401 protein-coding genes, 1 other RNA gene and 2 pseudogenes (1 of these 404 only partly in view) are annotated in these 452861 nt (G+C 62.9%); 237 read left to right on the forward strand and 167 right to left on the reverse strand.

Annotated features, from left to right (window positions below):
* Positions 1–185 precede the first annotated feature (185 nt).
* The 5 genes from def to IMX18_RS24225 are packed head-to-tail and all read left to right on the forward strand — an operon-like array spanning position 186 to position 4715.
* On the forward strand, positions 186–692 hold the full coding sequence (gene def / locus IMX18_RS24205) for a peptide deformylase (RefSeq protein ID WP_003260000.1): 507 nt from the start codon (positions 186–188) through the stop codon (positions 690–692).
* Between the two features lie 60 nt (positions 693–752).
* Positions 753–1685 (forward strand): methionyl-tRNA formyltransferase, encoded by a 933-nt coding sequence (gene fmt / locus IMX18_RS24210; RefSeq protein WP_217190009.1) that lies wholly within the window; start codon positions 753–755, stop codon positions 1683–1685.
* Complete coding sequence (gene rsmB, locus IMX18_RS24215; RefSeq protein ID WP_061550194.1) at positions 1682–2992, forward strand: 16S rRNA (cytosine(967)-C(5))-methyltransferase RsmB; 1311 nt, start codon at positions 1682–1684, stop codon at positions 2990–2992. Before fmt ends, rsmB begins: the two co-directional genes overlap by 4 nt.
* A 23-nt stretch (positions 2993–3015) precedes the next feature.
* On the forward strand, positions 3016–4389 hold the full coding sequence (trkA, locus tag IMX18_RS24220; RefSeq protein WP_013970264.1) for a Trk system potassium transporter TrkA: 1374 nt from the start codon (positions 3016–3018) through the stop codon (positions 4387–4389).
* Positions 4390–4400: 11 nt separating this feature from the next.
* Entirely contained in the window at positions 4401–4715 is a 315-nt protein-coding gene (locus IMX18_RS24225) for a tetratricopeptide repeat protein (RefSeq protein ID WP_085616036.1), read from the forward strand.
* Positions 4716–4812: 97 nt separating this feature from the next.
* Here IMX18_RS24225 and IMX18_RS24230 read toward each other — a convergent pair whose 3' ends face one another.
* Together IMX18_RS24230 and IMX18_RS24235 are read right to left on the reverse strand one after the other, a co-directional pair.
* Positions 4813–5700, reverse strand: a complete 888-nt coding sequence (locus IMX18_RS24230) for a lysophospholipid acyltransferase (protein WP_015268436.1) — start codon at positions 5698–5700, stop codon at positions 4813–4815.
* Between the two features lie 41 nt (positions 5701–5741).
* Entirely contained in the window at positions 5742–6293 is a 552-nt protein-coding gene (locus IMX18_RS24235) for a DNA-3-methyladenine glycosylase I (protein ID WP_003260004.1), read from the reverse strand.
* A gap of 83 nt (positions 6294–6376) precedes the next feature.
* On the opposite strand from IMX18_RS24235, the gene glyQ reads away from it, so the two are divergent.
* Genes glyQ through IMX18_RS24255 form a run of 4 tightly spaced genes read left to right on the forward strand, consistent with a single transcriptional unit; the run spans position 6377 to position 10735 of the window.
* The gene (glyQ, locus tag IMX18_RS24240) at positions 6377–7324 is read left to right on the forward strand and encodes a glycine--tRNA ligase subunit alpha (RefSeq protein WP_013970261.1); all 948 of its coding nucleotides are present in this window, start codon (positions 6377–6379) and stop codon (positions 7322–7324) included.
* Entirely contained in the window at positions 7321–9372 is a 2052-nt protein-coding gene (gene glyS / locus IMX18_RS24245) for a glycine--tRNA ligase subunit beta (RefSeq protein ID WP_013970260.1), read from the forward strand. The genes glyQ and glyS overlap by 4 nt, the downstream gene beginning before the upstream one ends.
* 3 nt (positions 9373–9375) lie before the next feature.
* Positions 9376–9903 (forward strand): D-glycero-beta-D-manno-heptose 1,7-bisphosphate 7-phosphatase, encoded by a 528-nt coding sequence (gmhB, locus tag IMX18_RS24250; RefSeq protein ID WP_015268435.1) that lies wholly within the window; start codon positions 9376–9378, stop codon positions 9901–9903.
* A 46-nt stretch (positions 9904–9949) separates the two neighbouring features.
* On the forward strand, positions 9950–10735 hold the full coding sequence (locus tag IMX18_RS24255) for a lysophospholipid acyltransferase family protein (RefSeq protein WP_025337179.1): 786 nt from the start codon (positions 9950–9952) through the stop codon (positions 10733–10735).
* Positions 10736–10934: 199 nt separating this feature from the next.
* Here IMX18_RS24255 and IMX18_RS24260 read toward each other — a convergent pair whose 3' ends face one another.
* Together IMX18_RS24260 and IMX18_RS24265 are read right to left on the reverse strand one after the other, a co-directional pair.
* Positions 10935–12554, reverse strand: a complete 1620-nt coding sequence (locus tag IMX18_RS24260) for an MFS transporter (protein ID WP_217190008.1) — start codon at positions 12552–12554, stop codon at positions 10935–10937.
* A gap of 98 nt (positions 12555–12652) precedes the next feature.
* The gene (locus tag IMX18_RS24265; protein WP_217190007.1) at positions 12653–14299 is read right to left on the reverse strand and encodes a GMC family oxidoreductase; all 1647 of its coding nucleotides are present in this window, start codon (positions 14297–14299) and stop codon (positions 12653–12655) included.
* A 221-nt stretch (positions 14300–14520) separates the two neighbouring features.
* Here IMX18_RS24265 and IMX18_RS24270 point away from each other — a divergent pair, with 221 nt between their 5' ends.
* Positions 14521–15408: a LysR family transcriptional regulator gene (locus tag IMX18_RS24270; protein WP_015268432.1), complete on the forward strand. Its 888-nt coding sequence runs from the start codon at positions 14521–14523 to the stop codon at positions 15406–15408.
* On the opposite strand, the gene IMX18_RS24275 is transcribed toward IMX18_RS24270, so the two are convergent.
* Genes IMX18_RS24275 through IMX18_RS24285 form a run of 3 tightly spaced genes read right to left on the reverse strand, consistent with a single transcriptional unit; the run spans position 15397 to position 18407 of the window.
* Complete coding sequence (locus tag IMX18_RS24275) at positions 15397–16215, reverse strand: sulfite exporter TauE/SafE family protein (protein ID WP_015268431.1); 819 nt, start codon at positions 16213–16215, stop codon at positions 15397–15399. The two genes, IMX18_RS24270 and IMX18_RS24275, sit on opposite strands and share 12 nt — an antisense overlap.
* Positions 16212–17483, reverse strand: coding sequence for an NAD(P)/FAD-dependent oxidoreductase (locus IMX18_RS24280; protein ID WP_100413590.1), 1272 nt, complete (start codon positions 17481–17483; stop codon positions 16212–16214). Before IMX18_RS24280 ends, IMX18_RS24275 begins: the two co-directional genes overlap by 4 nt.
* A gap of 39 nt (positions 17484–17522) precedes the next feature.
* A complete protein-coding gene (locus tag IMX18_RS24285; protein WP_054572533.1) occupies positions 17523–18407 on the reverse strand; it encodes an MBL fold metallo-hydrolase in 885 nt (294 codons plus the stop codon).
* Positions 18408–18629: 222 nt separating this feature from the next.
* On the opposite strand from IMX18_RS24285, the gene IMX18_RS24290 reads away from it, so the two are divergent.
* From IMX18_RS24290 to IMX18_RS24305, 4 genes are all read left to right on the forward strand, one after another.
* A complete protein-coding gene (locus IMX18_RS24290) occupies positions 18630–19922 on the forward strand; it encodes a sigma-54 interaction domain-containing protein (RefSeq protein ID WP_015268428.1) in 1293 nt (430 codons plus the stop codon).
* 227 nt (positions 19923–20149) lie between these two features.
* On the forward strand, positions 20150–20557 hold the full coding sequence (locus tag IMX18_RS24295) for an RcnB family protein (RefSeq protein ID WP_015268427.1): 408 nt from the start codon (positions 20150–20152) through the stop codon (positions 20555–20557).
* 90 nt (positions 20558–20647) lie between these two features.
* Positions 20648–20950 (forward strand): type II toxin-antitoxin system HigB family toxin, encoded by a 303-nt coding sequence (locus IMX18_RS24300; RefSeq protein ID WP_015268426.1) that lies wholly within the window; start codon positions 20648–20650, stop codon positions 20948–20950.
* A 6-nt stretch (positions 20951–20956) separates the two neighbouring features.
* A complete protein-coding gene (locus tag IMX18_RS24305) occupies positions 20957–21328 on the forward strand; it encodes a helix-turn-helix domain-containing protein (protein ID WP_015268425.1) in 372 nt (123 codons plus the stop codon).
* A gap of 273 nt (positions 21329–21601) precedes the next feature.
* On the opposite strand, the gene IMX18_RS24310 is transcribed toward IMX18_RS24305, so the two are convergent.
* The 5 genes from IMX18_RS24310 to dnaA form a co-directional block, all read right to left on the reverse strand.
* Positions 21602–23974 carry a TOTE conflict system archaeo-eukaryotic primase domain-containing protein gene (locus IMX18_RS24310; RefSeq protein ID WP_217190006.1) on the reverse strand — a complete coding sequence of 791 codons (2373 nt, stop codon included), beginning with the start codon at positions 23972–23974 and terminating at the stop codon, positions 21602–21604.
* A gap of 231 nt (positions 23975–24205) precedes the next feature.
* Positions 24206–26626, reverse strand: coding sequence for a DNA topoisomerase (ATP-hydrolyzing) subunit B (gene gyrB / locus IMX18_RS24315; RefSeq protein ID WP_085721404.1), 2421 nt, complete (start codon positions 26624–26626; stop codon positions 24206–24208).
* 4 nt (positions 26627–26630) lie between these two features.
* Complete coding sequence (gene recF, locus IMX18_RS24320) at positions 26631–27734, reverse strand: DNA replication/repair protein RecF (protein ID WP_003260018.1); 1104 nt, start codon at positions 27732–27734, stop codon at positions 26631–26633.
* Positions 27735–27749: 15 nt separating this feature from the next.
* Positions 27750–28853, reverse strand: a complete 1104-nt coding sequence (gene dnaN, locus IMX18_RS24325) for a DNA polymerase III subunit beta (RefSeq protein WP_015268408.1) — start codon at positions 28851–28853, stop codon at positions 27750–27752.
* Positions 28854–28893: 40 nt separating this feature from the next.
* Complete coding sequence (gene dnaA / locus IMX18_RS24330; protein ID WP_015268407.1) at positions 28894–30420, reverse strand: chromosomal replication initiator protein DnaA; 1527 nt, start codon at positions 30418–30420, stop codon at positions 28894–28896.
* Positions 30421–30588: 168 nt separating this feature from the next.
* On the opposite strand from dnaA, the gene IMX18_RS24335 reads away from it, so the two are divergent.
* The 22 genes from IMX18_RS24335 (at position 30589) to glmS (ending at position 51426) form a co-directional block, all read left to right on the forward strand.
* Positions 30589–30930 carry a hypothetical protein gene (locus tag IMX18_RS24335; protein WP_137108947.1) on the forward strand — a complete coding sequence of 114 codons (342 nt, stop codon included), beginning with the start codon at positions 30589–30591 and terminating at the stop codon, positions 30928–30930.
* A gap of 85 nt (positions 30931–31015) precedes the next feature.
* Positions 31016–31150 carry a 50S ribosomal protein L34 gene (rpmH, locus tag IMX18_RS24340; protein WP_003253163.1) on the forward strand — a complete coding sequence of 45 codons (135 nt, stop codon included), beginning with the start codon at positions 31016–31018 and terminating at the stop codon, positions 31148–31150.
* A gap of 13 nt (positions 31151–31163) precedes the next feature.
* Entirely contained in the window at positions 31164–31568 is a 405-nt protein-coding gene (gene rnpA, locus IMX18_RS24345) for a ribonuclease P protein component (RefSeq protein WP_003260020.1), read from the forward strand.
* Positions 31561–31806, forward strand: a complete 246-nt coding sequence (gene yidD, locus IMX18_RS24350; protein ID WP_015268406.1) for a membrane protein insertion efficiency factor YidD — start codon at positions 31561–31563, stop codon at positions 31804–31806. Before rnpA ends, yidD begins: the two co-directional genes overlap by 8 nt.
* 2 nt (positions 31807–31808) lie before the next feature.
* Positions 31809–33491: a membrane protein insertase YidC gene (yidC, locus tag IMX18_RS24355; RefSeq protein ID WP_015268405.1), complete on the forward strand. Its 1683-nt coding sequence runs from the start codon at positions 31809–31811 to the stop codon at positions 33489–33491.
* 87 nt (positions 33492–33578) lie between these two features.
* Complete coding sequence (mnmE, locus tag IMX18_RS24360) at positions 33579–34949, forward strand: tRNA uridine-5-carboxymethylaminomethyl(34) synthesis GTPase MnmE (RefSeq protein WP_015268404.1); 1371 nt, start codon at positions 33579–33581, stop codon at positions 34947–34949.
* A 570-nt stretch (positions 34950–35519) separates the two neighbouring features.
* Complete coding sequence (gene mnmG / locus IMX18_RS24365; protein WP_015268403.1) at positions 35520–37412, forward strand: tRNA uridine-5-carboxymethylaminomethyl(34) synthesis enzyme MnmG; 1893 nt, start codon at positions 35520–35522, stop codon at positions 37410–37412.
* Entirely contained in the window at positions 37409–38059 is a 651-nt protein-coding gene (gene rsmG / locus IMX18_RS24370; protein ID WP_015268402.1) for a 16S rRNA (guanine(527)-N(7))-methyltransferase RsmG, read from the forward strand. Before mnmG ends, rsmG begins: the two co-directional genes overlap by 4 nt.
* 18 nt (positions 38060–38077) lie before the next feature.
* Entirely contained in the window at positions 38078–38869 is a 792-nt protein-coding gene (locus IMX18_RS24375; protein WP_012274913.1) for a ParA family protein, read from the forward strand.
* Positions 38870–38878: 9 nt separating this feature from the next.
* On the forward strand, positions 38879–39751 hold the full coding sequence (locus tag IMX18_RS24380) for a ParB/RepB/Spo0J family partition protein (protein ID WP_003260029.1): 873 nt from the start codon (positions 38879–38881) through the stop codon (positions 39749–39751).
* A gap of 149 nt (positions 39752–39900) precedes the next feature.
* Positions 39901–40308: a F0F1 ATP synthase subunit I gene (locus tag IMX18_RS24385; protein ID WP_008092225.1), complete on the forward strand. Its 408-nt coding sequence runs from the start codon at positions 39901–39903 to the stop codon at positions 40306–40308.
* Positions 40309–40324: 16 nt separating this feature from the next.
* Entirely contained in the window at positions 40325–41194 is an 870-nt protein-coding gene (gene atpB, locus IMX18_RS24390; protein WP_003260030.1) for a F0F1 ATP synthase subunit A, read from the forward strand.
* 144 nt (positions 41195–41338) lie between these two features.
* The gene (atpE, locus tag IMX18_RS24395; protein WP_003097235.1) at positions 41339–41596 is read left to right on the forward strand and encodes a F0F1 ATP synthase subunit C; all 258 of its coding nucleotides are present in this window, start codon (positions 41339–41341) and stop codon (positions 41594–41596) included.
* 56 nt (positions 41597–41652) lie between these two features.
* A complete protein-coding gene (locus tag IMX18_RS24400; RefSeq protein WP_003260032.1) occupies positions 41653–42123 on the forward strand; it encodes a F0F1 ATP synthase subunit B in 471 nt (156 codons plus the stop codon).
* Between the two features lie 12 nt (positions 42124–42135).
* Positions 42136–42672, forward strand: a complete 537-nt coding sequence (locus tag IMX18_RS24405; protein ID WP_003260034.1) for a F0F1 ATP synthase subunit delta — start codon at positions 42136–42138, stop codon at positions 42670–42672.
* A 21-nt stretch (positions 42673–42693) separates the two neighbouring features.
* A complete protein-coding gene (gene atpA, locus IMX18_RS24410; protein ID WP_013974906.1) occupies positions 42694–44238 on the forward strand; it encodes a F0F1 ATP synthase subunit alpha in 1545 nt (514 codons plus the stop codon).
* 48 nt (positions 44239–44286) lie between these two features.
* Entirely contained in the window at positions 44287–45147 is an 861-nt protein-coding gene (gene atpG, locus IMX18_RS24415; protein WP_013974905.1) for a F0F1 ATP synthase subunit gamma, read from the forward strand.
* A 27-nt stretch (positions 45148–45174) separates the two neighbouring features.
* A complete protein-coding gene (atpD, locus tag IMX18_RS24420) occupies positions 45175–46551 on the forward strand; it encodes a F0F1 ATP synthase subunit beta (RefSeq protein WP_013974904.1) in 1377 nt (458 codons plus the stop codon).
* Between the two features lie 43 nt (positions 46552–46594).
* The gene (locus tag IMX18_RS24425) at positions 46595–47014 is read left to right on the forward strand and encodes a F0F1 ATP synthase subunit epsilon (protein WP_003260039.1); all 420 of its coding nucleotides are present in this window, start codon (positions 46595–46597) and stop codon (positions 47012–47014) included.
* A 122-nt stretch (positions 47015–47136) separates the two neighbouring features.
* Entirely contained in the window at positions 47137–48504 is a 1368-nt protein-coding gene (gene glmU / locus IMX18_RS24430; protein WP_015268401.1) for a bifunctional UDP-N-acetylglucosamine diphosphorylase/glucosamine-1-phosphate N-acetyltransferase GlmU, read from the forward strand.
* Positions 48505–48810: 306 nt separating this feature from the next.
* Complete coding sequence (locus tag IMX18_RS24435; RefSeq protein ID WP_015268400.1) at positions 48811–49587, forward strand: DeoR/GlpR family DNA-binding transcription regulator; 777 nt, start codon at positions 48811–48813, stop codon at positions 49585–49587.
* Between the two features lie 3 nt (positions 49588–49590).
* Positions 49591–51426, forward strand: a complete 1836-nt coding sequence (gene glmS / locus IMX18_RS24440) for a glutamine--fructose-6-phosphate transaminase (isomerizing) (RefSeq protein WP_015268399.1) — start codon at positions 49591–49593, stop codon at positions 51424–51426.
* Between the two features lie 42 nt (positions 51427–51468).
* Here the strand turns inward: glmS and lpdA are convergent, their stop codons facing one another.
* Complete coding sequence (gene lpdA / locus IMX18_RS24445) at positions 51469–52869, reverse strand: dihydrolipoyl dehydrogenase (RefSeq protein WP_054572036.1); 1401 nt, start codon at positions 52867–52869, stop codon at positions 51469–51471.
* 207 nt (positions 52870–53076) lie between these two features.
* On the opposite strand from lpdA, the gene cfaB reads away from it, so the two are divergent.
* Positions 53077–54261: a C17 cyclopropane fatty acid synthase CfaB gene (gene cfaB / locus IMX18_RS24450; RefSeq protein WP_015272376.1), complete on the forward strand. Its 1185-nt coding sequence runs from the start codon at positions 53077–53079 to the stop codon at positions 54259–54261.
* A 140-nt stretch (positions 54262–54401) separates the two neighbouring features.
* Here the strand turns inward: cfaB and cls are convergent, their stop codons facing one another.
* Positions 54402–55841 carry a cardiolipin synthase gene (gene cls, locus IMX18_RS24455; RefSeq protein ID WP_015272375.1) on the reverse strand — a complete coding sequence of 480 codons (1440 nt, stop codon included), beginning with the start codon at positions 55839–55841 and terminating at the stop codon, positions 54402–54404.
* A 131-nt stretch (positions 55842–55972) separates the two neighbouring features.
* Between cls and IMX18_RS24460 the strand changes: the two genes are divergently transcribed.
* Positions 55973–56500, forward strand: a complete 528-nt coding sequence (locus IMX18_RS24460; RefSeq protein ID WP_015272374.1) for a DUF3617 domain-containing protein — start codon at positions 55973–55975, stop codon at positions 56498–56500.
* Here the strand turns inward: IMX18_RS24460 and folE2 are convergent.
* Positions 56484–57389, reverse strand: a complete 906-nt coding sequence (gene folE2 / locus IMX18_RS24465) for a GTP cyclohydrolase FolE2 (protein WP_015272373.1) — start codon at positions 57387–57389, stop codon at positions 56484–56486. The two genes, IMX18_RS24460 and folE2, sit on opposite strands and share 17 nt — an antisense overlap.
* 202 nt (positions 57390–57591) lie before the next feature.
* Here folE2 and zigA point away from each other — a divergent pair, with 202 nt between their 5' ends.
* From zigA to IMX18_RS24480, 3 genes are read left to right on the forward strand one after another with little or no spacing between them, the layout of a single operon-like run.
* Positions 57592–58800 (forward strand): zinc metallochaperone GTPase ZigA, encoded by a 1209-nt coding sequence (gene zigA / locus IMX18_RS24470; protein ID WP_054572034.1) that lies wholly within the window; start codon positions 57592–57594, stop codon positions 58798–58800.
* Positions 58797–59423 (forward strand): DUF1826 domain-containing protein, encoded by a 627-nt coding sequence (locus IMX18_RS24475; protein WP_015272371.1) that lies wholly within the window; start codon positions 58797–58799, stop codon positions 59421–59423. The genes zigA and IMX18_RS24475 overlap by 4 nt, the downstream gene beginning before the upstream one ends.
* A 40-nt stretch (positions 59424–59463) precedes the next feature.
* Positions 59464–60435 carry a CobW family GTP-binding protein gene (locus tag IMX18_RS24480; protein ID WP_054572032.1) on the forward strand — a complete coding sequence of 324 codons (972 nt, stop codon included), beginning with the start codon at positions 59464–59466 and terminating at the stop codon, positions 60433–60435.
* On the opposite strand, the gene IMX18_RS24485 is transcribed toward IMX18_RS24480, so the two are convergent.
* Complete coding sequence (locus tag IMX18_RS24485) at positions 60436–60828, reverse strand: DUF3301 domain-containing protein (protein WP_015272369.1); 393 nt, start codon at positions 60826–60828, stop codon at positions 60436–60438.
* Positions 60829–60948: 120 nt separating this feature from the next.
* On the opposite strand from IMX18_RS24485, the gene pdxY reads away from it, so the two are divergent.
* Complete coding sequence (gene pdxY, locus IMX18_RS24490; protein ID WP_013974845.1) at positions 60949–61821, forward strand: pyridoxal kinase PdxY; 873 nt, start codon at positions 60949–60951, stop codon at positions 61819–61821.
* Here pdxY and IMX18_RS24495 read toward each other — a convergent pair.
* On the reverse strand, positions 61818–62303 hold the full coding sequence (locus tag IMX18_RS24495) for an acyl-CoA thioesterase (protein ID WP_003260046.1): 486 nt from the start codon (positions 62301–62303) through the stop codon (positions 61818–61820). The genes pdxY and IMX18_RS24495 overlap by 4 nt on opposite strands.
* Positions 62304–62646: 343 nt before the next feature.
* On the opposite strand from IMX18_RS24495, the gene IMX18_RS24500 reads away from it, so the two are divergent.
* Complete coding sequence (locus IMX18_RS24500; RefSeq protein WP_015272368.1) at positions 62647–64407, forward strand: cation:proton antiporter; 1761 nt, start codon at positions 62647–62649, stop codon at positions 64405–64407.
* A gap of 212 nt (positions 64408–64619) precedes the next feature.
* Here IMX18_RS24500 and IMX18_RS24505 read toward each other — a convergent pair whose 3' ends face one another.
* From IMX18_RS24505 to zwf, 5 genes are all read right to left on the reverse strand, one after another.
* Positions 64620–65027 carry an SMI1/KNR4 family protein gene (locus IMX18_RS24505; RefSeq protein WP_013974843.1) on the reverse strand — a complete coding sequence of 136 codons (408 nt, stop codon included), beginning with the start codon at positions 65025–65027 and terminating at the stop codon, positions 64620–64622.
* A gap of 114 nt (positions 65028–65141) precedes the next feature.
* Positions 65142–65996, reverse strand: a complete 855-nt coding sequence (locus IMX18_RS24510; protein WP_003260050.1) for a Tim44 domain-containing protein — start codon at positions 65994–65996, stop codon at positions 65142–65144.
* A gap of 255 nt (positions 65997–66251) precedes the next feature.
* Positions 66252–68438, reverse strand: a complete 2187-nt coding sequence (gene uvrD / locus IMX18_RS24515) for a DNA helicase II (protein ID WP_015272367.1) — start codon at positions 68436–68438, stop codon at positions 66252–66254.
* A gap of 130 nt (positions 68439–68568) precedes the next feature.
* Positions 68569–68883 carry a hypothetical protein gene (locus IMX18_RS24520; RefSeq protein WP_015272366.1) on the reverse strand — a complete coding sequence of 105 codons (315 nt, stop codon included), beginning with the start codon at positions 68881–68883 and terminating at the stop codon, positions 68569–68571.
* Between the two features lie 87 nt (positions 68884–68970).
* Positions 68971–70413, reverse strand: a complete 1443-nt coding sequence (zwf, locus tag IMX18_RS24525) for a glucose-6-phosphate dehydrogenase (protein WP_015272365.1) — start codon at positions 70411–70413, stop codon at positions 68971–68973.
* Positions 70414–70516: 103 nt separating this feature from the next.
* On the opposite strand from zwf, the gene hexR reads away from it, so the two are divergent.
* Positions 70517–71383: a transcriptional regulator HexR gene (gene hexR, locus IMX18_RS24530; RefSeq protein WP_011536461.1), complete on the forward strand. Its 867-nt coding sequence runs from the start codon at positions 70517–70519 to the stop codon at positions 71381–71383.
* Between the two features lie 149 nt (positions 71384–71532).
* Positions 71533–71751, forward strand: coding sequence for a PA3496 family putative envelope integrity protein (locus tag IMX18_RS24535; protein WP_080563834.1), 219 nt, complete (start codon positions 71533–71535; stop codon positions 71749–71751).
* Here IMX18_RS24535 and IMX18_RS24540 read toward each other — a convergent pair.
* On the reverse strand, positions 71693–72655 hold the full coding sequence (locus tag IMX18_RS24540; RefSeq protein WP_281069126.1) for a LysR family transcriptional regulator: 963 nt from the start codon (positions 72653–72655) through the stop codon (positions 71693–71695). The genes IMX18_RS24535 and IMX18_RS24540 overlap by 59 nt on opposite strands.
* 189 nt (positions 72656–72844) lie before the next feature.
* On the opposite strand from IMX18_RS24540, the gene IMX18_RS24545 reads away from it, so the two are divergent.
* On the forward strand, positions 72845–74260 hold the full coding sequence (locus IMX18_RS24545) for an acetyl-CoA carboxylase biotin carboxylase subunit (protein WP_013974837.1): 1416 nt from the start codon (positions 72845–72847) through the stop codon (positions 74258–74260).
* A gap of 11 nt (positions 74261–74271) precedes the next feature.
* On the forward strand, positions 74272–76080 hold the full coding sequence (gene oadA, locus IMX18_RS24550; RefSeq protein ID WP_013974836.1) for a sodium-extruding oxaloacetate decarboxylase subunit alpha: 1809 nt from the start codon (positions 74272–74274) through the stop codon (positions 76078–76080).
* A 160-nt stretch (positions 76081–76240) separates the two neighbouring features.
* On the opposite strand, the gene IMX18_RS24555 is transcribed toward oadA, so the two are convergent.
* From IMX18_RS24555 to IMX18_RS24565, 3 genes are read right to left on the reverse strand one after another with little or no spacing between them, the layout of a single operon-like run.
* Positions 76241–76912: a GNAT family N-acetyltransferase gene (locus IMX18_RS24555; protein WP_217190005.1), complete on the reverse strand. Its 672-nt coding sequence runs from the start codon at positions 76910–76912 to the stop codon at positions 76241–76243.
* Between the two features lie 8 nt (positions 76913–76920).
* The gene (locus IMX18_RS24560; RefSeq protein WP_217190004.1) at positions 76921–77367 is read right to left on the reverse strand and encodes a GNAT family N-acetyltransferase; all 447 of its coding nucleotides are present in this window, start codon (positions 77365–77367) and stop codon (positions 76921–76923) included.
* Between the two features lie 11 nt (positions 77368–77378).
* Positions 77379–78008: an FMN-binding negative transcriptional regulator gene (locus IMX18_RS24565; RefSeq protein WP_217190003.1), complete on the reverse strand. Its 630-nt coding sequence runs from the start codon at positions 78006–78008 to the stop codon at positions 77379–77381.
* 90 nt (positions 78009–78098) lie between these two features.
* Here IMX18_RS24565 and pdxR point away from each other — a divergent pair, with 90 nt between their 5' ends.
* Positions 78099–79643 (forward strand): MocR-like pyridoxine biosynthesis transcription factor PdxR, encoded by a 1545-nt coding sequence (pdxR, locus tag IMX18_RS24570; RefSeq protein WP_043936034.1) that lies wholly within the window; start codon positions 78099–78101, stop codon positions 79641–79643.
* Positions 79644–79754: 111 nt separating this feature from the next.
* Here the strand turns inward: pdxR and IMX18_RS24575 are convergent, their stop codons facing one another.
* The 4 genes from IMX18_RS24575 to aspA form a co-directional block, all read right to left on the reverse strand.
* On the reverse strand, positions 79755–80858 hold the full coding sequence (locus tag IMX18_RS24575; RefSeq protein WP_015272359.1) for a polyamine ABC transporter substrate-binding protein: 1104 nt from the start codon (positions 80856–80858) through the stop codon (positions 79755–79757).
* Positions 80858–81901: a histone deacetylase family protein gene (locus tag IMX18_RS24580; RefSeq protein WP_015272358.1), complete on the reverse strand. Its 1044-nt coding sequence runs from the start codon at positions 81899–81901 to the stop codon at positions 80858–80860. Before IMX18_RS24580 ends, IMX18_RS24575 begins: the two co-directional genes overlap by 1 nt.
* Positions 81902–82126: 225 nt before the next feature.
* Complete coding sequence (locus tag IMX18_RS24585; RefSeq protein ID WP_217190002.1) at positions 82127–83119, reverse strand: AraC family transcriptional regulator; 993 nt, start codon at positions 83117–83119, stop codon at positions 82127–82129.
* 184 nt (positions 83120–83303) lie between these two features.
* Positions 83304–84728: an aspartate ammonia-lyase gene (aspA, locus tag IMX18_RS24590; RefSeq protein ID WP_003260072.1), complete on the reverse strand. Its 1425-nt coding sequence runs from the start codon at positions 84726–84728 to the stop codon at positions 83304–83306.
* Between the two features lie 182 nt (positions 84729–84910).
* Between aspA and IMX18_RS24595 the strand changes: the two genes are divergently transcribed.
* On the forward strand, positions 84911–85828 hold the full coding sequence (locus tag IMX18_RS24595; protein WP_013974829.1) for a LysR substrate-binding domain-containing protein: 918 nt from the start codon (positions 84911–84913) through the stop codon (positions 85826–85828).
* Here IMX18_RS24595 and IMX18_RS24600 read toward each other — a convergent pair.
* On the reverse strand, positions 85820–86446 hold the full coding sequence (locus IMX18_RS24600; RefSeq protein ID WP_015272356.1) for a zinc metalloprotease: 627 nt from the start codon (positions 86444–86446) through the stop codon (positions 85820–85822). The two genes, IMX18_RS24595 and IMX18_RS24600, sit on opposite strands and share 9 nt — an antisense overlap.
* 270 nt (positions 86447–86716) lie before the next feature.
* Here IMX18_RS24600 and purE point away from each other — a divergent pair, with 270 nt between their 5' ends.
* The 4 genes from purE to IMX18_RS24620 all read left to right on the forward strand — a co-directional run bounded on the left by purE (position 86717) and on the right by IMX18_RS24620 (position 89225).
* Positions 86717–87208, forward strand: a complete 492-nt coding sequence (gene purE, locus IMX18_RS24605) for a 5-(carboxyamino)imidazole ribonucleotide mutase (RefSeq protein ID WP_003253304.1) — start codon at positions 86717–86719, stop codon at positions 87206–87208.
* 10 nt (positions 87209–87218) lie between these two features.
* Entirely contained in the window at positions 87219–88301 is a 1083-nt protein-coding gene (locus tag IMX18_RS24610; protein WP_015272355.1) for a 5-(carboxyamino)imidazole ribonucleotide synthase, read from the forward strand.
* Positions 88302–88397: 96 nt separating this feature from the next.
* Positions 88398–88643 carry a GlsB/YeaQ/YmgE family stress response membrane protein gene (locus IMX18_RS24615; protein ID WP_015272354.1) on the forward strand — a complete coding sequence of 82 codons (246 nt, stop codon included), beginning with the start codon at positions 88398–88400 and terminating at the stop codon, positions 88641–88643.
* A gap of 48 nt (positions 88644–88691) precedes the next feature.
* Complete coding sequence (locus IMX18_RS24620) at positions 88692–89225, forward strand: DUF3299 domain-containing protein (protein ID WP_015272353.1); 534 nt, start codon at positions 88692–88694, stop codon at positions 89223–89225.
* Between the two features lie 62 nt (positions 89226–89287).
* On the opposite strand, the gene IMX18_RS24625 is transcribed toward IMX18_RS24620, so the two are convergent.
* Both IMX18_RS24625 and IMX18_RS24630 read right to left on the reverse strand, forming a co-directional pair.
* Positions 89288–90184 (reverse strand): D-hexose-6-phosphate mutarotase, encoded by an 897-nt coding sequence (locus IMX18_RS24625; protein WP_061304780.1) that lies wholly within the window; start codon positions 90182–90184, stop codon positions 89288–89290.
* Between the two features lie 71 nt (positions 90185–90255).
* A complete protein-coding gene (locus IMX18_RS24630; protein ID WP_003253317.1) occupies positions 90256–90654 on the reverse strand; it encodes an acyl-CoA thioesterase in 399 nt (132 codons plus the stop codon).
* Positions 90655–91015: 361 nt separating this feature from the next.
* Here IMX18_RS24630 and IMX18_RS24635 point away from each other — a divergent pair, with 361 nt between their 5' ends.
* The 8 genes from IMX18_RS24635 (at position 91016) to IMX18_RS24670 (ending at position 101580) form a co-directional block, all read left to right on the forward strand.
* Entirely contained in the window at positions 91016–92305 is a 1290-nt protein-coding gene (locus IMX18_RS24635) for an MFS transporter (RefSeq protein ID WP_217190001.1), read from the forward strand.
* Between the two features lie 217 nt (positions 92306–92522).
* Positions 92523–93521 (forward strand): phosphate ABC transporter substrate-binding protein PstS, encoded by a 999-nt coding sequence (locus tag IMX18_RS24640; protein ID WP_013974822.1) that lies wholly within the window; start codon positions 92523–92525, stop codon positions 93519–93521.
* A gap of 139 nt (positions 93522–93660) precedes the next feature.
* Positions 93661–95949, forward strand: a complete 2289-nt coding sequence (locus tag IMX18_RS24645) for an ABC transporter permease subunit (RefSeq protein WP_137137770.1) — start codon at positions 93661–93663, stop codon at positions 95947–95949.
* Positions 95950–96020: 71 nt separating this feature from the next.
* The gene (pstA, locus tag IMX18_RS24650; RefSeq protein WP_170976287.1) at positions 96021–97637 is read left to right on the forward strand and encodes a phosphate ABC transporter permease PstA; all 1617 of its coding nucleotides are present in this window, start codon (positions 96021–96023) and stop codon (positions 97635–97637) included.
* 72 nt (positions 97638–97709) lie between these two features.
* Positions 97710–98543, forward strand: a complete 834-nt coding sequence (pstB, locus tag IMX18_RS24655) for a phosphate ABC transporter ATP-binding protein PstB (protein WP_003258171.1) — start codon at positions 97710–97712, stop codon at positions 98541–98543.
* 63 nt (positions 98544–98606) lie between these two features.
* Positions 98607–99377, forward strand: a complete 771-nt coding sequence (gene phoU, locus IMX18_RS24660; protein WP_013974818.1) for a phosphate signaling complex protein PhoU — start codon at positions 98607–98609, stop codon at positions 99375–99377.
* A gap of 164 nt (positions 99378–99541) precedes the next feature.
* Positions 99542–100444 (forward strand): response regulator, encoded by a 903-nt coding sequence (locus IMX18_RS24665; protein WP_061304783.1) that lies wholly within the window; start codon positions 99542–99544, stop codon positions 100442–100444.
* Between the two features lie 239 nt (positions 100445–100683).
* Entirely contained in the window at positions 100684–101580 is an 897-nt protein-coding gene (locus IMX18_RS24670) for a M23 family metallopeptidase (RefSeq protein ID WP_013974816.1), read from the forward strand.
* A 33-nt stretch (positions 101581–101613) separates the two neighbouring features.
* Here IMX18_RS24670 and IMX18_RS24675 read toward each other — a convergent pair whose 3' ends face one another.
* From IMX18_RS24675 to phoB, 3 genes are all read right to left on the reverse strand, one after another.
* Positions 101614–102954, reverse strand: coding sequence for a hemolysin family protein (locus IMX18_RS24675; RefSeq protein WP_013974815.1), 1341 nt, complete (start codon positions 102952–102954; stop codon positions 101614–101616).
* 218 nt (positions 102955–103172) lie between these two features.
* Positions 103173–104480 (reverse strand): phosphate regulon sensor histidine kinase PhoR, encoded by a 1308-nt coding sequence (phoR, locus tag IMX18_RS24680; protein WP_015272347.1) that lies wholly within the window; start codon positions 104478–104480, stop codon positions 103173–103175.
* 48 nt (positions 104481–104528) lie between these two features.
* Positions 104529–105218, reverse strand: coding sequence for a phosphate regulon transcriptional regulator PhoB (gene phoB / locus IMX18_RS24685; protein WP_003253341.1), 690 nt, complete (start codon positions 105216–105218; stop codon positions 104529–104531).
* A gap of 172 nt (positions 105219–105390) precedes the next feature.
* Between phoB and IMX18_RS24690 the strand changes: the two genes are divergently transcribed.
* Positions 105391–105762 (forward strand): COG4315 family predicted lipoprotein, encoded by a 372-nt coding sequence (locus IMX18_RS24690; RefSeq protein WP_100413070.1) that lies wholly within the window; start codon positions 105391–105393, stop codon positions 105760–105762.
* A gap of 116 nt (positions 105763–105878) precedes the next feature.
* Here the strand turns inward: IMX18_RS24690 and ubiA are convergent, their stop codons facing one another.
* Both ubiA and IMX18_RS24700 read right to left on the reverse strand, forming a co-directional pair.
* Complete coding sequence (gene ubiA / locus IMX18_RS24695) at positions 105879–106769, reverse strand: 4-hydroxybenzoate octaprenyltransferase (RefSeq protein WP_015272345.1); 891 nt, start codon at positions 106767–106769, stop codon at positions 105879–105881.
* Entirely contained in the window at positions 106769–107326 is a 558-nt protein-coding gene (locus tag IMX18_RS24700) for a chorismate--pyruvate lyase family protein (RefSeq protein ID WP_015272344.1), read from the reverse strand. Before IMX18_RS24700 ends, ubiA begins: the two co-directional genes overlap by 1 nt.
* 227 nt (positions 107327–107553) lie before the next feature.
* Between IMX18_RS24700 and IMX18_RS24705 the strand changes: the two genes are divergently transcribed.
* The 4 genes from IMX18_RS24705 (at position 107554) to IMX18_RS24720 (ending at position 109895) form a co-directional block, all read left to right on the forward strand.
* Positions 107554–107721 (forward strand): rubredoxin, encoded by a 168-nt coding sequence (locus tag IMX18_RS24705; RefSeq protein ID WP_003253349.1) that lies wholly within the window; start codon positions 107554–107556, stop codon positions 107719–107721.
* 16 nt (positions 107722–107737) lie between these two features.
* The gene (locus tag IMX18_RS24710; protein ID WP_061304787.1) at positions 107738–108886 is read left to right on the forward strand and encodes an NAD(P)/FAD-dependent oxidoreductase; all 1149 of its coding nucleotides are present in this window, start codon (positions 107738–107740) and stop codon (positions 108884–108886) included.
* Positions 108887–109072: 186 nt separating this feature from the next.
* Entirely contained in the window at positions 109073–109372 is a 300-nt protein-coding gene (locus IMX18_RS24715) for an HU family DNA-binding protein (RefSeq protein ID WP_013974808.1), read from the forward strand.
* Between the two features lie 148 nt (positions 109373–109520).
* On the forward strand, positions 109521–109895 hold the full coding sequence (locus tag IMX18_RS24720; RefSeq protein WP_015272342.1) for a hypothetical protein: 375 nt from the start codon (positions 109521–109523) through the stop codon (positions 109893–109895).
* A gap of 134 nt (positions 109896–110029) precedes the next feature.
* Here the strand turns inward: IMX18_RS24720 and IMX18_RS24725 are convergent, their stop codons facing one another.
* From IMX18_RS24725 to exbB, 6 genes are all read right to left on the reverse strand, one after another.
* Positions 110030–111433: an aminoacyl-tRNA deacylase and HDOD domain-containing protein gene (locus IMX18_RS24725; RefSeq protein WP_217190000.1), complete on the reverse strand. Its 1404-nt coding sequence runs from the start codon at positions 111431–111433 to the stop codon at positions 110030–110032.
* A 78-nt stretch (positions 111434–111511) separates the two neighbouring features.
* Positions 111512–113590, reverse strand: a complete 2079-nt coding sequence (gene recG / locus IMX18_RS24730; RefSeq protein WP_054572027.1) for an ATP-dependent DNA helicase RecG — start codon at positions 113588–113590, stop codon at positions 111512–111514.
* A gap of 3 nt (positions 113591–113593) precedes the next feature.
* Complete coding sequence (locus IMX18_RS24735; protein ID WP_013974805.1) at positions 113594–114520, reverse strand: hydrogen peroxide-inducible genes activator; 927 nt, start codon at positions 114518–114520, stop codon at positions 113594–113596.
* A gap of 94 nt (positions 114521–114614) precedes the next feature.
* Positions 114615–115346, reverse strand: coding sequence for an energy transducer TonB (locus tag IMX18_RS24740; protein ID WP_015272339.1), 732 nt, complete (start codon positions 115344–115346; stop codon positions 114615–114617).
* On the reverse strand, positions 115343–115771 hold the full coding sequence (gene exbD, locus IMX18_RS24745) for a TonB system transport protein ExbD (protein WP_013974803.1): 429 nt from the start codon (positions 115769–115771) through the stop codon (positions 115343–115345). Before exbD ends, IMX18_RS24740 begins: the two co-directional genes overlap by 4 nt.
* 3 nt (positions 115772–115774) lie before the next feature.
* Positions 115775–116749, reverse strand: a complete 975-nt coding sequence (gene exbB / locus IMX18_RS24750) for a tonB-system energizer ExbB (protein ID WP_015272338.1) — start codon at positions 116747–116749, stop codon at positions 115775–115777.
* A gap of 190 nt (positions 116750–116939) precedes the next feature.
* Here exbB and IMX18_RS24755 point away from each other — a divergent pair, with 190 nt between their 5' ends.
* Positions 116940–117809, forward strand: a complete 870-nt coding sequence (locus tag IMX18_RS24755) for an NAD-dependent epimerase/dehydratase family protein (RefSeq protein ID WP_015272337.1) — start codon at positions 116940–116942, stop codon at positions 117807–117809.
* A gap of 141 nt (positions 117810–117950) precedes the next feature.
* On the opposite strand, the gene IMX18_RS24760 is transcribed toward IMX18_RS24755, so the two are convergent.
* The 5 genes from IMX18_RS24760 to IMX18_RS24780 form a co-directional block, all read right to left on the reverse strand.
* The gene (locus IMX18_RS24760; protein ID WP_015272336.1) at positions 117951–118682 is read right to left on the reverse strand and encodes a hypothetical protein; all 732 of its coding nucleotides are present in this window, start codon (positions 118680–118682) and stop codon (positions 117951–117953) included.
* A gap of 59 nt (positions 118683–118741) precedes the next feature.
* Positions 118742–119122 (reverse strand): RidA family protein, encoded by a 381-nt coding sequence (locus tag IMX18_RS24765; RefSeq protein ID WP_009684531.1) that lies wholly within the window; start codon positions 119120–119122, stop codon positions 118742–118744.
* A gap of 23 nt (positions 119123–119145) precedes the next feature.
* Positions 119146–121254, reverse strand: coding sequence for a bifunctional GTP diphosphokinase/guanosine-3',5'-bis pyrophosphate 3'-pyrophosphohydrolase (spoT, locus tag IMX18_RS24770; RefSeq protein ID WP_015272335.1), 2109 nt, complete (start codon positions 121252–121254; stop codon positions 119146–119148).
* 59 nt (positions 121255–121313) lie between these two features.
* Positions 121314–121577: a DNA-directed RNA polymerase subunit omega gene (gene rpoZ / locus IMX18_RS24775; protein ID WP_003253383.1), complete on the reverse strand. Its 264-nt coding sequence runs from the start codon at positions 121575–121577 to the stop codon at positions 121314–121316.
* Between the two features lie 261 nt (positions 121578–121838).
* Positions 121839–122711, reverse strand: coding sequence for a LysR family transcriptional regulator (locus IMX18_RS24780; RefSeq protein ID WP_013974798.1), 873 nt, complete (start codon positions 122709–122711; stop codon positions 121839–121841).
* Between the two features lie 207 nt (positions 122712–122918).
* On the opposite strand from IMX18_RS24780, the gene IMX18_RS24785 reads away from it, so the two are divergent.
* From IMX18_RS24785 to IMX18_RS24795, 3 genes are all read left to right on the forward strand, one after another.
* Entirely contained in the window at positions 122919–124301 is a 1383-nt protein-coding gene (locus IMX18_RS24785) for a glutamine synthetase family protein (protein WP_015272334.1), read from the forward strand.
* Positions 124302–124305: 4 nt separating this feature from the next.
* Positions 124306–125079, forward strand: coding sequence for a gamma-glutamyl-gamma-aminobutyrate hydrolase family protein (locus tag IMX18_RS24790; protein WP_015272333.1), 774 nt, complete (start codon positions 124306–124308; stop codon positions 125077–125079).
* A 113-nt stretch (positions 125080–125192) separates the two neighbouring features.
* On the forward strand, positions 125193–126734 hold the full coding sequence (locus tag IMX18_RS24795; RefSeq protein ID WP_013974795.1) for an APC family permease: 1542 nt from the start codon (positions 125193–125195) through the stop codon (positions 126732–126734).
* Between the two features lie 124 nt (positions 126735–126858).
* Here the strand turns inward: IMX18_RS24795 and gmk are convergent, their stop codons facing one another.
* Positions 126859–127479 carry a guanylate kinase gene (gene gmk / locus IMX18_RS24800; RefSeq protein WP_015272332.1) on the reverse strand — a complete coding sequence of 207 codons (621 nt, stop codon included), beginning with the start codon at positions 127477–127479 and terminating at the stop codon, positions 126859–126861.
* A gap of 13 nt (positions 127480–127492) precedes the next feature.
* On the reverse strand, positions 127493–128356 hold the full coding sequence (locus IMX18_RS24805; protein WP_015272331.1) for a YicC/YloC family endoribonuclease: 864 nt from the start codon (positions 128354–128356) through the stop codon (positions 127493–127495).
* A 228-nt stretch (positions 128357–128584) separates the two neighbouring features.
* Between IMX18_RS24805 and rph the strand changes: the two genes are divergently transcribed.
* Together rph and IMX18_RS24815 are read left to right on the forward strand one after the other, a co-directional pair.
* Positions 128585–129307 (forward strand): ribonuclease PH, encoded by a 723-nt coding sequence (gene rph / locus IMX18_RS24810; protein WP_013974792.1) that lies wholly within the window; start codon positions 128585–128587, stop codon positions 129305–129307.
* Between the two features lie 23 nt (positions 129308–129330).
* Positions 129331–129699: a DUF4870 domain-containing protein gene (locus IMX18_RS24815; protein WP_003258195.1), complete on the forward strand. Its 369-nt coding sequence runs from the start codon at positions 129331–129333 to the stop codon at positions 129697–129699.
* A 115-nt stretch (positions 129700–129814) separates the two neighbouring features.
* Here IMX18_RS24815 and IMX18_RS24820 read toward each other — a convergent pair whose 3' ends face one another.
* Entirely contained in the window at positions 129815–130594 is a 780-nt protein-coding gene (locus IMX18_RS24820) for an exodeoxyribonuclease III (RefSeq protein ID WP_003253401.1), read from the reverse strand.
* Between the two features lie 80 nt (positions 130595–130674).
* Between IMX18_RS24820 and pyrE the strand changes: the two genes are divergently transcribed.
* The gene (gene pyrE / locus IMX18_RS24825) at positions 130675–131316 is read left to right on the forward strand and encodes an orotate phosphoribosyltransferase (RefSeq protein ID WP_003253405.1); all 642 of its coding nucleotides are present in this window, start codon (positions 130675–130677) and stop codon (positions 131314–131316) included.
* 180 nt (positions 131317–131496) lie between these two features.
* On the opposite strand, the gene argB is transcribed toward pyrE, so the two are convergent.
* From argB to coaBC, 4 genes and pseudogenes are all read right to left on the reverse strand, one after another.
* A complete protein-coding gene (gene argB, locus IMX18_RS24830; RefSeq protein WP_003258198.1) occupies positions 131497–132402 on the reverse strand; it encodes an acetylglutamate kinase in 906 nt (301 codons plus the stop codon).
* 30 nt (positions 132403–132432) lie between these two features.
* Positions 132433–133800: pseudogene (locus tag IMX18_RS24835) on the reverse strand (phosphomannomutase/phosphoglucomutase); the annotation flags it as partial.
* Positions 133801–133944: 144 nt separating this feature from the next.
* The gene (gene dut / locus IMX18_RS24840; protein ID WP_015272329.1) at positions 133945–134400 is read right to left on the reverse strand and encodes a dUTP diphosphatase; all 456 of its coding nucleotides are present in this window, start codon (positions 134398–134400) and stop codon (positions 133945–133947) included.
* A 5-nt stretch (positions 134401–134405) separates the two neighbouring features.
* Positions 134406–135617 carry a bifunctional phosphopantothenoylcysteine decarboxylase/phosphopantothenate--cysteine ligase CoaBC gene (gene coaBC / locus IMX18_RS24845; RefSeq protein WP_085721318.1) on the reverse strand — a complete coding sequence of 404 codons (1212 nt, stop codon included), beginning with the start codon at positions 135615–135617 and terminating at the stop codon, positions 134406–134408.
* Between the two features lie 128 nt (positions 135618–135745).
* Here coaBC and radC point away from each other — a divergent pair, with 128 nt between their 5' ends.
* Positions 135746–136426: a RadC family protein gene (gene radC, locus IMX18_RS24850; RefSeq protein ID WP_054572025.1), complete on the forward strand. Its 681-nt coding sequence runs from the start codon at positions 135746–135748 to the stop codon at positions 136424–136426.
* A gap of 123 nt (positions 136427–136549) precedes the next feature.
* On the opposite strand, the gene IMX18_RS24855 is transcribed toward radC, so the two are convergent.
* Positions 136550–138157 carry an ABC transporter substrate-binding protein gene (locus IMX18_RS24855; protein ID WP_217189999.1) on the reverse strand — a complete coding sequence of 536 codons (1608 nt, stop codon included), beginning with the start codon at positions 138155–138157 and terminating at the stop codon, positions 136550–136552.
* A 361-nt stretch (positions 138158–138518) separates the two neighbouring features.
* Here IMX18_RS24855 and rpmB point away from each other — a divergent pair, with 361 nt between their 5' ends.
* Complete coding sequence (gene rpmB / locus IMX18_RS24860; RefSeq protein ID WP_003258972.1) at positions 138519–138755, forward strand: 50S ribosomal protein L28; 237 nt, start codon at positions 138519–138521, stop codon at positions 138753–138755.
* Between the two features lie 10 nt (positions 138756–138765).
* Positions 138766–138921, forward strand: coding sequence for a 50S ribosomal protein L33 (gene rpmG / locus IMX18_RS24865; protein ID WP_003253507.1), 156 nt, complete (start codon positions 138766–138768; stop codon positions 138919–138921).
* Between the two features lie 70 nt (positions 138922–138991).
* Here the strand turns inward: rpmG and IMX18_RS24870 are convergent, their stop codons facing one another.
* Positions 138992–139351, reverse strand: a complete 360-nt coding sequence (locus IMX18_RS24870; RefSeq protein ID WP_003258971.1) for a cupin domain-containing protein — start codon at positions 139349–139351, stop codon at positions 138992–138994.
* A gap of 196 nt (positions 139352–139547) precedes the next feature.
* Between IMX18_RS24870 and IMX18_RS24875 the strand changes: the two genes are divergently transcribed.
* Positions 139548–141041 (forward strand): aldehyde dehydrogenase, encoded by a 1494-nt coding sequence (locus tag IMX18_RS24875; protein WP_013974786.1) that lies wholly within the window; start codon positions 139548–139550, stop codon positions 141039–141041.
* A gap of 130 nt (positions 141042–141171) precedes the next feature.
* The gene (locus IMX18_RS24880; protein WP_015272326.1) at positions 141172–142311 is read left to right on the forward strand and encodes an MFS transporter; all 1140 of its coding nucleotides are present in this window, start codon (positions 141172–141174) and stop codon (positions 142309–142311) included.
* 121 nt (positions 142312–142432) lie between these two features.
* On the opposite strand, the gene IMX18_RS24885 is transcribed toward IMX18_RS24880, so the two are convergent.
* A complete protein-coding gene (locus tag IMX18_RS24885; protein ID WP_015272325.1) occupies positions 142433–143989 on the reverse strand; it encodes a phospholipase D family protein in 1557 nt (518 codons plus the stop codon).
* A 60-nt stretch (positions 143990–144049) separates the two neighbouring features.
* Positions 144050–145480, reverse strand: coding sequence for an aminotransferase-like domain-containing protein (locus IMX18_RS24890; protein ID WP_162491226.1), 1431 nt, complete (start codon positions 145478–145480; stop codon positions 144050–144052).
* A 178-nt stretch (positions 145481–145658) separates the two neighbouring features.
* Here IMX18_RS24890 and IMX18_RS24895 point away from each other — a divergent pair, with 178 nt between their 5' ends.
* A complete protein-coding gene (locus IMX18_RS24895; RefSeq protein WP_015272324.1) occupies positions 145659–145889 on the forward strand; it encodes a DUF1127 domain-containing protein in 231 nt (76 codons plus the stop codon).
* Positions 145890–146044: 155 nt separating this feature from the next.
* Here IMX18_RS24895 and IMX18_RS24900 read toward each other — a convergent pair whose 3' ends face one another.
* Entirely contained in the window at positions 146045–147337 is a 1293-nt protein-coding gene (locus IMX18_RS24900; RefSeq protein WP_015272323.1) for an NAD(P)/FAD-dependent oxidoreductase, read from the reverse strand.
* A 199-nt stretch (positions 147338–147536) separates the two neighbouring features.
* On the opposite strand from IMX18_RS24900, the gene IMX18_RS24905 reads away from it, so the two are divergent.
* The gene (locus tag IMX18_RS24905) at positions 147537–147890 is read left to right on the forward strand and encodes a YkgJ family cysteine cluster protein (protein ID WP_013974780.1); all 354 of its coding nucleotides are present in this window, start codon (positions 147537–147539) and stop codon (positions 147888–147890) included.
* Positions 147891–147892: 2 nt separating this feature from the next.
* Here IMX18_RS24905 and dadR read toward each other — a convergent pair whose 3' ends face one another.
* Positions 147893–148381, reverse strand: a complete 489-nt coding sequence (dadR, locus tag IMX18_RS24910) for a transcriptional regulator DadR (protein ID WP_003258963.1) — start codon at positions 148379–148381, stop codon at positions 147893–147895.
* A gap of 156 nt (positions 148382–148537) precedes the next feature.
* Between dadR and dadA the strand changes: the two genes are divergently transcribed.
* The 5 genes from dadA (at position 148538) to IMX18_RS24935 (ending at position 154419) form a co-directional block, all read left to right on the forward strand.
* Positions 148538–149842, forward strand: coding sequence for a D-amino acid dehydrogenase (gene dadA, locus IMX18_RS24915; RefSeq protein WP_013974779.1), 1305 nt, complete (start codon positions 148538–148540; stop codon positions 149840–149842).
* Between the two features lie 148 nt (positions 149843–149990).
* On the forward strand, positions 149991–151064 hold the full coding sequence (gene alr / locus IMX18_RS24920; protein ID WP_015272322.1) for an alanine racemase: 1074 nt from the start codon (positions 149991–149993) through the stop codon (positions 151062–151064).
* Positions 151065–151173: 109 nt separating this feature from the next.
* The gene (locus IMX18_RS24925) at positions 151174–151722 is read left to right on the forward strand and encodes a cupin domain-containing protein (protein WP_013974777.1); all 549 of its coding nucleotides are present in this window, start codon (positions 151174–151176) and stop codon (positions 151720–151722) included.
* A gap of 154 nt (positions 151723–151876) precedes the next feature.
* Positions 151877–152281 (forward strand): c-type cytochrome, encoded by a 405-nt coding sequence (locus tag IMX18_RS24930; protein ID WP_038408395.1) that lies wholly within the window; start codon positions 151877–151879, stop codon positions 152279–152281.
* 275 nt (positions 152282–152556) lie between these two features.
* Positions 152557–154419 carry an acetyl-CoA hydrolase/transferase C-terminal domain-containing protein gene (locus IMX18_RS24935; protein WP_015272321.1) on the forward strand — a complete coding sequence of 621 codons (1863 nt, stop codon included), beginning with the start codon at positions 152557–152559 and terminating at the stop codon, positions 154417–154419.
* Positions 154420–154529: 110 nt separating this feature from the next.
* Here the strand turns inward: IMX18_RS24935 and IMX18_RS24940 are convergent, their stop codons facing one another.
* Entirely contained in the window at positions 154530–155102 is a 573-nt protein-coding gene (locus tag IMX18_RS24940; RefSeq protein WP_009683322.1) for a xanthine phosphoribosyltransferase, read from the reverse strand.
* Between the two features lie 65 nt (positions 155103–155167).
* Entirely contained in the window at positions 155168–157177 is a 2010-nt protein-coding gene (gene rep, locus IMX18_RS24945) for a DNA helicase Rep (protein ID WP_015272320.1), read from the reverse strand.
* A gap of 253 nt (positions 157178–157430) precedes the next feature.
* Here rep and IMX18_RS24950 point away from each other — a divergent pair, with 253 nt between their 5' ends.
* The gene (locus tag IMX18_RS24950) at positions 157431–159095 is read left to right on the forward strand and encodes a putative bifunctional diguanylate cyclase/phosphodiesterase (RefSeq protein ID WP_054572020.1); all 1665 of its coding nucleotides are present in this window, start codon (positions 157431–157433) and stop codon (positions 159093–159095) included.
* A gap of 123 nt (positions 159096–159218) precedes the next feature.
* Here IMX18_RS24950 and IMX18_RS24955 read toward each other — a convergent pair whose 3' ends face one another.
* The gene (locus IMX18_RS24955) at positions 159219–160607 is read right to left on the reverse strand and encodes a NorM family multidrug efflux MATE transporter (RefSeq protein WP_015272318.1); all 1389 of its coding nucleotides are present in this window, start codon (positions 160605–160607) and stop codon (positions 159219–159221) included.
* Between the two features lie 156 nt (positions 160608–160763).
* Here IMX18_RS24955 and IMX18_RS24960 point away from each other — a divergent pair, with 156 nt between their 5' ends.
* Complete coding sequence (locus IMX18_RS24960; protein ID WP_015272317.1) at positions 160764–161690, forward strand: LysR substrate-binding domain-containing protein; 927 nt, start codon at positions 160764–160766, stop codon at positions 161688–161690.
* Positions 161691–161884: 194 nt separating this feature from the next.
* Here the strand turns inward: IMX18_RS24960 and hglS are convergent, their stop codons facing one another.
* Positions 161885–163270 (reverse strand): 2-oxoadipate dioxygenase/decarboxylase HglS, encoded by a 1386-nt coding sequence (gene hglS / locus IMX18_RS24965; RefSeq protein WP_137137766.1) that lies wholly within the window; start codon positions 163268–163270, stop codon positions 161885–161887.
* A gap of 221 nt (positions 163271–163491) precedes the next feature.
* The gene (locus IMX18_RS24970) at positions 163492–164382 is read right to left on the reverse strand and encodes a LysR family transcriptional regulator (protein WP_015272315.1); all 891 of its coding nucleotides are present in this window, start codon (positions 164380–164382) and stop codon (positions 163492–163494) included.
* A 136-nt stretch (positions 164383–164518) separates the two neighbouring features.
* Here IMX18_RS24970 and amaB point away from each other — a divergent pair, with 136 nt between their 5' ends.
* On the forward strand, positions 164519–166009 hold the full coding sequence (amaB, locus tag IMX18_RS24975) for an L-piperidine-6-carboxylate dehydrogenase (RefSeq protein WP_003253547.1): 1491 nt from the start codon (positions 164519–164521) through the stop codon (positions 166007–166009).
* Between the two features lie 123 nt (positions 166010–166132).
* A complete protein-coding gene (gene amaA, locus IMX18_RS24980) occupies positions 166133–167419 on the forward strand; it encodes an L-pipecolate oxidase (RefSeq protein ID WP_013974769.1) in 1287 nt (428 codons plus the stop codon).
* A gap of 102 nt (positions 167420–167521) precedes the next feature.
* On the opposite strand, the gene IMX18_RS24985 is transcribed toward amaA, so the two are convergent.
* Positions 167522–168949, reverse strand: coding sequence for a mechanosensitive ion channel family protein (locus IMX18_RS24985; protein ID WP_054572018.1), 1428 nt, complete (start codon positions 168947–168949; stop codon positions 167522–167524).
* A gap of 320 nt (positions 168950–169269) precedes the next feature.
* Here IMX18_RS24985 and ycaC (IMX18_RS24990) point away from each other — a divergent pair, with 320 nt between their 5' ends.
* The 4 genes from ycaC (IMX18_RS24990) to IMX18_RS25005 all read left to right on the forward strand — a co-directional run bounded on the left by ycaC (IMX18_RS24990) (position 169270) and on the right by IMX18_RS25005 (position 173399).
* The gene (gene ycaC / locus IMX18_RS24990; RefSeq protein ID WP_054572017.1) at positions 169270–169899 is read left to right on the forward strand and encodes an isochorismate family cysteine hydrolase YcaC; all 630 of its coding nucleotides are present in this window, start codon (positions 169270–169272) and stop codon (positions 169897–169899) included.
* 114 nt (positions 169900–170013) lie between these two features.
* Positions 170014–170322, forward strand: coding sequence for a putative antibiotic biosynthesis monooxygenase (locus IMX18_RS24995; protein ID WP_015272312.1), 309 nt, complete (start codon positions 170014–170016; stop codon positions 170320–170322).
* A 39-nt stretch (positions 170323–170361) separates the two neighbouring features.
* The gene (locus tag IMX18_RS25000) at positions 170362–171180 is read left to right on the forward strand and encodes an alpha/beta fold hydrolase (protein WP_085721331.1); all 819 of its coding nucleotides are present in this window, start codon (positions 170362–170364) and stop codon (positions 171178–171180) included.
* Positions 171181–171557: 377 nt separating this feature from the next.
* Positions 171558–173399: an amidohydrolase gene (locus IMX18_RS25005; RefSeq protein ID WP_015272310.1), complete on the forward strand. Its 1842-nt coding sequence runs from the start codon at positions 171558–171560 to the stop codon at positions 173397–173399.
* 163 nt (positions 173400–173562) lie between these two features.
* On the opposite strand, the gene IMX18_RS25010 is transcribed toward IMX18_RS25005, so the two are convergent.
* The 3 genes from IMX18_RS25010 to IMX18_RS25020 all read right to left on the reverse strand — a co-directional run bounded on the left by IMX18_RS25010 (position 173563) and on the right by IMX18_RS25020 (position 177540).
* On the reverse strand, positions 173563–175161 hold the full coding sequence (locus IMX18_RS25010) for an MFS transporter (protein ID WP_043936021.1): 1599 nt from the start codon (positions 175159–175161) through the stop codon (positions 173563–173565).
* Between the two features lies 1 nt (position 175162).
* Positions 175163–176425, reverse strand: coding sequence for an OprD family porin (locus tag IMX18_RS25015; protein WP_100412829.1), 1263 nt, complete (start codon positions 176423–176425; stop codon positions 175163–175165).
* A 203-nt stretch (positions 176426–176628) separates the two neighbouring features.
* A complete protein-coding gene (locus tag IMX18_RS25020) occupies positions 176629–177540 on the reverse strand; it encodes a LysR substrate-binding domain-containing protein (RefSeq protein ID WP_015272307.1) in 912 nt (303 codons plus the stop codon).
* A gap of 280 nt (positions 177541–177820) precedes the next feature.
* Between IMX18_RS25020 and ycaC (IMX18_RS25025) the strand changes: the two genes are divergently transcribed.
* Positions 177821–178450, forward strand: a complete 630-nt coding sequence (gene ycaC / locus IMX18_RS25025) for an isochorismate family cysteine hydrolase YcaC (RefSeq protein ID WP_013974760.1) — start codon at positions 177821–177823, stop codon at positions 178448–178450.
* A 177-nt stretch (positions 178451–178627) separates the two neighbouring features.
* Here ycaC (IMX18_RS25025) and IMX18_RS25030 read toward each other — a convergent pair whose 3' ends face one another.
* The 3 genes from IMX18_RS25030 to IMX18_RS25040 all read right to left on the reverse strand — a co-directional run bounded on the left by IMX18_RS25030 (position 178628) and on the right by IMX18_RS25040 (position 182643).
* Positions 178628–178921: a hypothetical protein gene (locus tag IMX18_RS25030; RefSeq protein WP_015272306.1), complete on the reverse strand. Its 294-nt coding sequence runs from the start codon at positions 178919–178921 to the stop codon at positions 178628–178630.
* A 717-nt stretch (positions 178922–179638) separates the two neighbouring features.
* Complete coding sequence (locus IMX18_RS25035) at positions 179639–181426, reverse strand: monovalent cation:proton antiporter-2 (CPA2) family protein (protein WP_085721334.1); 1788 nt, start codon at positions 181424–181426, stop codon at positions 179639–179641.
* A 242-nt stretch (positions 181427–181668) separates the two neighbouring features.
* Entirely contained in the window at positions 181669–182643 is a 975-nt protein-coding gene (locus IMX18_RS25040) for a GlxA family transcriptional regulator (protein WP_043936302.1), read from the reverse strand.
* A gap of 180 nt (positions 182644–182823) precedes the next feature.
* Here IMX18_RS25040 and IMX18_RS25045 point away from each other — a divergent pair, with 180 nt between their 5' ends.
* Entirely contained in the window at positions 182824–183186 is a 363-nt protein-coding gene (locus IMX18_RS25045; RefSeq protein ID WP_015272303.1) for a helix-turn-helix domain-containing protein, read from the forward strand.
* A 73-nt stretch (positions 183187–183259) separates the two neighbouring features.
* Complete coding sequence (ycaC, locus tag IMX18_RS25050; protein WP_004375560.1) at positions 183260–183886, forward strand: isochorismate family cysteine hydrolase YcaC; 627 nt, start codon at positions 183260–183262, stop codon at positions 183884–183886.
* Between the two features lie 54 nt (positions 183887–183940).
* Here ycaC (IMX18_RS25050) and IMX18_RS25055 read toward each other — a convergent pair whose 3' ends face one another.
* Positions 183941–188989 (reverse strand): trifunctional serine/threonine-protein kinase/ATP-binding protein/sensor histidine kinase, encoded by a 5049-nt coding sequence (locus IMX18_RS25055; protein WP_015272302.1) that lies wholly within the window; start codon positions 188987–188989, stop codon positions 183941–183943.
* Between the two features lie 238 nt (positions 188990–189227).
* On the opposite strand from IMX18_RS25055, the gene IMX18_RS25060 reads away from it, so the two are divergent.
* Complete coding sequence (locus tag IMX18_RS25060) at positions 189228–190220, forward strand: response regulator (RefSeq protein ID WP_100412827.1); 993 nt, start codon at positions 189228–189230, stop codon at positions 190218–190220.
* The gene (locus IMX18_RS25065; RefSeq protein WP_023662911.1) at positions 190217–190585 is read left to right on the forward strand and encodes a response regulator transcription factor; all 369 of its coding nucleotides are present in this window, start codon (positions 190217–190219) and stop codon (positions 190583–190585) included. The genes IMX18_RS25060 and IMX18_RS25065 overlap by 4 nt, the downstream gene beginning before the upstream one ends.
* 222 nt (positions 190586–190807) lie before the next feature.
* On the opposite strand, the gene IMX18_RS25070 is transcribed toward IMX18_RS25065, so the two are convergent.
* From IMX18_RS25070 to IMX18_RS25080, 3 genes are all read right to left on the reverse strand, one after another.
* Positions 190808–192298: a YifB family Mg chelatase-like AAA ATPase gene (locus IMX18_RS25070; RefSeq protein ID WP_024087897.1), complete on the reverse strand. Its 1491-nt coding sequence runs from the start codon at positions 192296–192298 to the stop codon at positions 190808–190810.
* A gap of 162 nt (positions 192299–192460) precedes the next feature.
* Positions 192461–192814 (reverse strand): gamma-glutamylcyclotransferase family protein, encoded by a 354-nt coding sequence (locus IMX18_RS25075; RefSeq protein WP_015272256.1) that lies wholly within the window; start codon positions 192812–192814, stop codon positions 192461–192463.
* Positions 192815–193081 carry an accessory factor UbiK family protein gene (locus IMX18_RS25080; protein ID WP_015272255.1) on the reverse strand — a complete coding sequence of 89 codons (267 nt, stop codon included), beginning with the start codon at positions 193079–193081 and terminating at the stop codon, positions 192815–192817.
* 401 nt (positions 193082–193482) lie between these two features.
* Here IMX18_RS25080 and glnK point away from each other — a divergent pair, with 401 nt between their 5' ends.
* From glnK to sutA, 3 genes are all read left to right on the forward strand, one after another.
* Positions 193483–193821, forward strand: coding sequence for a P-II family nitrogen regulator (gene glnK / locus IMX18_RS25085; protein ID WP_002555808.1), 339 nt, complete (start codon positions 193483–193485; stop codon positions 193819–193821).
* A 46-nt stretch (positions 193822–193867) separates the two neighbouring features.
* The gene (locus IMX18_RS25090; protein WP_015272254.1) at positions 193868–195199 is read left to right on the forward strand and encodes an ammonium transporter; all 1332 of its coding nucleotides are present in this window, start codon (positions 193868–193870) and stop codon (positions 195197–195199) included.
* Positions 195200–195628: 429 nt separating this feature from the next.
* Positions 195629–195958, forward strand: coding sequence for a transcriptional regulator SutA (sutA, locus tag IMX18_RS25095; RefSeq protein ID WP_013974748.1), 330 nt, complete (start codon positions 195629–195631; stop codon positions 195956–195958).
* A 180-nt stretch (positions 195959–196138) separates the two neighbouring features.
* Here the strand turns inward: sutA and IMX18_RS25100 are convergent, their stop codons facing one another.
* The 6 genes from IMX18_RS25100 to lptM are packed head-to-tail and all read right to left on the reverse strand — an operon-like array spanning position 196139 to position 200761.
* Entirely contained in the window at positions 196139–196834 is a 696-nt protein-coding gene (locus IMX18_RS25100) for an HAD family hydrolase (RefSeq protein ID WP_013974747.1), read from the reverse strand.
* The gene (gene xerC, locus IMX18_RS25105; RefSeq protein WP_015272253.1) at positions 196831–197730 is read right to left on the reverse strand and encodes a tyrosine recombinase XerC; all 900 of its coding nucleotides are present in this window, start codon (positions 197728–197730) and stop codon (positions 196831–196833) included. The genes IMX18_RS25100 and xerC overlap by 4 nt, the downstream gene beginning before the upstream one ends.
* On the reverse strand, positions 197730–198440 hold the full coding sequence (locus IMX18_RS25110; RefSeq protein WP_015272252.1) for a DUF484 family protein: 711 nt from the start codon (positions 198438–198440) through the stop codon (positions 197730–197732). The genes xerC and IMX18_RS25110 overlap by 1 nt, the downstream gene beginning before the upstream one ends.
* 13 nt (positions 198441–198453) lie before the next feature.
* On the reverse strand, positions 198454–199284 hold the full coding sequence (dapF, locus tag IMX18_RS25115; RefSeq protein WP_013974744.1) for a diaminopimelate epimerase: 831 nt from the start codon (positions 199282–199284) through the stop codon (positions 198454–198456).
* 4 nt (positions 199285–199288) lie between these two features.
* Positions 199289–200536, reverse strand: a complete 1248-nt coding sequence (gene lysA / locus IMX18_RS25120; RefSeq protein ID WP_015272250.1) for a diaminopimelate decarboxylase — start codon at positions 200534–200536, stop codon at positions 199289–199291.
* Between the two features lie 9 nt (positions 200537–200545).
* Entirely contained in the window at positions 200546–200761 is a 216-nt protein-coding gene (gene lptM, locus IMX18_RS25125; RefSeq protein WP_004375542.1) for an LPS translocon maturation chaperone LptM, read from the reverse strand.
* A 333-nt stretch (positions 200762–201094) separates the two neighbouring features.
* On the opposite strand from lptM, the gene cyaY reads away from it, so the two are divergent.
* From cyaY to rnk, 3 genes are all read left to right on the forward strand, one after another.
* Positions 201095–201427, forward strand: coding sequence for an iron donor protein CyaY (gene cyaY / locus IMX18_RS25130; RefSeq protein ID WP_004375540.1), 333 nt, complete (start codon positions 201095–201097; stop codon positions 201425–201427).
* Position 201428: 1 nt separating this feature from the next.
* Positions 201429–201653 (forward strand): DUF1289 domain-containing protein, encoded by a 225-nt coding sequence (locus IMX18_RS25135; RefSeq protein ID WP_013974742.1) that lies wholly within the window; start codon positions 201429–201431, stop codon positions 201651–201653.
* Positions 201654–201799: 146 nt separating this feature from the next.
* Positions 201800–202210 (forward strand): nucleoside diphosphate kinase regulator, encoded by a 411-nt coding sequence (gene rnk, locus IMX18_RS25140; protein WP_015272249.1) that lies wholly within the window; start codon positions 201800–201802, stop codon positions 202208–202210.
* Positions 202211–202325: 115 nt separating this feature from the next.
* Here rnk and IMX18_RS25145 read toward each other — a convergent pair whose 3' ends face one another.
* The gene (locus IMX18_RS25145) at positions 202326–205181 is read right to left on the reverse strand and encodes a class I adenylate cyclase (RefSeq protein WP_217189998.1); all 2856 of its coding nucleotides are present in this window, start codon (positions 205179–205181) and stop codon (positions 202326–202328) included.
* 172 nt (positions 205182–205353) lie between these two features.
* On the opposite strand from IMX18_RS25145, the gene IMX18_RS25150 reads away from it, so the two are divergent.
* Complete coding sequence (locus IMX18_RS25150; protein WP_013974739.1) at positions 205354–205806, forward strand: YaiI/YqxD family protein; 453 nt, start codon at positions 205354–205356, stop codon at positions 205804–205806.
* Positions 205807–205959: 153 nt separating this feature from the next.
* Here IMX18_RS25150 and elbB read toward each other — a convergent pair whose 3' ends face one another.
* Positions 205960–206619: an isoprenoid biosynthesis glyoxalase ElbB gene (gene elbB, locus IMX18_RS25155; protein WP_004375530.1), complete on the reverse strand. Its 660-nt coding sequence runs from the start codon at positions 206617–206619 to the stop codon at positions 205960–205962.
* A 310-nt stretch (positions 206620–206929) separates the two neighbouring features.
* Here elbB and IMX18_RS28140 point away from each other — a divergent pair.
* Positions 206930–207310 (forward strand): annotated as a pseudogene (locus IMX18_RS28140) (sterol desaturase family protein); the annotation flags it as partial.
* Between the two features lie 549 nt (positions 207311–207859).
* Here IMX18_RS28140 and IMX18_RS25165 read toward each other — a convergent pair.
* Complete coding sequence (locus IMX18_RS25165) at positions 207860–208504, reverse strand: DedA family protein (protein WP_015272245.1); 645 nt, start codon at positions 208502–208504, stop codon at positions 207860–207862.
* 213 nt (positions 208505–208717) lie between these two features.
* On the opposite strand from IMX18_RS25165, the gene ppk1 reads away from it, so the two are divergent.
* A complete protein-coding gene (ppk1, locus tag IMX18_RS25170; protein WP_013974735.1) occupies positions 208718–210958 on the forward strand; it encodes a polyphosphate kinase 1 in 2241 nt (746 codons plus the stop codon).
* Here ppk1 and ppx read toward each other — a convergent pair.
* Positions 210945–212447: an exopolyphosphatase gene (ppx, locus tag IMX18_RS25175; protein ID WP_004375529.1), complete on the reverse strand. Its 1503-nt coding sequence runs from the start codon at positions 212445–212447 to the stop codon at positions 210945–210947. The two genes, ppk1 and ppx, sit on opposite strands and share 14 nt — an antisense overlap.
* Before the next feature lie 256 nt (positions 212448–212703).
* Here ppx and trxA point away from each other — a divergent pair, with 256 nt between their 5' ends.
* The 5 genes from trxA to IMX18_RS25200 all read left to right on the forward strand — a co-directional run bounded on the left by trxA (position 212704) and on the right by IMX18_RS25200 (position 218213).
* On the forward strand, positions 212704–213030 hold the full coding sequence (trxA, locus tag IMX18_RS25180) for a thioredoxin TrxA (protein WP_012274768.1): 327 nt from the start codon (positions 212704–212706) through the stop codon (positions 213028–213030).
* Between the two features lie 373 nt (positions 213031–213403).
* A complete protein-coding gene (gene rho, locus IMX18_RS25185) occupies positions 213404–214663 on the forward strand; it encodes a transcription termination factor Rho (protein WP_003253661.1) in 1260 nt (419 codons plus the stop codon).
* 219 nt (positions 214664–214882) lie between these two features.
* A complete protein-coding gene (gene ubiD / locus IMX18_RS25190; RefSeq protein ID WP_013974733.1) occupies positions 214883–216349 on the forward strand; it encodes a 4-hydroxy-3-polyprenylbenzoate decarboxylase in 1467 nt (488 codons plus the stop codon).
* A complete protein-coding gene (locus IMX18_RS25195) occupies positions 216349–217317 on the forward strand; it encodes a CDP-6-deoxy-delta-3,4-glucoseen reductase (RefSeq protein WP_013974732.1) in 969 nt (322 codons plus the stop codon). The genes ubiD and IMX18_RS25195 overlap by 1 nt, the downstream gene beginning before the upstream one ends.
* A gap of 245 nt (positions 217318–217562) precedes the next feature.
* On the forward strand, positions 217563–218213 hold the full coding sequence (locus IMX18_RS25200; protein ID WP_043935995.1) for a gamma-glutamylcyclotransferase: 651 nt from the start codon (positions 217563–217565) through the stop codon (positions 218211–218213).
* Between the two features lie 132 nt (positions 218214–218345).
* On the opposite strand, the gene IMX18_RS25205 is transcribed toward IMX18_RS25200, so the two are convergent.
* The gene (locus tag IMX18_RS25205) at positions 218346–219323 is read right to left on the reverse strand and encodes an NADPH:quinone oxidoreductase family protein (RefSeq protein WP_015272242.1); all 978 of its coding nucleotides are present in this window, start codon (positions 219321–219323) and stop codon (positions 218346–218348) included.
* A gap of 169 nt (positions 219324–219492) precedes the next feature.
* Between IMX18_RS25205 and IMX18_RS25210 the strand changes: the two genes are divergently transcribed.
* Together IMX18_RS25210 and IMX18_RS25215 are read left to right on the forward strand one after the other, a co-directional pair.
* A complete protein-coding gene (locus tag IMX18_RS25210; protein ID WP_003259380.1) occupies positions 219493–219897 on the forward strand; it encodes a flagellar basal body-associated protein FliL in 405 nt (134 codons plus the stop codon).
* 163 nt (positions 219898–220060) lie between these two features.
* Positions 220061–220495 (forward strand): type II toxin-antitoxin system PemK/MazF family toxin, encoded by a 435-nt coding sequence (locus IMX18_RS25215; protein ID WP_225903916.1) that lies wholly within the window; start codon positions 220061–220063, stop codon positions 220493–220495.
* Between the two features lie 159 nt (positions 220496–220654).
* Here IMX18_RS25215 and IMX18_RS25220 read toward each other — a convergent pair whose 3' ends face one another.
* The 4 genes from IMX18_RS25220 to IMX18_RS25235 form a co-directional block, all read right to left on the reverse strand.
* Entirely contained in the window at positions 220655–221767 is a 1113-nt protein-coding gene (locus tag IMX18_RS25220) for an ABC transporter permease (RefSeq protein ID WP_054573424.1), read from the reverse strand.
* 1 nt (position 221768) lies between these two features.
* Complete coding sequence (rbbA, locus tag IMX18_RS25225; RefSeq protein ID WP_015272239.1) at positions 221769–224489, reverse strand: ribosome-associated ATPase/putative transporter RbbA; 2721 nt, start codon at positions 224487–224489, stop codon at positions 221769–221771.
* Positions 224486–225445, reverse strand: coding sequence for an HlyD family secretion protein (locus IMX18_RS25230; RefSeq protein ID WP_015272238.1), 960 nt, complete (start codon positions 225443–225445; stop codon positions 224486–224488). The genes rbbA and IMX18_RS25230 overlap by 4 nt, the downstream gene beginning before the upstream one ends.
* Before the next feature lie 247 nt (positions 225446–225692).
* Positions 225693–226142, reverse strand: coding sequence for an EVE domain-containing protein (locus IMX18_RS25235; RefSeq protein WP_015272237.1), 450 nt, complete (start codon positions 226140–226142; stop codon positions 225693–225695).
* Positions 226143–226321: 179 nt separating this feature from the next.
* On the opposite strand from IMX18_RS25235, the gene IMX18_RS25240 reads away from it, so the two are divergent.
* On the forward strand, positions 226322–226474 hold the full coding sequence (locus IMX18_RS25240) for a hypothetical protein (protein ID WP_015272236.1): 153 nt from the start codon (positions 226322–226324) through the stop codon (positions 226472–226474).
* Positions 226475–226492: 18 nt separating this feature from the next.
* Here IMX18_RS25240 and IMX18_RS25245 read toward each other — a convergent pair whose 3' ends face one another.
* From IMX18_RS25245 to IMX18_RS25260, 4 genes are all read right to left on the reverse strand, one after another.
* A complete protein-coding gene (locus IMX18_RS25245; RefSeq protein WP_003259369.1) occupies positions 226493–227101 on the reverse strand; it encodes a 5-formyltetrahydrofolate cyclo-ligase in 609 nt (202 codons plus the stop codon).
* A gap of 78 nt (positions 227102–227179) precedes the next feature.
* A non-coding RNA gene (ssrS, locus tag IMX18_RS25250) (6S RNA) lies at positions 227180–227359 on the reverse strand.
* A gap of 17 nt (positions 227360–227376) precedes the next feature.
* The gene (locus IMX18_RS25255) at positions 227377–227697 is read right to left on the reverse strand and encodes a cell division protein ZapA (protein WP_015272235.1); all 321 of its coding nucleotides are present in this window, start codon (positions 227695–227697) and stop codon (positions 227377–227379) included.
* A complete protein-coding gene (locus IMX18_RS25260; RefSeq protein WP_029886233.1) occupies positions 227694–227876 on the reverse strand; it encodes a TIGR02449 family protein in 183 nt (60 codons plus the stop codon). Before IMX18_RS25260 ends, IMX18_RS25255 begins: the two co-directional genes overlap by 4 nt.
* Positions 227877–228057: 181 nt before the next feature.
* Here IMX18_RS25260 and IMX18_RS25265 point away from each other — a divergent pair, with 181 nt between their 5' ends.
* From IMX18_RS25265 to gcvP, 10 genes are all read left to right on the forward strand, one after another.
* Complete coding sequence (locus IMX18_RS25265; protein ID WP_003259367.1) at positions 228058–228612, forward strand: YecA/YgfB family protein; 555 nt, start codon at positions 228058–228060, stop codon at positions 228610–228612.
* 21 nt (positions 228613–228633) lie between these two features.
* Positions 228634–229968: a Xaa-Pro aminopeptidase gene (pepP, locus tag IMX18_RS25270; protein WP_015272234.1), complete on the forward strand. Its 1335-nt coding sequence runs from the start codon at positions 228634–228636 to the stop codon at positions 229966–229968.
* Positions 229965–231164: a 2-octaprenyl-6-methoxyphenyl hydroxylase gene (ubiH, locus tag IMX18_RS25275; protein ID WP_015272233.1), complete on the forward strand. Its 1200-nt coding sequence runs from the start codon at positions 229965–229967 to the stop codon at positions 231162–231164. Before pepP ends, ubiH begins: the two co-directional genes overlap by 4 nt.
* The gene (locus IMX18_RS25280; RefSeq protein ID WP_013974720.1) at positions 231161–231646 is read left to right on the forward strand and encodes a DUF4442 domain-containing protein; all 486 of its coding nucleotides are present in this window, start codon (positions 231161–231163) and stop codon (positions 231644–231646) included. The genes ubiH and IMX18_RS25280 overlap by 4 nt, the downstream gene beginning before the upstream one ends.
* Before the next feature lie 9 nt (positions 231647–231655).
* Positions 231656–232873 (forward strand): 2-octaprenyl-3-methyl-6-methoxy-1,4-benzoquinol hydroxylase, encoded by a 1218-nt coding sequence (locus tag IMX18_RS25285; protein WP_167506578.1) that lies wholly within the window; start codon positions 231656–231658, stop codon positions 232871–232873.
* Positions 232874–233075: 202 nt separating this feature from the next.
* Positions 233076–234077 carry an extracellular solute-binding protein gene (locus tag IMX18_RS25290; protein ID WP_015272231.1) on the forward strand — a complete coding sequence of 334 codons (1002 nt, stop codon included), beginning with the start codon at positions 233076–233078 and terminating at the stop codon, positions 234075–234077.
* A 143-nt stretch (positions 234078–234220) separates the two neighbouring features.
* Positions 234221–235843, forward strand: coding sequence for an ABC transporter permease (locus tag IMX18_RS25295; protein WP_015272230.1), 1623 nt, complete (start codon positions 234221–234223; stop codon positions 235841–235843).
* Between the two features lie 125 nt (positions 235844–235968).
* Positions 235969–237051: a glycine cleavage system aminomethyltransferase GcvT gene (gcvT, locus tag IMX18_RS25300; protein ID WP_013974716.1), complete on the forward strand. Its 1083-nt coding sequence runs from the start codon at positions 235969–235971 to the stop codon at positions 237049–237051.
* Between the two features lie 51 nt (positions 237052–237102).
* Positions 237103–237486, forward strand: a complete 384-nt coding sequence (gene gcvH / locus IMX18_RS25305) for a glycine cleavage system protein GcvH (protein ID WP_015272228.1) — start codon at positions 237103–237105, stop codon at positions 237484–237486.
* A gap of 193 nt (positions 237487–237679) precedes the next feature.
* Positions 237680–240553 carry an aminomethyl-transferring glycine dehydrogenase gene (gene gcvP, locus IMX18_RS25310; RefSeq protein WP_100412819.1) on the forward strand — a complete coding sequence of 958 codons (2874 nt, stop codon included), beginning with the start codon at positions 237680–237682 and terminating at the stop codon, positions 240551–240553.
* 119 nt (positions 240554–240672) lie between these two features.
* On the opposite strand, the gene IMX18_RS25315 is transcribed toward gcvP, so the two are convergent.
* The 3 genes from IMX18_RS25315 to IMX18_RS25325 form a co-directional block, all read right to left on the reverse strand.
* Positions 240673–240987, reverse strand: a complete 315-nt coding sequence (locus IMX18_RS25315; protein ID WP_003259356.1) for a DUF2388 domain-containing protein — start codon at positions 240985–240987, stop codon at positions 240673–240675.
* An 89-nt stretch (positions 240988–241076) separates the two neighbouring features.
* A complete protein-coding gene (locus IMX18_RS25320) occupies positions 241077–242762 on the reverse strand; it encodes a GspE/PulE family protein (protein ID WP_100412818.1) in 1686 nt (561 codons plus the stop codon).
* Positions 242763–242965: 203 nt separating this feature from the next.
* Positions 242966–243271, reverse strand: coding sequence for a hypothetical protein (locus tag IMX18_RS25325; RefSeq protein WP_003259353.1), 306 nt, complete (start codon positions 243269–243271; stop codon positions 242966–242968).
* A gap of 126 nt (positions 243272–243397) precedes the next feature.
* Here IMX18_RS25325 and IMX18_RS25330 point away from each other — a divergent pair, with 126 nt between their 5' ends.
* Complete coding sequence (locus tag IMX18_RS25330; RefSeq protein ID WP_015272225.1) at positions 243398–243868, forward strand: Lrp/AsnC family transcriptional regulator; 471 nt, start codon at positions 243398–243400, stop codon at positions 243866–243868.
* Positions 243869–243953: 85 nt separating this feature from the next.
* Here the strand turns inward: IMX18_RS25330 and IMX18_RS25335 are convergent, their stop codons facing one another.
* Complete coding sequence (locus IMX18_RS25335; protein ID WP_015272224.1) at positions 243954–245321, reverse strand: CYTH domain-containing protein; 1368 nt, start codon at positions 245319–245321, stop codon at positions 243954–243956.
* Positions 245322–245539: 218 nt separating this feature from the next.
* Between IMX18_RS25335 and argE the strand changes: the two genes are divergently transcribed.
* Positions 245540–246682: an acetylornithine deacetylase gene (argE, locus tag IMX18_RS25340; RefSeq protein ID WP_054573419.1), complete on the forward strand. Its 1143-nt coding sequence runs from the start codon at positions 245540–245542 to the stop codon at positions 246680–246682.
* A gap of 124 nt (positions 246683–246806) precedes the next feature.
* A complete protein-coding gene (gene argA, locus IMX18_RS25345; RefSeq protein WP_013974710.1) occupies positions 246807–248105 on the forward strand; it encodes an amino-acid N-acetyltransferase in 1299 nt (432 codons plus the stop codon).
* Between the two features lie 151 nt (positions 248106–248256).
* Here argA and IMX18_RS25350 read toward each other — a convergent pair whose 3' ends face one another.
* A complete protein-coding gene (locus IMX18_RS25350) occupies positions 248257–249633 on the reverse strand; it encodes a glutamine synthetase family protein (protein ID WP_015272222.1) in 1377 nt (458 codons plus the stop codon).
* A 272-nt stretch (positions 249634–249905) separates the two neighbouring features.
* Entirely contained in the window at positions 249906–250166 is a 261-nt protein-coding gene (locus tag IMX18_RS25355; protein ID WP_015272221.1) for a hypothetical protein, read from the reverse strand.
* A gap of 41 nt (positions 250167–250207) precedes the next feature.
* On the opposite strand from IMX18_RS25355, the gene IMX18_RS25360 reads away from it, so the two are divergent.
* From IMX18_RS25360 to IMX18_RS25390, 7 genes are all read left to right on the forward strand, one after another.
* Entirely contained in the window at positions 250208–251566 is a 1359-nt protein-coding gene (locus tag IMX18_RS25360) for a glutamine synthetase family protein (RefSeq protein ID WP_013974708.1), read from the forward strand.
* 46 nt (positions 251567–251612) lie between these two features.
* Positions 251613–252974, forward strand: a complete 1362-nt coding sequence (locus tag IMX18_RS25365) for an aspartate aminotransferase family protein (RefSeq protein ID WP_015272220.1) — start codon at positions 251613–251615, stop codon at positions 252972–252974.
* 170 nt (positions 252975–253144) lie between these two features.
* Positions 253145–254242 (forward strand): polyamine ABC transporter substrate-binding protein, encoded by a 1098-nt coding sequence (locus IMX18_RS25370; protein ID WP_039615410.1) that lies wholly within the window; start codon positions 253145–253147, stop codon positions 254240–254242.
* Positions 254243–254400: 158 nt separating this feature from the next.
* Positions 254401–255495, forward strand: a complete 1095-nt coding sequence (locus IMX18_RS25375; protein WP_015272218.1) for a polyamine ABC transporter substrate-binding protein — start codon at positions 254401–254403, stop codon at positions 255493–255495.
* A gap of 71 nt (positions 255496–255566) precedes the next feature.
* Positions 255567–256709, forward strand: a complete 1143-nt coding sequence (gene potA / locus IMX18_RS25380; RefSeq protein ID WP_013974704.1) for a polyamine ABC transporter ATP-binding protein — start codon at positions 255567–255569, stop codon at positions 256707–256709.
* Positions 256706–257626 carry an ABC transporter permease subunit gene (locus IMX18_RS25385; protein WP_013974703.1) on the forward strand — a complete coding sequence of 307 codons (921 nt, stop codon included), beginning with the start codon at positions 256706–256708 and terminating at the stop codon, positions 257624–257626. The genes potA and IMX18_RS25385 overlap by 4 nt, the downstream gene beginning before the upstream one ends.
* Positions 257623–258516, forward strand: a complete 894-nt coding sequence (locus IMX18_RS25390) for an ABC transporter permease subunit (protein WP_003258560.1) — start codon at positions 257623–257625, stop codon at positions 258514–258516. The genes IMX18_RS25385 and IMX18_RS25390 overlap by 4 nt, the downstream gene beginning before the upstream one ends.
* Positions 258517–258622: 106 nt before the next feature.
* Here IMX18_RS25390 and IMX18_RS25395 read toward each other — a convergent pair whose 3' ends face one another.
* Complete coding sequence (locus IMX18_RS25395) at positions 258623–259078, reverse strand: REP-associated tyrosine transposase (RefSeq protein ID WP_217189997.1); 456 nt, start codon at positions 259076–259078, stop codon at positions 258623–258625.
* A 526-nt stretch (positions 259079–259604) separates the two neighbouring features.
* Between IMX18_RS25395 and IMX18_RS25400 the strand changes: the two genes are divergently transcribed.
* The 19 genes from IMX18_RS25400 to IMX18_RS25490 all read left to right on the forward strand — a co-directional run bounded on the left by IMX18_RS25400 (position 259605) and on the right by IMX18_RS25490 (position 277941).
* On the forward strand, positions 259605–259877 hold the full coding sequence (locus IMX18_RS25400) for a DUF3077 domain-containing protein (protein ID WP_015272215.1): 273 nt from the start codon (positions 259605–259607) through the stop codon (positions 259875–259877).
* Positions 259878–260086: 209 nt separating this feature from the next.
* Positions 260087–261175, forward strand: a complete 1089-nt coding sequence (locus tag IMX18_RS25405) for an efflux RND transporter periplasmic adaptor subunit (protein ID WP_015272214.1) — start codon at positions 260087–260089, stop codon at positions 261173–261175.
* A complete protein-coding gene (locus IMX18_RS25410; protein WP_013974699.1) occupies positions 261172–262239 on the forward strand; it encodes an efflux RND transporter periplasmic adaptor subunit in 1068 nt (355 codons plus the stop codon). The genes IMX18_RS25405 and IMX18_RS25410 overlap by 4 nt, the downstream gene beginning before the upstream one ends.
* Entirely contained in the window at positions 262236–265292 is a 3057-nt protein-coding gene (locus tag IMX18_RS25415) for an efflux RND transporter permease subunit (protein ID WP_054573415.1), read from the forward strand. The genes IMX18_RS25410 and IMX18_RS25415 overlap by 4 nt, the downstream gene beginning before the upstream one ends.
* 257 nt (positions 265293–265549) lie before the next feature.
* Complete coding sequence (gene oscA / locus IMX18_RS25420) at positions 265550–265732, forward strand: sulfur starvation response protein OscA (protein WP_003258557.1); 183 nt, start codon at positions 265550–265552, stop codon at positions 265730–265732.
* A 49-nt stretch (positions 265733–265781) separates the two neighbouring features.
* Positions 265782–266789 carry a sulfate ABC transporter substrate-binding protein gene (locus tag IMX18_RS25425; protein ID WP_061304717.1) on the forward strand — a complete coding sequence of 336 codons (1008 nt, stop codon included), beginning with the start codon at positions 265782–265784 and terminating at the stop codon, positions 266787–266789.
* A gap of 184 nt (positions 266790–266973) precedes the next feature.
* Positions 266974–267792: a sulfate ABC transporter permease subunit CysT gene (gene cysT, locus IMX18_RS25430; RefSeq protein WP_013974695.1), complete on the forward strand. Its 819-nt coding sequence runs from the start codon at positions 266974–266976 to the stop codon at positions 267790–267792.
* 11 nt (positions 267793–267803) lie between these two features.
* Complete coding sequence (gene cysW, locus IMX18_RS25435; protein ID WP_015272212.1) at positions 267804–268676, forward strand: sulfate ABC transporter permease subunit CysW; 873 nt, start codon at positions 267804–267806, stop codon at positions 268674–268676.
* A 3-nt stretch (positions 268677–268679) separates the two neighbouring features.
* Entirely contained in the window at positions 268680–269669 is a 990-nt protein-coding gene (locus tag IMX18_RS25440; protein ID WP_013974693.1) for a sulfate/molybdate ABC transporter ATP-binding protein, read from the forward strand.
* 387 nt (positions 269670–270056) lie between these two features.
* Positions 270057–270848, forward strand: a complete 792-nt coding sequence (locus IMX18_RS25445) for an energy transducer TonB (protein WP_015272211.1) — start codon at positions 270057–270059, stop codon at positions 270846–270848.
* A gap of 30 nt (positions 270849–270878) precedes the next feature.
* Positions 270879–271598 (forward strand): MotA/TolQ/ExbB proton channel family protein, encoded by a 720-nt coding sequence (locus tag IMX18_RS25450; protein ID WP_217189996.1) that lies wholly within the window; start codon positions 270879–270881, stop codon positions 271596–271598.
* 1 nt (position 271599) lies between these two features.
* Complete coding sequence (locus IMX18_RS25455) at positions 271600–272001, forward strand: ExbD/TolR family protein (protein WP_054573412.1); 402 nt, start codon at positions 271600–271602, stop codon at positions 271999–272001.
* Positions 272002–272275: 274 nt separating this feature from the next.
* Positions 272276–272857: an alpha/beta hydrolase gene (locus IMX18_RS25460; RefSeq protein ID WP_015272208.1), complete on the forward strand. Its 582-nt coding sequence runs from the start codon at positions 272276–272278 to the stop codon at positions 272855–272857.
* A 64-nt stretch (positions 272858–272921) separates the two neighbouring features.
* Positions 272922–273752, forward strand: coding sequence for a sigma 54-interacting transcriptional regulator (locus tag IMX18_RS25465; protein ID WP_015272207.1), 831 nt, complete (start codon positions 272922–272924; stop codon positions 273750–273752).
* Positions 273753–273927: 175 nt separating this feature from the next.
* Entirely contained in the window at positions 273928–274713 is a 786-nt protein-coding gene (locus IMX18_RS25470) for a MetQ/NlpA family ABC transporter substrate-binding protein (RefSeq protein ID WP_003258552.1), read from the forward strand.
* Between the two features lie 283 nt (positions 274714–274996).
* The gene (locus IMX18_RS25475; protein WP_100412814.1) at positions 274997–275662 is read left to right on the forward strand and encodes an amino acid ABC transporter permease; all 666 of its coding nucleotides are present in this window, start codon (positions 274997–274999) and stop codon (positions 275660–275662) included.
* Complete coding sequence (locus tag IMX18_RS25480; protein WP_015272205.1) at positions 275643–276302, forward strand: amino acid ABC transporter permease; 660 nt, start codon at positions 275643–275645, stop codon at positions 276300–276302. The genes IMX18_RS25475 and IMX18_RS25480 overlap by 20 nt, the downstream gene beginning before the upstream one ends.
* A complete protein-coding gene (locus IMX18_RS25485) occupies positions 276299–277072 on the forward strand; it encodes an amino acid ABC transporter ATP-binding protein (RefSeq protein ID WP_054573408.1) in 774 nt (257 codons plus the stop codon). Before IMX18_RS25480 ends, IMX18_RS25485 begins: the two co-directional genes overlap by 4 nt.
* Positions 277069–277941, forward strand: a complete 873-nt coding sequence (locus IMX18_RS25490) for a transporter substrate-binding domain-containing protein (RefSeq protein WP_015272203.1) — start codon at positions 277069–277071, stop codon at positions 277939–277941. Before IMX18_RS25485 ends, IMX18_RS25490 begins: the two co-directional genes overlap by 4 nt.
* 123 nt (positions 277942–278064) lie before the next feature.
* Here the strand turns inward: IMX18_RS25490 and IMX18_RS25495 are convergent, their stop codons facing one another.
* Both IMX18_RS25495 and IMX18_RS25500 read right to left on the reverse strand, forming a co-directional pair.
* Positions 278065–278883, reverse strand: a complete 819-nt coding sequence (locus IMX18_RS25495) for an alpha/beta fold hydrolase (RefSeq protein WP_054573433.1) — start codon at positions 278881–278883, stop codon at positions 278065–278067.
* A gap of 85 nt (positions 278884–278968) precedes the next feature.
* Positions 278969–281374, reverse strand: a complete 2406-nt coding sequence (locus IMX18_RS25500) for a penicillin acylase family protein (protein WP_217189995.1) — start codon at positions 281372–281374, stop codon at positions 278969–278971.
* A gap of 86 nt (positions 281375–281460) precedes the next feature.
* On the opposite strand from IMX18_RS25500, the gene IMX18_RS25505 reads away from it, so the two are divergent.
* Complete coding sequence (locus tag IMX18_RS25505; RefSeq protein ID WP_025341014.1) at positions 281461–282027, forward strand: sugar O-acetyltransferase; 567 nt, start codon at positions 281461–281463, stop codon at positions 282025–282027.
* Here the strand turns inward: IMX18_RS25505 and IMX18_RS25510 are convergent.
* A complete protein-coding gene (locus tag IMX18_RS25510; protein ID WP_217189994.1) occupies positions 282006–282575 on the reverse strand; it encodes a DUF6436 domain-containing protein in 570 nt (189 codons plus the stop codon). The two genes, IMX18_RS25505 and IMX18_RS25510, sit on opposite strands and share 22 nt — an antisense overlap.
* Positions 282576–282808: 233 nt before the next feature.
* Here IMX18_RS25510 and bipL point away from each other — a divergent pair, with 233 nt between their 5' ends.
* Entirely contained in the window at positions 282809–283735 is a 927-nt protein-coding gene (gene bipL / locus IMX18_RS25515; protein WP_100412812.1) for a phospholipase BipL, read from the forward strand.
* On the opposite strand, the gene IMX18_RS25520 is transcribed toward bipL, so the two are convergent.
* Positions 283736–284488 (reverse strand): DUF2059 domain-containing protein, encoded by a 753-nt coding sequence (locus tag IMX18_RS25520; RefSeq protein ID WP_015272197.1) that lies wholly within the window; start codon positions 284486–284488, stop codon positions 283736–283738. It abuts the gene before it with no gap.
* A 113-nt stretch (positions 284489–284601) separates the two neighbouring features.
* On the opposite strand from IMX18_RS25520, the gene IMX18_RS25525 reads away from it, so the two are divergent.
* Positions 284602–285234 (forward strand): 2OG-Fe(II) oxygenase, encoded by a 633-nt coding sequence (locus IMX18_RS25525; protein ID WP_024087880.1) that lies wholly within the window; start codon positions 284602–284604, stop codon positions 285232–285234.
* A complete protein-coding gene (locus tag IMX18_RS25530) occupies positions 285221–285724 on the forward strand; it encodes a 2-thiouracil desulfurase family protein (protein ID WP_015272195.1) in 504 nt (167 codons plus the stop codon). The genes IMX18_RS25525 and IMX18_RS25530 overlap by 14 nt, the downstream gene beginning before the upstream one ends.
* A 91-nt stretch (positions 285725–285815) precedes the next feature.
* On the opposite strand, the gene IMX18_RS25535 is transcribed toward IMX18_RS25530, so the two are convergent.
* Positions 285816–286304, reverse strand: coding sequence for a substrate-binding periplasmic protein (locus IMX18_RS25535; RefSeq protein ID WP_217189993.1), 489 nt, complete (start codon positions 286302–286304; stop codon positions 285816–285818).
* Between the two features lie 224 nt (positions 286305–286528).
* On the opposite strand from IMX18_RS25535, the gene IMX18_RS25540 reads away from it, so the two are divergent.
* Positions 286529–287005, forward strand: coding sequence for a DUF4399 domain-containing protein (locus tag IMX18_RS25540; protein ID WP_015272193.1), 477 nt, complete (start codon positions 286529–286531; stop codon positions 287003–287005).
* Positions 287006–287110: 105 nt separating this feature from the next.
* Here IMX18_RS25540 and serA read toward each other — a convergent pair whose 3' ends face one another.
* On the reverse strand, positions 287111–288340 hold the full coding sequence (serA, locus tag IMX18_RS25545) for a phosphoglycerate dehydrogenase (RefSeq protein ID WP_003258542.1): 1230 nt from the start codon (positions 288338–288340) through the stop codon (positions 287111–287113).
* Between the two features lie 170 nt (positions 288341–288510).
* On the opposite strand from serA, the gene IMX18_RS25550 reads away from it, so the two are divergent.
* From IMX18_RS25550 to IMX18_RS25565, 4 genes are all read left to right on the forward strand, one after another.
* Positions 288511–289908 (forward strand): FAD-binding oxidoreductase, encoded by a 1398-nt coding sequence (locus IMX18_RS25550; RefSeq protein ID WP_015272192.1) that lies wholly within the window; start codon positions 288511–288513, stop codon positions 289906–289908.
* A gap of 25 nt (positions 289909–289933) precedes the next feature.
* A complete protein-coding gene (locus IMX18_RS25555) occupies positions 289934–290599 on the forward strand; it encodes a fumarylacetoacetate hydrolase family protein (RefSeq protein WP_015272191.1) in 666 nt (221 codons plus the stop codon).
* Between the two features lie 120 nt (positions 290600–290719).
* Positions 290720–291640, forward strand: a complete 921-nt coding sequence (locus IMX18_RS25560; RefSeq protein ID WP_015272190.1) for an SdiA-regulated domain-containing protein — start codon at positions 290720–290722, stop codon at positions 291638–291640.
* 90 nt (positions 291641–291730) lie between these two features.
* Complete coding sequence (locus IMX18_RS25565) at positions 291731–292633, forward strand: SdiA-regulated domain-containing protein (RefSeq protein ID WP_015272189.1); 903 nt, start codon at positions 291731–291733, stop codon at positions 292631–292633.
* Between the two features lie 116 nt (positions 292634–292749).
* On the opposite strand, the gene rpiA is transcribed toward IMX18_RS25565, so the two are convergent.
* Positions 292750–293424: a ribose-5-phosphate isomerase RpiA gene (gene rpiA, locus IMX18_RS25570; protein ID WP_013974672.1), complete on the reverse strand. Its 675-nt coding sequence runs from the start codon at positions 293422–293424 to the stop codon at positions 292750–292752.
* Positions 293425–293559: 135 nt separating this feature from the next.
* On the opposite strand from rpiA, the gene ilvA reads away from it, so the two are divergent.
* Both ilvA and IMX18_RS25580 read left to right on the forward strand, forming a co-directional pair.
* A complete protein-coding gene (ilvA, locus tag IMX18_RS25575; RefSeq protein WP_015272188.1) occupies positions 293560–295074 on the forward strand; it encodes a threonine ammonia-lyase, biosynthetic in 1515 nt (504 codons plus the stop codon).
* Positions 295075–295269: 195 nt separating this feature from the next.
* Positions 295270–295695, forward strand: a complete 426-nt coding sequence (locus IMX18_RS25580; protein ID WP_015272187.1) for a DUF2269 domain-containing protein — start codon at positions 295270–295272, stop codon at positions 295693–295695.
* Positions 295696–295824: 129 nt separating this feature from the next.
* On the opposite strand, the gene IMX18_RS25585 is transcribed toward IMX18_RS25580, so the two are convergent.
* Positions 295825–296481 carry a histidinol-phosphatase gene (locus IMX18_RS25585; protein WP_003258535.1) on the reverse strand — a complete coding sequence of 219 codons (657 nt, stop codon included), beginning with the start codon at positions 296479–296481 and terminating at the stop codon, positions 295825–295827.
* A 141-nt stretch (positions 296482–296622) separates the two neighbouring features.
* On the opposite strand from IMX18_RS25585, the gene IMX18_RS25590 reads away from it, so the two are divergent.
* A complete protein-coding gene (locus IMX18_RS25590; RefSeq protein ID WP_003249017.1) occupies positions 296623–297102 on the forward strand; it encodes an RNA pyrophosphohydrolase in 480 nt (159 codons plus the stop codon).
* Between the two features lie 22 nt (positions 297103–297124).
* Positions 297125–299404, forward strand: a complete 2280-nt coding sequence (gene ptsP, locus IMX18_RS25595) for a phosphoenolpyruvate--protein phosphotransferase (protein WP_015272186.1) — start codon at positions 297125–297127, stop codon at positions 299402–299404.
* Between the two features lie 135 nt (positions 299405–299539).
* On the opposite strand, the gene IMX18_RS25600 is transcribed toward ptsP, so the two are convergent.
* Complete coding sequence (locus IMX18_RS25600; protein ID WP_015272185.1) at positions 299540–300286, reverse strand: NRDE family protein; 747 nt, start codon at positions 300284–300286, stop codon at positions 299540–299542.
* Between the two features lie 128 nt (positions 300287–300414).
* On the opposite strand from IMX18_RS25600, the gene IMX18_RS25605 reads away from it, so the two are divergent.
* Genes IMX18_RS25605 through IMX18_RS25615 form a run of 3 tightly spaced genes read left to right on the forward strand, consistent with a single transcriptional unit; the run spans position 300415 to position 303043 of the window.
* Entirely contained in the window at positions 300415–301197 is a 783-nt protein-coding gene (locus tag IMX18_RS25605) for a sulfite exporter TauE/SafE family protein (RefSeq protein WP_015272184.1), read from the forward strand.
* Positions 301198–301213: 16 nt separating this feature from the next.
* Complete coding sequence (gene lgt / locus IMX18_RS25610; protein WP_013974665.1) at positions 301214–302020, forward strand: prolipoprotein diacylglyceryl transferase; 807 nt, start codon at positions 301214–301216, stop codon at positions 302018–302020.
* Positions 302021–302071: 51 nt separating this feature from the next.
* Entirely contained in the window at positions 302072–303043 is a 972-nt protein-coding gene (locus IMX18_RS25615) for a thymidylate synthase (RefSeq protein WP_013974664.1), read from the forward strand.
* A 122-nt stretch (positions 303044–303165) separates the two neighbouring features.
* Here IMX18_RS25615 and cadR read toward each other — a convergent pair whose 3' ends face one another.
* Positions 303166–303609: a cadmium resistance transcriptional regulator CadR gene (gene cadR / locus IMX18_RS25620; protein ID WP_015272183.1), complete on the reverse strand. Its 444-nt coding sequence runs from the start codon at positions 303607–303609 to the stop codon at positions 303166–303168.
* A gap of 84 nt (positions 303610–303693) precedes the next feature.
* Between cadR and IMX18_RS25625 the strand changes: the two genes are divergently transcribed.
* The 6 genes from IMX18_RS25625 (at position 303694) to IMX18_RS25650 (ending at position 311509) form a co-directional block, all read left to right on the forward strand.
* Positions 303694–305907, forward strand: a complete 2214-nt coding sequence (locus IMX18_RS25625; protein WP_217189992.1) for a heavy metal translocating P-type ATPase — start codon at positions 303694–303696, stop codon at positions 305905–305907.
* 9 nt (positions 305908–305916) lie between these two features.
* On the forward strand, positions 305917–306786 hold the full coding sequence (locus IMX18_RS25630; RefSeq protein ID WP_015272181.1) for a LysR family transcriptional regulator: 870 nt from the start codon (positions 305917–305919) through the stop codon (positions 306784–306786).
* Positions 306787–307017: 231 nt separating this feature from the next.
* On the forward strand, positions 307018–308076 hold the full coding sequence (locus tag IMX18_RS25635; protein WP_015272180.1) for a putative 2-aminoethylphosphonate ABC transporter ATP-binding protein: 1059 nt from the start codon (positions 307018–307020) through the stop codon (positions 308074–308076).
* A gap of 1 nt (position 308077) precedes the next feature.
* Positions 308078–309802 carry a putative 2-aminoethylphosphonate ABC transporter permease subunit gene (locus IMX18_RS25640; RefSeq protein WP_015272179.1) on the forward strand — a complete coding sequence of 575 codons (1725 nt, stop codon included), beginning with the start codon at positions 308078–308080 and terminating at the stop codon, positions 309800–309802.
* An 18-nt stretch (positions 309803–309820) separates the two neighbouring features.
* Positions 309821–310846 (forward strand): putative 2-aminoethylphosphonate ABC transporter substrate-binding protein, encoded by a 1026-nt coding sequence (locus IMX18_RS25645; RefSeq protein ID WP_015272178.1) that lies wholly within the window; start codon positions 309821–309823, stop codon positions 310844–310846.
* Positions 310847–310960: 114 nt separating this feature from the next.
* A complete protein-coding gene (locus IMX18_RS25650; RefSeq protein ID WP_015272177.1) occupies positions 310961–311509 on the forward strand; it encodes a phosphonate degradation HD-domain oxygenase in 549 nt (182 codons plus the stop codon).
* A 125-nt stretch (positions 311510–311634) separates the two neighbouring features.
* Here the strand turns inward: IMX18_RS25650 and IMX18_RS25655 are convergent, their stop codons facing one another.
* Together IMX18_RS25655 and IMX18_RS25660 are read right to left on the reverse strand one after the other, a co-directional pair.
* Positions 311635–312999, reverse strand: a complete 1365-nt coding sequence (locus IMX18_RS25655) for a GTPase/DUF3482 domain-containing protein (RefSeq protein WP_061550299.1) — start codon at positions 312997–312999, stop codon at positions 311635–311637.
* On the reverse strand, positions 312992–314383 hold the full coding sequence (locus tag IMX18_RS25660) for a DUF2868 domain-containing protein (protein ID WP_085721773.1): 1392 nt from the start codon (positions 314381–314383) through the stop codon (positions 312992–312994). Before IMX18_RS25660 ends, IMX18_RS25655 begins: the two co-directional genes overlap by 8 nt.
* Before the next feature lie 54 nt (positions 314384–314437).
* Here IMX18_RS25660 and IMX18_RS25665 point away from each other — a divergent pair, with 54 nt between their 5' ends.
* Positions 314438–314953, forward strand: coding sequence for a dihydrofolate reductase (locus IMX18_RS25665; protein ID WP_039612552.1), 516 nt, complete (start codon positions 314438–314440; stop codon positions 314951–314953).
* A gap of 127 nt (positions 314954–315080) precedes the next feature.
* Here the strand turns inward: IMX18_RS25665 and IMX18_RS25670 are convergent, their stop codons facing one another.
* Positions 315081–316472: an L-cystine transporter gene (locus tag IMX18_RS25670; RefSeq protein WP_015272173.1), complete on the reverse strand. Its 1392-nt coding sequence runs from the start codon at positions 316470–316472 to the stop codon at positions 315081–315083.
* A gap of 244 nt (positions 316473–316716) precedes the next feature.
* Here IMX18_RS25670 and IMX18_RS25675 point away from each other — a divergent pair, with 244 nt between their 5' ends.
* Complete coding sequence (locus IMX18_RS25675) at positions 316717–317772, forward strand: HAD family hydrolase (RefSeq protein WP_015272172.1); 1056 nt, start codon at positions 316717–316719, stop codon at positions 317770–317772.
* 9 nt (positions 317773–317781) lie between these two features.
* On the opposite strand, the gene IMX18_RS25680 is transcribed toward IMX18_RS25675, so the two are convergent.
* On the reverse strand, positions 317782–318450 hold the full coding sequence (locus tag IMX18_RS25680) for an FMN-dependent NADH-azoreductase (RefSeq protein ID WP_015272171.1): 669 nt from the start codon (positions 318448–318450) through the stop codon (positions 317782–317784).
* 139 nt (positions 318451–318589) lie between these two features.
* Between IMX18_RS25680 and IMX18_RS25685 the strand changes: the two genes are divergently transcribed.
* Positions 318590–319444 (forward strand): LysR family transcriptional regulator, encoded by an 855-nt coding sequence (locus IMX18_RS25685; protein WP_015272170.1) that lies wholly within the window; start codon positions 318590–318592, stop codon positions 319442–319444.
* A gap of 70 nt (positions 319445–319514) precedes the next feature.
* Here IMX18_RS25685 and ilvD read toward each other — a convergent pair whose 3' ends face one another.
* From ilvD to IMX18_RS25700, 3 genes are all read right to left on the reverse strand, one after another.
* Positions 319515–321356, reverse strand: a complete 1842-nt coding sequence (gene ilvD, locus IMX18_RS25690; protein ID WP_015272169.1) for a dihydroxy-acid dehydratase — start codon at positions 321354–321356, stop codon at positions 319515–319517.
* A gap of 271 nt (positions 321357–321627) precedes the next feature.
* Positions 321628–322824, reverse strand: a complete 1197-nt coding sequence (locus tag IMX18_RS25695; RefSeq protein ID WP_013974648.1) for a class I SAM-dependent rRNA methyltransferase — start codon at positions 322822–322824, stop codon at positions 321628–321630.
* Positions 322825–322916: 92 nt separating this feature from the next.
* Positions 322917–323456, reverse strand: coding sequence for a type 1 glutamine amidotransferase domain-containing protein (locus IMX18_RS25700; protein WP_015272168.1), 540 nt, complete (start codon positions 323454–323456; stop codon positions 322917–322919).
* 191 nt (positions 323457–323647) lie between these two features.
* On the opposite strand from IMX18_RS25700, the gene IMX18_RS25705 reads away from it, so the two are divergent.
* On the forward strand, positions 323648–324466 hold the full coding sequence (locus IMX18_RS25705) for an HDOD domain-containing protein (protein WP_170976286.1): 819 nt from the start codon (positions 323648–323650) through the stop codon (positions 324464–324466).
* Between the two features lie 3 nt (positions 324467–324469).
* On the forward strand, positions 324470–325282 hold the full coding sequence (gene mutM / locus IMX18_RS25710; protein WP_010955661.1) for a bifunctional DNA-formamidopyrimidine glycosylase/DNA-(apurinic or apyrimidinic site) lyase: 813 nt from the start codon (positions 324470–324472) through the stop codon (positions 325280–325282).
* Between the two features lie 156 nt (positions 325283–325438).
* On the opposite strand, the gene IMX18_RS25715 is transcribed toward mutM, so the two are convergent.
* The 5 genes from IMX18_RS25715 to IMX18_RS25735 all read right to left on the reverse strand — a co-directional run bounded on the left by IMX18_RS25715 (position 325439) and on the right by IMX18_RS25735 (position 329936).
* Entirely contained in the window at positions 325439–325690 is a 252-nt protein-coding gene (locus tag IMX18_RS25715; protein ID WP_013974644.1) for a YfhL family 4Fe-4S dicluster ferredoxin, read from the reverse strand.
* 108 nt (positions 325691–325798) lie between these two features.
* Positions 325799–326278, reverse strand: coding sequence for a pantetheine-phosphate adenylyltransferase (coaD, locus tag IMX18_RS25720; RefSeq protein ID WP_014861498.1), 480 nt, complete (start codon positions 326276–326278; stop codon positions 325799–325801).
* A gap of 112 nt (positions 326279–326390) precedes the next feature.
* Positions 326391–327989, reverse strand: coding sequence for a GMC family oxidoreductase (locus IMX18_RS25725; protein WP_054573398.1), 1599 nt, complete (start codon positions 327987–327989; stop codon positions 326391–326393).
* 20 nt (positions 327990–328009) lie between these two features.
* Positions 328010–328495 (reverse strand): hypothetical protein, encoded by a 486-nt coding sequence (locus IMX18_RS25730; RefSeq protein WP_015272165.1) that lies wholly within the window; start codon positions 328493–328495, stop codon positions 328010–328012.
* 10 nt (positions 328496–328505) lie between these two features.
* Positions 328506–329936, reverse strand: a complete 1431-nt coding sequence (locus tag IMX18_RS25735; protein ID WP_217189991.1) for a coniferyl aldehyde dehydrogenase — start codon at positions 329934–329936, stop codon at positions 328506–328508.
* Between the two features lie 151 nt (positions 329937–330087).
* Between IMX18_RS25735 and IMX18_RS25740 the strand changes: the two genes are divergently transcribed.
* Positions 330088–330753, forward strand: coding sequence for a TetR/AcrR family transcriptional regulator (locus tag IMX18_RS25740; RefSeq protein ID WP_015272163.1), 666 nt, complete (start codon positions 330088–330090; stop codon positions 330751–330753).
* 47 nt (positions 330754–330800) lie between these two features.
* Entirely contained in the window at positions 330801–331655 is an 855-nt protein-coding gene (locus tag IMX18_RS25745; protein WP_013974638.1) for a sulfurtransferase, read from the forward strand.
* 129 nt (positions 331656–331784) lie between these two features.
* Here the strand turns inward: IMX18_RS25745 and IMX18_RS25750 are convergent, their stop codons facing one another.
* From IMX18_RS25750 to IMX18_RS25775, 6 genes are all read right to left on the reverse strand, one after another.
* Complete coding sequence (locus IMX18_RS25750; RefSeq protein ID WP_015272162.1) at positions 331785–332777, reverse strand: hydrolase; 993 nt, start codon at positions 332775–332777, stop codon at positions 331785–331787.
* 60 nt (positions 332778–332837) lie between these two features.
* On the reverse strand, positions 332838–334211 hold the full coding sequence (locus IMX18_RS25755) for a M16 family metallopeptidase (RefSeq protein ID WP_015272161.1): 1374 nt from the start codon (positions 334209–334211) through the stop codon (positions 332838–332840).
* Positions 334204–335505 carry a M16 family metallopeptidase gene (locus IMX18_RS25760; RefSeq protein ID WP_015272160.1) on the reverse strand — a complete coding sequence of 434 codons (1302 nt, stop codon included), beginning with the start codon at positions 335503–335505 and terminating at the stop codon, positions 334204–334206. Before IMX18_RS25760 ends, IMX18_RS25755 begins: the two co-directional genes overlap by 8 nt.
* A gap of 94 nt (positions 335506–335599) precedes the next feature.
* A complete protein-coding gene (rsmD, locus tag IMX18_RS25765) occupies positions 335600–336202 on the reverse strand; it encodes a 16S rRNA (guanine(966)-N(2))-methyltransferase RsmD (RefSeq protein WP_217189990.1) in 603 nt (200 codons plus the stop codon).
* Positions 336202–337692 carry a M16 family metallopeptidase gene (locus tag IMX18_RS25770; protein WP_100412798.1) on the reverse strand — a complete coding sequence of 497 codons (1491 nt, stop codon included), beginning with the start codon at positions 337690–337692 and terminating at the stop codon, positions 336202–336204. The genes rsmD and IMX18_RS25770 overlap by 1 nt, the downstream gene beginning before the upstream one ends.
* Complete coding sequence (locus tag IMX18_RS25775) at positions 337685–339040, reverse strand: M16 family metallopeptidase (RefSeq protein WP_015272157.1); 1356 nt, start codon at positions 339038–339040, stop codon at positions 337685–337687. The genes IMX18_RS25770 and IMX18_RS25775 overlap by 8 nt, the downstream gene beginning before the upstream one ends.
* A gap of 230 nt (positions 339041–339270) precedes the next feature.
* Between IMX18_RS25775 and ftsY the strand changes: the two genes are divergently transcribed.
* The 4 genes from ftsY (at position 339271) to rpoH (ending at position 343441) form a co-directional block, all read left to right on the forward strand.
* Positions 339271–340782, forward strand: a complete 1512-nt coding sequence (gene ftsY, locus IMX18_RS25780; RefSeq protein WP_015272156.1) for a signal recognition particle-docking protein FtsY — start codon at positions 339271–339273, stop codon at positions 340780–340782.
* Between the two features lie 2 nt (positions 340783–340784).
* Complete coding sequence (gene ftsE, locus IMX18_RS25785; RefSeq protein WP_013974630.1) at positions 340785–341456, forward strand: cell division ATP-binding protein FtsE; 672 nt, start codon at positions 340785–340787, stop codon at positions 341454–341456.
* Positions 341453–342475 (forward strand): permease-like cell division protein FtsX, encoded by a 1023-nt coding sequence (gene ftsX, locus IMX18_RS25790; RefSeq protein WP_013974629.1) that lies wholly within the window; start codon positions 341453–341455, stop codon positions 342473–342475. The genes ftsE and ftsX overlap by 4 nt, the downstream gene beginning before the upstream one ends.
* Before the next feature lie 111 nt (positions 342476–342586).
* Positions 342587–343441: an RNA polymerase sigma factor RpoH gene (gene rpoH / locus IMX18_RS25795; RefSeq protein WP_003249083.1), complete on the forward strand. Its 855-nt coding sequence runs from the start codon at positions 342587–342589 to the stop codon at positions 343439–343441.
* 182 nt (positions 343442–343623) lie between these two features.
* On the opposite strand, the gene mtgA is transcribed toward rpoH, so the two are convergent.
* Positions 343624–344334, reverse strand: coding sequence for a monofunctional biosynthetic peptidoglycan transglycosylase (mtgA, locus tag IMX18_RS25800; RefSeq protein ID WP_015272154.1), 711 nt, complete (start codon positions 344332–344334; stop codon positions 343624–343626).
* A 64-nt stretch (positions 344335–344398) separates the two neighbouring features.
* Here mtgA and IMX18_RS25805 point away from each other — a divergent pair, with 64 nt between their 5' ends.
* The 4 genes from IMX18_RS25805 (at position 344399) to trmB (ending at position 346654) form a co-directional block, all read left to right on the forward strand.
* Complete coding sequence (locus IMX18_RS25805) at positions 344399–344770, forward strand: DUF423 domain-containing protein (protein ID WP_015272153.1); 372 nt, start codon at positions 344399–344401, stop codon at positions 344768–344770.
* A gap of 103 nt (positions 344771–344873) precedes the next feature.
* Positions 344874–345074: a sulfur carrier protein ThiS gene (gene thiS, locus IMX18_RS25810; protein ID WP_003257817.1), complete on the forward strand. Its 201-nt coding sequence runs from the start codon at positions 344874–344876 to the stop codon at positions 345072–345074.
* Between the two features lie 53 nt (positions 345075–345127).
* Positions 345128–345922, forward strand: coding sequence for a thiazole synthase (locus IMX18_RS25815; protein WP_013974625.1), 795 nt, complete (start codon positions 345128–345130; stop codon positions 345920–345922).
* A 9-nt stretch (positions 345923–345931) separates the two neighbouring features.
* Complete coding sequence (trmB, locus tag IMX18_RS25820; RefSeq protein ID WP_100412796.1) at positions 345932–346654, forward strand: tRNA (guanosine(46)-N7)-methyltransferase TrmB; 723 nt, start codon at positions 345932–345934, stop codon at positions 346652–346654.
* A gap of 800 nt (positions 346655–347454) precedes the next feature.
* Here the strand turns inward: trmB and IMX18_RS25825 are convergent.
* The 9 genes from IMX18_RS25825 to IMX18_RS25865 form a co-directional block, all read right to left on the reverse strand.
* Positions 347455–347781, reverse strand: coding sequence for a DUF3392 domain-containing protein (locus IMX18_RS25825; protein ID WP_003257821.1), 327 nt, complete (start codon positions 347779–347781; stop codon positions 347455–347457).
* Between the two features lie 9 nt (positions 347782–347790).
* Entirely contained in the window at positions 347791–348966 is a 1176-nt protein-coding gene (hemW, locus tag IMX18_RS25830) for a radical SAM family heme chaperone HemW (protein WP_015272151.1), read from the reverse strand.
* Positions 348963–349559, reverse strand: a complete 597-nt coding sequence (gene rdgB / locus IMX18_RS25835) for an RdgB/HAM1 family non-canonical purine NTP pyrophosphatase (RefSeq protein ID WP_015272150.1) — start codon at positions 349557–349559, stop codon at positions 348963–348965. Before rdgB ends, hemW begins: the two co-directional genes overlap by 4 nt.
* The gene (locus tag IMX18_RS25840) at positions 349556–349990 is read right to left on the reverse strand and encodes a DUF4426 domain-containing protein (RefSeq protein ID WP_013974622.1); all 435 of its coding nucleotides are present in this window, start codon (positions 349988–349990) and stop codon (positions 349556–349558) included. Before IMX18_RS25840 ends, rdgB begins: the two co-directional genes overlap by 4 nt.
* A gap of 22 nt (positions 349991–350012) precedes the next feature.
* Positions 350013–350633, reverse strand: coding sequence for a methionine biosynthesis protein MetW (gene metW / locus IMX18_RS25845; protein WP_015272149.1), 621 nt, complete (start codon positions 350631–350633; stop codon positions 350013–350015).
* Positions 350634–350640: 7 nt separating this feature from the next.
* Positions 350641–351780 carry a homoserine O-succinyltransferase MetX gene (metX, locus tag IMX18_RS25850; protein WP_013974620.1) on the reverse strand — a complete coding sequence of 380 codons (1140 nt, stop codon included), beginning with the start codon at positions 351778–351780 and terminating at the stop codon, positions 350641–350643.
* A 99-nt stretch (positions 351781–351879) separates the two neighbouring features.
* Positions 351880–352470, reverse strand: a complete 591-nt coding sequence (locus tag IMX18_RS25855; protein WP_013974619.1) for a YggT family protein — start codon at positions 352468–352470, stop codon at positions 351880–351882.
* A gap of 10 nt (positions 352471–352480) precedes the next feature.
* Positions 352481–353299: a pyrroline-5-carboxylate reductase gene (gene proC / locus IMX18_RS25860; RefSeq protein ID WP_015272148.1), complete on the reverse strand. Its 819-nt coding sequence runs from the start codon at positions 353297–353299 to the stop codon at positions 352481–352483.
* A 38-nt stretch (positions 353300–353337) separates the two neighbouring features.
* On the reverse strand, positions 353338–354024 hold the full coding sequence (locus IMX18_RS25865; RefSeq protein ID WP_139657896.1) for a YggS family pyridoxal phosphate-dependent enzyme: 687 nt from the start codon (positions 354022–354024) through the stop codon (positions 353338–353340).
* Between the two features lie 65 nt (positions 354025–354089).
* Here IMX18_RS25865 and IMX18_RS25870 point away from each other — a divergent pair, with 65 nt between their 5' ends.
* The gene (locus IMX18_RS25870; protein ID WP_139657895.1) at positions 354090–355088 is read left to right on the forward strand and encodes a type IV pilus twitching motility protein PilT; all 999 of its coding nucleotides are present in this window, start codon (positions 354090–354092) and stop codon (positions 355086–355088) included.
* Positions 355089–355215: 127 nt separating this feature from the next.
* Here the strand turns inward: IMX18_RS25870 and IMX18_RS25875 are convergent, their stop codons facing one another.
* Positions 355216–355851: a C40 family peptidase gene (locus IMX18_RS25875; RefSeq protein ID WP_043935972.1), complete on the reverse strand. Its 636-nt coding sequence runs from the start codon at positions 355849–355851 to the stop codon at positions 355216–355218.
* A gap of 166 nt (positions 355852–356017) precedes the next feature.
* Here IMX18_RS25875 and IMX18_RS25880 point away from each other — a divergent pair, with 166 nt between their 5' ends.
* Positions 356018–356437: an NINE protein gene (locus tag IMX18_RS25880; protein WP_013974614.1), complete on the forward strand. Its 420-nt coding sequence runs from the start codon at positions 356018–356020 to the stop codon at positions 356435–356437.
* A 146-nt stretch (positions 356438–356583) separates the two neighbouring features.
* On the opposite strand, the gene IMX18_RS25885 is transcribed toward IMX18_RS25880, so the two are convergent.
* From IMX18_RS25885 to IMX18_RS25895, 3 genes are all read right to left on the reverse strand, one after another.
* Entirely contained in the window at positions 356584–357282 is a 699-nt protein-coding gene (locus IMX18_RS25885; RefSeq protein WP_003257831.1) for an SPOR domain-containing protein, read from the reverse strand.
* 1 nt (position 357283) lies between these two features.
* Entirely contained in the window at positions 357284–359020 is a 1737-nt protein-coding gene (argS, locus tag IMX18_RS25890; RefSeq protein WP_013974613.1) for an arginine--tRNA ligase, read from the reverse strand.
* 218 nt (positions 359021–359238) lie between these two features.
* Positions 359239–361458, reverse strand: a complete 2220-nt coding sequence (locus IMX18_RS25895) for a primosomal protein N' (protein WP_015272144.1) — start codon at positions 361456–361458, stop codon at positions 359239–359241.
* 167 nt (positions 361459–361625) lie between these two features.
* Here IMX18_RS25895 and rpmE point away from each other — a divergent pair, with 167 nt between their 5' ends.
* The 3 genes from rpmE to IMX18_RS25910 all read left to right on the forward strand — a co-directional run bounded on the left by rpmE (position 361626) and on the right by IMX18_RS25910 (position 364111).
* Complete coding sequence (rpmE, locus tag IMX18_RS25900) at positions 361626–361841, forward strand: 50S ribosomal protein L31 (RefSeq protein WP_003257833.1); 216 nt, start codon at positions 361626–361628, stop codon at positions 361839–361841.
* Between the two features lie 2 nt (positions 361842–361843).
* Entirely contained in the window at positions 361844–362665 is an 822-nt protein-coding gene (locus IMX18_RS25905) for a thermonuclease family protein (protein WP_043935970.1), read from the forward strand.
* Between the two features lie 177 nt (positions 362666–362842).
* Positions 362843–364111, forward strand: a complete 1269-nt coding sequence (locus tag IMX18_RS25910) for a malic enzyme-like NAD(P)-binding protein (protein WP_015272142.1) — start codon at positions 362843–362845, stop codon at positions 364109–364111.
* Positions 364112–364518: 407 nt separating this feature from the next.
* Here IMX18_RS25910 and IMX18_RS25915 read toward each other — a convergent pair whose 3' ends face one another.
* Positions 364519–366969, reverse strand: coding sequence for a penicillin-binding protein 1A (locus tag IMX18_RS25915; RefSeq protein ID WP_411829467.1), 2451 nt, complete (start codon positions 366967–366969; stop codon positions 364519–364521).
* 207 nt (positions 366970–367176) lie between these two features.
* Here IMX18_RS25915 and pilM point away from each other — a divergent pair, with 207 nt between their 5' ends.
* The 11 genes from pilM to IMX18_RS25970 all read left to right on the forward strand — a co-directional run bounded on the left by pilM (position 367177) and on the right by IMX18_RS25970 (position 382268).
* Positions 367177–368058, forward strand: a complete 882-nt coding sequence (pilM, locus tag IMX18_RS25920) for a type IV pilus biogenesis protein PilM (RefSeq protein ID WP_054572203.1) — start codon at positions 367177–367179, stop codon at positions 368056–368058.
* Positions 368055–368591, forward strand: coding sequence for a PilN domain-containing protein (locus IMX18_RS25925; protein WP_139657891.1), 537 nt, complete (start codon positions 368055–368057; stop codon positions 368589–368591). Before pilM ends, IMX18_RS25925 begins: the two co-directional genes overlap by 4 nt.
* A gap of 11 nt (positions 368592–368602) precedes the next feature.
* Entirely contained in the window at positions 368603–369604 is a 1002-nt protein-coding gene (locus IMX18_RS25930) for a pilus assembly protein PilP (protein ID WP_043936291.1), read from the forward strand.
* Entirely contained in the window at positions 369528–370796 is a 1269-nt protein-coding gene (locus IMX18_RS25935) for a type IV pilus secretin PilQ (RefSeq protein ID WP_217189988.1), read from the forward strand. Before IMX18_RS25930 ends, IMX18_RS25935 begins: the two co-directional genes overlap by 77 nt.
* A 4-nt stretch (positions 370797–370800) precedes the next feature.
* Entirely contained in the window at positions 370801–371319 is a 519-nt protein-coding gene (gene aroK / locus IMX18_RS25940; protein WP_015272136.1) for a shikimate kinase AroK, read from the forward strand.
* 96 nt (positions 371320–371415) lie between these two features.
* Positions 371416–372513 (forward strand): 3-dehydroquinate synthase, encoded by a 1098-nt coding sequence (gene aroB / locus IMX18_RS25945; protein WP_015272135.1) that lies wholly within the window; start codon positions 371416–371418, stop codon positions 372511–372513.
* A gap of 15 nt (positions 372514–372528) precedes the next feature.
* On the forward strand, positions 372529–374163 hold the full coding sequence (locus tag IMX18_RS25950; RefSeq protein WP_100412792.1) for an SPOR domain-containing protein: 1635 nt from the start codon (positions 372529–372531) through the stop codon (positions 374161–374163).
* A 372-nt stretch (positions 374164–374535) separates the two neighbouring features.
* Positions 374536–378981, forward strand: coding sequence for a glutamate synthase large subunit (gene gltB / locus IMX18_RS25955; RefSeq protein ID WP_217189987.1), 4446 nt, complete (start codon positions 374536–374538; stop codon positions 378979–378981).
* A gap of 106 nt (positions 378982–379087) precedes the next feature.
* Positions 379088–380506 carry an FAD-dependent oxidoreductase gene (locus IMX18_RS25960; protein ID WP_013974599.1) on the forward strand — a complete coding sequence of 473 codons (1419 nt, stop codon included), beginning with the start codon at positions 379088–379090 and terminating at the stop codon, positions 380504–380506.
* A gap of 235 nt (positions 380507–380741) precedes the next feature.
* Positions 380742–381806 (forward strand): uroporphyrinogen decarboxylase, encoded by a 1065-nt coding sequence (hemE, locus tag IMX18_RS25965; protein WP_015272132.1) that lies wholly within the window; start codon positions 380742–380744, stop codon positions 381804–381806.
* Between the two features lie 114 nt (positions 381807–381920).
* Positions 381921–382268, forward strand: coding sequence for a YgiW/YdeI family stress tolerance OB fold protein (locus tag IMX18_RS25970; RefSeq protein WP_015272131.1), 348 nt, complete (start codon positions 381921–381923; stop codon positions 382266–382268).
* Positions 382269–382368: 100 nt separating this feature from the next.
* Here IMX18_RS25970 and IMX18_RS25975 read toward each other — a convergent pair whose 3' ends face one another.
* Positions 382369–383556, reverse strand: a complete 1188-nt coding sequence (locus IMX18_RS25975) for an MFS transporter (protein WP_015272130.1) — start codon at positions 383554–383556, stop codon at positions 382369–382371.
* Positions 383557–383721: 165 nt separating this feature from the next.
* On the opposite strand from IMX18_RS25975, the gene IMX18_RS25980 reads away from it, so the two are divergent.
* On the forward strand, positions 383722–384633 hold the full coding sequence (locus IMX18_RS25980) for a LysR family transcriptional regulator (RefSeq protein ID WP_137137751.1): 912 nt from the start codon (positions 383722–383724) through the stop codon (positions 384631–384633).
* Positions 384634–384830: 197 nt separating this feature from the next.
* Positions 384831–385604: a ParA family protein gene (locus tag IMX18_RS25985; protein ID WP_013974594.1), complete on the forward strand. Its 774-nt coding sequence runs from the start codon at positions 384831–384833 to the stop codon at positions 385602–385604.
* On the opposite strand, the gene trxC is transcribed toward IMX18_RS25985, so the two are convergent.
* The 7 genes from trxC to betI all read right to left on the reverse strand — a co-directional run bounded on the left by trxC (position 385601) and on the right by betI (position 397099).
* On the reverse strand, positions 385601–386035 hold the full coding sequence (gene trxC / locus IMX18_RS25990) for a thioredoxin TrxC (protein ID WP_015272128.1): 435 nt from the start codon (positions 386033–386035) through the stop codon (positions 385601–385603). The two genes, IMX18_RS25985 and trxC, sit on opposite strands and share 4 nt — an antisense overlap.
* 127 nt (positions 386036–386162) lie before the next feature.
* A complete protein-coding gene (gene selO, locus IMX18_RS25995; RefSeq protein WP_015272127.1) occupies positions 386163–387623 on the reverse strand; it encodes a protein adenylyltransferase SelO in 1461 nt (486 codons plus the stop codon).
* Positions 387624–387803: 180 nt separating this feature from the next.
* Entirely contained in the window at positions 387804–391112 is a 3309-nt protein-coding gene (mscK, locus tag IMX18_RS26000) for a mechanosensitive channel MscK (RefSeq protein WP_015272126.1), read from the reverse strand.
* A 35-nt stretch (positions 391113–391147) separates the two neighbouring features.
* Positions 391148–392890 carry a potassium/proton antiporter gene (locus IMX18_RS26005; protein ID WP_013974590.1) on the reverse strand — a complete coding sequence of 581 codons (1743 nt, stop codon included), beginning with the start codon at positions 392888–392890 and terminating at the stop codon, positions 391148–391150.
* Between the two features lie 264 nt (positions 392891–393154).
* Positions 393155–394852, reverse strand: coding sequence for a choline dehydrogenase (gene betA, locus IMX18_RS26010; RefSeq protein ID WP_015272125.1), 1698 nt, complete (start codon positions 394850–394852; stop codon positions 393155–393157).
* A 78-nt stretch (positions 394853–394930) separates the two neighbouring features.
* On the reverse strand, positions 394931–396403 hold the full coding sequence (betB, locus tag IMX18_RS26015) for a betaine-aldehyde dehydrogenase (RefSeq protein WP_015272124.1): 1473 nt from the start codon (positions 396401–396403) through the stop codon (positions 394931–394933).
* 39 nt (positions 396404–396442) lie between these two features.
* Positions 396443–397099, reverse strand: a complete 657-nt coding sequence (gene betI, locus IMX18_RS26020) for a transcriptional regulator BetI (protein ID WP_003259891.1) — start codon at positions 397097–397099, stop codon at positions 396443–396445.
* 533 nt (positions 397100–397632) lie between these two features.
* Here betI and IMX18_RS26025 point away from each other — a divergent pair.
* Together IMX18_RS26025 and IMX18_RS26030 are read left to right on the forward strand one after the other, a co-directional pair.
* On the forward strand, positions 397633–399579 hold the full coding sequence (locus IMX18_RS26025; RefSeq protein WP_223998156.1) for a BCCT family transporter: 1947 nt from the start codon (positions 397633–397635) through the stop codon (positions 399577–399579).
* A gap of 120 nt (positions 399580–399699) precedes the next feature.
* Positions 399700–404346: a dermonecrotic toxin domain-containing protein gene (locus IMX18_RS26030; protein ID WP_217189986.1), complete on the forward strand. Its 4647-nt coding sequence runs from the start codon at positions 399700–399702 to the stop codon at positions 404344–404346.
* Here IMX18_RS26030 and IMX18_RS26035 read toward each other — a convergent pair.
* The 4 genes from IMX18_RS26035 to gpmI form a co-directional block, all read right to left on the reverse strand.
* Positions 404330–405118 (reverse strand): divergent polysaccharide deacetylase family protein, encoded by a 789-nt coding sequence (locus IMX18_RS26035; protein ID WP_100412789.1) that lies wholly within the window; start codon positions 405116–405118, stop codon positions 404330–404332. The genes IMX18_RS26030 and IMX18_RS26035 overlap by 17 nt on opposite strands.
* Before the next feature lie 8 nt (positions 405119–405126).
* Positions 405127–406443, reverse strand: a complete 1317-nt coding sequence (locus IMX18_RS26040; protein ID WP_015272120.1) for a S41 family peptidase — start codon at positions 406441–406443, stop codon at positions 405127–405129.
* Between the two features lie 78 nt (positions 406444–406521).
* Complete coding sequence (locus tag IMX18_RS26045; protein ID WP_015272119.1) at positions 406522–407826, reverse strand: murein hydrolase activator EnvC family protein; 1305 nt, start codon at positions 407824–407826, stop codon at positions 406522–406524.
* A gap of 231 nt (positions 407827–408057) precedes the next feature.
* Positions 408058–409593 (reverse strand): 2,3-bisphosphoglycerate-independent phosphoglycerate mutase, encoded by a 1536-nt coding sequence (gpmI, locus tag IMX18_RS26050; protein ID WP_054572194.1) that lies wholly within the window; start codon positions 409591–409593, stop codon positions 408058–408060.
* 206 nt (positions 409594–409799) lie between these two features.
* Here gpmI and IMX18_RS26055 point away from each other — a divergent pair, with 206 nt between their 5' ends.
* The 3 genes from IMX18_RS26055 to secB are packed head-to-tail and all read left to right on the forward strand — an operon-like array spanning position 409800 to position 410994.
* A complete protein-coding gene (locus IMX18_RS26055; protein ID WP_003259887.1) occupies positions 409800–410213 on the forward strand; it encodes a rhodanese-like domain-containing protein in 414 nt (137 codons plus the stop codon).
* Between the two features lies 1 nt (position 410214).
* Positions 410215–410469 carry a glutaredoxin 3 gene (gene grxC, locus IMX18_RS26060; protein WP_003249204.1) on the forward strand — a complete coding sequence of 85 codons (255 nt, stop codon included), beginning with the start codon at positions 410215–410217 and terminating at the stop codon, positions 410467–410469.
* Positions 410470–410508: 39 nt separating this feature from the next.
* Entirely contained in the window at positions 410509–410994 is a 486-nt protein-coding gene (secB, locus tag IMX18_RS26065) for a protein-export chaperone SecB (RefSeq protein ID WP_013974581.1), read from the forward strand.
* 162 nt (positions 410995–411156) lie between these two features.
* Here the strand turns inward: secB and trmL are convergent, their stop codons facing one another.
* Positions 411157–411618 carry a tRNA (uridine(34)/cytosine(34)/5-carboxymethylaminomethyluridine(34)-2'-O)-methyltransferase TrmL gene (gene trmL / locus IMX18_RS26070; RefSeq protein WP_013974580.1) on the reverse strand — a complete coding sequence of 154 codons (462 nt, stop codon included), beginning with the start codon at positions 411616–411618 and terminating at the stop codon, positions 411157–411159.
* On the opposite strand from trmL, the gene IMX18_RS26075 reads away from it, so the two are divergent.
* A complete protein-coding gene (locus IMX18_RS26075; protein WP_015272117.1) occupies positions 411617–412054 on the forward strand; it encodes a hypothetical protein in 438 nt (145 codons plus the stop codon). The genes trmL and IMX18_RS26075 overlap by 2 nt on opposite strands.
* 440 nt (positions 412055–412494) lie before the next feature.
* Here the strand turns inward: IMX18_RS26075 and ntrC are convergent, their stop codons facing one another.
* The 4 genes from ntrC to glnA form a co-directional block, all read right to left on the reverse strand.
* Positions 412495–413931 (reverse strand): nitrogen regulation protein NR(I), encoded by a 1437-nt coding sequence (gene ntrC, locus IMX18_RS26080; protein WP_013974578.1) that lies wholly within the window; start codon positions 413929–413931, stop codon positions 412495–412497.
* Positions 413928–415013: a nitrogen regulation protein NR(II) gene (gene glnL, locus IMX18_RS26085; protein ID WP_013974577.1), complete on the reverse strand. Its 1086-nt coding sequence runs from the start codon at positions 415011–415013 to the stop codon at positions 413928–413930. Before glnL ends, ntrC begins: the two co-directional genes overlap by 4 nt.
* Positions 415014–415285: 272 nt before the next feature.
* Positions 415286–415729, reverse strand: a complete 444-nt coding sequence (locus IMX18_RS26090) for a cupin domain-containing protein (protein WP_015272116.1) — start codon at positions 415727–415729, stop codon at positions 415286–415288.
* A gap of 174 nt (positions 415730–415903) precedes the next feature.
* Positions 415904–417310: a type I glutamate--ammonia ligase gene (glnA, locus tag IMX18_RS26095; RefSeq protein WP_015272115.1), complete on the reverse strand. Its 1407-nt coding sequence runs from the start codon at positions 417308–417310 to the stop codon at positions 415904–415906.
* A gap of 469 nt (positions 417311–417779) precedes the next feature.
* On the opposite strand from glnA, the gene thiI reads away from it, so the two are divergent.
* The 6 genes from thiI (at position 417780) to IMX18_RS26125 (ending at position 425153) form a co-directional block, all read left to right on the forward strand.
* Complete coding sequence (thiI, locus tag IMX18_RS26100; RefSeq protein WP_013974574.1) at positions 417780–419234, forward strand: tRNA uracil 4-sulfurtransferase ThiI; 1455 nt, start codon at positions 417780–417782, stop codon at positions 419232–419234.
* A 127-nt stretch (positions 419235–419361) separates the two neighbouring features.
* The gene (typA, locus tag IMX18_RS26105; RefSeq protein ID WP_013974573.1) at positions 419362–421182 is read left to right on the forward strand and encodes a translational GTPase TypA; all 1821 of its coding nucleotides are present in this window, start codon (positions 419362–419364) and stop codon (positions 421180–421182) included.
* A 352-nt stretch (positions 421183–421534) separates the two neighbouring features.
* On the forward strand, positions 421535–422119 hold the full coding sequence (locus IMX18_RS26110) for a 2OG-Fe(II) oxygenase (protein WP_080604908.1): 585 nt from the start codon (positions 421535–421537) through the stop codon (positions 422117–422119).
* A 6-nt stretch (positions 422120–422125) separates the two neighbouring features.
* The gene (locus IMX18_RS26115) at positions 422126–422404 is read left to right on the forward strand and encodes a hypothetical protein (protein ID WP_217189985.1); all 279 of its coding nucleotides are present in this window, start codon (positions 422126–422128) and stop codon (positions 422402–422404) included.
* 566 nt (positions 422405–422970) lie between these two features.
* Positions 422971–423519, forward strand: a complete 549-nt coding sequence (locus tag IMX18_RS26120) for a hypothetical protein (RefSeq protein ID WP_015272112.1) — start codon at positions 422971–422973, stop codon at positions 423517–423519.
* A 209-nt stretch (positions 423520–423728) separates the two neighbouring features.
* Positions 423729–425153 carry a PhoPQ-activated pathogenicity-related family protein gene (locus IMX18_RS26125; protein WP_015272111.1) on the forward strand — a complete coding sequence of 475 codons (1425 nt, stop codon included), beginning with the start codon at positions 423729–423731 and terminating at the stop codon, positions 425151–425153.
* Positions 425154–425388: 235 nt separating this feature from the next.
* Here the strand turns inward: IMX18_RS26125 and IMX18_RS26130 are convergent, their stop codons facing one another.
* Positions 425389–425793: a YkgJ family cysteine cluster protein gene (locus IMX18_RS26130; RefSeq protein WP_003259873.1), complete on the reverse strand. Its 405-nt coding sequence runs from the start codon at positions 425791–425793 to the stop codon at positions 425389–425391.
* A 184-nt stretch (positions 425794–425977) separates the two neighbouring features.
* Here IMX18_RS26130 and IMX18_RS26135 point away from each other — a divergent pair, with 184 nt between their 5' ends.
* The 5 genes from IMX18_RS26135 to IMX18_RS26155 all read left to right on the forward strand — a co-directional run bounded on the left by IMX18_RS26135 (position 425978) and on the right by IMX18_RS26155 (position 431413).
* The gene (locus tag IMX18_RS26135) at positions 425978–428428 is read left to right on the forward strand and encodes a glycogen/starch/alpha-glucan phosphorylase (protein WP_015272110.1); all 2451 of its coding nucleotides are present in this window, start codon (positions 425978–425980) and stop codon (positions 428426–428428) included.
* 255 nt (positions 428429–428683) lie between these two features.
* On the forward strand, positions 428684–429694 hold the full coding sequence (locus IMX18_RS26140) for a class 1 fructose-bisphosphatase (protein WP_013974568.1): 1011 nt from the start codon (positions 428684–428686) through the stop codon (positions 429692–429694).
* Between the two features lie 3 nt (positions 429695–429697).
* Positions 429698–430294: a DUF924 family protein gene (locus IMX18_RS26145; protein WP_013974567.1), complete on the forward strand. Its 597-nt coding sequence runs from the start codon at positions 429698–429700 to the stop codon at positions 430292–430294.
* 295 nt (positions 430295–430589) lie between these two features.
* Positions 430590–430844, forward strand: coding sequence for an outer membrane protein assembly factor BamE domain-containing protein (gene bamE, locus IMX18_RS26150; RefSeq protein WP_003249234.1), 255 nt, complete (start codon positions 430590–430592; stop codon positions 430842–430844).
* Entirely contained in the window at positions 430841–431413 is a 573-nt protein-coding gene (locus IMX18_RS26155; RefSeq protein WP_003259870.1) for a lipocalin family protein, read from the forward strand. The genes bamE and IMX18_RS26155 overlap by 4 nt, the downstream gene beginning before the upstream one ends.
* 116 nt (positions 431414–431529) lie before the next feature.
* On the opposite strand, the gene IMX18_RS26160 is transcribed toward IMX18_RS26155, so the two are convergent.
* Positions 431530–432894, reverse strand: a complete 1365-nt coding sequence (locus IMX18_RS26160; protein ID WP_100412990.1) for a formimidoylglutamate deiminase — start codon at positions 432892–432894, stop codon at positions 431530–431532.
* Between the two features lie 145 nt (positions 432895–433039).
* Between IMX18_RS26160 and hutC the strand changes: the two genes are divergently transcribed.
* From hutC to hutG, 7 genes are all read left to right on the forward strand, one after another.
* Positions 433040–433750, forward strand: a complete 711-nt coding sequence (gene hutC / locus IMX18_RS26165; RefSeq protein WP_013974563.1) for a histidine utilization transcriptional repressor HutC — start codon at positions 433040–433042, stop codon at positions 433748–433750.
* Positions 433747–434319 (forward strand): HutD/Ves family protein, encoded by a 573-nt coding sequence (locus tag IMX18_RS26170; RefSeq protein WP_217189984.1) that lies wholly within the window; start codon positions 433747–433749, stop codon positions 434317–434319. The genes hutC and IMX18_RS26170 overlap by 4 nt, the downstream gene beginning before the upstream one ends.
* A gap of 437 nt (positions 434320–434756) precedes the next feature.
* A complete protein-coding gene (gene hutU, locus IMX18_RS26175; protein ID WP_013974561.1) occupies positions 434757–436430 on the forward strand; it encodes a urocanate hydratase in 1674 nt (557 codons plus the stop codon).
* A 107-nt stretch (positions 436431–436537) separates the two neighbouring features.
* Positions 436538–438070 (forward strand): histidine ammonia-lyase, encoded by a 1533-nt coding sequence (hutH, locus tag IMX18_RS26180; RefSeq protein WP_015272105.1) that lies wholly within the window; start codon positions 436538–436540, stop codon positions 438068–438070.
* Between the two features lie 157 nt (positions 438071–438227).
* Positions 438228–439631, forward strand: coding sequence for an amino acid permease (locus IMX18_RS26185; protein ID WP_015272104.1), 1404 nt, complete (start codon positions 438228–438230; stop codon positions 439629–439631).
* Between the two features lie 16 nt (positions 439632–439647).
* Positions 439648–440853, forward strand: coding sequence for an imidazolonepropionase (gene hutI / locus IMX18_RS26190; protein ID WP_217189983.1), 1206 nt, complete (start codon positions 439648–439650; stop codon positions 440851–440853).
* A gap of 10 nt (positions 440854–440863) precedes the next feature.
* Positions 440864–441667, forward strand: a complete 804-nt coding sequence (gene hutG / locus IMX18_RS26195) for an N-formylglutamate deformylase (protein ID WP_015272102.1) — start codon at positions 440864–440866, stop codon at positions 441665–441667.
* Between the two features lie 59 nt (positions 441668–441726).
* On the opposite strand, the gene IMX18_RS26200 is transcribed toward hutG, so the two are convergent.
* Complete coding sequence (locus tag IMX18_RS26200) at positions 441727–447252, reverse strand: dermonecrotic toxin domain-containing protein (RefSeq protein ID WP_224765891.1); 5526 nt, start codon at positions 447250–447252, stop codon at positions 441727–441729.
* Positions 447253–447422: 170 nt separating this feature from the next.
* Here IMX18_RS26200 and pip point away from each other — a divergent pair, with 170 nt between their 5' ends.
* The 4 genes from pip to mdoH all read left to right on the forward strand — a co-directional run.
* The gene (gene pip, locus IMX18_RS26205) at positions 447423–448394 is read left to right on the forward strand and encodes a prolyl aminopeptidase (RefSeq protein ID WP_013974556.1); all 972 of its coding nucleotides are present in this window, start codon (positions 447423–447425) and stop codon (positions 448392–448394) included.
* A complete protein-coding gene (dtd, locus tag IMX18_RS26210; protein WP_013974555.1) occupies positions 448391–448828 on the forward strand; it encodes a D-aminoacyl-tRNA deacylase in 438 nt (145 codons plus the stop codon). Before pip ends, dtd begins: the two co-directional genes overlap by 4 nt.
* A gap of 263 nt (positions 448829–449091) precedes the next feature.
* Positions 449092–450813 carry a glucan biosynthesis protein G gene (locus tag IMX18_RS26215; RefSeq protein ID WP_015272100.1) on the forward strand — a complete coding sequence of 574 codons (1722 nt, stop codon included), beginning with the start codon at positions 449092–449094 and terminating at the stop codon, positions 450811–450813.
* Positions 450806–452861: the 5' portion of a glucans biosynthesis glucosyltransferase MdoH gene (mdoH, locus tag IMX18_RS26220; RefSeq protein WP_102085072.1), read on the forward strand. 518 nt of this gene lie beyond the right edge of the window; only the first 2056 of its 2574 coding nucleotides appear in the window; the start codon lies at positions 450806–450808; the stop codon falls past the right edge of the window. Before IMX18_RS26215 ends, mdoH begins: the two co-directional genes overlap by 8 nt.

Below are 452861 nucleotides of genomic sequence, written 5' to 3' on the forward strand. Positions count from 1 at the left end.
GGGGCCATCGACGTGGCACAAACTGTGGATAACTTTGTTGATAACGCTTTGACAACCTGTCCATCGAATGGGCAATAAGCTGGCCCTGAAAACCCTAGACGAGCTTTCCCAGGTGCTGAAATCCTCGTTTCCCTTTATTATGTGTGCTCAGTTTTCAACCGAACGCACAGTGACTGCCTGACCTTATGGCCATCTTGAACATTCTCGAATTCCCGGACCCGCGCCTGCGCACCATCGCCAAGCCGGTGACGGTGTTCGACGACGCCCTGCGTCAGCTGATCGACGACATGTTTGAAACCATGTACGAAGCCCCTGGCATCGGCCTGGCCGCCACCCAGGTCAACGTGCACCAGCAGGTCGTGGTCATGGACCTCAGTGAAGACCGCAGCGAGCCGCGTGTCTTCATCAACCCTACGGTCGAAGAGCTGACCCATGACATGGGCCAGTACCAGGAAGGCTGCCTGTCGGTACCTGGCTTCTACGAGAACGTCGACCGCCCGTTGCGTGTGCGGGTGAAGGCCCAGGACCGCGACGGCAAGCCTTACGAGCTGGAGTGCGAAGGCCTGCTGGCGGTGTGCGTGCAGCATGAGTTCGATCACCTCAACGGCAAGCTGTTCGTCGACTACCTGTCGCAGCTCAAGCGCGACCGGATCAAGAAGAAGCTGGAAAAGCAGCACCGCCAGCAAGCCTGATCCCCACCTTCCAGAAGGCTTGCTCCGGCAAGCCTTTTTCTTTTTTGAAGCGAGAACTCCATGCGCATCGTCTTTGCAGGCACTCCAGAGTTTGCCGCCGAACACCTCAAGGCCCTGCTCGACAGCCCGTACGAGATCGTGGCCGTCTACACCCAGCCCGACCGCCCCGCTGGCCGTGGCCAGAAGCTGATGCCGAGCCCGGTCAAGCAACTGGCTGTGGCCCATGACATCCCGGTGTTCCAACCGCCGACCCTGCGCAACGCCGAAGCCCAGGCCGAACTTGCGGCGCTGAAGCCGGACCTGATGGTAGTGGTCGCCTACGGCCTGATCCTGCCGCAGGTGGTGCTGGATATCCCGCGCCTGGGCTGTATCAACAGCCATGCTTCCCTGCTGCCCCGCTGGCGCGGTGCCGCACCGATCCAGCGCGCCGTGGAAGCCGGCGACGCCGAGAGCGGTGTGACCGTGATGCGTATGGAAGCGGGCCTGGACACCGGCCCGATGCTGCTCAAGGTGGTCACGCCAATCAGCGCCGAAGACACCGGCGGCAGCCTGCACGACCGCTTGGCGGAGATGGGCCCGCCCGCAGTCGTCCAGGCCATCGCCGGCCTGGCCGATGGTTCGCTGCAGGGTGAAGTGCAGGACGATGCCCTGGCCACCTATGCGCACAAGCTGAACAAGGACGAAGCGCGCATCGATTGGAGCCGCCCGGCCGTCGAGCTGGAACGCCTGATCCGTGCCTTCAACCCGTGGCCGGTGTGCCACAGCACCCTCGATGGCGAAAGCGTGAAAGTGCTGGCCGCCAACTTGTCCACAGCGATAGGCACCCCGGGTGAGATCCTCTCCGCTAGCAAGGACGGCCTGGTGGTCGCCTGCGGTGACCAGGCGCTGAGCCTGACCCGCCTGCAACTGCCCGGCGGCAAGCCGCTGAACTTCAGCGACCTGTTCAACAGCCGTCGCGAGAAATTCGCCAGCGGCAAGGTGCTGGGCCAATGAACCCACGCCTCGCCGCCGCCCGTGCCCTTGCCGCTGTACTCAGTGGCAAGGCCTCGCTGAACAGTTCGCTGCCAGCGCAACTGGACAAGGTCGATGAGCGCGACCGCGGCCTGACCCAGGACCTGGCGTTCGGTACCGCGCGCTGGCAACCACGCCTCGACCTGCTGGCGGCGCAGCTGCTGCAGAAGCCGTTCAAGGCCGCCGATGCCGATGTGCAGGCGTTGCTGCTGGTCGGCCTGTACCAGCTGTTCTACAGCCGTATCCCGGCCCACGCGGCCATTGGCGAGACCGTTGGCTGTGCCGACAAGCTGAAGAAGCCGTGGGCCAAGGGCCTGCTCAATGCCGTGCTGCGCCGCGCCCAACGCGAAGGCGAAGAATTGCTGGCCGGCATGGAGCGCGACCCGGTGGTACGCACTGCCCACCCGCGCTGGCTGCAGAAGTCGCTCAAGGCCTTCTGGCCGGAGCAGTGGGAGGCCATCTGCGCCGCCAACAACGCCCACCCGCCGATGATCCTGCGGGTCAACCGTCGCCACCACAGCCGCGATGCCTACCTGGCACTGCTGGCCGAGGCAGGTGTTGGCGCCAGCGCCTGCCAGTACAGCCGTGACGGTATCGTGTTGGCCGAAGCCTGCGACGTGCGCGGCCTACCAGGCTTTGCCGAAGGCTGGGTGAGCGTGCAGGACGAAGCCGCGCAGCTGTCCGCCGACCTGCTGGAACTGGCCCCCGGCCAGCGCGTGCTCGACGCCTGCTGTGCACCGGGTGGCAAGACCTGCCACCTGCTGGAAGCCGAAACCGGCCTGGCCCACGTGGTGGCCATCGACCTCGAAGCCAAGCGCCTGACCCGCGTGCGCGAGAACCTCGACCGCCTGCAACTGGACGCCGAGCTGATCGCCTGCGATGCCCGCGACACCGCCAGCTGGTGGGACGGCAAGCCGTTCCAGCGCATTCTGCTCGATGCCCCCTGTTCGGCCACCGGCGTGATCCGCCGCCACCCTGACATCAAGCTGACCCGTCAGGCCGACGACATCCCGGCCCTGGCCACGCTGCAAGGTGAGCTGCTCGATGCCCTGTGGCCGACCCTGGAAGTGGGCGGCATGCTGCTATACGCCACCTGCTCCAGCCTGCCGACCGAGAACACCGAAGTGATCGATGCCTTCCTTGCCCGCACCCCGGGCGCCCGTGAGCTGGACCTGGCCACCGAAGCCGGCCTGCGCCAGCCCCACGGCCGCCAGTTGTTGGCACAGGAAGGCGGCCACGACGGTTTCTACTATGCCAAGCTGATCAAGATCGCCGCCTCGCGCGGATAAAAACAAAAGGTAGGGAGTAGCGGATGAAGATCATCATCCTCGGCGCAGGACAGGTAGGCGGTACGCTGGCGGAGCACCTGGCCAGCGAAGCCAACGACATCACCGTGGTCGACACTGACGGCGACCGCCTGCGCGACCTGGGCGACCGCCTGGACATCCGCACCGTGCAAGGCCGCGGCTCGCTGCCTACGGTGCTGCGCCAGGCCGGTGCCGACGACGCCGACATGCTGGTGGCGGTAACCAACAGCGACGAAACCAACATGGTCGCCTGCCAGGTGGCCTATTCGCTTTTCCACACCCCGACCAAGATTGCCCGGGTGCGCGAGTCGGCCTACCTGACCCGCGAAGAGCTGTTCGACAACGACCATATCCCGGTCGACGTACTGATCAGCCCCGAGCAGGTGGTGACCAACTACATCAAGCGCCTGATCGAGCACCCAGGCTCGCTGCAGGTGATCGACTTCGCAGAAGGCAAGGCCCAGCTGGTGGCAGTGAAGGCGTACTACGGTGGCCCGCTGGTAGGCCAGCAACTGCGCCAGATCCGCGCGCACATGCCCAACGTCGACACCCGCGTGGCGGCCATCTTCCGCCGCGACCGCCCGATCACCCCGCGGGGCGACACGGTGATCGAAGCAGACGACGAAGTGTTCTTCATCGCCGCGAAGAAGGACATCCGCGCGGTGATGGGTGAGCTGCGCCGTATCGACGAAACCAACAAGCGTGTGGTCATCGCCGGTGGCGGGCAAATCGGCGAACGCCTGGCCGAGGCCATCGAAAGCCGCTACCAGGTGAAGATCATCGAGATGAGTCCGGCCCGTTGCCGACACCTCTCCGACACCCTGGAAAGCACCGTGGTGCTGCAGGGCAGCGCCTCGGACAAGGACCTGATGCTGGAGGAGAACATCGCCGACGCCGACATCTTCCTGGCCCTGACCAACGACGACGAGGCCAACATCATGTCGTCGCTGCTGGCCAAGCGCCTGGGCGCCCGCAAGGTGATGACCATCATCAACAACCCGGCCTATGTCGACCTGGTGCAGGGTGGCGACATCGACATTGCCATCAGCCCACAGTTGGCCACCATCGGCACCCTGCTGGCGCACGTGCGCCGGGGCGACATCGTCAGCGTACACTCGCTGCGCCGCGGCGCGGCCGAGGCTATCGAAGCGGTGGCGCACGGGGATTCGAAGTCGAGCAAGGTGGTCGGCAAGGCGATCGAAGACATCGCCCTGCCACCGGGCACCACCATCGGCGCGATCATTCGTGACGAAGAGGTGATGATTGCCCACGACGACACCATGATCGAATCGGGCGACCATGTGATCCTGTTCGTTGTGGATAAAAAGCATATTCGGGATGTGGAGAAGCTGTTCCACGTCGGCTTGAGTTTCTTCTAGGAGCACAGGGCATGCGCGAATCGCTGGAGAAGATGCTGGCCAAGGGTGTGGATAACCCGTTGTTGAGGTTCGGCCTGGGCAAGGCCTGGCTGGACGAAGGCAATGGTGCTGAAGCGGCGTTGCATCTGGCACGGTGCGTGGAACAGGACCCGAAGTACTCGGCGGCGTGGAAGCTGCTGGGCAAGGCGCATCAGCTGCAGGGTGACCTGGCGGCGGCGCGCAAGGCCTGGGAGGAGGGGATCGTGGCCGCGCAGGCCCATGGGGACAAGCAGGCCGAGAAAGAGATGACCGTGTTTCTGAAGAAACTCAACAAGACATCAGGTTAACGCAGTCCCTGTGGGAGCGGGTTCACCCGCGAATGCGATGTTGGATTCACCGACGCATTCGCGGGTAAACCCGCTCCCACAGGGGACAGTGAAAATCTCAGTACCAGCGCGCCTCGCCAGCCGGGCGCTTCTTGAAGCGCTTCATGCTCCACATGTACTGGCTCGGGTACTCGCGCACATAGCGCTCGACCACCTTGCTCATCGCCGCTGCCGACACGGTCACGTCGGTGCTGTACATCTCTTCCGGCGCCGCCTCCAGAAACACCTTGAAGCCCGAGCCGTCAGGCAACCGCAGGGCATGCAGGAACACCCCAACCGCCTTGCCCCCGGCCAGCATGTTCGGAACGAACTTGCTGGTCAGCGCCTGGGTACCCAGGAACGGCACGAACACCCCCGCCGACTCCGCCGGCTCCGGGTCGGCAGGAATACCCACCTGGCCACCACGGCGCACTTCCTTGATCACGCTGAGGATGCCTTCCTTGGTCGAAGGCGCCACGCGGTTGCCCATCTGCACCCGCTGCTCGCGCAGCAGGTCATCCACCGCCTTCAGCTTCGGCGGGCGATAGAAGATGATCGGTTTGCACTGGTTGCAGTAGAAGTGGTTCAGCACTTCCCAGTTACCCAGGTGGCTGGTGATGCCGACCACGCCCTTGCCCGAGGCCAGGGCCTGCTCCAGCACTTCCAGGCCGTGCACTTCCTTGACCAGCTCCAGCGAGCGCTGCGGCGGCCAGATCCAGGCACAGGCACTTTCGACGAAGGATTTACCGATATCCTTCAACGCGCGGCCCACCAGCTGCTCGCGCTCGGCCGGGTCCATCTCCGGGAAGCACTTGGCGAGGTTGATGCGCACGACATTGCGCGAGCCGTTGGGGATCTTCCACATCAGCCAGCCGATACCGGCGCCGACGCGCTGCACAGCGCCCCAGGGCAGCTTGGCAAACAGACGCAGCACCCCGACCATCAGGGCGCCCTTGAACTTTTCCACAGGCGAATTCCTTATTTCAGCAAGGCGCGCATTGTAACCCCTCAGCGCAACAAGGCGGCGTAGCGATCGCAATCGGTGGTGTGGTCCATGACCATGCCGGTGGCCTGCATGAAGGCATAGCAGATGGTCGGGCCAACGAACGTGAAGCCGGCTTTCTGCAGGGCTTTGCTCATCGCCTTGGCTTCATCGGTAACCGCTGGCACCTCGCTGCGGCCAGTGAAGTGGTTGATCTTCGGCGCACCACCGACGAATGACCAGAGCCAGTCGGCGGGGTTGTCCACAGCCAGCCAGGCCTGGGCATTACGCCTGGCAGCCTTGAGCTTGAGGCGGTTGCGGATGATGCCGGCATCCTGCATCAGCTCCTCGATGCGTTCGTCGCTCATGACGGCGAGTTTCACCGGATCGAAGCCGTGCATCACCTCGCGATAACGCTCGCGTTTACGCAATACGGTGATCCACGAAAGCCCCGCCTGGAACCCTTCGAGCAAAAGCATCTCGAACAGCAACGCCGGGTCACGCTGGGGCGTTCCCCATTCCTGGTCATGGTAGGCCTGGTACAACGGATCGTCGGTACACCAAAAGCAGCGTGGCATAAGGCTCCAATGAGTAGAGGGCGAGGCGAATCAGGTTATACTCCCGCTCTTTACATCCGCATCCCCAGATACAGGTGAATTTCGTGAGCCAGCCTACGCCAGCCGTGCGTACCTTCCAAGACCTGATCCTCGCCCTGCAGAACTACTGGGCCGAGCAAGGTTGTGTGGTGCTTCAGCCCTACGATATGGAAGTAGGCGCCGGCACTTTCCACACCGCTACATTCCTGCGCGCCGTGGGTCCAGAAACCTGGAACGCCGCCTATGTGCAGCCTAGCCGTCGCCCTGCCGACGGGCGGTATGGCGAAAACCCCAACCGCCTGCAGCACTACTACCAGTTCCAGGTGGTACTGAAGCCCAACCCGGCCAACTTCCAGGAGCTGTACCTCGGCTCGCTGAAAGCCATCGGCCTGGACCCGCTGGTCCACGACATTCGCTTCGTCGAAGACAACTGGGAATCGCCGACCCTCGGCGCCTGGGGCCTGGGCTGGGAAATCTGGCTCAACGGCATGGAAGTCACCCAGTTCACCTACTTCCAGCAGGTAGGCGGCATCGAGTGCTACCCAGTCACTGGTGAAATCACCTACGGCCTGGAGCGCCTGGCCATGTACATCCAGGGCGTCGACTCGGTGTACGACCTGGTGTGGGCCGACGGCCCGTTCGGCAAGGTCACCTACGGCGACGTGTTCCACCAGAACGAGGTGGAGCAGTCGACCTACAACTTCGAGCACGCCAACGTCGACAAGCTGTTCGAGCTGTTCGACTTCTACGAAAGCGAAGCCAACCGCCTGATCAAGCTTGAGCTGCCGCTGCCGACCTATGAAATGGTCCTGAAGGCCTCGCACACCTTCAACCTGCTGGACGCCCGCCGCGCCATCTCGGTAACCGAGCGCCAGCGCTACATCCTGCGTGTACGTACCCTGGCCCGGGACGTGGCGCAAAGCTATCTGCAAGCCCGCGCACGCCTGGGCTTCCCGATGGCCACCCCTGAACTGCGTGACGAAGTGTTGGCTAAGCTGGAGGCTGCACAATGAGTGCTCAAGATTTCCTGGTAGAACTGGGCACCGAGGAGCTGCCACCGAAGGCCCTCGCCAGCCTTGGCGAAGCCTTCCTGGCGGGTATCGAGAAGGGCCTGCAGGCCGCTGGCCTGAACTACACCGGCAAGCAGGTTTACGCCGCGCCGCGCCGCTTGGCCGTGCTGATCCGCCAGCTCGACGTGCAACAGCCTGACCGCAGCATCAATATCGACGGCCCGCCCCTGCAGGCTGCTTTCAAAGACGGCGAGCCGACCCAGGCTGCCTTGGGCTTTGCCAAGAAATGCGGTGTGGAGCTGTCGGAAATCGACCAGAGCGGCCCCAAGCTGCGCTTCTCCCAGCACATCCCGGGCAAGGCCACCACCGGCCTGCTGCCGACCATCGTCGAAGATTCGCTCAACGACCTGCCGATCCCCAAGCGCATGCGCTGGGCGGCCAGCCGTGAAGAGTTCGTGCGCCCGACCCAATGGCTGGTGATGCTGCTGGGCGACCAAGTGGTCGACTGCACCATCCTGTCGCAGAAGGCAGGCCGTGAATCCCGTGGCCACCGCTTCCACCACCCGGAAAACGTGGTCATCACCACCCCGGCCAACTACGTCGAAGACCTGCGCAAAGCCTACGTGCTGGCCGACTTCGCCGAGCGCCGGGAGCTGATCAGCAAGCGTACCGCCGAACTGGCCATGCAGCAGGAAGGCAGCGCCATCGTGCCGCCGGCGCTGCTGGACGAAGTGACCGCCCTGGTCGAGTGGCCAGTGCCGCTGGTGTGCTCGTTCGAGGAGCGCTTCCTCGAAGTGCCGCAGGAAGCCCTGATCACCACCATGCAGGACAACCAGAAGTACTTCTGCCTGCTGGACAGCGAAGGCAAGCTGCTGCCGCGCTTCATCACCGTGGCCAACGTCGAGAGCCGCGACCCGAAGCAGATCGTGCAAGGTAACGAGAAGGTCGTACGCCCACGCCTGACCGACGCCGAGTTCTTCTTCAAGCAGGACAAGAAGCAGCCGCTGGAAACCTTCAACGAGCGCCTGAAGAACGTGGTGTTCCAGGCTCAGCTGGGTACCGTGTACGACAAGGCCGAGCGCGTCTCCAAGCTGGCCGCCTTCATCGCCCCGCTGATCGGCGGCGACGCCCAGCGCGCCGGCCGCGCCGGCCTGCTGTCGAAGTGCGACCTGGCCACCGAGATGGTCGGCGAATTCCCTGAGATGCAGGGTGTGGCCGGTTACTACTACGCGCTCAACGACGGTGAGCCGGAAGACGTGGCCCTGGCCCTGAACGAGCAGTACATGCCGCGCGGTGCTGGCGCCGAGCTGCCGCAGACCCTCACCGGTGCTGCGGTGGCCATCGCCGACAAGCTCGACACCCTGGTCGGCATCTTCGGCATCGGCATGCTGCCTACCGGCAGCAAGGACCCGTACGCCCTGCGCCGTGCCGCCTTGGGCGTGCTGCGTATCCTGATCGAGAAACAGCTGGACCTGGACCTGACCGGTGCGGTCGAGTTCGCGGTCAAGCAGTTCGGCGCCAAGGTCAAGGCCGCCGGCCTGGCCGAACAGGTGCTGGAGTTCATCTTCGACCGCCTGCGTGCGCGTTACGAAGACGAAGGCATCGACGTGGCCACCTACCTGTCGGTCCGTGCCCTGCAGCCAGGTTCTGCCTTGGACTTCGACCAGCGCGTGCAGGCTGTACAAGCCTTCCGCAAGCTGCCGGAAGCCGAGGCCCTGGCCGCGGTGAACAAGCGCGTGTCGAACCTGCTGAGCAAGGCCGAAGGCGCCATCGCCGATCACGTCGAGCCGAAGTACTTCGACAACGCCAACGAGTTCTCCCTGTACTCGGCCATCCAGCAGGCCGACCAGGCCGTGCAACCGATGGCTGCTGCACGCCAGTACAGCGAATCGCTGGCCCGCCTGGCGGCCCTGCGTGACCCGGTCGACGCCTTCTTCGAGGCGGTGATGGTCAACGCCGAGGATGCCAAGGTACGCGCCAACCGTTATGCCCTGCTCAGCCGCCTGCGCGGCCTGTTCCTGGGCGTGGCCGACATTTCGCTGCTGGGGTAAGCCTTGAAACTGCTGATTCTCGACCGTGACGGAGTAATCAACTACGACTCCGACGCCTACATCAAGACGCTGGACGAGTGGGTGCCGATCCCTGGCTCGGTCGATGCGATCGCGCAGTTGAGCAAGGCGGGCTGGACGGTGGCCGTGGCCACCAACCAGTCCGGCATTGCCCGTGGCTACTATGCGCTGACTACCCTCGAGGCCATGCACGCGCGCCTGCGCGCGCTGGTGGCCGAGCAGGGTGGCGAAGTGGGCCACATCGTGTATTGCCCGCACGGGCCGGACGAAGGCTGCGATTGCCGCAAGCCCAAGCCTGGCATGCTGCGGGCGATCGCCGAGCATTACCAGGTCGGCCTGGAAGGCGTCTGGTTCGTTGGCGACAGCAAAGGTGACCTGGAGGCCGCCCTGGCCGTCGGTGCACAACCCGTGTTGGTGAAAACCGGCAAGGGCGAGCGGACCCTGGAAAAAGGCGTCCCGGAAACTACACTGATTTTCGACGATCTGGCAGCTATCGCCAGAGAACTAATTTAAACAGTGCGCCTTCGGGCGCATTTTTCTCAGGCGGGCATGCCCCGCAATGGTACAAGCCACTATGTCGATCCTGCAGGCGATCAGAATCTTTCTTTTTTACCTGCTGCTGGGCACCAGTTCGCTGCTGTGGTGCTCGCTGAGCTTCTTCGTTGCGCCGTTCCTGTCGTTCCCCAAGCGCTACAAGTTCATCAACGTGTACTGGTGCCGTTGCGCGTTGTTCCTGGTGCGCACCATCCTGGGTATCGACTACAAGATCACTGGCGCCGAGAACGTGCCTGATGAGCCTTGCGTGATCCTGTCCAACCACCAGAGCACCTGGGAAACCTTCTTCCTTTCCCAGTATTTCTCGCCGCTGAGCCAGGTGCTCAAGCGCGAGTTGCTGTATGTGCCGTTCTTCGGTTGGGCCATGGCCATGCTGCGGCCGATCGCGATCAACCGAGATAACCCCAAGGAGGCCCTGCGCCAGGTAGCCAGCAAGGGTGACGAGCTGCTCAAGCAGAAGACCTGGGTGCTGATCTTCCCGGAAGGCACCCGCGTGCCATTCGGCACCATGGGCAAGTTCTCCCGTGGCGGTACCGCGCTGGCAGTGAATGCCGGCCTGCCGGTGCTGCCGATTGCCCATAACGCCGGCAAGTTCTGGCCCAAGACCGGCTGGGGCAAGCGCGCGGGCACAATCGAGGTGGTGATTGGCGAGCCGATGTACGCCAACGGCACCGGGCCACGGGCCATTGCCGAGCTCAACGACCGCGCTGCGGCGTGGAACGAAGCGACCCAGCGGGCCATGGGTTCGCTGCCGCCAGCAGAGGAAAAACCCCAGGAACAGATGGCCTGACCGTCTGTGGATAACTTGTGAACTGTTTTTGGATTAAAAGCCTGAAGTGATCGCTAAGTGTTTGAATTAGCTGTTTATTTCTGTGTATGACATTTTTCTGAAAATCGTGCATAAGTTTTTTGGGGCATAAGAAAACCGGCTTTTACAGCCGGTTTTTTATTGCCTCATGCGGGCGTGTAGAAACGGCCCGTTGCAACCGTCAGATCTTGTCGATATCCACATCCCTGGTTTCTTTCAGGCAGAAGATCCCCACCACCAGGCTGACCCCGGTCACCACCACCGGGTACCACAGCCCATAGAAGATATCCCCGGTGTACACCACCAGCGCGAACGACACCGTTGGCAGGAAGCCACCGAACCAGCCGTTGCCAATGTGGTAGGGCAGTGACATGGAGGTGTAGCGGATGCGAGTGGGGAACAGCTCGACCATCACCGCCGCCAGCGGGCCATAGGTCATGGTCGCGATCAGGATCATCGCCACGATCAGCACCACCACCATCACTTGGTTGACCTGCCCAGGGTCGGCCTTGGCCGGGTAGCCGGCCTGTTCCACCGCAGCACGCATGGCCGCTTCGTCGAAGCCGTTGATGGTCTTGTCACCGATGTTGACCACCACATCGCTGCCGGCCACATCCACAGAGCTGTACGGTAGGCCCTGCTTGACCAGGAAGGTCTTGACCTTGTCGCACGGGCTGTCGAAACGCGCCTTGCCTACCGGGTCGAACTGGAAAGTACAGCCTCTCGGGTCGGCAGTGACCACGATCGGCGCCTGGCGGCTGGCCGCGTCGATCTGTGGGTTGGCGTAGTGGCTCAGCGCCTTGAACAGCGGGAAGTACAGCACCGTGGCCAGCAGCAGGCCGAGCATCAGGATCGGCTTGCGGCCAATCCGGTCGGACAACCAGCCGAAGAACACGAAGAATGGCGCACCAATGACAACGCTGATGATCAGCAGGGTGTTGGCCTGGGCCGGGTCCATCTTCAGCATCTGGGTCATGAAGAACAGCACGTAGAACTGCGCCGTGTAGAAGGTCACGGCCTGCCCGGCGTTGATGCTGAACAGGGCGGTGAGCACCACTTTCAGGTTCGGCCAGGAGGTGAACGACTCACGGATCGGCGACTTGCTGACCTTGCCCTGAGCCTTCATTTTCACGAAGGCCGGCGACTCGTGCATGCTCATGCGGATCCAGGTGGAAATCGCCAGCAGCACGATCGACAACAGGAACGGCAGGCGCCAGCCCCAGGTTTCGAACTGGTCGCCACTGATATAGCGGCTGCCCAGCACCACCACCAGCGACAACAACAGGCCAAGGGTGGCGGTGGACTGAATGAAACCCGTGTGGAAACCGCGCTTGCCGGGCGGCGCATGCTCGGCCACATAGGTGGCCGCACCGCCGTATTCACCACCCAGCGCCAGCCCCTGCAGCATGCGCAGGACCACCAGGATGATCGGTGCCGCGATGCCGATGCTGGCGTAGGTGGGCAACAACCCCACCGCGAAGGTGGACAGGCCCATCAGCACGATGGTGACCAGGAAGGTGTACTTGCGCCCGATCATGTCGCCCAGCCGGCCGAACACCAGCGCACCGAACGGCCGCACCAGGAAGCCGGCGGCAAAGGCCATGAGGGCGAAGATGAAGGCGGTGGTGTCGTTCACGCCAGCGAAGAACTGCTTGCTGATGACCGCTGCCAGCGCACCATAGAGAAAAAAGTCATACCACTCGAAAACTGTCCCGAGGGATGACGCGAAAATGATCTTGCGTTCTTCACGACGGCTGGAGCTGCTGGCCGCCGCACCCTGCTCTTGGATGTAATCCGACATCGTTGCTGTCCTCGGCCCGCAGGCCACAGTGATTATTCTTGTTGTTCCACTGTCGGCAGCTTCTGACCGCCAGCTGCCGGTACTGCACGCACCCGGGGTCAGGGCGTCGGTATCGCGTCTTCGTTCAGATAGGTCTGGGTAGCAGCTCCTTTGAGGATCAGTTGCGCCGCCTTCTCGGCGATCATCAGGGTGGGTGAACAAGTATTGCCGGAGGTGATCTGCGGCATGATCGAGGCGTCCGCCACGCGCAGGCCAGGGATGCCGTGTACGCGCAACTGGTTATCCACAACGTCCAGTTCGCCATTGCCCATGCGGCAGGTGCCTACCGGGTGGAAGATGGTGGTGCCGATCTTGCCGGCGGCTTCGAACAGCTCTTCTTCGGTTTGCAGGGCTGGGCCCGGCAGGTATTCCTTGGGGTCGAACGCAGCGAGGGCAGGGGCCTGAACGATACGCCGGGTAAGGCGAATGGAATCGGCGGCGACGCGCAGGTCCTGGGGGTCGCTGAGGTAGTTGGGGTCGATCAGCGGCGTGCTGTTCATGTCGCTGCTGCGGATATCGATACGCCCGCGGCTGGCCGGGCGCAGGTTGCACACCGAGGCGGTAAAGGCCGGGAACGTGTGCAGTGGTTCGCCGAATCGCTCAAGTGACAGCGGCTGCACGTGGTACTGCAGGTTGGCGGTGGCCTGCTCCGGGCTTGAACGCACGAATGCACCCAGCTGGCTCGGGGCCATGGCCAGCGGGCCACTGCGGTCATAGAGGTAGCGCAGGCCCATGCCCATCTTGCCCCACAGGCTGTTGGCCATCTGGTTCAGGGTACGGGAATTGCGGATCTGGTAGATCAGGCGCAGCTGCAGGTGATCCTGCAGGTTGCCGCCAACACCGGGCATGTCGTGACGCACGCCAATGCCCAGGCTTTCCAATAACTGCCGCGGGCCGATGCCGGAGCGCTGCAGGATACCGGGAGAGCCCACAGCACCCGCACAGAGGATGATCTCGCGACGTGCCGCAAACTCGTGCCAGGCACCCTGCCAGAACGCCTTTACCGCCCGTGCACGGGTGTTGTTGAGCAGCACCTGGTCAACCTGAACGCCGGTCAGCACGGTGAGGTTGGGGCGATCCTTGATCGGCCGTAGAAAAGCCTTGGAAGCGTTCCAGCGCACACCGCTGCGCTGGTTGACCTGGAAATATCCACAGCCCTGGTTGTCGCCGGTATTGAAGTCCTCGACCTTGCCGATGCCGCTTTGCTCGGCGGCATCACGGAAGGCATCGAGGATCGGCCAGCTATAGCGCTGGCGCTCGACCCGCCATTCGCCATCACCACCGTGGTGCTCGCTGGCGCCGGCAAAGTGGCTTTCGCTGGCCTTGAACAGCGGCAGTACGTCCTTCCAGGCCCAGCCGTCGTTGCCTTGCTCGGCCCATCGGTCGTAGTCGGCGGCCTGGCCGCGCATGTAGATCATGCCGTTGATCGAGGAGCAGCCACCCAGCACCTTGCCGCGTGGATAGCCCAGCGCACGACCGCCCAGGCCGGGCTGCGCCTCGGTCTTGAAGCACCAGTCGGTGCGCGGGTTGCCGATGCAATAGAGGTAACCGACGGGGATATGGATCCAGGGATAGTTGTCGCGCCCACCCGCTTCCAGCAGCAGCACTCGGCAGGAAGGATCGGCGGACAAACGATTGGCCAACAGGCAACCGGCGGGACCGGCACCTACGACCACGTAGTCGAAGACAGAATCGGCTGATGGCATGTGCAACCTCGGGCCTGATTATTATTCTTGTCCCGATCCATCTTAGTGAGTAATTTCGTGGAGGAAACACGAGATTTCGCGCAGCCGCTGTGCGTTTTAGCACAGTGGTAAGTCTGTGCTGGCCTCTTCGCGGGCACGCCCGCTCCCACAAGGTAACGCGATCCCTGTGGGAGCGGGCGTGCCCGCGAAGAGGCCGGAACGAACTGCCAAAAAGGATCAGCATGTTCGACTGGAACGATCTGCGGTTTTTCCTCGAGTTGCAGCGCAGCGGCCGCCTGCTTACCGCCGCCAAGCGCCTCAACACCACCCACAGCACCGTGGCCCGGCACATCGAGAGCATCGAGCAGAGCCTGGGGACTGCGCTGTTCGTGCAGCATGCCCAGGGCTATGAACTGACCCCCTCGGGCCAGGCCCTGCTCAAGCACGCCGAAGCCATGGAAAACGTCGCCCTGCTGGCGCAGGAAGAAATCACCCAGGCCATCACGCCGCTGGGCAAGATTCGCCTGGGGGTGACCGAAGGCATCGGCATCATGTTCTTCACCCCGCGCATGAATGCGCTGTTCGACCGCTACCCCGGCCTGGAAGTGGAGCTGGTGGCAGTGCCGCGCTTCGTCAGCATCCTCAACCGCGAGGCGGAGATCAGCATCCACCTGGAGCGGCCCAACGCCGACCTGCTGATCACCCGCAAACTCACCGACTATCGCCTGGCCCTGTACGCCAGCCAGGACTACCTGGATCGCGCGCCCCCGCTGCGCAACCGCGAGGACCTGGCCCGGCACAGCTGGATCGGCTACGTCGACGACTTGCTGTTCAGCCAGGAACTGCTGTTTCTCAACAGCTTCTGTCGGGCCCCCAACGTGGTGTTTCGCAGCACCAGCGTGATCGCCCAGCAAACCGCCGCCCGCGCCGGGTTGGGCATCGCCGTACTGCCCAACTACATGGCCCGCCACGACTCGACGCTGGTGCGCGTGCTGCCTGGCGAAACCATCCAGCGCAGCTACTGGATCTGCACCCGCCGCGAACTGCACAAGTCAGTGCGCCTGCGGGTAGTGTGGGACTACCTGCTGGCGCTGTGCGCGGCAGAACAGAGCGAGCTGCTAGCCCAGTAGCGCCTTGCCGGACAGCAGCAGGGCCGCAGCCCAACCGGCCACGGCAAACATCTGCTGCAAGCGCGGCCCGGCCAGCCTGGCCGCCAATGGCCGCGCCAGCAGCAGGCCGAGCACCGCACCGACGGCGAACGGGGCGCCAACCTGCCAGTGCATGACCCCTGCGAGGCTGGCGCTGACCACACTGCCGGTGGACACCAGCGCGATCACCGCCAGCGAAGTGGAGACGATGCTGGCCATCCGCAGGTTGGTGTAGCGGTTAAGGGCCGGGATGATGACAAAGCCACCGCCCACGCCCAGCAGGCCGGACAGCAGCCCTGACAATGCGCCGGTAAAGGCCAGGGCGCGCGCGCAGGGCAGGGTCCAGCGCAAACGGCCCTGCAGCGGGTTCAGCACGCAGGGTTCGATGTAGCGATGGGCATCATTGGCTTCGCCGCGCAGTTCCTTGGCCGCCTTGCGCCAGATACGCAGGCAGGCATACACCAACACCCCGGCGAACACCAACTGCAGTGGCGTGTTCGGCAGGCGGTGCGCCAGCGTCAGCCCGAACGGCGCCGCTGCCACACCGATCAATGCGATGAACAGCGCCGCCCGGTAGCGCACCAGGCCCTGCCGCAAGCCCAGCACAGCACCCACCGCTGCCGCGATGCCTACGGCCAGCAGGCCGACCGGTGCCGCCTCGACCATCGACAGCCCCAGGCCGAACACCAGCAAAGGCACTGCGAGAATGCCACCGCCGGCACCGGTCAATGCCAGCACGGCACCGATGATCGCGCCCAGGCCCGCTCCCAGTATTTGATGTTCGATCACTGCCGACCCTCGGCTACCAACGGCTGTGGCCGTGCCAACCACTCGCGGCCCTTGAGCATGCCTTTCCAGTACAAGGGTGGCAGCACCTGCGCCTTGAGCAACCAGGCCAGACGTGTCGGTTTACGACCATCCAATAGCCAGTTGGGGAAGCTCGGTGCCAGCTTGCCTCCATAGGTGAACTCGGCCAGCACGATCTTGCCGCGCTCGACGGTGAGCGGGCACGATCCATAACCATCGTACTGGGCCATGGTAGGCAGCCTGCCCAGGGCCACCAGTACATTGTTGGCCACGACCGGAGCCTGCTTGCGTGCAGCGGCGGCGGTCTTGGCATTGCTGGTATTGGCCACGTCCCCAAGGGCATGGACATTGGTGAAGTGGCGATGGCGCAGGGTATGCGGATCGACATCGACCCAGCCGGCGCTGTCGGCCAAGGGACTTTCACGAATGAAGTCCGGTGCCACCTGCGGCGGTACTACATGCAGCATGTCGAAGGCCTCGATACGCGTTTCGTTGCTGCCATCGGCCAATGTGCGCACGAAGGTGGCGCGCTTGTTCGGACCGTCCACGGCGACTAGGCGGTGGGAAAAATTGAGGTCCACGGCGTACTTTTCGATGTACTTCATCAATGCGGGCACGTAGTCCGCCACACCGAACAATACTGCGCCGGCATTGAAGAAACTGGCTTTCACAGCCCCCAGGTGACCATGCCGCAGCCAGTGGTCGCAAGACAGGTACAGCGCCTTCTGCGGCGCGCCTGCGCACTTGATCGGCATGGGCGGCTGGCAAAACAGGGCTCGGCCTTGCTTGAGCTTCTGTACCAGTTCCCAGGTGTAGGGCGCCAGGTCGTAGCGGTAGTTGGAGGTGACGCCGTTGAGGCCCAAGGTCTCGCTGAGGCCATCAATGGCCGCCCAATCCAGTTTGAGGCCGGGGCAGACCACCAACTGTTCATAACTGATGGCGCGGCCGCCTTCGAGGAGGACCAGTTGGCCCAGCGGGTCGAACCCCTGCACGCGTGCCTTTATCCAGCGCACGCCGCACGGAATGGTCGAGGCCATGGTGCGGGCAGTGCTTGGCGCCTTGAACACACCGGCACCGACCATGGTCCAGCCGGGCTGGTAGTAGTGCACTTCGGCGGGGTCGATCAAGGTCACATCCAGCGACGGGTCACGGCTGATCAAGCTGGAAGCGGTGGCGATTCCGGCGGCGCCGGCACCGACGATGACCACTTTGTGGTGGTCGGTATTGGCAGGGGACAACAAGGCAGGCATGGCGGTAAATCCTGTAAATCTGGTTATGGGGCAGGGCGGTCACAGCTTGTTCAGCGGAATCTTCAGGTAGCTCACACCGTTATCTTCCGGCGCGGGGAACTGGCCGCTGCGCATGTTCACCTGCACCGAAGGCAGGATCAGCACGGGCATGTCGAGGGTCTTGTCGCGGGCTTCACGCATGGCGACGAAGCTGTCCTCATCGATGCCCTGGTGGATATGAATATTGTTGGCGCGCTGCTCGGCCACGGTGGTGACGTACTGCATGTCACGGCCACCTGGCAGGTAGTCGTGGCACATGAACAGCCGGGTCTGGTCGGGGAAGGCCAGCAGGCGACGGATCGAGCGGTACAGGGTACGGGCATCGGCCCCAGGGAAGTCGCAACGGGCGGTACCGTAGTCGGGCATGAACAGGGTGTCGCCGACGAACACCGCTATCTCGCCGGCGTCCTCGATCATGAAGCTCATGCACGCAGGCGTGTGCCCCGGGGTGTGCAACGCGCGGGCATGCAGGTTGCCAATGCGGAAACCTTCCTCGTCCTCGAACAACACATCGAACTGGCTGCCATCGCGGGCGAAGCCAGGCTCGGCGTTGAACAGGGCACCGAACACTTTCTGTACCTGGGTGATGTGCGCGCCGATGGCGGTATGGCCGCCGAGCTTTTCCTTCAAATAGGCCGCTGCCGAAAGGTGGTCGGCATGCACATGGGTTTCCAGCACCCACTGCACGTCAGCTCGCAGCTCCTTTACCCGGTTAATCAACTGGTCCGCCGAAGCAGTGCAGGTACGCCCCGACTTGGGGTCATAGTCCAGGACACTGTCGATCAACGCACACTTGCGCGTTTCGCCGTCCATGACCAGGTAGCTGATGGTCGAGGTCGCCTTGTCGTAAAAGGCGTCCACGTGCAGGTTGTTGCCGATGATCATCGCGTTCTCCAATTTATCCGCCCAGCCTTGTACAGGCGTAGGCAGTGCCAGGAGGTTTATCAAGATGCATGCCAGGCATTTTCCTGCGCTTGGGCCAATGAAACCGGCCCGTTGCTGACAATTGCCGACGACAGTGGCAGCGCAGATGGCAGTCGACTGTCAGCCAATGGCAGTGTTTGGCAGTCCTTGTTACCCTGCGCCGGTCATCCAATCGGTGCCGTCATGCCTGAAGCCCATCCCCTCATCCTAGCTTTGGTTTCCTATCTTGAGCACGATGCCCTGCCAACCATCGTGCTGGATACCGACTACAACATCCTGGCGGCCAACGCTGCCTATCGCCGCCAGTTCGGTCGCCACGAGCAGGCGCCGCTGGGCGAGAAATGCCACAAGGTCTCGCACCACTACGCCGTGCCTTGCGACCAGGCCGGCGAGCATTGCCCGATGCGCAAGGCGTGGCACAGCAAGGCACCGGAGCGGGTTTTGCACATTCATCACACGCCACGCGGCCCCGAGCATGTGGATGTAGAGCTGCGGCCGATCCTGGATGAACAGGGCAGGGTGGTGGCCTTTGTCGAACGCCTGACCAGCATCACCCTCGCGTCGGCGCAGCCTCAGGAACAAGGGCTGGTCGGCCGCGCGCCAGCATTCAAAGCGGCCCTGGCCAGCCTGCAACGTGCGGCACCGGCGCAGATCCCGGTGTTGCTACAGGGTGAGTCGGGTACCGGCAAGGAACTGTTCGCCCGTGCGGTGCACATGGGCAGCCCCAGGGCCAACGGCCCATTGGTGGTGGTCGACTGTACCGGCCTGACCGAGTCGTTGTTCGAGAGCGAATTGTTCGGCTACGAGAAGGGCGCGTTCACCGGCGCCAATCAGCGCAAGATCGGCCTGGCTGAAGCGGCGCATGGCGGCACTCTGTTCCTCGATGAAATTGGCGAGGTACCGCTGGCGATGCAGGTGAAGCTGCTGCGCCTGATCGAGTCCGGCAGCTTCCGCCCGGTGGGTAGCCTGCGCACGGTGCATTCGGATTTTCGCCTGGTGTCGGCAACCCATAAACCGCTCAGGCAAATGGTCGCGGACGGCACCTTCCGCGAAGACCTGTATTACCGCATCAGCGGCTTCCCGATCCGTCTGCCGGCGTTGCGCGAACGCGTAGAGGACCTGCCCTTGCTCGCCCAGAGCCTGCTGCAGCGCATGGCAGGCAAGCCGACGCCCAGGCTGAGCGACGAAGCTTTGCAGCAGCTTGGGCTGCATCCATTCCCGGGCAACATTCGCGAACTGCGCAACATTCTGGAAAGGGCGCGCTTGTTTGCCGATGACGGGCTGATCCGGCCCGAGCATTTGCCGGAGGATATCGGCCCAGCGGGGGCGATCAAGACAGGTGGCCGGCGCAATCACCTGGGTGAGCTGGCGCAGGCACTGGAACAGTTCAAGGGCTCGCGCAGTGAACTGGCCCGTCACCTTGGCCTGAGCGAGCGCACCCTATATCGCCGGTTGAAGGAGCTTGGCCTGAATTGACGCGTTGGCTGTGCTGGCCGTATCGCCGGCAAGCCAGCTCCCACAGGTACAGTACAGGCCCCGAATACGGCGCAATACCCGCTCCCATAGTGATGGCGCTTCACGGACCTTTACCGGACCTTTACCTCTGTCCTGACATTAAGCGGGAATGATTGTGGTCTGATCAGTTAACCGAACCTGGCAACCAGTCAGCTCCCGCCAGGCGTCAACATGCAGAGGACCGCAAAATGAAGAAAACCCTGACCGTGATCTGCGCCGCGCTCATGCTCAGCGCCCCCTTGGCCAGTTTCGCGCAGCCAGGCCCACCTGACCGGCATGATGGCGGCCCATCGCACCAGGGCAACCCACCGCATGGTCAGCCACAGTACCAAGGCCGACATGACAATGGCCGCGGTCCCGCCTACCGCGACCCGAACTTCCGCCCACAACAGGGCATGCCGGTTCCGCATCAGCAGTGGCAGCGTGGCCATGTGGTTGACCCGCATTATCGTGGCGACCGTTACTGGGTGACCGACTGGAAAGCACGCCACCTGTATGCGCCACCGCGTGATCACCGTTGGTTGTATGTGAACGGGGACTATGTGCTGGTGGCTATTGCCAGTGGTGTGATCGTCAACGTCCTCAGCGGTTACTGAATACCTGTTCCACGTGGAACGTTGAATCGTTGTCGGAGCGACTCTACCAACCCTTGCGTGCAGTCCCACCATGGGACTACACTACCAAACATGAAGATCATCGCCATCAGCCAGTTGAAAGCCTTTTGGGAAACCTACCCAAACGCTGAACAACCACTACGCGCATGGGTCGACGAAGCCAGGAAAGCGACATGGACGAGTCCTGATACCATCAAGAGCCAGTACCGTAACGCAAGCATCCTGAAAGGCAGACGCGTCGTCTTCAATATCAAAGGGAACGATTACAGGCTGGTGGTAGCCGTTGCCTACCGCTTTGGAGCGGTCTACATCAAGTTTGTCGGAACGCACGAGGAGTACGACAAAATCGACGCAAACACTGTGGAGATGGAGTGACTATCAATGAACATCCGCCCAATCCGCACCGACTACGACTACCGGGCAGCACTCAAGGAGATCTCTCCGCTGTTCGAGAATGAGCCAGAACCTGGCACACCCGAGGGAGACGCTTTTGAAGTCATGATCACCTTGATCGAGGCTTACGAGAGCAAGCATTTTCCGGTGGAGCTGCCAGACCCGATCGAGGCCATCAAGTTTCGTATGGAACAGTCCGGCCTAACCGCTGCCGATCTGGCTCCTGCCATAGGTAAGACAAACCGGGTCTATGAAGTGCTAAATCGTAAGCGTTCATTGACGCTGCCAATGATTTGGAAATTGCACGAAATGTTTGGCATTCCGGCTGAAAGCCTGATCAAACCAATGAAGACAGCTTGAAGCCAGCTGTCCACACTATTTGTGGAAGAGCGAATAAGCCTTGGAGGAATAGGGAAAGGTCACTAGCCTAAGAACCCGCTTCCCAAAGCCAACTATCATGGTCCCACTCCACTCGGCGCAGTTCCTCAACAACGTCATCTGAAAAATCGCCGAAGGTCTCCTCCCGGCACACCGAGAGACCGCGCCCATACAAACGATGGATGGCTTCCACTTGAGGGGCTACGCCGCTATCAACAATCACCAAGTACGGCAATTGGCGTAGATTAGGCGGCACTAGAGAAGTTTCATAGTGGCCAGACTGTCCGTCAGCCGATACCCCATCATCTTGTAGCCTATTTTTCGCTTCTCCCACATTCGCATTAATGCGACGTTGCCCTCATCAACAAAATCGATGACTTGTACATCAGTCTTGGCGGTGTGCGTTCGATGCAATCGACCAGTGTATTGCTGGAGGATTCCCCGCCAGGAAATGGGCATAGCCAGCACGAGTGTATCCAATGCAGGATGATCAAAGCCCTCACCAATCAGTTTTCCCGTAGCAAGGAGGACTCGAGGCGTGTCTTCAGACAAGGATTCAAGCTCTCCAAGACGGGATAATCGCTGCTTCTTGGGCATTCTTCCATGAAGGGTAAAGAGGTTTTCAATATACGCCTTCAGTGCCTGCTCTAAGGCATCCACATGCTCCGTGCGTTGCGTCAACACTAGTACTTTTCTACCTTGCTCATAGGCTGAGCGGATCTCTGAAACGATCTGCGCAGTACGCCCCGGGTCGTCGGCAAGTCTTTTGAAGACCTCTTGTATTCCCGCACCATCAGATACAGGAACCGGACCACTAAGCATCCGAGGAGTGACTGACAAATCGTGGGGGGCATTTTCTGGTCGTGCCGCAGTATGCCGAATGGGACCGCACTGCATGAAAATAATTGGCTGCTGTCCGTCTCGGCGGATGGGTGTAGCAGTCAGACCAAGCACATAGCGCGCGGGGGCGCTTCGTAGTAATGCTTCAAAGGAGACCGCAGAGAGGTGATGACACTCATCCACAATAATCTGACCGTAATTTTTGATCAGGTCACTGATTTCACCTTTCCGCGAAAGTGACTGCATCACAGCGATATCAATCAGCCCGGTTGTCTTAGGCTTTCCACCGCCAATCGTACCGACTACCTCCTTTCCTACGCCCAAGAAGGTCTGTAATCGGGCTTGCCACTGCCGAAGCAGTTCCGTGCGATGCACAAGTACCAGAGTGTTAACTCTACGCCTGGCAATTAGAGCAGCGGCGGTTACTGTTTTACCAAACGCCGTTGGGGCGCAAAGTACTCCTGTGTCATGCGGAATCAGTGCAAGGATTGCCGCGTCCTGATCTGGACGTAATGCACCCAAGAATTTGACCTCGAGGGCAGCGCCAGCAAAGCGTTCATCCTGAAGTTGCGGAGTGATCTTGTGGTCTTTTAAGAGATCCTCTACCGCATCCCAACAGCCGCGAGGAATCCCAATATGCAGAGGGAAATTTTGAGCGCAGCCAATGACTCTGGGTTTATTCCAAACCGATAGCCGCATTGCCTGCGCCTTGTAAAAATCAGGGTTTTGAAAAGCCGCAAGCCGAATGAGCTGGTTAGCCAATGGCTGGGGTAGCTGTGACTTCTCAAAATAAATCAGGTTAGCCAGCGTAACGTTGAGGGTATCTGGTAAAGGGCATGTCAGCGACCGGGAAGTTGGCTCACGATGTTTCCAGGGTTCGGCTTCACTCTGCTCGTCAAAAAAAGCAACACCCAAAGGATCTCGATTGCCCATGGCTTGATTGATAACCGGCTGGATGCTTTCTGGACTCATCCGCCGAACAGAAGCCAGGAACCCCCATTGATCGGGATACGGTTCCAGTGAGTCGTCGACAAAAACACTGTGATTGTTTGCCCTGGCTCGCTTCTGCAGCGGCAGAGCAATCAGGTTGCCGAACCCACCCTTGGGCATAAAGTCCTGATTCGGGAAGAGCCTGTCGTACGAACTGAGTGACAGCTGTCGGATGCGCTCGCAAGCATGACTTATGATCGCGGCTCCCAAACGGCGGGCGTCACTGGCAGGCACTTTGTCTTGGAAGAAAATCCACGCGTGTGCCCCATTGCCAGAACGCGAGATTTCCAGAATTACAGGAACATCGAGAGAACGGCCAGCATGCACAAACGCCAGCGCATCCTCTCGCCAGTCAGCTTCATCGAAATCGACAGCTAGGAAGTGACACGTATCATCCGAAAGCAGCGGATAGACCCCAACCACAATAGTCCCTGAGAGGTGACGATAAATGACCTCGTCGTTCACTGGTAGGAGTTGACGCTTGCCACAATCACCGCATTTGATAAGTGGCTTTTCACAGATTCCGGGCCGCCATTCATTGGCACAGGCAGGTGCATACCCAGACTTGCCGCCTCTACTTTCCCAGCGCAACGGGTAGGTGTCGATACGTCCTTTGAACAAGCTACGGAAAAGAGCGAGTTTGCTATCAGTATCAAGGTTGGTGAGCGGCTGATTACCCAGTACCGGCATACATACAGACTCAGCTGGAAGCTGCCACTCAATGCCATGCGCCTCAAGCAAGGCTACAAGTCGCTCATTCTCTGCCCGCAATTTTGCAACCAGCGTGGAATCGCTCACTGCTTAGAAGCCTCTGTCGCTGAACAGGTTGCTAACCTAGTTACGGGTAGGCTATCAGCCTACGACGGCGGCCATCAAATGCCTTCGGGGCCTTCAGGTGAGGCTGAAGAAAATAGAGGCAAAAAAAGCCCGCGCGTGCGAGCTTGATGTTGACCGGTGGGGACCAGAATCTGGGCCCGGCCGGTCATCTATCTGTGAAAGCGTGCAGCTTTTCTGTAAACCTACACCGAATCAGAAGTCCAGGTTCGATACCGACAGCGCGTTGCTTTCGATGAAGTCACGACGCGGCTCGACCGCATCACCCATCAGGGTGTTGAAGATCTGGTCGGCAGCGATCGCATCCTCGATGGTGACCTTGAGCATACGGCGGACGGTTGGGTCCATGGTGGTTTCCCACAGCTGCTCAGGGTTCATCTCGCCCAGCCCTTTGTATCGCTGGATGGTGTGGCGCTTGGTGGTTTCGTTCATCAGCCAATCCAGGCCTTCCTTGAACTCGACAATTGCCTTGCGGCGCTCACCGCGCTGCACATAAGCACCTTCGCCCAACAAGCTGGACAGCTTGGCACCAATGTTGACTACGGTACGGTAGTCATTACTGCCGAAGAAGTCCCGGTTGAAGGTGACGTAGCTGGCCAGGCCGTGGGAGGTAACTTCCACTTCTGGCAACCATACGTTGCGCTCTTTGTCTTCGCGCAGGCTGGCTTTGTAAACCAGGCCGGACTTCTGGCTGTTATTCAGACGTTCCTGGAACTGTGCCAGCCAGGCTTGCATCACAGCGTGGTCACCCAGCTGTTCCAGGCTGACCTCCGGCAGGTAGATGAAGTGCTCGGTCAGCTCTTCCGGGTACAAGCGAGACAGACGCTTGAGTGTCTTCATGACACTACGGAATTCATTCACCAGTGCTTCCAACTGCACACCGGAAACCGCTGGTGCCGACTCGTCCAGGTGCAGGCTGGCATCTTCCAGGGCCGACTGGGTCATGTACTCTTCCATGGCCTCGTCATCCTTGATGTATTGCTCCTGCTTGCCTTTCTTCACCTTGTACAGCGGTGGCTGGGCAATGTAGATGTAGCCGCGCTCGACCAGCTCCGGCAGCTGACGGAAGAAGAAGGTCAGCAGCAGGGTACGGATGTGCGAACCGTCAACGTCAGCATCGGTCATGATGATGATGTTGTGATAACGCAGCTTGTCGATGTTGTACTCTTCGCGGCCGATACCGCAGCCCAGTGCAGTGATCAGCGTGCCCACTTCCTGGGACGAGATCATCTTGTCGAAACGCGCTTTCTCGACGTTGAGGATTTTACCCTTCAACGGCAGGATAGCCTGGGTACGACGGTTGCGGCCTTGCTTGGCCGAGCCACCCGCGGAGTCACCCTCCACCAGGTACAGTTCGGAAAGGGCAGGGTCCTTTTCCTGGCAGTCCGCCAGTTTGCCTGGCAGGCCGGCAATATCCAGCGCGCCTTTACGGCGAGTCATTTCACGGGCTTTACGTGCCGCTTCACGGGCACGGGCAGCATCGATCATCTTGCCAACGACGGCCTTGGCCTCGCTCGGGTTTTCCAACAGGAAGTCGGCGAAGTACTTGTTCATCTCCTGTTCCACGGCGGTTTTCACCTCCGAAGAGACCAGCTTGTCCTTGGTCTGCGAGCTGAACTTAGGGTCCGGCACCTTCACCGAGATGATCGCGGTCAGGCCTTCACGGGCGTCGTCGCCAGTGGTTGCCACCTTGTTCTTCTTGGCCAGGCCTTCCTGTTCGATATAGCTGTTCAGGCTACGGGTCAGCGAGGAACGGAAGCCCACCAGGTGAGTACCGCCATCACGCTGCGGAATGTTGTTGGTGAAGCACAACAGGTTTTCGTTGAAGCTGTCGTTCCACTGCAGGGCGACTTCAACACCCACGCCATCGTCACGCTGGACGTTGAAGTGGAACACCTGGGAGTTGACCGGGGTCTTGTTGGTGTTCAGATATTCAACGAACGCACGCAGGCCACCTTCGTACTTGAAGAACTCTTCCTTACCGCTACGTTCATCCTTCAGCAGGATGCCAACGCCCGAGTTGAGGAACGACAGCTCGCGGATACGCTTGGCCAGGATGTCCCAGCTGAAGTGAATGTTCTTGAAGGTTTCAGCCGAAGGCTTGAAGTGGATGTGGGTACCGGTGGTTTCGCTGTCACCGACAACCGCCATCGGTGCCTGTGGAACACCGTGAACGTAGGTCTGTTCCCAGATCTTGCCGCTACGGCGAACGGTCAGTACCAGTTTCTCAGACAGGGCGTTCACTACAGAAACACCTACGCCGTGCAGACCGCCGGATACCTTGTAGGAGTTGTCGTCGAACTTACCGCCAGCGTGCAGCACGGTCATGATGACCTCGGCTGCGGAAACGCCTTCTTCTTTATGCACGTCGACCGGAATGCCGCGACCGTTGTCGCGCACACTGATGGATTCGTCCGGGTGGATGATGACGGTGATGTCATCGCAGTGACCGGCGAGGGCTTCGTCGATCGAGTTGTCGACCACCTCGAAGACCATGTGGTGCAGGCCGCTACCATCATCGGTGTCGCCAATGTACATGCCGGGGCGCTTGCGCACGGCATCCAAACCTTTCAGCACCTTGATGCTGGAGGAGTCGTACGTTTGATTTTCGCTCATGCATTCACTCCCGATGGTCGTGGGTCTGGGTGATACGGCCTTGTTCCACGTGGAACAAAGCAACTGGCGTTTCCGTCTGCCAGCCTTCCCTCAGTAATTCGTGATCTACACAGGTGATGAACACCTGGCAGCGTAATTCTTCAAGCAAGCGACACAGCGCGCGGCGATGCTGGTCGTCCAGTTCGGACGGCAAGTCATCCACGAGATAAATACAGTGACCGCGGCGAGCCTGACTAACGAGGTGGCCTTGGGCAATGCGCAATGCGCACACCACCAGCTTTTGCTGACCACGCGACAGGATGTCGGCTGCATTGTTGGCAGCCAGACGAAGACGCAGATCAGCACGCTGCGGACCGGCCTGGGTGTGGCCCATCTGCTGATCGCGAAGGAGAGAGGAAGCGAGTACTTCTTGCAGTTCCCGGTCCTTGTCCCAGCCTCGGTAGTAGCTAAGGGTCAACCCGTCCAGCTCGACCAGTTCGCTCAGGGTTCGCTCGAAGACGGGCTTCAAGGCCTTGATGTAGTTGCGACGGTATTCATCTATTTCCGCACTGGCCAGGCACAATTCCCGGTCCCAGGCGGCTTGCGAAGCTGGGTCAAGTGTACCATGCCGCAACCATGAGTTCCGCTGCCGGAGTGCCTTCTGCAGCCGTTGCCAGGCTGGCAGAAAACGAGGTTCCACGTGGAACACCCCCCAATCCAGGAACTGGCGACGTATTTTCGGAGCGCCTTCCAACAAGCGGAAACTGTCCGGATTGATGAGCTGAAGCGGTAGCAATTCAGCGAGCTGCGCTGCACTCCGCGCATTCTGCCCATCGATGCGAATAGTGAACTCCCCTTGCCGCTCCCGGGATACACCCAAGTTGCTGCTGCCACCCTCGGCCAACTGCACTTCGCCGAACACGGTACAGGCAGGCTGCTCGTACTGGATAACCGGATTCAGGCGGGTGCTGCGGAACGAGCGCGCCAGCCCGAGCAGGTGCACGGCCTCAAGCACGCTGGTTTTGCCGCTGCCGTTGGCGCCGTAAAGGATGTTGATGCGGGGGGACGGTGAGAGTGTCACCGGGTGCAAGTTGCGCACCGCGGTGACCATGATACGTCGAAGAGACATTTCGCCTGCTACGGGTTACAGACGCATTGGCATGACAACGTAGGAAGAATCGTCATTGCCAGCTTCCTGCAGCAGGGCGCTGCTGTTGGAATCGGACAGGATCAGACGAACTTGCTCGGTAGTCATTACGCCCAGCACGTCCAGCAGGTAGCTGACGTTGAAGCCGATTTCCAGCGAGCTACCTTCGTAGTCCACGCTGATTTCTTCTTCAGCTTCTTCCTGCTCGGGGTTGTTGGCCTGGATCTTCAGTTGGCCAGCAGCCAGTTGCAGGCGGATACCGCGGTACTTTTCGTTGGAAAGAATCGCAGTACGGCTGAAGGCTTCACGCAGCGCCTGACGGTCGCCGACCACCAGCTTGTCACCGCCCTTGGGCAGTACGCGCTCGTAGTCCGGGAACTTGCCGTCCACCAGCTTGGAAGTGAAGGTGAATTCACCGGTGGTGGCGCGAATGTGGTGCTGGCCCAGGACGATGCTGACCATGCCTTCCGGGTCGGTCAGCAGGCGTGCCAGTTCGAGGATACCTTTGCGTGGCACGATGACCTGGTGGCGATCATCCTGCTCGATCGGTGCGCTCATGGAGCACAGCGCCAGGCGATGACCGTCAGTGGACACAGCTCGCAGGGTGTTGCGGGAAACCTCCAGCAGCATACCGTTGAGGTAGTAGCGCACATCCTGCTGGGCCATGGCGAAACTGGTGCGCTCGATCAGGCGGCGCAGCTTGCTCTGTTCCAGGTTGCAGGTCAGCGAGCCCGGGCCTTCTTCCACGGTCGGGAAGTCATTGGCTGGCAGGGTCGACAGGGTAAAGCGGCTGCGGCCGGCCTTGACCAACAGTTTCTGCTCGTCGACCTTGATATCGATCAGGACGTCGTTCGGCAGGCTTTTGCAAATGTCCATCAGCTTGCGTGCCGGGACAGTGATTTCGCCAGGCTCGGCCGGCTCTTCCAGTTGCACGCGGCCTACCAGTTCGACTTCCAGGTCGGTACCAGTCAACGACAGTTGCTGGCCTTGCACGACCAGCAATACGTTGGACAGGACCGGCAAGGTCTGGCGGCGCTCGACGACACCGGCGACCAGTTGCAGGGGTTTCAACAGGGCTTCGCGTTGAATGGTGAAATGCATGGTCTAGTCCCTTGCCTTCAATTAGCTGCGCAGACGGCCATCAGGTCGTCAGCGTCCGCAGCAGGTTCTTGTAGTCCTCGCGGATGTCCGCGTCGGATTCCTTCAGTTCGTTGATCTTGCGGCAGGCGTGCAGCACGGTCGTATGGTCGCGACCACCGAACATGTCGCCGATTTCCGGCAGACTGTGGTTGGTCAGTTCCTTGGACAGGGCCATGGCCACCTGGCGTGGACGCGCCACGGAACGCGAACGACGCTTGGACAACAGATCGGAGATCTTGATCTTGTAGTACTCGGCGACGGTACGCTGAATGTTATCCACACTGACCAGCTTGTCCTGGAGCGCCAGCAGGTCCTTGAGCGACTCACGAATCAGTTCGATGGTGATGTCGCGGCCCATGAAGTGCGAGTGAGCGATCACCCGCTTCAATGCGCCTTCCAGTTCACGGACGTTGGAACGGATGCGCTGAGCAATGAAGAAGGCCGCGTCATGCGGCAGTTCGACCTTGGCCTGGTCGGCCTTCTTCATCAGGATCGCCACGCGGGTTTCCAGCTCTGGTGGCTCGACGGCCACCGTCAGGCCCCAACCAAAGCGCGACTTCAGACGCTCTTCCAGGCCTTCGATCTCCTTGGGGTAGCGGTCAGAGGTAAGGATTACCTGCTGGCCACCCTCGAGCAGGGCGTTGAAGGTGTGGAAAAACTCTTCCTGCGAGCGCTCTTTACGGGCAAAGAACTGGATATCGTCGATCAGCAACGCATCCACCGAGCGGTAGAAACGCTTGAATTCGTTGATGGCGTTGAGCTGCAGCGCCTTGACCATGTCCGCGACGAAGCGCTCCGAATGCAGGTACACGACCTTGGCGTTCGGGTTCTTCTTCAGCAGGTGGTTACCCACAGCATGCATGAGGTGGGTTTTACCCAGGCCCACACCACCATAAAGGAAGAGCGGGTTGTAACCATGCTTGGGGTTGTCTGCCACCTGCCAGGCAGCCGCGCGCGCCAGCTGGTTCGACTTACCTTCGACGAAGGTGTCGAAGGTGAAGGTGCGGTTCAGGTAACTGGTGTGTTTGAGCGCACCTTCAACCTGCACGGTACGCTGTTCGGTCCGGGCACTGCCAGACGACGCAGAAGCCGGTTCGGCCATGGCATCGAAGCTGTCACGCGAGGATGGCTCGGCCAGTTCATCGACCAGCACTGGCTCGGCCGCCGCGACGGCGACGGGTTCGACCGCTGCCGGCACTGCCTTCTGTGTCTGGCTCTGGGCCAGCGAGGCGGCCACCGCAGCACTTACTGGCGCGTTGGGTGCGGCACGTGGCGCGGAGCTGCGACGGCTGCCGATCAACAAGGAAAGGGCAGGCGCAATGCCGCTGCCGTTTTCGCCCAACAGCTCGAGCAAACGACCCAGGTACTTTTCATTGACCCAATCGAGAACGAAACGGTTAGGCGCATAGACGCGCAACTCGTCGCCTTCGGCTTCGACCTGTAGCGGACGGATCCAGGTGTTGAATTGCTGGGCAGGCAGTTCATCGCGCAGAAGCTCCACGCACTGCTGCCAAAGTTCCACTGACACGGATATCCCCTGAGTTTGAAAGCCGGATGAGGCAAAAACAAACCGCCATTGTACCGGTCGAGCGTCCAGTTATCCACATGTGGACACGTTAGGAACCATGACAAAACAGCCATTTATCGACCAAAACGGCTTCCTCACACTGTGAATAAGCCCTGTGGATAAGCAGCCATGAGCGCTATGCACAACCCTGAGGCCAGGTCTGTTGATAACTCCGCTGTGGATAAGCGGCGATTTAATCCACAGCTTTTGACCACGAAGAAAACAAGCGCAGCACCGGTTGAGAACACAGTTGTAAAACTCTATACAGCCCGGATTTTCTGGCCTCAAGCAGGTTATCCACAGAAGGTTATCCACTTAAGATTTATAGATTCTTCAGAAAAGCTTTTTATATGTCTCTTCTTTTTTTTCATGTTGTCCCCAATTCGTGTGTCCGATCAAGCACCCTTGGGGGATGAACAAGCACGCACCGTCCATCACGTGCTCTATATGGAAAGACTGGTTGGAAATTGACCTACGGGCTTGCTTTCTCTAGAATCGCCGGTCTCTTAAAAAGGGGGCCATCCCGGCCCGTCGTCGACAAACCAGGTAACACGCCATGAAACGTACTTTCCAACCAAGCACCATCAAGCGCGCGCGCACCCACGGCTTCCGTGCCCGTATGGCTACCAAGAACGGCCGCGCTGTTCTGTCGCGTCGTCGTGCCAAAGGCCGTAAGCGTCTGGCCATTTGATTTTTCGGCACAGGTGGTGAGTCAGGACTTCAGTCGGGAAAAGCGACTGCTTACACCCCGACATTTCAAAGCGGTCTTCGACTCCCCAACCGGCAAGGTTCCAGGGAAAAACCTGCTGATCCTTGCTCGCGAGAACGGCCTCGATCACCCACGCCTTGGCCTGGTGATCGGCAAGAAGAGCGTCAAGCTCGCCGTTCAACGCAACCGCCTCAAGCGCTTGATGCGCGATTCCTTTCGCCTGAACCAGCAATTGCTTGCCGGGTTGGACATTGTGATCGTCGCGCGCAAGGGATTGGGTGAGATAGAAAACCCGGAATTGCACCAACACTTTGGCAAACTCTGGAAACGCCTGGCGCGCAGCCGGCCCAGTCCAGCAGTAACCGCCAATTCCGTAGGGGTAGACAGCCAAGATGCGTAAACTGGCGCTCGTTCCGATCCAGTTTTACCGTTACGCCATTAGTCCTCTGATGGCCAATCACTGTCGTTTCTTCCCCAGTTGCTCCTGTTACGCTTATGAAGCCATCGAAAACCACGGCCTCTGGCGTGGTGGGTGGCTAGCCGTTCGTCGCCTGGGGCGTTGTCATCCGTGGAACGACGGCGGTTTCGATCCCGTTCCTCCCGCTCCTTCCTCCCGAACTTCTTCGATAGCCGAGTAATCATGGATATTAAACGCACGATCCTGATCGTCGCCCTGGCAATCGTGTCCTACGTCATGGTCCTCAAGTGGAACCAGGACTACGGCCAGGCTGCCCTGCCGACTCAGAATACTGCTGCCAGCACCGTTGCCCCGGGTTTGCCGGATGGCGTACCGGCCGGTAACGCCGGCGCCAGCGCCGATGTGCCAAGCGCCAACGCCGAAACCAGCGCAGCCGAACTGGCACCGGTTGCGGTCAGCAAGGACCTGATCCGGGTCAAGACCGATGTCCTGGAGCTGGCTATCGATCCGGTCGGTGGTGACATCGTCCAGCTGAACCTGCCGCAGTACCCACGTCGCCAGGACCACCCGGAAATTCCGTTCCAGCTGTTCGACAACGGTGGCGAACGTGTCTACCTGGCACAAAGCGGCCTGACCGGCGTAAACGGTCCGGATGCCCGCCCTGCCGGTCGCCCTCTGTACGCTACCGACAAGAAGGGTTACCAGCTGGCCGATGGCCAGGAACAACTGGTGGTCGACCTGAAGTTCAGTGACAACGGCGTCAACTACATCAAGCGCTTCAGCTTCAAGCGCGGCGAGTACGACCTGACCGTCAGCTATCTGATCGACAACCAGAGCGGTCAGGCCTGGAGCGGCAACATGTTTGCCCAGCTCAAGCGTGACGCCAGCTCCGATCCGTCGTCGAGTACTGCCACCGGCACCGCCACCTACCTGGGCGCTGCCCTGTGGACTGCTTCCGAGCCTTACAAAAAGGTCTCGATGAAGGACATCGACAAAGGTAGTTTGAAAGAAAATGTGTCCGGCGGCTGGGTTGCTTGGCTGCAGCACTACTTCGTGACCGCCTGGATTCCGGCCAAGTCGGACAACAACGTTGTCCAGACCCGCAAGGACAGCCAGGGCAACTACATCATCGGCTACACCGGCCCGGCCATCAGCGTGCCTGCTGGCGGCAAGGTCGAAACCAGCGCCATGCTGTACGCCGGCCCGAAAATCCAGTCCAAGCTGAAAGAGTTGTCCCCAGGCCTGGAACTGACCGTCGACTATGGCTTCCTGTGGTTCATCGCCCAGCCGATCTTCTGGCTGCTGCAACATATCCACAGCCTGCTGGGTAACTGGGGCTGGTCGATCATCGTGCTGACCATGCTGATCAAAGGCCTGTTCTTCCCGCTGTCGGCTGCCAGCTACCGTTCGATGGCGCGCATGCGTGCCGTTGCGCCGAAGCTCGCTGCACTGAAGGAACGCTTCGGTGACGATCGCCAGAAGATGTCCCAGGCGATGATGGAGCTGTACAAGAAAGAGAAGATCAACCCGCTGGGCGGCTGCTTGCCGATCCTGGTGCAGATGCCAGTGTTCCTGGCCCTGTACTGGGTACTGCTGGAAAGCGTGGAAATGCGCCAGGCTCCATGGATGCTGTGGATTACCGACCTGTCGATCAAGGATCCGTTCTTCATCCTGCCGATCATCATGGGCGCCACCATGTTCATCCAGCAGCGCCTGAACCCGACGCCGCCGGATCCGATGCAGGCCAAGGTGATGAAAATGATGCCGATCATCTTCACCTTCTTCTTCCTGTGGTTCCCGGCTGGTCTGGTGCTGTACTGGGTTGTGAACAACTGCCTGTCGATCGCACAGCAGTGGTACATCACCCGCAGCATCGAAGCAGCCACCAAAAAAGCTGCTGCTTGACAGGCTACTGCGCTAGCCTGTGAATAAAAACGCCCCCTAGTGGGGCGTTTTTGCTATCTGTCGTTTTTGTCGTAGAGGCTTTCCAGCATGAACACTGTGCGTGAAACCATCGCCGCCATCGCCACCGCCCAGGGCCGCGGCGGTGTGGGTATTGTCAGGTTGTCCGGCCCTCTGGCTGCCAAGGCCGGCCAGTTGATCACCGGCCGTACGCTTACCCCGCGCCACGCCCATTACGGCCCGTTCCGCGACGAGGAAGGCCTGGTGCTGGACGAAGGGATCGCGCTGTTCTTCCCCGGGCCGAATTCGTTCACCGGCGAGGACGTGCTGGAACTGCAGGGCCACGGTGGCCCGGTGGTGCTGGATATGCTGCTGCAGCGCTGTGTACAGGTTGGTTGCCGGCTGGCTCGCCCGGGTGAGTTCAGCGAGCGTGCATTCCTCAACGACAAGCTCGACCTGGCCCAGGCCGAAGCCATTGCCGACCTGATCGAAGCCAGTTCCAGCCAAGCTGCGCGCAATGCCCTGCGTTCGCTACAGGGGGAGTTCTCCAAGCGCGTGCACTTCCTGACCGATGCGTTGATTGCGCTGCGCATCTACGTCGAGGCGGCGATCGACTTCCCTGAAGAGGAAATCGACTTCCTCGCCGACGGCCATGTGCTGGCGATGCTCGATACCGTGCGGGGCGAGTTGTCCAAAGTACAGCGTGAAGCCGGGCAGGGGGCTTTGCTGCGTGACGGCATGACTGTGGTCATCGCCGGTAGGCCGAATGCTGGCAAGTCGAGCCTGCTGAACCAGCTGGCCGGACGGGAAGCGGCCATCGTCACCGACATTGCCGGCACCACGCGGGACATCCTGCGCGAACATATCCACATCGACGGCATGCCGCTACACGTGGTCGATACTGCCGGTTTGCGCGACACCGATGACCATGTGGAAAAGATTGGCGTGGAACGTGCGCTGAAGGCCATTGGCGAGGCAGACCGGGTGTTGTTGGTGGTGGACTCCACCGCGCCCGAGGCCAGCGACCCGTTTGCCCTGTGGCCAGAATTTCTCGACCAGCGGCCAGACCCGGCCAAGGTGACGCTGATTCGGAACAAGGCCGATCTTAGTGGTGAGCGGGTAGCGCTGGAACAGTGCGATGACGGGCATGTAACGATCACCCTCAGTGCCAAAGGGGACGATGCAGGGCTGCAGTTGCTGCGTGACCACCTGAAGGCCTGCATGGGTTATGAACAGACGGCCGAGAGTGGCTTCAGTGCTCGCCGGCGCCATCTGGATGCCCTGCGCCAGGCCAGTGAGCACCTGGAACATGGCCGTGCACAACTGACCCTGGCTGGCGCGGGTGAGCTGTTGGCGGAAGACCTGCGGCAGGCGCAGCAGGCCCTGGGGGAGATTACCGGGGCATTCAGCTCTGATGACCTGCTGGGGCGGATTTTCTCCAGTTTCTGCATCGGCAAGTAATTCACAGCCAGGCAAAACCAAGAGCCGCTCCTTCGGGAGCGGCTTTTTTTTGCCTCAAATTTCGCAGCTTCTACGGAAATCGCGCCGCACCTGAAGGCTGTGCAGAACCCTGTGGGAGCGGGTTCACCCGCGAAGAGGCCGGTGCAGGTTCACATTTTTTTTATTCACCTACCCCAATCTGCTCTCAGGAGCCCTGTGGAAAACTCGCCTTCAGCTCCGTTGATAAGCAGGCTTTTTTTCTGAGGACAAACCCGCTTGTGGGTAAACAGCCATTTAATCCACAGGCTAAATCGTGTTATCCATAGCCCTCATGGTACTCCAGCCACAGGGTTTAATTTTTCTCTACACAGCATGGATAAAGGCCTGCATAAGCTTATCCACAGAAAGGCTTGTGCATAAGAATAAACATAAAAACAAAGCTTTTTTAAATTTTTCCTCTTTGATTTCTGTTGGCTGCCACTCATCCACAGACTGGTCAAAATTTGCTCAGACGGTTTCTTTAAAGGGGGTGAAGTCCCTATACTTGTCCGCTTACCTTCTCTATTCGCAAAAACAGGCACGAGGTGCGTGGTGGATTTCCCTTCCCGTTTTGAAGTGATCGTCATCGGCGGCGGCCATGCCGGTACCGAGGCTGCGCTTGCGTCTGCACGCATGGGTGTGAAAACCCTGCTGTTGACCCATAACGTGGAAACCCTCGGTCACATGAGCTGCAACCCCGCCATTGGCGGTATTGGCAAAAGCCATCTGGTCAAAGAGATCGATGCCCTCGGCGGCGCCATGGCGCTGGCCACCGACAAGAGCGGCATCCAGTTCCGCGTTCTGAACAACCGCAAGGGCCCGGCTGTACGCGCCACCCGTGCACAGGCCGACCGCGCCATCTACAAGGCAGTGGTGCGTGAAATCCTGGAAAACCAGCCGAACCTGTGGATATTCCAGCAGTCCTGCGACGACCTGATCGTCGAGCAGGACCAGGTCAAAGGCGTGGTGACCCAGATGGGCCTGCGTTTCTTCGCCGAATCGGTGGTACTGACCACCGGTACCTTCCTCGGCGGGCTTATCCACATTGGTTTGCAAAACCATTCCGGTGGTCGCGCCGGCGATCCACCTTCGATTGCCCTGGCCCACCGCATGCGTGAACTGCCGCTGCGCGTCGGCCGCCTGAAAACCGGTACCCCGCCACGCATCGACGGCCGCTCGGTGGACTTCTCGGTAATGACCGAGCAGCCAGGCGATACGCCGATTCCGGTGATGTCGTTCATGGGCAATGCCCAGATGCACCCGCGTCAGGTGAGCTGCTGGATTACCCACACCAATGCGCGCACCCACGAGATCATCGCCTCGAACCTCGACCGTTCGCCGATGTACTCGGGTGTCATCGAAGGTGTTGGCCCGCGCTACTGCCCGTCGATCGAAGACAAGATCCACCGCTTCGCCGACAAGGAAAGCCACCAGGTGTTCATTGAGCCGGAAGGCCTGACCACCCATGAGCTGTACCCCAACGGTATTTCCACTTCGCTGCCGTTCGACGTGCAGCTGGAGCTGGTGCGGTCGATCCGTGGCATGGAGAACGCCCACATCGTGCGCCCGGGCTATGCCATCGAATACGACTACTTCGACCCGCGTGACCTCAAGTACAGCCTCGAGACCAAAGTCATCGGCGGCCTGTTCTTCGCCGGCCAGATCAACGGCACCACCGGTTACGAAGAAGCCGGCGCCCAAGGTTTGCTGGCCGGGACCAACGCGGCCCTGCGGGCGCAGGGCCGAGACAGCTGGTGCCCGCGCCGCGACGAGGCATACATCGGCGTACTGGTCGACGACCTGATTACCCTGGGTACCCAGGAGCCGTACCGCATGTTCACTTCGCGTGCCGAGTACCGCCTGATCCTGCGCGAAGACAACGCCGACCTGCGGCTGACCGAAAAGGGCCGTGAACTCGGCCTGATCGACGACCAGCGTTGGGCCGCCTTCTGCGCCAAGCGCGACGGCATCGAACGCGAGGAGCAGCGCCTGAAGTCGACCTGGGTACGCCCGAACACCGAGCAAGGCCAGGCGATTGTGGATAAGTTCGGTACCCCGCTCAGCCACGAGTACAGCCTGCTCAACCTGCTGGCGCGCCCGGAAATCGACTACGCCGGCCTGATCGAGGCAACCGGCGGCGAAGCGATCGATCCACAGGTCGCCGAGCAGGTCGAAATTCGCACCAAGTACGCCGGCTACATCGACCGCCAGCAGGATGAAATCGCACGTCTGCGCGCCAGCGAAGACACCCGCCTGCCTGTGGATATCGATTACTCGACGATTTCCGGCCTGTCCAAGGAAATCCAGGGCAAGCTGGGCCAGACCCGTCCGGAAACCCTGGGTCAGGCTTCGCGTATCCCGGGCGTGACCCCGGCGGCGATTTCCCTGTTGCTGATTCACTTGAAAAAACGCGGCGCTGGCCGCGAATTGGAGCAAAGCGCTTGAGTTCCCTGGTCACCCCGCAACACGCTGAAGAGTTGTCCACAGGTGCGCGTCAGCTCGGTGTCGAGCTGAGCGCCGAGCATCACGAGATGCTGCTCGGCTACCTGGCCCTGCTGATCAAATGGAACAAAGCCTACAACCTCACCGCCGTGCGCGACCCCAACGAGATGGTGTCGCGTCACCTGCTCGACAGCCTCAGTGTCATGCCGTTTATCCACAGCGAGCGTGATAATTGGCTGGATGTCGGCAGTGGCGGTGGCATGCCCGGTATCCCGTTGGCTATCCTGCATCCACACAAGCGCGTGACGGTGCTGGACGCCAATGGCAAGAAGACCCGCTTCCTGACCCAGGTGAAAATGGAGCTCAAGTTGGACAACCTCACGGTTATCCACAGCCGGGTCGAAGCCTTCCAGCCGGCACAACCTTTCAGCGGAATCATCTCTCGCGCCTTCAGCAGCATGGAGAACTTCACCAACTGGACCCGCCACCTGGGCGACACCGGGACGCAATGGCTTGCAATGAAGGGGCTGCATCCTGCCGATGAACTGGTAGCATTGCCCGCAGACTTCACAGTGGAAAGCGAGCAGGCCCTGACCGTTCCAGGTTGCCAGGGCCAGCGCCATCTGCTGATACTGCGCCGCAAGGCATGACTGGGAACACACGCAACAATGGCTAAGGTATTCGCAATCGCGAACCAGAAAGGTGGTGTGGGCAAGACCACCACCTGTATCAATCTCGCTGCCTCGCTGGCCGCGACCAAGCGTCGTGTGCTGCTGATCGACCTCGATCCGCAGGGCAACGCCACCATGGGCAGCGGTGTGGACAAGCACGAGCTCGAGCACTCGGTCTACGACCTGTTGATCGGGGAATGCGACCTGGCCCAGGCCATGCATTACTCCGAGCACGGTGGTTTCCAGTTGCTGCCGGCCAACCGTGACCTGACAGCCGCCGAAGTGGTGCTGCTGGAAATGCAGGTCAAGGAGAGCCGCCTGCGCAACGCCTTGGCGCCTATCCGCGAGAACTACGACTACATCCTCATCGATTGCCCTCCGTCGCTGTCGATGCTGACGCTCAACGCACTGGTCGCTTCAGATGGCGTGATCATCCCGATGCAGTGCGAGTATTACGCACTGGAAGGTCTCAGCGACCTTGTGGATAACATCAAGCGCATCGCCGCCCGGTTGAACCCGGAGCTGAAGATCGAGGGCCTGCTGCGGACCATGTACGATCCGCGCCTGAGCCTGAACAACGATGTCTCGGCGCAGCTGAAGGAGCACTTTGGCCCGCAGCTGTACGACACGGTCATTCCGCGCAACATTCGCCTGGCCGAGGCCCCGAGCTTCGGCATGCCGGCCCTGGCCTACGACAAGCAATCGCGAGGCGCGCTGGCTTATCTGGCCCTGGCTGGGGAACTGGTACGCCGTCAACGCCGTCAATCACGCACTGCACAAACAACTTAAGGAATCCGTATGGCCGTCAAGAAACGGGGTCTCGGACGTGGGTTGGATGCACTGCTCAGTGGTCCTTCCGTCAGCGCGCTCGAAGAGCAGGCTGTGAAGATCGACCAGAAAGAACTGCAACACCTGCCGGTCGAGCTGATCCAGCGTGGCAAATACCAGCCGCGTCGGGACATGGACCCGGAGGCGCTGGAAGAGCTCGCGCACTCGATTCGCAACCATGGCGTGATGCAACCGATCGTGGTGCGCCCGATCGATGGCAACCGCTACGAGATCATCGCCGGTGAGCGCCGCTGGCGCGCCACCCAGCAGGCTGGCCTGGACAAGATCCCGGCGATGGTCCGCGAAGTGCCCGACGAAGCCGCCATCGCCATGGCGCTGATCGAGAACATCCAGCGTGAAGACCTCAACCCGCTGGAAGAGGCGCTGGCCCTGCAGCGCCTGCAGCAGGAGTTCGAACTCACCCAGCAACAGGTGGCCGATGCCGTAGGCAAGTCGCGGGTAACCGTGGCCAACCTGCTGCGCCTGATCACCCTGCCTGACGCGATCAAGACCATGCTTGCCCATGGCGACCTGGAGATGGGCCACGCCCGAGCATTGCTCGGCCTGGAAGAACACCGGCAGGAGGAGGGGGCGCGTCATGTTGTCGCACGTGGCCTCACCGTGCGCCAAACCGAGGCACTGGTTCGCCAGTGGCTCAGTGACAAACCTGATCCGGTCGAACCGAGCAAACCTGATCCGGATATCGCACGCCTTGAACAGCGGCTCGCAGAGCGCCTGGGCTCGGCCGTGCAGATACGCCATGGCAACAAGGGCAAAGGCCAATTGGTTATTCGCTACAACTCGCTTGACGAGTTGCAAGGCGTGCTTGCTCACATCCGCTGAAACAATTCCCGTTGTAGCGCGCAGTCGGAAATCACTACCGAATAGTTGAATAGGGGTTAATCCACCCCTATACTCTGCGCGCATTTTGTCGGCACAAATTATGCCAAGTCATAACTGACTTGCTGGTCGACTTCCGAGGAGCAGTTGTGATGGAAATCCGCACGCCAAACCGCCTGCCTTTCCATCGCTGGGCGGTTTTCCCGGTACTGCTGGCTCAATTCGTCGTACTGCTGCTGGCAACGTTGGTGTTGTGGCAGTGGAAAGGGGCGGTCAGTGGATATTCAGGCCTTTGCGGAGGTTTGATTGCCTGGCTACCCAATGTGTATTTCGCCTGGAAGGCTTTTCGCTTCAGTGGGGCCCGGGCGGCACAAGCCATCGTCAAGTCGTTCTACGCTGGCGAGGCAGGCAAGATGATTTTGACGGCAGTGCTTTTTGCACTGACCTTCGCAGGAGTGAAGCCACTGGCGCCGCTAGCAGTATTCGGCGTCTTCGTGTTGACCCTTTTGGTCAGCTGGTTCGCGCCCCTGCTGATGAATAAAAGACTTTCGAGACCTTAGGGCGTTTGAGGCAACCATGGCAGCAGAAACCGCTTCGGGCTATATCCAGCACCACTTGCAGAACCTGACCTACGGTCAACTACCAGACGGCAGCTGGGGCTTCGCCCATTCGGCTGCAGAAGCCAAGGCAATGGGCTTCTGGGCGTTCCACCTGGACACCCTGGGTTGGTCCGTCGCGCTGGGTCTGATCTTCCTGTTCATCTTCCGCATGGCGGCCAAGAAGGCGACTTCCGGCCAACCTGGCGGCCTGCAGAACTTCGTAGAAGTGATGGTGGACTTCGTCAACGGCAGCGTGAAGGACTCCTTCCACGGCCGTAGCCCAGTAATCGCTCCGCTGGCGCTGACCATTTTCGTCTGGGTATTCCTGATGAACGCCGTCGACCTGGTACCGGTCGACTGGATTCCTCAGCTGGCCATCCTGATCTCCGGTGACCCGCACATTCCGTTCCGCGCCGTGTCGACCACCGACCCGAACGCGACCCTGGCCATGGCCTTCTGCGTGTTCGCCCTGATCATCTTCTACAGCATCAAGGTCAAGGGCCTGGGCGGCTTCATCGGTGAGTTGACCCTGCACCCGTTCGGCAGCAAGAACATCTTCGTTCAGATCCTGCTGATTCCGGTCAACTTCCTGCTGGAATTCGTCACCCTGATCGCCAAGCCGATCTCGCTGGCACTGCGTCTGTTCGGCAACATGTACGCCGGCGAACTGGTGTTCATCCTGATCGCTGTAATGTTCGGCTCCGGCCTGCTGTGGCTCAGCGGCCTGGGTGTGGTGCTGCAATGGGCGTGGGCTGTGTTCCACATCCTGATCATCACCCTGCAAGCTTTCATCTTCATGATGCTGACCATCGTCTACCTGTCGATGGCTCACGAAGATAACCATTAAGACCGCCTGGCGTGTCTGATAGCCTTCCCCGCCTGTTCGGGGGGAGGGCTTAAAAAGTCCGCAAGGGCATGCTGTACCAAACGATTTGTTTTACCGCTTCAAACTAAAAACCTAACCAATACGACGTAAAAGTCGGGAGGAAAGATGGAAACTGTAGTTGGTCTGACCGCTATCGCTGTTGCTCTGCTGATCGGCCTGGGTGCTCTGGGTACCGCCATTGGTTTCGGCCTGCTGGGCGGCAAGTTCCTGGAAGGCGCTGCTCGTCAACCAGAAATGGTTCCGATGCTGCAGGTTAAAATGTTCATCGTTGCCGGTCTGCTCGACGCCGTAACCATGATCGGTGTTGGTATCGCTCTGTTCTTCACCTTCGCGAATCCGTTCGTTGGTCAGATCGCCGGCTAATCACTCGTCACCACGAGTTGATGGCTGTATGAATTAAGACCGAGCGAGGTGTTGGCGTGAACATTAATGCAACCCTGATTGGCCAATCCGTTGCTTTTCTGATTTTTGTACTCTTCTGCATGAAGTATGTGTGGCCTCCGGTCATCACTGCCCTGCAAGAGCGCCAAAAGAAGATTGCCGACGGCTTGGACGCTGCCAACCGCGCAGCTCGCGACCTGGAGCTGGCCCAAGAGAAAGCGGGTCAGCAACTGCGCGAAGCTAAAGCACAGGCAGCCGAAATCATCGAGCAAAGCAAGAAACGCGCTGCTCAGCTTGTCGAGGAAGCCCGTGATCAGGCCCGCGTCGAAGCTGACCGTGTGAAGGCTCAGGCTCTGGCCGAGATCGAACAGGAACTGAACAGCGCTAAAGACGCCCTGCGCGCCCAAGTGGGTGCCCTGGCCGTTGGTGGTGCTGAAAAGATCCTTGGCGCCACAATCGATCAAAACGCGCATGCGGAGCTGGTTAACAAACTGGCCGCTGAAATTTAAGCGAGGGCGATCATGGCAGAACTGACCACGTTGGCCCGACCTTACGCTAAGGCTGCCTTTGAGCATGCCCAGGCCCATCAGCAACTGGCCAATTGGTCAGCCATGCTCGGCCTGGCTGCTGCGGTGTCGCAAGACGACACCATGCAGCGCCTGCTCAAGGCCCCGCGACTGACGAGCGCAGAAAAGGCCGCCACGTTCATTGACGTGTGCGGTGACAAGTTCAATGCACAGGCACGGAATTTCATTCATGTTGCCGCGGAAAACGACCGTCTCCTGCTTCTGCCGGAGATTGCCGCCCTGTTCGACCTGTACAAGGCCGAGCAAGAGAAATCCGTGGACGTGGAAGTCACCAGTGCCTTCGCGTTGAACCAAGAACAGCAAGACAAACTCGCCAAGGTTCTCAGTGCACGGTTAGGCCAGGAAGTGCGCCTGCACGCGTCGGAGGATGCCAGCCTGATTGGCGGCGTCGTCATCCGCGCCGGTGACCTGGTAATCGATGGCTCTGTTCGCGGCAAAATCGCGAAACTGGCCGAAGCATTGAAATCTTGAGTTTGAAGGGGCAGCAGAGCAATGCAGCAACTCAATCCTTCCGAAATTAGTGAAATCATCAAGGGCCGCATCGACAACCTCGATGTGAGCTCCCAAGCCCGTAACGAAGGTACCGTTGTTTCGGTATCCGACGGTATCGTGCGGATCCACGGTCTGGCCGACGTCATGTACGGCGAAATGATCGAGTTCCCTGGCAGCGTATTCGGCATGGCCCTGAACCTGGAGCAAGACTCCGTAGGTGCAGTGATCCTGGGTGCCTATGACACCCTCGCCGAGGGCATGAGCGCCAAGTGTACCGGTCGCATCCTGGAAGTTCCGGTCGGCAAAGGCCTGCTGGGCCGCGTCGTCGACGCTCTGGGTAACCCGATCGATGGCAAAGGTCCTCTGACCACCACCGAAACCGACGCGGTCGAAAAGGTCGCTCCAGGCGTGATCTGGCGTAAGTCGGTAGACCAGCCTGTACAGACTGGCTACAAGTCCGTCGACGCCATGATCCCTGTCGGCCGTGGCCAGCGCGAGCTGATCATCGGTGACCGTCAGATCGGCAAGACCGCCATGGCCATCGACGCCATCATCAACCAGAAAGACTCCGGTATTTTCTGTGTTTATGTTGCTGTCGGCCAGAAGCGTTCCACCGTTGCCAACATCGTTCGCAAGCTGGAAGAAGCCGGCGCCCTGGCCAACACCATCGTGGTCGTTGCCAGTGCTTCGGAATCCGCCGCACTGCAGTTCCTGGCGCCATACGCCGGCTGCACCATGGGCGAGTTCTTCCGTGACCGCGGTGAAGACGCCCTGATCGTTTACGACGACCTGTCCAAGCAGGCCGTTGCCTACCGTCAGATCTCCCTGCTGCTGCGCCGTCCACCAGGACGTGAAGCGTACCCAGGTGACGTGTTCTATCTCCACTCCCGTCTGCTGGAGCGTGCATCGCGCGTTTCGGAAGAGTATGTCGAGAAGTTCACCAACGGCGCAGTCACTGGCAAGACCGGTTCCCTGACCGCCCTGCCGATCATCGAAACCCAGGCTGGCGACGTTTCCGCGTTCGTTCCGACCAACGTGATTTCCATCACCGACGGTCAGATCTTCCTGGAATCGGCCATGTTCAACTCGGGCATCCGCCCAGCAGTGAACGCCGGTGTTTCGGTATCCCGCGTAGGTGGTGCCGCTCAGACCAAGATCATCAAGAAGCTGTCCGGTGGTATCCGTACCGCTCTGGCTCAGTACCGTGAACTGGCTGCATTCGCCCAGTTCGCTTCCGATCTGGACGAAGCGACCCGCAAGCAGCTGGAGCATGGTCAGCGCGTTACCGAGCTGATGAAGCAGAAGCAGTACGCGCCGATGTCCATCGCGGACATGGCTCTGTCGCTGTACGCCGCTGAGCGTGGCTTCCTGACTGACGTAGAAGTCTCCAAGATCGGTAGCTTCGAGCAAGCACTGATCGCCTTCTTCAACCGTGATCACGCTGAACTGATGGCGAAGATCAACGTGAAGGGTGACTTCAACGACGAAATCGACGCAGGCCTGAAAGCCGGTATCGAGAAGTTCAAGGCCACCCAGACCTGGTAAGCCGCAGCGGGGGCTCAGGCCCCCGCTTGCTAACCTGATAGGTGATACATGGCAGGCGCAAAAGAGATTCGCAGTAAGATTGCGAGCATCAAAAGCACGCAAAAAATTACCAGCGCCATGGAGAAAGTGGCGGTCAGCAAGATGCGCAAGGCACAAATGCGCATGGCTGCTAGCCGTCCTTACGCGGAGCGTATCCGCCAGGTGATCGGTCATCTGGCCAACGCCAACCCGGAATACCGCCACCCGTTCATGATCGAGCGCCCTGTAAAGCGCGCCGGTTATATCGTGGTGAGCAGTGACCGTGGTCTGTGCGGTGGCTTGAACACCAACCTGTTCAAGGCCCTGGTCAAGGACATGAACGAAAACCGCGAACAGGGCGTGGAAATCGACCTGTGCGTGATCGGCAGCAAGGGTGCGACTTTCTTCCGCATCTTTGGCGGCAACGTCGTAGCCGCGATCAGCCACTTGGGCGAAGAGCCATCGATCAACGATCTGATCGGCTCCGTCAAAGTGATGCTGGACGCCTACCTGGACGGCCGTATCGATCGCCTCTCGGTGGTTTCGAACAAGTTCATCAACACCATGACCCAGAAGCCAACGGTCGAGCAATTGGTACCGTTGGTGGCAACCCCGGATCAGGATCTCAAGCATCACTGGGACTACCTGTACGAACCCGACGCAAAAGAGCTGCTGGACGGCTTGATGGTGCGTTACGTGGAGTCGCAGGTGTACCAGGCGGTGGTCGAGAACAACGCTGCTGAACAAGCGGCCCGGATGATCGCCATGAAGAACGCCACAGACAACGCCGGTGATTTGATCAAAGAGCTTCAGTTGATCTACAACAAGGCGCGTCAGGCTGCGATCACCCAGGAGATCTCGGAAATCGTCGGCGGCGCTGCCGCGGTTTAACGGTTCAAATATTCAGAGGATCCAGCTATGAGTAGCGGACGTATCGTTCAAATCATCGGCGCCGTCATCGACGTGGAATTCCCACGTGACGTCGTGCCGAGTGTTTACAACGCGCTGAAAGTACAAGGCGCGGAAACCACCCTGGAAGTTCAGCAGCAGCTGGGCGACGGCGTGGTTCGTACCATTGCGATGGGCTCGACCGAAGGCCTGAAGCGCGGTCTGGAAGTCGTTGACTCCGGCGCTGCCATTTCCGTTCCTGTTGGTAAGGCCACCCTGGGCCGTATCATGGACGTACTGGGCAACCCGATCGACGAGGCCGGCCCGATCGGCGAAGAAGAGCGTCGCGGTATCCACCAGCCAGCGCCTTCGTTCGCTGACCAGGCAGGCGGCAACGACCTGCTGGAAACCGGCATCAAGGTTATCGACCTGGTTTGCCCGTTCGCCAAGGGTGGTAAGGTTGGTCTGTTCGGTGGTGCCGGTGTCGGCAAGACCGTAAACATGATGGAACTGATCCGTAACATCGCCATGGAACACAGTGGTTACTCCGTGTTCGCTGGTGTGGGTGAGCGTACTCGTGAGGGTAACGACTTCTACCACGAGATGAAGGACTCCAACGTTCTCGACAAGGTAGCGCTGGTCTACGGTCAGATGAACGAGCCACCAGGAAACCGTCTGCGCGTAGCGCTGACCGGCCTGACCATGGCCGAGAAGTTCCGTGACGAAGGTAACGACGTTCTGCTGTTCGTCGACAACATCTATCGTTACACCCTGGCCGGTACCGAAGTATCCGCACTGCTGGGCCGTATGCCTTCGGCAGTAGGTTACCAGCCGACCCTGGCTGAAGAGATGGGCGTTCTGCAAGAGCGTATCACCTCCACCAAGGAAGGTTCGATCACCTCCGTTCAGGCCGTATACGTACCTGCGGACGACTTGACCGACCCGTCGCCTGCGACCACCTTCGCCCACTTGGACGCCACCGTCGTTCTGTCCCGTGACATCGCCTCCCTGGGTATCTACCCAGCGGTCGACCCACTGGACTCGACTTCGCGCCAGCTGGACCCGAACGTGATCGGCAACGAGCACTACGAGACCGCTCGTGGCGTTCAGTATGTTCTGCAGCGCTACAAAGAGCTGAAAGACATCATCGCGATCCTGGGTATGGACGAACTGTCCGAAGCCGACAAGCAACTGGTAGCCCGCGCTCGTAAGATCCAGCGCTTCCTGTCGCAGCCGTTCTTCGTGGCCGAAGTCTTCACCGGTTCGCCAGGCAAGTACGTTTCCCTGAAAGACACCATCGCTGGCTTCAGCGGCATCCTCAAAGGTGACTACGACCACCTGCCAGAACAAGCGTTCTACATGGTCGGCAGCATCGACGAAGCGATCGAGAAAGCCAAGAAACTGTAATTCCTGCGCCCCGCAAGGGGCGCTATCAGGTTGAGGCAAGCAGATGGCTATGACAGTCCATTGCGATATCGTCAGCGCGGAAGGAGAGATCTTCTCCGGCCTGGTCGAGATGGTAGTTGCGCACGGTAACCTGGGTGATCTTGGTATCGCTCCGGGTCACGCGCCGCTGATCACCAATCTCAAGCCTGGTCCGATCACGCTGACCAAGCAGGGTGGCGCCCAAGAGGTGTTCTACATCTCTGGTGGTTTCCTCGAGGTTCAGCCGAACATGGTCAAGGTGCTTGCCGATACCGTGCAACGTGCTGCAGACCTGGATGAAGCTCAGGCTCAGGAAGCCCTCAAGGCTGCCGAGAACGCCCTGAATCTGAAAGGCGCGGACTTCGACTACGGCGCCGCCGCCGCACGTCTGGCCGAGGCCGCAGCTCAGCTGCGTACCGTCCAGCAAATGCGCAGAGGCAAGTAATCGGCCCTCGGCTGATAACTTCTGTTGCGATTGAGTAAAAGGGTAGCCTCGGCTACCCTTTTTCTTTTTCTGATTTCTCTCCCCCGGTCATTTCACTGACCACCCAGGATTGGTAGCCAGTAATGTCACTCGATATCGTTATTCTCGCCGCCGGCCAAGGCACCCGCATGCGCTCGGCGCTGCCCAAGGTGCTGCACCCGGTTGCCGGCAACTCCATGCTCGGCCATGTTATCCACAGCGCGCGCCAGCTGCAGCCGCAAGGTATTCATGTGGTCATTGGCCATGGTGCCGAGCTGGTTCGCGAGCGCCTGGCCGCCGACGACCTGAACTTCGTCATGCAGGATAAGCAGCTGGGTACCGGCCATGCGGTTGCCCAGGCATTGCCGGCCTTGACCGCCGAAACCGTGCTGGTGCTGTACGGTGATGTGCCTTTGATTGAAGTGGAAACCCTGCAGCGCCTGCTGGCGAAGGCCAACGAGCAGCAGCTGGGCCTGCTCACGGTGACCCTCGACGACCCGACCGGTTATGGCCGTATCGTGCGTGACGAGCAGGGGAAGGTGACCGCCATCGTTGAGCACAAGGACGCCAACGATGCGCAGAAAGCGATCAAGGAAGGCAACACCGGTATTCTGGCCCTGCCGGCCGCGCGTCTGGCCGACTGGATGGGTCGCCTGTCGAACAACAATGCCCAGGGTGAGTATTACCTGACCGATGTCATCGCCATGGCTGTAGCTGACGGCCTGGTAGTGGCTACTGAACAGCCGCACGACCCGATGGAAGTGCAAGGTGCCAACGACCGTCGCCAGCTGTCCGAACTGGAGCGCCACTACCAGTTGCGTGAAGGCCGTCGCCTGATGGCCCAGGGCGTAACTTTGCGCGACCCGTCGCGCTTCGATGTCCGCGGTGAAGTGACCGTTGGCCGTGACGTGCTGATCGATATCAACGTGATTCTCGAAGGCAAGGTGGTCATCGAGGACGATGTGCAGATCGGCCCTAACTGCGTGATCAAGAACACCACCCTGCGCAAAGGCGCAGTGGTCAAGGCCAACAGCCACCTTGAAGGCGCCGTGATGGGCGAGGGCAGCGATGCCGGCCCGTTCGCCCGCCTGCGCCCGGGTAGCGTGCTGGACGCCAAGGCACATGTGGGTAACTTCGTCGAACTGAAGAACGCTCACCTGGGTGAGGGCGCCAAGGCCGGTCACCTGACTTATCTGGGCGATGCCGAAATCGGTGCTCGTACCAACATCGGCGCCGGCACCATCACCTGCAACTACGATGGCGCGAACAAGTTCAAGACCGTGATGGGCGAGGATGTATTCATCGGCTCGAACAACTCGTTGGTAGCGCCTGTGGAAATCAAGGCTGGTGCGACCACTGCAGCCGGTTCGACCATCACTCAGACCGTTGAGGCAGGCGATCTGGCGGTGGCTCGTGCACGTCAGCGCAACATCTCGGGTTGGAAGCGGCCGGAAAAGATCAAGAAGAGCTGAGTTATACACAGCTGTTTCGATCGAAAGCCGACTTATGTGAATAAGTCGGCTTTTTATTTTGCGGCATATCGCAGCCTCTGTAGGAGCGACCTTGTGTCGCGATGGACTGCAAAGTAGGCCCGACAATTTCTGTTTTGCCTCGAAAACCCTGGGGCCGCGCTGCGGCCCATCGCGACACAAGGCCGCTCCTACAGGGGCCGCGCCAGTGCAGAGAGAATCTATCCACAGGGCAGTGACGACTTGACGAATCGCTCATCTTAGGTTTTGATTGCCATCATTATCTTTCGAATCGAAACTTAAGCGCTCATGTCGAAACGAAACACCCCGCAGCGGCGGCACAACATCCTGGCTTTGCTCAGCGAGCAGGGCGAGGTGAGTGTGGACGCGTTGGCCAAGCGTTTCGCTACCTCGGAGGTCACCATCCGCAAGGACCTCGCTGCCCTGGAAACCAATGGCCTGTTGCTACGGCGTTATGGTGGCGCGGTCCCGGTGCCTCAAGAGCTGCTCGGTGAACCTGCCCAGCCGGTGTCTTCCTATAAAAAGGCCATCGCCCGCGCTGCTGTGGCGCGTATCCGCGAACATGCGCGCATCATCATCGACAGCGGCAGCACCACGGCAGCCATGATCCCTGAACTGGGCCGCCATCCTGGCCTGGTGGTGATGACCAATTCGATGAACGTGGCCCGCGCCATCTGCGACCTCGAACACGAGCCGGTGCTGCTGATGACCGGTGGCACCTGGGACCCGCATTCCGAGTCGTTCCAGGGCCAGGTGGCCGAGCAGGTGTTGCGCTCCTACGATTTCGACCAACTGTTCATCGGCGCCGACGGCATCGACCTCGGCCGCGGTACCACCACCTTCAACGAACTTCTCGGGCTGAGCCGGGTCATGGCCGAAGTCGCCCGTGAAGTGATCGTGATGGTCGAATCGGACAAGGTAGGGCGCAAGATCCCTAACCTCGAGCTGCCCTGGGGCAGCGTGCACACCCTTATTACTGACGAACGCCTGCCCGCAGCGGCACGCGAACAAATTCAAGCCCGCGGCATCAACCTGATCTGCGCCGCGATCAGCCAGGAGCAATAAACCATGTGTGGAATCGTTGGTGCCGTCGCCGAGCGCAACATCACAGCCATCCTGATCGAAGGCCTCAAGCGTCTTGAGTACCGCGGGTACGACAGCGCCGGCCTGGCCGTCCTCACCCAGAACGGTGAACTGCAGCGCCGTCGCCGTATCGGCAAGGTCAGTGAACTGGAAGCCGCTGTTGCCGCCGAGCCACTGGCCGGCCAGCTGGGCATCGCCCACACTCGCTGGGCCACCCACGGTGCGCCGACCGAGGGCAACGCCCACCCGCACTTCTCGGGCCATGAAGTGGCCGTGGTGCACAACGGCATCATCGAGAACCACGAAGAACTGCGCGAAGAGCTGAAGGGCCTTGGCTATGTCTTCACTTCGCAGACTGATACCGAAGTCATCGTCCACCTGATCCACCACACCCTGAAGAGCATTCCGGACCTGACCGATGCCCTGAAGGCTGCGGTGAAGCGCCTGCATGGTGCTTACGGCCTGGCGCTGATCAGTGCCAAGCAGCCTGACCGCCTGGTAGCCGCACGCAGTGGCAGCCCGCTGGTGATCGGCCTGGGCCTGGGCGAGAACTTCCTGGCGTCCGACCAGCTGGCCCTGCGCCAGGTCACCGACCGCTTCATGTACCTGGAAGAAGGCGACATCGCCGAAATCCGCCGTGACCAGGTCTCCATCTGGGACCAGGATGGCCACAAGGTCCAGCGCGAAACCGTGCAGTACCACGAAGGTGCCGAAGCTGCCGACAAAGGTACCTACCGCCACTTCATGCTCAAGGAAATCCACGAGCAGCCAAGCGTGGTGCAGCGCACCCTGGAAGGCCGGCTGGGCAAGGACAACGTTATGGTCCAGGCCTTCGGCCCGCAGGCTGCCGAACTGTTCGCCAAGGTGCGTAACGTGCAGATCGTTGCCTGCGGTACCAGCTACCACGCCGGCATGGTCGCCCGTTACTGGCTGGAAAGCCTGGCCGGGATCCCGTGCCAGGTCGAAGTGGCCAGCGAGTTCCGTTACCGCAAGGTGGTAGTGCAGCCGGACACCCTGTTCGTCTCCATCTCGCAGTCTGGCGAAACCGCCGACACCCTGGCCGCACTGCGCAACGCCAAGGAGCTGGGCTTCCTCGGCAGCCTGGCGATCTGCAACGTCGGTATCAGTTCGCTGGTGCGTGAGTCGGACCTGACCCTGCTGACTCTGGCCGGCCCGGAAATCGGCGTGGCTTCGACCAAGGCTTTCACCACCCAGCTTGTTTCGCTGATGCTGCTGACCCTGGCTCTGGGCCAGGTGCGCGGTACCCTGGAAGCCGGCGTCGAAGCCGAGCTGGTTGATGAACTGCGCCGCCTGCCGGCCCGCCTGGGCGAAGCCCTGGCCATGGACGCCACCGTCGAGAAAATCGCCGAGCTGTTCGCCGACAAGCACCACACCCTGTTCCTCGGCCGTGGTGCGCAGTACCCGGTGGCGATGGAAGGTGCGCTCAAGCTCAAGGAAATCTCCTACATCCACGCCGAAGCCTACCCGGCAGGCGAGCTGAAGCACGGCCCGCTGGCTCTGGTGGACAACGACATGCCAGTGGTAACCGTTGCGCCGAATAACGAACTGCTGGAGAAGCTGAAGTCCAACCTGCAGGAAGTACGCGCCCGTGGTGGCGAGCTGGTAGTGTTTGCAGACGAGCAGGCCGGCATGACCAATGGCGAAGGTACCCACGTGATCAAGGTGCCGCACATCGCCGACGCCCTGGCACCAATCCTGTACACCATCCCGCTGCAGCTGCTGTCTTACTACGTGGCCGTGCTCAAGGGCACCGACGTGGACCAGCCGCGTAACCTAGCCAAGTCGGTTACGGTCGAGTAAGCCAGAAGCCAGGGGCGCTTTGCAGCCCCCGGCTATCTCACATCAAATCTGCATCGCCATCCCGTCCACATTCATCGCTGCCTGGCGCAAGGCCTCGGAGCGGGTCGGGTGGGGGTGGCAGGTGAGGGCGATGTCTTCCGCCGAGGCCGAGAACTCCATGGCCACGCAGAACTCACCAATCATCTCGCTGACACTTGGGCCTACCAGGTGCACACCCAGCACTTCGTCGGTCTCGGCATCGGCGATGACCTTGGCGAAGCCTTCGGTCTCGTGGTTGATCTTGGCCCGGCTGTTGGCCGTGAACGGGAACTTGCCGACTTTATAGGCACGCCCTTCGGCCTTGAGCTGCTCTTCGGTCTTGCCCACGGTGGCCAACTCGGGGCGGGTGTAGATCACGCCAGGGATAAGGTTGTAGTTGACCTCGTGGGGCTTGCCGGCGATGCGTTCGATGCAGGCCACCGCTTCGTCTTCGGCTTTGTGCGCCAGCATCGGGCCGGAGGTGACGTCGCCAATCACCCAGATACCCGGCACGGAAGTGCGGTGGTGGTCATTGCCGAGCATGCCGCGCTTGTCGGTTTCCAGGCCCACGCTTTCCAGGTTCAGCCCTTTGGTATAGGGGCGGCGACCGATGGCGACCAGTAAATAGTCAGCCTGCAGCGTTTCTGCGGTGCCACCAGCTGCTGGCTCTAGGGTCAGGTTCACGCCATCGGCGCTGGCGTTCGCCTGGGTCACCTTGCTACCCAGCTTGAACACCATGCCTTGTTTGGCCAAGGCCTTCTGCAGGGTCTTGGCGGTTTCTTCGTCGGTGCCCGGACAGATGCGGTCGAGGTATTCGATGACCGTGACCTGGCTGCCCAGGCGGCGCCATACCGAACCCAACTCGAGGCCGATCACGCCAGCTCCGATGACGACCAAATGTTTGGGCACCTGTGGCAGCGACAGCGCGCCGGTCGAGTCGATGATGCGCTGGTTGTCGATGGTCACGCCCGGCAGGGCCGTAGGTTCGGAGCCGGTGGCAATGACGATATCTTTGGCCCGCAGTGCGGTTTCGCTGCCATCCTCAGCCTTGACCACGACCTTGCCGACGCCATCCAGGCGACCCCAGCCCTTGATCCAGTCGACTTTGTTCTTGCGGAACAGGTACTCGATGCCCTTGGTCAGGCCGGTCACGCTCTCGTCCTTCTGTTTCATCATCTGGGCGAGGTTGAGGGTAGGTTTGACTTCGATACCGAGGTGGGCGAACTCGTCACCACTGGCAGCTTCGTACAGCTCGGAAGCATGCAACAGTGCCTTGGAGGGCATGCAGCCCACGTTCAGGCAGGTGCCGCCCAAGGTCGAGCGGCCTTCCACGCAGGCTACGCTCAGGCCCAGTTGGCCGGCGCGGATGGCTGCGTTGTAGCCGCCAGGGCCACCGCCGATGATCACCACGTCATAGGATTTCATGGGTTCAACTCCAGGATGAAGAAGCGCAAGAGGGGCACAAGGTTAAGCTGAGATGCAAGAATTGTATACAATCCGCGGTGTGCATAAGACTAGTTGGTTCTAGACCATGGTCTCGTTTAGAGGAAACATCCCACGAATGAACTACTCTGATCCGGCGACGTTCGAAATATCAGGCGTCGTGGCCAAATACGGACAGGAGGGTCGTTCATGCTTGCGCAACTTCCACCGGCACTGCAGAGCCTGCATCTGCCGTTGCGGCTGAAACTGTGGGACGGTAACCAGTTCGATCTGGGGCCTAGCCCGCAGGTCACTATCCTGGTCAAGGAGCCACAGCTGATCAGCCAGTTGAGCCACCCGAGCATGGACCAACTGGGCACGGCATTCGTCGAAGGCAAGCTGGAGCTTGAAGGCGATATTGGTGAAGCCATCCGCGTATGCGATGAGCTGAGCGAAGCGCTAATGACCGACGAAGACGACACCCCACCGCAGCGTCAGGCCCACGACAAGAGCACCGACGCCGAAGCGATTTCCTACCATTACGATGTTTCAAACGCGTTCTACCAGCTATGGCTGGATCAGGACATGGCCTACTCGTGCGCCTACTTCCGTGAGCCGGACAACACGCTGGATCAGGCACAGCAGGACAAATTCGATCATCTGTGCCGCAAGCTACGCCTGGAAGCGGGTGATTACCTGCTCGACGTTGGCTGCGGCTGGGGTGGGCTGGCGCGTTTCGCTGCTCGCGAATATGGCGCCAAGGTGTTTGGTATCACCTTGAGCAAGGAGCAGCTCAAGCTCGGTCGCGAGCGGGTGAAGGCAGAGGGGTTGGCCGACAAGGTCGACCTGCAGATTCTCGACTACCGCGACCTGCCTCAGGACGGCCGCTTCGACAAGGTTGTCAGCGTTGGCATGTTCGAGCATGTCGGGCATGCCAACTTGGCGCTGTATAGCCAGAAGCTGTTCGGTGCCGTGAGGGAAGGGGGCCTGGTGATGAATCACGGTATTACCGCCAAGCATGTGGATGGTCGCCCGGTCGGGCGTGGCGCTGGCGAGTTCATCGATCGCTACGTGTTCCCCCATGGCGAGCTGCCGCACCTGTCGATGATCAGTGCCAGCATCTGTGAAGCGGGATTGGAGGTAGTAGACGTGGAGAGCCTGCGTTTGCACTACGCCAAGACCTTGCACCACTGGAGCGAGAACCTGGAGAACCAGCTGCACAAGGCGGCGGCGCTGGTGCCCGAGAAGACCTTGCGCATCTGGCGCCTGTACCTGGCCGGGTGTGCCTATGCCTTCCAGAAGGGCTGGATCAACCTGCATCAGATCCTGGCCGTGAAGCCGTACGCCGATGGGCACCATGACCTGCCTTGGACGCGTGAAGACCTGTATCGCTGAATTGCAACAAAGCACGCAAGCGCGACACCATACCCTGTGGAGCGGGTTTACCCGCGAATGCGTCGGTACAGCCACTGACGTCTTCGCGGGTAAACCCGCTCCCACAAGGTCCGCGATACCCTGCAACGGGCGCAGGCGCATCAGAGAATCGGCGAAATCAGCCGAGCAATCCGCATCCCCAGTTGCTGCAGCCGATGAGTATCGCGGCTGTCCTCCGCAGTAATTTCCCGTGCCTGTTCAAAGTCATTGTTCAGCATGTTCTCGACCTGGTCAGCGAAGCCGCGATCGACTGTCAACAGGGTGATTTCGAAGTTCAGGCGGAACGAGCGGTTGTCCAGGTTGGCACTGCCTATAGCGCTGACATCGTCATCCACCAGCACCACCTTCTGATGCAGGAAACCCGGTTGGTAGCGGAACATGCGTACACCCGCACGTACCGCTTCGAAGGCGAAAAGGCTGGAGGCGGCATAGACGATGCGATGGTCTGGGCGTGACGGAATCAGCACTCGCACATCGACCCCACGCAGTACCGCCAAACGCAACGCGGCGAACACCGCCTCGTCGGGGATGAAGTACGGGCTGGTGATCCACACGCGCCGGGTGGCTGAATGGATCGCCTCAAGGAAGAACAGCGAGCAGGTTTCCTGTGGATCGGCCGGGCCGCTGGCCAAGGCTTGGCACAGCACGCCGTTGTCAGGGTAGGCGTCCGGCAGAATCAGCGGCGGTAGTTGGCGCGTGGCCCAGTACCAGTCCTCGGCGAACGACTCCTGCAGGCAGGCTAGCACCGGCCCGCTGATCTGCACGTGGGTGTCGCGCCAAGGTGAAAGCTGCGGGTGGCCACCGAGGTACTCATCGCCCACGTTGTGCCCGCCGATGAAACCGAGCAAGCCATCCACCACCACGATTTTGCGGTGGTTACGGAAATTAACCTGGAAGCGGTTGAACCAGCCCCGACGGGTTGCGAAGGCATGAATCTGTACACCACCGTCGCGCATCAACTGGCTGTAGCTTGCCGGCAAGGCATGGCTGCCGACACGGTCATACAGCACGAACACCCGCACCCCCTCGGCGGCTTTGCGCAGCAGCAGTTGCTGCAATGCTTTGCCAAGGTTGTCGTCATGGATGATGAAGAACTGCACCAACACCACGTCGCGGGCTTTTTCGATGGCGGCAAATATTGCATCGAATGTTGCCTTGCCATCGATCAGCAGCTTCACCTCGTTATTGGCAAGGCAGGGCATCCGCCCGAGTTTGGGCATGGCGCGCAAGGCCGCATAGCTTTCCGACTCGCGGGCGGTAAGGGCTTCTTCTACCCAAGGCCGCCAGTTGAGGTTGGCCATGGCCACATGCATTTCCTGGTTGGCCTGGCGCCGAGCCTTGATGTAGGCATAGAACGAGCGCGCACCGAAGATCAGGTAAGGGATCAGGGTGAGGTAGGGGATGAAGAACAACGGCATGGCCCAGGCGATTGCGCCCTGGGCAGTGCGCACGGTGAACAGTGCGTGTAATGCGGCGACAATACCCAGCAAATGAACCAGGCCGAGTAGGTAACCGAAGAAGTAGGGGCTGTGGTAGTCCATATGCATCCTGCTTGCCGAGTACACTTGAGTAACAGAACACGTTCCCGGTCCGCCTTGCAACCTGCAGGTGGATTTGGCGTCTAAGGCACAGACCGGCCCGCTTGGCCGGCTTTTTCCAGGAGCGTTCGTCCATGAAGATTCGTCTGCCACTGTTGGCGTTGGCCCTAGGTGTGAGCAGCCCGCTGGTGCATGCTCAGATGCTACAGCCAGGTTTGTGGGAGCTGACCACCAGCAACATGCAGGTCGATGGCAAGCCGTTACCCGATATGGAGTTCATGCTCGGCCAGTTGAAGAACCTGCCGCCAGAGCAGCGCGCGATGATGGAAGGGGTGCTGGCCAAGCAGGGAGTGACTGTTGGGGGTAAGGGGGTGCGCTCGTGCCTGACGCCAGAACAGGTGGCAACCAACGATATCCCCCTGCAGGACCCGAAGTCAGGTTGTACACAAAAGATAACCGACCGCACCGGCAATGTATGGAAGTTCCAGTTCAGCTGCCCCAAAGCGCAGGGCAGTGGCCAGGCGACTTTCCTCAGTGACCGGGAATTCACCACCCAGGTCAACGGTACATTCAACGCTTCGGGTGTACAGCAGCAAGGCAGCATGAACACCCGTGCCGTGTGGTTGGGTAATGACTGCGGCTCGGTCAAGCCGCGCAGCTGACATCCCATTGCCACTGGCTGGTCGCGACAGCATCGTGGGCATGCAGGCTTTCTGCATGTTCCACGCGCAGCTTGAAGGCCGTGCTCCATTCCATTTGCCGTAGCGCCTTGTGCAGGCGTCGTGCGGCGTCTTCGCAGAACATCAGATTCTGGCCGTTGGCCAAGGCAAAGGCTTGTTCGTCTGCGCGCTTAACTGCGGTCTGCACCGCTGTCCCCAGGCTTGCTTCTATGCGGTCGATCAACTCGGTGATTGGCAGAACCTGCTGATTGCTGCGCAGCCTTACCTGGATTTGCGCGCTACTACGTTGGCTATGGGGCGTCGCTACGATGCCTTCGGCGCTGCCAAGCCACTGCAGCACTGCAGATTTGTCGACCTGCTCTGCACTGAAATGCGCCTGGAACTGCTGCTGAATCAGTTGCCGTGCAAGTGCAGCCGAGCATGGGCAGGTCGAGGAGTAAGGGACAGAAACGGATAGTTCCACGTGGAACATTTCATTTTCGATCCTTGCATCGACTGTGACGGCATAGCTTTTCCAACCCTGCAGCGGGCTGATCAATGCAGGCCTTTTTAGCAGATGCTCGAAGCGCAGACGCAAATAGGCTGAGGAAGAAAGGCCTTCATGGCTGCTGAGGAAGTCAGTCAGCAGCTGGTGGATGGTGAGCGGCGTCAGGGGCTGGTGCTCCAACGACTCCAGGGCGAGATAAAGCCGTGACATATGGATACCGCGTGAGCTGCCGTCTACCAGGCTAACGCCGGCATCGACCGTGGCAGCTGCTGTGCGCCCCTCGAACTGCACAGGTTGGGCGATCCCGCACATACCCACCCAGTTCAAAGGTAAGGCGTATTCATGGGTTTGTGCGGCTATGTCGGGGAGCTTGAGCTGAGTCATCTGCTATTCCAAACAAAAGGGAGATCAGCGGCCACCACCGATCAAGCTGCAATGCCGGGAGGGGCACCCTGGCACGTGGCGGGTTCACTTTTCCTCCCGGTGGGCACTCATTCGTCACGAACGGCTTGGCGAAATTGTATTGTTACTTTATAACATTGTGCAATGCATCGTTTCGAATGCGCTCGCCTGAAGAGGTTTCGCCATGTCCAACCGTCTCCCTGTCACCGTGCTATCCGGCTTCCTTGGCGCCGGCAAGAGCACCTTGCTCAACCATGTGCTGCGTAACCGCGACAACCTGCGAGTCGCGGTCATCGTCAATGACATGAGCGAAATCAACATCGATGCGAGCGAGGTGCAGCGCAACGTAAGCCTCAACCGTGCCGAGGAGAAGTTGGTGGAAATGAGCAATGGCTGCATCTGCTGCACGCTGCGTGAAGACCTGCTCGAGGAAGTGGCGCGGCTGGCTGAAGAAGGGCGTTTCGATTATTTGCTGATCGAGTCCACGGGGATCTCGGAGCCACTGCCTGTGGCCGAGACCTTCACCTTCCGCGACGAACAGGGCCGTAGCCTGTCCGACATGGCGCGCCTGGACACCATGGTCACTGTGGTCGATGGCCTGAACTTCCTGCGTGATTACCAGGCAGCAGACAGCCTGGCCAGCCGTGGCGAAACCCTGGGTGAGGAAGACGAGCGCTCAATCAGTGACTTGCTGATCGAGCAGATCGAGTTCGCCGATGTACTGTTGCTGAGCAAGATCGACCTGATCAGCCAGCACGAGCGCGAAGAGCTCATGGCCATTCTGCGCAGCCTCAATGCTCGGGCGCAGATCGTGCCCATGGTCATGGGCCAGGTACCGCTGGACCGCATCCTCGACACCGGCCTGTTCGACTTCGACCAGGCCGCCCAGGCACCGGGCTGGCTGCAAGAGTTGCGCGGCGAGCATGTGCCGGAAACCGAAGAGTATGGCATTGCCGCCACCACCTGGCAGGCCCGGCGCCCCTTTCATCCACAGCGCTTTTTCGACTTTATCCACAAGCCCTGGAGCAATGGCCGCCTGCTGCGTTCGAAAGGTTTTTTCTGGCTGGCCAGCAAATACCAGGAAGCTGGAAGCTGGTCGCAGGCAGGCGGCATGATGCGCCATGGCTTGGCGGGCCGCTGGTGGCGTTTCGTGCCGCGCGAGCAGTGGCCACAGGATGTGGATAACACTGCCGCGATCTTGAAGAACTGGGTTGCCGAGAGCGGTGACTGCCGCCAGGAACTGGTGTTCATCGGGCAGAATATCGACTTCGAAAAATTATCCACAGCACTCGATGCATGCCTTTTGACCGATCAGGAAATGGAATTGGGGCACATGGGCTGGTTGCGCCTGCCCGATCCGTTCGGTTCATGGCATGAGGAGGCCGCAGCATGAACCCTGCACGCAAGCCTGTGGATATTTTCCAGGTATTTGGCGAGACACCGCAGGTGCTGACCGATGTGCTGCAGGATGGCGTAAACCTGGCGGTATGGCGCCGACGTTTGCCGCCGCAACTGGAGGACTTTGCCGCGCTGGTGGTTAGCCTCGGCCAGCCCTTGGCAGACCAGCGCGTCATCGATGTGGACGAGCGGCACATGCCGGTATTCACCGAACTCTTGCGCGAAGCGGCCGACTTGCACGGCTATGAGGCATTCGTGGCAGATGTGGCCTGGCTGGTGGCGGCCTATACCTGCCTGGTGGGTGCGCAGCGGGTTGGTTTGCGCCTGCGGGTACTGACCGGCCCTATGTGCCCGCGCTTCCATGTGGATAACGTACCGCTGCGTCTGCTCACTACCTACGCAGGTCCAGGTAGCGAGTGGTTGAAAGAGGACGCGAGCCCTCGTGGCAACTTACACACAGCAATACTTCCTGTGGATAACGTTCAGTACTTGCAAGCTGGCGATGTGGCGGTGCTCAAAGGTGAAAAGTGGCAGGGCAACGAAGGCGCGGGTCTGGTGCATCGGTCGCCATCGGGGCAGCAGGGGCGCCTGCTGCTCAGCCTTGACTGGCTGGCCTGACGGCGCATAGTGAGGCATCGCCATCGCCCGAAGCCTCCCCATGCTGCAGAACATTCCCACCCACGTGATTGCCGGCCCGCTGGGGGCCGGCAAGACCACCCTGATCCGTAACCTGCTGGCCCAGCGCCCGGCCAATGAGCGCTGGGCGGTATTGATCAACGAATTCGGCCTGGTAGGCCTGGATGCGGCCTTGCTCAGCCGTGACGAAGACGGCATCGCCATCGGCGAGGTCGCAGGTGGCTGCCTGTGCTGCGTCAATGGCATGCCGTTCCAGGTGGGCCTGGGCCGACTGCTGCGCAAATCCCGCCCTGACCGGCTGTTCATAGAGCCGTCCGGACTGGGTCATCCCTTGCAGTTGCTTGCTCAGTTGCAAAAAGCCCATTGGACTGGAGTGCTGACAATACAGCCATTGCTGATGGTCGTCGACGCGCAGTCGATGGTCCGGAACGAACAGCTTCCGGAGGCTCAACAGCAGGCGTTCGATGCTGCTGAGAGCGTTGTCTTGAACAAATCAGAGGCTGTGGATGAAAACACTAAGTTGTTGATAAATAAGAAATTTAATGAAAAGAAAATATTCTGGACCGTCCAAGGTTGGCTGCCCTTGTCGGACCTTCCGGCTGTACCCCATGGCATTGTCGACAGCTCGCTTGTGGATAACAGTATTGTCGACAATCTTGTAAATCCACCGGCAGCGCTATGGGCAGACCCCGGGCAGCCGATCTGTCTTGCACAGCAGGGAGAGGGGGGTTGGAGCATCGGCTGGCGCTGGCACCCTGGCCAGCAGTTTTATCCACAGCGGCTGCAGGCGTTCTTGCGGGCTTGGCCGTGGCGGCGCGCGAAAGGGGTTATCCACAGCGTGGAGGGTTGGCAATCATTCAATGGCCTGAATGGGGACATGCCCGCCTGGCAGCCCAGCGACTGGCGCAGGGATACGCGTATCGAGCTGATTTTCGACCAGCCGCAATCGCAATCCGCGCTGCAGGCCGGGTTGAGCGAATGTCGTGTCAACTGATCAGTTGCGCCAGCGGTTGTGCTCCTGGCGCCACTGCTGCATCTCGATGACATTGTCGGTGCGCGGTGGGGTCTTGATCTCGAACGGGTAGGGCGCCAGTTCAATCTGCACGCTGTGGGCGCCGAACTGGGTCACGGTACCGGGGTGGCGCTGCTCGCCCGTGACGGTGAACTCGAAGGCGTAGACGCGCGCCAGGCGCTTGCGGCCGTTGGCGTCACGGACAAAGGCGATACGCTTGAGTGCGACCGCGTCGTCGAGCAGTTCGAGGTCGAGCTTGGCGCAATGCTGTTTGACCCGTTCCAGGGCTTTCTCGCGCAACCCGTGGTTGTGCCACAACCAGGCGCCTGCCGTGGCGACCAGCATCAGGACGAAGAGGTTTTCCAGGGTCAACATTTGCATATGCTCCAAACAGGTCGATCCAGCTTAACTGCGTCCCTGGCCTGTCGTACAGGTGGCAATCGAGTTCATACTGCGTCGCGCACAATCCCTGAAACAGCTTTGGAAACCTCCCGCATGAAACGTACCCCGCACCTGCTCGCCATCCAGTCCCACGTGGTGTTCGGCCACGCCGGCAACAGCGCCGCGGTGTTTCCCATGCAGCGTATCGGGGTCAATGTGTGGCCGCTCAATACCGTGCAGTTCTCCAATCACACACAGTATGGCCAGTGGGCAGGTGAAGTGCTTGCCCCTGCGCAAATTCCTGCGTTGGTGGAAGGCATTTCCAACATCGGCGAGCTGGGCCATTGCGACGCGGTGCTGTCCGGTTACCTGGGCAGTGCCGAACAAGGTCGGGCGATTCTGGCCGGCGTCGAGCGGATCAAGGCAGTCAACCCAAAGGCTTTGTACCTTTGCGACCCGGTCATGGGGCACCCTGAGAAGGGCTGTATCGTGCCAGCGGAAGTGAGCGAGTTCCTGCTCGATGAGGCGGCTACCAGGGCCGACATCCTGTGCCCCAACCAGCTGGAGCTGGACAGCTTCTGTGGCCGCCGAGCGCAGTCGCTGGAGGACTGCGTGAACATGGCGCGCAGCCTGTTGCAGCGCGGGCCGCAGGTGGTGCTGGTCAAGCACCTTGCTTACCCCGGGCGCGCCGAGGACCAGTTCGAGATGCTGCTGGTGACCGCCGAGCAAAGCTGGCACCTGCGCCGCCCGCTGCTGGCGTTCCCGCGGCAGCCGGTAGGGGTGGGTGACCTGACCTCAGGCCTGTTCCTGGCCCGCGTCCTACTCGGCGACAGCTGGGTGCAGGCGTTCGAATTCACCGCTGCGGCCGTACACGAAGTGCTGCTCGAAACCCAGGCCTGCTCCAGCTATGAACTGCAACTGGTGCGGGCCCAGGACCGCATTGCGCACCCAAGGGTACGCTTCGAGGCACAGCTGCTGGCGCTTTAAATCGCGTCGGTTTTCAGGTCCTGGTAGCGCTTTTCCAGCTCCTGGCGGATCTGTCGGCGCTGCTGGCCCTGCAGGAAACGGCGCTTTTCTTCACTGCTTTGCGGCTGGCGCGGCGGCACCTGCACCGGGCGACGGTTGTCGTCGACCGCGACCATGGTGAAGAAGCAGCTGTTGGAATGGCGCACCGAGCGCTCGCGGATGTTCTCGGTCACCACCTTGATGCCCACCTCCATCGAGGTGTTGCCGGTGTAGTTGACCGACGCCAGGAAGGTCACAAGTTCACCCACGTGCACCGGCTCACGGAAGATCACCTGGTCGACCGACAGGGTGACTACATAGCTGCCGGCATAGCGGCTGGCGCACGCATAGGCCACTTCGTCGAGGTACTTGAGCAGGGTGCCGCCATGTACGTTGCCAGAAAAGTTGGCCATGTCCGGGGTCATCAGGACGGTCATGCTCAGCTGGGCGTTTCCAGGTTCCATAGTGTGCTCACGGTGAGGTTGCGCTGAATCGGGCGAATGGGGGGCATTATCTGCAGACACTTCTGTTCCCCTCTTTTGAATTTGCCTTCCTGATACGGGACGTTGGCTGACGCTCCATCGTCACGCCGATCATGCCATCAGCGGCGCTTTTCCAGCCGATCTGTTTCTGCATATTGCACCGCCTTTTTGCGGCGGGGTGCGATGTTAACCTGACTGCACCCATGCAACATGGGCTTTTCCTGCATTCAAAACAGTAAGTACTTGCTGCTCGCTCAGGGTTGCCTTGGCAGAGGAGCGGTCTGCCCAGGCATCCAGCAACGGACGAGAAAAGGAGTATCACGCCATGCATGCCATCAGCTTCATCCAGGACCTGGCAGTCATCATGCTGGTTGCTGGCGTGGTCACCATTCTCTTTCACCGCCTCAAGCAGCCCGTGGTGTTGGGCTACATCGTCGCCGGCTTCATCATCGGCCCGCACACCCCACCGTTCGGCCTGATCCACGATGAAGACACCATCAAGACCCTCGCCGAGCTGGGGGTGATCTTCCTGATGTTCTGCCTGGGGCTCGAATTCAGCCTGCGCAAGCTGTTCAAGGTAGGCGCCACGGCGTTCATCGCGGCGTTCCTGGAAATTGTGCTGATGATCTGGATCGGCTTCGAGATCGGCCGCTGGTTCGGCTGGAACACCATGGATTCGCTGTTCCTCGGCGCCATCCTGGCGATTTCCTCGACCACCATCATCGTCAAGGCGCTCAACGACCTGAAGATGAAGAACGAGCGTTTCGCCCAGCTGATATTCGGCGTGCTGATCGTCGAGGACATCCTCGGTATCGGCATCATCGCCCTGCTATCGGGCATCGCCGTCAGCGGCACGGTCAGCTCGGGCGAGGTGTTCTCCACTGTCGGCAAGCTGTCGCTGTTCATGATCGTTGCGCTGGTCATCGGCATCCTGCTGGTGCCGCGCCTGCTGGCCTACGTGGCCAGGTTCGAAAGCAACGAGATGCTGCTGATAACCGTATTGGGCCTGTGCTTCGGCTTCTGCCTGCTGGTGGTGAAGCTCGAGTACAGCATGGTGCTTGGCGCCTTCCTGATTGGCGCGATCATGGCCGAGTCGCGCCAGTTGCTGAAGATCGAGAGCCTGATCGAACCGGTACGCGACCTGTTCAGCGCCATCTTCTTCGTCGCCATCGGGCTGATGATCGACCCCCAGGTGTTGATCGACTACGCCTGGCCGATCGTGGTCATTACCCTAGCGGTGGTGTTGGGCAAGATGTTGTCGTGTGGCATGGGCGCGTTCATTGCAGGCAATGACGGGCGCACATCGCTGCGGGTGGGCATGGGGCTTTCGCAGATTGGCGAGTTTTCTTTCATCATCGCCGCGCTGGGCATGACTCTGCAGGTGACCAGCGACTTCCTCTACCCGGTGGCTGTGGCGGTATCGGCAATCACCACGCTGCTGACACCCTACCTGATCCGTGCCGCCGACCCGCTGTCGCTCAAGCTGGGCAAGGTGGTGCCCAGCCGCCTGGCGCGGGTGTTGTCGTTGTATGGCGAATGGTTGCGCAGCATCCAGCCGCAGGGCGAGGGCGCCATGCTCGCGGCGATGATCCGGCGCATCCTGTTGCAGGTTGGGGTGAACCTGGCGCTGGTGATCGCCATCTTCTTCAGTGGTGGCTATTTCGCCGGGCGGATCGGCAACTGGCTCAGCGAGTGGGTCAGCGATACCAGCCAACAGAAAGCGCTGATCTGGGGGGTAGCGTTATTGCTGTCGTTACCATTCCTGATTGCGGCCTATCGCAAGCTCAAGGCGCTGTCGATGCTACTGGCAGAGATGGGCGTCAAACCGGAAACGGCCGGACGGCATACTCAGCGCGTGCGACGAGTTATTGCCGAGGTGATTCCGTTGTTGTCGCTGCTGGTGATTTTCCTGCTGCTGTCGGCGCTGTCGGCGAGCATTCTACCGACCAGCGAGCTGCTGCTGGTGATCGCCGTGGTGGCTGCAGTGGTGGTGGCCTTGCTGTGGCGCTGGTTTATCCGCGTGCATACGCGCATGCAGATTGCCTTGCTGGAGACGCTGGAGAACAGCCGCGAGAATACGCACTGAAGAGGGCAATGCTCCCTGCGCAAGATTTCACCGTCGTCCGAGGGGATGGAGCGGTAGCGATGTCGCCAGGCGCAGAAAGCCTGGCGATTTTAACTGTATAGATGGCACTAGGCCATAATTCTCTGTCTCAGATCGGAGAACTCAATTCGTAAGCGCGACGCTCCCACAGGACCCTGCTAAATCCAATCAGGGCCTGGGCAATGGAATAGAGATCAGCTCTCCAGCCAGACATCCCGCGCCCAGTGCCACACCGATTCCCAGCTGTCTTCACCGACGATTTCCTCTTCGGCATCCCACAGCACCACGGTGCCATCCTCTTCGACGCAGTAGTAGTTGTCGCCGTCCTGGCACAGTGGAATCAGGTCACGTGGCACGCCGGCATCCCAGGCGTTGGCGGCGACGTCGGGCAGGTAGGTATGTGACTGTGGGTCGGTAACGGTCACCGGCTCCAGTGAGCCATACACCACGTCACTGACGGTCAGCAGGAACTCCTTGAACACGAAAGGAATGTTAATGAACAGCTCTTCTTCGATTTCGACCAGCAGGTCCTCGTCGGGAAGCTCAAGGGGCACCGGCACTGGCTCGTTGGCTTCACGGAGTTGTTCGATCACTTCTTCCACGGTTCACTTCCTCTGACCTAGATGACAACGCTGCGCGTTATACCCTAGTAGGCCACTCTGGCAAAAGCAAAAACCCCGGGACAGGCCCGGGGTTTTTTGTGCAGCACGCAGCGGTTAGCCGTTTTGACGGATACCGGCCACCAGCCAAGGCTGGTTTTCGCCCTGGGCGCGAACCATGTGCCAGCTTTCGCTGAACACTTCGCCCTGGTCGAAGCGCGAGTTCTTCGACACGCCACGGAAGGTCAGGGTGGCGTCGGTACGGTCGGCGCGGTCGTCAACACCGTCCAGCTGTACCTCGAGGTTGTCGATGTAGGTGGACTGGAAGCCATCACCCAGTTCGGCGCGCTCGCGCTTGAGGAACTCGAGCATCTGCGGGGTGACGAACTCGGCGATCTTGTCCATCTCGTTGGCGTCCCAGTGCTGCTGCAGCGCCTGGAAGTGGTTACGGGCAGCAGCCAGGAAGTTCTGCTCGTTGAACCAGGCCGGGGCGTTGATCACCGGGGCGGCTGCGGCAGCAGGTGCGGCCGAACCACCGAAGATCGACGGCTGGGCCGGCTGCGCGTGAGTTTCACGCTGCATCGGCGCATGGCCCGGCATGGCCATTTGCGGCTGCTGCTGGCGACGGCGCGCGGCGATGAAGCGGAACACCAGGAAGGCGATGAGCGCCACGATCAGGAAGTCCATGATCTGGAAGCCTTCGAAACCGTCGCCCATGAACATGGAAGCCAGCAGGCCACCGGCGGCGAGGCCGGCCAGAGGGCCCAACCAGCGCGAAGCACCGCTGGCGGCCGGAGCGGCACGGCCAGGTGCGGTCGGCGCGGCGGCAGGCGTGGTTGGCGTGGCCTGGCGGGTCTGGTGAATAGGCGCGGAGCCCGAGCTCTTGCCGCCGCCAAAACGCTTGGCGTTGGCGTCCAGGCTCAGCGTCAGGCCGACGCAGAGCGCCAGAGCGATGCTAAGAAAACGTTGCATAAGTGGGATATCCCCTGTTGTGGATTGCACGCGCGTCATGGTGCACAGGTTCCCGGGCACATGACCAGCGACATAATGTTTCGAGCTTTTGCCTGAATGTTACAAGGTGCTTATGACGGACCTGTAGGGGCGGCCTTGTGTCGCGAAAGGGCTGCGAAGCAGCCCTAAGATATCAGCGTCGACGCCATGATTGTGGGGCCGCTTTGCGGCCCTATCGCGACACAAGGCCGCTCCTACAAGGGACCGCGCAGGCTTTCAGATGGCCTCGAGCTTGGCATACCCCAGCATCAGCCACTTGCTCCCTTCGGCAAAATTCACCTGCACACGCGCCTGGGCGCCGGAGCCCTCGAAGTTGAGGATCACACCCTCGCCAAACACCGCGTGCTGCACACGTTGGCCAAGGTTGAACGCGGTCTGCGGAATGCTGGCATTGGCGAACAGGTTGCTGTTCGTGGCCGTCTTGGCCCCGCCGAACGGTCGGCTGACGCTGTTGGACAGGCGCACTTCCTGAACCAAGCCTGCCGGAATTTCGCGTACGAAACGTGACACCTTGTTGTAAGTCTCGCTGCCATACAGGCGACGCGTTTCGGCGTAGGTCATGACCAGCTGGCGCATGGCGCGGGTGATACCCACATAAGCCAGGCGGCGTTCCTCTTCCAGGCGGCCAGGCTCTTCCAGGCTCATCTTATGCGGGAACAGGCCTTCTTCCATGCCCACCAGGAACACATACGGAAACTCCAGGCCCTTGGCACTGTGCAAGGTCATCAGCTGGACGCTGTCTTCATGCTCGTCGGCCTGTGTATCGCCTGCTTCGAGCGAGGCGTGGCCAAGGAATGCCGAGAGAGGCGAGAGGTCGGCGTCTTCGTCGGTAGACTCGAAGTTGCGCGCTGCGCTGACCAGTTCCTCAAGGTTTTCTACCCGTGCCTGGCCCTTCTCACCCTTTTCTTCCTGATGGTAGATGATCAGCCCGGACTGCTCGATGGTGGTTTGGGTCATGGTATGCAGCGGCATGTCCACGACCTTGGCAGCTAACCCTTCGATCAGCTCGATAAATGCACCCAGGGCACTGGCAGCGCGGCCTTTCAGGGCTTTGGCGGCAAGCAGCTGGCACATTGCTTCCCACATCGACAGCTGGCTGTGGCGGGCGTGCTCGCGTATGGCTTCGACAGTTTTTTCGCCAATGCCACGTGGCGGCACGTTGATCACCCGTTCCAGGGCAGCATCGTTACCGCGGCCTTCTATCAGCCGCAGGTAAGCCATGGCGTTCTTGATTTCGGCGCGCTCGAAGAAGCGCTGGCCACCGTAGATGCGGTAGGGGATGCGTTCGCGCAGCAGGGCTTCTTCCAGCACCCGCGACTGGGCGTTGGAACGGTACAGTATGGCGATCTCGTTGCGCGCATTGCCCTTCTTGACCAGGCTCTCGATGGTTTCCACCACGTAGCGCGCTTCGTCGTGCTCGTTGTAGGCCGCATACAGGGTCAGCGGTTCGCCTTCACCCATGTCGGTCCACAGCTCTTTGCCCAGGCGCCCGCTGTTGTTGGCGATCAGTGCGTTCGCCGCCTTGAGGATGCCACCGGTGGAGCGGTAGTTCTGCTCCAGGCGGATCATCTCGGCGTCGGGGAAGTCGGCAGTGTACTGGTGAATGTTCTCGATCTTGGCACCGCGCCAGCCGTAGATCGACTGGTCGTCATCGCCCACCGCCATCAGGCTGTCACCGCCGCGCGCCAGCAGGCGCAGCCAGGCGTACTGCACGGCGTTGGTATCCTGGAACTCGTCCACCAGCACGTGGCGGAAGCGCCGCTGGTAGTGCTCCAGCAGGCCCGGGTGGTCGCGCCACAAGTCCAGGGCGCGCAGCAGCAGTTCGGAGAAGTCGATGACCCCGGCGCGCTCGCAGGCCTGCTCATAGGCGGTATAGACGTCGCGCATGGTCGACAGGAACAGGTCGCCCCCGGCCTGGATATGCTGTGGACGCAGGCCTTCGTCCTTTTGCCCGTTGATGAACCACTGGGCCTGGCGTGCCGGCCATTTCTGCTCGTCCAGGCCCAACTCGCGCATCACCCGCTTGATCAGGCGCTGCTGGTCGTCGCTGTCGAGGATCTGGAAGTTCTGCACCAGCCTCGCTTCCTGCCAATGGGCCCGCAGTAGGCGATGGGCCAGGCCGTGGAAGGTGCCGACCCACATGCCCGCCGGGTTGATACCCAGCAGTTGCTCGATACGCTGGCGCATTTCTGCCGCGGCCTTGTTGGTGAAGGTCACCGACAGGATCGAGTGCGGCGATGCCTGCTCCACCTGGATCAGCCAGGCAATGCGGTGCACCAGCACGCGGGTTTTACCGGAACCGGCGCCAGCAAGCACCAGTTGACGCCCGAGCGTGGCCGCTACGGCCTGGCGTTGGGCATCGTTGAGGGAGTTCAGCAGGAGGGAGAGGTCGTCTGTGCGCATCGGGCCATTCTAGGGCGCGGCAGGAAATGGGGCAAACCTCTACTGTATAAATATTCACCTGCCACATGTCCGTTCATCGAGCCGATGGAAGGTGCCAGGCCACCGCTCGGGCGACCTGGCCGGCAGCGGCTCAGTCAATCGCCTCGATGGTACGAATTTCGCAGCGCTGCGAACCGTCTGCATGAATGATCTCCACGGTTTTCCAGCCAGTGCCGCCTGCACGCTCGAAAGCCACGGTTTTTTCCGTCAGCACCTGCGGAGTGATTGCGCCGCTATCCAGAAGTTGAAGCTCAAGCACTTCCCAGCCACCCCTGTGGCGCAGCTTGGGTTCGACCAGCACCGGTTCTACGGCCGGGGAGGCGACCGTAACGGTGCCGTGAACCCTGAAAACCTGCTTGCCGTGGGCGATGTCGTTGATTGCAACGAGGTTGGTGATAGTAGCCATTGCCTGCTCCTGTCTCGGGTTGAAAGTAGCGCCAGTGCGCTGGGCTACTTTCTGCCCTTTGGCCTGCCAGGGGAGCAGGGCAGTGCTTCAGCTATGCCAGTGCCTGCCGTGCCTGGCGAGCAGGCTGTTGGCTTGCTCTGGCCCATTACAGCCTGCCGGGTACGGTCGCGGCGCCTGGAAGTGCTCTTCACAGCCCTTGATGATCGGGTCGATCCAGGCCCAGGCCGCTTCCACTTCATCGCGGCGCATGAACAGCGTCGAGTCGCCCTCCAGCACATCCAGCAGCAGGCGCTCGTAGGCGTCCCAGCGGCGGGTCTGGCTGAACACCTGGGCCAGGTTCAGGTCCAGGTCCACAGGTTCCAGGCGCATGCCCTTGCCTGGGCTCTTGGTCATCATGCGCAGGCTGATGCGTTCGTCCGGTTGCAGCTGAATCAGCAGCTGGTTGACCTGGCCACCATTGAAAAGCTCGTGGGGCACCGGCTTGAACTGGATGACGATCTGCGATGAGCGCCGTGCCATGCGCTTGCCGGTACGCAGGTAGAAGGGCACGCCCGCCCAGCGCCAATTGTCGATGTGCGCCTCGATGGCGATGAAGGTTTCGGTGTCGCTGTCGTTGTCGACGTCCTTTTCGAAGTAATAAGCCGGCACTTCCTGGCCGCCGATGCGCCCGGCGCCATACTGGCCGCGTACGGTCTTGTCCTGCACGTCCTGGCCAGTGATGGGCTTGAGGGCCCGCAGGATCTTCACTTTCTCGTCACGCACCGCTTCGGCCTCGAACTGCGCGGGGGGCTCCATGGCCACCAGGCATAGCAGCTGAAGCAGGTGGTTCTGCAACATGTCGCGGGTCGCCCCGGCGCGGTCGTAGTAGGCACCACGGTTCTCTACACCCAGGGTCTCGCAAACGCTGATCTGCACGTGATCAACCTGGTTGTTGCGCCACACCGGCTCCAGCAGGGCGTTGGCAAAACGCAGGGCCATGAGGTTCTGCACGGTTTCCTTGCCCAGGTAGTGGTCGATGCGAAATACCTGGTTTTCCTCCAGCACTGCGCCAATCGCTTCGTTGATGGCGGTAGCCGATTCCAGCGAGTGGCCGATCGGCTTTTCCAGCACGATGCGCGCCTCAGTGTCTGCCAGGCCGGCGTTATGCAGGTGCTTGGCAATCGGCACGAACAGATTGGGGGCGGTGGCCAGGTAGAAGATGCGCGTCAAGCCGCCGGGTTCGCCCAGGTAGCGCGCCAGGCGACCGAAGTCGGCGCTTTGCGAAGCATCCATGGCGAAATAGTCGACCCGCGCGGAAAACCGCTGCCAGACCTCTTCGTCGAAGTCGCTGCGGGCAATCTGTGCCCGGCAATGGCGTTCGGCGAGCTTGAGATAATCGTTACGTGGCAAGTTGCGTCGTGCCAGCGCGATGATCCGCACGGCGTTGTTCAGACGGGCCTCGCGAAACAGGTGGTAGAGCGCCGGAAGCAGTTTGTGCAGGGCCAGATCGCCGGTGCCGCCGAAGACCAGAATGTCGCAAGGAATAGTCAAACCACCACTCTCCACGTTCGTTTAACTGGGCGGGTTGGCGTCCATGTAGTATAACTACAAGAAAGCTACAACCCGGCCAGCCGATCATAACCGAGTCCAGCCTGTGAATCTGTTGCAACATATCGCCCAATCGCGCCACCTGCTGCGCAAATCGGAACTCAAGGTAGCCGACCACGTGCTACTCGACCCGGCTGCCGTCATGCACAGCTCCATGGCCGATCTGGCGCACAGCGTGGGTATCAGCGAACCGACCATCGTGCGTTTCTGCCGCGCGATCGGTTGCTCGGGCTTCCAGGACCTGAAGCTGAAGCTGGCGCAGAGCCTGGCTGCGGGGGCGAGTTTCGGCCAGTTCGCCATCCATGAAGACGACTCGGTCGCCGACTACAGCCTGAAGATCTTCGACACCACGCTGCACACCCTGATGGAAGTGCGCGAGCACCTCGACCCACAGGCGCTGCAGCAGGCGGTGACTGCCATGGCCCAGGCGCAGCGTGTGGAGTTCTATGGCTTTGGCGCCTCCGGTGCGGTGGCGGCCGATGCTCAGCACAAATTCTTCCGTCTGTTGCTCAGCGCGGCAGCCTATTCCGACCCGCACATGCAGGCGATGTCGGCGGTGACCCTGAAACCAGGTGATGTGGCGGTATGCATTTCCCAGTCGGGCCGTTCCAAGGACCTGCTGATTACCGCCAACCTGGTCCGTGAGAGCGGCGCCAACCTGATTACCCTGTGCCCAAGCCAGACACCGCTGGCGGAGCTTTCGACTGTCAACCTGGCGATCGATGTGCATGAAGACACCGAAATCTACACCCCGCTGACCTCGCGTATCGCCCACCTGGTGGTGATCGACGTGCTGGCCATGGGCGTAGCCATGGCGCGCGGGCCGAGCCTGGTCAACCACCTGAAGAGCGTGAAGCGCAGCTTGCGCAGCCTGCGCTTGTCGCCCAAGTCGATCAAGGCTACCGACGACTGAATTCTCCCTGCGCCGGCCTCTTCGCGGGCTTGCTCGCGAATGGGCCGGTACAGGGAGTGAAAATTCACGATTCTGTCACCATTCCACAGCCAAACCGTAAACCACTCAAGCCAGTCTGAAACTCCCGCATCCTATCTGGGAGACAGGCAATGGCTCGTGACTTCGACGGTACGTACCAACCCAGCGCCAAGGCTCGCAAGCAGCAGGAAAAGGATCAGCGCCGCATGGAATACCGCCGCGCGATCGAAAGCTATTGCGACCAACGTCAATTGCTCCGCGAACTAGTGGACTACCCCGAACTGCAAGAGCTCACGGTCTGGCAGGCGTCGGCAGCAGCTTCCCCGAAAAACGCTCAACCAGCGCGCTGATCAGCGCACGTTCGCTGCGGATGAACGCCAGGAAAGCCAAGGCCACCGGCGACTGCCGTTTGGCCTTGGACTGCACCACGCACCAGCTGCGGTACAGCGGCAGTTCTTCCACCGGCAGCTCCCTCAATACACCGGTAGCCAGCTCCAGGTTGACCGCATGGCGGGTAAGCATGGCAATGCCCAGCCCGGCAATTACGCACTCGCGCTGGGCGTCGGCCGAGGCCACCTCCAGGGTCTGGGTGAAATGCACGCGCTTGTCCTTGAAGTATTCCTCGCAAGCCTTGCGCGTGCCCGAACCCTGTTCGCGGACCAGCAGGGTATGAGGCTCCAGGTCCTGCAGGCGCAGTTGCTCCAGCTTGCACAGCGGGTGCTCGGGCGGCGCCACCGCGATGATCGGGTTGTTGAGGAACGGCAGAAAATCCAGGCCCATGTCCTGCGGCACCATGGACATGATGATCAGGTCGTCGCGGTTGTCCGACAGGCGGCGGATGGCCTGGGCGCGATTGACCACCGTCAGGGTCAGGTTGACCTCCGGGTGACGCTGCTTGAAGGCCGCGAACAGGTGTGGCACGAAGTACTTGGCACTGGACTCGATCGCCAGTTTCAACTGCCCCTGCAATGAGCCCTGCATGTCCGAAAGCTGCATGTCCAGGCTCTCCAGGCGCCCGAAGATATCGCGGCTGGCGCGTTGCAGGGCCTCGGCAGCTTCGGTCAGGTAAAGCTTCTTGCCCACGTACTCGAACAGCGGCTGACCGATCAGCTCTTCGAGCTGACGGATCTGTAGACTAACGGCGGGTTGCGTAAGCGCCATCTCTTCCGCCGCACGGCTGTATGAACGCAAATCGCACACCTCGTTGAAGATCTGCAGTTGACGCAAAGTCATACGCATCAAGGACTTACGCATTTTTATCCGCCCTTCGGCAACACCTTGTTACCGCACTATAAGCTTTTGCTAATACAGCCCCTAACAAATATTGATTTTTGTTTATCAACCTACAGCGCTAGGGTGAATGTGCGACTGGCCAGCAACGTCTGGTCACGCGCCGACCGGGAGAACCGGCTCGACTGTTCCTACGGCTTTGGGAAGACTCCAGTGATAAAAAAAATCCTGATCGCCAACCGAGGTGAAATTGCAGTTCGGATCGTGCGTGCGTGCGCCGAAATGGGCATTCGCTCGGTGGCGATCTATTCCGACGCCGACCGCCATGCGTTGCACGTCAAGCGCGCCGACGAAGCCCACAGCATTGGTGCCGAGCCGCTGGCCGGTTACCTGAACCCGCGCAAGCTGGTGAACCTGGCTGTGGAAACCGGCTGTGATGCCCTGCACCCAGGTTATGGTTTCCTGTCGGAAAATGCTGAACTGGCAGAGATTTGCGCCGAGCGCGGGATCAAGTTCATCGGCCCTGCCGCCGAGGTCATCCGCCGCATGGGCGACAAGACCGAAGCGCGTCGCACCATGATCGCCGCTGGTGTGCCGGTAACCCCGGGTACAGAAGGCAACGTTGCCGATATTCACGAAGCCCTGAGCGAAGGTGACCGCATCGGTTACCCGGTCATGCTCAAGGCCACCTCTGGTGGTGGCGGCCGTGGTATTCGCCGTTGCAACAGCCGTGAAGAACTGGAACAGAATTTCCCCCGCGTCATCTCCGAGGCTACCAAGGCCTTTGGTTCTGCGGAAGTGTTCCTGGAAAAGTGCATCGTCAACCCCAAGCACATCGAGGCGCAGATCCTCGGTGACAGCTTTGGCAACGTCGTGCACCTGTTCGAGCGCGACTGCTCGATCCAGCGCCGCAACCAGAAACTCATCGAAATTGCTCCGAGCCCCCAGCTCACCCCCGAACAGCGCGCCTACATCGGCGACCTGGCGGTGCGTGCGGCCAAGGCGGTGAACTACGAGAACGCCGGTACCGTGGAGTTCCTGCTCGCCGATGGCGAGGTGTACTTCATGGAAATGAACACCCGGGTGCAGGTGGAACACACCATCACCGAGGAAATCACCGGTATCGACATCGTCCGTGAGCAGATCCGCATTGCCTCGGGCCTGCCGCTGTCGGTCAAGCAGGAAGACATCCAGCACCGCGGTTACGCGCTGCAGTTCCGCATCAACGCCGAAGATCCGAAGAACAACTTCCTGCCCAGCTTCGGCAAGATCACCCGTTACTACGCACCCGGCGGCCCAGGCGTGCGTACCGACACGGCGATCTACACCGGCTACACCATCCCGCCGTTCTACGACTCCATGTGCCTGAAACTGGTGGTGTGGGCGTTGACCTGGGAAGAAGCCATGGACCGCGGCCTGCGGGCCCTGGACGACATGCGCGTGCAAGGGGTGAAGACCACCGCCGCGTACTACCAGGAAATCCTGCGCAATCCGGAATTCCGTAGCGGCCAGTTCAACACCAGCTTCGTCGAAAGCCACCCGGAACTGACCAATTACTCGATCAAGCGCAAACCCGAAGAGCTGGCCCTGGCCATCGCCGCCGCCATCGCCGCCCACGCAGGCCTGTGAGGAACCCCATAATGTCCAAGAAAATTCACGTAACCGACACGATCCTGCGCGACGCCCACCAGTCCCTGCTGGCCACCCGCATGCGTACCGAAGACATGCTGCCGATCTGCGACAAGCTCGACAAGGTCGGCTACTGGTCGCTGGAAGTCTGGGGTGGCGCCACCTTCGACGCCTGCGTGCGCTTCCTCAAGGAAGACCCGTGGGAGCGCCTGCGCAAGCTGCGCGCAGCGCTGCCCAACACCCGCCTGCAAATGCTGCTGCGCGGCCAGAACCTGCTGGGCTACCGCCACTACAGCGACGACGTGGTCAAGGCGTTCGTCGCCAAGGCCGCAGTCAACGGTATCGACGTATTCCGTATCTTCGATGCCATGAACGACGTGCGTAACCTGCGCGTGGCCATTGAAGCGGTCAAGGCTGCCGGCAAGCACGCTCAGGGCACCATCGCCTACACCACCAGCCCGGTGCACACCATCGAAGCCTTCGTGAACCAGGCCAAGCAGATGGAAGCCATGGGTTGCGACTCGATCGCGATCAAGGACATGGCCGGCCTGCTGACCCCGTTCGCCACCGGCGAACTGGTCAAGGCGCTGAAAGCCGAGCAGTCGCTGCCGGTGTTCATCCACTCCCACGACACTGCCGGCCTGGCCGCAATGTGCCAGCTGAAGGCTGTGGAAAACGGCGCAGATCACATCGACACCGCCATCTCCAGCTTCGCCTGGGGCACCAGCCACCCAGGTACCGAGTCGATGGTTGCCGCGCTCAAGGGCAGCGAGTTCGACACTGGCCTGGACCTGGAGCTGCTGCAGGAAATCGGCCTGTACTTCTATGCCGTACGCAAGAAGTACCACCAGTTCGAAAGCGAGTTCACCGCCGTGGACACTCGCGTGCAGGTCAACCAGGTACCGGGCGGCATGATTTCCAACCTGGCCAACCAGCTCAAGGAGCAGGGCGCCCTCAACCGCATGAACGAAGTGCTGGCTGAGATCCCGCGCGTGCGTGAAGACCTCGGCTTCCCACCGCTGGTAACCCCGACCTCGCAGATCGTCGGTACCCAGGCGTTCTTCAACGTGCTGGCCGGCGAGCGCTACAAGACCATCACCAACGAGGTGAAGCTGTACCTGCAAGGCGGTTACGGCAAGGCTCCGGGCGTGGTCAACGAGCAGCTGCGCCGTCAGGCGATCGGCAGCGAAGAAGTGATCGACGTGCGCCCGGCCGACCTGCTGAAGCCGGAAATGGCCAAGCTGCGTGCCGATATCGGCGCCCTGGCCCGTTGCGAAGAAGACGTGCTGACTTTCGCCATGTTCCCGGACATTGGCCGCAAGTTCCTCGAAGAACGCGAAGCCGGCACCCTGACCCCTGAAGTCCTGTTGCCAATTCCAGAAGCGGGCGCAGTGGCGTCCCATAGCGGTGAAGGCGTACCGACCGAGTTCGTCATCGACGTGCACGGCGAAACCTACCGCGTCGACATCACCGGTGTGGGCGTGAAGGCCGAAGGCAAGCGCCACTTCTACCTGTCGATCGACGGCATGCCGGAAGAAGTGGTGTTCGAGCCGCTCAACGAATTCGTCGGCGGCGGCAGCAGCAAGCGCAAGCAGGCCAGTGCCCCGGGCCACGTCAGCACCACCATGCCAGGCAACATCGTCGATGTGCTGGTCAAGGAAGGCGACATGGTCAAGACCGGCCAGGCCGTGCTGATCACCGAAGCCATGAAGATGGAGACCGAAGTGCAGGCGGGTATCGCTGGCAAGGTCGTGGCCATCCACGTGGCCAAGGGCGACCGTGTGACTCCGGGCGAGATCCTGATCGAGATCGAGGGCTGAGATAAGCCCTCATCTACAAGCGGTTAACCTCTGGGGAGCGGATGCTCCCCTTTTTTTGCGTTGAATCTGACGGCCTCTTCGCAGCACAAGGCTGCTCCTACAGGCCCCCGCAAGCCTGAGGTCAGTACCCGCGAAGAGGCCGGCTGATCCAACTCAACTCTCAACCTTTACGGCATGCCTCAAGTGTTTCTACCTGACCTCCAGGTTGTTGGTTGGTATCGCTCAACCAGCGCTCGAACCCGGCGGCCACCGCTGGCCACTCATCATCGGTAATCGAATACCACGCCGTATCCCGATTGTGGTCCTTCACCACAAGGTGCTTGCGGAACACTCCTTCATAGACAAAGCCAAACCGCTCCGCAGCACGCTTGGAGCGGGCGTTGGCGTTGTTGCACTTCCACTCCAGCCGACGGTTGCCCAGCTCGAAGCCCAGCTTGCCCAGCAGGTACACCGCCTCGGTGCCCTTGGGTGTACGCTGCATGGCGGCGCCGAAGGCGATGTGGCCAATTTCGATGCGACCGTGGTCGGGCACGATCGACATCAGGCTGAGGATGCCCTGGGCCTGGCCGCTGGTGCGGTCGATCACGGTGTAGAACAGCGGGTCGCGGCCGGCGGCGTTGCCTTCCAGCCAACAGTCGAAGGCGGCACGCTCGGCAAATGGGCCATAGGGTAAGTAGTCCCACAGTACCGGATCGGCAGCCGGGCCTTGCAACACCTCCCAGAGGTCGTCGCCATGTCGCGCCGGGTCAAGCTTTTCGAGGCGGATGAAACGGCCGTCGATAGGCTCGGCCTGTGGGACTGCGGCGGGTTTCCAGTTCAATGCGTCGGTCATGTTCGGCCTTAGAACTCTTTGCGGAATTGGATGAAGCCCGAGCGCTCGGCAACCTGTTGGTACAGGCTGATGGCGGTGGCGTTGGTCTCATGGGTCACCCAGTACACCTTGATGCAGTTGTCGGTCTTGGCTTGGGCGTAGACGTACTCGATCAGCTGGCGGCCGATGCCCAGGCCGCGCTGCCCGCTGTCCACGTACAGGTCCTGCAGGTAGCAGGCGTTGCCAATGCTCCAGTTGGAACGATGGTAGATGAAGTTGACCATGCCCACCGCCTTGCCATCGACCCAGGCCAAGGCTGAATGGGTCGGTTCGTTTGGGTCGAGCAGGCGTTGCCAGGTGCTGAGGCTGACCTCATCGGCCAATTCGGATTCATAGAAGTGCAAGTAGGCCTGCCACAGGGCGAGCCAGGCAGCATGGTCTTGGGTGGTGACAGGACGCAGGGTAACGCTGGACATGGGCTATTCCTTCAGAGTTGGCGCATATGCGCCGCGAGTTGGTTATCCAGGTAATCAGGGCTGGTGCTAAGGCCTTCACGCACGCCGGCAATGTCTTGCTCAGAGCGGTTTTGGCTTAGCTTGCGCGCGCCTTGCAGGCGGGTGATGGGCAAGCGAACACCGACGATGGCGCGGAGCATGCCATCGAGGTAATCACGCGGGGCGTCGGTTACTTTCCAGGGTTCGTCGCGGCCTTGTTCGTGGCGCTCGGTCAGTCGGCTGACAATGGCCAGCAAGGTTTCGGCTTCGTGGATCACTTCGGCTGGGCCATAGGCGTGCACCGCCAGGTAGTTCCAGGTTGGCACCACCTTGGGGTTGTCGGTCTTGCTCGGGTAGTAACCGGGGCTGACATAGGCATCGGCGCCGGGGAACACCAGCAGGGCTTCGCCACCTTGCCTCAGGTCGTGCCATTGGGGGTTGGCCCGCGCCAGGTGGGCATAGACGGTGCCGAATTCGCCTTCGGCAATATCGACCAGCACTGGCAGGTGCGTGGCCAGCAGGCCTTGTTCGCCCTGGCTGACCAGGATGGCCAGGCGGGTGTCGAGCATGTGCTGGTGCAGGCGCCCGAGGTCGTGTTCCTGATGGGGTTTGCTGTTGTACATGCTCGGTTTCCTTGTGCGATGGCTCCATCCTAGGCAGGCTATTGGTTCATAGTAAGAGCCATTAACAGCTGTTTTTATAGGTCCAATGCCATGAGCGAGCGCCCCCTCGTGTTGCCTTTCGACCCTGCCGGGATCGACCTCGATCGCCGCCGCGGGCTCAGCCAGCAGCTGTACCAGGCGCTACGTGCGCGGGTGCTGGACGGGCGCCTGAGCAGTGGCACGCGGCTACCGGCCACTCGTGATCTGGCCGCCATGCTGGCGCTGTCACGCAATAGTGTGGTGCGGGCCTATGACCAGCTATATGCCGAGGGCTACATCGAAAGCCGGGTAGGCGACGGCACTTATGTCAGCCAGTTACCGAAGCTCTCCACTGCAAAACTATCCACACAAGTATCCACAGGGTTATCCCGTGGGTTATCAACAGACTTATCCACATCTCCCTCAGAAAATACTGAGGATTTATCCAGCAAGCGTCGTTCCAGCGAGCCTTTGCAGCGCCTGAAAAGTAACCATCTGCCGCCCCCAAGAAGCGGTGCACCGCGTGCTTTTCGCGTCGGTATTCCGGCGTTCGACCTGTTCCCGTTCGACGTCTGGGCCAAGCTGCAGGCGGGTTTCTGGCGCAACCCGGCTCCGGCGCAGTTGGGTTATGGTGACCCGGCAGGCGAGCCGCTGCTGCGCGAACTGATCGCGGCCTACCTGCGTCGCTCGCGTGGGCTGAGTTGTACCGCTGAACAAATTGTGATCACCAGTGGTGCGCAGCAGGCAATCAGCCTTTGTGCACAGTTGCTGTTGCAGCCGGGCGACGGTGTGGCTGTGGAAAACCCGGGTTACCGCGCAGCCGGGCATGCCTTTGCGCTGGCCGGTGGCAGGCTGTGTGGCGTGCCGGTGGACGAGGACGGCATGGACTGTCGCCGGCTCGGGCAACTGACGGATTGCCGGCTGGCCTATGTCACGCCAGCCCACCAGTACCCGACCGGGGTGACCATGAGCCTGGCGCGACGCCTGGAGCTGCTGGCATGGGCCGAGCGCAGCGAAGGCTGGATCATCGAAGACGACTACGACGGCGAGTACCGGTACAGCGGTGCGCCCTTGGCCCCGCTAGCGGCGCTCGACCGGCACGGGCGGGTGCTGTACGTCGGTACCTTCGGCAAGATCGCCTTTCCGGCGTTGCGCCTGGGCTATCTGGTACTGCCACCACAACTGGCGCAGCCGTTCAGCCAGGGCAGGGCGCTGGCGGTGCGGCATTCGGAGGTCAGTAGCCAGTGCGTGATGGCAGAGTTCATGGCACGGGGGCACTTCCAGCGGCATATTCGGCGCATGCGCAAGGCGGCGTTGAGCCGGCGCAATGTGCTGAAGGCTGGCTGGCCCGTGGATATTCCGGGTTTGAGCGGCATGCCGGAGGTGGCGGCCGGGCTGCATGTGAAGGTCGATGTGGATAACTTTGCGCGGGAGCAGGAGTTGGTGGCCAAGGCTGAAGCGGTGGGGGTGGAGGTGACGCCGCTGAGCAATTTCTGGCTGGCTGACAGCGAGGTGCCTGTGGATAAAAGGGCAGGGCTGGTGCTGGGGTTTGCAGCGGTGCCGGAGGGGGAGATTGCCGAGGCTTTGATGCGCTTGCGCAAGGCCTGGAGGAAGTGAATAGGGCCGCTAGTCGGCCCAATCGCCGGCAAGCCAGCTCCCACAGGTAGTGGAGATCCTGTGGGAGCTGGCTTGCCGGCGATTGGGCTGCAAAGCAGCCCCGGCTCTAAATCAGGTACCGGACTTGATCCGTGTCCAGGCCCTGGTCCGAGCTCGCTCGGCATCCCGCGCCAAGGGCTTGAGGGTATACAGCTTGGCCATCGCCTCCGCTGTCGGATACAGGTTGGGGTTGTTGCGAATCGCCGGGTCGACCTTGTCGGTCGCATCCTTGTTCGGGTTCGGGTACCCGACAAAGTCGCTGATAGGCGCAATTACCTCAGGCCGCAGTAAGTAGTTGATGAACGCGTGGGCATCTTCCGGGTTGGTCGCGTTCTTCGGAATCGCCAGCATGTCGAACCAGATCGGTGCACCTTCCTTGGGCAGGCGCATGTCCACCACAACGCCATTCTTCGCCTCGCGGGCGCGGTTGGCTGCCTGAGAGAAGCTGCCGCTGTAGCCCACTGCCACGCAGATATCGCCGTTGGCGATGTCAGCCATGTACTTCGAGGAATGGAAGTAGGTGATGTGCGGGCGGATCTTCAGCATCAGCGCTTCGGCTTTCTTGTAATCAGCCGGTTTGTCGCTGTTCGGTGGCAGGCCCAGGTACTGCAGGGCCAGCGGCATGATCTCCGACGGCGAGTCGAGCAGGGCCACGCCGCATTGCTTGAGCTTGGCGATGTTCTCTTCCTTGAAGATCAGGTCCCAACTGTCCACCGGGGCGTTCTCGCCGAGCGCAGCCTTGACCTTGGCCGGGTTGAAGCCGATCAGCACTGTGCCGTACATGTAGGGTACGGCAAATTTGTTGCCGGGGTCGTTGGCTTCGATCAGCTTCATCAGCGCCGGGTCCAGGTGCTGCCAGTTCGGCAGCTTGCTGCGGTCCAGCGGCTGGAACACACCCGCTTCGATCTGCTTGGCGAGGAACACGTTGGATGGCACTACCACGTCATATCCTGAGTTGCCGGTCAGCAGTTTCGCTTCCAGCGCCTCGTTGGTGTCGAAGATGTCGTAGACCAGCTTCACTCCGCTGTCTTTCTGGAACTCGGTGAGAGTTTGCGGAGTGATGTAGTCGAACCAGTTGAACACCCGCAGGGTGCGCTGTTCGGTCTGGGCCTGCAGGGCACCGGTGAACAGGGTAGCGGCGATGAACGGGGCGAGCAGACGCTTGAGTCGAACCATTATCGGGCTCCTGGCTGGGCCTGCTGGAAGCCTTCCAGCACATTGACCGCGTTGATACCGATTTCTTCCACAGCGTAGCCGCCTTCCATCACGAACAGGGTCGGCTTGCCGAGCTGGGCGATGCGCTTGCCCATTTCCAGGTAGTCCGGGCTGTCCAGCTTGAACTGCGAGATCGGGTCGTCCTTGAAGGTATCCACGCCCAGCGAGATCACCAGCACGTCAGCGTCATAGGCGGCGATGCGCTGGCAGGCGTCCTCCAGGGCGGCGTTCCAGGCGGCCCAGTCGCTGCCAGCCGGCAGTGGGTAGTTGATGTTGCAGCCTTCGCCGGCACCCTCGCCGGTTTCATCGGCATAGCCGAGGAAGAACGGGAACTCGTCGCGCGGGTCGCCATGGATCGAGGCGAAGAACACATCGTTGCGGCTGTAGAAGATGTCCTGGGTGCCGTTGCCGTGGTGATAGTCGACATCGAGGATTGCGACCTTGCGCCGGCCCTGGTCAAGGAAGGCCTGGGCGGCGATGGCGGCGTTGTTCAGGTAGCAATAGCCGCCCATGACTTCGCCAGCCGCATGGTGCCCTGGCGGGCGGCACAGGGCGAAGGCGGAATGGGCGCCTTGCTGGATCGCCGCCTGGGCGGTGAGGGCGACCTGGGCGGCGCTGTAGGCAGCCTGCCAGGTACCGGCGGTGATCGGTGCGCCGGCGTCGAAGCTGTAGTAGCCCAGTTCACCGTGCAGGCCGGTGGGTTTTATCTGGCGCAGGGTGCGTGCGGGCCAGGTGAATGGCAGCAGGTCGCCATCCTGACCCAGTGCGGCCCAGCGCGCCCAGGCACCTTCGAAGAAATTCAGGTAATCGGCACTGTGGATGCGCAGCAACGGTGCACGGCCATAGTCGGTGGGGCCCTGGATGTCGCCAAGGTTGCGTTTTTTCACTTGGTCGAGCACATGGTCGGCGCGTGACGGCATTTCGAAACAGGGCATCAGCTTGCCGTCGATCAGCTCGCAGCGGCCATGGTGCAGGCGGTGGTCATCGGAATAGATCGTCAGCATTGTTGTTCTCCGGTAGGTACTGGCGTGGGCCCATTCTCATGGGCGGGCCAGTGGGGGAGAACGACGCAAGTGGCCAAAAGGGGATCGATGTGGCCAAGCTCTTTGGCCCGCTTTTCCTGTACCGGCCTCTTCGCGGGCGCGCCCGCTCCCACAGGTATCCCACAACACTGGGGAGTTGTGCAGATCCTGTGGGAGCGGGCAAGCCCGCGAAGAGGCCGGTACAGGTCAACCGCGGAAGTGACTGGGTGCGACGCCACTCCAACGCTGGAAGGCATGCCGAAAACTGGCGGTCTCGCTGAACCCCAGGCACTCGGCAATCCGATAGATCGGCATCTGCTCATCAGCCAGCAACTGCTTGGCCCGCTCGAACCTCAGTTCATCCAGCAGCTGTTGATAACTGCTGCCCAACGCCTGCAAATGCCGGCGCAGGGTGCGCGATGAGCAGTTCATCTGCCGCGCCAGCCCTTCCAGCCCGGGCGCTGCATCCAGTTGCTGCGCCAGCAGTTGGCGAATCCGCCCCAGCCAGGCCTGGCGGCCGGTGAATTCCAGGTTCAGGCGTCGGCAGCGTTCGCTCATGGCCTTGTGGGTAATCGGGTCGGCCAGCGGCAGTGGCGTGTCCAGCCAGCGCCGTTCGAAGGCAAAGGCATTGTCCTCGGCGTCGAAACCTACCGGGCACTGGAATGCCCCGGCATAGAGAGCATGGTAACCGGGCCGTGGGTGTTCAAAACGAGCACCCAGCAGGGGCAGCGGGCGGCCGAGCAGGTCGTCGCAGATGACCTTCAGCGACACCAGGCAGAACTCTGCATTGAAGGCGGTCAGCGCCGGGCTGTCGTGGTAGTCGCTGGCGCTGAGCCAGATGCGCTGGCCGTCGTCGAGCAAACGCAGCTTGAAGACTGTTCCCAGCAGTGCCGGATACTGCAGCGCCAAGCGCAAGGCGTCACCCAAAGTGGCACTGGAGAGCAGGGCGTAACCGAGCATGCCGTAGCACGACACATGCATGCGCTGGCCCAGCTCCAGGCCTATATCTTCGCGTCGGGCAACGGCGTTGGCGCACACCTGCAGTTCCTGCTGGGTGGTGATACGCGCATCGGCATGGCCCAGGTCTGCCGGGCCGATGCCGCTGCCGGCCAGCAGCGCCGACGCCTCGCAACCGTCTGCCTGGAAGACGTTGAGGATCAGCGAAACCGCGTTGAGGGTGGTCAGGTGGCTGTGCAGCATGCTGGGTAATCCCGTTGGCCTGGGACGCATTATGGAGCAAGTTGTGTGCCGATGTTCGGGGGGCCGCAGAGCGGCCCCAAAATCCTTCAGGCAAAAAAAAAGGCCCGAAGCATAGGCTCGGGCCTTGGAAAGGTTGAGAGGTGTCTAGTCCCTCGACCTGGTGAGACTGTTTACAGCGGCCTGGTTACGCCTTCAGCGGAACCAGACGGGGAGCGATCATGTTTTCCGGACGCAGGATGTCGTCGAGCATCGCGTCGTCCAGCAGCTTCTCTTCACGCACCAGTTCCAGTACGCCGCGGCCGGTTTCCAGGGCAACGCGGGCGATACGGGTGGCGTTTTCGTAGCCGATGTACGGGTTCAGTGCGGTGACCAGGCCGATCGAGTGCTCGACCAGTTCACGGCAGCGCTGTTCGTTGGCGGTGATACCGACGATGCAGTGCTCGCGCAGCATGTCCATGGCACGTTGCAGCAGGCGGATCGAGTCGAAGATCTTGTAGGCGATCAGCGGCTCCATCACGTTCAGCTGCAGCTGGCCACCTTCGGCGGCGACGGTCAGGGCCAGGTCGTTGCCCATGATGGCGAAGGCCACCTGGTTGACGGCTTCCGGGATAACCGGGTTGACCTTGCCTGGCATGATCGAGCTGCCTGGCTGACGCGCTGGCAGGTTGATTTCGTTGATGCCGGTGCGTGGGCCGCTGGACAGCAGGCGCAGGTCGTTGCAAATCTTCGACAGCTTGACTGCAGTACGCTTGAGCATGCCGGAGAACAGTACGAAGGCGCCCATGTCGGAGGTGGCTTCGATCAGGTCGGCAGCCGGTACCAGCGGTTGGCCGCTGATGGCAGCCAGGCGCTGTACGGCCAGGGCCTGGTAGCCAGGGTCGGCGTTGATGCCGGTACCGATGGCGGTACCGCCCAGGTTGATTTCGGTCAGCAGTTCCGGGGCCAGCGAGCGCAGGCGCTGCAGGTCTTCGGTCATGGTGGTGGCGAAGGCACGGAATTCCTGGCCCAGGGTCATCGGTACGGCGTCCTGCAGCTGGGTACGGCCCATCTTCAGTACGTGGTCGAACTCTTTACCCTTGGCAGCGAAGGCCTGGATCAGGCTGTCGAGGCTGGCCAGCAGCGCGTCGTGGCCCAGCAGCAGGCCCAGGCGGATAGCCGTCGGGTAGGCGTCGTTGGTCGACTGCGCCATGTTCACGTCGTTGTTCGGGTGCAGGTACTGGTACTCACCCTTCTGGTGGCCCATGGCCTCCAGCGCAACGTTGGCGATCACTTCGTTGGCGTTCATGTTGGTAGAAGTACCAGCACCGCCCTGGATCATGTCCACCACGAACTGGTCGTGGTAATCGCCTTTGATCAGGCGGGCGCAGGCTGCGGTGATGGCAGCGTGCTTGGCATCGCTCAGGTGGCCCAGCTCACGGTTGGCGTCAGCAGCAGCCTGCTTGACCATGGCCAGGGCCACGACCAGCTTCGGATAGTGCGACAGCGGAACACCGGAGAGGTGGAAGTTGTTGGCAGCGCGCAGGGTCTGGATGCCGTAGTAGGCATCTGCAGGAACTTCAAGGGTACCCAACAAATCTTTTTCGACGCGGAACGATGCAGCGGAGGACATGATGTATATCATCTCGATTTTGACCCGGCACATGCCGGAATGGCGCCAATCCTAGGCCTGAAGGTGATTTTGCGGCCAATGCTGTTGCACGCTAACCTATGCACAAACGGCATAGTGTTTCATGTGACGCCAATTGATGTTCGAGCGTGTTCCATTTTGGTGCACGCCAGGAGATGTGCTTCGTGAACCTTGAAAGCAAATGGCTGGAAGACTTCAGTGCGCTGGCTGCGACCCGCAGTTTTTCCCAGGCGGCAGAGCGGCGTTTCGTTACCCAACCTGCCTTCAGCCGGCGTATACGCAGTCTGGAAGCAGCTTTGGGCCTGCAATTGGTTAATCGTTCCCGCACGCCGATCGAACTGACCGAGGCCGGGCAGCTGTTTCTCGTCACCGCGCGTACTGTTGTCGACCAATTGAGCGAAATTCTCCGCCATTTGCATCACCTGGAGGGCGGGCAGGGTGAAGTGGTACAGGTGGCCGCTGCACACTCGCTGGCGTCGGGCTTTTTCCCGCGTTGGGTGGCCCAGTTGCGCAACGATGGTTTGAACATCGCCACCCGCCTGGTTGCGACCAACGTCGGAGATGCCGTGCATGCATTGCGTGAAGGTGGCTGCGACCTGATGCTGGCCTTCTATGACCCGGATGCCGCCTTGCAGATGGATGCCGAAATCTTCCCGTCGCTGCACATGGGCACCACTGAAATGTTGCCGGTGTGCGCCGTGGATGCCGACGGCAAGCCGTTGTTCGACCTGGAAGGCGAGGGCAGTGTGCCGCTGCTGGCGTATACCGCCGGCGCTTTCCTCGGTCGGTCGGTCAATTTGCTGCTGCGCCAGCGAAACCTGCGCTATACCACCGTCTACGAAACCGCCATGGCCGACAGCCTCAAGAGCATGGCGTTGGAGGGCATGGGCATCGCCTGGGTGCCGCGCCTGTCGATGCGTGGCGAACTGGAGCGGGGCGAACTGGCGATCTGCGGCGGCAGCCAGTGGCATGTGCCACTGGAAATTCGTCTGTACCGCTGCGCACTGGTGCGCAAGGCCAACGTCCGCTTGTTGTGGCGCAAGCTTGAGTCGTCAGGCGCACAAGGTGAGGCTTCAGTTTGAGTTGTATTTCAAGTAGTCCGCGATATTCGCGCGATTCTTGTCGCTGTAGCGGTAGCAATTGGATCGGGCCGGTACACGGGGGTGGGTGTACGTTTCACACACCCAGCCATTGAATTTCAGTTCGGCATCTTCGTGCGTGGCGCCTAGCAAATGACCGATTTCATGGGCTGGAGCACCGTATGCACCTGCCGACGCAATAGCCGTGTTTTGCTTCTGATAGGCAAGGCCGGCGTTGTAGTTCAGACCGCTGTGATCATAGCTGTTGCGCGTCAGCAGCAGCTGTTTATCCATAAAGGAAAAGGATGGGTGGCGCTGTTGTTCATGCAGTTGCCGGGTGAAGGCCTCGAGTAGTTGAGCGGACGGCATTCCTGCATAAGCAATATCGGTAATGTGTTCTACCTCGCGTTGAAATATGACCTCGATGGACTGTTGGCTGAAACTGCGCATCTCGTCCAGCCAATGCTGAAAGAAGTCCTTGTTCAATTGTTCATTGCTCATGTCGGCAAGGTCGTCGTGAACATAGACGGTGACGGTAAGCGAGCGGGCAGCAGTAGCAGCTGGCAGTTGCAAGCTGAGCACCAGGCCACACGAAAGCGCGAAGAGGCGTGAAACACTCATATGTACGTACCTGAGTTTTCGAGATCGGGGATACAAGCGTCTGGTATTCGTCGACCCAGAGGCGGCAGGAAAAAGTTGTCCTGCGAGACAGCTTGCCCTTTGATCCGACATGTGCTTGCGGGGGTGGGCGCAGGGCCTTGAAATACGCTACAATCCCGCGCCTTCGGCCGACCTGGTCGATTTAGAATCCGTATGACAAGCCACGCCGGCCCACCTGCGTGGCTTGTTGCTTTTAGCGCGCCAGAAGGCGCTTGCAGGAGAGGCTCGACGATGAGTGCACTGGTTGGCGTGATCATGGGCTCCAAGTCCGATTGGTCCACCCTTAGCCACACCGCCGATATGCTGGAAAAACTCGGCATTCCCTACGAGGTGAAGGTGGTTTCCGCCCACCGTACCCCGGATCTGCTGTTCCAGTATGCCGAGGAGGCTGAGGGTCGTGGCATCGAGGTGATCATCGCCGGTGCCGGTGGCGCTGCCCACCTGCCAGGCATGTGCGCCGCCAAGACCCACCTGCCGGTGCTGGGTGTGCCCGTACAATCGTCGATGCTGTCGGGTGTCGATTCGCTGCTGTCGATCGTGCAGATGCCAGCCGGCGTGCCGGTTGCCACCCTGGCCATCGGTCGTGCCGGTGCGGTCAACGCCGCGCTGCTGTCGGCCAGCATCCTCGGTGCCAAGTACCCGCAGTACCACGCGGCGCTCAAGCAGTTCCGCACGGAACAGACCGACACCGTGCTGGACAACCCAGACCCGCGCCAGGCTTGAGGCTCAACCCATGAAGATCGGTGTAATCGGTGGCGGCCAGCTGGGCCGCATGCTGGCCCTGGCGGGTACCCCGCTGGGCATGAACTTCGCCTTCCTCGACCCGGCGCCGGACGCCTGTGCTGCGCCGCTGGGCGAGCACCTGCGTGCCGACTACGGCGACCAGGACCACCTGCGCCAGCTGGCCGACGAAGTCGACCTGGTCACCTTCGAGTTCGAAAGCGTCCCGGCCGAGACCGTGGCCTTCCTCTCGCAGTTCGTGCCGGTGTACCCCAGCGCCGAAGCTCTGCGCATCGCCCGTGACCGCCTGTTCGAGAAGAGCATGTTCCGCGACCTGGGTATCCCTACCCCGGCCTTCGCCGACATCCTCTCGCAGGCCGACCTGGACGCCGCGGTGGCCAGCATCGGCCTGCCGGCCGTGCTGAAAACCCGCACCCTGGGTTACGACGGCAAGGGCCAGAAGGTGCTGCGCACGCCTGAGGACGTGGTCGGTACCTTTGCCGAGCTGGGCAGCGTACCTTGCCTGCTGGAAGGCTTTGTGCCGTTCACCGGCGAAGTGTCGCTGGTGGCCGTGCGTGCCCGTGATGGCGAAACCCGCTTCTACCCTCTGGTGCACAACACCCACGAAAGCGGCATCCTGCGCCTGTCGGTCGCCAGCCAGGCGCACCCGCTACAGGCCCTGGCCGAAGACTACGTGGGCCGCGTGCTCAAGCAACTGGACTATGTGGGCGTGATGGCCTTCGAGTTCTTCGAAGTCGGCGGCGGCCTGAAGGCCAACGAAATCGCCCCGCGCGTGCACAACTCCGGGCACTGGACCATCGAAGGCGCCGAGTGCAGCCAGTTCGAGAACCATCTGCGTGCCGTCGCCGGCCTGCCGCTGGGCTCGACCGCCAAGGTCGGCGAGAGCGCGATGCTCAATTTCATCGGTGAAGTGCCGGCGGTGGAAAAGGTCGTCGCCATCGGTGACTGCCACCTGCATCACTACGGCAAGGCGTTCAAGGCCGGTCGCAAGGTTGGCCACGCCACCCTGCGCTGCCACGACATGGCCACCCTCGAGCGCAAGATTGCCGAAGTAGAAGCCCTGATCGGCAACTGATCGAACTTCTACCAGCGGCTTGCCCTCTGAAATGGCAACGAGCCAAAGCGCTGTCTAGGCTTTGGCTTGTTCCATCTTCACTGCAGAGGGATTGCCATGGGTATCATTGGAACCATCTTCATCGGCCTCATCGTTGGCCTGCTGGCCCGCTTCATCAAGCCGGGCGACGACAGCATGGGCTGGATCATGACCATCCTGCTGGGGGTTGCCGGCTCCCTGCTGGCCACCTACGGCGGTCAGGCGCTGGGCATCTATCAGGCCGGGCAGGCTGCGGGATTCCTTGGCGCGCTGGTCGGTGCCGTGATCCTTCTGGTGATTTACGGATTCATCAAGAAGCGCTGATTAGTGGTTAGAATGCCCGGCAATTCACTGGAGTTGCCGAGCATTTTCATGCGTGCCTTTTTCCTCGTCTCACTGTTGTTGGCCAGCACCCTGGCCCATGCCGAACTGCCTGAAACCGACTGGCTGGAGCTGATGCCCGAGTCTGACCAGCAGGCGCTCGAGCAAATGCCCGAAATCGACCACAACTCGCCGGAAGCCATGGGTACCTTTACTGACAAGGGCGGCCTGAAGCAGAACAAGGGCCTGCCGGCGGTGATGTACTCGACCAAGACTGTGGCGGCCATGAATGGCAAGGATATTCGCCTTGGGGGCTACCCGGTACCGCTGGAGAGCGATGCCAAGGGCAACAGCACGCTGTTCTTCCTGGTGCCGTACCCAGGCGCGTGCATCCATGTGCCGCCGCCACCGCCGAACCAGCTGGTGCTGGTGCGCTACCCGAAGGGCCTGAAGATCGATGATATCTACACACCGCTGTGGGTCAGCGGCAAGCTGAAGGTGGAGAAGGTCAGCAATGACCTGGCCGATGCGGCCTATGCGCTGGATGCCGGGAAGGTGAGGGTGGTGGAGGACGCAGACCTCTGATTGCCTGCACCGGCGCTTTCGCAGGTTTACCCGCGAAGGGGCCCGAACAGGCACTGCAAGACTCAGATCATTTCACAGCCAATCCTGACCCCCAGCGAGCTGCTGCCCCCAGGCTTCAATTCCACCAGGTCATCCCACACATTCGCCGTCTCGATGCACAGCATCCGCTGCCACCCATCGTCGGCCATGTCCGGCAGTTCCCTGGCCCGTTCAGTCCAAGGGTTCCAGATCACCGCCGAGCGCGACCCACTGCTGGTCAAGGTAATGCGCCGCTCCCAGTGCGGGTCGACGATGCTCAGGGTTTGCGGGGTCGCCAGGTAGATCCGGTCAGTCTCCCCGGCAAACGCCAGCGGCCCCTTCTGCTGGCGCTGCTCCCAGTCCGCCAGGGTCTCGATATAGCTCAGCCCCTCCACCCCTTCGACCCGCGCCTGGCGCACGTCACTGACCGCGAAGTAGCTGTGCAGGGCCTGGCTGATGGTCACGGGGGTATTGCCCATGTTGCGGCTGGTCAGGTTCAGCTGCAGGTCCTCGCCCAGCTCCACTACCAGCTTCAGCTCGACGTCATGAGGCCAGCCAGGCAGGTCACCCTGCGCTTCCGGCAGTTCAAATTCGATGCGCAGGCCTTCGCCCGCTTCCTCGATACCCAGCAATTGCCAGTCGCGCGCGCGCGCCAGGCCGTGGGCGGGTGCCTGTTCGCCGTGGTACATGGCCTGCACGGCCTGGGGGTTGCGCTGCAGGTTGCCGAACCACGGCCAGCACACCGGCACACCGGCGCGTACCGACTTGCCCTTACGGAAGATGGCCTGGTCGCTCAGCCACAGCAGCGGTGGCTGGCCAACGCGCTGGTAGCTGAGGATCTGTGCGCCCTGCTGGGCGATCAGTAGTTCGGCGTGGTCGCTGCTGATACGCCAGCAGTTGAGTTCGCCATGTTGCTCGGTTACGACCTGGAAGGTAGCCATTGCATTTATCTCATTGATTGCCAGTGGGCCTTGGACCCGGGCACATGCAATGAGTTTACCGCCGGCGTGGCTCAGCGACGAGGTACGGAGCGGGTGCGGCCACTGCCGTCGATGGCGACGAAGACGAAGACTGCTTCGGTGACCTTGCGCCATTCGCTGGACAGCGGGTCGTCGCTCCACACTTCGACCATCATCTGGATCGAGCTGCGGCCGATTTCCAGGGTCTGGGTATAGAACGATAGCTGCGCGCCGACGGCGACCGGGACCAGAAAGGCCATGCGGTCGATGGCCACGGTGGCCACGCGGCCGCCGGCGACACGGCTGGCCATGGCGGTGCCGGCCAGGTCCATCTGGGCGACCAGCCAGCCGCCGAAGATGTCGCCAAACCCGTTGGTTTCGCGCGGGAGTGCGGTGATCTGCAAGGCCAGGTCGCCTTGCGGGATTGGATCTTCTTGTTCGAGCTCAATCATGCGATGGGGCCTCTGACCCGTGACGCTTTTCGTTGGTGTGGCGCAAAGGCCGGGTAAACGATTCAGCTTGAAACATACTACGCCGATTTCGTTTCACTGGGCGGCCGTAGGGAAACTCTGCGAAACCGCCTGACAGTAATGACCGGCGTTTTCGCACAACATCCCACGTTAGGAGCAACCTTTTCCTACGAAGTGCCAGTATATAGAGCATAACGGCCAGCGACGACCGCGCATTCATGAATATGTGTAGGGATTTTGTATCGCTTTCGGCGCAGCTCAGCAATTTGCTATCTTCGCCTGTCTTCCAATCCAGAAGCCGCATGCCAAGCGGCCTGCATGCCCACAAAGAGAACAATGAGCGATGACCTCCGTGCCGAGCAGTATCGAGCAGCCTTCGCGGCCGCTGACCCGCAGTGACTACAAGACCCTCTCACTGTCCGCCCTGGGCGGCGCGCTGGAGTTCTACGACTTCATCATTTTTGTGTTCTTCGCCACAGTGGTCGGCAAGCTGTTCTTCCCGGCTGACATGCCCGAATGGCTGCGCCTGATGCAAACCTTTGGCATTTTCGCCGCCGGCTACCTGGCGCGGCCGCTGGGCGGCATCATCATGGCCCACTTCGGCGACCTGCTAGGGCGCAAGAAGATGTTCACCCTCAGCATCTTCATGATGGCCCTGCCAACGCTGATCATGGGCCTGCTGCCCACTTATGCACAGATCGGCATGTGGGCGCCGATCCTGTTGCTGCTGATGCGCGTAATTCAGGGCGCGGCTATCGGCGGCGAGGTACCGGGCGCCTGGGTGTTCGTGTCCGAGCATGTGCCAGAGCGCAACACCGGCTACGCCTGCGGCACCCTCACTGCTGGCCTGACCGCAGGTATCCTGCTTGGCTCGCTGGTGGCGACCCTGATCAACACTGTGTACAGCGCACAGGAAGTGACAGATTACGCCTGGCGTATCCCGTTCCTGCTCGGCGGTGTATTCGGCCTGTTCTCGGTGTACCTGCGCCGTTGGCTGCACGAAACCCCGGTGTTCGCCGAGATGCAGCAGCGCAAGGCGCTGGCCGAGGAGCTGCCGTTGCGCGCGGTGCTGCGTGACCATCGCGGTGCGATCATCCTGTCGATGCTGCTGACCTGGATGCTGTCGGCCGCCATCGTGGTGCTCATCCTGATGACTCCGGCGCTGCTGCAGAGCATCTACCACATCAGCCCCACCGACTCGCTCAAGGCCAACAGCCTGGCCATCGTGCTGCTCAGCTTCGGCTGCATCGGCGCTGGCAGCCTGGCCGATCGCTTCGGCGCGGGCCGGGTGTTCGTGATCGGCAGCCTGCTGCTGCTGGCGACCTCCTGGACCTTCTACCACAGCCTGCCGACCCGGCCCGAGCTGCTGTTCCCGCTGTATGCAGTGACCGGCCTGTGCGTGGGCGTGATTGGCGCGGTGCCTTATGTGATGGTCAAGGCGTTCCCGGCGGTGGTGCGCTTCAGCGGGCTGTCGTTCTCGTACAACGTGGCCTACGCGATCTTTGGCGGGCTGACACCGATGGTGGTGACTGCGCTGCTGAAAGTGAGCCCGATGGCGCCGGCCTACTATGTGGCGGGGCTGTGTGCCGTTGGTCTGGTCGTGGGTCTGTACCTGCTCGCCAACAAGCGCTGATCTACGCCAGGGCTACTGGCCTCTTCGCGGGCACGCCCGCTCCCACAAGGGTCACACAGCCCCTGTGGGAGCGGGCGTGCCCGCGAAGAGGCCAGACCTGCTTTTGATGATGGCCTTTCATCCAATTGTCATATTCAAGTCATATCGTATTCATGCGGCCTACAGATACTTGGGCCCGTTCCATCCAACACCCCAATATTCCTGCTAGGAGCAAGGCATGAAACTGAAGCGTTTGATGGCGGCCCTCACCTTTGCCGCCGCTGGCGTTGCAACCGCCAACGCGGTAGCCGCTGTCGATCCTGCGATCCCGACCTACACCAAGACCACTGGTGTTTCGGGCAACCTCTCCAGCGTCGGTTCGGACACCCTCGCCAACCTGATGACTCTGTGGGCCGAGGCCTACAAGAAGGAATATCCGAACGTAAACATCCAGATCCAGGCTGCCGGCTCCTCCACCGCGCCACCCGCGCTGACCGAAGGCACCGCCAACCTTGGCCCGATGAGCCGCAAGATGAAGGACGTCGAGCTGCAGGCCTTCGAGCAGAAGTACGGCTACAAACCGACCGCCATCCCGGTCGCCGTAGACGCCCTGGCTGTGTTCGTGCACAAGGACAACCCGATCAAAGGCCTGACCATGGCCCAGGTCGACGCCATCTTCTCTTCCACCCGCCTGTGCGGTGGCAAAGCCGACGTCAAGACCTGGGGTGACCTGGGCGTGACCGGCGACCTGGCCAACAAGCCGGTGCAGCTGTTCGGCCGTAACTCGGTATCGGGCACCTACGGCTACTTCAAGGAAGAAGCCCTGTGCAAAGGCGACTTCAAGCCTAACGTCAACGAACAGCCTGGCTCGGCTTCGGTCGTGCAATCGATCAGCTCCTCGCTGAACGGCATCGGCTACTCGGGTATCGGCTACAAGACCGCCAGCGTCAAGACCGTGGCCCTGGCCAAGAAGGAAGGCGGTGAGTTCGTTGAGGACAATGAAGCCAACGCCCTGAACGGCACCTACCCGCTGTCGCGCTTCCTGTACGTCTACGTCAACAAGGCCCCGAACAAGCCTCTGGCCCCGCTGGAAGCCGAGTTCGTCAAGCTGGTGCTGTCGCAAGCTGGCCAGCAGGTCGTGGTGAAGGATGGCTACATCCCGCTGCCGGCCAAAGTCGTCGACAAGACCTTGGCTGACCTGGGCCTGTCCCACGCAGGTAACGTCGCAAAAAAGTAAGTAACTGAAGGGGAGGCCGGCGCTGATGCCCGGCCTCTTCCACGAAGCTCCAGTCCGAAGCCAGGTTTCCTGTGCGGCGGGCTTTCGTGCGTCACCACTTTGTAATGTTTTTGTCACACGGGACCGCTAGGGTGTGCGCATGAATGATCTGGCCAATTCCAACATGACCCAAAACTCCCAGCCCGTGCGGATTGATTTCAATACGCCGGAGTTGCAACGCAAGCGCCGCATGCGCGCGCTAAAGGACCGCCTGACCCGCTGGTATGTACTGGTAGGCGGGCTTGCCGTATTGGCGGCTATCACCCTGATCTTCTTCTATCTGGCCTATGTGGTGCTGCCGCTGTTCCAGGGGGCCGAGCTGACCAGCAAAAAAGCCCTGGAGCCGACCTGGCTGCAACAGGATGCCGGCAAGCCGCTGATGATCGCGCTTGAAGAGCAGAACCTGGTGGGCATGCGTGTTTCGGACAAGGGCCAGGCACTGTTCTTCGATACCAAGACCGGTAACGAGCTCAAGCGTGTCGACCTGCCACTGCCGGCAGGCACCCAGGTCACTTCGATCAGTGCCGACCAGCCGGGTAGCCCGCTGGTGGTGCTGGGCTTGTCCAATGGCCAGGCGCTGGTGTTTCACCACACCTACAAGATCACCTACCCGGACAACAAGAAAACCATCGCCCCCGGCATCGACTACCCGTACGGCGAGCAGCCGTTCGTGCTCGACGAGCAGGGGCGTGCGCTGGATCATGTCAGCGTAAACGTTAATGGCGACACCCTGCTGCTGGCTGCTTCCACCGGCGCGCACCTGCAGGTGGTCGAGTTGATCCGCACCGAGAACATGATGACCGAAGAGGTCACGACCGAGCAGAACCGCATCGAACTGCCGCAGATGACCGAAACGGTGAAGAACATCTTCATCGACCCGCGTCAGCAGTGGCTGTACGTGATCAACGGCCGTGCCACCGCGGACGTGTTCAACCTGCGCGACAAGAGCCTCAACGGCCGCTACAAACTGTCTGAAAGCGCCGACACCGAAATTACCGCCACCGCCCAGCTGGTCGGCGGCATCTCGCTGATCATCGGTGATTCCAAGGGCGGCCTGGCCCAGTGGTTCATGGCCCGTGACCCGGATGGTGAATCGCGCTTCAAGCTGATCCGCACTTTCCAGATGGGCAAGGCCGCAGTCGTGCAGATCGACGCCGAAGAGCGTCGCAAGGGCTTCGTGGCCCTCGACGCCGCAGGCGAGCTGGGCGTGTTCCACAGCACCGCGCACCGTACCCTGCTGGTCGAGCCGGCCGCCGAAGGCCCAGGCATCCTGGCCCTGTCGCCACGTGCCAACCGCATCATCATCGAGGAAGGTGGCAAGCTGCTGCCACTTAGCCTGCGCAACCCGCACCCGGAAATTTCCTTCAGCGCGCTGTGGGGCAAGGTGTGGTACGAGAACTACGACGAGCCGAAATACGTCTGGCAATCGACCGCTTCGAACACCGACTTCGAGCCCAAACTGAGCCTGTCGCCGCTAACCTTCGGTACCCTCAAGGCTGCGTTCTACGCCATGATCCTGGCGGCCCCGCTGGCGATTGCCGCGGCCATCTACACTGCCTACTTCATGGCCCCGGGCATGCGCCGCAAGGTCAAGCCGGTGATCGAACTGATGGAAGCGATGCCGACGGTGATCCTCGGCTTCTTCGCCGGCCTGTTCCTGGCCCCGTATCTGGAAGGCCACCTGCCGGGCGTGTTCAGCCTGTTCCTGCTGATGCCGCTCGGTATCCTGCTGGCCGGCTTCGCCTGGACCCGCCTGCCCGAGTCGATTCGCCTGCGTATCCCGGATGGCTGGGAAGCGGCGATCCTGATCCCGGTCATCCTGTTCACCGGGTGGTTCGCCCTGACCATGAGCCCGCACCTCGAGAACTGGTTCTTTGGCGGTGACATGCGCCTGTGGATCACCAACGACCTGGGGATAACCTACGACCAGCGCAATGCCCTGGTCGTGGGTATCGCCATGGGCTTCGCGGTCATCCCGAACATCTACTCCATCGCCGAAGACGCCGTGTTCAGTGTGCCGCGCAGCCTGACCCTGGGCTCCCTGGCGCTGGGTGCGACGCCCTGGCAGACCCTGACCCGCGTGGTCATCCTCACCGCCAGCCCAGGTATATTCTCGGCGCTGATGATCGGCATGGGCCGTGCGGTGGGCGAGACCATGATCGTGCTGATGGCCACCGGCAACACCCCGGTGATGGAGCTGAACCTGTTCGAGGGCATGCGCACCCTGGCCGCCAACGTGGCGGTGGAAATGCCGGAATCGGAAGTCGGCGGCAGCCACTACCGCGTGCTGTTCCTGGCCGCGCTGGTGCTGCTGATGTTCACCTTCATCATGAACACCTTGGCCGAGCTGATTCGCCAGCGTCTGCGCAAGAAATACTCGTCGCTTTGATAGAAAGGTAGCGATCCGTGAAAAAGGATTCCCTCAAAGGCTGGTTCAAGAGCGGCGCCCCAGGCGTCTGGATGAGCGGCGGCGCGGTGGCCATGGCAGTGATCATGACCGTTGGCCTGCTGGCGGTGATTGCCGTGCGCGGCCTGGGCCACTTCTGGCCGGCCGATCTTGTCCAGGCTACCTACAAGGTGCCGGGCCAGGCCGACCATGTCGTCATTGGCGAAGTGGTGCAAAAGGAAGAAGTACCCCGTGCCCGCCTGAAGGGCGCTGGCCTGCCAGTGCCTGACCAAGGCCCGGAGTTCATGACCCGTGAGCTGATCAAGGTGGGCAACCGCGACCTCAACGGCAGCGACTTCACCTGGGTGGTCGGCGACTGGCTGGTCGACGAAAGGCACCCGACCGACCTGGTCGCCCTGGAGCGCCGCGAGTGGGGCAACTTCTACGGTTACCTGGTCAGCGTCAAGGAAGAAGGCCGCGTGGTCGCCGAAGGCGCTGCGGCCTGGGCCGAGCTGCAGGCCCGCCTCAAGCGCGCCAACCAGCTCAACAGCGAACTGCAAAGCCTCGAAAAGAAAGACATCGGCGCCATCAACCATGGCCTCGAGCGCCTGCGTCTGCAAGCGCGCAAGCTGGAGCTGGACGGCAAGCTGGACGCCGCCGCCCAGGCCGATATGGACGCCGAGCGCGCCGAGCTGAACAGTCGCTACAAGGCCATCGAAGACCGCCTGGCCGGTCTGCACCAGGCCTTCGCCCGCGACAGCCTGGTGGCCCGTGATGGCAACGGCCGTGAAGTGGAAATCAACCTCAGCAAGGTGGTGCACGCCATCCAGCCTAACGCCATGTCGGGGTTCACCAAGCTGGGCACCTACTTTACCAAGGTCTGGGAGTTCCTCAGCGATGACCCGCGTGAAGCCAACACTGAGGGCGGTATCTTCCCGGCCATCTTCGGTACCGTGATGATGACCCTGATCATGGCCGTGATCGTCACCCCGTTCGGTGTGCTGGCTGCCGTGTACCTGCGCGAATACGCCAGACAGGGCCCGGTGACCCGCTTGATCCGCATCGCGGTGAACAACCTGGCGGGTGTGCCGGCGATCGTCTACGGCGTGTTCGGCTTGGGCTTCTTCGTCTACGTGCTGGGTGGCTCGATCGACCGCCTGTTCTTCCCCGAAGCACTGCCGGCGCCAACCCTGGGTACCCCAGGCCTGTTGTGGGCATCGCTGACCCTGGCGCTGCTGGCCGTGCCGGTGGTGATCGTGGCCACCGAGGAAGGCCTGGCGCGTATCCCGCGCACCGTGCGCGAAGGCTCGCTGGCCCTGGGCGCTACCAAGGCCGAAACCCTGTGGAAGATCGTCCTGCCGATGGCCAGCCCGGCGATGATGACCGGCATGATCCTCGCCGTAGCCCGCGCCGCCGGTGAAGTGGCGCCGTTGATGCTGGTGGGTGTGGTAAAGCTGGCTCCATCCCTGCCGGTGGACGGGAACTACCCGTACCTGCACCTGGACCAGAAGATCATGCACCTGGGCTTCCATATCTATGACGTCGGCTTCCAGAGCCCCAACGTAGAAGCCGCGCGGCCTCTGGTATACGCCACGGCGTTGCTGCTGGTGCTGGTGATCGCGGCCCTCAACCTCTCGGCCGTGTGGATCCGTAACCACCTGCGCGAGAAGTACAAGGCCCTCGACAGCTGATCCTGATTGCAAGCGTGCCGCCCGTGAAACGGGCGGCCCTTAGAAACGAATTGTTAGCGTATGGAGTTGACCATGCAGCAAGAATCCCATACCCACGGCATCGACATGTCTGCCCTGGGCCGCGACAAGCAGAGCCTGCGCCTGGCCGAAGAAACCGTAGCCATCGAAGTGCCGGGCCTGAGCCTGTTCTACGGTGACAAACAAGCGCTGTTCGATGTGCAGATGAACATTCCCAAGCAGCGCGTGACCGCCTTTATCGGCCCGTCCGGCTGCGGCAAGTCGACCCTGCTGCGCACCTTCAACCGCATGAACGATCTGGTTGATGGTTGCCGCGTGGAGGGCGCCATCAACCTGTATGGCAATAACATCTACCGCAAGGGCGAAGACGTGGCCGAGCTGCGCCGTCGTGTGGGCATGGTGTTCCAGAAGCCCAACCCGTTCCCAAAGACCATCTACGAGAACGTGGTCTACGGCCTGCGGATCCAGGGCATCAACAAGAAGCGCGTGCTGGACGAAGCGGTCGAATGGGCGCTGAAGGGCGCGGCACTGTGGGACGAGGTCAAGGACCGCCTGCACGATTCGGCACTGGGCCTGTCCGGTGGCCAGCAGCAGCGTCTGGTCATCGCCCGCACCATCGCCGTGGAGCCGGAAGTGCTGCTGCTCGACGAACCGTGCTCGGCACTGGACCCGATCTCGACGCTGAAAGTCGAGGAACTGATCTACGAATTGAAATCCAAGTACACCATCGTCATCGTGACCCACAACATGCAGCAGGCGGCCCGTGTTTCGGACTACACCGCGTTCATGTACATGGGCAAACTGGTCGAATTCGGGGATACCGACACCCTGTTCACCAACCCGGCGAAGAAACAGACCGAAGACTACATCACCGGTCGCTACGGCTAAGCCTGGCCAGCCAGGGCACGACACGAACTACTTGAAGCTTGCAGCTTCTTCGCGGAGCGAACGATGATCAACAAAGAAAGCCTTACGCATCACATTTCCCAGCAGTTCAACGCCGAGCTCGAAGAGGTGCGTAGCCACCTGCTGGCCATGGGCGGCCTGGTCGAAAAGCAGGTCAACGACGCAGTCACTGCGCTGATCGAAGCCGACTCGGGCCTGGCCCAGCAAGTGCGCGAAGTCGACGAGCAGATCAACCAGATGGAGCGCAACATCGACGAGGAGTGCCTGCGCATCCTCGCCCGTCGTCAGCCGGCGGCCTCCGACCTGCGTCTGATCATCAGCATCTCCAAGTCGGTGATTGACCTGGAGCGCATCGGTGACGAGTCGACCAAGATCGCCCGCCGCGCCATCCAGCTGTGCGAGGAAGGCGAGTCACCGCGTGGCTATGTCGAGGTGCGCCACATCGGCGACCAGGTACGCAACATGGTCCGTGACGCGCTGGACGCCTTTGCCCGCTTCGACGCCGACCTGGCACTGTCGGTGGCCCAGTACGACAAGACCATCGACCGCGAATACAAGACCGCCCTGCGTGAGCTGGTGACCTACATGATGGAAGACCCGCGCTCGATCTCGCGGGTACTGAGCGTGATCTGGGTCCTGCGTTCGCTGGAGCGTATCGGCGACCATGCGCGCAATATCTCCGAGCTGGTGATCTATCTGGTGCGCGGCACCGACGTGCGTCACATGGGCCTCAAGCGCATGACGGCAGAAGTGCAAGGCACTGCTGTTTCCGACGGCGAAAACGCTAATGTTCCGGCTGAACCTGACGATAAGTAAGGTTGCTCCCGAGCATCGACGCCCGGCCTTGGCCGGGCGTTTTCGTTTGCGGTCGAGGAGCCGGCAGGCACCCGCGAACGATGTGAAGAAGTCCCGGCGTGACCAGGTTGTAGCAAGTGGCCATTATTCGGCGGTAGGCTAGTCGGGATTCAGAAGGAGTATCGATGAGTAAAGTGAATGTGCTGGTCGTGGATGACGCCCCGTTTATCCGTGATCTGGTCCGCAAATGCCTGCGCAATGCCTTCCCGGGCATGACCATCGACGACGCCGTCAACGGTCGCAAGGCAATGGCCATGCTGGGCAAGGAAGCGTTCGACCTGGTTCTGTGCGACTGGGAAATGCCGGAAATGTCCGGCCTGGAACTGCTCACCTGGTGCCGCCAGCAGCCTGAGTTGAAGAACCTGCAATTCATCATGGTGACCAGCCGTGGCGACAAGGAAAACGTCATCCAGGCGATTCAGGCGGGCGTTTCCGATTTTGTCGGCAAACCGTTCACCAACGAGCAGTTGCTGACCAAGGTGAAAAAGGCCCTGACCAAGATCGGCAAGCTCGACAGCCTGATGTCCAGCGGCCCGGCACGGGTCAACTCGGCATTCGCCAATGACTCGCTGAATGCGCTGACAGCCGGCAAGCCTGAAGCGGTGAAGGTCGCGGCGCCAGCTCCGGTACCCGCAACCGCACCCGCCAGGCCAGTGGCCAATGCCCCCCGGCCCGCCGCTCCTGCGCCGACCGGCCGTGGCCAGGGCCAGTTGCGCCTGGCCGGCGGCATGCAGCCGTGCGTGATCAAGGCGCTGAGCCTGAAAGAGGCGCTGCTGGTGGTGCGCCGTGGCGAAGCGCTGCCACAGGTGCTGGAAGGCGCGGTGCTGGACCTGGAGCAGGGCGAGAACGCCGAAATCGCGCGCCTGAACGGCTACCTGCATGCCGTCGCGGCACTTGAGCCCAAGCCCGACAGCGATTGGTTGCAACTGACCTTCAAGTTCGTCGATCAGGATGCCCAGAAGCTCGACTACCTGTCGCGGCTGATTGCCCGCGGGACGGCGCAGAAGCACTTTACCCCTGGTGCCTGATCCCAGTCTCACACCGCATTTTTTGTGGGAGCAGCCTTGTGCTGCGAATGGGCTGCGGAGCAGCCCCCAGGCATGAATGCCGCCGCAAGCATTGCCGGGGCTGCTTTGCAGCCCATTCGCAGCACAAGGCTGCTCCTACAAAAAACTGCGCACCCCAGGGCCATCCGACCAACTGTCATACCCGCCGCAAAACCCCCTGCTAGGCTTCGACAAATCATAACTGTCAAAAAGCCACTATCATGCCCGCCCGCCTGCTGCTGTTCTGTGCATTGCTCATGGCCTCGGCGTCGAGCCTGGGCATGACTATTTACGAGATCACCGATGATGGCCGTGTGACCTCCTATTCCGACCGGCCCGGCCCCGGTGCCAAAACCTTTGTGCGGCGCGTGCCTATGGTCGAGGTGCCCGAAGGCCAGGTTCTGCTGAACGCGATAACCTTCAACGGCGGCGTGAGCTTTTCGGCCCGCAACCAGCTACACGTGCCAGTGGAGGTGGAGTTGCGCCTGGACAACCTGGTGAACGCACAAGGTGGCAATGCCCCGCGTACCGTGCGCCGGGTACTGCCGCCGCGCACCACGCAAATGCTCAGCGTGCTCAGGGGGCGCCCCGGGATGCTGCTGAACTACCGCTCGACCCTGCTACAGGCCATGGGCGACCCGGGCAAGCGGCCCCAGGGCTTCCGCTATGCATTCCCCTGGATTGGCGGGCCGTTCCGCGTGACCCAGGGCCCCAATGGCCGGGTCAGTCATTTTGGGCCCAAGGGGCGTTACGCCATGGACATCGCCATGCCCGAAGGCACCACCATCATCGCGGCGAGGGAAGGGGTGGTGGTGAAGACGGAGAACAGCCAGAGCGGGCGCGGCCCCAACCCCTCGGGCAATTTCGTCAGGATCCTGCACCCGGACGGTACCATGGGTGTGTACCTGCACCTGATGCGCGGTTCGGTGGTGGTGGCAGAGGGGCAACGGGTGCGGCAGGGGCAGATGTTGGCCAAGTCGGGCAATACCGGCAACAGCACCGGGCCGCACCTGCATTTCGTAGTACAGCGCAATGTGGGGTTGGCGCTGGAGTCGATACCTTATCGGTTCGACAGGCCGATTGGTGGGTTGCCTGACTTTACCGCGGGTAACCCCTGAGATTTTTGGGGCTGCTTTGCAGCCCCCTGGCCCTCAATCCAGCTTGAGCACCTTGGCCAGCACGATCTTCGGCCCTTTCATCTTCTTGATGATGATGCGCAGCCCTTCGACCTCCAGCACTTCCTCTTCTTCAGGCACGCGCTTGAGTGTCTCGTAGACCAGCCCCGCGAGGGTTTCCGCCTCGATATGGTCAAGGTCGACGCCCAGCAGGCGCTCGACCTTGAACAGCGGCGTGTCGCCACGCACCAGCAGCTTGCCCGGCTGGTAGGCGAGGATGCCGCGCTCGGTCTTGCGGTGCTCGTCCTGGATGTCACCTACCAGCACTTCCAGCACATCTTCCATGGTCAGGTAGCCAATCACCTTGCCATCGGCTTCCTCCACCAGCACGAAGTGCGCGCCGCCCTTGCGGAACTGCTCCAGCAATTGCGCCAGGGGCATGTGCCGCGACACGCGCTCCAGCGGCCTGGCCAGGTCGTCGAGGTCGATGGTTTCGGGCAGGTGCTCGAGTTCGGCCAGTTCCAGCAGCAGGTCCTTGATATGCAGCAGGCCGGTGAACTCCTCACGCTCGGCGTCGTACACCGGGTAGCGGCTGAACTTGTGGCGGCGCACCAGCGCCAGGATCTGCTTCAACGGCGCATGGGCGTCGATGCTGACCATGTCCTCGCGCGAGTTGGCCCAGTCGACCACCTCCAGCTCGCCCATTTCCACGGCCGAGGCCAGCACGCGCATGCCCTGGTCGCTCGGGTCCTGGCCACGGCTGGAGTGCAGGATCAGCTTGAGTTCTTCACGGCTGTAGTGGTGCTCGTGATGCGGGCCGGGCTCGCCCTGGCCAGCAATGCGCAGGATGGTGTTGGCGCTGGCATTGAGCAGGTAGATGGCCGGGTACATCACCCAGTAGAACAGGTACAGCGGCACGGCGGTCCACAGCGACAGCAGTTCTGGCTTGCGGATGGCCCAGGACTTGGGCGCCAGCTCACCGACCACGATGTGCAGGTACGAAATGACGAAGAAGGCGACGAAGAACGAGATCGCTTTGATCAGCTCGGGCGTGTCCACGCCAAGGTATGCCAGCAGCGGCTCGAGCAGGTGGGCGAACGCCGGTTCACCGACCCAGCCCAGGCCCAGCGAGGCGAGGGTGATCCCCAGCTGGCAGGCCGACAGGTAGGCGTCGAGCTGGTTGTGTACTTTGCGCAGGATGCTGCCACGCCAGCCATGCAACTCGGCGATGGACTCGACGCGGGTAGCGCGCAGCTTGACCATGGCGAACTCGGCGGCAACGAAGAAGCCGTTGAGCAGCACCAGGAGCAAGGCAAAGATGATCATGCCGAAATCGGCGAATAACGAGGTGAGGCTGATACCAGGGGAAGGGTCCATGATGGAGTTTTTACGGGGTCCGTCTTCGAGATAGAGAGAAAAAAAGTGCCAGCTCTTGCTGGCACAGGGGGTCCAATGTAGCGGCTGGGACCGTAAAAGCAAAGGGCGATGGATTCTTTGGGGGCGCTTTGCGCCCCATCGCGACACAAGGCCGCTCCGCGATCCCGTGTAGGAGCGGCCTTGTGTCGCGATGGGCTGCAAAGCAGCCCCCGAGGCCCTCAAGCCTTGCCGTTGGCCAATTGTGCCGGCGCGAAGTGACAGGTAAACGTACTGCCATGCCCCGGCACGCTGCTGATCTCCAGCTTGCCGCGGTGGCGCATCAGCACATGCTTGACGATCGCCAGCCCCAGCCCGGTGCCCCCGGTATTCGACGCACGGCTGGAGTCGACCCGGTAGAAGCGCTCGGTCAGACGTGGCAGGTGCTTGGCATCGATGCCCACCCCCGAGTCCTGCACCGACAGGTGTGCGCCCTGGGCATCGGCCCACCAGCGAATCCGGATGCTGCCTTCGTCCTGGGTGTACTTGACCGCGTTGAACACCAGGTTGGAAAAGGCACTGCGCAGCTCTGACTCGCTGCCCTTCAACTGCACACCGGGCGCGGCTTCAAGGGTGATGCGCTGTTTGCGGGGCCCGGACAGAGCCTGGGCGTCGTTCTTGATCGCGCAGAGCAAGGCATCGACCGCCACCGGGTGGTTGTCCGACGGATAGTCGGTGGCCTCAAGCTTGGCCAGCAGCAACAGGTCGTTGAGCAGTGTCTGCATGCGTGAGCCTTGCTGGCTCATCTGTTGCAGGGCTCGGCTCCAGCGCGGGTTCACGTCCTCGACGTTGTCCAGCAGGGTTTCCAGGTAGCCGGTGATGACCGTCAGCGGCGTGCGCAGCTCGTGGGACACGTTGGCGACGAAGTCCTTGCGCATCTGCTCCAGCTGGTGGATGCGGGTAACGTCGCGCACCAGCATCAGGTGCTCGTTGTTGCCGTAGCGGGTGATGTGCAACTGCACGCGCATGCGGTCGTTGATCGGCGAAGGGATTTCCAGCGGCTCGAGGTAGTTTCCTGCCTCGAAGTACTCCTTGAAGCGCGGGTGGCGCACCAGGTTGGTCACCTGCTGGCCGCCGTCCTGTGGGGTCTTGAAGCCCAGCAGGGTCTCGGCGGCGCGGTTCCACCATTCCAGGTTGCCATCGCTGTCGAGCATGATCACTGCGTCTCGCAGTGCGGCAGTAGACTCCTGCACCCTGTCGATCACCGCCTGCAGGCGGCCGCGTACACGCTGGTCGCGGCGTTGCAAGTGGTAGATGCTGTCGAACACCTCGCCCCACAGCCCGTAGCCATCGGGCGGTGCTTCGTCGGGTTGGTGGTTGCGCAGCCAGTCATGCAGGCGCAGCAGTTGCTTGAGGGTCCAGCCCAGGTAGAGCGCCAGGCCGATGGCCAGGCTCCAGCCATAGTAGCCACTGAGCAGCCCACCGATCAGGCAGACGGTAATCAGCAGTAGCAGGTGGCGAATCAGGGTCGCGTGCCAGTTCTGGTTCAATTGACGGTCCTTGTACAACGACGTGCAGCTTGGCGCCTTTCAGCTCGATCAGCTCTTGGTCGAGAAGCGGTAGCCGGTGCCCCGGACGGTTTGTACCAGATTTTCGTAGGCTTCACCCAGCGCCTTGCGCAGGCGGCGGATGTGTACGTCGACGGTGCGTTCCTCGACATAGACGTTACCGCCCCATACCTGGTCCAGCAGTTGGCCACGGGTGTAGGCGCGCTCCTGGTGGGTCATGAAGAACTGCAGCAGGCGGTATTCGGTAGGGCCCATCTCGGCTGGCTTGCCGTCGATGGTCACGCGGTGGCTGATCGGGTCGAGCAGCAGGCCACCGACTTCGATCGGTGCCTCGCTGTCGCTCGGGCCGGTGCGGCGCAGCACGGCTTTCAGGCGGGCGACCAGCTCGCGTGGTGAGAACGGCTTGGTGATGTAGTCGTCGGCACCCACTTCCAGGCCTTGGATCTTGTTGTCCTCTTCACCCTTGGCGGTGAGCATGATGATCGGGATGTCGCCGGTCAGCTCGTCGCGCTTGAGGCGGCGGGCCAACTCGATGCCGGAGGTGCCCGGCAGCATCCAGTCGAGCAGTATCAGGTCCGGTTTGCGGTCGACGATGATCGCGTGGGCCTGTTGGGAATTTTCCGCTTCCAGGCAGTCATAGCCGGCCATTTCCAGGGCAACGGCGATCATCTCGCGAATTGGTGCTTCGTCGTCGACGATCAGAATGTTCCTGCCAACCATGCTCAAAACCTCTCCTGGATACGGTGTCTTGGCCCGCATTAGATAACGGAATTATTGCAGCTGTGTGACAGGGTGTTGGCCGTTCTGGCGACATTCCGTGACTGAACTAGGCTTGAAAGGGCCGTGGTTGCGGCAACTTGAACCCAATCCCCCCGAAACAATGGTGAATCCAATGACACGACAAACGCTGAGCTGGATGGCCCTTTTCACTGCGCTGGCGCTCCCGGGGGTGGCCATGGCCGACCATGCGATGGAGAAGGGCGGCATGTTGGTCGATCATGCCGGCATGACCCTGTACACCTTCGACAAGGATGCGGGCGGCAAGTCGATGTGCAATGGCGAATGCGCCAAGAACTGGCCGCCGCTGATGGTCAAGGCCAATGACGAACCGGCCAAGGACAAGTGGACAGTAGTGATGCGCGATGATGGCAGCAAGCAGTGGGCCTATGACGGCAAGCCGCTGTACACCTTCATCAAGGACAAAAAGGCCGGCGACATGACCGGTGACGGCATGAAGGACGTCTGGCACGTTGCCAAGCCTTGAGATTGCCGGGGCCGCTTTGCGGCCCATCGCGACACAAGGCCGCTCCTACAGGAATGCGCGATACCCTGTAGGAGCGGCCTTGTGTCGCGATGGGCTGCAAGGCAGCCCCAGAATATTCAGCGCAGTGCGTAATCCAGCACCACCCCGATAAACACCAGCATCCCCGCCCAGTGATTGTGCAGAAACGCCTTGAAGCACGACTCCCGGTCCAGCTTGCGCGTCGACCAGTACTCCCAGGCAAAGCACGCCGCCGCGCCCAGCAGCCCCAGGTGGAACCAGCCACCCAGCTCGAAGCGGCTGCCGGCCAGCAACAGGCAGCCCAGCGACAGCAGCTGCAAGGTCAGGATGATGGTGCGGTCGGCATCGCCGAACAGGATGGCGGTCGACTTCACGCCAATCTTCAGGTCGTCATCACGGTCGACCATGGCGTAGTAGGTGTCGTAGCCCACCGTCCACAGCAGGTTGGCGATATACAACAGCCAGGCGCTGGCCGGCAGCTCGCCACCCGCTGCGGTGAAGGCCATGGGAATGCCCCAGGAATACGCCGCCCCCAGCACCACCTGCGGGTAATAGGTGTAGCGCTTCATGAACGGGTAGCAGAACGCCAGAGCTACCGCACCGAACGACAGCCACACCGTGCGGCTGTTGGTGCACAGCACCAGCAGGAAGCTCACTCCGACCAGGATGGCGAACAGCGCCAATGCTTCGCGCGGGCGGACCCGGCCGCTGGCCAGGGGGCGGTCGGCGGTGCGTTTGACGTGGCCGTCCACCTTGCGGTCGGCAAAGTCGTTGATGCAGCAACCTGCGGCGCGCATCAGCACCACACCGAGGCCAAAGATCAGCACGTTGGCCAGGGTTGGTGAACCGTTGCCAGCAATCCACACCGCCGACAAGGTCGGCCACAGCAGCAGGTAGATACCAATTGGCCGGTCCATGCGGCTGAGCTGGACAAAGTCCCAGGCCCGTGGGTGCAGGCGGTTGAGAGACTTCAGCAGTTGCAGGTACATCAGCGGTTTTCCTCCTTGGCCGCTTGCCACAATGCCGGCAGAAACACCTCCGCCACCAGCAGGTCCAGGCCGCCACGTTCGAAGCGCGACCGGCGGCCCCACAGCGCAGTATGGGCGGCCTCGCTCGGCAGCCAGGCCTGTGGATAACTGCACACCTCGATGGGGTGGCGGATGAATGCCTGGTCGCAGAACAGCAACTCGCCCAGCGAACGGCTGCCCAAGGTTTCAAGGTCCAGCCCGCCGCGCTCCAGGGCGCTGCGGCTGGCGACGCTGCGGGCGAACACCCAGGGTTGGCCATGGCCGCGCAGGTACACCTCGCGCACCCAGCCTTCGGCACCGGCGGCGATGCCCAGTGCCTGGCATTCGTCATCGCGCAGCGGCTGCCAGCCCTCGAACAGCGGGGTAACGGAGAAGTGATCGTTGGACAGGCGGGTCAGGCGACGGGTCAGCGAGCCCTCGTCGAACAGCCAGTCAAGGGTGGGCTGGTCGATGTCGGTCGCCAGCCGTGAATACGGCAGCCACGCGACAGCGGCTGCTTGCGGGGATTCGTACGACACGTCGGTCTGCTTGTTACAACCAGAGAGGCGGCGAGCTTAGCATGATTGCCCGGACTGCTTGCATACTGCTGACAGGGCCGCTACAAAGCCCCACGAATTGCGCGCAGGCTTCGTCGCGGGTAAACCCGTTCCCACAGGCTACGCGGTCGCTGTAGGAGCGGGTTCACCCGCGAAGAGGCCATCAGCAGCAACACAAAGCTCCAGCTTGAACCGAGGAAAAAGACCTGATGAAGAAGTGGCAATGTATTGTCTGTGGCCTGATCTACGACGAAGCCGAAGGCTGGCCCGACGACGGCATCGCCCCCGGCACACGCTGGGAAGACGTGCCTGAAGACTGGCTGTGCCCCGACTGCGGCGTGGGCAAGAGCGACTTTGAAATGATCTCCATCGGCTAATCGAGGAAAGCACGACATGACGTCCCCTGTGGTAATCATCGGTACCGGCCTTGCGGGCTACAACCTGGCCCGTGAATTTCGCAAGCTCGATGCGCAGACGCCGCTGCTGCTGATCACCGCCGATGACGGTCGTTCCTACTCCAAGCCCATGCTGTCCACCGGCTTTGCCAAGCAGAAGGACGCCGACGGCCTGTGCATGGCCGAGCCGGGCGCCATGGCCGAGCAACTGAATGCCGAGATTCGCACCCATACCCGCATCAGCGGCATCGACCCGGGCCACAAGCGCTTGTGGATAGGTGAAGAGGCGGTGGAATACCGCGATCTGGTGCTGGCCTGGGGGGCGCAGACGGTGCAGGTGCCGATCGAAGGTGATGGCGGCGATCGGGTGTTCCCGATCAACGATCTGGAAGACTACGCGCGCTTCCGTGCCGCCGCCGTCGGCAAACAGCGTGTGCTGATCCTCGGTGCCGGCCTGATCGGCTGCGAATTCGCCAACGACATGAGCCTGGGCGGCTTCCAGGTCGACGTGGTGGCGCCGTGCGAGCAAGTCATGCCGACCCTGCTGCACCCGGCTGCTGCCACTGCCCTGCAGGCCGGGCTGGAAGGCCTGGGCGTGCGCTTTCACCTCGGCCCGGTACTGACCCGCCTGCAGCAGGTGGCGCAGGGCCTGGAGGCGCACTTGTCCGACGGCAGCGTGATCGCCTGCGACCTGGTGGTTTCGGCCATCGGCCTGCGCCCGCGCACCGACCTGGCTGCCGCTGCTGGCCTGCAGACCAACCGCGGCGTTTGCGTGGACCGCCAGTTGCGCACGTCCCACGCCAATATCTTTGCCCTTGGCGACTGTGCCGAAGTCGATGGCATCAACCTGCTTTATGTGATGCCGCTGATGAGCTGTGCCCGGGCCCTGGCGCAAACCCTGGCCGGCAAGCCGACAACGGTCGCCTACGGGCCGATGCCGATCACCGTGAAAACCCCGGCCTGCCCGCTGGTGGTCTCGCCGCCGCCCCAGGGCCACGAAGGCACCTGGCAGGTAGAGGGGCAGGGCAGTGACCTCAAGGTGCTCTGCCTTGATGCAGAGGGCAAGCTGCTGGGCTACGCCCTCACCGGGGCGGCCGTGATGGAAAAGCTGGCCCTGAATCGCCAGCTGCCGGCCGTGATGGCGTAAATAGCTGGCGTTCTGTCGGATTTATCCTGTTGTTGCTTGCACAATGGCCGCCCAGATACTGGCGCGGCCCCTGTGCACGTGCCATCCTCACTTCCGTCTGCCGCAGATTAGAGCCTGCGGTGCCTTGAGCGCTGCTCCCAGGGCAGCACGGCATAACAACAAGAATTCCGTCAAAGAGGCTTCACTATGCGCAAACCAGAACTCGCCGCCGTCATCGCCGAAAAGGCCGATCTGACCAAGGAAAAGGCCAATCAGGTTTTGAACGCGATTCTCGACAGCATCACGGGTGCCCTGGACAAGGACACCGTGACCCTGGTCGGTTTCGGCACCTTCGAAAAACGCCATCGCGGTGCGCGTACCGGCAAGAACCCGCAAACCGGTGAACCGGTCAAGATCAAGGCCAGCAATACCGTGGCTTTCAAGCCAGGCAAGAACCTGCGCGACAGCGTCAACGCCCCCGTCAAGCCGGCCAAGAAAGGCAAGTGATCGCTCCCTGACAACTCCAGTGTCAGCCAAGCGGGCGCCCCAGGGCGCCCGTTGTGCTTTCTGCAGGCAAAATGTTTCGAACTTGCATAAATAGTTCTGGAAAAGGATAGACTGCGCGCCTTAGTCACTTTTAATTCGAGGCGCGTTGATGAAGTTCCGCTTTCTTCTCTGGGCCATGGGGCTGTTGATGGCCAGGGCCAGCCGCAACAACCCAGCGTTCCAGCAGCAGCTCAAGGGCAAGGACCTGGTGTTCCAGATGCAGACCCTGGACGGCAAGGTCGCCCGGCACTTCATAGTCAACAACGAACGCGTCAGCAGCAAAGGCGGTGCGCACCCGCAGCCAGCGTTCGCCATTGCCTTCAAGGACGCCGCCTATGGCTTCACCACCATGCAGGCAGGTAACAAGCAGTTGGCGTTCATGCAGGGGATTCAGGACAAGCACATCCAGATCAAGGGCAACCCGGCGCTGGTGATGTGGTTCCAGGGGTTGATGAAGTACCTGAAGCCGAAGAAGAAGGCCTGAAATTGAAGGGGCTGCTTTGCAGCCCAATCGCCGGCAAGCCGGCTCCCACAGGTTCGACACAGGCCTGAGGGCAGTGCTATCCCTGTGGGAGCTGGCTTGCCGGCGATTGGGCCGCAAAGCGGCCCCTTTTGATATCAGTGCGGTGCGTGGAACTGCGAAGCCAGCTCACGCAGCAGGCTCTCTGCTTCGAGCACCTTGTTCACCACATCCTCGGCCTTGTCCCGGGTAATCTCCAGCCGCTCCAGCAATTCGTCTGGAATCTCCTGCTGTGGCCCCGAGCCAATCCCCCGCGAGCGCAGCAATCGTGTAGCCAGGCACACCAGGTTGGGGAACGCCGAAAACTCGCCTTCATAGGCCGGGTCGTGCTGGAAGCGCAGTGCGGCGGACAGTTCTTCCGGCATGTCCCACAGCTTCATCAACCAGGCACCGATCTGCTCGCGGCTGATGCCCAGCAGGTGTTGTTCCACATAGGTGTGGCAAAGGTGCGGGTTGACCTCCAGGTGGCGGCAGATCAGCGAGAAGTGCGGCGGGAAAACGTGCGCCAACAGCAGGTAGCCAAAGTTGTGCAGCAGCCCGGCCAGGTAGGTCAGGCCGGCCTCGGGGCGCTCGGCCCGTGGCATGGCGCGGGTCAGGCCTTCGATGATCGCGGCGGTGTAGATCGACTGCTGCCAGTACGGCGTGGCTTGCTGCGGGTGGTCTTTCGGCAGGCTCAGGGTCTTGCCCAGCGCCAGGCCCAGGGCCAGGTTGATCACCAGGTCGAAGCCCAGCACACGCACGATGGCGTCTTCCACCGAGCGGATCTTGCCCGGAGAGGCGTAGTAGGGCGATGCCGCCCAGCTCACCACCTGTGCCGCCAGCGCCGGATCGGTTTCGACCACGCCGGTGATATCGTCGATGCTGGCGTTGGGGTCTACCCGTAGCTTGATGATCTTTTGCGCGGTGTCGGCCAGCGGCGGGATTTCGATGGTTTCTTCCAGGCGCTTCTGGATGCGCCGGGCAGTGAAGGCCTGGACGGCGTTGGTGATTTCCCGGGTGTCATCATCGGGGCGGTCGAGGTTGGGGTTGATTGCCTCGACTTCCTGACCAAAGCTGCTGGCGCTGGCCTTGGCCAGCATCCGCTTGAAGTGTGCGCGTTCGATTTCCAGCAGCAGGCCGGCTTCGCCAGACTGGATAAACACGGTTTCGGCGTCGAGCAGGCTCTTTTCGTACTGGCACGGCGAGCTGGTCAGCGCCGGGATGCCCGGCAGGGCCTTGAGCTGGTGCTTGTCCAGCATCTGCTTCAGGCGAGGCACCGACACCGCAGTGAGCTTGCGACCGGTCAGTTCGGCCAGGCGGTTGAGGTCCAGCAGCTGGCTCTGCGGGAATAGCACCATCAGGGCGCCGACCTCGTCGTCGAGCAGCACGGCCTGTACCCGCGACGCTGCCGGCAGGTGCGGATGTTCGACCACCTCGCGGTAGGCCACGCCGAGTTTGTCGAGCAGCAGCCGGATGACCGAGGGAGCGTGTGGGGTTGCGGTGTCCAGGGCAACTTCAGTCATGGTCCGTATCCACTGATTCCTTTAAACGCGAAGTATAACCAGCCTCTGGGCAAATCTGGATCCATTATGGGACCAGCGTCACACTTGGCCATATTGCTGGCCATGACGCAGCCAGCGATCGAGCAGCGGGCTGACGTGCTCCGGCCAGCGTGCGATCAGGGCCTGGGCGGCGTCGCGCACGGCCGGCAGCAGGTCGGCGTCACGCATCAGGTCGGCGACCTTGAACTGCAACAGGCCTGTCTGGCGGGTGCCGAGCATCTCGCCCGGGCCACGCAGCTCCAGGTCCTTTTCGGCGATGATGAAGCCGTCGTTGGTTTCCCGCATGATCCCTAGCCGCTCGCGGCCGATCTGCGACAGTGGCGGGTGGTACAGCAGCACGCAATGGCTGACGGCGCTGCCCCGGCCAACCCGGCCACGCAACTGGTGCAACTGTGCCAGGCCCAGGCGCTCTGGGTTCTCGATGATCATCAGGCTGGCGTTGGGCACATCCACGCCCACCTCGATGACCGTGGTGGCGACCAGCAACTGCAGGTTGCCGGCCTTGAACTCAGCCATGATCTCAGCTTTTTCCGCCGGCTTCATGCGCCCGTGGATCAGCCCCACCCGCAGCTCGCCCAAGGCGCTGCCCAGCTCCTCGTAGGTGCTTTCGGCGGCCTGGCAGGTAAGCTCTTCGGATTCTTCGATCAGTGTGCACACCCAGTAGGCCTGGCGCCCTTCGGCGCAGGCGGCGCGCACCCGCTCGACCACTTCGAAGCGGCGGCTATCGGCCACCAGCACGGTGTTCACCGGGGTGCGTCCGGGTGGCAGTTCGTCGAGCACCGAGGTGTCCAGGTCGGCGTAGGCGCTCATGGCCAAGGTGCGCGGAATGGGTGTGGCGGTCATGATCAGCTGGTGCGGGCACAATTCCCCGGCCACGCCCTTCTTGCGCAGGGCCAGGCGTTGCTGCACGCCAAAACGGTGCTGTTCATCGATGATCGCCAGGGCCAGGTGCTTGAACTTCACCTCTTCCTGGAACAGCGCATGGGTGCCGACCACCATTGGCGCGCCATTGGCGATCTGCTCCAGGGCGGCTGCCCGGGCTTTGCCCTTTAGCTTGCCGGCCAGCCACGCGACTTCGATGCCCATCGGTTCGAGCCAGCGCTTGAAGGTGATGTAGTGCTGTTCGGCGAGGATCTCGGTGGGTGCCATCAGGGCCACCTGGTAGCCGGCTTCCAAGGCCTGCAGCGCGGCCAGGGCGGCGACCACGGTCTTGCCGGCACCCACATCGCCCTGCACCAGGCGCATCATCGGCTCTTGCTGGCTGAGGTCGTAAGCAATTTCGTTGGCCACCCGCTGCTGTGCGCCGGTCGGCTGGAAACCCAAGTTGGCCAGGTACTGTGCCTGCAGGCGCTGGGCTTTGGGCAGCACTGGCGCGCGCAGGCTGCGCAGGCTTTCACGCAGGCGTTGCTGCGACAACTGGTGGGTCAGCAGCTCTTCGAAGGCCAGGCGGTGCTGGGCCCAGTGCTGGCCTTCGGCAAGCTCGTCGAGGTCGGCATCGGCCGGCGGGTTGTGCAGGTAGCGGATGGCATCGTCCAGCGGCGCCAGTTGGTAGTCCCGGGCCAGTTCGTCGGGCAGCCAGTCCGGCAGACTGCGCGGGCCCAGCAGGCCCAGGCTCTGCTGACACAGCAGCCGCAGGCGTTGCTGGGTAAGGCCTTCGGTGGACGGATAGATCGGCGTCAGGGTCTGCTCGACCGGTGGCGGCGGTTCGTCGCCGTTCAGCGCCCGGTATTCCGGGTGGTAGATTTCCAGGCCCGAAGCGCCGGGGCGTGCTTCGCCGTAGCAGCGCAGGTGGGTGCCACGCTTGAGGCCTTCCTTCTGCGCGTTGCTGAAGTGGTAGAAGCGCAGGCTCAGCACACCGCTGCCGTCACCCAGGCGCACCACCAGGCTGCGGCGCTTGCCCATGGTCACGTCGGCGCCGCTGACCACGCCCTCGATCACCGCGTCCTGGCCAGGGCGCAGTTGACCGATCGGCACCACGCGGGTGCGGTCCTGGTAGCGCAGGGGCAGGTGGAACAGCACGTCCTGCAGGTTCTCCAGGCCGACCTTGGCGAGCTTCTCCGCCATGGCCTCGCCAACCCCCTTGAGTACCGTCACCGGGACCTTCGACAGCTCACTCATGACTCAGGCCGGTTGTTCCGCAGGGGCTTTGGCGACCGAGCACAGGCGGATCGAGTCGGCGAGGATCTCGATGGCCTTCGGCCGCGGGAAGCTGGCGCGCCAGGCGATGGCTACGGTGCGGAATGGTGCCGGTGCGGTCAGTGGGCGAACCTCGATGACACCGGGGGCGTAGTGGTGGCTGTGCACCGCCGACAGCGGCAGGATCGACACGCCAAGGCCCGAGGCCACCATGTGACGGATGGTTTCCAGCGAGCTGGACTCCACCGTGGTGTGCTTGGAGCCTTCACCGCCCTTGTTCAGCGTTGGACAGGCCTCCAGTACCTGGTCACGGAAGCAGTGGCCTTCACCGAGCAGCAACAGGCTCTTGTCGTTGAGCATGGCGGTGTCGATGGTCTTTTTCGCTGTCCACGGGTGGTCAGCCGGCATCAGGGCGCAGAACGGCTCATCGTACAGTGGCAGGGTCAGCACGTCGGCTTCGTTGAACGGCAGGGCGATGATCACCGCGTCCAGTTCGCCGTTGCGCAGCTTTTCGCGCAGTACGTGGGTGAAGTTCTCTTCGATGTAGAGGGGCATCTGCGGTGCCACGCGGTGCAGCTGCGGAATCAGGTGCGGGAACAGATACGGGCCGACGGTGTAGATGGCACCGACCTTGAGTGGCGCAGTCAGCTGGTTCTTGCCGGCCTGGGCCAGCTCGCGAATGCCCTGGGCCTGCTCCAGTACCTTTTGCGCCTGGGCGACGATGCTTTCGCCGACCGGGGTCAGGCGGACCGCGCTCTTGCTGCGCTCGAAGATCAGCACGCCAAGCTCATCCTCGAGCTTCTTCACACCGACCGACAGGGTCGGCTGGCTCACGTGACAGCGTTCGGCGGCATGGCCGAAATGCTGTTCCTGGGCGAGTGTGACAATGTAGCGTAATTCTGTGAGGGTCATAACGTGCGTCCATGAAGTTGCGAGCCCAGCATAGCGGCTGCAATCGATAGACGCACGTTATCAGACTTGCCGATTTGTGACAGAAACAAAAGTCTCAGCGGCGGTCCAGCGAGTAGACGAACGGGGCCACGACTTCGATCGTGCCATTGTTCAACAACTCGGGTGGCGGCTTGGGTACCGTGCCGGCCCGACGGATCATTTCCAGGGTCGCCCGGTCCAGGGCGGCACTACCCGAACCTCCGGCCATGGAGTACGACACCACCTTGCCTTCGGCGTCGACCACGAAACGTAAGCGGTTTATGCCCTGCAGCCCGCGACGGCGCGCGTCTTCCGGGTAACGCTTGTACTTGGCCAGGTGACGCAGCAGGTCGCTCTGCCAGGTCGGCAGGGCTTTGCTGTTGGACGCAATGCTCGGTGCCGGTGCCGCGGACTTCTGCGGTGGCGTGTTGCTGGGCGGTGCGTCTACCGTTTGTTCGGTCGGCGGTGCTTCCTTCGGCGGCTCAGGCTTTTTCTCGGGCTTGGGCGGCTGTGGCTTGGCCTTTGGCTTGGGCGGCTTGGGAATGGCGATCTTGGGCTTGGGTGCCTCGGCCAGCTTCGGCAGCGGCGGTTCCTCGACCGGTGCCGGTGGCTGCGGCGCCGCTTTCGGGGGCGGTGGTGGCGCAGGCTCCGGCAACGGCGCCAGCTCGACCATCATGGCTGCCGGTGGCAGTTCGATGGCCTGGGGCACCGACCAGTTGAGCGTCAGCAGCACGGCGACCACGTGCACGCCCAGCACGATCGCCAGGCTGCCACCGTAGCGCGCCATGTTCGAGCGCGTTCTTGTCATTTCTTGGCTGCCGTCTCTAGACCTACCAGACCGACTTTCAGGTAGCCGGCCGCGCGCATGTTGTTCATCACTTCCATCAGGTCACCGTAATCCACGCCTTTGTCAGCCTGGAAGAAGATGGTGGTTTCCTTGTCGCCCTTGGTCTTGGCGTCGAGCATCGGGCCAAGCTGGTCGGGGGCAGGGACCTGGTCATCACCGACGTACAGCTTCTGGTCGGCCTTGACGCTGACGAACACCGGTTTCTCGGGCCTCGGCGCCGGCTTGGCGGTCGAGGCCGGCAGGTCGACCTTGATGTCGACCGTGGCCAAGGGGGCTGCGACCATGAAGATGATCAGCAGCACCAGCATCACGTCGATGAACGGCGTAACGTTGATTTCGTGGTTTTCGGCGAGGTCGTCGCCACCTTCGTTGAGATGCAGGCCCATGGCTTACCCCACTTTCACCATGTGCGGGGCAACACGCTCGCTGCCCTGGTGGTCCAGATCACGGCTGACCAGCAGCAGCACCTGGGCGGAGGCGTCGGACACCTGGGCCTTGTAGCCGGCGATGGAACGGGCGAAGACGTTGTAGATGACCACGGCCGGAATTGCGGCGACCAGACCCAGGGCGGTGGCCAACAGGGCTTCGGCAATACCTGGGGCAACCACGGCCAGGTTGGTGGTCTGGGTCTTGGCGATGCCGATGAAGCTGTTCATGATGCCCCATACGGTACCGAACAGGCCGACGAATGGCGCAGTGGAGCCGATGGTGGCGAGTACGCCGGTGCCGCTGCTCATGGTGCGACCACTGGCGTGTACCAGGCGCTCCAGGCGGAAGCTGACGCGCTCCTTGATGCCCTCTTTTTCGCGGGCGTTGGCCGACAGGCGCATCTCTTCGAGCGCGTCGTGGACCAGGGTGTGGGCCAGGGTGCCTTCCTTGTTGGAAACGTCGCTGGCTTCCTTGAGGCTGGCGGATTTCTTCAGCAGGGCGATTTCACCACGCAGGCGACGCTTGGCGCCCATCAGCTCGAAGCCTTTGGCAATCCAGATGGTCCAGGTGATGATGGAGGCGATGGCAAGGCCGATCATCACCGCCTTCACCACCACGTCGGCGTTCTTGTACATGCCCCAAGGGGACAGGTCGTGGGCCATGCCCAGCGAGGTGTCTTCAACCAGAGCCTCGACGCTCGGGTCTGCAGCGACCGGGGCATCAGCCGGGGTGGCGGCAACTGCACCGCTGGCCGGTGCTGCGGCTGGAGCAACTGCCGGAGCAGCCGGTGCGGTAGCGGCAGCAGGCGCGGCAGCATTGGCGGTTGGCTCATCGGCCATGGCCACTGGGGCCAGCACCAGGCTGAGTGTCAGCGCGGCGATGGCGCGCCAGGCGCGCAACGGGGTTGGCGAAGCGGAAGGTTGAGTACGTGTCATGCTGGCCGGACCTGATGAAGAATGAAGTTAACGTTCTCCAAGGCCTCGAGGTAGGCCGAGAACAATTTGGCGGCCATTATTGCAAGTAATTCTTGTTAACAAAAGTAATCTTGTTGCTTTTTTCGCCTATGGTCTAGCCATCCATCGTGTAGCGTGGTCGGGCTGATCAATTGGTCTAGGGAGTTTAGAGATGTCAGACCTTTCCGTGATGGTGGTGGGATGTGGTGATGTAGGCGGGCGCCTTGCCCGGCAGATGCTTGCGCGCGGTTGGCAGGTGAGCGGCCTGCGTCGCTCGGTCGGGCAGTTGCCTGCGGGGGTCGTGCCTGTGGCAGCGGACTTGTCCGTGCCATCGCTTCCAGACGCCTGGCCGCAGCGCGCGCCGGACTACCTGGTGTATTGCGTGGCGGCGAGCCAGCATGACGAGGCGGGTTACCAGGCAGCCTATGTCGACGGTTTGCGCCATGTGCTGGGCTGGCTGGCCGAGCGCGGCCAACGCCCACGACGGCTGCTGTTCGTGTCCAGCAGCAGCGTGTATGCACAGAAGGACGGCGAGTGGATCGAAGAAGGCGCGGCCACCGAGCCTGAAGGTTATTCCGGGCGGTTGATGCTGGAGGCTGAGCGGCTGGCACTGGCCAGCGGCATCCCGGCCAGTGTGGTGCGCCTGACCGGCATCTATGGCCCCGGCCGCGAGTGGCTGCTCAGTCAGGTGCGCCAGGGCTACCGCGTGGCCGAGGAGCCACCGCTGTATGGCAACCGCATCCATGCTGAGGATGCTGCCAGCCTGTTGGCGTTCCTGTTGCAGGCCGATGCCGACGGCAAGGTGCTCGACGACTGCTACATCGGCGTCGACGACGACCCGGCGCCGCTGGCCGATGTGGTGGCCTGGCTGCGGGCGTACATGGGGGTAACCGAGTGGTCGGATGAGCAGCGGGTGCGCCGTACCGGCAGCAAGCGCTGCAGTAATGCCCGGGCGCGGGCATTGGGCTGGGCGCCGGTGTATCCGAGTTACAGGGAAGGTTATGCGGCCATCCTTGAGGGTAAAAACCAGCCTCAGGCCTGATGCGCCCCCTGTAGGAGCGGCCTTGTGCCGCGATAGGGCTGCGAAGCAGCCCCGGCATTCTATGCGGCGACGCTGAAATCCTGGGGCCGCTGCGCGCCCCATCGCGACACAAGGCCGCTCCTACAGGGACCGCGCAGGTTTTCAGTCCAGTTCCAGCACCCACTGGCGCTTGCCGGCCGCCAACACTGGCATTTCATCCGGCTGCGCGCGGTTCACCGCCTGGAAGATCTCCAGCTTGTCGCCATCGCGCTTGAGGATGAACGGCGCGCCACGCTGGTTGCGCTCCAGCCACAGGCTGTCATTGCTGCCACCCATGGTCGCGCAGTCACCCGCCAGGCACAGGGCGAAACGGTCTGGCCCTGGCAGGCCGGTGACGTTGCCGGTGTCGCCGAAGCGCACGCTGGCACCTTTGCCCTGGCCTTCGACGATCTTCCAGTTGCCGCCCAGATAGGCCTGGTACAGGGCTTTCTCGAAGGTGCTGCCCAGTGGCGCATTGGTCGCCGCTGGTGCTTTGGCGCGAACGAAGGTCTGCTTGCCGCCGCGTTGATCGACCGCCTGCAGTTCGTCGCCATCGAGCGACAGCTGTTCGGTCTGGCCACCCTGGAAGCTGGCCTGCCATTGCTTGTCGGTGGCGCTCAGCTGGCCGTCGGCCGCTTCGAAACCATTGCTGTAGCTGGCCTGTTGGCTGGCTACGTCGAGCTTCCACTCGAATACCGGCCCGTGCTCATTGAGCGCCTGACGCAGGCTGCCGCCCTTGACGGCCGCATTGATGGCGTCCTGATTGATCCAGGTGCCGTTGAAATCTTCGGGTTTGTGGCTGGCGCAGCCGCCCATAAGCAGGGCTGCCAGCGCGAGGGGCAGTGCTTGGCGCATGAGGGGATAACCTTGCAAAGGAGGGAAGGTGACGGGCGGGGTGCCCGTCACCGAGGGCATCATTCGATGACCAGAATGGCGTCCATTTCGACCTGGGCGCCTTTCGGCAGCGCGGCAACGCCGATGGCGGCGCGGGCCGGGTAAGGCTGCTCGAAGTAGCGGCCCATCACCTCGTTGACCTTGGCGAAGTGGCTCAGGTCGGTGAGGAAGATGTTCAGCTTGACGATGTCCTTGAACGAACCGCCAGCGGCTTCAGCCACGGCCTTGAGGTTCTCGAACACCTGTACGGTCTGGGCTTCGAAGCCTTCGACCAGTTCCATGGTCTTCGGGTCCAGCGGGATCTGGCCCGACATGTACACGGTGTTGCCGGCCTTGATCGCCTGCGAGTAGGTGCCGATGGCGGCAGGGGCCTTGTCGCTGTTGATGACGGTCTTGCTCATGATGACTCCTTGCGGTTGGCGGACTACGTACGCATGCGGGTGATGCGGACCACACCGGTCAGGGTACGCAGCTTCTTGATCACACGCGCCAGGTGCACGCGGTCGTGCACGCTGACCACCAGTTGGACCACGCTGATACGGCCGTCGCGTTCGTCCATGCTGATCTTCTCGATGTTGCCGTCGGCGGCGTTGACACTGCTGGCCAGAAGGGCAATCAGGCCGCGCTGGTGTTCCAGTTCGACACGCAACTCGACATTGAACTCACCGGTGATGTCCTTGGCCCAGGAGAGTTGTACGCACTTTTCCGGGTTGTGGCGGATTTCACTGATGTTGCGGCAGTTTTCCAGGTGCACGACCATGCCCTTGCCGGCTGACAGGTGGCCGACGATCGGGTCGCCCGGGATCGGCGTGCAGCACTTGGCGTAGCTCAGCACCAGCCCTTCGGTACCACGAATCGCCAGCGGGCCTTCCGGTGCCGGCAGCTGCTCGCCTTCGGCCGACAGCAGGCGGCGCGCGACCACGTAGGCCATGCGGTTGCCCAGGCCGATGTCTTCGAGCAGGTCTTCGATCAGCTCCAGGCGGTACTCGGCGAGAATGGCCTGGATACGCTCCTGGGGGATCATTTCCAGGCTGCTGTCGAAGCCGGTGAGCACCTTGTTCAGCAGGCGTTCGCCCAGGCTGATGGACTCGGAGCGACGCTGCTGCTTGAGCGCGTGGCGGATGTGCGTGCGCGCCTTGCCGGTAACCACGAAGTTGAGCCAGGCCGGGTTCGGCCGCGCGCCCGGGGCGCTGACGATTTCCACTGTCGAGCCGCTTTGCAGCGGTTCGGACAGCGGCGCCAGGCGGCGGTTGATGCGGCAGGCGATGCAGCTGTTGCCGACGTCGGTGTGCACCGCGTAGGCGAAGTCGACCGCCGTGGAGCCTTTGGGCAGCTCCATGATGCGGCCTTTGGGCGTGAACACGTAGACCTCGTCCGGGAACAGGTCGATCTTCACGCTTTCGATGAATTCCAGCGAGTTGCCGGCACGTTGCTGCAGCTCGAGGATGCCCTTGACCCACTGGCGGGCGCGGGCGTGGCTGCCCTTGGGTTGCTCGTCGTCGTTGGACTTGTACAGCCAGTGTGCGGCGATGCCGTTGTTGGCCATCTCTTCCATCTCGCGGGTGCGGATCTGGATTTCGATGGGCACGCCGTGCATGCCGAACAGCGTGGTGTGCAACGACTGGTAGCCGTTGGCCTTGGGGATCGCGATGTAATCCTTGAAGCGACCGGGCAGCGGCTTGTAGAGGTTGTGCACCGCACCGAGTACGCGGTAGCAGGTATCGACCTTGTCCACGACGATGCGGAAGGCGTACACGTCCATGATCTCGTTGAAGGCGCGGCGCTTGCCGCGCATCTTCTTGTAGATGCCATAGAGGTGTTTCTGCCGGCCGCTGATCTCGCCCTCGATGCCGTCGGCGGCCAGGCAGTTGGCCAGCGAATGCTCGATCTTGGCGACGATCTCCTTGCGGTTGCCGCGTGCGCTTTTCACCGCACGGTGGATCAGCGACGAACGCATCGGGTGCATGGCCTTGAAGCCGAGGTCCTCGAACTCAACGCGCACGGTGTGCATGCCCAGGCGGTTGGCAATGGGGGCGTAGATCTCGAGGGTTTCCTTGGCGATGCGCCGGCGTTTTTCGCCGGACAGCACTTCCAGGGTGCGCATGTTGTGCAGGCGGTCGGCCAGCTTGACCAGGATCACGCGGATATCGCGGGCCATGGCCATGGCCATCTTCTGGAAGTTTTCGGCTTGCGCCTCGGCCTTGGTCTCGAAGTTCATCTGGGTCAGCTTGCTGACCCCATCGACCAGTTCGGCCACGGTCTCGCCAAACTGCTGGCTGAGGGCTTCCTTGGCGATGCCGGTATCTTCGATCACGTCGTGCAGCATGGCCGCCATCAGGCTCTGATGGTCCATGTGCATGTCGGCAAGGATGCTGGCCACGGCCAGCGGGTGGGTTACGTAGGGCTCGCCACTGCGGCGGCGCTGCCCATCGTGGGCCTGTTCGGCGTAGAAATAGGCGCGCCGGACCAGGTTGACCTGTTCGGGGCCAAGGTAGGTCGACAGCCGTTCGGCCAAGGCTTCTATACCCGGCATGGGTTCACCTCCTGCCGAGGAAGGGGGCCTTGCGCCGTGCGACGTCGACCTGGCATCAATCAGACAGCCTCGTTGTTCTCGTCCTCGAACGCGGCGAACACCGGATCCTCGGTGACGATCTCTTCAGCGGCGATGAACTCGTTGGTGACGATGCCTTCGGCGATTTCACGCAGGGCAACAACGGTCGGCTTGTCGTTTTCCCACGCAACGCGTGGCTCTTTGCCGCCGGTCGCCAGCTGGCGAGCGCGCTTGGTCGAGAGCATGACCAGCTCAAAGCGGTTATCCACGTGTTCCAGGCAGTCTTCAACAGTTACGCGGGCCATGGTCTTCCTCAGTAGCAATTGCGGTGGGCGTGCAGCCCGATAATGGGCAGGCGGACTCGATAGTTTAAAAAATCACCAGCCAATAGGGAAGCGCTGTTTTGTCGGGTGGTTACCTTCAAGCCCTGTGTTGCCTTCTTCGCGGCTGAAGCCGCTCCCACAGGGACCGCATTGTCCTCAGGTTCATCACCGCACCCTGTGGGAGCGGCTTCAGCCGCGAAAGGGCCGGAACAGACACCCTATCGCTTGAACCTGACGATAACCTCAGAGCATCGCGTCACGCAACCGCGGGGTCAGCTCCTCGAACAGGGTCTGCACCGAGCGCAACGCCCGGCAGTCCGGCCGGGTCAGCAGCCACAGCTGGGTGTCGCAACCCGGCAGCGGCCCGCTCAGCGCATCCACCCCGGGCAGAGCATGCACCATGTAGTCCGGCAGCGCTGCCACGCCGAGCCCGGCCGTGACCAGTTGAGCGATGGTCGACATGCCGCTGCACTGGTAGCGCGGGCTCAACCCCGGGTGCTGCTGGTTGCGCCAGACCACCGTGGGGTGGTCCTGCATCGAGTCGTCGGGGGCGATCCACGGCACGCTGGCAGGTGACTCGGCCAGGCGCTCGCGCCACTGCGGCTGGCCGCAGACCACGTAGGAGGTGGACCCCAGGTTGCGGCCCACCAGGTGCTCCGGCGGCGTGTTGGTCAGGCGCAGGGCAATGTCGGCATCGCGCCGGCTGAGGTTGGCGAAGGTGTTGGAGGTGCCCATCTCCAGCGACAAGGCCGGGTAGTTGGGCATGAACTCGGCCAGCGCCGGTAGCAGCAGGCTGTGCATCACCGCCTCGGTACAGGTCAGGCGCACGGTGCCGCTGACCACCTGCTCGCCACTGGTCATGGCGATGCGCGCCGCCTCCAGCGCCTGCTCGGCGCGCTCGGCCTGCTCGGCCAGGGCCTGGGCGGTGTCGGTCGGCAGGTAGCCTTTGCGGCTCTTGACGAACAAGGCGGTGCCCAGCGCCGACTCCAGCCGGCGGATCGAGCGGAACACCGTCGAAACATCGACCTTGAGCAACTCGGCAGCCTTGGCCAGCGAGCGGCCACGTTCCAGGGCCAGGACCAGGGAGAGGTCGGCATGGGTAATCTGATATTGCATTGGTGCACGCTCTGCTTGCCGAATTGCCAATGTCTGTTGCGTTTTGGCCATTTTATAGTGAAACGGCCCCCGGGAATCAATGCGCCCGGTCGGGTAACCAATCCCCACGATGGGAAAGTGAAAAGAACAACAGCTGCAACCATCGTCGCCCGTGAGGCGCCAGCCGTATCCCCCACATCGCCGCAGCAAATCAAAGGATGTACAGCCATGACGTCGGTAACCCCGTGCGCCAGTTCTTCCAGCGAGATGAATGACTTCCTCCAGGCCCATCCGGACACGCAGTACGTCGACCTGTTGATCTCCGACATGAACGGCGTGGTACGTGGCAAGCGCATCGAGCGGGCCAGCCTGCACAAGGTGTACGAGAAGGGCATCAACCTGCCAGCATCGCTGTTCGCCCTGGACATCAACGGGTCCACCGTCGAGAGCACCGGCCTTGGCCTGGACATCGGCGATGCCGACCGCATCTGCTTCCCGATCCCCGGCACGCTGTCGGACGAGCCGTGGCAGAAGCGCCCCACCGCCCAGCTGCTGATGACCATGCACGAACTGGATGGCCAGCCGTTCTTCGCCGACCCGCGCGAAGTACTGCGCCAGGTGGTGAGCAAGTTCGATGACCTGGGCCTGGATATCTGCGCCGCGTTCGAGCTGGAGTTCTACCTGATCGACCAGGACAACCTCAACGGTCGCCCGCAGCCGCCGCGCTCGCCGATTTCCGGCAAACGCCCGCAGTCGACCCAGGTGTACCTGATCGACGACCTCGATGAATATGCCGACTGCCTGCAGGACATGCTCGAAGCGGCCAAGGAGCAAGGCCTGCCCGCCGACGCCATCGTCAAGGAAAGCGCCCCGGCACAGTTCGAGGTCAACCTGCACCATGTGGCCGACCCACTGAAGGCCTGCGACTACGCGATCCTGCTCAAGCGCCTGATCAAGAACGTTGCCTACGACCATGAGATGGATACCACCTTCATGGCGAAGCCCTACCCGGGCCAGGCAGGCAATGGCCTGCACGTGCACATTTCGTTGCTGGACAAGAAAACCGGCAAGAACATCTTCGCCAGTGACGACCCGCTGCAAAGCGACGCGCTGCGCCATGCCATCGGTGGTGTGCTGGAGACCATGCCGGCGTCGATGGCCTTCCTCTGCCCGAACATCAACTCCTACCGCCGCTTCGGCGCGCAGTTCTACGTGCCCAATGCGCCAAGCTGGGGCCTGGACAACCGCACCGTGGCCGTGCGCGTGCCCACCGACAGCAGCGATAACGTGCGCCTCGAGCACCGCGTGGCCGGTGCCGACGCCAACCCCTACCTGATGCTCGCGGCGATCCTCGCCGGTGTTCACCACGGCCTGACCAACCAGGTCGAGCCGCAGGCGCCGATCGAAGGCAATTCCTACGAACAGTTGGAGCAGAGCCTGCCAAACAACCTGCGCGATGCCCTGCGCGCACTGGACGACAGCGAAGTCCTCAACCAATACATCAGCCCGGATTACATCGATATCTTCGTGGCCTGCAAGGAAAGCGAACTGGCCGAGTTCGAAGTGTCGATTTCCGATCTCGAGTACAACTGGTACCTGCACACGGTGTAAACCCATGAGCGCAAATGCGGTCCCCTTGATCGGTGTCAGCGCCTGCCGCCAGCAGGTGGGGAAGAACTCGTCGCATACGGTAGGCGACAAGTATGTCGAGGCGGCCGGCTTTGCCGGCTTGCCATTGATCTTGCCGGCCCGTGACGGGGGCAGCGACACGCAGGCGCTGCTGGCCCGTCTGCATGGCATTGTTTTTACCGGCTCACCTTCAAATATCGAACCGCATCATTACAATGGCGCCCCCAGCGCGGCAGGTACCCGGCACGATCTGGCACGCGATCGCCTGACCCTGCCGCTGTTGCAGGCGGCCATTGCCGCCGGTGTGCCGGTGTTCTGTATTTGCCGTGGCTACCAGGAATTGAACGTGGCCCTGGGCGGCAGCCTGCACCAGCGCGTGCAGGAACTGCCCGGCTACCTGGACCACCGTGAACCAGAGGACGCACCTCTGGAGGTGCAATACGGCCCTCGTCACCTTGTCGGTATCGAGCCTGGCGGGTTGTTCGAGCGCCTGGGCCTGGCGGCGCAGTTCGAGGTCAACTCGCTGCACAGCCAGGGCATCGACCGCCTGGCCCCGGGCCTGCGCGTCGAGGCACGGGCCCCGGATGGCCTGATCGAAGCGGTGTCCATGCCTGCCGCGCCGGGCTTTGTGCTCGGCGTGCAATGGCACCCGGAGTGGCGATTTACCGAAAACCCGGTCTCGTTGCGCCTGTTCCAGGCGTTTCGCGAGGCCTGTTTTGCCTATGCAACACGGGAGGGCGCACGGCAGGAGGCACTCTGACGTCACCCGAAGGTCTCGGATGACTTGTTCCCGGCAGCAAGCTTTCAATGAGTGAAAGCGGGCCTTGTACGCAAGGCCTGTGAAAACAATTCCAAAATTTACGGCAAATACTCATGAGCAATTACACAGAAGCCGGCCGCCCACCCGATGTGGCGGCCGACGCGGGCAACACCCAGCGCAGCAAGGGGCTGGCCACCGGCCGGCTGGGCTTGCTGGCCAGCGTGGTGCTGGGCATTTCCACCATCGCCCCGGTCTACACCCTGACCGGCGCCCTTGGCCCGACCGTGCGTGAAGTGGGCGCGCACCTGCCAGCGGTATTCATCGTCGGCTTCCTGCCGATGCTGTTGGTAGCCTTGGGCTATCGCGAACTGAACTCGGCGGAGCCGGACAGCGGTACTTCGTTTACCTGGTCGGCGCGTGCCTTCGGTCCGATGATCGGCTGGATCGGTGGCTGGGGTCTGGTGGTCGCCACCACCATCGTGTTGTCGAACCTGGCAGGGGTGGCGGTCGACTTCTTCTACCTGTTCCTTGGTCAGATCACCGGCAAGCATGAACTGGCGGCATTGGCCGACAACCTGCTCATCAACATAACCACCTGTTGCGTGTTCATCGCCCTGGCGGTGTGGATCTGCTGCCGCGGCATGACCACCACCATGACGGTGCAATACGGCCTGGTGGCCCTGCAGTTGCTGGTGCTGATCGGCTTTGCCTTTGCCGCTTTCGGCGAAACCACGGCGCCGCCACCGCTGGAATTCGATTTCGCCTGGTTCAACCCGTTCGGCGTCGAATCTTTCTCGGCCTTTGCCGCCGGGCTGTCGCTGTCGATCTTCATCTTCTGGGGCTGGGACGTGTGCCTGACTGTCAGCGAGGAATCGGTCGGCAGTGACGAGGTGCCGGGCAAGGCGGCCACCTGGACCGTGCTGCTGATCCTCGGCCTGTACCTGTTCACCGCGATTGCCACCCTGCAGTTTGCCGGTATCAGCGAACAAGGCCTGGGCCTTAACAACCCGCGCATCCAGGAAAACGTCTTCGCTCACCTGGCCGGCCCGGTCATGGGGCCGCTGGCGATCCTGATGTCCATCGCGGTGCTGGCCAGCACCGCGGCGTCGCTGCAGTCGACCTTCGTGTCGCCGGCGCGCACACTGTTGGCCATGGGTTACTACGGTGCGGTGCCGCAGAAGTTCGCCAGCGTCTGCCCTCGTTCGCAGACCCCGCGTTACGCCACCATCTGCGCCGGCGTGGCCGCGGGTCTGTTCTACGTGACCATGCGCACCCTGAGCGAGAACGTGTTGGCAGATACCATCACTGCACTGGGCATGATGATCTGCTTCTACTATTCGCTGACGGCCTTTGCCTGTGTCTGGTACTTCCGCCACAGCCTGTTCGACAGCCTGCGCCACTTCCTCATGCGCGGCTTGTGCCCGCTGGTGGGTGGGGTGATCTTGTCGGTTATCTTCGTGCGTACAGCCATCGACAGCGCCTCGCCGGACTTCGGCAGCGGCTCGCATGTGGGCGGGCTGGGGCTGGTGTTCGTGATCGCCGCGATCATCTCGGTGCTGGGGATCGTGCTGATGATGCTGTCGCGGCTGCGCGCGCCGGCGTACTTCCTGGGGGCTACCCTGCGTCAGCAGGCTACCTTGCCATTGCAGGAATAAGGCTGGGGGCGCTTCGCGCCCCATTCGCAGCACAAGGCTGCTCCTACATCGATGGCGTACATTGCGCCATTGTAGGAGCAGCCTTGTGCTGCGAATGGGCTGCAAAGCAGCCCCATGCGGTCTTTCAGGAGAGCAGTTCTTTCAGAAGCCCGCTGTTGCGCTGTTGCTGCTTGTTCAGCAGCAGGCGGTTCGAGCGGAACACTGCCTTCAAGTCTTCCAGCGCCTCGTCGAAGTCATCGTTGATGATCACGTAGTCATACTCGTCGTAGTGCACCATCTCGCTGACCGCTTCCTTCATGCGCCCGGCGATGATTTCTTCGCTGTCCTGCCCGCGGCCGTCCAGGCGCTCGCGCAGTGCCTGCTGGCTTGGTGGCAGGATGAACACCGACAAAGCCTGCGGCATCAGCTTGCGTACCTGCTGGGCGCCTTGCCAGTCGATTTCCAGGATCAGGTCGTAACCCTGGTTCAGGGTCTGCTGCATGGCGCTGCGCGAGGTGCCGTAGAAGTTGCCGAACACCTCGGCATGCTCCAGGAAGTCGCCTTGGTCGATCAGAGCCTTGAATTCCTCGTGGACGACGAAGTGGTAGTTCACCCCGTGCTGCTCACCCGGGCGCATGGCCCGGGTAGTGTGCGAGACCGAGACGCGGATTTGCGAGTCGTCCTGGGTCAGGGCAGTGACCAGGCTGGTCTTGCCGGCGCCCGAAGGGGCCGAAACGATGTAGAGAGTGCCGCTGCTTTGCTTCATGGTCGGGGTGGCCTTACTCGATGTTCTGTACTTGTTCACGCATCTGTTCGATCAATACCTTCAGGTTGACCGCCGCTTGCGTGCTGCGTGGGTCGAAGGCCTTGGAGCCGAGGGTGTTGGCCTCGCGGTTGAGTTCCTGCATCAGGAAGTCCAGGCGCCGGCCGGCAGCACCGCCACCCTTGAGCACACGGCGCACTTCGGTGACGTGGGTGCTGAGGCGGTCGAGCTCCTCGGCCACGTCGCTCTTCTGGGCCAGTAGCACCATCTCCTGCTCCAGACGTTGCGGGTCGAGTTCGGCCTGCATATCGCCGAAGCGGTCGAGGATCTTCTGCCGCTGTGCTGCCAGCATCTGCGGCACCAGGGCGCGCAGGGTGGTGACTTCGCTGGCCATGTTGTCCAGGCGTTCGTTGATCAGCCGGGCCAGTTCCAGGCCTTCACGCTGACGCCCGGCCTTGAGCTCGGCCAGCGCCTCATCGAACAACGCCATGGCTTCGGTATTCAGTGCCTGCGGATCGTTGGCGTCGGCCACCAACACGCCTGGCCAGGACAGCACCTCCAGCGGGTTCAGTGGTGCCGGCTGCTTGATCAGGCCGGCCACTTCCTCGGCGGCGGCAACCAGCTGCGCGGCGCGCTCGCGGTCCACCTTCAGCGGTTTGCCGTTGCTGTCTTCGTTGAGGCGCAAGGTGCATTCTACCTTGCCCCGCGACAGGCCTTGGCGCAGCCCTTCACGCACGGCGCCTTCGAGGTCGCGCAGGGCCTCGGGCAGGCGCAGGTGCGGCTCCAGGTAACGGTGGTTGACCGAACGCAGCTCCCAGACCAGGGTGCCTTGGCTGCCGGCGCGCTCGACACGAGCAAAAGCGGTCATGCTGTGCACCATGGGGAGTACCTCGCGTATATGAATGAACGGTGGGAGCCTCTCGGCTGCAAGGCGCAGGATTGTAGCGCAGTGGGGCCTTGGCGCCCAATCCACCCATGTTACCGACGGGTGGCCTGGCCGGTAGGAAAAGGCGACGGGCTGTGCCGGGCGCGACAATAGGCATGTCTTCCCCGGGCCATGGGCTCTATAATGCTCGGCAGATTCAAAGTCCCAGTACAGGTATCCCAGATGAAACGTCCAAGTGGTCGCGCCGCCGATCAGCTCCGCTCGATCCGCATTACCCGCAACTACACCAAGCACGCCGAAGGGTCGGTACTGGTCGAGTTCGGTGACACCAAGGTCATCTGCACGGTCAGCGTGGAAAACGGTGTGCCGCGCTTTCTCAAAGGCCAGGGCCAAGGCTGGCTGACTGCCGAGTACGGCATGCTGCCGCGCTCCACCGGCGAGCGTAACCAGCGTGAAGCCAGCCGTGGCAAGCAGGGTGGCCGCACCCTGGAAATCCAGCGTCTGATCGGCCGTTCGCTGCGCGCCGCGCTGGACATGAGCAAGCTCGGTGATATCACCCTGTACGTCGACTGCGACGTGATCCAGGCCGATGGTGGCACCCGTACCGCGTCCATCACCGGTGCAATGGTCGCTCTGTGCGATGCCCTGGCGGTGATCAAGAAGCGCGGTGGCCTGAAAGCCGGCAACCCGCTCAAGCACATGATCGCCGCAGTGTCGGTGGGCATGTATCAGGGCGAAGCGGTGCTCGACCTGGACTACCTGGAAGACTCCGCCGCCGAAACCGACCTGAACGTGGTCATGACCAGCGCCGGTGGTTTCATCGAAGTGCAGGGTACTGCTGAAGGTGCGCCGTTCCAGCCTGAAGACTTCAACGCCATGCTCGCCCTGGCGCAGAAGGGCATGAGCGAGATCTTCGAACTGCAGCAGGCGGCACTGGCCGACTGAACCCAGCCAGGGAGGTGCGGGGCATGAGCGAATCGAACCTGTCGATCACCCCGCCCAATGCCGAAATCCGGCAGTGGGCGATGTTCTGCCACCTCTCCGCGCTGCTGGGCCTGGTGGTGCCGCTCGGGCACTTGCTGGGCCCGCTGGTGCTTTGGCACCTCAAGCGCGAGCAAGACCCTTTCATCGACGCCCAGGGCAAAGAGGCGCTGAATTTTCAGATCAGCGTGACCATTGCCGGGTTCATCTGCTTCCTGCTGATGTTCGTGTTCATCGGGCTGGTGCTGTTCGCCATGCTGATGGTCGCGGTGATGATCCTGATCATCATTGCGGCTGTGCGGGCGAATGAGGGCAAGCCGTATCGCTACCCGATGATCTGGCGGCCGATCAAATAAAGCTGGGGCTGCTTTGCAGCCCTATCGCGACACAAGGCCGCTCCTACAAGGGATGTGCATTCCCCTGTAGGAGCGGCCTTGTGTCGCGATAGGGCCGCAAAGCGGCCCCATGCCTTCAGATGGTCAACGTCCAGTCATAGTCGACGATCAGCGGCGCATGCTGGGAGAAGCGCGGCTGACGCGGCAGGCGGGCATTGCGCACGAAGCGGCGCAGGCCCGGGGTGAGGATCTGGTAGTCGAACCGGTAGCCCAGGTTGAGCATCTCGGCCTGCTCGTTGTCCGGCCACCAGCTGTACTGGTCGCCTTCACGGCTGACTTCGCGCAGGGCGTCGACGTAACCCATCTCGCCGGTGATCGCATCCATCCAGGCACGCTCCGGCGCCAGGAAACCCGGCGACTGCTGGCTGTCACGCCAGTTCTTGATATCGAGCTTCTGCTGCGCCACGTAGAACGAGCCGCAGTAGATGTATTCGCGACGCTTGCGACGCTGTTTGTCCAGGTACTTGGCGAAGTCGTCCATCAACTTGAACTTCTGGTTCAAGTCTTCGTCGCCGTTCATACCCGAAGGCAGCAGCAGGCTGGCAATACTGACTTTGTCGAAATCTGCTTGCAGGTAACGCCCGTAGCGGTCGGCTGTCTCGAAGCCCAGGCCGGTGATGACTGCCTTGGGCTGCATGCGCGAATACAGGGCCACACCACCTTGGGCAGGCACCTCCGCGTCGCAGGCATAAAGGAAATAGCCATCGAGCTGGAAAGCTGGGTCATCGAGTTCAAAGGCCGAGGCGCGGGTATCCTGAAGGCAGATGACGTCGGCATTCTGGGCTTGCAGCCAGCTGAGCAAACCACGCTCGGCCGCAGCCTGAATGCCATTTACGTTCACACTGATGATCCGCATAAATGGCCCCAAAAATCTCGTGCGTGTATGATACCCGAGCTCAACCCATTTAGCTAAATCCGTGGTGTCCGGGACTATCCATGCAGCCGTATCAGCGCGACTTCATCCGTTTTGCCATCGATCGCGGGGTACTGCGTTTCGGTGAATTCACCCTGAAATCGGGGCGTACCAGCCCGTATTTCTTCAATGCCGGCCTGTTCAACACCGGTTCCGCCCTGGCCGAACTGGGCCGTTGCTATGCCGCAGCCATCGTCGACAGCAAGATCCCGTTCGATGTGCTGTTCGGCCCGGCCTACAAGGGTATCCCGCTTGCAGCGACAACTGCCGTGGCCCTTGCCGATCAGCATCAGCTCGATGTGCCATGGTGCTTCAACCGCAAGGAAGCCAAGGACCACGGTGAAGGTGGCAGCCTGGTCGGTGCACCGCTGGCCGGTGACGTACTGATCATCGACGACGTGATCACCGCCGGTACCGCCATTCGTGAGGTCATGCAGATCATCAATGCCCAGCAGGCCAAGGCCGCTGGCGTGCTGATCGCGCTGAACCGCGAAGAGCGTGGCAATGGCGAGCTGTCGGCGATCCAGGAAGTGGAACGCGACTTCGGTATTCCGGTGGTCAGCATCGTTTCGCTGACCCAGGTGCTGGAGTTCCTGGCCGATGACCCGCAGCTGAAGCAGCATCTGCCGGCGGTCGAGGCTTACCGGGCGCAGTACGGTATCTGATTCGGGCCTGGAAATGAAAAAGGCGACCTTCTTGTGAAGGTCGCCTTTTTTTGTGTCGCCTGTTCCGGCCTCTTCGCGGGCATGCCCGCTCCCACAAATACCCCACAGGTTTCATATCTTGTGGGATCTCTGTGGGAGCTGGCTTGCCGGCGATAGGGCCAGTGCAGGCTAACCAACCAATCAGCGCTGCTTGCGGTTGGTAATCAGGGTACCCACGCCGCTGTCGGTGAAGATCTCCAGCAGCACCGCATTCGGCACGCGGCCGTCGATGATGTGGGAGCTATTCACACCGCCCTGCACGGCATCCAGCGCGCACTTGATCTTCGGCAGCATGCCGCCGTAGATGGTGCCGTCGGCGATCAGTTCATTGACCTGCTCGGTGGTCAGGCCGGTCAGTACCTCGCCCTGCTTGTCCATCAGGCCGGCGATGTTGGTCAGCAGCATCAGCTTCTCGGCCTTCAGCGCCTCGGCTACCTTGCCCGCCACCAGGTCGGCGTTGATGTTGTACGACTCACCGTTGGCACCCACGCCGATCGGCGCGATCACCGGGATGAAGTCGCCCTTCACCAGCATGTTCAGCAGGTCGGTGTTCACACTCACCACTTCGCCCACGTGGCCGATGTCGATGATTTCCGGGGTGGTCATCTCGGGCGTCTGGCGGCTGACGGTCAGCTTGCGGGCGCGGATCAGCTCCGCGTCCTTGCCGGTCAGGCCGATGGCGCTGCCGCCGTGGCGGTTGATCAGGTTGACGATGTCCTTGTTGACCTGGCCACCCAGCACCATCTCCACCACGTCCATGGTCGCCGAGTCGGTGACGCGCATGCCGTCGATGAAGTGGCTTTCGATCGACAGGCGCTTGAGCAGGTCGCCGATCTGCGGGCCACCACCGTGGACCACCACCGGGTTGATGCCCACAGCCTTCATCAGCACGATGTCACGGGCGAAGCCGGTCTTGAGCTCCTCGCTCTCCATCGCGTTGCCGCCGTACTTGATCACCAGGGTCTTGCCGACAAAGCGGCGGATGTAAGGCAGTGCTTCGGACAAAACCTCGGCTACATGGGAAGCGGCATCGCGATCGAGGGTCATGCAGGGCTCCTGTAAGGAACAGATAGTCGGTCAGAACGGCAGTTGCAGCTCAGGCTCAACCCGCAGCAACTGGGTACGGAAAACATCCTTGATACGTTGCAATTCGGCGTCGCTGTCAGCCTCGAAGCGCAGCACCAGCACCGGGGTGGTGTTGGAGGCGCGAACCAGGCCCCAGCCGTGGGCGTAGTCCACCCGCACACCGTCGATGGTGGTCAGGTTGGCTTCGCCCCAGTCGGCGTCGCGTTGCAGTGCATCAATGATGCTGAATTTACCCTCGTCGGTCACATCAATATTGATTTCCGGCGTGGAAATATCGTTCGGGAACGCGGCGAACAGGTTTTCGGCACTCTTCCCGGCCTTGCTGAGGATCTCCAGCAGGCGCGCGGCGCTGTAGATGCCGTCGTCGAAACCGTACCAGCGTTCCTTGATGAAGATGTGACCGCTCATCTCGCCGGCCAGCAGCGAGCCGGTCTGCTTCATTTTCTTCTTGATCAGCGAGTGGCCGGTCTTCCACATCAGTGCGCGGCCGCCGTGCTGCTCGATCAGCGGGGTCAGGCGACGGGTGCACTTCACGTCGAAAATGATCTCGGCACCCGGGTTGCGCGACAGTACGTCCTGGGCAAACAGCATCAGCAGGCGATCGGGGTAGACGATGCTGCCGGTGTTGGTCACCACGCCGACGCGGTCGCCGTCACCGTCGAAGGCCAGGCCGATGTCGGCACCGGTTTCCTTGACCTTGGCGATCAGGTCTTCGAGGTTCTCCGGCTTGCCCGGGTCCGGGTGGTGGTTGGGGAAGTTGCCGTCGACTTCGCAGAACAGCGGGATCACTTCGCAGCCCAGGGCTTCGATCAGTTGCGGCGCGACCACGCCGGCGGCACCGTTGCCGCAGTCCACGACCACCTTGAGCTTCTTGGCCAGCTTCACGTCCTCGACGATCTGCTGGAAGTAGCGGTCAAGGATCTCGACCTTTTCCACGCGGCCTTCGGCGAGGGTCAGGTCGTTGGTTTTCAATCGGGTCAGCAGGGCCTGGATCTGTTCGTTGGCCAGGGTATCGCCAGCGATGACGATCTTGAAGCCGTTGTAGTCAGACGGGTTGTGGCTACCGGTCAGCATCACGCCGGACTTGCCGGCCAGCACGTTGGCTGCGTAATACAGGGCGGGGGTGGGCACCAGACCGACGTCGCTGACCTGGCAGCCGGCATCGACCAGGCCCTTGATCAGCTGTTCGACCAGCATCGGGCCGGACAGGCGGCCATCGCGGCCGACCGAAACCTGCGGTTCGCCCTGGGCCAGGCTCTGCGCGCCGATGGCGCGGCCGATCCAGTAGGCGGTTTCGGCGTGAAGGGTTTTGCCGACCACGCCGCGAATGTCATACGCGCGGAAAATGCTGTCTGGCAGTGCGGCGGGGACCAGGTGGGCCATGTCGTTCATCTCTGGAAGCTCCATTAGTCAAAGGCTTTCTGGGCAGGCGCAAACTGAACGCTTGGACGGTGGTTTCGCCAGAGAGTTCGCCATCCTTGGCCTGAACGGTCATTTCTCGGCTCAGTGGCTGCCGGAATGGCCGAAGCCGCCAGCGCCGCGCTGGCTTTCATCGAACGCTTCGACGATGTCGAAATGGGCCTGTACCACCGGTACCAGCACCAGCTGGGCAATGCGCTCGCCAACGGCGATGGTGAACGGTGTGTTGCCGCGGTTCCAGCACGACACCATCAACTCGCCCTGGTAGTCCGAGTCGATCAGCCCGACCAGGTTGCCCAGCACGATGCCGTGCTTATGGCCCAGGCCCGAGCGCGGCAAGATCACCGCCGCCAGGCCAGGGTCGCCGATGTAGATCGACAGGCCGGTGGGGATCAGCAGGGTCTGGCCTGGCTCGAGGACGGTGTCTTCCTTGAGCAGGGCGCGCAGGTCCAGGCCGGCGGAGCCGGGGGTGGCGTACTGCGGCAGGGGGAATTCGGTGCCCAGGCGTGGGTCGAGGATCTTGGCTTGAAGAGCGTGCATGTAACTTATTGAACCTGATTGAGTCGTTCGGCGATGAAGGCGACCAGTTGCCGGGCAATCTTGCCCTTGCTGGTCTGCGCGAAGAGGGTCTGGTGCTGCTGGCGGTCGATCACGGTCAAGGCGTTTTCCTCGCTGTTGAAGCCGATGCTGGGGTTGGCCACATCATTGGCGACGATCAGGTCGAGGTTCTTGTCCTTTAGCTTGCGCGTGGCGTAATCGAGCAAGTGCTCGGTCTCGGCGGCGAAACCGACGCTGAACGGGCGGTCGGCGCGGCCAGCGATGGTGGCAAGGATATCGGGATTGCGCACCATCTGCAGCAGCATGCCGTCGCCGGTCGTAGGATCTTTCTTCAGTTTTTGCGTGGCAACGACTTCCGGGCGGTAGTCCGCTACCGCCGCAGAGGCAATGAACAGGTCGTATGGCATGGCCGCTTCACAGGCCGCGAGCATGTCCCGCGCGCTGACCACGTCGATACGGCTGACCCGGTCGGGGGTCGGCAGGTGCACCGGGCCGGTGACGAGGGTGACCCGAGCCCCGGCTTCGGCGGCGGCTTCAGCCAAGGCGAAGCCCATCTTGCCGGAGCTATGATTGGTGATGTAGCGCACCGGGTCGATGTTTTCCTGGGTCGGGCCGGCAGTGATCAGCACGTGCTTGCCGGTCAGGGCCTGGCGCTTGAAGCTTTCCGCGGCACACCAGGCCAGGTCGGTGGCTTCGAGCATGCGGCCCAGGCCGACGTCGCCACAGGCCTGGCTGCCGGACGCTGGGCCGAACACCTGGATGCCCCGGCTCTTGAGCAGTTCGAGGTTGGCCTGGGTGGCCGGGTCGCGCCACATGGCCTGGTTCATGGCCGGGGCCACGGCGACAGTGGCATCGGTAGCCAGTACCAAGGTGGTCAGCAGGTCGTCGGCCATGCCTTGGGCCATGCGCGCCATGAGGTCGGCGGTGGCCGGGGCGATCAGCACCAGGTCAGCCCACTTGGCCAGTTCGATGTGGCCCATGGCCGCTTCGGCGGCAGGGTCGAGCAGGTCCATGTGCACCGGGTGGCCTGACAGCGCTTGCAGGGTTAGCGGGGTGATGAACTCTGCACCACCACGGGTCATGACGACGCGCACCTGCGCGCCGTGCTCCAGGAGTCGGCGAATCAGTTCGGCGCTTTTGTAGGCGGCAATGCCGCCACCCACGCCGAGAACGATGCGCTTGCGATACAGCCGCTGCATAGGCTTGCCTTTTTCCAGTGAGAGCGGGCGACGACGTTTGAAAATGCCTGCGGCGGAACGTCGCATGTACGAGGCGAAATAGATTAACACAGGGCCGAAATGGGCCGCAGCAAGGGCAGAGGAGCGGGATGAATATCAGGGAGTGGCCGGCTGAAGAGCGGCCGAGGGAGAAGTTGCTGCAGCGCGGGGCGGCAGCGCTGTCGGATGCCGAACTGCTCGCCGTGCTGTTAGGGTCGGGGGTTGCCGGGCGGAATGTGCTGGACCTTGCGCGGGGGCTGCTGGGGCGTTTTGGTGGGCTCAGGCAGTTTCTCGAGGCCGATCGCGCAGCAGTGCTTCGCGAGCCGGGCATTGGCGCTGTGAAATACGCACAGTTGCAGGTGCTTTTGGAAATTGGCCGGCGTTATCTGGATGAGGACATCGAGCGCGCAGCGGCTCTCGAAAGCCCAGCGGCGGTGCGGCGTTATCTCAAGGCCATGCTGCGCCATGAGATCAGTGAAGTATTCGGTTGCCTGTTTCTGGATACCAAGCACCGGCCGTTGGCGTTCGAGATCCTGTTCAGGGGCACGATAGACCGGGCGAGTGTTTACCCGCGGGAGGTAGTGCGGCGGGCACTGCTGCACAACGCGGCGGCGTTGATCCTGTGCCACAACCATCCTTCAGGCAACAACGAGCCGAGCCAGGATGATGTGCATTTGACCCTGTCGTTGAAGCGGGGGCTGGCGTTGATCGATGTGCGGGTGCTGGATCACATCATCATCGGTGACGGGGAGCCGCTGTCGATGGTCGAGCATGGGTGGATTGTGGCTTAGGCACTTGTGCTGTCTGTCCCGGCCTTTTCGCGGGTAAACCCGCTCCTACAGGAATAGTGCCATGTTGAAAGTTGGCGAGGTCCCTGTGGGAGCGGGCAAGCCCGCGAAGAGGCCGGTGCAGGCTTATTTGTTCACTGATACCTTGCTGAAATCCAACCGCCCGAACGGGCTCACCTGGTGCCCCTCGACCCCCTGGCGCAGCAGCGTCGCCGCTGTCGGGTGCGCCAGCGGCACCCACAGCGCCTGTTGCTGGATCAGCGTCTGTGCCTGCTGGTAAAGCCGGCTGCGCACACTCTGGTCGTTGGTGGTGCGCCCGGCGCTGATCAACTGGTCCAGGCGGCTGTCGCAGAAGCGTGCGAAGTTGGTCCCCGACTTCACCGCGGCGCAGGAAAACTGCGGGCTGAGGAAGTTGTCCGGGTCGCCGTTGTCGCCCGCCCAGCCCATGAACAGCAGGTCATGCTCGCCCGCCTTGGCGCGGCGGATCAGCTCGCCCCACTCGATCACGCGGATCTCTGCCTTGACGCCAATCTTGGCCAGGTCGGCCTGCAGCATCTGCGCACCGAGGCTGGGGTTGGGATTGAGCAGGCTGCCCGACGGGCGGGTCCAGATCGTGGTGCTGAAGCCCTCGGCCAGGCCGGCCTTGGTCAGCAGGGCCTTGGCTTTCTTCAGGTCCAGCGGGTAGCCGGGCAGGTCCTTGGCGTAGCTCCAGGTATTGGGCGGGTAGGGGCCGTTGGCGGCCACCGCGGAGTCTTCGAACACGGCCTTGAGGTAGGCCTGCTTGTCGAAGGCCAAGTTGATGGCCTGACGCACCTCCGGCTTGTCCAGCGGCGGGTGCTGGCTGTTGATGGCGACGAAGGCGGTCATGAACGCCGGGGTGGTGGCCACCTTGAGGTTGCCGTCCTTGCCAGCTTCGGCAATGTCCAGCGGCTTGGGCGACAACGCGACCTGGCACTCGCCGCGCTTGAGCTTCTGCAGGCGCACGTTGGCATCAGTGGTGATGGCGAAGATCAGCGGGTCGACCGCCGGCTTGCCGGCGAAGTAGTCAGGGTTGGCGCGATAGCGTACTACGGCGTCCTTCTGGAAGCGCTGGAAGATGAACGGCCCGGTGCCGATCGGCTGGCTGTTGAGCTTCTCCGGCGTGCCGGCCTTGAGCAGTTTGTCCGCGTACTCGGCGGAGTAGATCGATGCGAAGCCCATGCTCAACGTGGCCAGGAACGTGGCGTCCGGGTGGTTGAGGGTGAAGCGCACGGTGTTTGGCGCGGGTGCCTCGATCGCCTTGATCAGGCTGCCTAGTTGCAGCGACTGGGCATGCGGGTAGCCGCCCGGCGCGGTCTTGTGCCAGGCATGGGCGGGGTAGAGCATGCGCTGGAAGCTGAACAGCACATCGTCGGCGTTCAGTGGGCGGCTTGGCTTGAAGTAGGCGGTGGTGTGGAAGTTCACATCATCGCGCAGGGTGAAGTCGTAGATCAGGCCGTCGGCCGATACCGTCCAGCTGGCCGCCAGGCTCGGCACCACCTTGCCTTGCGCCGCGTCGAACTCCACCAGGCGGTTCATCAGCACATCGGCTGTGGCGTTGGTGGTGGTCAGTGAGTTGTACTGCACCACGTCGAAGCCTTCGGGGCTGGCCTCGCTGCAGACGCTCAGCGGGGCGGCCTGGGCAACGCTGGCGGCGATCAGGGCGCCTGCGGCGAACAAGGAGTTGAACAATAAGGAAAGGGCGGCGGCACGCATAGTGGCTCCTTGGCTGTCAGTGGCCCATCTGCCAGTGCAGTCTGGAAAAGGCCTACCCTAGTGTGCTCGTCGGGAAATGACCACACCCTTTTTTACAAAATTGGCGACGAGCGGTCGACGGCTGGCGGGGCCTGCCGCTATGCTGGCCCGGCGCGTCGGGGCTCGTGTCAATATTCATCTAATGTTGTTGCGGCCGAGTCTTTCTGGTATAAAGCAGCGCTCTTTTCTAGGGGCTCGGCCTGTCGCATCAGCGAATGCGGCCGATAAGACCTCCAGAATCACGGCGCCCAGGCGCCAAAGACTGAGAGATTAAGCGGCCAACCCATGCCGGGTTGGGCATGTGGTTTTAGAGGGCTGAGTCATGTCGAGAGTCTGTCAAGTTACTGGTAAGGGTCCAGTAACCGGGAACAACATTTCCCACGCAAACAACAAAACCCGTCGTCGTTTCCTGCCGAACCTGCAGCACCACCGTTTCTGGGTTGAATCCGAGAAGCGTTTCGTGCGTCTGCGCGTATCTGCCAAAGGCATGCGCGTTATTGACAAGCGTGGTATCGACGTAGTGCTGGCCGAGCTGCGCGCTCGCGGCGAAAAGTTCTAAGGAGAACGTCATGCGTGAATTGATCCGTCTGGTTTCGAGTGCTGGCACTGGCCACTTCTACACCACCGACAAGAACAAGCGCACCACTCCGGACAAAATCGAGATCAAGAAATACGATCCGGTTGTTCGCAAGCACGTGGTGTACAAGGAAGCCAAGATCAAGTAATTGATCGGCGACCTGAAAAAACCCGCCTCCGAAAGGATGCGGGTTTTTTTATGCCTGTTCGGGCCTCAGATCATTTCTGCTCGAACATCACATAGATCTTGCGGCAAGGCTCCAGCACCTCCCAGGTGCCCTTGAAGCCGGCCGGGATGACAAACCGGTCACCGGCGCGAAGGGTCTTGGCTCCGCCGTCCTGGTCACGCAGCACCGAAACGCCCTGGACGATCTCGCAGTACTCATGCTCCGTGTAGTTCACCGTCCACTGCCCGACCTCGCCTTCCCACACGCCCGCGGCAAACTGCCCGCACGGGCTGGAATAATGATTGTAGACCGCCTGGTCTGGCTCGCCCTTGAGGATTTTTTCCGCCGCCGGGCGGTAGCGTTCGGCCTCGGTAATGACCTGCGCGAAGTCGATTATGCTGTCGATACTCATGGTTCGGCTCCTGTTGTTGTTTAATAAAATGCACATGAGTAGGCTTTTGAGCCTTTCGTGTCAAATATATTGATAGTTTACACCGGCTGGTTTAGGGTGTCGGTAGCCAAAATGCCCTCGACGCTGGGGCAGAATTCTGACAACGCCTGTGAGTCCTCAGTGCGGCGTTGCACCTAAACAAGAGGAGGAGTTTCGTATGACCACCCTGACTCGTGCGGACTGGGAACAACGTGCCCAGCAACTGAAGATCGAAGGCCGTGCCTTCATCAACGGCGAATACACCGATGCCGCATCTGGTGAAACCTTCGAGTGCCTGAGCCCGGTCGACGGACGCTTCCTGGCCAAGGTTGCCAGCTGCGATCTGGCCGATGCCAACCGCGCTGTGGAAAACGCCCGTGCCACCTTCAACTCCGGCGTGTGGTCGCAGCTGGCCCCGGCCAAGCGCAAGGCCAAGCTGATCCGCTTCGCCGACCTGCTGCGCAAGAACGTCGAAGAGCTGGCGCTGCTGGAAACCCTGGACATGGGCAAGCCGATCGGCGACTCCTCCAGCATCGACGTACCTGGCGCGGCCAATGCCATCCACTGGACTGCCGAAGCCATCGACAAGGTCTACGACGAAGTCGCCCCGACCCCGCATGACCAGCTCGGCCTGGTCACCCGCGAAGCGGTGGGTGTGGTCGGTGCCATCGTACCGTGGAACTTCCCGCTGCTGATGGCCTGCTGGAAGCTCGGCCCGGCCTTGGCCACCGGTAACTCGGTAGTGCTCAAGCCGTCCGAAAAGTCGCCGCTGACGGCCATTCGCATCGCCCAGCTGGCCATCGAAGCCGGTATCCCGGCTGGCGTGCTGAACGTGCTGCCAGGCTACGGCCACACCGTGGGTAAGGCCCTGGCCCTGCACATGGACGTCGACACCCTGGTATTCACCGGTTCGACCAAGATCGCCAAGCAGCTGATGGTTTACGCGGGCGAATCGAACATGAAGCGCATCTGGCTGGAAGCCGGCGGCAAGAGCCCGAACATCGTCTTCGCTGACGCTCCGGACCTGCAAGCTGCCGCCGAAGCTGCCGCCAGCGCCATCGCCTTCAACCAGGGCGAAGTGTGCACCGCCGGCTCGCGCCTGCTGGTCGAGCGTTCGATCAAGGACAAGTTCCTGCCGATGGTGGTCGAGGCCCTGAAAGGCTGGAAGCCAGGCAACCCGCTGGACCCACAGACCACTGTCGGTGCCCTGGTCGACACCCAGCAGATGAACACCGTGCTGTCGTACATCGAGGCTGGCCACAAGGACGGCGCCAAGCTGCTGGCCGGCGGCAAGCGCACCCTGGAAGAAACCGGTGGCACTTATGTCGAGCCGACCATCTTCGACGGCGTGACCAACGCCATGAAGATCGCCCAGGAAGAAATCTTCGGCCCGGTGCTGTCGGTGATCGCCTTCGATACCGCCGAAGAAGCCGTCGCCATTGCCAACGACACGCCGTATGGCCTGGCCGCTGGCATCTGGACTTCGGACATCTCCAAGGCCCACAAGACCGCCCGCGCCGTGCGCGCTGGCAGCGTCTGGGTCAACCAGTACGACGGCGGCGACATGACCGCGCCGTTCGGTGGCTTCAAGCAGTCGGGCAACGGCCGTGACAAGTCGCTGCATGCGCTGGAGAAGTACACCGAGCTGAAGGCGACCTGGATCAAGTTGTAATCCCGTGGGGCCGCTTCGCGGCCCATTCGCGGCACAAGGCCGCTCCTACAGGGGTATGCGTTTCCCTGTAGGAGCGGCCTTGTGCCGCGAATGGGCTGCAAAGCAGCCCCAAGAACTCAAGAGGTCAAGGATGCGTTGGGGTACCTACTTCGCCGTACTGGCATCGGTGCTAAGCGTCGGGCTGGCACTCGGCGTGAGCATGCCGCTGGTATCCCTGCGCCTGGAGGCCTGGGGCTACGGCAGCTTCGCCATCGGTGTGATGGCCGCGATGCCGGCGCTGGGCGTGCTGGTAGGTGCCAGTCTGGCCAGCCGCCTGGCCGGCTGGGTCGGTGTGCCCTCAGCCATGCGCCTGTGCCTGTGGGGCGGGGCGCTGTCGATTGGCCTGGTCGCACTGCTGCCCAGTTACCCGCTGTGGCTGCTGCTGCGGTTGCTGATCGGTATGTCGCTGACCGTGGTGTTCATACTGGGTGAAAGCTGGATCAATCAGCTGGTAGTCGAGCAATGGCGTGGCCGCCTGGTGGCGCTGTACGGCAGCAGCTATGCCCTAAGCCAGCTGGCCGGGCCGCTGGTGCTGGGCTTTCTTGGCTCGGATGACGACTTCGGCTTCTGGGCCGCTACCGGCCTGCTGCTGGTGGCGCCGCTGATTCTCCTGGGCCGTGGCGGGGCACCCAGCACAGAGGCCTGCAGCGTCACCTTCGGCGACCTGTTCGCCTTCTGCCGGCGCTTGCCGGTGATCGCCTGGGCCATTGCCCTGTTTGCCTCGTTCGAGGCGATGATCCTGACCTTGTTGCCGGTGTATTGCCTGCAACAGGGCTTCAGCACCGAAATCGCCCTTTTCATGGTCAGTACCGTGGTGGTGGGCGACGCGGTGCTGCAGCTGCCCATCGGTGCGCTGGCCGATCATATGTCGCGGCGCGCCCTGTTCACCGGTTGTGCGGTGACCCTGCTGGTGTCCAGCCTGGCGATTCCGTTGCTGCTGCATTCACCGGCGATCTGGCCGCTGTGGGTGCTGTTCGGGGCCAGTGCAGGGGGCTTGTTCACCTTGTCGCTGGTGCTGATTGGTGAGCGCTACCGGGATGATGCGCTGGTGCGGGCCAACGCCCATGTGGCGCAGCTGTGGGGTATTGGCTGCCTGCTCGGGCCGCTGCTGGCCGGGGCCGGCAGCCAGTGGATCAGCGGGCATGCGTTGCCGTTGCTGATGGCTGCGGGGGCTGCGGGGTTGGTGGTGTTGACCCGGCGGCGCGGGGCGTTTGAGCCGGCTTCTGCCTGATGGATTTTGGGGCCGCTTTGCGGCCCATCGCGACGCAAGGCCGCTCCTACAGGAGATACGCGATCCCATGTAGGAGCGGCCTTGCGTCGCGATGGGCTGCAAAGCAGCCCCAAAATCGCCGCTACAACATCTTCTCCAGGCCAACCGCCTTGCTGATCCAGGCATTGAACCGCCGCCAAATCCCGCCCGGCTCGGACGTGAGCATGCGTCGCCTGCCATTTTCCTCGGTCACCCACACCATCTGGTTACCCACCAGCGTCGGCTGGTAGCTCAAGGCCGGGGCCATGCCCTGTACCGCCAGCGCGCGGGTGTACTCGGCCAGCTCCGGGCTGTCCACCAGCACCCCGACCTCGGTATTCCACAACACCGAACGTGGGTCGAAGTTGAACGAGCCGATGAAGGTCTTGCGCCGGTCGAACACGATCGCCTTGCTGTGCAGGCTCGAGTCGGAGCTGCCATGGAAGCTCAAGCTGTGTCTGGCGCTGGGGTCACCGGGTTGGCGGCGCAGTTCGTACAGCTGCACGCCATGCTCCAGCAGCGCCCGCCGATACGGCGCATAGCCGCCATGCACTGCCGGCACGTCGGTAGCCTCCAGCGAGTTGGTCAGCAGCTTGACCGAGATACCCGCGTCGGCGCTGTGGGTAAGGTACAGCAGGCCGGACTCGCCGGGCACGAAGTACGCCGATACCAGGATCAGCTCGCGTTGCACCTTGCTCAAGTCAGGAGCCAGTTGCTGGGTCAGCAGTAGTTGCGGGTCCGGTTCGTCATCGGCCAGCACCTTGCTCGGCGCATCCCACAGCGCCTGGGCATGGGCCCAGATCAGTTCGTTGCGCCATACATCCAGGCGCGGCTGCGACTGGTAGGCCATCAAGCGGTCATACAGGGCTTTGCGCTGGGTCCTGGCTTCGGCGAGTGAAATTTCCAGGCGGTGGCGGCTGGCGCGCAGGTCGCTGGCGTCCGGGTCGCGCCAGAGAAAGTCGGTAATCGGCCGGCTCAGGGCGCTGTTCCAGTATTGGTCGAAACTGTGGCCGAGCTGTTCGGCCACCGGGCCGACACCCAGCAAGTCGATGTCGGTGAAGTTGAGGTTGGGTTCGGCATCGAAATACTCATCGCCCAGGTTGCGCCCGCCGACGATGGCCATGCTGTTGTCCACCAGGAACAGCTTGTTGTGCATGCGCCGATGCTGGCGCGACAGATTGAACAAGCGGCCCACCGCGCGCGTCACGCCGGTGCTGCGGCCCAGGTGCAGCGGGTTGAACACGCGTATCTGGATGTTCGGGTGGGCATCGAGGGTGCCCATGATGACGTCCAAGCCATCGCTGGTGGTGTCGTCGAGCAGGATGCGCACACGCACGCCACGGTCGGCGGCGCGCAGCAGTTCATGAACCAGTGCACGAGTGCTGAGGCCATCGTGGACGATGTAGTACTGCAGGTCGATGCTCGCCTGGGCGTTGCGGATCAGTTCGGCACGGGCGCGGAACGCCTCGTTGCTGTTGGGCAGCAGGCGAAAGCCCGAGCGGCCGTCGTACGGCGCGGCCTGGCGCAGTACCGAGCGGCCGAAGGCCGAGTCGTTGGCGGGTAACGCCTGGCTGGTTTCGCGGGGCGTGCCGACGCTGGCACAGCCGGCAAGACCAAGCAGTAGCACCAGCAGCAGAGGCAGGGCTCGCTGGAGTCTCAAGGGTGGATCGTCCTGTGCAGCAAAGGCTTAAATGGTTGGACCGTGGCGGGCGGCGCAAAGTTACGCGCCGGCGCTTTCTTCTTCCAGTAGACGAAGGGCGGTTTCACCAACCCTGCGCACGGCAGCTTCGATCTGCTGCGTGGGCCGTGCGGCGAAGTTCATGCGCAGGCAGTGGCGGAACTTGCCCGAGGCCGAGAAAATACTGCCCACGGCAACCTGCACGTCCTGCTCCAGTAAAGCCCGGTTCAGGCGCAGCGTATCGAAATGTTCGGGTAATTCCACCCACAGCATGAAGCCACCTTGCGGTCGACTGACCCGGGTGCCCGCCGGGAAGTAGCGGGTCACCCAGTCGCTCATCAGGTCGCGGCCACGCTGGTACTGGCTGCGCATGCGCCGTACGTGGGGCTGGTAGTGCCCGCCGGCGATGAAGTCGGCAATGGCCAACTGTGGCTGGCTGGCCGTGCTTCCGGTGCTGATGTATTTCATGTGCAGCACCCGCTCCAGGTAACGACCGGGTGCCACCCAGCCTATCCGCAGACCGGGGGCGAGGGTCTTGGAGAACGAACTGCAAAGCAGCACGCGGCCGTCGTCGTCAAACGACTTGAGGGTGCGTGGGCGCGGGTAGGTGTAGGCCAGGTCGCCATATACATCATCTTCGAGGATCGCCACGTCGTAGCGCTGTGCCAGGCTCAGCAGGGCCTTCTTGCGGGCCTCGGGCATGATGTAGCCGAGCGGGTTGTTGCAGCTGGGGGTGATCTGGATGAGCTTGATCGGCCACTGCTCCAAGGCCAGCTCCAGCGCCTCCAGGCTGATGCCGGTGACCGGGTCGGTGGGGATCTCCAGGGCTTTCATGCCCAGGCCCTTGAGGGTCTGCATGGCGCCGTGGAAGCTGGGCGAGTCGACCGCGACGATATCGCCCGGCTCGCACACCGCGCGAATGCTGCATGACAGCGCCTCATGGCAGCCGGTGGTTATCACCAGGTCGGCCGGGCCTAGGCGGCAGCCGGAGTCGAGCGTCAGCCGGGCCACCTGTTCGCGCAGGGCCAGGTTGCCGTGGATGTTGTCGTAGTACAGGCCGGGCATGTCCTGCCGCCGGCTCAGCTGGGCGAGGCTGCGCAGCAGTGGCTTGAGGGTGGGGCTGTCGATGTCGGGCATGCCGCGGCCGAGCTGGATCACGCCTTGGCGTGGGGTGCTGCGCACCAGTTCCAGCACCTGCTCCCATTGCGAGATGTCCACCGGGCGCTGGGCCGGGCGGCTGACGGCGGGCAGGGCTGGCAGGTGGCGGTGGTCGTTGACGAAGTAGCCGGACTTGGGCCGGGGCGAGACCATGCCGCTGTCTTCCAGCATGCGGTAGGCCTGCTGCACGGTGCTCAGGCTGACCCCGTGCTCCACACTCAGGGCGCGCACTGACGGCAGGCGCTGGCCGGGGCGGTAGAGGCCCTGTTCGATACGGGCACCGAGCAGTTCGGCGAGGTTCAGGTAAAGGGTCACGGCATACTCCTGCGCTGTAATAGCGTGGCGACCGGTACAGTTGCGCTGAAAATACAGCATTCAGTCGGTCTGCGGCCAATTCTGTATGGGAATAATAAGGCTGTATTGGATCTGTATTGCCGGTGCTGTCGACGCGCATGCTTTCTCCACAGTATCAACTGAACGAGAGGATGCGGTGATGGGTGGCATGAGCGATGTGCGCTTGCAACTGTTGGCCAAGGAACTGGAAGCCGGGCAGCAAGCCAAGGTGTTCAACGCGCCGGAAGGGTTGGGGCGTTGGGGGCTGATGCTGCATCGCTGGCACACCCGCAGGGCGCTGCTGCAGTTGACTGATGACGAGTTGCGCGATATCGGGCTGAGCTGGGAGCAGGCCCGGGCCGAAGGGCGTAAGCCCTTCTGGAAAGACTGACCATACAGATGTTGCGCGGTCGATGTAGGAGCGGCCTTGTGTCGCGAAAGGGGTGCGTAGCGCCCCCAGGTTTTCAGCTTCGCCGCAAATATCGCTGGGGCCGCTCTGCGGCCCTATCGCGACACAAGGCCGCTCCTACAGGGACCGCGCAGCTTTCAGATCAGCTCTTTCAGGCGATGCCACAGCATCCCCAACGCCAGCAGCGGCGAGCGCAGGTGCTTGCCGCCGGGGAAGGTGATGTGCGGCACCTTGGCAAACAGGTCGAACCGCCCGCTTTCCTGGCCGCTGATGGCTTCGCCGAGCAGGCGCGCAGCCAAGTGGGTGGCGTTGAGCCCATGGCCGGAGTAGGCCTGGGCGTAATACACGTTCGGCTGGCTGGCCAGGCGGCCAACCTGTGGCAGGCGGTTGGCGCCGATGCCGATCATGCCACCCCACTGGTAGTCGATGCGCACGTCGGCCAGTTGCGGGAAAACCTTGAGCATCTTTGGCCGCATGTAGGCGGCGATGTCCTTCGGGTCGCGGCCTGAATAGTGGCAGGCACCGCCGAACAACAGGCGCTGGTCGGCGGACAGGCGGTAATAGTCCAGTGCCACGCGCTGGTCACACACCGCCATGTTCTGCGGCAGCAGCGAACGGGCACGTTCCTCGCCCAGCGGCTCGGTGGCGATGATGTAGCTGCCGGCTGGCAGCACCTTGCCGCCCAGTTCGCGGTTGAGGTCGTTGTGGTAGGCGTTGCAGCACAGCACCAGAGTCTTGGCGCGTACCCGGCCTTGGGCGGTGTGTACCTGTACTTCCGGGCCGTAGTCGATGCGTGTGACCTCGGACTGCTCGAACAGCTTCACACCCAGGCGGCTGGCCACGGCAGCCTCACCCAGGGCCAGGTTGAGCGGGTGCAGGTGCCCGGAACCCATGTCGACCAGCCCGCCGACATAACAGTCGGCACCGACCACGCTGTGGATATCGTCCTTGCCGACCAGGCGCAGTTCATGTGCGTAGCCGAGGGTGCGCAGTTCTTCAGCATCCTCCGCAAAGCCCAGCAGTTCGGCGGGTTTGTTGGCCAGGTCGCAGTAGCCCCAAGTCAGGTCGCAGGCGATGGCATGCTTTTCGATCCGCTCGCGGACGATCTGCACGGCTTCCAGGCCCATCAGTTTCAGGCTGCGCACGCCTTCCTCGCCGATGACCGGGAGGAATTGCTCCAGGCCGTGGCCGACGCCACGGATCAGTTGCCCACCATTGCGCCCGCTGGCGCCCCAACCGAGCTTGCGCGCCTCCAGCAGGATGACCGAAAAGCCGCGCTCGGCCAGTTCGATGGCGGTGTTCAGGCCCGAGTAGCCGCCGCCAACGATACACACGTCGGCGCTGTGCTCGCCTTGCAGGAAGGAGTGGTCGGGGTGTGGCGCGCTGCTGGCGGCGTAGTAGGAGGCGGCGTGCTGCGCGCTGTGGATCATTGGGCAGGTCCTGAGGCTGGTGGGCTGAGGGGGAGGAGGATAAGCCGGGGCTTCGGGGAGGGGCAACCGGCCTCATCGCCGGCAAGCCAGCTCCCACAGGGTCCGCGTGGCACTTGAGACCGACGGTGTACCTGTGGGAGCCGGCTTGCCGGCGATTGGCCTTATAATTCAACCTCAGTTCTCAGACTTGTACCCAGCCATGTCCTGCAACCGCCACAAGATCCACTTCCTGCGCGAACTCATCCCTTCCTTCGAGTGCGAGCCCGGCTGCCACGATTGCTGCGGCCCGGTCACCACTTCGGCGGAAGAAATGGCCCGCCTGCCGCGCAAGTCCCAGGCCGAGCAGGACGCCGCCCTGGAGCGCCTGGACTGTGTGCACCTGGGCCCCAACGGCTGCACGGTGTATGAAGAGCGCCCGATGATCTGCCGCCTGTTCGGCACCACCCCGCGCCTGGCCTGCCCGCGTGGCCGTGGCCCTGAACAGATGATCGAGCCCGCTGCCGAGCAGCTGGTCCACCAGTTCATTGCCACCACCCGCCAGGTGCTTGTCTGACTTCAGTCCGGGATCGGCAGGCAAAGGCTCTCTTTCACCTCTTCCATCACGATGTAGCTCTTCGATTCGCGCACGTGCGGCAGCTTCAGCAGGATGTCGCCGAGCAGCTTGCGGTAAGAGGCCATCTCGGAAATACGCGCCTTCACCAGGTAGTCGAAGTCGCCTGAAACCAGGTGGCATTCCAGCACGTGGGGCAGTTTCAGCACCGCGCGGCGGAACTCCTCGAAGGTGTCGCCCGATTTGTAGTCCAGGCTGATTTCCACGAACACCAGCAGGCTGCCCTTGAGGTGCTGCGGGTTCAGGCGGGCGTTGTAGCCCATGATGATGCCCTCGCGCTCCAGGCGGCGGACCCGCTCGGTGCAAGGGGTGGTGGAAAGCCCAACTTTCTCGCCCAGTTCGGTGAAGGAAATACGCCCGTCATTCTGCAGGATACGCAGGATGTTACGGTCGATCTTGTCCAGTTCACGCTTGCTCTGGTGCTGGGTTCTCATAGGGGATGCCCCTCCGTGAAAGGCGATTTTGCCGAGAATTCTCGCCAATAATAGGCTTTTATATAGTGAATTGCACTGCCTTCAAATTCCTATACTGCGCGCATTCATGCCATTTCAATAAAAGTCTGCGGCGCGCCGCGTGCGAGGGATAAAACGATGCGAGTTCTGGTACTTGGTAGCGGTGTGATCGGAACCGCCAGTGCCTACTATCTGGCCCGGCAAGGTTTCGAAGTAACGGTGGTCGATCGCCAGCCGGCGGTGGCCATGGAAACCAGCTTTGCCAACGCCGGCCAGATCTCGCCCGGCTATGCCTCGCCCTGGGCCGCCCCAGGCGTGCCGCTGAAGGCCATCAAATGGCTGCTGGAGCGCCACGCGCCCCTGGCCATCAAGCTCACCGGCGACGTCGACCAGTACCTGTGGATGGCACAGATGCTGCGCAACTGCACCGCCAGCCGTTACGCGGTGAACAAGGAGCGCATGGTGCGCCTGTCCGAGTACAGCCGTGACTGCCTCGACGAACTGCGCGCCGAAACCGGCATCGCCTACGAAAACCGCAGCCTGGGCACCACCCAGCTGTTCCGTACCCAGGCCCAGGTGGATGCCGCGGCCAAGGACATTGCCGTTCTGGAGCAGTCCGGCGTACCTTACGAGCTGCTTGACCGCGACGGCATTGCTCGCGTCGAACCGGCCCTGGCTGGCGTCAAGGACATCCTGGCCGGCGCCCTGCGCCTGCCAAACGACCAGACTGGCGACTGCCAGCTGTTCACCACCAAGCTTGCCGAAATGGCCGTGAAGCTGGGCGTGGAGTTCCGCTTCGGCCAGGACATCCAGCGCCTGGACTTCGCGGGTGACCGCATCAATGGCGTGTGGATCGACGGCAAGCTGGAAACCGCCGACCGCTACGTGCTGGCGCTGGGCAGCTACTCGCCGCAGATGCTCAAGCCGCTGGGCATCAAGGCCCCGGTATACCCGCTGAAGGGCTACTCGCTGACCGTGCCGATCACCAACGCCGACATGGCCCCGACCTCGACCATTCTCGACGAGACCTACAAGGTCGCCATTACCCGTTTCGACAACCGTATCCGCGTCGGCGGCATGGCTGAGATCGCCGGTTTTGACCTGTCGTTGAACCCGCGTCGGCGCGAAACGCTGGAGATGATCGTCAACGACCTTTATCCTCGCGGCGGTGATCTGAGCCAGGCCAGCTTCTGGACCGGCCTGCGCCCGGCGACCCCGGACGGCACGCCGATCGTTGGTGCCACGGCGTTCCGCAACCTGTTCCTGAACACCGGTCACGGTACTTTGGGCTGGACCATGGCGTGCGGTTCCGGTCGCCTGCTGGCCGACCTGATTGCGCGCAAGAAGCCGCAGATCAGTGCCGAAGGCCTGGACATTTCCCGTTATGGCAACAGCCCGGAAGTGGCCAAGCACGGGCAGACTGCGCCGGCTCACCAGCAGTAAGTTCGCCTGTACCGGCCTCTTCGCGGGCTCGCCCGCTCCCACAGGAACACCACAGATATTGAAAACTGTGCAGTACCTGTGGGAGCGGGCGAGCCCGCGAAGAACCCAACACCGTTTTCAACCTGTGAACCACCATAAGGCAGCCGCCATGCGTCCCGCCCGCGCCCTGATCGACCTCCAGGCCCTGCGCCACAACTACCGTCTGGCCCGTGAACTGACCGGTGCCAAAGCCCTCGCCGTGATCAAGGCCGACGCCTACGGCCACGGCGCCGTGCGCTGTGCCCTGGCCCTGGAGGCCGAAGCCGACGGCTTTGCCGTGGCCTGCATCGAAGAAGCGCTGGAACTGCGCGCCGCCGGTATCAAGGCCCCGGTGCTGCTGCTGGAAGGTTTCTTCGAAGCCAGCGAACTGGCCCTGATCGCCGAGCACGACCTATGGTGCGTTGTGCACTCGCTGTGGCAACTGGAAGCGATCGAAAAGACCCAGCTGCACAAGCCGCTCAGCGTCTGGCTCAAGCTCGACAGCGGCATGCACCGCGTCGGCCTGCACCCCAAGGACTACCACGAGGCCTACCAGCGCCTGCTGGCCAGCGGCAAGGTCGCGCGCATCGTGCTGATGAGCCACTTCGCTCGCGCCGACGAACTGGATGCCGACGCTACCGCCCAACAGATCGCCGTGTTCGAGGCCGCCCGCCAGGGCCTGGCCGCCGAGTGCAGCCTGCGCAACTCCCCCGGTGTGCTGGGCTGGCCGCAGGCCCCCAGCGACTGGGTGCGCCCGGGCCTGATGCTGTACGGTGCCACACCGTTCGAAGTGGCCCAGGCCGAGGCCGAGCGCCTGCAACCGGTGATGACCCTGCAATCGCGGGTGATCAGCGTGCGCGAACTGCCTGCCGGCGAGCCGGTGGGCTATGGCGCCAAGTTCGTCAGCCCACGGCCAACCCGCGTTGGTGTGGTTGCCATGGGCTATGCCGATGGCTACCCGCGCCAGGCGCCCAACGGTACCCCAGTGCTGGTCGCCGGCAAGCGCACCCAACTGATCGGCCGGGTGTCGATGGACATGCTCAGCATCGACCTGACCGACGTGCCGGAAGCCACCGTCGGCAGCCCGGTCGAACTATGGGGCAAGCATGTGCTGGCCAGTGAGGTGGCTGCGCACGCGGGTACCATTCCGTACCAGATTTTCTGCAACCTGAAGCGAGTACCGCGGGACTACATCGGCGAATGACACGCTGAAGCGGACAGGTTGAAGGGCGGTGTGTTGTAAATACTGAACGGCATTGCCATGATATCGTTCACATCCACCCCCCTTTCCACCGTTTCAGGAGGCTCCAGCTTTGGACGTCGGCGAACGACTGCAAGCCATCCGCAAGCTCAAGGGCCTGTCCCAGCGTGAACTCGCCAAGCGTGCCGGCGTGACCAACAGCACCATCTCGATGATCGAGAAGAACAGCGTGAGCCCGTCGATCAGCTCGCTGCGCAAGGTGCTGAGCGGCATTCCCATGTCCATGGTCGAGTTCTTTTCGGTCGAACTGGAACCTGAAAGCCCCACGCAGATCGTCTACAAGGCCCATGAGCTGATCGATATCTCCGACGGTGCGGTGACCATGAAGCTGGTCGGCAAGTCGCACCCCAACCGTGCCATCGCCTTTCTCACCGAGGTGTACCCACCGGGTGCCGACACGGGCGCCGAAATGCTTACCCATGACGGTGAAGAAACCGGCATCCTGCTCGAAGGCCGCCTGGAGCTGGTGGTCGGCAACGAGATCTTCATCCTTGAAGAGGGCGACAGCTACTACTTCGAAAGCACCCGCCCGCACCGCTTTCGCAACCCGTTCGACCGGCCGGCGCGGCTGATCAGTGCGGCGACGCCTTCAAACTTTTGATCCAGCGCAGTGCATTGATTCGGCAATACCCCTTTCCCGTGTGGGGTCGTTTCACGGCCTCTGGGTTCCCGCTATACTTTTCAACGCTCGCCGATCCGTGGCCGCGAGCGTGATTAGCCACCATGAGGGTGTTCGCGTGAACCAAATCAAGAAGATGCTGGCCGTACCAGCAGCCGTATTCGCCCTCTGGGCAATGAGCGCAACCGCTGCGACCAATGATGACATCGCCAAGCGCCTGGAGCCGGTTGGCCAGGTGTGCGTCCAGGGCCAGGAGTGCAAGGGCATGGAAGTGGCCGCCGCCGCAGGTGGCGGTGGTGCCAAGACGCCGGACGAGATCATCGCCAAGCACTGCAATGCCTGCCATGGCTCCGGCCTGCTCGGCGCACCGAAAATTGGCGATACCGCGGCGTGGAAGGAACGCGCCGACCACCAGGGCGGCCTGGACGGCATCCTGGCCAAGGCCATTACCGGCATCAACGCCATGCCACCGAAAGGCACCTGCGCAGACTGCTCGGATGACGACCTGAAAGGGGCGATCAAGAAGATGTCCGGGCTGTGAGAAACAGCTGAATTGCATGAAGCCCGCCGTTGATGGCGGGCTTTGTTTTTGTGGCGCCTTTACCGGCCCTTTCGCGGCTAAAGCCGCTCCCACAGGTACAGTGCAGGCTTCAAGGATTGTGGGGTCCCTATGGGAACTCACAGGTGCAGCACAGGACTCAAGGGCAGTGAGGTCTCTGTAGGAGCGGCTTTAGCCGCGAAAGGGCCGGCACAGGCAACCAACCCACCAAAGCCCATGTCCAACCCCTGAACCCATGGATGTCTCAGGAGGCCCCGATGCACCTCTGCTCCATCGACCAGGCCGTCGAGCAAGTCCTGTCGCGCCTGCCAGCCCATATCCACATGGGCCTGCCGCTGGGCCTGGGCAAGCCCAATGCCTTCGTCAATGCGCTTTACGCCCGCATCCGCGAGCTGCCCGAACGGCAGCTGACCATCTACACGGCCCTGTCCCTCGGCCGCCCGCCACTGGGGGATGGCCTGCAGCGGCGCTTTCTCGAGCCCTTCGTCGAGCGCGTCTTCGCCGACTATGAAGAACTTACCTACCTCGCCGACCTGCGCAATGACAGTCTGCCGCCGAACATCCAGGTTGAACAATTCTTCATGCAGCCCGGCAGCCTGTTGCACAGCGATTCGGCCCAGCAAAGCTACATCAGCAGCAACTACAGCCACGCAGCACGTGACATCAACGCCAAGGGCCTGAACCTGATCGCGCAGCTGGTGGCCGCCACGCCCGAGAGGCCGGTGCACCTGAGCCTGGCTTGCAACCCCGACATCACCCTCGACCTGCTGCCGATGATCGCCAAGCGCCGCGCTGCCGGCGAGACCATCCTCATGCTCGGCCAGGTGCATGCCGAGCTGCCTTACATGCCGGGTGACGGCGAGCTACCAATCGACACGTTCGACCTGCTGATCGATACAGCCGAGCAACGCCGCCTGTTCTCCACGCCGAACATGCCGGTTAACACCCAGGACCACTGCATCGGCCTGCACGCCAGCAGCCTGGTTCGCGACGGCGGCACGCTACAGATCGGCATTGGTGCCATGGGCGATGCGGTAGCTGCCGCATTGCTGGCGCGTCAGGGTGACAACGCCGGTTATCGTGCCGTGCTCGACGCGCTGGGTGCTGGCTCGCGGCAAGCGCTGATCGAACGGGAAGGGGGCCTGGATACCTTCGCCCAAGGCCTGTACGGCTGCAGCGAGATGTTCGTCAACGGCTTGCTGGCGCTGGCCGAAGCGGGCCTGTTGCGGCGCCCGGCGGACGAGCAGGTGGCGGCAGTGCTGCATGGCGGTTTCTTCCTCGGCCCCCAGGCGTTCTACCAGCGCTTGCGCGACATGCCGCTGGAACAGCGCGCACGGTTTGCCATGACTCGTATCAGCTTCATCAACGAGCTGTACGGGCAGGAGGAACTCAAGCGCCGGCAACGCCGCGATGCGCGCTTCATCAACAGCGTATTCGGCATGACCCTGCTTGGCGCTGGGGTGGCTGACCAGCTGGAGGATGGCCGAGTACTCAGTGGCGTGGGCGGGCAGTACAACTTCGTCGCCCAGGGCCATGCGCTGGAGGGCGGGCGTTCGATCCTGCTGCTGCGCAGCTGGCGTGAGGCGGGCGGGGAGGTGACCTCGAACCTGTTCTGGAACTATGGCCATTGCACCATCCCCCGACACCTGCGCGATATCGTGGTGACCGAGTACGGCATTGCCGACCTGCGTGGGCAGACCGACAGCGAGGTGATTGCGCGGTTGCTGGCGGTATGTGATTCGCGGTTCCAGCAGGGGCTGATCGAGCAGGCAAAGGATGCCGGCAAGCTGGCCAAGGATTTTCAACTGGAGGCGTGCTTTACCGACAATACGCCGCAGCGGCTGGAGGCGATCAGGGCGCGGCATTCGCGGTTGTTCCCGGAGTATCCGCTGGGTACGGACTTTACGGCTGAAGAGCGGGATTTGCTGCGGGCGCTGAACTGGTTGAAGAGCAAGTTCAAGCTGAGCGAGGTGCTGGAGCTGGGCAAGGCAGCGCTGGATGCGCCGGGGCCGGAGGGCTATGCGAGGCATCTTGTGCGGATGCAGCTGGATCAGCCGCAGGGGCTGAAGGAAGAGCTTTACCAGCGGTTGCTGCTGGCGGGGTTGGCGGCTGCCAGATAGAGAGGATTGAGGCCATTCGCGGGCACGCCCGCTCCCACAGGTACACCACAGCATTCAAAACCTGTGGTTTACCTGTGGGAGCGGGCGTGCCCGCGAAGCAGGCGCCGCGATTACTCGATGAAGGTAACCACACCACCTTCCAGCGACTTCACCCGGGCCAGCGACTCGACGCGATAGCCCTGGCTGTCCAGCTCGGCACGGCCGCCCTGGAACGACTTCTCGATCACGATACCCAGGCCGGCCACGGTGGCGCCGGCCTGCTTGATGATCGAGATCAGGGCCTGCGACGCCTTGCCGTTGGCCAGGAAGTCGTCGATCACCAGCACGCGGTCGCTGCTGTTGAGGTGACGCGGCGAGATGGCCACGGTGTTCTCGGTCTGCTTGGTGAAGGAATACACCGAGGCGGTCAGCAGGTTCTCGGTCAGGGTCAGCGACTGGTGCTTGCGGGCGAAGATCACCGGCACGCCCAGCTTCAGGCCAGTCATCACCGCCGGGGCAATGCCCGAGGCTTCGATGGTGACGATCTTGGTCACGCCCGCGTCGGCGAACAGGCGGGCGAACTCGTCACCGATCAGCTGCATCAGCGCAGGGTCGATCTGGTGGTTGAGAAACGCATCGACTTTGAGAACCTGATCGGAAAGCACGATGCCTTCTTCGCGAATCTTCTGATGCAGTGCTTCCACTGTGGTATTCCTCGATGTAACAAAGGTCGCCGCAAATAGCGGCAAAGTTAAAGAGTAATGGTTGATCAGCGTTTGAGCATTGCCCGGATATCGGCCAGGGCATTGTTGCCCCGTGCGGCCTTTACCTCGACCGGCGCATCGTCAAGGCCCTCCCAGGCCAGGTCGTCCGGTGGCAGTTCGTCGAGGAACCGGCTGGGCGTGCAGTCGATGATTTCACCGTACTGCTTGCGCTTGGCGGCGAAGGTGAAGGCCAGGGTCTGGCGCGCGCGGGTGATGCCCACGTAGGCCAGGCGTCGTTCCTCTTCGATGGTGTCGGCCTCGATGCTGGAGCGGTGCGGGAGGATTTCCTCTTCCATGCCCATGATGAACACGTATGGGAATTCCAGGCCCTTGGAGGCATGCAGAGTCATCATCTGCACACCTTCGGCGTTCTCTTCCTCTTCCTGCTGGCGCTCGAGCATGTCGCGCAGCACCAGCTTGCCGATGGCGTCCTCGATGGTCATGTCACCCTCTTCGTCCTTCTCGAGGGTGTTCTTCAGCGCTTCGACCAGGAACCAGACGTTGCTGATGCGGAACTCGGCAGCCTTGTCGCTGGCGGTCTGCTGGCGGATCCAGTTCTCGTAGTCGATATCGCGGATCATCTCGTGCAGCGCGGCAATCGGGTCTTCCAGGGCAACCTTGTGGCGCACCCCGTCCAGCCAATGCTTGAAGCGCTGCAAACGCTCGGTGTAGCGGGCGTCCAGATGCTCGCCCAGGCCAAGCTCCTCGCTGGCGGCGTACATCGAAATACCGCGCTCGGTGGCGTAGTTGCCGAGCTTTTCCAGGGTGGTGGAGCCGATTTCGCGGCGGGGTACGTTGATCACCCGCAGGTAGGCGTTGTCATCGTCCGGGTTCACCAGCAGACGCAGGTAGGCCATCAGGTCCTTGACCTCCTGGCGGCCGAAGAAGCTGTTGCCGCCCGACAGGCGATATGGCACCTGGTGGTGCTGCAGCTTCAGTTCGATCAGCTTGGCCTGGTAGTTGCCGCGGTAGAGGATGGCAAAGTCGCTGTACGGGCGGTTGGTGCGCAGGTGCAGGGTGAGGATTTCCATAGCCACGCGTTCGGCCTCGGCTTCCTCGTTCTTGCAGCGGATGACGCGGATCTCGTCGCCCACGCCCATCTCGCTCCACAACTGCTTCTCGAACGCGTGCGGGTTGTTGGCAATCAGCACGTTGGCGCAGCGCAGGATGCGGCTGGTGGAGCGGTAGTTCTGCTCCAGCATCACCACCTTCAGGGAGGGGTAGTCCTCCTTGAGCAGCATCAGGTTTTCCGGCCGGGCGCCACGCCAGGCGTAGATCGACTGGTCGTCGTCGCCTACCACGGTGAACTGGTTGCGCATGCCGATCAGCATCTTCACCAGCAGGTACTGGCTGGCGTTGGTGTCCTGGTATTCGTCCACCAGCAGGTAGCGCACGCGGTTCTGCCAGCGCTCCAGCACATCGGGGTGCTCCTGGAACAGCTTGACCGGCAGCAGGATCAGGTCGTCGAAGTCCACCGCGTTGAACGCCTTGAGCGTGCGCTGGTAGTGGGTGTAGACGATGGCGGCAGTCTGCTCGCGCGGGTTGCGCGCCTTCTCCAGGGCCTCGGCGGGCAGGATCAGGTCGTTCTTCCAGGCACCGATCATGTTCTTGATCTCGTCGATGCCGTCGTCGCCGGAGTATTCCTTCTGCATGATGTCCGACAGCAACGCCTTGATGTCGGACTCGTCGAAGATCGAGAAACCCGGCTTGTAGCCCAGGCGCTCGTGCTCCCTGCGGATGATGTTCAGGCCCAGGTTGTGGAATGTGCACACAGTCAGGCCGCGGCCTTCCCCCGGGCGCAGCAGGGTGGCGACCCGTTCCTTCATCTCGCGCGCGGCCTTGTTGGTGAAGGTCATCGCCACGATGTACTGGGCACGGATGCCGCAGTTCTGGATGAGGTGGGCAATCTTGCGCGTGATCACGCTGGTCTTGCCCGAGCCTGCACCGGCGAGCACCAAAAGAGGGCCGCCGACATAGTCACGGGCTTCCTGCTGCCGGGGATTGAGTCGGGACATGCTAGAAACCGGGGGTCGCCAGAAAATAGCCGCGCATTCTAACAGGCATGGGGCGTTTGTGGCGCGACCGTCTGACGTCTGAGTCAAATATGTAAACGGGATTTGCCGGCTGGCGCAGTTTCGCGCAGGATGCACGACAAAATACGTCGGGATGCTACACCCGTAAAAACATGTATTAAATTGAAAATCATTTTCATTAATGCAGTAGCATACCTGGCAGTTTCCGTTGCACCGTGAAGCCTAAGGAGCCCGCTTGTCCACGCCTGTCGAACCATTGCGTTTGCTGCTGTTGGCCGATGAGCCGGAATGGGGCGCGCTGCTACGCGAGTGCATGCCTGCCCAGGGTGGCAGCGCCGTGCTGCTGACGGCGCCGAACTGGGAGTCGGTCGACAACCTGTTCAACCAGGACCGCCAGGCTGTCGTGCTGGCAACCCCGGCCCTGCAGCCCGCGCCTGGGCGCTGCGAGCTGCCGACCATCCTGCTGCTCGACCACGAGCCTCAGTTAGCGCCCAGCGCCGTCAGTGACTGGCTGGTGCGTGACCAGCTCAATGCCGACACCTTGCGTCGCTCGCTGCGCCATGTGCGCGAGCGCGGCGTGCTGGTGGCCACTTTGCAGCGCCTGGCCGAGCAGGATCCGCTGACCGGCATCGCCAACCGCCAAGGCTTCCAGGCCTTGCTGACCGCGCGCCTGGCCGAGAACGACGGCCGTGGCCTTGCCCTCGGCCACCTGGACCTGGACAACTTCCGCCACGTCAACGACGCCCTTGGCCACCAGAGCGGCGACCGCCTGATCCTGCAGGTGGTGGCGCGGCTGAAACAGCAACTGGAGGCGGGCGACCAACTGGCGCGCCTGGGCAGCGACGAGTTCGCCCTGCTGATCGACACCCGACGCGACCCCAACCGTGCCGAGTGGATTGCCGAGCGGATTGTCGAGGCGTTGGCCGAACCCTACTGGATCGACGGCGAAAGCCTGCTGCTGGGCTGCAGCCTGGGCCTGGCCCATGCCCGCGCCCAGGGTGGTGCCGACCCGCTGATGTGGCACGCGCACATCGCCATGCGCCAGGCCAAAGGCAGCCAGGGTTGCACTTTCCATGTGTTCAACGAACGCATCAACCGCAACGCCCGCAGCCTTGCCGACCTGGAAAGCGAACTGCGCCGCGCCCTGCGCCGGGACGAGCTGGAGCTGCATTACCAGCCGCGGTTGAACCTGGCCGACGGGCGTATCGTCGGCCTCGAGGCGCTGGTGCGCTGGCGGCATGCCGAGCGTGGCCTGTTGCCGCCCAGCGAGTTCGTGCCGCTGGCCGAGCAGAGCGGCCTGATCGTGCCGCTGGGCTATTGGGTGATTTCCCGAGCCCTGCGCGACATGCAGGCGCTGTGCGAGCGCGGCCTGGAGCCGCTGCACATGGCGGTCAACCTGAGCTTCCGCCAGTTCCAGGACAGCCAGTTGCTGGCGACCTTGAGCCGCCTGATTCTCGAACATGGCGTGGATGCCCGCTGGCTGGAGTTCGAATTGACCGAAACGGCAGTGATGCGCCGCAACGAACTGGTGCGCCAGACCATGGACGCCCTGGGGCGCCTGGGCGTGCGCTTCTCGCTCGATGATTTCGGTACCGGGTTCTCTTCGTTCGTGCACCTCAACAGCCTGCCGATCACCTTGCTCAAGGTGGACCGCAGCTTTGTCGCGGAAATGGAAATGCGCGAGGAGAACCGCAAGCTGGTGCACGCCATGATCAACCTGGCGCACAACCTCAACCTCGAAGTAGTGGCCGAAGGTGTGGAGAGTGAAGAGCAGATGGCGTTGCTGCGCGGGTTTGGCTGTGACCAGGTGCAGGGCTTCCTGGTCAGCAAGCCGCTGCCGGTGGGGGAGTTGATGGAGTTCTTGCTGGATTACAGCAAGCCGAAGCTGGTTAGCCTGTGACATCGCAGGGGAGGGCTTCGCCCTCCTTTCGCGACACAAGGCCGCTCCCACATTGATCGGCGAACGCATTCCCATGTGGGAGCGGCCTTGCGTCGCGAAAGGGCTGCAAAGCAGCCCCGGCAATCACACAGACACTGCCGACCCGTCAGCCAGACCTGCCTTGCCCAAAAGCCGCTTCATGCGCCACTCAAAGCCAAAGGTCAGTGCCACCGCCGCACACGCCAGCCCCAACGCCAGCCCCCACCACACCCCGACTGCGCCACCGCCCAGGGTAAAGGTGAACAGCCAGGCGCTCGGCGCCCCTACCAGCCAGTAGCACACCAGCCCGATCAGGAAGGTCGTCTTGGCATCCTTCAGCCCACGGATCGAGCCCATCGCGATCGTCTGCATGCCATCGAACAGCTCGAACCACGCAGCCACCATCAGCAACTGCACCGCCAGCTGGAAGATCGCCGCAAATGCCGGGTCGTCACTGTCGATGAACAGCCCCACCAGCGTATCGGGCAGCAGCCAGAACAGCGCGGCGAAGGCAAACATGATCATCGCCCCGAAGCCTATGCCCACCCGCCCGGCACTGCGCGCCGCCAGCAGGTTGCCGGCGCCGTAGTACAGCCCCACGCGCATGGTCACCGCATACGACAACCCGGTTGGCACCATGAACGCTGTGGAGACGATCTGCAGGGCGATCTGGTGCGCTGCCAGCTCGGTGCTGCCCAGCACGCCCATGCACAGCGCGGCGAAGGCGAACAGGCCGACTTCCACCATGTAGGTGCCACCAATCGGCAAGCCCAGCCGCCACAGCTCGCGCAGGGCCGGCAGCGAAGGGCGCGACAGGCCCTTGCGCAATGGGTAGGCGGCATAGGCCGGGTGCCAACGGATATACAGCGCCAAGGCAATGGCCATGCCCATCGACACCACCGCGGTGACCAGGCCGATGCCCATCAGGCCCAGCTTGGGCAGGCCGAACATGCCTTCGATCAGCGCCACGTTGAACAGGTAGTTGAGCACCGTGCCGACCAGGCTGATGACCATCACCGGCGTAGACCGGCCCAGCGCGCTGGTGAAGCCGCGCAACGCCATGAAGGTCAGGTAGCCGGGCAGCGCCAGTGGCAGCAGGGTGAGGAATTCGGCGGCCGATGCAACGTTTTCGGGCTTTTGCCCGAACAGCAGCAGTACCGGTTCAAGGTTCCACAACACCAGCGCAGCGAACAGCGCCAGGCTCCAGGCCAGCCACAGGCCACCCTGCGCCAGGCGGGTGGCGCCCTCGATGTCGTTGGCGCCCTTGCGAATGGCCACCAGGGTGCCGACCGCAGCGATCACGCCAAGGCAGAAGATCGACACGAACGAGTAGCTCGCCGCACCCAGGCCGCCGCCAGCCAGGGCTTGCGGGCTGATGCGGGCCATCATCAGGGTATCGGTCAGCACCATCAGCATGTGCGCCAACTGCGAGGCGATCAGCGGCCCGGCCAGGCGCAGCAAAGCCTTGAGTTCTGTGGTGGGCGCGACATGCATGGGGGCAGTCCTTTTCCTGGGGTGATCAACGAAGGGCGATTCTGAGGCTTTGGTCAACTTTGCACAAAAGGATAAAAGCGATCATTGGCATGAGTCTGACTCATGTATATATGCTTCCCGGTGATTCATTTCACAGCCCCGTATGGCAGGTGCCTCATGTCCCGTCAGCTCCCCCCGCTGTATGCCCTGCGCGCATTCGAAGCCGCCGCGCGGCTAAGCTCCTTCACCCGTGCCGGCGAAGAGCTGTCGATTACCCAGAGCGCGGTCAGCCGGCATATCCGCACGCTGGAGGAGCACTTTGCCTGCCGCCTGTTCGTGCGCAGCGGCCGCAGCCTGCAACTGACCGAAGCGGCGCGGGTGCTGCTGCCCGGTGTGCGTGAAGGCTTTGCCGCGCTGGAACGGGCTTGCGATACCTTGCGCGGTGAGGATGACATCCTGCGCATGAAGGCTCCCTCGACCCTGACCATGCGCTGGTTGCTGGCGCGCCTTAGCCGCTTTCGCCACTTGCAGCCTGGCAACGAAGTGCAGCTGACCAGCGCCTGGATGGATGTCGACCATGTGGACTTCAACCAGGAGCCGTTCGATTGCGCGGTGTTGCTCAGCGACGGGGTGTTCCCGCCGGAATGGGAAGTGCGCAGGTTGTTCCCGGAACTGCTGATCCCCGTGGGTGCGCCAGACCTGCTCGACGAGGAACCCTGGGACGAGCGTCGGCTGGCCTGCATAGAGCTGCTGCACCCCACGGTGGACAAGCGCGACTGGCGGGAATGGCTGGAGCGCATGGGGTTGAGTGACAAGGTTTCGCTCAAGGGCGGGCAGGTGTTCGACACCCTGGAGCTGGGCATGATTGCCGCTGCGCGTGGCTACGGCATTTCCATGGGTGATTTGCTGATGGTGGCCGAAGATGTGGCGCAGGGGCGCTTGAGCCTGCCTTGGCCGACGGCCGTGCCCAGCGGGATGGATTATTACCTGGTGTGGCCGCGCACTCGGCCAGGGGGCGAGCGGTTGCGGCGTTTGAGCGCGTTTCTGGAAGAGGAGGTGGCGGCGATGGATTTGCCGGATGTGCAGATCCTGCCGCCCCTTTGATCGCCTGTGCCGGCCTCTTCGCGGGCTTGCCCGCTCCCACAGGTTTGGGGGCAACTGTCTGTGTTGCCTGCCCTGGCCTCATCGCCGGCAAGCCAGCTCCCACAGGGACTGCATTTGCCTCAGGCTCGATGCCATCCTGTGGGAGCTGGCTTGCCGGCGATAGGGCCGCGAAGCGGCCCCTGCGATCTACAGCCTTACATCGAGCCCAGGTTCAACGCCTGTGCACACGCCTGCAGCGACCGACGCTCGCTCTGCGCATACAGCGCCAGCTCATCCTGCACCTGCAGCCCCAGCGCTGCTTCGAACGCATCGCGGTTGGCGTTGCTGCCGTACTCGGCCTGCGCATCGTCACCCAGGTTGGACTGGAAGATCCCCGCCGCGCTCACCGGCAGGAAGTCCTCGTACACCAGCGCCTCGAAATGCACATGGCCAGCCTCGATCAGCCCATCCAGTGTGGTCGGGCGGTCGTCCTGGTCGCGCGCAGCCAGGCCTTTCTCGGTGGCGAAGTAGCGGAAGTAGGCCAGCCCTTGTTCACGCATCTGCGCCAGGTCGTCCGGGAACTCGGCAAAGGTGTCCTTCAACAACGCCATGTAGCGTTCGGCATTGGCCTCGGCCGGGGCGCCACCCAGGGCGGCGCGGGTGGCGTCTAGCAGCTTGTCGTACAGCTGGCGGCCTTTCGGCGTCAGCGCCGCGCCGCGTTGCTCGATTTCGCCGAAGCGCGCGGTGTGGCTGCCCTGCTGGTCGCTGAACGCAACCTTTTCCTGCAGGGCCTTGAAGCTGGTCTGGCGCAGCAGGATCGGATGGCGGCGGGTGGGCGGGCCCTCGACCACGGCCTTTGGCGGGATGCCCTTGGCCGGCATGCCGAGCTGGATTGCATCGATGTCAAGGGTGCGCGGGGTCAGGTGGTTGATGTGCGGGCCCTTGAAGGCCACCACATCGGCGATCAGGCGGTGCTGGTCGTGCAACTGCTGGTACTGCTCGGCAGTGACGGTGGCGTCATGGTGCCAGCGGAAGGTGTGCAGCGCTTCTTGCACGAACACCTCGGCATCGGCGGCATTCAGGCCACCATCGCGCTCGCATTGGTCGATCAGCTCAAGGGCGCGGGCGGTGAAGATCTGGCGCTTGGCCAGGATGCTCTCTGCCAGCTCGCGTAATTGCGGGTTGTCGATCAGCTCCAGGCGCAGCAGCGAAGTGAATACGCGGAACGGGCTGACGTGCAGCGACTGCTCGTGCACCGCGCGGAAGGCGGTGGAATGCACCGGCACGCCGGCGGAACTAAGGTCGTAGTAGCCGACTGGCTGCATGCCCATGACCGCGAACAACCGGGCGATGGTGGCCAGCTCTGCGGCGGTGCCGACACGGATGGCGCCGTGGCGCTCCTGATCCAGGCGCTCGATTTCGCCGGTCCAGCGCAGGGCCTCGGCAACCTCGGGTTGCTGGGCCATGACCTGCTGGTTGATTTCGCTCACCAGCTCCAGCAGCGTGCCGTACAGGGGCACTTCCTGTTTGTACATGAGCGACATGGCGGCAGAGAACTGCGCGCGGATGCTGTCGGGGCTGACGAAATCGTGGGCGGGCATCGCTAGCTTCCTGGTTGGGTTCGGACGCTTACATGAAAGCTGGGAATGCACTTTGCTCACAAGCGAAAAAAAGTGAGTGTGTCATTCCTTTTTTGATCGACCTCAAGGGCCCTATCGCCGGCAAGCTAGCTCCCACAGGTTGGACACAGGATTCAGCAATTGTGGAGCTCCCGGTGGGAGCTGGCTTGCCGGCGATGGGCCGCAAAGCGGCCCCGGCAATCTCAAGCCTGAAGCTGCTCGCGAATCCATTCCACCAACGCCCTTACCTTGGGCACCTCCGCCGCATGCTCGGCATACGCCAGGTAATGCGCCCCGGCACTGCGCATCGCATGGTTCCACGGCACCACCAAACTCCCCTCGGCCAGCTCCTTCGCCGCCAGATAGCGCGGCACCAACGCCACCCCGCACCCGGCCTGCGCCGCGCTCAAGGCCATGTAGAAGGTATCGAAGCGCGGCCCGTGGTAGGCACTGACGCTCTGCAAGCCCAACTCCAGGAACCACTCGTGCCAGGCCTCTGGCCGCGAGGTGCTCTGCAGCAGCACCAGGTCGGCCAGCTCCCCGGCATCGTTCAGTTCACGCCCGGCCAGCAACTCCGGCGCACATACCGGCACCACCTCTTCACCGAACAGCTCCACGCAGGTGGCCCCCGGCCAAGTACCCTGGCCATAGAAGAACACCACGTCCGCCGATCCTTGCAGCAGGGCGAAAGGCTCCATCTCGTTGCGGATGTCCAGGTGGATGTTGTTGTGGCGCTTGCCAAAACCCTTGAGGTGCGGGATCAACCAGCGCACGCCAAAACTCGGCTGAGTGGCTACCTTCAATATCTCGGTCTGCTCGCCGTAGGTGAGCACGTAGCGGCTGGACATATCCACCTGGGTGAGGATCTTGTTGACCTCGGCCAGGTACAGGCTACCCGCCGGCGTCAGCTGCAGACGGCGGCGGATACGCAGGAACAGGTGGTGGCGCAGCATGTCTTCAAGCTGCGCCACCTGCTTGCTGACTGCGCTCTGGGTCAGGTGCAGCTCTTCGGCGGCACGGGTAAAGCTCAAATGGCGGGCTGCAGCTTCGAAGCACTGCAGGGCGGTCATGGAGGGCACCAGGCGTTTGGACATAGCGGTCTCTGCGGCTCAAATCATTACCTGACGGAATGATATGCGGAATAAAGGTCGTTTGTTGCACCGGTGTGATCGGATTAATACTGATCCACATCATTTTTCCACCCCATCACCCGATGTAGGAGATGCACAAATGGTTGCTGGACTGCTCGAGCGCCTTGGCGTTGCTGCCGAGGCTTACACCCAGGGCGACTACCCTGTTCACACGCCGATCGACGGCAGCCAGATCGCCTCGGTGAAACTGCTCGGCAAGGCCGAGACCATCGCCCGCATCGATCAGGCCCAGAGCGCCTTCGAAGCCTGGCGCAGCGTGCCGGCCCCGCGCCGTGGCGAGCTGGTGCGCCTGTTCGGCGAAGTGCTGCGTGAGCACAAGGCCGACCTCGGCGAGCTGGTTTCGATCGAAGCCGGCAAGATCACCCAGGAAGGCCTGGGCGAAGTGCAGGAAATGATCGACATCTGCGACTTCGCCGTTGGCCTTTCGCGCCAGCTGTACGGCCTGACCATCGCTTCCGAGCGCCCTGGCCACCACATGCGTGAAACCTGGCACCCGCTTGGCGTGGTCGGCGTGATCAGCGCCTTCAACTTCCCGGTCGCAGTCTGGGCCTGGAACACTGCCCTGGCCCTGGTCGCCGGTAACTCGGTGGTATGGAAACCGTCCGAGAAGACCCCGCTGACCGCCCTGGCCTGCCAGGCGCTGTTCGAAAAAGCCCTGAAAGCCTTTGGTGATGCCCCGGCTGGCCTGGCACAACTGGTGATCGGCGGCCGTGAAGCCGGCGAAGCCATGGTCGACGACCCGCGCGTACCGCTGGTCAGCGCCACCGGCAGCACCCGCATGGGGCGCGAAGTCGGCCCGCGTGTGGCTGCCCGCTTCGGCCGCAGCATCCTCGAACTGGGCGGCAACAACGCCATGATCCTGGCCCCGAGCGCCGACCTCGACCTGGCCGTGCGTGGCATCCTGTTCTCCGCAGTCGGCACCGCCGGCCAGCGTTGCACCACCCTGCGCCGCCTGATCGTGCACCGTTCGATCAAGGACGAAGTGGTTGCCCGTGTCAAAGCCGCCTACGGCAAGGTGCGCATCGGTGACCCACGCAAGGACAACCTGGTGGGCCCGCTGATCGACAAGCAGTCGTTCGACGCCATGCAGGGCGCGCTGGCCAAGGCCCGCGACGAAGGTGGCCAGGTATTTGGTGGCGAGCGTCAGCTGGCCGATCAGTACCCGAACGCTTACTACGTATCGCCTGCCATCGCCGAAATGCCGGCGCAGAGCGACGTGGTGCGCCACGAAACCTTCGCCCCGATACTGTACGTGCTGGCCTACGACGACTTCGAAGAGGCCCTGCGCCTGAACAACGAAGTGCCACAAGGCCTGTCGTCGTGCATCTTCACCACCGACATCCGTGAGGCCGAACGCTTCCAGAGCGCCTCGGGCAGCGACTGCGGCATCGCCAACGTCAACATCGGCACCAGCGGCGCCGAGATCGGCGGTGCGTTCGGTGGCGAGAAGGAGACTGGCGGTGGCCGTGAGTCCGGTTCGGACGCCTGGAAAGGCTACATGCGTCGCCAGACCAACACCGTGAACTACTCGCGCGAACTGCCGCTGGCGCAGGGTATCGTGTTCGACTGATGTCCGCAGGCGGGGGCTTTGCCCCCGTTTCGCCGGCAAGCCAGCTCCCACACTGTGGGAGCTGGCTTGCCGGCGATGGGCTGCAATGCAGCCCCAACAAGAACAAATTGCTGGAGCCGGGCCATGTCCGAACTGCGTCAAGAATGCTTGTGGGAATTCGTCAGCAAACCGACCGTCGCCGCCCAGGCCCTGGCCGGTGAGCACAAGGCCGATGTCTGTGTGATCGGTGGCGGCATTACCGGCCTGTCGGCGGCCATCCACCTGCTCGAACAGGGCAAGTCGGTGATCCTGCTGGAGGCCTGGAAGATCGGTCACGGCGGCTCCGGGCGCAACGTCGGCCTGGTCAACGCCGGCACCTGGATCCGCCCCGACGATGTCGAGGCCACCCTCGGCCTGCAGCAGGGCAGCCGCCTGAACAAGGTGCTCGGCGAAGCCCCGGCCGAAGTGTTCGCCATGATCGAACGCCTTGGCATCGACTGCCAGGCCCAGCACAAAGGCACGCTGCACATGGCGCACAACGCCACCGGTATCGCCGACCTCGAGGCCCGCCACGAACAATGGCGCCGCCGTGGTGCCGATGTGGAGCTGCTGACCGGCGCCCAATGCCAGGAATACTGCGGCACCGACAAGATTTCCGCCGCGCTGCTCGACCGCCGCGCCGGCACCATCAACCCCATGGGCTACACCCAGGGCCTGGCCGCAGCGGTGGCACGCCTGGGTGGCAAGCTGTTCCAGCAGTCTTCGGTCGAAGGCCTGGAGCGTGACGGCGATGCCTGGCGGGTGAAGACCGCACGTGGTTCGGTGCGCGCCGACAAGGTGGTGATTTCCACCGGCGCCTACACCGAAGGCGACTGGAGCAACCTGCAGAAGCAGTTTTTCCGTGGCTACTACTACCAGGTGGCATCCAAGCCGTTGCAGGGCGCTGCAGCCGACAAGGTGCTGCCACATGGCCAAGGCTCGTGGGACACCCGCACCGTGCTCAGCAGCATCCGTCGCGACGACCAGGGCCGCCTGCTGCTAGGCAGCCTGGGCCGGGTCGACAACAAGCCGGCGTGGTTCGTGCGCAGCTGGGCCGACCGCATCCAGAGCCACTATTACCCGGAGCTGGGCAAGGTCGAGTGGGAAATGCACTGGACCGGCTGCATCGACTTCACCCCAGACCACCTGATGCGCCTGTTCGAACCGGCGCCGGGGCTGGTGGCGGTAACCGGGTACAACGGGCGGGGCAATACCACCGGGACCGTGATTGGCCGGGCGTTTGCCGAGTTCCTGCTGAAGGGGGAGGCGGGCAGCCTGCCGATTCCGTTCTCGCCGATGAAGGGCGTGAGTGCGCCCTCGCTGCGGACTGCGTTCTATGAGTCCGGGTTCTCGCTGTACCACGCGGGGCAATGCCTAAGGGTTGTGTTGTAAGCACCGGCCCTATCGCCGGCAAGCCAGCTCCCACATTGATCGCATTGCTCTTAAAGCCTGTGCAGTGGGAGCCGGCTCGCCGGCGATAGGGCCGGCACAGGCTTACTTGTGCAACCAGCTGAGAAAACCGCCCTTCTTGATCGAAACCGGCTTCTGCAGCAACAACGACTCCCGGCTCTGCCGCCGAAACCGCTGCAACTTGCTCAACGCCGTTTGCACATCGCCGCGTTGCACCAGGCAGCTCTTCACCTGTTCCTTGTCGATCCGATACAGCACGCAACCGGTCAGCGTGCGGAACTCGGCCAGCGAGTCCTCTTCGTCGATGATTCCTTCGATTCCCAGCACCTCGCCCGGCCCCATGCGCCCTGCTTCGACCAGCTTGTCGCCATCGCGGATCGACGCCGAAACCACCCCGCTGCCAATAACCAGCAAATGATCGGAATGCTCGCCCACGCCCAGGATTACCTGGTCGGCCAGGTATTCCACCGCCGTCATGCGCTGGCTCAACGTATCGCGCTCTTCAGCGCTCAGCGAGCGGAACACCCGCACCTCATCCAGCACCTCGCGCTGGCGGCTGCGTGGTGGCATGGCCAGGTCGGTGTTCCACATTACCCCGCTGGCCTCCAGGTGCCGGTGGGCCAGGTCGAACAGCTGATTGCGCGCGTCGCCCTTGGCGCCCGCGTCGGCCACGAAGCCGCTGGCTTCGTACTCCACTGATTCCAGCGTCGAGGCTTTCACCGTCACCTTTGGTCTTGGTGTAGCCAGGATGGCACTGACGCCTTGCAAGGCTTTTTCCAGAGCATCGAACACCCGTTTGGGCCGCACCTTGGCCGGTACCACCACGCTGACCGACACCCCGTGCACATCGGCCGGGCGGCTGTGGTTGAGCAGCCGGGCCTTGGCCGCCACCGAGTTGGGGATCACCGCCAGGCTGCCGGTGCTGGTGAGCAGGCGGGTGGCACGCCAGTCGATTTCCAGCACCTTGCCTTCGGTGCTATCGATGGAGATCGAGTCGCCAATCTGATACGGCCGCGTGGTGTTCAGGATGATGCCACTGAACACGTCGGCCAATGTGCTCTGCAGCGCCAGGCCGATGACGATGGCCATTACCCCCGATGTAGCCAGCAGGCCCTTCACCGGCAACTGCAACACATAACCTGCGGCGGCGACTACCGCAGCCAGGAAGATCAGCGCCCCCAGCACATCCTGCAGCAAACGCCCGCCATGGCTGCCACGGGCACCCAGCAACAGGCCGAACACCACCGTCACCGTGCGTGCGCCGAACAGCCACCAGCCGATCGCCAGTACTGTGGCGATCAGGTTGCGCGAGACATCATCGGGCCAGGGTGGTGGTTGCATCGGGCTCATGCCGGCAGCCACCAGTACCGAGCTGAACAGCAGGAACAGCACCAACCGCGTGCCGATACGCCAGGCGCGTTGCTGGAGAGGAATCAGCTGCCAGAGCGCGAGGTCGAGCAGGATCAGGGCGGTGCCGAGCAACAGCGGGTACGACTGGATGAACGCCAGCATGGTGGTCTCGGGTGAGGGGAGGGCTGTGGGTAGTAATAGAGCAGGTTGGCCGGGCAGGCAATGACAGCCTGTGCCGACCTCTTCGCGGGCTTGCCCGCTCCCACAGATGTTGTGCATGAGTTGATGGATGCGCGATCCCTGTGGGAGCGGGCAAGCCCGCGAAGAGGCCGGCAAATCCAGCATCAATCCATCGTTCACAAAACAGAACGCTAGAGCCAAAAACTGCTATCTACCGCCCAAAAGGTCATGGTTTTAATCTTCTCCCATCAACGCGAAACACCCAACTTACTGAAAAGATCAAAACCTTAGGAGCAACGACCATGACCAACTTCAAATACAACCGCCTGAACAAAGACGACGCCGCTGTCCTGCTGGTCGACCACCAGGCTGGCCTGCTGTCCCTGGTCCGCGACATTGAGCCGGACGCGTTCAAGAACAACGTATTGGCCCTGGCCGACCTGGCCAAGTTCTTCAACCTGCCGACCATCCTCACCACCAGCTTCGAACAAGGCCCCAACGGCCCGCTGGTACCAGAGCTGAAAGCCCTGTTCCCGGACGCCCCCTACATCGCCCGCCCAGGCCAGATCAACGCCTGGGACAACGAGGACTTCGTCAAGGCGGTGAAGGCCACCGGCAAGAAGCAGCTGATCATCGCCGGCGTGGTGACCGAAGTGTGCGTAGCCTTCCCGGCGCTGTCAGCCCTGGAGGAAGAGTTCGAAGTGTTCGTGGTCACCGATGCCTCCGGCACCTTCAACGCCATGACCCGCGACGCCGCCCACGACCGCATGAGCCAGGCCGGCGCACAACTGATGACCTGGTTCGGCGTGGCCTGTGAGCTGCACCGCGACTGGCGTAACGACATCGAAGGCCTGGCCGCGCTGTGCTCCAACCACATCCCGGACTACCGCAACCTGATGACCAGCTACAACGCTTTCAACGCCAGCAAGTAAGCCAGATGCGCGGGCACCGCCAGCCGGTGCCCGCCAAAGCAGCACACCTGTCCAATCCAGCGCCCGTCCGCCGTTGCACAGTGGATGCGGGCAAGCTCATCCCAAGGAACGCCGATGAACACCGCACCCCAAGACAACCGCGACGTAGTGACCGTATGCCTGCAACACAAGGTAATCGCCAGTTCGACGGGCACCACGCCGGCGCAACCGCCGCGCTGGAAGCAGGCCCTGCTGACCTACCTGGTGATCTGCCCGATGACCATGATCATTCCACAACTGCTGGCACCGTTGTTCGCACGCTTTCCGCAGTTGGGGGGCGCGATCACCGGCAATCTGATCGTCAACCTGTTCGTCATCCTGCCCGTGGTGTTCTACATCATGCCTTGGGTAACCCGCCGCTGCGCCAACTGGCTACGTGGCTGAGCCAGGCCTTTACCTCGACATTTTCAAGGAGATACCGACATGAGCACGTTCGTTACCCGCGATGGCACTTCGATCTACTTCAAGGACTGGGGCAGCGGCAAACCTGTGCTGTTCAGCCACGGCTGGCCACTGGATGCCGACATGTGGGATTCGCAGATGGAATTCCTGGCCAGCCGCGGCTACCGCGCCATCGCCTTCGACCGCCGTGGTTTCGGCCGTTCGAGCCAGCCATGGAACGGCTACGACTACGACACCTTCGCCGATGACATCGCCCAGCTGATCGAACACCTCGACCTGCGCGACGTGACTTTGGTGGGCTTCTCGATGGGTGGCGGCGACGTTAGCCGCTACATCGCCCGCCACGGCAGCGAGCGTGTGGCCGGGCTGGTGCTGCTGGGCGCGGTGACGCCGGTGTTCGGCAAGCGTGACGACAACCCTGAAGGTGTCGACCTATCGGTGTTCGAGGGTATCTGCGCCGGCCTGCGTGCCGACCGGGCGCAGTTCATCGCCGATTTCGCCACGCCGTTCTATGGCATCAACCATGGGCAGCAGGTGTCCCAGGGTGTGCAGACCCAGACCTTGAACATTGCGCTGATGGCATCGATCAAGGGCACCCTGGATTGCGTGACCGCGTTCTCCGAAACCGACTTCCGCCCGGATATGGCCAAGATCGATGTGCCGACCCTGGTGATCCACGGTGACGACGACCAGATCGTGCCGTTCGAGAGCACCGGCAAGCGGGCGGCGGAGCTGATTCGTGGGGCTGAGCTGAAGGTGTATGCGGGGGCGCCGCACGGGTTTGCGGTGACTCATGCACAGCAACTGAACGAGGACCTGCTGGCGTTCCTTCAGCAGTAATTGTGGGAGGCATTCGCGGGCACGCCCGCTCCCACAGGGACACCACCGGCCTTGAAGACGGTGGTACCTCCTGTGGGAGCGGGCGTGCCCGCGAAGAGGCCTGCCCAGGCAGCACAAATGCTGAACAGGGCTAACCTTCAACCACCCACCGCACATCCATCCAAGCCTTGCCCCTACACCAACCGGCATGCTCCGCAGTTGCGCCTGCCCGCTGCCGCACCCAGACGGAGAACCCCATGTCCCAGGACCGTAACGACAAGACCCGTCGCCAGTTCCTCGCCACCAGTACCGTGCTCGGTGCCGCCGGCGCGCTCTGGTCCGCATTGCCCTTTACCGGTTCCGCCGGTTCCGCTCACGCATCCACCCAAGGAGGTTCCATGACCGCCGATCTGATTCTGTTCAACGGCAAACTGCACACCGTTGATCGTGAAAAGCCCACCGCGACCGCCGTCGCCATCAAGGATGGCCGTTTCATCGCCGTGGGCAACGACGCCGAAGCCATGGCCCACAAGGGCGCCACCACGCAGATCATCGACCTCAAGCAGCGTACGGTCATCCCTGGCCTGAACGACTCGCACCTGCACCTGATCCGTGGTGGCCTGAACTACAACCTGGAGCTGCGCTGGGAAGGCGTGCCTTCGGTGGCCGATGCCCTGCGCATGCTCAAGGACCAGGCCGCGCGCACGCCGACCCCGCAGTGGGTGCGTGTGGTCGGCGGCTGGAACGAGTTCCAGTTCGCCGAAAAACGCATGCCCACCCTGGAGGAAATCAACCAGGCCGCACCTGACACCCCGGTATTCCTGCTGCACCTGTATGACCGCGCACTGCTCAACCGCGCTGCGCTCAAGGCAGTCGGCTACACCAAGGACACGCCCAACCCGCCGGGCGGCGAGATCCAGCGTGACAAGTTCGGCAACCCGACCGGCATGCTCATCGCCCGCCCCAACGCGATGATCCTCTACGCCACCCTGGCCAAGGGGCCGAAGCTGCCGCTGGAATACCAGGTCAACTCCACCCGCCAGTTCATGCGCGAGCTCAACCGCCTGGGCCTGACCAGTGCCATCGATGCCGGTGGTGGCTACCAGAACTACCCGGACGACTATCAGGTGATCCAGGAGCTGGCCGACAACAACCAGCTGACCGTGCGCATTGCCTACAACCTGTTCACCCAGAAGCCCAAGGAAGAGCTGGACGACTTCCGCAAGTGGACCTCCAGCGTGAAGCTGCACAGCGGTACCGACTTCCTGCGCCACAATGGCGCCGGCGAAATGCTGGTGTTTTCCGCCGCCGACTTCGAGGACTTCCTCGAACCGCGCCCGGACCTGCCGCAAACCATGGAACAAGAGCTGGAGCCGGTGGTGCGCCACCTGGTCGAGCAGCGCTGGCCGTTCCGCCTGCATGCCACCTACAACGAATCGATCACGCGCATGCTCGACGTGTTCGAGAAGGTCAACCGCGACATCCCGTTCAATGGCCTGCCATGGTTCTTCGACCACGCCGAAACCATCACCCCGCAGAACATCGAGCGTGTGCGTGCGCTGGGCGGCGGTATCGCGATCCAGGATCGCATGGCCTTCCAGGGTGAGTATTTCGTTGACCGCTACGGCGCCAAGGCTGCCGAGCAGACCCCGCCGATCAAGCGCATGCTCGACATGGGCGTGCCGGTGGGCGCCGGTACCGACGCCACCCGCGTGTCCAGCTACAACCCGTGGACCTCGCTGTACTGGCTGGTCAGCGGCAAGACCGTCGGTGGCATGGAGCTGTACCCGGAAGGCCTCAGCCGTGACACCGCGCTGCAGCTGTTCACCCAGGGCAGCGCCTGGTTCTCCAGCGAGCAGGGCAAGAAAGGCCAGATCAAGGTGGGCCAGCTGGCTGACCTGGCGGCGCTGTCGCTGGACTTCTTCAGTGTCGATGAAGAGGCGATCAAAGGCATCGAGTCGGTGCTGACCGTGGTCGACGGCAAGGTGGTGTATGGTGCGGCGGAATTCGACAAACTCGGCCCGCCCCAGGTGCCGGTGCTGCCGGAGTGGTCGCCGGTGACCAAGGTGCCGGGCCACTGGCGCGTGGGCACGCCGTCGCTGGCAGCGGTGGCGCACCAGTGTGTCGGGCCTTGCGGGGTGCACGCGCACAGCCATGAGAAGGCACGGCATTCGAGTGTGCCGGTGAATGACTTCCAGGGCTTCTGGGGGGCGCTGGGTTGCTCGTGCTTCGCGTTCTAAGCTGAGCTGATGAAAAGGAGGCCAGTTATTGGCCCCCTTTTTTGTTCCTTCTGTGCTGGCCTCTTCGCGGGTAAACCCGCTCCTACAGGTACGGCGGCGCACTCAGGCCTGTGTTGTCCCTGTGGGAGCGGGTTTACCCGCGAAGAAGCCGGAAAGGCCAACATCAATGGTGAGCCTTGTGCTCAGCTCCAGCCAACAGATGCCGAATCTTCACTTCCACCCCAGCGGTCTGCAGCATCCGCACCCGCGCCTCGATCTTCAGCTCACCCCGGGTAACCCGGTGGTGATGCCGCAAATGCTCCAGCCACGATTCCTCGAAGAAGAACTCCAGCCACACCGCCGGGTCCGCGCTGTCGCGCATCAACCCCCACGACAACGCGCCATTGCGCTTGCGCATCGCCTCCAGCTCCCGCGCTGCCTGCTGGAACGCCTCGGCCTTGGCCGGGTCGATGTGGTATTCCACGGTGACCATCACCGGCCCGCTTTCCTTGTCCATGTCGTCGCTCAGCAGCGGCACCGGCCAATGCAGTGACGGCGTCAGCTCCTCGGCTGCGGTTTCCGGCAGCGTCACCTTGCAGGTCAGCAGCGTGCCCAGTGCCAGGCCTCCTGCGGCCAGCAGCAGGCTCAAGGTGATCGTTGCATGGCTGGCCAGCGTGCCCCACAGCAACCCGCCACTGGCCATGGCACCAAAGAAGATCAGGATGTACACCGACAGCGCCCGCGCCCGTACCCAGGCCGGCACCGAGGTCTGCGCCGCCACCTGCAGGTTGGACAGCACGGCAATCCACGCCGCGCCGCTGAGCAGCATTGCCGGCAGCAGCACATAGAAGTTGCGCACCAGCGCCAGGGCGAGCAGGAACAGGGCATACAGCAGGCTGGCGAGCAGCACCAGGCGGTCGCGGCTGATGCGTTCGCGCAGGCGTGGCAGCAAGGTGGCGCCGGCCACCGCGCCGATGCCGATGGCCGCCAGCAGCAGGCCGAAATCGGCGGCGGTGCCATGCATCTCGCCACGCACGATCAACGGCAGCAGCGAGGTGCCCGCGCTGGCGCAGAAAAAGAATGCCAAGGCGCGCAATATCACCGCCTGCAAGGGTTTGGCACTGCGCGCGAAACGCAGCCCGGTGCGCATGGCGCCGACGAAGCGCTCGGCCGGCAGCAGCGGCTCCTTCACCTCGCGCTTCCACAGGAACAGCACCAGGATCACCCCGGCGAACGAGATGGCATTCAAGGCGAAGGTCAACCACGGGCCGACCATGCTCACCACCACGCCCGCCAAAGCCGGGCCGATGGCGCGCGACACGTTGATACCGACACTGGAAAGCGCCACCGCGTTGGCCAGGTCGTCCTTGCCTACCAGCTCCGGTGTCAGCGCGCTCCAGGCCGGCATCATCAGTGCCGTGCCGATGCCCAACGCCAGGGTAAGCACCAGCAGCAGGGTGACGTTCATCAGCCCGAGCAGGGTCAGGGCCGCCAGCACCACGGCCACCGAAGACATCCACAGTTGCACCAGCAACAGGTAGCGGCGCTTGTCGACGATATCAGCCGCCGCGCCGGCCGGCAGGGCGAGGAAGAACATTGGTAGCGAGCCGGCTACCTGGATCAGGGCCACATGCAACGGGCTGGCCGACAGCGTGGTCATCAGCCAGCCGGCGCCCACCTCATGCATCCAGGTGCCGATGTTGGAAGCGATGGTGGCGATCCACAGCATGCGGAAGGTGGCGTTGCGCAATGGGCTCCAGGCGCCTGAAGGGGTCGTGCTCATGTCAGAAGCTGCCTTTGAGTGGGTATTCGATGATCAGGTAGATCCGGTCGATGTCATCGCCGGCCTGGGCCTGGTTGGCGCGGTGGCTGACGTGGGAAAACGACAGGCTCAGGTCCTTGGCGGCGCCCGACTGCACCACGTATTTCAGGTCGATGTCGCGCTCCCAGTGCTTGCCGCCGTCGCCGTACTGGCCCACATAGGCGCCGCCTGCCGGGGCATGGCTACCGTCGATGCCACGGCCGCTGACGTAGCGGCCCATCAGGCTCAGGCCGGGGGCGCCGAGGGTGGCGAAGTCGAGGTCGTAGCGCAGTTGCCACGAGCGCTCGCCGGGGCCGTTGAAGTCGGCGTACTTGATCGAGTTGGCCAGGTAGATGGAGTCGCCGCCGACGAAGTCGAACGGGGTATCGCCCTCGACCTTCTGGTAGGCCAGGCTCAGCGCCTGGGCGCCGAAGCTGTACCTGGCCAGCAGGCTGTAGGCGAGGGTGTCGATTGCCCCGGCACTGGCATTGCCGGTGTCGTGGGTCTTGTACAGGTTGCCGTCCAGGCGCCAGTTGCCCTCGGCCAGGTTCAGGTTGAGGTAGGCCTGGCGCCAGGTGTCCTCCAGCTGGCCTGCGTACAGTGCGCCGCCGAATGGCCCGTCGGGTGCGAACGCGGCACCGGCCAGGCTGATGGCGCGGTTGTCAGTGGTAGCGCCGTAGCCGCTGAAGTCATCATGGCTGGAGCTGTTGTCCTGGTTTTTGAAGGCGGTGAAGTGCCCGGCCTGCAGGCGCCAGTCGGGCATGTCGGTGTTGTCCAGGAACCAGCCGGTGGCGTACTCCGGGTGCAGGCGTTTGTCGCTGGTGTCGAACACCGGGGTTTCCACGGTCATTTCGCCGTAGCGCAGTTGGGTGTTGCCCAGGCGCAGCTTGAGTGCGGCGCCGGCGCTGGAGTAGTCGGACTCGGCGCGGCCATCGCTGTCGCGCGGCAGCAGGCCGGTGCCGGCATGGCCGCGGCCGCCGTCCAGCTTGAGGCCGAGAAAACCATGGGCATCGATGCCGACGCCGAGTGTGCCCTCGGTGAAGCCGGAGCGGATTTCGCCAATGAAGCCCTGGGCCCATTCCTGGCGGTAGTTCTGGCCACTGCCGGAGGGCGAGCGGAAGTCGCTGTGCAGGAAGTAGTTGCGGCTGAGCAGCGACCAGCCGGGCTCTTCGGCCTGGCTGAGCACCGGGCACAGGGCGAGGGTGGCGAGCAGGGCGCGGCCTGGTCCGTGGGTGGCGCGGATCATGGGGGCTCCGGGAGGGATGATCCGGGACTGTGGAGGAAGGATAGGCCAGGGGTCTTGTATGCGTGTGCTCTGGCTGGTCTTGCCTGTGCCGGCTTCTTCGCGGGCTTGCCCGCTCCCACAGGTTCACCGCAGGTTTTGAACCCTGTGCAATACCTGTGGGAGCGGGAGAGCCCGCGAAGAGGCTGGTACAGCCAACCCAGAACTCAAGCCATGTCGCTGATGGCGAATTCTTCGGCCAGATGATCGATCAGCGCCCGCACCGATGGCAGCAACCCCCGCCGTGACGGGAAGATCGCATGCACGATGCCGCAACGCGGGTGCCAGTCCGGCAACAACTCCACCAGCCGACCCGCCGCCAGGTCTTCGCGCACCGCCACCCGCGGCAGGTGCGCAATACCCACCCCGGCCACCACGAAATGGCGCAGGGCGAACAGGTCGTCCGTCACCATACGCGGTGTGTGCGGGATGACGATGCTGCGGCTGCTGTCTTCGCCCTGGAACAGCTCCCATTGGTACTCACGCTGGGCGCTGCCCCAATGCAGGCTCGGCAGCGTGCCGAGCAACTGCGGGTCGAAGCCCTTGGGCAACTGCTCCAGGTACTGCGGCTGGCCGACCAGGCACTGGGTACTGTTGCTCAGTACCTTCATCACCATGTCGGTGTTCTCCAGCGGTGGAAAGCGCACCCGCAGGGCGATGTCGAACCCCTCGTGCAGCAGGTCGACGCGGCGGTTGGTGCTCTCGATGAACAGCTCCACCTGCGGGTACTTGAGCATGTAGCGGGTCAGCATCGGCCCGACCCAGGAATTGAGCAGGGTGGTCGGGCAACTGATACGCACCAGGCCGCGCGGTTCGCTGCGGTTGCGCTCGATGATCTCCGCCGCGCCCTCGGCCTCCACGCGCATGGCCAGGCAGCGGTTGTAGTAGGCCTGGCCGATCTCGGTGAGCGAACAATGGCGGCTGGTGCGGTGCAGCAGGCGCACGCCCAGGCGGTCTTCGAGATCGGCGATGCGCCGGCTTAGCTTCGACTTGGGCATGTCCAGCGCCCGGCCAGCCGGGGCGAAGCCGCCGTGTTCGACTACTTGGGTGAAGTAGTAGAGGGAGTTGAGGTCTTCCAATGATCGGTCTCCGGATTGTTGGCTGCCTGTACTGGCCTCTTCGCGGGCACGCCCGCTCCCACAGGGATCGCTCAAGATTCAAAGCCAGTGCAGTAGCTGTGGGAGCGGGCGTGCCCGCGAAGAGGCCAGTACAGGCAGCGCCAATCTATCGTTCATAAAACGGAACGCTAAAGCCAAATTCTGCTATCTACCGCCACAAAGGTGATGATTTTAATCTGTGCCCATCAACGCGAAACACCCCCGAATGCTGAAAAATTCATAACCCTCAGGAGCACAGACCATGAGCAAATTCACCTACAACCGCCTGAACAAAGACGATGCCGCTGTCCTGCTGGTCGACCACCAGGCTGGCCTGCTGTCCCTGGTCCGTGACATCGAGCCGGACAAGTTCAAGAACAACGTGCTGGCCCTGGCCGACCTGGCCAAGTTCTTCAACCTGCCGACCATCCTCACCACCAGCTTCGAACAAGGCCCCAACGGCCCGCTGGTACCAGAGCTGAAGGCCCTGTTCCCGGACGCCCCGTACATCGCCCGCCCAGGCCAGATCAACGCCTGGGACAACGAAGACTTCGTCAAGGCGGTGAAGGCCACTGGCAAGAAACAGCTGATCATTGCCGGCGTGGTGACTGAGGTCTGTGTAGCGTTCCCGGCGCTGTCGGCCCTGGAAGAGGAGTTCGAAGTTTTCGTGGTGACCGATGCTTCTGGCACCTTCAACGAAATGACCCGCGATGCTGCCCATGACCGCATGAGCCGCGCTGGCGCGCAAATGATGACCTGGTTCGGCGTGGCCTGTGAGTTGCACCGCGACTGGCGCAACGACATCGAAGGGCTGGCGGCGCTGTGCTCCAACCACATTCCGGATTATCGCAACCTGATTACCAGCTACAACGCGTTGACTGCGGGTAAGTAACAGCCCGTTAGTTGAATGCAAAAAGGCCGGCTCCCTCTGTAGGGAGCTGGCCTTTTTTGTTTGCTGCGCTGGCCCTTTCGCGGGTAAACCCGCTCCCACAGGTACTGCACAGTTTCAGCGCCTGTGGTGATCCTTGTGGGAGCGGGTTCACCCGCGAAGAGGCCAGCAAGGACAACATCAATTCATGGGCTGCGACTCAATCCCATCCAGCAATGCCTCAACCAATCCTTCTGCCATTTCGAGCGCATTCAGGTTGCTCCAGAACAGGCTCTTGCCGGTTTCATCCAGGTGTTCCAGGGCTTTGTAGCCACAGTCGTAGGCGCCGCGCAGGTACTGGGCGACATGCACCAGGGCGTCGTGGGCAGAGACGCCCGGGTTTACTGTGAACAAAGGTGGATGGCCGGCATCGCAGCGGCTGAAAGCGCGCTCTTTGGTGTCGGGAAGAGGTGGATTGGGAACAATCTTTTTCATTGCAGTAAGCTCTCTAGGTTGTACTGCAACCATCCGTTTCCACGCGAAGGGTGGCAGTTGTACGCGGGGTGGAAAACCGGTGAGAGGCAACCCGGTAGGCCATACGGCCTCCCGCGCACAACTGCCATTGACGACAGAACCTCAAACCGAGACGGGTTTCCACACCCGATCGCTGAACCGACAGCGACCCGGCAAGCCTAGAGAGCAGGCTTTCCCCGGACAATCAGACGGGCGTCGACACGGTGCGTAGGATAATTCGTCAGGGTCAGCATTAACGTAGGAAATGGTTCGCTAGGAGGTAGGACCTTGCTGAGACGGACGATTTTTTGATGGTTTTTTGGTATCCGCGTAATGGCAGGGAGGTGACCGTCGGGAGGTTGCAGAATGGCCTCCAGGTGCCTGACGATAGATTTCTGGCGCCTATGAGACCGAGCGCCGCCCGCGCGGCGCTTCGCGGGACAAGCCCGCTCCCACATCTGTTTCGGGCCAGTCACTCCTGTGAAGTCACCTCTGTCCGCCTTGTTTGTTCCATTCGATATCGAAGGGGGCGCAATTGCTCTTCATTCATCTTCAGCCATACACCAAGGCTGCAACCCACCTGGCACAGGAATAATTGGCCCGAAACAAATGTGGGAGCGGGCTTGTCCCGCGAAGCGCCGCGCGGGCGGCGCTCGATCGCAAGGGCGCTGCATCTCTACAGTCATGCGCTCGAGATCCTCAATCCGCATCCGAATCAAACAACCGCTCCAACTCCGCCCGGGCCTCCTTGGCCGTCTGCATCACCTTGGCCCGGTCATCACGCACCTGCCCCTGGGCCACCAGCACCTCTTCGTCATGCTGGGTAAACCGCGCAATCCGGTCCGCCGCCTGCGCCTCGCTCAACCCCAACCCCACCAATGCCCGGCGGGTCATCTCCAGGCTGGAGTAGAACGTCTCGCGAATCGGCTCGGCGCCGACATCCGCCAACTTGTGCACATGCTGGCGGTTACGCGCGCGGGCCAGCACTTTCAGGTGCGGGTACAGGCGTTTCACCCGTTCCGCTGTGTGAATGGCAGCTTCCGGGTCATCGATGGTGATGATGAAGTATTCCGCCTCGCCCACCTTGGCGGCATGCAGCACCTCGGGGCGCAGAGGGTCGCCGTAGAACACGGGTACCTGTTCGAACATACGGGTCATCTCGATGGTGTCCACCGAGGTTTCCAGGGCAATGAACGGAATCTTCTGTGCCCGCAGGATGCGCGCGACGATCTGGCCCATGCGGCCCATGCCAACGATCACCACCCGTGGCGTGTCAGCCTGGATCTGCTTGTAATGCTCCGGCACCTCACGCGCAGGTTGCGGGCGCTTGAGGGCGTGGGCGCAGCCAATCATCAGCAGCGGGGTAATGGCCATCGACAGGGTGATGGTCATCAGCAGCAGGTCGTAGGTCTGGGTGTCGAACAGGCCTTGGTCCTTGCCCAGCTTGAACACCACGAAGGCAAATTCGCCACCGGCAGCCAGCACCATGCCCAGGCGCAGGGCGCTGGCGCTGTTCAGGCCACCGGCCAGGCGCCCGACGCCGATCAGCAGTACCAGCTTCACGGCCACCAGCAGCAGGGTCAGGCCCAGCACCACCAAAGGCATTTCAAGCAGCAGGCGCAGGTTGGCACCCATGCCGACGCTGATGAAGAACAGCCCCAGCAGCAGGCCTTTGAACGGTTCGATCTGCGATTCCAGCTCGTGGCGATATTCCGAGTCGGCCAGCAGCAGGCCGGCGAGGAAGGCACCCAGGGCCATGGAAATGCCGGCTTCTTCCATCAGCCAGGCCGTGCCGATCACAACCAGCAGCGCGGTGGCGGTGGACACTTCCGGCAGGCCGGTGCGGGCCACGGTGCGGAACACCGGGCGCAGCAGGTAGCGGCCACCGACGATGACCACTGCGATGCTGGCGAACACCTTCAGGCCATGCTCCAGGCTGTCGCCGTGGCTGGTGTCCGGGCCACTGGCGGCCAGCAGCGGAACCAATGCGATCAGTGGGATGGCGGCGATGTCCTGGAACAGCAGGATGGCGAACGCCAGGCGGCCGTGCGGGGCGTTGAGCTGCTTGCTCTCGGCCAGGCTCTGCAGGCCAAGGGCGGTGGACGACAGCGCCAGGCCCAGACCGAGCACGATGGCCGCCGGTAGCGTCTGGCTGAAGCCGAACAGGGCGATGGCGCCGATCAGCGCACCGGTCAGCAGCACCTGGGCGGTGCCGACGCCGAATACGGACTTGCGCATCAGCCACAGGCGCTTGGGCGACAGCTCGAGGCCGATGATGAACAACAGCAGGACCACGCCCAGCTCGGAAATGTGCGCCACGCTTTCGGTATCGCGGATCAGGCCCAGCGCCTGCGGGCCGATGATCACGCCGGCGAGCAGGTAGCCGAGCACGGCCCCCAGTTTCAGTCGCTTGGCCAGCGGGACGGCGAGGACAGCGGCAAGCAGAAAGATCACCGCGGTTTGCAGAAGGCTGCCTTCGTGTGGCATTGGCTCGTACTCCATGAGCTGCTGGGGCAGCGTTAGATCAGTTTGGCGGACAATTCTGGGGAATGTGGGAGTGCCAGACAATCTGCTGTGAGGAAGACACATTGTCCTGAATCAGGTGACAGTCGTGCTGGCCTCTTCGCGGGTGAACCCGCTCCCACAGGTACAGCGGTGTCTTCAAGCCTGCGCAACACCTGTGGGAGCGGGTTCACCCGCGAAGAGGCCGGCACAGGAAATCTGCATACTCAACTGCCACCAAACTGCGCCCGATACTGCGCCGGCGTCATGCCAATCCGCTCGCAGAAAACCTTGCGCAAATGCCGGTCACTGCCAAAACCGCACTGCGTCGCCACCACTTTCAATGGCAGGTCGCTGCTTTCCAGCAGCTTGCGCGCGCGGTCGATGCGTGCGTTCTGCAAGTATTGCAGCGGCGTGATGCCCACCTCGCGTTGAAAGGTGCGGGCGAAGTTGCGCCCGCTCATGGCCACCAGGTCGGCCATCTTCTGCACAGTGAAGGCTTGCTCGATATGGTCGACGATATACGCCTGCACCCGTGCAATCGGCGAATCATCCCGCGGCACAGCCGCCAGCAGTGGCCCGTAAGGCGTTTGCCCACCCTGGCGATGGCGGGCGACCAGCAGCACCTTGGCCACTTCCAGGGCCAGCGCCTTGCCGTGGTCCTCGGCCACCACTGCCAGTGCCAGGTCGATGCCTGCGGTGATGCCGCCCGAGGTAATCAGGCAACGGTCGATCACGTAGATCTGCTCGGTCTCGACCTTCGCCTCGGGGAACGCTTGTGCCAGGCGCTCCACGTAGTTCCAGTGGGTGGTGCAGCGATAGCCGTCCAGCAGCCCGGCCCGGCCCAGCAGGAATATTCCGGTGCATATTGCACCAAAGCGTTTGGCCCGGCGCACGGCCTGGGGCAGCCAGCGCTCGATGCCCGGCAGGGCGATGTCATAGGCGCCCGGGCCGCCTGGCACCAGCAACAGGTCGACGGCTTCCGGCAAATCCTCCAGACGCAGGTCGGCTACCACTTTCAACCCGCAGGAGCCGCGCACCGCTGCCTGCCCTTCGGCCAGGGTCAGCAGCCGGTACTTCCGCTCGGCAGGAAGGAAGCGGTTAGCAATGGCAAACGCGTCCATGGGCCCGGTCACGTCCAGCAACAACACATCATTGAACAACACCATGGCCACGGTGCGGTGGGCGGGTTTTTCCTGCATCGCTCTTTTGCCTTGAATGCCGGCCGCCACCAGCGGCCCGAAGCTGAATACGAAACGCATCTTAAGGTATCGGCAAAACCGTCAGGGCCAGCAGCGCGCAATTAACAACAATTCAGGTTTGGCTCAGGACTTTGTCATGTGCCGGAGGCGAGACTTTCTGCATTGAACAGGAGAGCCGCCATGCACCCCGGGACGCCCCAAGCGCCGCTGCAAACCCCCGGCGCACTGACGCCGGCGCGCTTGCGCCGGGCCAAGGAACTGATGTTGCACAGCTCGTTGTCGATCATCGAAATCGCCGGGTTATGCAACCTCACCCGCAGCCACTTCTCGCGTGCGTTCAAGGTCAACACCGGCCTCTCGCCCCAGGCGTGGCGCCTGCTGGCACGCATGGAAAAGGCCAAGCGCCTGCTCGCCACCGAGGCGCCGATCACCCACGTGAGCCTGGAATGCGGCTTCTGCGACCAGGCCCATTTCACCCGCGCCTTCAGCCGCCTGGTCGGCCAGCCACCCAAGGCCTGGCGCCAGGCGCAGGCCCATCCTTAAGCCGAACCTATCCGCCGGTATAGCCCCTTGTGGACAGTGCCGGCCTGTTTTCCCAACCCAAGGAGTCACCCCGATGAGCCAACCCGATTACAAGCGCCTGAACAAAGACGACGCCGTGGTGCTGCTGGTCGACCACCAGACCGGCCTGATTTCGCTGGTGCAGGACTTCTCGCCCAACGAGTTCAAGAACAACGTGCTGGCCCTGGGCGACCTGGCCAAGTTCTTCGGCCTGCCGACCATCCTCACCACCAGCTTCGAGCAAGGCCCGAACGGCCCGCTGGTGCCCGAGCTGAAAGAGATGTTCCCGGATGCGCCGTACATTGCCCGCCCTGGCCAGATCAACGCCTGGGACAACGAAGACTTCGTCAAGGCGATCAAGGCCACTGGCCGCAAGCAGCTGATCATCGCAGGCGTGGTGACCGATGTGTGCGTGGCGTTCCCGACCCTGTCGGCGCTGGCGGAAGGTTTTGAAGTGTTCGTGGTGACCGATGCTTCGGGCACCTTCAACGAAACCGTGCAGCAGGCGGCCTGGGTGCGCATGACCCAGGCGGGTGCACAGATGATGAACTGGTTCTCGGTGGCCTGTGAGCTGCACCGCGACTGGCGCAACGACATCGAAGGGCTGGGTAACCTGCTGTCGCAGCGCATTCCCAACTACCGCAACCTGATGAACAGCTATGCGGCCCTGAGCGCCCGTTGATGTAAACCTGTACCGGCCCCTTCGCGGGCGTGCCCGCGAAGAGGCCGGAGCAGGCTAAGAATGATTCACAGGCAGAGTGAGGCGAATCCGGCACCCCCCCAGCTCTGACACCAGCGCCTGCAACTGCCCACCATGGGCCTGCACCACCGAGTTGCAGATCGCCAAGCCCATCCCCATGCCACCGATCTTGGTGGTATGAAACGCATCGAACACTCGCTCGCGCTCATCCGCTGCAATCCCCGGCCCGTTGTCGTCCACGCAGATTTCCACCCCATCCCCGACCACCGCCGACGCAATCCGCAGCACCCCATCGCTGCGATACCCCGCCAGCGCCTCCAGGCCATTGGTAATCAGGTTGAACACCAACTGCTGCAACTGCACCGGGTCGGCCATCACGCTCACCCCCGCCTGCAAGCGCATCTGCACATCCACCGTGCCCTTGGCGGCATCGGCCGAGGTCAGGCGCACCACTTCGCGGATCAGTTCGTCCAGCTTTACTACCTTGAGCTGCATCGGCGACTGCTTGGCCAGCGAGCGCAGTGCACGCACGATGTTGGCGGCCCGTTCGCTGTCGTTGCGTATATCTTCCAGGCCGGCAATCGCCTCTTCCAGGTCGGGCTTGGCGCGTTTCAACCAGCGCAGGCTGGCAGCGGCGTTGGAGGCTATGCCCAGCAGCGGCTGGCTGATCTCGTGGGCGATGGACGCGGACAGCTCGTTCATCACCTGCAGGTGCGCCGTGCGCGCCAACTCCGCGCGGGAGCGGCGCAACTCGGCCTCCATCTGGGCGCGGGTCTGGTTGTCTTCGGCCAGGCGTGTGTAGAACTTGGCGGTTTGCAGCGACACCGCTGCCTGCGAGGCGAGGATTTCCAGCATGGCCAGGCGCTGGCTGCCGAACAGGTTCGGTACCAGGCGGTTTTCCAGGTACACCAGGCCGATCAGCACGCCCTGGATCACCAGCGGCAGGCACAGTACCGAACGGGCCTTGCGCGCCTGCAACTGCTGGCGGAAGGCCTCGGGGCAATCGCTCTGGGCATCGTTGAGCACCAGGGGCTTCTTGGTGCGCATGGTGGCGTTGATGATCGACAGCGGTGCCTGGGTCAAGAACTTCTGGCAGTCGTCCATGCTCACGTGCAGCCCGGCGTCGTCGATGTAGGCGAGGGCAGCCATCTGGAATTCGGCACCGCTGACGATCAGCAGCGCACCGTGGTCGGCCCCGGAATGCTGGGTCAGGTGGCCCATCAGGGTTTCGATAAGGCCTTCGAGCAGTACTTCCTCGGACAGCGCCCGTGCTGCCTCGATGCCGGCTTCCAGGTCGAGCTTGGCCTGGTTGGTTGCGCGTTGGCTTTCCTGGATTGGCTGGGTGCGCAGGAACGGGTGCAACGCCTCCAGCTGGTGCACCTTGCCGGTCGCGCCCCAGATATGGAAACAGTCGCGGGCGATGCGCAGGTGCAGGTTGGCGCCAGAGATCAGGCCGCTGGGGATACATACTTCGGCCAACTGCTCGTGGGCCAGCGCCTGCTCGTGGATGAAACCGGCTGCGGTGGCGGCGATCTGTGCCTGGTCGAAGCAGCGGATGGCGGCCAGGCCGTCGCCTTCGAGCTTGGCGATCACGCCTTCGATCAGCAACAGCTTGTTGCGGAAGGTGGCCGGGTTGAAGCCGGCCCAGCGGCCGAAGCGCTCCCGCAGGGCCTGCAGCTCGCGCAGCTTGTCGGCAAGGCTGCCAATGGCCTCGGGGCTGCCCAGGGCCAGGCCGTGGAACAGGTGATAGTCGGCCAGGTTGATGTGCGCCGGTACCGCCCAGGTGTTGTCGCCGGCCAGTGCCAGGTTACGCATGGCCTGCGGGATATTGCCCAGGTAGAAGTCGCACATGCCGGCCATCAGGTACTGGAAGAACCGCGTGGTAGGCGATTTCGAGGCTGTGGCCGAGGCCGGGCAGGGCGTGCCGCTCAATTTGGCGACGAACGCTTGCTGGGCCTGCAGGATCTGCTCGATGTCGCGGTAACCGTAGCGACGCACGGTGGCCAGGCCTTGCGCCAGTTCCTCCACCACGTCCGGCAGGTAGCGGCCCATGAACAGCGAATCGGAAACCAGGTGGTTGCAGGCATAGCAGCTCATCGCCAGGTCGCCGCTCAGGCGCCCCGAGTCGACCGCATCCAGTGCGGTACGGCGGGCGAACTCCATGGGCGAGGTCCAGGCGCTGACCTGGTCCAGGGCCAGCAGCGCGCTGGTCAAGTCAGCGTCGAAACCGTGCCGCTCTATCAGCTTGAGCGCAGCCAGGCAGCAAGCGTGGCCATCATGGTAGGCGCCGAAGCGCTCGGCAATCATCACCCCGTACCAGGCCATGCCGTAGGTGCTGCCCGGGGCGACGCCGTGCAGCAGTGACAGCTCCATGAGCTTGGCCAGGTGCAGGAAGCAGATGTCGTCCTTCACGAAAAACGATGACGACAGGGTGGCCAGCAGGCTGATGGCAACTGTCACTTCCTCCGAATCGGTGCGCTGCAGCGATTCCAGGCAGTGTCGGCCTTTCTGTTCGACCAAGGTCTGTACATGGGCATGACTGGCTTCGACCTGTTGCCAGTCGACACCTCGCACCGGGCTCATACCCAGCAAGTCCAGGCCGGAAATGGCGCTGTCGATGGCCGCCTGATAGTCGCCGCGCAAGGTGTACAGCAGCGCCTGCAGGCGGCATACCCGCGCCTGGTCCAACGCCGAGCGCGCGCGCAGGCGGCATTCAGTGATGCGGGCCTCGGCCGCGACCATTCGCGACAGTTGCATGTCGCACTCGGTGGCCATGCAGGCGATGGCAAAGCCATGCGTGGCGCGGCTTTCCAGCGTTGCGCCGCGTTGCAGCAACTGCTCGGCCGTGTGCAGGTAGCCAGCCGATTGTTCGAACGCGCCGCCATCGCGTGCGCGTGCTGCTGCCTCGCGTAAAAGCTGCAGAAAAGCTTCGCAGTCATCCGCTGCAAACCCGCATGGGCTGGCGCGTTGCAGCTGGTTGGCAAGCTCGAACAGTACCTCGTGCAGGCGCCCCGGCCAGGCCTGGCGCATGGCCTGGGCAATACGTGCATGCAGTTGGGCACGTGCGCGCGCTGGCGTGAGAGCGTACGCAGCTTCCATCACCCGTTCATGGGCGAAGCCCAGGCCGTTCTGGCCCGGTTGCAGGAAACCCGCGCCAATCAAGGCTTTCAACGGCTCGCCGGGCGCTTGAGAGAGTACCTGGTGAAGCAGGCGTTCATCACAGCGGCTGCCAGCCGCACTGACCACCCGCAGCAGGTCGCGCTGCGGCTCGGGCAGGCGCACCAGGCGGTGGATCATCAGGTCGGCGACATTGTCGGAATAGCGGTGGCGGGCCACGGCCTGCAGGCACCATGACCAGCGCATGGCCTGGGTATCGAAGGTGAACAGCTGGTCCTCGACCATGGCCCGGAGGATCTGATTGATGAAGAACGGATTGCCCGCAGTCTTGTCGTGTACCAGTTCGGCCACCTGCAATGCGTCCTCGGGGCCGACGTGGTAGCGCTCGCCGATCAACTCGGTCACCGCGCTCACCGCCAGGGGCCGCAGGTTCAGCGTGGTGCTGCGCAACGCTGCGGGCAGGGCAAGGGGTGTACTGCTGGCTGGCGCATCACTGCGCCGGGCGAAGATCAGCAACAGGTTGCCGGGCGAGTGAGCCAGAAGTTGCGCCAGCAGTTGCTGGCTGGAGTCGTCGACCCAATGCATGTCATCGAAGAACAGCACCAGCGGCTGGTCGGGGCGGCTGAATACCTGCAGGAATTCGACGATCGCCCGCAGCTCCTTCTGCAGCGCCAGACGCGTGGGCTTGGCCGGCAACTCGGGCAAGGGGCCGAGGATCAGTTGCAGGTCTGGTGCCAGCTTGCCGAGCAGCCGGCCGTGGCCTTTGATACGGCGCAGAATCTCGCAGCGCAAGGCGTCGAGGTCCCGGCTGTTCTTGGCCAGCAACTGGGTGGTCAGCGCGCCGAGAATTTCGACCCAGGGCGCGTAGGGCACGGCCTGGGCAACGCCGTTGCACTTGCCGGTGGCCCAGTAACCCTGGGCGTTGGCCCTGAGCGCTGCCTCGACCAGGCTCGACTTGCCCATGCCCGTAGCCCCATTGATGAACAGGGCTTGTGGCTTGCTGTTACGGCGCTGTGCCTTGAGCAGCAGGGCGATGGCCTTCTGTTCGGCACTGCGGCCATACAGGCGTGCGCGGTCGGGCGTCATCGGGTCGGCACAGCCTGGTTCGAAGGCCTCCATGGACTTGCTGGCGGCCCACTGTCGCTGGCAATAGGCCAAGTCCACCGCCAGGGCGCGAGCACTCTGGTAGCGGGCGTCCGGCTCTTTGGCCAAGGCCTTGGCCAGGATCCGGCTGAGAGGTTGCGGCACATTGCTGTCCACTTCGCAGGCCGCTCGTGGCTGCACGCCGGCATGCAGCTGGCGCCAGTGCTGGGTGTCGCGCCCGGCCAGAGGCAATTCGCCCAGCAGTAGCTGGTAAAGGATCGCGCCCAGGGCATAGATGTCGGTGCGTCGGTCGCTGCTGCTGCCGTGCGGGCAGACCTGTTCCGGTGCCAGGTACGCCCAGTTGCCGAGCGCGGTGCCCTGTTCGCTGATCAGCTCCGCCGGGTCGGCGCGAAAGCAGCCAAGCCGCACTCGCTGGTTGGTGTGCAGGCACACATGTTCGGGCTGCAGCGCGCCGTGCAGCACATTGCGTTCGTGGGCCTGGGCCAAGGCAGTGGCCGCGTTTACCGCAATCTCGAGAAACGGCGTCAGGGCGGCAGGGCCCTCTGCGATAAGGTCGGCGATGGAGCGGCCGGCCGGGTACACCAGCAGGGGGCCTTCGGCCGAGCGCACGAACGCCGAGGGGATCACCGCCCATTGCGGGTCGAGTTGCAGGCGGTAGTCACGTTCCAGGCGCTGGCAGGCGGCGGGGACCTCGCGCGGGGCGCGCACGGCGATCCATGCCTGGTCGGTGGCTGGATCGCGAAGGCGGAAGTAACTGAGTTCACCTTCCTGGCCCAGCGCGTTGATGTCGCACCGGTTCAGCCACCCCTCGTCGACGGACTGGTCGTAATCGATGGGCCTGTGGGCAAGGCGTTCATCGAGCATAAGGCACCCCTGCTAGCGACATCCTGACGCACGAGTATACGCAGCGGACCCAGCAGGGATGCGGGCTGCAGGCTGCTTGGCAGGAAAGGGTACGCTGTTGTCCGTTATCGTCCCCTGGGGGCTGGCGGGCTTTTGTATAGTCCTCAGGCCAACCTATCCCTCGGGATAATTGTCTGAAGGCGTACCCTGGCCTAGGCTGCCCTGGGCTGGGAAACGCCCGTGCCCGCGCGAGGAAGCCATGATCCGAATAGGTAATGCCCAGGTGTCGCTGGAGCGGCGCGAAGCCTTTGTTGACGGTAAGCCTGTCCTGTTGGGGGGGCGGGCATTCGAAGTGCTGGCGACGCTGATCAAGGCCAAGGGGCGGGTGGTCGACAAGGACGAGCTGTTCAGCCAGGTGTGGGCCGGCACGGTAGTCGAGGACAACAACCTGCAGGTGCAGGTGTCCTTGCTGCGCAAGGCCTTTGGCGACCGTGGCCTGATCCAGACCGTGCCACGCCGGGGCTACCGCCTGGCCGCCGAGATCAGCCTCGAGTTGCCTGGCAAGGCGGCGGGCAAATCGCCGCTGTGCGCCGCGGCCGAAACTGTCGAGTTGTTCGATGAGCACTTGAACGTGCCGGTGCTGGTGGTGGATGACGACCCGTCGGTGCGCACGGCGTTGGGCCGCCTGCTGCGCTCGCAGGACATTCCGCATCATTTGTTCGCCAGTGCCGAGGCGTTGTTCGAGGCCCGCCTGGAAACCCCCTATGCCTGCCTGTTGCTGGACATGCACCTGCCCGATACCAGCGGCCTGGAAGTCCAAGATGCGCTGCGCCGACTTGCGCTGCCCTGGCCGATCGTGTTCATGACCGGCTTCGGCACCATCCCGATGACCGTCCAGGCCATGCGTGCCGGGGCCGTGGAGTTCCTGACCAAACCGTTCGACGAAGACCAGATGCTGACACTGCTGCAGGCGGTGCGCACGCGTGCCGTGGCCGAAGGGCGCAAGTGGCACCATGCGCGGCAGGTCGAGGAAAAGTACCAGCGCCTGACCCAGCGCGAGCGCCAGGTGTTCTCGCTGGTGGTCGGTGGCCTGTCGCACAAGCAGATCGCCAGGCAGATCGGCACCAGCGAGGTGACGACCAAGGTGCACAAGAAAAACATCATGAACAAGATGCAGTCCCGCTCGCTGCTTGAACTGGTGGCCATGCACAACGTTATCGGGGCGCAGCCTGAGGGCCTGGGCGGCGCATGAGCAGCACAGTGTGCATCGTTGACGACGATGCTTCGGTGCGCAAAAGCCTGGCCAACCTGCTACGTTCGGCAGGTTTCGAGACCTTGTCTTTTGCTGCCGGGGACCTGTTCCTGGCCTCGGCACTGGCGCGGCAAGCGGGGTGTGTGCTGCTCGACCTGAGGATGCCCGGAATGAGCGGGCTGGCGGTGCAGCGCGAGCTGGCCAGGCTGGGGTGGCGGTTGCCGGTGATCTGCATGTCGGCGCACTGGGATGAAGGGGCGGTGCGGGCGGCGATGGCGCTTGGGGCGCTGGTCTGCCTGGGCAAGCCATTTTCTGAAGAGGTGCTGCTGAAGGTGGTTGAAGATGCTTTGCTGGGCAGCCAGTGAGGTATTCCTGCCCCGGCCCCTTCGCGGGCTTGCCCGCTCCTACAGGTACTGCGCAGGCTTTGGGCCGATGTATTCGGTTTGGGAGAAACTGTCTTGCACTGCCTGTACTGGCCTCATCGCTGGCAAGCCAGGCTCCTACAGGGACTGCGCATGGTTTGAGGCCGATGCGGTCGGGGTGGGAGCTGGCTTGCCTGCGATGGGCTGCAAAGCAGCCCCGGCAATCTAACTGCTCCCCGGCCGGTACTGCAGGGCCTCGGCCAGATGCGCCCGGCCAATTGCCTGGTTACCTTCCAGATCCGCCAGCGTCCGCGCCACCTTCAGTAACCGGTGAGCCGCACGTAACGACAGGGTCAGCCGCTCACAGGCCCCCTCCAACCAGGCCTGGTCCGCCGCCGCCAAGCCACAATGGCAGCGCAACCCCTCAAGGTCGAGAAATGCATTCGCACACCCTTGTCGCCGCTGTTGCAGTTCACGTGCCTCGGCTACCTTGGCCGCCACATCGGCACTGGTCTCGCCGCAGGGCTGGTTGTTCAGCGTGGTGCTCTCACGGGCCACGGTCAGGTGCAGGTCGATACGGTCCAGCAATGGCCCGGACAGCTTGTTGCGATACCGCGCGATCTGCTCGGTGCTACAGCGGCAGCGGCCAGTGGGGTCGCCCAGGTAGCCGCAAGGGCAGGGGTTCATTGCCGCCACCAGCTGGAAACGTGCGGGGAAGCGCACCTTGTCGCGGGCCCGGGCAATCACGATCTCGCCCGACTCCAGCGGTTCGCGCAACACTTCCAGCACGCGACGCTCGAACTCAGGTAGTTCATCCAGAAACAGCACGCCATGGTGGGCGAGGGTGATTTCGCCCGGTTGCGGCCGGCTGCTGCCGCCGACCAGTGCCGGGCCGGAGGCGGAGTGATGCGGATGGCGGAAGGGCCGCTGCGGCCAGCTGCTCAGTGGCGTATGGCCGCTGACCGACTGTATCGCCGCCACTTCCAGTGCTTCGTGCTCGTCCAGTGGTGGCAGCAGCCCCGGCAAGCGGCTGGCAAGCAAGGTCTTGCCGGTACCGGGAGGCCCGGTGAACAAAAGGTTGTGCGCCCCGGCCGCCGCTAGCAGCAGCGCACGCTTGGCCGCCAGTTGGCCCTGCACTTCGCTCAGGTCCGGGTACGGACGTTGCTGCAGGATCAGGCCGTTGGCGGCATACGGTGGCAATGGCACCTGGCCGTTCAGGTGGGCGACCAGTTCCAGCAGGTGCCCCACCGCATACACCACCAGCCCGCCTGCCAGGCTGGCTTCCTCGGCATTCTCCCGCGGCACCACCAGCGCCCGGCCTGCTTCGCGTGCCGCCAGTGCTGCGGGCAACACGCCCTGCACCGGGCGCAACTTGCCAGACAGCGCCAGTTCGCCCAGGCATTCGACCTCGGCAAGGGTGGCCGTTGGTACCTGGCCATCGGCGGCGAGGATACCCAGGGCAATTGCCAGGTCATAGCGCCCGCCATCCTTGGGCAGGTCGGCGGGGGCGAGGTTCTGGGTGATGCGCCGCTGCGGGTAGTTCAAACCGGAGTTGACGATGGCGCTGCGTACCCGGTCCTTGCTCTCTTTGACCGTGGTTTCCGGCAGACCGACCAGCGTGAGATGGGGCAAGCCGTTGGCCAGGTGGGTTTCGACGCTGACCGCCGGTGCCTGCACGCCCACCTGGGCGCGGCTGTGGACGAGGGCTAGGGACATGGACGCTCCGTTGTCGCTGAAGAGGGCCGCTTCCTGCGGCTTTGCAAGAATAGCGAGCACGGCCCGGGCCGGCGAAAGAAGTGTGCGTCCTGGTTTTTCAGGCAGGGTTTTCCCCTGCATTGTCACCCTGTCGGGTTCGTGCCTGCTGTGCGCCGGAAGGGCTCAGGCGCGTACATAAACCCAGGCGGTCAGGCCCGATGCGAGCGTTACGGCCACGCGCTTGTAGTCTGCGACTTCATAGCGATCCGCCGCTGCCAGCTCTTCTTCGCTGATCTGGAAGACCATGCCGGCCACGCTGTCGTCTGCCTGGCTGCTGGGAGCGACGATAGGGTGATGGGACTTGCCGCTGGCTGCCAGCACGGCCGGGTCGGTGATCTCGACCCAGTCCTGGCGGTAGCCCAGCATGCGGTCGGCCTGGCCGCTCAGTTCGCGGCCGAAGTTGGTGAGCTGCACGGCCTTGTCCTGCAAGGTGCCGTAGGAAAACAACAGTACCGGGTATGCGCTGGAGGGTTGCATTCACTCATCCTGTGGGGTCGGGTTCAGCCGGGCTTCCAGCTCGGCCACTTGTTTTTCCAAAGCCTCAAGGCGTGCGCGGGTGCGCGCCAGTACGACCATCTGGCTGTCGAATTCTTCGCGGCTGACCAGGTCCAGCTTGCTGAAGGCACCTTGCATCAGCACCTTGAACTGACTTTCCAGTTCGGCGCGGGGCTGGGCGGTATCGCTGCTGAACAGGCGCGATGCCTGGTCGCTCAGGGCATCGAGAAGGGCTTTGGGCGCGAGCATGGGGCTGTCCACTGATACTGGGAAATGGCCGGCAGTGTAACACGCATGCATGAACATCCGGCCTCGTCGCTGGCTCGTGTAGGAGCGGCGCTCCTCTGGAACTGCACATTTTTCGAGCAACGCGCCAGGTCGGGATGCACCGGAATTGTGCATGTTGCGCATGCTGGCGACTGGCCAATCCCGACTGATTCACATAACTCGCTGTTTTCCCGTGCTTTGACGGAACTGGCAAGGTTTCTGCAAAGACCAGTGCGAGCCATGCACTGATGCAGTTCCTTGTGACCAGGCAGTGCGCACGCGGAGCCGGATGCCGACGACGCGTTACAAAGCCAACCGCTGCGCTTAGACTTGAGACGGGTTTGTTTTCCTGGGGCAAGTCCACCAAATCGGGAGAGAGTTTCATGAAGCTAGTCACAGCCATCATCAAGCCGTTCAAGCTGGACGACGTGCGCGAGTCGCTGTCGGAAATCGGCGTGCAGGGCATCACCGTCACCGAAGTCAAAGGTTTCGGTCGGCAGAAGGGCCACACCGAGCTGTATCGCGGTGCTGAATATGTGGTCGATTTCCTGCCCAAGGTGAAGATCGATGTCGCCATCGATGACAAGGACCTTGATCGGGTAATCGAAGCCATCACCAAGGCAGCCAACACCGGCAAGATCGGTGACGGCAAGATTTTCGTGGTGAATCTGGAGCAGGCGATCCGTATCCGTACCGGCGAAACCGATACCGACGCGATCTAAGCAGCAACAAAGCCTCACCAAACCCAACGCCCCAGGAGAAAACAACATGACTCTGCGTAAGATCGCAGGGCTAGGAGCCCTATTGTCCCTCGTAATGCCCGGGCTTGCCCTGGCCGAGGAAGCTGCCCCAGCGCTGAATTCCGGCGACACCGCCTGGATGCTCACCGCAACGGCGCTGGTGCTGTTCATGACCATTCCGGGCCTGGCCCTGTTCTATGGCGGCATGGTGCGTTCCAAGAACGTGCTGTCGGTAATGATGCAGTGCTTTGCAATCACTGGCCTTATGAGCATTCTCTGGGTCGTCTATGGCTACAGCATGGCCTTCGATACCACCGGTATGGAAAAGGGCGTGCTCAACTTCAATTCCTTCGTCGGTGGCTTCTCCAAGGCGTTCCTCAGCGGTGTCACGCCCTCGAACCTGACCTCGGCTGCCGCGCTGTTCCCTGAAGCGGTATTCATCACCTTCCAGATGACCTTCGCCATCATCACCCCGGCGCTGATCGTCGGTGCGTTCGCCGAGCGCATGAAGTTCTCCGCGATGCTGGTGTTCATGGGCATCTGGTTCACCCTGGTCTACGCGCCGATCGCGCACATGGTCTGGAGCGGTGACGGTGCACTGATGTGGGACTGGGGCGTGCTTGACTTCGCTGGCGGCACCGTGGTGCACATCAACGCCGGTATCGCTGGCCTGGTCTGCTGCCTGGTGCTGGGCAAGCGCAAGGGCTACCCGACCACCCCGATGGCTCCGCACAACCTGGGCTATACCCTGATGGGCGCGGCCATGCTGTGGGTCGGCTGGTTCGGCTTCAACGCAGGCTCTGCCGCGGCTGCCAACGGCACCGCCGGCATGGCCATGCTGGTGACCCAGATCGCCACCGCCGCCGCGGCCCTGGGCTGGATGTTCGCCGAGTGGATCGGTCACGGAAAACCGAGTGCCCTGGGCATTGCTTCGGGTGTGGTCGCCGGCCTGGTCGCCATCACCCCGGCTGCCGGTACCGTAGGCCCCATGGGTGCCCTGGTGATCGGCCTGGTCTCGGGTGTGGTCTGCTACTTCTGCGCCACCAGCCTCAAGCGCAAGCTGGGCTATGACGACTCGCTGGACGCCTTCGGCGTGCACGGCATCGGCGGTATCGTCGGCGCCATCCTCACCGGTGTGTTCGCAGCTCCGGCGCTGGGCGGCTTCGGTGCCGTCACCGACATCGGCATGCAGGTCTGGATCCAGGCCAAGGGCGTGATCTTCACCGTGGTCTACACCGCCATCGTCACCTACGTGATTCTCAAGGTGCTTGATGTGGTGATGGGCCTGCGGGCAAGCGAAGAAGAAGAGTCGGTCGGCCTCGACCTGGCTCAGCACAACGAGCGCGGCTACAACCTGTAACTGCGACGCGGTAAAAACTTGCCCGGCTTGCCGGGCATTTTTTTGCCAGATTTTTAGCATTTCCCGCACGGCAAACGGTTTATCCGACACGTTCGCGACGTAGGCGGAAATCTTACAAAACGCAGAGCATTCATGGTGCTTTGCTTTTTCTGCTGGCGCGCTAGAATGCGCGCCGAAGGGTGTTTGACGAGTAGTCCACACGCTTCGCCAGCCTTTGCTAGGCTTGCCAATAGCGTGTGGCCAGCAGGGGCTAAAGGATTTGTCAGGTCCTGCCAGGAGCAGGGTCTGCTGGGTGCCGCCTCCCATCAGGAGCGCCGACCCTAGGGCAGTGGCCTAACCCACGGCCAGTTGAATTTTCACTGGTGGCTGCCGGTCTACGGCTGCACTGGTCTATAACTAACCTGCTTTTCGCAAGTCATGAGGTAGAACATGAGCGACGACGATCTGGAAAATGATGACCTCGAAGTAGGCGACGAAGACGAGGGCGATGAAGGCCTCGAAGCGGCAGCTGATGATGGCGCCGAAGACGCTGGCGATGACGACAGCAGCCCGGCACCCGCTGCCAAGGGCAAATCCAAGGCCGCGGTCTCGGTAGACGAGATGCCGAGCATGGAAGCCAAGCAGAAGGAGCGTGACGCCCTGGCCAAGGCCATGGAAGAGTTCCTTGCTCGCGGCGGCAAGGTTCAGGAAGTCGAGGCCAACGTGGTCGCCGATCCGCCCAAGAAGCCGGACAACAAGTACGGCAGCCGCCCTATCTGAGTGGCTGATCGAAAAAAAGCCCGCCGTCGCTGCGGGCTTTTTTGTGCCTGTCTGTTTTGTGTTGCCTGTACCGGCCTCTTCGCGGGCTCGCCCGCTCCCACTGGGATCGCGCAGAAGCTGAGAGGGCAGTAAACCTGTGGGAGCGGGCGTGCCCGCGAATGGGCCGCGAAGCGGCGCCTGTCAGCGCCAGCGCGCGAGGATGTCGGGTAACTGCGACAGGCGCTGGATCTCGGCATCAGGCGCCTGTTCGCCTACCCACGCCTTGCCCTGGGGGTTGAACCACACCGCCCGCAGCCCGGCGCGCTGGGCGCCGGCAATGTCATCGCCCGGGTGGTCACCGATGTGCACCGCTGCGCTGGCCTCCACGTCACCGCGGCGCAGGGCTTCGAGGAACGGCGCCGGGTCCGGCTTGCCGATGCCGAGGTCTTCGGCACACAGGGCAAAGCGGAAATAGTCCGCCAGCCCCAGCCGGCTTACGTCGGCATTGCCGTTGGTGACCACGCCCAAGGTGTAGTGATGGCGCAGGATCTCCAGCACCGGCTGCACCTCCGGGAAAATCTCCACCTGGTGGCGGGCATGCAGGAATACTTCGAAACCTTCGTTGGCCAGCTCCTGCGCATGTTTTTCGCTGTAGCCGACTTCTTCCAGGGCATGAAACAGCACCCGTCGACGCAGGGCGCTGATACGGTGCTTCAGGCCGGGTTCGGCTTGTACCAGGCGCTCGCGAATGGCGAACAGGTGCTCCACCGGTACGCCGCCAAGGATCGGGGCGTTGGCTTCGAGCCAGTCGCGCAGCACGACTTCCGCGCTGGCAATCACCGGCGCGGTATCCCACAGGGTGTCGTCGAGGTCGAAGGTGATCAGCTTGATGCTCATGAGTCTGTGCCTTTGCTGCGTTTGGCCCGAGGGTGGGCGCTGTCGTACACCGCGGCCAGGTGCTGGAAGTCCAGGTGGGTGTAGATCTGCGTGGTGCCGATGTCGGCGTGGCCGAGCATCTCCTGCACCGCGCGCAGGTCCTGGGACGATTCCAGCACGTGGCTGGCGAAGGAATGGCGAAGCATGTGCGGGTGCAGGTGCTGGCCCAGCTCGCGCTCACCGGCCGCCTTCACCCGTTGCTGAACGGCCCGTGGGCTGATGCGGTTGCCTTGGCGGGTGATGAAAACCGCGCGGTCGCGCGGGTTGCCGATGCCGCGCAGGCGGTACCAGGCCTGCAATGCCTCGCGGGCCTTGCGGCCGACCGGCAGCACGCGGGCCTTGCCGCCTTTGCCCAGCACCTGCACCAGGCCGGCTGCGAGGTCCAGGTGATCGAGGTCGAGGTTGGTCAGCTCGGACAGGCGCAGGCCCGACGAATAGAACAGTTCGAGGATGGCCTGGTCACGACGGGCGATGAAGTCATCGTCGACACCGCCATCCAGCAGTTGCAGGGCGCGGTCGGTGTCCAGCACCTTGGGCAGCCGGCGTTCGCCCTTGGGCGGGCTCAGGCCGCTGGCCGGGTCGTGCTGGCACAGGCCTTCGCGGTTGAGATAGCGGTACAGGCCACGCACCGCCGACAGCAGCCGGGCCAGGCTGCGCGAGGACTGGCCGTGGTGGTGCTGGCGGGCGATCAGCTGGCGCAGCTGCTGGATCTGCAGCGCCTCCCAACCGGTAATGCCATGTTCTTTGCAGTAGGCGACCACCTTGTCCAGGTCGCGACGGTAGCCCAGCAAGGTGTGCTCGGACACCTGGCGCTCGTTGCGCAGGTGTGCGCAATAAGCCTCCAGCTGGCGTTCCATCAGCGTACCGGGCGCAGGGTCTGGGTAACGCGTGGCACAACGCGGCCAAGCACCTCGGCAATGTAGCCAAGGAACAAGGTGCCGACGCTGCTCTTGTAGTGTTGCGGGTCGCGGCTGCCGATCGCCAGCACCCCGTGCAGGCCCTGGTATTCCAGGGCAGCCACGGCGCTGGAGCCCACTTCCCGGCGCTGTTCTTCACCGAACAGGAAGGCCAGCTCGTGCTCGCGCAGGTTGCCGCTGACCGTCTTGCCGCCACCCAGCAGGGCACCGATGGCCTGCTGCGCTTCGGCGTTGCTCACCCAGCGCCCGACCGGCGCGACGTTTTCGCCGAACAGGATCAGGCTGACGAAGGGCACCTGGAATTCCTGGCGCAGGCTGTCTTCGACTGCCATCACCACTTCCTCCAGGCTGCCGGCGTCGAGCAGGTCGAGGATCAGCCGGCGGGTCTTGTCGAAAAGCCGATCGTTGTCGCGGGCCACGTCCATCAGTTGCGACAGGCGGTGGCGCATCTCGATGTTGCGGTCGCGCAGCAACTTGAGCTGGCGCTCCACCAGCGACACGCTGTCGCCACGCTGGTGAGGGATGCGTTGTTCGATCAGCAACTCGTCGTGCTCGGCGAAGAAGGTGGGGTGGGCGCGCAGGTAGGCGACCACCGCTTCGGCATCGAGCTCGGCGGACTGCTGGGGTACAACCTGGGGCTGATCGGTCATGGCGGTTACTCGCTTAGAGACGAACCTGTCCTTCGTAGACGCGTACGGCTGGGCCAGTCATCAGCACGGGCTTGCCGGGGCCGGCCCACTCGATGTGCAGGCGGCCACCGGGCAGGTCGAGGGATACCGGGGAGTCCATCCAGCCCTGGCTGATCGCCGCCACGGCGGCGGCGCAGGCGCCGGTGCCGCAGGCCTGGGTTTCGCCCGCACCACGTTCCCACACCCGCAGGTTGGCGCGGTGGCGGTCGATGACCTGGAGGAAGCCGGCATTTACCCGCTGCGGGAAGCGTGGGTGGTTTTCGATCTTCGGGCCCAGCTCATGCACAGGGGCGGTACGCACGTCGTCGACACGCAGCACGGCATGCGGGTTCCCCATGGACACGGCGGCAATCGAATGCACCTGGCCGTCGACTTCCAGTGGGTAGTTCAGCGCCTGCTCGTCGGCGACGAAGGGGATTTCGGCAGGGATGAAGCGCGGTGGGCCCATGTCGACACTGATCTGGCCGTCGTTCTGCACGTCCAGCTCGATGATGCCGCTCTTGGTTTCCACGCGGATGCGCTTTTTCGCGGTCAGGCGCTTGTCCAGCACGAAGCGGGCGAAGCAGCGCGCACCGTTGCCGCACTGCTCGACCTCGGAGCCGTCGGCATTGAAGATGCGGTAGCGGAAGTCCACTTCCGGGTTGTTCGGCGCCTCGACGATCAGCAACTGATCGAAGCCTATGCCGGTGTGGCGGTCACCCCATTGCTTGGCGTGCTTGGGCTGGATGTGCGCGTGCTGGCTGACCAGGTCGAGGACCATGAAGTCGTTGCCCAGCCCATGCATCTTGGTAAAACGCAGCAGCATGGGCTTACTCCGGCAGCAGGCTTTCGCCAGCGTACAATTCGGCGATGGTCTCGCGGCGGCGTACTTCGAAGGCCTGGTCGCCGTCGACCAGGATTTCAGCGCAACGGCCACGGGTGTTGTAGTTGGAGCTCATGACAAAACCATAGGCGCCCGCGGACTGTACGGCCAGCAGGTCACCTTCGGCCAGGTTCAGCACGCGGTCCTTGCCGAGGAAGTCGCCAGTCTCGCAGATAGGACCGACCAGGTCGTAGGCACGGCCTTCGCCTGCGCGTGGCTTGACCGCGCTGACACCCATCCAGGCCTGGTACAGGGCCGGGCGGATCAGGTCGTTCATCGCCGCATCGATGATGGCGAAGTCCTTGTGTTCGGTGTGCTTGAGGTATTCCACGCGGGTCAGCAGGACGCCGGCGTTGGCCACGATGTAGCGGCCCGGCTCGAACACCAGGGCCAGGTCGCGGTCGCCGACGCGCTCGCGGATCGCCTTGATGTAGTCGGCCACCAGCGGCGGCTCCTCATCGCGGTAACGCACGCCGACGCCGCCACCCAGGTCCAGGTGGCGCAGATGGATGCCGCACTCGGCCAGGCGGTCGACCAGCACCAGCAGGCGGTCAAGGGCATCGAGGAAAGGCTCGACGGTGGTCAGCTGCGAACCGATGTGGCAGTCGACGCCGACCACTTCCAGGTTCGGCAACTGCGCGGCCCGCACGTAGATGGCCTCGGCGTCGGCGATGGCGATGCCGAACTTGTTCTCTTTCAGGCCGGTGGAGATGTACGGGTGGGTACCGGCGTCGACGTCCGGGTTGACCCGCAGCGAGACCGGGGCAACCTTGCCCATCTCGGCGGCCACTACCTGCAGGCGCTCCAGTTCGTCGGTGGATTCGACGTTGAAGCAGTGCACGCCGACTTCCAGGGCACGGCGCATGTCCTCGCGGGTCTTGCCGACACCGGAGAACACCACGCGGTCGGCACGGCCGCCAGCGGCCAGCACGCGCTCCAGCTCACCGCCAGAGACGATGTCAAAGCCTGCGCCCAGGCGTGCCAGCACGTTCAGCACGCCAAGGTTGGAGTTGGCCTTGACCGCGAAACATACCAGGTGCTCGGTGCCTTGCAGTGCATCGGCGTAGCTACGGTACTGGGCCTCGATGTGGGCGCGCGAATACACGTAGGTAGGGGTGCCGTAGCGTTCGGCGATGGCCGACAGGCCCACGCCTTCCGCGAACAGCTCGCCGTCGCGGTAGTTGAAAGCGTTCATCTGGTTTCCTTACTGCGCTGGCGACTGCTCGGGCTCGGACTGCAGCTCGGGTTGCTGCTCCTGCGTCGGGGCCGGCTTGGCTTTTGGCTGGTACTGGTGCGACTTGTGGCTGGCCTTGCCGTCCTTGCCGTCTTCAGGCAGGTACAGCGGGCCTTTCTGGCCGCAGGCCGAAACGAGGCAGGCAACAGCGACCAGCGCCGCGAGGGAGGAAATCAGGCGCTTCATGGGTGAAATCCTTAGAAATATGCAGTATTGCGCCCGAGTATACCGAGCGACCGACGGCTTGCCTATGCAAGGGCCGGCCCGCCGGGCGGGCTATTCTTACCGCCTGCAAGGGCCCTTTCGCAGTACCTGTGGGAGCGGGCGTGCCCGCGAACACCGGCAAAGCCGGTGCCACACACCGCGGCACCTGATTCGCGGGCATGCCCGCTCCCACAGGTACTGCGCTGGCTTTGAGTTCATGCCAGTGAAGGTAGCGGCTAAACCTTTGCATTCGGCGGCAAGCGCCCGTATCTTGCCGGGCTTGCCTGTAACGCAGCCAATTTCGAGGTTCCTGCAATGAGTTTGAGTGAAGCGCGTTTCCATGATCTGGTCGACGCGACCCAACAGGCCCTGGAAGACCTGTTCGACGAGAGCGGCCTGGATCTGGACATGGAGAACTCCGCTGGTGTCCTGACCATCAAGTTCGACAATGGCAGCACGCTGATCTTCAGCCGCCAGGAGCCGCTGCGCCAGCTGTGGCTGGCCGACCGTTCCGGCGGTTTCCACTTCGACTACGACGAAGAAAGCGGCAAGTGGGTGTGCGAGAAGAGCGAGGAGCTGCTGGGCGAAATGCTCGAGCGCATCGTCTGGGAGCGGGCCGGCGAGAAGCTGGACTTCGACGAGATCTGACATGAGCAGTACCCAGGCCCGGCCGCCCAAACCGCTCTACAGCAACGTCAGCCCCGCCGTGCCGTCGCCGTGCATCAGCGTTTGCCGGCTGGACGAACAGCGGGTGTGCACAGGTTGCCACCGGCATGTCGAGCATATCCGTGAATGGCGTTCGGCCGATGACGAACGGCGCCGGCAGATTTGCCGCGAGGCCCAGGCCCTGCGCGACCAGGCTAAGGCACACTGATCGCAGGGGCTTGAGTATTTACCCGGCTGTGGTAACGTCGGGTTCTGCGTCGGTGACGCCAAAGCCTTCACAAACCCCGCCCTTGGGCGGGGTTTTGCTTTATCTGCACGATGAAAACCGCCTGTTCAAAGGAGTCTGACTGGATCATGAGCACCAAGCCTTCCCTCATCCTCACCCGATTGGACGTACAACGTCTGGAGCGTCTGATCGACAGCCTCGACGAGAGTACGCCGGGTGTGCTCGCCCTGCAGGGCGAGCTGGACCGCGCCGAGCAGGTGGTCGGTCACGAGGAAGTTCCGGCTGGCGTGGTGACCATGAACTCGCGTGTGCACTGCCGTGAGGAAGCCAGCGGCAAGGACTACCACCTGACCCTGGTATACCCGAAGGATGCCGGGCCGGAAGGCAAGGTCTCGATCCTGGCGCCGATCGGTTGCGCCTTGCTGGGGTTGTCGGTGGGCGCGCAGATCGACTGGCCGGCGCCGGGGGGCAAGACCCTCAAGCTGAAGCTGCTGGAAGTGGAATACCAGCCGGAAGCGGCGGGCGATTTCGACCTGTAAGGGCTAGGGGGCCGCTTTGCGGCCCATCGCGACACAAGGCCGCTCCTACAGGATTACGCATTCCCTGTAGGAGCAGCCTTGTGTCGCGAAAGGGGCGCAACGCGCCCCCGGCAATTCAAGCCTCTTGCGCCAAAACCTGCTCCAACCCCTCGTTCAAAGCCTGCTCCAGCTCCCGCTTGTAGCGCAGGTACAGCTGCGTCGACCCCAGCTGGTCATCCAGCAACTCGGACAAATCCAGGTCCGTGATGTAACAGCGGTACTGCCCTGCACCACGTCGCTGCCCGATGATCTGCCGGGCCACCACCGCATACAACTGCTCACCATGCTCCAGTTCGGAAAACTCCTGCTGGTCGCAATACAGCGTCACGTGCGCCGCGCCTGCCACCCCGGCCTGGATGATCGCCTGCACCTCATAGTAAGGCTGGTCGCTACCCTCGGCCGGCGCCTGGCGCGGCTCGATGCTGCGCGCCTTGCCTGGCCCGGAAGGCAACAGTTGCGCGTAGTGGATGTCCAGTGAAGCCGCGCGCTGGGTGTCCAGCGGTAGCCGGGCATCACGGCGCATCACCACCGAGCGCAGAAAACGCTGCAGCGGCAACAGCAAGTGAGCTTCGTCTTGCAGCGGCAGGCGTTGCTGCCACAGGGCATTGTATTCATCCAGCACGTACAACTCGGCCCAGCCACCCTGCAGGCGGTAGAACACCTGGATGCAGAAAGGCCGGCCTTGCTCCAGCACCAGGTGCAGGTCGTGGTCCTGCAGGGCGTTGGCATCCAGGTACAGTGGGCTGTAGGCGCTGCGTTCTTCGCCCAGGTGGTTCAGCAGTGCCTCATGCTCGGCCAAGGTGGTGAGGCCGACATGCCCGGGCATCAGCTCCAGCACATGGGTGTGCTGGGCCACCTGCAGCAGGTAGCGGTGGTTCAGGCCCTGGTCCAGCAGCAGTTGTACGGTGTCGAATATTTCCTCCACGCGTTGGCCTATGGCCTGGGCGCGGCTCTGGCAGAAGCAACGCACCCGCACCTTCGGCCGGTGTCCGCGCGGCACGGGGCTGTTGAGGAAGTCGCGCAGGCAGCGCACCAGTGCGTGCTCGCCGTCATAGCGCTGGACCAGTACTTCGTTCCAGCTGTTGAGGATGACCTGGTCCAGGGTCAGGACCAGGTTTTCGCGCACGCCTGCGTAGCTCAAAGAGTCGGTGCGCTCGGTGGTCATCAGGATGTTCAGGTCGCGGTGGTGGCGCAGCGGGTCGATGGCGACGTTGACCAGCAACAGCACCTCGTCGGCAACGCTCGGCTGCAACAAGCGCACCTCGCTGACGGTCGGCAAGGGCAGGGGAATGCTTTGCTGCAGGCAGCCGATCAGGTTGAACAGCTCGAATTCGCTGAGGTCGCTGACACCCGGGTGCAGCGCCAGGCGCGTGCTGCTGTCGATCACCCCGTTGCGATAAGCCCAGGTCAGCAACTCGAGCAGCTCGCGGCAGCGCTTGAGCGGGCTGAAGTGGTCCACCTCATGGGGGCTCAGGTTGCCGGTGTACAGCTCCCAGTGATGGCTGCCGGGCTCCTTGCGATTAGGCGCTTGTACCAGGGTCAGGGTGCCTTCGGCCAGGTCCGGGGCGATACCGGGGTTGATGACTTCGACCTTGCCGGCGCGGCGCTCGAAGGCGGCGTAAAGGCGCCGGCCCAGCACATTGAGATCGCGTTGGTCGGCGCGGCTGCTGGCGTTCTGGGTGCGAGCGAACTGGCTGAGAAATCGGTAGCTATGGTTCAGTTCGGCCACCAGTTCACGGCGCTCGATGGCAACCTGCTGCACCTTCCATTGATTGCGACTGTCCAGCAGGGCCAGCTGGCGCTCGTCCCAACCCCATTCGTCGGCCAGGCGCTGCAACAGCCGGCGTTGCCAGCCATTGGCCCGGGTCGGGTCGCTGAGTTTCTTGTTCACCTTCAGGTACAGGCTGCGCCGCACCAGCTCCAGGCGCGCGTGTTCGCCACGCTGCAGCAGGTAGCGCTCGATGCGCCGGTACACCATCACGTAGGGGTCCAGCTCGTCGAGGTCTAGCTGGTTGGCGAACACTGCCTGCTTGTAGTCCAGGCTCAGGCAGCGAACGGTGGGGTGCTCGCTGGCATAGGCCTCGGTCAGCAGCAGCTTGAGCAGCGACTTGTAGGGCGAGTCGATGCCTTTGAACAGCTGCCACAAGCCGGCGCCGACGAACTCGCCGGGCGGGATGTGCGCCAGGTTGCCGAGATCGAGGGCGTCCTGGCTGCGGATGAAACGCTTGGACAGCAGGGTCTGGGTATAGGTGTGGTAATCGTGTTCCTGGTAGACCGGCACCAGCCACCACAGTGGCGTGCGCCCGGCCAGCCAGATAGTGGTGCGGTAGAACTCGTCCAGCAGCAGATAGTGCTGGGTGGTGCCGCAATCGTCGGAGCCGAGCTGGCCTTCGCGCTGGCCTTGGGCGAAACCTTGCGTGTCGATCAGGAAGAAGTGCGCCTCGGCACCCAGGCTTTCCGCCCATGCCTCAAGCAGCTGGCATTTGCGGCGCAGTTCGTCCAGCAGCTCATCGGCCAGGCCCGGGGCGTGGCAAACCCACAGGTCCATGTCGCTTTGCTCGGCTTGGGCCAGTGAGCCCAGGCTGCCCATCAGGAACAGGCCGTGGATCGGCCGCGGTGGGTTGCCATGGCGGGCCTTGTAGGTGAACGAGCGGGCAAGACGCTGTGCCTCGACTACAAGATCGGCGCCTGGCTCGTAGCCCGATACGCCGGCAGGAGTGCTCCCGGAAACATAGCCTGGCAGCAGCGGGTGGTTCACATGAAACAGCAGCGGCAGCAGTGTCAGCACCTGTTGCTGGCGCGTCGACAGGCCCTCCAGGGCCCGCTGCAGCCGGCCCTGGTTGAGCCGCAGGAAGCGCGCACGCAATGTCGCCAGGACCTTGCGGTCGATGCCTTCGTCCAGGTCGGGGCGGATTTCGTGGGGGTGGTTCATTGCGCACTCGGGCAGGCCAGCGGGGCTGTGGCGAGTGTAGCCTGAGTGGCGAGGTCGGATAAGCGGCAATTGAAATATTGGCGCCATTTTTCCAGCGCCCATGGGTGGCTGCTGCAGCTTTCGTTGCGCTTGAGGCATGATGGGGGCCTCAAGCTGATTGCGAGGTTTTCCGATGCGTGTGTGGATCGATGCCGACGCCTGCCCCAAGGCAGCCAAGGATCTGATCGTCAAGTTCGCCCTCAAGCGCAAGTTCGAGGTAGTGATGGTGGCGGGCCAGGCTGTGGCCAAGCCGGCGTTCGCTATCGTGCGCCTGATCGTGGTACCCAGCGGCATGGACGCAGCCGACGATTACCTGGTGGAGCACGCCGTGCCTGGTGAGTTGGTGATCTGCAGTGACGTGCCGCTGGCCGACCGCCTGGTGAAAAAGGGCGTGGCGGCGCTGGACCCCCGCGGGCGCGAGTTCGACGAACGCAACATGGGTGACCGGCTGGCGGCGCGCAACTTGTTTACCGAGTTGCGCGAGCAGGGCCAGGTGGGGGGAGGGCAGGCGCCTTATGGCGAGCGCGAGAAGCAGGCGTTTGCCAATGCGCTGGACCGGATCATCGCCCGGTTGTCCAAACCCTGAGGGCAGGCGCGGTCCCTGTAGGAGCGGCCTTGTGTCGCGATCGGGCCGCAGCGCGGCCCCAGGTTTTCAGCTTCGCCACATAAATTGCCGGGGCCGCTTCGCGGCCCGATCGCGACACAAGGCCGCCCCTACACCGCGCGTGCCAGCAAGAACCTATTCGTGCGTCAGCTCCAGCACCCGATCCACCAGCTTGTAGATCCCGCCAGCCGCTTCACTGATCGACTTGGCCTCCATGTACGCCGGGGTGGTCACCAGCTTGCGCTGGGTGTCCTCGACAATATCGTGCACATCGCATTCTTCATGAGTGCCACCCATCTTCTGCACGGCCGCCGCAGTGCCAGCGTCGGTACCGATAGTGCAGACCACGCCTGGCCCGTAGATCTTCGCCGCCAGCGCCGGCGAGATGCAGATCAGGCCGACCGGCTTGCAGGCGTCGGCAAAGGCTTCGGCCAGGGCCAGCACATCCGGGTTAACGGTGCAGTTGGCGCCTTCCACGGCAAAGTTGGACAGGTTCTTCGCCGCCCCGAAACCGCCCGGCACGATCAGCGCATCGAAGTCTTCGGCCTTGGCCTCGCGGATGTCCTTGACCTCGCCGCGGGCAATGCGCGCCGACTCCACCAGCACATTCCGCGATTCGGGCATTTCCTCGCCGGTCAGGTGGTTGATCACATGCATCTGCGCAATGTTCGGCGCGAAGCACTGCACCTGCGCACCACGCTGGTCGAGGCGCAGCAGGGTGATCACGCTTTCGTGGATTTCGGCGCCGTCATAAACGCCACAGCCGGAAAGAATCACCGCTACTTTTTTTGTCATGCTTTCTACTCCAGTGTCGAGGCGCTAAATGTCCTCTAGTTTGGCAGATGTAGCCATAGGGATTCCTGCAAGCGCGGCCTAATCTTGGCGGATAACGTCTGAGGTCGTACCCATGGACCTGATCCTGCTGGCCGTGCCGTTCTTCTTCGTGCTGATCGCCGTCGAACTGCTGGCCGACCGTGTGCGCGGCCAGCGCAACTTCACCCTGGCCGACTCGATCAACAGCCTCAGCACCGGTGCGCTGTCGACCAGTACCGGGTTGCTGACCAAAGGGGTGGGGCTGGTGACCTATGCCCTGGCGTTCGAACACATGGCGTTGCTGCGCCTGCCGCCGCAGGCCTGGTGGGTGTGGTTGCTGGCCTTTGTCCTGTACGACTTCTGCTACTACTGGCTGCATCGTCTTGGCCACGAGCGCAACGTGCTGTGGGCTGCGCATTCGGTGCATCATCAGAGCGAGGAGTACAACCTCACCACGGCGCTGCGCCAGACCAGCAGTGGGTTCATCTTCTCGTGGCTGTTCTACCTGCCGCTGGCGTTGCTCGGTGTGCCGCCGCTGGTGTTCATCACGGTGGCATCGCTCAACCTGCTGTACCAGTTCTGGGTGCATACCCGGCACATTCCCAAGCTGGGCTGGCTTGAGTGGGTGTTGATCACGCCATCCAACCATCGCGTCCACCATGCGCAAAATCCTGCTTACTTGGATCGCAATTACGGCGGCGTGTTCATTCTCTGGGATCGTCTGTTCGGCACCTTCAAAGAGGAGGACCCAGCCGAGCCGGTGGTGTTCGGGGTGACCACGCCGCTGGCCAGCTGGAACCCGCTGTGGGCCAACCTGCAGTTCTATGCCCAGCTCTGGCACGACGCCCGGCGCACCGACAGCCTGTGGGACAAGCTGCGCATCTGGTTCATGCCCACCGGCTGGCGCCCGGCCGATGTGGCCGCACGCTACCCGCAGGCCAAGCAGGACCTGGCGTTGTTTCGCAAGTTCGAGGTTGCCTTGGGCCGTGCGCAGCAGGCCTATGTGGCGGCGCAATTCGTGGGTTACGTGGCGCTAGGCAGCTATCTGATGGAGGTGGCCGAGCGCGTGCCAATCGCCGCCCTGGTACTTGGCTGGGCGCAGATGGCGTTTGGCTTGTTCGTACTTGGCGCGCTGCTGGAGAACCGACCATGGGCCATACGCCTGGAGTTGGTACGGTTGCTGGCAAATGCGCCGGCGCTTTACCTGGCGGGCGCACTGGGCCTAGCGGTGGTCGTGCCGCCGACCTGGTTGTTCCTCGTGGCTTACAGCCTGCTCAGCCTCTGGGGCCTGGGCTTTGCCCGCCGCCTTGCGCTCCGCGCGCAACGTGCGGAAGCGCCGGCGCAGCCACAACAGGCCGCCCAGCGCCAACAGGCCACCGAGCACCCATAGCTCGTAGCGCTTCACGTTGCCCAGCAGGCCTTCAAGGATGGCGCCGAAGTGATACGCGGCCGCGCCCAGGGCCACTGCCCAGATGGCCGCGCCGATACCGTTCAGCAGCAAATAGCGGCGTGGCGGGTAGCCGGACAGGCCAATGGCCACCGGCATGACCGTGCGCAAGCCATAGACGAAGCGGAAACTCAGTACCCAGATGTCGGGGTGGCGACGGATGTGGTCCAGCGCCCGGTCACCCATCGCCTGCCAGCGTGGCTTGCGCGCCAGGATCCTGCGCCCGTGGCGGCGGCCCATGAAGTACCACAGCTGGTCGCCGGCATAACTGCCGAAAAATGCCACCAGACACACCAGGTTGATGTCCATGTAACCGCGGAACGCAAGGAATCCTGCAAGCACCAGGATGGTCTCGCCTTCGAAGAAGGTGCCTAGAAAAAGGGCGAAGTAGCCGAAATCCTGCAGGAATTGTTGAAGCATTTTCTGAGGTGCTGGCGAAATGAACGCGAAGCCTACCCCTTCGCGCGCGTTCGTGAAAGTGTCCAGATGTGTCTCGACATGAACAATTCCTGCTTGGAGAATGCCAGAAGCCACGCGCCACGGCTTGCCCTGGCGTGTAACACAGGCGTCATAATGGGCGCTTATCTTGCCGCTCAATAGATGATAGGGCGTTAACGTCCTCAGGAACGCCAGATGAATAATGAAGTGCTAACCCCTGTCGCGATCAAGGATGCTCAGGAACTCCCCGAAGAGATGGTGCAGACCCCGCCAGACCTGCCGCCAGCGCCCCTGCCTGCCGAACCGGTGGCAGAGACTGCGGCCCCGGCCCCTGCGCCGGCCCCGGCGATCGTCATCCCAGGCCTGGACGACAGCAGCCTGTACATTCATCGCGAACTCTCGCAGCTGCAGTTCAATATCCGTGTGCTGGAGCAGGCGCTGGACGAGAACTACCCGCTGCTCGAACGCCTCAAGTTCCTGTTGATCTTCTCCAGCAACCTCGACGAATTCTTCGAGATCCGCGTCGCCGGCCTGAAGAAGCAGATCAACTTTGCCCGTGAACAGGCCGGTGCCGACGGCCTGCAGCCGCACCAGGCGCTGGCGCGTATCAGCGACCTGGTGCACAGCGAAGTGGAGCGCCAGTACGCGATCCTCAACGACGTGCTGCTGCCCGAGCTGGAAAAGCACCATATCCGCTTCATCCGCCGGCGTTACTGGACGCCCAAGCTCAAGACCTGGGTGCGCCGCTACTTCCGCGACGAAATCGCCCCGATCATCACCCCGATCGGCCTCGACCCGACCCACCCGTTCCCGCTGCTGGTGAACAAGAGTCTCAACTTCATCGTCGAGCTTGAGGGTGTCGACGCCTTCGGCCGCGATTCGGGCCTGGCGATCATCCCGGCCCCGCGCCTGCTACCGCGGGTCATCCGGGTGCCGGAAGAGGTGGGTGGGCCGGGCGCCAACTATGTGTTCCTGTCGTCGATGATCCACGCGCACGCCGACGACTTGTTCCAGGGCATGAAGGTGAAGGGCTGCTACCAGTTCCGCCTGACCCGTAACGCCGACCTGGCGCTGGACTCCGAAGAGGTCGATGACTTGGCCCGCGCCCTGCGCGGCGAGCTGTTCTCGCGCCGCTACGGTGACGCCGTTCGCCTGGAAGTGGCCGACACCTGCCCGAAACACCTGTCGGACTACTTGCTCAAACAGTTCAGCCTCAGCGAAAGCGAGCTTTACCAGGTCAACGGCCCGGTCAACCTTACCCGCCTGTTCAGCATCACTGGCCTGGACAGCCACCCCGAGTTGCAGTACACGCCGTTCACCCCGGCGATCCCCAAGCTGCTGCAGAACGCCGACAACATATTCAGCGTGATCGGCAAGCAGGATATCCTGCTGATGCACCCGTTCGAGTCCTTCACCCCGGTGATCGACCTGCTGCGCCAGGCCGCCAAGGACCCGCACGTGCTTGCCGTGCGCCAGACCCTTTACCGTTCCGGGGCCAACTCGGAAATCGTCGATGCGCTGGTGGACGCGGCGCGTAACGGCAAGGAGGTCACTGCGGTGATCGAGTTGCGGGCGCGCTTCGACGAAGAGTCCAACCTGCAGATGGCCAGCCGCCTGCAAGCGGCCGGTGCGGTGGTGATCTACGGCGTGGTCGGCTTCAAGACCCACGCCAAGATGATGCTGATTCTGCGCCGAGAGCACGGCGAGATTGTGCGTTATGCGCACCTGGGCACCGGTAACTACCACGCCGGCAACGCCCGTCTGTACACCGACTACAGCCTGCTGACCTCCGACGACGCCCTCACCGAGGACGTCGGCAAGCTGTTCAGCCAGTTGATCGGCATGGGCAAGACCCTGCGCATGAAGAAGCTGCTGCACGCGCCGTTCACCCTGAAGAAGGGCATGCTCGACATGATCGCGCGGGAAACCCAGTTCGCCCTCGAAGGCAAGCCGGCGCATATCATCGCCAAGTTCAACTCGCTGACCGACGCGAAGGTCATCAAGGCGCTGTACAAGGCCAGCCAGTCGGGCGTGAAGATCGACCTGGTGGTGCGTGGCATGTGCTGCCTGCGCCCAGGCATTCCGGGGGTTTCGCACAACATCCAGGTGCGCTCGATCATCGGCCGCTTCCTCGAGCACACGCGGGTGTTCTACTTCCTCAATGGCGGCGAAGAGCAGATCTACCTGTCCAGTGCCGACTGGATGGAGCGCAACCTCGACAAGCGCGTCGAAACCTGCTTCCCGGTGGAAGGCAAGAAGCTGTTGCTGCGGGTGAAGAAGGAGCTGGAAGGCTACCTGACCGATAACACCCACGCCTGGACCCTGCAGCCGGACGGGCGCTATGTGCGCAGCACGCCGACCGGCAACCAGAACCCGCGCAGTGCCCAGGCGACCCTGCTGGAGCGCCTGAGCAACCCGGTCCTCAACGTACGCTGAGGACGAAGCCGACCCGGGCCAGCCACTCCGCCTCGTTGGCGAAGTCGGCCTGGGTCAGCTGGTTCTGTTCCAGCCAGCCCTCCGGGAAGGCGACATCGAGGCTGCTGTCGGCAGCCTTGAGCTCGACCTTCGGCATCTGCTGATTGCCACGGATGTGGTGGAACAGGATGGCGAAGCGCAGCAGCACGCACAGGCGCAGCAGCTTGACTCCTTCCTCGCCCAGTTCGGCGATCTTGTCCTTTGGGATGTTGCGGCGATGGCCGCGTACCAGCAAGGCCATCATCTGCTGGTCCTCGCGGGAGAAGCCCGACAGGTCGGAGTGTTCGATCAGGTAGGCGCCGTGTTTATGGTAGTGGTAATGGGCGATATCCAGGCCGATTTCGTGCACTTTCGCCGCCCAGCCCAGCAGATCGCGCCAATTACCGTCTTTTAGGTCCCACGCGTCGGCCACCTGGTCGAAGGCGTGCAATGCCTTGCGCTCGACGCGCGCGGCCTGGCCCTGATCCACGTGGTAGCGCTCCATCAGCGAGTTCAGGGTGCGTTCGCGCACGTCTTCGTGGTGGTGGCGGCCCAGCAGGTCGAACAGCACGCCTTCGCGCAGGGCGCCGTCGCAGTGGTCCATGCGCTGCAGTTCCAGGGCATCGAAGATCGCTTCGAGAATCGCCAGGCCCGCCGGGAAGATGGTGCGGCGGTCCGGCTTGACGCCTTCGAAGTCGATCTTGTCGACCTCTCCCAGCTTGAACAGCTTGCGTTTGACCCAGGCCAGCCCTTCGGCGTTGACCTCGCCATTGCCCAGGCCGCCTGCCTTGATGGCGGCGCCGATGGCACGAATGGTACCGGACGAGCCGATGGCCTCGTCCCAGGTCAGGCGGTGCAGGGCATTCTCGATGCTCATCAGCTCCAGGCGCGCGGCGGTGTAGGCCTGGGCGTAGCGGGCCGGGGTTATCTTGCCGTCGCGGAAGTAGCGCTGGGTGAAGCTTACACAGCCCATCTGAAGGCTTTCGCGCAGCAGCGGCTCGAAGCGCTGGCCGATGATGAACTCGGTACTGCCGCCGCCGATATCGGCCACCAGGCGCTTGCCGGGGGTGTCGGCCAGGGTGTGCGACACGCCCAGGTAGATCAGGCGCGCTTCTTCACGGCCGGAGATCACCTCGACCGGGTGGCCAAGGATGGCTTCGGCGCGCTGGATGAATTCGTTGCGGTTGCGCGCTTCGCGCAAGGCGTTGGTACCGACGATGCGCACGGAGCCTGCCGGCATGCCGTTGATCAGTTGGGAAAAGCGCTTGAGGCAATCCAGGCCTCGTTCCATTGCCTCTTCGCTGAGCATGCGTTCTTCGTCGATGCCGGCGGCCAGTTGAACCTTCTCGCCGAGCCGCTCGAGAATGCGGATTTCGGTATGGTGGGCCTTGGCCACGACCATGTGGAAGCTGTTGGAGCCAAGGTCGATGGCGGCGATCAGGGACAGGTTCTTCGCGATGGTATGCGGCATGATCTGGTTGTTCTCGGTCGTTAACCCGGCAATCGTGCCACGATAGCAGGCTGTCGCCAACGCGTGGCACACAGCCGTTGAGCTGGCCTTGATGCAAGGCAATGTGCCATTCGATGCTATGACGTTTGCATGACAGTTTCGATTCGTGGCGTCTTGCACAACTATAGTTACACTCAATCGTCCGCGGCTTCCTGTAGGAGACGGGTGCGGCTATGATGGGCAACGTTTTTTATTGCTTACGACCTTGGAGATTTCCATGAGCGACAAAATCAAACACGTCACCGACGCCAGCTTCGAAGCCGACGTACTGCAGGCTCAAGGCCCGGTGCTGGTCGACTACTGGGCTGAATGGTGCGGCCCATGCAAGATGATCGCTCCGGTTCTGGACGATATCGCTGCCACCTACGAGGGCAAGCTGACCGTCGCCAAGCTGAACATCGACGAGAACCAGGAAACCCCGGCCAAGCACGGCGTGCGTGGTATCCCGACGCTGATGCTGTTCAAGAACGGCAACGTCGAAGCCACCAAGGTCGGCGCCCTGTCCAAATCGCAGCTGGCCGCGTTCCTCGACGCCCACCTGTGATGTAAAAAAGCCCCGCAGATGCGGGGTTTTTTTTGCCTCTGCAAAGGCAGTCTTGCCCATGTAGGAGCAGCCTTGTGCTGCGAAAGGGCCGGTAAGGCTGACGTTGTCGCTGCGGTTGATGGCCTCTTCGCAGCACAAGGCTGCTCCTACGGGCAGGTGTGTTGCAGCTGAAAATGGCAGGGCAAAACCACTAGACGCAGAAAAAAGCAAGTGTTACATTCGGCCTCGCACTGCTTCTCCAGTGCCCTCTACACGCCGTCGCCGAAGCATCCCTAATTCGAATCAGTACGCGATCTTGTCGCCATCTAGCGGCGCGGCCTCATTAAGCCAGAAGCTTAATTCTCCCTTCTTACATGATTACGTCATTCCCCTTATGAACCTGACTGAACTCAAGCAAAAGCCGATTACCGATCTTTTGGAAATGGCCGAACAGATGGGCATCGAAAACATGGCCCGTTCGCGCAAACAGGACGTGATTTTCGCCCTGCTGAAGAAGCACGCGAAAAGCGGCGAAGAGATCTCGGGTGACGGCGTGCTGGAGATTCTCCAGGATGGTTTCGGTTTCCTGCGTTCGGCTGATGCGTCCTACCTGGCCGGCCCTGACGATATCTACGTCTCGCCCAGCCAGATCCGCCGCTTCAACCTGCGTACCGGCGACACCATCGTCGGCAAGATCCGCCCGCCGAAGGAAGGGGAGCGTTACTTCGCCCTGCTGAAGGTCGACACCATCAACTTCGACCGCCCGGAAAACGCGAAGAACAAGATCCTGTTCGAAAACCTGACGCCGCTGTTCCCGAACAAGCGCCTGAAGATGGAAGCCGGTAACGGCTCCACCGAAGACCTGACCGGCCGCGTCATCGACCTGTGCGCCCCGATCGGCAAAGGCCAGCGTGGCCTGATCGTTGCTCCGCCGAAAGCGGGCAAGACGATCATGTTGCAGAACATCGCGGCCAACATCACCCGTAACAACCCCGAGTGCCACCTGATCGTTCTGCTGATCGACGAGCGCCCGGAAGAAGTGACCGAAATGCAGCGCACCGTGCGCGGCGAAGTGGTTGCCTCCACCTTCGACGAGCCGCCAACCCGCCACGTGCAGGTTGCCGAAATGGTAATCGAGAAGGCCAAGCGCCTGGTCGAGCACAAGAAGGATGTGGTCATCCTGCTGGACTCCATCACCCGTCTGGCGCGTGCCTACAACACCGTGATCCCGAGCTCCGGCAAGGTACTGACCGGTGGTGTCGACGCCCACGCCCTGGAGAAGCCGAAGCGCTTCTTCGGCGCCGCGCGTAACATCGAGGAAGGCGGTTCGCTGACCATCATCGCTACCGCGCTGGTCGAAACCGGCTCGAAGATGGACGAAGTGATCTACGAAGAGTTCAAGGGCACCGGCAACATGGAGCTGCCTCTGGACCGCCGCATCGCCGAGAAGCGCGTGTTCCCGGCCATCAACATCAACCGCTCCGGTACCCGCCGCGAAGAGCTGCTGACTGCCGACGACGAGCTGCAGCGCATGTGGATCCTGCGCAAGTTGCTGCACCCGATGGACGAAATCGCCGCCATTGAGTTCCTGGTCGACAAGCTCAAGCAGACCAAGACCAACGACGAGTTCTTCCTGTCGATGAAGCGCAAGTAAGCGTTTCAGGCCGGATTTGATTGGGGCTGCTTCGCAGCCCATCGCCGGCAAGCCAGCTCCCACAGGTACTGTACAGCTCTTGAAGCTTGTGCGGACTCTGTGGGAGCTGGCTTGCCGGCGATGGGGCGCGAAGCGGCCCCAAGTCATTTTTGGCCATTGGGTACTGAACGGCGCTACACTCTGCACCCCCGACCGATACGGCCAACATGAGGCTTCTGCATGCAGTATCGCGACTTGCGCGACTTCATCCGTGGCCTGGAACAGCGCGGCGAGCTCAAGCGCATCCAGGTTCCGATCTCCCCCGTCCTGGAAATGACCGAGGTCTGCGACCGCACCTTGCGTGCCAAGGGCCCTGCATTGCTGTTCGAAAAGCCCACCGGCTTCGACATCCCGGTGCTGGGCAACCTGTTCGGCACCCCGGAACGTGTGGCCATGGGCATGGGCGCCGAGTCGGTCGATGAACTGCGGGAAATCGGCAAGCTGCTGGCCTTCCTCAAGGAGCCCGAGCCGCCGAAGGGTCTGAAGGATGCCTGGTCCAAGCTTCCGATCTTCAAGAAAGTCGTGTCGATGGCGCCGAAAGTGGTCAAGGACGCGGTGTGTCAGGAAGTGGTCATCGAGGGCGATGACGTCGACCTCGGCGCTCTGCCAATCCAGCACTGCTGGCCGGGCGACGTGGCACCGCTGATCACCTGGGGCCTTACCGTCACCCGCGGCCCGAACAAGGACCGTCAGAACCTGGGCATCTACCGCCAGCAGGTTATCGGCCGCAACAAGGTCATCATGCGCTGGCTCAGCCACCGTGGCGGCGCCCTGGACTACCGCGAATGGTGTGAGAAGAACCCTGGCCAGCCGTTCCCGGTCGCCGTGGCCCTGGGCGCCGACCCGGCCACCATCCTCGGCGCCGTGACCCCGGTGCCGGACACCCTCTCCGAGTATGCCTTCGCCGGCCTGCTGCGTGGCAACCGCACCGAACTGGTCAAGTGCCGGGGCAGCAACCTGCAGGTACCGGCCACCGCCGAAATCATCCTGGAAGGCGTGATCCACCCGGGCGAAATGGCCCCGGAAGGCCCGTATGGCGACCACACCGGCTACTACAACGAAGTGGACAGCTTCCCGGTGTTCACCGTGGAGCGCATCACCCATCGGCAGAAACCGATCTACCACAGCACCTACACCGGCCGGCCGCCAGATGAGCCGGCGATCCTCGGCGTGGCGCTGAACGAAGTGTTTGTGCCGATCCTGCAGAAGCAGTTCCCGGAAATCGTCGATTTCTATCTGCCACCGGAAGGCTGCTCGTATCGCATGGCGGTGGTGACCATGAAGAAGCAGTACCCGGGCCACGCCAAGCGCGTGATGCTGGGTGTGTGGTCGTTCCTGCGACAGTTCATGTACACCAAGTTCGTTATTGTCACCGATGACGATATCAATGCCCGTGACTGGAATGACGTGATCTGGGCCATCACCACACGCATGGACCCCAAGCGTGATACGGTGATGATCGACAACACCCCGATCGACTACCTGGACTTCGCGTCACCGGTATCCGGGCTGGGGTCGAAGATGGGCCTGGATGCCACGCACAAGTGGCCGGGCGAGACTACACGCGAATGGGGACGGGTCATCGTCAAGGACGAAGCCGTCACCCGCCGTATCGATGAGCTGTGGGATCAGTTGGGAATAGATTGATGCAGGTAACGTTGCAGCCGTCCGGGGCGGTGCTGGCGCTCGAACCCGGGGAACGGATCCTGGATGGAGCGCGGCGGCTGGGCTATGACTGCCCGAACAGCTGCCGCAATGGCAATTGCCATGTCTGCGCCGCGTTGTTGGTCGAAGGCCGGGTACGCCAGGACGGCGAAGTCCGCGACCATGGCGAGCTGTTCACCTGCATTGCCGAACCGCTGGAGGACTGCGTGTTGCTCTGGGATGGTGTGCTCGCCCTTGGCGAGCTGCCGGTGCGCAAACTGGCGTGCAGTGTCAGTGAGTGCGTCGAGGTCGGTGGCGACGTCTGGCGCGTGCGGTTGCGCGCGCCGGCTGGCAGGCCGCCGCGCTATCACGCGGGGCAGTACCTGATGATCGAGCGCGAAGGCGGCAAGCAGGCGGCGTTTTCGCTGGCTTCCGCACCCCATGCCGGACGCGAGCTGGAGCTGCATGTGCTGGCGCGCGAGCCCAGTGCGCTGCAACTTATCGAGCAGCTCAAGCGCGACGGCCTGGCGCGCATTGAAATGCCGTTCGGTGACACTCACCTGGCCGAGTTGCCCGATGGGCCGCTGGTGCTAATCGCTGCTGGCACCGGCATGGGTCAGATGCACAGCCTGGTCGAGCATTGCCGGGCACAGGGTTTCAAGCACCCGGTGCACCTGTACTGGGGCGTGCGTCGGCCCGAGGACTTCTACCAGATCGAGCACTGGGACGAGTGGCAGCGCCTGCCCAACCTGTTCCTGCACCAGGTGGTCAGCGACCTGTGCGGTTGGGAAGGCCGTTGCGGCATGCTGCATGAGGCGGTCTGCGAAGACATCGCCGATCTCAACAGCGTGCATGTATATGCCAGCGGCTCGCCGAACATGATCTATGCCACGCTCGACGCCTTGGTCGAAGCCGGCATGGATGCGCATCGCATGCGTGCCGATGTGTTTGCCTACGCACCGCGCGGCTAATAACTGGAGTTTGAAAGTATTGGTATAAGGCGGTAATTGTTACCGCCTTGGCTAATAACTTTCACAGTTGCTGAAACAGTACTTTCCAGTCGTCGGGAGCGAGGATGAAACTCTGGCGCGAGGGCTTGAGTATTCCTGCACTTCTGTCCTATGGTTACTGCAAGCGCCCTTGGTACAGAGGCTGGGGGCGCATCGTAATCGAATCTCGCTACATCCGTAGTTCACAGGGATAATGGCGGCAGCTTATGTCGGCACTTGAAAGTATGTCCTGGGAAGTTTCATATCCACCGACACTCGACTTCGGTCAGCAACATACTCGCGAACAGTTGTTCAATTCCATGAAGACAACCATGTCTCGCCATCAGGGTGGGCCGGTGTGGCTGTTCGCCTATGGTTCGTTGATCTGGCGACCGGAGTGCAACTCGGTGGAGCGCCAGCGCGCGCGGGTGCATGGTTACCACCGTGGCTTGTACCTGTGGTCGCATGAGCACCGTGGCACCCCGGAAACCCCTGGCCTGGTGTTCGGCCTGGACCGTGGTGGCTCCTGCAGCGGTTTTGCCTACCGGCTGGATGACAGCAGCCTGGACGATTCGCTGATGGCCTTGTGGCAGCGCGAGATGCCGTACCCGGCGTACCGGCCGCACTGGCTCAGCTGCCGGTTGGGTGATGGCAGCAAGGTGCAGGCCCTGGGTTTCGTGCTGGAGCGGCATTTGCCGTGCTATGCCGGGAACCTGCCGGACACCCTGCTAAGCCAGATCCTGGCCAGTGCCAAGGGGCGCTATGGCACTACGCGTGATTATGTCGAACAGACCTTGAATGCCCTGCGCAGCCACCAGATGCCCGATCGCAACCTGGAGGCGCGGTTCAGGCGCTGCCATAACCTGCGCGAAGTCTGATTGGCCTGCACCAGCCTCTTCGCGGGCACGCCCGCTCCCACAGGTACTCCACTGGCCTTGGACACTGTGGAGATCCTGTGGGAGCCGGCTTGCCGGCGATAGGGCCCTGACAGGCAACAGATTTCTCAATCCTTACCTGGCCAGCACCACCAACTTACCCACAGCCTGACGCTGCCCCAACTTTTCAATGGCAGCCCCTGCCTCAGCCAGTGGATAAGTCTGCGACACCAGCGGCTTCAACTTGCCTTCGGCATGCCATGCAAACAGCTGCCGGAAGTTGGCCGCATTGTCCTCCGGCTGACGCTGGGCAAACGCCCCCCAGAATACCCCGAGCACCGCCGCACCCTTGAGCAACACCAGGTTGGCCGCCAGCTGCGGGATGGTCCCGCTGGCAAAGCCCACCACCAGCAACCGGCCATTCCAGGCCAGCCCGCGCACGGCCTGCTCGAACAACTCGCCACCCACCGGGTCGTAGATCACGTCTACGCCCTGGCCACCGGTCAGGCGCTTGATCTCGTCACGCAGGCTGGCCTGGCTGTAGTCGATCAGTTCATCCGCGCCGGCTGCCTTGGCCACGGCCAGTTTTTCCGCACTGCTGGCGGCCGCGATCACCCGCGCGCCCATGGCCTTGCCGATCTCCACCGCCGCCAGGCCGACCCCGCCGGACGCACCCAGCACCAACAGCGTCTCGCCCGCCTGCAACTGGCCGCGCTGGCGCAGGGCGTGCATGGAGGTTCCGTATGTCATGCCGAATGCCGCGGCAGTGGTGAAGTCCATGCTCGCCGGGATCGGCAACACATTGTAGAACGGCACCGCCACCTGCTCGGCGAATGCACCCCAGCCGGTCAGCGCCATGACCCGGTCACCGACCTTGAACGCGCCGGCCTTTTCCCCGACTGCGGCCACCACGCCCGCTGCCTCGCCGCCGGGGGAGAACGGCAACGGTGGCTGGAACTGGTACTTGCCTTCGATGATCAGGGTGTCGGGGAAGTTGACCCCTGCGGCCTGCACATCCAGCAGGATCTCGTTTTTCTTCGGCACCGGGCTGGCTACCTCTTCCAGCACCAGGTCGCGCGCCGGGCCCAGGGTTTTGCACAACACAGCTTTCATCGGGGCTATTCCTTTGCGGGTCGTGGCCGATAAGTGTAGGAGGGCCGCCTGCCCGGTCAACGAGCATGGGGCGCCCTGATGTGCAGGCATAAGTGGCGGCACAAGCACGGGCTTGGGTTTGAGCGGCATGCTGGGTAAGCTGGCACCAACTGTATTGAGGAGCGAATTCTTGAAAGCGTGGATCTTGATGGTGCTGGCGCTGCTGCTGCCGGCTGCGGCCATGGGCGAGGAAGCCAAGGAAGGGGCGCCGAAAGTCGCCTACATCAGCCTGAGTCCGCCCTTTGTGGGCAACTACGCCCTCGACGGTAGCCCGCGGCTGCGCGTGTACAAGGCCGACGTGGCCCTGCGCGTGACCGGCGACGAAGCCGCCAAGGCGGTGAAGCACCACGAGCCGCTGATCCGCAACCAGCTGGTGGCGCTGTTCACCCAACAGTCGGTGGACAGCATGAGCAACGTCGAGGCCAAGGAGCATCTTCGCCAGGAAGCGCTGAAACAGGTGCAGCAGGTGATGGAAGCCGAAGAAGGCAAGCCGATCGTTGAAGACCTGCTATTCAACAACCTGATCGTGCAGTGATCTGAAGCATTGTGAGGTCGATTGCTGGTGAGCTGGATTGAAGTCAGGCTTACCACGGTTGTAGGACTTTTCCGTCTTTCCTGTAAGCCCGCCAGTTTTCGGTTTCTGAAGCCAAGGCCGAGCTAAATTGTGCCTTGTCTTCAGTTGCTTGAGAGTGTTGGCAATGCCTTTGAAGTACCAGCCGAAAGAGGCGACTGTACTGATGTGCGACTTTTCAGGCTTTCAAGTGCCTGAAATGATCAAGGTGCGCCCCGTTGTCGTTCTTCGCAAGCACAGTCAAAACCGTCAGTTGGTGACGATAATCCCACTGAGCACCACCGCACCGGATCAACTGACAAGGCAGCACGTTGTGCTGCCGAGTTATCTGCCTGGCCCGGCCCCGACATGCTGGGCCAAGTGCGACATGATCTACACGGTAGCTACCTCCAGACTGGACAGATGTCGGATCAGATCGCGCCAGGGCGGTGGTCGGGAATACATGACCTTTACAATGCGGCCGGAGCACTTCGCCGCCGTGAGGGCTGCTGTTGGTTTTACGCTGGGTTTCTCACATCCAGCAACAGTGCAGTCTGTTGGCAATGTAACGCTCGAAGCGTGATAATGGGCCCGTTCCCGTAAGGGGCTTGCAAGACTCTGCGGATCCTGGTTCAACCAGCAATTACAGAGCCGGGCAGGTGTACGGCGATGACAAGCCGACCTGTCTGTGAGTAGGGCGCCGAAAGGCGCCCTTTGTCTTTGTGCTAGATACCAATTTGGATCAGGACGCCAGGCTTCGGCGAAACCGCGCCAGCGCCACGCCGAAGAACACCAGCCCGATCACGGCCAGCGCCAGGATGTCCGGCCACACCACCGTCCAACCGGCATCACGAAACAGAATTGCGGCGCCAAGGCTGACAAAGTGCGTCGACGGCGACCCCTGCATGACCCACTGCAGCCACTGCGGCATGCTGTCCAGCGGTGTGCTGCCGCCGGACAGCAACAGCATCGGGATGATCACCGGGATCGCCAGCAGGCCGAATTGTGGCGTCGAGCGCGCCAGGGTGGCGAGGAAGATGCCCAGTGCGGTACTGGCGAACAGGTAGAGCGCCGTCACGGCCAGGAACAGGCCCATCGAACCGGACAGCGGCACGCCAAGCGCGCCCTTGACCACCACCACCAGCGAAATCCAGGTACAGATCACCACTACCAGCGCGTTGCTGGCAATCTTCGCCAGCATGATTTCCAGCGCGGTCAGCGGTAGCACCAGCAGGTGGTCGAGGGTGCCGTGCTCGCGCTCGCGCAGCAACGCGGTGCCGGTGAGGATGATCGCCAGGATGGTGATGTTGTTGACGATCTGGATCACCGCCAGGAACCAGCCGCCCTCCAGGTTGGGGTTGAACAGAGCCTTGGCGTTTATTATCACCGGGCTCTGTGTGTTGCTGCGCTGGCTGTAGTCGAGCAACTCGCGTTCGAAGATGCGGCCGATGTAGCCGGCACCCATGAACGCCTGGCTCATGGCCGTGGCGTCGACATAGATCTGCAGTTCCGGCGAGCGCCCGGCCAGCAGGTCGCTCTGGAAGTTCACCGGCACGTTGATCACGAAGGTGTACTGGCCGCTGTCCATGGCCTGGTCCAGACGCTGCGGGGCCAGTGGCACGGCGGGCTGGAACTCGGGTGGTTGCAGGGCTTCACCAAGCTTGCGCGATAGCAGGCTGTGGTCTTCGTCCACCATCGCGACACTGGCGTTGTGCACGCCGATCACCGAGCCGGCTGCCGGCATGTAGATGGCCACGCTGAAGGCATACAGCAGGAACAGCAGTAGCACGCTGTCATGGCGCAGGCTGGTCAGCTCTTTCAGGCCAAGACGCAGGGTGTGGTTCAGGCGTGACATATCAGGCCTCCTGCTTCTTCAGCATGGCCAGGCTCAGGCCGGTGAACACGGCAAAAAAGCTGAGCAGGATCAGGCACTGCGGCCACAGCTCGCGCAGTCCCAGCGCCTTGGTGAAGGTGCCGACCGCGATATCGAGGAAGTAGCCCGCCGGGAACAGTTGGCCCATCACCGCCGCCGCGCCATCCAGCGACGAGCGTGGCACGATCAGCCCGGAAAACTGGATGGTCGGCAAGCTGGTGATGATCATGGTGCCCAGGATGGCGGCGATCTGTGTGCGGGTGAAGGCCGAGATCAACAGGCCCAGGCTGGTGGTAGCCAGCAGGTAGGCGACGCCGCCACAGGCCAGGGCCAGCACGCTGCCCTTGAGCGGCACGGCGAACAGCCAGCGGTTCATCGCCACCAGCAGCGCCAGGTTGACCAGGCTCACGGCCAGATAGGGCATCTGCTTGCCGAGCAGAAACTCCAGGCGGGTGAGGGGTGTGGCGTAGAAGTTGGTGATGGAGCCGAGCTCTTTCTCGCGGACGATACCTAGCGCGGTGAGCATGGCCGGGATGAAGGCCAGGATCAGCGCCATTACCCCAGGGCCGATGGCGTTCACGCTGACCACATCCTGGTTGTAGCGAAAACGGGTTTCCAGGCGCACCAGGTCCTGGCGCGGCTGCGGCTGTGGGCTGGCTTTGGCTAGTTGCTCGAGATTGGCCTGGTGCACGGCTTCCACGTAATTGCGGCTGGTTTCGGCGCGGAACGGCATACCGCCATCGAGCCAGGCGGCCACCACCGGTTGACGCCCGGCGTAGAGGTCGCGGCCGAAGCCGGGTGGAATTTCCAGTGCCAGTTTGATTTCCGAGCGCTGCAGGCGCTGGTGCATTTCGCGGGTGTCGCGGATGGGCGCCTGTTCGGCGAAATAGCGTGAACCACGGAAGGCTTCGAGGTAGGCCCGGCTTTGCGGGCTCTGGTCCTGGTCGTGTACGGCGAAGGCGAGGTTTTCCACATCCAGTGAAATGCCATAGCCGAAGATCACCATCATGAACATCGCCCCCAGCAGGGCGAAGGCCAGGCGCACCTTGTCGCGCAGCAGCTCCTTGCCCTCACGGCTGGCCACCGCCAGCAGGCGACTAAGGCTGAAGCCCTGGCGCAGCGTCGGCGCAGGCGTGGCGGTCTGCTCCAGCACGGTGTTGTCGGTGGCTTGCGGCGCTAGTTCCTGAGCCTGTTCCAGGCAGCGCACGAACGCGTCTTCCAGAGTGTTGCCCTGGTAGTGGCGTTGCAGGGCATCCGGCGTGTCGCAGGCCAGTACCCGGCCTGCATGCATCAGCGAGATACGGTCGCAGCGCTGGGCTTCGTTCATGAAGTGGGTAGAAAGGAAAATGGTCACGCCCTGCTCGCGTGAAAGCTCCACCAGCAGGCGCCAGAAGTCGTCACGGGCAGCCGGGTCGACGCCGGAGGTGGGTTCGTCGAGGATCAGCACTTCCGGGCGGTGCAGCACCGCTACCGCCAGTGACAGGCGCTGACGCAGGCCGAGGGGCAGGGCACCGGATGGCTGGTCGGCGATGGCAACCAGGTCGAAGCGCTCGATCAGCTCGTCGATGCGCTGGGCGCTCTCGGCCTTGGGCAGGTCGAACAGGCGTGCATGCAGAGTGAGGTTCTGCCGGGTGCTCAGCTCGCCATACAACGAAAAACTCTGCGACATGAAACCGACCCGTTTGCGCGTGGCCAGGTCACTGGCATCCACCGGGCGGCCGAGCAGGCTGGCGCTGCCTTCGCTGGCCGGCATCAGGCCGGTGAGCACTTTCATGGTGGTGGTCTTGCCGCAGCCGTTGGAGCCCAGGAAGCCGAAAATCTCCCCGCGGCCAATGGCGAAGCTGACCTTGTTCACAGCAGTGAAATCGCCAAAGCGCAGGGTCAGGTCGTGGGCCTCGATGGCGACCGGGCTGTCAGCGGCCGGGCGCGGCGGGATGATGAGCGGAGGGTGTTGTGCCTTGCCCGCGCCCTGGTAGTGGGTGAAGGCGTCGTCCAGCTTGCCACTGGGGGTGACTGCGCCCAGTTCATGGCTGGGGCCGGCGGCCAGCAGACGGCCGCCATCGAGCATCAGGCAATGCTCGAACTGTTCAGCCTCTTCCATGTAGGCGGTGGCCACCAGCAGGGTCAGTTGCGGGCGCTGTGCGCGTACCTGTTCGACCAGCTCCCAGAAGCGCCGCCGCGACAGTGGGTCGACGCCGGTGGTCGGCTCGTCGAGGATCAGCAGGTCCGGCTCGTGGATCAGCGCGCAGCATAGGCCAAGCTTCTGCTTCATGCCGCCCGACAGTTTGCCCGCCGGGCGCTCGGCAAAGCGCTGCAGGTCGGTGGCCTGTAGCAGGTTGGCCATGCGCTGTTCGCATTCGCGACGGCCGAGGCCGAACAGGGTGGCGAAAAAGCGGATGTTCTCGCTGATCGACAGCTCCGGATACAGGTTGTTGCCCAGCCCCTGCGGCATGAACGCCACTTTCGGGTACAGCGCCGCGCGATGGCGCCGCTGGCGGATCGAGCCACCCAGCACCTGCAGTTCGCCCTGTTGCAGGCGCTTGACGCCGGCGATCAGCCCCAGCAGGGTCGATTTGCCAGCCCCGTCAGGGCCGATCAGCGCGCAGCGGGTGCCCGCCGGCAGGCTGAACCCGAGGGGGTGCAAGGCGACCAGGTCGCCGTAGCGATGGCTGATACCCTCGGCCAGCAGTGCCGGGGCGTTCATTGCAGGTTGGCCGGCCAGTCCACCTCAGCCGTGCGTACGTAGCCGGCGCCTGGCATGCCCGGCTTGGCCTGCGGCACGGCGCCCGGGTCGGTCAGGCGCAACTTGACCCGGAACACCAGCTTCTGCCGCTCGTCGCGGGTTTCCACCTGCTTGGGGGTGAACTGGGCCTTGGCCGCGACAAAGGCAACCTTCGCCGGCAGCGCCCGCTCGGGCAGGGCGTCGAGCACGATCCGTGCCTGGTCGCCGACGGTCAGCCGGCCGCTGGTGGAGGCGGGCAGGTAAAGGTTCATGTACTGGTCGCTGGGGTCGATCAACATCAGCACGCGGCCGCCGGCACCCAGCACTTCACCGGGCTCGGCCAGGCGCAGCTGGATGATGCCGTTGATCGGTGCGCGCAGACTGCTGTCGTCGATTTCGCTGGTGAGCTGCGCTACCTGGGCCTCGGCGGCGCCGATGGCGGCCTTGATCGCCGCCAGTTGGGCGCGGGCGGCGACTACGGCGGCGTTGGCCGTGTCGAAGCGCGCCTGCTGTTGGTCGAGCAACTGCTGGCTGGCGTATTTGCGCTGGAAGATCTCGCGCACGCGCTTGAGCTCCTGGCTGGCCAGCAGCAGTTCGCTTTGGCGCAGCTGCACACTGGCCTGGGCGGCGGCGTAGTTTTCCCGGGCGCGCAGCACTTCGGCTTCGGCCTGGCTGCGCTGGGCTTCCATGGTACGGGTGTCGATGCGCGCCAGCAGCTGGCCGCGAGTTACCTTGTCACCTTCGTCGACCAGCACTTCGGCCAGGCGGCCGGGGATTTTGCTGGCGATCTGCACTTCGGTGGCTTCCAGGCGGCCGTTGCCCATGCTCAGGCCTTCGGGCAACTGGTCGTGGAGCGACTTCCAGTACCCCAGCCCACCGGCTGTTGCGAGTAGGGCGATCAGCGCGGTGGCGAAGATCCTGGGGGCGTATCGGTTCATCGGTCTGCATCCTTGCGGTCATGCACACTGCATCATGGCGTGCAGCCATGAGCGATGTGTTGATATCAATCAAAGGCCCCCACAGTCCCTGTAGGAGCGGCCTTGTGTCGCGAAAGGGCTGCAAAGCAGCCCCGGCAATTCATGGGGTGACGCTGATATCCCGGGGCCGCTGTGCGCCCCATCGCGACACAAGGCCGCTCCTACAGGGGACCGCCCCGGTCAGCAAGATCTGACCTTAGCCGCAGTTTCAACGCAAAGCGACAATCACCGCCCATTGCTCTGGCGTCACGGGCATTACCGACAGGCGGCTGCCCTTCTGCACCAGCGGCAGTTCGGCCAGGCTTGTCTGCTGTTTCAGCCAGCCCAGCTCCAGCACCCGTGGCAGGGTTTGCACATGGGCCACATCGACCGCGCTCCAAGGGTTCTTGTCGGCCGTGGCCTTGGCATCGTAGTAGGGGCTCTGCGGGTCCAGCGCGGTTGGGTCCGGGTAGGCTGCGCGGGTGATCCTGGCAATGCCGGCGATGCCCGGCTGCGGACAGCTGGAGTGGTAGAAGAAGAACTCGTCGCCAACGCTCATGGCCCGCAGGAAATTGCGTGCCTGATAGTTGCGCACGCCGTCCCAGCGCGCTTCGCCGAGCCGGCCGAGGGCTTCAATGGAGAGCTCGTCGGGCTCGGATTTCATCAGCCAGTAGGCCATGGGGTGCTGCTCCTGAAAAGGTTTGAAATAACCTGTTGCACGAAACCGACAGCCGGTTGGCGTCAAGGTTTGCGTGCAGACGCAGGTTGTCGGAAAATGCGCCCCGTTTAAAGCGCGATGCTCCGGCAATACCCAGAAAGTTGCCGAGCGTGAACAGTTTGCCTGGGGGGCAATCTTCGATGAATCAACGTAACAAGCCGGATCTGCTGTGGGTCTTGGTGTTCATTTTCGGCCTGGGTGTGGTCACTACCGGTTATGCGCAAGGGATCTGGGAGCGCAAGCTGGACAACGCCTATCAGATGCCGGTCGACGCCAGCCAGCCGAAACGTTGATGCCCCCGCTGGCGCCGCTCAACGCGGCGCCAGGTACCAGCCACGGTCCGAGACCGTCCCCTGCAGCGGTACATCCCAACTGGCCTGAGCCAGCCGCTCGACCTTCTGGCATTCATGTGCCAGCCCCAACAGCAACGGCTTTTTCCAGGTCTGGCGACGCGCCTGGTAGGCCAGGCTGCGATCATAGAAACCACCGCCCATTCCCAGGCGACCGCCCACTTCGTCGAAACCGACCAACGGTAGCAGGATCAGGTCCAGCGACCAGATCGGGCGCTGGCGCTTGCGCTCGGTGACCGGCTCGGGAATGCGAAAGCGGTTGGGCTTGAGCTTCTCGCCTTGCTCGAAGCGCTGGAACACCATGCGCGTGCGCGGCCAGGCGTGCAGCACCGGCAGGTAGGTGCGCTTGCCGCGGCGCTGGGCCTCGCGCAGCAGCAGGTAAGGGTCGATTTCGCCATCGTTGGGCAAGTACAGGGCAATGTGCCGGGCGCGTCGGAACAGCGGGTGCTGCGCCAGCTGGCGGTAAAGGCCAAGGGCGGCCTGGCGTTGCTGAGCAGGGGTAAGGGCGCGGCGGGCATTGCGGAGCAGGCGACGGAGCTGGGGGCGGGTGAGCTGCGCGGTGTCGGTCATGGCACGGGCGATCCCAGGTGCTGGCCGACGTGGTCGGCCAAAACGAATTGCCCGCCGGAAGGGCGGGCAAGAGAATTCAGGCTCCCCGATAAGACCGCTATCGGTGTAGCCCTTGAACCCGAAAGTTCAAGGTGGAGATTGCAGGGGGCGTTAAGGCTTTCCGTCGGGCGGACATGCACACCGGCCCCAGCGTGCAACCCCCGTGGTTGTGCGTATCGGCTCAGGGACATAACCGACTGGCGCATCCCCCAGGGAGTGGCGCCAGTATACCAATCTCAGCCGATTTTGGTATCCGCGTCGTCGGACAGTGCCTGGTCGACCCGTTCCAGCAGGTCGCGCACCTGTTCGCGGGTGGTGCCGCCTGCCGGAGCATCGTTGCGCTCTTCCTGGCGGTGCAGCATTTCGTGGGTGATGTTCAACGCTGCCATGACCGCGATGCGGTCGGCGCCGATCACCTTGCCGCTGCTGCGGATTTCGCGCATCTTGCCGTCCAGGTAGCGCGCGGCACTGACCAGGTTGTTGCGCTCTTCCGGCGGGCAGATGATCGAATATTCCTTGTCGAGGATCTGCACGGTGACGCTATTGCTTGAACTCATGAGTCTTGCTCCAGAGCCTTGAGGCGTAAAATCATCGACTCGACCTTGCGCTTGGCGATCTCGTTCTTTTCGATGAGGTGGGCGCGCTCTTCGCGCCAGGACTTTTCCTGAGCTACTAGGAGTGCATTTTGCCGTTTTAGTTGCTCGACACGTTCGATCAGCAACTCGAATCGGCTCATCAGTGCCTGCAGGTCGTTCTCTTGCGTGGGTTGCACTCGATTCGCTCCGTCGTTGAGTCACCTGGCGATGATGCCTCTCCCTGGGCGGCGACGGCCAGTGCCGATGGTCTTGGCGCGCCTGCCGGTGCTAGGATACAAGGTCTCCATTCTAGTCATTGCGCCGTCTGGCGCCTAGCTGCCCATGCCCAATACCCAATCGCCCTACATCGCCTTCGCCATGCTGCTGTCCAGCAATGGCCATCCTGTAACACCGGCCGAACTGCACGGCCTGCTGATCGGCCGCAGCTGCGCCGGTGCCGGCTTCGACGCCGACGGCTGGCTGGCCGATGCCGCCCAGCTGCTGGAAACCGAGCCCGGTGACACCGTACGCAACGCCCTGGTCGGCCTGCAGGAAATGGTCAAGGGCGAACTGACCAGCGACGACATGGCGATCGTCCTGCTGCTGCCTTCCGACGACGCCGCCCTGAGCGATCGCGCCACCGCGCTGGGCCAGTGGTGCCAGGGCTTCATCACCGGTTTCGGCCTGAATGCCGGTGGCAAGGACCTGTCCGACGAGGCCAAGGAAGTGCTGCAGGACCTGGTGGCCATTTCCCAGGTCCAGGAAGCCCTCGAGGAGTCCGAGGATGGCGAGAGCGATTACATGGAAGTCATGGAATACCTGCGTGTGGCGCCGTTGCTGCTGTTCTCCGAGCTGGCCAAGCCGGCCGCCCCTGCACCCAAGCCATCGCTGCACTGATCAACCAGGGGTAGTCTGCCCATGAGCCACATTCCCAAGGCCGAGTATGCCCGTCGGCGCAAGGCGCTGATGGCGCAGATGGTCCCCAACAGCATCGCCATCCTGCCCGCCGCCGCGGTTGCCATCCGTAACCGCGACGTCGAGCACGTTTACCGCCAGGACAGCGACTTCCAGTACCTCAGTGGTTTCCCCGAGCCGGAAGCGGTGATTGCGCTGATTCCCGGTCGCGAGCATGGCGAATACGTGCTGTTTTGCCGAGAACGCAACCCCGAGCGCGAGCTGTGGGACGGCCTGCGTGCCGGCCAGGAAGGTGCGGTGCGCGATTTTGGCGCAGACGATGCCTTCCCCATCACCGACATCGACGAGATCCTGCCGGGCCTGATCGAAGGCCGTGAGCGGGTATACAGCGCCATGGGCAGCAACCCCGAGTTCGACCGCCGGCTGATGGACTGGATCAACGTGATCCGCTCCAAGGCGCGCCTGGGGGCCCAGCCGCCGAACGAGTTCGTTGCGCTGGATCATCTGCTGCACGACATGCGCCTGTATAAATCGGCAGCGGAAGTGAAGGTGATGCGCGCTGCCGCAGACATCTCGGCGCGGGCCCACGTGCGGGCCATGCAGGCCTGCCGGGCCGGCTTGCACGAATACAGCCTGGAAGCCGAGCTGGACTATGAGTTCCGCAAGGGCGGGGCGAAGATGCCGGCCTACGGCTCGATCGTCGCGGCCGGGCGCAATGGCTGCATCCTGCACTATCAGCAGAACGACGCCCCGCTCAAGGATGGCGACCTGGTGCTGATCGACGCCGGCTGCGAGATCGACTGCTACGCCAGCGACATCACCCGTACCTTCCCTGTCAGCGGGCGTTTTTCGCCCGAGCAGAGGGCCATCTACGAGCTGGTGCTCAAGGCCCAGGCAGCGGCGTTTGCCGAAATCGCCCCTGGCAAGCACTGGAACCACGCCCATGAGGCGACCGTGCGGGTCATCACCGAGGGCCTGGTGGAACTGGGCCTGCTGACCGGCGAGGTACAGGCGCTGATCGACAGCGAGGCCTATCGTGCCTTCTACATGCACCGCGCCGGGCACTGGCTGGGCATGGATGTGCACGATGTGGGCGAGTACAAGGTGGGCGGTGAGTGGCGGGTGCTAGAACCCGGCATGGCGCTGACCGTCGAGCCGGGCATCTACATAGGCGCCGACAATCAGGCCGTGGCCAAGAAATGGCGCGGCATTGGTGTAAGGATCGAGGACGACGTGGTAGTGACCAGGCAAGGTTGTGAAATCCTGACTTCGGGCGTGCCGCGCACGGTCGCCGAGATCGAGGCGCTGATGCAGGCCGCCCGCAAGGACGCGGCATGAATCGGGTAAACCTGGCGATCATCGGTGGCGGCCTGGTGGGCGCGAGCCTGGCCCTGGCCCTGCAGGCGGGGGCCAAGGCGCGAGGCTGGAAGATCCTGCTGATCGAGCCGTTCGCCCCCGGTGACAGCTTCCAGCCCAGCTACGACGCGCGTTCGTCGGCACTGTCGTTCGGTACCCAGCAGATCTACCAGCAGTTGGGCCTGTGGCAGGCCATCGGCCATCGCGCCGAGCCGATCTTGCAGATTCACGTGTCCGACCGCGGCCGTTTCGGTGCCACCCGCCTGGATGCCCGGGAAGAGGGTGTGCCGGCGCTTGGCTACGTGGTGGAAAACGCCTGGCTGGGCCAGTGCCTTTGGCAAGGGCTGGACAGCGAGGTGGTGAGCTGGCGCTGCCCGGCGGAAGTGACTGCGATGCAGGCCATTGAGGGTGGCTACCGCCTGCAGCTGAACGATGACACCCAGTTGGAGTGCGACCTGGCTGTACTGGCCGACGGTGGCCGTTCCGGCCTGCGCGAACAGCTGGGTATCCACGTGCGCCACACGCCCTACCAACAGAGCGCGCTGATCGCCAACATAACCCCGGGCGAGGCCCACGGCGGCCAGGCCTTCGAACGTTTCACCGAAGAAGGCCCCATGGCCCTGCTGCCGCTGCCGGATAACCGCTGCGCGCTGGTCTGGACCCGCCAGGGCATGGACGCGAGGCGTCTGGCCGACATCGACGAGCGCAATTTCCTGCGTGAACTGCAGGGCGTGTTCGGCTATCGCCTGGGCGCCTTGCGCCAGGTCGGCGCGCGGCACCTCTACCCACTGTCGCTGATCGAGGCCCAGGAGCAGGTGCGGCCGCATCTGGTGGTGCTGGGTAACGCCGCGCACAGCCTGCACCCTATTGCCGGCCAAGGCTTCAATCTGTCGCTGCGTGACGTGCAGGCGCTTGCCGAGGCGCTGCTGGCCGGCCCGCAGCAGCCTGGCGACCTGACAACATTGCAGGCCTACCACCAGCGCCAGCGCGTGGACCAGGCCATGACCATCGGCTTTTCCGATCAGGTCACCCGTCTGTTCGGCAGCAGCCAGCCATTGCTGGCCGCCGGCCGCAACCTTGGCCTGCTCGGGCTCGACCTGCTGCCACCGGCCAAAAGCTGGTTCGCCCGCCAGGCCATGGGCCTGGGCACCCGCCCCGATCCGCGAGGTCAGGCATGAGTGACAACACGCGCAGGCTGGCGCGCCGGGCGTGCCTGTTGCGCTGGCGGCTGAACCTGTTCCCGCCGCACCTCGGCGCTGGTATCCGCGTACAGCACATCAGCCCGGACCTGCGCAGCGTCAAGGTGGCGATGAAGCTGACCCGCTGGAACCGCAACTACGTCGGCACCCAGTGCGGCGGCAGCCTGTACGGCATGGTCGACCCGTTCTACATGCTGCTGTTGATCGAGCAGCTGGGGCGTGACTATATCGTCTGGGACAAGGCCGCCAGCATCGATTTCATTTCGCCGGGCAAAGGCCCGGTGTATGCCGAACTCCACGTCGATGACGCGCTGCTGGACGAAATCCGCCAGCAGACTGCCACCGGCAAGAAGTGCCTGCCGCGTTTGCAGGTCGATATCCGCGACGGCGCCGGCGAGCTGGTGGCGCGGGTCGATAAAACCCTATATGTGCGGCTCAAGCCGCAAGCGAGGCTGGCGTAAGGCATGGAAATGCGCGCAGATCTGTTGATTGTCGGTGCCGGTATGGTCGGCAGCGCCCTGGCCCTGGCGTTGCGCCACAGTGGCTTGCAAATCCTCTTGCTCGACGGCGGCCCGCTGACGGTCAAGCCGTTCGATGCCCAGGCCCCGTTCGAGCCGCGTGTCAGCGCGCTGTCGGCAGCCAGCCAGCGCATCCTCGAGCGCCTTGGCGCTTGGGATGGCATCGCCCGCCGGCGTGCCACGCCATACTCGGACATGCATGTATGGGATGGCAGCGGCACCGGGCAGATTCACTTCTCGGCTGCCAGCGTGCATGCCCAAGTGCTCGGCCACATCGTCGAGAACCGGGTGGTGCAGGATGGCCTGCTGGAGCGCCTGCATGACAGCGATATCGGCCTGCTGCCCAATGCGCGGCTCGAACAGCTGCGACGCTCCGGCGACGAGTGGCTGCTGACCCTCGCCGATGGCCGCCAGTTGCGTGCGCCGCTGGTGATCGCGGCCGACGGTGCCAACTCGGCAGTGCGGCGCCTGGCCGGCTGCGAAACCCGCGAGTGGGATTACCTGCACCACGCCATCGTCACCAGCGTGCGTTGCAGCGCCGGGCACCAGGCCACGGCCTGGCAGCGCTTCACCGATGAAGGGCCACTGGCGTTCCTGCCGCTGACCCGCGATGGCCAGCAGGACTGGTGCTCGATCGTGTGGTCGACCACGCCGGAGCATGCCGAGCAGTTGATGGCGCTGGATGAAGCGGCCTTCCTGAAAGCCCTTGAGCGGGCTTTCGAGGGGCGCCTGGGTGATGTGCTGCAGGCCGACCCGCGGCTGTGCGTGCCGCTGCGCCAGCGCCACGCCAAGCGCTATGTGGATGAAGGCCTGGCATTGATCGGCGATGCCGCGCACACCATTCACCCGCTGGCCGGGCAGGGCGTCAACCTGGGCTTCCTCGATGCTGCGGTGCTGGCCGAGGTGCTGGTCAACGCCTGCGAGCGTGGCGAGCGGCTGGCGGATGTGAAGGTACTGAGCCGTTACGAGCGACGGCGCATGCCGCACAACCTGGCGCTGATGGCGGCGATGGAAGGGTTCGAGCGGTTGTTCCAGGCCAACCCGTTGCCGTTGCGCTGGTTGCGTAACAGCGGGTTGAAGCTGGTGGAGCAGATGCCGGAGGCCAAGGCGCTGTTCGTGCGGCAGGCGCTGGGTTTGAGCGGTGATCTGCCGGATCTGGCCAAGGCTTGAGATTGTCGGGGCCGCTTTGCGGCCCTTTCGCGACACAAGGCCGCTCCTACAGGGGGACGCAATCTCTTGTAGGAGCGGCCTTGTGTCGCGATGGGCTGCACAGCAGCCCCCTCTGCAACATCCGGTAACGCCTATGTAGATGAGTCGGAAAATGGGATTCACTACCATTTGCACCTCTCATACGATCCGAGGAGTGCTTTCCATGTTGCCACGCAAGCCCCTACTGGCCGCCCTGGCCCTGACCCTGTTCGGCGGCACCGCCCAGGCAGCGGACGAAGTGGTGGTGTACTCCTCGCGCATCGACGAGCTGATCAAGCCGGTGTTCGATGCCTATACCGCCAAGACTGGGGTCAAGATCAAGTTCATCACCGACAAGGAAGCCCCGCTGATGCAGCGCATCAAGGCCGAGGGCGAAAACGGCGTGGCCGACCTGCTGCTGACCGTCGATGCCGGCAACCTGTGGCAGGCCGAGCAGATGGGCATCCTGCAGCCGATCAAGTCCGACATCATCGACCAGAACATCCCGCCGCAGTACCGCGCCTCGTCCCACGACTGGACCGGCCTGAGCCTGCGCGCGCGCACCATCATCTACTCCACCGAGCGGGTCAAGCCGCAAGAGCTGAGCACCTACGAAGCCCTGGCCGACAAGCAGTGGGAAGGCCGCCTGTGCCTGCGCACGGCGAAGAAAGTGTACAACCAGTCGCTCACCGCCACCCTGATCGAGACCCACGGCGAGGCGAAGACCGAGCAGATCGTCAAAGGCTGGGTCAACAACCTGTCCACCGACGTGTTCTCCGACGATAACGCAGTGATCCAGGCCATCGAGGCCGGCCAGTGCGACGTGGGCGTGGTCAACACCTACTACTACGGTCGTCTGCACAACCAGAACCCGAAACTGCCGGTGAAGATCTTCTGGCCCAACCAGGGTGACCGTGGCGTGCACGTGAACCTGTCGGGCATCGGTCTGACCAAGCATGCACCACACCCGGAGGCGGCGAAGAAGCTGGTTGAATGGATGACTGGTGAAGAGGCGCAGAAGCTGTTCGCCGACATCAACCAGGAGTTCCCGGCCAACCCGAAGGTCAAGCCATCGGAAGAAGTGGCAGCGTGGGGCAGCTTCAAGGCTGACAGCATTCCGGTTGAAATCGCTGGCAAGCGCCAGGCTGAAGCGATTCGCTTGATGGATCGGGCTGGCTGGAACTAAGCGCCAGGCTTTATCCTTCCGGGGCCTTTCAGGGCCTCTTCGCGGGCATGCCCGCTCCCACAGGATTACTCGATCTCTGTGGGAGCGGGCATGCCCGCGAACGACCGCATAGCGGTCGCAAATCAGCCACAGAGACATTCAACTTGCCCCACTCCCCCCAACGCCGCTGGTACCTCCCGGTCACCCTGGTCGCCGCCCTGGTGCTCCTGCCCCTGAGCGTCCTGCTGTTGTCCTGGCAGTCGATCGACCTGCAGATCTGGTCGCACCTGCTCGACACCCAGATGACTCGCCTGCTGGGCAATACCCTGACGCTGGTGGCGGGTGTGGGCATCGGCGTCACGTTACTGGGGGTCAGCCTGGCCTGGTTGACCAGCCTCTGCGAGTTCCCTGGCCGGCGCTGGCTGGACTGGGCGCTGATGCTACCGTTCGCCATCCCTGCTTATGTGCTGGCGTTCGTCTTCGTCGGCCTGCTGGACTTCGCCGGCCCGGTGCAGAGCGCCCTGCGCGAGGTGTTCGGGCCGATGCGCCTGCCGCGGGTTCGCTCCACCGGCGGGGTGATCGTCGTACTGGTGCTGGTGTTCTACCCCTATGTCTACCTGCTGGCGCGCAGCGCATTCCTGGCCCAGGGCAAGGGCCTGATGGAAGCCGCGCGGGTGCTGGGGCTGTCCCCGCTGCAAGCGTTCTGGCGCGTGGCTCTGCCCATGGCTCGGCCTGCGATCGGCGCCGGTATTGCCCTGGCCCTGATGGAAACACTGGCCGACTTCGGCGCGGTTGCGGTATTCAACTTCGACACTTTCACCACGGCCATCTACAAGACCTGGTACGGCTTCTTCAGCCTGTCCAGCGCTGCCCAGCTGGCCAGCCTGCTGCTGCTGGCGGTGATGCTGGTGCTGTATGGCGAGCGCCGTGCCAGGGGGGCCAGCCGCAGCGGCAACGAGCGGCCGCGCGGGCAGGCGCTGTACCACCTGCACGGGGTCAAGGCGTTGCTGGCCAGCGGTTGGTGCCTGCTGGTGTTCGCCTGCGCCTTCGTCATCCCGCTGCTGCAACTGCTGGCGTGGTTCTGGCAGCGTGGCCGACATGACCTGGACGAGCGCTATGTCGGCCTGGTGTTGCACACCCTGTACCTGGGCGGCATGGCGGCGCTGGTCACGGTGTGCGTGGCGTTGCTGCTGGCCTTTGCCCGGCGCCAGGCGCCGACGGGTGGTATTCGCGCCGGGGTGGGCCTGGCCAACCTGGGCTATGCCTTGCCCGGCTCGGTGCTGGCGGTTTCGATCATGCTGGCCTTCAGTTACCTCGACAACCACCTGGTCATCCCGCTGTCCAGCTGGCTGGGCGGTGCCGGCAAGCCGCTGCTGCTGGGCAGCCTGGCCGCATTGCTGCTGGCCTACCTGGTGCGCTTCATCGCGGTGGCCTACGGGCCGCTGGAGAGCAGCCTGGAGCGGATCCGCCCGTCACTGCCCGAGGCATCCCGCAGCCTGGGCGTCGGTGGCGCGGGATTGTTTTTCAAGGTGTATCTGCCGCTGCTGGTGCCTGGCGCGCTCAGCGCCGCCCTGCTGGTGTTCGTCGACGTGCTCAAGGAAATGCCGGCCACCTTGCTGATGCGCCCGTTCGGCTGGGACACCTTGGCGGTAAGGGTGTTCGAGATGACCAGCGAGGGTGAGTGGGCGCGTGCATCGTTGCCGGCACTGACCCTGGTGCTGGTGGGCCTGCTGCCGGTCATCGGCCTGATCCGCCGTTCGGCACGTCGACCCGGTCACAGTCACTGAGGGTGCCAGCCCGCGCCCTTGCGGCTACAATGCGCGGCATTCGCGCGGCGGGTCCTACACAAGAAGAGCTGACGACCCGACGTCATCGACCGCCGCCGCTTCGCCACGCCCGGAAGGAGAAACCCATGGGACAGCGCACGCTTTTGTATGACCTGCACCTGGCGCTTGGCGCCAAGACGGTCGATTTCGGTGGCTGGGACATGCCCCTGCACTATGGCTCGCAGGTCGAGGAGCACCATCAGGTGCGCAGCGATTGCGGGGTGTTCGATGTTTCCCACATGACCGTGATCGATGTCGATGGTAGCGACGCCACTGCCTGGTTGCAGCGTCTGCTGGCCAACGACGTGGCCCGCCTCGACGACACCGGCAAGGCGCTGTACAGCCCGCTGTTGCAGGAACAGGGCAGGGTGATCGACGACCTGATCGTCTACCGCACACAACATGGCTATCGCCTGGTCACCAACGCCGCCACCCGTGCCAAGGTACTCGACTGGCTGCAGCAGCAGCGTGACGGTTTTGCCGTGGACTTCCAGGTCCGCCCAGACCTGGCCATCCTTGCCATCCAGGGCCCGCATGCTCGAGAAAAGGTTGCAGCCCTGCTCAGCCCCTCGCGTGCGGCGCTGATCCGCGAACTGCGTCCTTTCGAAGGCTTTGCCGAAGGCGACTGGTTCATTGCCCGCACCGGTTATACCGGTGAAGACGGCCTGGAGATCATCCTCCCCGGCGAGCAGGCCGTGGCCTTCTTCAACGACCTGGTCGGTGCCGGCATCGCCCCCAGCGGCCTTGGTGCCCGCGATACCCTGCGCCTGGAAGCCGGCATGAACCTGTACGGCCAGGACATCGACGAAAACCACACACCGCTCACCTCCAACCTCGGCTGGAGCATCGCCTGGGAGCCGGCCGAGCGCGATTTCATCGGGCGCGCCGGGCTGCTGGCGGAAATCGAGCACGGCGTGCAGGAAAAACTGGTCGGCCTGGTGCTGGAAGAGCGTGGCGTGCTGCGTGCCCACCAGGTGGTGCGTGTAGCCGGGATTGGCGAAGGGGAGATCACCAGTGGTAGTTTCTCGCCTACGCTGAGCAAGTCCATTGCCCTTGCACGCGTGCCCATGGCCACCGGCGACCGGGCCGAGGTGGAAATTCGCAGCAAGTGGTACCCGGTGCGGGTGGTCAAACCGACCTTCGTGCGCCACGGCAAGATCCTGATCTGAACAATTTTTAACCGGCGGGCGTACCGCTGAGCCAATCGAGGAATTCAAGACATGAGCAATATCCCCGCCGAACTGCGTTTTGCCGAAAGCCACGAGTGGGCTCGCCTGGAAGCCGACGGCACCGTGACTGTTGGTATCAGCGACCACGCCCAGCAAGCCCTGGGTGACGTGGTGTTCGTCGAGTTGGCCGAAGTCGGCAAGGTATTCGCCGCTGGCGATGCGGCCGGTGTGGTCGAGTCGGTCAAGGCCGCTTCGGACATCTACGCCCCGGTCGGTGGCGAAGTGATTGCGGTCAACGAAGAGCTGGCTGATAGCCCTGAGCTGCTCAACGAAGAACCTTACGATTCTTGGATTTTCAAGCTGAAGCCAAGCGACAAGTCTGAGCTGGACAAGCTGCTGGATGCTGCTGGTTACGCGGCCGCTATCGGCGAATAGGGCTTCAGGCCTCATCGCCGGCAAGCCAGCTCCCACAGAGATAGCGCGCGCCTCAGGGCCTGTGGTTACCTGTGGGAGCTGGCTTGCCGGCGATAGGGCCGGTACTGGCAAAACAAGTTTCCCCGCAGAATCGGCAATCCCTTCCTAGACTTGTAAGTCTCCATGAGAGCTGTTCCAGGAAGAGAGCGTCGTCATGTCCCAGTCGCCATCCCTGCATCAACTGCAAGAGCTCAACCCATTCCTGCGTCGCCACCTTGGCCCGGATGCCACGGAGCAGCAGGCCATGCTCAACGCGCTGGGTGTCGCCAGTCGCAGTGAGCTGATCGAGCAGACCGTACCACCAGACATCCGCCTCAATCGCCCCCTCGACCTGCCGCCGGCACTGGACGAACAGGCCGCCCTGGCCAAGCTCGCCGGTTACGCCGGGCAGAACCAGGTCTGGACCAGCCTGATCGGCATGGGCTACCACGGCACCATCACCCCCACGGTCATCCTGCGCAACGTGCTGGAAAACCCGGGCTGGTACACCGCTTACACGCCTTATCAGCCCGAGATTGCCCAAGGCCGGCTGGAGGCGCTGCTGAACTTCCAGCAGATGGTCATCGACCTCACCGGGCTGGCCCTGGCCAACGCCTCGCTGCTCGACGAAGCCACCGCCGCCGCCGAGGCCATGGCCCTGGCCAAGCGGGTGGCGCGCAACAAGAGCAATGCCTTCTTCGCCGACGAGCACTGTCACCCGCAGACCCTGTCGGTACTCAAGACCCGTGCCGAGGGCTTCGGCTTCGAGCTGATCGTCGACTCTGTGGATAACCTTGGCAAACACGCGGTTTTCGGGGCCTTGCTGCAGTACCCGGATACCCACGGCGAGGTGCGCGACCTGCGCCCGCAAATCGACCATTTGCACAGCCAGCATGCCCTGGCCTGCGTAGCCGCCGACCTGCTCAGCCTGGTGGTGCTGGCACCGCCTGGGGAGCTGGGTGCCGATGTGGTGCTGGGCTCGACCCAGCGCTTTGGCGTACCGATGGGCTATGGCGGCCCCCACGCGGCCTATTTCGCCTGCCGCGATGACTACAAGCGAGCCATGCCGGGGCGCATCATCGGCGTATCGCGCGATGCCCGTGGCAACACCGCGTTGCGCATGGCCCTGCAGACCCGCGAGCAGCATATCCGCCGCGAGAAGGCCAACTCCAACATCTGCACGGCCCAGGTGCTGCTGGCCAACATTGCCGGCTTCTACGCGGTGTACCACGGCCCGGAAGGCCTGCAGCGCATTGCCCAGCGCGTGCACCGGCTGACCTTCATCCTGGCCGCCGGCCTCGAGGCCAAGGGCATCAAGCGCCTAAACCAGCACTTCTTCGACACCCTCACCCTGGACGTCGGCGGTGCCCAGGCGGCCATCATCGAAAGCGCCGAAGCCGCGCAGATCAACTTGCGCATCCTCGGCCGCGGGCACCTGGGCGTGAGCCTGGACGAGACCTGCTCGGAGCAGACGGTGCTGCGCCTGTTCGACATCTTCCTGGGGGTGGACCACGGCCTGGATATAGCCGCACTCGACCAGCTGGCCCTGCCCGAAGGCATCCCCGCCAGCCTGGTGCGGCGCACGCCGTTCCTCGCCCACCCGGTGTTCAACCTGCACCACAGCGAAACCGAGATGCTGCGCTACCTCAAGCAGCTCGAGAACAAGGACCTGGCGCTGAACCAGTCGATGATCCCGCTGGGTTCGTGCACCATGAAGCTCAACGCCACCAGCGAGATGATCCCCATCACCTGGCCTGGCTTTGCCCAGCTGCATCCGTTTGCCCCGGCGGCCCAGGCCACCGGCTACAAGGCGATGATCGACGAACTGGAAAGCTGGCTGTGCGCCATTACCGGCTTCGATGCCATCTGCATGCAGCCCAACTCCGGTGCCCAGGGCGAGTACGCTGGCCTGATGGCCATTACCCGCTATCACCGCAGCCGCCACCAGCCGCAACGCACGCTGTGCCTGATCCCGTCGTCGGCCCACGGCACCAACCCGGCGTCGGCGCAAATGGCCGGCATGGAGGTGGTGATCGTCGATTGCGACGACGATGGCAACGTCGACCTGCCCGACCTCAAGGCCAAGGCCCACTCGGCCGGGGATCGGTTGTCGTGCCTGATGATCACTTACCCGTCGACCCACGGCGTGTACGAAGAGGGGATTCGCGAAATCTGCGAAGTGGTCCACCAGCACGGTGGCCAGGTGTACATGGATGGCGCCAACCTCAATGCCCAGGTGGGCCTGGCGCGGCCGGCGGATATCGGCGCCGACGTTTCACACATGAACCTGCACAAGACCTTCTGCATCCCCCACGGTGGTGGCGGGCCGGGCATGGGCCCGATCGGCATTCGCGCGCACCTCAAGCCGTTCGTCGCCAGCCACCCGGTGGTGCCGGTACCCGGCCTGGACCCGAACAACAGCGCGGTCAGCGCCGCGCCCTGGGGCAGTGCGAGCATCCTGCCGATCAGCTGGATGTACATAGCCATGATGGGGCCGCAGCTGGCCGATGCCAGCGAGGTGGCGATCCTCTCGGCCAATTACCTGGCCAGCCAGCTGGGTGGCGCCTTCCCGGTGCTCTACCGCGGGCGCAACCAGCGGGTGGCGCATGAGTGCATCCTCGACCTGCGGCCGCTGAAGGCGCTGACCGGCATCAGCGAAGAGGACGTGGCCAAGCGCCTGATGGACTATGGCTTCCACGCGCCGACCATGTCGTTCCCGGTGCCCGGCACGCTGATGGTCGAGCCGACCGAGAGTGAGTCGAAGGCCGAGTTGGACCGCTTTGTTGAAGCGATGCTGGCGATTCGGGCGGAAATTGGCGAAGTGCAGGAGGGCAACTGGCCGGCGGAGAACAACCCGCTCAAGCATGCGCCGCATACCCTGGCCGATGTGCTGGCGGTGTGGGACAGGCCCTACAGCCTGGAACAGGCGGTGGCGCCCAGTGCTCATGTGCGCCAGCACAAGTACTGGCCAGCGGTGAACCGGGTCGACAATGTTTATGGGGACAGGAACCTGTTCTGTGCTTGTGTGCCGGTGGAGGCTTACCGCTAATTGTGGTTTGCCTGTGCCGGCCTCTTCGCGGGTAAACCCGCTCCCACAGGGCTTGTACAAGTTTTGAATACTGTGCAGTACCTGTGGGAGCGGGTTCACCCGCGAAGCAGGCGACGCGGTTACTCGGCTACCGCATTCTTGGCCAGGATGGCATTGGCCAGTTCCATGTCGGAAGCCTGCATCCCCGGGTTCTCCGCGCGGGCCTGGCGAATCGCCGCTTCAAGGAATGGCCCGCGGATCGCGCCTTCGCTGGCCACGAAGCTGCCGGCGTCATCCTGCGCCGCCATCACCAGCTTGTGATCCCCGGAAGTCAGGTAGCTCGATGCCGTGGTAGCACCGGTAGTCATCACGTTACGCCAGAAGGTATCGGCCATGGCCGAGCCGATAGGCAGCGAAAGCAAGGCAGCGGCAGCGATGGCGGTTTTGAAACGCATGTTGAAACACCTCGAAGGGTGAGGGTTGAAGATGCGCGGTTTGATCCTGCCACAGGGGGGCAAGTTCCTTGAATACAAAGGATTTTTGCTCAGGAACAGGCCCGTAGCACTTCCTCTTGGCGGGTCTGCCCGCAGGCTACCTTGGCTTCGCCGCAGCGGCGCAGATCGAGCAAGCCATCGGCCACGGCCTGGCGCCGCAAACTGGCCAGATCGCTGCCCGGGCCTATCAGGGCGCGCAGGCTGTCGCTGGGTATCAGCAGCTCGAACAACCCTGTGCGGCCATGGAACCCCGTGCCACGACAGGTACGGCATGGCTGCCCTTCGCGCAGCGCTGTATCACCCCGGCAATCCGCGCACAGTGTGCGCACCAGCCGCTGGGCCATGACCCCCACCAGCGTCGCCTTGATCAGGTAGTCGGCCACACCCAGCTCCTGCAGGCGGGTGATCGCGCCACAGGCGTCGTTGGTATGCAGGGTCGACAGGACCAGGTGCCCGGTAAGGGCTGCCTGTACCGCCACCAGGGCGGTCTCGCGATCACGGATTTCGCCGATCATGATGATGTCCGGGTCCTGGCGCAGCATGGCCCGCACACCATTGGCGAATCCCAGGTCCAGGGCGGGTTGCACCTGCAACTGGTTGAAGGCGGGTTCCAGGCGCTCGATCGGGTCTTCGATGGTGCACAGGTTGACCTGCGGCGTGGCCAGCAGCTTGAGGCTGGCGTAAAGCGTGCTGGTCTTGCCGGACCCGGTGGGGCCGGTAACCAGGATGATGCCCTGACGATGACGCAGCAGGCCTTGCCACTGGTCCAGTTGCGCCCCGTCCAGGCCGAGCCGGTCGAAGCCCTCTTGCAACTGTTGCGGGTCGAACAGGCGCAGCACCAGTTTCTCGCCGAACGGAGTCGGCAAGGTCGACAGTCGCAGTTCCACCTCGCCGCCGCCAGGCAGGCGGCTATGCAGCCGGCCATCCTGCGGCCGCCGTTTTTCCGCGACGTCCATGCGCCCCAGGTGTTTCAGGCGGCTGACCAGCGCCAGGGTCACCCCGGCGGGGAAGGCGTAGACGTTGTGCAGCAGGCCGTCGATGCGGTAGCGCAGTTGGCCCTGTTCGCGGCGTGGTTCCAGGTGGATATCGCTGGCGCGTTGCTCGATGGCGTACTGCAGCAGCCAGTCGACGATATGCACGATGTGCGCGTCGTCCGCACTGGCCTCGGCCTGGCGCTTGCCCAGCTCCAGCAGCTGTTCGAGTTCGCCCAGGCTGGCTGACTGCTGGTGTTGCGCGCCCTTTACCGATTGGGCCAGGCGGTGGAACGACTGCCCTGCCTGGCGGACCTGCTGCGGGCTGGCCAGAACGCGCCGGATCGGCCGGCCCAGGCTGCGGGTGAGGTCGGCCAGCCAGTCGTCCTGGTAGGGCTGGGCGCTGGCGACGGTGACGCTGGAGGCGTCGGCGGCGACGATAAGGATGCCGTGGCGCTGGGCGAAGGCCGGGGATATCAGGCCGGTGACCTGGGGCAGGTCCAGTTGCAGCGGGTCGATGCGCAGGTAGGGCTGGCCGACCTTGTTGGCCAGCCATTGGCAGAGGCGATCCAGGTCCAGGGGCTCGCCAGGGTGTCGGCGGTCTTCCAGGGCGCAGGCGGCGATCTGTTCCAGCGGGTGGGCGGTGGGGTGATTGGCGGCGTGCTCGAGTACCTGCAGGGTGTCGTTGGCGTGCAGGTGCTGGTCGGCGAGCAGGGCCTGGAGCACGCGCTTGAGGTCGAGTGCCGGGTTGTCGGGGGAGTGCATGGTTGGCGTCCGTGCCTGATAGGGGAGTGCTGATCAAGGCTAGCCGGACGGCGGAAGGTTAACGGAAGTGAAAAGTTTCGGAAATTTACTGTGCCTGTACTGGCCCTATCGCTGGCAAGCCAGCTCCCACAGGACCACCACAGGCTCGAAGATTGCGCTGTACCTGTGGGAGCCGGCTTGCCGGCGATAGGGTCGGTAAATGCTTACACAACCGCCAGCTCCACCCGCTGCAGGTTGCTCAGGCTCACCTCACCCACACACACCAGGTTACGCAGTTTTTGCGCAATCACCTCGGCCCGGTGCCAGCTCAGGCCGCCGATGCCGACCTCGATATCCAGCCAGTCGTCCTGCTGACTGACCTGCACGCTGTGCGGGGTCAGGAACTGCAGGGCAAACAGGTTGAGTACCCGGCACAGGCTGTCAGGCTCGGCCTCGGCCTGCAGGCGATAGTGCACGGTGCTGTGGGCGCTGCTGGCGGCCCAGGCGTCGGTACGGGGCTGTGCGTTCATGCTGGTCTCCGCAAATGTTGGAGAAATTCTTGCACGTTGGTGGCGGTATTTTTTCGCTATTATTTGAGCATTTCGCGGTATTGGCGAATTGATCTATTCATAAAATGATTCTCAGGAGAATTGTCTATGCACAGCGAGCTGGATGCCTACGACCGCCGTATCCTCGAACTGCTGCAGGAGGACGCTTCGCTGTCCAGCGCGCAGATCGCCGAACGCGTGGGGCTGTCGCAATCGCCGTGCTGGCGGCGTATCCAACGGTTGAAGGAGGAGGGGGTGATTCGTGGGCAGGTGACCTTGCTGGACCGCAAGAAGGTCGGCCTGAACACGCAGATTTTCGCCGAGGTGAAACTGAACGCCCATGGGCGCTCCAACTTCACAGAGTTCACCGACGCGATCCGCGGGTTTCCGGAGGTGCTGGAGTGTTATGTGCTGATGGGGTCGGTGGACTTTCTGTTGCGCATCGTCACCCCGGATATCGAGGCTTATGAACGGTTCTTCTTCGAAAAGCTGTCGAACGTGCCGGGGATTCAGGAGGTGAACTCGATCGTGGCGCTGTCGGAGATCAAGTCCACCACCAGCCTGCCACTGTCGCGGTGAGGTCTTCGCAGCACAAGGCTGCTCCTACAGGGGATATCGGTGCCCTGTAGGAGCAGCCTTGTGCTGCGAAGCAGGCGACGCGGTATCAAGCCTTGAGCAGGTGCTTCCAGCCGCGGCTCTGATCCACCGCCCGAGCCTGCTCGATACGCGCTTCCAGTACCTCATCGCTGATCGGCTGCTCAGCCAGCTCATGTAGCTTCTTCAGGTCGCCATACAGGCGGTCCATCTGGGGCGCTTCCAGCACCTGACGAGCATGGTGCAGCCAGGCCAGCAGCTGCTCGATACGCGGCAGTTGCTCGGCCAGGTCTTCCGGCCGCTGGGTGTACAGCGGCAGCTTCAACGCTCGGCCTTCTTCGCCCAGCAGGTGCGCCAGCCAGCTTGCCAGCTGCGCCTTGCCCTGGCGCTCGCCACGGCCTTTGCGCTCCACGGTCCAGGCACGGGCCAGCAGCCAGCGCGAGGTTTCCAGCGAGAACTGGCCCCAGCGCACGTCTTCCAGTTCTTCGGCGAACTGCTCGGGGGCGGCGCGGCGGATATCTTCGTCTTCGTTACCGGCCTGCACCAGCGGGCGCCAGTCTTCGAGCAAGGCGTCCAGGCTGCTGCGCAGGTCACGGGTGATGGCGCGTGGCGCGGCCTGGCCCAGGCTGGCGGTAATGGCACGCAGCTCGCTCAGGCACTCGACCCAGTCCTGCAGCAGGCGCCAGTGGCCGTTGTGGCGGTATTGCTCGGCCAGGCGCTGGCTGCTGCCCAGCAGTTGCCAGGCCAGTGCGGCGTAGGCGTCGTCCACGGCCATTTCGGCTTCCAGCTCGGTGTGCGGCAGGCCCAGCTCGTAGCTGTCCGGCTCCAGCAGGCGGTAGCCACGCTCGGCCTTGCTGATGTCGCATGGCATCAGCGGCAGGCTGGCGGCCAGCTCGGCGGCCAGTTCCAGCAGTGCCTGCGGCTCACCTTCACGCAGTTCCAGTTCCAGCTCGCAGATTTCTTCCTTGCGCTTGCCGGCGATCACGAAACCCTGGTCCAGTGCGGCCTCGATCACCACCTTGCTCTTGCCACGGCCCCAGGCGATTTCGGCGTATTCACGGCTGAAGTCAGTGGTGAACAGCGGCTTGATGGTCTTTTTGTCCAGGTTGGCCAGTTGCGCGGGCCAGCAGCTGTCGTCGAGCTTCTTCAGGTCGAGCTTGACCTTGTCCAACTGCCATTCGTGCTCGTTGCGTTCGGACAGGCCGGCCACGCTGGTGCCGCGGCACTTGAGGGTCTGGATGATGGCCTCGCCATCGCGGCGCAGGCGCAGGGCGACACGGGCAGCAGAGAGCTCGCGTTCGGGGGTGTCGAAGTACTGGTTGAGCAGTTCGCGGGTCTGCCAGCCGGACTTGTTGCGCTTTTTCAGCAGAGGGTGCTCGCGCAGGGCGGCAAGGGTCTCGCGGCTGGCGCGGAGCTTGAGTTCGGTTTCTTTGTGCATCACAGGCTCGAAGGAGGGGCGTGGTTGCCCAGCAGTCTACAGGAGTCGGCTCTCGTCTGTTGGATCGTGGAGGCTTCTTCGCGGGTGAACCCGCTGCCACAGGTCCTGTGCTGCCCTCAGGTGCGGCGCTTTCCCTGTGGTAGCGGGTTTACCCGCGAAGAAGCCCACACGGTTGGACGGCATTGCTATGATGGGCAACGCTTCCGAGGAGTACGCGCATGCCGTTGCCGACGCTGAAAGACCAGTTCGCCGCCCTGATCGCCGCGCCCTCGGTCAGTTGCACCCAGCCTGCGCTGGACCAGTCCAATCGCCAGGTCATCGACCTGCTGGCCGGTTGGTTGGGCGACCTGGGTTTCAAGTGCGACATCCAGCAGGTCAGCCCCGGCAAGTTCAACCTGCTGGCCAGCCGTGGCACCGGCCCGGGTGGCCTGGTGCTGGCGGGGCACAGCGACACGGTGCCCTATGACGAACAGCTGTGGGCCAGCGACCCGCTGAAGCTGACCGAAACCGATGGCCGCTGGGTCGGCCTGGGCAGCTGCGACATGAAGGGCTTCTTCGCCCTGGTCATCGAGGCGGTCATCCCGCTGCTGGAGCACGGTTTCAAGCAGCCGCTGCTGATCCTCGCTACCTGTGACGAAGAAAGCTCCATGTCCGGGGCCCGTGCCCTGGCCGAGGCCGGCCAGCCGCTCGGCCGTGCGGCGGTGATCGGCGAGCCCACCGGGCTGCGGCCGATCCGCATGCACAAGGGCATCCTCATGGACCGCATCGACATCCTCGGGCGCAGCGGCCACTCCTCGGACCCAAGCCTGGGCCGCAGCGCCATGGAGGCCATGCACGCAGTGATGGGCGAGCTGATGGGGTTGCGCCAGCAATGGCAGCAGACCTACCGCAACCCGCAGTTCACCGTACCGACCCCGACCATGAACTTCGGCTGCATCCACGGCGGCGACAACCCCAACCGAATCTGCGGCCAATGTGCCCTGGAGTTCGACCTGCGCCCACTGCCAGGCATGGATGTGGAGCAACTGCGCGCGGCCATTCGCGCCAAGCTGATGCCGGTGGCAGAGCGCTTTGAGGTGCGCATCGACTATGCGCCGCTGTTCCCGGAGGTGCCGCCATTCGAGCAGGCCGCCGACGCCGAGCTGGTGCAAGTGGCGGAGCGCCTGACCGGCCATCGCGCCGAAGCGGTGGCGTTCGGCACCGAAGCGCCTTATCTTCAGCAACTGGGTTGCCAGACCATCGTGCTGGGCCCCGGCGACATCGCCTGTGCTCACCAGCCCGGCGAATACCTGGAAATGTCACGAATCGAGCCTACCGTGCGTCTATTGCGTGACCTGATCCGGCACTATTGCCTGGACTAAACGTCAACCGAACTGTTTCGTTCCTGCCTAGAGGAGACCGCGCGTGACCGCAAGCCTGTTCCGACGATGATCCTGAACGCCCCCTGTATCGCCGTTCTCCGTCCACTTATCCACAGGCCCTGTCATGCCCGACTACGTCAACTGGCTGCGTCATGCCTCCCCGTATATCAATGCCCATCGCGACTGCACCTTCGTGGTCATGCTCCCTGGCGATGGGGTGGAACACCCTAATTTCGGCAACATCGTCCACGACCTGGTGCTGCTGCACAGCCTGGGCGTGCGCCTGGTGCTGGTGCATGGCTCGCGCCCGCAGATCGAAAGCCGCCTGGCTGATCGCGGCCTGACCCCGCACTACCACCGTGGCCTGCGCATCACCGATGCCGCCACCCTGGATTGCGTGATCGATGCCGTCGGCGCCCTGCGCCTGGCCATCGAGGCACGCCTGTCGATGGACATCGCCGCTTCGCCGATGCAGGGTTCGCGCCTGCGCGTGGCGTCCGGCAACCTGGTCACGGCGCGGCCGATCGGTGTGCTCGAAGGCGTGGACTACCACCACACCGGCGAAGTGCGCCGGGTCGACCGCAAGGGCATCAGCCGCCTGCTCGACGAGCGCTCCATCGTGCTGTTGTCACCGCTGGGCTACTCGCCCACGGGGGAAATCTTCAACCTGGCCTGCGAAGACGTGGCCACCCGCGCCGCCATTGAACTGGGTGCCGACAAGCTGCTGCTGTTCGGTGCCGAGCCGGGCTTGCTGGATGCCGATGGCAAGCTGGTGCGTGAGCTGCGCCCGCAGCAGGTTGCCCCGCATCTGCAGCGCCTGGGCAGCGATTACCAGGGAGAATTGCTGGATGCCGCGGCCGAAGCCTGCAAAGGCGGCGTGGCGCGCAGCCATATCGTCAGCTATGCCGAGGACGGCGCCTTGCTGACCGAGCTGTTCACCCGTGGCGGTGGCGGCACGCTGGTGTCGCAGGAGCAGTTCGAAGTGGTACGCGAGGCGACCATCGAGGACGTGGGCGGTTTGCTGGAGCTGATCAGCCCGCTGGAAGAGCAGGGCATCCTGGTACGCCGTTCGCGTGAGGTGCTGGAGCGGGAGATCGAGCAGTTCAGCGTGGTCGAGCGCGAAGGCATGATCATCGCCTGTGCGGCGTTGTACCCGATTGCCGACTCCGATGCCGGCGAGCTGGCGTGCCTGGCGGTGAACCCGGAGTACCGCCATGGCGGGCGTGGCGACGAGCTGCTGGAGCGCATCGAAAGCCGGGCGCGACAGTTGGGGCTGAACACCTTGTTCGTGCTGACGACGCGTACCGCGCACTGGTTCCGCGAACGCGGGTTTGCGCCGAGTGGGGTCGAGCGACTGCCAGCGGCGCGGGCTTCGCTGTACAACTACCAGCGTAATTCGAAGATCTTCGAGAAGCCCTTGTAAACCTGTACTGGCCTCTTCGCGGGTGAACCCGCTCCCACAGGATCTTCACCGGACCTGAGGCCGGCGCGGTCCCTGTGGGAGCGGGTTTACCCGCGAAGCAGGCGACACCGATCTCGAACAAAAACGCCGCCCTTGTGGGCGGCGTTTTCGTTTACACGGTATGCAGGTACCAGTTGTACTCGAGGTCGGAGATCGAGTGCTCGAACTCCTCCAGCTCGCTCTCCTTGCACGCGACGAAGATGTCGATGTACTTCGGATCGATGTACTTGTTCAGGATCTCGCTGTCGTCCAGCTCGCGCAGGGCATCGCGCAGGTTGTTCGGCAGGCTCTGCTCCAACTGCTCGTACGAGTTGCCTTCGATCGGCTCACCCGGCTCGACCTTGTTGGTCAGGCCATGGTGCACGCCGGCCAGTACGGCGGCCATCATCAGGTACGGGTTGGCGTCGGCACCGGCCACGCGGTGCTCGATGCGCACGGCGTCCGGCGAACCGGTCGGCACGCGCAGGGCCACGGTGCGGTTGTCCAGGCCCCAGCTTGGCGCGTTCGGTACATAGAACTGCGCGCCGAAGCGGCGGTACGAGTTGACGTTCGGGCAAAGGAACGCCATGGACGCGGGCAGGGTCTCGAGCACACCGCCGACAGCGTGACGTAGCGCGGCGTTCTGCTCGGGATCCTCGCTGGTGAAGATGTTGTTGCCATCTTTGTCCAGCACGGAAATGTGTACATGCAGGCCGTTGCCTGCCTGGCCCGGGTAGGGCTTGGCCATGAAGGTGGTGTCCATTTCATGGTCGTAGGCGATGTTCTTGATCAACCGCTTGAGCAGTACCGCGTAATCGCAGGCCTTGAGCGGGTCGGCCACGTGGTGCAGGTTGACTTCGAACTGCGCTGGGGCGCTTTCCTTGACGATGGCGTCGGCCGGGATGCCTTGCTCCTTCGCGCCTTCCAGGATGTCCTGCAGGCAGTCGGCGTATTCGTCGAGGTCGTCGATCAGGTACACCTGGGTCGACTGCGGGCGCTTGCCCGAAATTGGCGAGCGCGGCGGCTGCGGGCGGCCGTTCACGTTCTCCTGGTCGATCAGGTAGAACTCCAGCTCGAACGCGGCGCAGATGGTCAGGCCCATCTCGGTGAACTTGTCGACCACCTGGCGCAGCACTTCACGCGGGTCGGCAAAAAACGGCTCACCTTCGAGCTCGTGCATGGTCATCAGCAGCTGGGCGGTCGGGCGCTTCTGCCAGGGTTCGTTGGAGAGGGTGCCGGGGATCGGGTAGCAGATGCGGTCAGCATCGCCGATGTCCAGGCCCAGCCCGGTGCTTTCGACGGTGGAACCGTTGATGTCCAGGGCGAAGAGGGAGGCAGGCAGGTTGATGCCTTTCTCGTAAACCTTGTGGAGGCTGGTGCGCTCTATGCGCTTGCCACGCACCACACCATTCATATCTGCAATCAGAAGGTCAACGTAGAGAACCTCAGGATGTTCCTTAAGGAACGCGTTCGCTTCGTTAAGCTGAACGGCACGCGGGGGTACCGACATGATGCAACACCTTTGTTGTTAAAAATATCAATCAAGGGGGGCTTGCAAGACCAGTCAATCGAAAAGACAAACTGATGTCAAGCCAACCCCATGATGCCCTGAAATGGCACATCGACGGCAGATTTGCTGCATATCGGGGCAAGCCATTATCCGCTATTTCTCTCGCAAAGGGCTATCTCCGACCAACCGTGTTTTATTTTTTACGGAGGTGTTGTGTAAAAAAATGAACAAGGCTAAGCTCGGTCTCAACCCAGAACACAATAATACGAGGGTCACATGGTCCGCTTGCCGAGACCTGAAAGCACTGCCTGCGCAGTGCCATCGGGTACATCCGTCATTTTTGCAAGCTTCGTCAATGGCGTGGCCGCCCTGGCCGCAATAATTGACGTTTGGTGCTCCCGGACCTGCCCTCGCAGCGGCTTGCCGCCCTTCGTTTCGTCTTCCTGCCTTTCGAACTCATTACGGACACACTTGTTTTCAGTGTATCCACTGCGGCTCTGCGCGGGGGTTTTTGCTTTAGCAATGTACTCCATCCAGAATCAGTGCGCGGACCACCTTACCTCCTGAGGTATTTATGAGTAACAACCTCGACCAGCTCACCGATTGGTTGAAAGAGCACAAGATCACCGAAGTCGAATGCATGATCAGTGACCTGACCGGCATCACGCGCGGCAAGATTTCGCCTACCAACAAGTTCATCGCCGAAAAAGGCATGCGCCTGCCTGAGAGTGTGCTGCTGCAGACCGTGACCGGCGACTACGTCGACGACGACATCTATTACGAACTGCTGGACCCGGCGGACATCGACATGATCTGCCGCCCCGACGAGAACGCCGTGTTCCTGGTGCCATGGGCCATCGAGCCGACCGCCCAGGTGATTCACGACACCTACGACAAGAAGGGCAACCCGGTCGAACTGTCGCCGCGCAACGTGCTGAAGAAAGTCCTCAAGCTATACGCCGACAAGGGCTGGCAGCCGATCGTCGCGCCGGAGATGGAGTTCTACCTGACCAAGCGCAGCGAAGACCCGGACTTCCCGCTGCAGCCCCCGGTAGGCCGTTCGGGCCGGCCGGAAACCGGCCGCCAGTCGTTCTCGATCGAAGCCGCCAACGAATTCGACCCGCTGTTCGAAGACGTCTACGACTGGTGCGAACTACAGCAGCTGGACCTCGACACGCTGATCCATGAAGACGGCACGGCGCAGATGGAGATCAACTTCCGTCATGGCAACGCTCTGCACCTGGCCGACCAGATCCTGGTGTTCAAGCGCACCATGCGCGAGGCCGCGCTCAAGCACAATGTGGCCGCCACTTTCATGGCCAAGCCCATGACCGGTGAGCCAGGCAGTGCCATGCACCTGCACCAGAGCGTGGTCGACGTGGCCACCGGCAAGAACATCTTCAGCAACGACGACGGCAGCATGAGCGAACTGTTCCTGCACCACATCGGTGGCCTGCAGAAGTTCATCCCCGAGGCATTGCCGCTGTTCGCCCCCAACGTCAACTCGTTCCGCCGCTTCCTGCCCGACACCTCGGCGCCGGTGAACGTGGAATGGGGCGAGGAAAACCGTACCGTCGGCCTGCGCGTGCCGGACGCCGGCCCGCAAAGCCGCCGGGTCGAGAACCGCCTGCCAGGCGCCGACGCCAACCCTTACCTGGCCATCGCCGCCAGCCTGCTGTGTGGCTACATCGGCATGGTCGAAGGCATCGACGCCAGCGCGCCGGTGCAGGGCCGTGGCTACGAACGCCGCAACCTGCGCCTGCCACTGACCATCGAAGATGCCCTGGAACGCATGGAAAACAGCCGTGCACTGGTGCAGTACCTGGGCAAGAAGTTCATCACCGGCTACGTCGCCACCAAGCGCGCCGAGCACGAGAACTTCAAGCGAGTCATCAGTTCCTGGGAGCGTGAGTTCCTGCTGTTTGCTGTCTGATCAACTTGGTGCCGCAGGACGCGGCTGTCGAACAACGGAGAAGCACATGAGCGTCAACAACCCGCAAACCCGTGAATGGCAAACCCTGAGCGGGGAGCATCACCTCGCGCCCTTCAGTGACTACAAGCAGCTGAAGGAGAAGGGGCCGCGCATCATCACCAAGGCCCAGGGTGTGCATTTGTGGGATAGCGAGGGGCACAAGATCCTCGACGGCATGGCTGGCCTGTGGTGCGTGGCTGTGGGCTATGGCCGTGAAGAACTGGTGCAGGCGGCAGAAAAGCAGATGCGCGAGCTGCCGTACTACAACCTGTTCTTCCAGACTGCCCACCCGCCTGCGCTGGAACTGGCCAAGGCGATCTCCGACGTGGCGCCGCAAGGCATGACCCATGTGTTCTTCACCGGCTCCGGCTCCGAAGGCAACGACACCGTGCTGCGCATGGTCCGCCATTACTGGGCGCTGAAAGGCAAGCCACAGAAGCAGACCATCATCGGCCGCATCAACGGCTACCACGGCTCCACCGTGGCTGGTGCCAGCCTGGGTGGCATGAGCGGCATGCACGAGCAGGGCGGCCTGCCGATTCCTGGCATCGTGCATATCCCACAGCCTTACTGGTTCGGCGAAGGCGGCGACATGACCCCGGATGAGTTCGGGGTGTGGGCGGCCGAGCAGCTGGAGCAGAAAATCCTCGAAGTCGGCGAAGACAACGTCGCCGCCTTCATCGCCGAGCCGATCCAGGGTGCCGGCGGCGTGATCATCCCGCCGGAAACCTACTGGCCGAAGGTCAAGGAGATCCTCGCCAAGTACGAAATCCTGTTCGTTGCCGACGAAGTGATCTGCGGTTTCGGCCGCACCGGCGAGTGGTTCGGCTCCGACTACTACGACCTCAAGCCCGACCTGATGACCATCGCCAAGGGCCTGACTTCCGGTTACATCCCCATGGGCGGTGTGATCGTGCGTGACACCGTGGCCCAGGTACTCAGCGAAGGCGGCGACTTCAACCACGGCTTCACCTACTCCGGCCACCCGGTAGCGGCGGCGGTGGGCCTGGAAAACCTGCGCATCCTGCGCGACGAGAAAATCGTCGAGAAGGCGCGCACCGAAGCGGCACCTTATTTGCAAAAGCGTTTGCGTGAGCTGCAGGACCACCCTCTGGTGGGCGAGGTACGCGGCCTGGGCCTGCTCGGCGCGATCGAGCTGGTCAAGGACAAGGCCACCCGCAGCCGTTACGAAGGCAAGGGCGTGGGCATGATCTGCCGCACCTTCTGCTTCGAAAACGGCCTGATCATGCGTGCGGTGGGTGACACCATGATCATTGCGCCGCCGCTGGTGATCAGCCATGCAGAGATCGACGAACTGGTGGAAAAGGCACGCAAATGCCTGGACCTGACGCTCGAAGCGATTCGTTGACAGTTTGCTAGGCTAGCGATGTGACATTAAGTCGTTACAAGGCCCTGCTTTCCTTGATACAGAGCCTTGTAACTTGCCAGACTAGCGACTGTTTCAGTCGCCGCGCGCTCTGCACCGTAGGTCCTGGCTGCTGAACAGATGGCTAAATAAAAAATTCTGGAGCATTACGCATGAATAAATTGGGCAAGACGTTGCTGGCCACCGCCCTGATGGGTGCCATGGCTACCGCTGTTCAGGCTGAAGACAAGGTGTTGAACGTCTACAACTGGTCGGACTACATCGCTCCGGACACCATCGCCAAGTTCGAGAAACAGTCGGGCATCAAGGTCAAGTACGACGTATTCGACAGCAACGAAACCCTCGAGGCCAAACTGCTGGCCGGCAAGTCCGGCTACGACATCGTAGTGCCGTCCAACAACTTCCTGGCCAAGCAGATCAAGGCTGGCGTGTATGAGGAACTGGACCGCTCCAAGTTGCCGAACTGGAAAAACCTCGACCCTGACCTGCTCAAGGCCGTTGGCGATGCCAGCGACAAGGACAACAAGCACGCCTTCCCGTACATGTGGGGCTCGATCGGTATCGGCTACAACCCGGAGAAGGTCAAGGCCGCGCTGGGCGTGGACAAGATCGACTCGTGGGACGTGGTGTTCAAGCCTGAGAACATCGCCAAGCTCAAGAGCTGCGGCGTGAGCTTCCTCGATGCCCCGACCGAAATGCTCCCGGCTGCTCTGCACTACCTGGGCCTGCCGACCGACAGTACCAAGAAGGAAGACCTGAAGGCCGCCGAGGACCTGTTCCTCAAGATCCGTCCTTCGATCACCTACTTCCACTCGTCCAAGTACATCGGCGACATGGCCAACGGCAACATCTGCGTAGCTGTCGGTTACTCGGGTGACCTGGAGCAGTCCAAGGCCCGTGCCCACGAAGCTGGCGACAAGGTCAAGGTGGACTACGTCATTCCGAAGGAAGGTGCCGGTACCTTCTACGACATGGTCGCCATCCCCAAGGATGCCGAGCATAAAGACGCTGCCTACCAGTTCATGAACTTCCTGATGCAGCCGGAAATCATGGCCGAGATCACCAACGCCGTGCGCTTCCCGAACGGCAACGCTGCCGCCACCCAGTTCGTGGACAAGGAAATCACCAGCGATCCGAGCATCTATCCACCAGCTGAAGTGAAGAAGCAGCTGTACGCGATCGCTGCGCCTGAAGCTTCTGCCCAGCGTGTGATCACCCGCAGCTGGACCAAGATCAAGTCGGGCAAATAAGCCCGATGCGGTACCTCTGGGTCGGGGAGTCCCGGCCCAGAGCCAGTGAAAGGCAATTGATGATTGCGGCATCGAAGCTGCGAAGGTAAGTTGCGCGCCGGTTTTGCGTGTGCGGCAGCATTGTCGCTACCCAGGCACTGATTGTGAGGACCACCCACTTGTCCATTTCTGTATTCCGCAAGGCCTTGATGGCTGGAGCGGGCCTGACGCTGGCATGCAGCGTCCAAGCGGCGCCTACGGTGCACTTCTACAACTGGTCCGACTACATCGGCCCGACCACACTCGCGGACTTCGAGAAAGCCACAGGCATCAAGCCCGTGCAAGATGTGTTCGATTCCAACGAAACTCTGGAAGGCAAGCTGCTGGCCGGCAATACCGGCTATGACGTGGTAGTGCCGTCCAACCATTTCCTCGGCAAGCAGATCAAGGCGGGCGCGTTCCAGAAGCTCGACAAGAACCTGCTGCCCAATTATTCCAACCTGGACCCGGCGCTGATGAAGCGCCTGGAAAGGAACGACCCGGGCAACCAGTACGCCGTGCCTTACCTGTGGGGCACCAACGGCATCGGTTACAACGTCGACAAGGTGAAGGCCGCGCTGGGCGTGGACACCATCGACTCCTGGGCAGTGCTGTTCGAGCCCGAGAACATGAAGAAGCTCGCCAAGTGCGGCGTGGCCTTCCTCGACTCGGCGGACGAAATGCTGCCGGCGGTGCTCAACTACATGGGGCTGGACCCTAACAGCACCAATGCCAAGGACTACCAGGCCGCCGAGAAGAAACTGCTGGCGGTACGCCCGTACGTGACCTACTTCCACTCGTCCAAGTACATCACCGACCTGGCCAACGGCGACATCTGCGTCGCGGCAGGTTTCTCAGGTGATGTGTTCCAGGCCAAGACCCGCGCCGAAGAAGCGAAGAAGGGCGTGAACCTGGCCTACGCCATTCCCAAGGAAGGCGGCAACCTCTGGTTCGACGTGCTGGCGATTCCCAAGGACGCCAAGAACGTCAAAGAGGCGCATGCCTTCATCAACTATTTGCTGAAGCCTGAGGTTATCGCCCAGGTCAGTGATTACGTCGGTTACGCCAACCCGAACCCCAAGGCTGGCGACCTGATGGACCAGGCCGTGAGGACTGACGCCGCGGTTTACCCACCGCAGGAAGTGCTGAACAAGATGTTCGTGAATTCAGAGTTGCCACCCAAGGTGCAACGGCTGATGACCCGTAGCTGGACCAAGGTCAAGTCGGGCAAGTAAAAATCCAGGCCCGTGGCGGCACCTGTAGCACAGGGCTCGCGGGCACAAAAATCTTGTTGGGAGTTTCACTCATGGCAGTTGCCTCCGGTGCCTATAAAAAAGCCCTCGAGGGTGGCCAGCAACCCAAGCAGGTGCTGGTCAAGATCGACCGGGTCACGAAAAAGTTCGACGAAACGGTAGCCGTGGACGATGTGTCCCTGGAAATCCGCAAGGGCGAGATCTTCGCCCTGCTGGGGGGCTCCGGTTCCGGCAAGTCCACCTTGCTGCGCATGCTGGCCGGCTTCGAACGCCCGACCGAAGGGCGGATCTTCCTCGATGGCGTCGACATCACCGACATGCCGCCCTACGAGCGGCCGATCAATATGATGTTCCAGTCCTACGCGCTGTTCCCGCACATGACCGTGGCGCAGAACATCGCCTTCGGTCTGCAGCAGGACAAGATGCCCAAGGCCGAGATCGACGCCCGCGTGGCCGAGATGCTCAAGCTGGTGCACATGACCCAGTACGCCAAGCGCAAGCCGCACCAGCTGTCCGGCGGCCAGCGCCAGCGCGTGGCACTGGCCCGCTCGCTGGCCAAGCGCCCCAAGCTGCTGCTGCTCGACGAGCCGATGGGTGCACTGGACAAGAAACTGCGTTCGCAGATGCAGCTGGAACTGGTGGAGATCATCGAGCGCGTTGGCGTGACCTGCGTGATGGTGACCCACGACCAGGAAGAGGCCATGACCATGGCCCAGCGCATCGCCATCATGCACCTGGGCTGGATCGCCCAGATCGGCTCGCCGGTGGACATCTACGAGACGCCTACCAGCCGCCTGGTGTGCGAATTCATCGGCAACGTCAACCTGTTCGAAGGTGAAGTGGTCGACGACGCCGAAGGCCACGCGATCATTGCCAGCCCGGAGCTGGAGCGCAAGATCTATGTCGGCCACGGCATCACCACGTCGGTGGAAGACAAGCACATCACCTACGCCCTGCGCCCGGAAAAGATGCTGGTCACCACCCAGCAACCGACCTGCGAGCACAACTGGTCGCGCGGCAAGGTTCACGACATTGCCTACCTGGGTGGCCACTCGGTGTTCTACGTCGAGTTGCCGAGCGGCAAGGTCGTCCAGTCGTTCGTCGCCAACGCCGAGCGCCAGGGCACCCGCCCGACCTGGGGCGATGAAGTGTACGTGTGGTGGGAAGACGACAGCGGCGTGGTACTGCGGTCATGAAACTGCGCAAGCTCAAGCGAGCCTTCCAGCGTATTACCCCGGAGGGGCGGCACCTGGTGATCGGCGTGCCGTTCATCTGGCTGTTCCTGTTCTTCATGCTGCCGTTCTTCATCGTGCTGAAGATCAGCTTCGCCGAAGCCGACGTGGCGATCCCGCCGTATACCGAGATCTACAGCTACGTCGAAGACAAGCTGCAGCTGGTGCTCAACCTGGCCAACTATGGCCTGTTGACCGAGGATGAGCTGTATATCTCGGCCTACCTGGGCTCGCTGAAGATGGCCTTCTTCAGCACCCTGCTGTGCCTGTTGATCGGCTACCCGATGGCCTATGCCATTGCCAACGCCAAGAAGGAAACCCAGACGGTCCTGCTGTTGCTGATCATGATGCCGACCTGGACCGCGATCCTGATCCGCGTCTATGCCTGGATGGGCATTCTCAGCAACAACGGCCTGCTCAACGGCTTCCTGCTGTGGACCGGGTTGATCGACCAGCCGCTGCAAATCCTCAACACCAACCTGGCGGTGTACATCGGCGTGGTCTATTCGTACCTGCCGTTCATGATCCTGCCGCTGTTCGCCAACCTGGTGAAGCACGACCCGAGCCTGCTCGAGGCCGCTTCGGACCTGGGTTCGAGCACCTTCAACAGCTTCTGGAAGATCACCGTACCACTGTCGAAGAACGGCATCATCGCCGGCTGCATGCTGGTGTTCATCCCGGTGGTGGGCGAGTTCGTGATTCCTGAACTGCTTGGCGGCCCGGAAACCCTGATGATCGGCAAGGTGCTGTGGCAAGAGTTCTTCAACAACCGTGACTGGCCGGTGGCCTCTGCGCTGGCGGTGGTCATGCTGGCGATCCTGATCGTGCCGATCCTGCTGTTCAACCGCAGCCAGGCCAAAGAAATGGAGGGCAGGGCATGAAGCGCTTCAGTTTCTCCAAGCTGATGCTGGTGCTCGGCTTGCTGTTCATCTACCTGCCGATGCTGATCCTGGTGATCTACTCGTTCAACGCCTCCAAGCTGGTGACGGTGTGGGGTGGCTGGTCGGTGAAGTGGTACGTCGGCCTGCTCGACAACACCCAGTTGATGGGGTCGGTGATGCGTTCGCTGGAAATCGCCTGCTACACGGCGGTGGCGGCGGTGGCGCTGGGTACCTTGGCGGCGTTCGTGCTGACCCGGGTTACCCGCTTCAAGGGACGCACGCTGTTCGGTGGCCTGGTCACCGCGCCGTTGGTAATGCCCGAGGTGATCACCGGCCTGTCGCTGTTGCTGCTGTTCGTGGCCATGGCGCAGATGATCGGTTGGCCGCAGGAGCGTGGCATCGTCACCATCTGGATCGCCCATACCACGTTCTGTGCCGCGTATGTGGCGGTGGTGGTGTCGGCACGCCTGCGGGAGCTGGACCTGTCGATCGAGGAAGCGGCGATGGACCTGGGTGCCAAGCCGTGGAAGGTGTTCTTCCTGATCACCATCCCGATGATTGCGCCATCGCTGGCGGCGGGCGGCATGATGTCGTTCGCCCTGTCGCTGGATGACCTGGTACTGGCCAGCTTCGTCTCCGGCCCTGGTTCGACCACCTTGCCGATGGAAGTGTTCTCGGCGGTGCGCCTGGGCGTGAAGCCGGAGATCAACGCCGTGGCCAGCCTGATCCTGCTGTCGGTGTCGCTGGTGACCTTCTTCGTCTGGTACTTCAGCCGCCAAGCGGAAGAGCGCCGGCGCAAGGCGATACAGCAGGCGATCGAAGAGGGCGCTGCGGCGAATGCTTCGCAGCCACAGGTGAAGCGCCCGGCGCAGGTTGCGGCGTCGGCCTGATCTGGCCCTTTCGCGGGCTCGCCCGCTCCCACAGGGATCACCACAAGCCTGAAGGCTGTGATGTCCTTGTGGGAGCGGGCAAGCCCGCGAAGGCCCCAACGCCGACTCAAAGCCATACCGCATCCCAGTGTGGATAGTCCCTGACACTCCTGACCAATCCTGCTCTCAGAGGATTGGCAACAATGTACCGGGCTGTATGCACCACACACTCTTCCCGCCGCAGCGCATGGTCATGGTAACCGGGTTGCCAGATCGGTTTGTGCCTGACACCTGCCTTGCGTAACGCAATGGCTGTGCGTGATTTGAACTTGCGCATCAACGTTCCCAATGCCACTTCCTTCAGCTCGACCAGCCAGTGCAGGTGGTCCGGCATCACTACCGAGGCCAGGGAATGGCAATCCTGAATGTCATTTGAAACCCGCAGATGTTTGACCACCAGGCGAGCATTGTCGAAGTCATGGAACAGTGGTTTTCGTTGGTGCGTGATGGTGGTCAGCAGGTAGAGCCTGCCTGGCTCGGAGTAGCGCCCACGACGCAGTCGGTGGGATTCGGCTAGTGGCATTGTGATCTTCCTTGAAATTGAATCTCCTTTTGAAAGGTAGTGGCTGAAGCGGGGGTTACCGGGTGGCTGATGGTTTCTGAATATGGCAGAAGCTCATGCATTGCTGTGCCGGCCTCTTCGCGGGCGCGCCCGCTCCCACAGGTACAGCACTGGCTTGGGGCTGGCGACATTCCTGTGGGAGCGGGCATGCCCGCGAAGGGGCCCTCAAGGCGTACGACTTTTCATCAACTCAAACCAAAGGCTTCAGTTGGATCGGCTTGGGAATTATCCTACGAGCCGTGTGGAAGCTGCTCTGTTGTAGGGGAAATGCCCCAGGGATAACGTCGTCGAGTCGCCAACCAAGGTGACCGGGTGTGAGAAACCCGCTCGATGTTGAACAGGCTTCCTGTCATGGCGGCCTTGCGTGGGCAGGCCTAGGCCTGGCCGGGTTCAATGTCCTCGGTTTTCTCACCCCGCGTACGGCTGCCACCCCTTATCCGTGAGAAAGATGAGCTGGCGGTTCCATAAACGACATTGGATTCCGACCATGACAACGCACGTTCCAAATCACCCAAAAAACAGCAGCACCGTCGGCCGCGAAACCTGCATGGACCTGTTTCGCGTCCAGGCCAACATCCCCTTCAACCATGCCTTCTCCGAACTCTCCGTAATGCTCGGTTGCATCAATCACCTGACGACCGAAGCCGAGATGGAAAATGACCGGCTGGCCGGTAGTGCCGCGAGAATTCTCAGTGGCTTTGCAAAAGCACTGATCGATGACATCGAACTGGGACTGAACAAGGCTTCAGTTCAGCTCTGACCTTCACCCTTTCGCGGGCACGCCCGCTCCCACAGGTACAGCGCACGCTTGAGGCTGGCGACCATCCTGTGGGAGCGGGCGTGCCCGCGAAGAGGCCCGCGCAGGCGCCGAAAATGCCAGCTTGATCGCGGTTAGTGCCGTTTATCGAACCCTGAACTACGCTGACAGTCGCATTCCACGAATCATTTGCGCGCAAGCAAGGAGCCTGCATGACGTTGATACGTCCGCTGTTGGTCGTCTGCCTGGGGCTTGTGTCCCTGCTGTCGGGCTGTAGTAAGGAAGAAACCACCGAAACACTGCCACGCGTAGGCGTGCAACAGGTATCACCCACCGATTTCGCTGCCAGGGTCACCCTGACTGGCGATGTGCAGGCGCGGGTGCAGACCGACCTGTCGTTCCGGGTGGGCGGCAAGATCATTTCGCGCAGTGTCGATGTCGGCGACCACGTAAAGGCCAACCAGGTGTTGGCGCGGCTGGACCCGAAAGACCTGCAGAACAATGTCGACTCGGCCAAGGCCGAGGTGTTCGCCGCGCAGGCGCGGGTCACCCAGACCAGTGCCGCGTTCGTGCGCCAGCAAAAGCTGTTGCCCAAGGGCTACACCAGCCAGAGCGAATACGATTCCGCCGAAGCCGCGCTGCGCAGCAACCAGAGCGCGCTCAAGGCCGCGCAAGCGCAATTGGCCAATGCCAACGAACAACTGAGCTATACCGCGCTGGTCTCCGAGGCCGATGGGGTCATCACCGAGCGCCAGGCCGAGGTCGGCCAGGTGGTTCAAGCGACCATGCCAATCTTCAGCCTGGCCACCGATGGCGACCGTGATGCCGTGTTCAATGTCTACGAATCGCTGCTGGTGGCCCCGCCCAGCGACGCTGGAGTGATCGTCAGCCTGCTGGACGACCCCAAGGTTCAGGCCCGTGGCTTCGTGCGCGAAATCACCCCTACGGTGTCCGCGCAAAGCGGCACGGTACAGGTCAAGGTCGGGCTGAGGGATGTGCCGCCAGGGATGCAACTGGGTGCACCGGTGACGGCCACCACCAATGCCCAGGGCCGACCAAGTATCGAGCTGCCATGGTCGGCACTGACCAAGGCCCTGCATGAGCCCGCCGTCTGGGTAGTGGGCGAGGGTGACAAGGTAGAGCTGCGCAAGGTCGAGGTCAGCCGTTACCTCACCGGCAGGATCGTGGTCGCCAGTGGCCTGAAAGGCGGCGAGACCGTGGTGGTAAATGGCGGGCAGTTGCTGCACCCCGGCATGCAGGTACTGAAGGTCGATGCCAAGGCCAAAGGGGGTGAGCTATGAAGCGCCTGCTGCTGATGCTGTCGGCCGGCGTGCTGTTGGCCGGCTGCAGTAGCGAGGATGAAGTGCCGGAGCCGATTCGGCCGGTGCTGTCGGTCAAGGTCGAACCCCAGGTGCAGTCGCAGCTGGGCCGCTTCGCCGGCAGTATCCAGGCCCGTTTCGAAAGCACCTTGGGCTTCCGGGTTTCCGGGCGTATTGCCCGGCGCTGGCTGGATGTGGGCGCCCAGGTGAAACCGGGCGACACCCTGGCCACCCTCGACCCGACCGACCAGCAGAACCAGTTGCGCGCCGCCGAGGGCGACCTGGCCAAGGTGCAGGCGCAGTGGATCAACGCCCAGGCCGATGCCCGCCGCCAACAACAGCTGTACGACCGTGGCGTAGGCGCCCAGGCCCAGCTGGATATCGCTCAGACCAATCTGAAAACCACCAGTGCGGCGTTGGAGCAAGCGCGCTCTGCGCTCAGCCAGGCGCGTGACCAGCTCGATTACAGTACCCTGCGCACCGACCACGCCGCGGTAATCACTGCCTGGCAGGCCGAAGCCGGGCAAACCGTCACCGCCGGCCAGGCCGTGGTAACCCTGGCCAGGCCGGATGTGAAGGAAGCGGTGATCGACCTGCCGATCGGCCTGGCCGAGCAGTTGAGCAAAGGCCTGACGTTCACCGTTGCTTCGCAGCTGGACCCGACCATCAACACCACCGCCAGCCTGCGGGAACTGGAACCCCAGGCCGACGCCACCACTCGCACCCGCCGCGCGCGCCTGACCCTGGCCAGCACCCCGGCGGCCTTCCACCTGGGCACCGCCATCAGCGTGACCCTGAGTTCGGAGGTGTCGCCGCGCAGTGAACTGCCCTTGAGTGCCTTGCTCGAGCGCGACGGCAAGACCCAGGTATGGGTGATCGATACGCAACAGAAGACCGTGGCCACTCGTGATGTGGCCCTGATCGGTCGAACCGCCGACAGCATCGTCCTGACCTCGGGCGTACAGCCCGGCGAGCGGGTGGTGACTGCGGGCGTGAATAGCCTCAAGCCTGGCCAGAAGGTCACCTTCGACGAGGATGCGCAATGAAAGGAAGCTTCAACCTGTCCGACTGGGCGCTCAAGCATCAATCGTTCGTCTGGTACCTGATGTTCGTTGCCCTGTTGATGGGGATTTTCTCCTACTTCAACCTGGGCCGTGAGGAAGACCCGTCGTTCACCATCAAGACCATGGTCATCCAGACCCGCTGGCCCGGCGCTACCCAGGACGAAACCCTGTACCAGGTCACCGACCGTATCGAGAAGAAGCTCGAGGAACTCGACTCCCTCGACTACACCAAAAGCTACACCCGCCCCGGCGAATCCACGGTCTACGTGTACCTGCGCGACACCACCAAGGCCAAGGACATCCCGGAAATCTGGTACCAGGTGCGCAAGAAGATCCAGGACATTCGCGGTGAATTCCCTGCAGGCATCCAGGGGCCCGGGTTCAACGATGAATTCGGCGATGTGTTCGGTTCTATCTATGCCTTCACTGCCGACGGCCTGACCCTGCGCCAGCTGCGCGACTACGTGGAGCAGGCGCGGGCCGAAGTGCGCGATGTGCCCAACATCGGCAAGATCGAGCTGATCGGCACCCAGGACGAAGTGCTGTACCTGAACTTCTCCACCCGCAAGCTGGCAGCCTTGGGCATCGACCAGCGCCAGGTCATGCAGGCCCTGCAATCGCAAAACGCCGTGACCCCTGCCGGTGTGATCGAGGCAGGGCCTGAACGTATCTCGGTGCGTACCTCCGGGCAGTTCACCTCGGAAAAGGACCTGGAAACCGTCAACCTGAAGATCAACGACCGCTTCTTCCGCCTGGCAGACATCGCCGATATCGAGCGCGGCTACGTCGACCCTCCTTCGCCGATGTTCCGCTACAACGGCCAGACGGCGCTGGGCCTGGCCATCGGCATGAAGGCCGGCGGCAATATCCAGGTGTTCGGCGCGGCGCTGAAAAAGCGCATGGACCAGGTGGTCGAAGACCTGCCGGTGGGCGTCGGGGTGCACACTGTTTCCGACCAGGCCGTGGTGGTCAAGCAAGCGGTCGGCGGCTTCACCAGCGCGCTGTTCGAGGCGGTGGTAATCGTGCTGGCGGTGAGCTTTGTCAGCCTCGGCGTGCGTGCCGGGTTGGTGGTGGCCTGCTCGATCCCACTGGTGCTGGCCATGGTGTTCGTGTTCATGGAATACAGCGGCATCACCATGCAGCGTATTTCGCTGGGGGCGCTGATCATCGCCCTGGGCCTGCTGGTGGATGATGCGATGATCACTGTGGAAGTGATGGTCACACGGCTGGAAATGGGCGAAAGCAAGGAGCAGGCGGCGACTTTTGCCTATACCTCCACAGCCTTCCCCATGCTCACCGGCACCCTGGTGACTGTGGCCGGTTTCGTGCCGATCGGCCTCAACGCCAGTTCGGCGGGTGAATACACCTACACGCTGTTTGCGGTAATTGCCGTGGCACTGATGGTGTCGTGGGTGGTGGCGGTATTCTTCGCCCCGGTGTTAGGCGTGCACATCCTCAGCAGTGCCAAGCTCAAGCACCATGAAGCCGAGCCCGGGCGCGTCGGCCGGGCCTTCGAGCATGGTTTGTTGTGGTGCATGCGCAACCGCTGGCTGACCATCATCGGCACCGTGGTGCTGTTCGCCCTGGCGATCTTCTGCGAACGCTTCGTGCAGAACCAGTTCTTCCCGTCCTCTGACCGCCCGGAAATCCTCGTCGACCTCAACCTGCCGCAGAACGCCTCGATCGAGGAGACGCGCAAGGTGGTCGACCGTTTCGAGGCGCGGATCAAGGACGACCCGGACCTGGTGCACTGGAGTACCTATATCGGCCAGGGCGCGATCCGCTTCTACCTGCCCCTCGACCAGCAGTTGCAGAACCCGTACTACGCGCAGCTGGTGATCGTCAGCAAGGGCTTCGAAGAACGCCAGGCCATGATGGAGCGCCTGCAGAAGATCCTGCATGAAGAATTCGTTGGCGTCGGCACCAACGTGCAATCGCTGGAAATGGGCCCACCGGTGGGCCGACCGATCCAGTATCGGGTAAGCGGTGCCAATATCGACGAGGTTCGCAAGCACGCCATCGAGCTGGCCACCTTGCTCGACCAGAACGAGCACATCGGCGAGATGATCTACGACTGGAACGAGCCGGGTAAGGTGCTGCGCGTGGAAATCGCCCAGGACAAGGCGCGCCAGCTGGGCCTGTCGTCGGAGGACGTGGCCAATGTGATGAACAGCATCGTCAGCGGCGTGCAGATCACCCAGGTCAACGACAACATCTACCTGGTCGACGTGGTCGCCCGTGCCGAGGACAGCGAGCGTGGCTCGCCGGATACCTTGCAGAACCTGCAGATCCTGACACCCAACGGCACTTCGATCCCGCTGCTTGCGTTCGCTACTGTGCGCTACGAGCTGGAGCAGCCGCTTGTGTGGCGTCGTGACCGCAAGCCGACCATCACCATCAAGGCATCGGTCAACGGTGACATCCAGCCCACCGACCTGGTGGCCCAGCTGAAGCCGAAGATCGACGAGTTCGCCAGCAAGTTGCCGGTGGGCTTCGAAGTGGCCACCGGCGGCACGGTGGAGGAGAGCGCCAAGGCGCAGGGGCCGATCCGCAAGGTCATCCCGCTGATGCTGTTCCTGATGGCGACGTTCCTGATGATCCAGCTGCACAGCGTGCAGAAGCTGTTCCTGGTGGTCAGCGTGGCGCCGCTGGGGTTGATTGGCGTGATCATTGCGCTGGTGCCCACAGGTACGCCCATGGGCTTCGTGGCGATTCTCGGCATTCTCGCGCTGGCGGGCATCATCATTCGTAACTCGGTGATCCTGGTGACCCAGATCGACGAGTTCGAAGCCCAGGGCTTGTCGCCGTGGGATGCGGTGGTGGAGGCAACCAACCACCGGCGCCGGCCGATTCTGCTGACCGCGGCGGCGGCGAGCCTGGGCATGATCCCGATTGCCCGCGAAGTGTTCTGGGGGCCGATGGCCTACGCCATGATTGGCGGGATCATCGTGGCGACCCTGCTGACGCTGCTGTTCCTGCCGGCCTTGTATGTGGCCTGGTACAAGATCCGCGAGCCACAGAAGAAACCCTCCTGACCACGCATCCCCTTGTAGGAGCAGCCTCGTGCTGCGAAGAGGCCGGTAAATTCATCATCAAATGCTGATGGGATTGCCGGCCTCTTCGCAGCACGAGGCTGCTCCTACAAGGGAAATGCGGTGCTTGAAAAATGGTTATATAAACATTCTCAAACAGTATTTTTAAGAATAATCCCGCCTCACTACTATTGCCCTCAAGCCAGGCGCAAATCCCCTTCAAACCTCAGCCCGGCACCCTCACTCCAAGGAGAACGAGCATGAGTGCATCTCTGCGTAGCATCGACGGTCAGGACGAAGCCACCATTCTGCGGGAAATCCAGAGCGCTCTGCGCGACCTGCGATTCGGTGCGGTGGAGATCACCGTGCACAACGCTCAGGTCGTACAGATCGAGCGCAAGGAGAAGTTCCGCCTACAGCAGCCCGGCAACAAGACCGGCTGATCGCACCACACATTCAAAAACTAGAAAAATGCCAATCGGGAGCTTCACCATGTCCATCCGCCGTTATGCGCTTGCCGCCCTGGCCAGTGCTGTTTTTGCCGGTTCCGCCATCGCCAAGGACTACGAACTGCTGAACGTGTCCTACGACCCGACCCGCGAGCTGTACCAGCAGTACAACGCCGAGTTCATCAAGCACTGGCAGCAGGCCCACCCGGGCGACAAGGTGAAGATCCAGCAATCCCACGGCGGTTCGGGCAAGCAGGCCCGTGCGGTGATCGATGGCCTGCGTGCCGACGTGGTGACCCTGGCCCTGGCCGGCGACATCGATGAAGTCGCCAAGCTCGGCAAGACCCTGCCAGACAACTGGCAGACCCGCCTGCCGGATGCCAGCACCCCGTACACCTCGACTATCGTGTTCCTGGTGCGCAAGGGCAACCCTAAAGGCATCAAGGACTGGGGCGACCTGATCAAGAAGGATGTGTCGGTCATCACCCCCAACCCGAAAACCTCCGGCGGCGCCCGCTGGAACTTCCTGGCGGCCTGGGCCTATGGCCTGAAGGCCGGCGGTAGCGAAGAAAAGGCCAAGGAGTACGTGCAGGAGCTGTTCAAGCACGTCCCGGTGCTGGATACCGGCGCCCGTGGCTCGACCATCACCTTCGTCAATAACGGCCAGGGCGATGTGCTGCTGGCCTGGGAAAACGAAGCCTTCCTGGCGCTGAAGGAAGACGGTGGCGCCGACAAGTTCGAGATCATCGTGCCTTCGCTGTCGATCCTCGCCGAACCGCCGGTGGCGGTGGTGGACAAGAACGCCGAGAAGAAGGGCAATACCGAGATTGCCACCGAATACCTCAAGCACCTGTACAGCCCGGCCGGGCAGAAGATCGCAGCCGAGAACTTCTACCGCCCGCGTGACGAGAAGGTCGCTGCCGAGTTTGGCAAGCAGTTCCCGAAACTGGACCTGGTGACCATCGACAAGGACTTTGGTGGCTGGAAGACTGCACAGCCGAAATTCTTCAATGATGGCGGTGTGTTCGACCAGATCTATCAGGCACAGTAGGGGCCAAGGAAAAGCGGGGCCGCCATGCGGCCCATCGCGACACAAGGCCGCTCCTACAGAGGTACGCGCACCCCTGTAGGAGCGGCCTTGCGTCGCGATGGGCTGCAAAGCAGCCCCAGGATTTCAGAAGCTAGCACCAGCCCGGGATCGTTCCCGGGCCAAGTGCGTTCAACCAGGGATATTTATGTCACGCCGCATTTCCCCCGTCATACCCGGCTTCGGGCTGACGCTGGGCTACACCTTGGTGTACCTCAGCCTGATCGTGCTGATACCGCTGGCCGCCATGTTCGTGCATGCCGCGCAGCTTACCTGGGAGCAGTTCTGGAACATCATCAGTGCACCGCGGGTGATCGCCGCGCTCAAGCTGAGTTTCGGCACCGCCCTGTTCGCCGCCATCATCAACGGAGTGATCGGCACCCTGCTGGCCTGGGTGCTGGTGCGCTACACCTTCCCCGGGCGCAAGATCATCGATGCGATGATCGACCTGCCGTTCGCCCTGCCCACGGCTGTAGCCGGTATCGCCCTGACCGCCCTGTACGCGCCCTCGGGCTGGGTCGGCCAGTTCGCCACCGACCTGGGCTTCAAGATCGCCTACACCCCACTGGGCATCACCCTGGCGCTGACCTTCGTCACCCTGCCGTTCGTGGTGCGTACGGTGCAGCCGGTGCTGGCCGACATTCCGCGTGAAGTGGAGGAGGCCGCTGCCTGCCTGGGCGCCAAGCCGCTGCAGGTGTTCCGCCATGTGCTGGCGCCAGCGCTGCTGCCTGCCTGGCTGACAGGTTTTGCCCTGGCCTTCGCCCGCGGCGTGGGCGAGTATGGTTCGGTGATCTTCATTGCCGGCAACATGCCGATGAAGACCGAGATCCTGCCTCTGCTGATCATGGTCAAGCTCGACCAGTATGACTACACCGGCGCGACCGCCATCGGCGTGCTGATGCTGGTGGTTTCCTTCATCCTGCTGCTGCTGATCAACCTGCTGCAGCGCCGCATCGAAACCCCTTGAAGGAGGCCGGCATGTCCAGTTCATCCCTGAATGCAACCGCCGCCGCCAACGCTGCCCGCCGGGGCAGCGCCACTTCGCGGCGTATCCTGATCGGCCTTGGCTGGCTGGTGTTCGCGCTGTTCCTGCTGCTGCCACTGGTGATCGTGGTGTCGCAGGCGCTGAAGAACGGCTTTGGCACCTTCTTCGAGGCGATCTTCGAGCCTGACGCATTGTCGGCGCTGAAGCTGACCCTGCTCGCCGTGGCCATTTCGGTGCCGCTGAACCTGGTGTTCGGTGTCAGCGCCGCCTGGTGCGTGAGCAAGTACACCTTCCGTGGCAAGAGTATCCTGGTCACCCTGATCGATCTGCCGTTCTCGGTGTCGCCGGTGATCGCGGGCCTGGTCTACGTGCTGATGTTCGGCGCTCAAGGCCTGTTCGGGCCATGGCTGCAGGACCACGATATCCAGATCGTGTTCGCCCTGCCGGGCATCGTCCTGGCCACCATCTTCGTCACCGTACCGTTCGTGGCCCGTGAGCTGATCCCGCTGATGCAGGAGCAGGGCACGCAGGAAGAGGAGGCCGCGCGCTTGCTCGGCGCCAATGGCTGGCAGATGTTCTGGCACGTGACCCTGCCGAACATCAAATGGGGCCTGATCTACGGGGTGGTGCTGTGCACCGCGCGGGCCATGGGCGAGTTTGGCGCGGTGTCGGTGGTGTCCGGCCACATTCGCGGCGTGACCAACACCTTGCCGCTGCACGTGGAGATCCTCTACAACGAGTACAACCATGTCGCGGCCTTCAGCGTGGCCAGCCTGTTGCTGATCCTGGCGCTCTTCATCCTGCTGCTCAAGCAGTGGAGCGAGAACCGTATTAACCGCCTGCGCCACAGCGCCGCGGAGGAATGATTCATGTCGATCGAAGTTCGTAACGTCAGCAAGCGCTTCAACAGCTTCCAGGCCCTGGACAACATCAACCTGGACATCAACAGCGGCGAGCTGGTGGCCCTGCTCGGCCCTTCCGGCTGCGGCAAGACCACGTTGCTGCGCATCATCGCCGGCCTGGAAACCCCCGACCAGGGCAATATCGTGTTCCATGGCGAGGACGTGTCCGGCCATGACGTGCGCGACCGCAACGTCGGTTTCGTGTTCCAGCACTACGCGTTGTTCCGCCACATGAGTGTGTTCGACAACGTTGCCTTCGGCCTGCGCATGAAGCCCAAGGGCGAGCGCCCGAGCGAGAGCAAGATAGCCGAGAAGGTGCATGAACTGCTGAACATGGTGCAGCTGGACTGGCTGTCCGACCGCTACCCCGAGCAGTTGTCCGGTGGCCAGCGCCAGCGTATCGCCCTGGCCCGTGCGCTGGCGGTGGAACCCAAGGTGCTGCTGCTGGACGAGCCTTTCGGTGCGCTGGATGCCAAGGTGCGCAAGGAGCTGCGCCGCTGGCTGGCGCGCCTGCACGAGGACATCAACCTGACGTCGGTGTTCGTCACCCACGACCAGGAAGAAGCCATGGAGGTGGCTGACCGCATCGTGGTGATGAACAAGGGCGTGATCGAGCAGATCGGCTCGCCGGGCGAGGTGTACGAGCACCCGGCCAACGATTTCGTCTACCACTTCCTCGGTGATTCCAACCGCCTGGCCCTGAGCGAAGGGCATCATGTGCTGTTCCGCCCGCACGAAGTGTCGCTGTCGCGGCATGAGACCGAAGGGCACCATGCGGCCGAGGTGCGCGACATCCGGCCGTTGGGCGCGACCACGCGGGTGACCTTGAAGGTGGAGGGGCAGAGCGAGCTGATCGAGGCCGAAGTGGTCAAGGACCATGACAGCCTGACCGGGTTGGCGCGTGGGGAGACATTGTTCTTCCGGCCGAAGGTTTGGCAGAAGGTGGCGGATATCTGAGTCGCCTTTGATGATGAAAAAGCCCAGGGTTGGTCCTGGGCTTTTTTATGCCTGATGGATTGCCGGGGCTGCTTTGCAGCCCATCGCCGGCAAGCCAGCTCCCACATTGACCGCGTAACACCGTTCCCTGTGGGAGCTGGCTTGCCGGCGATCGAGGGCGCAGCCCTCGCGGCAATCTCATGCCTTACGCGAATATTTCGCATGCCGGCAATGCATGATTGAAAACCCGCCCGGCCACAGCCCGCGAATTCCGCGGCTTTGCCACAATCCTTCAAAAACTATATTCAGTAAAGTTCTAATCATAATTTTAAACATTACTTTAAGTGATAAGCCCCTGGCCCCGATGATTCAGCCACACACCTGAATCGAGTCCCAGGAGTTTGATCAATGGGTAATGTCCAGTCGGCCGTCAGGGCCTACGACCAGCCATGGCGCCCGGCCCCGGGTGACCTGGTCGACCTTGGACGCACGCTTCGCCTCCCGCTTGGCCAGCTGCGCTTGCAACGCACGCCTGTCAGTGGGCTCAAGCGCCGCGACAAGCTGGTGCTGGGCCTGCTGGTGCTGGCCCTGCATGGCGCAGCAGCGTATTGGGTCAACCAGGCACCAACGCCCGAGCTGCCGGTGGTGCCACCGCAAGTACCGCCGATGACCATCGAGTTCGCCGCGCCAGCACCGCCTGTAGTCGAACCACCGCCACCAGCCCCGGCACCGCCGGTGGTCCAGTCGCCACCGCCGGCCGTGGTCGACGAACTGGCCGCCAAGCCCAAACCCAAGCCAAAGCCCGTGCCCAAGCCGGTGGTCAAGCAACAGCCCAAACCTCAGCCCAAGCCGGTCGAAGCACCGCCGCCAGCCCCTGTGGCCGCTCCGGCCCCGCCAGCACCACCCGCGCCGGCCCCGGTCACCCCGGCATCGGCCAACGCGGCGTACCTGAAGAACCCGGCGCCGGAGTACCCGCAGATGGCCCAGCGCCGCGGTTGGGAAGGCACCGTGCTGCTGCGCGTCGAGGTGCTGCCCAGCGGCAAGCCCGGACAGATCCAGATCCAGAAGAGCAGCGGCCGTGATGCCCTCGACGCTGCCGCACTGGCCGCGGTCAAGCGCTGGAGTTTCGTGCCTGCCAAGCAGGGTGACGTGGCCCAGACCGGCTGGGTCAGCGTGCCGATTGATTTCAAGCTTCGCTAACTTTTTCGCAGAACACAGGAAGACATCATCATGAGCCTGCTGGCATCCCCCCTCCAATCCGTTGAAAGCGCAGTCATCTGGCTGCTGGTCGGTTTTTCTGTCGTCACCTGGGGCCTGGCCCTGGTCAAGGTCGTGCAGTTCGTGCGGCTGAAGAACCAGGACAAACGCTTCTACCAGCAATTCTGGGCCGCCTCGAGCCTGGACTCGGCTGCCGAGCCCAGCCACCACCTGCCAGGCCCTGTCGCCCGTGTTGCCCAGGCCGGTTATGCCGCCATCGCAGTCGGTGACAGCCAGGCCAATGACCTGAGCCACGCCATCAACCACCAGGACCGCCTGGAGCGCGCCCTGCGCCAGCAGATCGTGCGTGAGCGCCGTTCGCTGGAAACCGGCCTGGCGGTGGTCGCCAGTATTGGCAGTACCTCGCCCTTCATCGGCCTGTTCGGCACCGTCTGGGGCATCATGGAAGCGCTCAAGGGCATTAGCGCGGCTGGTTCCGCCAGCCTGGAAACCGTGGCCGGGCCGATTGGCGCGGCACTGGTGGCCACCGGCGTGGGTATCGCCGTCGCGGTGCCGGCGGTGCTGGTCTACAACTACTTCCTGCGCCGCCTCAAGCTAACCGCCGCCGACCTCGATGACTTCGCCCACGACTTCTACAGCCTGGCGCAGAAGAGTGCTTTCCGCGTGCTGGTGCACCCGGCCGTGCACAGGCCCCAGGCCGGTTTCACCCAACCGGTGAAGGAGGCGTCCTGACATGGCCTTTTCGACCCAGGACAGCGACGAAGTCCTCAGTGAAATCAACGTCACGCCGTTGGTGGACGTCATGCTGGTGCTGCTGGTGGTGTTCATCGTCACCGCGCCGCTGCTGACCAATGCCATCCCCATCAACCTGCCCAAGACCGAGGCTGTGGCCCCGGTGGAGCAGAAGGACCCGCTGGTGGTCAGCATTGATGGTGACGGCAAGTTGTTCATCAACAAGGACGAGATCCAGCCAGACCTGCTGGAAACCAGCCTCAAGGCTGCCAAGGACAAGGACGGGGAGCTGCGCGTACAGCTGCAGGCCGATGACGGCGTGAACTACGGCGAAGTGGCGCGGGCCATGGCGGCCATCGAACGTGCGGGGATCAGCAAGCTGGCGGTGATTACCGCGCGCTGATCTCGTCAACTTTCTTCAGGCAAGTGCTTAGGGGCCATATCTCTTGGCAGGGGATGGCCCTTTTTTTTTGCCAGGATTTCATGGCTATCAATGCCCCCTGTGGGAGCGGATTTACCCGCGAATGCGATGTAGGCATCACCGACGCATTCGCGGGTAAACCCGCGCCCACAGGGATTGCATTTTGGTTATTAATAAATAGCTTCTTATTCCTTTACTGATATAACTCCCTCCCTATACTTGTCTCCAAGCACGCAAACTCACCGGAGGCGTCCCCATGCGCAATGAGTCGATTCGTTACCTGATTGTGCCGGGCTGGCAAGGATCGCCAGACAATCATTGGCAAAGTCACTGGCAGCGCACCCTGCCGAACAGTATGCGGGTCGAGCAGAACGACTGGCTGACTCCGCAACGCCAGGACTGGGTGCAGGCACTGGAGCAGGCGATTGCCGCCGAGCGCTCGCCGGTGATTCTGATTGCCCATAGCCTGGGCTGCATAACCGTCGCTCATTGGGCCGCGCAGGCCAGCCCGGCCCTGCTGCGGCGGGTACGTGGCGCGCTGCTGGTGGCACCCGCTGACGTGGAGCGGCCGACCTGCGCGCCAGCTCTGCGCAACTTCGCACCGATCCCGACCGAAGCACTGCCATTCCCCAGCCAGGTGGTCAGCTCGGACAACGACCCGGCCGTGAGCGTGCCAAGGGCGTTGTATCTGGCCCAGGTCTGGGGCGCCGAAGCAGGGCTGCTGACCAACGCCGGGCACATCAACGTCAAGTCCGGCCATGAGCGCTGGGAACAAGGTTTCGCCTACTTGTATCGCTTGCAGAGCCGGGTCGAGCAGCGCGCACTGCGCCGCGCCTGATCGCCCTTACTGTTTACCGTTTGCCTGACGCCCGGCCATTGAAGGCCTGGGGCGGGAGTTCGTCATGACTTTTCAAAACCCTTTTGGCCAGCCGTTGCTGACCTTCCCTGAACTGGACAAGAGCCCGCTGAGCATCCGCGCCAAGGCGCTGGTGTTCATCGACCCACGTTCGCAGCAGTTGCGCGAGGAGCTCGAGCACCTGGCGCCACAATCCTTGCCGGTGCTGATCCGTGGCGAAACCGGCACCGGCAAGGAACTGCTGGCCCGGCAGATCCACCGTGCCAGTGACCGCAGCGGGTTGTTCGTGTCGGTCAACTGCGCTGCCATCAGCCCCACCTACGCCGATGCCGAGCTGTTCGGCTACAGTGCCGGCAGCCAAGGTGGCACAGCCAGCAGCCGTGCCGGCTGGTTCGGCTCTGCCAACGGCGGCACGTTGTACCTGGACGAGATCGCCGACTTGCCGCTGGCCATCCAGGGCAAGCTGCTGGCCGCCCTGGAAAACCGCGAGGTTACCCGGGTGGGCGCGCAGCAGCCGCAACCGGTGGACGTGCGCCTGGTGGCCGCTACCAGCATCGATCTGGCGCGGGTGGTGCGCGCGGGGCGCTTCAACGAGCGCCTGTACCAGTACCTGCGCGAGGGAGCGCTGGAGCTACCGCCACTGCGCGAGCGGCCGGGCGATATCCTGCCGTTGGCCGAGTACTTCGTGGGCATCTACAGCGTGCGCCTGCAGCGGCCTGTGCCGCTGGTTAGCGAGGCGGCACAGCAGGCGCTGGAGGCACACCCCTGGCCCGGCAACACCCGTGAACTGGAGAATGTCATCCACTTTGCCTTGCTGCTGAATGATGGCGAGGAGATCCTCGCAGAGGACCTGGACCTGCCCGATCCTGCGCGCTAGGCACTGCTCAAAAGCAAAATGGCTGATAGCATTTTGTTTTTGGAATAAGCAGCTAAATAAAAGATATTTTTGCGGAATAAAAAATCTGGGTATTGTCCGCCTCACGCCCGCTGGTGAACCGGTTGGGCACCCGATTCGCCATCGTCGATGGCCCAGAACCAGAACAAGGATCACCATGAAGAAGACCCTGCTGACCACTGCCCTGGCCGCTGCCCTGTCGTTTGCCGGCCTGGCTACCGCCGCCGAGAAACTGGTTGTCGCCGCCACCCCGGTACCGCACGCCGAAATCCTCGAGCTGATCAAGCCGACCCTGGCCAAGGAAGGTGTGGACCTGCAGATCAAGGTTTTCACCGACTACGTGCAGCCGAACGTGCAGGTTGACCAGAAGCGCCTGGACGCCAACTACTTCCAGACCCTGCCTTATCTGCAGAACTTCAACGAAGGCAAGGGCACCCACCTGGAAACCGTGATCGGCGTGCATGTCGAACCCTTTGGTGGTTACTCGAAGAAGGTCAAGAGCCTGGGCGAACTGAAAGAAGGCGCTACCGTTGCCATCCCTAACGAGGGCAGCAACAGCGGCCGCGCCCTGCTACTGCTGCAGAAGGCTGGCCTGATCACCCTGAAGGATCCGAAGAACGCCCTGGCCACCCCCAAGGACATTGCCGAGAACCCGAAGAAGCTGAAGTTCCGCGAGCTTGAGTCGGCCATGCTGCCGCGCGTGCTGGACCAGGTCGACCTGGACATGATCAACACCAACTACGCCCTGGAAGCCGGCCTGAACCCGGCCAAGGACGCGCTGGTGATCGAAGGCAGCGACTCGCCATACGTGAACTTCCTGGTCGCCCGCCCGGACAACAAGGACAGCGAAGCCATCCAGAAACTGGCCAAGGCCCTGACCAGCCCGGAAGTGAAGGAATTCATCGCCAAGAAGTACCAAGGTGCGGTGCTGCCGGCGTTCTGATGCGCTTGCATTACCTTGCATGACCCAACGCCGACACTCTTGTGTCGGCGTTTTCATTTCTGGGCTTTAGCCGCGAAGAATTCAACCCGGTGCATGGCACCGGCTGCGCCGGTGTTCGCGGCTGAAGCCGCTCCCACAAGGTCCTGTGTGCGCCGGCAATACATGCCATCAGCGCTGAATTCTCAGTGATATGCATATGCGATAAAGATATTTATTAAAAAGTTTTTAGATCATTAGAGTCTAGCTATCGTGCCCATGCGCACCCTGCAGACCTGCTTTACCCATGACCCTCGACACCGCATTCATCCTTGGCACGCTGCCCGCCTTCCTCAAGGCCGTGGGCGTGACCCTGCAGGTCGGCCTGATCGCCATCGCCACCTCGCTGCTGGTCGCTCTGGTCAACGCCACACTGCTGGTATTACGCACCCCGTACCTGTGGCGCCTGGTAAAAGCCTACGTGGAGCTGGCCCGCAACACGCCGCTGCTGATCCAGCTGTTCTTCGTCTACTTCGCCTTGCCCAGCCTGGGCCTGAAGATTTCCGGCTTTGCCGCTGCAATCATCACCATGACCTTCATGGGCGGTGCCTACCTCACCGAGGTGCTGCGTGCCGGCATCGAGGCCGTGCCCCGTACCCAGCTGGAGTCCGGGCGCTCCATCGGCCTGTCCGAAGGCCAGCTACTGCGCCATGTGGTGCTGCCCCAGGCGGGCATCCTCAGCCTGCCGGCACTGTTCGCCAACTTCGTCTTCCTGCTCAAGGAAACCACCGTGGTGTCGGCGGTGGCCGTGCCGGAAATTCTCTACACGACCAAGAACTACATCGCGCTGTACTACAAGACCTATGAAATGCTCACCGTGCTGACCCTGCTCTGTGTGCTGCTGTTCCTGCCGCTGTCCTTGCTGCTGCGCTATATCGAAAGGAGGCTGCAACATGGCCAGTTCGGCGTCTGAACTGCTGCTGCAGGCATTGCCGCAGCTGGCTGGCGGCGCGGCGCAGACCCTGGCCATCTCTGCGCTGGGCATCCTCTTCGCGACGCTGGGCGGTGTGCTCTATGGCGTGCTGGCAACCTTGGGCAACCGGGCCCTGAACATTGCCTTACAGGTGTACCTGGAGCTGTTCCGTGCCATCCCGGTGCTGGTCTGGCTGTACCTGGTGTTCTTCGGCCTGCCGATCTTCCTGGCGCTGAGCATCCCCAGCTTCTGGTGCGCGGTACTGGTGCTGGGCCTGTGGGGCGCCAGCGAGGTGGGCGAGGTGGTGCGTGGCGCGCTGCGCTCGCTGCCGTGCGGCCAGCGCGAGGCGGGGTTGTCGATCGGCCTGGCCGGCTGGCAGCTGTATGGCTACGTGCTGTTGCCACAGGCGCTCAAGCGCATGACCCCGCCAACCATCAACATCTACACGCGGATCATCAAGACCAGCTCGCTGGCGGTGCTGATCGGCGTGGTCGAGGTGATCAAGGCCGGCCAGCAGATTATCGAACGCACCTACGAGTCGGTGCTGATCTACGGCGCCTTGTTCCTGTTCTTTTTCATCGTCTGCTATCCGCTGTCCGCCGCTTCACGCGTGCTGGAACGCCGCTGGGCCCACTCATGAGCGCATTGATCGAATTTCAGGGTTTCAACAAGTTCTTTGGCGAGCACCAGGTGCTCAAGGACGTCGACCTCCAGGTGGCGGCCGGCGAGGTGGTGGTCATCCTCGGCCCCAGCGGTTGTGGCAAAAGCACGCTGCTGCGCTGCCTCAACGGCCTGGAGCAGGCCCACGGCGGCCACCTGCGCCTGGCCGGGCAGGAGCTGCTCGACCCGCGCACCGATTGGCGCGAGATCCGCCAGCGGGTCGGCATGGTGTTCCAGAGCTATCACCTCTTCGGTCACATGAGCGTGATCGACAACCTGCTGCTTGGCCCGCTCAAGGTACAAAGGCGCGAGCGCGCCGAAGCCCAGGCCCAGGCCGAGGCGCTGCTGGCGCGGGTCGGCCTGCTGGACAAACGCGACGCCTTTCCCCGGCAGTTGTCCGGGGGCCAGCAACAGCGCATCGCCATCGTGCGTTCGCTGTGCATGAACCCCGAGGTGATGCTGTTCGACGAGGTTACCGCAGCCCTCGACCCGGAAATGGTCAAGGAGGTGCTGCAGGTGATCCAGGGCCTGGCCCGCGACGGTATGACCTTGCTCATCGTTACCCACGAAATGGCCTTCGCTCGCGCGGTGGCCGACCGCATCGTGTTCATGGAGGCCGGCAGGATCCTTGAACAGGGCGACCCCGAGAGCTTCTTCACACGACCGCGGACCGCACGCGCGCAGCAGTTCCTGGAGAAATTCTCCTTCGTAGAAAGCCTGCCGAAGACACTGCACAAGGAACTGTCATGAAAACTGCCAACCTCACCAAACTGCTGGCGCCGTTGTTCGGCCTGGCCCTGCTGGCCGGCTGCAACAAGGCTGAAGAGCCACCCAAGCCGGCGGCGGCCTCGCCGGCCACCAGCTACCTGGAAACCATCAAGGCCCGCGACAAGCTGATTGTCGGCGTGTTCACCGACAAGCCACCGTTCGGTTTCGTCGATGAGCAGGGCCGCTACGTGGGCTTTGATACCGATATCGGCCGGCGCCTGGCCAAGGACCTGCTGGGTGATGAAAACAAGGTCGAGTTCGTTGCCGTGGAGCCGGCCAGCCGTATCCCGTTTTTGCAGAGCGACAAGGTCGACCTGATTCTCGCCAACATGACCGTGACCCCGGAGCGCAAGGAAGCGGTGGACTTCACCAACCCCAACCTGCGCGTTGCCGTGCAGGCCATCGTCGCGGATGGCAGCCCGGTGCAGAAGCTCGACGACCTGGCCGACAAGACCATCATCGTCACCACCGGCACTACCGCTGATATCTGGCTGACCAAGAACCACCCGGACTGGAAACTGCTCAAGTTCGAGAAGAACAGCGAGTCGCTGCAGGCGCTGGCCACCGGGCGTGGCGATGCCTATGCGCAGGACAACCTGATTCTGTTCAGCTGGGCCAAGCAGAACCCGGGGTACCGCGTGCTGCCTGAGCTGCTGGGTGACGAGGCACCGATTGCACCGGCGGTGAAAAAGGGCAACACCGAGCTGCGTGACTGGGTGAATGCCGAGCTGGCCAAGCTGGGGGAGGAGAAGTTTCTGCTGAAGCTGTATGACCAGTATGTGCGCAAGGAACTGAGCGATGACACCAAGCCGGAAAGCGTGATTGTGGAAGGGGGCAAGTGGCAGGGGTGACGGTGCCATTGGGGCTGCTTTGCAGCCCTTCGCGGGCTTGCCCGCTCCCACATTGATCGGCGTATGCAGGGCCCTGTGGGAGCGGGCGAGCCCGCGAAGGGCCGCAAGGCGGCCCCAATGACTTCAACGGTTACGCGGTAGCCAATTCAGCAAGAACTCATTCACCACCCGCGGGTTCTCCAGGCTGGAGATATGCCCCGCAAACGGAATCTGCGCCGCCAGGCAGCCAACGATTCGCGCCATTTCATTGGACTCTTCCGGCGGCCGCGGAATGTCCTGGTCGCCGCACATCAGGATGGTTCTCTCGCTCGGCAGCTGCTCGAGTCGCTCCAGAAGGTCGTGTCGTCCAAAGATTATCCGCCCCATGGGATCAAGGCTCTCGCGAATGGTTTGTGCACTGCTTGCCTTCAGCTGAGCACGAAACCGCTCACGGATTTCAGGCACGGTCTGGCCGCCTGCGTGGAAAAATATAGGCACGATGATGTCGAGCAGCAGGTCGCTGAATTCGCCGGCTTCGCTGGCGGCATCCAGCAAGGCGAAGTACTTGAGCCGAGTCTCCTCCGGCTCGGCGCCCAGGTAAGTGTCCATGAGCACCAGGCGGTCCACCCGCTCGGGGTGTTCAAGGGCCAGTTGCGCGCCCCACATGCCGCCGACCGACAGGCCGACCAAGTGGCATTTGCCAATGTCCAGGGCGTCCAGCAGTGCCAGATGCTGGCGGGCCAGGGCGCTCATGTCGATGGTCGTGGCAGGCGGAGCATCGGAGCCGCCGTGGCCCCAAAGCTCGGGGACGATGACGCGGAAGTGTGCTGACAGGGCTTCGATTTGCGGCTGCCACATCTCGGCGGACCACAGGTAGCTGTGGCCGAGCAGGACCGGGAAGCCTTGGCCCTGGTCGATGTAGCTCATGCGGGCGCCGTCGATTTCGATGAAGTGTCTTTGCATGGAATGGGTCTCGGCTGGGAGCGCTGTAGGGTATTCGAAATTGTCGGGGGCCGCTTTGCGGCCCATTCGCAGCACAAGTCTGCTCCTACAGGGGATCGCGGTCTCTTGTAGGAGCAGCCTTGTGCTGCGAATGGGCTGGCACCAGACGCAAGGTACTCTGCGCCGGAATCACCCCCATCTGCGCCTTCTGGTACTGCCCCTGCACATAACCTTCGGCCTGATCCGCAAAATGCCTGTCGAACGGCACACCACTCTGCCCGACCGGGTTGGTGGTCAGCGCCTGCCCGGCATCGGCAAAGTCGACCAGCCGCCGCGTCGACGGCCCATAGGTCACCGGCCATGGCGCCGGGCCGATCTTCGCCGAGAGGTTGTTCGGCACTTCATGGGTGCCCGGTGCGGCGAACGGGCCGACGTTGAACAGCAGGTTCAGCGGCTTTTTGACCCCCAGCGGGTGGTTGTGGGTCAGGGTATGGGCCTTGCCCCACTGCCAACTGGCCGGGTCGTTGCCCAGGGTTTCCCGCAGGTGCTTCAAGCTGTTCTGCCACGCCATCCGCACCACGGCGTTACGGTCGGTGCGCTGGTTGGCTCCGCGGGTGTTCCACCACGGTGAATCGGCATCCGCCGCCAGGCGCGGCAGGGCTGCGTCGATGGCGCGGGTGCTGATCAGCACCGGGAACCAGGTGTCGCCCAGCTCGTCATGCAAGGCCGCGAATGCCAGCTCGTAGAGGAACTGGTTGAACAGCGTGGCACTGGTCGAGTCGAGCGGGTAGTCGCCGCTCCAGGCTGCCAGTTGCTCGACCAGCTCCTTCTCTTCGTCACCTTCGGCCACTGCGCGCAGCGTTGCCAGCAGTGGTGCAAGGGTGCGCGGGCCATAGTCGCTGCCAGTGTCCAACTGCAGCGCCTGGCTATTTTGGGTATCCCACTTCACGTCGGGGTTGGCCAAGTGGCGATCGAGCTGGCGGCCTCGGTCCGGCAGGTTGTAGTAACCGGGTATCGGCACTGCTGCTGGAGGCTGGTAGTTGGCCGAGACAATGTAGTCGCGTGCCGGGTTCTCCTGCTGCGGGTTGACGCTGAAGGGGTAGAAGCCGAGCTTGTCGGCCTGCGCACTGGCACCGTCGAGGATGAACGCGGGGTCGACGCCGTCGGGGCGTATCGGCAACTGCGCCGCCGCCCACCAGCCGATATCGCCACGGGCATTGGCCCACACCAGGTTCAGCCCCGGCGCATGCACCTTGGCCGCGGCCTCGCGCATCTTGCCCAGGGTATCGGCGCGGTTGAGCTGGTAGAAACCGTCGAGGATCGGGTTTTCGGTTTCCAGGAACGCCCACCACATGGCGATTGGCGTGGGCCCGGCAGTGGCACCCAGCACGTCGTTGACGATCGGGCCATGGGGCGACCGGCGGAGGCTGAGGGTGACCGGTGCTTCGCCTTTGACGGCAATCTGCTGCTCGGTCTTTTCCAGCGCCTGCCATTTGCCATCGACCATCACCTGGTTGGCGTCGGCAGGGTTGGTTCGCTCGGCGATCAGGTCGACGTCGTCATTCTGGAACATGGTCAGGCTCCAGCCGAAGTCGCGGTTGTGGCCGAGCAGGGCGAACGGGTTGAGCGCCTGGAAGTAGCCATACAGGTTGAAGCCCGGCGCCGACAGCTCGGCCTCGTACCACACCGCTGGCACCGCAAAACCGATGTGCGGGTCGCCGGCCAGCAGCGGCCTGCCGCTGCGGGTGCGGCTGCCGGCCACGGCCCAGGCGTTGCTGCCCTCGAATTGCGGGATGCCCGCATCGCCCAGCGCATCATGGCTGAGGCGGGCGAGGGCCTCCAGGCTTTGCCAGTCGGCAGCGGCCAGCGGTGTACCCAAGGCGCCCTCGGGCTGCCAGGCGAGATCGAAGATGTTCAGGTACTCAGGGCCCAGCTGGTCGCGGATATAGGTGAGCGCGGGTTCGGTGCGAAACGCGGCGGCAAAGCTGTAGGCCAGGTAGCCGGCGATGCTCAGGGTGTCTTCGGCGCTGAAGGGGCGTGGGGTGATGCCGAGCAGGTCGAACTCCACGGGTTTTGGGTGGCTGGCCTGCCAGCTGTTCACTCCGTCGAGGTAGGCTTGCAGGGCTTGCCAGGCGGGCGATTGCCGGTCCTGACGCTTGGCCATCAGTGCTGCCTGTTCGCGAATGCGCAGGCTGCGGAACAGGGTATCGGTGGGCAGCAGCTTGTCGCCCAGCACCTCGGCCAGCTCACCCCGGGCCAGGCGGCGCAGGATCTCCATCTGGAACAGCCGGTCCTGGGCATGCACGTAACCGAGGGCACGGTACAGGTCCGGCTCGCTCTGCGCCTGCAGGTGCGGCACGCCGCGGGCATCGTAGCGCACGCTGACCGGCGCCTGCAGGCCGGCAATGGCCACCTCGCCCTCGCGTTGCGGCAGCTTGCCCTGCACGTACCAGTATCCGGCGCCGGCGGCCACGGCAACCACCACGGCCAACAGGGTCAGGCTGCGCTTCATGCAGGCTCCTTGTGCGTTCAAGCGAAAAATGTGGTCCGATGATCGGCGGATTCGCGAACAGAGCATAGCCCCAGGAAGGAGTTTCCATGTCCCTCAGCGAAAAACAGAAAATGCTTACAGGCCAGCTCTATCACGCTGGCTGCCCCGAGCTGCAGGCCGAGCAGATCGCCAACAAGCACTGGATGCACCGCTACAACAGCAGTGTCGAGTTGCTCAACGACGCACGTCATGGGCTCCTGGTAGAGCACTTTGGCCAGGTCGGCGAAGGCGCGGTGATCCGCCCGCCGTTCTATTGCGACTATGGCTACAACATCAGCGTCGGCCGCAACACCTTCATGAATTTCAACTGCGTGATCCTCGATGTGCTGCCGGTGCATATTGGTGATGACTGCCAGATCGGCCCCAACGTGCAAATCTATACCGCCGACCACCCGCTCGACCCCGAGGTGCGCCGAACTGGTCTGGAGAGTGGCCGGCCGGTGACCATCGGCAACAACGTGTGGATCGGCGGCGCGGCGATCATCCTGCCGGGGGTGACCATTGGCGATAACGCCGTGGTGGGTGCCGGTAGTGTGGTCACCCGTGACGTGCCGGCAGGCGCGGTGGTGGTGGGCAACCCTGCGCGGGTGCGTCAGCCGGCCCAGGGGCAGTAGCAGCCCACCGCCAGGGTATTGGAGGCACTCACCTGGCGGCCGTCGAGTAGCGCTTTGAGGATCGGCTCGATGAAGCTGTTGCTGGCATTGCACACGGCGCCTTCGCTGTAGGGGCCGAAGTAGGCCAGGTGGCCTTGCCGGTCCCAGATGGCCACGGCCGGGGAGGCGGGCAGGTGTTCGCTGCCGGGCACGCTGGCGAGTGGCTTGAGGGCGGTGAGGTTGGCGGGCAGCTGGCCGTGGCTGTCGGGCTTTTGCAGCACGTGGAAGGTCACGCCCTGGCTGGCGAACTGGTTGACCAGGTCGCCCAAGTGCTGCTGGTTGCCGACGTTGCACGGGCAGGCCGGGTCCCAGAAATGCACTACCCGGATCGGGCCGGGGCCGGCCAGCTCGGCGGGCAACTGCAGCTGGCTGCCGTCGAACAGCGTGGCCTTGTTGTCGAACGGGCGCAGGTAGCGGGCCTGGAAGGTGGTGTAGGCCTGCCAGAGGATGGCCACGCCGACCAGAAGGGCGATTGCCGTGCACAGCGGTTTGATGATCCGAGTCTTCATGAAGTATCCGCGGCCCCCTGTAGGAGCGGCCTTGCGTCGCGATGGGGTGCGAAGCGCCCCCAAGATTTGTGCCCCACGCTGAGATTGCCGGGGCCGCTGTGCGGCCCTATCGCGACACAAGGCCGCTCCTACAGGGGATCGGTGGTTGATGTTCGATGGTGAGCAAGCTTGCCACGACGCCAGCCAGAGCTGAATATCCCAGATCAATACTTGCTTCACTGTGGATGTACCCGATGCCCGCTGCCTTTCACCCTGACCTCCTGCGCACCAGCCTGGCGCCGTTGACCGCTCGCCAGCCGTTGTCGGCGCAGGCGCAGGACTACCAGCGCTTCTATGGCCTGAACCTGTCGGCCCACAGCTGGCTGGGCGGCTTCCAGGCCGCAGGCTTCGAGCTGGTCGGGCAGGCCTGGCTACCCGACCAGCCGAGCGCGACGCTGTTCCTGCTGCACGGCTATTACGACCATATGGGCCTCTACCGGCATGTGATCGATTGGGCGCTCAAACAGGGTTTCGCCGTGATCAGTTGCGACCTGCCCGGCCATGGCCTGTCCAGCGGCGAGCGGGCCAGCATCAGTGATTTCGCGGTTTACCAGCAAGTGCTGGAGGCTTTGTTCGAACAGGCGCGCACGCTGCAACTGCCGCGCCCCTGGCACCTTTGCGGGCAAAGCACCGGTGGCGCCATCGCCGTGGACCACCTGTTGTACCAGGGCGCGCGCAGCCCCATCGATGGCCAGGTCATCCTGTTGGCGCCGCTGGTGCGGCCCTGTGCCTGGCGCTGGTCGAAGCTGAGCTATCGCGTGTTGCGTCACTTCGTGAATGGCATCGAGCGGCGCTTCAGCGAGAACACCAATGACCCGACCTTCCTGCCGTTCCTCGAAGCCGACCCGCTGCAACCGCGCCGTCTGCCAACCGCCTGGGTGGGCGCCTTGATTGCCTGGGTCAAGCGTATCGAAGCCGCGCCGCGCAGCTCGCGGCGGCCGTTGATCGTGCAAGGAGAAGCGGATGGCACAGTGGACTGGCCGTACAACCTCGAAGTACTCAAGGCCAAGTTTGCCGAGCCGCAGATTCTGATGCTGCCCGAGGCCCGTCACCACCTGGCCAACGAGCTACCTGGCATTCGCAAGCGCTACTTCGACTTCATCGACCAGCGCCTGAACTGATCACTTCAGGTCGTTGGTGCTCTGGCCAACCGCCAGGCCTGCGCGTACAGCGGCCAGGGCTGCCTGGTAGTAAGCCTTGCCGTCCGGCGACTCGGCAAAGGTGGCGAACTCTTCCAGCTCGGCATCGGACAGGTCGCGGTAGACATACAGCAGCGTGTTGTTGAGGTCTTCGCCAATCTGGCTCATCAGACGCTGGCGCTGACCATCGAGCAGGCCCTGGGCCTGACCGCCGCCGAACAGGCCGGGGATCATCGAACTGAGGCTGTCGGCAGCCACGCCGGCGATGGCCAGGCTCACTTCGGCGCCGGCTTCGCGCGCCGGCAGGGCCTGGGCCAGATGCCCGATTATCAGCAGGCGATCATCGCTGGCCTGGATCTTCGGCAAGCCCTTGGCATTCCTGGCCAGTTCGTCCTTGCGTGTGGCCTTGAGCTCCGCAGCCACCACCTTGCGCCCCAGCGGCGACCGGAAGAAAGCCAGCGCCGGTGCCGGGTTGGCCAAGGTTGCGCGCAGCTGCGCCTGGGCGCGACGGTCCACCGCCTGGGCCTGGAAGCGCTGGTTGCTGTTGTTTACCAGCGCCTGGTACACGGCGGGTGGCAAACTGTTGCGGTAGCGTTCCTGGGCAGCGGTCAGGGCATCATTGAAATGGGCGCGCTGGTCGGGCCAGCCGGCGGCCTTGTACAGTTGATCCAGGTTGTCTGCCCAGACAGGCACGGTGCAGATCATCAGCAGAATCAGGGAAAACAGACGGCGCATTCAGGACTCCTGTCGGCAGGTGGCTATTGTCCGTGGCCGGGCGCCGGTTTGTCGAGATATCCGCGTGCTTCTCGGCCAAGTGGCGCTGTGCGCCGGCATGGCTAATGGATATGATGCGCGCCATGCACATCTCCCCTGAACACCCGATGCTTGCGGCCGTCGTCGACGATCTGGCCACCCATGGCTGGTCCCAGCAGGCGCTTTTTCTGCCTGCCGACCTGGTGCGTGCGCTCGCGGCCGAGTGCCGGCGCCGTGATGCCGAAGGCGAACTCAACCCTGCAGGGGTTGGGCGCGGTGCTGCCCAGGAGGTGCGCGAGGCCATTCGCGGCGACCAGATCCAGTGGATCGACCCCGGCCAGGCCGAGGCCTGCGACCAGTACCTGAGCGCCATGGACCAGCTGCGCCAGGCCATCAACCAGGGCCTGTTCCTTGGCCTGGAAGACTTCGAGTGCCATTTTGCCTTGTACCCGCCAGGGGCGTTCTATCGCCGGCACCTTGACCGCTTCCGCGATGATGACCGGCGCATGGTGTCGGCAGTCCTGTACCTGAATGAAGGCTGGCAGCCGCAGGACGGTGGCCAGTTGCGCATGTTCCTGGCGGATGGTGTCGAGCATGATGTCGAGCCGGTGGCGGGCTGCCTGGTAGTGTTCCTGTCGGGCGAGGTGCCCCATGAGGTGCTGCCGGCCGGGCGTGAGCGGCTGTCGTTGACCGGCTGGTTCCGACGCCGTGGCAATGACCCGTTCTGACCTGCCCAAGGTGCTGGTCAGCGCCTGCCTGCTGGGGCAGCCAGTGCGCTATGACGGCCGAGCCAGTGGTCACCCCGACCTGTTGCAGCGCTGGCAGGCCGAAGGTCGCGTGGTGCCGTTGTGCCCGGAAGTGGCGGGTGGCTTGCCGACTCCACGGCCGCCTGCAGAGATACCGGGCGGGCAGGGTGGGGAGGTGCTCGATGGTGACGCGCAGGTGCTTACGGTGACGGGCGAGAATGTCAGCGCCGAGTTCCTGGCCGGGGCGCAGCGGGCGCTGGACCTGGTGCGCCGGCATGGCATTCGCGTGGCCGTGCTGAAGGCTGGAAGCCCTTCGTGTGGCAACCGGTTGACCTATGACGGCACGTTCAGTGGTGTGAAGGTGGCCGGGGAAGGGGTGACCACGGCATTACTGCGGCGGGCGGGGGTGCTGGTGTTCAGCGAGCTGGAGCTGGAACTGGCGGAGCAGGCGTTGGCTGGGCTTTCGGCTTGAGCCTGTCCCGGCCCTTTCGCAGCACAAGGGTAAGCGATCCCTGTAGGAGCAGCCTTGTGCTGCGAAGAGGCCGTGATAGGCAATAAAGCGCTTACTGCCCGGACGCAGTCTCAGGCACACCCTTGAACCACTTCTGCTCAAGCTCGGCAGTCCGCCCGCTGTCCTTGAGCCGCTGCAGTGCATTGTTCACCGCGCTCTCGAACGCCGGGTTGTCCTTCTGGAACGGGATCACCAGCTGCTTCTCGCCAAACGGCAGGCTCATATCGAGCTGGCCGTCACCTTTGGGCGATTCGCTCGACGGGGTCAGTGCGATGTCGTACTTGCCACTCTCGACACCGGGCAGTACCTCTGCCGCAGGGGCTTCGATGAACTCGGCGCGCAGGTCCAGTTCCTTGGCCAGCGCCTGGCCGAAGTCGATCTCGAAGCCGCTCAGGTGGTCATTTTCCTTGAATGCGTACGGCGAGTTGTCGGCCTGTACGGCTATGCGCAGTTCGCCCCGGTCGGCAATTTCGTCTATCAGCTCGGCCTGAGCCAATGGCGTGATCAGTATCGCCAGCATTACTCCTATGGTCGAACGCATTAAAGCCCCTTTTCTCTTTGGCAGATGAATAACCTTCGCCACGGCTTTCTTCCTCGCCGTGGTCGAGCGCAGCCTATGACCTTGAAGCCTCGGCATTGTTTAACCCTGATTGAAATATTTCTGCCTGAGGATGTGAACATCTGGGCAAACATATCAACTAAGGTGAACCACCGCCGCCACTGGAATACTGGCGGCGGTCAATAAGTGAATCACAGGAGAAGTGAATGAACAGCCTATTTTCGCGTGCTGCCGTTGCTGGTCTGATGATGGGAGCGTCGATGTTCGCCAGTGCCGCAGATGCCCTGAAGAGCCAGGAGCCGCCCAAGGATGCCAAGGTCTTCATCGTTTCCCCTGCCGATGGCGCCACGGTCGACAAGACCTTCACCGTCAAGTTCGGCATCGAGGGCATGGCGCTCAAGCCTGCGGGTGACAACACCCCGCACTCCGGCCACCACCACCTGCTGGTGGATGTGGATAAAGAGCCGGTGGCCGACATGGCCCTGCCGGCCAGCCTGATGCCACAGGCCGGCACCGCGTTGCCGGATGGCCCGCAAGTATTGCACTTCGGCAAGGCGCAGACCGAAACCAGCATTACCCTGACCCCAGGCAAGCACACCCTGCAGCTGGTGCTGGGTGACCAGTATCACGTGCCGTTCAAGCCGAGCGTCGTGTCGCAGAAGATTACTGTCGACGTGAAATAGGGGTTGAGCTCTTCGCGGGCAAGCCCGCGAAGCAAGCGACACCAATGTCACAGGCAAAAAAAGGGAGGCCACCAGGGCCTCCCTTTTTTCATGCCGCCAGCGAACTTAGAACAGCACGCGGGAACGGATGGTGCCCTTGACCTGTTGCAGCTTCTCTTGCGCCAGGTCGGAGTACTCGGCGTCAACGTCGATCACCACGTAACCGACTTTCTCGTTGGTCTGCAGGAACTGACCAGAGATGTTGATGCCGTTCTCGGCGAAGACCTTGTTGATTTCGCTGAGCACGCCCGGGATGTTTTCGTGGATGTGCAGCAGGCGGTGCTTGCCTGGGTGCGCCGGCAGGGCCACTTCCGGGAAGTTGACCGAGGATACCGAGGTACCGTTGTCGCTGTACTTGACCAGCTTCTCGGCCACTTCCAGGCCGATGTTGGCCTGGGCTTCGGCAGTGGAACCACCGATGTGCGGGGTCAGGATCACGTTGTCCAGGCCACGCAGCGGGCTTTCGAACTGCTCGTCGTTGGAGCGCGGCTCCACCGGGAACACGTCGATGGCGGCGCCGATCAGGTGCTGGTCCTTGATGGCGGCGGCCAGGTGGTCCAGCTCGACCACCGTGCCGCGTGCGGCGTTGATCAGGATCGCGCCCTTCTTCATCGCGCGGATTTCCTTCTCGCCGATCATCCACTGGGTGGACGGCAGCTCAGGCACGTGCAGCGAAACGATGTCGGCCAGGCCCAGCAGCTCGTGCAGGCTGGTGACCTGCACGGCGTTGCCCAGTGGCAGCTTGGTCAACGGGTCGTAGAAATACACCTGCATGCCCATGTTCTCGGCCAGGACCGACAGCTGGGTGCCGATCGAGCCGTAACCGACGATACCCAGCTTCTTGCCGCGGATTTCGAAGGAATTGGCCGCGCTCTTGATCCAGCCGCCACGGTGGCAGGAAGCGTTCTTCTCGGGGATGCCGCGCAGCAGCAGGATGGCTTCGGCCAGTACCAGTTCGGCTACCGAACGGGTGTTGGAGTATGGCGCGTTGAACACGGCGATACCGCGCTCGCGGGCAGCTTCCAGGTCGACCTGGTTGGTGCCGATGCAGAAGCAGCCAACGGCGACCAGTTTCTTGGCGCAGTCGAAGATCTCTTCGGTCAGCTGGGTGCGCGAACGGATGCCGATGAAGTGGGCATCTGCGATCTTTTCCTTCAGCTCGGCTTCCGGCAGCGAACCAGTGAGGTATTCGATGTTGGTGTAGCCGGCGGCCTTGAGGGTATCGACCGCGTTCTGGTGCACACCTTCAAGAAGAAGGAACCGGATCTTGCTCTTGTCGAGAGAAGTCTTGCTCATCTGCGTAAACCTGTATCCCGGAGAAAAAATGGCGAGGGTGATGCCAGGCGCAAAGGCGGCCTTAGCATGAACAGCGGGAGGGCTATGCTAGCATACGCGACACAATCTGAGCTTATCCCGACAGGTGAAGAGTGCTCAGGGTGACTATGAATAAGTCGAGAGTTCCAGCGATGACCCACCCCGCTGTAATTGATGAACTGATGACCCTTGTCGACCCTGGCAAGGTCCTGACCGACGCAGCTTCCCTGGAAGCCTATGGCAAGGACTGGACCAAGCATTACCCACCGGCACCCAGCGCCATCGTCTTTCCCAAGACGGTGGAGCAGGTGCAGGCGATCGTGCGCTGGGCCAATACGCACAAGGTGGCGCTGGTGCCGTCTGGCGGGCGTACCGGGCTTTCCGCAGGCGCCGTGGCGGCCAATGGCGAAGTGGTGGTCGCCTTCGACTACATGAACCAGATTCTCGGCTTCAATGCCTTCGACCGCACCGTGGTCTGCCAGCCAGGGGTGATTACCCGCCAGCTGCAGGCCTACGCCGAAGAACAGGGCCTGTATTACCCCGTGGACTTCGCCTCCAGCGGTTCCAGCCAGATTGGCGGCAATATCGGCACCAATGCCGGCGGAATCAAGGTGATTCGCTACGGCATGACCCGCAACTGGGTGGCCGGGTTGAAAGTGGTGACCGGCAAGGGTGAGCTGCTGGAGCTGAACAAGGACCTGATCAAGAACGCCACCGGCTACGACCTGCGCCAGCTGTTCATCGGTGCCGAAGGTACCCTGGGCTTCGTGGTCGAGGCCACCATGCGTCTGGACCGTGCGCCGCGCAACCTCACCGCGATGGTGCTGGGGACCCCGGATTTCGACTCGATCATGCCGGTGCTGCATGCCTTCCAGGGCAAGCTGGACCTGACCGCCTTCGAGTTCTTTTCCGACAAGGGCCTGGCCAAGATCCTGGCGCGTGGCGATGTGCCGGCACCGTTCGAGACCGACTGCCCGTTCTATGCGCTGCTGGAATTCGAGGCCAGCACCGAGGAGGTGGCCAACGAAGCCCTGGCCACCTTCGAGCACTGCGTCGAGCAAGGCTGGGTGCTGGACGGGGTGATGAGCCAGAGCGAGACCCAGCTGAAAAACCTGTGGAAACTGCGCGAGTACCTGTCGGAAACCATCTCGCACTGGACCCCGTACAAGAACGACATTTCTGTCACGGTGTCGAAAGTGCCAGCGTTCCTGCGCGATATAGATGCCATCGTCGCCGAACATTACCCGGATTACGAAGTGGTGTGGTACGGCCACATCGGCGACGGCAACCTGCACCTGAACATCCTCAAGCCCGAGCACATGAGCAAGGACGACTTCTTCGCCTCGTGCACCAAGGTCAACAAGTGGGTGTTCGAGATCGTCGAGCGCTACAACGGCTCGATCTCCGCCGAGCATGGTGTGGGCATGACCAAGCGTGACTACCTGGGCTATAGCCGCTCGCCCGAAGAAATTGCCTGCATGAAGGCAATAAAGGCCGTGTTCGACCCTAACGGCATCATGAATCCGGGTAAGATCTTCGCACCTGAATAGAAAGCAGTGTCCAGAGGAGTCGGCCATGAGTTACCAGCATCAGTACGTAGACGGCACACGCATTCACTTCCCGCTGGGCAAGGTGGTTTGCATCGGCCGTAACTATGCCGAGCATGCCAAGGAGCTGGACAATCCGATCCCCACCGAACCGCTGCTGTTCATCAAGCCGGGCAGCTGCGTGGTACCAGCCGAGGGCGGCTTCAAGATCCCGACGGAACGTGGCTCGGTGCACTATGAGGCGGAAATTGCCGTGCTGCTGGGCAAGCCGCTGTCGACTCACCCGAGTGAGGAAGAGGTGCTGGACGCCATTTCCGGCTATGCACCGGCGCTAGACCTTACCCTGCGTGACGTGCAGGCCAAGCTGAAAGAGAAGGGCCTGCCCTGGGAGTTGGCCAAGTGCTTCGATGGCGCCTGCGTACTGCCGCCGTTCGTGTCGGCCGCCAGCTTCGAGGATGTGACCGACATCCCGGTGCGCCTGACCGTCAACGGCGAAGTTCGCCAGGATGGTAACAGCGCGATGATGCTCAACCCGATCGTGCCGATGATCCAGCACATGGCCGCGCATTTCTCGCTGCAGGCGGGGGATGTGATCCTCACCGGTACCCCGGCGGGTGTGGGGCCGTTCAATGTCGGTGACGAATTGGTGCTGGAGTTGCCGGGTGTGAGCCGCTTCGAAAGCCGGGTGCTCTGACTCGAGACCGCGTCGCCTTCTTCGCGGGTAAACCCGCGAAGAGGCCGGTCCTGTTTACCGATTTTTCACACCTGATCCGGATAATGCGCGAATCTTCGCCCATTTCCCCAGGACCCCTGCATGCCATCTCCCTCCAGCGCACCGGCAACCCCCAAGCGTCGTTTCTTTCTGCGCTGGCCCTTCGGCCTGGCTGTGGCGGCGGTAGTCGGCTATGGCGTGGCCGTAGCCATGCACTGGGACGACCGCGGTGCGCTGTGGGTCAAAGAAAGTTTCGAAAGCGCCGCCGAGCGCAGCGAGAGCGTATGGCTACCAGACTACAAGGTCGACATCAATGCCAAACCGTTGCCGGGCATGGACGACGATGAAGCTTCAGATGTGGCCTTCAACCCGCGTACCCGCACCCTGTTCGCAGTCATGGGCAAGAACCCGATCCTGGTCGAACTGAGCCTGGATGGCGATGTACTGCGCAAGATCCCCCTCAACGGCTGGAACAACCCGGAAGGCGTCGCCGTACTGGAAGACGGCTACCTGGCAATCACCGATGAGCGCCTGCACGACCTGACCGTGGTCAAGGTGGATGCGCAGACCACCTCGTTGAACCATGATGATTTCCAGAGCCACGACCTGGGCCCGTCGTTGAAGAGCAACAAGGGCTTCGAGGCGGTGGCCTGGGACCCGCTGCGCCAGCGCCTGGTCATCGGCGAGGAGCGCCCGCCCAGGCTGTATACCTGGAATACCGACGGCCGCAGCCCGCTCACGGGTGAAAAACAGCTTTTGCCCAGTGATGAACTTGACCTGCGCAACCTATCGGCGCTTGGCGTGGATCCGCGTACCGGCCACTTGCTGGTGCTGTCGTCCGACTCCAACATGCTTCTGGAACTGGACGAGCAGGGCCAGCAAGTCAGTTTCATGACCCTGCTCGGCGGTTTCAACGGCCTGCAGGACACCATCCCGCGTGCCGAAGGGGTGGCCATGGACGACAAGGGCAACCTGTACATGGTCAGCGAGCCTGCACTGTTCTATCGCTTCAGCAAAAACTGACCCAAACATCCGACTTTTCGGATGCTGGCATTAAGCTTTACTTCAGTTGTTCGTGATTAGATTCGTCACCCCTGTGTCGAGTCTTCCCTCATGCGCCGTTTTGTTCGTCCGTTCCCTGTTCTGGTCGTTATCGGCCTGATCCTGCTCGGCTTGGCCGGGCAGGAGTTTCGCCTGTTCGAGCGTGGCTGGTTCAACCTCAACGCCTGGTGGCAGCCAGCCGAGCAAAGCATCGGCCTGGACCGTTACCGGGTGGTGGTGGAGGCGCAGCCGATCGAGGGGCTGGATGACGACATCTCGGCGCTGACCTACGACCCCGACCGCAAGACTCTGTTTACCGTTACCAATGCACGCTCGGAGCTGATCGAGCTGTCGCTGGACGGGCGCATCCTGCGCCGAGTGCCGCTGACCGGCTTCGGCGACCCGGAAGCCGTGGAGTACGTCGGGCCCAACAGCTATGTGATCACCGACGAGCGTCAGCAGCGGCTGATTCGCGTGCGCCTGGAGGACGACACGATGTTCCTCGATGCCGGCGATGCCGAGCAGCTGACCCTGGGCATTGGCCTGAATGGCAACAAGGGCTTCGAGGGGCTGGCCTATGATTCGGCGGGCAAGCGCCTGTTCGTGGCCAAGGAGCGTGACCCAATGCTGATCTACGAGGTGCATGGCTTCCCGCACGACAATCCTGAGCAGCCCTATGCGGTGCATGTGGTGCAGGACCGCAAGCGTGATTCGCGACTGTTCGTGCGGGACCTGTCGAGCTTGCAGTTCGATGAGCGCAGCGGGCACCTGCTGGCGCTGTCGGACGAGTCGCGGCTGGTGCTGGAGCTGGATGTGGAGGGCCGGCCGCTGAGTACCTTGTCGTTGCGCAAGGGGTTCCAGGGGTTGCAGGCGACGGTGCCACAGGCGGAGGGGATTGCGATGGATGAGGCGGGGACCATCTATCTGGTCAGTGAGCCGAACCTGTTCTATGTGTTCAAACAGCCAGCGGAGTGAGCAGGTGGGGCTGCTTTGCAGCCCATTCGCAGCACAAGGCTGCTCCTACAGGAAACCGCGTACCCCTGTAGGAGCAGCCTTGTGCTGCGAATCGAGGGCGAAGCTCTAGCAGAAAGTTACTCGGCCTTGAGGCTCTTCACGCCCTCAGAGGTACCCAGCAGCAGCAAATCTGCCGGCCGCGCCGCGAACAGGCCGTTGGTCACCACGCCAACAATGGCATTGATCTGCGCTTCCAGCTCCACCGGGTTGGTGATCTGCAGGTTGTGCACATCGAGGATCACGTTGCCGTTGTCGGTAACCACGCCCTCACGGTACACCGGGTCACCGCCCAATTTGACCAGCTGGCGCGCCACGTGGCTGCGGGCCATCGGGATCACTTCGACCGGCAGCGGGAACGCGCCCAGCACCGGTACCAGCTTGCTGGCATCGGCGATGCAGATGAAGGTCTTGGCCACGGCGGCGACGATCTTCTCGCGGGTCAGGGCTGCGCCGCCGCCTTTGATCAGGTTCAGGTGCGCGTCGCTCTCGTCGGCGCCGTCCACGTAGAACTCCAGTTCGCTGACGCTGTTCAGCTCGTAGACCGGGATGCCATGGCCCTTCAGACGCTGGGCAGTGGCTTCGGAGCTGGCGACCGCGCCGTCGAAGGCGGTCTTGTGCTGAGCCAGGGCGTCGATGAAGAAGTTGGCGGTCGAACCGGTGCCGACGCCGACGACGCTCTTTTCATCCAGCTTGGGCAGAATGAAGTCGACAGCGGCCTGGGCGACGGCCTGTTTGAGTTGGTCCTGGGTCATGCGGGCTCCGAGAGGGGGCAGGGCGGTTTTGAAAAGAGCCTAGTATAACGGCTCGGGCGGCTTTGCTGTGGTCGCCCGACGTAGCGCTGGGGTAGACTCCCAGCCCTTGTCCCGCGGCCCAGTGATGCATTCCCGATGCTCGAACAGTACGTCAAGAAGATCCTCACCTCGCGCGTCTACGACGTTGCGGTCGAAACCCCGCTGCAGAGCGCCGGGCAGCTGAGCAAGCGCCTGGGCAACCAGATTCTGCTCAAGCGCGAAGACCTGCAGCCGGTGTTCTCGTTCAAGATCCGCGGGGCCTACAACAAGCTGGCCCAACTGACCCCGGAAGAACTGGCCCGTGGCGTGGTCACCGCCTCGGCCGGCAACCACGCCCAGGGCCTAGCCCTGGCCGCGCGCGAGATGGGCATCAAGGCCACTATCGTGATGCCCAAGACCACCCCGGAGATCAAGGTCGAGGGCGTGCGTTCGCGGGGCGGCAAGGTGGTGCTGCATGGCGACTCGTTCCCCGAGGCGCTGGCCTATTCGCTGAAACTGGTCGATGAAAAGGGCTTCGTCTACGTGCACCCCTACGACGACCCGCACACCATCGCCGGGCAGGGCACCGTGGCCATGGAGATCCTGCGCCAGCACCCAGGCCAGCTGGACGCGATCTTCGTGCCGGTGGGTGGCGGTGGCCTGATCGCCGGCATTGCTGCATACGTGAAATACCTGCGCCCGGAAATCAAAGTGATTGGTGTCGAGCCGGACGACTCCAACTGCCTGCAGGCGGCCATGGCGGCCGGCGAGCGCGTGGTGCTGCCGCAGGTCGGGCTGTTCGCCGACGGCGTGGCGGTGGCGCAGATCGGCCAGCACACCTTCGACATCTGCCGCCATCATGTGGATGAAGTGGTCACCGTCAGTACCGACGAAATCTGCGCGGCTATCAAGGATATCTACGATGATACCCGCTCGATCACCGAACCTGCCGGTGCCTTGGGCGTGGCGGGCATCAAGAAGTACGTCGAGTTGTACGGCGTGACCGGGCAGACCCTGGTGGCCATCGACTCCGGTGCCAACGTCAACTTCGACCGCCTGCGCCATGTGGCCGAGCGTGCCGAGCTGGGTGAAAAGCGCGAAGCGATCATCGCCGTGACCATCCCTGAGCGCCCGGGCAGCTTCAAGGCCTTCTGCGAGGCTATCGGCAAGCGCCAGATCACCGAATTCAACTACCGCAAGCACACCTCCGACGAGGCGCATATCTTCGTCGGCGTGCAGACCCACCCGGAAAACGACCCGCGTGCGGCGCTGGTACAGCAACTGACCGAGCAGGGCTTCCCGGTTACCGACTTGACCGACAACGAGCTGGCCAAGCTGCATATTCGCCATATGGTTGGTGGTCATTCGGCCGGTGCCAGTGACGAGATGGTGCTGCGCTTCGAGTTCCCCGAGCGGCCGGGGGCGCTGTTCAACTTCCTCAACAAGCTGGGCGGGCGCTGGAACATTTCGATGTTCCACTACCGCAACCATGGCGCCGCTGACGGGCGCGTGGTGGCGGGGTTGCAGGTGCCGGAGGACGAGCGCCACATGGTGCCGGCGGCGCTGGCGAAGATCGGCTACCCGTACTGGGACGAAACCGACAACCCGGCTTACAAGCTGTTCCTGGGCTGAGCGGCTAAGCTAAGCCAGATATCTCGCTTTTTGTAGGAGCGGCCTTGTGTCGCGATGGGCCGCAAGGCGGCCCCGGCAATGTGTGATCATGGCCGAGATCCCGGGGCCGCTTTTGCGGCCCTTTCGCGACACAAGGCCGCTCCTACAAGGGTTAGGGGCTGCTGCAAAAATGGCCTGACAAAGGACAATTCGGACATGGAACACCTGACCACCCTCAAGACCCTGCACATCATCGCCACCGCGCTCCTGCTGCTGGGTGCTCTGGGCCTGGCGCTCTGGACCGTGCGCGCCCGCCGCCAGGGCGATGCCGAGGCCTACGCCAAGCTGCTGCGTCGGCCGCTGGTGTTCGTCTGGCTGGTGATGGGCCTGTGCCTGGTGAGCATGCCGTTCACCGGCTGGTGGCTGGTGCACCTGGTGGGCTGGCCGCTGGGGCAGACCTGGGTGCTGGCGTCCAGCGTCATCTATACGCTGGGCGCGTTTGCCGTGTGGTGGCTGCTGGTGCGGTTGAACCGGCTGCGCAAGGCCGAGGTGGTGGGGCTGCGCTTTACCTTGGCACTGGCGGTGTTCAGTGGGGTTTGCTTCCTGTCCATCGCCGGGCTGATGGGGGCCAAGCCGGTCTGACAGCTTTGTGCTGTATGTGCTGGCCTCTTCGCGGTTAAACCCGCTCCTACAGGATCTGAGCAAGGCTTGAGGGCTGTGCAGTACCTGTGGGAGTGGGTTTACCCGCGAAGAGGCCGGCACAGGAAAACCTCAATCCCGCAGCGAAACCACAGGCCACCCACGCATCTCGGCCTCCGCCCGCAGCTTCGGGTCGGGGTCCACCGCCACCGCATGCGCCACCCGCTGCAACAGCGGCAAATCGTTCATCGAGTCGCTATAGAAATAGCTGTCCTCAAGGTCGAAGCCGTTTTCCAGCATCCAGCGCTCCAGCCGCGTCACCTTGCCTTCACGGAAACACGGTATATCGGTACTACGTCCGGTATAGCGGCCATCACGCGTTTCGCATTCGGTCGCCAGCAACACGCGAACCCCCAGGCGCCGGGCAATCGGTGCGGTGACGAAGCGGTTGGTGGCGGTGATGATCACCAGCTGGTCGCCGGCCTCGCGGTGCTGCTGCAGCAAGGTCAGCGCCTTGGGCAGGATGATCGGCTCGATGCAGGCGCGCATGAAGTCGCGGTGCCATTCGTCGAGCTGGGCTACCGGTGTTGCCGCAAGGATTTCCATGGAAAAGGCCAGGTAGGCCTGCAGGTCCAGGGTGCCGTTCAGGTATTCCTGATAGAAGCCATCGTTGCGTTGCTTGTAGGTAACCGGGTCGAGGATGCCGCGCTGGCAAAGGTAGTCACCCCAGGCATGGTCGCTGTCGCCACCGAGGAGGGTATTGTCCAGGTCGAATAAAGCCAGGCGCATCGCGGTCACTCGCATAAGCCACAGGGTAGGCCCGCAGAATACGGAGTTTTCACGCTGCTGCACATAAGCTTGGCGGGCGCGTTGCTGCGCTCGCAAGCTTTGTGGAACAATGCGGTGACATGCGTTTGCGAGGTTGCTGCCGTGATCGACCCGGATGGTTTTCGCCCCAATGTCGGGATCATTCTCACGAATGATGCCGGGCAGGTGCTATGGGCTCGACGGATCAACCAGGATGCCTGGCAGTTTCCCCAGGGTGGCATCAACCCTGACGAGACGCCGGAAGATGCCCTGTACCGCGAGCTGAACGAAGAAGTTGGCCTTGAACGCGATGATGTGGAAATTCTTGCCTGCACCCGTGGCTGGTTGCGTTATCGTTTACCCCAGCGACTGGTGCGTACGCATAGCCAGCCGCTGTGCATCGGCCAGAAGCAGAAATGGTTCCTGCTGCGTCTGGTCAGCAACGAACAACGGGTGCGGATGGACCTGACCGGCAAGCCGGAATTCGACGGCTGGCGCTGGGTCAGCTATTGGTACCCGCTGGGCCAGGTTGTGACATTCAAGCGCGAGGTCTACCGACGCGCCCTGAAAGAGCTAGCACCGCGTCTGCTGACGCGCGACTGACGACGGAGTTCGACCCCGAGCCATGCTCAATACGCTGCGCAAGATCGTCCAGGAAGTAAACTCCGCCAAAGATCTCAAGTCGGCGTTGGGGATCATTGTCTTGCGTGTCAAGGAGGCCATGGGCAGCCAGGTCTGCTCGGTCTACCTGCTCGACCCGGAAACCAACCGCTTCGTGCTGATGGCCACCGAAGGCCTGAACAAGCGCTCCATCGGCAAGGTCAGCATGGCCCCCAACGAAGGCCTGGTCGGCCTGGTCGGTACCCGGGAAGAGCCGCTGAACCTGGAAAACGCTGCCGACCACCCGCGTTACCGCTACTTTGCCGAAACCGGCGAGGAAAAATTCGCCTCCTTCCTCGGTGCGCCGATCATCCACCACCGTCGCGTGGTCGGGGTATTGGTCATCCAGCAAAAGGAGCGTCGCCAGTTCGACGAGGGCGAAGAAGCCTTCCTGGTCACCATGAGCGCCCAGCTCGCAGGGGTTATCGCCCACGCCGAGGCTACTGGCTCGATCCGTGGCCTGGGCCGCCAGGGCAAGGGCATCCAGGAAGCGCGCTTCGTCGGCGTACCGGGCTCGCCTGGCGCCGCCGTGGGGCGCGCAGTGGTGATGCTACCGCCAGCCGATCTGGAAGTGGTGCCGGACAAGACCGTCGATGACATCGACGCCGAACTGAAGCTGTTCCAGAACGCCCTCGAAGGTGTGCGCGACGATATGCGCAAGCTGTCGGCCAAGCTGGCCACCCAGCTGCGCCCGGAGGAGCGTGCACTGTTCGATGTGTACCTGATGATGCTCGAAGACGCGGCTCTGGGCGGTGAGGTGACCGAAGTCATCAAGACCGGCCAGTGGGCCCAGGGCGCACTGCGCCAGGTGGTGGGCGAGCACGTCAACCGCTTCGAGCTGATGGACGATGACTACCTGCGCGAGCGCGCCTCCGACGTCAAGGACCTGGGCCGGCGCCTGCTGGCCTACCTGCAGGAAGCCCGCGCGCAGTCGCTGGTGTATGCCGACAACACCATCCTGGTGAGTGAAGAGCTGACCCCGGCGATGCTCGGCGAAGTGCCTGAAGGCAAGCTGGTCGGACTGGTCTCGGTACTGGGCTCGGGCAACTCCCACGTCGCCATCCTGGCTCGCGCCATGGGCATCCCCACGGTGATGGGCCTGGTCGATTTGCCTTATTCCAAGGTCGACGGCATCGAGATGATCGTCGACGGCTACAAGGGCGAGGTGTTCACCAACCCCAGCGAAGTGCTGCGCAAGCAGTACAGCGACGTGGTCGAGGAGGAGCGCCAGCTGGCCCAGGGCCTGGATGCCCTGCGCGAACTGCCGTGCGTTACCCCGGACGGCCACCGCATGCCGCTGTGGGTCAACACCGGCCTGCTCGCCGACGTGGCCCGTGCCCAGCAGCGTGGCGCCGAAGGGGTGGGGCTGTACCGCACCGAAGTGCCGTTCATGATCAACCAGCGCTTCCCCAGCGAGAAAGAGCAGCTGGCCATCTACCGCGAGCAGCTGGCGGCCTTCCACCCGCTGCCGGTGACCATGCGTACCCTCGACATCGGTGGCGACAAGTCGCTGTCGTACTTCCCGATCAAGGAAGAAAACCCGTTCCTCGGCTGGCGCGGCATCCGCGTCACCCTCGACCACCCGGAAATCTTCCTGGTTCAGACCCGCGCCATGCTCAAGGCCAGCGAGGGGCTGAACAACCTGCGTATCCTGCTGCCGATGATTTCCGGCATCCATGAGCTGGAAGAGGCGCTGCACCTGATCCACCGCGCCTGGGGCGAGGTGCGTGACGAAGGCACCGATGTGCCGATGCCACCAGTTGGCGTGATGGTGGAAATTCCTGCGGCGGTTTACCAGACCAAGGAGCTGGCGCGGCAGGTGGACTTCCTGTCGGTCGGTTCCAACGACCTGACCCAGTACCTGCTGGCGGTGGACCGCAACAACCCGCGGGTCGCCGACCTGTACGACTACCTGCACCCGGCGGTGTTGCAGGCGCTGAACACGGTGGTGCGCGACGCCCATGGCGAAGGCAAGCCGGTGAGTATCTGCGGTGAGATGGCCGGTGACCCGGCAGCGGCGATCCTGTTGATGGCCATGGGCTTCGACAGTCTGTCGATGAACGCCACCAACCTGCCGAAGGTGAAGTGGATGCTGCGCCAGATCAACCTGGTCAAGGCCAAGGAATTGCTGACCGAGGCACTGAGCCATGACAACCCGCAGGTTATCCACAGCTCGCTGCAACTGGCCCTGAAAAACCTTGGGTTGGCGCGGATGATCGGGCCTGGGGCCAATAAGACCCTCTGAATGCGGGGTGCCTGTTCCGGCCTCTTCGCGGGTTTGTGGGAGCGGGCGTGCCCGCGAAGCAGGCGACTCGCTGTATGGCACCGGCTTCGCCGGTGTTCGCGGGCTCGCCCGCTCCCACAAAGGCCAGCACAGTGCTCAGACCGAAAGCTCAACTTCCCCCAAGTGCCCGCCAAATGGCCCAAAACTGCGCTCAATAAGCCGCCTTTTCCCCTGATCATCCACTATCAGCACCGTGCTCGCCCGCGTCCCGTAGTTCTGGCTGGCAATGAACACGCTCGACAGCAACTTCTCGGTCGCCAACCCCACGCCCGTCTCCGGCAACTCGCCCTCCGGCGCCGGTTCGGCATCGGCCAGCAACGCTAGCAAGCGCTGTGGCTCTGGCGTTTCCAGTAACCCTTCCAGCCCACTGCGCGCCTTCACCAGCTTCGGCCAAGGCGTATCTAGCCCGGCATTGGAAAGCCCGTAAACCCCGGCCTCCAGCAAGCGCGGCGCCGCGTCTTGGGCATGCAGGTAGCCCAACTGCCGTCCATCGCCCACCAGCAGGTTGAACCCTGAATATTGCCTGCTGCGGCTGGCCACCTGGTCCAGATAGGCCTCGACCCCCAACTCCCCCTGCAGATACGCCGCCACCAGCTCGCCCCGCGAGCGTGGCCCCAGTGCCTGCGCCGGGTCGCGAATATTGGTCAGCGCCGCGAACCGCCCCTGCGGGCCGACGCCCAGCCAGGTGCCGCCGGCTTCCAGGTCGCGCCCGGCATATACCCCGGGTGCATCCTCCCAGGCCGCCAGGGCCTGGGTGGGGCGGGCATAGAACTCATCGCGGTTGGCCGCCACGATCAGCGGCAGGGCGTGCCCCGGCCGCCAGGCGAATACGATCAGGCACATCTGTCGGGCCTCCGTTTTTTCGCCACTGTACCCACAGCGGCAGGGAGGATCCATCCTGACACACTGTTCACTAGAGCCCCGAGCCCGGCTTCCGTTACCATGCCGGATTGTTTTCTCGGGGAAGACGAATGGAATTCGTGCTCTATCTGCTGTTGGGCGCCTGCGCCGGTGTGCTGGCCGGGCTGTTCGGCGTGGGCGGCGGTATCATCATCGTGCCGGTGCTGGTGTTCAGCTTCACCTTGCAGGGTTTCGATGCCTCGGTGCTGACCCACCTGGCTGTCGGTACGTCGCTGGCAACCATCGTTTTCACCTCGATCAACGCCGTGCTCGAGCACCATCGCAAGGGCGCGGTGCAATGGCCGATCTTCGCCTGGATGACCCTCGGCATCCTCCTTGGGGCCGGTGTCGGCGCCAAGACCGCCTCGCTGATACAGGGGCCGTTGCTGCAAAAGATCATCGGTGTGTTCGCCCTGGTCATCGCCGCGCAGATGGCCCTGGACCTCAAACCCAAGGCCAGTCGTGGCATCCCCGGCAAGCCCGCGCTGATCGGTGCAGGTGGGGTGATCGGCTGGGCTTCGGCCATTTTCGGCATCGGCGGCGGTTCGCTGACCGTGCCGTTCCTGACCTGGCGCAGCCTGCCCATGCAGCAGGCAGTGGCCACGTCTTCGGCCTGTGGCCTGCCCATTGCCTTGGCCAGTGCCCTGAGTTTCATGCTGCTGGGTTGGCACGAGCAGCACCTGCCGGCCCACAGCCTGGGTTACGTGTACCTGCCGGCGCTGCTCGGCATTGCCGTGACCAGCATGTTTTTCGCCCGCTTCGGCGCGCGCCTGGCGCACAAGCTGTCGCCACGTTTGTTGAAACGCCTGTTCGCAGCCCTGCTGTTCTGTGTCGGCCTCAGCTTTTTGATTTGAATCGAGAGGAAGTTCCATGCTGCCTTACCCGCAGATAGACCCCGTGGCCGTGGCCATCGGGCCGCTGAAAATCCATTGGTACGGCCTGATGTACCTGGTCGGCATCGGCGGTGCCTGGCTGCTCGCCTCGCGCCGGCTGAACCGCTTCGACCCCACCTGGACGCGCGAAAAGCTCTCCGACCTGGTGTTCTGGCTGTCGATGGGTGTGATCGTCGGTGGTCGCCTGGGCTACGTGCTTTTCTACGACCTGCACGCCTACCTGGCCAATCCGACGCTGATCTTCGAAGTGTGGAAGGGTGGCATGTCGTTCCACGGCGGTTTCATCGGCGTGATGCTGGCGGCCTTGTGGTTCGGCAAGCGCAACAACAAGTCGTTCTTCGAGCTGATGGACTTTGTCGCCCCGCTGGTGCCGATCGGCCTGGGGGCCGGGCGCATCGGCAACTTCATCAACGCCGAGCTGTGGGGCAAGGCCACCGACGTGCCATGGGCGATGGTCTTCCCGCCGTTCAGCGACCCGGCGCAGCTGCCGCGTCACCCATCGCAGCTTTACCAGTTCGCACTCGAAGGTGTGGCGCTGTTCCTGATCCTCTGGGCGTTCTCGCGCAAGCCGCGGCCGACCATGGCGGTATCCGGCATGTTCGCGCTGTTCTACGGTATCTTCCGCTTCATCGTCGAATTCGTCCGCGTACCGGATGCCCAGCTTGGCTACCTGGCCTGGGGCTGGCTGACCATGGGTCAGATTCTGTGCGTGCCGATGATCCTGGCTGGCCTTGGCCTGATCTGGTGGGCTTATAATCGCAAGCCTACGGCGAAACCCGCCTGATTAATCCCACGGCAGGGGCGATCCCCCTGCCGTTTTTGCTACAGGTAAGCCATGAAACAGTATCTGGACCTGGTCCGCGACGTCATCGACAACGGCACGCTGCAGGGCAACCGCACCGGCATCCGCACCATCAGCCTGCCGGGCGCCATGCTGCGTTTCGACTTGCAGAAGGGCTTCCCGGCCATTACCACGCGCAAACTGGCGTTCAAGTCGGCGATCGGTGAAATGGTCGGTTTCCTGCGTGGCGTGAAGAACGCCGGTGAATTCCGCGAACTGGGCTGCAAGGTCTGGGACCAGAACGCCAACGAGAACGCCCAGTGGCTGGCCAACCCGTTCCGCCAGGGCCATGACGACCTGGGCGAGATCTACGGCGTGCAATGGCGCCAGTGGCCGGGCTACAAGCGCATCCCGCTGAGCAACCCGGCGGCCATCGAAATGGCCGAGAAGGCGGGCTTCCGCCGCATCGCCCAGGACGAGGAGGACGGCGTCGCGTTCGTCATCCTGTACAAGGCCATCGACCAGGTGCGCCAGTGCCTGGACACCATCGCCAACGACCCGGGCAGCCGCCGTATCCTGTTCCACGGCTGGAACTGTGCGCAGCTGGACGAAATGGCCCTGCCGCCGTGCCACCTGCTGTACCAGTTCCACCCGAACGTTGAGACCAGGGAAATCTCCCTGACCCTCTACATCCGCTCGAACGACCTGGGCCTGGGTACGCCGTTCAACCTCACCGAAGGCGCGGCGCTGCTGTCGCTGTTCGGCCGCCTGACCGGCTACACCCCGCGCTGGTTCACCTACTTCATCGGCGATGCCCATGTGTATGAAAATCATCTGGACATGCTCAACGAGCAGCTCAAGCGTGAGCCGCTGGAGGCGCCGAAGCTGGTGATCAGCGACCGCGTGCCGGCGTTTGCCGAGACGGGCAAGTACGAGCCGGAGTGGCTGGAGAAGATCGAGCCGAGCGATTTCTGGCTGGAAGGGTATGAGCACCATGCGCCGATGACGGCGCCGATGGCGGTGTGATGTTCTAGATTGCCGGGGGCGCTTTGCGCCCCTTTCGCGACACAAGGCCGCTCCTACAGGAGATCGCGTAGCCTGTAGGAGCGGCCTTGTGTCGCGATGGGCTGCAAAGCAGCCCCAAAATCTCAATGCCCATGACTTCGCCCCACATGCGAATGCTCGGTTTCCGGCACCGATACCGCCCCGTTCGTCTCCAGTTGCTGCAAGATCGCACACTCCGCCCCTTGCGCATTGCAGCGCCGCCGCAGCTCCACCAGCTGTTCCTGCAGCGCCACCAGGCCATCGATCCTAGCCTGCACATGCTCGATATGTTCGTCGATCAGCGCATTGACGCTGCCGCACGAATCATCGGGGCTGTCGCGCAGGCGTAGCAGGCTGCGGATTTCATCCAGGGTCATGTCCAGGGTGCGGCAGTTGCGGATGAAGGTAAGCCGCTCGACGTGGGCCTGGGTGTACAGCCGGTAGTTGCCGTCGCTGCGTGCCGGCTCCGGCAGCAGCTGTTCACGCTCGTAGTAGCGGATGGTTTCCACGGCGCAGTCGGTGGCTTTGGCCAGTTCTCCGATCTTCATCACGAAATTCTCCAGCAAGTGGCTTGACCCTATAGTGGCTACAGGGTGTTCACTTGGCAACAGGCTCAAATTAAGGATGACCCCATGAACCAGCCTGTCAGCCACGAACACAAGCACGATCACCACGCCCACAGCTGCTGTGGCAGCGCTGCTGCGCCAGCGTTGGTCCAGCTGAGCGAAAAGGCCAGCAGCCACGCCCAGTTCAGCCGTTTCCGCATCGAGGCCATGGACTGCCCTACCGAGCAGACCCTGATCCAGGACAAGCTGGGCAAGCTGGCCGGTATCGAGCAGCTGGAGTTCAACCTGATCAACCGTGTGCTTGGCGTGCGCCACACCCTGGGTGGCACTGCTGAAATCGAGCAGGCCATCGACAGCCTGGGCATGAAAGCCGAGCCGCTTGGCGCCGAAGACGATAGCACTGCCAGCGCACCGCAAGTGGCCAAGACCCGCTGGTGGCCCCTGGCGCTGTCCGGTATTGCCGCGATCGCCGCCGAAATCGTGCACTTTGCCGCACTGGCCCCGGAGTGGGTGGTGGCGGCGCTGGCGCTGGCAGCGATCCTCGGCTGTGGCCTGGGTACCTACAAGAAGGGCTGGATCGCCCTGAAAAACCGCAACCTCAACATCAACGCGCTGATGAGCATTGCCGTGACTGGCGCGGTGCTGATCGGCCAGTGGCCGGAAGCGGCCATGGTGATGGTGTTGTTCACCGTCGCCGAGCTGATCGAAGCCCGCTCGCTGGACCGCGCGCGCAACGCCATTGGCGGCCTGATGCAGCTCACCCCGGACATGGCTACCGTGCGCCAGGCCGATGGCCAGTGGCGGGAAGCAGAGGTGCGGGAGGTGGCCATCGGGGCCCTGGTGCGGGTACGCCCCGGCGAACGCATTGGCCTGGACGGTGAAGTGACCAGCGGGCAATCCACCGTCGATCAGGCACCGATCACCGGCGAAAGCCTGCCTGTGGAGAAGACGGTGGGCGACAAGTTGTTCGCCGGCACCATCAACCAGGCAGGGGCGCTGGAGTTCCGCGTTACCGCTGCTGCCGGGCAATCGACCCTGGCGCGGATCATCAAGGCCGTCGAGGAAGCGCAAGGCGCGCGGGCGCCTACCCAGCGTTTCGTCGACCGCTTCTCGCGCATCTACACCCCAGTGGTGTTTGCCATTGCCCTGGCCGTTGCGGTGATACCGCCGCTGTTCATGGCCGGTGCCTGGTTCGACTGGGTCTATCGCGCCCTGGTGCTGCTGGTGGTGGCCTGCCCGTGTGCCCTGGTGATCTCGACCCCGGTGACCATCGTCAGCGGCCTGGCTGCCGCCGCGCGCAAGGGCATCCTGATCAAGGGTGGCGTGTACCTGGAAGGCGGGCGCCAGTTGGACTTCCTGGCCCTGGACAAGACCGGCACTATCACCCACGGCAAGCCGGTGCAAACCGATGCCAAGGTACTGGAGCTGCTGTTCGAAGGCCGCGCGCAAGCCCTGGCCGCCAGCCTTGGCGAGCGTTCGGACCACCCGGTCTCCCGCGCCATTGCCCAGTTCGGCAAGGAGCAAGGCCTGGCCTTGAGCGAGGTAGACGACTTCGCAGCCCTTGCCGGGCGCGGCGTGCGCGGCACCATCGCGGGTGAGGTTTACCACTTGGGTAACCACCGTCTGGTCGAGGAGCTGGGGCTGTGCTCGCCAGAGCTCGAGGCCCAGTTGGATGCGCTGGAGCGCCAGGGCAAGACCGTGGTGCTGCTGCTCGACCGCTCCGGCCCGTTGGCGCTGTTCGCGGTGGCCGACACGGTCAAGGAAAGCAGTCGCCAGGCCATCGCCGAGCTGCACGAGCTGGGCATCAAGACTGTCATGCTGACCGGTGACAATCCACATACCGCCCAGGCCATCGCCACCGTGGTGGGTATCGACCGTGCCGAAGGCAACCTGCTGCCTGCCGACAAGCTCAAGAGCATCGAAACCCTGTACGCCCAGGGCCATCGGGTGGGCATGGTCGGTGACGGCATCAACGATGCCCCGGCGCTGGCCCGCGCCGAGATCGGTTTTGCCATGGCGGCGGCCGGCACCGACACTGCCATCGAGACCGCCGATGTGGCGCTGATGGACGACGACTTGCGGAAAATCCCGGCCTTCGTCAGGCTGTCGCGCCAAAGTGCGGCGATCCTCATGCAGAACATCGTTCTGGCGTTGGGCATCAAGGCGATATTCCTGGCGATCACCTTTGCCGGCATGGCCACCATGTGGATGGCGGTGTTTGCCGACATGGGCGTGAGCCTGCTGGTGGTGTTCAACGGCTTGCGCCTGTTGCGCAAATAGAGGACGTGCATGCTGAGTTCGGAGCTTAAAGCCTTCTACATGGTGGCCCGCCTGGGCAGCATCACCCTGGCGGCGAAGAAGCTCGGCCTCAGCCAGCCCACGGTGACCACGCAGATTCGCAACCTGGAGAGCCAGTACGCGGTGGAGCTGTTCTACCGCGGCGGGCGGCGCCTGGTGCTGAGCGAGGAGGGCGTGCGCCTGCTGCCGATGGTCAAGGCACTGCTTCAGCAGGAAGCCGACATCGAGTTCGAACTGCGCAACAGCGGCCAGGCACAGGGCAGCCTGCGCATCGCGGCCACGGCGCCTTACTACATCCTCGACCTGGTGAAGATCTACCGCGAACGCCTGCCGCAGGTGGAAGTGGCGGTGGAAATCGGCAACTCGCAGCAGGTGCTGGAGATGCTCGAGGACTACCGGGTGGATATCGCCGCTTCGTCGCAACTGCTGGAAGACGCGCGGCTGGTGCGGCGGGTGCTGGGGACTGACCCGTTGGTGGTGGCGGTGCATCGCAACCACCCGTTGGCACACCGCCAGGCGGTGTCCATTGACGTGGTGGCCGGGCATTGCCTGCTGATGCGCGAGAAGGGCTCGACCACACGCAAGCTCACCGAGCAGATGATGCAGGAGGCCGGGGTGAAAGCCGGGGCGTTGCTGGAGATTGGCAGCCGCGAATCGATCCGTGAGGCGGTACTGCGCAATATCGGCATCAGCGTGATTGCCCGGCACGAGGTGCCGCACAACCCTGAGTTGCGGGTGCTGGCGCTGGAGAACGCGCCGGTGATGCATGAGTACCTGTATTGCCTGAAGGAGCGGCGCCAGGCGCGGTTGCCGGCGGCCTTCCTTGGGGTGGCGCAGGAAGTGGCCGGTTCGCACTTCTGATAGCCATGTAGTGGCTGTACCGGCCCTATCGCCGGCAAGCCAGCTCCCACAGGTACCCCACAGTCCTTGAAACCTGTGCAGTACCTGTGGGAGCTGGCTTGCCGGCAATAGGGTCCTTGAAGGCCACTACAAAATCTGCCTATACCACTATCACCCGCTTTTGCCCTAAAGCCACAGAACCTTCGCACAGCCTTCCTAGCATGGCCTCCATCTCTTCGATGAGGCCCTGCCATGAACCACACCACCCCCGGCGCACAGATGAAAGTGCGCAACATCCACAAGCGCTTCGGCGCCTTCACGGCGCTGAATGATGTCTCGCTGGACATCGCCGCCGGCGAACTGGTGTGCCTGCTCGGCCCGTCCGGCTGCGGCAAGACCACGTTGCTGCGCTGCATCGCCGGCCTGGAGCGCCAGGACCGCGGTACGTTGTACATCGGCGAGCGCGATATCTCCGAGCTGCCACCCCAGGCCCGTGACTACGGCATCCTGTTCCAGTCCTACGCGCTGTTCCCCAACCTCACCGTCGAAGCCAATATCGCCTATGGCCTGACTGGCAGCGGCCGTGAACAGGCCCGCCAGCGAGTGACCGAAATGCTCGAACTGGTGGGCCTGGCCGGCAGCGAGAAGAAATACCCCGGCCAGCTTTCCGGTGGCCAGCAGCAGCGTGTGGCCCTGGCCCGCGCGCTGGCACCGTCGCCGTCGTTGCTGCTGCTGGACGAGCCGATGTCGGCGCTGGATGCCCGGGTGCGCGAGCACCTGTGCACCGAACTGCGCCAGCTGCAGCGCCAGCTGGGTATCACCACGCTGATGGTCACCCACAACCAGGACGAGGCCATGTTGATGGCCGACCGCATTGCGGTGATGAACAACGGCCAGGTCGAGCAGTACGCCACCCCGCAGGAAATCTACGACCAGCCGGCCACGCCGTTCGTTGCCGAGTTCGTCGGCCAGGGCAACTGGTTGCCGTTCCAGCGCAGCAGTGACAGCCATGCCCAGGTCGGTGGCATGAACATGCGTCTGGCACCAGGTTCGGCCCGACCCAGCAGCGGCCGGCTGTTCTGCCGCCCGGAGGCGATCACGGTCAACCCGGCGGTGCACGAAGAAAACCTGTTCCCGGCCATGGTCCGTGAAATAACGTTCCTCGGTAACCGCTGCCGCATGAGCTTCGAGCTCAAGGCGCTGCCTGGCCATGCACTGCTGGCGGAGTTGGCCCCCGAGGCCATGCCGCGGCTGGGCTCGCAGGACATCTGGGTGGCGCTGCCGCCGCAGAGCCTGCAGGTGTTTGCCTGAGATGGCCGCACCAATGTCCCTGCCGCTGAGCCAGGCCAAAGCCACGCCGCGTGCTGGTGTCGCCTTGGGCGACCGGTTGTTCGTCGTCGGCGGCAAGAGCCTGCTGCTGATCCTTCTGGTGCTGGCGGTGCTGATGCCGCTGCTGGCGATCTTCTGGCGCGGCTTCAGCGCAGAAGCGGGCCAGGGTGGTGGCCTGCTGGCGGCCCGCGAACTGTTGGCCAGTGAAAACTTCCACTGGCTGCTGGGCAACAGCCTGTCGGTGGCCTTCACGGTGGCAGCCATCGTGGTGCCGCTGGCCTACCTGTTCGCCTATGCCCTGCAACGCACGCTGATTCCGGGCAAAGGTCTGTGGCGGGGGATTTCGCTGCTGCCGCTGTTGGCGCCGTCGATGCTGCCGGCCATCGCCCTGGTCTACCTGTTCGGTAACCAGGGGCTGCTGCGCGGGTTGCTCAGCGACAACATCTATGGCTTCTGGGGCATTGTGCTGGGCGAGGCCATCTATACCTTCCCGCATGCCCTGATGATCCTGCTGTCGGCGCTATCGCTGGCCGATGCACGCCTGTTCGACGCAGCGTCCAGCATGGGTGCCGGCCCTTGGCGAGCGTTCACCAGCATCACCTGGCCGGCCACGCGCCAGGCAGTATTCGCAGCGTTCTGCCTGGTGTTCACCCTGACCATCACCGACTTCGGTGTACCGGTCGTGGTCGGCGGCGACTATCAGGTGCTGGCGCTGGAAGCCTACAAGGCGGTGGTCGGCCAGCAGCAGTTCGGCCGCGGCGCGTTGATCGGCATGGTGCTGCTGTTGCCGGCGCTGTTCAGCTTTACCGTCGATGCCTGGCTGCGCCGGCGCCAGGGCGAAGCCATGAGCGGCCGTGCCCAGGTGTTCGAGCCCAAGCCGTCGCGCGGCCGTGATGCCTGCTTCCTGGCGATCGTGCTGCTGGTGTGCGCGGCATTGCTGCTGGTGATCGGCATGGCGGTGTATTCGTCGCTGGTCACGTTCTGGCCCTACAACCTGTCGTTGTCGCTGCGTCACTACATGTTCGAGGACACCGCCGGTGGTGGCTGGCTGGCCTACCGCAACAGCGTGACCATGGCCATCGGCACCGCGCTGATCGGCAGCATCGTGATCTTCACCGGCGCCTACCTGATGGAGAAGACCCAGGGCCAACGCCTGCTCAACCAGGCGCTGCGCCTGCTCAGCTTCATCCCCATGGCCGTGCCGGGCCTGGTGCTGGGCCTGGGCTACGTATTCTTCTTCAACCTGAACGGCAACCCGCTGCATGTGTTCTACGGCGGCATGGGGCTGCTGGTGGTGTGCACCATCGCCCACTACCTGACCACCGCGCAGATGACCGCGACCACCGCCCTGCGCCAGCTCGACGGCGAGTTCGAGGCCGCCGCGCTGTCGCTGAAGGCGCCGCTTTACAGGCACTTCCTGCGGGTGACCGTGCCGATCTGCCTGCCGGCGCTGCTGGACATCATTCGCTACCTGTTCGTATCGGCGATGACCACCGTGTCGGCGGCAATCTTCCTGTACAGCCCCGACACCATCCTGGCTGCCGTCGCCGTGCTGAACATGGATGACGCCGGCAATGTCGGTGGTGCCGCCGCCATGTCGACGTTGATCCTGCTGACCAGTGCCGGCGCTTCACTGCTGCTGGCCGCAGCCTCACGCGGCCTGCTGCGCCGCTCCCAAGCCTGGCGCCAACGCGCCGCGACCGTCTGACCTGTAAGGAACCTACCCATGTACAAGCACCTTGCACTTGCCGCTGCCGTTTCCGCCGTGTTCAGCCTGCAGGCTTCGGCCGCTGGTACCCAGCTGACGGTCTACACCGCCCTGGAAGCCGAACAGCTGAAGAGCTACAAGCAAGCCTTCGAGAAGGCCAACCCGGACATCGAGATCAAGTGGGTTCGCGACTCTACCGGCATCATCACCGCCAAGCTGCTGGCCGAGAAAGACCGCCCGCAAGCCGACGCAGTGTGGGGTCTGGCTGCTTCCAGCCTGGCTATCCTCGACCAGAACGGCATGCTCGAAGCCTACGCACCGAAGGACCTGGGCAAGATTGCCGCCAACTACCGCGATGCTGCCAACCCGCCAGCCTGGGTCGGTATGGACGTGTGGGCCGCGACCATCTGCTTCAATACCATCGAGGCCGAGAAGCAGGGCCTGAGCAAGCCGGTGAGCTGGCAGGACCTGACCAAGCCCGAGTACAAGGGCAAGATCGTCATGCCGAACCCGGCTTCGTCCGGCACCGGCTTCCTGGATGTCAGTGCCTGGCTGCAGACCTTCGGCGAGCCACAGGGTTGGGCGTACATGGATGCACTGCACCAGAACATCGGCCAGTATGTTCATTCCGGTTCCAAGCCGTGCAAGCTTGCCGCAGCGGGTGAATTCCCGATCGGTATCTCGTTCGAGTACCCGGCCGTGCAGCTCAAGCGCCAGGGCGCGCCGCTGGACATCGTGCTGCCGAAGGAAGGCCTGGGTTGGGAGATCGAGGCGACTGCGGTGATCAAAGGTTCGCCAAAAGCGGATGCGGCCAGGCGCCTGGCTGATTTCTCGGCAAGCCCGGCGGCCATGGAGCTGTACAAGGAGAACTTCGCCGTGCTGGCTGCCCCGGGTATTGCCAAGCCGCAGACCGAACTGCCGGCTGACTATGAACAGCGCCTGATCAAGAACGACTTTGCCTGGGCCTCGAAGAACCGTGACCAGATCCTGGCCGAGTGGCGCAAGCGCTATGACGGCAAGTCGGAGAAGGTGGCTCAGCAGTAACCTGCACCGGCCTCTTCGCAGCACAAGGCTGCTCCTACGGGGCGGCGACAACCTGTAGGAGCAGCCTTGTGCTGCGAAGAAGCCACCACCCAATCAAGCCAGGAGAAGACGGTGATGCCAACCCCAGCCCAGATCATCGACAGCACCTTCGCGCTGTACGAACGCCACGGCAGTGACGACTACATCGGCGAAGCGATCACCCAGCTCGAACACATGTCCCAGGCCGCGCAACTGGCCATCGCCGAAGGCTTCGACGACGAAGTGGTGCTGGCGGCGTTCTTCCACGACATCGGCCACCTGTGCGGCGGTGACGCGAGCATGGGCGGCTATGGCGTGGTCAGCCATGAGCGCATCGGCGCTGAGTATTTACGCCGCTGTGGCTTCGGCGAACGCATGGCGCGGCTGGTGCAGTATCACGTGGAGGCCAAGCGCTACCTGACTTTGCGCCAGCCTGGGTATTACCAGCGGTTGAGTGAAGCGAGCCGGCGGACTTTGGAGTATCAGGGGGGCGTGATGAGCGAGGACGAGGCGGATGTGTTCGAGCGGGATCCGCTGTTCGAGGTGAGCTTGCGGATGAGGGAGTGGGATGAGCGGGCCAAGGTGGTCGGGGTGACGGTGATTGACCTGGATGGGTTGAAGCGGAAGGCTTTGGCATTACTTTGAGATGTGGGCTGCCTGTGCGGGCCTCTTCGCGGGTGAACCCGCTCCCACAGGAATAGTGCACATCTCAAGGAATGTGAGATACCTGTGGGAGCGGGTTTACCCGCGAAGAGGCCAGACCCGCTTGATCAAAACTGTGAAACCAGAGCCTCCAGCTGTTCCTGCCGCTCAGCCTGGTTCAGCTTCGCCCCAGGGTTCAGGGTGGACCACTGCGGATGCGCCCGCGCCTTGCTCAGCGCCTCCGGCAACTTGCCCTCCCGCCAGGCCTTCTCATCCAGTTCCCCCAGCCGAATGCTGTCCTGCGCCGCATGCCCGCGGTTTTCCAGCGCCACCATCAACTGCTGCTGACGCAAGGCCAGCAGGCGCAACACCGTGTCGTCCACCGTCAGCTCGCGCTTGCCCTTTAGCTTGCCCATCAACCGCGACCCATAGTTGCGCGCCGTCTGCAGCGCGCCGCCGGCAATCGCCCCGGCCAGGGCGGCAGCCCCCAGTGTCAGGCCGCCGACCAGCAGGTCCACCCCGGCACCCGCCGCAGCACCGGCGGCCACACCACTGCCCAAACGCACGCCCAGCAGCTTCAAGGTTTCGGGATTGAACAGGTCATCGCCCCAGCGGCCATCCAGCAACGGCAGGTCGCTGGCATGGGCGTCCTCGCGGCGGAAGGCATATAGCTTGAGCAGTGCCTCGACACAGCGCTGTTCGCGCTGGCGCACCTCTTGCCGCAATGCCTCGATGGCCCGGGCTTCGGCAGCCGGCTCGGCCTCGACGCTGCGCCGGCAGGCGGCGCAGTCCAGCAGCAGCTCGGCAATCAGGCGCTTGCCGCTGTGGCGGCGTGCCAGGCGCTGTGCCTGCTGGTCGTCGATCAGCCGCTGCAGGGCCGGGCGGGCGTCTTCCAGCAGCAGGGCCAGGCTTTCGTACAACCGGCGCTCGCCATCCTCTGGCGGGGCCACGCTGTCGAACCGCACCAACGCGTGAAGCCCAAGCCTGGCAAGGGCTTCACGCCATTGCGGCTCGCGGTGCTGATGGCTGGCGACGAAATTGAGCACCGGTAGCAGCGGTTTGCCGCAGCTGGCCAGCACTTCCAGTTCGTCGCGGTATTTGGCCAGCACTGGTTCGCGGGCGTCGATCACATACAAGCCGGCATTGCTGGCCAGCAGCTGGCGTAGCACCTTGGCCTCCTGCTCGAAACGCTGGCGTGCCTCGCTGCCTTGCAGAAAGCGCTCGAGGCGGGCCGGGCCGTCCAGCCGCTCGCCCGGGCGCTCCAGGCGTTCGAGATAGTCGAGCAGGGCAATGGCGTCTTCCAGGCCCGGGGTGTCATACAACTCGAGCAAAGGTTCGCCGTCCACCGACAGCCGCGCACCTTCCACATGGCGGGTGGTGCTGGGGCGGTGGGAAACTTCGCCAAAGCCGACGTCACGGGTCAGGGTGCGCAGCAGCGAGGTCTTGCCGACGTTGGTGTGGCCGACCACGGCCAGTTTCAGCGGCTCAGTCATGGCCATGCTCCAGCCAGGTCAGCGGCGAGGTATCGGCATGCGCCAGACCAAGGCGGTCGAGGGCTTCGTGCCAGTCGCCCAGGCGCTGGGCGTCCAGGGCCTCGCCCGGTGCGGCCTGCAGTAGCCATATACGGGTGGCGCCGGCGTTGCGTGCCAGTTCGGCGAGCAACGCCAGGCTGCCACGATCGGGAGAGCGGCGCGGGTCGCAAGCGATGGCCAGGCGTGCTGGCGGGAAACGGCTGAGCTGTTCGAGCAGGCGGTTACGCGATTCTCGGCTGTCGAGCACGCCGGCACTGGTTACGCTTTTTGGCAGCGCGGGCGGCCAGGGGTGCTGGTCGTCCAGCTCCAGGCCGACCAGCAGGGCGCCGCTGCTGCCACTTTCCAGCTGGCCAGCGGCAAACTGCGGCAAGGCCTCGGGCGCGGCATCCTGGACGCCGATGCGTTCGCTGCGCGGCATCAGCGCTTCACGCAGCTGCGCGTAGCCGGGCAGGCTGAGGTCCAGCGCCAGGCGTTGGCGGCCTTGACGCCAGCGCCACAGGCACAGCCCGGCCAACAGCAGGCGCGGAAGCAGGCCGTACACCAGCACCACGCCAAGCAGCCAGCTGGCCCAGGCCTGGCGCGCCAGGTCCAGGGCCGGCTGGCTGTCGCCGCTGGCGCGGATCATGGCCTCGTCGGGTACCGTGAAGCCCAGCAACGAGGGCAGCGCGCCCAAGGCCTGGGTCAGGTGGATGAACGGGTCGGCGGCGAGCAGGGTTGTCTCCCAGACAAAGCCATAGCGCCGGGTCGCCAGCAAGGCCAGCAGCATGCCCAGCGCGGTGATCATCGCCAGCAGCCACAGGCCATGCACCAGCAGGCCGAGCAGCCAGCGGTTGAGGCGTTGACGTTGCAGCAGCACCAGCAGCGCCGGTGCCAGGTGCGCGGCCTTGGCGTCACGGGCAAAGCGTTCGCTCAGCCACAGCCACAAACGGCCCAGCCCCGCGCCATGCTCGCCGCTCAGGGCAAAGCCGATGGCCCAGCCCAGCAGCATCAGCAGGTTCAGCCCGAGCAGGCTGCCGAGGGCCCAGAACACATTCACCGGGCGCTGCCCGTCGCTCAAGGCGGCCAGGGCCAACCCTGCGCCGCTGAGCACGGCCAGTACCAGCAAGGCCAGCAGCGCCAGGCGTGCGCCCTGTTTCCAGTGGCGCAGGGCGGTGGTGATGCCGTCGCGTTCGGCCAGGAACAGGGCACGGGTTTCGATGCGGGCCGCCAGGTCACCGCCTGCCTGGCGGGCGCAGCGGTTGGCTTCCTGGTCCTCCAGCGGGCCGGCATGTTCCTCGCGCAGGCGTACCGCTTCGGTGAGCCAGCGCTTGTCCAGTGAAGTGGGTGCAGTCACAAGGTCTTCCATTGCACAGGTCAGGGCAGAAGCATAACCCACACGCCCGGTGCTATCCTCGCTGGCATGAATACATCACTCCCCCTCAGCCTGATCGCGGCTCACGCCGAGAACCGCGTGATCGGCATCGACAACTCCATGCCCTGGCATCTGCCGGGGGACTTCAAGTACTTCAAGGCCACTACCCTGGGCAAGCCGATCATCATGGGGCGCAAGACCTGGGACTCGCTGGGCAGGCCATTGCCCGGGCGGTTGAATATCGTCGTCAGCCGGCAGGCAGGGCTGGAACTGGCGGGGGCCGAGGTGTTTGGCTCGCTGGAAGAGGCGCTGGTGCGGGCCGAGCAGTGGGCGCGTGAGCAGGGCGTTGATGAGCTTATGCTGATTGGCGGGGCGCAGCTGTATGGGCAAGCGCTGGAGAAAGGGCTGGTCAGCCGCATGTACCTGACGCGGGTCGAGTTGTCGCCGGAAGGGGATGCGTGGTTCCCTGAGTTCGATCGGGGGCAGTGGAAGCGGGTATCGAGCGAGGCGCAGGCTGAGGAAGGCAAGCCTGGGTATCATTTCGAGGTCTGGGACAAGGTTTGAGATTGCCGGGGCTGCCTTGCAGCCCTATCGCGACACAAGGCCGCTCCTACATTGATCGGCGTACGCTGGGCGATTGTAGGAGCGGCCTTGTGTCGCGACAGGGGCGCAACGCGCCCCCGGCAATCTGTCAGGAATGACTCAGCTCGGCATGTTCATCGCCAGCCAGCACATCCTTGTCGGTCTCTTTCAGCAGTTGGCTGGTCACCACCCCTGCGGTCATCGAACCGTTCACGTTCAACGCCGTGCGGCCCATGTCGATCAGCGGCTCCACCGAAATCAGCAACGCCACCAGCTCCACCGGCAAGCCCATGGCCGGCAGCACGATCAGTGCGGCGAAAGTTGCACCGCCACCTACGCCGGCAACACCTGCCGAACTCAGGGTGACGATGGCCACCAGGGTGGCGATCCACAGCGGGTCGAAGGTATCGATGCCCACCGCCGGCGCCACCATCACCGCCAGCATCGCGGGATAGAGCCCGGCGCAGCCGTTCTGGCCAATGGTGGTACCGAAGGATGCGCTGAAGCTGGCAATCGACTGCGGTACGCCCAGGCGGCGGGTTTGCGCTTCGATGTTCAGCGGAATGCTGGCGGCGCTGGAGCGGCTGGTGAAGGCGAAGGTCAGCACCGGCCACACCTTGCGGAAGAAGCGCAGCGGGCTCACGCCGGTGGCGGCGAGGATAATGCCGTGCACCACGAACATCAGCGCCAGGCCCAGGTACGACACCACCACGAAGCTGCCCAGCTTGAGGATGTCTTCCATGTTCGAGCTGGCCACCACCTTGGTCATCAGCGCCAGTACGCCATACGGGGTCAGCTTCATCACCACCCGCACCAGGCGCATCACCCAGGCCTGCAGGGTGTCGATGGCCGACAGTGCGCGCTCGCCTTTCTCGGCATCGTCCTTGATCAGCTGCAGCGCGGCCAGGCCCAGGAACACGGCAAAGATCACCACGCTGATGATCGAGGTCGGCTTGGCCCGTGCCAGGTCACCTACCGGGTTGCTGGGGATGAACGACAGCAGCAGTTGCGGGATGTTGAGGTCGGCGACCTTGCCGGCGTAGTCGCTGTGGATAACCTGCATGCGCGCGCTTTCCTGGGCGCCGGCCACCAGGCCTTCGGCGCTGAGGCCGAACAGGTTGGTCAGGACGATGCCGATCAACGCAGCGATGGCGGTGGTCAGCAGCAGGGTGCCGATGCTCAGCACACTGATGCGGCCCAACGACGAGGCATTGTGCAGGCGCGCCACGGCACTGAGGATCGAGGCGAAGATCAGCGGCATGACGATCATCTGCAGCAAGCCGACGTAGCCGTTGCCGACCAGATCGAGCCAGGCGATGGTGGCCTTGAGCACAGGGTGACCAGCGCCATAGACGGTATGCAGGATCAGGCCGAACACCACGCCCAGCACCAGGCCCAGCAATACCTTCTTGGCCAGGCTCCAGTCGGTGCGGCGGGTTTGTGCCAGGCCCAGCAACAGGGCCAGGAACGCCAGCAGGTTAAGGGACAGCGGCAGGTTCATTGAAGCTCCAGCAGAAAAAAGCAGAAGAGGCATCGCCCCTGTGAGCGATTGCGAACGGAAATGCTAACAGCCTGAAAACAAACGAATTTATACCCAAATGGAATTTGTATAGTCGTTTATGGAATAACGATGTGTCGCGGATTGCAATGAACGCGGCGTTTGCAGCTGCATGGAGGTCGTTATCGAGGGCTGCCAGCGCAGGTTGTTGCACTAGCGTTTCTGAGTCATTTCAGGAGATTCGTACATGAAGTTTGCTCCGAAAGCCGTCGCCGTCGGCCTGTCCCTGTTGTTCAGTATCGAAACCTTCGCCACCGAGCTCAAACACTGGCCCGCCGACGCGGCCAGGCAGCTCGACAGCATGATCGCCGCCAATGCCAACAAGGGTAACTACGCGGTGTTCGACATGGACAACACCAGCTACCGCTACGATCTTGAAGAGGCCTTGCTGCCGTTCATGGAAAACAAGGGCCTGCTGAGCCGCGACAAGCTCGACCCCTCGTTGAAGCTGATGCCGTTCAAGGACACCGCCGAGCATAAGGAAAGCCTGTTCAGCTACTACTACCGGCTGTGTGAAGTGGACGACATGGTCTGCTACCCGTGGGTGGCCCAGGTGTTCTCCGGCTTTACCCTGCAGGAGCTGAAGGTGCAGGTGGATGAGCTGATGGCCTCCGGCAAACCGATCCCGGCCACCTATTACGAAGGGGACCAGGTCAAGGCCATCGAGGTACAGCCACCCAAGGTCTTCAAGGGCCAGGCCGAGCTGTACAACAAGCTGATGGAGAACGGTATCGAGGTCTATGTGGTTTCCGCTGCTTCCGAGGAGCTGGTGCGCATGGTCGCGTCGGACCCCAAGTACGGCTACAACGTGAAGCCGCAGAACGTGATTGGCGTGAGCCTGTTGCTGAAGGACCGTGCCAGCGGTCAGTTGACCACCGCACGCAAGCAGATCAGCGCCGGGCACTATGATGCCAAGGCCAACGTGGGGCTGGAGCTGACCCCATACCTGTGGACCCCGGCCACCTGGATGGCAGGCAAGCAGGCGGCGATCCTCACCTATATCGATGAGTGGAAAAAGCCGGTGCTGGTCGGCGGCGATACGCCGACCAGTGATGGCTACATGCAATTCCATGGCGTGGATGTGGGCAAGGGCGGCATTCACCTGTGGATAAATCGCAAGGCCAAGTACATGGACCAGCTGAACGGGATGATTGCCAGGAATGCTGCGGCGCAGGCCAAGGAAGGGCTGCCAGTGACCGCCGACAAGAACTGGGTGATCGTGACACCGGAGCAGATCCAGTAACGAGGCCTGTCAGCCGTTGCGGCCCACGATGAGAGTCCGGGCCGCTTCCTGATCGATGTTCTGTGCCAACAAGGTCACTGCTTCGATGGCGCTTGCACGGACGCTGGCCCCCACCGGGCCAAGCGTCTGTTCGACCACGACACTGTGCACCTGGTTAATCCCGACGAAGCGGAACCACGTATCGATGAAGGGTTTTTCCAGTCCAAAAGCCTGGTCGGGTGTCTGTGAGTCAGAGCCGTAACCAAGTCCACGGGAGTAGATTGCAACAGCTCGACGTCCGCCCAGCATGCCATTCAACCCTTGCTCATCGAAGGTGAACAGGACGCCTTTGTGCGAAATTGCGTCGATCAGATGCTTGAGCTTGTACGGGATGCCGAAATTCCACAGCGGTACGCTGAACACCAAGGTATCAGCCCGGTGGAACCGTTCAGCGAGTGCCTTGATCTGCCCCCATGCTGCAGCCTGGGCGGTTGACAGTGGGGCATCGGCAAGCCCTGCGTACTTTGCCGCGAGCAAAGCGCCATCCACTTCGGGGAGCTCGCATTCCCAAGGGTCAAGGCAGTCAATCTCCACGGCTTTGCGCTCGGCCAATGCCGTCAGGAACACTTCTGCAATCTGAGTGGAAACGGACCGCTCTCCTCTCGGTGAGGCACAAACATACAAGATACGTTCAACCATTGGGCTTCTCCTTGGCAGCGTTGGTGACACTTCCCCTGGCGTTCGACTGCACAGGTGCTTGGCGCAAAGTCTGATTCAGAATGATTGTTTATAGAAATGACGTATGCTCTGCATATTGAGTGAGATAGGTGATTAATCTGTGTTCGATACTGTGCTTTTGCGTAGCTTGCTTGCCGTTGCCGACAACGGTGGTTTCACGCGCGCGGCGCAGAGGCTGCATCTAACGCAGTCGGCGATCAGCGCTCACATCAGGCGGCTGGAGAGTGAAGCTGGGCACAAATTGCTGGAGCGCACGACCCGTTCGGTCAGCCTGACGCCAGCGGGCGCCCGGCTGGCAGGTTATGCCCGCACTATCCTGGCGTTGCATGATGATGCTCGCGCGAGCCTGGGCGTAGGCCGTCGGGTTTCAGGCATGGTATTTGTGGGCTTGAGCGAGGAGATGGTGAAAGCCCCCATCATCGACTGCCTGCGTCGATTCTCGGTGGCGCATCCCGATGTAGAGGTTTCCCTGAAAGTCGGCCTGACCGGCGAGCTGCTTGCACTTGTTCAATCGGGTGGGCTCGATATCGTGTTGGGGAGCCGCTGCGGCGACGAAGAACGTGGCGAACTGCTTTGGTCCGAGCCGTTGGTCTGGGCGAGAGGGCCGGTTGCGCTGCCCACCGATGATGCAACCACTCCAATACCCTTGGCGGTGTTTTCCGATCAATGCCCCTACCGTGCCGCCGCCATCGAAGCCCTGGCGCGTGCGGGGCGACAATGGCGGATCGTTTGCCAGAGCCCAAGTGCCGGGGGGCTGATAACCGCTGTCAGTGGTGGGCTGGGTGTAACGCCAGTCACCCGGTCGTCCGCACTGACTGCAGGTTTACAGGAAGTGCCAACGCTGCCATCCCTTCCTCAAGCGCAGTTCATTTTGACCTCGGTGGCGAAGCCGAAGCGCTCAGTTGCCCTGCTGCTGGCGCAATTGCGCCAATGTGCTTCGAGGGGGGAGCTTTGACTCAGCATTTCTCTAGCGCCATAAAAAAGCCGGCGCACAAGGCGCCGGCTTTTTCAAACGCCAGAAAGCCTTACAACCCTTCCAGCATCGCCTTGTTACGCACAGCACCCTTGTCGGCACTGGTCGCCAGCAGGGCATAGGCCTTCAGCGCGGTGGTCACCTTGCGTGGGCGTACTTCAGCCGGTTTCCAGCCCTTCTTGTCCTGCTCGACACGGCGCTCGGCCAGCTCTTCGTCGCTGACCTGCAGGTTGATCGAACGATTCGGGATGTCGATCAGCACCTTGTCGCCGTCGCGCACCAGGCCGATGGCGCCGCCGGCTGCGGCTTCCGGCGAGGCGTGGCCGATCGACAGGCCCGAGGTGCCGCCCGAGAAGCGGCCGTCGGTGAGCAGGGCGCAAGCCTTGCCCAGGCCCTTGGACTTCAGGTACGAGGTCGGGTACAGCATTTCCTGCATGCCCGGGCCACCTTTCGGGCCTTCGTAGCGGATGATCACGATGTCGCCGGCCTTCACTTCGTCGGCGAGGATGCCGCGTACGGCGCTGTCCTGGCTCTCGAAGATCTTCGCGGTGCCTTCGAACACCAGGATCGACTCGTCGACACCGGCGGTTTTCACCACGCAGCCATCCAGCGCGATGTTGCCGTACAGCACGGCCAGGCCGCCTTCCTGCGAATAGGCGTGCTCGACACTGCGAATGCAGCCTTCGGCACGATCCAGGTCCAGGCTCGGCCAGCGGGTCGACTGGCTGAATGCCGTCTGGGTCGGAATGCCGGCAGGGCCAGCCTTGAAGAAGGTGTGCACGGCTTCGTCATCGGTCTGGGTGATGTCCCACTTGGCGATGGCTTCTTCCATGCTGCGGCTGTGCACGGTCGGCAGGTCGGTGTGCAGCAGGCCGCCACGGGCCAGCGAGCCGAGGATGCTGAAGATGCCGCCGGCACGGTGCACGTCTTCCATGTGATATTTCTGAATGTTCGGCGCAACCTTGCACAGTTGCGGCACCTTGCGCGACAGGCGGTCGATGTCGCGCAGGTCGAACGCCACCTCGGCTTCCTGGGCGGCAGCCAGCAGGTGCAGGATGGTGTTGGTCGAACCGCCCATGGCGATGTCGAGCATCATGGCGTTCTCGAACGCCTTGAAATTGGCGATGTTGCGCGGCAGTACCGACTCATCGTTCTCGCCGTAGTAGCGCTTGCACAGCTCGACGATGGTGCGGCCGGCAGTGAGGAACAACTGCTCGCGGTCGGCGTGGGTGGCCAGGGTCGAACCGTTGCCCGGCAGGGCCAGGCCCAGGGCTTCGGTCAGGCAGTTCATCGAGTTGGCGGTGAACATGCCGGAGCACGAACCGCAGGTAGGGCAGGCGCTGCGCTCGTATTCGGCGACTTTTTCGTCGGAAGCCGAGGAGTCGGCGGCAATGACCATGGCGTCGACCAGGTCCAGGCCGTGGCTGGCCAGCTTGGTCTTGCCGGCTTCCATCGGGCCGCCGGAGACGAAGATTACCGGGATGTTCAGGCGCAGGGCGGCCATCAGCATGCCGGGGGTGATCTTGTCGCAGTTGGAGATGCACACGATGGCGTCGGCGCAATGGGCGTTGACCATGTACTCCACGGCGTCGGCGATGATCTCGCGGCTTGGCAGCGAGTAGAGCATGCCGTCGTGGCCCATGGCGATGCCGTCATCGACCGCGATGGTGTTGAATTCCTTGGCCACGCCACCGGCGCGTTCGATTTCGCGGGCGACCAGCTGGCCCAGGTCCTTCAGGTGCACGTGGCCCGGGACGAACTGGGTGAACGAGTTGGCGATGGCGATGATCGGTTTCTTGAAATCTTCGTCCTTCATCCCGGTGGCGCGCCACAGGGCACGGGCGCCGGCCATGTTGCGGCCTTGGGTGGAAGTCTTGGAACGATAATCAGGCATGAAACACTCCTGGCGGCTTAATCAGGTCACAAAAAGGGGAGTGAGCTTCTCTTGTCCTTTGTACCGCAGGCCGGTTGCCACTGGCACGGATGGGGCCGAAGACCGCGCGGGATCGCCGCGTGCTTGGGCAGAGCTCATAAACCCGCCGGGGATGACTGGCGATGAATAGGCCGATTCTACACCGCTGGCGCGGCGAGGGAATGCAGATGTGGATAGCTGGCGGGGAGATTGCAGCAGGAAAGGGCCGCTAGGCGGCCCTTTTTAGCGGATATCAGCTGTTTGGCAGCAACCGGCAGGTGATGCTCTTGATGTAGCGGGTTTCGGCAATGGCCGGGTGCACCGGGTGGTCCGGGCCTTGGCCGCCGCGTTCGAGCAACTGCAGGTTGCGGTCCAGGTGACGGGCGCTGGTCAGCAGGATGTTGTGCAGGTCGTCCTCGGGCAGGTGCATCGAGCACGAGGCACTGACCAGGATGCCGTCCTTGGTCAGCATGCGCATGGCCTGTTCGTTCAGGCGGCGGTAGGCCGCTTCGCCGTTCTTCAGGTCTTTCTTGCGCTTGATGAAGGCGGGTGGGTCGGCAATGATCACGTCGAAGCGCTCTTCGGCGGCCTTCAGTTCGCGCAGGGCCTCGAACACATCGCCTTCGATGCAGGTCAGTTTCTCGCTGATGCCGTTCAGCGCGGCGTTACGCTCCACGCCGTCCAGGGCGAAGCCCGAGGCGTCGACGCAGAACACTTCGCTGGCGCCGAAGGCACCGGCTTGCACGCCCCAGCCACCGATGTAGCTGAACAGGTCGAGCACGCGCTTGCCTTTCACGTACGGCGCCAGGCGTGCACGGTTCATGCGGTGGTCGTAGAACCAGCCGGTCTTCTGGCCTTCGCGTACCGGGGCTTCGAATTTGACGCCGTTTTCTTCCAGCGGCACCCAGTCCGGCACCTCGCCATAGACGGTTTCGACATAGCGCTGCAGGCCTTCGGCATCCCGTGCGGAGGAGTCGTTCTTGAACAGGATGCCGCTTGGCTTGAGCACCTGTACCAGGGCTGCAATCACGTCGTCCTTGTGCGCTTCCATGGTGGCGGAGGCCAATTGCACCACGAGGATGTCGAAGAAGCGGTCGACCACCAGGCCTGGCAACAGGTCGGAATCGCCATAGACCAGGCGGTAGCACGGTTGGTCGAACAGGCGCTGGCGCAGCGACAGGGCGACGTTCAGGCGGTGCACCAGCAGCGACTTGTCCAGCGGCAGCTTGGCGTCGCGCGACAGCAGGCGGGCGCAGATCAGGTTGTTCGGGCTCAGTGCGACGATACCCAGCGGCTTGCCGTTGGCTGCCTCGAGAACAGCCTGCTGGCCGGCCTGGAAGCCTTGCAGCGGGGTCGCGCTGACGTCGACTTCGTTGCTGTAGACCCACAGGTGGCCGGCGCGCAGGCGGCGGTCGGCATTGGCTTTGAGGCGTAGGCTGGGCAGGGACATGACGTCGCTCCGGGAAAAAGAGCGGGATTATAGCCTGTTGCCTGGGCACTCGTCCCTTGCAGGAGCAGCCTCGCGTCGGCCATGAGATGACGTCAGGCTGCCAATGCCTTGATCAGTTGCCGGTTGAACGCCGGAATGTCATCGGGCTGGCGGCTGGTGATCAGGTTGCCATCGACCACCACTTCTTCATCCACCCAGTCTCCGCCGGCATTGCGGATGTCGTCCTGCAGGGTCTTGTAGCTGGTCAGCCGCCTGCCCTTGGCCAACCCGCAGGACACCAGCAACCAGCCACCATGACAAATCACCGCCAGCAGCTTGCCAGCCGAATCGTGGCTTTTCACCAGTTTCTGCGCAGCGGGAATCAACCGAATCGTGTCAGAGTTTTGCACGCCACCGGGCAGCACCAGGGCATCGTAGAGGTCCAGGTGGGCGCTTTCGAAGGTTGCGTCCACGGCGAATGCGTCAGCCGGCTGGTCGTGGTTCCAGCCGCGTACCGTTCCCTCTTTGTTGCTGAGGATGTCCACCACCGCGCCGCTCTGTTCCAGGGCCTCGCGGGGGCCTGTCAGTTCCACTTGCTCGAAGCCGTCGGTGACCAGGAAAGCCACTCGCTTGCCGTTCAGTTCTACACTCATGGGCCTTGCTCCTTTCCTTGATGAATATGAGAAAGAGGCCCGCATGGATAGAGTAAAGTTCCGGCGCAACGATTCAGTGGTTGGTCCCTTTCCGGTCTGGAGGGTTAGAATCGCCGGTCCCAAACGAGTGTGCACGTATGTCCCAAGAACTCAGCGCCGAACAGATCCAGCAAGCCTTGCAAGGCATCACCATCCCGCCGCAACCGCAGATAATGGTCGACCTGCAGTTCGAGCAGTACATGCCTGACCCGGACCTGGAAACCATCGCCAAGCTGATTTCCCAGGACCCGGGCCTCTCGGGCGCCTTGCTCAAGCTGGTCAATTCCCCGCATTTCGGTCTTTCCAACAAGATCGGTTCGATCCAGCGCGCGGTGAACCTGCTGGGCAGCCGTTCGATCATCAACCTGATCAACGCCCAGTCGATCAAGGGTGAGATGACCGACGAGACCATCGTTACCCTCAACCGCTTCTGGGACACTGCCCAGGACGTGGCGATGACCTGTCTGACCCTGGCCAAGCGCACCGGCATCCAGGCGGCGGACGAGGCCTACACCCTGGGCCTGTTCCATGACTGTGGCGTGCCGCTGATGCTCAAGCGCTTCCCCGACTATATGGATGTGCTGGAGGACGCCTATGCCAAGTCCGACGAGGAAACCCGCGTGGTCGACACCGAAAACCGCGTGTTCAACACCAATCATTCTGTGGTCGGCTATTTCACTGCCAAATCCTGGCGCCTGCCCGAGCACCTCAGCGCGGCCATTGCCAACCACCACAACGCTCTGGCGGTGTTCCGCGACGAGAGCTCGCGCAATACCCAGAGCCAGCTTAAAAACCTGCTGGCGGTGCTGAAGATGGCCGAGCACATCTGCGCATCGTACCGGGTGCTGGGCAACCAGGCCGTGGACCACGAATGGAATGTGGTCGGCCCGCTGGTGCTCGATTACATCGGCTTGTCGGAATACGATTTCGAGAACCTCAAGCAGAATATTCGCGAGATGGGCGGGCACTGACACATGCCGGAATTGCCAGAAGTAGAAACCACCCGACGCGGTATTGCGCCCCATCTGGAAGGCCAGCGTGTCAGCCGGGTAGTGGTGCGCGACCGGCGCCTGCGCTGGCCGATTCCGGAAGACCTGGATGTGCGACTGTCGGGGCAGCGCATCGTCAGTGTCGAGCGGCGCGCCAAGTATCTGTTGATCAATGCAGAGGTCGGCACCCTGATCAGTCACCTGGGCATGTCGGGCAACCTGCGCCTGGTCGAACTGGGCTTGCCGGCGGCCAAGCATGAGCATGTGGATATCGAGCTGGAGTCGGGGTTGATGCTGCGCTACACCGACCCGCGCCGCTTTGGCGCGATGCTGTGGAGCCTGGACCCGCTCAATCACGAACTGCTGCTGCGCCTGGGGCCTGAACCGCTGACCGACCTGTTCGACGGCGAGCGACTGTTCCAGCTGTCCCGTGGGCGGTCGATGGCGGTCAAGCCGTTCATCATGGACAACGCGGTTGTGGTGGGAGTGGGCAACATCTACGCCACCGAGGCGCTGTTTGCCGCTGGCATCGACCCCCGTCGGGAAGCGGGCGGGATTTCCCGGGCGCGCTACTTGAAGCTGGCGATCGAGATCAAGCGTGTGCTGGCGGCGGCGATCGAACAGGGCGGCACCACGCTACGCGACTTCATCGGTGGCGACGGGCAGCCGGGGTACTTCCAGCAGGAATTGTTCGTGTACGGGCGGGGCGGGCAGCCGTGCAAGGTGTGTGGCACGGAGTTGCGCGAGGTGAAGCTGGGGCAGAGGGCGAGTGTGTATTGCCCGCGTTGCCAGCGCTGAGGCAAGTTACGCAAAAACTTGTAGGAGCGGCCTTGTGTCGCGATGGGCCGCAAAGCGGCCCCGGCAATTTCTGCTGCGGAGCTGAAATTTGGGGGCGCTTCGCACCCCATCGCGACACAAGGCCGCTCCTACAGGTACAGCGTAGGGCTGAGGGGATCAGGCCTTGCCAGTAATCCGGCGGTACTTGGCCATCAGCTCTTCTTCGGTTTCCGGGTGCGCTTCATCCAGCGGGATGCAATCGACCGGGCAGACCTGCTGGCATTGTGGCTCGTCGTAATGGCCCACGCACTGGGTGCACAGGTTAGGGTCGATCACGTAGATCTCTTCGCCTTGGGAGATGGCCTCGTTCGGGCACTCGGGTTCGCAGACGTCGCAGTTGATGCAGTCGTCGGTGATGATCAGGGACATGGGGACTCCGGCCGGGGCTCCGCGCCCGGGCATGTTCAACGCAGTGGGCACAATTGTGCCGCATTCGCGCCCGCAGTGCACGCGGGCGCGATAATCAGCCGCTAAAGGTCATTTCTTGAAGCGTTCGGTCAGCGCCTCGGCCACCACTGGGTGGACGAATTTGCTGATATCACCGCCCAGGGCGGCAATTTCCCTGACCAGGGTCGAGGAAATGAACGAATAACGCTCCGAAGGCGTGAGGAACAGGCTCTCGACGTCGGGGGCCAGTTGCCGGTTCATGTTCGCCAGCTGAAACTCGTACTCGAAGTCGGACACCGCACGCAGGCCACGCAGGAAGACGTTGGCGCCCTGTTCCTTGGCGAAATGCGCCAGCAGGGAGGAGAAGCCGATGACTTCGACATTGGGCAGGTGCTTGGTGACCTCACGGGCGAGCTCCACCCGTTGTTCCAGCGGGAACAGCGGGTTTTTCTTCGGGCTGGCCGCCACCGCGATGATCACGTGGTCGAACAGCCGCGAGGCACGCTCGACCAGGTCGCCATGGCCTTTGGTAATGGGGTCGAAAGTACCCGGGTACAACACTCGGTTCATCGCGTCATCCTGGCTGGAGTGCGTTGGGGAGTCGGATGGTAGCGCAGCGACGGCGCCCCGGCCAAGTCATGCGGCCGGCTGACGGCACTATAGACAGGGGGCCTGTTCCTTGTCATGCACTGTGTGCCAGGCGGGCGACCAGTGCTTCGGTGAGCCTGGCACTGATGGCATACACCGACAGTTGCGGGTTGGCGCCGATGCTGGTGGGGAACAGTGAGCCATCGTGAACCGACAGGTTTTCCAGCTGGTGATGGCGGCCCAGGCTGTCGCATACTGCCTGGCGCGGGTCGTCGCCAAGGGCGCAGCCACCCATCACGTGAGCGCTGCCCAGGCGCGTGCGGAACGGCTCCAGGCGCAACTTGTCGATCATGGCCAAGGCGTGTTCCAGGCGGGACGCGGCGTTGGCGTCGCTGTGCACGGGGGTGACCTGGGTGGCACCAGCGGCGAACTGGATCTGCGCCATGCTGCGATAGGCGCGGCGCAGGCCGTCGCGCAGGTAATCGGTGACCGGGTAATCGAGCACCGGTGAGCCATCGCCGCGCAGCTCCACGGTCCCGCCCTGGCTTTGCGGGTGGAAGCCGTCACGCAGCAGCGCCAGCATCACGTGGGTATGTGGCAGCTCGGCCATGCGCTGGGCATTCTCGTGGCCATGCCCGCCCAGCAGCGTGCTGGCCAGGGCCGGGTGCAGCGGTGGCACCTCCAGCTTGTAGCCAATCGGGCCATCGTTGCCGCCTTGCCATTGGAAGTGGTCGCTGTAGATGGACTGTGGGGCGCCGTAGTAGGGGTCGATACGGTCGTTGAAGCGTGCTGCGCTGAAGTTGACCAGGTGCAGGAAGGTGCGTTTGCCCAGGCGTCCATGCGGGTCGGGCGCGTCGGAACGCAGCAGCAAGGCCGGGCTGTTGATGCCGCCACCGGCAAGGATGTAGTGACGCGCGCGAACGCGGACCTGCCGGCCTGTGGCATGTATGCCGTGGCTATCCAGGGCCTGGCATGACAGGCCCTGGATGCGCTCGCCGTTGTGTTCGAAGCGCTCGGCCCGCGCCAGGTACAGCAGCTCGCCGCCCTGTTCGAGGGTGGCGGGAATACGCGTTACCAGCATCGACTGCTTGGCATTCACCGGGCAACCCATGCCGCAGTAGCCCAGGTTCCAGCAGCCGCGCACGTTGCGCGGGATCACCGCCCAGCGGTAGCCCAGCTGTTCGCAGCCACGGCGCAGCACATCGTTGTTGGCGTTCGGTGGCAGGGCCCAGGGGGTGATGCCCAGTTCCTGCTCGATGCGCTCGAACCAGGGGCGCATTTGCTCCTCGCCCATGCCGGTCACGTTGTGGGCTGCGGCCCAGTGCGCCAGGGTCTGTGGCGGCGTGCGAAAGCTGGAGGTCCAGTTGACCAGCGTGGTGCCGCCCACGGCGCGGCCCTGGAGGATGGTGATGGCGCCGTCCTTGCTCATGCGGCCCAGGCCTTCCTGGTACAGGCTGGCATAGGCTTCGTTTTCCAGCAGGTGGAAATCGCTGCTGGTCTTCAGCGGGCCTTCTTCGATCAGCAGCACCTTGAAGCCGGCAGTGCTGAGCATTTGCGCGCTGGTAGCGCCGCCGGCCCCGCTGCCGATCACGGCAACGTCGGCTTCCAGCGTGAGGTCGTGCTCCAGGCGCGACGCGTCGTGGGTGATCCAGCCGCTTTCCAGGCCTTGGCGAAACGGGTCGGGTACAGGCATTGGTGCTGCTCTTGTTGTTTTCAGATTTTCGGTGGCCCGGGGTAGCCGCAGGCGGCCCAGGATTCGGGGCGTTCGTACCAGGCCATCTGCAGCAACTGCAACAGCGAGGCGTGGCCCATGCGCAGCAGGTTCAGCGAGCTGTCCTGCCAACGTTGCAGGAAGGCGGTGACCTGTGCCGCGCTGGCTTGTTCCCAGGCGCCCCAGACGCCGGTCAGGGGGCCGCGGGTGAGCGACAGGTTTAGCACGTCGAACAACTGCCGGGTGAGCTTGAGCATTTCCGGCGACAGCGCCGCCAGCTTGTGGTCGAGACTGTGCAGCACCAGAGTATCGGCAGCCTGCGTGCCGGCCAGTACTACCGGGATCAGCGCGCGCAACATCGGCAGATCGTCGTCCCGCAGTACCCGGTAACCCGTTGCGGCTGTCTGTGCGCTGCAGCCGACCAGGCTGGTACCGGCCAGAAAGACGCTGGCGCCAAGGCTGAAGCGCAACAGTTCGCGGCGGTGCATCTGCCGGCCCTCAGCGGATAAAAAGCTTGAAGACCAGGCGCTGCAAGGCTTTGCCATAAGGCGGGTAGACCAGCCGGGCAGCGTTGAAGCGTTGCTTGGTCAGCACCGCCTTGGCCTTGCTGAAGGTCAGGAAGCCGTCATGGCCATGGTAATGGCCCATGCCTGAAGGCCCGATGCCGCCGAACGGCAAGTCGTCCTGAGCCACGTGCAGCAGGGTGTCGTTCAGGCACACTCCGCCGGAGTGGGTGTGGCGCAGCACCTGCTCCTGTGTGGCGCGGTCATAGCCGAAGTAGTACAGCGCCAGCGGGCGCGGGCGCTGGTTGATGTAGGCCAGTGCCTGCTCGAGGTTGTCGTAGGGAACCAGCGGTAGCAGCGGGCCGAAGATTTCGTCCTGCATCACCTGCATGTCATCGTTCACGCCCAGCAGCAGGTGTGGTGGCAGGCGCCGGCCCTGGCGGGTTTCACCCGGGTACAGGTCAAGTACCTGCGCTCCTTTGGCGTGAGCATCGTCCAGTAAATGCTGCAAGCGCTGCAGTTGGCGCGAGTTGATGATTGCGGTGTAGTCAGGGTTGTCGGCGATGCGCGGGTATAGCCGGCGTACTGCACGCTGGTAGGCGTCGCTGAAGGCCTCCAGGCGCTCGCGTGGCACCAGCACGTAGTCGGGGGCGACGCAGGTCTGGCCGGCGTTTAGGGTCTTGCCGAAGGCAATGCGTTCGGCGGCGCTGTCCAGCGGTACGTCTGCCGAGACTATGGCTGGCGACTTGCCACCCAGCTCCAGGGTGACGGGGGTCAGGTTGTGCGCCGCAGCCAGCATTACCTTGCGCCCCACGCTGGTGGCGCCGGTGAACAACAGGTGATCGAACGGCAGGCGGGCAAAGGCCTGGCCTATCTCGATCTCGCCGAGCACCACGCTGACCAGATCGGTGGGGAACACTTGCTCAAGTAGTTGTTTCAGCGCCAGGCCAGTGGCAGGCGTGGCCTCGCTGAGCTTGAGCATGACCCGATTACCGGCAGCCAGAGCGCAGGTCAGGGGGCCGATGGCAAGGAGCAGCGGGTAATTCCACGGCACGATGATGCCGACCACGCCCAGGGGTTGGTACCGCACATGCGCGCTGGCCGGCTGGAAGGCCAGGCCGACCCTGCGCCGGCTGGCGCGCATCCAGCGCCGCAGGTGTTTTTCGGCGTGGCGCAGGCCTTGCACCGAGGGCAGCAGCTCGGCCAGCAGGGTTTCGTCGGCGCTGCGCCCTTCAAAGTCCTGGCCGATTGCCTCGATCAGTTCGGCCTGGCTGGCCAGCAGGGCTTCCCGCAGGCTTTTCAGCCATTGACGCCGCTGCGCAGCTGGTGGCAGTGGGTTGCCGGCAAAGGCCTGGCGTTGGGTGGCGAACGTCGCTGCAAGGTCGAGGTCGAATTGCACAGGGGGCAAGGCACTGGCCGAGGTCATGGCGGCTCCGAGTCCGAGCAGGAAATCACTAGAGCCTATACTCTAATTTGTACCATGGTGCGAATTTTTCCGCTTTATCGAGCGGTGCACTCCACCGCCAATACGCCGTAAGATGCCCCTTTGTTGAAGGCCCGCAGACTGGGAGCTGAGCATGGCCCCGCGCATGAAGACCCGAGAGCGCATCGTGCAGAACAGCCTGGAGCTGTTCAACCAGCAGGGCGAACGCAGCGTCAGTACCAACCACATTGCCGCGCACATGGAAATTTCGCCCGGCAACCTGTATTACCACTTCCCCAACAAGCAGGCGATCATCGCTTTGCTGTTCAGTCAGTACGAAGAACTGGTGGACAGCTTCCTGCGCCCGCCGCAAGGCCGTTCGGCGACCGTGGAGGACAAGCGCTTCTACCTGAAGGCGCTGTTGGCGGCGATGTGGAACTACCGTTTTCTGCATCGTGATCTGGAGCATCTGCTGGACAGCGACCCGGAGCTGGCCGCACGTTATCGGCGCTTTTCCGAACGCTGCCTGCGTCAGGGCCAGGCGATCTACCGCGGTTTCGTCGAGGCGGGCATCCTGGCCATGACACCAGCCCAGATCGAATCGCTGACCATCAATGCCTGGATCGTATTGACGTCCTGGGTACGTTTTCTCAGCACCACGCGGGAACATTCCGCGCACCTGGGTGAAGAAGCCTTCAAGCGCGGCGTCTACCAGGTACTGGTGTTGGAGCTCGGCTTCGTCACCGACAACGCCCGCAATGCGGTGGACGCCCTTTGCCAGGAATTCCATGTACCGTTCAACCAGGCCCTGGAGCACTAACCCAGGGCCTCAGTGTTATCGATAGTGCCATCGATCAGGAGATTGTCATGCCCCTTGCGCAATTGATCACCCCGCAGCAGTTGGCCGAGCGTCTGGGTTCGCCCAAGTTGGTGATCCTCGACTGCCGCTTTGCCCTCGAGGATGTGGACTATGGCCAACGCAGCTATGCCCAGGGGCATATTGCCGGAGCGCATTTTGCCGACCTGGAGCGTGACCTCAGCGGGCCTGTGAGCAAGGGACGCACCGGGCGCCACCCATTGCCGGATGCGCGCCGGTTGGTCGAGCGCCTGCGTGAGTGGGGCCTGGACGATGACAGCGAGGTGGTGTTGTACGACGACGGCCCTGGCGCTTTTGCCGCCCGTGCCTGGTGGCTGCTGGCCTGGCTGGGCAAGCGCAGCGGTGTAGCGATCCTCGACGGTGGCCTGAAGGCCTGGCATGCGGCGCACCTGCCGCTCAGCCTGGACCCGCCGCTCAAGCGGGAAGGCACCTTCAACGGTGAGCCGGACGGCAAGCTGCTGATCGATGCCGAGCACCTGGCCAAGCGTCTGGGTAACCCAGACCTGACCTTGATCGATGCGCGTGCCTTGCCGCGCTTCCGTGGCGAAGTGGAACCGATCGACCCGGTTGCTGGACATATTCCGGGGGCGCAGTGCGCGGCGTTTACCGACAACCTTGGGGCTGATGGGCGTTTTCTGCCTTCGGACCAGCTAAAACAGCGCTTTGCTGAAAAGCTCGCCGGGCGTGCACCGGAGCAGTTGGTGGCGTATTGCGGGTCGGGGGTGACGGCGTGTCATAACCTTTTCGCCTTGGCGTTGGCGGGATATCCACTGGGCAAGCTGTATGCCGGGTCGTGGAGCGAGTGGATCAACGATCCGCAGCATGGCGTAGCCACTGGCGAGTAAGCAGGCCCGGCCTCATCGCCGGCAAGCCAGCTCCCACAGGTACATCACTACCCATCGGGCCTGTGGCACAACCTGTGGGAGCAGGCTTGCCGGCGATTAGGTCGGTACTGCCAATGAAATCTGCAGCTCCTATTGGCCTTCCACCAACCACTGTGGAATCCGCCGCTCCAGGTAATACCCCGGGTTACGCAGGCTGCCATCGACAAAGCCCACATGGCCGCCGCGGCTGTGCAATTCGAAGCGGGTCTGCGGCGCCAGTTCGCGGGCTGTTGGCAGGCTGTGGCCGGAGACGAAAGGGTCATCGCTGGAATGGATGATCAGCGTCGGTGTGCGGTTCTGGCCGAGGAAGAAATGGCTCGATGAGCGGCGGTAGTAGTCGTGCGCATCGCGAAAACCGTTCAGCGGTGCGGTGACCTTGCCGTCGAATTCCCAGAACGTGCGCAGGTTGACCAGCGGCCCCAGCCGTTGCAGCGTCGCCAGCCGTTCATGCTGGCCCTTGTCGTGGAAGTGCCGCTGCTTGAGCTGAACATAAGCCAGCATCTCGCGCATGAAATGCGCCTGGTACACCTTTGAAAAGCCCTGGCCGATGCGGTCGGCGCAGTGGTCCAGGCGAAACGGCACCGACACTGCCACCGCAGCCTGCAGCTGGCTGGCGACACCGCTTTCGCCAAGGTATTTCAGCAGCACATTGCCCCCCAGCGAATAACCCACCGCATACAACGGCGCCAACGGGCGCTGGGCGCGCAGGTGGCTGACGATTTCGGCCAGGTCTTCGCTGGCACCGGAATGGTAGCTGCGTGGCAGCAGGTTGGGCTCGCCCGAGCAACCGCGCCAGTTCACCGCCACGCTGGCCCAGCCGCGGCCTTGCAGCGCTTGCTGCAAGCCTTTGACGTAGGGCGAGTGGGAGGAGCCGGTCAAGCCGTGCAGCACCAGCACCAACGGCGCGTGGGGCTGGTGCGGTCCGTGCCAGTCCAGGTCGATGAAGTCGCCATCGGCCAGCCATAGCCGCTCGCGGTTGCGCTGCAGCTCTGGCAGTTTTCGCCACAATGGCCCCCACAGAGTTTGCAGGTGGGGGTTGGACAGGCCGATGGCCGGGCGGAATGTGGCGCTGGGGCTGGGCATGCTGGACGACTCGTGATGTGCCTGCCTAGAGTGCCATGAAACAACGCCACTGTACCTGCGCTATTGGTCGGTGGCTGGCAGCGGTTGCTGGTCGACACGTGGGCCGACACTGACCAGCACCTTGCAGTTCAGGTCGAGCCGGCGCTGCATCACCGCACGGATATCTGCCGGGCTCAGCCTGCCGATGCGCTCGATGTAGCTGTTCAGGTGGTCTGCAGGCTGATGCTGCTGGGTGATCGCCGTGAGCAATGCTGCCAGGCTGTTGTTCTGCGCCACGCCACGCAGCAACTGCCCAGCCAGCTGTTTGCGCGCCAGCTGGAGCTCGGCCTGGGTTGGCCCTTGCTCCATGAAATCGCGCAGCAAGGCTGCTACAAGTTCCTGGGAGCCTTGCACGTACGGTGGCGCGATCTCCCACTCTATGGTGAACAGCCCGCCGGCACTCAACGGCGAAGCATGGCTGTAGATGCCGTAGGTCAACCCGCGACGTTGGCGCAGTTCCACCATCAGGCGCGATTCGAGGCCTGAACCCAACACTTCACTGGCCAGCACCAGGGCTGGGAATTCCGGGTCATTGGCGGGAACGTTCATGGGCAGAGCCAGCAGCACTGCACTGCTGGTGCCGGGCTGTTCGACGTTGATGGTTGCATGTGTCGCTACCGGGATGGCTGGCAGGTCAACGGCGGACCAGCCTTTCGGCAGGGCCTGGCTGATCTGTTGCGCGATGGCTTGCGCCTCGCTCAGGGCCAGGTCCCCGACAAGCACCATTTCCAGGTTGCTGGCGCTGTAGGCGCGTTGGTGGAATGCCCGCAAGTCTTCAGGGCTGACGGCGTCCACGCCTTGAATGGTGCTGCCCAGCGGGTTGCCATAGGGATGGCCCTGGAACAAATGGCGAAACGCCTCGCTGCGCGCCCTGAGCCTGGGGCGCCGTTCGCGTGATGCGTTGTGCTGCACGAGCTGGCGTTTGACCTTTTCCAGGGCAGGCGCGGGGAAAGCCGGGTTTGCCACGAGGTCGGTAAACAGGTCCAGGGCAGGTTCAAGTATCGTTTTCGTGCTCACGCTGCGCAGGCTCAGCGTTGCATGCTCCAGGCGTATCTGCTTTTCCATGATCGCGCCCAGGCGCTCCATGCCCTCAGCTTGCCGGGCGCTGGTGTAGCGCCTGCTGCCCTCGTCGAGCATGTACAGCGTCAAGGCTGCCAGGCCGGGTTGCAAGGTGTCCTGGGTCGTGCCGGCCTTGAACCGCAAGACCACATCGACGATAGGCAGCCCGCGGGCTTCTACGAACTTCACGCCTGTGCCTGCTTCGGTGGTCCACGCCTGCACCTGCGTCTGAAGGGTGTCGAGCTGGTCCAGATCAACCCCTTGGGCCGAGACCAGACCACTGTAACTTCCGTTGGCTACAGCCGGTTGCGGCATGCTCGCGATCTTGTCATTCATCGGTACTCTCCTTGTGGTGCATGAAGGTGATGGCCGCACGGGCATCAGTCAGGAACTCCAGCGCAACCAGGCCTACCTGCTCGGCTGTCACGGCTTCGATGGCTTGCCGCTCATCATCCAGGGCAACGGGGTCCAGACCGCAGGCGGCCTGTTTGCCGATGGCCTCTGCCTGTTTGCCGATGTCGTCCCTTTCGAACAGTTGCCTGGCCAGCAGGCGAGCCTTGGCGCGTTGAAGGTCTTCCTTGGAGGGGGCCGACTGGCGGAACGCTTCGATTTCCAGCATCAGCCTTTCGGCTGCGGCCTCCGGCGTAACCTGCGGGCTGCAGAACGCGTACAAGGTCAGCAGGCTGTCACCGCGCTGCCATGGCTCATAGGTCGCTCTCAAGCCCTGTAGCAGCGGAGTGTCCTGTACCAACAGGCGCTGCAGCGTGCTGGAGTGGCCTTCGGCAAGAATGTCCGGCAGCAGGCGCAGTGCGCAGGCGTGTGAGCCAGAGCGTGCGGTGCATTGGCTGGGAAGGTTGAAGCTGATGATCACGCCGGTGTACAGGCCATGCCAGCGAAGGGTCTGGCTGCGCCGAACTTGCCCAGAAGGCTTTATGGGTGTTTGCCGTGTTGGCAGGCGGTTGGCGGGGATCGCTGCAAAGTGCCGTGTCACCAGCTTTTGCAGCTGGGCCAGGGCAATGTCACCGGCCACGGCGAGCGTGGCGTTGTTGGGGTGGTACCAGGTCTGGTACCAGGTGCGCGCCGCCGCCGGGGTCATATGGCCGAGGTCGGTCTTGTGGCCGGTCACGGGGGTGCCATAGCCGCTGTTGCCATAGGCCAGCAACTGGTGATGTTCCACTGCCAGTGCCAAGGGGCTGTTGTCGATATCCTCGCGTCGCTCGGCCATGACTACTGCCAGTTCACGGGCAAAAGGTACTTCGCTGAGGGTGGCGCTGGCCATGACGTCGGCCATCGCCTCCAGGGCAATCTCCAGGCGGTTGCGTGGCAAAGTCAGCGGAAAGACCGTGGCATCGGCGTAGGTAAAGGCATTCGGGTCACCGCCCAGGCGGCTCATGAGGGCAGAATACTGGCCTGGAGCCAGTTTGCTGCTGCCTTCGAACAGCAGATGCTCCAGGGCATGGGACAGGCCGGTGTGGCCTTCAGGCTCGTAGCTGGAGCCTACGTGGTACCACAGCTGCACGCTGACCAGCGGCGCGCGGTTGTCTTCACGCAGGTAGACGCGCAGGCCGTTGGCGAGGGTAAAGCTGTGCACCGAGCCTGCCGGCGCGGGTGGGGCGGGGTGGTGGGTCATGGTTGAAGTGCTCCTGCAGGAATCGGAGGAGCAGCTTCAGCCAAGAAGGCGGCGGGTTTGTGGTAACTAAATACGGCAACCCAGGGTTACCGGATCAACCCCGTTGCCAAAGTGCGTAGTGCACCTGGCCGGTCTTTTTCTCGCGGTGCAGGCGCCAGTTGCCCGGCAACTGCAAGGTCGACGGTGCGGCCTCGCTTTCGGTGTAGACCCACGCCTGTTCGCGCAACCACTGGTTCTGTTCCAGCAGGTTGCAGGTGTCGGCCAGCAGGTCCTGGTGGAACGGTGGGTCAAGGAACACCACATCGAACTGCTGCTTGGCTGGGCCTTGCAGATAACGTAGGGCGTCGGTCTGCAGGATCTGCCCGCGCGGGCAGCGCAGTATCTCGAGGTTGTTCTTCAGGTTGGCGATGGCCGCCGGGTTGCTGTCCAGTGCGACCGCGTCCTCGGCCCCGCGGGACAGGGCTTCGAGCACCAGGGCGCCGCTGCCGGTGAAGGCGTCCAGCACGCCGGCGCCCTCGATATAGGGTGCCAGCCAGTTGAACAGGGTTTCGCGCACGCGGTCGGGCGTTGGCCGCAGGCCTTCTCCATCCGGCACCGACAGGCGGCGGCTGCGCCATTCGCCGGCGATGATGCGCAGGTGGCCCTGGCCCTTGCTTTGGCCGGGTTGCGGGCGGGCGGGAGGGGTGGATCTTGGCATTAGTGCTCCGGTACCCCGAGCGGCTGCTCGGAGGGCTTGTCAGTGGGGGCAGGCAGCGGTTTCTGTGGCACTTTCGGGCCCACGGTAACCATCACCAGTTTATCCGCTGACAGGTGTTTGTTCATGGCTGCTTTGACCTGCTCGACGGTGAGTGCCTGGGACTGCTGCATGAAGTCCTCCAGCCAGGTCAGCGGCAGATTGTAGAAACCGATGGCGCCCAGTTGGCCGACGATACTCGCATTGCTTGCATTGGACAGTGGGAAACTCCCAGCCAACTCGCGCTTGGCGTCGTCCAGTTCCTGCTGGGTGGGGCCGGTCTTGAGGTAATCAGCGAGAATGCTCTGTACCAGCTTGAGCGTACCTTCGCTGAGCTCGGCACGGGTTTGCAGGTTGATCATGAACGGGCCACGCACCTGCATCGGGCTGAATACCGAGTACACGCCGTAGGTCAGGCCACGCTTCTCGCGCACCTCGCTCATCAATCGGGTACCGAAGGAACCCCCACCGAGAATCTGGTTGCCCAGCGATAGCGCTGGCCAGTCCGGATCCTGGCGGTCGATACCCAGGGCGGCGAGCATAAGGTGTGTCTGCGTGGACGGAAAATCGATGTGGTTGAGGCTTGGGTAGGTTTCAGCAGGTTGGGCCGGTGCTGCCAGTGCCGGGCCCTTGGGCAGGCCGGCGGATACCTGGGCGGCGATGCTTTCGGCCTCGCTACGGCTGAGGTCGCCGACCAGGGCAATGACTGCGTTGCCGCCGGTGTAGGCCTTGGCATGGAAAGCGCGCAGCTGTGCCAGGCTGATGGCATTGATGCTCTCGGCGGTGCCGTCGCTCGGGTGAGCGTAGGGGTGGTCGCCGTAGAGATTGGCGAACAATGCCTTGCTGGCGACCTTGCCGGGGTTTTGCTTCTCGTATTCGAAGCCGGCGAGCATCTGGTTCTTGATGCGCTTGAGGGCGTCCTCGGGGAAGCTAGGCTTACCGGCCACTTCAGTGAACAGCTTGAGCGCCGGTTCACGCTTGTCCTTGGCGCTGAGGCTGCGCAGCGAAGCCACGGCCATATCGCGGTAGGAGCCGTTGCCAAAGTCGGCGCCCAGGCCCTCGAAGCCTTCGGCGATGGCAGTCACATCCTTGCCGGCCACGCCTTCGTTGAGCATGGCGTTGGTCAGGGCGGCCAGGCCTGGCGTGCCGCCATCCTGGCTGCTGCCGGCGGCGAAGGTGATGCGCAGGTCGAACATCGGCAGTTCGCGGGCCTCGACGAACAGCACGCGGGCGCCTTCTGCAGTGTTCCAGTGCTGTATGTTCAACTGGCGCCGGCTGGGCGCCTTGCCATCCAGTTCGGCCAGTGACTGCAAGGTATTGGCCGGGCGTGCCGCGTTGTTGTCGGCTTTGGCGGCATTGTCAGCCATGGCCGGGGCGGCCAGCACCGCCGCCAGCGCCAGGGCGTGGATGCCCGTGGTCAGCAGGGTTGGGCGTGGTACGCGGCGATTACTCATGAGCGGACTCCTCGGGCAGTACATGGGCAACGCTCAGGCGTTCGCGGGTGAAGTAGGTACGCGCGGCGTTCTGGATATCCTGCGGAGTAACGCGCTTGAGCTCATCCAGCTCGCTGTCGATCAGCTTCCACGACAGGCCGACGGTTTCCAGCTGGCCGATGGTAGTGGCCTGGCTGCTGATGGAGTCGCGGTCGTAGACCAGGCCGGCAATGACCTGGGCGCGTACGCGCTCCAGCTCTTCGGCGCTGGGCGGGGTGGTCTTGAGCTCATCAAGCAGCTGCCAGATGCCTTTCTCGACATCGGCGAGGGTTTTTTGCTTCTGCACGTTCGGCGTGGCCGAGATCAGGAACAGGCTGTCGCCGCGGGTGAAGGCGTTGTAGCTGGACGAAGCGCCGGCCACCAGTTCCTGGCCGCGTTCCAGGCGTGCCGGCATGCGGGCGCTGTAGCCGCCGTCGAGCAATGCCGAGATCAGGCGCAGGGCATGCACCGTACGCGGATCCTTGGCGGTGGGCAGGCCAGGTACGTTGAAACCGTAGATCAGGCTCGGCAACTGGGTGCGCACGTGCAGCGTCAGCTGGCGCTGGCCTGGTTGGACCAGCTCGAGCGGCAACTTGGCCGGTGGCACGGCGCGTTTGGGGATGCTGCCGAAGTACTTCTGCGCCAGGCCCTTGACCTCATCGACGGTGACATCGCCGACCACCACCAGGGTGGCGTTGTTGGGGGCGTACCAGGATTCGTACCAGTGGCGCAGTTCCTCGACCTTCATGCGCTCCAGGTCGGCCATCCAGCCGATGGTCGGGGTATGGTAGCCGCTGGCCGGGTAGGCCATGGCGCGGAACAGCTCGAACGCCTTGGAGTTGGGCTGGTCGTCGGTGCGCAGGCGGCGTTCTTCCTTGATCACCTCGATTTCGCGGCTGAATTCGTCAGCGGGCAGGCGCAGGCTGGCCAGGCGGTCGGCCTCCAGCTCCAGGGCCACCGGCAGGCGGTCGCGGGCCAGCACCTGGTAATAGGCGGTGTAGTCGTCGCTGGTGAAGGCGTTTTCTTCGGCGCCAATGTCACGCAGGATGCGCGAGGCCTCGCCGGGGCCGACCTTGGCGCTGCCCTTGAACATCATGTGTTCCAGCGCGTGTGACAGGCCGGTCTGGCCAGGGGTTTCGTAGCTGGAGCCAACCTTGTACCAGATCTGCGAGACCACCACCGGGGCGCGATGGTCCTCGCGCACGACTACTTTCAGGCCGTTGTCGAGGATGAATTCATGGGTGGGTTGCACATCGGCGGCGAAGGCCGCGAGCGGCAGGCAGAGCGTGCCGAGCAACAGGCCAGCGGCGCGGCGGGCTAGAGCATTCATACGGTGTTTAACCTGTTCGGCGGCCCGCTGGTTTAGCGTCGGCGGGCCAGGAGGTGCTAGGATACTGATCCGGTTGCCTGGCGACCATGCCTGTCGCCGTTCTGGCCCGCAGGACACTAAGACAAAACGTTGCGCATGAACCAGCCGGCTTCAAGATAGTCTGTTCTGCGTAGAGAGAATTCCCGATGCGCCATAGCTGGCCCATCGCTACCCTGAGATAGCCGTCTTCCATGTTTGGTTCCAACGACGACAAAAAAGCGCCAGCCGAGGCTGGTGAGAAGAAAGGCCTGTTCAGCTGGTTTCGCAAGAAGCCGCAGCAACCTGTGGCAACGGGCGTGCCCGCGAATGAACCCCCAGCCGTCGAGCAGCCTGCAGCCGCTCCGGTCGAAGGGGCTACCGCCGAAGCGCCACAGGCCCCTGAACCCGTTCAGGCCCCTGCGGCCCCACAGCTGACAGAACCGCAGCAGGTCGCCGCACCCGTCCAATCCCCAGTGGTCGAGGCCCCTGTCCCCGAACCGGTTGCTTCCCAGCCGTTGCAGGCCCCTGAACCCGAGCCGGTCGCTTCCCAGCCGCTGGTGGCACCTGCACCGCAGCCGGTCGCGTCGATGCCCTTGCAGGCGGCCCCGATCGAGGCGGCCCCGGTCGTCGAACCGGCCGCGCCGGTCAGCAACCTGGTGCTGCCGGTTGCTGAAGAGCCCGTGGCCCTGGTGCCGGATCTGGAGCCGAAAGCGCCGCCCGCCATCCCGGAACGCCCTGCACCAGAGCCTGTTGCCCCTGTGGCTGCAGCCCCGGTCGCCGTGCAGGCCGAACAGGCCAAGCCCGGCTTCTTCGCCCGCCTCAAGCAGGGCCTGTCGAAGACCAGCGCCAGCATCGGCGAGGGCATGGCCAGCCTGTTCCTGGGCAAGAAAGTCATCGATGACGACCTGCTTGACGAAATCGAAACCCGACTGCTGACCGCCGACGTTGGCGTGGAAGCCACTTCCACCATCGTCCAGAACCTGACCCAGAAGGTTGCCCGCAAGCAGCTGGCCGACGCCGATGCTCTGTACAAGTCGCTGCAGGAAGAACTGGCTGCGCTGCTGCGCCCGGTCGAGCAGCCGCTGGTGGTGCAGGCGCAGAACAAGCCCTATGTGATCCTGGTGGTCGGTGTGAACGGCGCCGGCAAGACCACCACCATCGGCAAACTGGCCAAGAAGCTGCAGCTCGAAGGCAAGAAAGTGATGCTGGCTGCTGGCGACACCTTCCGTGCTGCTGCGGTCGAGCAACTGCAGGTGTGGGGCGAGCGTAACCAGATCCCGGTGATCGCCCAGCACACCGGCGCCGACTCCGCTTCGGTGATCTTCGATGCCGTACAGGCCGCCAAGGCCCGTGGCGTCGACGTGCTGATCGCCGACACCGCTGGCCGCCTGCACACCAAAGACAACCTGATGGAAGAGCTGAAGAAGGTCCGCCGGGTCATCGGAAAGCTCGACGCCGAGGCGCCGCACGAGGTGCTGCTGGTACTCGATGCGGGCACCGGCCAGAACGCCATCAGCCAGGCCAAGTACTTCAACCAGAGCGTCGAACTGACCGGCCTGGCCCTGACCAAGTTGGACGGCACTGCCAAGGGCGGGGTGATCTTCGCCCTGGCCAAGCAGTTCAAGCTGCCGATCCGCTTCATCGGTGTCGGTGAAGGCATCGACGACCTGCGTACCTTCGAAGCCGAGCCGTTCGTCAAGGCTCTGTTCGCCGAGCGAGACTGAACATGATCCGATTCGAACAGGTTGCCAAGCGCTATCCCAATGGTCATGTGGGTTTGCATGAGCTGAGTTTCCGGGCGCGCCGGGGCGAATTCCTGTTCGTCACCGGCCACTCGGGCGCGGGCAAGAGCACCTTGCTGCGCCTGCTGCTGGCCATGGAGCGCCCGACCAGCGGCAAGCTGATGCTGGCCGGGCAGGACCTGGGCCAGATCAGCAACTCGCAGATCCCGTTCCTGCGTCGGCAGATCGGCGTGGTGTTCCAGAACCACCAGCTGTTGTTCGACCGCACGGTGTTCAACAACATCGCCTTGCCGCTGCAGATTCTCGGCCTGTCCAAGGCCGAGGTCGCCAAGCGCGTGGACTCGGCGCTGGAGCGAGTGTCGCTGGCCGACAAGGGCGAGCTGTTCCCGGCCGACCTGTCCACCGGGCAGCAGCAACGGGTGGGCATCGCCCGCGCCATCGTTCACCAGCCGGCCCTGCTGCTGGCCGACGAACCCACCGGTAACCTCGACCCGCGCCTGGCCGCGGAGATCATGGGGGTGTTCGAGGACATCAACCGCCTGGGTACCACGGTATTGATCGCCAGCCACGACCTGGCACTGATTGCGCGCATGCGCCACCGCATGCTGACCTTGCAGCGCGGCCGCTTGATCGGCGATGGGGAGGCCGGGCAATGAGCACTACACGTACGCCGAAGGTTTCCGAGCGGGTTGCGCCGAAGCCGGCCGACCCGCAACCGGCGAAGAAAAAGCACGACGACGATGACGGCCCGGATTTCCGCACGCTGCTGCATGCCTGGCTGGAAAGCCACCGTGCCAGCATGGCCGACAGCCTGCGCCGGCTGGGCAAGCAGCCGATCGGCAGCTTCTTCACCTGCCTGGTGATGGCGGTGGCGCTGAGTATGCCCATGGGCCTGTCATTGCTGCTGAAGAACGTCGAGAAGCTTGGCGGCTCGTGGCAGCGCGCCGCACAGATCTCGCTATACCTCAAGCTCGATGCCGGTAGCCGCGAAGGCGAGGCGCTGCGCGACGAGATCAAGGGCATGCCCGGCGTGGCCGACGCTCAGTATGTCAGCCGCGAGCAGGCGCTGGAGGAGTTCCAGCAACAGTCTGGCCTGGGCGAAGCCCTGCGTGAACTGCCTGACAACCCGCTGCCCGGCGTAGTGGTGGTGACCCCGACCGAAGTCGACAAGCCGGCCCTGGAAGCCTTGCGTCAGCGCCTGTCGGAGCTGCCGCGGGTGGAAGTGGCGCAACTCGACCTGGTATGGGTCGAGCGCCTGGCGGCCATCCTCAAGCTGGGTGACCGCTTCGTCTTCGGCCTGGCCGTGATGCTGATTTCTGCCCTGCTGTTAGTAATCGGTAACACAATTCGTCTACATATTGAAAACCGCCGTACCGAGATCGAAGTGATCAAGCTGGTCGGTGGTACAGACGCCTACGTACGCCGGCCTTTCCTTTACATGGGCGCACTGTATGGCCTGGGTGCAGGGGTGATTGCTTGGGGCATCCTGGCGTTTGGCCTGAACTGGCTGAACGAGGCGGTGGTAGGGCTTTCCGGGCTGTACGGCAGCGACTTCGCCCTGGGTGGGGTGCCGGCGTCCGATGGTCTGTCGCTCTTGATCGGAGCGGTGCTGTTGGGGTATATCGGTGCATGGATCGCAGTGGCCCGCCATCTGAACGAGCTGGCGCCGCGATAGTTTTTACGTGCCAGCATTGACAAATTATTCACCATGGAACTTGTACCGTCGTTCCAGGTCAATGTTGGCAGCGCCCACAAGGCGCAAGTTCTGTAAGTCGGAGGTTCTTGAATGACCACATCGTTGCAACCTGCCTATGCCCTGGTACCTGGTGCAAACCTGGAAGCCTACGTGCACACGGTCAACAGCATCCCGCTGCTGACTGTCGAGCAGGAGCGTGATCTGGGCGAGCGTCTCTATTATGAGCAGGATGTCGAGGCCGCTCGTCAAATGGTGATGGCCCACCTGCGTTTCGTCGTACATATCGCCCGTAGCTATGCCGGCTACGGGCTGGCCCAGGCCGACCTGATCCAGGAAGGCAACGTCGGCCTGATGAAAGCCGTCAAGCGCTTCAACCCGGAAATGGGCGTGCGCCTGGTGTCGTTCGCCGTGCACTGGATCAAGGCAGAGATCCACGAGTTCATCCTGCGCAACTGGCGCATCGTCAAGGTGGCCACCACCAAGGCCCAGCGCAAGCTGTTCTTCAACCTGCGCAGCCAGAAGAAGCGTCTAGCCTGGCTGAACAACGACGAAGTGCACCGCGTGGCGGAAAGCCTGGGCGTGGAGCCGCGTGAAGTGCGCGAGATGGAAAGCCGCCTCAGCGGCCAGGACATGGCCTTCGACCCGGCAGCGGAAGCTGACGACGACAGTGCCTTCCAGTCGCCTGCGCATTACCTGGAAGACCACCGTTATGACCCGGCGGTGCAGCTGGAGGATGCCGACTGGAGCGACAACTCCACCAGCAACCTGCACGAAGCATTGCAAGGGCTGGACGAGCGTAGCCGCGACATTCTCTACCAGCGCTGGTTGGCGGAAGAGAAGGCCACGTTGCATGAGCTGGCGGACAAGTACAGCGTTTCGGCTGAGCGGATTCGCCAGTTGGAGAAGAATGCGATGAACAAGGTCAAGGCGCTGATCGCGGCCTGATCGAGCCCTGGCTCCAAGGAAAAGCCGCTGGCCCGCGTAGGGTGAGCGGCTTTTTTTTGGCCGGGGGATTTTGGGGCCGCTTTGCGGCCCTTTCGCGACACAAGGCCGCTCCTACAAGAGACTGCGATCCCCTGTAGGAGCGGCCTTGTGTCGCGATGGGCTGCGCAGCAGCCCCAAAAGGCTCAAAGTTTGCGCGAAGTGTCGAGCTGCATCAGGTAGCTGGGCCCACCCAACTGGCTCATCTGCCGGCGAATCCAGCCGGCACGGCTGGCCACATAGGCGCTCGGCCGGCTGGCGCTCCACTTGATCGGGCTCGGCAGCACCGCCGCCAGCTGCGCCGCCTGCTGGCGGCTAAGCCGGCTGGCATCGACGCCAAAGTGGTAGCGCGCTGCCGCCTGGGCGCCAAACACACCTTTGCCCCATTCGGCACTGTTCAGGTAGACCTCGAGAATCCGCTCCTTCGACCAGAACAGCTCGATCAACGCGGTGAACCAGGCCTCCAGGCCTTTGCGGAACCAGCTGCGCCCGGACCACAGGAACAGGTTCTTGGCCACCTGCTGGGTCAGGGTGCTGGCACCGCGAATGCTGCCGCCGCGCTCGTTGTAGGCCAGCGCTGCCTGGATGGCCGGGATGTCGAAGCCCCAGTGGTTGGCGAACTTCTGGTCCTCGCCGGCAATGACCGCGACCTTGAGGTCGTCGGAGATGTTCTCCCACGGCTCCCAGTCGCGCTGCAGGTCGATCGGCTCGCCATTCACCCAGGACTGCACCTTGCGCTCCACCATCAGCGCCGTACCGGGTGGTGGGACCCAGCGGAACACCAGTACCAGCACAATGCTGCCGGCAGCGAACCAGAGCAGGGCGCGAGAGAGGCGGCGGAGAAGGGTTGGCAGCATGGCGATGGCTTGGCCGTACGGGTGGAAGGGGCCATTATACAGACCCGATCCAAGGAGTCGTCCCATGCTTCGCAGCTTCCTGATGCTTGCCGCCTTTTTCGGCTTCACCGGTGTCGCCCTGGGCGCTTTCGCCGCCCATGGCCTGAAAAGCCGGCTGACGGCCGACTATCTGGCGATCTTCCAGACTGGTGTGACCTACCAGTTGGTGCATGCCCTGGCGATCTTCGCTGTCGCCGTGCTCTCGGTGCACCTGCCAGGGCGCCTGGTCGGCTGGGCTGGCGGCCTGTTTGCCGTGGGGATAGTGCTGTTCTCCGGTAGCCTGTACCTGCTGACCCTCAGCGGCCTGGGCAAGCTCGGCATCATCACCCCGATTGGTGGCCTGTGCTTCCTCGCCGGCTGGCTGTGCCTGGGCCTGGCAGCCTGGCGGCTCGGTTGACCGGGTGGTCCACAATCACGACTAATGGTGTGCAGCGCCCTTGGGTTGCAGGGCGGTTCAGCGCTAGAATGCGGGCCCCCAAAGAACAATGGTGGCCGTGCGCATGCGCATTCAACTGAACGGTGAACCTTACGAATTGCCCGCTGGCGAAAGTGTCGCGGCCCTGCTGGCCCGCCTGGAGCTGACCGGGCGCCGCGTCGCGGTGGAACTGAACCTGGATATCGTGCCGCGTAGCCAGCACGACAGCACGCTGTTGAACGACGGCGATCAGGTCGAGGTGGTCCACGCCATCGGTGGCGGCTGATTCTGGCCGGCGATTCACCTGCAAGCCCAGCAACCTTTTCCCGAGGAACAACCATGAGCAACGTTCGTAGCGACAAGCCCTTCACCCTGGCCGGGCGTACTTTCCAGTCGCGCCTGCTGGTCGGTACCGGCAAGTACCGTGACATGGAAGAAACCCGCCTGGCCATCGAAGCCTCGGGTGCCGAAATCGTCACCGTAGCCGTGCGCCGCACCAACATTGGCCAGAACCCGGGCGAGCCGAACCTGCTCGATGTGCTGCCTCCGGACCGCTATACCATCCTGCCGAACACCGCGGGCTGCTACGACGCGGTCGAAGCCGTGCGCACCTGCCGCCTGGCCCGCGAACTGCTGGATGGCCACAACCTGGTCAAGCTGGAAGTACTGGCCGACCAGAAAACCCTGTTCCCCAATGTGATCGAAACCCTCAAGGCCGCCGAAGTGTTGGTCAAAGACGGTTTCGATGTGATGGTCTACACCAGCGATGATCCGATCATCGCCCGCCAGTTGGCCGAAGCCGGCTGCATTGCGGTCATGCCGCTGGCTGGCCTGATCGGTACCGGCCTGGGTATCTGCAACCCCTACAACCTGCAGATCATCCTGGAAGAGTCCAAGGTGCCGGTGCTGGTGGATGCTGGTGTGGGTACTGCGTCCGACGCCACCATCGCCATGGAAATGGGCTGCGAAGCTGTGCTGATGAACTCGGCCATCGCCCACGCCCAGCAGCCGGTGCTGATGGCCGAGGCCATGAAGCACGCCATCGTTGCCGGTCGCATGGCCTACCTGGCCGGCCGTATGCCGAAGAAACTCTATGCCAGCGCCTCTTCGCCGCTGGATGGTCTGATCAAGTAAGAGCCCCTGATGACTGAATCGCACGATACGCCGATCACCCCCGACGGCGAAGCCCGCCCGCACCGCCGCATCAAGAGTTTCGTGATGCGCGCCGGGCGCATGACCGAAGGCCAGCAACGTGGCCTGGAGCAGGGCGGCCCGCTGTACATCCTGCCGCTGGCCGACAGCCCGGTGGACTACGACCAGGTGTTCGGTCGCTCGGCGCCGCGCACCCTGGAGATCGGCTTCGGCATGGGCCATTCCCTGCTGGAAATGGCTGCTGCCGCGCCTGAACAGGACTTCATCGGTGTGGAAGTACACCGCCCGGGTGTTGGTGCGCTGCTCAACGGCGTGCTGAGCCAGGGCCTGAAGAACCTGCGGGTATATGACTGCGATGCCATCGAAGTGCTGAACCGCTGCGTGGCGGACAACAGCCTCGACCGCCTGATGCTGTTCTTCCCCGACCCATGGCACAAGGCGCGCCACCACAAGCGCCGCATCGTCCAGCTGGAGTTCGCCGAACTGGTACGGCGCAAGCTCAAGCCCGGTGGCGTGTTCCACATGGCCACCGACTGGGAACCGTATGCGGAGTACATGCTGGAAGTGATGAGCGCTGCCCCGGGCTATCGCAACCGTGCGGCCGACGGTACTTACGTGCCACGGCCGGAAGAACGCCCGATCACCAAGTTCGAACGCCGCGGCGAGCGGCTGGGGCACGGGGTTTGGGATTTGAAGTTCGAGAAGGTGGATTGACCGGCTGATACGGCCTTTCGATATGCCGATGCCTGCAGAAATGCAGGCGAAAAAAAACCGCCTTGAGAAGGGCGGTTTTTTTATGTGAGCGACAGGACTGAGTATCCTTCGCTCTGAGGTTTCACAGAAAACCCTCACACAGTTGGCTGATCATAGGCAGCGTAGCGGGGGAACGTCAATGCTCAGAAATATCCGGCATCACGTGTGTCGGAGCGGTTAACAGTCTTGGATGAGCATTCCAAGTATCATCGCGCTGCTCCTGTGTGGATGAAATCAGTGATGGGCCGGGTAGGAGAAGAATTCTGCTTTCCGGTCCCTTCGACACGGCCTGAGAACCGTGCCGGTGCACCTCTTCGAAGGGCCATTGACCTGGCCACTTCAAAGAAGACTCTCACACAGTTTTCGAAGGCATCGAAGTGCCGGTTAGATGCTGGAAGATTGGCCCGTCAACACGGAGGCCAAGGCATATGAAGCGTTTGCTTGATGCGCTGAGCCGCGTTTGGACGTTCATCCGGATTTTGACTGTGCTCAGGACCGTTCGGGACTTCATGCGCGATCACTTCGATGATGCCCGGTAAGGGCTAGTCAGGTGGTAGGGCTGCCCTGATTCTCCGGGGCAGCTTTTACAACCCATCTCTGTACTCGCCAGATTACGCGGTCATTGTAGGAGCGACCTTGTGTCGCGATGGACCGCGTAGCGGCCCCAGGATGTCAGCGGTGAGGCAGCAATTGCTGGGGCCGCTTTGCGGCCCTTTCGCGACACAAGGCCGCTCCTGCAAGGTTCAGTGCAAGGCCGTGGTTCAGCCCCGTCGATCCGCCACCACCCCGATCAGCACCAGTACCACCAGCAACACCGGCGCCAGCGCGTAGTTGTTGAACTGGCTCAGCCCTTTCACCACCCAAGGCGTGGCATAGATCAGCGCCGCACCGCTGCCGATCATCACCAGCAAGGCCATGAACGGTACGCGCAGGGCGCCCGCCAGGCCGCCCAGGCGTTGTTCCACCCAGCCCTTGATATCGGTGCCGAACAGCACCAGCAGGCAGCCTACCAAGGCCAGTGAAATCTCCGACAGGTTGCTGCGGCTCCAGCGAGAAACCGTCGCGAGCAGATCAAGTACCAGATCCATGGGTCATCCTTAGGTCAAGAAATACTGCAGCAGGTCATTGAGGAACAACTGGCCCCTCGGCGTGGCCACCAGTTGATCCGGTTCGACCTGCAAAAGGCCCTTTTGTTCGGCCGCGCGGCGTGCCTCGCGCAGTTGTGCCAGCGGCAAACCGGTGCGTTGGGTGAACAGTTCGGCTTCCACCCCATCGGTCAGGCGCAGGGCATTCATCAGGAACTCGAACGGCAGCTCGTCGACTGGCAGCAGCTTTTCGCCGGCCTTGAACGGCTTGGCCAGGTTCAGGTAGTCCTTGGGCAGGCGAGTTTTCCAGGTGCGCAGGATGCGCCCGTCGGCGAAGGTCAGCTTGCCGTGGGCACCAGCGCCGATGCCGATGAAGTCGCCAAAGCGCCAGTAGTTGAGGTTGTGCCGGGCAGCGCGCCCCGCTTGGGCATAGGCCGAGACTTCGTACTGGCGGAAGCCGTGTTCGGCCATCAGTGCCTGGCCGGCCTCCTGGATATCCCAGAGGATGTCGTCCTCGGGCAGCTCGGGCGGCTGGTTCCAGAACACCGTGTTCGGCTCCACGGTCAGCTGGTACCACGACAGGTGCGTCGGCCCCAGGTCGATGGCCTGGCGCAGGTCGCCCAGCGCGTCGTCGAGCGACTGGTCGGGCAGGCCGTGCATCAGGTCCATGTTGAAGTTGTCGAAGCCGGCGGCGCGCGCCATGCCGGCGGCGCGGACCGCTTCATCGCCATTGTGGATACGCCCCAGCGCCTGCAGTTTGGCTGGCTGGAAGCTCTGCACACCGATGGACAGACGATTGATACCGGTTTGCCGGTAGGCCTTGAACTTGTCCTGCTCGAACGTGCCCGGGTTGGCCTCCAGGGTGATTTCGATGTCCGGCGCAAACGGGATACGTTGTTCCACGCCACGCAGCAGCCGGCCAAGGGCGTCGGCACTGAACAGGCTGGGGGTACCGCCGCCGAAGAAGATCGAGCTGATCGGCCGGCCTTGCACGGCAGCCAGCTCCTGGTCGAGGTCGGTCAGCAGGGCGGCGACGTAGGCATCTTCCGGCAGTTCAGGCCCGGCAGCGTGGGAGTTGAAGTCGCAGTAAGGGCATTTGCGTACGCACCACGGGATGTGGATGTACAGCGCCAGCGGCGGCAGGCTGGTGAAACCCGCCGCGCCGGGGTTGGACAGCGTTTCGATCATGCCAGGCCCAGACGTTGGCGCAGCAGGGCCATGGCGCGGGCGCGGTGGCTGAGCTGGTTCTTGTCCACAGGGGCCAGGTCGGCGCTGGAGCAGCTGCGCTCCGGTACCCAGAACAGCGGGTCGTAGCCAAAGCCGTGCTCGCCACTGGCCTCGAACATGATGCGCCCGTGCCACAGGCCTTCGCACAGGATCGGCAGCGGGTCGTCAGCATGGCGCACCAGTGCCAGGACGCAGACGAACTGAGCACCGCGCTCGGCTTCAGGCACGTCTTTCAGTGCTTCGAGCAGCTTGGTATTGTTCGCCGCATCACCCTTGCCGTCGGCATAGCGCGCCGAGTAGATGCCCGGCGCGCCGCCGAGGAAGTCCACCGCCAGGCCAGAATCGTCGGCCAGGGCCGGCAGGCCGGAAATGCGTGCGGCGTTGCGCGCCTTGAGGATGGCATTCTCGACGAACGACAGGCCGGTTTCTTCCGGCTCGACCTGACTGAACTCGCCGATCGAGCGCAGTTGCACGGACGCGCCGAGCATGGCCTGGAGTTCCTTGAGTTTGCCGGCGTTGTGGCTGGCCAATACGAGTTGCTGGAAATTCATCATTCGCCTGGGAACACTTCCTGGTTGAAACTGAGGGAGTTGCTGATACCGCCGGTTTCGATATTCAGGTCGAAGGTGACGGTTTCTGGCTGGTCGATCTTGAACTGGGCGATGTAGTACACCGCGCCCTGTTCGGTGATCTGCTTGAACGACAGCGGGCTGCTGCGCCCGGTCAGGTCCTTGACCGTGCCGCTGACCACCGCCATGGCGGGTTTGTTGGCCTTGAGCACGGCGATGTTGAGTACGCCCTGGTTCTTGCTGCGTACCAGGCCGGTGGCTGCGGCCACCTCCGGTGTCAGCATGCTCGAGGTGAACGCGCTGTAGTGCACCGTCACGTCGCCAAACACTTCCTTGCGCTCGGGACGGGCAGCATCGGCAGCCAGTACCGGCAGGGCCAGGCACAGGCTGATCAGGAACAGGGCTAGGCGACGCATGGGGTGATTCCTCCGGTGGGCGTCAGACCGCGAGCTGATGTTCTTGCAGGCCCGGGCTGCTGACACGGTAGATGCCGATCTCACCTAGAAGATTAGGCCAAAGCCGGCCACCCCACCCGTTGCGGTGCAAGTGGTCGACCGCCAGGCGGTCTAGCACCTTGGCGCGGCGCTCGTGGCACAGCTCTTCGAAGTCGGCAAAGGTGCAGAAGTGGATGTTCGGCGTGTTGTACCAGGTGTACGGCATGAAGTCCGAAACCGGCATGCGGCCTTTGGTCGCCAGGTACCAGCGGCAACGCCAGTGGCCGAAGTTGGGGAAGGTGATGATGCACTGGCGGCCCACGCGCAGCATCTCGTCGAGGATGCGGTCGGGGTACTCCACGGCCTGCAGGGCCTGGGTCATGATCACCACGTCGAAACTGTTGCTGGCGAAGTTGCCCAGGCCCTTGTCCAGGTCCTGCTCGATGACGTTGACGCCCTTGGCCACACAGGCCGCAATGTTGTCGGCGTCGATCTCCAGGCCATAGCCGGTGACCTGCTTGCGGTCGCGCAGCGAGGCCAGCAGTTCGCCGCTGCCGCAACCCAGGTCGAGTACCCGGCTGCCGGCGGGGATCCAGTCGTGGATGATTTCCAGATCGGCTCTCATGCTGTCCTCAGATGGCAATGCGGTTCATGTAGTTCGAGAAACCCTGCATGTAGCGAGGCGTGGGGATCAGGAAGGCATCGTGCCCGTAAGGCGAGTCGATCTCCAGGTAGCAGACATTCTTGCGCGCGGCCATCAGGGCGTCGACGATCTCGCGCGAACGGGCCGGGGAGAAGCGCCAGTCGGTGGTGAACGACATGATGCAGTAATCCGCCTTGACGTGGGCCAGGGTGGCTGCCAGGTCGCCGCCCTGGGCGGCGGCGGGGTCGAAGTAGTCCAGCGCCTTGGTCATCAGCAGGTAGGTGTTGGCGTCGAAGCGCCCGGAAAACTCCTCGCCCTGGTAGCGCAGGTAGCTCTCGACCTGGAATTCGACGCTGTGGAAGTCGTAGTTGAGCTTGTCGCTCTTCAGCTCGCGGCCGAATTTTTCACCCATCGAGTCATCCGACAGGTAGGTGATGTGGCCGACCATGCGCGCCAGCATCAGGCCACGCTTGGGGATCACGCCCTGGTCCTGGAACGAACCGCCGTGGAATTCGGGGTCGGTGAGGATGGCCTGGCGTGCCACTTCATTGAAAGCGATGTTCTGTGCCGACAGCTTGGGAGCCGAGGCGATGTCGACGCAATGGCGCACACGCTCGGGGTAGCTGATGGTCCACTGCAGCGCCTGCATGCCACCCAGGCTGCCACCGACCACGGCGGCCCACTGCTGGATGCCCAGGCGCTCGGCCAGGCGCACCTGGCTGTGCACCCAGTCTTCCACGGTCAGCACCGGGAAGTCAGCGCCGTAGGGCTTGCCGGTGGCCGGGTTGATGCTGCTGGGGCCGGTGCTGCCGTTGCAGCCGCCCAGGTTGTTCAGGCTGACCACGAAGAAGCGGTTGGTGTCGATCGGCTTGCCAGGGCCGATACAGCTGTCCCACCAGCCCGGCTTGCGGTCGGTGGCGGCATGGTAGCCAGCGGCATGGTGGTGGCCGGAGAGGGCATGGCAGATCAGCACGGCGTTGCTCGCGCTGGCGTTCAGGGTGCCATAGGTCTCGTAGACCAGTTCGTAACTGGCCAGGGAGCGACCGCAGGCCAGGGCCAGCGGTTCATCGAACCGGGCGGTTTGCGGTACTACCAGACCGACGGAATCTTCGGGAAAGACAGTGGACATCGACCCTGCTCACGCTTGACGGAGGCGTAAGTCTAAAGAGCGCTACCCCCAGCGGCAAGCAGAGGCTTGTCGCTGGAAGCAACCAGAGTCAGCTGGGGCTCAGATCATCCGCCATAGCTCTTGTGGCATGCCGGCGTAGGCGGCCAGCGGCGGCATGACGAACGACTGGATTACCTGGATCGCGAGGAAGGCGAAGATCGGCGAGATGTCCATGCCGCCCAGGTTGGGCACGATGCGGCGGAACGGTGCCAGCACCGGTTCACTGATCTGGTAGGCCAGCTCAGCCGCCGGGTTGTGGCTGTTGGGAGCAACCCAGGACACGATCACCATGACGATCATCGCGACCCAGAAAATCTTCAGGAACAGCGAGGTGATACCGATGATGGCCCACATCAGCAGGTGCAGGATGTCACCGAAGGTCCCGTAGGTGACCATCAGCACGAAAGCCATCAGCAGCGCCTGGATGACCACCGACAACAGCAGCGACGAGGTATCCAGCCCACCAACGCTGGGGATGACTCGGCGAATCGGCTTGAGCAGCGGCTGTGTGGCGCGCACGGCGAACTGGCACAGCGGGTTGTAGAAGTTGGCCTTGACCAGCTGCAGGACAAAGCGCAGCAGGACGATCACCAGGTACAGGCTGACCAGGGTTTGCACCACGAAGATCGCGGCGCCGGACAGTGCATTCATCTGAAGCTCCTTATTTGCCCAGTTGTTCGGCCAGCTCGGCGGAACGTGTAGCCGCAGCCTGCAGCGCCTGTTCGACGATGGCTTCGAAGCCGCTGGCCTGGAACGACTTGATCGCCGCTTCGGTAGTGCCTGCAGGCGAGGTGACTCGGCGGCGCAGTTCGGCAGCATCGACATCGCTGGCAACCGCCATGCGTGCGGCGCCCAAGGCAGTCTGCAGGGTCAGCTGGGAGGCAGTTTCACGTGGCAGGCCAAGCTTTTCGCCTGCCGCGGTCATGGCTTCGATCAGCAGGAAGAAGTACGCCGGGCCGCTGCCGGATACTGCCGTCACAGCGTCCAGTTGCTGCTCCTGCTCGAGCCACAGGGCGGTGCCCACGGCCGACAGCAGTTGCTCGGCCTGCTGGCGTTGTTCGCTGGATACTTCCGCGGTGGCGTACAGGCCGCTGACGCCCTGTCGCAGCAGTGCCGGGGTGTTGGGCATGCAGCGAACCACCGGGCGAGCGCCGACCCAGCTTTGCAGGCTGGCGCAGGTGATGCCGGCGGCAATGGAAACGATCAGCTGGCCTTCCTGCAGGTTCGGTTGCAGGGACTGGCATACGGCTTTCATGACCTGCGGCTTGACCGCCAGCACGATGACGTCGGCGCCATCGATGGCCTGGGCGTTGTTCTCGAAGGTTTCGATGCCGTGCTCGGCCTGGATGCGGCTGCGGGTCTCGGCGCCCGGGTCGCTGGCGCGGATCTGCGAGGCGTCCAGGCCCTGGGCACGCAGACCACCGATCAGGCTGGCGGCCATGTTGCCGGCGCCGATAAAGGCAATACGAGTCTTGCTCATGTCAGGTCCTTGTAGGAAAGAGTGAGTAAAGCATGGAATCAGGGCTGCCCGTAATCGCGGGCACCGAACAGGGCGGTACCGATACGCACCCAGGTCGCACCCTGTGCAATGGCCGCTTCCAGATCGTGGCTCATGCCCATGGACAGGGTGTCCAGACCAAGGCCGAGGCCTTCCTGCAACTGGCGCAGGGTGGCGAAGGCGGCTTCCTGGGCGGCGCGGTCATCAGTGGGTTCGGGAATGGCCATCAGCCCGCGCAGGCGAAGGTTGGGCAGTGCGGCTACCGCTTTGGCCAGGGCCGGCAGGTCGGCAGGGGTGCAGCCGGATTTGCTGTCTTCGCCGCTGACGTTCACCTGCAGGCAGATGTTCAGTGGTGGCAGACCGGCCGGGCGCTGCTCCGAGAGGCGTTGGGCGATTTTCAGGCGGTCCACGGAATGTACCCAGTCGAAATGCTCGGCGATGGCTTTGGTCTTGTTCGACTGGATGGGGCCGATGAAGTGCCAGATCAAGGACAGGTCGCCGAGTGCCTGCTGCTTTGTCAGCGCTTCCTGTAGGTAGTTTTCCCCGAAATCGCATACGCCGGCGGCGTGGATTTCGCGGATGGCGCTGGCTGGCTTGGTCTTGCTCACGGCCAGCAACTGGACGCTGGCCGGATCACGCCCGGCAGCCTGGGCAGCGCTGGCGATACGGGCGGAAATAGCGGAAAGGTTGTCTGCTAGGGTGGACATGGACTGATGCCGGCGGCTGGAGGGTTTGCGGCATTCTACCTACTTGAAGGCCTTTGGGGAGTCTCATGGATGTGACCGACCTGTTGGCCCGGGCCGTGGATGCGGGGGCTTCCGACCTGCACCTGGCGGCGGGCCAGTTACCGATGTTGCGCCTGGATGGCGAGCTGCAGCGCATGGCCCTGCCGACCTTGGGCCCGGCGACCTTGACCGAGGGCATGGCACCCATGCTGGATGAAGACCAGCGCCGACAATGGGCCCAGGGTGATGAGCTGGACCTGGCGCTGGAATTGCCGGCGCTAGGGCGCTTTCGGCTGAATCTGTTTCGCCAGTTGCACGGCCCTGCGGCCACCTTTCGCCTGATCCCGGGGCATATAGCCACGCTCGATGAACTCGACCTGGTCGATGTGTTTCAAGCTGTTGCGCAGTGCCGAGATGGCTTGATCCTCGTCGGTGGGCCGACCGGCAGTGGCAAGTCCAGCACCTTGGCGGCACTGCTCGACCAACTGAACCGAGATCGTGCTCTGCATATCATCACCCTTGAGGACCCTGTCGAAGTTATCCACAGCAGCCAGCGCAGCCTGGTCAACCAGCGTGAGGTCGGCCGCCATTGCGGTGGGTTCGCCCAGGGGCTGCGCAGTGCCCTGCGCCAGGACCCGGATGTGATCATGATCGGTGAGCTGCGCGACCTGGAAACCATTCGCCTGGCCTTGCGTGCGGCTGAGACCGGGCACCTGGTACTGGCGACCGTGCATACCCGTTCGGCGGTGAGCAGTGTTGACCGGTTGGTGGAGGTGTTCGCTGCCGAAGAGAAACCGTTGGTGCGGGCGATGCTGGCCGAGTCGTTGCGCCTGGTGGTAGCGCAGGTGCTGGTCAGGCGCGCGGGCGGAGGGCGGGTTGCTGCGCGGGAAGTGCTGGTGGTGACGTCAGCGGTGCGTAACCTGGTTCGGGAAGGGCGAATGGCGCAGTTGTGTTCGGTGATGCAGGCGGGTGGTGCGGACGGGATGCGGACGATGGAAGGGGCGATGCGAGGGTTGAAGGAGAGGGGGCTGATCAGCGATCTATAGTGCCTGTGCTGGCCCTTTCGCGGGTAAACCCGCTCCCACATGGATAACACAGCCTTCGAATGCTGTGGTGTACCTGTGGGAGCGGGCGTGCCCGCGAAGAGGCCGATACAGGAGAGCGCCGATCAGATCAGCGCTTGGCCAGGCTCAGTTGCTGCTGTTCTTTCGGCAGCACTCGCTTGGCCACCACGTAATGCTTCTGCCAGTAAGGCTTGCTCAGGGTGTCGATGCTCACCCGCTTGCCACGGCGTGGAGCATGGATGAAGCGGTCGTTGCCCAGGTAGATGGCAACGTGGTTCACCCGACGGCTCTTGATGTTGAAGAAGATCAGGTCGCCTGGCTTCAGGTCACCCTTGGCCACCTTGATGCCGTGGCCCTGGGCCATGGCATTGGAGGTGCGCGGCAGGTCGACGTCGGCGACGTCGTTGAAGGCGTATTTGACCAGCCCGCTGCAGTCGAAGCCTTTCTTCGGGCTGCTGCCGCCCCAGACATAAGGGGTGCCGAGCACATTCACCGCGCGGCTGAGCACATCGCTGCTCTGCTTCGGCGACATGGCGGCGACTGGCGCACCGGGCACGCTGCGGCTGATGGCGGCATTGCTTGGGCGGGTGCGCAGCGCGGTCTGCTTGACTGGTGCGTGTCTTACCGAGGCATTGGTGGTGTAGCCGGTAAAACCATTGGGAAGACGTTGCTCACGATTGGTGGCGTGGGCGGCCAGGGGCAATAATAGGCAGAGGGTCAGCCATGTCTTGAGTAAAGGCGGCATAGATGAAGCTCTTATGAATAGTTATGTGTTGGGCGCGCAACTTTATAACAGCTTTTTGATCAATCTTTGATCCGTTGGTCGATTGTCCAGGTGCCGTACGTCGGCCTGCGACAAGAAAGTCACATTTTTTCTTAGAAAATTTTCGGATAACCCACGGGGGCTATGAATGAACAGTTATCAACAGGGGGCGCCGTTTCACGACACCCACAGCAAGACCATTGGCTACCTGCTATGGATTTTCGGCTTTACCGGGTCGCATCGTTTCTATTACGGCAAGCCCGTAACCGGCACCATCTGGTTCTTCACCCTGGGCCTGCTGGGCATCGGCTGGTTGATTGACCTGTTCCTGATCCCGTCCATGGACCGTGAAGCTGACCTCCGGTTCCAGTCCGGGCGCATTGACTACAACATCGCCTGGATCCTGCTGACCTTCCTAGGGGTGTTTGGTCTGCACCGGCTGTATCAGGGCAAGTGGATCACCGCAATCATCTACTTCTTTACCGGCGGGCTGTTCCTGGTGGGGGTTCTGTATGACTTCTGGACGCTGAACAGCCAGGTTTCCGAGCGGAATGCGGGGCGGGGTTGAGTTCACATGGGGGCTGCTTTGCAGCCCTATCGCGACACAAGGCCGCTCCTACAGGGGGCGCGTAAACCCGACTTTCAGGTTTACCCGCACATTGTAGGAGCGGCCTTGTGTCGCGATAGGGGCGCAAAGCGCCCCCCGAACGCAGGTTACTGACGGGTCTGCCGCTGTTGCAGCAGCAGGTTGCTGAAACCTGCCCCGGCCAACTGCTTCTGCGCCCCGGTCAGCTGCTCGCGGTTGCTGAACGGGCCCACTAGCACGCGGTACCAGGTTTCGTCCTTGACCGTGCCCGACTCTACCTTTACCGACTGCCCCAGCAGGATGATCTGCGCGCGCACCTTGTCAGCATCGGCCTGCTTGCGGAACGAGCCGGCCTGCAGGAAGAACTGGGTGGTCGCCGCCGGCTTGATGACTGGCGGTGCCGGTGGCGGTGTCTGGCCCATCAATGCTGCCTGGGCTCGCGCCGTGTCGATCTTTGCCGCTTCGGCTGGCGTCACCGGGGTCACCGGCTGGGCCGGGACGGGTGGTGTCTTCTCTGGTACGGCCTCCGGCGGCACGATCACCTCGGACTCCGGCAGCAGCGTGTAGAAGTCGTACTTCGGCTTCACAGGCTGCTGCGGAGTGGGCTGCGCCGACTTGCCGGCTTCGGCCACTTTGTCCGCTTTCTGCTGCTCCGGCTTGGTGCGCTTGATGTCTTCGCCACCAGGCTCGAGCTTCATCAGGAACACGATGAACGCGCCTACGGTCAGGCCGACCGCCAGCCATACCCAACCGGGAATCGGCTGCTTGGCCGGCGCCGTCTGGCGGCTGGCGCCGCGTTTGGGTGCAGGTTTTTTCTTGGCAGCCAACTTACATGCGCTCCAGGGTTTCCAGGCCGAGCAGTTCCAGACCTTGCTTGAGGGTGCGGCCGGTCAGGGCCGCCAGGCGCAGGCGGCTCTGCTGCTGCTGCGGGGTTTCGGCGGCAAGGATCGGGCAGTTCTCGTAGAAGCTGGAGAACAGGCCGGCCAGGTCGTACAGGTAGCTGCACAGCACGTGCGGCGTGCCCTTGTCGGCGACGTTGTTGAGGATTTCGCCAAACTGCGCCAGGCGCGCGGCCAGGTCCTGCTCGTGGGCAGCCTGCAGCACGATGTTGCCGTCGACTTCATCGAAGCCCTTGCCCAGTTTGCGGAATACGCCGGCCACGCGGGTGTAGGCGTACAGCAGGTAAGGCGCGGTGTTGCCTTCGAAGTTGAGCATCAGCTCGAAGTTGAAGCTGTAGTCGCTGGTGCGGTGCTTGGACAGGTCGGCGTACTTCACTGCGCCGATGCCAACCACTTCGCCGATGTGGCGCAGTTCTTCGTCGGCCAGGCTCGGGTTCTTTTCCTTGACCAGCGCGTAGGCGCGTTCCTTGGCCTCGGTGAGCAGGTCGATCAGCTTCACGGTACCGCCGTCACGGGTCTTGAACGGGCGGCCGTCGGCACCGTTCATGGTGCCGAAGCCCATGTGCTCCATCTGCATCGGGTGGCCCACGAAGCCTGCGCGGCGTGCAACTTCGAACACCTGGTTGAAGTGCAGGGCCTGGCGCTGGTCGACGAAGTACAGGGCGCGGTCTGCCTTGAGCACGTTGCTGCGGTAGCGCACGGCAGCCAGGTCGGTGGTGGCGTACAGGTAGCCGCCGTCGGCCTTCTGCACGATCACCGGCAGTGGCTCGCCTTCGCTGTTCTTGAACTCGTCGAGGAACACGCACTGGGCGCCCTGGTCTTCGACCAGCAGCCCCTTGGCCTTGAGGTCGGCGACCACGTTGGCCAGGTCGTCGTTGTAGGCGCTTTCACCCATCACGTCGGCCATGGTCAGCTTGACGTTGAGCAGCTCGTAGGTCTTCTGGCAGTGCGACAGCGAAATGTCCTTGAAACGCGTCCACAGGGCCATGCAGTCCGGGTCGCCGGCCTGCAGCTTGACCACCAGGCCGCGGGCGCGGGTGGCGAATTCTTCGGATTCGTCGAAGCGCTTCTTGGCGGCGCGATAGAAGTTTTCCAGGTCCGACAGCTCGTCGCTGGTGATCGGGTTTTCTTCCAGGTAGGCCAGCAGCATGCCGAACTGGGTGCCCCAGTCGCCCACGTGGTTCTGGCGGATCACGTCATCGCCGAGGAACTCCAGCACGCGCGCCACGCTGTCACCGATGATGGTCGAACGCAGGTGGCCGACGTGCATCTCCTTGGCCAGGTTGGGTGCCGACATGTCGATCACAACCTTTTGCGCAGGGCCGGCCTTGCGCGCGCCCAGGTGGGCGTCGGCCAGTGCGGCATCCAGGCGGTTGGCCAGGGCGTCGGTGTTCTGGAAGAAGTTGAGGAAGCCGGGGCCGGCGATCTCGACCTTGCTGATGTCGGCGCTGGCCGGCAGGGCATTGATCAGTTTCTCGGCCAGGTCGCGCGGCTTCATGCCGGCCGGCTTGGCCAGCATCATGGCGATGTTGCTGGCGAAGTCGCCGTGGGTCTTGTCCCGGGCGTTTTCCACCTGGATCGCCGGCGACAGCCCTTCAGGCAGCACACCGTCGGTGACGAGTTGGGTGAGGGCTTGCTGGATCAGCTGGCGAATGGTGTCTTTCATGGGGATCTCTTTTCGACCGCAAGCGCGGTGGAGCGCTTGGATGCGCAGGTGGAAAAACTGGGCATTATCCGTGGCTGGGGGCGGGTTGCCAACCTTTGGGGTGCAACCATCAAGGGTTCCATGTTGTGTTCGAGGGCCTCATCGCCGGCAAGCCAGCTCCCACAGAAGAGTGCGCGCAACCTGTGGGAGCTGGCTTGCCGGCGATGAGGCCGGTCGATTCAGTACAGGTCTACCGGGTCGACATCCAGCGACCACCGCACCTGGCGCCCGCTCGGCATCTGCTCCAACACTAGCAACCAGGCGCTGATCAGTCGATGCAAAGGCGCCCGCGTATTGGCCTGTATCAACAGTTGTGCGCGGAAGCGCCCGGCGCGGCGCTCCATCGGTGCCGGCACCGGCCCCAGCAGCTCGATGCCGGGCAGGCGCTGTTCGGCCACCAGGCGCTCGGCGGCGGCGCAGGCCTCGTCGAGGAAACCTTCGGCCTGTCCGGGCTTGTGCGCTTCGGCGCGCAGCAGCGCCAGGTGCGAGTAAGGCGGCAGCCCGGCGGCGCGGCGTTCGTCCAGGGCCTGCTCAGCGAAGGCGAAGTAGCCCTGCTCGGTAAGCTGCACCAGCAGCGGATGGTCGGCCAGGTGGGTCTGGATGATGACCTTGCCGGGTTCCTCGGCCCGCCCGGCCCGCCCGGCGACCTGCACGATCAGCTGTGCCATGCGTTCGCTGGCACGGAAATCGCCGGAGAACAGCCCGCCATCGGCATCGAGGATGGCCACCAGGGTCACCCGCGGGAAGTGATGGCCCTTGGCGAGCATCTGGGTGCCGACAAGGATGCTCGGCTGGCCGCGCTGGATGGTGCTGAACAGGTTGTGCATGGCGTCCTTGCGCGCGGTGCTGTCGCGGTCCACACGCAGGATCGGGTAATCCGGGAACAGCACTTTCAGGCGCTCCTCGGCGCGCTCGGTGCCGGCGCCGACCGGGCGCAGGTCAACGTGGTTGCACTGCGGGCACTGCTGCGGCAGGCGCTCGTCATAGCCACAATGGTGGCAACGCAGCACGCCGGAGCGCTGGTGCACGGTCATGCGCGCATCGCAGCGCGGGCATTCGGACAGCCAGCCACAATCGTGGCACAGCAAGGTCGGGGCGAAACCGCGGCGGTTGAGGAACACTAGTACTTGCTGGCCCGCTTCCAGGGTTTGGCGGATGGCTTGCTGCAGTGGGCCGCTGATGCCACTGTCCAGCGGCAGGCTCTTCACATCCAGGCGCAGCATGCGTGGCGGGCGGGCACCGCCGGCACGCTGGTTCATGCGCAGCAGGCGGTAGCGACCGGTCAGGGCGTTGTGCAGGGTTTCCAGCGATGGAGTGGCAGAACCGAGCAGGATCGGGACGTTTTCCTGGTGGGCACGTACCAGCGCCAGGTCGCGGGCGTGATAGCGCAGGCCTTCCTGCTGTTTATAGGAGCCGTCGTGCTCCTCGTCGATGATGATCAGGCCGGGGTTCTTCATCGGCGTGAACAGTGCCGAGCGGGTGCCGATGATGATGTCGGCCTCGCCGTCCCGGGCTGCCAGCCAGGCATCCAGGCGTTCGCGGTCGTTCACCGCCGAATGCAGCAGGGCGATGCGGGCGTTGAAGCGTTGCTCGAAGCGGGCCAGGGTCTGCGGGCCGAGGTTGATCTCCGGGATCAGCACCAGGGCCTGCTTGCCGGCTTCCAGTGTTTCGCGGATCAGTTGCAGGTACACCTCGGTCTTGCCGCTGCCGGTGACACCGGCCAGCAGGAAGGCGCCAAAGCCGCCAAAGCCTTCGCGCACGGCGTCGAATGCTTCGCGTTGCTCTTCGTTGAGCGGCAGTTCCGGCTGTGCCAGCCAGTGTTCGTGGCGAAGTGCCGGCAGATGGCGGCGGACCTCGATCTGCACCAGGTCCTTGGCCAGCAGCAGGTCGAGGCTGTCCTTGTTCAGATTGAGCTTGGCCAGCAGGCTGTGGGCCACGCCATGCGGGTGCTGGGCCAGGGTCTTGAGGGCATCGCGCTGGCGCGGAGCGCGGGCGATGCGCGGGTCTTCCAGGCGGGCGCCGGGGGCGACGTGCCAGAAGCGCTCCTGGCGCATCTCGGCAGGTTCGCCTTGGCGCAGCAGGGTCGGCAAGGCCCAGCTCAGCGTGTCACCCAGGCTGTGCTGGTAATACTGGGCGGTCCACAAGCACAACTTGAACAGCGACGGCGGGATCGGTGATACCGGGTCGAGCAGGGCGCTGGCCGGCTTGAGCTTGTCGGCGGGCACTTCGCTCTGCTCGCACACCTCCACCAGCACGCCGATCATTTCGCGGCGGCCGAATGGCACGCGAATGCGCATGCCCGGAGTCAAGGCCTGGCGTGCCATGCTTGCCGGCGCCTTGTAGTCGAACAGGCGACGCAGCGGGGAGGGCAGGGCAAGGCGCAGGATGACGTCGGACACGCGGAAAGTCTCGGAGGGCGTTTCAAAGACTGGCGAGCCTAGCAGACGACGGTCGGTGCAAGCGACAACTTGCGTTGGCGTGATGCTCTGGTATTATTCGCCGCCTAATTACGTGCGGTATTCAACAATTGGTGTTGGGTGGCGGCACGCAGCTCGAGGAAGTGACCATGAAAGCAGATATTCATCCGAACTACGAAGTAGTTGCAGTCACCTGCAGCTGCGGCAACAAGTTTGAAACCCGTTCGACCCTGGGCAGCACCCTGGCGATCGACGTTTGCAACCTGTGCCACCCGTTCTACACCGGTAAGCAGAAAGTCCTGGACACCGGTGGTCGCGTACAGAAGTTCGCCGATCGCTTCGGTATGTTCGGTACCAAGAAGTAATCATGCGCATGGCGAACCCCTCGGGTTTCGCATTGCTGCAAAAAAAGGCGCCCCTTGTGGGCGCCTTTTTTATGGGCGTCATCTGGCAATTCCCGGCCCTGGCGTTCTGCCCGCTACCAGGCAGCCCTCAGCAGGTGGCGGTGCGCCAGGTGGTCGATGGCGATACCTTGCGCCTGGTCGATGGCCGCAGCGTGCGATTGATCGGCATCAATGCCCCGGAAATCGGCCGTAACGGGCGCACTAGCGAACCCTATGCCGAGGCCGCCAGGCAGCGTTTGCAGGCTTTGGTCAAAGCCAGCGACGGGCGTGTAGGGCTGGAGCCGGGCGTCGAGTCCAAGGACAAATACGGCCGCACGCTGGCGCATATCTACGGGCGCAATGGCGACAATATCGAAGCACAGCTGCTCAGCGAGGGCTTGGGCTATCGCGTCGCGGTTGCCCCCAATGTGCGCCTCAGCGCTTGCCAGCAGCTTGCCGAGCAGGCTGCGCGCAAGGCTGGCTCCGGGCTGTGGCGTCGTTCGCCGGTGGTGCGTGCCGGGGATGTCCGGCAGTCGGGTTTCGCGGTCATTGCGGGCCGCATCGAAGGCGTGGAGCGCAACCGTGGCGGGGTCTGGCTGAACCTGGACGGTGCGGTGGTGCTGCAGGTTCCCGCTCGTCTGCAGCGCAACTTCCCCGCCAGCTTCTTCGATAACCTCAAGGGACGCCAAGTCGAGGCGCGTGGCTGGGTGCTGGATCGTTCCCGCAAGGGCGGCCTCAAGCCCGGGCAGCGACGTTGGCTGTTGCCGTTGACCGATCCGAGCATGTTGGAGCGCATTTCAGGCTAAAAGATGTAGACATTTCGCTATTGGATTGTACACACTGTTAGGCGTATGCCCCGTGGGTTATAGCGTAAAGTCGTAGGCTAAAGGCCTTGACACAAGTGACCGACCAGTCTTGTGGCTCCCCGGCTCTTTGCGTATCCTCGGCGGTCCGTCAGAACAGTAAATAGCGGAATGCCCACCATGTCAGACCTGAAAACCGCCGCTCTCGAATATCACGCTCAACCTCGTCCGGGGAAACTGAGCGTCGAACTCTCCAAGCCCACAGCCACCGCCCGTGACCTCGCCCTGGCCTACAGCCCAGGTGTTGCTGAGCCCGTGCGTGAAATCGGCCGTGATCCAGAGCTGGCTTACAAATACACCGGCAAAGGCAACCTGGTTGCGGTGATTTCCGATGGCACCGCCATCCTCGGTCTGGGTGACCTCGGCCCACTGGCTTCCAAGCCGGTCATGGAAGGCAAGGGTGTTCTGTTCAAGCGTTTCGCCGGTATCGACGTGTTCGACATCGAAGTGGAGTCGGAAAGCCCGCAGGCGTTCATCGACACCGTTCGCCGCATCTCGATCACCTTCGGTGGCATCAACCTCGAAGACATCAAGGCGCCTGAGTGCTTCGAAATCGAGCGCACCCTGATCGAACAGTGCGACATCCCGGTATTCCACGATGACCAGCACGGTACCGCCATCGTGACCGCTGCCGGCATGATCAACGCCCTGGAAATCGCCGGCAAGAAGCTGGAAAACGCCAAGATCGTCTGCCTGGGTGCCGGCGCTGCCGCCATCTCCTGCATGAAGCTGCTGGTAAGCATGGGTGCCAAGGTCGAAAACATTTACATGATCGACCGCAGCGGCGTGATCCACGCTGGCCGTGACGACCTGAACCAGTACAAGGCGCAGTTCGCCCACGCCACCGACAAGCGTACCCTGGCTGACGCCCTCGACGGTGCCGACGTGTTCGTAGGCCTGTCCGGCCCGAACCTGCTGAGCGCCGAAGGCCTGAAGTCGATGGCTGCCAACCCGATCGTGTTCGCCTGCTCGAACCCGGACCCGGAAATCTCGCCAGAGCTGGCGCATGCCACTCGCAGCGACGTGATCATGGCTACCGGTCGTTCCGACTACCCGAACCAGGTCAACAACGTACTGGGCTTCCCATTCATCTTCCGTGGTGCCCTGGACGTTCGCGCCAAGCGCATCAACGAAGAAATGAAAATCGCCGCCGCCATCGCCCTGAAAGATCTGGCAAAGCTGCCAGTGCCGAAGGAAGTGTGCGACGCCTACGGCGTACAGGCTCTGGAATTTGGTCGTGAGTACATCATTCCGAAGCCGTTGGACGCACGCCTGATCACTGTCGTTTCCGACGCTGTGGCCAAGGCCGCCATCGAATCCGGCGTGGCAACCCTGCCGTATCCGAAGCACTACCCGCTGACCAGCGTGGATGACGTGTTCAAAGGCTGATTGCTGCCTGGCGACACAAAAAAGCCCCGGCTCGTATGAGCCGGGGCTTTTTGTTTGCCGTTGTGAAGGATGTGTCAGGGCTGCTGGTGTTTGCCATGGCAAATTTGTCGCCTATGAGATCGAGCGCCGCCCGCGCGGCGCTTCGCGGCACAAGGCCGCTCCCACATTTGTTGCAACGTGCCGAACCTGTCAGGCCATGGTTGCCCGCCTTAGTGCATGGTTTTAGCCAGACGGGGCGGCATCAATGCCCACCTTGAAATCCAGTCATGCCAACAAGGCTGACAACCATGGCCTCACAGACATGGCCACGTTGCAACAAATGTGGGAGCGGCCTTGTGCCGCGAAGCGCCGCGCGGGCGGCGCTCGATTTACGCGCCCACGCAAAAACCTGAGACAAGCACCTGCCGTCAGAACAGGTCCATCGGTGCCGCTTCATCCGCCGGCAGTGGGCTGCCCGGTGCTGCGCCAGTGCCCAGTTCGTCCACCGACGGCGGCGAGTCCTCGGCCTTGAACAGCTCGAAGTAGGCATTCGGCGTGCTCGGCGAAGCGGCACGGCCGCTGACCGGGTCGACGCGCAGGCTGAGGATGCCTTCCGGTTCTGCCGGCGCATGCGCAGGCTTGTCCTTGAGTGCCGCGCCCATGAAGCTCATCCAGATCGGCAGTGCCGCCGTGCCGCCGTACTCGCGGCGTCCAAGGGTTTCGGGCTGATCGAAGCCGACCCACACGGTGGTCACGTAGTCGGCGTTGTAGCCAGAGAACCAGGCGTCCTTGGACTCGTTGGTGGTACCGGTCTTGCCTGCCAGGTCGGTGCGGCCCAAGGCCAGCGCCCGGCGGCCGGTGCCGCGCTTGATCACGTCCTGCAGCATGCTGGTGAGGATGTAGGTGGTGCGACCGTCGATGATCCGCTCGGCCACGGCCGGCGCCTGCGGTGCAGAAGCCACCTGGCTGAAGGCAGCGGGTGCCTCGCCAGGCATGGCGGTTGTGCTGATCGGCTGTTCGGGCGCAGCCACACCCGCCTGGTCCTCGGCACCTTGCGGTACCCGAGCCGGGTTGGCGGTGAACAGCGTCTCGCCGCTGCGGCTTTCGATGCGTTCGATCAGGTACGGGGTGATCTTGTACCCGCCGTTGGCAAAAGTACTCCAGCCTGTGGCGATTTCCATAGGGGTCAGGGTGGCGGTGCCCAGTGCCAGCGACAGGTTGCGTGGCAAGTCCTGCTTGTTGAAGCCGAACTTGGCGATGTAGTCGATGGTGCGGTCCACGCCCATGGCCTGCAGCAGGCGGATCGACACCAGGTTGCGCGACTTGTACAGCGCTTCGCGCATGCGGATCGGACCAAGGAAGGTATTGGTGTCGTTCTTCGGTCGCCAGACTTTGTCCAGGTACTCGTCGACGAACACGATTGGTGCATCGTTGACCAGGCTGGATGCGGTGTAGCCACTGTCCAGTGCGGCGCTGTAGATGAACGGCTTGAAGCTCGAGCCCGGCTGACGCTTGGCCTGCATGGCGCGGTTGTAGTTGCTTTGCTCGAACGAGAAACCGCCGACCAGGGCGCGGATGGCGCCGTTGTAAGGGTCGAGGGTGACCAGCGCACTCTGCGCGCCAGGTACCTGGCTGAACTTGAACTTGCCATCCTCGAGGCGCTGCACGCGCACCAGGTCGCCAACCTGGGCCACATCTGCCGGTGACTGCGGCGCACGGCCCTGGGAGTTGCTGTTGATGAACGGGCGCGCCCATTTCATGGTGTCCCAGGCCACCTGCTCTTCCTGGCCGCTGCGGGTCAGCACCTTGAGGCCGGTTTTTTCAACCTGGGTGACGATGACCGGCTCCAGGCCGCCGAGGCTGCGCTGCTTGCCCAGTTCCTGCAGCCAGGCTGCCTGGGTGCGGCCCGGGAAGCGTGCTTCGGGCCCGCGGTAGCCGTGGCGCTCATCGTAGTCGGAGAGACCGTTGAGGATGGCCTTGTTGGCCATTTCCTGCATGTCGCTGGGCACCGTGGTAGTGACGCGGAAGCCTTCGGTGTAGGCGTCGCTGCCGTAGCGACCGACCATTTCGGCGCGGGCCATTTCGGCGATGTAAGGCGCATTCACTTCAGGCGTGGGCACGTGGTAGCTGGCGTTGAGCGGCTCGGCCAGGGCCGCCTGGTAACTGGCTTCGTCGATCTTGCCCAGCTTGTACATGCGGCCGAGGATCCAGTCGCGGCGCTCTTTGGCGCGTACGGGGTTGGCCAGCGGGTTGAAGCGCGAGGGTGCCTTGGGCAGGCCGGCGATCATCGCCATCTGCGCCAGGCTCACGTCGCGGATCGACTTGCCGTAGTACACCTGCGCGGCGGCATCGATACCGTAGGCGCGGTTGCCCAGGTAGATCTTGTTCACGTACAGCTCGAGGATCTCGTCCTTGGTTAGCTCACGCTCGATCTGCAGGGCCAGCAGGATTTCATTGGTCTTGCGCGAGAAGCTGCGCTCGCTGGTGAGGAAGAAGTTCTTCGCCACCTGCATGGTGATGGTACTGCCGCCGGTCTGGATATGGCCGGTTTTCACCAACTGGGTCGCGGCGCGCATCAGGCTGCTGGGGTCGACACCGTAGTGATTGAGGAAGTTGTCGTCCTCGGCCGACAGAAGCGCCTGGATGAATTGTGGGGGAATTTCCTCGAAGCGGATCGGTGAGCGACGCATTTCGCCGAACTCGGCAATCAGCTTGCCGTCGCTGCTGTACACCCTGAGGGGGATCTGCAACTGGATGCTTCTGAGCGACTCGACCGAGGGCAGGTTGGGGCTAAGATACAGAAACGCACCGCTCACACCGAGTACGAGCGCGCAGATGGCTGCGACGGAAGACCACCAGAAGAACTTCAGCAGACGTATCAAGGCTTTTCGGTGTCCAGGTTGGGAGTGGATTGCACGCAGGTCCGGCGGACCAAAAAACGCTGGGCATTATAAGCATTTTTTCGCCTCTCCGGGTTACCGGCCAGGCTGCCCGTCGCCTCGATGGGCAGGCGCGGCCTAGTGCTGACGCGGGGTTGGGGCAGGTAGCCGCGAAAGATGGCGGCGACAGACAACAAGGATGCCACGATGCTAGGACGCTTCGGCAAGGATGCCGGTTCACTCGTGGGGGTGGAAATTGCCCCTGACTCCGTTCGGATTGTGCAACTGCAGCGGCGTAACCGGCGCTGCCGGGTGCTTGCCTCGGTACAAGAGCCGTTCGAATCATTGGCTGGCAGTGATTGGGCGGCAGAGCCTGGCGCCGTGGCGGCTGCCTTGAGGCGCGCCTACAGGCGCAGCGGCCTCAGACAGCGCCGGGTCGCGCTGGCACTGCCGGGTAACCAGGTGATCTGCAAGCTATGCCACCTGCCAGTGGAACAGGGCGGTGCAGAAGTGGAGGCGCAGCTGCTGGCTGACGCCGAACGGCTGTTTCCATTTCCGCTGGAAGACCTGGCCCTGGATTTTCAGGTCCTGGGCGGTTCTCGCGTCCAGCCAGGCTGCGCCGAGGTGATGGTGGCGGCATGTCGGCAGAGCGCACTGGCGCCACTTGAAGGCATCGTCGAGGAGGCAGGGCTGCAACTGGAGGCCGTGGAGGTCGACAGCATTGCCTTGGGGCGCATGCTGCCGCAGGGCCGGCACCAAAGCTCGGCGTTGCTGCGTATCGAGGCGCACAGCACCATTCTTTATGGCTGGCATTCGGGGCAGCCTCAGCAACGGCGTGAGCTGAGCCTGGGGCTGTCGACGATAACCGGGGCGCTGCCAGAGCGCCTGCTGGCCTTGCTCGCCGGTGAGCCTTTGCCGGAATGCCTGTTGATTGCCAGCTGTTCTCCGGTCGAAGCGGGCCAGTTGCAAAGCCTCGGCTCCCAGCTGAACCTTCCGTGCCGCCTGGTGCCTGACCTGGCGCGCCTGGAACACGTCGATGGTGCGATGATTCTGGCTTGCGCCCTGGCTCTCGGAGGATTGCGTCGATGATGCGGCTGAACCTTCTGCCCTGGCGCGAACGGCAGCGGCAAGCCGCGTTGCGGTCTTTCCGCAGGCAACTGGTCGCCGGCGCTCTACTGGCCCTGTGTGGCGTGATGTTGGTCGACCAGCTGGCGCGCCAGCGCGGGGAGCAGCAGGCGCTGGCCAATACCCGGCACCAGGCAGCCCTTGAGGCGTTGGGCGAGCAGTTGCAGCCGCTGGCCGATGTGCATGCGCAGCATGAGGCGCTGCTGGCACGCGTGGTGGCGCTGGAAGCACTGCGCGCCCATCAGGATGTGCTGGTCGGGGTCTTCGCTGACCTCGAGCGGGCGTTGCCGGTGGGTGTGCAACTGCTCGACCTCAGCCTGGAAGATGGCAATCTGCAGATGACCGGGCTGGCCAAGTCAGGTGCCGTGGTCGCACAGTTCATGCGTGACCTGAGTCGCTCGAGTGCGCTGGTCGGTCTGGAACTCAAACGCGTCAGGAGCCTGCCAGGCGGCGATGAATTCCTGCTGGGGGCGCGCGTTTCGGCGTTCTGGTCGTGAATGTTGCGCAGGTGCTCGGCTGGCTGGCCATGGCCGAGAGCTCCAGCCGCTTCAGGCAGCTGGCGCCAGTGCTGGTGGCCTTGGCGTTGTTCGGCCTGGGCTGCGCCATACGTCTGCCTGCAGCGCTGCAACAGCAGGCGCAGGAGGAGGCTCGGCACGCCGAGTTGAACGAACAGCATTCAGCCGGCGCGGTGCAACTGGCCGAGTTGGAGCAACTCCACGCGTCGGTAACCATCGCCGAGCAACGCTTGCGCGAGGCGCACTGGCACCTGGCGGCCGGTGAGGGCATGAGTGACCTTCTCGAGCGTCTGGCGGCTTCGGGGCACGCGCATGGCTTGCTGATCGAGCGCTTCGACGTTCATGAAGACGAACAGCAGGCCGGTTTCCGCCAGGTGCCGCTGGAGCTACAGGTGGTGGGGCGATACGCGGCATTGCGCCAGTGGCTGGGTGACTGGTTGGGCCAGGCGCGTGTTTTGCGTAGTGGTGACCTGCAACTGGCTCCAGCAGATGGCAAGCCTGGGCTGCTGCGCCTGCAGTTGCGGGTTGATGCCTATCAGGCGCTGGCGCCAGTGCCGCAGCCTGCGATGCTAGCGCGCATGCCAGCCAGGGGCGGGACGGCAGCGCCCGCAGTCGACCCGTTTGCGCCTGGAGCGACGCGATTGTCGGCCAGCGGGTTGGCCGGCGTGCCTTTGGCGCAACTGGAGATGGTCGGCAGCCTGTCACGTGGAGCGGAACACGAAGCACTGCTGATGGCGGCGGGCAGGCTCTATCGCGTACGCCCTGGGGACCGGGTCGGGCGTGACCAGGGGGTGGTGGCGAGAGTTGATCAATCCCAGGTCGAAGTACGCGAACGGCTGTTCATGGCAGGGGGGTGGCATGAACGCACGGCGTTCATCACGCTGGCAAAGCACCTGGGCAAGGAGGCCCCGGACGACGATGAAAAGATTGATGAAATGGATGCTGGCAGCCCTGCTGCCGTTCCCGCTGGCGTCGGCAATGCCTTATCAGGGTGAACCACTGTCGCTGAACTTCCAGGATGTGGAAGTGCGCTCGGTGCTGCAGGTGCTGGCTGACTATGCCGGTGTCAACCTGGTTGCCAGCGATGCCGTGCAGGGTAGCGTCACCTTGCGCCTTGAGGATGTTCCATGGGACCAGGCGCTGGATCTGGTGCTGCGCAGCAAGGGCTTGGCCCGGCGACAGGAGGGCAATGTGCTGTTGGTGGCGCCCGCGGCGGAGTTTGCCGCGCAGTCTGTCGATGCCCATGTGGGCCAGGCGCTGGATGCACAGTTGCAGCCGTTGCGTCGGGAGCTGTTGCCCATTCATCACGCCAAGGCCGCCGAGCTGGCAGAGCTGCTGCTGGCGAGCCTGGCGGATGACGGCATCCTCAACGGTCGGGGCAGCCTGAGTGTCGATGAGCGCACCAATACGCTGGTGGTGTACCAGCCGGCAGACCGCCTTGCCGAACTGAGGCAGCTGGTGGCGCAGCTGGATGTGCCGGTGCGTCAGGTGGCGATCGAGGCACGTATCGTCGAGGCCAACGTCGATTACGAGAAAAGCCTGGGGGTGCGCTGGGGTGGGCCGCTGTATGTCGAGAACCCGCGCCCGGGCAAGGATCTGTTCGTCGATCTCGGGGTGGAGCGGGTGGGCGGTAGCATCGGTCTGGGCTTGTTGCGTGGCGATGTGCTGCTCGACCTGGAACTCAGTGCCATGGAAAAGAGCGGCAACGGCGAAATCATCTCGCAGCCCAAGGTGGTCACGGCCGACAAGGAAACGGCCAGGATCCTCAAAGGCACCGAGGTGCCGTACCAGGAAACCAGCAAGAGCGGCGCCACCTCGGTAGCGTTCCGCGAAGCCTCGTTGTCGCTGGAAGTGACCCCGCAGATCACTCCGGACAACAAGGTGATCATGACCGTCAGGGTGACCAAGGACGAGCCGGATTACGTCAATGCCTTGAACAACGTACCGCCGATCCGCAAGAACGAGGTCAATGCGAAGGTTCGCGTGACGGACCGAGAAACGATCGTGATCGGTGGCGTGTACTCGACTTCGCAAAACAATGTGGTCGACAAGGTGCCATTTTTCGGCGATCTGCCGTATGTTGGGCGGCTGTTTCGACGCGATGCATTACAAGAGAAAAAATCCGAGCTGCTGGTCTTCCTGACTCCGCGTATCATGAGTGACCAGGCGATTGCTGTGAGTCGTTGATTCTGTGCGAAATTTGATACTTGTGGGGCCCATGGGTGCTGGTAAAAGCACCATCGGACGCCTATTGGCCAAAGAGCTGCGCCTGCTGTTCAAGGATTCCGACAAGGAAATCGAACTGCGATGCGGCGCCAACATCCCGTGGATTTTCGACAAGGAAGGCGAGCCGGGTTTCCGTGACCGCGAGCAGGCGATGATCGCCGAGCTGTGCGCACTCGATGGCGTGGTCTTGGCGACCGGCGGTGGTGCGGTAATGCGCGAAGCCAACCGCAAGGCCCTGCACCAGGGTGGCCGGGTGATCTATCTGCATGCTTCGGTCGAACAGCAGGTTGGTCGCACCGCGCGTGATCGCAATCGCCCCCTGTTGCGCACCGCCAACCCCGAGGCGACCTTGCGCGCCCTGCTGGAAGCCCGCGACCCGCTCTACCGCGAGATCGCCGACCTGGTGGTAGAAACCGACGAGCGGCCGCCACGCATGGTGGTGATCGATATTCTCGAGCGCTTGCAGCAGTTGCCGCCCCGTTAGCCCGGGACTATTCTCGGCCACCAGCGCCGAGGCGAGGTTCAACGTAACCGCGTAGGTGCCCGAGCGGCGCCGCGCACAAGTACATTGTGGGGATACATGCAGACACTAAAGGTCGACCTGGGCGAGCGTAGCTACCCGATCTACATTGGCGAAGGCCTGCTGGACCAGCCTGAGCTGCTGGCGCCGCACATTGCCGGGCGGCAGGTTGCCATTGTTTCCAACGAGACCGTCGCGCCCCTGTATCTCGAACGCCTGAGCAAGACCCTGGGGGCCTATTCGGTGCTGCCGGTGGTATTGCCCGATGGCGAAGCCCACAAGAACTGGGAAACCCTGCAGCTGATCTTCGATGGCCTGCTGACTGCACGGCACGACCGCCGCACCACCGTGGTTGCCCTGGGCGGCGGCGTGATCGGTGACATGGCCGGCTTCGCTGCCGCCTGCTACCAGCGCGGCGTCGACTTCATCCAGGTGCCGACCACTTTGCTGTCCCAGGTCGACTCCTCGGTCGGCGGCAAGACCGGTATCAACCACCCGCTTGGCAAGAACATGGTCGGTGCCTTCTACCAGCCCAATGCGGTGCTGATAGACACCACCAGCCTCAAGACCCTGCCGGCACGCGAGCTGTCAGCAGGCCTGGCCGAAGTGATCAAGTACGGCCTGATCTGCGACAAACCGTTCCTCGCCTGGCTCGAGGACAATATGCAGGCACTGCGTGCCCTCGACCCGGTGGCGCTGACCGAAGCCATCCGCCGCTCCTGCGCGGCCAAGGCCGCGGTGGTGGGTGCCGACGAGCGCGAGTCTGGCGTGCGCGCCACGCTGAACCTGGGGCATACCTTCGGGCATGCCATCGAGACCCACATGGGTTACGGCGTGTGGCTGCACGGCGAAGCCGTGGCGGCGGGCACGGTGATGGCCCTGGAGATGTCCATGCGCCTTGGCTGGATCGACCAGGCCGAGCGCGATCGCGGAATCCGCCTGTTGCAGGACGCAGGTTTGCCGGTGGTGCCACCACAGGAAATGACCCCGGCGCATTTCATGGAGCACATGGCGGTCGACAAGAAAGTGCTCGACGGCCGCCTGCGTCTGGTGCTGCTGCGCCAGATGGGCGAGGCCGTGGTGACCGACGACTATCCGAAAGAGATTCTACAGGCCACGTTGTCGGCGGATTACCGCGCGATCGTGGCCCAGCTTTGAGGTTGTGACAGCGCAATGACCAGTTTGCATGCCGATGAGGCCTTTCTCGACCATTACCAGTTGAGCCATGATCCGTTCGCGCCCCGCGTGCCCGGCTTCAAGTTCTTCCCGGCCCAGCGCAAGCCCGTGCTCGGCCAGCTGCATCACCTGGCGCGCTACAGCCAGCTGATGCTGGTTGTCACCGGCCCGCTGGGCAGTGGCAAGACCCTGCTGCGCCAGGCCCTGGTGGCCAGTACCAACAAGCAGGCGGTGCAGAGCGTGGTGGTGTCCGCCCGTGGCGCCAGCGATGCCGCCAGCGTACTCGGCCAGGTTGCACAGAACCTGGATGTGGCCGAGGCCGAAATGCAGGCGATCCTGGCCAAGGTGGTGCAACTGGCACTGACCGGCCAGGAAGTGTATTTGCTGGTGGACGATGCGGAACAACTCGACGAGTCGGCACTCCAAGCGTTGCTGGAATTGGCGGCGGGTGTACCGGAAGGGCGCCCGCACGTGTTCCTGTTCGGTGAGCCGTCGCTGATTGCCGGGCTGGACGAGATCAATATCGAGGAAGAACGCTTCCACATCATCGAACTCGCCCCCTACAGTGAAGAAGAAACCCGCGAGTACCTGGAGCAGCGCCTGGAAGGTGCTGGCCGGGGCATCGAGGTGTTCAGCCGTGAACAGATCGTCGATATCCATGAAAACTCCGACGGCTGGCCTGGCAACATCAACCAGGTCGCCCGTGACACTTTGATCGAAGCCATGATCGCCAGCCGCTCGACGGCCAAGCGACCATCCATGGGGTTCAAGATGCCTAAAAAACATGTGCTCGCGCTGTCCGCTGTGGTTGTGGTCGCCGTTGCGGCCGCGGTGTTGATGCCGAAGAAAGGTGACAAGGCACCTGCCGAAGCGCCGGCCGCCCAGGCCCAGCTGCCGCTTGGCGAGGGCCAGGCCAATGGTGGCAATCCCGCCATCGAGTTCTCGGGTTCGTCCCAGCCGATGCCGCTGCCGCTGGTTGGCCAGTCGCAGCCGGTGATGCGCGAGCCACTGGCCCAGGCCGCGGGCATGGGCGAGGGTGAAGAGGGCAGCCCGGCCGGTGATACCGCCCTGCAGCCAGGCAACCCGCCGCCAACCGTGACCACCATCGCGCCGCCGCAAGGTGTGCCAGCGGGCCCGGCACCGGTACCTGCCCAGCCAGTAGCCGCGGCGCCAGCCCAGCCAGTACAGACGCCACCGCAGCCGGTTGCGCCTGCGCCAAAACCTGTCGCAACCCAACCTGCCAAGCCGGTTGCGCCTGCCAAGCCTGCACCAGCACCAACCCAGGTCGCCGTGGCCAAGCCGGCCGCCAAGCCTGTCGAGAAGCCGGCAGCCGGTGGCAGCGGCAACAGCGGTTGGTACGCCGGGCAGAAACCGGGCAATTATGTGGTGCAGATCCTGGGTACCAGCTCCGAGGCTTCGGCTCAGGCGTTCGTGAAGGCTCAAGGTGGCGACTATCGCTACTTCAAGAAAAACCTGCAGGGCAAGCCGCTGTACGTAGTCACTTACGGCAACTTCGCCAACCGCGACGCAGCGGTTGCGGCAATCAAGAACTTGCCAGCGAAGGTCCAGGCTGGTAAACCTTGGCCACGTACCGTCGCCAGCGTCCAACAAGAGCTGGCCTCGGCCCGCTGATACCTTCCGGGCGGCACCACCCCGCCGCCCAGTTGCTGAGCGATTACTGACTTTCGACTAGCCTGCTGCGTTGTCACGCGGCAGGCTTTTCTGTCCCAGGCTGCCGGCCACAAGCCTTACTTGCAGTCATGGCTGAAACGCTTCAGACTCGAGCCAAGCCGCTATCACGGCGCATGGCGCAAAAACATTCAAAATTGCGACATAAATTTTCAATGGTGAGACATGAAAATTTGTGGGCATCGCTGTCGCTGTGCAACAATGGTTTTCCATGGCCACCGCAAAAAAGCTGGCGTTTGATCGGCGTGGATGGTAAGTGGTTGTTAAAAAAGAGATTTACCTCCGTTGAGAGGTGAACCTGGTGAGAATGTGTCTATGAAAACAGGTCTGTACCATCCCGAAGAATTCAAGGACAACTGTGGTTTTGGCCTGATCGCCCATATGACGGGCGAACCGAGCCACCACCTTCTGCAAACCGCCATGCAGGCACTGACCTGCATGACCCACCGCGGCGGTATCAACGCCGACGGCAAGACCGGTGACGGTTGCGGTCTGCTCATGCAGAAGCCCGATCAATTCCTGCGTGCCGTGGCCCAGGAGCACTTCGCCGTCGAGCTGCCCAAGCAGTACGCCGTCGGCATGGTGTTCTTCAACCAGGACCCGGTCAAAGCGGAAGCCGCCCGCGCCAACATGGACCGCGAAATCCTCGCTGCTGGCCTGAAACTGGTCGGCTGGCGCAAGGTGCCGATCGATACCAGCGTGCTCGGCCGCCTGGCCCTTGAGCGCCTGCCACAGATCGAGCAGGTGTTCATCGGCGGTGAAGGCCTGAGCGACCAGGAATTCGCCATCAAGCTGTTCAGTGCCCGTCGCCGTTCGTCCGTGGCCAACGCCCACGACGCCGACCACTACATCTGCAGCTTCTCGCACAAGACCATCATCTACAAAGGCCTGATGATGCCGCGCGATCTCGCGGCCTTCTACCCGGACCTGGGTGACGAGCGCCTGCAAACCGCGATCTGCGTGTTCCACCAGCGCTTCTCCACCAACACCCTGCCGAAATGGCCGCTGGCGCAGCCGTTCCGCTTCCTCGCTCACAACGGCGAGATCAACACCATCACCGGCAACCGCAACTGGGCCATGGCCCGTCGCACCAAATTCGCCAACGACCTGATCCCCGACCTCGAAGAGCTCGGTCCGCTGGTCAACCGCGTCGGCTCCGACTCCTCTAGCATGGACAACATGCTGGAGCTGATGGTCACTGGCGGCATCGACCTGTTCCGTGGCGTGCGCATGCTGGTACCGCCAGCTTGGCAAAACGTCGAGACCATGGACGCCGACCTGCGTGCCTTCTACGAATACAACTCCATGCATATGGAACCGTGGGATGGCCCGGCCGGTATCGTCATGACCGAAGGCCGCCATGCGGTGTGCCTGCTCGACCGTAACGGCCTGCGCCCGGCGCGCTGGGTGACCACCAAGAACGGCTACATCACCCTGGCGTCGGAAATCGGTGTCTGGGACTACAAGCCCGAGGACGTCATCGCCAAGGGCCGCGTTGGCCCGGGCCAGATCTTCGCCGTGGACACCGAAACCGGCCAGATCCTCGACACTGACGCCATCGACAACCGCCTGAAGTCGCGCCACCCGTACAAGCGCTGGCTGCGTCAGCACGCCACGCGCATCCAGGCGACGCTGACCGATGACCAGGGCGTGGCCAGCTACGACGCCGACCAGCTCAAGCAGTACATGAAGATGTTCCAGGTCACCTTCGAAGAGCGTGACCAGGTACTGCGCCCGCTCGGCGAGCAGGGCCAGGAAGCGGTCGGCTCGATGGGTGACGATACGCCGATGGCCGTTCTGTCGCAGCGCGTGCGTTCGCCGTACGACTTCTTCCGCCAGCAGTTTGCCCAGGTGACCAACCCGCCGATCGACCCGCTGCGCGAAGCGATCGTCATGTCCCTGGAAATCTGCCTGGGCGCCGAACGCAACATCTTCCAGGAATCCCCCGAGCACGCTTCGCGGGTAATCCTCAGCTCGCCGGTCATCTCGCCCGCCAAGTGGCGTTCGCTGATGAACCTGGAGCGCGAAGGTTTCGACCGCCAGCTGATCGACCTCAACTATGAAGAGAGCGTCGGCCTGGAAGCGGCCATCCGCAACATCGCCGACCAGGCTGAAGAAGCCGTGCGCGCTGGCAAGACCCAGCTGGTGCTGAGCGACCGCTACATTGCCCCTGGCAAACTGCCGGTGCACGCCTCGCTGGCCGTTGGTGCGGTACACCACCGCCTGACCGAACAGGGCCTGCGTTGCGACAGCAACATCCTGGTGGAAACCGCCACCGCCCGCGACCCGCACCACTTCGCCGTGCTGCTGGGCTTCGGTGCCTCGGCCGTTTACCCGTACCTGGCCTATGAAGTGCTGGCTGACCTGATTCGTACCGGCGAAGTGCTGGGCGACCTGGACGAAGTCTTCAAGTACTACCGCAAGGGCATCTCCAAGGGCCTGCTGAAGATCCTGTCGAAGATGGGTATCTCCAGCATTGCCTCGTACCGTGGTGCGCAGTTGTTCGAAGCCATCGGCCTGTCCGAGGAAGTGGTCGGCCTGAGCTTCAAGGGCGTTTCCAGCCGCATCAAGGGTGCGCGTTTCGCAGACCTGGAAAGCGACCAGAAGCTGCTGGCAGCCGAAGCCTGGAGCGCGCGCAAGCCGATCCAGCAAGGCGGCCTGTTGAAGTTCGTTCACGGTGGCGAGTACCACGCCTACAACCCGGATGTGGTCAACACCCTGCAGGCTGCCGTGCAGCAGGGCGACTATGCCAAGTTCAAGGAATACACCACGCTGGTCGACCAGCGCCCGGTGTCGATGATCCGCGACCTGCTGAAGGTGAAAGTGGCTGACCAGCCGCTGCCGCTGGAGCAGATCGAGCCGCTGGAGGCGATCCTCAAACGCTTCGACTCCGCCGGTATTTCGCTGGGTGCACTGTCGCCGGAGGCTCACGAAGCGCTGGCCGAGGCGATGAACCGCCTGGGCGCGCGTTCCAACTCTGGCGAGGGCGGTGAAGACCCTGCGCGCTACGGCACCATCAAGAGCTCGAAGATCAAACAGGTGGCCACCGGCCGCTTTGGCGTGACCCCGGAGTACCTGGTCAACGCCGAAGTGCTGCAGATCAAGGTTGCCCAGGGCGCCAAGCCCGGTGAAGGCGGCCAGCTGCCAGGCGGTAAGGTCAACGGCCTGATCGCCAAGCTGCGTTACGCGGTACCGGGCGTAACCCTGATCTCGCCACCGCCGCACCACGACATCTACTCGATCGAAGACCTGGCCCAGCTGATCTACGACCTCAAGCAGGTCAACCCGCAGGCCCTGGTTTCGGTCAAGCTGGTGGCAGAAGCCGGCGTCGGCACCATCGCCGCCGGTGTGGCCAAGGCCTATGCCGACCTGATCACCATCTCCGGCTACGACGGTGGTACCGGTGCTTCGCCGCTGACCTCGATCAAGTACGCCGGCGCCCCATGGGAGCTGGGCCTGGCCGAGACCCACCAGACCCTGCGCGGCAACGACCTGCGCGGCAAGGTACGGGTACAGACCGACGGCGGCCTGAAGACTGGCCTGGACGTGATCAAGGCAGCCATCCTCGGCGCCGAAAGCTTCGGCTTCGGTACCGCGCCGATGATCGCCCTGGGCTGCAAGTACCTGCGCATCTGCCACCTGAACAACTGCGCTACCGGCGTGGCCACCCAGAACGACAAGCTGCGCAAGGACCATTACATCGGCACCGTCGACATGGTGATCAACTTCTTCACCTTCGTCGCCGAAGAAACCCGTGAGTGGCTGGCCAAGCTGGGCGTACGCAGCCTCGGCGAGCTGATCGGCCGTACCGACCTGCTCGACGTGCTGCCAGGCGACACCGAGCGCCAGCAGTACCTGGACCTGACGCCGCTGCTGGGCAGCTCGCACATCCCGGCTGACAAGCCGCAGTTCTGCGAAGTCGACAAGAACCCACCATTCGACCAGGGCGAGCTGGCCGAGAAGATGGTGGAAATGGCCATGCCGGCCATCCGCGACCAGGCCGGTGGCGAGTTCAGCCTCGACATCTGCAACTGCGACCGCTCGATCGGTGCGCGGGTCTCGGGTGAAATCGCCCGCCTGCACGGCAACCAGGGCATGGCCGCGGCACCGATCACCTTCCGCTTCAAGGGCACTGCGGGCCAGAGCTTCGGCGTGTGGAACGCTGGTGGCCTGAACCTGCACCTGGAAGGCGATGCCAACGACTACGTCGGCAAGGGTATGACCGGTGGCAAGGTCACCATCGTGCCGCCAGCCGGCAGCCCGTTCGAAACCCAGCACAGCGCCATCGTCGGCAACACCTGCCTGTATGGCGCCACTGGCGGCAAACTGTTCGCCGCCGGTACTGCTGGCGAGCGCTTCGCTGTACGTAACTCCGGCGCCCACGCTGTTGTCGAGGGCACTGGCGATCACTGCTGTGAGTACATGACCGGCGGCTTTGTCTGTGTGCTGGGCAAGACCGGTTACAACTTCGGTTCTGGCATGACTGGCGGCTTCGCCTACGTGCTCGACATGGACAATACCTTCGTTGACAAGCTCAACCATGAGCTGGTGGAAATCCAGCGTATCAGTGGTGAAGCGATGGAGGCCTACCGCAGCCACCTGGCGCGGGTCCTTGCCGAGTACGTGGAAGAGACCGGCAGCGAGTGGGGGCGTGAGCTCTCGGAGAACCTGGACGACTACGTGCGGCGCTTCTGGCTGGTCAAGCCGAAGGCAGCCAACCTGAAGCAACTGCTGTCCAGCACCCGTGCCAACCCGCAGTAACAACAGCTGCAAGTGACGGCCCCGTGCGCGGGGCCCGTCGTGCTCAAGTGATCGTCTTGCAGCTTGCAGCCTGAGGCTGGCAACTGCGGTAAAGAGGTTTTGAAAAATGGCTGAACGTCTGAACAACGACTTCCAGTTCATCGAAGTGGGCCGCAAGGACCCGAAGAAAAAGCTGCTGCGCCAGCGCAAGAAGGAGTTCGTGGAAATCTACGAGCCGTTCAAGCCGCAGCAGTCCGTGGAGCAGGCGCACCGCTGCCTGGGCTGCGGTAACCCGTATTGCGAATGGAAGTGCCCGGTACACAACTTCATCCCCAACTGGCTGAAGCTGGTTTCCGAAGGCAACATCCTGGCTGCGGCGGAGCTGTCGCACCAGACCAATACCCTGCCGGAAGTGTGCGGCCGCGTATGCCCGCAGGACCGTCTGTGCGAGGGTGCCTGCACCCTGAACGACGGCTTCGGTGCGGTGACCATCGGCTCGGTGGAGAAGTACATCACCGACACCGCCTTCGCCATGGGCTGGCGCCCGGACATGTCCAAGGTCAAGCCAACCGGCAAGCGCGTCGCCATCATCGGTGCAGGCCCGGCCGGCCTGGGCTGTGCCGACGTGCTGGTACGTGCCGGCGTGACCCCGGTGGTGTTCGACCGCAACCCGGAAATCGGCGGCCTGCTGACCTTCGGTATTCCCGAGTTCAAGCTGGAAAAGACCGTGCTCAGCAACCGCCGTGAAGTGTTCACCGGCATGGGCATCGAGTTCCGCCTGAACACCGAGGTGGGCAAGGACGTGACCATGGAGCAACTGCTCGCCGAGTACGACGCGGTGTTCATGGGCATGGGTACCTACACCTACATGAAGGGCGGCTTCCCGGGCGAGGACCTGCCGGGCGTGCATGATGCGCTGGACTTCCTGATCGCCAACGTCAACCGCAACCTGGGCTTCGAGAAGTCGCCGGAGGACTTCGTCGACATGCAGGGCAAGAAGGTGGTGGTATTGGGCGGTGGTGACACCGCGATGGACTGCAACCGCACCTCGATCCGCCAGGGCGCCAAGTCGGTGACCTGCGCCTATCGCCGTGACGAGGCCAACATGCCGGGTTCGCGTCGTGAGGTGAAGAACGCCAAGGAAGAGGGCGTGAAGTTCCTCTACAACCGCCAGCCTATCGCCATTGTCGGCGAGGACAAGGTCGAAGGCGTGAAGGTGGTCGAGACCCGTCTCGGCGAGCCGGATGCCCGTGGCCGCCGCAGCCCGGAGCCGATCCCGGGGTCTGAAGAGATTCTGCCGGCCGATGCCGTGGTCATCGCCTTCGGCTTCCGCCCAAGCCCGGCGCCTTGGTTCGAGCAGCATGGCATCCAACTGGACAGCCAGGGCCGCGTGGTTGCACCGGAGAAAGGCAAGTTCAAGCACCAGACCAGCAACCCGAAAGTGTTTGCCGGCGGCGACATGGTGCGTGGGTCGGACCTGGTGGTGACGGCTATCTTCGAAGGGCGTACTGCTGCTGAAGGCATTCTGGACTACCTGGAAGTCTGATTGATTGTCGGGGCCGCTTCGCGGCCCATCGCGACACAAGGCCGCTCCTACAGGGGATCGCGTACTTCCTGTAGGAGCGGCCTTGTGTCGTGACGGGCTGCAAGCAGCCCCAAAGGCATTTTTGTATACAAAAATCCTTGATCCATGGCATCCAATAGACAAAACGCATGGCCTTGACCGTGCCTTTTGCGCTGGCGTCTGAGAAAATGCCCGCACTATTTTTCCGGATGCCGACATGACTGCCCTGAAGAACGATCGTTTCCTGCGTGCACTGCTCAAGCAACCCGTAGACGTCACCCCGGTGTGGATGATGCGCCAGGCCGGCCGCTACCTGCCGGAGTACCGCGCCAGCCGCGCCAAGGCCGGTGACTTCATGAGCCTGTGCATGAACCCGCAGTTCGCCTGCGAGGTCACCCTGCAGCCGCTGGACCGCTACCCGCTGGACGCGGCGATCCTGTTCTCGGACATCCTCACCATCCCCGATGCCATGGGCCTGGGCCTGTACTTCGAAAGCGGCGAAGGCCCGCGCTTCAAGAAGGTCATCAGCACCCCGGCCGACATCGAAGCGCTGCCAATCCCCGACCCGCAGAAAGACCTCGGCTACGTGATGGACGCGGTCAGCACCATCCGCCGCGAGCTCAACGGCCGCGTGCCGCTTATCGGCTTCTCCGGCAGCCCGTGGACCCTGGCCACCTACATGGTCGAAGGCGGTTCGTCGAAGGACTTCCGCAAGACCAAGGCCATGGCCTACGACAACCCGCAGGCCCTGCACCTGCTGCTGGAAAAGCTGGCCCAGTCGGTCACCAGCTACCTCAACGGCCAGATCCTCGCTGGTGCCCAGGCCGTGCAGATTTTCGACACCTGGGGCGGCAACCTGTCGGCGGCGGCCTACCAGGAGTTCTCCCTGGCCTACATGCGCAAGATCGTCAGCGGCCTGATCCGCGAGCACGAGGGGCGCAAGGTGCCGGTGATCCTGTTCACCAAGAACGGCGGCCTGTGGCTGGAAAGCATCGCCGAAGCCGGTGCCGACGCGCTGGGCCTGGACTGGACCTGCGAGATCGGCGATGCTCGCCGCCGCGTGGGTGACAAGGTGGCGCTGCAGGGCAACATGGACCCGACCGTGCTGTACGCCAAGCCCGAGGCCATCCGCAAGGAAGTGGCGCGTATCCTGGCCAGCTATGGCCACGGCACGGGCCATGTGTTCAACCTGGGCCACGGCATCACACCGGAAGTCGACCCGGAGCACGCTGGCGTGTTCATCAACGCCGTGCATGAGCTGTCGGCGCAATACCATCAGTGAGTCGATCGCTGAACACGAAGCCCGGCCATGTGTCGGGCTTTTTGTTCATTAAGTTTTAATTCAGCGATCATCGTTAATCTGGTCCCATCGAAACCGAAACAGGACCTGATCCTCATGAAAGCACGTTACCTTGCGATGATTCTTGCCCCCTTGTTCAGCACTGCCGCCCTGGCTGCCGGCTACACCGGTCCGGGCGCCCAGTCGGTGACCACCGTAGCTGCGGCCAACGATGCAGCCGACGACACCCCAGTGGTGCTGCAAGGCTTCGTGACCAAGAAGATCAACAACGACGACAAGTACGAGTTCAAGGACAACACCGGCACCATCACCGTGGAAATCGATGATGAAGACCTGCCGCCGACGCCGTTCAACGACAAGACAAAGGTCAAGCTGACCGGTGAGGTGGAGAAGCACCTGATGAGCCGGGAGGTGGATGTGGATATGGTCGAGATCATCAACTGATCCGAGATTTTGGGGCTGCTTTGCAGCCCATCGCGACACAAGGCCGCTCCTACAGGGAATCGCGTTCCGCTGTAGTAGCGGCCTTTTGTCGTGATGGGGTTCAGCCCGATTTCGGTGGCAACTTGCTCAGGTGCAGCGCCACCAGCAACGCCACCGCCAGCAGGCTGCCAATGAACAGCCCGATGCCATTCCAGCCCCACTGGTGCCAGAACACCCCGCCCGCCGTACCGGCCACGCTCGACCCGGCGTAATAGCTGAACAGGTACAACGACGACGCCTGTCCCTTGGCCTTCAAAGCCCTGCGGCCGATCCAGCTGCTGGCCACCGAGTGCGCGCCAAAAAAGCCGAAGGTGAACACCAGCATACCGACGATCACCATCACCAGCGGGCTGGCCAGGGTCATCAGCAAGCCGCCCGCCATCACCACGATACTGGCCCAGAACACTTTGCGCCGGCCCAGTTTATCCGCCAGTGCACCGACCTGCGCCGAGCTGTAGATGCCCGACAGGTAAACCACCGACAGCAAGCCGACCAGCGCCTGGTTCATGTGATACGGCTCGGCCAGCAGGCGGTAGCCGATGTAGTTGAACAGGGTGACGAAGGCTCCCATCAGCAGGAAGGCTTCGAGGAACAACCAGGGCAGGCCGGCATCCCTGAAGTGCATGACGAACCCATCCAGCAGGCTGCGTGGGTTCATCGACTGCGGGCGGAAATTGCGCGATTCGGGCAGCACCTTCCAGAACACCAGCGCCGCCACCAGGGCCAGGCCGCCGATGGTCAGCATCGCCGTGTGCCAGCTGACGAAGTCGATCAGCACGCCGGTGATCAGGCGCCCGCTCATGCCGCCAATGGCGTTGCCGCCGATGTACAGGCCCATGGCCAGGCCGATGTGCTGCGGGTGGATCTCTTCGCTCAGGTAGGTCATCGCCACCGCCGCGAGGCCGCTCAGCGACAGGCCGACCAGAGCGCGGGTGGCCAGTACCAGCTCCCAGCTCGGCATCGCCGCGCTGGCCAGGGTGGAAAGGGCGGCGCAGGCCAGGGCAAACACCATCACCGGCTTGCGCCCGATGCGGTCGGAGATAGGGCCGGTGATCAGCAGGCCGAACGCCAGCATGGCTGTGGAGACCGACAGCACCAGGCTGCTCTGCGCCGCATTGATGGCAAATTCCTTCGACAGCAACGGCATCATCGGCTGCACGCAGTACAGCAGGGCGAAGGTGGCGAAGCCGCCGCTGAATAGCGCCAGCACGGTCTTCATGAAGGCGGGGGTGCCTTTTTCGATCCACATTTCGTTCAGCGGGGCAGGTTCTGGCTCGGCGGGAAGGGGAGCTACAGCAGTTTTCACGGGCGGGTACCTCTGGCGCAATGAAAAAAGCATATAGCTGGCTAATGATTAGATCCAATGTATTGTTCGACCTATTTGAGACGTTATACGACCTGTTTGGAGCTGATCATGGAACTGCGCCATCTGCGTTACTTCATCGCCGTGGCCGAAGAGCTGCATTTTGGCCGCGCTGCCCAGCAGCTGGGCATTTCGCAGCCACCCTTGAGTCAGCAGATCCAGGCGCTGGAGCAGGAGCTGGGGGCCCGGCTGTTCGAGCGTACCAACCGTCGGGTCGAGCTGAGCGAGGCGGGGCGGTTGTTCCTCGAGGAAGCCCGCCAGGTGCTGGCGCAGGTGGAAAAGGCCGCCGATGTCGCCCGGCGTGCGCAGTTGGGGGAGCTGGGGGAGATGAAGATCGGCTTTACCTCCTCGGCACCGTTTACTTCGAAGATACCCAAGGCCATCCACGCCTTCCGCAAGCGTTTCCCGGCGGTACACCTGAACCTCAAGGAAATGAGCAGTCGCGACGTCGCAGAAGGGGTGTTCGACGAGTCCATCGAGGTCGGGCTGATGCGGCCGATGCCGCTGCCGGAAGGGCTGGTGGCCACCGAGTTGTTTCGCGAGCCGCTGGTGGCAGTGATCAATGCCTCGCATCCATTGGCCGAAGGCACGGAACATGGCCTGCACATGGCCGCGCTGGCCCATGAGCCGTTCGTGTTCTTCCCGCGCAGCTATGGCAGCGGGTTGCACGCACAGTTGCTGAGCCTGGCGCGCCAGGCGGGTTTCAGCCCGCATTTTGCCCAGGAGGCGGGGGAGGCGATGACCATCATCGGGCTGGTATCGGCAGGGCTTGGGGTATCGGTGCTGCCGGCGTCGTTCCAGCGTATGCGCATCGAGGGGGTGGTTTATCGCACACTGCTGGATGACGGGGCGATGTCGGCGGTGTGGCTGGTGCAGCGCGAGCATGGTGGGTCGGCGATGGCACGGGCATTTGCCGAGTTGCTCACGGGGCAGGTGGTTGGCGGGGGCAGTGTAGTTGCCTGATCGGGCCCCATCGCCGGCAAGCCAGCTCCCACAAGGGACGCACATGGCTTGAGGCTTATGCGGTCGGTGTGGGAGCCGGCTTGCCGGCGATAGGGCCAGGGCAGGCAGCACAAGGCTGTTGTTCCGGGCAAATGGCACTGGTCATTGCCGCAGCGGCGCCACATACTCGGGCATTCGTTGATACACGGAGGTCAATCATGCGGCGCGTGGTGTTCAATCAGAAAGGTGGTGTGGGCAAGTCGAGCATCGCTTGCAACCTGGCGGCTGTGAGCGCCAGCGAAGGTTATCGGACCCTGCTGATCGACCTGGATGCCCAGGCCAACTCGACCCAGTACCTGACTGGCCTGACCGGCGACGATATCCCCATGGGCATCGCCGACTTCTTCAAGCAAAGCCTGTCCAGCGGGCCGTTCAGCAAGAAGAACCAGGTCGATATCTACGAAACCCCGTTCGACAACTTGCACGTGGTCACCGCCACGGCCGAGCTGGCCGATCTGCAGCCGAAGCTTGAGGCGAAGCACAAGATCAACAAGCTGCGTAAGTTGCTCGACGAACTGGACGAGGACTACGAGCGCATTTACATCGATACACCGCCAGCGCTGAACTTCTATGCGGTTTCCGCACTGATCGCCGCCGATCGCGTGCTGATTCCTTTCGACTGCGACAGCTTCTCGCGCCAGGCACTGTATGGCCTGCTGGCTGAGATCGAAGAGCTCAAGGACGACCACAACGAAGACCTGGTGGTCGAAGGCATCGTGGTCAACCAGTTCCAGTCCCGTGCCAGCCTGCCACAGCAGATGCTCGACGAGCTGCTGGCCGAAGGGCTCCCGGTGCTACCGGTGTACCTGGGCAGCTCGGTGAAGATGCGTGAGTCGCACCATGCCAGCCTTCCGCTGATTCACCTGGAGCCCAGGCACAAGCTGACCCAGCAGTTTGTCGAGTTGCATTCGCTACTAGAAGAGAACGCTTAAACCCCCTGGCTACGCAACCACTCCAGCAACGACTGGAGTGGAAACGCCCCGGCCTGACGGCTGACTTCACGGCCATTCTTGAACAGCAGCAGGCTGGGGATAGAGCGGATGCCCAGTTGCCCGGCCAGGTTGCGGTTGGCTTCGCTGTCGAGCTTGGCCAGGCGGCAGCGGCCGGCCAGTTGGCGGGCGGCCTGTTCGAAGGTGGGGGCGAAGGATTTGCACGGGCCGCACCAGTCGGCCCAGATGTCGACCAGCAGTGGCAGGTCGCCTTTGATCTGGTTGGCGTAGCTGGCTTCGGTGAGTTCGAAGGGAGTGCTCAGCAGCACGTCCTGTTTGCAGCGGCCGCATTTCGGCGCGTCGCCCAGGCGCTCGGCGGGCAGGCGGTTGAGGCCGTTGCAGTGGGGGCAGGGGATTACCAGTGGTTCTGACATGTCGTTTCCTTGAGGTTTTTGGGGCTGCTTTGCAGCCCATCGCGACACAAGGCCGCTCCTACAGGAGTCCGCGTACCCTTGTAGGAGCGGCCTTGTGTCGCGATGGGCCGCGCAGCGGTCCCAGGATTCATGATGAGCAGCTGATTTCCAGGTGCTTGCCCCATTCCGGCGGGCGTTCGGCATAGCCCTGCATCCCGGCCTGCTCCTCGAACGGTTTGCTCAACACCTGATGCAGCCGTCGCACTTCACTGTAATCCCCCGCTTCGGCCGCTTCGATGGCTTTCTGTGCCAGGTAGTTGCGCAGCACATACAGCGGGTTCACCGCATGCATGCGCTCACGCCGTCCTTCGACATTATCCGCTTCGCGCTCGCAACGGGCCAGGTAGTCCGCCCCCCAGGCATCGAAACCGGCCAGGTCGATGAAATCGTCACGCACCATCTTCAGCGCCTCGGCCACGGGCTGATCGCCCAACTTGCGGAAGAACAGGCTGTAGTCCACACCACCGCTCTGCATGCGCTGCAGCAGGCGCTCGACCAACGCCATGTCGTCTTCTTCAGCGGTGGTCAGGCCCAGGCGGCGGCGCATCAGGTCCAGGTAGTGTGCCTGGTACAGCGGCAGGAACAGGCCCAGCGCCTCCTTGAGCGGTTCGACTTCGATCACCGTGGTCAGCGCCTGGGCCAGCGCACTGAGGTTCCAGTGAGCGATCGGTACCTGGTTGGCGTAGCTGTAGCGGCCACGGTCGTCGGAGTGGTTGCAGATGAAGTTGGCGTCGAAGTCGTCGAGGAAGGCGTACGGGCCGAAGTCGAAGGTGATGCCGAGGATCGACATGTTGTCGGTGTTCATCACCCCGTGGCAGAAACCATAGGCCTGCCAACGGGCGATCAGCTCGGCATTGCGCTCGACGATGGTGCGGAACATGGCCAGGTAGGGCTGTTCGGCGTCGCGGCATTCCGGATAGTGCTGCTCCAGCACATGGTCGATCAGCACCCGCTGCTGTTCTGGTTGCCTGGTGTAGTAGAAGTATTCGAAATGCCCGAAGCGCACATGGCTTTGCGCCAGGCGGGTGAGCATGGCCGCACTTTCGCGGGTTTCGCGCCAAACCGGGGTGCTCGAGCCGATCACGCACAGTGCCCGGCTGCTGGGAATGCCCAGGGCGTGCAGAGCCTCGGAGGCGAGGAACTCGCGGATCGAGGAACGCAGCACGGCGCGGCCGTCGCCCATGCGCGAGTAGGGCGTCTGGCCGGCGCCCTTGAGGTGCAGGTCCCAGTGCTCGCCCTGGTCATTCAGCACTTCGGCCAGCAGCAGGCCGCGGCCATCACCCAGGCGTGGGTTGTAGGAGCCGAACTGATGGCCGGAATAGACCATCGCCCGCGGGTCGGCCTCTTCCCATAGCTTGTGGCCGCTGAACAGCTCGGCGAAAACCGGCAGCTCTGCCTGGGCTGGGTCGAGGTCGAGCAGCGCCATGGCCGACTCGCTCGCTACCACCAGGCGTGGGTCTGCGATGGGTTCGGGCAGGACCTGGGTGGAGAACGCGTCGCCCAGGCGGGCGAAGCGATTGTCGAAGGTGAGTTGGTCGAGGGCTTTCACGGGCTGCTCCTGGAAGTCGGTACCTAGGGGGCCGCTTTGCGGCCCATCGCCGGCAAGCCAGCTCCCACAGGGGATGTGCAGGGCTTGGGTGCGGCACGGTCACTGTGGGAGCTGGCTTGCCGGCGATCGAGGGCGAAGCCCTCGCAGGCATTCTGGGCGTTCATGCTCTATGGAGTCCACTCACACAGGGTGAGTGCCATCCGGTTTCGGCTGCTCCACCGGAATCAGCTGCTGTTTGCCGCCCTTCGGATCCATCAGAAACACCTCGACCTGGCGCACCGAGATCTTGATGTTGTGCGCCTTGAACTCGCGGTTGATGTAGCGGTTGATCTCGTCCAGCGTTGGGTTGCGGTCGCCCAGGTCGCGTACGTGCATGCGCAGCTCGTGGTCCAGTGAGCTCTCGCCGAAGTTGAGGAAGTACACGATCGGCTCCGGGTCCTTGAGCACGCGTGGGTTTTCGTGAGCACCCTTGAGCAGCAGGTCGCGCACCAGGTCCAGGTCGGAGCCATAGTCGATGCCCAGCTTCAGCGTTACCCGGGTGACCGTGTCGGTCAGCGACCAGTTGATCAGCTGGCCGGTGATGAAGGTCTTGTTGGGGACGATGATGTCCTTGCGGTCGAAGTCGGTGATGGTGGTGGCGCGGATGCGGATCTTGCTCACCGTGCCCGACAGGTTGCCGATGGTGATGGTGTCGCCAATCCGCACCGGGCGCTCGAACAGGATCATGATGCCGGAGATGAAGTTGGCGAAGATCTCCTGCATGCCGAAGCCCAGGCCCACCGACAGCGCGGCCACCAGCCATTGCAGCTTGTCCCAGCTGACACCCAGGGTCGACAGGGTGCTGACGATACCGATACCGACGATGGTGTACGACAACAGCGTGGTGGTGGCGTAGGCACTGCCCTGGGCCAGGTTCAGGCGTGACAGCACCAGCACTTCCAGCAGGCCCGGCAAGTTGCCGGCCAGGGCAAAGGTGATGCCGACGATTACCAGTGCGCCCAGCAGGTCGCCGAGGCTGATCGGCACCATGCTGGCGGCGGCGCCGGTGCCGCTGGTGTATTCGTAGAGGACGAAGTTGTTGAGGTAGGCGAACACCGAGATCAGGTCCGACCACACCCAGTACAGGCCCGCGATGAAGCCGCCAAGCAGGGCCAGGCGGATCAGGCGCAGTGACTGCTGGTTGACCTGTTCGATGTCCAGCGCTGGTTCTTCGGTGATGACTTCGCCATCCAGCCCTTCCTTGGCCGCCGCCCGCTTGCTCAGCGCGCGCTGGTAGGCCAGGCGCCGTGCCGCCACCGACAGGCCACGTACGAACGCGGCTTCGATCACCAGCCAGAACAGCAGCAGGTACAAGGTATAGATCAGCCGGTCGGTAAGTTTCAGCGCGGTGTAGTAGTAGCCGAAGCACACGGCCACGAACAGGGCGATGGGCAGGGCGGTGAAGGCCACACCCACGGCCTTGCGGAACAGCGAGGTATCGCGGTGCGCCGGGCTGCTGAGCAGCAGGCGGCTGAGCAGCCAGGCCATCAGTGCGTAGCAGGTCAGTACCACGCCGATACCCAACACATCATCGGCCAGCGCCGAAGGCTGATGCTCGGCCACCGCCACCACACCGACCAGTGCCAGCACCACGGTGCCCAGGCGGCGCACCCAGCCGCGCAGGAACTCGACCTGCGGCTTGTGCCAGCGGAAGTGGATTTCCGCCACTCCGCCCGGGGCGAGGATGCGGTAGGCGGTGTAGAACACCAGCCAGGCCTGGGCCAGTTGCCAGAGGGCTGCACCAAGGTTGGCGTTCTGCCCGCGGGCGTCGATCTGCAGGGCGTAGCTGCACAGGGCCAGGCCCAGGCTGACGGGCATTGCCAGCAGGATGTTGATGAGGATCGCCTGGGGCGTGTGCCACTGGCTGTCACGGCGGAAGTGGCCGATGTCCTGGTGCACCTTGCCCAGCCGTTGGTACAGGTATTTGCGCCGCCACAGCAGGGCGCCGATCACCAGCAGCAGCGGCAGGAACAGCAACGGGCGCTGGCTCAGGCCGTCGCCCAGCTCCTTCAGGCCCGAGCCCCACGGCAAGTTGGCCACCTGGTCGGCCAGGCGTTCCGGCACATAGCGCAGCCAGTCCCAGTCCAGCGGCTTGTTGCTGGGGATCCAGAACATTTGCTCGTCGAGGGTGGTGCGCAGGCTCTGGGCGGTGCCCAGCAGCTGCTTCTGGTTGAGCTGCAGGGTGATCGATTCGTTGAGCAGTGCCGACAACTCGCGGTTCAGCCGCTCCAGCAGGTCGCTGCGGGTAATCGCCACTTCCAGCAGGGCCTTGCGCAGCTGTGGTGTCACATCTTCCTGTGGTTGGGCAGCCAGCAGCTTGTCGACGTAGGTGACCGGGCTGCTCATCTGCTCGCGTTGCTGGTTGACCTCGAACTGGTACAGGCGGGTGTCAGCGATCTGGTCGGCCAGGTCGCGATCGACCTTCAGGTGCGGCAGGGTCTGCTTCTGCTTGTAGAGGATCTTCGACAGCAGCAGGCTGCCCTTGAGCACGTTGATCTGCTCGTCCAGCGCCTGGTCGGCTTGGGTCAGGCTGTCCAGTTGCTGCTTGGTGCGCAGGTTCTGCTGGGTCAGTTCGTTGAGGCGGTCGGTACTTTTCAGCAGGTAGTCGGAAAGCTTGAGGTTGACCGCACTTTCGGTGGCCAGCAGGCTGCTGCCGCCGGCTTTCTGGGCCTCGATCGATTGCTGGGTGACCGCTTCCTGGGACTGGGCCAGGCGCTTGTCGTTGATCAGGGTCTGCAGGTCCTGAATTTCCTGCTCCAGGCGCGCGGCCCGTTCGATCAGCAGGTCGTGGCGGGCGTTGCCCAGATCTTGCAGTAGGCTGTTGCCGGCCAGCTCCTGGCGGCGCAGCAGGGTCAGCGCGTTGAGCGAGGCCAGTTCGGCATTCAACTGGTTGCGCTGGTCGGTGTTGATCGGTTTGCCGGCGTCCTTGCCGGTCTTGAGGATGCTGTTGATCTGCTGGGTGCGCGCCTGGCTGTTGCTGATTTCGGCCTGGGCGCGTTCCGGGCGGGTCTGCGAGTTGATGATCAGGCTGTTGGCTTCGGACAACGCCTTCTGCAGCTCGCCCTGCAGGGTGCTGCGCTCGCTGAGCATCTGCTCCAGTTGCGGCACGGAAAGGGCGGCATAACGCTGGGCTACCGGCTGTGGCTTGGTTTCCTTGAGCCTGGCCAGTTCGCGCTGGCTGTCGCTGGTTTCTTTCGGCGCGCCGGTCAGCTCCTGCTTCAGCGCGGCGAGTTTCTTCTCATTGTCTTCCTTGCTGGCGAGCAGGCTGAGGGTTTGCTCCAGCACCTGCTGCAGGGCTTTCTGCTCGGCCTCGGGCAGTTTGCGCTCGGCGATCTTGTCGAGGCTGTTCTGGATGCTGGCGGTGGTCGGGGCTTCTGCTGCCGTGGCTGCAAAAGAGAGAGACAGGCACAGCCCGAACAGGGCTGTGCGGAGGTACACGCGCAGGGACATAGGCAGACTACTTGTGGATCCGGCAGAAACGAAGTTTAGAGGAACAATCCTGGTCCGGGTCGCGTTCCTTCGGGGAATCTGACGCCTACTTTCTGAATCTTGTTCCCGTCCATGGTGGCCACGGTCCAGATCGTGCCATGCCATTCGACCTGGTCACCTACTACTGGAGCGCCTCCGACCTTCTGTCGGATGAACTGGGCCAGTGGCATTTTCGCGTCCAGGCCGTCGAGTTTCAGACCGTACAACGCTGCCACCGCACCCAGTTCGGCATCGCCTTCGAGCACGAAGTCGCCGAAGAAACGCAGGTCGAGGCCACGTTGTGGCGCCTGGCTGAACAGCTTGCCCAGGGCCGGCAGGTTGTGCTCGTGGCCGATCACACAGAGCATGTCGCCTACTTCCAGTACCGTACTGCCGGACGGGTGCAGCAGTTGCTCGCCCCGGAACAGCGCGGCGATTCGCGTGCCTTCGGGCATCTTCAGCTCGCGCAGGGCGGCGCCGATGCACCATTTTTCGGCACCCAGGCGGTAGACGAACATTTCCCACTCGCTGGTGATGTGCACTTCCAGCGCCGAACGGGAGATCGGCGCCGGGTCTGGCGGTACCGTCACTTTCAGCAGCTTGGCCATCCACGGCAGGCTGGTGCCTTGCACCAGCAGCGACACCAGCACGATGAAGAAGGCCAGGTTGAAGAACAGCTGGGCGTCCGGCAGGCCGGCCATCAGCGGGAACACCGCGAGGATGATCGGTACCGCACCGCGCAGGCCGACCCAGGAAATGAAGGCCTTTTCACGGCCGTGGAAGGCCTTGAACGGCAACAGGCTGGCGACCACCGACAGCGGGCGCGCTACCAGGATCATCCACAGCGCCAGGCCCAGCGCCGGCAGGGCGATGGGCAGCAGGTCATGGGGCGTAACCAGCAGCCCCAGCACCAGGAACATGCCGATCTGCGCCAGCCACGCCATGCCGTCGAGCATGTGCAGGATGCCGTGGCGGCTGCGGATGGGCTTGTTGCCCAGCACCAGGCCGCACAGGTACACGGCAAGGAATCCGCTGCCATGCAGGGCGTTGGTCAGCGAGAACACCACCAGGCCGCCAGCGATCACCAGGATTGGGTACAGGCCGCCAGCCAGCTTGATGCGGTTGACCAGTTGCAGCATCAGCCAGCCGCCGCCCAGGCCCACCAGCCCGCCGATGCCGAATTCGCGCAGCAGGTGGGTGAGCAGGCTCCAGTGCAGGCCGGTCTGGCCGCTGGCGATCATGTCGATCAGGGTGACGGTGAGGAAAACTGCCATCGGGTCGTTGCTACCCGACTCGATCTCCAGGGTGGCCGTGACCCGCTCGTTCAGGCCTTTGCCGCCGAGCAGCGAGAACACCGCCGCAGCGTCGGTGGAACCGACGATGGCGCCGATGAGCAGGCCCTGGATCAGGCTCAGGTCGAACAGCCAGGCGGCGACCAGGCCCGTGAGGGCGGTGGTGATCATTACGCCGATGGTGGCCAGCGACAGCGCCGGCCACAGCGCCACGCGGAAGCTCGCCACCCGTGTGCGCAGGCCACCGTCGAGCAGGATCACGGCCAGAGCCAGGTTGCCCACCAGGTAGGCGGTCGGATAGTTGTTGAAGATGATGCCGCCACCATCGACGCCGGCGATCATGCCGACCGCAAGGATGATGACCAGGATAGGGATGCCCAGGCGCGACGACAGCGAACTGACCAGGATACTTGCGCCCACCAGCAATGCGCCGATCAGGAACAGGCTGTTGATGGTGCTTGCATCCAAAGGCAGGTACTCCGGGGACCGCGGGGGAGGGGACTTGATAGCATGACGCTAGCAGGTCGCGTGCCAAATGATTCTAACCTGATGAATTGGCAGGCTGTAAAGCGTTTCTGCAGATGAAAAAAAGGCACCGCGGTGGGTGCCTTTTCGGGTGTTGCCTGGGTGGGCCTCTTCGCGGGCGCGCCCGCTCCCACAGGTGAATCACAAATCTCAAGTTCTGTGAGAGTCCTGTGGGAGCGGGCATGCCCGCGAAAGGGCCGGTGCAGTTTACGCCTGCTTGATTTCACGCATCGGCTTGCCCTTCACCGGTGCATCGCCCGCCACGTAGTACTTGGCAGTGCTGCGCGGCAGCGGCTTGCGGCCACGGATCTTGTCCGAGATTTTCTCGGCGATCATGATCGTGGTGGCGTTGAGGTTACCGGTGATGATCAGCGGCATGATCGACGCATCGACCACACGCAGGCCCTTCATGCCATGCACGCGGCCTTCGCCGTCGACCACCGCCATGTCGTCGGTGCCCATCTTGCACGAGCAGGACGGGTGGAAGGCGGTTTCGGCGTGCTCGCGGATGAACTTGTCCAGCTCTTCATCGGTCTGCACGTGCGCGCCGGGGCTGATCTCACGGCCACGGTACGGGTCCAGTGCCGGCTGGGCCATGATTTCACGGGTCAGGCGGATGCCGTCACGGAATTCCTGCCAGTCCTGCTCGGTGGACATGTAGTTGAACAGAATGCTCGGGTGTTGGCGCGGGTCCTTCGACTTGGCCTGGATGCGGCCGCGGGCAGGCGAGCGCATGGAACCCATGTGTGCCTGGAAGCCGTGTTCCTTCACGCCATTGGAGCCGTTGTAGTTAATGGCCACTGGCAGGAAGTGGTATTGAATGTTCGGCCATTTGAATTCAGGGCGGGTACGAATGAAACCACCGGCCTCGAACTGGTTGCTGGCGCCGATGCCGGTGCCGTTGAACATCCACTCGGCACCGATGGCCGGCTGGTTCCACCACAGCAACGACGGGTACAGCGACACCGGCTGGGTGCAGGCGTACTGCAGGTACAGCTCCAGGTGGTCCTGCAGGTTTTCGCCAACGCCTGGCAGATCGTGCACCACCGGGATGTCGAGGCTTTCCAGCAGGGCGCGCGGACCAACGCCGGAGCGCTGCAACAGCTGCGGCGAAGCGATGGCGCCGGAGCTGACGATGACTTCCTTGCGGGCACGGGCTTCAACGCGCTCTTCGCTGTCACCGACCAGGTAGGTCACGCCGATGGCGCGCTTGCCGTCGAACAGCACGCGGTCAGTCAGGGCGTGGGTGACGATGGTCAGGTTCGGGCGCTTCTTGGCCTGGTCCAGATAGCCACGGGCGGTGCTGGAGCGGCGGCCGTTCTTGGTCACCGTACGGTCCATCGGGCCGAAGCCTTCCTGCTGGTAGCCATTCAGGTCTTCGGTGCGCGGGTAACCGGCCTGCACGCCGGCTTCGACCATGGCGTGGAACAGCGGGTTGTTGCCGGCTTTCGGCGTGGTCACGCTGACCGGGCCTTCGCCACCGTGGTAGTCGTTCGGGCCGATGTCGCGGGTTTCGGCCTTGCGGAAGTACGGCAGGCAGTCCAGATAGGTCCAGTCTTCCAGGCCTGGCAGTTCTGCCCAGCCATCGAAGTCCAGGGCATTACCGCGGATGTAGCACATGCCGTTGATCAGCGACGAGCCACCCAGGCCTTTGCCGCGACCGCATTCCATGCGGCGGCCGTCCATGTACGGCTCCGGATCGGTCTCGTAGGCCCAGTTGTAGCGGCGGCCCTGCAGTGGGAAGGCCAGGGCTGCTGGCATCTGGGTGCGGAAGTCGAAGCGGTAGTCGGGGCCACCGGCTTCCAGCAGCAATACGGTGACGCCTGCGTCTTCGGTCAGGCGGGTCGCCAGGGTGTTACCGGCCGAACCGGCACCGACGATGATGTAATCGAATTCTTGGGACATGAAAGTACCCTCGTGTTGGCGGTGTTCAGGGAGCAGGAACGCCCGTGCGCTGAGGCACGGGCGTGGCTGGACAGGGCCTTAGAAGACCGAGTTGTAGCCGCCCAGCTCGACCTGGACCGACTTGATGCGGGTGTATTGAGCCAGCGAGCTGACGCCGTTCTCACGGCCGACGCCCGACTGCTTGTAGCCACCGACCGGCATTTCGGCCGGCGATTCGCCCCAGGCGTTGATCCAGCAGATACCGGCTTCCAGCTTGTGGATGATGCGGTGAGCGCGGGTGATGTCGTTGGTGCAGACACCGGCGGCCAGGCCGTACTCGGTGTCGTTGGCGCGACGGATGACTTCTTCTTCGGTTTCGTAGGTGAGGATGCTCATCACCGGGCCGAAGATCTCTTCCTTGACGATGGTCATGTCGTCGGTGCAGTCGGTGAACACGGTCGGGGCCACGAATGCACCCTTGGCGAAATCACCGGCGGTCAGACGCTCGCCACCGCACAGCACGCGTGCGCCTTCTTCCTTGCCCTTGGCGATGTAGCCAAGCACGCTTTCCATGTGCTGGAAGCTGACCAGCGGGCCGAAGTTGGTGTTTTCGTCTTCCGGGTTGCCAGCGCGGATGCGGGCAACGCGCTCGACGATCTTGGCCTCGAAGGCAGCTTTCATATCAGCCGGGATGAACACGCGGGTGCCGTTGGTGCAAACCTGGCCCGAGCTGTAGAAGTTGGCCATCATGGCGATGTCGGCGGCCTTGTCCAGGTCGGCGTCGGCGCAGATGATCAGTGGCGACTTGCCGCCCAGCTCCATGGTGACTTCCTTGAGCGACGAGCTCGAGGCGCTGGCCATAACCTTCTTGCCGGTGGTGGTGCCGCCGGTGAAGGAGACTTTTTCGATGCGTGGGTGTTCGGTCAGCCAGGTGCCGACTTCACGGCCGCTGCCGGTCAGGACGTTGAACACGCCGTTCGGCAAGCCGGCTTCGGTGTAGATCTCGGCCAGCTTCAGGGTGGTCAGCGAGGTGACTTCCGACGGCTTGAAGATCATCGCGTTGCCGGCGGCCAGGGCCGGGGCGGATTTCCACAGGGCGATCTGGATCGGGTAGTTCCAGGCACCGATACCGGCGGTCACGCCCAGCGGCTCGCGGCGGGTGTAGACGAAGGACGATTCACGCAGCGGGATCTGCTCGCCTTCGATGGCCGGAACCAGGCCAGCGTAATACTCCAGCACGTCGGCGCCGGTGACGATGTCGACGTAGCGGGTTTCCGAGTACGACTTGCCGGTGTCCAGAGTTTCCAGCATGGCCAGCTCGTCGTTGCGCTCGCGCAGGATCTCGACGGCGCGGCGCAGGATGCGCGAACGCTGCATGGCGGTCATCGCGGCCCAGACCTTCTGGCCTCGCTCGGCGCTTTCGACGGCCTTCTCGACGTCAGCCTCGGTGGCACGTTGCACGTGGGCGAGGACTTCGCCGGTAGCCGGGTTGATGGCTTCGAAGGTGGCATCGCTGCCAGCGTCGACGTAAGCGCCATCAATGTAGAGTTTTTGCGTTCCGAAACGGGCCATAGTGTCCTCGCAAGTGCAGTGTGTGGTTTGGCTTGCGCGTCACGCTCCTGCTGGGTTGGCAAGGGCCGTGCGCGGTTGTTCAGCGGCCTGGTCGTTTGTACCCAGGGTGTGCTGTTTAGCCAGTTGTAGATCCATGTATTCGTAAGCAATCCGTATCGCCTGGTCGGTGTCGAATGCATCACCCGACAGGGCGCCACGCAGCCACAAGCCGTCGATCAAAGCTGCCAGGCCGCGGGCTGCCTTGCGCGCATGGTAGAGCGGCAGCGCGCGGCGGAACTGGCAGCACAGGTTGGAATACAAGCGGTGGTCGTTGATCCGCTGCAACCTGTGCAAATCGGGCTGGTGCATGCTGGAAGCCCAGAAGGCCAACCAGGTTTTCATCGCCGGGCCGTTTACCTGGCTGGCATCGAAGTTGCCCTCGATGATCACTTTCAGGTGGGCGCGCGGGCTGTCGTCCGTCAGGGCCTGGCGACGTGCTCTAACACCTTCGTTGAGCATGTTCATGATGTAACCCATCGTCGCTGCTATCAGGCCGTTCTTGTCCCGAAAGTAGTGACTGATGATGCCGTTCGACACACCGGCCAAACGGGCAATCAGCGCAATGCTGGCGTCACCCAGTCCGACCTGATCGACCGCCTGCAACGTGGCTTCGATCAACTGCTGGCGGCGGATGGGTTGCATACCGACCTTGGGCATCTTGCGTTCTCCTCAGGCCTGCGAGCAGACGACGGGCGGCTGACTCGGCGAAGGCCAGTCTATTTTGTTTTGATTGAACGTTCAATCAATAAAGAATAAGCTCTGCGACAATTTGTGCCATTGACAGTTTTTAAGGCGGTCGAGAAGGCACGGATTGACACCCCAGGAAATCGCGTAACCCCCTGAATACAAGGCGTTGACGGGCATGAGCGATGCGAAATGCAGATTCTGCCGTGCGGTCATGGACCCTGCGGCGGGCCCTTGGAGCGGGCGGGGTGATCTGTGACCAATGCGCGCACCTCAGCTGAGGCGTGGCATTTGCAGCAGGCCACCTGTCTGTTTTTTGCAACGTATCGATTCGGGATCACGGTTTCCAAGGGTGCTTTTATAACACCTGATGCAGTGGGGATATTCCACCAATTGCTCGGGAAAGACTGATTAGCCTCCACAGCCGCACTGCCCGGAGCATTCGTGCAATGAGTTCTGCCTCACTTACCAACCCTCCGGCCGAGAGGGTACGGGTCAACCGCGTGGTGTTCTTCACCTCCGCGCTGATGATTCTCGTTTTGACTGCCTTGCTTATCGCTGTACCCGAAACCGCCGGCCAAGTGCTGGGCGTGGCCCAGAAATGGCTGACGCGCACCTTCGGCTGGTATTACATGCTGGTGATCGGCGGTTACCTGCTGTTCGTCATCTACCTGGCCTTCTCCGACTACGGCAAGCTCAAGCTTGGCGGCAAGGATGACCAGCCCGACTTCAGCTATGGCGCCTGGGCCGGCATGCTGTTCTCCTCCGGTATCGGCATTTCGCTGTTGTACTTCGGCGCCTCCGAGCCGCTGGACCACTACTTCAACCCACCGGAAGGCACTTCTGCCAGCCTCGACGCAGCGCGTCAGGGCCTGCAGCTGACCTTCCTGCACTGGGGTTTGCACGGCTGGGCGATCTACGCCCTGGTCGGCTTGGCCGTGGGTTACTTCGCCTACCGCCACAATCAGCCACTGGCCCTGCGCTCGGCGCTGTACCCGCTGGTCGGTGAGCGTTGGGTCAAGGGTGCTGCGGGCAATGCCGTGGACATCTTCGGCATGTTCGTAACCCTGCTGGGCCTGGTGACCAACCTGGGCATCGGCTCGATGCAGGTGGCCTCCGGGCTGGAATACCTGTTCGGCATGGATCACAGCAAGACCAACCTGCTGGTGGTGATCCTGGTCATGGCCGGCGTCGCCACCGTGGCGGCGGTCTCGGGTGTGGAAAACGGCATTCGCCGCCTGTCCAACCTCAACATCGTGCTGTTCAGCGGCTTGCTGATCTTCGTCCTGCTGGGCGGCGAAACCCTGCACTTGCTTAACGGCTTCGTGCAGAACATCGGTGACTACCTCAACGGCATCGTGCTGAAAACCTTCGACCTCTACGTATATGAAGGCGAAGCTGGCAAGTCCGAACGCTGGCTGGGCCTGTGGACCGTGTTCTACTGGGCCTGGTGGATTTCCTGGGGCCCGTTCGTCGGCATGTTCATTGCCCGTATCTCCAAGGGTCGCACCGTGCGCCAGCTGGTCAGCGGCGTGTTGCTGATCCCGCTGGGCTTCACCCTGGCCTGGCTGTCGATCTTCGGCAACACCGCGCTGGACCTGGTGATCAACCAAGGCGCCGTGGAACTGGGCAAGACCGCCCTTGAACAGCCGTCGATGTCGATCTACCAGCTGCTGGAATACTTCCCGGCGGCCAAGATCGTGATCGGTGTAGCGGTGTTCGTCGGCTTCGTGCTGTTCCTCACCCCGGCCGACTCCGGCGCGGTGATGATGGCCAACCTGTCGTGCAAAGGTGGCAAGGTCGACGAAGACGCCCCGCACTGGATGGTGGTGTTCTGGTCGGTGGTCATCACCCTGGTCACCATCGGCCTACTGTTCGCCGGTAACTTCGAAGCCATGCAGACCATGGTGGTGCTGGCGGGTCTGCCGTTCTCGGTGGTGCTGGTGCTGTTCATGTTCGGCCTGTACAAGGCCATGAAGCAGGACGTGGCGGTGGAGCAGGAGCGTGCCGAGCTGGCCGCACGTGGCCGTCGTGGCTTCAGCGAGCGCCTGACCCAGCTGGAGCTGCAGCCGACCCAGGCCGTTGTACAGCGCTTCATGGACAAGCAGGTCAGCCCGGCGCTGAAAGAAGCTGCCGCGCAGTTGCAGACCCTGGGCTTCGAGGTGGAAACCCGGGTTGGCCAGTCGCGCAACATGATGGGCCTGCGGGTGATGATGGAAGAGGGCAACCCGTTCGTCTATGAAGTGAGCCTGGATGGCTACCTGGCCGCGCCGAGCGAAGCGCCGGTGGAAGGTGAGCCGGAGGTGCGCCAGCGCTTCTACCGCGCCGAGGTATACCTGCACGATGGCAGCCAGGAGTACGACCTGATGGGCTTTGCGCCGGAGCAGATCGTGCGTGATGTGCTGGACCAGTTCGAAAGCCACCGCCAGTTGCTGGGGCGTGTGTACAGCTGATTCTTGAGCGGTGAGGAGGCCCTGCAGGACGCAGGGCCTTTTTCATGGGCAAGCAATAATTAGCCCGGGTAACGGACAAGTTTGCTTCAGCCTGCCGGTTTTCTTCCGGAGGCATGCTTCATGAAACGTTCCGTTATTCCCACATTCGATTTTCAGTACGCTGCAGCCAGTCAGTTCAGTGGTCGGCCAACATTGCGGCAGGTGACCAGCGAGCAGCTGTGGACCGTGCTGCAGGAGAAGCTGTCCTGGCTTGCCTTTGTGAAGCCGGCGCTGTCCAACGCCGACCCTCTCATGCTGGATAGTCCCGACCCCAGCACGCCTTACTGGACCACGCAACCGCTGGTCGACCGTGTGCTCCAGGCATTGCTCGAAGCACAGCCGCTGGACATCGAGCCTGTCGGTGAGCGGCATCACAATCTTGCATTGACCTCCTCATACCGTTTTCCTGGCTCGGACAGCGCGTTCGACACCCGTCAACTGAGCGGCCTGTCCGATGCACTCGACGAACTGGTGCAACGGTTGCCACGGCTGTTCTGCGAGGCACAGCTCAAGTACTGGAGTGACAAGGGCAGTGCGGGAGTGAGCCGTGACCAGTGGCTGCAATTACTGCTCAAGACTACGCTTTTGCGCGGCCTGCCACTGCAAGGGCTGGATGTTCAGGAGCAGGCCTGCATCCGCGGGTTGATCCGCGGTGGCGCTGCCCAGCCCTCGGTCTATTTCGTCAAAGCCAGCCTGACTTGTGGGTCGATTCAATACGACCAGATGCTCAGTCACCTGCTGGTCACTGCCGATTACGATGAGCGGCAAGTGGTGCTCTGGTGCGCCCCGTCCGGTATCACGCGCAGCTTCGCCTCGTTGATCGATTTCGGTAACGCGCTGCGCAACGAACTGGCGCGGCACTACAGCTTCCAAAGCCTGTCGTGGACGCGTCAGCCGGTCGAGGGCAACGTCTTTGCCCAACAGGTTTCGCTGTTGCTTGAGTCCATGTTCCTGGCTTTCGACCAGATGCGCTTCAGTGGCTTGGCGGATGTGGCTTCGCTGGAGCAACGTTTTGCCGAGCTGAGCGACCCGGCGGCCTGGTTCGTGCGCTACGAAGACGACACGCCAGCCACCGTAGCCCCGCCGGGGCTCAGGGCCAGCGCCCCGCAGGACAGCTTTGCCTGTCGCGCCGCGTTGTTGCAACTCTCCCTCGACCAACTGGATGCCGGAGGTGTTTCGGTGCTGGACGGCATCCAGTCATTGACGGCGTATACCGCGCAGCAACTGACCGAGCAGATAAAAAGCGAGCACGGGGACGAAATTTCTCCAGATCAGGTGCTTCTTGACCTGTACATCGCCCGGGGTGTGCCTGGTGGCGCTGCGACTGGAGCCGGCGGTGGCGAGCCACTGGCGTTCGTGGGCACCAAGTCGCTTACCGAATTCGCCATTGGTAACCTTGCTTCGCTCAAGGGCGCGTACATCAAGCAGGTCCGCCATCAGAAGAGCATCAAGCTTCCGAAGTGGCTGAATGCCGATGCAGCGAAGCGATTGGTCACCCAGGTAGACATTGGTGGCCGCTACCCGGCCTATGTTGCCGGACAGTTGGATGATCAGGCCATGCGTGCCGAGCGCGTCGAGCTTTTGGGCAGGGAGTGGCGAAGCGCGTTTCTTTCCAGCGCCATTTCGGCCAGGCTCGACGCTAAAGTCTCCGAGGTGGGTTTACAGTGCGTGGTCGATTTTTGCGCAGGTCATCAGGACCCCTTGGTTCCGCGCATGTCACTGATCCCCTTGGCTTTCAGGCGCAGCCGCCATTCGCGCAAGAAAGACACTGTGCGCGGCATGTACTTGCTGTTCTGCGCCGAGCCGGCAAAGGTTCTGGTGTACCGCCCGCTATATCGACAGGACACGGTTCGCGAGTACGCAAGCCTTGAGGCCTTGCTTGCACATATTCGTGAGTCGGCTCTCTTCCAAGAGAGCATTCTTGACTGGATCGACCCGACCGCGCGCGACGTATATGCAGAGGGTGGTTTCAGCGAGCCGCACATTGTGAGTATTGGTATCGACCCTTATACGCTCCCGGCCAAGCCGGAGCCGGCGATGCTCGACCTGAAGCTGTGGCGCAACAAGGTTGACGAGAAAATCTACCAGGCCAATCGAGATCTGCTGGTCGAGCTGGCAGGGCTGGAATCGGTATCTGACGCCGAGAGCCGCTGGCAGCTCCTGTGCGAAGGCGCCTGGCTGTTGTTCGATGTGGTGACTCAGGCGATACGCGGTCCGGTCGCGTCTGTGGCCTGGTTGGTACAGTTTCTGGCTTCGCTGCAAAACGACTTGACCGCGTTGGAGCAGGGTGGTGAGTTCGATCGGTCTGCTGCAGTGGCCGACTTGTTGCTCAACCTCGGGATGACGCTGCTGCATGCCCATCAACCGAAGCAGGAGACAGTGCCCACAAGGCGGCTGCCTGATGTTTCACTGTTCGAAGGACCTGACCGGCAAAACGGCGCGTTTGCCGAACTAGCTATCGAGGCGCGTGAAGAACCGGAAGGCACGCTGGGCGAACTGGGCAGCCAGGTGCTGGACTTTTCCTGGCGCGGCCAGCATGGGTTCAACTGGCTGCCCGCGCAACAGCGGCAAAGGTTGCAAGCCATGCGCTCCAGCGTCTCTGTCAATGGGTTGAAGCCTTTGACAGCGGGCGATGGTGAAGGCCTGTACCAGATCGATAAGAACTACTACGCGGCCATGGCTGGTGACCTCTATAGCGTGGAGTTGCTGGCTGAGGGAGTTCGGGTAGTCGATGCGACTGGCGGTTACGGGCCCTGGTTGGCATTTGTCGACGGGGCTTGGCGGGTGGATACGAAATTGCGCCTTGCAGGAGGGGCTCCCAGCCCCAGAACTTCGGTATCGGTCCGATTCAAGAAACTTTACGACCGCGTCGTCCAGTTGGATGCGGAAATCCCGAAGTTGAAGTCGACGGTTCAGGCAGCGAGTCAGCAGATGATGGCTTTGCACCAGAGCCTCGTCAAAATGGACGCGTTGAAGGCAAAGGCGCAGGAGGATGTGAATTCGGCCCCGGCAGGTACCGATACGACAGCTCTCCGGTCACTGACCGCGCAGTATGAACAACGAGCGATGGATGCGCGGGAAAGTATCGCCCAGCAGCGTGAGCAAATCGTTTCGCTGCTTGAAGAGGCCATTGGCAAGGAAGACGAACAGCTAAAGCTGTTGATCACGATGGCGGAACCCAAATATGCCGGGCAACGCCAAAAAGATGGGTTGGATAAGCCTGTTGCCAAGCATGAAGAGAATGCTCGCACAGAGCTGATTCGCGATTGTGTCTTCGTTTACAACGAGCTCTGGAGCCTTACGGACTATCCGCAACTTGCCGCGCTGCAACGGGCTATTGATGGTAAGCCATTGGCTGAAGTCGGCGAACAATATGCTGCGTTTCGTATCAAGCTGGAGCAGGTGGTGGAGTATCAGGACCGCATGCTCGCCATACGAGTGCACCTGGACAATTTGCTGGCCGAGTCGCCGGTTGAGCTTGTCATACCTTCCAACCCCCCTGGTGACCATCGCACAGTGGGGCATCTGATCGACGAAAGACCGTTTTCGACCGTGCAGATGCGCTTCCATCAGGTGCAGAACCTGGCAGACCTGGCCTTGCACCTCAATGCTCCCGGCGGCCTCCAGACAGTCGCCCGCTACCGTGACGAACTGGTCAGCACGGCCTTGCGCAATGCCGCAGAGACTCATGGGGAGCTTGACTTCGCCAATCTGACGGCAGACGACCGCATCGTGATCCTGCAAGAGGCATGGGATGAGTACTCTGCCGCATTACTCAACAGTGCCCGCATTCTCCGTGAAGGTGGCGAACTGATCGAACCCGTGATGCTCGAGCGGTATCGCAACCATGTAAAGCAACTGAAGGAAGATGCAGGACAGCGGCTGGTTGCCGCGATCTCGGAGCAGGAGGGTGGAACGGTCGCGCAAAAGCGCAGGCCCTACAAGGTGTCTACCGAAGAGCAGCGAGTGGTGCGCAACCTTGCTGGGCAGTTGATGATCGGGGTGGAAAGGACGATAGACGAAAGCCAGATCGTTGAAGTGCGGGAGACGTTCAGTGAAGAAGTACTGGCAACCTTCGACCTGGTGGATGGGGAATGGCGACAGCGTGAAAGCAAGCGCCCTTCATTGTCGGACGAAGCCGCTCCAACTGACCTGCCCATGTGGGTACAGGCGCTTCTGGACGAGAGCGATGCAGTCAGGGAGCAGGCCAAGGACTATGTCAAGCACGACATCAAAGGGGCGTTGCTCAAGCAGTTGTTCGATCAGCATCTGGAAAAGCTGAATCAGGCACTCAGTGTGGTGCGTGATGCCGGAGGAAACGACAAGCTGATCAGGACGCTGGAAGTGGATCTGGACAAGTTGGAGGCGGATAAAACATTTCAGATGACCACGCTCTATACCGACACCAAGTATCCGTCGGCCGAAGGTTTGCAGTATCTCCACGGAAAGCGCCTGATACAGGTCGAATATGTGGAGCGGCGCACCATGCAGGATGGCAGCGCTTTTGACGAATACCGGATCCGGCGTCTACCGAGCAAGCTGAGCCTCTGGGCTGCACACTTCCATTTACCCTCGCTGGACGCTAACGCTGATAATTTCACGGTGGGTCACCTCAAGACTTGGAAGCAGCGCAGTTTGAGTAGCCAGGCCGCTGCAGCCGCGGGCCAGCGGGTGCACAGGGGAAGACTTACGCTGGCCGAGGCCCGAGGAATCATTCCTTTCCGTTGAGCCGGCCAACGGGGGCAGTGGGGTGGTGCCTGATATGTGCAGGCATCGTCTGATTGCCCCGCTCGGCAATCATCTGTTCCAGGCCGATCAGCTCTACGCCCTGGCGCTTCAGCCGGGGCAGTTCGCGTTCGAGCACTTCGAGGGTTTGCGGATAAGGGTGGCCGATCAGCACGGCTGAGCCTTGTTTGCGAGCCAGTTCGACCCCGTGCTGCAATTCGCTGCCGATGGCCTCGACCGTACGTACGTTGTCCAGAAATACATCGCGGGATACCTGTGCCAGGCCCTGGGCCTGAGCCTGGAATGCGGCTACCGTGGCAGCGCTGGTGCGGCTGTCGACAAAGAACAGGTGCCTGCGTTGCAGGTCAGCCATCAGCATCGCCATTGCTTCGGGTTCGGCGGTCATGCGGCTGCCCATGTGGTTGTTGATGCCGACTGCGCCCGGCACCTGCGCCAGGGCGGCGTCCAGGCGCCGGGCCAGCTCCGGCAGAGGCGTGCCGGGGTGCCAGGCGTAAGGGCCGGTGGCCGGGTCCATGGGCATGTGCAGGATCACCGTCTTGCCAGCCTTGTGCGCCTGGCGGGCAAAGTCGGTGGCATGCGGGGTGTCGGGCATGATCGCCATGGTCACCGGACCTGGCAGGGCCAAGGTGCGGCTGTCGCGCTCGCTGCTCTGGCCGAGGTCGTCGATGATGATGCTCATGTAGGCCTTGCCGGCCGGCGCCGCTTGCGCGACCCCTGCCATCAGGCAGAACAGCAGACACAGCAGATAACGCATGGAGTGGATCAGTCGCCCTTGGTGATGTTCAGGCCTTTGAGCAGGCTCAGAGCCTGGCTCAGCTGGAAGTCGTCATCCTGCGGGCGCTCCTTGCGCTTGCCGCTGCCGGTCGGGCGGTCGGCACCGCCGTTGCCGTTGCCCAGGTGGCCCTGCAGGTCGGCTTCCTTGAAGTTGTCGGTGTCGGCTTCGGCGGTGAGCTTGGCCGGGCGCACTTCGATGTCGGGGACGATGCCCTGGGCCTGGATCGAGCGGCCGTTGGGGGTGAAGTACAGCGCGGTGGTGAGCTTCAGGGCACGGTCGTTGGCCAGTGGCAGCACGGTCTGCACCGAGCCTTTGCCGAAGCTGTCGGTGCCCATCAGCACGGCGCGTTTCTGGTCTTGCAGGGCGCCGGCGACAATTTCCGAGGCCGAGGCACTGCCGCCGTTGATCAGCACCACCAGTGGCACGCCGTCGCTGGCGTCGGCCGGGTCGGCCGAGAAGCGCAGCTCGGAGTTGGCGATGCGGCCCTTGGTGTAGACGATCAGGCCCTTGGTCAGGAAGTGGTCGGCCACTTCCACCGCCGACTGCAGCACGCCGCCCGGGTTGTTGCGCAGGTCCAGCACCACGCCGCGCAGCTTCTTGCCGTTGTCCTTGCGCAGTTTGGCCAGGGCCTTGCCTACTTCGTCGCCGGTCTTGACCTGGAACTGGGTAATGCGGATGTAGCCGTAGTCGTTCTCCAGCAGCTGGCTCTTCACGCTCTTGACCTGGATGACCGCGCGGGCCAGGGTCACGTCGAAGGGGGTGCCGCCGTCACGCACCAAGGTCAGGGTGATTTTCTCGCCCACCTTGCCACGCATCTTGTCGACCGCTTCGGTCATGGTCTGGCCACGGGTCGGGGCGCCGTTGATCTTGACGATCAGGTCGCCGGCCTGCACGCCGGCACGCGATGCCGGGGTGTCGTCGATCGGCGAGACCACCTTGATGAAGCCGTCTTCCTGGCCTACTTCGATGCCCAGCCCGCCGAACTCGCCGCTGGTGCTTTCCTGCAGCTCCTGGAAGTCCTCTGGGCCGAGGTAGGCCGAGTGCGGGTCGAGGTTGCTGAGCATGCCCTTGATGGCATTTTCCAGCAGGGTCTTGTCATCCACCGGCTCCACATAGGCCGCCTTGATGCGGTCCATGACCTCGGCGAAGGTGCGCAGCTCTTCAAGCGGCAGTGGCGCCTTGGCGGTCACCTCGGTGGCCGGTACTGCGGCCGGCTTGGCCGGCTCCGCGGCAGTGGCCAGGGGCGCGCCGACCGCCAGGGCGATGGACAGGGCCAGCTGGGTGAGACGAGGCGAGTGCAGCATGTCGAACGAACTCCTGATCCTGTAAGCGCTCCCTGGGGAGCATCGGCGCAGCCCGTGGGCTACCCCGTAGAAATTTGACTAGCCCCGGCACCACTGCGAAGGGTCGGTAGGCCGGCCCTGCTGGCGGATGGCGAAGTACAAGCCGGCAGCGTCCTGGCCGCCGCTGTCGCCAACGGTGGAAATGGCCTCGCCGGCCTTGACGATATCACCGGCGCTCTTGAGCAGGCTCTGGTTATGGCCGTACAGGCTCAGGTAACCGTTGCCATGGTCGAGAATGACCAGAAGCCCGGCACCGCGCAACCAGTCGGCGAACACCACGCGCCCGCCGTGCACGGCACGTACCTGAGTGCCCGGGTTGGCGCTGATCATCACCCCGTCCCACTTGGCACGGGCATCGCTGCCGCGGGCATCACCGAAACGTGCCAGCAATCGACCATTGACTGGCCAGGGAAGTTTTCCCCGTGCGGCAGAAAATGCGCCGCCGTAGTTCGCGCCGTCGCTGGAAACCAGCGGGCCCAGGGTGGTGCGGGCCTTTTTCGGTGGCTCCACCGGTTCGCGGGCCTGTTCGCGAGCGGCAGCGGCAGCGAGGGCTTCCTGCTGGCGGCGCTTTTCCGCTTCCTGCTGGGCCAGCAAGGCCTTCTTGCGCGCTTCTTCGGCCTCGCGGGCCTGGCGGGCGAGGGTTTCCTCGATGGTCTTGAGTACCTTGGACAGGTCGGCCTGATCCTGCTCGCGCGATTGCAGCTTCTGGTCGCGGTCCTTCATGTCGCTGTTGAGCTTGGCCAGCACCTGCTGGCGCTTGCCACGCTCGGTTTCCAGGGCCTGGCGGCGGCTGTCGAGGTCGGCGCGCTGGGCCAGCAGCTGTTGCTGCTGGGTAGCGATTTCCTGTTCGACGTTGGCCAGCTGGCGCAGGGTCTCGTTGAAGGTGCGCAGTTGCTCCAGGCGCGCCTTGCTCAGGTAGTCGTAGTAGGTGAGGGTGCGGGCAAACTTCTCGGGGTTCTGCTGGTTGAGCAGCAGCTTGAGGTATTCCTCGCGGCCGTTCTGGTAGGCCGAACGGGCCTGGATGGCGATCAGTCGCTGTTGTTCAACGCGGGCGCTCTGGAGTTTTTTTTTCTCGGTATCAAGGCGCTCCAGCTCGCCCTCGGTCTTTTTTAGTTCTTGCTGCAGGGCCTCCACCTGCTTTTCGAGGTTGCCGATATCGGTCTCGGTGGCTTTGAGGTCCTTTTGCACACCGGCCTTTTCTTCCTGGAGCTTGCCCAGCGTCTTCTTGAGCTCGGCAATGTCCTGGCGGGTGGCGTCCAGTTGCTGCTGGGTCTGCGCACGCTCATCGGCAAAGGCCGGGCTGAGCAGGCAAGACAGGGCTAGGAGGATCAGGGCGCGAAGCATGGGGTTTGGCGTACCAAGGATGGAGACTGGCCTAGTATGCCCGCGCGGGCGGGCAAAAAAAACGCCTCGCTGCGGGTGCAGAGGGGCGTTTGTCTGGAATTCATGTGTTATTGGGGCTGCTGTGCAGCCCATTCGCAGCACAAGGCTGCTCCTACAGGCATTGCATGAGCCCTTTGTAGGAGCAGCCTTGTGCTGCGAATGGGCCGCAAAGCGGCTCCCTTTGGCACCGAATCAGGCATCGACCAGAATCGAGGTACCAGTCATTTCCACCGGCTTTTCCAGCCCCAGCAGCTTCAGCATGGTCGGCGCCACATCGGCCAGCACGCCGCCGTCACGCACCTTGACGTTGCGCTTGCCCACATAGATGAACGGTACCGGCTCGGTGGTATGCGCGGTGTGCGCCTGGCCGGTGCACTCGTCTTCCATTTGCTCGACGTTGCCATGGTCGGCGGTGATCAGCGCTTCGCCGCCGACCTTGTCCAGTGCTTCGACGATACGCCCGACGCAGCCATCCAAGGCCTCGACGGCCTTCACCGCAGCCTCGAACACGCCGGTATGGCCGACCATGTCGCCGTTGGCGTAGTTGACCACGATCACGTCATAACGCTGTTGCTCGATAGCCTCGACGATGCGGTCGGTAACTTCCGGTGCGCTCATTTCCGGCTGCAGGTCGTAGGTGGCGACCTTCGGCGACGGGATCAGAATGCGCTCTTCGCCTTCGAAAGGCTCTTCACGGCCGCCGGAGAAGAAGAAGGTGACATGGGCATACTTCTCGGTCTCGGCGATGCGCAGCTGGGTCTTGCCGTTTTTCGCCAGGTACTCGCCCAGCACGTTGTTCAGGCTGGCCGGGGCGAAGGCGGCGGGGGCCGGGATTTTTGCCGAGTACTGGGTCAGGCCGATGTAGGCGGCCAGTTTTGGCAGGCGGGCACGCGGAAATTCGTTGAAGTCGGCTTCGACGAACACGCGCGACAGTTCGCGGGCGCGGTCGGCGCGGAAGTTCATGAAGATCACCGCGTCGCCGTCTTCGACCTTGACTGCTTCACCAATGCGCGTGGCCTTGACGAACTCGTCGCTCTCGTCGCGGGCGTAGGCCGCTTCCAGGCCGGCCAAGGCGGTGTCGGCGGTGTATTCGGCAGCGCTGTCGACGATCAGGTTGTAGGCGGCGCTGACACGGTCCCAGCGGTTGTCACGGTCCATGGCGTAGTAGCGGCCGATCAGGCTGGCGATGCGGCCCTTGCCCAGCTTGGCGAAGGTGGCGTCGAGCAGTTCGATGGACGACTGCGCGCTGCGTGGTGGCGTGTCGCGGCCATCGAGGAAGGCGTGCAGGTAGATCTTCTGCGCGCCGCGCTGCGCGGCCAGTTCGGCCATGGCTACCAGGTGGTCCTGGTGGCTGTGTACGCCGCCATCGGACAGCAGGCCGAGAATGTGCACAGCCTTGCCGGCACTGGCTGCCTTGTCCACGGCGCCGGTCAGTACCGGGTTCTCGAAGAACTCGCCGTCGCGGATGGCTTTGGTCACCCGGGTGAAATCCTGATACACCACGCGGCCGGCACCGAGGTTCATGTGACCGACTTCGGAGTTGCCCATCTGCCCGTCCGGCAGGCCGACATCCATGCCTGAGCCGGAAATGAGGCCATGCGGCTGGCTGGCGCGCAGGCGGTCATAGACCGGTGTGTTGGCGGCATAGATGGCGTTGTATTCGGGGCTTTCGCTGTGGCCGAAGCCATCCAGGATGATCAGGACCAGGGGTTTGGGCGTACTCGTCATCAATCAAACTCACGGTTGTTCAAAGATGATAAAGACACGCATTTTAGGGCAAATGCGCCACCGGCGGCGAATATTCGTCCTGTTCCCTGACCAGCGTGGCCAATGTGGCAACATGAAGGTACCTTTCCGGCCGGCCCGTCGGGCTTTGGTGGCAATAAGGGCCTGTGTATACTGGCCGGCATTTTCAATCGCGTGGAACACCCCAGATGGTTGCTAACCTGATTCAATTTGCGACAAACCACTACATCCTGGTGGCGATCTTCGTTGTTTTGCTGGTCGCGCTGCTGGTCAACGAAATCCGTCGCGGCGGCCAGAGCCTGAGCAACGGCCAGCTGACTGCCCTGGTCAATGCCGAGAAAGCCCTGGTCATCGACATTCGCCCGACCAAGGAATACTCCGCCGGTCACATCGTCGGTGCGGTGAACATCCCGCAGGACAAGCTGGTCAACCGCATGAGCGAGCTGGACAAGCACAAAGAGAAGACCCTGATCGTCGTCGACTCGATGGGCCAGCAGTCCGGCACCATCTGCCGCGAGCTGCTCAAGGCTGGTTACAACGCCGCCAAACTGAGCGGTGGCGTTTCCAGCTGGAAAGCCGATAACCTGCCCCTGGTGAAGTGATATGAAGCCCGTCATCGTCTATTCCAGCGACTACTGCCCCTACTGCATGCGCGCCAAGTACCTGCTCGAGAGCAAGGGCGTGGCCTTCGAGGAAATCAAGGTCGACGGCAAGCCACAGGTTCGTGCCGAGATGAGCCAGAAGGCCGGCCGTACATCTGTGCCGCAGATCTGGATCGGCAGCACCCACGTCGGTGGATGCGATGACCTTTATGCCCTGGAGCGCGCCGGCAAGCTCGACGCGCTGCTGGCGGCCTGATTTGCACTGCATTCAAAAACATTAGGATAAGGATCTGCCATGACTGACCAACAGACCAACGGCGCTGCTGCAGAAGACAACAGCCCTCAGTTCTCCATGCAGCGCATCTATGTGCGCGACCTGTCGTTCGAAGCCCCGAAAAGCCCGCAGATCTTCCGCCAGACCTGGGAGCCGAGCGTTGCCCTGGACCTGAACACCAAGCAGAAAGCCCTGGAAGGCGACTTCCACGAGGTGGTGCTGACCCTGTCGGTTACCGTCAAGAACGGTGACGAAGTGGCCTTCATCGCTGAAGTGCAGCAGGCCGGTATCTTCCTGATCAAGAATCTGGACGCGGCTTCGATGAGCCACACCCTGGGTGCGTTCTGCCCGAACATCCTGTTCCCGTACGCCCGCGAGACCCTGGACAGCCTGGTGACCCGCGGTTCGTTCCCGGCCCTGATGCTGTCGCCGGTCAACTTCGACGCCCTGTACGCGCAAGAAATGCAGCGCATGCAGGAAGCCGGCGAAGCGCCGACAGTGCAGTAATAGCTGCGTTTGAAAAAGGGCGACTTCGGTCGCCTTTTTTGTTGGCCTGTTCCGGCCCTATCGCCGGCAAGCCAGCTCCCACAGGTACTGCACAGGTTTCAAGGGTGGTGCGGTCCCTGCGGGAGCTGCCTTGCCGGCGATAGAGTCAGTGCGGGCAGCGCATCAACTGCCGGCAAACCCATTCTGCCGCCACGCCTCATACACCGTCACAGCCACGGTATTGGACAGATTCAGGCTGCGGCACCCGGGCCGCATGGGCAGGCGCAGGCGTTGTTCGGCCGGCAGGCTGTCCAGTACTTCGGCCGGCAGGCCGCGGCTTTCTGGCCCGAACAGGAAGGCATCACCCGGCTGGTAAGCCACTTCGTGGAACGGGTGCGAGCCCTTGGTGGTGAAGGCGAACAGCCGTGGGTTGCCCAGGCTTTCCAGGCATCCGGCCAGGCTCTCGTGGCGCTTGAGCGTGGCATACTCGTGGTAATCCAGCCCCGCGCGCCGCAGGCGCTTGTCGTCCAGTTCGAAGCTGATGGGCTCGATCAGGTGCAGGTCGCAGCCGCTGTTGGCGCAGAGGCGAATGATGTTGCCGGTATTCGGCGGAATTTCTGGTTGAAAAAGGATGACGTGAAACATGCACGGCTCCAAGCGTGAAGATGACGGGCATTCTACCCCCGAACCGGACGTGCGTTCGAAGGCGTTCCCGCGGGTGATGCTGTCGCTGGCGATCGTCGGCTTGATGGTAGGGCTGATGATCGGCCGCCTGACTACACCCGACGAGCGCGAGTTGCAGCAGGTGGAGGTGGTGCAGGATGGCCTGGAGCTGTGGTTCAACGAAGAGCCTCAGCTGCATGGCGAGAATGTGGACGGTACGGTAGCACTGTTGTTCCAGGCCCAAGGCAAGGCCCGGCAAGGGCAACTGAGCCTGCAGGGCAAGCCTGTGAGTTGGCGGGTGCAGAATAGCAAGGAAGGGCTGTTGCTGACGGTGGTGGCTGCGCGCCCCCTGCACGGCGAGTGGGCCGGTGCAGAGGACGCTGGGCGCTGGCGGTTGCAGGTGAAACTGCACGAATAAAAGAGGGGATATCCCGGCCTGCCTGTACCAGGGTCCCCGAAAGGGGTACTGCGTATAAAGGGGGGATGGCCCGGCCTGCCTGTACCGAGGTCCCCAAAACTGGCGATGTTGCGAATAAAAGAGGGGTTCACCCGGCCTGCCTGTACCAGGGCCCCCGAAACTGGATATGTATTGTTTATTGCAGGGGGCGTGCCAGTTTTGAAAAGCCCGTGAATCTGGGCTTTCAGGGTGAATTGGCCGTTTTTTGAGGGGATTTGTGCCTTAGTGAGGTGCATCGGGCACAGGATCGGTGCATCGAAGGGCTGAAATGTTTGGGGCCGCTTTGCGGCCCATCGCGACACAAGGCCGCTCCTACAGGGGATCGCATTCTCCTGTAGGAGCGGCCTTGTGTCGCGATGGGCTGCGCAGCAGCCCCAGAGAACTATGGGTTTACCTGGAACTCAGTGCTCGTCACCTTCCTCATCATCGCCCCCCGCCACATTCATCCCCAGTTCCTTGATCTTGCGCGTCAGGGTGTTGCGTCCCCAACCCAGCAACAGTGCCGCATCGCGCCGACGGCCAGCCGTGTGCTTGAGGGCTGTCTCGATCATGATCCGCTCGAAGCTCGGCACTGCGCTGTCCAGCAGGCTGGTCTGCCCACGCGCCAACGCCTGGTCGGCCCACTGGCGCAGGGCCTGCTCCCAGTTGGTTACCGGTGCGGCGTCCTGTGGCAGGTTCAGCAGCTCCGGCGGCAGGTCGCCGATCAGCACTTCGCGGCTGGAGGCCATCACGGTGATCCAGCGGCAGGTGTTCTCCATCTGCCGTACGTTGCCCGGCCACGGCAGATTGCGAATGAATTCCTCGGTTTCCGGCTTGAGGATCTTCGGCTCGACCGCCAGTTCCTGGGCGGCGCGGGCGAGGAAGTGGCGGGCGAGGGCAGGGATATCTTCGCGGCGGTCGGCCAGCCGCGGAATGTGGATGCGGATCACGTTCAGGCGGTGGAACAAGTCCTCGCGGAACTTGCCGGCCTGCACCAGCGACTCCAGGTTCTGGTGAGTGGCGGCGATGATGCGCACATCGACCTTGACCGGTACGTGGCCGCCCACGCGATAGAACTCGCCATCGGCCAGCACTCGCAGCAGGCGGGTCTGTGTGTCGGCGGGCATGTCGCCGATCTCGTCGAGGAACAGGGTGCCGCCGTCGGCCTGCTCGAAGCGCCCTCGGCGCAGGTTGGCGGCGCCGGTGAAGGCGCCCTTTTCATGGCCGAACAGCTCGGACTCCATCAGGTCCTTGGGGATGGCTGCCATGTTCAGGGCGATGAACGGTGAGGCCGCACGCGGGCTGTGGCGGTGCAGGGCGTGGGCCACCAGCTCCTTGCCGGTACCGGACTCACCGTTGATCAGCACGGTGATGTTGGAGTGGCTGAGGCGGCCGATGGCGCGGAACACCTCCTGCATTGCCGGTGCTTCACCGATGATTTCCGGGGTGCGCGCCAGACTCTGCGGCACATCCAGCCCTTGTTGCTCCTGGGCGTGCTGGTTGGCGCGCTTGACCAGCGAGACCGCCTCGTCCACATCGAATGGCTTGGGCAGGTACTCGAATGCACCGCCCTGGTACGACGCAACGGCGCTGTCCAGGTCGGAGTGGGCGGTCATGATGATGACCGGCAGGCGCGGGTGCTGCTCACGGATCTGTGCCAGCAGGTCGAGGCCGCTGGTGCCCGGCATGCGGATGTCGGAAATGATCACGTCAGGTTGCTGGCGTGCCAGGCGGCCCATGACGCCATCGGCGCTATCGAAGCTCTGGGTGGTCATGCCTTCCTGTTGCAGGGCTTTTTCCAGGACCCAGCGGATGGAGCGATCATCGTCGACGATCCATACGGTTTCACTTCGGCTCATGAGGCGGTGGCTCCTTGTTCCAGGGGCAGGTAGATCGAGAATGCGGTGTGGCCTGCATGGCTTTCACACTCGATCAGGCCCTGGTGCTGGCTGATGATGTTCTGGGTAATGGCCAGGCCCAGCCCGGTACCGTCCGGGCGACCGCTGACCATGGGATAGAAAAGGGTGTCCTGCAGTTCCGGCGGGATGCCCGGGCCGTTGTCGATGATCTCCACCCTCGCCACAAGGCGATGGCGCACATGGCCGATGGTGAACTGGCGCAGGGCACGGCTGCGCAGGGTGATGCGGCCCAGGCGCAGTTCGTTCTGCGAACTGATCGCCTGCATGGCATTGCGCACGATGTTGAGCACGGCCTGGATCATCTGCTCGCGGTCGACCAATACGTCAGGCAGGCTGGGGTCATAATCGCGCACCAAAGTGATGCAACCCTGGCTTTCGGCCTCGACCAGGCTGCAGACCCGCTCAAGCACTTCGTGGATGTTGGTCATGGCCAGCGACGGCAGCTTGTTCGAGCCGAGCATGCGGTCGACCAGGTTACGCAGGCGATCGGCTTCCTCGATGATCACGTTGGTGTAGTCGCGCAGGCCTTCTTCAGGCAGCTCGCGAGCCAGCAGCTGAGCTGCGCCGCGAATGCCGCCGAGGGGGTTCTTGATTTCATGGGCCAGGCCGCGTACCAGCATCTTTGTGGTTTCCTGCTTGCTCAGCTGGGCCTCTTCCTTGGTGATGCGCAGCAGCCGGTCGCGCGGGTGCACCTCGAGCAGCAGCAGGGTCTGGCCCTGGTGCAGGATCGGCGTAACCGCGTAGTCGACGGTGATGGTCTGCCCGGTCAGCGAGGTGAGCTGCGCTTCGCGCTTGGTGAACGGATGCGCCTGCTCGACCGCCTGGCGCAGCGAGCTGAGCGCTTCGGTCGACTCGGTGAACAGCTCGCTGATGAACTGCCCATGGCTGCGCTGGCCACTCACTGCCAGAAGCATTTCCGCGGCCGGGTTCATGTACTCCAGGCGCAGCTCGGCGTTGAGCAGCAGCGTGGCGGTGGTCAGGTTGTCCAGAAGTAGACGGTGCTGGGCATCGCTGATGGTCATAGGGCGTCGTCGACCTCTTTTGGCGCGTGTCGGGCATGGGCGCGGCCATGGTCGGGCGCGCGGTGGATCCGCTGATTCCAGTCTTTGGGCAAAAAATGCAAGAACCAAACCAAGGCTCCGAAAAGAAGCGGAATTTGCCGATAAAGCCCTGGAAACGGGAAAATTCGCACCAGAATGAACTGATTAAACGGTTCATGTGATCGCTTTTGGGGTGCATTCGGGGGCGTTAGTCCACAGCGCGCACCAATATGGAGCATAGGTGGTTTCAGGGTTTATCGCACAGTTGGCGGGCATTCGGCTTCTGGCGTTGAAAACGCAAGGTCTTCATTGCTTGCGTGGAACACCATGACAGTGGCGGGCTGCCCAGTGGTGTGCCCGCGGTGCACTTCCCCTTGAAGTTCGGCCAGCGTCTGGCCTGCAACCAGGCTTGTCCGCTTGCCGTCGCGGGTTTCCACCTCGAGTCGTCCCTCGGTCAGATAGCCTAGATTGAGCGCCTGGTGACAGTGCCAGCCAAGGGTGGTGTGGGCGGGAATGCTGACTTTCACAAGCGACAGCACTGGTCGTCCTTCGGGGTAATCGAGATAGGGAGTACCGTCCCAACTGCCGGTGGCGCGGTGAAGCACCTGTGACGTTGCCTGGCCTGGCGCGGTGCCATTGCTGGCGCAGCCGGTGAGGAGGGCGGATACGGTAATCATTGCAGGTAGAAGTTTGCGCATGGCGTGATGTCCTTTGACTGAAGGGACGCCTACCCTGCGTGCTGAGGGGGGCGGCGAAATGTCAGCGGCATCTGCCGGTTCTGTATGAAATCGAGGACGCAGCCACGGAAACGAAAACGGCCTCCCGAAGGAGGCCGTTCGTGATCATGTCATCGGCGCGAGGCGCCGATCAGATCAGCAGCTGTAGTACAGCTCGTATTCCAGCGGGTGAACGAAGGTGCGGACCTTGATTTCTTCTTCGCTCTTCAGCTCGATGAAGGCATCGATGAAGTCGTCGGAGAACACGCCGCCCTTGGTCAGGAACGCACGGCCCTTGTCCAGCTCTTCCAGAGCTTCCTTCAGGCTGCCGCAAACCTGCGGAATGTCCTTGGCCTCTTCAGGCGGCAGGTCGTACAGGTTCTTGTCGGCAGCATCGCCTGGGTGGATCTTGTTCTGGATACCGTCCAGGCCGGCCATCAGCAGGGCCGCGAAGGCCAGGTATGGGTTGGCCGATGGGTCCGGGAAGCGAGCTTCGATACGGCGGGCTTTCGGGCTGCCGACGTAAGGAATACGGATCGAGGCGGAACGGTTGCGAGCCGAGTAGGCCAGCATTACCGGGGCTTCGAAGCCTGGGACCAGACGCTTGTAGGAGTTGGTCGACGGGTTGGTGAAGCCGTTCAGGGCCTTACCGTGCTTGATGATACCGCCGATGAAGTACAGGGCGGTGTCGGACAGGCCGGCATAGCCTTCACCCGAGAAGGTGTTCTTGCCGTCTTTCCAGATCGACATGTGCACGTGCATGCCCGAGCCGTTGTCGCCGTACAGTGGCTTCGGCATGAAGGTAGCGGTGCGGCCGTAGGCGTCGGCAACGTTGTGCACGACGTACTTCAGCGCCTGTACTTCGTCAGCCTTCTTCACCAGGGTGTTGAACTTGACGCCGATTTCGTTCTGGCCGGCAGTCGCCACTTCGTGGTGGTGAACTTCGACGGTCTGGCCCATTTCTTCCAGTGCGTTGCACATGGCAGTACGGATTTCGTGGTCGTGGTCGAACGGCGGAACCGGGAAGTAGCCGCCCTTCACGCCTGGACGGTGGCCTTTGTTGCCGCCTTCCACGTCAGCGCCGGTCATCCACGAGCCTTGCTCGGAGAAGATCTTGAACATCGAGCCGGAGATGTCCGACTGGAACTTCACTTCGTCGAAAATGAAGAACTCTGGCTCCGGGCCTGCGAATACGGTGTCACCGATGCCGGTGCTCTTCAGGTACTCTTCGGCGCGCTTGGCGATGGCGCGAGGGTCACGATCGTAGCCCTGCATGCTCGACGGGTCGACGATGTCGCAGGTGATGATCAGGGTCGGCTCTTCGGTGAACGGGTCCAGTACGGCAGTTTCGTCGACCGGCATCAGGATCATGTCGGAGGCTTCGATGCCTTTCCAGCCAGCGATGGAGGAACCGTCGAACATCTTGCCGACTTCGAAGAAGTCGTCTTCCAGTGCATCACGCGCCGGCATGGTCACGTGGTGCTGAGTGCCTTTGGTGTCCGTGAAACGCAGATCAATCCACTTGACGTCATGATCTTTGATGAGTTGAACCGACTTCGACATGTTGTCCTCCGGATGGTCTAGAGCGCGGTGGGCCGCTGCCCTGGAAAAAGGGTGTTGCCGGGCGCGGATAGTCGGCCAAGCTTACCTGCCTCACAAGGGAGCAAATTGCATGCCAGTGCCCGAAAATGGCGAGGGCGGGATAAAAGGGGGCGTTTGCGGGCATCTGGGGGTGGGTTGCTGGGGAGAAGTGCACTCTTAAGATGCGAATTTTGGTAGCGGTGCACCAATAGTGTGCATTGCTTGAGTTGTGTGCTTTCTTTGAGGGCCTCATCGCCGGCAACCAGCTCCCACAGGTAGGGCGCAGGTCTTGAGAACTGTGGATAGCCTGTGGGAGCTGGCTTGCCGGCGATGAGGCCGGTGCAGGCAATATAAATCCGACCTTCTGTACAAAAGTTGGTCAAATCCTGAGCAATTTCCGCTATAATTCGCGCCCCTCATTTTCGGCAGGCCCTGCGCGCGCTGTTAACCAATGAAACTTATCGTCAAAGTCTTCCCAGAAATCACCATCAAGAGCCGGCCGGTGCGCAAGCGCTTCATCCGCCAGCTCGGCAAGAACATCCGCAACGTGCTCAAGGACCTCGATCCTGAGCTCGTGGTCGATGGTGTCTGGGACAATCTCGAAGTGGTCACCCGCGTCGAAGACGAAAAGGTCCAGCGCGAGATGATCGAGCGCCTCACCTGCACCCCGGGTATCACCCACTTCCTGCAGGTAGAGGAATACCCGCTCGGCGACTTCGATGACATCGTCGCCAAGTGCAAGCAGCACTTCGGCCACCTGCTGGCCGGCAAGCACTTCGCCGTGCGCTGCAAGCGCGGTGGTCACCACGACTTCACCTCTATGGACGTCGACCGTTACGTCGGCAGCCAGCTGCGCCAGCAGTGCGGCGCCGCCGGCATCGAGCTGAAGAACCCGGAAGTGCTGGTGCGCATCGAAATCCGCGACCAGCGCCTGTACGTGATCCATAACCAGCACCAGGGCATCGGCGGCTACCCGCTGGGCGCCCTGGAGCAGACACTGGTACTGATGTCCGGTGGCTTCGACTCGACCGTGGCGGCTTATCAGATGATGCGCCGCGGCCTGATGACCCACTTCTGCTTCTTCAACCTCGGTGGCCGTGCCCACGAGCTGGGCGTGATGGAAGTGGCTCACTACCTGTGGAAGAAGTTCGGCAGCAGCCAGCGCGTGCTGTTCATCAGCGTGCCGTTCGAGGAAGTGGTCGGCGAGATTCTGAACAAGGTCGACAACAGCTACATGGGCGTGACCCTCAAACGCATGATGCTGCGTGGTGCCGCGCACATGGCCGACCGCCTGGAGATCGATGCCCTGGTCACCGGCGAAGCGATTTCCCAGGTGTCCAGCCAGACCTTGCCGAACCTGTCGATCATCGACTCGGCCACCGACAAGCTGGTGCTGCGCCCCCTGCTGGCCAGCCACAAGCAGGACATCATCGACCAGGCCTACGCGATCGGCACTGCCGACTTCGCCAAGCACATGCCAGAATACTGCGGCGTGATCTCGGTAAACCCGACCACTCACGCCAAGCGCCACCGCATGGAGCATGAAGAGAAGCAGTTCGACATGGCCGTGCTGGAGCGCGCCCTGGAACGCGCCCGGTTGATCTCCATCGACCATGTGATCGACGAACTGGGCAAGGACATCGAAATTGAGGAAGTGACCGAGGCGCTGCCCGGCCAGATCGTTATCGACATTCGTCACCCCGATGCCCAGGAAGACGAACCTCTGGTGCTGGACGGTATCGAAGTCCAGGCCATGCCGTTCTATGCCATCAACAGCAAGTTCAAGCAGCTGGATGCCAACCGCCAGTACTTGCTGTATTGCGACAAAGGTGTGATGAGCCGTCTGCACGCACACCACCTGCTCAGTGAGGGACATGCCAATGTGCGTGTTTATCGTCCGGCATAAGACGCCAGGGCTGTATGGCGGCAGCATCCGCCATCGCCCTCCCGACCACCGGGCCCGCTGAGCCTCAAACCATACATATTCGCCGCCTACACTGGCGGCAACCGAATCCTCTGATCGAGATACAGTTGTGATCGAAAATCTGCGTAACATCGCCATCATCGCCCACGTTGACCATGGTAAAACCACCCTGGTCGACAAACTCCTGCGCCAGTCCGGCACCCTGGAGCGTAACGAGCTCAACGACGAGCGCGTGATGGACTCCAACGACCAGGAAAAAGAGCGCGGCATTACCATCCTGGCGAAAAACACCGCCATCAACTGGAACGGCTACCACATCAACATCGTCGACACCCCCGGCCACGCCGACTTCGGTGGCGAGGTTGAGCGTGTAATGTCGATGGTCGACTCCGTGCTGCTGCTGGTCGATGCCCAGGACGGCCCGATGCCGCAAACCCGCTTCGTGACCAAGAAGGCTTTCGAAGCTGGCCTGAAGCCGATCGTCGTGATCAACAAGGTTGACCGCCCGGGCGCGCGTCCTGACTGGGTTCTGGACCAGATCTTTGACCTGTTCGACAACCTCGGTGCCACCGATGATCAGCTGGACTTCCAGGTTGTCTACGCTTCGGCCCTGAACGGCATCGCCGGTCTGGACCACACCGACATGGCCGAAGACATGACCCCGCTGTACCAGTCGATCGTCGACAACGTACCGGCGCCGAACGTTGACGTCGATGGCCCGTTCCAGATGCAGATCTCCGCTCTGGACTACAACAGCTTCCTCGGTGTTATCGGCGTTGGCCGTATCGCCCGTGGTCGTATCAAGCCGAACACCCCGGTTGTTGCCATCGACACCGAAGGCAAGAAGCGTAACGGCCGTATCCTCAAGCTGATGGGCCACCACGGCCTGCACCGCGTCGACGTTGAAGAAGCCCAGGCTGGCGACATCGTCTGCATCAGCGGTTTCGACGAGCTGTTCATCTCCGACACCCTGTGCGACATGAACCACGTCGAGGCGATGAAGCCACTGACCGTTGACGAGCCGACCGTTTCGATGACCTTCCAGGTCAACGACTCGCCGTTCTGCGGCAAGGAAGGCAAGTTCGTCACCAGCCGTAACATCAAGGAACGTCTGGACAAAGAGCTGCTGTACAACGTTGCACTGCGCGTTGAAGAAGGCGACTCGGCTGACAAGTTCAAGGTTTCCGGCCGTGGTGAGCTGCACCTGTCGGTTCTGATCGAAACCATGCGTCGTGAAGGCTTCGAGATGGCTGTAGGCCGCCCTGAAGTGATCATCCGCGAAGTCAACGGCGTGAAGCAGGAGCCGTTCGAGAACGTCACCATCGACATCCCTGAAGAATCCCAGGGCAAGGTCATGGAAGAAATGGGCCTGCGTAAGGGCGACCTGACCAACATGGCGCCGGATGGCAAAGGCCGTGTACGTCTGGAGTACAACGTACCTGCTCGTGGTCTGATCGGTTTCCGTAACCAGTTCCTGACTCTGACCAACGGTGCAGGCATCCTGACCTCGATCTTCGATCGCTACGACACCATGAAAGCCGGCCAGATGTCCGGTCGCCTGAACGGTGTACTGGTTTCGATCGAGACCGGCAAGGCGCTGACCTATTCGCTGGAAACCCTGCAGGCTCGCGGCAAGCTGTTCATCGAGCACGGTCAGGACATCTACAACGGTCAGATCATCGGCCTGAACAGCCGTGACAACGACCTGGGCGTGAACCCGACCAAAGGCAAGAAGCTCGACAACATGCGTGCTTCGGGCAAAGACGAAGTCATCGCCCTGGTACCGCCGGTTCGCCACACCCTGGAACAGGCCCTGGAATTCATCCAGGACGATGAGCTGTGCGAAGTGACTCCGAAGTCGATCCGCCTGCGCAAGAAGATCCTGGACGAAGGCGAGCGTACCCGCGCTGCCAAGAAAGCCAAGGCTTGATCGTCTAGCTTGAGCTGAAACGAAAACGCCCCCGGTCGAAATGCCGGGGGCGTTTTTTTATGTCCAATTCTGAGTGAAGCCAAGGGCAGTGGCTGCCTGCGGTCTCTCACGCACACGTGCTTTTATCATGGTAAATGCTTGGGGGCTGGTAAAGCTTCAGGTTGGTGTCAGTCTGAAAAAAGTTTTTTTGAGGTAAAGAAAATTGGAACTCGTTATGGCGACTAAATCTGTTATCACGTCAAGGCTATGGTAAAGGTCACCGGCTGAGCGGCTGTTTCCCTGTGTGAGAATATCTAAAGGTGTTTTAACTTTCAGTCTCCAATCGCTATGTTGAGATCAGGAGATTGAAGTAATGGTAGGTTTGACTGCTTGTAAAAATATCTGTGTGATTGATGATGGAATAACGGACGAAGAGCACACGAAAATATTGAGGCTCCTAACTGGCTCGCTCTGGCGTTATGGCTGGCCCTATCCTTATGCTCCCCTTGATCGTCCATGTTGGCACAGTTTTATCGCCGGTACTCGCAGAAATGAATTGGAAGACTGTGAGCAAGAACTACGAGAGCGACCGGACTGGGCTTTTCTGGCGAATATCTGGGCACGTATCAAGGCTGCGCATATGCCTTCGGCGACCCTGTTAGGGGTATACGCCAATGGTCAAACAAGCAGCCAGGATGGTCCTATTCATCGTGACAATACAGCCGAGGCGCCAGGGAAAACTGTAATGCTGTTTTGCAGCGAGTACTGGGCCACCTGCTGGGGTGGTGAGCTTGTATTCTACGACGCTGACAAAGAAAGTATTGTGCTGTCGGTACAGCCTAAGCCGAGGCGGGTTGTAATCTTCAATGGGGAAGTGCCGCATGGTGCTCGGGCGCCTGGTGTGAGTTGTAATCGGCTGCGTATGAGCATCGCCTTCAAGACATTGATCAGGGAGTAGCGAAAGATGATCAAAACACTTGAGATTATCTTGGGCTACGTTGAAAAACCGGTAGCGGTGGGTGCGGCAGCTACTTCCCTGACGGATCAGTACAATAGCGACAAGTCAGGGTTCGTTCTAGTGAATCAGAGTGCCCAAACCGGAGCTGCAGTCGCCGGGATCACGTCAATAGTAAAGCTGACTGCGGGTTTTACACCCTTCCTCAATATCAAGGTGAATACGCTTGCTGCGACTACAGTATTTCTAAAAATTACTGCTCAGTACAAGACCGACCAGAAATTTTAAAAAGGTGACGTCCTGAGCCTGGTTGGAAATGTTGCGGGGATTGTCGGCAGTATAAGCTTGCTTGCTGGGGCTGGCACTCCCGCAGTTATTTTCACTGCTGTGGGCGTTGGGGCTAATGCCTTGGGGATACTCAATTCCGATGCGGCAACAAATTTGTATCATTCTTTTATCGCACCTGTAGTGCAAAAACATTTCGTTGCAAATACAAATGCCACCTACCCTGATTACTGGGTAGCGCCGGACTTGGCCCTTGCATCGCTCGCCCAAATCAGCGCAATCTATGCGGGCCGAGTTGCGGTAACCCAGTGGAACCCGGATACGCAAGGCGTGCTGCTTGGAAGCGACCTTTCTCACCTGTACGGAATATCTGGCGGCGGCGGGGGTGGCTATATTGAGCCGGACTTCGGTGGCGGGCCTATGGTATTCCCATTGCCGGAACTCCCCAGGTGGAATATTGATATAGGTCCTATAGAGATCATCCCGCCTGGCGGGGGCGTAGGTGGAGTTGATAGGTATCATTAAAGATTTTTAGGTGATTTTCCTATTTGAAATAGCAGGAGGGGCGTGTGCAGTCATTTTCTGGATTCATAAAGTTGCTCAGAGTGTCCCCTCCTTTAAAGCGAGCTCAATTGCTTGCGATTGTCGTGATTACGATGCTTGCAGGTGTTGCGCTTTATTTCAGTCAGCTGGAAGTATATAAGGCCCCTGATTTGTCTAGGCTACTAGTTATCGAGGGGCGAGTATCCGGTTATCCAGACGTTTGGGAGCATAACCGTTCGCTAGTACATTTTGGCGTAGCATATAAGCTTGATGGAAGGCGGGAGGGTAAACGTGTTTATACTTACCGGAAGTTGTATGAGGCATCGGGGCTTCGTATCAATGCGAAGGTTATTCTTACAGTGGAACGTGGGGATGATGGTAGCACCGTGCGTGAACTCGCCACGTTGGACGGGCAAATACTCTACGACGATCGTCTCAATCAACAGGTCGTGGTTTGGAATAATGAATCGATAATGTCCACGGTCGTGTTGGGTACCTTGGCATCAATAGTGACCGCCATAGCCGCGATCGTTATGGTTGTACTTCATCTGCGCGACCTTGCTCGGCAGGGTTGATATAGAAATAGAGCTATTCCCATTTTGCTCGTTCGAGTCAAAACGCCCTCGCACGCATCGCCGGGGGCGTTTTTGTTTGTATGACGCAGGTTTTTTGTAGGTGATATCTCAAGCTGATGTAGGTTGCATCCTTCACGGCCTTTTGCGACTTGTGCGCGCTTGTTGTGATGCCTAGCGTGAAGTGCTTTCTCGAAGCCGGAAGCATGCACATGAATTACCGTTTAGCGCTGGCCATCCCCTGCCTGATGGCAGGCTTGCAGGCTTGCACCATGCAGGATTGTGCCAGCCTGCGTCCGCAGGATGTTGTCCAGTGCCATATTGGCAAGGTGCGTCAGGCACCCTTGGAAGCCGTATTGCTCGAGCAAGCCTCCGAGCCTGGGTATGCGTTCCGTCGCTTGCAGATGGTTTCGCAGGTTTGGGAACCAGCGCCGGTGGTTGAGCCGCGCCGCTGGGAGCATGATGTCGAGCTGCATATCCCGCACAATGCCGTGCCCGGCAAAGCCTTGCTGGTGGTGAACAACGGTGTACGGTTCGGACCGGCGCAAACCCCGGACTATACCCGCGAGGCATTGCGCGAGGTCGCCCTCAAGGCACGGATGGCCGTGGTCATGATCAGCGATGTGCCCAATCAGTACGTGACCTTCAACGATAACGAGAAGCCCTTGCGCGAGGATGACGCCGTGGCCCATACCTGGGCTCATGCGCTTCGCGGCGCCGCGCCGGAATTGCCACTGCACGTGCCGATGGCCGCGGCGGCAAGCCGGGCGATGGATCTGGCCGAGCAAGAGCTGGCAGGGCAAGGGCTCACGGTGGACCGCTTCATTATCACGGGTGCCTCCAAGCGCGGCTGGAGCGCATGGCTCACGGCATTGGCCGATGAGCGGGTGGTGGCCATCGTGCCCAGTGTGATCGACGTCGCGGATACTTCGGACATGCTGGCCGGATTGCGCAAGCGTTATGGTGGTCACTGGCCCTTGGCGCTGGGTTCCTACCAGCAGGCTGGTGTCCTGCAGCAGCTGGGCACCCCGGCATTCGAGCGGCTGATGGCGATGATGGACCCGATGCAGTACCTGAACGAGAAAAGGCAGCGTCTGGCCATTCCCAAGTACCTGGTGTCCGCCAGTGGTGACGATTTCTTCGCCCCTGACCCGGTCACCGATTATCAGCAGCGCCTGCCGGGCCAGACCAGCCTCAGGGTATTGCCGAACTCTGACCATGGCGGGGTGCGTCAAGCGGTAGTCAGTACCTTGGTACCTGCAGTGACGCGCCTGCGCGATGGCACACCTTTGCCAAGCGTGCAGGTGTCGGCCAGCGGGTATGCCGGGCAGATGAGCGTCGACTTCTCTGAGCCGCCAGTGGCGGTGAAGGTGTGGACGGCGAGCAACAGCCAGGACCGCGACTTCCGTTTTGCCTGCGGGGTGCGCTACCAATCCGAGACGCTCGCTCCCATGCAGAGCTTCACCCTGCAGCGCACGCCGCCGGCGGTGGGATGGCGGGCGCAGTTCGTCGAAGCGAAGTTTGCTGATGGCTTTATCGCTACCAGCCCGGTCAGCGTGCTGCCGCAGACCTATCCCGAACATCCACCGGCGGAGCAGGGTGGTGCATGCAGGAGCTTTCCCTCTGGCGGAAAGTAGAAATCTGGCTTGGCACATAATTGGCCAGCAGTGGCCGCTTGAATACTGAAATGGATTGCACCGGCTTCACCGTTTTTCACGGGCGTGTCCTAATGCCAGTAAGCTAAGCGAATTGGGGCCGCTTTGCGGCCCTTCGCGGGCTTGCCCGCTCCCACAGGTGTGTCGCTGAGCCCATGATTTGCGCGACCCTTGTGGGAGCGGGCAAGCCCGCGAAGAGGCCCTTGAAGGCTAGCGATCAGCGCCCGACCACCTTGGGCTTGTACGCACAATACCCCGGCCGCGGCCCGACCTTGGGGTGGTTGCGGCAGGTATCCGGCCGCTTGTCATAAATGGTGCACAGCCGGCTTTTACGATCCAGATACAGGCAGTCATCATTGCTCATCCGGGTCAGGGTGAAGATCCCCGACTTCTGGTTGAAGCGTTCGATGATGCCATCCTTCTGCAGGCGCTTGGCGATGTTCTTCGGCGGTTCGTCTTTCTCGAACTCGTCGACCACGCCGATACGGATCAGATCCTTGATCTTCACCTCCACCGGCAGGGTGCAGCAGGTCGAATGGCAGCCATGGCACATGTTGCTGGTGTAGCGCTGCCAGGTCTCCAGGCGGTCGACTTCGGCTGCGGCGATCAGGGTCGTTTTCATCTTTATGGGGTGTATCACGGTCTTGGGGCGCGCGATCATACCGGAATTGTTCAATTTATGAACAACCTTTTGCCGGAATCGCAAAGTGGGCATGAAAACTGCGAACGCTAACTGTCACTCCCTGTCGAAGGGTCTAGGCTCAACAGTCTCCCTCCGTTTTCGTCAACTTGCCCGAGGATGCCGCATGTCCCAGGAACCCAAAGCTCGTGACGCCGAGGTGGCCGAATTTCGCGCCGCTGTACTGGACAAGCTGACCTACGCGGTTGGCAAGGACCCAGAGCACGCCTTCGACCACGACTGGTTCGAGGCCATCGCCCTGGCCGCGCGCGATCACATGGTCGATCACTGGATGGACCACACCCGCCAGGCGTATCGCCGCAGCCAGAAGCGGGTCTATTACCTTTCTCTCGAATTCCTCATCGGCCGGCTGCTGTATGACAGCCTGAGCAACCTGGGCCTGCTCGACATTGCCCGCGACGCATTGGAAGGGCTGAACGTGGACCTGGAGCGCATTCGCCTGCTCGAGCCCGATGCCGCGCTGGGCAACGGTGGCCTGGGTCGCCTGGCAGCGTGCTTCATGGAGAGCATGTCGACCCTGGGCATCGCTGCTCACGGTTATGGCATCCGCTATGAGCACGGGCTGTTCCGTCAGGCCATGGTCGATGGCTGGCAGCAGGAGCAGACCGAGAACTGGCTCGACTTCGGCAACCCCTGGGAGTTCGAGCGCGCCGAGGTGATCTACCCCATCAGCTTTGGCGGCAGCGTCGAAACGGTGCACGACACCCACGGCCAGCAGCGTCAGGTGTGGTGGCCGGGCGAGACCGTGCGGGCGGTGGCCTACGATACCCCGGTGGTCGGTTGGCGCGGGGCCAGCGTCAATACCCTGCGCCTGTGGCGTGCGCGGGCGCTGGAAGAGCTGCACCTGGAACGCTTCAATGCCGGCGACCACCTGGGCGCGGTGGCCGAGGTGGCACGGGCCGAAAGCATTTCGCGGGTGCTGTACCCGGCCGACAGCACCGAGGCGGGCCAGGAACTGCGCCTGCGCCAGGAATACTTCTTCGTCTCGGCTTCGTTGCAGGACCTGCTGCGCCGCCATCTGAACATGCACGACAACCTGCTCAACCTGCCGGATGCGGCGGCCATCCAGCTCAACGACACCCACCCGTCGATCGCCGTGGCCGAGCTGATGCGCCTGCTGGTCGACCAGCATGAGATCCCTTGGGATACCGCCTGGGAGTTGACCGTCGGCACCCTGGCCTACACCAACCACACCTTGCTGCCCGAAGCCCTGGAAACCTGGCCCGTTGCGCTGATGGAACGCATGCTGCCGCGGCACATGCAGATCATCTACCTGATCAACGCCTACCACATCGACGCGCTGCGGGCGAAAGGCCTGCACGACTTCGACGTGTTGCGGGCTGTGTCGTTGATCGAGGAAGACAATGGCCGCCGGGTGCGCATGGGCAACCTGGCGTTCCTCGGCTCGCACAGCGTCAACGGTGTGTCGGCGCTGCACAGCAAGCTGATGAAAAGCACGGTGTTCGCCGAGCTGCACAAGCTCTACCCGCAACGGATCAACAACAAGACTAACGGCATTACCTTCCGCCGCTGGCTGTACCAGTCCAACCCGCAGCTGACCGCGATGCTGATCGAGGCGCTGGGCCCTGATCTGCTGGACGACCCCGAAGGACGCCTGGCCAATCTGGTACCGTTCGCCGACAAGAGCGGTTTCCGCAAGCAGTTCGCCGCGCAGCGCCTGCACAGCAAGCGTGCCCTGGCCAGCATCATCCAGGACCGCCTGGGCGTTACGGTGAACCCCGAGGCGTTGTTCGACGTGCAGGTCAAGCGCATCCACGAATACAAGCGCCAGTTGCTCAACCTGCTGCACACCGTGGCGTTGTACCAGGCCATGCGCAACGACCCCGGTACCGACTGGGTGCCGCGGGTGAAGATCTTCGCCGGCAAGGCCGCGGCCAGCTATCACCAGGCTAAGCTGATCATCAAGCTGGCCAACGACATCGCCCGGGTGGTGAACAACGACCCCACCGTGCGCGGCCTGCTGAAGGTGGTGTTCCTGCCCAACTACAACGTCAGTCTGGCTGAAAGCATCATCCCGGCGGCGGACCTTTCCGAGCAGATTTCCACCGCCGGTTACGAAGCGTCCGGCACCAGCAACATGAAGTTCGGCCTGAACGGCGCGTTGACCATCGGTACCCTGGATGGTGCCAATGTCGAGATGAGCGAGCAGGTGGGTACCGAAAACATGTTCATCTTCGGCCTTACTGCGCAGCAGGTGGAGGCCAGGCGGCGCGACGGTGACTTTGGCGCCAGTGCGGCGATTGCCGCGTCCAGCCGCCTGAACGACGTGTTGCAGGCTGTTCGCAGTGGGGTGTTCTCACCGGACGACCCGTCGCGCTACAGCGCGCTGATCGACGGGCTGGTAGCTCATGACCGTTTCCTGGTGTGTGCCGATTTCGATGCCTACTGGGATGCCCAGCGACGGGTCGAGGAGCTTTGGCACACGCCGCAGGAATGGTGGCGTATGGCGGTGCTGAATACCGCGCGGATGGGCTGGTTCTCCTCGGACCGGACCATTCGGGAATATGCCAGCGAGATCTGGAAGGCTTTGGATTGAGGTAAGCCTGTGCCGGCCTCTTCGTGGGCACGCCCGCTCTCCCAGGATTCGCACGACCTTGGAAATCTTGTGCAGTCCCTGTGGGAGCGGGCGTGCCCGCGAATGGGCCCACAACCAGACCACCGGCCTGGCGCGCGCTGAACTACCGACCTATTGTGCCGTCTGAGAGCCGTTGCGAGTCTCATCACTCGCTAGCCTGCAACTCTCCCTGTAAACTGCGGGGGTTTTTATCCCCCAATCCTTTCGGAGCCATACATGTCCCGCGTTACCCTTAGTCGCTATCTGATTGAGCAGACCCGCAGCAACAATACCCCTGCCGATCTGCGCTTCCTGATCGAAGTGGTGGCGCGTGCGTGCAAGGAAATCAGCCATCACGTTTCCAAAGGCGCCCTCGGTGGCGTGCTGGGCAGCATGGGCACTGAAAACGTGCAGGGCGAAGTCCAGAAGAAACTGGACGTGATTTCCAACGATATCCTGCTGGAAGCCAACGAGTGGGGCGGCCACCTGGCCGGCATGGCTTCCGAAGAAATGGACAACGCCTACCAGATCCCGGGCAAGTACCCGAAAGGCGCCTACCTGCTGGTATTCGACCCGCTGGATGGCTCGTCCAACATCGACGTCAACGTTTCGGTCGGCACTATCTTCTCGGTACTGCGTTGCCCTAACGAATACCTGAGCCAGAACGAAACCCTGAACGAAAAAGCCTTCCTGCAACCAGGCACACAGCAGGTTGCCGCCGGTTACGCCATCTACGGCCCGCAGACCATGCTGATCCTGACCCTGGGCAACGGCGTCAAGGGCTTCACCCTGGACCGCGAACTGGGCAGCTTCGTCCTCACCCACGAAAACATCCGCGTGCCGGAAACTACCGCAGAATTCGCCATCAACATGTCCAACCAGCGCCACTGGGAAGCCCCGGTTCAGCGTTACGTGGGGGAACTGCTGGCAGGCGAGACCGGCCCGCTGAAGAAAAACTACAACATGCGCTGGATCGCCTCGATGGTGGCCGACGTACACCGCATCCTGACCCGTGGCGGCCTGTTCATGTACCCACGTGACGCCCGCGAACCGAGCAAGCCGGGCAAGCTGCGCCTGATGTACGAAGCCAACCCGATGTCCTTCATCATCGAACAGGCCGGCGGCGCCTCCACCAACGGTTACGATCGCATCCTCGACATCCAGCCAGAAAGCCTGCACCAGCGTGTGTCGGTAATTCTCGGCTCGAAGGAAGAGGTAGAGCGCGTCACCGCCTACCACAAGGAGTAAGTCATGCTCGCACCTTGGCAGCCGTTGCTGGAGTGGTGGTTCGGTTGGGGCACCAGTCCCCAGGCCGTGGCTGACGAGAAGAGCACGCTGTGGTTCGGCAAGCATCATGACGCCGACGCCCATGCGCTGTTTGGCGATCTGGTCGAGCATGCCCTGGCGGGTGGGCTCGACGAGTGGCAGCAAAGCCCGCAGGGCTGGCTGGGCCTGCTGATCCTGCTGGACCAGCTGCCGCGCATGATCTACCGCGACACGCCGCGTGCCTTCGAGGGCGACCGGCGTGCTCAGGTGGTGGCGATGCAGGGTTTGCAGAAGAACTGGGATTACCAGCTGCTGCCGATACAGCGGGTGTTCGTGCTGCTGGTACTGGAACATGCCGAAGTGCTGGACTGGCAGAACCTGTGCGTCGAGCGCTACCAGGTGCTGCTGGACGAGCAGCCCGAAGCCAACCGCCGGTTGTTCGAAGGCTTCCTCGACTATGCCGAGCAGCACCAGCGGGTAATTGCCCGTTTCGGGCGCTTCCCGCACCGCAACCTGGTGCTGGAGCGGCCGAGTACCAGCGAAGAGATGGACTTTTTGCTGGAGCCTGGGTCCAGGTTCTGATTCCAGGGTTGGCGGGATCCTTGTAGGAGCAGCCTTGTGCTGCGAAGTGTCCCTCGCTGCCCATGCATCCCTGTTGGCCTCACCGGCCCTTTCGCAGCACAAGGCTGCTCCTACAGTACGTAGGGGCGGCCTTTTTGTTTGTGCGGGGTAATTCTTTGTGATTAATCGCACAGTAGTGGCCATCCGACCAATGGTGTAGGGGTAGAGGAGGGGGAGCAGGGAACCTGGGAGGGTTTTTACCGTCGAAGGTCACTGCAGGCCACTCGCCTGTATCCCCTCTCCAGGAGTGTCCTTCATGTCGTTGCGTTCCCTCGCCCTGTTGTCGCTGTGCGTCGTTCTGACTGCCTGCAGCAAGATCAATCAGGAAAACTATTCCAAGATCAAGGCCGGTATGAACAAGGCCGAGGTCGAGCAGCTGCTCGGCACGCCGACCGAGTGCTCTGGCGCGCTGGGCATGAGCAGCTGCACCTGGGGGGACGAGAAGAGCTTCATCAGTGTGCAGTACGCGGCTGACAAGGTGCTCATGTATTCAGGGCAGGGTCTCAAATGAGGCGCGTTTATCTGCTGATGGGGGTATGCCTGGCGTTGCTGCTGGGCGGTTGTGCCGGCTCCGTGCACGACCCGCTGGCGCCGAAAACCGCGGGCAACATCGACCTCAAGCGCTACCAGGGCAAGTGGTACGAACTGGCGCGCCTGCCAATGCGCTACCAGACCGGCTGTGAGCAGTCCGAAGCGCACTACAACCTCAGGCTCGATGGTAGCCTCGGCGTGCTCAACCGCTGCCGCACCATGGGTGACGAATGGCTGCGCGCCGAAGGGCATGCGAACATCCAGGAGCCAGGGCACACCGACAAGTTGTGGGTCGAGTTCGACAACTGGTTCACCAAGCTGGTGCCAGGGGTGGCGAGGGGCGAGTACTGGATCCTGTATGTGGATGATCGCTATCGCACGGCGGTGGTCGGCAGCCCGGACCGCAAGCACTTGTGGCTACTGTCGCGTACGCCGACGCTACCAGCCTGGGAGCGCGAGAACCTGATGTCCAAGGCCCGGCAGCAGGGTTATGACACCAGTCGGCTGATCTGGCGCGCGTCGGACCAGCAGATCGTCAAGATGCACTGAATTTCTGGGGGCTGCTTTGCAGCCCATCGCGACACAAGGCCGCTCCTACAGGGGAACGCACATTCCTGTAGGAGCGGCCTTGTGTCGCGATGGGCCGCAAAGCGGCCCCAATAAACTCACCCCAACAGCTGTCGCAACACCTCGGCAAACGCCAGCGCGCTTTGCTCTTCCTGCGCATGCCGCCCCTGGCGCACCACCCATTGCCCATTCACCATCACATCCCGCACCTGGCGATCGCCGCCGGCAAACAGCCAGCGGTTGAGAATCGCATCCCCATCGGCCATGGCTATGTAAGGGTCCTGCCCATCGAGCACCAGCCAGTCGGCGCGCTTGCCCACGGCCAGTTCCCCGACCGCCTGCCCCAGCGCCTGCGCACCGCCCGCCAGGGCAGCGTCATACAAAGTCCGCCCGACCATCGGCTGGTCGCCGCGATACAGGCGGTTACGCCGCTGGTCGCGCAGTCGCTGGCCATATTCCAGCCAGCGCAGTTCCTCCACCACGCTCAGCGATACATGGCTGTCCGAACCAATGCCCATGCGCCCACCATGTGCCAGATAGTCCACTGCCGGGAAAATCCCGTCGCCCAGGTTGGCCTCGGTGGTCAGGCAAAGCCCGGCTACCGCGCCGCTGCGGGCCATTGCGGTGACTTCATCCGGCTCTGCGTGGGTTGCGTGCACCAGGCACCAGCGCGGGTCCACATCCACGTGCTCGTACAGCCACTGCAACGGGCGCAGGCCGCTCCAGGCCAGGCAGTCGTCGACTTCCTTCTGCTGCTCGGCGATATGGATATGCACCGGGCACTGTTTGTCGCTGGCTGCCAGCACTTCGGCGATCTGCCCGGGCGTCACCGCGCGCAGCGAATGGAAGCACAGACCCAGTTGCTGCGCGGGTTGCGCGGCCAGCAGCGGGGCCAGCTGCGCTTGCAGTTGCAGGTACTGTTCAGTGGAATTTATGAAGCGCCGTTGCCCGTCATTCGGGGCTTGGCCGCCGAAGCCTGCGTGGCTGTACAGCACCGGCAGCAAGGTCAGGCCAATGCCGCTGTCGGCTGCAGCCGCGCTGATGCGGCGGGACAGTTCGGCCGGGTCGGCGTAGGCCCTGCCGGCCTGGTCATGGTGCACGTAGTGGAACTCGGCGACCGAGGTATAGCCGGCCTTGAGCATTTCGATGTACAGCTGGCGGGCGATGACCTGCAGCTGCTCTGGACTGATCTGGCCGACCAGGCGGTACATCAGGTCGCGCCAGGTCCAGAAACTGTCGTTGGGGTTGCCGGCGACTTCCGCCAGCCCTGCCATGGCGCGCTGGAAGGCATGCGAGTGCAGGTTGGGCATGCCGGGCAGCAGCGGGCCGGCCAGCCGCTCGGCGCCTTCGGCCGAGGCGCCCGGTTCGATGCGGGCCACATGGCCATCACTGGTGACCTCGATGCGGACATGGCTAGCCCAACCCGTGGGTAGCAGGGCGCGTTCGGCGAAGTAGGCGGACATCGGTGAAAATCCTGTTATTGTTAACTTGTATATACATATACAGGCGTTTGCCTGCCGGGTAAACTGCGGCAAGCTACCGCTCATTCCATTTGCACAAGGATCCAACGCCGTGCCGACACCTCCTGTCTCCGCGCTGGTTGCCCAGATGGGCGAGGGCCCGGCTCCGCTTTACGCCCGGGTCAAACAGATGATCATCCAGCAGATCGACAACGGCAGCTGGCCACCGCATCACCGGGTACCCTCGGAGAGCGAACTGGTCAGTGAGCTGGGCTTCAGCCGCATGACCATCAACCGCGCCCTGCGCGAGCTCACTGCCGAAGGCCTGCTGGTGCGCATGCAAGGGGTCGGTACCTTCGTGGCCGAGCCCAAGGGGCGTTCGGCGCTGTTCGAGGTCAACAACATTGCCGACGAAATTGCCGCGCGTGGCCACCAGCATAGCTGCCAGGTGATCACCCTCACCGAGGAAACGGCCGGTTCCGAGCGGGCCCTGGCCCTGGATATGCGCGAAGGCCAGCGAGTGTTCCACTCGCTGATCGTGCATTTCGAGAACGGCGTGCCGGTGCAGATCGAGGACCGCTACGTCAATGCGGCGATTGCCCCCGACTACCTCAAGCAGGACTTCACCCGGCAGACGCCATACGCCTACCTGTCGCAGGTGGCGCCGCTGACCGAGGGTGAGCACGTGGTAGAGGCAATCCTGGCCGAGCCGGAAGAATGCCGCCTGTTGCAGATCGAGAGGGGCGAGCCCTGCCTGCTGATCCGCCGTCGCACCTGGTCCGGCCGCCAGCCGGTGACTGCCGCGCGGCTGATCCACCCCGGTTCCCGTCATCGCCTGGAAGGACGTTTCAGTAAATGAGTCAGCTGCAGTTGTTGCGTGCGCAGGGCTACCCGCGCATGCCGTGGAAGAACGGTGGCGGTTTCACCGAAGAGATTACCCGCGACAGTGGCGAAGGCCTGGACGGCTTTGGCTGGCGCTTGTCGATTGCCGATATCGAGGAGTCCGGTGGCTTTTCCACCTTCGCCGGCTACCAGCGAATCATCACCGTGTTGCAGGGCGACGGCATGCGCTTGCTGGTGGACGGCCAGGCCAGCCGGCCGTTGCTGCCGTTCGATGCCTTTGCCTTCAGCGGCGAGAGCCAGGTCAGCTGCAAGCTGCTGGGCGGGGCGATCCGTGATTTCAACCTGATATATGCACCGCAGCGCTACCGGGCGCGGTTGCAGTGGTTCGATGGCACCAGCCGTTTGTACAGTTCGGCGTCGACGGTGTTGCTGTTCGCTGCCAGCAGCCAGGTCGAGGTGGGTATTGCCGGGCGTGAGACGCAGCGGTTGGGGTTGTATGACTGCTTGCGGCTGGAGGGCAATGACCAGTTGTTGGGGTTGGATGTGCAGGGGCGGTTCTGCCTGATCGAGTTGGTGGGGCGCTGAGGGGTTCGCCTGTAGTTTTTTGTCGCCTGTAAGATCGAGCGCCGCCCGCGCGGCGCTTCGCGGGGCAAGCCCGCTCCCACATTTGTTGCAACGTGGCCATGTCTGTCAGGCCATAGTTGTCAGCCTTGTTGGTCTGACTCAATTTCTCGGCTGGCGCTGCGGCCGCCTCACCCGTCTCAAGACATGCACCAAGGCAGGCAACCATGGCCTGACAGGTTCGGCACGTTGCAACAAATGTGGGAGCGGGCTTGTCCCGCGAAGCGCCGCGCGGGCGGCGCTCGATCTCACTGGCGCAGAAAGAATCAACGCATGCACCAAGCCATTCAGCGGAAAAGTCCAATTATTTTGGTTGTCCATGCTTGTACATACAAGTAAAGGTGTGTTTGTATATCTACCACGACATACCCGCCCGCGGACGACCGCAGAGGACCTTTCCCGTGACCGACAACAACAAATACCGTGACGTTGAAATCCGTGCCCCACGTGGCAACAAGCTGACTGCCAAAAGCTGGCTGACCGAAGCGCCACTGCGCATGCTGATGAACAACCTCGATCCACAGGTCGCGGAAAACCCGAAAGAACTGGTGGTGTACGGCGGTATCGGCCGCGCTGCCCGTAACTGGGCGTGCTACGACAAGATCGTCGAGACCCTGACCCGCCTGGAAGACGACGAAACCCTGCTGGTGCAGTCGGGCAAACCGGTCGGCGTGTTCAAGACCCACAGCAACGCCCCGCGCGTACTGATCGCCAACTCCAACCTGGTGCCGCACTGGGCCAATTGGGAACACTTCAACGAACTGGACGCCAAGGGCCTGGCCATGTACGGCCAGATGACCGCCGGCAGCTGGATCTACATCGGCAGCCAGGGCATCGTCCAGGGCACCTACGAAACCTTCGTCGAAGCCGGTCGCCAGCATTACGGCGGCAGCCTGAAAGGCAAGTGGGTACTGACCGCCGGTCTGGGCGGCATGGGCGGCGCCCAGCCACTGGCCGCCACCCTGGCCGGTGCCTGCTCGCTGAACATCGAATGCCAGCAGAGCCGCATCGACTTCCGTCTGGAAACCCGCTACGTCGACGAGCAGGCCACTGACCTCGACGACGCCCTGGCACGCATTGCCAAGTACACCGCCGAAGGCAAGGCCATCTCCATCGCCCTGCACGGCAACGCTGCCGAAATCCTGCCAGAGCTGGTCAAGCGTGGCGTGCGCCCGGACATGGTCACCGACCAGACCAGCGCCCACGACCCGCTGAACGGTTACCTGCCAGCCGGCTGGACCTGGGAACAGTACCGCGACCGCGCGCAGACCGAACCGGCTGCAGTGGTCAAGGCCGCCAAGCAGTCGATGGCCGTGCACGTGCAAGCCATGCTCGATTTCCAGAAGCAGGGTGTCCCGACCTTCGACTATGGCAACAACATCCGCCAGATGGCCAAGGAAGAAGGCGTGGCCAATGCCTTCGACTTCCCGGGCTTCGTGCCGGCCTACATCCGCCCGCTGTTCTGCCGTGGTATCGGCCCGTTCCGCTGGGCGGCGCTGTCCGGTGATGCCGAAGACATCTACAAGACCGACGCCAAGGTCAAGGAACTGATCCCCGACGACGCCCACCTGCACCGCTGGCTGGACATGGCTCGCGAGCGCATCAGCTTCCAGGGCCTGCCGGCACGTATCTGCTGGGTTGGCCTGGGCCTGCGCGCCAAGCTGGGCCTGGCGTTCAACGAAATGGTACGCAGCGGCGAGCTGTCGGCACCGATCGTGATCGGCCGTGACCACCTGGACTCCGGTTCGGTGTCCAGCCCCAACCGTGAAACCGAAGCCATGCGCGACGGTTCCGACGCTGTCTCCGACTGGCCGCTGCTCAACGCCCTGCTGAACACCGCCGGCGGTGCTACCTGGGTTTCGCTGCACCACGGTGGTGGCGTGGGCATGGGCTTCTCCCAGCACTCTGGCATGGTCATCGTCTGCGACGGTACCGATGAAGCCGCCGAGCGTATCGCTCGCGTGCTGACCAACGACCCAGGGACCGGTGTGATGCGTCATGCCGATGCCGGTTACGACATCGCCATCGAGTGCGCCAAGGAGCAGGGCCTGGACCTGCCGATGATCACTGGCTGATCGCCACGCTTTGGATCGCACCCCACAAGGGGTGATACTGAACAACAAGAAGGAGCACGCAGGCACTTACAAACGGGCCTGCGGCTCCACGCGATTGGAGTAGTGAAGTGACCGAATTGACCCTCAAGCCCGGCACCCTGACCCTGGCCCAACTGCGCTCCATCCATGCGGCGCCCGTGCGCTTGCAACTGGACGCCAGCGCCGCGCCAGCCATCGACGCCAGCGTTGCCTGCGTCGAGCAGATCATCGCCGAAGACCGTACCGCCTACGGCATCAACACCGGTTTCGGCCTGCTGGCCTCGACCCGCATCGCCAGCCACGACCTGGAAAACCTGCAGCGTTCGCTGGTGCTGTCCCACGCCGCCGGTGTCGGCGCGCCGCTGGATGACGACCTGGTGCGGCTGATCATGGTGCTGAAGATCAACAGCCTCAGCCGTGGCTTCTCCGGCATCCGTCGCAAAGTCATCGACGCGCTGATCGCCCTGGTCAACGCCGAAGTCTATCCGCACATCCCGCTGAAGGGTTCGGTGGGCGCTTCCGGCGACCTCGCCCCGCTGGCGCACATGTCGCTGGTGCTGCTGGGTGAAGGCAAGGCCCGCTACAAGGGCCAGTGGCTGCCAGCCACCGAAGCCCTGGCCGTGGCCGGCCTCGAGCCGCTGACCCTGGCCGCCAAGGAGGGTTTGGCCCTGCTCAACGGCACCCAGGCGTCCACCGCCTATGCCCTGCGTGGCCTGTTCCAGGGCGAAGACCTGTACGCCGCTGCCATCGCCTGCGGCGGCCTGAGCGTCGAAGCCGCACTGGGCTCGCGCTCGCCATTCGATGCGCGCATTCACGAAGTGCGTGGCCAGCGCGGCCAGATCGACACTGCTGCCTGCTTCCGTGACCTGCTGGGCGACTCCAGCGAAGTGTCGCTGTCGCACAAGAACTGCGACAAGGTCCAGGACCCGTACTCGCTGCGCTGCCAGCCTCAGGTCATGGGCGCCTGCCTGACCCAGCTGCGCCAGGCCGCCGAGGTACTGGGCATCGAAGCCAACGCCGTGTCGGACAACCCGCTGGTGTTCGCTGCCGAAGGTGACGTGATTTCCGGCGGTAACTTCCACGCCGAGCCGGTGGCCATGGCCGCCGACAACATCGCCCTGGCCATCGCTGAAATCGGTTCGCTCAGCGAGCGCCGTATCTCGCTGATGATGGACAAGCACATGTCCCAGCTGCCGCCGTTCCTGGTGGAAAACGGTGGGGTCAACTCGGGCTTCATGATCGCCCAGGTCACCGCTGCTGCCCTGGCCAGCGAGAACAAGGCCCTGTCGCACCCGCACAGTGTCGACAGCCTGCCGACCTCGGCCAACCAGGAAGACCACGTGTCGATGGCCCCGGCTGCCGGCAAGCGCCTGTGGGAAATGGCTGAAAACACCCGCGGCGTGCTGGCCATCGAATGGCTGGGCGCCTGCCAGGGCCTGGACCTGCGCAAGGGCCTGAAGACCTCGGCCAAGCTGGAGCAGGCGCGCCAGGCGCTGCGCAGCGAAGTGCCGCACTACGACCGTGACCGCTTCTTCGCGCCCGACATCGAGAAGGCCGTGGAACTGTTGGCCAAGGGGCGCCTGACCGGCCTGCTGCCGGCTGGTGTGCTGCCAAGCCTGTAATGCTCCCAGGGGCCGCTGTGCGGCCCATCGCCGGCAAGCCGGCTCCCACAGATGGAGATGCGACACACCATCTCTGTGGGAGCTGGCTTGCCGGCGATTGGGCTGCAAGGCAGCCCCCCTCGATCTCACGACCACAAAAACAATTTAAGGACGTGACATGCAACAAGCTCAAGGTCTAAAACGCGGGCTAAGTGCCCGCCACATCCGCTTCATGGCCCTCGGTTCCGCCATCGGCACCGGCCTGTTCTACGGCTCCGCCTCGGCCATCCAGATGGCCGGCCCGGCCGTGCTGCTGGCCTACCTGATCGGCGGCGCCGCCGTGTTCATGGTCATGCGCGCCCTCGGCGAAATGGCTGTGCACAACCCGGTCGCCGGCTCGTTCGGCCACTACGCCAGCACCTACCTCGGCCCCATGGCCGGCTTCATCCTCGGCTGGACCTACGCCTTCGAGATGGTCATCGTCGCCATCGCCGACGTCACCGCCTTCGGTATCTACATGGGCTTCTGGTTCCCGGAAGTGGCCCGCTGGATCTGGGTGCTGGGCATCGTCTTCCTGATCGGCGGCCTCAACCTGTGCAACGTCAAGGTCTTCGGCGAAATGGAATTCTGGCTGTCGCTGCTCAAGGTCGGCGCCATCGTGGCGATGATCCTGGCCGGCCTCGGCATCATGGCCTTCGGCTTCAGCCAGGTAGGCTCCGGGCAGGCCGTGGGTGTCAGCAACCTGTTCGACCACGGCGGCTTCATGCCCAATGGCGTGGGTGGCCTGATCGCTTCCTTTGCCGTGGTGATGTTCGCGTTCGGCGGCATCGAGATCATCGGCGTGACCGCCGGTGAGGCCAAGGACCCGCAGCGGGTCATCCCCAAGGCGATCAACGCCGTGCCGCTGCGCATCCTGCTGTTCTACGTGCTCACCCTGTTCGTGCTGATGTGCCTGTTCCCATGGCCGCAGATTGGCAGCCAGGGCAGCCCGTTCGTGCAAATCTTCAGTAACCTGGGCATCGGCTCTGCCGCCGCGGTGCTGAACATCGTGGTGATTTCTGCCGCGATCTCGGCCATCAACAGCGACATCTTCGGCGCCGGCCGCATGATGTACGGCCTGGCCCAGCAAGGCCACGCGCCGCGCGGCTTCAGCAAGCTGTCGAAGCACGGCGTGCCGTGGATGACCGTTGTGGTGATGGGTGCTGCGCTGCTGATCGGCGTGCTGCTCAACTACCTGATCCCGGAGAACGTGTTCCTGCTGATCGCCTCGATCGCCACCTTCGCTACCGTCTGGGTGTGGCTGATGATCCTGCTCACCCAGGTGGCCATGCGCCGCAGCATGAGCCGTGAACAAGTGGCCCAGCTGCAGTTCCCGGTACCATTCTGGCCATACGGCCCAGCCATGGCCATTGCGTTCATGGTGTTCATCTTTGGCGTGCTCGGTTACTTCCCGGATACCCAGGCGGCACTGCTCGTCGGCGTGGTCTGGGTGGTGTTCCTGGTGGCGTCCTACCTGCTGTGGTGCAAGCCGCGCGCAGGGCAGGGCAAGCCAGTAGCGGAACCGGCCGAGCTGCACCGCTAAGTAAAGGAGTCGATGTATGAGAACCGTCTGGCAGCACTGCCATGTGGCAACCATGGCCGAGGGCCGTTACTCGGCCATCGAGGACGCGGCCATTGTCACCAACGCCGGGCTGATCGAGTGGATCGGCCCGCGCGTCGAGCTGGCGTCGGTCGGGGCCGAACGTACGGTGGACCTGGGCGGCGCCTGGGTTACCCCCGGGCTGATCGACTGCCACACCCACGCGGTGTTCGGTGGCAACCGCAGCGGCGAGTTCGAGCAGCGCCTGCAGGGCGTGAGCTATGCCGAAATCGCCGCACAGGGCGGTGGCATCGCCAGCACCGTGCGGGCCACCCGCGCGGCCAGCGAGGACGAGCTGTTCACAAGTGCCCGCCAACGGGTCCAGGCGCTGATGCGCGATGGCGTGACCACCATCGAGATCAAGTCCGGCTACGGCCTGGACCTGGCCAACGAGCGCAAGATGCTGCGTGTGGCCCGGCGCCTGGCCGACGAGTTGCCTCTGGCGGTGCGCGCCACCTGTCTGGCAGCCCATGCCTTGCCGCCGGAATACGTCGGCCGGGCTGATGACTACATCGCGCACATCTGCGATGAAATGCTGCCGGCCCTGGCCGCCGAAGGCCTGGTGAACGCAGTGGATGCCTTCTGCGAACACCTGGCGTTCTCCCCGGCCCAGGTCGAGCGGCTGTTCATCAAGGCGCGCGAACTGGGCCTGCCGGTCAAGCTGCACGCCGAACAGTTGTCGTCGCTGCACGGTTCCAGCCTGGCGGCGCGCTACCAGGCGCTGTCGGCCGACCACCTGGAGTTCATGACCGAGGAAGACGCCATTGCCATGGCAAAAGCCGGCACGGTCGCCGTGCTGCTGCCGGGCGCGTTCTACTTCCTGCGCGAAACCCAGCTGCCGCCGATGGACGCCCTGCGCCGCCACGGTGTGAAGATCGCCCTGGCCAGCGACCTCAATCCCGGCACCTCGCCAGGGTTGTCGCTTCGGCTGATGCTGAACATGGGCTGCACATGTTTCCGCATGACGCCGGAAGAGGCACTGGCCGGTGTCACCGTGCACGCTGCAACGGCGCTGGGCCTGGGCGACAGCCATGGCTCGCTGGAAGTGGGCAAGGTTGCCGACTTCGTCGCCTGGCAGATCGAACGCCCCGCCGACCTGGCCTATTGGCTGGGCGGCGACCTGCCCAAGCGCGTAGTGCGCAAGGGCCACGAAATTTCCAATTGAGTGAGGCACGATGGACAAGGTACTGAGTTTTCACCAGGGGCGCCTGCCGCTGCTGATCAGCATGCCCCACGCCGGCCTGAAACTGTCGCCGGCTGTTCGAGACGGCCTGGTCGAGCAGGCGCGCAGCCTGCCGGACACCGACTGGCATATTCCGCGGCTGTATGACTTTGCCCGCGAGATGGGCGCCAGTGTCGTAGCCGCGGAGTATTCGCGTTTCGTCATCGACCTGAACCGGCCGGATGACGACAAACCACTTTACGTCGGCGCCACTACTGGCCTGTACCCGGCCACACTCTTCGATGGCGAGCCATTGTTCAAGGACGGGCTGGTGCCGACAGGCGAGGAGCGCAAGCAGTATCTGGAGCAGATCTGGCGCCCCTACCACGACACGATTCGTCGTGAGCTGGCACGGCTGCGCGAGCAATTCGGCTACGCCCTGCTGTGGGACGCCCATTCGATCCGTTCGCTGATCCCGCACCTGTTCGACGGCAAGCTGCCGGATTTCAACCTGGGTACCTTCAACGGCGCCAGTTGCGACCCGGCTCTGGCCGAACAGCTGAAAGAGGTCTGTGCCCAGGCCCAAGGCTACAGCCACGTGCTCAATGGCCGCTTCAAGGGCGGGCATATCACCCGGTATTACGGTGATCCGGCCAACCACATCCATGCGGTGCAGCTGGAACTGGCGCAGAGCACCTATATGGAAGAAGCCGAGCCGTTCGATTACCGCGAAAACCTGGCACGACCGACACAGGAGGTGTTGAAGCAGCTTCTGCAGGCGCTGCTGGACTGGGGCCAGGCGCGTTACGGGCGGTGAAGTTCACCGGTGAGAATGGCGACGCGATGCAGGTTGTTCGCGTCGCCAGTCACTACTGCTCAGTTGTTGTTGATTTGCTTGATGGTGAGTTCGCGCAGTAGCTCCCTCTCTTCCTGATCCTTGTCATCTTGCAGGCCTTGCTGCAAGTTCAACTCGTCCTGAAGCGAGTGGTCCTTGCTTGCCAGCTCAAGCACCCGCAGGCGGAAACGTGCTTCTATTTCGGCGAATCGGTCGGCAAATTCGGCTCGCAGACGCGTGGTCCAATCCGTATTCGCCAGCATGTAATCGACCAGTGCATCGCTCAGTTCACTTTTCCGGACCTTCTCCAGCACGCTGGATAGCTCATCGCGCGCCAGGTTTGCAGCACCTCGAAAACGCATGCTGTCGGCGATCGGCAGGTCCAGTTCCTTGGCCAGTTCCCGTCGGTAGGCCAGGCGTACCGATACCCGGTCACCCGTGCCAGTCCGTTGGTTGGCCATCAGCTCCAGCTGTTCGACCCGGAAAAGTTGCAACAGGCGACGACGCAGTGCTTGGAGGGAGTCGCCGGCGTCGATCAACAGGCGTTGGCTCATCAGATACAGTTCAATATTGTTGAACTCCTGCAGCGCTCCATCGTGGCAGGTCTGCGAGCCGGTTGCCGGGTCGGGCAATGCCGCAGCGGCGATGCTCTCCATGATCGGGCGTTCGGTTTCGTTGCTTGCAGCCACCACCAGCATGATGCGTACCCGTTCGCAGAAGGTGGTTCGCGTATTCGGGTCAACGTACGGAGCGGCATTGTGCAGACGGCCTGTCAGACGCAACAGATCGCTGCCTTCAAGCTGCTCCCAACACTCCCGCAATGCTGCATTCTGTGCCTCGTTACCCAGCATCCAGTCCTCCAGCCTGGGCGTATCATCGCCGAGCAGTGGGAAGTGAGGGTGGTCGAGAGATCCTTCGCTGGAAGTATCGAAGAACATCAGGTCGTCGGGGATATCCAGGGCAAAGGAATAGCTGTGCTGGCTGTCCGAGAACGTGCGTACCCGCAGGATGGTTTCAAGAGGCAACGGGTTGTCGAACAAGGCGATCGACGAGATTGGCATGGGATTGTTCAGGTTCGACAGGATGTGCTCGGGCAACTGGGTGATGTTGTTCGAGCTCAGGTCGAGAAGTTCCAGTGGCAGCAAACTGTCACACCAGCTGGGCCAGGCTTGCAGGTTCATGTTGGTCAATGCGAGTGACTGCAGGTTGCTGGCCAGCGATGCGGGCACCCGGTCGATGCTGCCCATGCGGTTGCCCGACAGGTCCAGCGACGTCAGGTTTCGCAGCCCTGCGAAAATGTCGAGCATGGCCTGATCGACCTCAAGGCCCATGTTGCGAAACTCCAGGAAGGTGAGCTGGGGAAGGCGAGCCAAAGCGGATGCCAGCGAGGGCATGGCGGCCTGGTGCTCATCGATGGTCAACCGGCTGATGTTAGGGAACCGGCTGAGTAGTTCATCGAGCTGTGAGGCGCTGCCTCGCAACCGCGTCAGGCTGAGTGCGCGTACACGGGCGCCGAAGAACGCTGGAAGCCGCCTGGGGAAATGTTCGATGGCCACGTCCTCGAGTTGCAGGCGCAGGTAGGACTGGCCCTGCTCCTGTTGTTCCCAGAATTGACCGATCGCTGACGCGATACGTTGCCTGTCTGCTAGCGCGGCTTGGGTCAATGGGTTGCTCGAACTGGATGCCTGGGCCCAGCCATCGATCGCATCGCGCATCTGTCGTCGCTCATCGCGAATGCGTGCGAGTTGTTCGGATAGTGCTTCTGGCTGGTCCGTGGTGATGCCCGAGGTGTCGACGCGCTCGTTCAGCAACAATCGCTGCAGGTGAGATTCATTGATGCTGTTGCCTTCCAGCGAGATCACCGGTGGGGTGGTCAGCATGTCCGCTTCATGAAGCAGGAACGAGGGCAACGACCTGAGATTGTTGTGGCGCAACGACAGATGGGAAATGCGCGCCAGGGCGTCGCTGCCAATCCCGATCGGCCATTGGGCCAGCTGCATCTGGTCCAGGCCCAGGTAGTCCAGGGTCAACTCATGGAAACTTGGCCTGTTGCTCTGCGCCAGCCGGTTACCACTCAGGTCCAGATATCTCAATTGGCGAAGCCCTGACAGCAGGTTCAGGTCGCTTTCGGAGAGCGTCATGTTCTGGTTGGTGAGCACCAGTCGTTGCAACGCTGGCAGGCACTCGGTGATGGTGGGCACGCTGAACAGGAAGGGCGAGGGCGTTGCCCTGGGGTCAAACGCACGGCTGATTTCCAGCGACTCGATCTGCGGCATCTGCCTGAGCAGGCGCTGCAGCAGGCGCTCGTTTTGCGCCCAGCCCGCCAGCGATCCTGACGGTAGGTCGATCAGGCTCAGGCTGCGCACGCGTGTGTTGAAAAAAGCGGGCAAGGTGAGGGGTACGTCGGCAAGTGGGACGCGGGCGATACGCAGTTCGGTCGTGGGCTCTGCACTCTCCTCCAGCGCAGTCTCGTACCAATGTTGCATGATCGAGTCACGCAGGCTGTCGTAGTCGTGGGCTGCCTGGTCGCTTGCCGGCGAAATGGCTTCGCTCCAATCGTCCAGGCTGCTTTGCAGCTCGTTGCGTTGCTCCACCAGCGTCTGCAAATGCTCGAATATCTGCAGCTGTGTACGGCCGCGGCTGGCAAGTGCCAGCAGAATCTGATCTGCCGAGCGGCCGGTGCGTGTGGCGAGCCCTGTGGCTTCGATAGCTTCGAGCAGGCGCTGACGGGTGATGCCGTGGGTGGCCGGGCCGCCGCCACTGAGTGGGTAGCCCAGGCGACCATCGGCCAGACGCATGGGAGAACGGTAGCCGGGGCGTACGGGCTGCATGCCCAGCAGCGCCCTCAGGGCTGGGCGGGGTAGTAACGGGCTTTCCTGTACAAGGCGCTGCAGCGCTTGCTGATCGGTGACGTCCATGCTCGCCATCGCCGCGGGCAGTGCCTCGTACAATGCAGCGTAAAGGCTTGGGTACACCTTGACCGCCGCACTGGGCAGGCTTTCGTCGTGGACGATGTACCCTGCCGGGGCATGGGTGATGGTCGTGTATGGGCGGGTGCCCGGCGTGCCAATGGCATGATCTTGGGTTGGCCAGGACATGCGCTGGAGCAGCCGGAGCCTGGTCTGTGCAGGCCAGCCTGGCAAGCGTTCGAGCGTATGCATGATCAACAGGTCGCTATCCCAGCTCGGCACGCTGGACAGGTACAGCCCTTCGCAGGTGCGGGCAAGGCGAATTTGTTGCTGGTAGACGCGGGCCTCCTCGCCAAGGCGCAGTGGTACCTTGCCACTGTCGAGCATCTGCAGTTCGAGGGCACTGGCCTCGCGTGCCAGCTCATTGGCGACTGCTGATGGCAATTTCGGATACGCCCTCTGGATGGCCTCGGCACCCGGCGCCAGGTCGTGCGAAAGGCCGGCGTAGGCCCTGGCAAACTCAGCGGGCCGAGTGCTCTCGTCCGCCAGCTGGCGGACCGTTTCGTCCAGCTTGAAGCGTTGCAGGGTGTCTTCCAGCAAGGCCGGCAGCCGCTGGCTTTCGGCCAGGGCCCGGCGCAGCTCGTCTTCGTGTACGCCGCTGACGGCGATAATCCGTTGCAGCGTCGGCTCGTCGAAGTGCCCACTCAAGTGGCCGATGCGGCGCAGGAGTGTCATGCCCGACCAACTCAGTGGCTTATCCGTAACGTGCAACCATGCTCCGGCACCGTTGTGCCGCACTGGCGGCTGGTAACGGCGAGGACTTGCAGGGTGTTGCAAACGATATTCGCCAGTCGTTGGCGTTTGGCTGACGATGTACTGATTGCCCTGCAGTACCAGCCAGCGTTTGCCTTGGTGATGCCGTAGGCCCAGTTCGTCCGGTACCAGGTCATGGGGCAGTGTCTCGTGACTCTGGTAGGGTGTGAGGTCGGGTTTCCACAACCGCATCTGACCATCGGATGTTTCCACGACTTCCAGTTCTTCGATAAATGAAGGCGTTTCTACAGGAATGCGGGGTATCCCTGGCTCCTCATCCTCTGGATCTTCTATTTCCGGCCCTTCCGGCGCCGTGCCAGTTTCGCTGCCCTGCGAGCCTCTCAATGCTTTGGCTACTGCGCTGAGGGCGGCCATGACGGCCACGTTTTCGATCACATCGACCAGATAGCCATAGGCAGTATCACGCTCGTCGTTTTCCCAGGCGTCGATCCCTTCATACACCTCATGGGCCAGCTGGGCCAGGCAAACGGCAAGCATTGCCTCGCCAAGCCCCGGCACGAAGAAGCCGGCGATGTTCAAGGCCGTGAGCACACGGCCGGCAATCAGCTCTCGGTGGGCTTGGGCGGTGCGCCGATCGACGATTTCGGTTGGCGTGGCGTGGAACAGCACATCCTTCTCATGACGCTGGGTCTTCTGGAACGTCATCACGCCCTGGAAGGCGTGGCTGAAAGGCTTTTTGACCGGATACAGGGTGGCGTGCGGGTCCGGAACACGTTCATGCAAGCCGCGGACACTCCAGGCGAGGGGCATGAGCCGGTCCTTCAGGCGGGTGGTTATCGGCGCCTTGTCGCGGTCGGCGAGGTGCTTGTCCAGGTATCCGATATCGGCCTGGAGCCTGTCGCGCAACTCTTCGTTCATGGCTTCCTGGCTGGCGAATTCCTTGAGGGGCGTTGTGCTGTCTTCGGGGATGTACAGCGCCACTGCCTGATGCTCTTCAGCTTGCAGGGTGATGAGCACAACGCCGGTCAGCTCGGCTTCCCACAAGTTGAGCAGGCTGAACGTCACCGGCGAAGAGGGCGATGGCGCCTGGTCAAGTGGCGTGGCAAGAGCGGCGGAATATAGCGCCTCGCTGATATCCCCCTTGAGGCGGGCGAAATGCAGGGATTGCCGGAATGCCGAGACCTCCGCACGCCCCAGTGTTTCATAAACGGCCAGTGCGGCTTCATCCGCGCCGAGTGGCGGCGTGGCCGCTGGATAGTAGATGGCATGTACCTGTTGATGGTATTTGCCGCCGATATCCAGCGTACGACACAAATCGGCGAAATCTTCGGCGGCGATATCCAGTGCATTGTTGATCGGCAGGGTGCCCATGAAGCGCCGGTGATCGACTATGACCGACCTCTTGAGCAGGGAGGCGGGCGCGTCCATGCCATGCTCGGCAGCGGCATCCTGGTCGAAGTTGTGCAAGGCGCAGTGCAGCAGCGAGCGTGTAGCCCGGTCGACGGCCTGGCGGCTGTCGATGGCATTGGTCGTTTCGATCTGGCGGGCATCGACGAGGTAGGTGTTGCGCACGTCCAGGTCAAGCCTGAATCGCTGCTTGATGGCTTCGGTGAGTGTCTTGATGCCGTACGCTTCCAGGGTTGGAAGCTTTTCGAACAGCTTGTGCACCTGCACCTGGTGCTCGCGGTGACGTGCGTGCTCTTCCTGCCATGCCTTGGCGACTTCCGGCTGTTGCTGGATTGCCGTCGCCAGCCAGGCAGGGGCTTGATGCCAGTTGCGCATCGCGCTCTGGGTTTCTGGCGGAGCCTGCTTGAGCCAGGTGGGGATTCTGCGCTCGATGGTGGCGTAATGAACACTAGGTGCGGCAGTGACTGCAGTTGGCATGGCGAAGCCCTTGCTTGATTTGGGGCGAGGGACTATCGCGGGCCTGTCTGAGCTGCTGGAGGTAGATATATGTGCCCTCGAGGTGCGGCGGCATCAGCGCGGGCAGTGCTCAAAGCGCAATTCAGGTTTATGATGGCCCACGGCCGAATAATCCTCACACGGAGTGCGCAATGCAGACCCTGTACCCGCAGATCAAACCCTACGCCCGGCACGATCTGGCCGTGGAAGCGCCGCATGTGCTGTATGTCGACGAAAGCGGCTCGCCAGAAGGTCTGCCGGTGGTATTCATCCACGGCGGCCCGGGCGCCGGTTGCGACGCCCAGAGCCGCTGCTACTTCGACCCGACCCTGTACCGCATCATCACCTTCGACCAGCGCGGCTGTGGCCGCTCCACGCCGCATGCAAGCCTGGAGAACAACACCACCTGGCACCTGGTCGAGGACCTTGAGCGCATCCGCGAGCACCTTGGCATCGACAAGTGGGTGCTGTTCGGCGGCTCGTGGGGCTCCACCCTGGCCCTGGCCTACGCCCAGACCCACCCCGAGCGGGTGCATGGCCTGATCCTGCGCGGCATATTCCTGTGCAGGCCCCAGGAGATCCAGTGGTTCTACCAGGAAGGCGCCAGCCGCCTGTTCCCCGATTACTGGCAGGACTACATCGCGCCAATCCCGCCGGAGGAGCGCGGTGACCTGGTCACGGCCTTCCACAAGCGCCTGACCGGCAACGACCAGATCGCCCAGATGCACGCGGCCAAGGCGTGGTCCACCTGGGAAGGCCGTACCGCCACCTTGCGTCCCAACCCGCTGGTGGTCGACCGCTTCTCCGAGCCGCAGCGTGCACTGTCGATCGCCCGTATCGAATGCCACTACTTCATGAACAACGCCTTCCTCGAGCCGGACCAGCTGATCCGCGATCTGCCGAAGATCGCCCACCTGCCGGCCGTGATCGTGCATGGCCGCTATGATGTGATCTGCCCGCTGGACAACGCCTGGGCGCTGCACCAGGCCTGGCCCAACAGCGAGCTCAAGGTGATCCGTGACGCTGGCCACGCGGCTTCCGAGCCGGGTATCACCGATGCCCTGGTGCGTGCCGCCGACCAGATGGCCCGGCGCCTGCTCGACCTGCCCCTGGAAGAAGCATGAGGGGCCTGCTGCAGCGCGTGCGCGGTGCACGGGTGGAGGTAGCAGGGGAGGTGGTCGGTGCCATCGACCAGGGTTTGCTGGTGCTGGTGGCCGTCGAGCCTGAAGATTCCCGTGAGCAGGCCGACAAACTGTTGCACAAGCTGTTGAACTACCGGGTGTTCAGCGACGAGCAGGGCAAGATGAACCTGTCGCTCAAGGATGTGGGGGGAGGTTTGTTGCTGGTGTCGCAGTTCACCCTGGCGGCAGACACCCGCAACGGCATGCGCCCGAGCTTCTCGACGGCAGCGCCACCGGCCCTTGGCGCCGAGTTGTTCGACTATCTTTTGCAGCAGGCGAAGGCCCGGCACGCCGATGTGGCAAGCGGGCAATTTGGCGCAGACATGCAGGTGCACCTGGTCAATGATGGCCCCGTAACATTTATGTTACAAATATGAGGTTAAAAAACCCCTTGTTCACAGGAAAACAAGGGGTTTTGTACGATAAATAGTTGTTCCAGCCTGATGCGTTGTCACGCGACCTGCTGGATAATCGCGCGCTGCATGGACCTGCGTTCGCAGGTTCGTTTCACTCTGACTCGAGTATTGTCTGGATCCGTTTGGGGAATCATTACGCCCTCACGGGGTCCGAACAGTGCTCGCCAACCCGGCATTTGTCGCTGGCCGTTGGTTTCATGATCTGTTTTCGGCGAGGGTTGCTCGTGATTGTTAGTCCCCAAAAAGCATCAAGAATCCCCGGTACCGGGCTGCGCAAGGCCCTGATGGCCAGTGTTGCACTGGTCGGCCTGATGAGCGCGGGCCAGCTGTGGGCATTCAATCTTGACGATGTTGCAGCCAAGGCAAAGGATCTGGCCGGCCAGAAGTACGAAGCACCGAAAAGCAACCTGCCGGCCGTATTCCGCGACATGAAATTCGCGGACTACCAGAAGATTCATTTCCTGCAGGAAAAGGCCGAGTGGGCCAAGGACAAGACCCCGTTCAAGCTGTCGTTCTATCACCAGGGCATGCACTTCGATACCCCGGTGAAGATCAACGAGGTCACCGCCACCAAGGTCGAGGAAATCAAGTACGACCCGAGCCGTTTCGAGTTCGGTGACGTGCCACACGACCCGGAAACCACCAAGAACCTGGGTTACGCCGGTTTCCGCGTGCTGTACCCGATCAACAAGGCCGACAAGCAGGACGAGATCATGACCCTGCTTGGCGCCAGCTACTTCCGCGTGGTCGGCAAGGGCCATGTATATGGCCTGTCGGCCCGTGGCCTGGCCATCGACACCGCACTGCCGTCGGGTGAGGAGTTCCCGCGCTTCACCGAGTTCTGGGTCGAGAAGCCCAAGCCGGCCGACAAGCACCTGGTCATCTACGCCCTGCTGGACTCGCCGCGTTCCACCGGCGCCTACAAGCTGACCCTGCGCCCAGGCAACGATACCGTGGTCGACGTGCAGTCCCGCGTGTTCCTGCGTGACCATGTCAGCCGCCTGGGCATTGCCCCGCTGACCAGCATGTACCTGTTCGGCCCCAACCAGCCGTCCAAGGTCCTCAACTACCGTCCGGCCCTGCACGACTCCGAAGGCCTGTCGATCCATGCCGGCAACGGCGAATGGCTGTGGCGCCCGCTGAACAACCCGAAACACCTGGCCGTGAGCAACTTCAGCGTCGAGAACCCGCGTGGTTTCGGCCTGATGCAGCGCCAGCGCGCCTTCAGCGACTACGAAGACCTCGACGACAACTACCAGAAGCGCCCGAGCGCCTGGATCGAGCCGAAGGGGGACTGGGGCAAGGGCACCGTCGACCTGGTCGAAATCCCGACTGCCGACGAGACCAATGACAACATCGTGGCCTTCTGGAGCCCGGAAAAGCTGCCTGAGCCAGGCAAGCCATTCGAGTACGCGTACCGCCTGCACTGGACCATCGACGAGCCGAAGTTCCAGGCTCCCGAGCTGGGCTGGGTCAAGCAGACCCTGCGTTCCACCGGCGACGTCAAGCAATCCAACCTGATCCGCCAGCCAGACGGCAGCGTGGCCTTCCTGGTCGACTTCGCCGGCCCGGCGCTGGCCGCCCTGCCGGAAGACACCGCCGTGCGCAGCCAGATCAGCGTGGGCGACAACGCCGAGGTGGTCGAGAACAACCTGCGCTATAACCCTGAGACCAAGGGCTGGCGCCTGACCCTGCGTTTGAAGGTCAAGGAAGCCAACAAATCGACCGAAATGCGTGCCGCGCTTGTGCGTGACGTGCCGGTCGAAGCCGCCAAGCCTGCCAAGGACGCCAAGCAGGACAAGGCTGCAGCCAAGCAAGCCAAGGCCGAGAAAGCCGCCAAGGCCGAACAACCTGCCGCCGATGCGGCGCCCACCAACGGGACCCCGGCCACCACCGAGAAGGTGCTGACCGAGACCTGGAGCTATCAGTTGCCTGCCGATGAGTAACTCAAGCGCAAGGCCGGAATCGCTTCGCGAGTACCTGGCCCACCTACCACTGAGCGACGAGCAACGGGCGGAACTCGCCAGCTGCACGTCATTCAGTGAGCTGCACCAACGCCTGGCGGCCAACCCGGCCGCCAGCTCTGCCGAGGCCGTGCAGGCCTCGGTGGGCCCGCGCCTGACCGTAGGCAGCGCCGCCGAGCTGGAAGACGCCGAAATGCTTGGTGTCGACGGCAGCGGCCGCCTGTGCCTGAAGATCGCCCCGCCGATCAAGCGCACCAAGGTCGTGCCCGAGCCATGGCGTACCAACGTGCTGATCCGCATGTGGCGGCGCATGACTGGCCGCACCAACGCCCCGCAGCCGCCCAAGCGCGAGCTGCCGCCAGCCCGCTGGCGTACGGTCGGTTCGATCCGCCGTTACATCCTGCTGGCGCTGATGATCGGCCAGACCATCGTTGCCGGCTGGTACATGAAGGGCATCCTGCCGTACCAGGGCTGGTCGTTCGTGGACTTTGACGAAGTCGTCAACCAGCCGCTGTGGGACACCGTGGTGCAGGTTTGGCCGTATGCCTTGCAGACGTCCATCCTGGTTCTCTTCGGCATCCTGTTCTGCTGGGTATCGGCGGGCTTCTGGACTGCGCTGATGGGCTTCCTCGAGCTGCTCACCGGGCGCGACAAGTACAAGATTTCGGGTAGCAGTGCAGGCAACGAGCCGATCGCGCCCGAGGCGCGTACCGCGCTGGTGATGCCGATCTGCAACGAAGACGTGCCGCGCGTGTTCGCCGGCCTGCGCGCAACGTTCGAGTCGGTGGCCGCCAGCGGCAACCTCGATCGCTTCGACTTCTTCGTGCTCAGCGACACCAACGACACCGACATCGCCGTTGCCGAGCAACAGGCCTGGCTAGACGTGTGCCGCGAAACCAAAGGCTTCGGCCGCATCTTCTACCGCCGTCGTCGGCGCCGGGTGAAGCGCAAGAGTGGCAACCTCGACGACTTCTGCCGTCGTTGGGGCGGCGAATACAAGTACATGGTCGTACTCGACGCCGACAGCGTCATGAGCGGCGAGTGCCTGAGCAGCCTGGTGCGCCTGATGGAGGCCAACCCGGACGCCGGCATCATCCAGACCGGGCCGAAGGCCTCGGGCATGGACACCCTGTATGCGCGCCTGCAGCAGTTCGCCACCCGCGTGTACGGCCCGCTGTTCACCGCCGGCCTGCACTTCTGGCAGCTGGGCGAGTCGCACTACTGGGGCCACAACGCGATCATCCGCATGAAGCCGTTCATCGAGCACTGCGCCCTGGCGCCATTGCCGGGCAAGGGTGCGTTCGCCGGTGCAATCCTCTCCCACGACTTCGTCGAAGCCGCGCTGATGCGCCGTGCCGGCTGGGGCGTGTGGATTGCCTACGACCTGCCGGGCAGCTACGAAGAACTGCCGCCGAACCTGCTCGATGAGCTCAAGCGCGACCGCCGCTGGTGCCACGGCAACCTGATGAACTTCCGCCTGTTCCTGGTCAAGGGCATGCACCCGGTGCACCGTGCGGTGTTTCTCACCGGTGTGATGTCGTACCTGTCGGCGCCGCTGTGGTTCCTGTTCCTGGTGCTGTCGACCGCGCTGCTGGCCACCAACACGCTGATGGAGCCGCAGTACTTCATCGAGCCGTACCAGCTCTACCCGCTGTGGCCGCAGTGGCACCCGGAGAAGGCCGTGGCGCTGTTCTCCACCACCATCGTGCTGCTGTTCCTGCCCAAGCTGCTCAGCGTCATTCTGATCTGGGCCAAGGGCGCGACCGAGTTTGGCGGGCGCATCAAGGTCACCCTGTCGATGCTGATGGAGATGCTGTTCTCCATGCTGCTGGCACCGGTGCGCATGATCTTCCACACCCGCTTCGTGCTGGCCGCGTTCCTCGGCTGGGCCGCGACCTGGAACTCGCCGCAGCGTGACGACGACTCCACGCCGTGGAGTGAAGCGGTGCGCCGCCACGGCCCGCAGACCCTGCTGGGCATCGGCTGGGCGGCGCTGGTCGCCTGGCTGAACCCGAGCTTCCTGTGGTGGC

Origin of the sequence: Pseudomonas shirazica (genome assembly GCF_015168335.1) — a bacterium.
GTDB lineage: Bacteria > Pseudomonadota > Gammaproteobacteria > Pseudomonadales > Pseudomonadaceae > Aquipseudomonas > Aquipseudomonas asiatica.

Excerpts from the sequence above, each read along its gene's own strand:
- trkA (WP_013970264.1), top strand. The coding sequence starts at position 3,016 with ATGAAGATCATCATCCTCGGCGCAGGACAGGTAGGCGGTACGCTGGCG.
- IMX18_RS25970 (WP_015272131.1), top strand. The coding sequence starts at position 381,921 with ATGAAAGCACGTTACCTTGCGATGATTCTTGCCCCCTTGTTCAGCACT.
- gltB (WP_217189987.1), top strand. The coding sequence starts at position 374,536 with ATGAAAACAGGTCTGTACCATCCCGAAGAATTCAAGGACAACTGTGGT.
- argB (WP_003258198.1), bottom strand. The coding sequence starts at position 132,402 with ATGACCCTCGATCGCGATGCCGCTTCCCATGTAGCCGAGGTTTTGTCC.
- IMX18_RS24955 (WP_015272318.1), bottom strand. The coding sequence starts at position 160,607 with ATGCATGTCGCGCCCACCACAGAACTCAAGGCTTTGCTGCGCCTGGCC.
- IMX18_RS24970 (WP_015272315.1), bottom strand. The coding sequence starts at position 164,382 with ATGTCCAAACGCCTGGTGCCCTCCATGACCGCCCTGCAGTGCTTCGAA.
- IMX18_RS25320 (WP_100412818.1), bottom strand. The coding sequence starts at position 242,762 with ATGCACTCCCCCGACAACCCGGCACTCGACCTCAAGCGCGTGCTCCAG.
- lpdA (WP_054572036.1), bottom strand. The coding sequence starts at position 52,869 with ATGAAATCCTATGACGTGGTGATCATCGGCGGTGGCCCTGGCGGCTAC.
- coaBC (WP_085721318.1), bottom strand. The coding sequence starts at position 135,617 with ATGCAGCGGCTGTATCGCAAGCGCATCGTTCTCGGCGTGGGTGGCGGC.
- trxC (WP_015272128.1), bottom strand. The coding sequence starts at position 386,035 with ATGTCAGAACCACTGGTAATCCCCTGCCCCCACTGCAACGGCCTCAAC.
- IMX18_RS24690 (WP_100413070.1), top strand. The coding sequence starts at position 105,391 with ATGACACGACAAACGCTGAGCTGGATGGCCCTTTTCACTGCGCTGGCG.
- IMX18_RS26130 (WP_003259873.1), bottom strand. The coding sequence starts at position 425,793 with ATGAAAACGACCCTGATCGCCGCAGCCGAAGTCGACCGCCTGGAGACC.
- cysT (WP_013974695.1), top strand. The coding sequence starts at position 266,974 with ATGTCACGCCGCATTTCCCCCGTCATACCCGGCTTCGGGCTGACGCTG.
- IMX18_RS24880 (WP_015272326.1), top strand. The coding sequence starts at position 141,172 with ATGCGTTGGGGTACCTACTTCGCCGTACTGGCATCGGTGCTAAGCGTC.
- IMX18_RS25265 (WP_003259367.1), top strand. The coding sequence starts at position 228,058 with ATGCCCAATACCCAATCGCCCTACATCGCCTTCGCCATGCTGCTGTCC.
- IMX18_RS25505 (WP_025341014.1), top strand. The coding sequence starts at position 281,461 with ATGTCCCTCAGCGAAAAACAGAAAATGCTTACAGGCCAGCTCTATCAC.
- IMX18_RS25775 (WP_015272157.1), bottom strand. The coding sequence starts at position 339,040 with ATGAATGCTCTAGCCCGCCGCGCCGCTGGCCTGTTGCTCGGCACGCTC.
- IMX18_RS25745 (WP_013974638.1), top strand. The coding sequence starts at position 330,801 with ATGCCCCTTGCGCAATTGATCACCCCGCAGCAGTTGGCCGAGCGTCTG.
- IMX18_RS25645 (WP_015272178.1), top strand. The coding sequence starts at position 309,821 with ATGTACAAGCACCTTGCACTTGCCGCTGCCGTTTCCGCCGTGTTCAGC.
- IMX18_RS25355 (WP_015272221.1), bottom strand. The coding sequence starts at position 250,166 with ATGGAGTACATTGCTAAAGCAAAAACCCCCGCGCAGAGCCGCAGTGGA.
- IMX18_RS26055 (WP_003259887.1), top strand. The coding sequence starts at position 409,800 with ATGGTTGCTAACCTGATTCAATTTGCGACAAACCACTACATCCTGGTG.
- recF (WP_003260018.1), bottom strand. The coding sequence starts at position 27,734 with ATGTCTCTTCGACGTATCATGGTCACCGCGGTGCGCAACTTGCACCCG.
- IMX18_RS25770 (WP_100412798.1), bottom strand. The coding sequence starts at position 337,692 with ATGAGTAATCGCCGCGTACCACGCCCAACCCTGCTGACCACGGGCATC.
- rsmD (WP_217189990.1), bottom strand. The coding sequence starts at position 336,202 with ATGCCAAGATCCACCCCTCCCGCCCGCCCGCAACCCGGCCAAAGCAAG.
- trmB (WP_100412796.1), top strand. The coding sequence starts at position 345,932 with ATGACTGAATCGCACGATACGCCGATCACCCCCGACGGCGAAGCCCGC.
- rep (WP_015272320.1), bottom strand. The coding sequence starts at position 157,177 with ATGTCCCGACTCAATCCCCGGCAGCAGGAAGCCCGTGACTATGTCGGC.
- recG (WP_054572027.1), bottom strand. The coding sequence starts at position 113,590 with ATGAGTGAGCTGTCGAAGGTCCCGGTGACGGTACTCAAGGGGGTTGGC.
- IMX18_RS24725 (WP_217190000.1), bottom strand. The coding sequence starts at position 111,433 with ATGACTGAAGTTGCCCTGGACACCGCAACCCCACACGCTCCCTCGGTC.
- rnk (WP_015272249.1), top strand. The coding sequence starts at position 201,800 with ATGAGCACCAAGCCTTCCCTCATCCTCACCCGATTGGACGTACAACGT.
- IMX18_RS25075 (WP_015272256.1), bottom strand. The coding sequence starts at position 192,814 with ATGCAACCCTCCAGCGCATACCCGGTACTGTTGTTTTCCTACGGCACC.
- IMX18_RS25315 (WP_003259356.1), bottom strand. The coding sequence starts at position 240,987 with ATGCGTTTCAAAACCGCCATCGCTGCCGCTGCCTTGCTTTCGCTGCCT.
- IMX18_RS25395 (WP_217189997.1), bottom strand. The coding sequence starts at position 259,078 with ATGCCACTAGCCGAATCCCACCGACTGCGTCGTGGGCGCTACTCCGAG.
- phoU (WP_013974818.1), top strand. The coding sequence starts at position 98,607 with ATGATCAACAAAGAAAGCCTTACGCATCACATTTCCCAGCAGTTCAAC.
- IMX18_RS24290 (WP_015268428.1), top strand. The coding sequence starts at position 18,630 with ATGCCTGAAGCCCATCCCCTCATCCTAGCTTTGGTTTCCTATCTTGAG.
- hutG (WP_015272102.1), top strand. The coding sequence starts at position 440,864 with ATGGACAAGGTACTGAGTTTTCACCAGGGGCGCCTGCCGCTGCTGATC.
- IMX18_RS24815 (WP_003258195.1), top strand. The coding sequence starts at position 129,331 with ATGAGCGAATCGAACCTGTCGATCACCCCGCCCAATGCCGAAATCCGG.
- IMX18_RS25525 (WP_024087880.1), top strand. The coding sequence starts at position 284,602 with ATGCGCGCCATGCACATCTCCCCTGAACACCCGATGCTTGCGGCCGTC.
- IMX18_RS24610 (WP_015272355.1), top strand. The coding sequence starts at position 87,219 with ATGAAGATCGGTGTAATCGGTGGCGGCCAGCTGGGCCGCATGCTGGCC.
- oscA (WP_003258557.1), top strand. The coding sequence starts at position 265,550 with ATGAGTGCATCTCTGCGTAGCATCGACGGTCAGGACGAAGCCACCATT.
- IMX18_RS24585 (WP_217190002.1), bottom strand. The coding sequence starts at position 83,119 with ATGCTGCACAGCCACCTGACCACCCTCAACGCGGTTTCGCTGATCCTC.
- rpoZ (WP_003253383.1), bottom strand. The coding sequence starts at position 121,577 with ATGGCCCGCGTAACTGTTGAAGACTGCCTGGAACACGTGGATAACCGC.
- IMX18_RS25165 (WP_015272245.1), bottom strand. The coding sequence starts at position 208,504 with ATGCTTCAACAATTCCTGCAGGATTTCGGCTACTTCGCCCTTTTTCTA.
- IMX18_RS25005 (WP_015272310.1), top strand. The coding sequence starts at position 171,558 with ATGACCGCCGATCTGATTCTGTTCAACGGCAAACTGCACACCGTTGAT.
- IMX18_RS25470 (WP_003258552.1), top strand. The coding sequence starts at position 273,928 with ATGAAGAAGACCCTGCTGACCACTGCCCTGGCCGCTGCCCTGTCGTTT.
- IMX18_RS25730 (WP_015272165.1), bottom strand. The coding sequence starts at position 328,495 with ATGCACCGCCGCGAACTGTTGCGCTTCAGCCTTGGCGCCAGCGTCTTT.
- IMX18_RS26145 (WP_013974567.1), top strand. The coding sequence starts at position 429,698 with ATGCTCGCACCTTGGCAGCCGTTGCTGGAGTGGTGGTTCGGTTGGGGC.
- IMX18_RS25065 (WP_023662911.1), top strand. The coding sequence starts at position 190,217 with ATGAGCAGCACAGTGTGCATCGTTGACGACGATGCTTCGGTGCGCAAA.
- IMX18_RS25060 (WP_100412827.1), top strand. The coding sequence starts at position 189,228 with ATGATCCGAATAGGTAATGCCCAGGTGTCGCTGGAGCGGCGCGAAGCC.
- IMX18_RS24555 (WP_217190005.1), bottom strand. The coding sequence starts at position 76,912 with ATGACCGACGCATTGAACTGGAAACCCGCCGCAGTCCCACAGGCCGAG.
- IMX18_RS25950 (WP_100412792.1), top strand. The coding sequence starts at position 372,529 with ATGACCAGTTTGCATGCCGATGAGGCCTTTCTCGACCATTACCAGTTG.
- gyrB (WP_085721404.1), bottom strand. The coding sequence starts at position 26,626 with ATGAGCGAAAATCAAACGTACGACTCCTCCAGCATCAAGGTGCTGAAA.
- ptsP (WP_015272186.1), top strand. The coding sequence starts at position 297,125 with ATGCTCAATACGCTGCGCAAGATCGTCCAGGAAGTAAACTCCGCCAAA.
- ilvA (WP_015272188.1), top strand. The coding sequence starts at position 293,560 with ATGCTCGAACAGTACGTCAAGAAGATCCTCACCTCGCGCGTCTACGAC.
- rpiA (WP_013974672.1), bottom strand. The coding sequence starts at position 293,424 with ATGACCCAGGACCAACTCAAACAGGCCGTCGCCCAGGCCGCTGTCGAC.
- IMX18_RS25080 (WP_015272255.1), bottom strand. The coding sequence starts at position 193,081 with ATGCTCGCGCCCAAAGCCCTTCTCGATGCCCTGAGCGACCAGGCATCG.
- ubiD (WP_013974733.1), top strand. The coding sequence starts at position 214,883 with ATGCAGTATCGCGACTTGCGCGACTTCATCCGTGGCCTGGAACAGCGC.
- IMX18_RS24600 (WP_015272356.1), bottom strand. The coding sequence starts at position 86,446 with ATGAGTGTTTCACGCCTCTTCGCGCTTTCGTGTGGCCTGGTGCTCAGC.
- IMX18_RS25670 (WP_015272173.1), bottom strand. The coding sequence starts at position 316,472 with ATGAACCTGCCGCTGTCCCTTAACCTGCTGGCGTTCCTGGCCCTGTTG.
- rpoH (WP_003249083.1), top strand. The coding sequence starts at position 342,587 with ATGACCACATCGTTGCAACCTGCCTATGCCCTGGTACCTGGTGCAAAC.
- exbB (WP_015272338.1), bottom strand. The coding sequence starts at position 116,749 with ATGACACGTACTCAACCTTCCGCTTCGCCAACCCCGTTGCGCGCCTGG.
- trmL (WP_013974580.1), bottom strand. The coding sequence starts at position 411,618 with ATGTTTCACGTCATCCTTTTTCAACCAGAAATTCCGCCGAATACCGGC.
- IMX18_RS25980 (WP_137137751.1), top strand. The coding sequence starts at position 383,722 with ATGGAACTGCGCCATCTGCGTTACTTCATCGCCGTGGCCGAAGAGCTG.
- elbB (WP_004375530.1), bottom strand. The coding sequence starts at position 206,619 with ATGACAAAAAAAGTAGCGGTGATTCTTTCCGGCTGTGGCGTTTATGAC.
- ycaC (WP_054572017.1), top strand. The coding sequence starts at position 169,270 with ATGACCAACTTCAAATACAACCGCCTGAACAAAGACGACGCCGCTGTC.
- IMX18_RS24905 (WP_013974780.1), top strand. The coding sequence starts at position 147,537 with ATGTCCTGCAACCGCCACAAGATCCACTTCCTGCGCGAACTCATCCCT.
- ilvD (WP_015272169.1), bottom strand. The coding sequence starts at position 321,356 with ATGCCTGATTATCGTTCCAAGACTTCCACCCAAGGCCGCAACATGGCC.
- IMX18_RS24475 (WP_015272371.1), top strand. The coding sequence starts at position 58,797 with ATGAACCCTGCACGCAAGCCTGTGGATATTTTCCAGGTATTTGGCGAG.
- IMX18_RS24665 (WP_061304783.1), top strand. The coding sequence starts at position 99,542 with ATGAGTAAAGTGAATGTGCTGGTCGTGGATGACGCCCCGTTTATCCGT.
- IMX18_RS25240 (WP_015272236.1), top strand. The coding sequence starts at position 226,322 with ATGAATCAACGTAACAAGCCGGATCTGCTGTGGGTCTTGGTGTTCATT.
- betB (WP_015272124.1), bottom strand. The coding sequence starts at position 396,403 with ATGGCCCGTTTCGGAACGCAAAAACTCTACATTGATGGCGCTTACGTC.
- pstB (WP_003258171.1), top strand. The coding sequence starts at position 97,710 with ATGCAGCAAGAATCCCATACCCACGGCATCGACATGTCTGCCCTGGGC.
- glnL (WP_013974577.1), bottom strand. The coding sequence starts at position 415,013 with ATGACCATCAGCGATGCCCAGCACCGTCTACTTCTGGACAACCTGACC.
- IMX18_RS24300 (WP_015268426.1), top strand. The coding sequence starts at position 20,648 with ATGAAGATCATCGCCATCAGCCAGTTGAAAGCCTTTTGGGAAACCTAC.
- IMX18_RS26030 (WP_217189986.1), top strand. The coding sequence starts at position 399,700 with ATGAAACGTTCCGTTATTCCCACATTCGATTTTCAGTACGCTGCAGCC.
- zigA (WP_054572034.1), top strand. The coding sequence starts at position 57,592 with ATGTCCAACCGTCTCCCTGTCACCGTGCTATCCGGCTTCCTTGGCGCC.
- ntrC (WP_013974578.1), bottom strand. The coding sequence starts at position 413,931 with ATGAGCCGAAGTGAAACCGTATGGATCGTCGACGATGATCGCTCCATC.
- ppk1 (WP_013974735.1), top strand. The coding sequence starts at position 208,718 with ATGAATAATGAAGTGCTAACCCCTGTCGCGATCAAGGATGCTCAGGAA.
- IMX18_RS25445 (WP_015272211.1), top strand. The coding sequence starts at position 270,057 with ATGGGTAATGTCCAGTCGGCCGTCAGGGCCTACGACCAGCCATGGCGC.
- IMX18_RS24895 (WP_015272324.1), top strand. The coding sequence starts at position 145,659 with ATGGGTGGCATGAGCGATGTGCGCTTGCAACTGTTGGCCAAGGAACTG.
- IMX18_RS25370 (WP_039615410.1), top strand. The coding sequence starts at position 253,145 with ATGAATAAATTGGGCAAGACGTTGCTGGCCACCGCCCTGATGGGTGCC.
- hemE (WP_015272132.1), top strand. The coding sequence starts at position 380,742 with ATGACTGCCCTGAAGAACGATCGTTTCCTGCGTGCACTGCTCAAGCAA.
- IMX18_RS25410 (WP_013974699.1), top strand. The coding sequence starts at position 261,172 with ATGAAGCGCCTGCTGCTGATGCTGTCGGCCGGCGTGCTGTTGGCCGGC.
- IMX18_RS25360 (WP_013974708.1), top strand. The coding sequence starts at position 250,208 with ATGAGTAACAACCTCGACCAGCTCACCGATTGGTTGAAAGAGCACAAG.
- pip (WP_013974556.1), top strand. The coding sequence starts at position 447,423 with ATGCAGACCCTGTACCCGCAGATCAAACCCTACGCCCGGCACGATCTG.
- rpmB (WP_003258972.1), top strand. The coding sequence starts at position 138,519 with ATGTCGAGAGTCTGTCAAGTTACTGGTAAGGGTCCAGTAACCGGGAAC.
- IMX18_RS25640 (WP_015272179.1), top strand. The coding sequence starts at position 308,078 with ATGGCCGCACCAATGTCCCTGCCGCTGAGCCAGGCCAAAGCCACGCCG.
- cfaB (WP_015272376.1), top strand. The coding sequence starts at position 53,077 with ATGCTTGCGCAACTTCCACCGGCACTGCAGAGCCTGCATCTGCCGTTG.
- IMX18_RS25870 (WP_139657895.1), top strand. The coding sequence starts at position 354,090 with ATGGATGTGACCGACCTGTTGGCCCGGGCCGTGGATGCGGGGGCTTCC.
- hglS (WP_137137766.1), bottom strand. The coding sequence starts at position 163,270 with ATGCCCGCCCACGATTTCGTCAGCCCCGACAGCATCCGCGCGCAGTTC.
- gpmI (WP_054572194.1), bottom strand. The coding sequence starts at position 409,593 with ATGACGAGTACGCCCAAACCCCTGGTCCTGATCATCCTGGATGGCTTC.
- IMX18_RS26160 (WP_100412990.1), bottom strand. The coding sequence starts at position 432,894 with ATGTCCGCCTACTTCGCCGAACGCGCCCTGCTACCCACGGGTTGGGCT.
- IMX18_RS25090 (WP_015272254.1), top strand. The coding sequence starts at position 193,868 with ATGACTCTGCGTAAGATCGCAGGGCTAGGAGCCCTATTGTCCCTCGTA.
- IMX18_RS25150 (WP_013974739.1), top strand. The coding sequence starts at position 205,354 with ATGCGTGTGTGGATCGATGCCGACGCCTGCCCCAAGGCAGCCAAGGAT.
- IMX18_RS26115 (WP_217189985.1), top strand. The coding sequence starts at position 422,126 with ATGATCAAAACACTTGAGATTATCTTGGGCTACGTTGAAAAACCGGTA.
- cyaY (WP_004375540.1), top strand. The coding sequence starts at position 201,095 with ATGAGTTTGAGTGAAGCGCGTTTCCATGATCTGGTCGACGCGACCCAA.
- IMX18_RS25480 (WP_015272205.1), top strand. The coding sequence starts at position 275,643 with ATGGCCAGTTCGGCGTCTGAACTGCTGCTGCAGGCATTGCCGCAGCTG.
- def (WP_003260000.1), top strand. The coding sequence starts at position 186 with ATGGCCATCTTGAACATTCTCGAATTCCCGGACCCGCGCCTGCGCACC.
- IMX18_RS25935 (WP_217189988.1), top strand. The coding sequence starts at position 369,528 with ATGAAAAGATTGATGAAATGGATGCTGGCAGCCCTGCTGCCGTTCCCG.
- IMX18_RS24540 (WP_281069126.1), bottom strand. The coding sequence starts at position 72,655 with ATGCGTAAGTCCTTGATGCGTATGACTTTGCGTCAACTGCAGATCTTC.
- proC (WP_015272148.1), bottom strand. The coding sequence starts at position 353,299 with ATGAGCAAGACTCGTATTGCCTTTATCGGCGCCGGCAACATGGCCGCC.
- glyS (WP_013970260.1), top strand. The coding sequence starts at position 7,321 with ATGAGTGCTCAAGATTTCCTGGTAGAACTGGGCACCGAGGAGCTGCCA.
- IMX18_RS25055 (WP_015272302.1), bottom strand. The coding sequence starts at position 188,989 with ATGCTCGATGAACGCCTTGCCCACAGGCCCATCGATTACGACCAGTCC.
- IMX18_RS24375 (WP_012274913.1), top strand. The coding sequence starts at position 38,078 with ATGGCTAAGGTATTCGCAATCGCGAACCAGAAAGGTGGTGTGGGCAAG.
- glmS (WP_015268399.1), top strand. The coding sequence starts at position 49,591 with ATGTGTGGAATCGTTGGTGCCGTCGCCGAGCGCAACATCACAGCCATC.
- mscK (WP_015272126.1), bottom strand. The coding sequence starts at position 391,112 with ATGTCCCTGCGCGTGTACCTCCGCACAGCCCTGTTCGGGCTGTGCCTG.
- mutM (WP_010955661.1), top strand. The coding sequence starts at position 324,470 with ATGCCGGAATTGCCAGAAGTAGAAACCACCCGACGCGGTATTGCGCCC.
- IMX18_RS25760 (WP_015272160.1), bottom strand. The coding sequence starts at position 335,505 with ATGACCCACCACCCCGCCCCACCCGCGCCGGCAGGCTCGGTGCACAGC.
- metW (WP_015272149.1), bottom strand. The coding sequence starts at position 350,633 with ATGAGAGCCGATCTGGAAATCATCCACGACTGGATCCCCGCCGGCAGC.
- coaD (WP_014861498.1), bottom strand. The coding sequence starts at position 326,278 with ATGAACCGAGTGTTGTACCCGGGTACTTTCGACCCCATTACCAAAGGC.
- IMX18_RS25700 (WP_015272168.1), bottom strand. The coding sequence starts at position 323,456 with ATGAGTGTAGAACTGAACGGCAAGCGAGTGGCTTTCCTGGTCACCGAC.
- IMX18_RS24580 (WP_015272358.1), bottom strand. The coding sequence starts at position 81,901 with ATGCTGACGATCTATTCCGATGACCACCGCCTGCACCATGGCCGCTGC.
- IMX18_RS25975 (WP_015272130.1), bottom strand. The coding sequence starts at position 383,556 with ATGTGGATCGAAAAAGGCACCCCCGCCTTCATGAAGACCGTGCTGGCG.
- bipL (WP_100412812.1), top strand. The coding sequence starts at position 282,809 with ATGCCCGCTGCCTTTCACCCTGACCTCCTGCGCACCAGCCTGGCGCCG.
- IMX18_RS24875 (WP_013974786.1), top strand. The coding sequence starts at position 139,548 with ATGACCACCCTGACTCGTGCGGACTGGGAACAACGTGCCCAGCAACTG.
- IMX18_RS25605 (WP_015272184.1), top strand. The coding sequence starts at position 300,415 with ATGGAATTCGTGCTCTATCTGCTGTTGGGCGCCTGCGCCGGTGTGCTG.
- IMX18_RS25255 (WP_015272235.1), bottom strand. The coding sequence starts at position 227,697 with ATGAGTTCAAGCAATAGCGTCACCGTGCAGATCCTCGACAAGGAATAT.
- IMX18_RS24535 (WP_080563834.1), top strand. The coding sequence starts at position 71,533 with ATGGCTCGTGACTTCGACGGTACGTACCAACCCAGCGCCAAGGCTCGC.
- rbbA (WP_015272239.1), bottom strand. The coding sequence starts at position 224,489 with ATGAACGCCCCGGCACTGCTGGCCGAGGGTATCAGCCATCGCTACGGC.
- IMX18_RS24520 (WP_015272366.1), bottom strand. The coding sequence starts at position 68,883 with ATGGCTACTATCACCAACCTCGTTGCAATCAACGACATCGCCCACGGC.
- pilM (WP_054572203.1), top strand. The coding sequence starts at position 367,177 with ATGCTAGGACGCTTCGGCAAGGATGCCGGTTCACTCGTGGGGGTGGAA.
- IMX18_RS24480 (WP_054572032.1), top strand. The coding sequence starts at position 59,464 with ATGCTGCAGAACATTCCCACCCACGTGATTGCCGGCCCGCTGGGGGCC.
- IMX18_RS24820 (WP_003253401.1), bottom strand. The coding sequence starts at position 130,594 with ATGCGGATCATCAGTGTGAACGTAAATGGCATTCAGGCTGCGGCCGAG.
- IMX18_RS24795 (WP_013974795.1), top strand. The coding sequence starts at position 125,193 with ATGAGCAATTACACAGAAGCCGGCCGCCCACCCGATGTGGCGGCCGAC.
- IMX18_RS25010 (WP_043936021.1), bottom strand. The coding sequence starts at position 175,161 with ATGAGCACGACCCCTTCAGGCGCCTGGAGCCCATTGCGCAACGCCACC.
- secB (WP_013974581.1), top strand. The coding sequence starts at position 410,509 with ATGACTGACCAACAGACCAACGGCGCTGCTGCAGAAGACAACAGCCCT.
- IMX18_RS25325 (WP_003259353.1), bottom strand. The coding sequence starts at position 243,271 with ATGAACGCACAGCCCCGTACCGACGCCTGGGCCGCCAGCAGCGCCCAC.
- IMX18_RS26140 (WP_013974568.1), top strand. The coding sequence starts at position 428,684 with ATGTCCCGCGTTACCCTTAGTCGCTATCTGATTGAGCAGACCCGCAGC.
- IMX18_RS24715 (WP_013974808.1), top strand. The coding sequence starts at position 109,073 with ATGCGCAAACCAGAACTCGCCGCCGTCATCGCCGAAAAGGCCGATCTG.
- potA (WP_013974704.1), top strand. The coding sequence starts at position 255,567 with ATGGCAGTTGCCTCCGGTGCCTATAAAAAAGCCCTCGAGGGTGGCCAG.
- IMX18_RS25110 (WP_015272252.1), bottom strand. The coding sequence starts at position 198,440 with ATGACCGATCAGCCCCAGGTTGTACCCCAGCAGTCCGCCGAGCTCGAT.
- dtd (WP_013974555.1), top strand. The coding sequence starts at position 448,391 with ATGAGGGGCCTGCTGCAGCGCGTGCGCGGTGCACGGGTGGAGGTAGCA.
- IMX18_RS24335 (WP_137108947.1), top strand. The coding sequence starts at position 30,589 with ATGAGCGCTATGCACAACCCTGAGGCCAGGTCTGTTGATAACTCCGCT.
- IMX18_RS25460 (WP_015272208.1), top strand. The coding sequence starts at position 272,276 with ATGCGCAATGAGTCGATTCGTTACCTGATTGTGCCGGGCTGGCAAGGA.
- mnmE (WP_015268404.1), top strand. The coding sequence starts at position 33,579 with ATGAACACTGTGCGTGAAACCATCGCCGCCATCGCCACCGCCCAGGGC.
- radC (WP_054572025.1), top strand. The coding sequence starts at position 135,746 with ATGAATATCAGGGAGTGGCCGGCTGAAGAGCGGCCGAGGGAGAAGTTG.
- ycaC (WP_013974760.1), top strand. The coding sequence starts at position 177,821 with ATGAGCAAATTCACCTACAACCGCCTGAACAAAGACGATGCCGCTGTC.
- IMX18_RS24270 (WP_015268432.1), top strand. The coding sequence starts at position 14,521 with ATGTTCGACTGGAACGATCTGCGGTTTTTCCTCGAGTTGCAGCGCAGC.
- IMX18_RS25500 (WP_217189995.1), bottom strand. The coding sequence starts at position 281,374 with ATGAAGCGCAGCCTGACCCTGTTGGCCGTGGTGGTTGCCGTGGCCGCC.
- IMX18_RS25230 (WP_015272238.1), bottom strand. The coding sequence starts at position 225,445 with ATGAACCGATACGCCCCCAGGATCTTCGCCACCGCGCTGATCGCCCTA.
- IMX18_RS25135 (WP_013974742.1), top strand. The coding sequence starts at position 201,429 with ATGAGCAGTACCCAGGCCCGGCCGCCCAAACCGCTCTACAGCAACGTC.
- exbD (WP_013974803.1), bottom strand. The coding sequence starts at position 115,771 with ATGGGCCTGCATCTCAACGAAGGTGGCGACGACCTCGCCGAAAACCAC.
- pyrE (WP_003253405.1), top strand. The coding sequence starts at position 130,675 with ATGCAGCCGTATCAGCGCGACTTCATCCGTTTTGCCATCGATCGCGGG.
- IMX18_RS25565 (WP_015272189.1), top strand. The coding sequence starts at position 291,731 with ATGCGCCGTTTTGTTCGTCCGTTCCCTGTTCTGGTCGTTATCGGCCTG.
- metX (WP_013974620.1), bottom strand. The coding sequence starts at position 351,780 with ATGTCCACTGTCTTTCCCGAAGATTCCGTCGGTCTGGTAGTACCGCAA.
- IMX18_RS25815 (WP_013974625.1), top strand. The coding sequence starts at position 345,128 with ATGAGCAACGTTCGTAGCGACAAGCCCTTCACCCTGGCCGGGCGTACT.
- IMX18_RS25530 (WP_015272195.1), top strand. The coding sequence starts at position 285,221 with ATGACCCGTTCTGACCTGCCCAAGGTGCTGGTCAGCGCCTGCCTGCTG.
- IMX18_RS24305 (WP_015268425.1), top strand. The coding sequence starts at position 20,957 with ATGAACATCCGCCCAATCCGCACCGACTACGACTACCGGGCAGCACTC.
- IMX18_RS26125 (WP_015272111.1), top strand. The coding sequence starts at position 423,729 with ATGAATTACCGTTTAGCGCTGGCCATCCCCTGCCTGATGGCAGGCTTG.
- ftsY (WP_015272156.1), top strand. The coding sequence starts at position 339,271 with ATGTTTGGTTCCAACGACGACAAAAAAGCGCCAGCCGAGGCTGGTGAG.
- atpD (WP_013974904.1), top strand. The coding sequence starts at position 45,175 with ATGAGTAGCGGACGTATCGTTCAAATCATCGGCGCCGTCATCGACGTG.
- IMX18_RS26045 (WP_015272119.1), bottom strand. The coding sequence starts at position 407,826 with ATGCTTCGCGCCCTGATCCTCCTAGCCCTGTCTTGCCTGCTCAGCCCG.
- IMX18_RS25740 (WP_015272163.1), top strand. The coding sequence starts at position 330,088 with ATGGCCCCGCGCATGAAGACCCGAGAGCGCATCGTGCAGAACAGCCTG.
- IMX18_RS25215 (WP_225903916.1), top strand. The coding sequence starts at position 220,061 with ATGCCTTTGAAGTACCAGCCGAAAGAGGCGACTGTACTGATGTGCGAC.
- IMX18_RS25910 (WP_015272142.1), top strand. The coding sequence starts at position 362,843 with ATGTCAGACCTGAAAACCGCCGCTCTCGAATATCACGCTCAACCTCGT.
- IMX18_RS24670 (WP_013974816.1), top strand. The coding sequence starts at position 100,684 with ATGCCCGCCCGCCTGCTGCTGTTCTGTGCATTGCTCATGGCCTCGGCG.
- IMX18_RS25680 (WP_015272171.1), bottom strand. The coding sequence starts at position 318,450 with ATGGTTGAACGTATCTTGTATGTTTGTGCCTCACCGAGAGGAGAGCGG.
- IMX18_RS25695 (WP_013974648.1), bottom strand. The coding sequence starts at position 322,824 with ATGTCCCTGCCCAGCCTACGCCTCAAAGCCAATGCCGACCGCCGCCTG.
- IMX18_RS25825 (WP_003257821.1), bottom strand. The coding sequence starts at position 347,781 with ATGGATCTGGTACTTGATCTGCTCGCGACGGTTTCTCGCTGGAGCCGC.
- grxC (WP_003249204.1), top strand. The coding sequence starts at position 410,215 with ATGAAGCCCGTCATCGTCTATTCCAGCGACTACTGCCCCTACTGCATG.
- bamE (WP_003249234.1), top strand. The coding sequence starts at position 430,590 with ATGTCGTTGCGTTCCCTCGCCCTGTTGTCGCTGTGCGTCGTTCTGACT.
- IMX18_RS25535 (WP_217189993.1), bottom strand. The coding sequence starts at position 286,304 with ATGCGTTCGACCATAGGAGTAATGCTGGCGATACTGATCACGCCATTG.
- IMX18_RS25650 (WP_015272177.1), top strand. The coding sequence starts at position 310,961 with ATGCCAACCCCAGCCCAGATCATCGACAGCACCTTCGCGCTGTACGAA.
- hutI (WP_217189983.1), top strand. The coding sequence starts at position 439,648 with ATGAGAACCGTCTGGCAGCACTGCCATGTGGCAACCATGGCCGAGGGC.
- IMX18_RS26075 (WP_015272117.1), top strand. The coding sequence starts at position 411,617 with ATGCACGGCTCCAAGCGTGAAGATGACGGGCATTCTACCCCCGAACCG.
- IMX18_RS25625 (WP_217189992.1), top strand. The coding sequence starts at position 303,694 with ATGAACCAGCCTGTCAGCCACGAACACAAGCACGATCACCACGCCCAC.
- ftsE (WP_013974630.1), top strand. The coding sequence starts at position 340,785 with ATGATCCGATTCGAACAGGTTGCCAAGCGCTATCCCAATGGTCATGTG.
- cls (WP_015272375.1), bottom strand. The coding sequence starts at position 55,841 with ATGGACTACCACAGCCCCTACTTCTTCGGTTACCTACTCGGCCTGGTT.
- IMX18_RS25735 (WP_217189991.1), bottom strand. The coding sequence starts at position 329,936 with ATGACCTCGGCCAGTGCCTTGCCCCCTGTGCAATTCGACCTCGACCTT.
- IMX18_RS25260 (WP_029886233.1), bottom strand. The coding sequence starts at position 227,876 with ATGAGCCGATTCGAGTTGCTGATCGAACGTGTCGAGCAACTAAAACGG.
- IMX18_RS24285 (WP_054572533.1), bottom strand. The coding sequence starts at position 18,407 with ATGATCATCGGCAACAACCTGCACGTGGACGCCTTTTACGACAAGGCG.
- IMX18_RS24760 (WP_015272336.1), bottom strand. The coding sequence starts at position 118,682 with ATGCGCCAAGCACTGCCCCTCGCGCTGGCAGCCCTGCTTATGGGCGGC.
- atpE (WP_003097235.1), top strand. The coding sequence starts at position 41,339 with ATGGAAACTGTAGTTGGTCTGACCGCTATCGCTGTTGCTCTGCTGATC.
- amaA (WP_013974769.1), top strand. The coding sequence starts at position 166,133 with ATGTCCGAACTGCGTCAAGAATGCTTGTGGGAATTCGTCAGCAAACCG.
- serA (WP_003258542.1), bottom strand. The coding sequence starts at position 288,340 with ATGAGCAAGACTTCTCTCGACAAGAGCAAGATCCGGTTCCTTCTTCTT.
- cadR (WP_015272183.1), bottom strand. The coding sequence starts at position 303,609 with ATGAAGATCGGAGAACTGGCCAAAGCCACCGACTGCGCCGTGGAAACC.
- IMX18_RS25615 (WP_013974664.1), top strand. The coding sequence starts at position 302,072 with ATGAAACAGTATCTGGACCTGGTCCGCGACGTCATCGACAACGGCACG.
- IMX18_RS24710 (WP_061304787.1), top strand. The coding sequence starts at position 107,738 with ATGACGTCCCCTGTGGTAATCATCGGTACCGGCCTTGCGGGCTACAAC.
- IMX18_RS25425 (WP_061304717.1), top strand. The coding sequence starts at position 265,782 with ATGTCCATCCGCCGTTATGCGCTTGCCGCCCTGGCCAGTGCTGTTTTT.
- gcvT (WP_013974716.1), top strand. The coding sequence starts at position 235,969 with ATGGGACAGCGCACGCTTTTGTATGACCTGCACCTGGCGCTTGGCGCC.
- lptM (WP_004375542.1), bottom strand. The coding sequence starts at position 200,761 with ATGAAGCGCCTGATTTCCTCCCTCGCGGCGCTGGTCGCTGTTGCCTGC.
- IMX18_RS25925 (WP_139657891.1), top strand. The coding sequence starts at position 368,055 with ATGATGCGGCTGAACCTTCTGCCCTGGCGCGAACGGCAGCGGCAAGCC.
- mtgA (WP_015272154.1), bottom strand. The coding sequence starts at position 344,334 with ATGCTGCCAACCCTTCTCCGCCGCCTCTCTCGCGCCCTGCTCTGGTTC.
- IMX18_RS24460 (WP_015272374.1), top strand. The coding sequence starts at position 55,973 with ATGAAGATTCGTCTGCCACTGTTGGCGTTGGCCCTAGGTGTGAGCAGC.
- IMX18_RS24645 (WP_137137770.1), top strand. The coding sequence starts at position 93,661 with ATGAATGATCTGGCCAATTCCAACATGACCCAAAACTCCCAGCCCGTG.
- argE (WP_054573419.1), top strand. The coding sequence starts at position 245,540 with ATGCCGTTGCCGACGCTGAAAGACCAGTTCGCCGCCCTGATCGCCGCG.
- rho (WP_003253661.1), top strand. The coding sequence starts at position 213,404 with ATGAACCTGACTGAACTCAAGCAAAAGCCGATTACCGATCTTTTGGAA.
- IMX18_RS25290 (WP_015272231.1), top strand. The coding sequence starts at position 233,076 with ATGTTGCCACGCAAGCCCCTACTGGCCGCCCTGGCCCTGACCCTGTTC.
- IMX18_RS25145 (WP_217189998.1), bottom strand. The coding sequence starts at position 205,181 with ATGAACCACCCCCACGAAATCCGCCCCGACCTGGACGAAGGCATCGAC.
- rdgB (WP_015272150.1), bottom strand. The coding sequence starts at position 349,559 with ATGATGAATTTCCAGCAACTCGTATTGGCCAGCCACAACGCCGGCAAA.
- IMX18_RS25045 (WP_015272303.1), top strand. The coding sequence starts at position 182,824 with ATGCACCCCGGGACGCCCCAAGCGCCGCTGCAAACCCCCGGCGCACTG.
- IMX18_RS25675 (WP_015272172.1), top strand. The coding sequence starts at position 316,717 with ATGAAGTTTGCTCCGAAAGCCGTCGCCGTCGGCCTGTCCCTGTTGTTC.
- aspA (WP_003260072.1), bottom strand. The coding sequence starts at position 84,728 with ATGTCCTCCGCTGCATCGTTCCGCGTCGAAAAAGATTTGTTGGGTACC.
- lgt (WP_013974665.1), top strand. The coding sequence starts at position 301,214 with ATGCTGCCTTACCCGCAGATAGACCCCGTGGCCGTGGCCATCGGGCCG.
- IMX18_RS25365 (WP_015272220.1), top strand. The coding sequence starts at position 251,613 with ATGAGCGTCAACAACCCGCAAACCCGTGAATGGCAAACCCTGAGCGGG.
- IMX18_RS24280 (WP_100413590.1), bottom strand. The coding sequence starts at position 17,483 with ATGCCTGCCTTGTTGTCCCCTGCCAATACCGACCACCACAAAGTGGTC.
- dadA (WP_013974779.1), top strand. The coding sequence starts at position 148,538 with ATGCGAGTTCTGGTACTTGGTAGCGGTGTGATCGGAACCGCCAGTGCC.
- fmt (WP_217190009.1), top strand. The coding sequence starts at position 753 with ATGCGCATCGTCTTTGCAGGCACTCCAGAGTTTGCCGCCGAACACCTC.
- purE (WP_003253304.1), top strand. The coding sequence starts at position 86,717 with ATGAGTGCACTGGTTGGCGTGATCATGGGCTCCAAGTCCGATTGGTCC.
- IMX18_RS26090 (WP_015272116.1), bottom strand. The coding sequence starts at position 415,729 with ATGCGCAAACTTCTACCTGCAATGATTACCGTATCCGCCCTCCTCACC.
- thiS (WP_003257817.1), top strand. The coding sequence starts at position 344,874 with ATGCGCATTCAACTGAACGGTGAACCTTACGAATTGCCCGCTGGCGAA.
- IMX18_RS24635 (WP_217190001.1), top strand. The coding sequence starts at position 91,016 with ATGACCTCCGTGCCGAGCAGTATCGAGCAGCCTTCGCGGCCGCTGACC.
- IMX18_RS25220 (WP_054573424.1), bottom strand. The coding sequence starts at position 221,767 with ATGTCACGCCTGAACCACACCCTGCGTCTTGGCCTGAAAGAGCTGACC.
- IMX18_RS24435 (WP_015268400.1), top strand. The coding sequence starts at position 48,811 with ATGTCGAAACGAAACACCCCGCAGCGGCGGCACAACATCCTGGCTTTG.
- IMX18_RS25390 (WP_003258560.1), top strand. The coding sequence starts at position 257,623 with ATGAAGCGCTTCAGTTTCTCCAAGCTGATGCTGGTGCTCGGCTTGCTG.
- trxA (WP_012274768.1), top strand. The coding sequence starts at position 212,704 with ATGAGCGACAAAATCAAACACGTCACCGACGCCAGCTTCGAAGCCGAC.
- betI (WP_003259891.1), bottom strand. The coding sequence starts at position 397,099 with ATGCCCAAGGTCGGTATGCAACCCATCCGCCGCCAGCAGTTGATCGAA.
- IMX18_RS25725 (WP_054573398.1), bottom strand. The coding sequence starts at position 327,989 with ATGCCTGTACCCGACCCGTTTCGCCAAGGCCTGGAAAGCGGCTGGATC.
- IMX18_RS24235 (WP_003260004.1), bottom strand. The coding sequence starts at position 6,293 with ATGCCACGCTGCTTTTGGTGTACCGACGATCCGTTGTACCAGGCCTAC.
- IMX18_RS24265 (WP_217190007.1), bottom strand. The coding sequence starts at position 14,299 with ATGCCATCAGCCGATTCTGTCTTCGACTACGTGGTCGTAGGTGCCGGT.
- IMX18_RS24260 (WP_217190008.1), bottom strand. The coding sequence starts at position 12,554 with ATGTCGGATTACATCCAAGAGCAGGGTGCGGCGGCCAGCAGCTCCAGC.
- IMX18_RS25070 (WP_024087897.1), bottom strand. The coding sequence starts at position 192,298 with ATGTCCCTAGCCCTCGTCCACAGCCGCGCCCAGGTGGGCGTGCAGGCA.
- IMX18_RS25985 (WP_013974594.1), top strand. The coding sequence starts at position 384,831 with ATGCGGCGCGTGGTGTTCAATCAGAAAGGTGGTGTGGGCAAGTCGAGC.
- IMX18_RS24380 (WP_003260029.1), top strand. The coding sequence starts at position 38,879 with ATGGCCGTCAAGAAACGGGGTCTCGGACGTGGGTTGGATGCACTGCTC.
- betA (WP_015272125.1), bottom strand. The coding sequence starts at position 394,852 with ATGTCCCAAGAATTCGATTACATCATCGTCGGTGCCGGTTCGGCCGGT.
- IMX18_RS25600 (WP_015272185.1), bottom strand. The coding sequence starts at position 300,286 with ATGTGCCTGATCGTATTCGCCTGGCGGCCGGGGCACGCCCTGCCGCTG.
- rsmB (WP_061550194.1), top strand. The coding sequence starts at position 1,682 with ATGAACCCACGCCTCGCCGCCGCCCGTGCCCTTGCCGCTGTACTCAGT.
- dapF (WP_013974744.1), bottom strand. The coding sequence starts at position 199,284 with ATGCTGCTGCGTTTTACCAAGATGCATGGGCTGGGCAACGACTTCATG.
- argS (WP_013974613.1), bottom strand. The coding sequence starts at position 359,020 with ATGAAAGACACCATTCGCCAGCTGATCCAGCAAGCCCTCACCCAACTC.
- IMX18_RS25040 (WP_043936302.1), bottom strand. The coding sequence starts at position 182,643 with ATGCAGGAAAAACCCGCCCACCGCACCGTGGCCATGGTGTTGTTCAAT.
- IMX18_RS25510 (WP_217189994.1), bottom strand. The coding sequence starts at position 282,575 with ATGAAGACTCGGATCATCAAACCGCTGTGCACGGCAATCGCCCTTCTG.
- IMX18_RS25285 (WP_167506578.1), top strand. The coding sequence starts at position 231,656 with ATGCGCGCAGATCTGTTGATTGTCGGTGCCGGTATGGTCGGCAGCGCC.
- IMX18_RS25495 (WP_054573433.1), bottom strand. The coding sequence starts at position 278,883 with ATGCAAAGACACTTCATCGAAATCGACGGCGCCCGCATGAGCTACATC.
- yidC (WP_015268405.1), top strand. The coding sequence starts at position 31,809 with ATGGATATTAAACGCACGATCCTGATCGTCGCCCTGGCAATCGTGTCC.
- IMX18_RS25905 (WP_043935970.1), top strand. The coding sequence starts at position 361,844 with ATGCGCATGGCGAACCCCTCGGGTTTCGCATTGCTGCAAAAAAAGGCG.
- dut (WP_015272329.1), bottom strand. The coding sequence starts at position 134,400 with ATGCACGCTCTTCAAGCCAAGATCCTCGACCCACGCCTGGGCACCGAA.
- IMX18_RS24740 (WP_015272339.1), bottom strand. The coding sequence starts at position 115,346 with ATGACAAGAACGCGCTCGAACATGGCGCGCTACGGTGGCAGCCTGGCG.
- IMX18_RS26200 (WP_224765891.1), bottom strand. The coding sequence starts at position 447,252 with ATGCCAACTGCAGTCACTGCCGCACCTAGTGTTCATTACGCCACCATC.
- IMX18_RS25000 (WP_085721331.1), top strand. The coding sequence starts at position 170,362 with ATGAGCACGTTCGTTACCCGCGATGGCACTTCGATCTACTTCAAGGAC.
- IMX18_RS25385 (WP_013974703.1), top strand. The coding sequence starts at position 256,706 with ATGAAACTGCGCAAGCTCAAGCGAGCCTTCCAGCGTATTACCCCGGAG.
- IMX18_RS25840 (WP_013974622.1), bottom strand. The coding sequence starts at position 349,990 with ATGCGTCGCCTAGCCCTGTTCCTGATCAGCCTGTGCCTGGCCCTGCCG.
- ubiA (WP_015272345.1), bottom strand. The coding sequence starts at position 106,769 with ATGTACCTGCAACTGCTGAAGTCTCTCAACCGCCTGCACCCACGGGCC.
- rpmG (WP_003253507.1), top strand. The coding sequence starts at position 138,766 with ATGCGTGAATTGATCCGTCTGGTTTCGAGTGCTGGCACTGGCCACTTC.
- IMX18_RS24500 (WP_015272368.1), top strand. The coding sequence starts at position 62,647 with ATGCATGCCATCAGCTTCATCCAGGACCTGGCAGTCATCATGCTGGTT.
- dnaN (WP_015268408.1), bottom strand. The coding sequence starts at position 28,853 with ATGCATTTCACCATTCAACGCGAAGCCCTGTTGAAACCCCTGCAACTG.
- IMX18_RS25660 (WP_085721773.1), bottom strand. The coding sequence starts at position 314,383 with ATGGAAGACCTTGTGACTGCACCCACTTCACTGGACAAGCGCTGGCTC.
- uvrD (WP_015272367.1), bottom strand. The coding sequence starts at position 68,438 with ATGCGCACAGACGACCTCTCCCTCCTGCTGAACTCCCTCAACGATGCC.
- IMX18_RS24765 (WP_009684531.1), bottom strand. The coding sequence starts at position 119,122 with ATGAGCAAGACCGTCATCAACAGCGACAAGGCCCCTGCCGCCATCGGC.
- IMX18_RS24510 (WP_003260050.1), bottom strand. The coding sequence starts at position 65,996 with ATGCAACGTTTTCTTAGCATCGCTCTGGCGCTCTGCGTCGGCCTGACG.
- gcvP (WP_100412819.1), top strand. The coding sequence starts at position 237,680 with ATGTCCCAGTCGCCATCCCTGCATCAACTGCAAGAGCTCAACCCATTC.
- IMX18_RS24870 (WP_003258971.1), bottom strand. The coding sequence starts at position 139,351 with ATGAGTATCGACAGCATAATCGACTTCGCGCAGGTCATTACCGAGGCC.
- IMX18_RS25755 (WP_015272161.1), bottom strand. The coding sequence starts at position 334,211 with ATGAATGACAAGATCGCGAGCATGCCGCAACCGGCTGTAGCCAACGGA.
- IMX18_RS24960 (WP_015272317.1), top strand. The coding sequence starts at position 160,764 with ATGTCCCGTCAGCTCCCCCCGCTGTATGCCCTGCGCGCATTCGAAGCC.
- IMX18_RS25875 (WP_043935972.1), bottom strand. The coding sequence starts at position 355,851 with ATGCCGCCTTTACTCAAGACATGGCTGACCCTCTGCCTATTATTGCCC.
- IMX18_RS25330 (WP_015272225.1), top strand. The coding sequence starts at position 243,398 with ATGCACAGCGAGCTGGATGCCTACGACCGCCGTATCCTCGAACTGCTG.
- IMX18_RS24575 (WP_015272359.1), bottom strand. The coding sequence starts at position 80,858 with ATGGTTCGACTCAAGCGTCTGCTCGCCCCGTTCATCGCCGCTACCCTG.
- sutA (WP_013974748.1), top strand. The coding sequence starts at position 195,629 with ATGAGCGACGACGATCTGGAAAATGATGACCTCGAAGTAGGCGACGAA.
- IMX18_RS24675 (WP_013974815.1), bottom strand. The coding sequence starts at position 102,954 with ATGGACCCTTCCCCTGGTATCAGCCTCACCTCGTTATTCGCCGATTTC.
- gmk (WP_015272332.1), bottom strand. The coding sequence starts at position 127,479 with ATGAAGCAAAGCAGCGGCACTCTCTACATCGTTTCGGCCCCTTCGGGC.
- IMX18_RS26170 (WP_217189984.1), top strand. The coding sequence starts at position 433,747 with ATGAGTCAGCTGCAGTTGTTGCGTGCGCAGGGCTACCCGCGCATGCCG.
- argA (WP_013974710.1), top strand. The coding sequence starts at position 246,807 with ATGCCCGACTACGTCAACTGGCTGCGTCATGCCTCCCCGTATATCAAT.
- IMX18_RS25030 (WP_015272306.1), bottom strand. The coding sequence starts at position 178,921 with ATGAAAAAGATTGTTCCCAATCCACCTCTTCCCGACACCAAAGAGCGC.
- IMX18_RS24985 (WP_054572018.1), bottom strand. The coding sequence starts at position 168,949 with ATGCTGGCGTTCATCCAGTCGTACCCGCTGTTGCTCGGCACCGCCCTG.
- IMX18_RS25750 (WP_015272162.1), bottom strand. The coding sequence starts at position 332,777 with ATGCCCAGCCCCAGCGCCACATTCCGCCCGGCCATCGGCCTGTCCAAC.
- ppx (WP_004375529.1), bottom strand. The coding sequence starts at position 212,447 with ATGCCGCATACCATCGCGAAGAACCTGTCCCTGATCGCCGCCATCGAC.
- IMX18_RS25630 (WP_015272181.1), top strand. The coding sequence starts at position 305,917 with ATGCTGAGTTCGGAGCTTAAAGCCTTCTACATGGTGGCCCGCCTGGGC.
- IMX18_RS25880 (WP_013974614.1), top strand. The coding sequence starts at position 356,018 with ATGAACAGTTATCAACAGGGGGCGCCGTTTCACGACACCCACAGCAAG.
- IMX18_RS25335 (WP_015272224.1), bottom strand. The coding sequence starts at position 245,321 with ATGCACAAAGAAACCGAACTCAAGCTCCGCGCCAGCCGCGAGACCCTT.
- IMX18_RS25580 (WP_015272187.1), top strand. The coding sequence starts at position 295,270 with ATGGAACACCTGACCACCCTCAAGACCCTGCACATCATCGCCACCGCG.
- ubiH (WP_015272233.1), top strand. The coding sequence starts at position 229,965 with ATGAATCGGGTAAACCTGGCGATCATCGGTGGCGGCCTGGTGGGCGCG.
- IMX18_RS24485 (WP_015272369.1), bottom strand. The coding sequence starts at position 60,828 with ATGTTGACCCTGGAAAACCTCTTCGTCCTGATGCTGGTCGCCACGGCA.
- IMX18_RS25200 (WP_043935995.1), top strand. The coding sequence starts at position 217,563 with ATGTCGGCACTTGAAAGTATGTCCTGGGAAGTTTCATATCCACCGACA.
- IMX18_RS24620 (WP_015272353.1), top strand. The coding sequence starts at position 88,692 with ATGCGTGCCTTTTTCCTCGTCTCACTGTTGTTGGCCAGCACCCTGGCC.
- IMX18_RS24935 (WP_015272321.1), top strand. The coding sequence starts at position 152,557 with ATGCACCTCTGCTCCATCGACCAGGCCGTCGAGCAAGTCCTGTCGCGC.
- rph (WP_013974792.1), top strand. The coding sequence starts at position 128,585 with ATGAAACGTCCAAGTGGTCGCGCCGCCGATCAGCTCCGCTCGATCCGC.
- phoB (WP_003253341.1), bottom strand. The coding sequence starts at position 105,218 with ATGGTTGGCAGGAACATTCTGATCGTCGACGACGAAGCACCAATTCGC.
- IMX18_RS25205 (WP_015272242.1), bottom strand. The coding sequence starts at position 219,323 with ATGAAAGCTGTGTTGTGCAAAACCCTGGGCCCGGCGCGCGACCTGGTG.
- pstA (WP_170976287.1), top strand. The coding sequence starts at position 96,021 with ATGAGCGGCGGCGCGGTGGCCATGGCAGTGATCATGACCGTTGGCCTG.
- atpA (WP_013974906.1), top strand. The coding sequence starts at position 42,694 with ATGCAGCAACTCAATCCTTCCGAAATTAGTGAAATCATCAAGGGCCGC.
- IMX18_RS24805 (WP_015272331.1), bottom strand. The coding sequence starts at position 128,356 with ATGGTGCACAGCATGACCGCTTTTGCTCGTGTCGAGCGCGCCGGCAGC.
- IMX18_RS25865 (WP_139657896.1), bottom strand. The coding sequence starts at position 354,024 with ATGTCCACCCTAGCAGACAACCTTTCCGCTATTTCCGCCCGTATCGCC.
- lysA (WP_015272250.1), bottom strand. The coding sequence starts at position 200,536 with ATGAACGCTTTCAACTACCGCGACGGCGAGCTGTTCGCGGAAGGCGTG.
- IMX18_RS24790 (WP_015272333.1), top strand. The coding sequence starts at position 124,306 with ATGAGCGCAAATGCGGTCCCCTTGATCGGTGTCAGCGCCTGCCGCCAG.
- IMX18_RS25585 (WP_003258535.1), bottom strand. The coding sequence starts at position 296,481 with ATGCGCCTGGCTTTATTCGACCTGGACAATACCCTCCTCGGTGGCGAC.
- IMX18_RS24425 (WP_003260039.1), top strand. The coding sequence starts at position 46,595 with ATGGCTATGACAGTCCATTGCGATATCGTCAGCGCGGAAGGAGAGATC.
- alr (WP_015272322.1), top strand. The coding sequence starts at position 149,991 with ATGCGTCCCGCCCGCGCCCTGATCGACCTCCAGGCCCTGCGCCACAAC.
- pdxY (WP_013974845.1), top strand. The coding sequence starts at position 60,949 with ATGAAACGTACCCCGCACCTGCTCGCCATCCAGTCCCACGTGGTGTTC.
- IMX18_RS25035 (WP_085721334.1), bottom strand. The coding sequence starts at position 181,426 with ATGCCACACGAAGGCAGCCTTCTGCAAACCGCGGTGATCTTTCTGCTT.
- hutC (WP_013974563.1), top strand. The coding sequence starts at position 433,040 with ATGGGCGAGGGCCCGGCTCCGCTTTACGCCCGGGTCAAACAGATGATC.
- IMX18_RS25635 (WP_015272180.1), top strand. The coding sequence starts at position 307,018 with ATGAACCACACCACCCCCGGCGCACAGATGAAAGTGCGCAACATCCAC.
- ftsX (WP_013974629.1), top strand. The coding sequence starts at position 341,453 with ATGAGCACTACACGTACGCCGAAGGTTTCCGAGCGGGTTGCGCCGAAG.
- IMX18_RS24625 (WP_061304780.1), bottom strand. The coding sequence starts at position 90,184 with ATGGCTACCTTCCAGGTCGTAACCGAGCAACATGGCGAACTCAACTGC.
- IMX18_RS24705 (WP_003253349.1), top strand. The coding sequence starts at position 107,554 with ATGAAGAAGTGGCAATGTATTGTCTGTGGCCTGATCTACGACGAAGCC.
- IMX18_RS24225 (WP_085616036.1), top strand. The coding sequence starts at position 4,401 with ATGCGCGAATCGCTGGAGAAGATGCTGGCCAAGGGTGTGGATAACCCG.
- pdxR (WP_043936034.1), top strand. The coding sequence starts at position 78,099 with ATGAGCGAGCGCCCCCTCGTGTTGCCTTTCGACCCTGCCGGGATCGAC.
- rpmH (WP_003253163.1), top strand. The coding sequence starts at position 31,016 with ATGAAACGTACTTTCCAACCAAGCACCATCAAGCGCGCGCGCACCCAC.
- IMX18_RS25855 (WP_013974619.1), bottom strand. The coding sequence starts at position 352,470 with ATGAATGCACTGTCCGGCGCCGCGATCTTCGTGGTGCAAACCCTGGTC.
- IMX18_RS25440 (WP_013974693.1), top strand. The coding sequence starts at position 268,680 with ATGTCGATCGAAGTTCGTAACGTCAGCAAGCGCTTCAACAGCTTCCAG.
- spoT (WP_015272335.1), bottom strand. The coding sequence starts at position 121,254 with ATGCCGGGTATAGAAGCCTTGGCCGAACGGCTGTCGACCTACCTTGGC.
- IMX18_RS25520 (WP_015272197.1), bottom strand. The coding sequence starts at position 284,488 with ATGCGCCGTCTGTTTTCCCTGATTCTGCTGATGATCTGCACCGTGCCT.
- xerC (WP_015272253.1), bottom strand. The coding sequence starts at position 197,730 with ATGGAACGCCAGCTGGAGGCTTATTGCGCACACCTGCGCAACGAGCGC.
- IMX18_RS24780 (WP_013974798.1), bottom strand. The coding sequence starts at position 122,711 with ATGCAATATCAGATTACCCATGCCGACCTCTCCCTGGTCCTGGCCCTG.
- pepP (WP_015272234.1), top strand. The coding sequence starts at position 228,634 with ATGAGCCACATTCCCAAGGCCGAGTATGCCCGTCGGCGCAAGGCGCTG.
- IMX18_RS25350 (WP_015272222.1), bottom strand. The coding sequence starts at position 249,633 with ATGTCGGTACCCCCGCGTGCCGTTCAGCTTAACGAAGCGAACGCGTTC.
- IMX18_RS25465 (WP_015272207.1), top strand. The coding sequence starts at position 272,922 with ATGACTTTTCAAAACCCTTTTGGCCAGCCGTTGCTGACCTTCCCTGAA.
- IMX18_RS25805 (WP_015272153.1), top strand. The coding sequence starts at position 344,399 with ATGCTTCGCAGCTTCCTGATGCTTGCCGCCTTTTTCGGCTTCACCGGT.
- IMX18_RS24995 (WP_015272312.1), top strand. The coding sequence starts at position 170,014 with ATGAACACCGCACCCCAAGACAACCGCGACGTAGTGACCGTATGCCTG.
- IMX18_RS25450 (WP_217189996.1), top strand. The coding sequence starts at position 270,879 with ATGAGCCTGCTGGCATCCCCCCTCCAATCCGTTGAAAGCGCAGTCATC.
- IMX18_RS24755 (WP_015272337.1), top strand. The coding sequence starts at position 116,940 with ATGTCAGACCTTTCCGTGATGGTGGTGGGATGTGGTGATGTAGGCGGG.
- IMX18_RS24630 (WP_003253317.1), bottom strand. The coding sequence starts at position 90,654 with ATGATTGAGCTCGAACAAGAAGATCCAATCCCGCAAGGCGACCTGGCC.
- IMX18_RS24565 (WP_217190003.1), bottom strand. The coding sequence starts at position 78,008 with ATGTACAACAGCAAACCCCATCAGGAACACGACCTCGGGCGCCTGCAC.
- IMX18_RS24640 (WP_013974822.1), top strand. The coding sequence starts at position 92,523 with ATGAAACTGAAGCGTTTGATGGCGGCCCTCACCTTTGCCGCCGCTGGC.
- IMX18_RS25245 (WP_003259369.1), bottom strand. The coding sequence starts at position 227,101 with ATGACCGACACCGCGCAGCTCACCCGCCCCCAGCTCCGTCGCCTGCTC.
- IMX18_RS26135 (WP_015272110.1), top strand. The coding sequence starts at position 425,978 with ATGTCCCAGGAACCCAAAGCTCGTGACGCCGAGGTGGCCGAATTTCGC.
- IMX18_RS25100 (WP_013974747.1), bottom strand. The coding sequence starts at position 196,834 with ATGAGCATCAAGCTGATCACCTTCGACCTCGACGACACCCTGTGGGAT.
- IMX18_RS25540 (WP_015272193.1), top strand. The coding sequence starts at position 286,529 with ATGAACAGCCTATTTTCGCGTGCTGCCGTTGCTGGTCTGATGATGGGA.
- IMX18_RS25550 (WP_015272192.1), top strand. The coding sequence starts at position 288,511 with ATGACCCACCCCGCTGTAATTGATGAACTGATGACCCTTGTCGACCCT.
- IMX18_RS25015 (WP_100412829.1), bottom strand. The coding sequence starts at position 176,425 with ATGATCCGCGCCACCCACGGACCAGGCCGCGCCCTGCTCGCCACCCTC.
- IMX18_RS25235 (WP_015272237.1), bottom strand. The coding sequence starts at position 226,142 with ATGGCCTACTGGCTGATGAAATCCGAGCCCGACGAGCTCTCCATTGAA.
- aroB (WP_015272135.1), top strand. The coding sequence starts at position 371,416 with ATGCAGACACTAAAGGTCGACCTGGGCGAGCGTAGCTACCCGATCTAC.
- oadA (WP_013974836.1), top strand. The coding sequence starts at position 74,272 with ATGTCCAAGAAAATTCACGTAACCGACACGATCCTGCGCGACGCCCAC.
- IMX18_RS25490 (WP_015272203.1), top strand. The coding sequence starts at position 277,069 with ATGAAAACTGCCAACCTCACCAAACTGCTGGCGCCGTTGTTCGGCCTG.
- IMX18_RS26185 (WP_015272104.1), top strand. The coding sequence starts at position 438,228 with ATGCAACAAGCTCAAGGTCTAAAACGCGGGCTAAGTGCCCGCCACATC.
- hemW (WP_015272151.1), bottom strand. The coding sequence starts at position 348,966 with ATGATCGAAACGCTGTCCAACCCCGGCGCGGCGGGTTTCACCAGCCTG.
- glnA (WP_015272115.1), bottom strand. The coding sequence starts at position 417,310 with ATGTCGAAGTCGGTTCAACTCATCAAAGATCATGACGTCAAGTGGATT.
- IMX18_RS24255 (WP_025337179.1), top strand. The coding sequence starts at position 9,950 with ATGGTACAAGCCACTATGTCGATCCTGCAGGCGATCAGAATCTTTCTT.
- glmU (WP_015268401.1), top strand. The coding sequence starts at position 47,137 with ATGTCACTCGATATCGTTATTCTCGCCGCCGGCCAAGGCACCCGCATG.
- thiI (WP_013974574.1), top strand. The coding sequence starts at position 417,780 with ATGAAACTTATCGTCAAAGTCTTCCCAGAAATCACCATCAAGAGCCGG.
- IMX18_RS25560 (WP_015272190.1), top strand. The coding sequence starts at position 290,720 with ATGCCATCTCCCTCCAGCGCACCGGCAACCCCCAAGCGTCGTTTCTTT.
- IMX18_RS25405 (WP_015272214.1), top strand. The coding sequence starts at position 260,087 with ATGACGTTGATACGTCCGCTGTTGGTCGTCTGCCTGGGGCTTGTGTCC.
- IMX18_RS24720 (WP_015272342.1), top strand. The coding sequence starts at position 109,521 with ATGAAGTTCCGCTTTCTTCTCTGGGCCATGGGGCTGTTGATGGCCAGG.
- amaB (WP_003253547.1), top strand. The coding sequence starts at position 164,519 with ATGGTTGCTGGACTGCTCGAGCGCCTTGGCGTTGCTGCCGAGGCTTAC.
- IMX18_RS25960 (WP_013974599.1), top strand. The coding sequence starts at position 379,088 with ATGGCTGAACGTCTGAACAACGACTTCCAGTTCATCGAAGTGGGCCGC.
- IMX18_RS24855 (WP_217189999.1), bottom strand. The coding sequence starts at position 138,157 with ATGCGTGCCGCCGCCCTTTCCTTATTGTTCAACTCCTTGTTCGCCGCA.
- dadR (WP_003258963.1), bottom strand. The coding sequence starts at position 148,381 with ATGAGAACCCAGCACCAGAGCAAGCGTGAACTGGACAAGATCGACCGT.
- IMX18_RS26110 (WP_080604908.1), top strand. The coding sequence starts at position 421,535 with ATGGTAGGTTTGACTGCTTGTAAAAATATCTGTGTGATTGATGATGGA.
- IMX18_RS25555 (WP_015272191.1), top strand. The coding sequence starts at position 289,934 with ATGAGTTACCAGCATCAGTACGTAGACGGCACACGCATTCACTTCCCG.
- IMX18_RS24385 (WP_008092225.1), top strand. The coding sequence starts at position 39,901 with ATGGAAATCCGCACGCCAAACCGCCTGCCTTTCCATCGCTGGGCGGTT.
- IMX18_RS25455 (WP_054573412.1), top strand. The coding sequence starts at position 271,600 with ATGGCCTTTTCGACCCAGGACAGCGACGAAGTCCTCAGTGAAATCAAC.
- IMX18_RS24930 (WP_038408395.1), top strand. The coding sequence starts at position 151,877 with ATGCTGGCCGTACCAGCAGCCGTATTCGCCCTCTGGGCAATGAGCGCA.
- folE2 (WP_015272373.1), bottom strand. The coding sequence starts at position 57,389 with ATGACTCAGCTCAAGCTCCCCGACATAGCCGCACAAACCCATGAATAC.
- atpB (WP_003260030.1), top strand. The coding sequence starts at position 40,325 with ATGGCAGCAGAAACCGCTTCGGGCTATATCCAGCACCACTTGCAGAAC.
- IMX18_RS24735 (WP_013974805.1), bottom strand. The coding sequence starts at position 114,520 with ATGACCCTCACAGAATTACGCTACATTGTCACACTCGCCCAGGAACAG.
- cysW (WP_015272212.1), top strand. The coding sequence starts at position 267,804 with ATGTCCAGTTCATCCCTGAATGCAACCGCCGCCGCCAACGCTGCCCGC.
- IMX18_RS25400 (WP_015272215.1), top strand. The coding sequence starts at position 259,605 with ATGACAACGCACGTTCCAAATCACCCAAAAAACAGCAGCACCGTCGGC.
- IMX18_RS24495 (WP_003260046.1), bottom strand. The coding sequence starts at position 62,303 with ATGGAACCTGGAAACGCCCAGCTGAGCATGACCGTCCTGATGACCCCG.
- IMX18_RS24785 (WP_015272334.1), top strand. The coding sequence starts at position 122,919 with ATGACGTCGGTAACCCCGTGCGCCAGTTCTTCCAGCGAGATGAATGAC.
- IMX18_RS26040 (WP_015272120.1), bottom strand. The coding sequence starts at position 406,443 with ATGCTGCACTCGCCTCGTCTCACCCAGCTGGCCCTGTCCATCGCCCTG.
- IMX18_RS25485 (WP_054573408.1), top strand. The coding sequence starts at position 276,299 with ATGAGCGCATTGATCGAATTTCAGGGTTTCAACAAGTTCTTTGGCGAG.
- ycaC (WP_004375560.1), top strand. The coding sequence starts at position 183,260 with ATGAGCCAACCCGATTACAAGCGCCTGAACAAAGACGACGCCGTGGTG.
- IMX18_RS25715 (WP_013974644.1), bottom strand. The coding sequence starts at position 325,690 with ATGTCCCTGATCATCACCGACGACTGCATCAACTGCGACGTCTGCGAA.
- IMX18_RS25280 (WP_013974720.1), top strand. The coding sequence starts at position 231,161 with ATGAGTGACAACACGCGCAGGCTGGCGCGCCGGGCGTGCCTGTTGCGC.
- atpG (WP_013974905.1), top strand. The coding sequence starts at position 44,287 with ATGGCAGGCGCAAAAGAGATTCGCAGTAAGATTGCGAGCATCAAAAGC.
- IMX18_RS24615 (WP_015272354.1), top strand. The coding sequence starts at position 88,398 with ATGGGTATCATTGGAACCATCTTCATCGGCCTCATCGTTGGCCTGCTG.
- IMX18_RS24405 (WP_003260034.1), top strand. The coding sequence starts at position 42,136 with ATGGCAGAACTGACCACGTTGGCCCGACCTTACGCTAAGGCTGCCTTT.
- IMX18_RS25655 (WP_061550299.1), bottom strand. The coding sequence starts at position 312,999 with ATGACTGAGCCGCTGAAACTGGCCGTGGTCGGCCACACCAACGTCGGC.
- IMX18_RS24295 (WP_015268427.1), top strand. The coding sequence starts at position 20,150 with ATGAAGAAAACCCTGACCGTGATCTGCGCCGCGCTCATGCTCAGCGCC.
- IMX18_RS25415 (WP_054573415.1), top strand. The coding sequence starts at position 262,236 with ATGAAAGGAAGCTTCAACCTGTCCGACTGGGCGCTCAAGCATCAATCG.
- IMX18_RS24900 (WP_015272323.1), bottom strand. The coding sequence starts at position 147,337 with ATGATCCACAGCGCGCAGCACGCCGCCTCCTACTACGCCGCCAGCAGC.
- IMX18_RS25195 (WP_013974732.1), top strand. The coding sequence starts at position 216,349 with ATGCAGGTAACGTTGCAGCCGTCCGGGGCGGTGCTGGCGCTCGAACCC.
- IMX18_RS25475 (WP_100412814.1), top strand. The coding sequence starts at position 274,997 with ATGACCCTCGACACCGCATTCATCCTTGGCACGCTGCCCGCCTTCCTC.
- gcvH (WP_015272228.1), top strand. The coding sequence starts at position 237,103 with ATGAGCAATATCCCCGCCGAACTGCGTTTTGCCGAAAGCCACGAGTGG.
- yidD (WP_015268406.1), top strand. The coding sequence starts at position 31,561 with ATGCGTAAACTGGCGCTCGTTCCGATCCAGTTTTACCGTTACGCCATT.
- IMX18_RS26035 (WP_100412789.1), bottom strand. The coding sequence starts at position 405,118 with ATGCGTTATCTGCTGTGTCTGCTGTTCTGCCTGATGGCAGGGGTCGCG.
- IMX18_RS24560 (WP_217190004.1), bottom strand. The coding sequence starts at position 77,367 with ATGTCCAGCGTTACCCTGCGTCCTGTCACCACCCAAGACCATGCTGCC.
- glnK (WP_002555808.1), top strand. The coding sequence starts at position 193,483 with ATGAAGCTAGTCACAGCCATCATCAAGCCGTTCAAGCTGGACGACGTG.
- rpmE (WP_003257833.1), top strand. The coding sequence starts at position 361,626 with ATGAAAGCAGATATTCATCCGAACTACGAAGTAGTTGCAGTCACCTGC.
- IMX18_RS25665 (WP_039612552.1), top strand. The coding sequence starts at position 314,438 with ATGAATACATCACTCCCCCTCAGCCTGATCGCGGCTCACGCCGAGAAC.
- IMX18_RS26155 (WP_003259870.1), top strand. The coding sequence starts at position 430,841 with ATGAGGCGCGTTTATCTGCTGATGGGGGTATGCCTGGCGTTGCTGCTG.